This is a genomic window from Candidatus Tisiphia endosymbiont of Neophilaenus lineatus, assembly GCF_964264975.1.
GTDB lineage: Bacteria > Pseudomonadota > Alphaproteobacteria > Rickettsiales > Rickettsiaceae > Tisiphia.
Map to the genome: position 1 here is coordinate 1 of NZ_OZ183649.1, position 458195 is coordinate 458195.

At 33.6% G+C, this 458195-nt stretch carries 520 protein-coding genes, 14 tRNA genes, 2 other RNA genes and 19 pseudogenes (1 of these 555 running past the window's edge); 262 read left to right on the forward strand and 293 right to left on the reverse strand.

Annotated elements, in window-relative coordinates; genetic code table 11:
• Positions 1–154 precede the first annotated feature (154 nt).
• The 5 genes from hisS to ACFE3K_RS00025 form a co-directional block, all read right to left on the reverse strand.
• The gene (hisS, locus tag ACFE3K_RS00005) at positions 155–1420 is read right to left on the reverse strand and encodes a histidine--tRNA ligase (protein ID WP_375358862.1); all 1266 of its coding nucleotides are present in this window, start codon (positions 1418–1420) and stop codon (positions 155–157) included.
• 5 nt (positions 1421–1425) lie between these two features.
• Positions 1426–2820 carry an amino acid permease gene (locus ACFE3K_RS00010; RefSeq protein ID WP_375358863.1) on the reverse strand — a complete coding sequence of 465 codons (1395 nt, stop codon included), beginning with the start codon at positions 2818–2820 and terminating at the stop codon, positions 1426–1428.
• 287 nt (positions 2821–3107) lie between these two features.
• The gene (gene mnmA, locus ACFE3K_RS00015; protein ID WP_375358864.1) at positions 3108–4205 is read right to left on the reverse strand and encodes a tRNA 2-thiouridine(34) synthase MnmA; all 1098 of its coding nucleotides are present in this window, start codon (positions 4203–4205) and stop codon (positions 3108–3110) included.
• Positions 4206–4555: 350 nt separating this feature from the next.
• Complete coding sequence (locus ACFE3K_RS00020) at positions 4556–6286, reverse strand: ABC transporter permease (RefSeq protein WP_375358865.1); 1731 nt, start codon at positions 6284–6286, stop codon at positions 4556–4558.
• A gap of 274 nt (positions 6287–6560) precedes the next feature.
• Positions 6561–7838: a penicillin-binding protein activator gene (locus ACFE3K_RS00025; protein WP_375358866.1), complete on the reverse strand. Its 1278-nt coding sequence runs from the start codon at positions 7836–7838 to the stop codon at positions 6561–6563.
• A gap of 24 nt (positions 7839–7862) precedes the next feature.
• On the opposite strand from ACFE3K_RS00025, the gene rsmI reads away from it, so the two are divergent.
• The 3 genes from rsmI to ACFE3K_RS00040 all read left to right on the forward strand — a co-directional run bounded on the left by rsmI (position 7863) and on the right by ACFE3K_RS00040 (position 9880).
• A complete protein-coding gene (rsmI, locus tag ACFE3K_RS00030) occupies positions 7863–8714 on the forward strand; it encodes a 16S rRNA (cytidine(1402)-2'-O)-methyltransferase (RefSeq protein WP_375358867.1) in 852 nt (283 codons plus the stop codon).
• 145 nt (positions 8715–8859) lie between these two features.
• Entirely contained in the window at positions 8860–9309 is a 450-nt protein-coding gene (locus ACFE3K_RS00035) for a helix-turn-helix domain-containing protein (protein WP_375358564.1), read from the forward strand.
• Positions 9218–9880: an IS630 family transposase gene (locus ACFE3K_RS00040; RefSeq protein ID WP_375358868.1), complete on the forward strand. Its 663-nt coding sequence runs from the start codon at positions 9218–9220 to the stop codon at positions 9878–9880. Before ACFE3K_RS00035 ends, ACFE3K_RS00040 begins: the two co-directional genes overlap by 92 nt.
• A gap of 664 nt (positions 9881–10544) precedes the next feature.
• Here the strand turns inward: ACFE3K_RS00040 and ACFE3K_RS00045 are convergent.
• From ACFE3K_RS00045 to ACFE3K_RS00055, 3 genes are all read right to left on the reverse strand, one after another.
• Positions 10545–11018, reverse strand: coding sequence for an NfeD family protein (locus ACFE3K_RS00045; RefSeq protein ID WP_341751684.1), 474 nt, complete (start codon positions 11016–11018; stop codon positions 10545–10547).
• Between the two features lie 344 nt (positions 11019–11362).
• Complete coding sequence (locus ACFE3K_RS00050; RefSeq protein WP_342260323.1) at positions 11363–11890, reverse strand: c-type cytochrome; 528 nt, start codon at positions 11888–11890, stop codon at positions 11363–11365.
• Between the two features lie 55 nt (positions 11891–11945).
• Positions 11946–12020: transfer RNA gene (locus tag ACFE3K_RS00055), tRNA-Gly, on the reverse strand.
• A 199-nt stretch (positions 12021–12219) separates the two neighbouring features.
• Between ACFE3K_RS00055 and ACFE3K_RS00060 the strand changes: the two are divergent.
• From ACFE3K_RS00060 to ACFE3K_RS00085, 6 genes and pseudogenes are all read left to right on the forward strand, one after another.
• Positions 12220–13863 (forward strand): annotated as a pseudogene (locus ACFE3K_RS00060) (methyltransferase regulatory domain-containing protein).
• 4 nt (positions 13864–13867) lie between these two features.
• Positions 13868–14407, forward strand: a complete 540-nt coding sequence (gene ppa / locus ACFE3K_RS00065) for an inorganic diphosphatase (RefSeq protein WP_375358869.1) — start codon at positions 13868–13870, stop codon at positions 14405–14407.
• 70 nt (positions 14408–14477) lie between these two features.
• Positions 14478–16022 carry a murein biosynthesis integral membrane protein MurJ gene (gene murJ / locus ACFE3K_RS00070; protein WP_375358870.1) on the forward strand — a complete coding sequence of 515 codons (1545 nt, stop codon included), beginning with the start codon at positions 14478–14480 and terminating at the stop codon, positions 16020–16022.
• A gap of 136 nt (positions 16023–16158) precedes the next feature.
• Positions 16159–16428 (forward strand): annotated as a pseudogene (locus tag ACFE3K_RS00075) (TraX family protein); the annotation flags it as partial.
• A gap of 316 nt (positions 16429–16744) precedes the next feature.
• Positions 16745–16954, forward strand: coding sequence for a cold-shock protein (locus tag ACFE3K_RS00080; protein WP_341751689.1), 210 nt, complete (start codon positions 16745–16747; stop codon positions 16952–16954).
• A gap of 611 nt (positions 16955–17565) precedes the next feature.
• Entirely contained in the window at positions 17566–18780 is a 1215-nt protein-coding gene (locus tag ACFE3K_RS00085; protein ID WP_375358871.1) for a DEAD/DEAH box helicase, read from the forward strand.
• A gap of 509 nt (positions 18781–19289) precedes the next feature.
• On the opposite strand, the gene ACFE3K_RS00095 is transcribed toward ACFE3K_RS00085, so the two are convergent.
• The 8 genes from ACFE3K_RS00095 to ACFE3K_RS00130 form a co-directional block, all read right to left on the reverse strand.
• On the reverse strand, positions 19290–19688 hold the full coding sequence (locus ACFE3K_RS00095) for a DUF2660 domain-containing protein (protein WP_375358872.1): 399 nt from the start codon (positions 19686–19688) through the stop codon (positions 19290–19292).
• Between the two features lie 46 nt (positions 19689–19734).
• Positions 19735–21066, reverse strand: a complete 1332-nt coding sequence (gene tig / locus ACFE3K_RS00100; protein ID WP_375358873.1) for a trigger factor — start codon at positions 21064–21066, stop codon at positions 19735–19737.
• A 93-nt stretch (positions 21067–21159) separates the two neighbouring features.
• Positions 21160–21244 (reverse strand) — tRNA-Leu (locus ACFE3K_RS00105).
• A 45-nt stretch (positions 21245–21289) separates the two neighbouring features.
• Positions 21290–22444: a succinyl-diaminopimelate desuccinylase gene (gene dapE, locus ACFE3K_RS00110; protein WP_375359527.1), complete on the reverse strand. Its 1155-nt coding sequence runs from the start codon at positions 22442–22444 to the stop codon at positions 21290–21292.
• A gap of 65 nt (positions 22445–22509) precedes the next feature.
• A complete protein-coding gene (locus ACFE3K_RS00115) occupies positions 22510–22938 on the reverse strand; it encodes a universal stress protein (protein ID WP_375358874.1) in 429 nt (142 codons plus the stop codon).
• 30 nt (positions 22939–22968) lie between these two features.
• Positions 22969–23904 (reverse strand): TAXI family TRAP transporter solute-binding subunit, encoded by a 936-nt coding sequence (locus ACFE3K_RS00120; protein WP_375358875.1) that lies wholly within the window; start codon positions 23902–23904, stop codon positions 22969–22971.
• Positions 23905–24045: 141 nt separating this feature from the next.
• Complete coding sequence (locus tag ACFE3K_RS00125; protein WP_375358876.1) at positions 24046–24702, reverse strand: IS630 family transposase; 657 nt, start codon at positions 24700–24702, stop codon at positions 24046–24048.
• The gene (locus tag ACFE3K_RS00130) at positions 24696–25145 is read right to left on the reverse strand and encodes a helix-turn-helix domain-containing protein (protein ID WP_375358564.1); all 450 of its coding nucleotides are present in this window, start codon (positions 25143–25145) and stop codon (positions 24696–24698) included. The genes ACFE3K_RS00125 and ACFE3K_RS00130 overlap by 7 nt, the downstream gene beginning before the upstream one ends.
• 93 nt (positions 25146–25238) lie before the next feature.
• On the opposite strand from ACFE3K_RS00130, the gene ACFE3K_RS00135 reads away from it, so the two are divergent.
• The 3 genes from ACFE3K_RS00135 to ACFE3K_RS00145 all read left to right on the forward strand — a co-directional run bounded on the left by ACFE3K_RS00135 (position 25239) and on the right by ACFE3K_RS00145 (position 26680).
• On the forward strand, positions 25239–25469 hold the full coding sequence (locus ACFE3K_RS00135; protein WP_375358877.1) for a hypothetical protein: 231 nt from the start codon (positions 25239–25241) through the stop codon (positions 25467–25469).
• Positions 25435–25995, forward strand: coding sequence for an IS630 family transposase (locus ACFE3K_RS00140; RefSeq protein WP_375358342.1), 561 nt, complete (start codon positions 25435–25437; stop codon positions 25993–25995). Before ACFE3K_RS00135 ends, ACFE3K_RS00140 begins: the two co-directional genes overlap by 35 nt.
• A 163-nt stretch (positions 25996–26158) precedes the next feature.
• Complete coding sequence (locus ACFE3K_RS00145) at positions 26159–26680, forward strand: glycosyltransferase family 2 protein (protein WP_375358878.1); 522 nt, start codon at positions 26159–26161, stop codon at positions 26678–26680.
• Between the two features lie 368 nt (positions 26681–27048).
• On the opposite strand, the gene nuoH is transcribed toward ACFE3K_RS00145, so the two are convergent.
• The 24 genes from nuoH to rpoH form a co-directional block, all read right to left on the reverse strand.
• Positions 27049–28080 carry an NADH-quinone oxidoreductase subunit NuoH gene (gene nuoH / locus ACFE3K_RS00150; RefSeq protein ID WP_375358879.1) on the reverse strand — a complete coding sequence of 344 codons (1032 nt, stop codon included), beginning with the start codon at positions 28078–28080 and terminating at the stop codon, positions 27049–27051.
• Positions 28077–30251: an NADH-quinone oxidoreductase subunit NuoG gene (gene nuoG / locus ACFE3K_RS00155; protein ID WP_375358880.1), complete on the reverse strand. Its 2175-nt coding sequence runs from the start codon at positions 30249–30251 to the stop codon at positions 28077–28079. The genes nuoH and nuoG overlap by 4 nt, the downstream gene beginning before the upstream one ends.
• A gap of 296 nt (positions 30252–30547) precedes the next feature.
• Complete coding sequence (locus tag ACFE3K_RS00160; RefSeq protein ID WP_375358881.1) at positions 30548–30901, reverse strand: TrbC/VirB2 family protein; 354 nt, start codon at positions 30899–30901, stop codon at positions 30548–30550.
• Between the two features lie 244 nt (positions 30902–31145).
• On the reverse strand, positions 31146–32471 hold the full coding sequence (locus ACFE3K_RS00165) for an MFS transporter (protein WP_375358882.1): 1326 nt from the start codon (positions 32469–32471) through the stop codon (positions 31146–31148).
• Positions 32472–32698: 227 nt separating this feature from the next.
• On the reverse strand, positions 32699–33190 hold the full coding sequence (locus ACFE3K_RS00170) for an ATP F0F1 synthase subunit B (RefSeq protein WP_375358883.1): 492 nt from the start codon (positions 33188–33190) through the stop codon (positions 32699–32701).
• Entirely contained in the window at positions 33190–33669 is a 480-nt protein-coding gene (locus ACFE3K_RS00175; protein WP_341748044.1) for an ATP F0F1 synthase subunit B', read from the reverse strand. Before ACFE3K_RS00175 ends, ACFE3K_RS00170 begins: the two co-directional genes overlap by 1 nt.
• Positions 33670–33675: 6 nt before the next feature.
• Positions 33676–33900: a F0F1 ATP synthase subunit C gene (locus tag ACFE3K_RS00180; protein WP_341748043.1), complete on the reverse strand. Its 225-nt coding sequence runs from the start codon at positions 33898–33900 to the stop codon at positions 33676–33678.
• Positions 33901–33991: 91 nt separating this feature from the next.
• Positions 33992–34720, reverse strand: a complete 729-nt coding sequence (locus ACFE3K_RS00185; RefSeq protein WP_375358884.1) for a F0F1 ATP synthase subunit A — start codon at positions 34718–34720, stop codon at positions 33992–33994.
• A complete protein-coding gene (locus ACFE3K_RS00190) occupies positions 34720–35001 on the reverse strand; it encodes an AtpZ/AtpI family protein (protein ID WP_375358885.1) in 282 nt (93 codons plus the stop codon). Before ACFE3K_RS00190 ends, ACFE3K_RS00185 begins: the two co-directional genes overlap by 1 nt.
• Before the next feature lie 205 nt (positions 35002–35206).
• Positions 35207–36403: a radical SAM family heme chaperone HemW gene (gene hemW, locus ACFE3K_RS00195; protein WP_375358886.1), complete on the reverse strand. Its 1197-nt coding sequence runs from the start codon at positions 36401–36403 to the stop codon at positions 35207–35209.
• Positions 36404–36954: 551 nt separating this feature from the next.
• A complete protein-coding gene (locus ACFE3K_RS00200; RefSeq protein ID WP_375358887.1) occupies positions 36955–37839 on the reverse strand; it encodes a hypothetical protein in 885 nt (294 codons plus the stop codon).
• Positions 37836–38096: a hypothetical protein gene (locus tag ACFE3K_RS00205; RefSeq protein ID WP_375358888.1), complete on the reverse strand. Its 261-nt coding sequence runs from the start codon at positions 38094–38096 to the stop codon at positions 37836–37838. The genes ACFE3K_RS00200 and ACFE3K_RS00205 overlap by 4 nt, the downstream gene beginning before the upstream one ends.
• A 154-nt stretch (positions 38097–38250) precedes the next feature.
• Positions 38251–38478 carry a hypothetical protein gene (locus ACFE3K_RS00210; protein WP_375358889.1) on the reverse strand — a complete coding sequence of 76 codons (228 nt, stop codon included), beginning with the start codon at positions 38476–38478 and terminating at the stop codon, positions 38251–38253.
• Between the two features lie 272 nt (positions 38479–38750).
• Positions 38751–39470: an LD-carboxypeptidase gene (locus tag ACFE3K_RS00215; protein ID WP_375359528.1), complete on the reverse strand. Its 720-nt coding sequence runs from the start codon at positions 39468–39470 to the stop codon at positions 38751–38753.
• Positions 39424–39585 carry a hypothetical protein gene (locus tag ACFE3K_RS00220; RefSeq protein WP_375359542.1) on the reverse strand — a complete coding sequence of 54 codons (162 nt, stop codon included), beginning with the start codon at positions 39583–39585 and terminating at the stop codon, positions 39424–39426. The genes ACFE3K_RS00215 and ACFE3K_RS00220 overlap by 47 nt, the downstream gene beginning before the upstream one ends.
• A gap of 67 nt (positions 39586–39652) precedes the next feature.
• Positions 39653–39727: transfer RNA gene (locus tag ACFE3K_RS00225), tRNA-Thr, on the reverse strand.
• Positions 39728–39885: 158 nt separating this feature from the next.
• Positions 39886–40221, reverse strand: a complete 336-nt coding sequence (locus ACFE3K_RS00230) for a YraN family protein (RefSeq protein ID WP_341751497.1) — start codon at positions 40219–40221, stop codon at positions 39886–39888.
• Between the two features lie 202 nt (positions 40222–40423).
• Positions 40424–40500: transfer RNA gene (locus ACFE3K_RS00235), tRNA-Met, on the reverse strand.
• 62 nt (positions 40501–40562) lie between these two features.
• The gene (gene rpsI, locus ACFE3K_RS00240) at positions 40563–41036 is read right to left on the reverse strand and encodes a 30S ribosomal protein S9 (protein ID WP_375358890.1); all 474 of its coding nucleotides are present in this window, start codon (positions 41034–41036) and stop codon (positions 40563–40565) included.
• Between the two features lie 6 nt (positions 41037–41042).
• The gene (rplM, locus tag ACFE3K_RS00245; protein WP_341748112.1) at positions 41043–41510 is read right to left on the reverse strand and encodes a 50S ribosomal protein L13; all 468 of its coding nucleotides are present in this window, start codon (positions 41508–41510) and stop codon (positions 41043–41045) included.
• Positions 41511–41633: 123 nt separating this feature from the next.
• A complete protein-coding gene (locus tag ACFE3K_RS00250; protein ID WP_375359529.1) occupies positions 41634–42875 on the reverse strand; it encodes a PQQ-binding-like beta-propeller repeat protein in 1242 nt (413 codons plus the stop codon).
• Between the two features lie 294 nt (positions 42876–43169).
• Entirely contained in the window at positions 43170–43823 is a 654-nt protein-coding gene (locus ACFE3K_RS00255; RefSeq protein ID WP_375358891.1) for a DUF2659 family protein, read from the reverse strand.
• A 28-nt stretch (positions 43824–43851) separates the two neighbouring features.
• The gene (ybgF, locus tag ACFE3K_RS00260; protein WP_375358892.1) at positions 43852–44604 is read right to left on the reverse strand and encodes a tol-pal system protein YbgF; all 753 of its coding nucleotides are present in this window, start codon (positions 44602–44604) and stop codon (positions 43852–43854) included.
• A 67-nt stretch (positions 44605–44671) separates the two neighbouring features.
• Positions 44672–45556: an RNA polymerase sigma factor RpoH gene (gene rpoH / locus ACFE3K_RS00265; RefSeq protein ID WP_375358893.1), complete on the reverse strand. Its 885-nt coding sequence runs from the start codon at positions 45554–45556 to the stop codon at positions 44672–44674.
• Positions 45557–45693: 137 nt separating this feature from the next.
• On the opposite strand from rpoH, the gene ACFE3K_RS00270 reads away from it, so the two are divergent.
• Both ACFE3K_RS00270 and map read left to right on the forward strand, forming a co-directional pair.
• Entirely contained in the window at positions 45694–46254 is a 561-nt protein-coding gene (locus ACFE3K_RS00270; RefSeq protein WP_375358894.1) for a cytochrome c oxidase assembly protein, read from the forward strand.
• Between the two features lie 228 nt (positions 46255–46482).
• On the forward strand, positions 46483–47277 hold the full coding sequence (gene map / locus ACFE3K_RS00275; protein WP_375358895.1) for a type I methionyl aminopeptidase: 795 nt from the start codon (positions 46483–46485) through the stop codon (positions 47275–47277).
• Between the two features lie 91 nt (positions 47278–47368).
• Here map and ACFE3K_RS00280 read toward each other — a convergent pair whose 3' ends face one another.
• Both ACFE3K_RS00280 and ACFE3K_RS00285 read right to left on the reverse strand, forming a co-directional pair.
• Positions 47369–47734, reverse strand: coding sequence for a transposase (locus ACFE3K_RS00280; RefSeq protein ID WP_375359530.1), 366 nt, complete (start codon positions 47732–47734; stop codon positions 47369–47371).
• Between the two features lie 22 nt (positions 47735–47756).
• On the reverse strand, positions 47757–47897 hold the full coding sequence (locus ACFE3K_RS00285; protein ID WP_375358394.1) for a hypothetical protein: 141 nt from the start codon (positions 47895–47897) through the stop codon (positions 47757–47759).
• Between the two features lie 146 nt (positions 47898–48043).
• Here ACFE3K_RS00285 and ACFE3K_RS00290 point away from each other — a divergent pair, with 146 nt between their 5' ends.
• Entirely contained in the window at positions 48044–48493 is a 450-nt protein-coding gene (locus tag ACFE3K_RS00290; RefSeq protein WP_375358896.1) for a helix-turn-helix domain-containing protein, read from the forward strand.
• Complete coding sequence (locus ACFE3K_RS00295; protein ID WP_375358342.1) at positions 48487–49047, forward strand: IS630 family transposase; 561 nt, start codon at positions 48487–48489, stop codon at positions 49045–49047. The genes ACFE3K_RS00290 and ACFE3K_RS00295 overlap by 7 nt, the downstream gene beginning before the upstream one ends.
• 219 nt (positions 49048–49266) lie before the next feature.
• Here the strand turns inward: ACFE3K_RS00295 and ACFE3K_RS00300 are convergent, their stop codons facing one another.
• Positions 49267–49470, reverse strand: a complete 204-nt coding sequence (locus tag ACFE3K_RS00300) for a phosphatase PAP2 family protein (RefSeq protein WP_375358897.1) — start codon at positions 49468–49470, stop codon at positions 49267–49269.
• The gene (locus ACFE3K_RS00305) at positions 49471–50259 is read right to left on the reverse strand and encodes a phosphatase PAP2 family protein (RefSeq protein ID WP_375358898.1); all 789 of its coding nucleotides are present in this window, start codon (positions 50257–50259) and stop codon (positions 49471–49473) included. It lies immediately after the preceding gene.
• A 232-nt stretch (positions 50260–50491) separates the two neighbouring features.
• On the opposite strand from ACFE3K_RS00305, the gene ACFE3K_RS00310 reads away from it, so the two are divergent.
• Positions 50492–50803, forward strand: a complete 312-nt coding sequence (locus tag ACFE3K_RS00310) for a hypothetical protein (protein WP_375358899.1) — start codon at positions 50492–50494, stop codon at positions 50801–50803.
• Here the strand turns inward: ACFE3K_RS00310 and ACFE3K_RS00315 are convergent.
• The 3 genes from ACFE3K_RS00315 to ACFE3K_RS00325 all read right to left on the reverse strand — a co-directional run bounded on the left by ACFE3K_RS00315 (position 50757) and on the right by ACFE3K_RS00325 (position 55387).
• The gene (locus ACFE3K_RS00315; RefSeq protein ID WP_375358900.1) at positions 50757–51467 is read right to left on the reverse strand and encodes an IS6 family transposase; all 711 of its coding nucleotides are present in this window, start codon (positions 51465–51467) and stop codon (positions 50757–50759) included. The genes ACFE3K_RS00310 and ACFE3K_RS00315 overlap by 47 nt on opposite strands.
• A gap of 72 nt (positions 51468–51539) precedes the next feature.
• Complete coding sequence (gene ileS, locus ACFE3K_RS00320; RefSeq protein ID WP_375358901.1) at positions 51540–54740, reverse strand: isoleucine--tRNA ligase; 3201 nt, start codon at positions 54738–54740, stop codon at positions 51540–51542.
• Positions 54741–54757: 17 nt separating this feature from the next.
• On the reverse strand, positions 54758–55387 hold the full coding sequence (locus ACFE3K_RS00325; RefSeq protein WP_375358902.1) for a COQ9 family protein: 630 nt from the start codon (positions 55385–55387) through the stop codon (positions 54758–54760).
• A gap of 128 nt (positions 55388–55515) precedes the next feature.
• Between ACFE3K_RS00325 and ACFE3K_RS00330 the strand changes: the two are divergent.
• The 4 genes and pseudogenes from ACFE3K_RS00330 to ACFE3K_RS00345 form a co-directional block, all read left to right on the forward strand.
• Positions 55516–55830 (forward strand): annotated as a pseudogene (locus ACFE3K_RS00330) (transposase); the annotation flags it as partial.
• 54 nt (positions 55831–55884) lie between these two features.
• Positions 55885–56085, forward strand: coding sequence for a 30S ribosomal protein S21 (rpsU, locus tag ACFE3K_RS00335; protein ID WP_341748434.1), 201 nt, complete (start codon positions 55885–55887; stop codon positions 56083–56085).
• 274 nt (positions 56086–56359) lie between these two features.
• The gene (locus ACFE3K_RS00340; RefSeq protein ID WP_375358903.1) at positions 56360–57454 is read left to right on the forward strand and encodes a hypothetical protein; all 1095 of its coding nucleotides are present in this window, start codon (positions 56360–56362) and stop codon (positions 57452–57454) included.
• A gap of 256 nt (positions 57455–57710) precedes the next feature.
• Positions 57711–61277 (forward strand): Sca4 family protein, encoded by a 3567-nt coding sequence (locus ACFE3K_RS00345; RefSeq protein WP_375358904.1) that lies wholly within the window; start codon positions 57711–57713, stop codon positions 61275–61277.
• A 37-nt stretch (positions 61278–61314) separates the two neighbouring features.
• Here ACFE3K_RS00345 and ACFE3K_RS00350 read toward each other — a convergent pair whose 3' ends face one another.
• From ACFE3K_RS00350 to ACFE3K_RS00370, 5 genes are all read right to left on the reverse strand, one after another.
• The gene (locus ACFE3K_RS00350) at positions 61315–64461 is read right to left on the reverse strand and encodes an autotransporter domain-containing protein (RefSeq protein WP_375358905.1); all 3147 of its coding nucleotides are present in this window, start codon (positions 64459–64461) and stop codon (positions 61315–61317) included.
• A gap of 207 nt (positions 64462–64668) precedes the next feature.
• On the reverse strand, positions 64669–65394 hold the full coding sequence (locus tag ACFE3K_RS00355) for an IS6 family transposase (RefSeq protein ID WP_375358906.1): 726 nt from the start codon (positions 65392–65394) through the stop codon (positions 64669–64671).
• Positions 65388–65948 (reverse strand): IS630 family transposase, encoded by a 561-nt coding sequence (locus ACFE3K_RS00360; protein ID WP_375358907.1) that lies wholly within the window; start codon positions 65946–65948, stop codon positions 65388–65390. The genes ACFE3K_RS00355 and ACFE3K_RS00360 overlap by 7 nt, the downstream gene beginning before the upstream one ends.
• On the reverse strand, positions 65942–66391 hold the full coding sequence (locus ACFE3K_RS00365; protein WP_375358908.1) for a helix-turn-helix domain-containing protein: 450 nt from the start codon (positions 66389–66391) through the stop codon (positions 65942–65944). The genes ACFE3K_RS00360 and ACFE3K_RS00365 overlap by 7 nt, the downstream gene beginning before the upstream one ends.
• A gap of 66 nt (positions 66392–66457) precedes the next feature.
• Entirely contained in the window at positions 66458–66598 is a 141-nt protein-coding gene (locus tag ACFE3K_RS00370; protein ID WP_375358909.1) for a hypothetical protein, read from the reverse strand.
• A 111-nt stretch (positions 66599–66709) separates the two neighbouring features.
• On the opposite strand from ACFE3K_RS00370, the gene ACFE3K_RS00375 reads away from it, so the two are divergent.
• Together ACFE3K_RS00375 and ACFE3K_RS00380 are read left to right on the forward strand one after the other, a co-directional pair.
• The gene (locus tag ACFE3K_RS00375; protein ID WP_375358741.1) at positions 66710–66811 is read left to right on the forward strand and encodes a hypothetical protein; all 102 of its coding nucleotides are present in this window, start codon (positions 66710–66712) and stop codon (positions 66809–66811) included.
• Positions 66805–67365, forward strand: coding sequence for an IS630 family transposase (locus ACFE3K_RS00380; RefSeq protein WP_375358539.1), 561 nt, complete (start codon positions 66805–66807; stop codon positions 67363–67365). Before ACFE3K_RS00375 ends, ACFE3K_RS00380 begins: the two co-directional genes overlap by 7 nt.
• Here the strand turns inward: ACFE3K_RS00380 and bcp are convergent.
• The 3 genes from bcp to ACFE3K_RS00395 form a co-directional block, all read right to left on the reverse strand.
• Positions 67362–67859 carry a thioredoxin-dependent thiol peroxidase gene (gene bcp, locus ACFE3K_RS00385; protein WP_375358910.1) on the reverse strand — a complete coding sequence of 166 codons (498 nt, stop codon included), beginning with the start codon at positions 67857–67859 and terminating at the stop codon, positions 67362–67364. The genes ACFE3K_RS00380 and bcp overlap by 4 nt on opposite strands.
• 16 nt (positions 67860–67875) lie before the next feature.
• Entirely contained in the window at positions 67876–68574 is a 699-nt protein-coding gene (locus ACFE3K_RS00390; protein ID WP_375359531.1) for an SURF1 family protein, read from the reverse strand.
• An 87-nt stretch (positions 68575–68661) separates the two neighbouring features.
• On the reverse strand, positions 68662–69480 hold the full coding sequence (locus tag ACFE3K_RS00395; protein WP_375359532.1) for a glutamine synthetase: 819 nt from the start codon (positions 69478–69480) through the stop codon (positions 68662–68664).
• Here ACFE3K_RS00395 and pgeF point away from each other — a divergent pair, their 5' ends adjacent.
• The 4 genes from pgeF (at position 69481) to ACFE3K_RS00415 (ending at position 74221) form a co-directional block, all read left to right on the forward strand.
• Positions 69481–70215, forward strand: coding sequence for a peptidoglycan editing factor PgeF (gene pgeF / locus ACFE3K_RS00400; RefSeq protein WP_375358911.1), 735 nt, complete (start codon positions 69481–69483; stop codon positions 70213–70215).
• A gap of 127 nt (positions 70216–70342) precedes the next feature.
• Positions 70343–71506, forward strand: a complete 1164-nt coding sequence (gene dnaN / locus ACFE3K_RS00405; protein ID WP_375358912.1) for a DNA polymerase III subunit beta — start codon at positions 70343–70345, stop codon at positions 71504–71506.
• 284 nt (positions 71507–71790) lie between these two features.
• On the forward strand, positions 71791–73581 hold the full coding sequence (gene sdhA / locus ACFE3K_RS00410) for a succinate dehydrogenase flavoprotein subunit (protein WP_375358913.1): 1791 nt from the start codon (positions 71791–71793) through the stop codon (positions 73579–73581).
• Between the two features lie 4 nt (positions 73582–73585).
• Entirely contained in the window at positions 73586–74221 is a 636-nt protein-coding gene (locus ACFE3K_RS00415; protein ID WP_375358914.1) for a histidine phosphotransferase family protein, read from the forward strand.
• Positions 74222–74304: 83 nt separating this feature from the next.
• Here the strand turns inward: ACFE3K_RS00415 and ACFE3K_RS00420 are convergent, their stop codons facing one another.
• The 5 genes from ACFE3K_RS00420 to ACFE3K_RS00440 all read right to left on the reverse strand — a co-directional run bounded on the left by ACFE3K_RS00420 (position 74305) and on the right by ACFE3K_RS00440 (position 77532).
• Positions 74305–74526: a hypothetical protein gene (locus tag ACFE3K_RS00420; RefSeq protein ID WP_375358915.1), complete on the reverse strand. Its 222-nt coding sequence runs from the start codon at positions 74524–74526 to the stop codon at positions 74305–74307.
• Positions 74527–74549: 23 nt separating this feature from the next.
• Positions 74550–74678 carry a hypothetical protein gene (locus ACFE3K_RS00425; protein WP_375358916.1) on the reverse strand — a complete coding sequence of 43 codons (129 nt, stop codon included), beginning with the start codon at positions 74676–74678 and terminating at the stop codon, positions 74550–74552.
• 81 nt (positions 74679–74759) lie between these two features.
• Positions 74760–75470 carry an IS6 family transposase gene (locus ACFE3K_RS00430; RefSeq protein WP_375358917.1) on the reverse strand — a complete coding sequence of 237 codons (711 nt, stop codon included), beginning with the start codon at positions 75468–75470 and terminating at the stop codon, positions 74760–74762.
• A 133-nt stretch (positions 75471–75603) separates the two neighbouring features.
• A complete protein-coding gene (locus tag ACFE3K_RS00435) occupies positions 75604–76143 on the reverse strand; it encodes a biotin/lipoyl-binding protein (RefSeq protein WP_375358918.1) in 540 nt (179 codons plus the stop codon).
• A gap of 582 nt (positions 76144–76725) precedes the next feature.
• A complete protein-coding gene (locus tag ACFE3K_RS00440; protein ID WP_375358919.1) occupies positions 76726–77532 on the reverse strand; it encodes a glycosyltransferase family 2 protein in 807 nt (268 codons plus the stop codon).
• Positions 77533–77646: 114 nt separating this feature from the next.
• On the opposite strand from ACFE3K_RS00440, the gene ACFE3K_RS00445 reads away from it, so the two are divergent.
• Positions 77647–77877 carry a hypothetical protein gene (locus ACFE3K_RS00445; RefSeq protein ID WP_375358920.1) on the forward strand — a complete coding sequence of 77 codons (231 nt, stop codon included), beginning with the start codon at positions 77647–77649 and terminating at the stop codon, positions 77875–77877.
• Here ACFE3K_RS00445 and ACFE3K_RS00450 read toward each other — a convergent pair.
• Positions 77843–77974, reverse strand: coding sequence for a hypothetical protein (locus tag ACFE3K_RS00450; RefSeq protein WP_375358921.1), 132 nt, complete (start codon positions 77972–77974; stop codon positions 77843–77845). The two genes, ACFE3K_RS00445 and ACFE3K_RS00450, sit on opposite strands and share 35 nt — an antisense overlap.
• Before the next feature lie 229 nt (positions 77975–78203).
• On the opposite strand from ACFE3K_RS00450, the gene ACFE3K_RS00455 reads away from it, so the two are divergent.
• On the forward strand, positions 78204–78653 hold the full coding sequence (locus ACFE3K_RS00455; protein ID WP_375358519.1) for a helix-turn-helix domain-containing protein: 450 nt from the start codon (positions 78204–78206) through the stop codon (positions 78651–78653).
• Entirely contained in the window at positions 78647–78847 is a 201-nt protein-coding gene (locus ACFE3K_RS00460; protein ID WP_375358922.1) for a hypothetical protein, read from the forward strand. The genes ACFE3K_RS00455 and ACFE3K_RS00460 overlap by 7 nt, the downstream gene beginning before the upstream one ends.
• Here ACFE3K_RS00460 and ACFE3K_RS00465 read toward each other — a convergent pair.
• Together ACFE3K_RS00465 and ACFE3K_RS00470 are read right to left on the reverse strand one after the other, a co-directional pair.
• Entirely contained in the window at positions 78795–79457 is a 663-nt protein-coding gene (locus ACFE3K_RS00465; RefSeq protein WP_375358923.1) for an IS630 family transposase, read from the reverse strand. The two genes, ACFE3K_RS00460 and ACFE3K_RS00465, sit on opposite strands and share 53 nt — an antisense overlap.
• Positions 79366–79866, reverse strand: a complete 501-nt coding sequence (locus ACFE3K_RS00470) for a helix-turn-helix domain-containing protein (RefSeq protein ID WP_375358543.1) — start codon at positions 79864–79866, stop codon at positions 79366–79368. Before ACFE3K_RS00470 ends, ACFE3K_RS00465 begins: the two co-directional genes overlap by 92 nt.
• Positions 79867–79943: 77 nt before the next feature.
• On the opposite strand from ACFE3K_RS00470, the gene ACFE3K_RS00475 reads away from it, so the two are divergent.
• From ACFE3K_RS00475 to ACFE3K_RS00485, 3 genes are all read left to right on the forward strand, one after another.
• Complete coding sequence (locus ACFE3K_RS00475) at positions 79944–80342, forward strand: transposase (RefSeq protein ID WP_375359533.1); 399 nt, start codon at positions 79944–79946, stop codon at positions 80340–80342.
• Complete coding sequence (locus ACFE3K_RS00480) at positions 80336–80941, forward strand: IS6 family transposase (RefSeq protein WP_375358924.1); 606 nt, start codon at positions 80336–80338, stop codon at positions 80939–80941. Before ACFE3K_RS00475 ends, ACFE3K_RS00480 begins: the two co-directional genes overlap by 7 nt.
• 290 nt (positions 80942–81231) lie before the next feature.
• Positions 81232–82854: a hypothetical protein gene (locus ACFE3K_RS00485; RefSeq protein WP_375358925.1), complete on the forward strand. Its 1623-nt coding sequence runs from the start codon at positions 81232–81234 to the stop codon at positions 82852–82854.
• A 133-nt stretch (positions 82855–82987) separates the two neighbouring features.
• Here the strand turns inward: ACFE3K_RS00485 and ACFE3K_RS00490 are convergent, their stop codons facing one another.
• Positions 82988–83881 carry a hypothetical protein gene (locus tag ACFE3K_RS00490; protein WP_375358926.1) on the reverse strand — a complete coding sequence of 298 codons (894 nt, stop codon included), beginning with the start codon at positions 83879–83881 and terminating at the stop codon, positions 82988–82990.
• Positions 83882–84115: 234 nt separating this feature from the next.
• On the opposite strand from ACFE3K_RS00490, the gene ACFE3K_RS00495 reads away from it, so the two are divergent.
• From ACFE3K_RS00495 to ACFE3K_RS00505, 3 genes are all read left to right on the forward strand, one after another.
• Complete coding sequence (locus ACFE3K_RS00495) at positions 84116–84826, forward strand: IS6 family transposase (protein WP_375358927.1); 711 nt, start codon at positions 84116–84118, stop codon at positions 84824–84826.
• Between the two features lie 96 nt (positions 84827–84922).
• Positions 84923–85546: a lipoyl(octanoyl) transferase LipB gene (gene lipB / locus ACFE3K_RS00500; protein WP_375358928.1), complete on the forward strand. Its 624-nt coding sequence runs from the start codon at positions 84923–84925 to the stop codon at positions 85544–85546.
• A 167-nt stretch (positions 85547–85713) separates the two neighbouring features.
• Positions 85714–87042 (forward strand): DUF2748 family protein, encoded by a 1329-nt coding sequence (locus tag ACFE3K_RS00505; protein WP_375358929.1) that lies wholly within the window; start codon positions 85714–85716, stop codon positions 87040–87042.
• A gap of 228 nt (positions 87043–87270) precedes the next feature.
• Here ACFE3K_RS00505 and ACFE3K_RS00510 read toward each other — a convergent pair whose 3' ends face one another.
• From ACFE3K_RS00510 to ACFE3K_RS00520, 3 genes are read right to left on the reverse strand one after another with little or no spacing between them, the layout of a single operon-like run.
• A complete protein-coding gene (locus ACFE3K_RS00510) occupies positions 87271–87576 on the reverse strand; it encodes a transposase (RefSeq protein WP_375358930.1) in 306 nt (101 codons plus the stop codon).
• Positions 87527–87832: a transposase gene (locus ACFE3K_RS00515; RefSeq protein ID WP_375358931.1), complete on the reverse strand. Its 306-nt coding sequence runs from the start codon at positions 87830–87832 to the stop codon at positions 87527–87529. The genes ACFE3K_RS00510 and ACFE3K_RS00515 overlap by 50 nt, the downstream gene beginning before the upstream one ends.
• A complete protein-coding gene (locus tag ACFE3K_RS00520; RefSeq protein ID WP_375358932.1) occupies positions 87826–88275 on the reverse strand; it encodes a helix-turn-helix domain-containing protein in 450 nt (149 codons plus the stop codon). The genes ACFE3K_RS00515 and ACFE3K_RS00520 overlap by 7 nt, the downstream gene beginning before the upstream one ends.
• Before the next feature lie 93 nt (positions 88276–88368).
• On the opposite strand from ACFE3K_RS00520, the gene ACFE3K_RS00525 reads away from it, so the two are divergent.
• Positions 88369–88974: an IS6 family transposase gene (locus ACFE3K_RS00525; protein WP_375358933.1), complete on the forward strand. Its 606-nt coding sequence runs from the start codon at positions 88369–88371 to the stop codon at positions 88972–88974.
• A 399-nt stretch (positions 88975–89373) separates the two neighbouring features.
• Here ACFE3K_RS00525 and secA read toward each other — a convergent pair whose 3' ends face one another.
• Entirely contained in the window at positions 89374–92106 is a 2733-nt protein-coding gene (gene secA, locus ACFE3K_RS00530) for a preprotein translocase subunit SecA (protein ID WP_375358934.1), read from the reverse strand.
• Between the two features lie 146 nt (positions 92107–92252).
• Between secA and ACFE3K_RS00535 the strand changes: the two genes are divergently transcribed.
• Positions 92253–93098, forward strand: a complete 846-nt coding sequence (locus ACFE3K_RS00535; RefSeq protein ID WP_375358935.1) for a peptidylprolyl isomerase — start codon at positions 92253–92255, stop codon at positions 93096–93098.
• A 250-nt stretch (positions 93099–93348) separates the two neighbouring features.
• Here ACFE3K_RS00535 and ACFE3K_RS00540 read toward each other — a convergent pair whose 3' ends face one another.
• From ACFE3K_RS00540 to rimP, 6 genes are all read right to left on the reverse strand, one after another.
• Positions 93349–94059 (reverse strand): IS6 family transposase, encoded by a 711-nt coding sequence (locus ACFE3K_RS00540; protein WP_375358936.1) that lies wholly within the window; start codon positions 94057–94059, stop codon positions 93349–93351.
• A gap of 72 nt (positions 94060–94131) precedes the next feature.
• Positions 94132–94299 (reverse strand): hypothetical protein, encoded by a 168-nt coding sequence (locus tag ACFE3K_RS00545; protein WP_375358937.1) that lies wholly within the window; start codon positions 94297–94299, stop codon positions 94132–94134.
• 7 nt (positions 94300–94306) lie between these two features.
• Positions 94307–94702 (reverse strand): 30S ribosome-binding factor RbfA, encoded by a 396-nt coding sequence (gene rbfA / locus ACFE3K_RS00550; RefSeq protein WP_375358938.1) that lies wholly within the window; start codon positions 94700–94702, stop codon positions 94307–94309.
• Positions 94703–97192, reverse strand: a complete 2490-nt coding sequence (infB, locus tag ACFE3K_RS00555; protein WP_375358939.1) for a translation initiation factor IF-2 — start codon at positions 97190–97192, stop codon at positions 94703–94705.
• A 681-nt stretch (positions 97193–97873) separates the two neighbouring features.
• Positions 97874–99370: a transcription termination factor NusA gene (gene nusA / locus ACFE3K_RS00565; protein WP_375358941.1), complete on the reverse strand. Its 1497-nt coding sequence runs from the start codon at positions 99368–99370 to the stop codon at positions 97874–97876.
• Positions 99371–99871: 501 nt separating this feature from the next.
• On the reverse strand, positions 99872–100360 hold the full coding sequence (gene rimP / locus ACFE3K_RS00570) for a ribosome maturation factor RimP (protein ID WP_341752283.1): 489 nt from the start codon (positions 100358–100360) through the stop codon (positions 99872–99874).
• Between the two features lie 316 nt (positions 100361–100676).
• On the opposite strand from rimP, the gene ACFE3K_RS00575 reads away from it, so the two are divergent.
• Positions 100677–101993 carry a porin gene (locus ACFE3K_RS00575; protein ID WP_375358942.1) on the forward strand — a complete coding sequence of 439 codons (1317 nt, stop codon included), beginning with the start codon at positions 100677–100679 and terminating at the stop codon, positions 101991–101993.
• Positions 101994–102119: 126 nt separating this feature from the next.
• Here ACFE3K_RS00575 and ACFE3K_RS00580 read toward each other — a convergent pair whose 3' ends face one another.
• From ACFE3K_RS00580 to ACFE3K_RS00630, 11 genes are all read right to left on the reverse strand, one after another.
• Positions 102120–102851: an N-acetylmuramoyl-L-alanine amidase gene (locus tag ACFE3K_RS00580; protein WP_375358943.1), complete on the reverse strand. Its 732-nt coding sequence runs from the start codon at positions 102849–102851 to the stop codon at positions 102120–102122.
• A 10-nt stretch (positions 102852–102861) separates the two neighbouring features.
• Entirely contained in the window at positions 102862–103755 is an 894-nt protein-coding gene (gene thyX / locus ACFE3K_RS00585; RefSeq protein WP_375358944.1) for an FAD-dependent thymidylate synthase, read from the reverse strand.
• Between the two features lie 11 nt (positions 103756–103766).
• Entirely contained in the window at positions 103767–104765 is a 999-nt protein-coding gene (locus ACFE3K_RS00590; RefSeq protein WP_375358945.1) for an FKBP-type peptidyl-prolyl cis-trans isomerase, read from the reverse strand.
• A 300-nt stretch (positions 104766–105065) separates the two neighbouring features.
• The gene (ruvB, locus tag ACFE3K_RS00595) at positions 105066–106049 is read right to left on the reverse strand and encodes a Holliday junction branch migration DNA helicase RuvB (protein ID WP_375358946.1); all 984 of its coding nucleotides are present in this window, start codon (positions 106047–106049) and stop codon (positions 105066–105068) included.
• A complete protein-coding gene (gene ruvA, locus ACFE3K_RS00600) occupies positions 106042–106644 on the reverse strand; it encodes a Holliday junction branch migration protein RuvA (protein WP_375358947.1) in 603 nt (200 codons plus the stop codon). Before ruvA ends, ruvB begins: the two co-directional genes overlap by 8 nt.
• Before the next feature lie 3 nt (positions 106645–106647).
• A complete protein-coding gene (locus ACFE3K_RS00605) occupies positions 106648–106890 on the reverse strand; it encodes a Holliday junction ATP-dependent DNA helicase RuvA (RefSeq protein ID WP_342260196.1) in 243 nt (80 codons plus the stop codon).
• Between the two features lie 101 nt (positions 106891–106991).
• Complete coding sequence (locus tag ACFE3K_RS00610; RefSeq protein WP_375358948.1) at positions 106992–107198, reverse strand: hypothetical protein; 207 nt, start codon at positions 107196–107198, stop codon at positions 106992–106994.
• Complete coding sequence (locus tag ACFE3K_RS00615) at positions 107192–107752, reverse strand: IS630 family transposase (protein ID WP_375358949.1); 561 nt, start codon at positions 107750–107752, stop codon at positions 107192–107194. The genes ACFE3K_RS00610 and ACFE3K_RS00615 overlap by 7 nt, the downstream gene beginning before the upstream one ends.
• Positions 107746–108195, reverse strand: a complete 450-nt coding sequence (locus ACFE3K_RS00620) for a helix-turn-helix domain-containing protein (protein WP_375358950.1) — start codon at positions 108193–108195, stop codon at positions 107746–107748. Before ACFE3K_RS00620 ends, ACFE3K_RS00615 begins: the two co-directional genes overlap by 7 nt.
• 216 nt (positions 108196–108411) lie before the next feature.
• Positions 108412–108972, reverse strand: a complete 561-nt coding sequence (locus ACFE3K_RS00625; protein ID WP_375358561.1) for an IS630 family transposase — start codon at positions 108970–108972, stop codon at positions 108412–108414.
• A complete protein-coding gene (locus ACFE3K_RS00630) occupies positions 108966–109415 on the reverse strand; it encodes a helix-turn-helix domain-containing protein (protein ID WP_375358951.1) in 450 nt (149 codons plus the stop codon). The genes ACFE3K_RS00625 and ACFE3K_RS00630 overlap by 7 nt, the downstream gene beginning before the upstream one ends.
• A gap of 454 nt (positions 109416–109869) precedes the next feature.
• Between ACFE3K_RS00630 and ACFE3K_RS00635 the strand changes: the two genes are divergently transcribed.
• On the forward strand, positions 109870–110280 hold the full coding sequence (locus ACFE3K_RS00635; protein WP_375358952.1) for a helix-turn-helix domain-containing protein: 411 nt from the start codon (positions 109870–109872) through the stop codon (positions 110278–110280).
• Here ACFE3K_RS00635 and ACFE3K_RS00640 read toward each other — a convergent pair.
• The 4 genes from ACFE3K_RS00640 to ACFE3K_RS00655 all read right to left on the reverse strand — a co-directional run bounded on the left by ACFE3K_RS00640 (position 110277) and on the right by ACFE3K_RS00655 (position 113162).
• Complete coding sequence (locus tag ACFE3K_RS00640; RefSeq protein ID WP_375358953.1) at positions 110277–110837, reverse strand: IS630 family transposase; 561 nt, start codon at positions 110835–110837, stop codon at positions 110277–110279. The two genes, ACFE3K_RS00635 and ACFE3K_RS00640, sit on opposite strands and share 4 nt — an antisense overlap.
• On the reverse strand, positions 110831–111331 hold the full coding sequence (locus tag ACFE3K_RS00645; RefSeq protein ID WP_375358954.1) for a helix-turn-helix domain-containing protein: 501 nt from the start codon (positions 111329–111331) through the stop codon (positions 110831–110833). Before ACFE3K_RS00645 ends, ACFE3K_RS00640 begins: the two co-directional genes overlap by 7 nt.
• Before the next feature lie 536 nt (positions 111332–111867).
• Positions 111868–112281 carry a helix-turn-helix domain-containing protein gene (locus tag ACFE3K_RS00650; protein WP_341748206.1) on the reverse strand — a complete coding sequence of 138 codons (414 nt, stop codon included), beginning with the start codon at positions 112279–112281 and terminating at the stop codon, positions 111868–111870.
• Between the two features lie 170 nt (positions 112282–112451).
• The gene (locus ACFE3K_RS00655) at positions 112452–113162 is read right to left on the reverse strand and encodes an IS6 family transposase (protein ID WP_375358955.1); all 711 of its coding nucleotides are present in this window, start codon (positions 113160–113162) and stop codon (positions 112452–112454) included.
• Between the two features lie 722 nt (positions 113163–113884).
• Here ACFE3K_RS00655 and ACFE3K_RS00660 point away from each other — a divergent pair.
• From ACFE3K_RS00660 to ACFE3K_RS00675, 4 genes are all read left to right on the forward strand, one after another.
• Positions 113885–114532 (forward strand): IS6 family transposase, encoded by a 648-nt coding sequence (locus tag ACFE3K_RS00660; protein ID WP_375358956.1) that lies wholly within the window; start codon positions 113885–113887, stop codon positions 114530–114532.
• A 44-nt stretch (positions 114533–114576) separates the two neighbouring features.
• Positions 114577–115077 (forward strand): helix-turn-helix domain-containing protein, encoded by a 501-nt coding sequence (locus tag ACFE3K_RS00665; RefSeq protein WP_375358957.1) that lies wholly within the window; start codon positions 114577–114579, stop codon positions 115075–115077.
• On the forward strand, positions 115071–115631 hold the full coding sequence (locus tag ACFE3K_RS00670) for an IS630 family transposase (RefSeq protein WP_375358958.1): 561 nt from the start codon (positions 115071–115073) through the stop codon (positions 115629–115631). The genes ACFE3K_RS00665 and ACFE3K_RS00670 overlap by 7 nt, the downstream gene beginning before the upstream one ends.
• A gap of 164 nt (positions 115632–115795) precedes the next feature.
• The gene (locus tag ACFE3K_RS00675; RefSeq protein WP_375359534.1) at positions 115796–116137 is read left to right on the forward strand and encodes an efflux RND transporter permease subunit; all 342 of its coding nucleotides are present in this window, start codon (positions 115796–115798) and stop codon (positions 116135–116137) included.
• Between the two features lie 142 nt (positions 116138–116279).
• Here the strand turns inward: ACFE3K_RS00675 and cydB are convergent, their stop codons facing one another.
• The 6 genes from cydB to ACFE3K_RS00705 all read right to left on the reverse strand — a co-directional run bounded on the left by cydB (position 116280) and on the right by ACFE3K_RS00705 (position 122697).
• Positions 116280–117299 (reverse strand): cytochrome d ubiquinol oxidase subunit II, encoded by a 1020-nt coding sequence (gene cydB, locus ACFE3K_RS00680; RefSeq protein WP_375358959.1) that lies wholly within the window; start codon positions 117297–117299, stop codon positions 116280–116282.
• A gap of 377 nt (positions 117300–117676) precedes the next feature.
• Positions 117677–119002, reverse strand: a complete 1326-nt coding sequence (gene ltrA, locus ACFE3K_RS00685; protein WP_375358960.1) for a group II intron reverse transcriptase/maturase — start codon at positions 119000–119002, stop codon at positions 117677–117679.
• Between the two features lie 482 nt (positions 119003–119484).
• A complete protein-coding gene (locus tag ACFE3K_RS00690; RefSeq protein ID WP_375358961.1) occupies positions 119485–119952 on the reverse strand; it encodes an IS5 family transposase in 468 nt (155 codons plus the stop codon).
• 89 nt (positions 119953–120041) lie between these two features.
• The gene (locus tag ACFE3K_RS00695; protein WP_375358962.1) at positions 120042–121358 is read right to left on the reverse strand and encodes a cytochrome ubiquinol oxidase subunit I; all 1317 of its coding nucleotides are present in this window, start codon (positions 121356–121358) and stop codon (positions 120042–120044) included.
• A gap of 266 nt (positions 121359–121624) precedes the next feature.
• Positions 121625–122203 carry an IS630 family transposase gene (locus ACFE3K_RS00700; RefSeq protein WP_375358963.1) on the reverse strand — a complete coding sequence of 193 codons (579 nt, stop codon included), beginning with the start codon at positions 122201–122203 and terminating at the stop codon, positions 121625–121627.
• A complete protein-coding gene (locus tag ACFE3K_RS00705) occupies positions 122197–122697 on the reverse strand; it encodes a helix-turn-helix domain-containing protein (RefSeq protein ID WP_375358964.1) in 501 nt (166 codons plus the stop codon). The genes ACFE3K_RS00700 and ACFE3K_RS00705 overlap by 7 nt, the downstream gene beginning before the upstream one ends.
• Positions 122698–123194: 497 nt before the next feature.
• Here ACFE3K_RS00705 and ACFE3K_RS00710 point away from each other — a divergent pair, with 497 nt between their 5' ends.
• Positions 123195–123905 carry an IS6 family transposase gene (locus ACFE3K_RS00710; protein WP_375358965.1) on the forward strand — a complete coding sequence of 237 codons (711 nt, stop codon included), beginning with the start codon at positions 123195–123197 and terminating at the stop codon, positions 123903–123905.
• Between the two features lie 95 nt (positions 123906–124000).
• On the opposite strand, the gene ACFE3K_RS00715 is transcribed toward ACFE3K_RS00710, so the two are convergent.
• From ACFE3K_RS00715 to ACFE3K_RS00725, 3 genes are all read right to left on the reverse strand, one after another.
• A complete protein-coding gene (locus ACFE3K_RS00715) occupies positions 124001–124744 on the reverse strand; it encodes a methyltransferase domain-containing protein (RefSeq protein WP_375359535.1) in 744 nt (247 codons plus the stop codon).
• A 229-nt stretch (positions 124745–124973) separates the two neighbouring features.
• The gene (locus ACFE3K_RS00720) at positions 124974–125684 is read right to left on the reverse strand and encodes an IS6 family transposase (protein WP_375358967.1); all 711 of its coding nucleotides are present in this window, start codon (positions 125682–125684) and stop codon (positions 124974–124976) included.
• A 72-nt stretch (positions 125685–125756) separates the two neighbouring features.
• Complete coding sequence (locus tag ACFE3K_RS00725) at positions 125757–126992, reverse strand: EAL domain-containing protein (RefSeq protein WP_375358969.1); 1236 nt, start codon at positions 126990–126992, stop codon at positions 125757–125759.
• A gap of 81 nt (positions 126993–127073) precedes the next feature.
• Here ACFE3K_RS00725 and ACFE3K_RS00730 point away from each other — a divergent pair, with 81 nt between their 5' ends.
• The 13 genes from ACFE3K_RS00730 (at position 127074) to ACFE3K_RS00790 (ending at position 137299) form a co-directional block, all read left to right on the forward strand.
• On the forward strand, positions 127074–127328 hold the full coding sequence (locus ACFE3K_RS00730) for a BolA family protein (RefSeq protein ID WP_375358970.1): 255 nt from the start codon (positions 127074–127076) through the stop codon (positions 127326–127328).
• Between the two features lie 135 nt (positions 127329–127463).
• Positions 127464–127964 carry a helix-turn-helix domain-containing protein gene (locus ACFE3K_RS00735; protein ID WP_375358971.1) on the forward strand — a complete coding sequence of 167 codons (501 nt, stop codon included), beginning with the start codon at positions 127464–127466 and terminating at the stop codon, positions 127962–127964.
• Entirely contained in the window at positions 127958–128518 is a 561-nt protein-coding gene (locus ACFE3K_RS00740) for an IS630 family transposase (RefSeq protein ID WP_375358972.1), read from the forward strand. Before ACFE3K_RS00735 ends, ACFE3K_RS00740 begins: the two co-directional genes overlap by 7 nt.
• The gene (locus tag ACFE3K_RS00745) at positions 128512–129237 is read left to right on the forward strand and encodes an IS6 family transposase (protein ID WP_375358973.1); all 726 of its coding nucleotides are present in this window, start codon (positions 128512–128514) and stop codon (positions 129235–129237) included. The genes ACFE3K_RS00740 and ACFE3K_RS00745 overlap by 7 nt, the downstream gene beginning before the upstream one ends.
• 192 nt (positions 129238–129429) lie before the next feature.
• Positions 129430–130935, forward strand: coding sequence for an Npt1/Npt2 family nucleotide transporter (locus tag ACFE3K_RS00750; RefSeq protein WP_375358974.1), 1506 nt, complete (start codon positions 129430–129432; stop codon positions 130933–130935).
• A 97-nt stretch (positions 130936–131032) separates the two neighbouring features.
• A tRNA-Phe gene (locus ACFE3K_RS00755) sits at positions 131033–131108 on the forward strand.
• A 157-nt stretch (positions 131109–131265) separates the two neighbouring features.
• Positions 131266–132294 carry a UDP-3-O-(3-hydroxymyristoyl)glucosamine N-acyltransferase gene (gene lpxD, locus ACFE3K_RS00760; RefSeq protein WP_375358975.1) on the forward strand — a complete coding sequence of 343 codons (1029 nt, stop codon included), beginning with the start codon at positions 131266–131268 and terminating at the stop codon, positions 132292–132294.
• Positions 132284–132718 carry a 3-hydroxyacyl-ACP dehydratase FabZ gene (gene fabZ, locus ACFE3K_RS00765; protein ID WP_341751115.1) on the forward strand — a complete coding sequence of 145 codons (435 nt, stop codon included), beginning with the start codon at positions 132284–132286 and terminating at the stop codon, positions 132716–132718. The genes lpxD and fabZ overlap by 11 nt, the downstream gene beginning before the upstream one ends.
• A gap of 2 nt (positions 132719–132720) precedes the next feature.
• Entirely contained in the window at positions 132721–133539 is an 819-nt protein-coding gene (gene lpxA / locus ACFE3K_RS00770; RefSeq protein WP_375358976.1) for an acyl-ACP--UDP-N-acetylglucosamine O-acyltransferase, read from the forward strand.
• 1 nt (position 133540) lies between these two features.
• Complete coding sequence (locus ACFE3K_RS00775; RefSeq protein ID WP_375358977.1) at positions 133541–134368, forward strand: LpxI family protein; 828 nt, start codon at positions 133541–133543, stop codon at positions 134366–134368.
• A 232-nt stretch (positions 134369–134600) separates the two neighbouring features.
• Positions 134601–135044, forward strand: coding sequence for an IS5 family transposase (locus ACFE3K_RS00780; RefSeq protein ID WP_375358978.1), 444 nt, complete (start codon positions 134601–134603; stop codon positions 135042–135044).
• Between the two features lie 16 nt (positions 135045–135060).
• A complete protein-coding gene (locus ACFE3K_RS00785; protein ID WP_375358979.1) occupies positions 135061–136419 on the forward strand; it encodes a PleD family two-component system response regulator in 1359 nt (452 codons plus the stop codon).
• 376 nt (positions 136420–136795) lie between these two features.
• The gene (locus tag ACFE3K_RS00790) at positions 136796–137299 is read left to right on the forward strand and encodes an RNA pyrophosphohydrolase (RefSeq protein WP_375358980.1); all 504 of its coding nucleotides are present in this window, start codon (positions 136796–136798) and stop codon (positions 137297–137299) included.
• 104 nt (positions 137300–137403) lie between these two features.
• On the opposite strand, the gene ACFE3K_RS00795 is transcribed toward ACFE3K_RS00790, so the two are convergent.
• The 4 genes and pseudogenes from ACFE3K_RS00795 to ACFE3K_RS00810 all read right to left on the reverse strand — a co-directional run bounded on the left by ACFE3K_RS00795 (position 137404) and on the right by ACFE3K_RS00810 (position 139640).
• A complete protein-coding gene (locus tag ACFE3K_RS00795; protein WP_341748319.1) occupies positions 137404–137883 on the reverse strand; it encodes a Na+/H+ antiporter subunit E in 480 nt (159 codons plus the stop codon).
• Positions 137870–138379 (reverse strand): annotated as a pseudogene (locus tag ACFE3K_RS00800) (MFS transporter); the annotation flags it as partial. The pseudogene ACFE3K_RS00800 and the gene ACFE3K_RS00795, both read right to left, overlap by 14 nt.
• A gap of 54 nt (positions 138380–138433) precedes the next feature.
• Positions 138434–139144 (reverse strand): IS6 family transposase, encoded by a 711-nt coding sequence (locus ACFE3K_RS00805; protein WP_375358967.1) that lies wholly within the window; start codon positions 139142–139144, stop codon positions 138434–138436.
• Positions 139145–139484: 340 nt separating this feature from the next.
• A complete protein-coding gene (locus ACFE3K_RS00810; protein WP_342260107.1) occupies positions 139485–139640 on the reverse strand; it encodes a hypothetical protein in 156 nt (51 codons plus the stop codon).
• A gap of 236 nt (positions 139641–139876) precedes the next feature.
• Here ACFE3K_RS00810 and ACFE3K_RS00815 point away from each other — a divergent pair, with 236 nt between their 5' ends.
• From ACFE3K_RS00815 to ACFE3K_RS00825, 3 genes are all read left to right on the forward strand, one after another.
• Positions 139877–140191: a hypothetical protein gene (locus ACFE3K_RS00815; RefSeq protein WP_375358981.1), complete on the forward strand. Its 315-nt coding sequence runs from the start codon at positions 139877–139879 to the stop codon at positions 140189–140191.
• 157 nt (positions 140192–140348) lie between these two features.
• A complete protein-coding gene (locus ACFE3K_RS00820; protein WP_375358982.1) occupies positions 140349–140750 on the forward strand; it encodes a helix-turn-helix domain-containing protein in 402 nt (133 codons plus the stop codon).
• A complete protein-coding gene (locus ACFE3K_RS00825) occupies positions 140744–141304 on the forward strand; it encodes an IS630 family transposase (RefSeq protein ID WP_375358983.1) in 561 nt (186 codons plus the stop codon). The genes ACFE3K_RS00820 and ACFE3K_RS00825 overlap by 7 nt, the downstream gene beginning before the upstream one ends.
• Before the next feature lie 306 nt (positions 141305–141610).
• Here ACFE3K_RS00825 and ACFE3K_RS00830 read toward each other — a convergent pair whose 3' ends face one another.
• Complete coding sequence (locus ACFE3K_RS00830; RefSeq protein WP_375358985.1) at positions 141611–142156, reverse strand: HD domain-containing protein; 546 nt, start codon at positions 142154–142156, stop codon at positions 141611–141613.
• A gap of 283 nt (positions 142157–142439) precedes the next feature.
• Between ACFE3K_RS00830 and ACFE3K_RS00835 the strand changes: the two genes are divergently transcribed.
• Genes ACFE3K_RS00835 through ACFE3K_RS00845 form a run of 3 tightly spaced genes read left to right on the forward strand, consistent with a single transcriptional unit; the run spans position 142440 to position 145877 of the window.
• On the forward strand, positions 142440–143183 hold the full coding sequence (locus tag ACFE3K_RS00835; RefSeq protein ID WP_341752240.1) for a class I SAM-dependent methyltransferase: 744 nt from the start codon (positions 142440–142442) through the stop codon (positions 143181–143183).
• A 60-nt stretch (positions 143184–143243) separates the two neighbouring features.
• On the forward strand, positions 143244–144560 hold the full coding sequence (locus ACFE3K_RS00840) for a hypothetical protein (RefSeq protein WP_375358986.1): 1317 nt from the start codon (positions 143244–143246) through the stop codon (positions 144558–144560).
• Between the two features lie 15 nt (positions 144561–144575).
• On the forward strand, positions 144576–145877 hold the full coding sequence (locus ACFE3K_RS00845; protein ID WP_375358987.1) for an NAD(P)-dependent oxidoreductase: 1302 nt from the start codon (positions 144576–144578) through the stop codon (positions 145875–145877).
• Between the two features lie 286 nt (positions 145878–146163).
• Here the strand turns inward: ACFE3K_RS00845 and ACFE3K_RS00850 are convergent, their stop codons facing one another.
• The 5 genes from ACFE3K_RS00850 to pheS form a co-directional block, all read right to left on the reverse strand.
• Positions 146164–146730 carry an IS630 family transposase gene (locus ACFE3K_RS00850; protein ID WP_375358988.1) on the reverse strand — a complete coding sequence of 189 codons (567 nt, stop codon included), beginning with the start codon at positions 146728–146730 and terminating at the stop codon, positions 146164–146166.
• Entirely contained in the window at positions 146724–147173 is a 450-nt protein-coding gene (locus ACFE3K_RS00855; protein ID WP_375358989.1) for a helix-turn-helix domain-containing protein, read from the reverse strand. The genes ACFE3K_RS00850 and ACFE3K_RS00855 overlap by 7 nt, the downstream gene beginning before the upstream one ends.
• A gap of 66 nt (positions 147174–147239) precedes the next feature.
• Positions 147240–147380 carry a hypothetical protein gene (locus tag ACFE3K_RS00860; RefSeq protein ID WP_375358990.1) on the reverse strand — a complete coding sequence of 47 codons (141 nt, stop codon included), beginning with the start codon at positions 147378–147380 and terminating at the stop codon, positions 147240–147242.
• Positions 147381–147481: 101 nt separating this feature from the next.
• Positions 147482–149863, reverse strand: a complete 2382-nt coding sequence (gene pheT / locus ACFE3K_RS00865) for a phenylalanine--tRNA ligase subunit beta (RefSeq protein WP_375358991.1) — start codon at positions 149861–149863, stop codon at positions 147482–147484.
• Positions 149860–150909, reverse strand: a complete 1050-nt coding sequence (pheS, locus tag ACFE3K_RS00870) for a phenylalanine--tRNA ligase subunit alpha (protein WP_375358992.1) — start codon at positions 150907–150909, stop codon at positions 149860–149862. Before pheS ends, pheT begins: the two co-directional genes overlap by 4 nt.
• 232 nt (positions 150910–151141) lie before the next feature.
• Between pheS and ACFE3K_RS00875 the strand changes: the two genes are divergently transcribed.
• The 4 genes from ACFE3K_RS00875 (at position 151142) to ACFE3K_RS00890 (ending at position 155128) form a co-directional block, all read left to right on the forward strand.
• On the forward strand, positions 151142–152230 hold the full coding sequence (locus ACFE3K_RS00875) for an LptF/LptG family permease (protein ID WP_375358993.1): 1089 nt from the start codon (positions 151142–151144) through the stop codon (positions 152228–152230).
• Between the two features lie 34 nt (positions 152231–152264).
• On the forward strand, positions 152265–153305 hold the full coding sequence (locus ACFE3K_RS00880) for a rod shape-determining protein (protein ID WP_375358994.1): 1041 nt from the start codon (positions 152265–152267) through the stop codon (positions 153303–153305).
• A gap of 3 nt (positions 153306–153308) precedes the next feature.
• Positions 153309–154145, forward strand: a complete 837-nt coding sequence (mreC, locus tag ACFE3K_RS00885; protein ID WP_375358995.1) for a rod shape-determining protein MreC — start codon at positions 153309–153311, stop codon at positions 154143–154145.
• Between the two features lie 176 nt (positions 154146–154321).
• Positions 154322–155128, forward strand: a complete 807-nt coding sequence (locus tag ACFE3K_RS00890) for a palindromic element RPE1 domain-containing protein (RefSeq protein ID WP_375358996.1) — start codon at positions 154322–154324, stop codon at positions 155126–155128.
• 25 nt (positions 155129–155153) lie between these two features.
• On the opposite strand, the pseudogene ACFE3K_RS00895 reads toward ACFE3K_RS00890, so the two are convergent.
• Positions 155154–155597 (reverse strand): annotated as a pseudogene (locus ACFE3K_RS00895) (IS630 family transposase); the annotation flags it as partial.
• A gap of 110 nt (positions 155598–155707) precedes the next feature.
• Positions 155708–156157 (reverse strand): helix-turn-helix domain-containing protein, encoded by a 450-nt coding sequence (locus ACFE3K_RS00900; protein ID WP_375358606.1) that lies wholly within the window; start codon positions 156155–156157, stop codon positions 155708–155710.
• Positions 156158–156487: 330 nt separating this feature from the next.
• Here ACFE3K_RS00900 and nuoF point away from each other — a divergent pair, with 330 nt between their 5' ends.
• Positions 156488–157753 (forward strand): NADH-quinone oxidoreductase subunit NuoF, encoded by a 1266-nt coding sequence (gene nuoF / locus ACFE3K_RS00905; RefSeq protein ID WP_375358998.1) that lies wholly within the window; start codon positions 156488–156490, stop codon positions 157751–157753.
• Between the two features lie 368 nt (positions 157754–158121).
• Positions 158122–158568, forward strand: coding sequence for a helix-turn-helix domain-containing protein (locus ACFE3K_RS00910; RefSeq protein ID WP_375358999.1), 447 nt, complete (start codon positions 158122–158124; stop codon positions 158566–158568).
• Here ACFE3K_RS00910 and ACFE3K_RS00915 read toward each other — a convergent pair.
• A pseudogene (locus ACFE3K_RS00915) lies at positions 158565–158873 on the reverse strand (transposase); the annotation flags it as partial. The gene ACFE3K_RS00910 and the pseudogene ACFE3K_RS00915 sit on opposite strands and share 4 nt — an antisense overlap.
• Positions 158874–159127: 254 nt before the next feature.
• Between ACFE3K_RS00915 and ACFE3K_RS00920 the strand changes: the two are divergent.
• From ACFE3K_RS00920 to ACFE3K_RS00950, 7 genes are all read left to right on the forward strand, one after another.
• Positions 159128–160174 carry a hypothetical protein gene (locus tag ACFE3K_RS00920; RefSeq protein WP_375359000.1) on the forward strand — a complete coding sequence of 349 codons (1047 nt, stop codon included), beginning with the start codon at positions 159128–159130 and terminating at the stop codon, positions 160172–160174.
• A gap of 31 nt (positions 160175–160205) precedes the next feature.
• The gene (locus ACFE3K_RS00925) at positions 160206–160706 is read left to right on the forward strand and encodes a helix-turn-helix domain-containing protein (RefSeq protein WP_375358453.1); all 501 of its coding nucleotides are present in this window, start codon (positions 160206–160208) and stop codon (positions 160704–160706) included.
• The gene (locus tag ACFE3K_RS00930) at positions 160700–161260 is read left to right on the forward strand and encodes an IS630 family transposase (RefSeq protein ID WP_375358342.1); all 561 of its coding nucleotides are present in this window, start codon (positions 160700–160702) and stop codon (positions 161258–161260) included. The genes ACFE3K_RS00925 and ACFE3K_RS00930 overlap by 7 nt, the downstream gene beginning before the upstream one ends.
• A complete protein-coding gene (locus tag ACFE3K_RS00935) occupies positions 161254–162003 on the forward strand; it encodes a hypothetical protein (RefSeq protein ID WP_375359001.1) in 750 nt (249 codons plus the stop codon). Before ACFE3K_RS00930 ends, ACFE3K_RS00935 begins: the two co-directional genes overlap by 7 nt.
• 879 nt (positions 162004–162882) lie before the next feature.
• Complete coding sequence (gene rho / locus ACFE3K_RS00940; protein WP_375359002.1) at positions 162883–164235, forward strand: transcription termination factor Rho; 1353 nt, start codon at positions 162883–162885, stop codon at positions 164233–164235.
• 20 nt (positions 164236–164255) lie between these two features.
• Positions 164256–165203, forward strand: coding sequence for a malate dehydrogenase (gene mdh / locus ACFE3K_RS00945; RefSeq protein WP_375359003.1), 948 nt, complete (start codon positions 164256–164258; stop codon positions 165201–165203).
• A gap of 22 nt (positions 165204–165225) precedes the next feature.
• Complete coding sequence (locus ACFE3K_RS00950; protein WP_375359004.1) at positions 165226–165978, forward strand: YaaA family protein; 753 nt, start codon at positions 165226–165228, stop codon at positions 165976–165978.
• A 421-nt stretch (positions 165979–166399) separates the two neighbouring features.
• Here ACFE3K_RS00950 and ACFE3K_RS00955 read toward each other — a convergent pair whose 3' ends face one another.
• Positions 166400–166642, reverse strand: a complete 243-nt coding sequence (locus ACFE3K_RS00955) for a DDE-type integrase/transposase/recombinase (RefSeq protein WP_375359536.1) — start codon at positions 166640–166642, stop codon at positions 166400–166402.
• Between the two features lie 180 nt (positions 166643–166822).
• On the opposite strand from ACFE3K_RS00955, the gene ACFE3K_RS00960 reads away from it, so the two are divergent.
• Both ACFE3K_RS00960 and ACFE3K_RS00965 read left to right on the forward strand, forming a co-directional pair.
• Positions 166823–167272 (forward strand): helix-turn-helix domain-containing protein, encoded by a 450-nt coding sequence (locus ACFE3K_RS00960; protein ID WP_375358519.1) that lies wholly within the window; start codon positions 166823–166825, stop codon positions 167270–167272.
• Positions 167266–167850: an IS630 family transposase gene (locus tag ACFE3K_RS00965; RefSeq protein ID WP_375359005.1), complete on the forward strand. Its 585-nt coding sequence runs from the start codon at positions 167266–167268 to the stop codon at positions 167848–167850. Before ACFE3K_RS00960 ends, ACFE3K_RS00965 begins: the two co-directional genes overlap by 7 nt.
• Here the strand turns inward: ACFE3K_RS00965 and ACFE3K_RS00970 are convergent.
• The 3 genes from ACFE3K_RS00970 to ACFE3K_RS00980 are packed head-to-tail and all read right to left on the reverse strand — an operon-like array spanning position 167833 to position 171306.
• On the reverse strand, positions 167833–168207 hold the full coding sequence (locus tag ACFE3K_RS00970; protein ID WP_375359006.1) for a DNA cytosine methyltransferase: 375 nt from the start codon (positions 168205–168207) through the stop codon (positions 167833–167835). The genes ACFE3K_RS00965 and ACFE3K_RS00970 overlap by 18 nt on opposite strands.
• Before the next feature lie 16 nt (positions 168208–168223).
• On the reverse strand, positions 168224–170743 hold the full coding sequence (gene leuS / locus ACFE3K_RS00975) for a leucine--tRNA ligase (RefSeq protein ID WP_375359007.1): 2520 nt from the start codon (positions 170741–170743) through the stop codon (positions 168224–168226).
• A gap of 38 nt (positions 170744–170781) precedes the next feature.
• Entirely contained in the window at positions 170782–171306 is a 525-nt protein-coding gene (locus tag ACFE3K_RS00980; RefSeq protein WP_375359008.1) for a DUF3576 domain-containing protein, read from the reverse strand.
• A gap of 518 nt (positions 171307–171824) precedes the next feature.
• On the opposite strand from ACFE3K_RS00980, the gene ACFE3K_RS00985 reads away from it, so the two are divergent.
• From ACFE3K_RS00985 to ACFE3K_RS01005, 5 genes and pseudogenes are all read left to right on the forward strand, one after another.
• Positions 171825–172451, forward strand: coding sequence for a dioxygenase (locus ACFE3K_RS00985; protein ID WP_375359009.1), 627 nt, complete (start codon positions 171825–171827; stop codon positions 172449–172451).
• A gap of 183 nt (positions 172452–172634) precedes the next feature.
• On the forward strand, positions 172635–173327 hold the full coding sequence (locus ACFE3K_RS00990; RefSeq protein WP_375359537.1) for a TlpA family protein disulfide reductase: 693 nt from the start codon (positions 172635–172637) through the stop codon (positions 173325–173327).
• A gap of 7 nt (positions 173328–173334) precedes the next feature.
• Positions 173335–174261: pseudogene (locus ACFE3K_RS00995) on the forward strand (S49 family peptidase).
• A gap of 125 nt (positions 174262–174386) precedes the next feature.
• The gene (locus ACFE3K_RS01000) at positions 174387–174887 is read left to right on the forward strand and encodes a helix-turn-helix domain-containing protein (RefSeq protein ID WP_375359010.1); all 501 of its coding nucleotides are present in this window, start codon (positions 174387–174389) and stop codon (positions 174885–174887) included.
• Entirely contained in the window at positions 174881–175441 is a 561-nt protein-coding gene (locus ACFE3K_RS01005) for an IS630 family transposase (protein WP_375359011.1), read from the forward strand. Before ACFE3K_RS01000 ends, ACFE3K_RS01005 begins: the two co-directional genes overlap by 7 nt.
• Positions 175442–175491: 50 nt before the next feature.
• Here the strand turns inward: ACFE3K_RS01005 and ACFE3K_RS01010 are convergent, their stop codons facing one another.
• The 10 genes and pseudogenes from ACFE3K_RS01010 to ACFE3K_RS01055 all read right to left on the reverse strand — a co-directional run bounded on the left by ACFE3K_RS01010 (position 175492) and on the right by ACFE3K_RS01055 (position 183541).
• Positions 175492–176280: a cytochrome c1 gene (locus ACFE3K_RS01010; RefSeq protein ID WP_375359538.1), complete on the reverse strand. Its 789-nt coding sequence runs from the start codon at positions 176278–176280 to the stop codon at positions 175492–175494.
• Positions 176281–176396: 116 nt separating this feature from the next.
• On the reverse strand, positions 176397–177593 hold the full coding sequence (locus ACFE3K_RS01015) for a cytochrome b (protein WP_375359012.1): 1197 nt from the start codon (positions 177591–177593) through the stop codon (positions 176397–176399).
• A 6-nt stretch (positions 177594–177599) separates the two neighbouring features.
• Positions 177600–178127, reverse strand: coding sequence for a ubiquinol-cytochrome c reductase iron-sulfur subunit (gene petA, locus ACFE3K_RS01020; protein ID WP_341752008.1), 528 nt, complete (start codon positions 178125–178127; stop codon positions 177600–177602).
• 477 nt (positions 178128–178604) lie between these two features.
• Entirely contained in the window at positions 178605–179036 is a 432-nt protein-coding gene (locus ACFE3K_RS01025; protein WP_375359013.1) for a DUF2670 domain-containing protein, read from the reverse strand.
• A 107-nt stretch (positions 179037–179143) separates the two neighbouring features.
• Positions 179144–179791, reverse strand: a complete 648-nt coding sequence (locus ACFE3K_RS01030; RefSeq protein ID WP_342259563.1) for a heme exporter protein CcmB — start codon at positions 179789–179791, stop codon at positions 179144–179146.
• A pseudogene (locus ACFE3K_RS01035) lies at positions 179784–180756 on the reverse strand (DUF4040 domain-containing protein). Before ACFE3K_RS01035 ends, ACFE3K_RS01030 begins: the two are co-directional and overlap by 8 nt.
• A 14-nt stretch (positions 180757–180770) precedes the next feature.
• A complete protein-coding gene (locus ACFE3K_RS01040; protein WP_341747739.1) occupies positions 180771–181058 on the reverse strand; it encodes a Na+/H+ antiporter subunit G in 288 nt (95 codons plus the stop codon).
• 7 nt (positions 181059–181065) lie between these two features.
• Positions 181066–182523: an NADP-dependent isocitrate dehydrogenase gene (locus ACFE3K_RS01045; RefSeq protein ID WP_375359014.1), complete on the reverse strand. Its 1458-nt coding sequence runs from the start codon at positions 182521–182523 to the stop codon at positions 181066–181068.
• A gap of 20 nt (positions 182524–182543) precedes the next feature.
• Complete coding sequence (locus ACFE3K_RS01050) at positions 182544–183113, reverse strand: OmpH family outer membrane protein (RefSeq protein WP_375332345.1); 570 nt, start codon at positions 183111–183113, stop codon at positions 182544–182546.
• Between the two features lie 194 nt (positions 183114–183307).
• Positions 183308–183541 carry a hypothetical protein gene (locus ACFE3K_RS01055; protein ID WP_375359015.1) on the reverse strand — a complete coding sequence of 78 codons (234 nt, stop codon included), beginning with the start codon at positions 183539–183541 and terminating at the stop codon, positions 183308–183310.
• 165 nt (positions 183542–183706) lie between these two features.
• Here ACFE3K_RS01055 and ACFE3K_RS01060 point away from each other — a divergent pair, with 165 nt between their 5' ends.
• Both ACFE3K_RS01060 and ACFE3K_RS01065 read left to right on the forward strand, forming a co-directional pair.
• Positions 183707–184156 (forward strand): helix-turn-helix domain-containing protein, encoded by a 450-nt coding sequence (locus ACFE3K_RS01060; RefSeq protein WP_375359016.1) that lies wholly within the window; start codon positions 183707–183709, stop codon positions 184154–184156.
• Positions 184150–184710, forward strand: a complete 561-nt coding sequence (locus ACFE3K_RS01065; protein ID WP_375359017.1) for an IS630 family transposase — start codon at positions 184150–184152, stop codon at positions 184708–184710. The genes ACFE3K_RS01060 and ACFE3K_RS01065 overlap by 7 nt, the downstream gene beginning before the upstream one ends.
• A gap of 274 nt (positions 184711–184984) precedes the next feature.
• Here ACFE3K_RS01065 and ACFE3K_RS01070 read toward each other — a convergent pair whose 3' ends face one another.
• The 14 genes and pseudogenes from ACFE3K_RS01070 to ACFE3K_RS01135 all read right to left on the reverse strand — a co-directional run bounded on the left by ACFE3K_RS01070 (position 184985) and on the right by ACFE3K_RS01135 (position 196969).
• Complete coding sequence (locus tag ACFE3K_RS01070; RefSeq protein ID WP_375359018.1) at positions 184985–186730, reverse strand: glycosyltransferase family 2 protein; 1746 nt, start codon at positions 186728–186730, stop codon at positions 184985–184987.
• Positions 186730–187701 carry a glycosyltransferase family 2 protein gene (locus ACFE3K_RS01075; protein ID WP_375359019.1) on the reverse strand — a complete coding sequence of 324 codons (972 nt, stop codon included), beginning with the start codon at positions 187699–187701 and terminating at the stop codon, positions 186730–186732. Before ACFE3K_RS01075 ends, ACFE3K_RS01070 begins: the two co-directional genes overlap by 1 nt.
• A gap of 504 nt (positions 187702–188205) precedes the next feature.
• A complete protein-coding gene (locus ACFE3K_RS01080) occupies positions 188206–189276 on the reverse strand; it encodes a hypothetical protein (RefSeq protein ID WP_375359021.1) in 1071 nt (356 codons plus the stop codon).
• Complete coding sequence (wecB, locus tag ACFE3K_RS01085; protein ID WP_375359022.1) at positions 189273–190400, reverse strand: non-hydrolyzing UDP-N-acetylglucosamine 2-epimerase; 1128 nt, start codon at positions 190398–190400, stop codon at positions 189273–189275. The genes ACFE3K_RS01080 and wecB overlap by 4 nt, the downstream gene beginning before the upstream one ends.
• Complete coding sequence (locus tag ACFE3K_RS01090) at positions 190393–191403, reverse strand: polysaccharide biosynthesis protein (RefSeq protein WP_375359023.1); 1011 nt, start codon at positions 191401–191403, stop codon at positions 190393–190395. The genes wecB and ACFE3K_RS01090 overlap by 8 nt, the downstream gene beginning before the upstream one ends.
• Positions 191404–191412: 9 nt before the next feature.
• Complete coding sequence (locus ACFE3K_RS01095; RefSeq protein ID WP_375359024.1) at positions 191413–192267, reverse strand: dTDP-4-dehydrorhamnose reductase family protein; 855 nt, start codon at positions 192265–192267, stop codon at positions 191413–191415.
• Between the two features lie 54 nt (positions 192268–192321).
• A pseudogene (locus ACFE3K_RS01100) lies at positions 192322–192478 on the reverse strand (IS5/IS1182 family transposase); the annotation flags it as partial.
• Positions 192479–192536: 58 nt separating this feature from the next.
• Positions 192537–193592, reverse strand: coding sequence for an IS630 family transposase (locus tag ACFE3K_RS01105; protein WP_375359025.1), 1056 nt, complete (start codon positions 193590–193592; stop codon positions 192537–192539).
• A complete protein-coding gene (locus tag ACFE3K_RS01110) occupies positions 193558–194088 on the reverse strand; it encodes a helix-turn-helix domain-containing protein (RefSeq protein ID WP_375359026.1) in 531 nt (176 codons plus the stop codon). Before ACFE3K_RS01110 ends, ACFE3K_RS01105 begins: the two co-directional genes overlap by 35 nt.
• 48 nt (positions 194089–194136) lie before the next feature.
• Positions 194137–194385, reverse strand: a complete 249-nt coding sequence (locus ACFE3K_RS01115; protein ID WP_375359027.1) for a hypothetical protein — start codon at positions 194383–194385, stop codon at positions 194137–194139.
• A gap of 117 nt (positions 194386–194502) precedes the next feature.
• Complete coding sequence (locus tag ACFE3K_RS01120; RefSeq protein WP_375359028.1) at positions 194503–194763, reverse strand: type II toxin-antitoxin system RelB/DinJ family antitoxin; 261 nt, start codon at positions 194761–194763, stop codon at positions 194503–194505.
• A gap of 95 nt (positions 194764–194858) precedes the next feature.
• On the reverse strand, positions 194859–196241 hold the full coding sequence (gene fumC / locus ACFE3K_RS01125) for a class II fumarate hydratase (RefSeq protein ID WP_375359029.1): 1383 nt from the start codon (positions 196239–196241) through the stop codon (positions 194859–194861).
• Between the two features lie 18 nt (positions 196242–196259).
• Complete coding sequence (locus ACFE3K_RS01130) at positions 196260–196457, reverse strand: DUF2278 family protein (protein WP_375359030.1); 198 nt, start codon at positions 196455–196457, stop codon at positions 196260–196262.
• A gap of 17 nt (positions 196458–196474) precedes the next feature.
• The gene (locus ACFE3K_RS01135) at positions 196475–196969 is read right to left on the reverse strand and encodes a DUF2278 family protein (protein WP_375359031.1); all 495 of its coding nucleotides are present in this window, start codon (positions 196967–196969) and stop codon (positions 196475–196477) included.
• 252 nt (positions 196970–197221) lie between these two features.
• Between ACFE3K_RS01135 and ACFE3K_RS01140 the strand changes: the two genes are divergently transcribed.
• The 4 genes from ACFE3K_RS01140 to ACFE3K_RS01155 all read left to right on the forward strand — a co-directional run bounded on the left by ACFE3K_RS01140 (position 197222) and on the right by ACFE3K_RS01155 (position 198955).
• Entirely contained in the window at positions 197222–197671 is a 450-nt protein-coding gene (locus ACFE3K_RS01140; RefSeq protein ID WP_375359032.1) for a helix-turn-helix domain-containing protein, read from the forward strand.
• Positions 197665–198255, forward strand: coding sequence for a DDE-type integrase/transposase/recombinase (locus ACFE3K_RS01145; RefSeq protein WP_375359033.1), 591 nt, complete (start codon positions 197665–197667; stop codon positions 198253–198255). The genes ACFE3K_RS01140 and ACFE3K_RS01145 overlap by 7 nt, the downstream gene beginning before the upstream one ends.
• Positions 198256–198350: 95 nt before the next feature.
• On the forward strand, positions 198351–198725 hold the full coding sequence (locus ACFE3K_RS01150; protein WP_375359034.1) for a hypothetical protein: 375 nt from the start codon (positions 198351–198353) through the stop codon (positions 198723–198725).
• Between the two features lie 2 nt (positions 198726–198727).
• Positions 198728–198955: a hypothetical protein gene (locus ACFE3K_RS01155; RefSeq protein ID WP_375359035.1), complete on the forward strand. Its 228-nt coding sequence runs from the start codon at positions 198728–198730 to the stop codon at positions 198953–198955.
• Between the two features lie 36 nt (positions 198956–198991).
• On the opposite strand, the pseudogene ACFE3K_RS01160 reads toward ACFE3K_RS01155, so the two are convergent.
• Positions 198992–199702: pseudogene (locus tag ACFE3K_RS01160) on the reverse strand (IS6 family transposase).
• Between the two features lie 333 nt (positions 199703–200035).
• Between ACFE3K_RS01160 and ACFE3K_RS01165 the strand changes: the two are divergent.
• Complete coding sequence (locus tag ACFE3K_RS01165; RefSeq protein ID WP_375358342.1) at positions 200036–200596, forward strand: IS630 family transposase; 561 nt, start codon at positions 200036–200038, stop codon at positions 200594–200596.
• Here the strand turns inward: ACFE3K_RS01165 and ACFE3K_RS01170 are convergent, their stop codons facing one another.
• The 6 genes from ACFE3K_RS01170 to ACFE3K_RS01195 all read right to left on the reverse strand — a co-directional run bounded on the left by ACFE3K_RS01170 (position 200597) and on the right by ACFE3K_RS01195 (position 205265).
• A complete protein-coding gene (locus ACFE3K_RS01170) occupies positions 200597–200860 on the reverse strand; it encodes a transposase (RefSeq protein WP_375359036.1) in 264 nt (87 codons plus the stop codon). It lies immediately after the preceding gene.
• Positions 200854–201303: a helix-turn-helix domain-containing protein gene (locus ACFE3K_RS01175; protein WP_375359037.1), complete on the reverse strand. Its 450-nt coding sequence runs from the start codon at positions 201301–201303 to the stop codon at positions 200854–200856. The genes ACFE3K_RS01170 and ACFE3K_RS01175 overlap by 7 nt, the downstream gene beginning before the upstream one ends.
• A 115-nt stretch (positions 201304–201418) precedes the next feature.
• Entirely contained in the window at positions 201419–202174 is a 756-nt protein-coding gene (truA, locus tag ACFE3K_RS01180) for a tRNA pseudouridine(38-40) synthase TruA (RefSeq protein WP_375359038.1), read from the reverse strand.
• Positions 202175–202189: 15 nt separating this feature from the next.
• A complete protein-coding gene (locus ACFE3K_RS01185) occupies positions 202190–202855 on the reverse strand; it encodes an ABC transporter ATP-binding protein (protein WP_375359039.1) in 666 nt (221 codons plus the stop codon).
• Entirely contained in the window at positions 202848–204095 is a 1248-nt protein-coding gene (locus ACFE3K_RS01190; protein WP_375359040.1) for a lipoprotein-releasing ABC transporter permease subunit, read from the reverse strand. Before ACFE3K_RS01190 ends, ACFE3K_RS01185 begins: the two co-directional genes overlap by 8 nt.
• Positions 204096–205265 carry a multidrug effflux MFS transporter gene (locus tag ACFE3K_RS01195; RefSeq protein ID WP_375359041.1) on the reverse strand — a complete coding sequence of 390 codons (1170 nt, stop codon included), beginning with the start codon at positions 205263–205265 and terminating at the stop codon, positions 204096–204098.
• Positions 205266–205496: 231 nt separating this feature from the next.
• On the opposite strand from ACFE3K_RS01195, the gene ACFE3K_RS01200 reads away from it, so the two are divergent.
• Positions 205497–205625 carry a hypothetical protein gene (locus ACFE3K_RS01200; RefSeq protein ID WP_375359042.1) on the forward strand — a complete coding sequence of 43 codons (129 nt, stop codon included), beginning with the start codon at positions 205497–205499 and terminating at the stop codon, positions 205623–205625.
• Between the two features lie 221 nt (positions 205626–205846).
• Positions 205847–206122 (forward strand): transposase, encoded by a 276-nt coding sequence (locus ACFE3K_RS01205; RefSeq protein WP_375359539.1) that lies wholly within the window; start codon positions 205847–205849, stop codon positions 206120–206122.
• Here the strand turns inward: ACFE3K_RS01205 and prfB are convergent.
• Positions 206119–207247 (reverse strand): peptide chain release factor 2 gene (gene prfB, locus ACFE3K_RS01210; RefSeq protein WP_375359043.1). Its coding sequence is split into 2 segments (ribosomal slippage): positions 206119–207177 and positions 207179–207247, totalling 1128 coding nucleotides; the frame shifts between segments, so codons are not numbered across the junction. The genes ACFE3K_RS01205 and prfB overlap by 4 nt on opposite strands.
• Before the next feature lie 83 nt (positions 207248–207330).
• Between prfB and lepA the strand changes: the two genes are divergently transcribed.
• Both lepA and ACFE3K_RS01220 read left to right on the forward strand, forming a co-directional pair.
• Positions 207331–209133, forward strand: coding sequence for a translation elongation factor 4 (lepA, locus tag ACFE3K_RS01215; RefSeq protein WP_375359044.1), 1803 nt, complete (start codon positions 207331–207333; stop codon positions 209131–209133).
• A gap of 411 nt (positions 209134–209544) precedes the next feature.
• Positions 209545–209676: a hypothetical protein gene (locus ACFE3K_RS01220; RefSeq protein ID WP_375359045.1), complete on the forward strand. Its 132-nt coding sequence runs from the start codon at positions 209545–209547 to the stop codon at positions 209674–209676.
• 71 nt (positions 209677–209747) lie between these two features.
• On the opposite strand, the pseudogene ACFE3K_RS01225 reads toward ACFE3K_RS01220, so the two are convergent.
• A pseudogene (locus ACFE3K_RS01225) lies at positions 209748–209924 on the reverse strand (transposase); the annotation flags it as partial.
• A 38-nt stretch (positions 209925–209962) separates the two neighbouring features.
• Between ACFE3K_RS01225 and ACFE3K_RS01230 the strand changes: the two are divergent.
• Positions 209963–210604, forward strand: coding sequence for an IS6 family transposase (locus ACFE3K_RS01230; protein ID WP_375359046.1), 642 nt, complete (start codon positions 209963–209965; stop codon positions 210602–210604).
• A 98-nt stretch (positions 210605–210702) separates the two neighbouring features.
• Here the strand turns inward: ACFE3K_RS01230 and ACFE3K_RS01235 are convergent, their stop codons facing one another.
• The 3 genes from ACFE3K_RS01235 to ACFE3K_RS01245 all read right to left on the reverse strand — a co-directional run bounded on the left by ACFE3K_RS01235 (position 210703) and on the right by ACFE3K_RS01245 (position 212556).
• Positions 210703–211284 carry a ribonuclease HII gene (locus tag ACFE3K_RS01235; RefSeq protein WP_375359047.1) on the reverse strand — a complete coding sequence of 194 codons (582 nt, stop codon included), beginning with the start codon at positions 211282–211284 and terminating at the stop codon, positions 210703–210705.
• 268 nt (positions 211285–211552) lie between these two features.
• Entirely contained in the window at positions 211553–212062 is a 510-nt protein-coding gene (locus ACFE3K_RS01240) for an IS630 family transposase (protein WP_375359048.1), read from the reverse strand.
• Entirely contained in the window at positions 212056–212556 is a 501-nt protein-coding gene (locus ACFE3K_RS01245) for a helix-turn-helix domain-containing protein (RefSeq protein ID WP_375358543.1), read from the reverse strand. Before ACFE3K_RS01245 ends, ACFE3K_RS01240 begins: the two co-directional genes overlap by 7 nt.
• Positions 212557–212877: 321 nt before the next feature.
• Here ACFE3K_RS01245 and ACFE3K_RS01250 point away from each other — a divergent pair, with 321 nt between their 5' ends.
• Positions 212878–213588, forward strand: coding sequence for an IS6 family transposase (locus tag ACFE3K_RS01250; RefSeq protein WP_375358336.1), 711 nt, complete (start codon positions 212878–212880; stop codon positions 213586–213588).
• 107 nt (positions 213589–213695) lie between these two features.
• An RNA gene (rnpB, locus tag ACFE3K_RS01255) (RNase P RNA component class A) lies at positions 213696–214097 on the forward strand.
• A gap of 46 nt (positions 214098–214143) precedes the next feature.
• Here the strand turns inward: rnpB and ACFE3K_RS01260 are convergent.
• The 3 genes from ACFE3K_RS01260 to ACFE3K_RS01270 form a co-directional block, all read right to left on the reverse strand.
• A complete protein-coding gene (locus tag ACFE3K_RS01260; protein WP_375359049.1) occupies positions 214144–214455 on the reverse strand; it encodes a hypothetical protein in 312 nt (103 codons plus the stop codon).
• Positions 214397–214852 carry an IS6 family transposase gene (locus ACFE3K_RS01265; RefSeq protein ID WP_375359050.1) on the reverse strand — a complete coding sequence of 152 codons (456 nt, stop codon included), beginning with the start codon at positions 214850–214852 and terminating at the stop codon, positions 214397–214399. The genes ACFE3K_RS01260 and ACFE3K_RS01265 overlap by 59 nt, the downstream gene beginning before the upstream one ends.
• A gap of 83 nt (positions 214853–214935) precedes the next feature.
• On the reverse strand, positions 214936–215277 hold the full coding sequence (locus ACFE3K_RS01270) for a transposase (protein WP_375359051.1): 342 nt from the start codon (positions 215275–215277) through the stop codon (positions 214936–214938).
• A gap of 381 nt (positions 215278–215658) precedes the next feature.
• Between ACFE3K_RS01270 and ACFE3K_RS01275 the strand changes: the two genes are divergently transcribed.
• The 13 genes and pseudogenes from ACFE3K_RS01275 (at position 215659) to hemC (ending at position 223462) form a co-directional block, all read left to right on the forward strand.
• Positions 215659–215748: transfer RNA gene (locus tag ACFE3K_RS01275), tRNA-Ser, on the forward strand.
• 384 nt (positions 215749–216132) lie between these two features.
• Positions 216133–216858: pseudogene (locus ACFE3K_RS01280) on the forward strand (IS6 family transposase).
• 407 nt (positions 216859–217265) lie between these two features.
• Positions 217266–217351: transfer RNA gene (locus tag ACFE3K_RS01285), tRNA-Leu, on the forward strand.
• Positions 217352–217394: 43 nt separating this feature from the next.
• Positions 217395–217958, forward strand: coding sequence for a NifU family protein (locus ACFE3K_RS01290; protein ID WP_375359052.1), 564 nt, complete (start codon positions 217395–217397; stop codon positions 217956–217958).
• A gap of 5 nt (positions 217959–217963) precedes the next feature.
• A complete protein-coding gene (locus tag ACFE3K_RS01295) occupies positions 217964–218236 on the forward strand; it encodes an SDR family NAD(P)-dependent oxidoreductase (RefSeq protein WP_375359053.1) in 273 nt (90 codons plus the stop codon).
• 180 nt (positions 218237–218416) lie between these two features.
• Complete coding sequence (locus ACFE3K_RS01300; RefSeq protein WP_375359054.1) at positions 218417–218569, forward strand: transposase; 153 nt, start codon at positions 218417–218419, stop codon at positions 218567–218569.
• Positions 218545–219435, forward strand: coding sequence for a reverse transcriptase domain-containing protein (locus tag ACFE3K_RS01305; RefSeq protein ID WP_375359055.1), 891 nt, complete (start codon positions 218545–218547; stop codon positions 219433–219435). Before ACFE3K_RS01300 ends, ACFE3K_RS01305 begins: the two co-directional genes overlap by 25 nt.
• Positions 219436–219457: 22 nt before the next feature.
• Entirely contained in the window at positions 219458–219655 is a 198-nt protein-coding gene (locus ACFE3K_RS01310; RefSeq protein ID WP_375359443.1) for a transposase, read from the forward strand.
• A 144-nt stretch (positions 219656–219799) separates the two neighbouring features.
• The gene (locus ACFE3K_RS01315) at positions 219800–220066 is read left to right on the forward strand and encodes a phosphotransferase (protein WP_375359056.1); all 267 of its coding nucleotides are present in this window, start codon (positions 219800–219802) and stop codon (positions 220064–220066) included.
• Positions 220067–220583: 517 nt separating this feature from the next.
• On the forward strand, positions 220584–221063 hold the full coding sequence (locus tag ACFE3K_RS01320; RefSeq protein ID WP_375359057.1) for a helix-turn-helix domain-containing protein: 480 nt from the start codon (positions 220584–220586) through the stop codon (positions 221061–221063).
• Positions 221029–221589, forward strand: coding sequence for an IS630 family transposase (locus ACFE3K_RS01325; RefSeq protein WP_375358342.1), 561 nt, complete (start codon positions 221029–221031; stop codon positions 221587–221589). The genes ACFE3K_RS01320 and ACFE3K_RS01325 overlap by 35 nt, the downstream gene beginning before the upstream one ends.
• Before the next feature lie 259 nt (positions 221590–221848).
• On the forward strand, positions 221849–222517 hold the full coding sequence (locus ACFE3K_RS01330; protein WP_375359058.1) for a transposase: 669 nt from the start codon (positions 221849–221851) through the stop codon (positions 222515–222517).
• A 42-nt stretch (positions 222518–222559) separates the two neighbouring features.
• Positions 222560–223462 carry a hydroxymethylbilane synthase gene (hemC, locus tag ACFE3K_RS01335; protein WP_375359059.1) on the forward strand — a complete coding sequence of 301 codons (903 nt, stop codon included), beginning with the start codon at positions 222560–222562 and terminating at the stop codon, positions 223460–223462.
• Positions 223463–223591: 129 nt separating this feature from the next.
• On the opposite strand, the gene ACFE3K_RS01340 is transcribed toward hemC, so the two are convergent.
• Both ACFE3K_RS01340 and ACFE3K_RS01345 read right to left on the reverse strand, forming a co-directional pair.
• Positions 223592–224578 carry an LD-carboxypeptidase gene (locus tag ACFE3K_RS01340; RefSeq protein WP_375359060.1) on the reverse strand — a complete coding sequence of 329 codons (987 nt, stop codon included), beginning with the start codon at positions 224576–224578 and terminating at the stop codon, positions 223592–223594.
• 332 nt (positions 224579–224910) lie between these two features.
• Complete coding sequence (locus ACFE3K_RS01345; RefSeq protein ID WP_375359061.1) at positions 224911–225621, reverse strand: IS6 family transposase; 711 nt, start codon at positions 225619–225621, stop codon at positions 224911–224913.
• A gap of 521 nt (positions 225622–226142) precedes the next feature.
• On the opposite strand from ACFE3K_RS01345, the gene hpf reads away from it, so the two are divergent.
• Positions 226143–226727, forward strand: a complete 585-nt coding sequence (hpf, locus tag ACFE3K_RS01350; protein WP_341747248.1) for a ribosome hibernation-promoting factor, HPF/YfiA family — start codon at positions 226143–226145, stop codon at positions 226725–226727.
• A gap of 200 nt (positions 226728–226927) precedes the next feature.
• A complete protein-coding gene (locus ACFE3K_RS01355; protein ID WP_375358505.1) occupies positions 226928–227638 on the forward strand; it encodes an IS6 family transposase in 711 nt (236 codons plus the stop codon).
• A 98-nt stretch (positions 227639–227736) separates the two neighbouring features.
• On the opposite strand, the gene ACFE3K_RS01360 is transcribed toward ACFE3K_RS01355, so the two are convergent.
• The 4 genes from ACFE3K_RS01360 to rpmG form a co-directional block, all read right to left on the reverse strand.
• The gene (locus ACFE3K_RS01360) at positions 227737–229485 is read right to left on the reverse strand and encodes an ABC transporter ATP-binding protein (protein WP_375359444.1); all 1749 of its coding nucleotides are present in this window, start codon (positions 229483–229485) and stop codon (positions 227737–227739) included.
• 23 nt (positions 229486–229508) lie between these two features.
• A tRNA-Thr gene (locus tag ACFE3K_RS01365) sits at positions 229509–229583 on the reverse strand.
• Between the two features lie 194 nt (positions 229584–229777).
• On the reverse strand, positions 229778–230113 hold the full coding sequence (rpsP, locus tag ACFE3K_RS01370) for a 30S ribosomal protein S16 (protein WP_341747616.1): 336 nt from the start codon (positions 230111–230113) through the stop codon (positions 229778–229780).
• 14 nt (positions 230114–230127) lie between these two features.
• Positions 230128–230298, reverse strand: coding sequence for a 50S ribosomal protein L33 (gene rpmG, locus ACFE3K_RS01375; protein WP_341747615.1), 171 nt, complete (start codon positions 230296–230298; stop codon positions 230128–230130).
• A 259-nt stretch (positions 230299–230557) separates the two neighbouring features.
• Between rpmG and ACFE3K_RS01380 the strand changes: the two genes are divergently transcribed.
• From ACFE3K_RS01380 to ACFE3K_RS01390, 3 genes are all read left to right on the forward strand, one after another.
• Entirely contained in the window at positions 230558–230917 is a 360-nt protein-coding gene (locus tag ACFE3K_RS01380) for a helix-turn-helix domain-containing protein (protein WP_375359062.1), read from the forward strand.
• 83 nt (positions 230918–231000) lie between these two features.
• Positions 231001–231456 (forward strand): IS6 family transposase, encoded by a 456-nt coding sequence (locus tag ACFE3K_RS01385; protein ID WP_375359063.1) that lies wholly within the window; start codon positions 231001–231003, stop codon positions 231454–231456.
• Positions 231398–231709 (forward strand): hypothetical protein, encoded by a 312-nt coding sequence (locus tag ACFE3K_RS01390; protein ID WP_375359049.1) that lies wholly within the window; start codon positions 231398–231400, stop codon positions 231707–231709. Before ACFE3K_RS01385 ends, ACFE3K_RS01390 begins: the two co-directional genes overlap by 59 nt.
• Before the next feature lie 143 nt (positions 231710–231852).
• Here ACFE3K_RS01390 and ACFE3K_RS01395 read toward each other — a convergent pair whose 3' ends face one another.
• The 4 genes from ACFE3K_RS01395 to ACFE3K_RS01410 all read right to left on the reverse strand — a co-directional run bounded on the left by ACFE3K_RS01395 (position 231853) and on the right by ACFE3K_RS01410 (position 234094).
• Positions 231853–232263 (reverse strand): helix-turn-helix domain-containing protein, encoded by a 411-nt coding sequence (locus ACFE3K_RS01395; RefSeq protein WP_375359064.1) that lies wholly within the window; start codon positions 232261–232263, stop codon positions 231853–231855.
• 827 nt (positions 232264–233090) lie between these two features.
• On the reverse strand, positions 233091–233651 hold the full coding sequence (locus ACFE3K_RS01400; RefSeq protein WP_375358342.1) for an IS630 family transposase: 561 nt from the start codon (positions 233649–233651) through the stop codon (positions 233091–233093).
• The gene (locus ACFE3K_RS01405) at positions 233645–233896 is read right to left on the reverse strand and encodes a helix-turn-helix domain-containing protein (RefSeq protein ID WP_375359445.1); all 252 of its coding nucleotides are present in this window, start codon (positions 233894–233896) and stop codon (positions 233645–233647) included. Before ACFE3K_RS01405 ends, ACFE3K_RS01400 begins: the two co-directional genes overlap by 7 nt.
• Before the next feature lie 24 nt (positions 233897–233920).
• Positions 233921–234094 (reverse strand): hypothetical protein, encoded by a 174-nt coding sequence (locus tag ACFE3K_RS01410; protein ID WP_375358833.1) that lies wholly within the window; start codon positions 234092–234094, stop codon positions 233921–233923.
• A 354-nt stretch (positions 234095–234448) separates the two neighbouring features.
• Between ACFE3K_RS01410 and ACFE3K_RS01415 the strand changes: the two genes are divergently transcribed.
• The 6 genes from ACFE3K_RS01415 (at position 234449) to ftsA (ending at position 240777) form a co-directional block, all read left to right on the forward strand.
• Positions 234449–235099 (forward strand): hypothetical protein, encoded by a 651-nt coding sequence (locus tag ACFE3K_RS01415; protein WP_375359065.1) that lies wholly within the window; start codon positions 234449–234451, stop codon positions 235097–235099.
• Positions 235100–235227: 128 nt separating this feature from the next.
• A complete protein-coding gene (murC, locus tag ACFE3K_RS01420; protein WP_375359066.1) occupies positions 235228–236679 on the forward strand; it encodes a UDP-N-acetylmuramate--L-alanine ligase in 1452 nt (483 codons plus the stop codon).
• A gap of 226 nt (positions 236680–236905) precedes the next feature.
• Entirely contained in the window at positions 236906–237784 is an 879-nt protein-coding gene (murB, locus tag ACFE3K_RS01425) for a UDP-N-acetylmuramate dehydrogenase (RefSeq protein ID WP_375359067.1), read from the forward strand.
• Complete coding sequence (locus tag ACFE3K_RS01430) at positions 237777–238742, forward strand: D-alanine--D-alanine ligase (RefSeq protein ID WP_375359068.1); 966 nt, start codon at positions 237777–237779, stop codon at positions 238740–238742. The genes murB and ACFE3K_RS01430 overlap by 8 nt, the downstream gene beginning before the upstream one ends.
• Positions 238739–239533: a cell division protein FtsQ/DivIB gene (locus tag ACFE3K_RS01435; protein ID WP_375359069.1), complete on the forward strand. Its 795-nt coding sequence runs from the start codon at positions 238739–238741 to the stop codon at positions 239531–239533. The genes ACFE3K_RS01430 and ACFE3K_RS01435 overlap by 4 nt, the downstream gene beginning before the upstream one ends.
• Positions 239534–239538: 5 nt before the next feature.
• Positions 239539–240777, forward strand: a complete 1239-nt coding sequence (gene ftsA, locus ACFE3K_RS01440; protein WP_375359070.1) for a cell division protein FtsA — start codon at positions 239539–239541, stop codon at positions 240775–240777.
• Positions 240778–241021: 244 nt separating this feature from the next.
• Here the strand turns inward: ftsA and ACFE3K_RS01445 are convergent, their stop codons facing one another.
• The 6 genes from ACFE3K_RS01445 to ACFE3K_RS01470 all read right to left on the reverse strand — a co-directional run bounded on the left by ACFE3K_RS01445 (position 241022) and on the right by ACFE3K_RS01470 (position 243779).
• Positions 241022–241582, reverse strand: a complete 561-nt coding sequence (locus ACFE3K_RS01445) for an IS630 family transposase (protein ID WP_375358611.1) — start codon at positions 241580–241582, stop codon at positions 241022–241024.
• A complete protein-coding gene (locus tag ACFE3K_RS01450) occupies positions 241576–242076 on the reverse strand; it encodes a helix-turn-helix domain-containing protein (protein WP_375358453.1) in 501 nt (166 codons plus the stop codon). Before ACFE3K_RS01450 ends, ACFE3K_RS01445 begins: the two co-directional genes overlap by 7 nt.
• A 236-nt stretch (positions 242077–242312) precedes the next feature.
• Complete coding sequence (locus tag ACFE3K_RS01455) at positions 242313–242873, reverse strand: IS630 family transposase (RefSeq protein ID WP_375358983.1); 561 nt, start codon at positions 242871–242873, stop codon at positions 242313–242315.
• Between the two features lie 186 nt (positions 242874–243059).
• Positions 243060–243236, reverse strand: a complete 177-nt coding sequence (locus tag ACFE3K_RS01460; RefSeq protein ID WP_375359071.1) for a helix-turn-helix domain-containing protein — start codon at positions 243234–243236, stop codon at positions 243060–243062.
• Positions 243237–243302: 66 nt separating this feature from the next.
• Positions 243303–243581: a helix-turn-helix domain-containing protein gene (locus tag ACFE3K_RS01465; RefSeq protein WP_375359446.1), complete on the reverse strand. Its 279-nt coding sequence runs from the start codon at positions 243579–243581 to the stop codon at positions 243303–243305.
• 24 nt (positions 243582–243605) lie between these two features.
• Positions 243606–243779 carry a hypothetical protein gene (locus tag ACFE3K_RS01470; protein ID WP_375359072.1) on the reverse strand — a complete coding sequence of 58 codons (174 nt, stop codon included), beginning with the start codon at positions 243777–243779 and terminating at the stop codon, positions 243606–243608.
• A gap of 203 nt (positions 243780–243982) precedes the next feature.
• On the opposite strand from ACFE3K_RS01470, the gene ACFE3K_RS01475 reads away from it, so the two are divergent.
• The gene (locus ACFE3K_RS01475) at positions 243983–245254 is read left to right on the forward strand and encodes an HlyC/CorC family transporter (protein ID WP_375359073.1); all 1272 of its coding nucleotides are present in this window, start codon (positions 243983–243985) and stop codon (positions 245252–245254) included.
• On the forward strand, positions 245247–247076 hold the full coding sequence (locus tag ACFE3K_RS01480) for a heme lyase CcmF/NrfE family subunit (protein WP_375359447.1): 1830 nt from the start codon (positions 245247–245249) through the stop codon (positions 247074–247076). Before ACFE3K_RS01475 ends, ACFE3K_RS01480 begins: the two co-directional genes overlap by 8 nt.
• 171 nt (positions 247077–247247) lie before the next feature.
• Here ACFE3K_RS01480 and ACFE3K_RS01485 read toward each other — a convergent pair whose 3' ends face one another.
• On the reverse strand, positions 247248–247439 hold the full coding sequence (locus ACFE3K_RS01485; RefSeq protein ID WP_375359074.1) for a transposase: 192 nt from the start codon (positions 247437–247439) through the stop codon (positions 247248–247250).
• Between the two features lie 103 nt (positions 247440–247542).
• Here ACFE3K_RS01485 and ACFE3K_RS01490 point away from each other — a divergent pair, with 103 nt between their 5' ends.
• From ACFE3K_RS01490 to ACFE3K_RS01505, 4 genes and pseudogenes are all read left to right on the forward strand, one after another.
• Positions 247543–247857, forward strand: a complete 315-nt coding sequence (locus ACFE3K_RS01490; protein WP_375359075.1) for a helix-turn-helix domain-containing protein — start codon at positions 247543–247545, stop codon at positions 247855–247857.
• A 48-nt stretch (positions 247858–247905) separates the two neighbouring features.
• Positions 247906–248466 (forward strand): IS630 family transposase, encoded by a 561-nt coding sequence (locus ACFE3K_RS01495; RefSeq protein ID WP_375358762.1) that lies wholly within the window; start codon positions 247906–247908, stop codon positions 248464–248466.
• A 556-nt stretch (positions 248467–249022) separates the two neighbouring features.
• Entirely contained in the window at positions 249023–249397 is a 375-nt protein-coding gene (locus ACFE3K_RS01500; RefSeq protein WP_375359076.1) for a helix-turn-helix domain-containing protein, read from the forward strand.
• 139 nt (positions 249398–249536) lie between these two features.
• Positions 249537–249971, forward strand: a pseudogene (locus ACFE3K_RS01505) (RNA methyltransferase); the annotation flags it as partial.
• Here the strand turns inward: ACFE3K_RS01505 and ACFE3K_RS01510 are convergent.
• The 16 genes from ACFE3K_RS01510 to ACFE3K_RS01585 form a co-directional block, all read right to left on the reverse strand.
• A complete protein-coding gene (locus ACFE3K_RS01510; protein WP_375358342.1) occupies positions 249955–250515 on the reverse strand; it encodes an IS630 family transposase in 561 nt (186 codons plus the stop codon). The pseudogene ACFE3K_RS01505 and the gene ACFE3K_RS01510 sit on opposite strands and share 17 nt — an antisense overlap.
• Positions 250509–250958 (reverse strand): helix-turn-helix domain-containing protein, encoded by a 450-nt coding sequence (locus ACFE3K_RS01515; protein WP_375359077.1) that lies wholly within the window; start codon positions 250956–250958, stop codon positions 250509–250511. Before ACFE3K_RS01515 ends, ACFE3K_RS01510 begins: the two co-directional genes overlap by 7 nt.
• A 96-nt stretch (positions 250959–251054) precedes the next feature.
• A complete protein-coding gene (locus tag ACFE3K_RS01520) occupies positions 251055–251273 on the reverse strand; it encodes a hypothetical protein (RefSeq protein WP_375359078.1) in 219 nt (72 codons plus the stop codon).
• Positions 251274–251632: 359 nt separating this feature from the next.
• Positions 251633–253186, reverse strand: a complete 1554-nt coding sequence (gene secD / locus ACFE3K_RS01525) for a protein translocase subunit SecD (RefSeq protein ID WP_375359079.1) — start codon at positions 253184–253186, stop codon at positions 251633–251635.
• Positions 253187–253189: 3 nt separating this feature from the next.
• A complete protein-coding gene (yajC, locus tag ACFE3K_RS01530; RefSeq protein ID WP_375359080.1) occupies positions 253190–253594 on the reverse strand; it encodes a preprotein translocase subunit YajC in 405 nt (134 codons plus the stop codon).
• A gap of 137 nt (positions 253595–253731) precedes the next feature.
• Positions 253732–255174, reverse strand: coding sequence for a Ppx/GppA family phosphatase (locus ACFE3K_RS01535; protein ID WP_375359081.1), 1443 nt, complete (start codon positions 255172–255174; stop codon positions 253732–253734).
• 30 nt (positions 255175–255204) lie between these two features.
• Positions 255205–256989 (reverse strand): type IV secretory system conjugative DNA transfer family protein, encoded by a 1785-nt coding sequence (locus ACFE3K_RS01540; RefSeq protein ID WP_375359082.1) that lies wholly within the window; start codon positions 256987–256989, stop codon positions 255205–255207.
• Between the two features lie 5 nt (positions 256990–256994).
• A complete protein-coding gene (gene ltrA / locus ACFE3K_RS01545; RefSeq protein WP_375359083.1) occupies positions 256995–258401 on the reverse strand; it encodes a group II intron reverse transcriptase/maturase in 1407 nt (468 codons plus the stop codon).
• A 507-nt stretch (positions 258402–258908) separates the two neighbouring features.
• Positions 258909–259901, reverse strand: coding sequence for a P-type DNA transfer ATPase VirB11 (virB11, locus tag ACFE3K_RS01550; RefSeq protein WP_375359084.1), 993 nt, complete (start codon positions 259899–259901; stop codon positions 258909–258911).
• A complete protein-coding gene (locus tag ACFE3K_RS01555; RefSeq protein WP_375359085.1) occupies positions 259898–261349 on the reverse strand; it encodes a TrbI/VirB10 family protein in 1452 nt (483 codons plus the stop codon). Before ACFE3K_RS01555 ends, virB11 begins: the two co-directional genes overlap by 4 nt.
• Before the next feature lie 69 nt (positions 261350–261418).
• Entirely contained in the window at positions 261419–261871 is a 453-nt protein-coding gene (locus ACFE3K_RS01560) for a TrbG/VirB9 family P-type conjugative transfer protein (RefSeq protein ID WP_375359086.1), read from the reverse strand.
• Positions 261858–262577 carry a virB8 family protein gene (locus ACFE3K_RS01565; protein ID WP_375359087.1) on the reverse strand — a complete coding sequence of 240 codons (720 nt, stop codon included), beginning with the start codon at positions 262575–262577 and terminating at the stop codon, positions 261858–261860. Before ACFE3K_RS01565 ends, ACFE3K_RS01560 begins: the two co-directional genes overlap by 14 nt.
• Positions 262578–263036: 459 nt before the next feature.
• A complete protein-coding gene (gene mlaD, locus ACFE3K_RS01570; RefSeq protein WP_375359089.1) occupies positions 263037–263492 on the reverse strand; it encodes an outer membrane lipid asymmetry maintenance protein MlaD in 456 nt (151 codons plus the stop codon).
• On the reverse strand, positions 263492–263833 hold the full coding sequence (locus ACFE3K_RS01575) for an NADH-ubiquinone oxidoreductase subunit NDUFA12 family protein (RefSeq protein WP_375359090.1): 342 nt from the start codon (positions 263831–263833) through the stop codon (positions 263492–263494). Before ACFE3K_RS01575 ends, mlaD begins: the two co-directional genes overlap by 1 nt.
• A complete protein-coding gene (locus ACFE3K_RS01580) occupies positions 263821–264429 on the reverse strand; it encodes a ribonuclease HI (protein ID WP_375359091.1) in 609 nt (202 codons plus the stop codon). The genes ACFE3K_RS01575 and ACFE3K_RS01580 overlap by 13 nt, the downstream gene beginning before the upstream one ends.
• A gap of 35 nt (positions 264430–264464) precedes the next feature.
• On the reverse strand, positions 264465–264971 hold the full coding sequence (locus ACFE3K_RS01585; RefSeq protein WP_375359092.1) for a DNA-3-methyladenine glycosylase: 507 nt from the start codon (positions 264969–264971) through the stop codon (positions 264465–264467).
• A gap of 153 nt (positions 264972–265124) precedes the next feature.
• On the opposite strand from ACFE3K_RS01585, the gene ACFE3K_RS01590 reads away from it, so the two are divergent.
• Both ACFE3K_RS01590 and ACFE3K_RS01595 read left to right on the forward strand, forming a co-directional pair.
• Positions 265125–265328: a hypothetical protein gene (locus ACFE3K_RS01590; protein WP_341748342.1), complete on the forward strand. Its 204-nt coding sequence runs from the start codon at positions 265125–265127 to the stop codon at positions 265326–265328.
• 80 nt (positions 265329–265408) lie between these two features.
• A tRNA-Ala gene (locus ACFE3K_RS01595) sits at positions 265409–265483 on the forward strand.
• 23 nt (positions 265484–265506) lie between these two features.
• Here the strand turns inward: ACFE3K_RS01595 and ACFE3K_RS01600 are convergent.
• The 3 genes from ACFE3K_RS01600 to ACFE3K_RS01610 all read right to left on the reverse strand — a co-directional run bounded on the left by ACFE3K_RS01600 (position 265507) and on the right by ACFE3K_RS01610 (position 267245).
• The gene (locus ACFE3K_RS01600) at positions 265507–265962 is read right to left on the reverse strand and encodes a hypothetical protein (RefSeq protein ID WP_375359093.1); all 456 of its coding nucleotides are present in this window, start codon (positions 265960–265962) and stop codon (positions 265507–265509) included.
• Between the two features lie 342 nt (positions 265963–266304).
• Positions 266305–266802: a transposase gene (locus ACFE3K_RS01605; protein ID WP_375359094.1), complete on the reverse strand. Its 498-nt coding sequence runs from the start codon at positions 266800–266802 to the stop codon at positions 266305–266307.
• Positions 266796–267245, reverse strand: a complete 450-nt coding sequence (locus ACFE3K_RS01610) for a helix-turn-helix domain-containing protein (RefSeq protein WP_375359095.1) — start codon at positions 267243–267245, stop codon at positions 266796–266798. The genes ACFE3K_RS01605 and ACFE3K_RS01610 overlap by 7 nt, the downstream gene beginning before the upstream one ends.
• A gap of 576 nt (positions 267246–267821) precedes the next feature.
• On the opposite strand from ACFE3K_RS01610, the gene ACFE3K_RS01615 reads away from it, so the two are divergent.
• Positions 267822–267977: a hypothetical protein gene (locus ACFE3K_RS01615; RefSeq protein ID WP_341755302.1), complete on the forward strand. Its 156-nt coding sequence runs from the start codon at positions 267822–267824 to the stop codon at positions 267975–267977.
• 11 nt (positions 267978–267988) lie between these two features.
• On the opposite strand, the gene rlmB is transcribed toward ACFE3K_RS01615, so the two are convergent.
• On the reverse strand, positions 267989–268711 hold the full coding sequence (gene rlmB / locus ACFE3K_RS01620) for a 23S rRNA (guanosine(2251)-2'-O)-methyltransferase RlmB (RefSeq protein ID WP_375359096.1): 723 nt from the start codon (positions 268709–268711) through the stop codon (positions 267989–267991).
• 592 nt (positions 268712–269303) lie between these two features.
• Here rlmB and ACFE3K_RS01625 point away from each other — a divergent pair.
• The 31 genes from ACFE3K_RS01625 (at position 269304) to rpsT (ending at position 285553) form a co-directional block, all read left to right on the forward strand.
• Positions 269304–269389: transfer RNA gene (locus tag ACFE3K_RS01625), tRNA-Tyr, on the forward strand.
• Positions 269390–269409: 20 nt separating this feature from the next.
• Positions 269410–269483: transfer RNA gene (locus tag ACFE3K_RS01630), tRNA-Gly, on the forward strand.
• Positions 269484–269567: 84 nt separating this feature from the next.
• On the forward strand, positions 269568–270752 hold the full coding sequence (gene tuf / locus ACFE3K_RS01635) for an elongation factor Tu (RefSeq protein ID WP_375359097.1): 1185 nt from the start codon (positions 269568–269570) through the stop codon (positions 270750–270752).
• A 131-nt stretch (positions 270753–270883) separates the two neighbouring features.
• The gene (rpsJ, locus tag ACFE3K_RS01640; RefSeq protein WP_375359098.1) at positions 270884–271207 is read left to right on the forward strand and encodes a 30S ribosomal protein S10; all 324 of its coding nucleotides are present in this window, start codon (positions 270884–270886) and stop codon (positions 271205–271207) included.
• Entirely contained in the window at positions 271207–271857 is a 651-nt protein-coding gene (rplC, locus tag ACFE3K_RS01645) for a 50S ribosomal protein L3 (protein ID WP_375359099.1), read from the forward strand. The genes rpsJ and rplC overlap by 1 nt, the downstream gene beginning before the upstream one ends.
• Positions 271858–271862: 5 nt before the next feature.
• Positions 271863–272486, forward strand: a complete 624-nt coding sequence (gene rplD / locus ACFE3K_RS01650; protein ID WP_341748173.1) for a 50S ribosomal protein L4 — start codon at positions 271863–271865, stop codon at positions 272484–272486.
• Positions 272483–272782, forward strand: coding sequence for a 50S ribosomal protein L23 (rplW, locus tag ACFE3K_RS01655; RefSeq protein WP_341748174.1), 300 nt, complete (start codon positions 272483–272485; stop codon positions 272780–272782). Before rplD ends, rplW begins: the two co-directional genes overlap by 4 nt.
• Positions 272783–273604, forward strand: coding sequence for a 50S ribosomal protein L2 (gene rplB, locus ACFE3K_RS01660; RefSeq protein WP_375359100.1), 822 nt, complete (start codon positions 272783–272785; stop codon positions 273602–273604).
• Between the two features lie 13 nt (positions 273605–273617).
• Positions 273618–273896 (forward strand): 30S ribosomal protein S19, encoded by a 279-nt coding sequence (gene rpsS / locus ACFE3K_RS01665; RefSeq protein ID WP_341748176.1) that lies wholly within the window; start codon positions 273618–273620, stop codon positions 273894–273896.
• Between the two features lie 2 nt (positions 273897–273898).
• On the forward strand, positions 273899–274258 hold the full coding sequence (gene rplV / locus ACFE3K_RS01670; protein ID WP_375359101.1) for a 50S ribosomal protein L22: 360 nt from the start codon (positions 273899–273901) through the stop codon (positions 274256–274258).
• Between the two features lie 3 nt (positions 274259–274261).
• Positions 274262–274921 (forward strand): 30S ribosomal protein S3, encoded by a 660-nt coding sequence (rpsC, locus tag ACFE3K_RS01675; protein WP_342271302.1) that lies wholly within the window; start codon positions 274262–274264, stop codon positions 274919–274921.
• Positions 274922–274936: 15 nt separating this feature from the next.
• A complete protein-coding gene (rplP, locus tag ACFE3K_RS01680) occupies positions 274937–275347 on the forward strand; it encodes a 50S ribosomal protein L16 (protein ID WP_341748179.1) in 411 nt (136 codons plus the stop codon).
• Complete coding sequence (rpmC, locus tag ACFE3K_RS01685; RefSeq protein WP_375359102.1) at positions 275340–275552, forward strand: 50S ribosomal protein L29; 213 nt, start codon at positions 275340–275342, stop codon at positions 275550–275552. Before rplP ends, rpmC begins: the two co-directional genes overlap by 8 nt.
• Positions 275553–275556: 4 nt before the next feature.
• Entirely contained in the window at positions 275557–275802 is a 246-nt protein-coding gene (rpsQ, locus tag ACFE3K_RS01690; protein WP_375359103.1) for a 30S ribosomal protein S17, read from the forward strand.
• 102 nt (positions 275803–275904) lie between these two features.
• Complete coding sequence (rplN, locus tag ACFE3K_RS01695; protein ID WP_375359104.1) at positions 275905–276273, forward strand: 50S ribosomal protein L14; 369 nt, start codon at positions 275905–275907, stop codon at positions 276271–276273.
• A complete protein-coding gene (gene rplX / locus ACFE3K_RS01700; protein ID WP_375359105.1) occupies positions 276273–276605 on the forward strand; it encodes a 50S ribosomal protein L24 in 333 nt (110 codons plus the stop codon). The genes rplN and rplX overlap by 1 nt, the downstream gene beginning before the upstream one ends.
• Before the next feature lie 2 nt (positions 276606–276607).
• Positions 276608–277147 carry a 50S ribosomal protein L5 gene (gene rplE, locus ACFE3K_RS01705; RefSeq protein WP_375359106.1) on the forward strand — a complete coding sequence of 180 codons (540 nt, stop codon included), beginning with the start codon at positions 276608–276610 and terminating at the stop codon, positions 277145–277147.
• Positions 277148–277165: 18 nt separating this feature from the next.
• Positions 277166–277471 carry a 30S ribosomal protein S14 gene (gene rpsN / locus ACFE3K_RS01710; RefSeq protein ID WP_375359108.1) on the forward strand — a complete coding sequence of 102 codons (306 nt, stop codon included), beginning with the start codon at positions 277166–277168 and terminating at the stop codon, positions 277469–277471.
• 267 nt (positions 277472–277738) lie between these two features.
• Entirely contained in the window at positions 277739–278137 is a 399-nt protein-coding gene (gene rpsH / locus ACFE3K_RS01715) for a 30S ribosomal protein S8 (protein ID WP_375359109.1), read from the forward strand.
• 9 nt (positions 278138–278146) lie between these two features.
• A complete protein-coding gene (rplF, locus tag ACFE3K_RS01720) occupies positions 278147–278680 on the forward strand; it encodes a 50S ribosomal protein L6 (protein ID WP_375359110.1) in 534 nt (177 codons plus the stop codon).
• A 16-nt stretch (positions 278681–278696) separates the two neighbouring features.
• Positions 278697–279050 (forward strand): 50S ribosomal protein L18, encoded by a 354-nt coding sequence (gene rplR / locus ACFE3K_RS01725; RefSeq protein WP_375359111.1) that lies wholly within the window; start codon positions 278697–278699, stop codon positions 279048–279050.
• Between the two features lie 15 nt (positions 279051–279065).
• Positions 279066–279620, forward strand: a complete 555-nt coding sequence (gene rpsE / locus ACFE3K_RS01730; protein ID WP_375359112.1) for a 30S ribosomal protein S5 — start codon at positions 279066–279068, stop codon at positions 279618–279620.
• A 354-nt stretch (positions 279621–279974) separates the two neighbouring features.
• On the forward strand, positions 279975–280184 hold the full coding sequence (rpmD, locus tag ACFE3K_RS01735) for a 50S ribosomal protein L30 (RefSeq protein WP_375359113.1): 210 nt from the start codon (positions 279975–279977) through the stop codon (positions 280182–280184).
• A gap of 20 nt (positions 280185–280204) precedes the next feature.
• Positions 280205–280660 (forward strand): 50S ribosomal protein L15, encoded by a 456-nt coding sequence (gene rplO, locus ACFE3K_RS01740; protein ID WP_375359114.1) that lies wholly within the window; start codon positions 280205–280207, stop codon positions 280658–280660.
• Positions 280661–280663: 3 nt separating this feature from the next.
• Positions 280664–281965, forward strand: coding sequence for a preprotein translocase subunit SecY (gene secY, locus ACFE3K_RS01745; protein WP_375359115.1), 1302 nt, complete (start codon positions 280664–280666; stop codon positions 281963–281965).
• Positions 281966–282060: 95 nt separating this feature from the next.
• Complete coding sequence (locus ACFE3K_RS01750; RefSeq protein ID WP_375359448.1) at positions 282061–282699, forward strand: adenylate kinase; 639 nt, start codon at positions 282061–282063, stop codon at positions 282697–282699.
• A 61-nt stretch (positions 282700–282760) separates the two neighbouring features.
• Entirely contained in the window at positions 282761–283138 is a 378-nt protein-coding gene (gene rpsM, locus ACFE3K_RS01755; RefSeq protein ID WP_375359116.1) for a 30S ribosomal protein S13, read from the forward strand.
• A 12-nt stretch (positions 283139–283150) separates the two neighbouring features.
• Positions 283151–283537: a 30S ribosomal protein S11 gene (gene rpsK / locus ACFE3K_RS01760; RefSeq protein WP_375359117.1), complete on the forward strand. Its 387-nt coding sequence runs from the start codon at positions 283151–283153 to the stop codon at positions 283535–283537.
• Positions 283538–283552: 15 nt separating this feature from the next.
• The gene (locus ACFE3K_RS01765; RefSeq protein WP_375359118.1) at positions 283553–284572 is read left to right on the forward strand and encodes a DNA-directed RNA polymerase subunit alpha; all 1020 of its coding nucleotides are present in this window, start codon (positions 283553–283555) and stop codon (positions 284570–284572) included.
• Positions 284573–284845: 273 nt separating this feature from the next.
• Positions 284846–285265, forward strand: a complete 420-nt coding sequence (gene rplQ / locus ACFE3K_RS01770) for a 50S ribosomal protein L17 (RefSeq protein WP_341748196.1) — start codon at positions 284846–284848, stop codon at positions 285263–285265.
• Positions 285266–285289: 24 nt separating this feature from the next.
• Positions 285290–285553 (forward strand): 30S ribosomal protein S20, encoded by a 264-nt coding sequence (rpsT, locus tag ACFE3K_RS01775; RefSeq protein WP_341748197.1) that lies wholly within the window; start codon positions 285290–285292, stop codon positions 285551–285553.
• 558 nt (positions 285554–286111) lie between these two features.
• Here rpsT and ACFE3K_RS01780 read toward each other — a convergent pair.
• Entirely contained in the window at positions 286112–286282 is a 171-nt protein-coding gene (locus tag ACFE3K_RS01780; protein WP_375359119.1) for a hypothetical protein, read from the reverse strand.
• A gap of 22 nt (positions 286283–286304) precedes the next feature.
• Between ACFE3K_RS01780 and ACFE3K_RS01785 the strand changes: the two genes are divergently transcribed.
• Positions 286305–287015, forward strand: a complete 711-nt coding sequence (locus tag ACFE3K_RS01785; protein WP_375359120.1) for an IS6 family transposase — start codon at positions 286305–286307, stop codon at positions 287013–287015.
• A gap of 212 nt (positions 287016–287227) precedes the next feature.
• On the opposite strand, the gene ACFE3K_RS01790 is transcribed toward ACFE3K_RS01785, so the two are convergent.
• The 3 genes from ACFE3K_RS01790 to ACFE3K_RS01800 form a co-directional block, all read right to left on the reverse strand.
• The gene (locus tag ACFE3K_RS01790; protein ID WP_375359449.1) at positions 287228–288505 is read right to left on the reverse strand and encodes an APC family permease; all 1278 of its coding nucleotides are present in this window, start codon (positions 288503–288505) and stop codon (positions 287228–287230) included.
• A gap of 329 nt (positions 288506–288834) precedes the next feature.
• A tRNA-Glu gene (locus ACFE3K_RS01795) sits at positions 288835–288909 on the reverse strand.
• Positions 288910–289169: 260 nt separating this feature from the next.
• Complete coding sequence (locus ACFE3K_RS01800; RefSeq protein ID WP_375359121.1) at positions 289170–289631, reverse strand: outer membrane protein assembly factor BamE; 462 nt, start codon at positions 289629–289631, stop codon at positions 289170–289172.
• A gap of 108 nt (positions 289632–289739) precedes the next feature.
• Between ACFE3K_RS01800 and rpmF the strand changes: the two genes are divergently transcribed.
• From rpmF to ACFE3K_RS01820, 4 genes are all read left to right on the forward strand, one after another.
• Positions 289740–289940, forward strand: coding sequence for a 50S ribosomal protein L32 (gene rpmF / locus ACFE3K_RS01805; RefSeq protein ID WP_341751317.1), 201 nt, complete (start codon positions 289740–289742; stop codon positions 289938–289940).
• 6 nt (positions 289941–289946) lie between these two features.
• Positions 289947–290900, forward strand: a complete 954-nt coding sequence (locus tag ACFE3K_RS01810) for a beta-ketoacyl-ACP synthase III (RefSeq protein WP_375359122.1) — start codon at positions 289947–289949, stop codon at positions 290898–290900.
• Positions 290894–291175, forward strand: coding sequence for an HU family DNA-binding protein (locus ACFE3K_RS01815; RefSeq protein ID WP_375359123.1), 282 nt, complete (start codon positions 290894–290896; stop codon positions 291173–291175). The genes ACFE3K_RS01810 and ACFE3K_RS01815 overlap by 7 nt, the downstream gene beginning before the upstream one ends.
• A 238-nt stretch (positions 291176–291413) precedes the next feature.
• Positions 291414–292124: an IS6 family transposase gene (locus ACFE3K_RS01820; protein WP_375359124.1), complete on the forward strand. Its 711-nt coding sequence runs from the start codon at positions 291414–291416 to the stop codon at positions 292122–292124.
• On the opposite strand, the gene ACFE3K_RS01825 is transcribed toward ACFE3K_RS01820, so the two are convergent.
• The 3 genes from ACFE3K_RS01825 to ACFE3K_RS01835 all read right to left on the reverse strand — a co-directional run bounded on the left by ACFE3K_RS01825 (position 292078) and on the right by ACFE3K_RS01835 (position 294148).
• The gene (locus ACFE3K_RS01825; RefSeq protein WP_375359125.1) at positions 292078–292239 is read right to left on the reverse strand and encodes a hypothetical protein; all 162 of its coding nucleotides are present in this window, start codon (positions 292237–292239) and stop codon (positions 292078–292080) included. The genes ACFE3K_RS01820 and ACFE3K_RS01825 overlap by 47 nt on opposite strands.
• 165 nt (positions 292240–292404) lie before the next feature.
• A complete protein-coding gene (gene mgtE, locus ACFE3K_RS01830) occupies positions 292405–293775 on the reverse strand; it encodes a magnesium transporter (protein ID WP_375359126.1) in 1371 nt (456 codons plus the stop codon).
• Between the two features lie 288 nt (positions 293776–294063).
• Positions 294064–294148: transfer RNA gene (locus tag ACFE3K_RS01835), tRNA-Leu, on the reverse strand.
• A gap of 279 nt (positions 294149–294427) precedes the next feature.
• Between ACFE3K_RS01835 and ACFE3K_RS01840 the strand changes: the two genes are divergently transcribed.
• Positions 294428–295138, forward strand: a complete 711-nt coding sequence (locus tag ACFE3K_RS01840; RefSeq protein ID WP_375358967.1) for an IS6 family transposase — start codon at positions 294428–294430, stop codon at positions 295136–295138.
• Between the two features lie 90 nt (positions 295139–295228).
• On the opposite strand, the gene ACFE3K_RS01845 is transcribed toward ACFE3K_RS01840, so the two are convergent.
• The 5 genes from ACFE3K_RS01845 to ACFE3K_RS01865 form a co-directional block, all read right to left on the reverse strand.
• Positions 295229–297625: an AsmA family protein gene (locus ACFE3K_RS01845; RefSeq protein ID WP_375359127.1), complete on the reverse strand. Its 2397-nt coding sequence runs from the start codon at positions 297623–297625 to the stop codon at positions 295229–295231.
• 98 nt (positions 297626–297723) lie between these two features.
• The gene (locus tag ACFE3K_RS01850) at positions 297724–297894 is read right to left on the reverse strand and encodes a hypothetical protein (RefSeq protein WP_375359128.1); all 171 of its coding nucleotides are present in this window, start codon (positions 297892–297894) and stop codon (positions 297724–297726) included.
• Complete coding sequence (locus ACFE3K_RS01855; RefSeq protein WP_375359129.1) at positions 297888–298061, reverse strand: hypothetical protein; 174 nt, start codon at positions 298059–298061, stop codon at positions 297888–297890. The genes ACFE3K_RS01850 and ACFE3K_RS01855 overlap by 7 nt, the downstream gene beginning before the upstream one ends.
• Positions 298030–298449: an IS630 family transposase gene (locus ACFE3K_RS01860; protein WP_375359130.1), complete on the reverse strand. Its 420-nt coding sequence runs from the start codon at positions 298447–298449 to the stop codon at positions 298030–298032. The genes ACFE3K_RS01855 and ACFE3K_RS01860 overlap by 32 nt, the downstream gene beginning before the upstream one ends.
• Positions 298443–298943 (reverse strand): helix-turn-helix domain-containing protein, encoded by a 501-nt coding sequence (locus ACFE3K_RS01865; protein WP_375359131.1) that lies wholly within the window; start codon positions 298941–298943, stop codon positions 298443–298445. The genes ACFE3K_RS01860 and ACFE3K_RS01865 overlap by 7 nt, the downstream gene beginning before the upstream one ends.
• Positions 298944–298984: 41 nt before the next feature.
• On the opposite strand from ACFE3K_RS01865, the pseudogene ACFE3K_RS01870 reads away from it, so the two are divergent.
• Positions 298985–299710 (forward strand): annotated as a pseudogene (locus ACFE3K_RS01870) (IS6 family transposase).
• 711 nt (positions 299711–300421) lie between these two features.
• Here ACFE3K_RS01870 and ACFE3K_RS01875 read toward each other — a convergent pair.
• The gene (locus ACFE3K_RS01875; RefSeq protein WP_375359132.1) at positions 300422–302629 is read right to left on the reverse strand and encodes a hypothetical protein; all 2208 of its coding nucleotides are present in this window, start codon (positions 302627–302629) and stop codon (positions 300422–300424) included.
• Positions 302630–302848: 219 nt separating this feature from the next.
• On the opposite strand from ACFE3K_RS01875, the gene ACFE3K_RS01880 reads away from it, so the two are divergent.
• From ACFE3K_RS01880 to ACFE3K_RS01905, 6 genes are all read left to right on the forward strand, one after another.
• Positions 302849–303463 (forward strand): 50S ribosomal protein L25/general stress protein Ctc, encoded by a 615-nt coding sequence (locus ACFE3K_RS01880; RefSeq protein WP_375359133.1) that lies wholly within the window; start codon positions 302849–302851, stop codon positions 303461–303463.
• A 330-nt stretch (positions 303464–303793) separates the two neighbouring features.
• Positions 303794–304375 carry an aminoacyl-tRNA hydrolase gene (gene pth / locus ACFE3K_RS01885; protein ID WP_375359134.1) on the forward strand — a complete coding sequence of 194 codons (582 nt, stop codon included), beginning with the start codon at positions 303794–303796 and terminating at the stop codon, positions 304373–304375.
• Between the two features lie 2 nt (positions 304376–304377).
• Entirely contained in the window at positions 304378–304803 is a 426-nt protein-coding gene (locus tag ACFE3K_RS01890) for a GNAT family N-acetyltransferase (protein WP_375359135.1), read from the forward strand.
• Positions 304800–305897, forward strand: coding sequence for a redox-regulated ATPase YchF (gene ychF / locus ACFE3K_RS01895; protein WP_375359136.1), 1098 nt, complete (start codon positions 304800–304802; stop codon positions 305895–305897). The genes ACFE3K_RS01890 and ychF overlap by 4 nt, the downstream gene beginning before the upstream one ends.
• A gap of 9 nt (positions 305898–305906) precedes the next feature.
• On the forward strand, positions 305907–306575 hold the full coding sequence (locus ACFE3K_RS01900; protein WP_375359138.1) for a glutathione S-transferase family protein: 669 nt from the start codon (positions 305907–305909) through the stop codon (positions 306573–306575).
• A 36-nt stretch (positions 306576–306611) separates the two neighbouring features.
• Complete coding sequence (locus tag ACFE3K_RS01905) at positions 306612–307289, forward strand: hypothetical protein (protein ID WP_375359139.1); 678 nt, start codon at positions 306612–306614, stop codon at positions 307287–307289.
• Positions 307290–307499: 210 nt separating this feature from the next.
• Here ACFE3K_RS01905 and ACFE3K_RS01910 read toward each other — a convergent pair whose 3' ends face one another.
• Positions 307500–308477: a uracil-DNA glycosylase family protein gene (locus ACFE3K_RS01910; RefSeq protein ID WP_375359140.1), complete on the reverse strand. Its 978-nt coding sequence runs from the start codon at positions 308475–308477 to the stop codon at positions 307500–307502.
• A 30-nt stretch (positions 308478–308507) separates the two neighbouring features.
• On the opposite strand from ACFE3K_RS01910, the gene ACFE3K_RS01915 reads away from it, so the two are divergent.
• From ACFE3K_RS01915 to ACFE3K_RS01950, 8 genes are all read left to right on the forward strand, one after another.
• Positions 308508–309446, forward strand: a complete 939-nt coding sequence (locus tag ACFE3K_RS01915; protein ID WP_375359141.1) for an RluA family pseudouridine synthase — start codon at positions 308508–308510, stop codon at positions 309444–309446.
• Positions 309443–310285 carry a peptide chain release factor N(5)-glutamine methyltransferase gene (gene prmC, locus ACFE3K_RS01920; protein ID WP_375359142.1) on the forward strand — a complete coding sequence of 281 codons (843 nt, stop codon included), beginning with the start codon at positions 309443–309445 and terminating at the stop codon, positions 310283–310285. Before ACFE3K_RS01915 ends, prmC begins: the two co-directional genes overlap by 4 nt.
• Positions 310286–310334: 49 nt before the next feature.
• On the forward strand, positions 310335–310796 hold the full coding sequence (locus ACFE3K_RS01925) for a DNA polymerase III subunit chi (RefSeq protein WP_375359143.1): 462 nt from the start codon (positions 310335–310337) through the stop codon (positions 310794–310796).
• A gap of 219 nt (positions 310797–311015) precedes the next feature.
• Complete coding sequence (locus ACFE3K_RS01930; RefSeq protein ID WP_375359144.1) at positions 311016–311897, forward strand: glycine--tRNA ligase subunit alpha; 882 nt, start codon at positions 311016–311018, stop codon at positions 311895–311897.
• A 260-nt stretch (positions 311898–312157) separates the two neighbouring features.
• Entirely contained in the window at positions 312158–314197 is a 2040-nt protein-coding gene (glyS, locus tag ACFE3K_RS01935) for a glycine--tRNA ligase subunit beta (protein ID WP_375359145.1), read from the forward strand.
• Positions 314194–315144, forward strand: a complete 951-nt coding sequence (locus ACFE3K_RS01940) for an L-threonylcarbamoyladenylate synthase (RefSeq protein WP_375359146.1) — start codon at positions 314194–314196, stop codon at positions 315142–315144. The genes glyS and ACFE3K_RS01940 overlap by 4 nt, the downstream gene beginning before the upstream one ends.
• Positions 315141–316052 (forward strand): signal recognition particle-docking protein FtsY, encoded by a 912-nt coding sequence (ftsY, locus tag ACFE3K_RS01945; protein ID WP_375359147.1) that lies wholly within the window; start codon positions 315141–315143, stop codon positions 316050–316052. The genes ACFE3K_RS01940 and ftsY overlap by 4 nt, the downstream gene beginning before the upstream one ends.
• Before the next feature lie 64 nt (positions 316053–316116).
• Positions 316117–316767, forward strand: coding sequence for a Fic family protein (locus tag ACFE3K_RS01950; protein ID WP_375359148.1), 651 nt, complete (start codon positions 316117–316119; stop codon positions 316765–316767).
• A 15-nt stretch (positions 316768–316782) separates the two neighbouring features.
• Here ACFE3K_RS01950 and ACFE3K_RS01955 read toward each other — a convergent pair.
• Positions 316783–317043, reverse strand: a pseudogene (locus ACFE3K_RS01955) (transposase); the annotation flags it as partial.
• Positions 317044–317079: 36 nt separating this feature from the next.
• Between ACFE3K_RS01955 and ACFE3K_RS01960 the strand changes: the two are divergent.
• From ACFE3K_RS01960 to fdxA, 8 genes are all read left to right on the forward strand, one after another.
• The gene (locus tag ACFE3K_RS01960; protein WP_375359149.1) at positions 317080–317499 is read left to right on the forward strand and encodes a MerR family transcriptional regulator; all 420 of its coding nucleotides are present in this window, start codon (positions 317080–317082) and stop codon (positions 317497–317499) included.
• Between the two features lie 162 nt (positions 317500–317661).
• The gene (locus tag ACFE3K_RS01965; RefSeq protein ID WP_375359150.1) at positions 317662–318873 is read left to right on the forward strand and encodes a CCA tRNA nucleotidyltransferase; all 1212 of its coding nucleotides are present in this window, start codon (positions 317662–317664) and stop codon (positions 318871–318873) included.
• Positions 318874–319010: 137 nt separating this feature from the next.
• A complete protein-coding gene (locus ACFE3K_RS01970) occupies positions 319011–319460 on the forward strand; it encodes a helix-turn-helix domain-containing protein (RefSeq protein WP_375359151.1) in 450 nt (149 codons plus the stop codon).
• On the forward strand, positions 319369–320031 hold the full coding sequence (locus tag ACFE3K_RS01975; RefSeq protein ID WP_375359152.1) for an IS630 family transposase: 663 nt from the start codon (positions 319369–319371) through the stop codon (positions 320029–320031). Before ACFE3K_RS01970 ends, ACFE3K_RS01975 begins: the two co-directional genes overlap by 92 nt.
• A 129-nt stretch (positions 320032–320160) precedes the next feature.
• Positions 320161–320316: a hypothetical protein gene (locus ACFE3K_RS01980; RefSeq protein ID WP_375359153.1), complete on the forward strand. Its 156-nt coding sequence runs from the start codon at positions 320161–320163 to the stop codon at positions 320314–320316.
• Between the two features lie 287 nt (positions 320317–320603).
• Positions 320604–321473, forward strand: a complete 870-nt coding sequence (locus ACFE3K_RS01985; RefSeq protein ID WP_375359154.1) for a metal ABC transporter substrate-binding protein — start codon at positions 320604–320606, stop codon at positions 321471–321473.
• Complete coding sequence (locus ACFE3K_RS01990; RefSeq protein WP_375359155.1) at positions 321466–322167, forward strand: heme ABC transporter permease; 702 nt, start codon at positions 321466–321468, stop codon at positions 322165–322167. Before ACFE3K_RS01985 ends, ACFE3K_RS01990 begins: the two co-directional genes overlap by 8 nt.
• Entirely contained in the window at positions 322164–322484 is a 321-nt protein-coding gene (gene fdxA, locus ACFE3K_RS01995) for a ferredoxin FdxA (RefSeq protein ID WP_375359156.1), read from the forward strand. The genes ACFE3K_RS01990 and fdxA overlap by 4 nt, the downstream gene beginning before the upstream one ends.
• A gap of 1 nt (position 322485) precedes the next feature.
• Here fdxA and obgE read toward each other — a convergent pair whose 3' ends face one another.
• Positions 322486–323493, reverse strand: coding sequence for a GTPase ObgE (gene obgE, locus ACFE3K_RS02000; RefSeq protein WP_375359157.1), 1008 nt, complete (start codon positions 323491–323493; stop codon positions 322486–322488).
• 358 nt (positions 323494–323851) lie between these two features.
• Between obgE and ACFE3K_RS02005 the strand changes: the two genes are divergently transcribed.
• Positions 323852–324301, forward strand: a complete 450-nt coding sequence (locus tag ACFE3K_RS02005) for a helix-turn-helix domain-containing protein (protein ID WP_375359151.1) — start codon at positions 323852–323854, stop codon at positions 324299–324301.
• Positions 324295–324855 (forward strand): IS630 family transposase, encoded by a 561-nt coding sequence (locus ACFE3K_RS02010; protein WP_375359158.1) that lies wholly within the window; start codon positions 324295–324297, stop codon positions 324853–324855. The genes ACFE3K_RS02005 and ACFE3K_RS02010 overlap by 7 nt, the downstream gene beginning before the upstream one ends.
• A 23-nt stretch (positions 324856–324878) precedes the next feature.
• Here ACFE3K_RS02010 and ACFE3K_RS02015 read toward each other — a convergent pair whose 3' ends face one another.
• On the reverse strand, positions 324879–325379 hold the full coding sequence (locus ACFE3K_RS02015; RefSeq protein WP_375358543.1) for a helix-turn-helix domain-containing protein: 501 nt from the start codon (positions 325377–325379) through the stop codon (positions 324879–324881).
• Positions 325380–325678: 299 nt separating this feature from the next.
• The gene (locus ACFE3K_RS02020; RefSeq protein ID WP_375359159.1) at positions 325679–327178 is read right to left on the reverse strand and encodes an Npt1/Npt2 family nucleotide transporter; all 1500 of its coding nucleotides are present in this window, start codon (positions 327176–327178) and stop codon (positions 325679–325681) included.
• 170 nt (positions 327179–327348) lie between these two features.
• Here ACFE3K_RS02020 and ACFE3K_RS02025 point away from each other — a divergent pair, with 170 nt between their 5' ends.
• Positions 327349–327642 (forward strand): hypothetical protein, encoded by a 294-nt coding sequence (locus tag ACFE3K_RS02025; RefSeq protein WP_375359160.1) that lies wholly within the window; start codon positions 327349–327351, stop codon positions 327640–327642.
• A gap of 32 nt (positions 327643–327674) precedes the next feature.
• Here ACFE3K_RS02025 and ACFE3K_RS02030 read toward each other — a convergent pair whose 3' ends face one another.
• The 7 genes from ACFE3K_RS02030 to ACFE3K_RS02060 all read right to left on the reverse strand — a co-directional run bounded on the left by ACFE3K_RS02030 (position 327675) and on the right by ACFE3K_RS02060 (position 336723).
• Positions 327675–328385 carry an IS6 family transposase gene (locus ACFE3K_RS02030; RefSeq protein WP_375359161.1) on the reverse strand — a complete coding sequence of 237 codons (711 nt, stop codon included), beginning with the start codon at positions 328383–328385 and terminating at the stop codon, positions 327675–327677.
• A gap of 186 nt (positions 328386–328571) precedes the next feature.
• Entirely contained in the window at positions 328572–330797 is a 2226-nt protein-coding gene (locus ACFE3K_RS02035; RefSeq protein ID WP_375359162.1) for a DNA translocase FtsK, read from the reverse strand.
• A 15-nt stretch (positions 330798–330812) separates the two neighbouring features.
• A non-coding RNA gene (gene ssrS, locus ACFE3K_RS02040) (6S RNA) lies at positions 330813–330971 on the reverse strand.
• Between the two features lie 42 nt (positions 330972–331013).
• Positions 331014–331331, reverse strand: coding sequence for a cell division protein ZapA (locus tag ACFE3K_RS02045; protein WP_375359163.1), 318 nt, complete (start codon positions 331329–331331; stop codon positions 331014–331016).
• 2 nt (positions 331332–331333) lie between these two features.
• Positions 331334–331543 (reverse strand): hypothetical protein, encoded by a 210-nt coding sequence (locus ACFE3K_RS02050; protein WP_375359164.1) that lies wholly within the window; start codon positions 331541–331543, stop codon positions 331334–331336.
• A 5-nt stretch (positions 331544–331548) separates the two neighbouring features.
• Entirely contained in the window at positions 331549–331893 is a 345-nt protein-coding gene (locus ACFE3K_RS02055) for a helix-turn-helix domain-containing protein (protein WP_375359165.1), read from the reverse strand.
• Between the two features lie 6 nt (positions 331894–331899).
• Positions 331900–336723 carry an NAD-glutamate dehydrogenase gene (locus ACFE3K_RS02060; protein WP_375359166.1) on the reverse strand — a complete coding sequence of 1608 codons (4824 nt, stop codon included), beginning with the start codon at positions 336721–336723 and terminating at the stop codon, positions 331900–331902.
• 323 nt (positions 336724–337046) lie between these two features.
• On the opposite strand from ACFE3K_RS02060, the gene mnmE reads away from it, so the two are divergent.
• From mnmE to dksA, 3 genes are all read left to right on the forward strand, one after another.
• Positions 337047–338468 (forward strand): tRNA uridine-5-carboxymethylaminomethyl(34) synthesis GTPase MnmE, encoded by a 1422-nt coding sequence (gene mnmE, locus ACFE3K_RS02065; RefSeq protein WP_375359167.1) that lies wholly within the window; start codon positions 337047–337049, stop codon positions 338466–338468.
• A gap of 3 nt (positions 338469–338471) precedes the next feature.
• Positions 338472–339416, forward strand: a complete 945-nt coding sequence (locus ACFE3K_RS02070; protein ID WP_375359168.1) for a tyrosine recombinase XerC — start codon at positions 338472–338474, stop codon at positions 339414–339416.
• Positions 339417–339479: 63 nt separating this feature from the next.
• The gene (gene dksA / locus ACFE3K_RS02075; protein WP_375359169.1) at positions 339480–339899 is read left to right on the forward strand and encodes an RNA polymerase-binding protein DksA; all 420 of its coding nucleotides are present in this window, start codon (positions 339480–339482) and stop codon (positions 339897–339899) included.
• Positions 339900–340236: 337 nt separating this feature from the next.
• Here the strand turns inward: dksA and ACFE3K_RS02080 are convergent, their stop codons facing one another.
• From ACFE3K_RS02080 to ACFE3K_RS02090, 3 genes are read right to left on the reverse strand one after another with little or no spacing between them, the layout of a single operon-like run.
• Positions 340237–340368, reverse strand: a complete 132-nt coding sequence (locus ACFE3K_RS02080) for a hypothetical protein (RefSeq protein ID WP_375359170.1) — start codon at positions 340366–340368, stop codon at positions 340237–340239.
• A 28-nt stretch (positions 340369–340396) separates the two neighbouring features.
• Entirely contained in the window at positions 340397–340750 is a 354-nt protein-coding gene (locus ACFE3K_RS02085; protein ID WP_375359450.1) for a transposase, read from the reverse strand.
• Between the two features lie 15 nt (positions 340751–340765).
• Positions 340766–340957 carry a hypothetical protein gene (locus ACFE3K_RS02090; protein ID WP_375359171.1) on the reverse strand — a complete coding sequence of 64 codons (192 nt, stop codon included), beginning with the start codon at positions 340955–340957 and terminating at the stop codon, positions 340766–340768.
• 133 nt (positions 340958–341090) lie between these two features.
• On the opposite strand from ACFE3K_RS02090, the gene ACFE3K_RS02095 reads away from it, so the two are divergent.
• Positions 341091–341588 (forward strand): helix-turn-helix domain-containing protein, encoded by a 498-nt coding sequence (locus ACFE3K_RS02095; protein ID WP_375359172.1) that lies wholly within the window; start codon positions 341091–341093, stop codon positions 341586–341588.
• The gene (locus tag ACFE3K_RS02100) at positions 341582–342142 is read left to right on the forward strand and encodes an IS630 family transposase (RefSeq protein WP_375359173.1); all 561 of its coding nucleotides are present in this window, start codon (positions 341582–341584) and stop codon (positions 342140–342142) included. The genes ACFE3K_RS02095 and ACFE3K_RS02100 overlap by 7 nt, the downstream gene beginning before the upstream one ends.
• A gap of 152 nt (positions 342143–342294) precedes the next feature.
• Here the strand turns inward: ACFE3K_RS02100 and ACFE3K_RS02105 are convergent, their stop codons facing one another.
• Positions 342295–342759, reverse strand: coding sequence for an IS5 family transposase (locus ACFE3K_RS02105; protein WP_375359174.1), 465 nt, complete (start codon positions 342757–342759; stop codon positions 342295–342297).
• Positions 342760–343250: 491 nt separating this feature from the next.
• Between ACFE3K_RS02105 and ACFE3K_RS02110 the strand changes: the two genes are divergently transcribed.
• The 14 genes and pseudogenes from ACFE3K_RS02110 to ACFE3K_RS02175 all read left to right on the forward strand — a co-directional run bounded on the left by ACFE3K_RS02110 (position 343251) and on the right by ACFE3K_RS02175 (position 355219).
• Complete coding sequence (locus ACFE3K_RS02110; RefSeq protein WP_375359175.1) at positions 343251–343700, forward strand: helix-turn-helix domain-containing protein; 450 nt, start codon at positions 343251–343253, stop codon at positions 343698–343700.
• Positions 343694–344140 (forward strand): IS630 family transposase, encoded by a 447-nt coding sequence (locus tag ACFE3K_RS02115; RefSeq protein ID WP_375359176.1) that lies wholly within the window; start codon positions 343694–343696, stop codon positions 344138–344140. The genes ACFE3K_RS02110 and ACFE3K_RS02115 overlap by 7 nt, the downstream gene beginning before the upstream one ends.
• 110 nt (positions 344141–344250) lie before the next feature.
• A complete protein-coding gene (locus ACFE3K_RS02120) occupies positions 344251–345492 on the forward strand; it encodes an MFS transporter (RefSeq protein ID WP_375359451.1) in 1242 nt (413 codons plus the stop codon).
• 45 nt (positions 345493–345537) lie between these two features.
• Positions 345538–346080, forward strand: a complete 543-nt coding sequence (gene hscB / locus ACFE3K_RS02125) for a Fe-S protein assembly co-chaperone HscB (RefSeq protein ID WP_375359177.1) — start codon at positions 345538–345540, stop codon at positions 346078–346080.
• Positions 346071–348002, forward strand: coding sequence for a Fe-S protein assembly chaperone HscA (hscA, locus tag ACFE3K_RS02130; protein ID WP_375359178.1), 1932 nt, complete (start codon positions 346071–346073; stop codon positions 348000–348002). Before hscB ends, hscA begins: the two co-directional genes overlap by 10 nt.
• A 17-nt stretch (positions 348003–348019) precedes the next feature.
• Positions 348020–348352: a ferredoxin family 2Fe-2S iron-sulfur cluster binding protein gene (locus ACFE3K_RS02135; protein WP_375359179.1), complete on the forward strand. Its 333-nt coding sequence runs from the start codon at positions 348020–348022 to the stop codon at positions 348350–348352.
• 205 nt (positions 348353–348557) lie between these two features.
• Positions 348558–349436 carry a hypothetical protein gene (locus ACFE3K_RS02140; protein ID WP_375359180.1) on the forward strand — a complete coding sequence of 293 codons (879 nt, stop codon included), beginning with the start codon at positions 348558–348560 and terminating at the stop codon, positions 349434–349436.
• 132 nt (positions 349437–349568) lie between these two features.
• A complete protein-coding gene (locus ACFE3K_RS02145; RefSeq protein WP_375359181.1) occupies positions 349569–350018 on the forward strand; it encodes a helix-turn-helix domain-containing protein in 450 nt (149 codons plus the stop codon).
• Positions 350012–350572 carry an IS630 family transposase gene (locus ACFE3K_RS02150; RefSeq protein WP_375359182.1) on the forward strand — a complete coding sequence of 187 codons (561 nt, stop codon included), beginning with the start codon at positions 350012–350014 and terminating at the stop codon, positions 350570–350572. The genes ACFE3K_RS02145 and ACFE3K_RS02150 overlap by 7 nt, the downstream gene beginning before the upstream one ends.
• 189 nt (positions 350573–350761) lie before the next feature.
• Positions 350762–350869: pseudogene (locus ACFE3K_RS02155) on the forward strand (IS5/IS1182 family transposase); the annotation flags it as partial.
• Positions 350870–351012: 143 nt separating this feature from the next.
• Positions 351013–352365 carry a signal recognition particle protein gene (gene ffh, locus ACFE3K_RS02160; protein WP_375359183.1) on the forward strand — a complete coding sequence of 451 codons (1353 nt, stop codon included), beginning with the start codon at positions 351013–351015 and terminating at the stop codon, positions 352363–352365.
• Positions 352366–352416: 51 nt separating this feature from the next.
• Entirely contained in the window at positions 352417–353628 is a 1212-nt protein-coding gene (locus tag ACFE3K_RS02165; protein WP_375359184.1) for a palindromic element RPE1 domain-containing protein, read from the forward strand.
• 536 nt (positions 353629–354164) lie between these two features.
• On the forward strand, positions 354165–354665 hold the full coding sequence (locus ACFE3K_RS02170) for a helix-turn-helix domain-containing protein (RefSeq protein ID WP_375358453.1): 501 nt from the start codon (positions 354165–354167) through the stop codon (positions 354663–354665).
• Positions 354659–355219 carry an IS630 family transposase gene (locus ACFE3K_RS02175; RefSeq protein WP_375358949.1) on the forward strand — a complete coding sequence of 187 codons (561 nt, stop codon included), beginning with the start codon at positions 354659–354661 and terminating at the stop codon, positions 355217–355219. Before ACFE3K_RS02170 ends, ACFE3K_RS02175 begins: the two co-directional genes overlap by 7 nt.
• Here ACFE3K_RS02175 and ACFE3K_RS02180 read toward each other — a convergent pair.
• Positions 355216–355437 (reverse strand): helix-turn-helix domain-containing protein, encoded by a 222-nt coding sequence (locus ACFE3K_RS02180; protein WP_375359185.1) that lies wholly within the window; start codon positions 355435–355437, stop codon positions 355216–355218. The two genes, ACFE3K_RS02175 and ACFE3K_RS02180, sit on opposite strands and share 4 nt — an antisense overlap.
• Positions 355438–355712: 275 nt before the next feature.
• On the opposite strand from ACFE3K_RS02180, the gene ACFE3K_RS02185 reads away from it, so the two are divergent.
• Complete coding sequence (locus ACFE3K_RS02185; RefSeq protein WP_375359186.1) at positions 355713–356522, forward strand: class I SAM-dependent methyltransferase; 810 nt, start codon at positions 355713–355715, stop codon at positions 356520–356522.
• Between the two features lie 308 nt (positions 356523–356830).
• Here the strand turns inward: ACFE3K_RS02185 and kdsA are convergent, their stop codons facing one another.
• Genes kdsA through ACFE3K_RS02200 form a run of 3 tightly spaced genes read right to left on the reverse strand, consistent with a single transcriptional unit; the run spans position 356831 to position 358235 of the window.
• Positions 356831–357664: a 3-deoxy-8-phosphooctulonate synthase gene (kdsA, locus tag ACFE3K_RS02190; RefSeq protein ID WP_375359187.1), complete on the reverse strand. Its 834-nt coding sequence runs from the start codon at positions 357662–357664 to the stop codon at positions 356831–356833.
• Between the two features lie 17 nt (positions 357665–357681).
• Complete coding sequence (secG, locus tag ACFE3K_RS02195) at positions 357682–357987, reverse strand: preprotein translocase subunit SecG (RefSeq protein ID WP_341755495.1); 306 nt, start codon at positions 357985–357987, stop codon at positions 357682–357684.
• Positions 357984–358235: a triose-phosphate isomerase gene (locus tag ACFE3K_RS02200; RefSeq protein ID WP_375359188.1), complete on the reverse strand. Its 252-nt coding sequence runs from the start codon at positions 358233–358235 to the stop codon at positions 357984–357986. The genes secG and ACFE3K_RS02200 overlap by 4 nt, the downstream gene beginning before the upstream one ends.
• Positions 358236–358328: 93 nt before the next feature.
• On the opposite strand from ACFE3K_RS02200, the gene ACFE3K_RS02205 reads away from it, so the two are divergent.
• Complete coding sequence (locus ACFE3K_RS02205; RefSeq protein ID WP_375359189.1) at positions 358329–358472, forward strand: hypothetical protein; 144 nt, start codon at positions 358329–358331, stop codon at positions 358470–358472.
• Between the two features lie 171 nt (positions 358473–358643).
• Here the strand turns inward: ACFE3K_RS02205 and ACFE3K_RS02210 are convergent, their stop codons facing one another.
• Together ACFE3K_RS02210 and ACFE3K_RS02215 are read right to left on the reverse strand one after the other, a co-directional pair.
• Complete coding sequence (locus ACFE3K_RS02210; protein WP_375358485.1) at positions 358644–359177, reverse strand: IS630 family transposase; 534 nt, start codon at positions 359175–359177, stop codon at positions 358644–358646.
• The gene (locus ACFE3K_RS02215) at positions 359171–359620 is read right to left on the reverse strand and encodes a helix-turn-helix domain-containing protein (protein WP_375359190.1); all 450 of its coding nucleotides are present in this window, start codon (positions 359618–359620) and stop codon (positions 359171–359173) included. Before ACFE3K_RS02215 ends, ACFE3K_RS02210 begins: the two co-directional genes overlap by 7 nt.
• Positions 359621–359739: 119 nt before the next feature.
• On the opposite strand from ACFE3K_RS02215, the gene ACFE3K_RS02220 reads away from it, so the two are divergent.
• Positions 359740–360276, forward strand: coding sequence for an IS630 family transposase (locus ACFE3K_RS02220; RefSeq protein WP_375359452.1), 537 nt, complete (start codon positions 359740–359742; stop codon positions 360274–360276).
• Here ACFE3K_RS02220 and ACFE3K_RS02225 read toward each other — a convergent pair.
• From ACFE3K_RS02225 to clpB, 4 genes are read right to left on the reverse strand one after another with little or no spacing between them, the layout of a single operon-like run.
• Positions 360218–360661 carry a hypothetical protein gene (locus tag ACFE3K_RS02225; RefSeq protein WP_375359191.1) on the reverse strand — a complete coding sequence of 148 codons (444 nt, stop codon included), beginning with the start codon at positions 360659–360661 and terminating at the stop codon, positions 360218–360220. The two genes, ACFE3K_RS02220 and ACFE3K_RS02225, sit on opposite strands and share 59 nt — an antisense overlap.
• Before the next feature lie 50 nt (positions 360662–360711).
• Positions 360712–361494, reverse strand: coding sequence for a TatD family hydrolase (locus ACFE3K_RS02230; RefSeq protein ID WP_375359453.1), 783 nt, complete (start codon positions 361492–361494; stop codon positions 360712–360714).
• Positions 361494–362522 carry a mitochondrial fission ELM1 family protein gene (locus ACFE3K_RS02235; RefSeq protein WP_375359192.1) on the reverse strand — a complete coding sequence of 343 codons (1029 nt, stop codon included), beginning with the start codon at positions 362520–362522 and terminating at the stop codon, positions 361494–361496. Before ACFE3K_RS02235 ends, ACFE3K_RS02230 begins: the two co-directional genes overlap by 1 nt.
• A 12-nt stretch (positions 362523–362534) precedes the next feature.
• Positions 362535–365111, reverse strand: coding sequence for an ATP-dependent chaperone ClpB (clpB, locus tag ACFE3K_RS02240; protein ID WP_375359193.1), 2577 nt, complete (start codon positions 365109–365111; stop codon positions 362535–362537).
• Positions 365112–365509: 398 nt separating this feature from the next.
• Here clpB and ACFE3K_RS02245 point away from each other — a divergent pair, with 398 nt between their 5' ends.
• The 3 genes from ACFE3K_RS02245 (at position 365510) to ACFE3K_RS02255 (ending at position 367964) form a co-directional block, all read left to right on the forward strand.
• Entirely contained in the window at positions 365510–366049 is a 540-nt protein-coding gene (locus ACFE3K_RS02245; protein WP_375359194.1) for an invasion associated locus B family protein, read from the forward strand.
• Positions 366050–366296: 247 nt separating this feature from the next.
• Positions 366297–367559 (forward strand): serine hydroxymethyltransferase, encoded by a 1263-nt coding sequence (glyA, locus tag ACFE3K_RS02250; protein ID WP_375359195.1) that lies wholly within the window; start codon positions 366297–366299, stop codon positions 367557–367559.
• Positions 367560–367670: 111 nt separating this feature from the next.
• On the forward strand, positions 367671–367964 hold the full coding sequence (locus tag ACFE3K_RS02255; protein WP_375359196.1) for a hypothetical protein: 294 nt from the start codon (positions 367671–367673) through the stop codon (positions 367962–367964).
• A 154-nt stretch (positions 367965–368118) separates the two neighbouring features.
• Here ACFE3K_RS02255 and ACFE3K_RS02260 read toward each other — a convergent pair whose 3' ends face one another.
• Positions 368119–368703 (reverse strand): IS630 family transposase, encoded by a 585-nt coding sequence (locus ACFE3K_RS02260; protein ID WP_375359005.1) that lies wholly within the window; start codon positions 368701–368703, stop codon positions 368119–368121.
• The gene (locus tag ACFE3K_RS02265; protein ID WP_375359197.1) at positions 368697–369146 is read right to left on the reverse strand and encodes a helix-turn-helix domain-containing protein; all 450 of its coding nucleotides are present in this window, start codon (positions 369144–369146) and stop codon (positions 368697–368699) included. Before ACFE3K_RS02265 ends, ACFE3K_RS02260 begins: the two co-directional genes overlap by 7 nt.
• Before the next feature lie 265 nt (positions 369147–369411).
• Between ACFE3K_RS02265 and ACFE3K_RS02270 the strand changes: the two genes are divergently transcribed.
• The 7 genes and pseudogenes from ACFE3K_RS02270 (at position 369412) to ACFE3K_RS02300 (ending at position 375214) form a co-directional block, all read left to right on the forward strand.
• A complete protein-coding gene (locus ACFE3K_RS02270) occupies positions 369412–370602 on the forward strand; it encodes a fatty acid desaturase (RefSeq protein ID WP_375359198.1) in 1191 nt (396 codons plus the stop codon).
• Positions 370603–371267: 665 nt separating this feature from the next.
• Positions 371268–371507 (forward strand): exodeoxyribonuclease VII small subunit, encoded by a 240-nt coding sequence (locus ACFE3K_RS02275; RefSeq protein ID WP_342260280.1) that lies wholly within the window; start codon positions 371268–371270, stop codon positions 371505–371507.
• A gap of 206 nt (positions 371508–371713) precedes the next feature.
• Positions 371714–371941, forward strand: a complete 228-nt coding sequence (locus ACFE3K_RS02280) for a hypothetical protein (RefSeq protein WP_375359199.1) — start codon at positions 371714–371716, stop codon at positions 371939–371941.
• Between the two features lie 365 nt (positions 371942–372306).
• Complete coding sequence (locus tag ACFE3K_RS02285; RefSeq protein WP_375359005.1) at positions 372307–372891, forward strand: IS630 family transposase; 585 nt, start codon at positions 372307–372309, stop codon at positions 372889–372891.
• Positions 372888–373136, forward strand: a pseudogene (locus ACFE3K_RS02290) (acetyl-CoA C-acetyltransferase); the annotation flags it as partial. The gene ACFE3K_RS02285 and the pseudogene ACFE3K_RS02290, both read left to right, overlap by 4 nt.
• A gap of 2 nt (positions 373137–373138) precedes the next feature.
• Complete coding sequence (gene tgt / locus ACFE3K_RS02295) at positions 373139–374224, forward strand: tRNA guanosine(34) transglycosylase Tgt (protein ID WP_375359200.1); 1086 nt, start codon at positions 373139–373141, stop codon at positions 374222–374224.
• 279 nt (positions 374225–374503) lie between these two features.
• A complete protein-coding gene (locus tag ACFE3K_RS02300; protein WP_375359201.1) occupies positions 374504–375214 on the forward strand; it encodes an IS6 family transposase in 711 nt (236 codons plus the stop codon).
• A gap of 218 nt (positions 375215–375432) precedes the next feature.
• On the opposite strand, the gene ACFE3K_RS02305 is transcribed toward ACFE3K_RS02300, so the two are convergent.
• The 6 genes from ACFE3K_RS02305 to ACFE3K_RS02330 all read right to left on the reverse strand — a co-directional run bounded on the left by ACFE3K_RS02305 (position 375433) and on the right by ACFE3K_RS02330 (position 380412).
• Positions 375433–377106: a peptidoglycan D,D-transpeptidase FtsI family protein gene (locus ACFE3K_RS02305; RefSeq protein WP_375359454.1), complete on the reverse strand. Its 1674-nt coding sequence runs from the start codon at positions 377104–377106 to the stop codon at positions 375433–375435.
• 183 nt (positions 377107–377289) lie between these two features.
• Positions 377290–377700: a hypothetical protein gene (locus ACFE3K_RS02310; RefSeq protein ID WP_375359202.1), complete on the reverse strand. Its 411-nt coding sequence runs from the start codon at positions 377698–377700 to the stop codon at positions 377290–377292.
• Positions 377690–378643 carry a 16S rRNA (cytosine(1402)-N(4))-methyltransferase RsmH gene (gene rsmH, locus ACFE3K_RS02315; RefSeq protein WP_375359203.1) on the reverse strand — a complete coding sequence of 318 codons (954 nt, stop codon included), beginning with the start codon at positions 378641–378643 and terminating at the stop codon, positions 377690–377692. The genes ACFE3K_RS02310 and rsmH overlap by 11 nt, the downstream gene beginning before the upstream one ends.
• On the reverse strand, positions 378640–379098 hold the full coding sequence (locus ACFE3K_RS02320) for a division/cell wall cluster transcriptional repressor MraZ (protein ID WP_375359204.1): 459 nt from the start codon (positions 379096–379098) through the stop codon (positions 378640–378642). Before ACFE3K_RS02320 ends, rsmH begins: the two co-directional genes overlap by 4 nt.
• A gap of 349 nt (positions 379099–379447) precedes the next feature.
• Positions 379448–379918: a transposase gene (locus ACFE3K_RS02325; RefSeq protein WP_375359205.1), complete on the reverse strand. Its 471-nt coding sequence runs from the start codon at positions 379916–379918 to the stop codon at positions 379448–379450.
• A complete protein-coding gene (locus tag ACFE3K_RS02330; RefSeq protein ID WP_375359206.1) occupies positions 379912–380412 on the reverse strand; it encodes a helix-turn-helix domain-containing protein in 501 nt (166 codons plus the stop codon). The genes ACFE3K_RS02325 and ACFE3K_RS02330 overlap by 7 nt, the downstream gene beginning before the upstream one ends.
• 225 nt (positions 380413–380637) lie before the next feature.
• Here ACFE3K_RS02330 and gyrA point away from each other — a divergent pair, with 225 nt between their 5' ends.
• Positions 380638–383328 (forward strand): DNA topoisomerase (ATP-hydrolyzing) subunit A, encoded by a 2691-nt coding sequence (gene gyrA / locus ACFE3K_RS02335; RefSeq protein ID WP_375359207.1) that lies wholly within the window; start codon positions 380638–380640, stop codon positions 383326–383328.
• A 70-nt stretch (positions 383329–383398) separates the two neighbouring features.
• On the opposite strand, the gene ACFE3K_RS02340 is transcribed toward gyrA, so the two are convergent.
• Positions 383399–384118 (reverse strand): IS6 family transposase, encoded by a 720-nt coding sequence (locus ACFE3K_RS02340; RefSeq protein WP_375359455.1) that lies wholly within the window; start codon positions 384116–384118, stop codon positions 383399–383401.
• A gap of 47 nt (positions 384119–384165) precedes the next feature.
• Between ACFE3K_RS02340 and ACFE3K_RS02345 the strand changes: the two genes are divergently transcribed.
• Both ACFE3K_RS02345 and ACFE3K_RS02350 read left to right on the forward strand, forming a co-directional pair.
• Positions 384166–384666, forward strand: coding sequence for a helix-turn-helix domain-containing protein (locus ACFE3K_RS02345; RefSeq protein ID WP_375358453.1), 501 nt, complete (start codon positions 384166–384168; stop codon positions 384664–384666).
• Entirely contained in the window at positions 384660–385220 is a 561-nt protein-coding gene (locus ACFE3K_RS02350; RefSeq protein ID WP_375358342.1) for an IS630 family transposase, read from the forward strand. The genes ACFE3K_RS02345 and ACFE3K_RS02350 overlap by 7 nt, the downstream gene beginning before the upstream one ends.
• Here ACFE3K_RS02350 and ACFE3K_RS02355 read toward each other — a convergent pair.
• Positions 385217–385438 (reverse strand): helix-turn-helix domain-containing protein, encoded by a 222-nt coding sequence (locus tag ACFE3K_RS02355; protein WP_375359208.1) that lies wholly within the window; start codon positions 385436–385438, stop codon positions 385217–385219. The two genes, ACFE3K_RS02350 and ACFE3K_RS02355, sit on opposite strands and share 4 nt — an antisense overlap.
• 289 nt (positions 385439–385727) lie before the next feature.
• On the opposite strand from ACFE3K_RS02355, the gene truB reads away from it, so the two are divergent.
• From truB to ACFE3K_RS02375, 4 genes are all read left to right on the forward strand, one after another.
• Entirely contained in the window at positions 385728–386669 is a 942-nt protein-coding gene (gene truB, locus ACFE3K_RS02360; protein WP_341747983.1) for a tRNA pseudouridine(55) synthase TruB, read from the forward strand.
• Complete coding sequence (gene rpsO, locus ACFE3K_RS02365) at positions 386647–386916, forward strand: 30S ribosomal protein S15 (protein WP_341747982.1); 270 nt, start codon at positions 386647–386649, stop codon at positions 386914–386916. The genes truB and rpsO overlap by 23 nt, the downstream gene beginning before the upstream one ends.
• 65 nt (positions 386917–386981) lie before the next feature.
• The gene (gene pnp / locus ACFE3K_RS02370; RefSeq protein WP_375359209.1) at positions 386982–389231 is read left to right on the forward strand and encodes a polyribonucleotide nucleotidyltransferase; all 2250 of its coding nucleotides are present in this window, start codon (positions 386982–386984) and stop codon (positions 389229–389231) included.
• Between the two features lie 293 nt (positions 389232–389524).
• Positions 389525–389890: an N-acetylmuramoyl-L-alanine amidase gene (locus ACFE3K_RS02375; RefSeq protein WP_375359210.1), complete on the forward strand. Its 366-nt coding sequence runs from the start codon at positions 389525–389527 to the stop codon at positions 389888–389890.
• Positions 389891–390501: 611 nt separating this feature from the next.
• Here the strand turns inward: ACFE3K_RS02375 and ACFE3K_RS02380 are convergent.
• The gene (locus ACFE3K_RS02380) at positions 390502–391245 is read right to left on the reverse strand and encodes a lysophospholipid acyltransferase family protein (protein WP_375359211.1); all 744 of its coding nucleotides are present in this window, start codon (positions 391243–391245) and stop codon (positions 390502–390504) included.
• Between the two features lie 95 nt (positions 391246–391340).
• On the opposite strand from ACFE3K_RS02380, the gene trpS reads away from it, so the two are divergent.
• Positions 391341–392330: a tryptophan--tRNA ligase gene (trpS, locus tag ACFE3K_RS02385; protein ID WP_375359212.1), complete on the forward strand. Its 990-nt coding sequence runs from the start codon at positions 391341–391343 to the stop codon at positions 392328–392330.
• 26 nt (positions 392331–392356) lie between these two features.
• Here trpS and lpdA read toward each other — a convergent pair whose 3' ends face one another.
• From lpdA to ACFE3K_RS02405, 4 genes are all read right to left on the reverse strand, one after another.
• Positions 392357–393754 carry a dihydrolipoyl dehydrogenase gene (gene lpdA, locus ACFE3K_RS02390; RefSeq protein WP_375359213.1) on the reverse strand — a complete coding sequence of 466 codons (1398 nt, stop codon included), beginning with the start codon at positions 393752–393754 and terminating at the stop codon, positions 392357–392359.
• Positions 393755–394215: 461 nt separating this feature from the next.
• Positions 394216–394776, reverse strand: a complete 561-nt coding sequence (locus tag ACFE3K_RS02395; protein WP_375359214.1) for an IS630 family transposase — start codon at positions 394774–394776, stop codon at positions 394216–394218.
• Positions 394770–394970, reverse strand: coding sequence for a helix-turn-helix domain-containing protein (locus ACFE3K_RS02400; protein WP_375359215.1), 201 nt, complete (start codon positions 394968–394970; stop codon positions 394770–394772). Before ACFE3K_RS02400 ends, ACFE3K_RS02395 begins: the two co-directional genes overlap by 7 nt.
• Positions 394971–395008: 38 nt before the next feature.
• Positions 395009–395185, reverse strand: coding sequence for a helix-turn-helix domain-containing protein (locus tag ACFE3K_RS02405; RefSeq protein WP_375359216.1), 177 nt, complete (start codon positions 395183–395185; stop codon positions 395009–395011).
• 93 nt (positions 395186–395278) lie between these two features.
• On the opposite strand from ACFE3K_RS02405, the gene ACFE3K_RS02410 reads away from it, so the two are divergent.
• Both ACFE3K_RS02410 and ACFE3K_RS02415 read left to right on the forward strand, forming a co-directional pair.
• On the forward strand, positions 395279–395821 hold the full coding sequence (locus ACFE3K_RS02410; RefSeq protein ID WP_375359217.1) for a transposase: 543 nt from the start codon (positions 395279–395281) through the stop codon (positions 395819–395821).
• Between the two features lie 332 nt (positions 395822–396153).
• Entirely contained in the window at positions 396154–396459 is a 306-nt protein-coding gene (locus ACFE3K_RS02415; RefSeq protein ID WP_341755193.1) for a hypothetical protein, read from the forward strand.
• Positions 396460–396505: 46 nt separating this feature from the next.
• Here ACFE3K_RS02415 and ACFE3K_RS02420 read toward each other — a convergent pair whose 3' ends face one another.
• From ACFE3K_RS02420 to ACFE3K_RS02440, 5 genes are all read right to left on the reverse strand, one after another.
• Positions 396506–396733 (reverse strand): HU family DNA-binding protein, encoded by a 228-nt coding sequence (locus ACFE3K_RS02420; protein ID WP_375359218.1) that lies wholly within the window; start codon positions 396731–396733, stop codon positions 396506–396508.
• A gap of 3 nt (positions 396734–396736) precedes the next feature.
• Complete coding sequence (gene sppA, locus ACFE3K_RS02425; RefSeq protein WP_375359219.1) at positions 396737–397651, reverse strand: signal peptide peptidase SppA; 915 nt, start codon at positions 397649–397651, stop codon at positions 396737–396739.
• A gap of 96 nt (positions 397652–397747) precedes the next feature.
• Complete coding sequence (gene smpB, locus ACFE3K_RS02430) at positions 397748–398206, reverse strand: SsrA-binding protein SmpB (protein WP_375359220.1); 459 nt, start codon at positions 398204–398206, stop codon at positions 397748–397750.
• Positions 398193–399089: a 4-hydroxy-tetrahydrodipicolinate synthase gene (dapA, locus tag ACFE3K_RS02435; protein WP_375359221.1), complete on the reverse strand. Its 897-nt coding sequence runs from the start codon at positions 399087–399089 to the stop codon at positions 398193–398195. Before dapA ends, smpB begins: the two co-directional genes overlap by 14 nt.
• A gap of 25 nt (positions 399090–399114) precedes the next feature.
• A complete protein-coding gene (locus ACFE3K_RS02440; RefSeq protein ID WP_375359222.1) occupies positions 399115–400017 on the reverse strand; it encodes a branched-chain amino acid transaminase in 903 nt (300 codons plus the stop codon).
• Between the two features lie 53 nt (positions 400018–400070).
• Here ACFE3K_RS02440 and ACFE3K_RS02445 point away from each other — a divergent pair.
• Positions 400071–400437: pseudogene (locus ACFE3K_RS02445) on the forward strand (response regulator transcription factor); the annotation flags it as partial.
• Between the two features lie 52 nt (positions 400438–400489).
• Here the strand turns inward: ACFE3K_RS02445 and ACFE3K_RS02450 are convergent.
• The 5 genes from ACFE3K_RS02450 to ACFE3K_RS02470 all read right to left on the reverse strand — a co-directional run bounded on the left by ACFE3K_RS02450 (position 400490) and on the right by ACFE3K_RS02470 (position 402558).
• Positions 400490–400759 carry a transposase gene (locus ACFE3K_RS02450; RefSeq protein ID WP_375359223.1) on the reverse strand — a complete coding sequence of 90 codons (270 nt, stop codon included), beginning with the start codon at positions 400757–400759 and terminating at the stop codon, positions 400490–400492.
• 37 nt (positions 400760–400796) lie between these two features.
• Positions 400797–401357, reverse strand: a complete 561-nt coding sequence (locus tag ACFE3K_RS02455) for an IS630 family transposase (protein WP_375359225.1) — start codon at positions 401355–401357, stop codon at positions 400797–400799.
• Positions 401351–401800, reverse strand: coding sequence for a helix-turn-helix domain-containing protein (locus ACFE3K_RS02460; protein ID WP_375358861.1), 450 nt, complete (start codon positions 401798–401800; stop codon positions 401351–401353). The genes ACFE3K_RS02455 and ACFE3K_RS02460 overlap by 7 nt, the downstream gene beginning before the upstream one ends.
• A 96-nt stretch (positions 401801–401896) precedes the next feature.
• Positions 401897–402337: an IS6 family transposase gene (locus ACFE3K_RS02465; RefSeq protein WP_375359226.1), complete on the reverse strand. Its 441-nt coding sequence runs from the start codon at positions 402335–402337 to the stop codon at positions 401897–401899.
• An 83-nt stretch (positions 402338–402420) separates the two neighbouring features.
• Positions 402421–402558 (reverse strand): sugar phosphate nucleotidyltransferase, encoded by a 138-nt coding sequence (locus ACFE3K_RS02470; protein ID WP_375359227.1) that lies wholly within the window; start codon positions 402556–402558, stop codon positions 402421–402423.
• 87 nt (positions 402559–402645) lie between these two features.
• Between ACFE3K_RS02470 and ACFE3K_RS02475 the strand changes: the two genes are divergently transcribed.
• The 3 genes from ACFE3K_RS02475 (at position 402646) to rpsD (ending at position 405586) form a co-directional block, all read left to right on the forward strand.
• Positions 402646–403419: a LicD family protein gene (locus ACFE3K_RS02475; RefSeq protein WP_375359228.1), complete on the forward strand. Its 774-nt coding sequence runs from the start codon at positions 402646–402648 to the stop codon at positions 403417–403419.
• 8 nt (positions 403420–403427) lie between these two features.
• The gene (locus tag ACFE3K_RS02480; protein WP_342259962.1) at positions 403428–404717 is read left to right on the forward strand and encodes a DNA recombination protein RmuC; all 1290 of its coding nucleotides are present in this window, start codon (positions 403428–403430) and stop codon (positions 404715–404717) included.
• Between the two features lie 251 nt (positions 404718–404968).
• Complete coding sequence (rpsD, locus tag ACFE3K_RS02485; protein WP_341755185.1) at positions 404969–405586, forward strand: 30S ribosomal protein S4; 618 nt, start codon at positions 404969–404971, stop codon at positions 405584–405586.
• Positions 405587–405907: 321 nt separating this feature from the next.
• Here rpsD and ACFE3K_RS02490 read toward each other — a convergent pair whose 3' ends face one another.
• From ACFE3K_RS02490 to hflK, 4 genes are all read right to left on the reverse strand, one after another.
• A complete protein-coding gene (locus ACFE3K_RS02490; protein WP_375359456.1) occupies positions 405908–406663 on the reverse strand; it encodes a rhodanese-like domain-containing protein in 756 nt (251 codons plus the stop codon).
• 16 nt (positions 406664–406679) lie between these two features.
• The gene (locus ACFE3K_RS02495; protein ID WP_375359229.1) at positions 406680–408170 is read right to left on the reverse strand and encodes a Do family serine endopeptidase; all 1491 of its coding nucleotides are present in this window, start codon (positions 408168–408170) and stop codon (positions 406680–406682) included.
• Between the two features lie 110 nt (positions 408171–408280).
• Positions 408281–409138, reverse strand: coding sequence for a protease modulator HflC (hflC, locus tag ACFE3K_RS02500; protein ID WP_375359230.1), 858 nt, complete (start codon positions 409136–409138; stop codon positions 408281–408283).
• A gap of 6 nt (positions 409139–409144) precedes the next feature.
• Entirely contained in the window at positions 409145–410212 is a 1068-nt protein-coding gene (gene hflK / locus ACFE3K_RS02505; RefSeq protein ID WP_375359231.1) for an FtsH protease activity modulator HflK, read from the reverse strand.
• A gap of 394 nt (positions 410213–410606) precedes the next feature.
• On the opposite strand from hflK, the gene ACFE3K_RS02510 reads away from it, so the two are divergent.
• Together ACFE3K_RS02510 and ACFE3K_RS02515 are read left to right on the forward strand one after the other, a co-directional pair.
• Positions 410607–411008 (forward strand): helix-turn-helix domain-containing protein, encoded by a 402-nt coding sequence (locus tag ACFE3K_RS02510; RefSeq protein ID WP_375359232.1) that lies wholly within the window; start codon positions 410607–410609, stop codon positions 411006–411008.
• Positions 411002–411517, forward strand: a complete 516-nt coding sequence (locus tag ACFE3K_RS02515) for an IS630 family transposase (RefSeq protein ID WP_375359233.1) — start codon at positions 411002–411004, stop codon at positions 411515–411517. Before ACFE3K_RS02510 ends, ACFE3K_RS02515 begins: the two co-directional genes overlap by 7 nt.
• Before the next feature lie 48 nt (positions 411518–411565).
• On the opposite strand, the gene ACFE3K_RS02520 is transcribed toward ACFE3K_RS02515, so the two are convergent.
• On the reverse strand, positions 411566–411808 hold the full coding sequence (locus ACFE3K_RS02520) for a transposase (protein WP_375359234.1): 243 nt from the start codon (positions 411806–411808) through the stop codon (positions 411566–411568).
• Between the two features lie 489 nt (positions 411809–412297).
• Between ACFE3K_RS02520 and ACFE3K_RS02525 the strand changes: the two genes are divergently transcribed.
• From ACFE3K_RS02525 to ACFE3K_RS02560, 8 genes and pseudogenes are all read left to right on the forward strand, one after another.
• A complete protein-coding gene (locus tag ACFE3K_RS02525; RefSeq protein ID WP_375359235.1) occupies positions 412298–412714 on the forward strand; it encodes a DedA family protein in 417 nt (138 codons plus the stop codon).
• Positions 412715–412762: 48 nt separating this feature from the next.
• Positions 412763–415489: pseudogene (locus tag ACFE3K_RS02530) on the forward strand (PD-(D/E)XK nuclease family protein); the annotation flags it as partial.
• A 470-nt stretch (positions 415490–415959) separates the two neighbouring features.
• A complete protein-coding gene (locus ACFE3K_RS02535) occupies positions 415960–416331 on the forward strand; it encodes a helix-turn-helix domain-containing protein (RefSeq protein WP_375359237.1) in 372 nt (123 codons plus the stop codon).
• Positions 416332–416402: 71 nt separating this feature from the next.
• On the forward strand, positions 416403–416612 hold the full coding sequence (locus ACFE3K_RS02540) for a hypothetical protein (protein ID WP_375359238.1): 210 nt from the start codon (positions 416403–416405) through the stop codon (positions 416610–416612).
• Positions 416555–416965, forward strand: coding sequence for a transposase (locus tag ACFE3K_RS02545; protein WP_375359457.1), 411 nt, complete (start codon positions 416555–416557; stop codon positions 416963–416965). The genes ACFE3K_RS02540 and ACFE3K_RS02545 overlap by 58 nt, the downstream gene beginning before the upstream one ends.
• A gap of 111 nt (positions 416966–417076) precedes the next feature.
• Positions 417077–418426 (forward strand): exodeoxyribonuclease VII large subunit, encoded by a 1350-nt coding sequence (gene xseA, locus ACFE3K_RS02550; RefSeq protein WP_375359239.1) that lies wholly within the window; start codon positions 417077–417079, stop codon positions 418424–418426.
• Between the two features lie 27 nt (positions 418427–418453).
• Positions 418454–420052, forward strand: a complete 1599-nt coding sequence (locus ACFE3K_RS02555) for a substrate-binding periplasmic protein (RefSeq protein ID WP_375359240.1) — start codon at positions 418454–418456, stop codon at positions 420050–420052.
• Positions 420053–420269: 217 nt separating this feature from the next.
• Positions 420270–420980, forward strand: coding sequence for an IS6 family transposase (locus tag ACFE3K_RS02560; RefSeq protein WP_375359241.1), 711 nt, complete (start codon positions 420270–420272; stop codon positions 420978–420980).
• A gap of 408 nt (positions 420981–421388) precedes the next feature.
• Here ACFE3K_RS02560 and prfA read toward each other — a convergent pair whose 3' ends face one another.
• The 8 genes from prfA to ACFE3K_RS02600 all read right to left on the reverse strand — a co-directional run bounded on the left by prfA (position 421389) and on the right by ACFE3K_RS02600 (position 428334).
• The gene (gene prfA / locus ACFE3K_RS02565) at positions 421389–422456 is read right to left on the reverse strand and encodes a peptide chain release factor 1 (RefSeq protein WP_375359242.1); all 1068 of its coding nucleotides are present in this window, start codon (positions 422454–422456) and stop codon (positions 421389–421391) included.
• Between the two features lie 57 nt (positions 422457–422513).
• Positions 422514–423761: a pyruvate dehydrogenase complex dihydrolipoamide acetyltransferase gene (locus ACFE3K_RS02570; RefSeq protein WP_375359243.1), complete on the reverse strand. Its 1248-nt coding sequence runs from the start codon at positions 423759–423761 to the stop codon at positions 422514–422516.
• 8 nt (positions 423762–423769) lie between these two features.
• Positions 423770–424345, reverse strand: a complete 576-nt coding sequence (infC, locus tag ACFE3K_RS02575) for a translation initiation factor IF-3 (RefSeq protein ID WP_375359458.1) — start codon at positions 424343–424345, stop codon at positions 423770–423772.
• A 97-nt stretch (positions 424346–424442) separates the two neighbouring features.
• Positions 424443–426356, reverse strand: a complete 1914-nt coding sequence (thrS, locus tag ACFE3K_RS02580; RefSeq protein ID WP_375359244.1) for a threonine--tRNA ligase — start codon at positions 426354–426356, stop codon at positions 424443–424445.
• 279 nt (positions 426357–426635) lie between these two features.
• Positions 426636–427286 carry an IS6 family transposase gene (locus ACFE3K_RS02585; RefSeq protein ID WP_375359245.1) on the reverse strand — a complete coding sequence of 217 codons (651 nt, stop codon included), beginning with the start codon at positions 427284–427286 and terminating at the stop codon, positions 426636–426638.
• On the reverse strand, positions 427280–427633 hold the full coding sequence (locus tag ACFE3K_RS02590; RefSeq protein ID WP_375359450.1) for a transposase: 354 nt from the start codon (positions 427631–427633) through the stop codon (positions 427280–427282). Before ACFE3K_RS02590 ends, ACFE3K_RS02585 begins: the two co-directional genes overlap by 7 nt.
• A 15-nt stretch (positions 427634–427648) precedes the next feature.
• Complete coding sequence (locus tag ACFE3K_RS02595) at positions 427649–427840, reverse strand: hypothetical protein (RefSeq protein WP_375359246.1); 192 nt, start codon at positions 427838–427840, stop codon at positions 427649–427651.
• Positions 427834–428334 (reverse strand): helix-turn-helix domain-containing protein, encoded by a 501-nt coding sequence (locus tag ACFE3K_RS02600; RefSeq protein WP_375358475.1) that lies wholly within the window; start codon positions 428332–428334, stop codon positions 427834–427836. Before ACFE3K_RS02600 ends, ACFE3K_RS02595 begins: the two co-directional genes overlap by 7 nt.
• Positions 428335–428752: 418 nt before the next feature.
• On the opposite strand from ACFE3K_RS02600, the gene ACFE3K_RS02605 reads away from it, so the two are divergent.
• A tRNA-Ile gene (locus ACFE3K_RS02605) sits at positions 428753–428829 on the forward strand.
• A 148-nt stretch (positions 428830–428977) separates the two neighbouring features.
• On the opposite strand, the gene uvrA is transcribed toward ACFE3K_RS02605, so the two are convergent.
• Entirely contained in the window at positions 428978–431842 is a 2865-nt protein-coding gene (gene uvrA / locus ACFE3K_RS02610) for an excinuclease ABC subunit UvrA (RefSeq protein WP_375359247.1), read from the reverse strand.
• A 110-nt stretch (positions 431843–431952) separates the two neighbouring features.
• Here uvrA and ssb point away from each other — a divergent pair, with 110 nt between their 5' ends.
• The 5 genes from ssb (at position 431953) to ACFE3K_RS02635 (ending at position 435760) form a co-directional block, all read left to right on the forward strand.
• Entirely contained in the window at positions 431953–432396 is a 444-nt protein-coding gene (ssb, locus tag ACFE3K_RS02615) for a single-stranded DNA-binding protein (RefSeq protein ID WP_375359248.1), read from the forward strand.
• Positions 432397–432598: 202 nt separating this feature from the next.
• The gene (locus tag ACFE3K_RS02620; RefSeq protein WP_375359249.1) at positions 432599–433093 is read left to right on the forward strand and encodes a hypothetical protein; all 495 of its coding nucleotides are present in this window, start codon (positions 432599–432601) and stop codon (positions 433091–433093) included.
• A gap of 502 nt (positions 433094–433595) precedes the next feature.
• On the forward strand, positions 433596–434465 hold the full coding sequence (locus ACFE3K_RS02625; RefSeq protein ID WP_375359250.1) for an alpha/beta hydrolase: 870 nt from the start codon (positions 433596–433598) through the stop codon (positions 434463–434465).
• A 52-nt stretch (positions 434466–434517) separates the two neighbouring features.
• Positions 434518–435219, forward strand: coding sequence for a 7-cyano-7-deazaguanine synthase QueC (gene queC, locus ACFE3K_RS02630; protein WP_375359251.1), 702 nt, complete (start codon positions 434518–434520; stop codon positions 435217–435219).
• Positions 435212–435760 carry a GNAT family N-acetyltransferase gene (locus ACFE3K_RS02635; protein WP_375359252.1) on the forward strand — a complete coding sequence of 183 codons (549 nt, stop codon included), beginning with the start codon at positions 435212–435214 and terminating at the stop codon, positions 435758–435760. Before queC ends, ACFE3K_RS02635 begins: the two co-directional genes overlap by 8 nt.
• A gap of 160 nt (positions 435761–435920) precedes the next feature.
• Here the strand turns inward: ACFE3K_RS02635 and ACFE3K_RS02640 are convergent, their stop codons facing one another.
• The 7 genes from ACFE3K_RS02640 to ACFE3K_RS02670 all read right to left on the reverse strand — a co-directional run bounded on the left by ACFE3K_RS02640 (position 435921) and on the right by ACFE3K_RS02670 (position 440940).
• On the reverse strand, positions 435921–436499 hold the full coding sequence (locus tag ACFE3K_RS02640; protein ID WP_375359253.1) for an IS630 family transposase: 579 nt from the start codon (positions 436497–436499) through the stop codon (positions 435921–435923).
• Positions 436493–436942, reverse strand: coding sequence for a helix-turn-helix domain-containing protein (locus ACFE3K_RS02645; RefSeq protein ID WP_375359254.1), 450 nt, complete (start codon positions 436940–436942; stop codon positions 436493–436495). Before ACFE3K_RS02645 ends, ACFE3K_RS02640 begins: the two co-directional genes overlap by 7 nt.
• Before the next feature lie 217 nt (positions 436943–437159).
• Positions 437160–437921, reverse strand: coding sequence for a 3'(2'),5'-bisphosphate nucleotidase CysQ (locus tag ACFE3K_RS02650; RefSeq protein WP_375359256.1), 762 nt, complete (start codon positions 437919–437921; stop codon positions 437160–437162).
• A 10-nt stretch (positions 437922–437931) separates the two neighbouring features.
• Complete coding sequence (locus ACFE3K_RS02655; RefSeq protein ID WP_375359257.1) at positions 437932–438765, reverse strand: DUF2608 domain-containing protein; 834 nt, start codon at positions 438763–438765, stop codon at positions 437932–437934.
• Entirely contained in the window at positions 438749–439591 is an 843-nt protein-coding gene (locus tag ACFE3K_RS02660) for a DUF2608 domain-containing protein (RefSeq protein WP_375359258.1), read from the reverse strand. The genes ACFE3K_RS02655 and ACFE3K_RS02660 overlap by 17 nt, the downstream gene beginning before the upstream one ends.
• A gap of 425 nt (positions 439592–440016) precedes the next feature.
• Complete coding sequence (locus ACFE3K_RS02665) at positions 440017–440577, reverse strand: IS630 family transposase (RefSeq protein ID WP_375358539.1); 561 nt, start codon at positions 440575–440577, stop codon at positions 440017–440019.
• 48 nt (positions 440578–440625) lie between these two features.
• Positions 440626–440940 carry a helix-turn-helix domain-containing protein gene (locus tag ACFE3K_RS02670; protein ID WP_375359075.1) on the reverse strand — a complete coding sequence of 105 codons (315 nt, stop codon included), beginning with the start codon at positions 440938–440940 and terminating at the stop codon, positions 440626–440628.
• Between the two features lie 388 nt (positions 440941–441328).
• Here ACFE3K_RS02670 and ACFE3K_RS07640 point away from each other — a divergent pair, with 388 nt between their 5' ends.
• Positions 441329–441451 (forward strand): DNA cytosine methyltransferase, encoded by a 123-nt coding sequence (locus ACFE3K_RS07640; RefSeq protein ID WP_410521673.1) that lies wholly within the window; start codon positions 441329–441331, stop codon positions 441449–441451.
• Here the strand turns inward: ACFE3K_RS07640 and ACFE3K_RS02680 are convergent.
• Positions 441448–442008, reverse strand: coding sequence for an IS630 family transposase (locus ACFE3K_RS02680; protein WP_375358342.1), 561 nt, complete (start codon positions 442006–442008; stop codon positions 441448–441450). The two genes, ACFE3K_RS07640 and ACFE3K_RS02680, sit on opposite strands and share 4 nt — an antisense overlap.
• Positions 442002–442502 (reverse strand): helix-turn-helix domain-containing protein, encoded by a 501-nt coding sequence (locus ACFE3K_RS02685; RefSeq protein ID WP_375359259.1) that lies wholly within the window; start codon positions 442500–442502, stop codon positions 442002–442004. Before ACFE3K_RS02685 ends, ACFE3K_RS02680 begins: the two co-directional genes overlap by 7 nt.
• A gap of 28 nt (positions 442503–442530) precedes the next feature.
• Here ACFE3K_RS02685 and ACFE3K_RS02690 point away from each other — a divergent pair, with 28 nt between their 5' ends.
• Positions 442531–442740, forward strand: a complete 210-nt coding sequence (locus ACFE3K_RS02690; RefSeq protein WP_375359460.1) for a DNA cytosine methyltransferase — start codon at positions 442531–442533, stop codon at positions 442738–442740.
• 73 nt (positions 442741–442813) lie between these two features.
• On the opposite strand, the gene ACFE3K_RS02695 is transcribed toward ACFE3K_RS02690, so the two are convergent.
• From ACFE3K_RS02695 to ACFE3K_RS02720, 6 genes are all read right to left on the reverse strand, one after another.
• Positions 442814–444907, reverse strand: coding sequence for a palindromic element RPE1 domain-containing protein (locus ACFE3K_RS02695; protein ID WP_375359260.1), 2094 nt, complete (start codon positions 444905–444907; stop codon positions 442814–442816).
• A gap of 331 nt (positions 444908–445238) precedes the next feature.
• A complete protein-coding gene (locus tag ACFE3K_RS02700) occupies positions 445239–446039 on the reverse strand; it encodes a DNA polymerase III subunit delta' (protein WP_375359261.1) in 801 nt (266 codons plus the stop codon).
• A gap of 468 nt (positions 446040–446507) precedes the next feature.
• Positions 446508–446783: an HU family DNA-binding protein gene (locus ACFE3K_RS02705; RefSeq protein WP_375359262.1), complete on the reverse strand. Its 276-nt coding sequence runs from the start codon at positions 446781–446783 to the stop codon at positions 446508–446510.
• A 527-nt stretch (positions 446784–447310) separates the two neighbouring features.
• Entirely contained in the window at positions 447311–447871 is a 561-nt protein-coding gene (locus ACFE3K_RS02710) for an IS630 family transposase (protein WP_375358447.1), read from the reverse strand.
• Positions 447865–448314, reverse strand: coding sequence for a helix-turn-helix domain-containing protein (locus ACFE3K_RS02715; protein ID WP_375359263.1), 450 nt, complete (start codon positions 448312–448314; stop codon positions 447865–447867). The genes ACFE3K_RS02710 and ACFE3K_RS02715 overlap by 7 nt, the downstream gene beginning before the upstream one ends.
• 490 nt (positions 448315–448804) lie before the next feature.
• Positions 448805–449260, reverse strand: a complete 456-nt coding sequence (locus ACFE3K_RS02720) for an IS5 family transposase (protein ID WP_375359461.1) — start codon at positions 449258–449260, stop codon at positions 448805–448807.
• A gap of 67 nt (positions 449261–449327) precedes the next feature.
• Between ACFE3K_RS02720 and ACFE3K_RS02725 the strand changes: the two genes are divergently transcribed.
• Together ACFE3K_RS02725 and ACFE3K_RS02730 are read left to right on the forward strand one after the other, a co-directional pair.
• A complete protein-coding gene (locus tag ACFE3K_RS02725; RefSeq protein ID WP_375359264.1) occupies positions 449328–449828 on the forward strand; it encodes a helix-turn-helix domain-containing protein in 501 nt (166 codons plus the stop codon).
• Positions 449822–450400 carry an IS630 family transposase gene (locus ACFE3K_RS02730; protein WP_375358393.1) on the forward strand — a complete coding sequence of 193 codons (579 nt, stop codon included), beginning with the start codon at positions 449822–449824 and terminating at the stop codon, positions 450398–450400. Before ACFE3K_RS02725 ends, ACFE3K_RS02730 begins: the two co-directional genes overlap by 7 nt.
• Here ACFE3K_RS02730 and ACFE3K_RS02735 read toward each other — a convergent pair.
• Together ACFE3K_RS02735 and ACFE3K_RS02740 are read right to left on the reverse strand one after the other, a co-directional pair.
• A complete protein-coding gene (locus tag ACFE3K_RS02735) occupies positions 450348–450548 on the reverse strand; it encodes a hypothetical protein (RefSeq protein WP_375359265.1) in 201 nt (66 codons plus the stop codon). The genes ACFE3K_RS02730 and ACFE3K_RS02735 overlap by 53 nt on opposite strands.
• Positions 450542–450991, reverse strand: a complete 450-nt coding sequence (locus ACFE3K_RS02740; protein WP_375359266.1) for a helix-turn-helix domain-containing protein — start codon at positions 450989–450991, stop codon at positions 450542–450544. The genes ACFE3K_RS02735 and ACFE3K_RS02740 overlap by 7 nt, the downstream gene beginning before the upstream one ends.
• A 194-nt stretch (positions 450992–451185) precedes the next feature.
• On the opposite strand from ACFE3K_RS02740, the gene ACFE3K_RS02745 reads away from it, so the two are divergent.
• Both ACFE3K_RS02745 and ACFE3K_RS02750 read left to right on the forward strand, forming a co-directional pair.
• Complete coding sequence (locus tag ACFE3K_RS02745; RefSeq protein ID WP_375358394.1) at positions 451186–451326, forward strand: hypothetical protein; 141 nt, start codon at positions 451186–451188, stop codon at positions 451324–451326.
• A gap of 22 nt (positions 451327–451348) precedes the next feature.
• Complete coding sequence (locus ACFE3K_RS02750) at positions 451349–451546, forward strand: transposase (RefSeq protein ID WP_375359462.1); 198 nt, start codon at positions 451349–451351, stop codon at positions 451544–451546.
• Between the two features lie 183 nt (positions 451547–451729).
• Here ACFE3K_RS02750 and ACFE3K_RS02755 read toward each other — a convergent pair whose 3' ends face one another.
• The 7 genes from ACFE3K_RS02755 to ACFE3K_RS02785 all read right to left on the reverse strand — a co-directional run.
• Entirely contained in the window at positions 451730–452674 is a 945-nt protein-coding gene (locus tag ACFE3K_RS02755; RefSeq protein ID WP_375359267.1) for an IS110 family transposase, read from the reverse strand.
• 355 nt (positions 452675–453029) lie between these two features.
• Entirely contained in the window at positions 453030–453623 is a 594-nt protein-coding gene (locus ACFE3K_RS02760; RefSeq protein ID WP_375359268.1) for an Rpn family recombination-promoting nuclease/putative transposase, read from the reverse strand.
• A gap of 455 nt (positions 453624–454078) precedes the next feature.
• Positions 454079–454837 carry an ABC transporter ATP-binding protein gene (locus ACFE3K_RS02765; RefSeq protein ID WP_375359269.1) on the reverse strand — a complete coding sequence of 253 codons (759 nt, stop codon included), beginning with the start codon at positions 454835–454837 and terminating at the stop codon, positions 454079–454081.
• Between the two features lie 16 nt (positions 454838–454853).
• Complete coding sequence (locus tag ACFE3K_RS02770; RefSeq protein ID WP_375359270.1) at positions 454854–455633, reverse strand: MlaE family ABC transporter permease; 780 nt, start codon at positions 455631–455633, stop codon at positions 454854–454856.
• Positions 455623–456723: an alanine racemase gene (locus ACFE3K_RS02775; RefSeq protein ID WP_375359271.1), complete on the reverse strand. Its 1101-nt coding sequence runs from the start codon at positions 456721–456723 to the stop codon at positions 455623–455625. Before ACFE3K_RS02775 ends, ACFE3K_RS02770 begins: the two co-directional genes overlap by 11 nt.
• A gap of 14 nt (positions 456724–456737) precedes the next feature.
• A complete protein-coding gene (locus ACFE3K_RS02780) occupies positions 456738–457724 on the reverse strand; it encodes a ribose-phosphate diphosphokinase (protein WP_375359272.1) in 987 nt (328 codons plus the stop codon).
• Between the two features lie 57 nt (positions 457725–457781).
• Positions 457782–458195, reverse strand: partial view of a phospholipid-binding protein MlaC gene (locus ACFE3K_RS02785; RefSeq protein WP_375359273.1) — the 3' portion only. Its footprint extends 168 nt past the window's final position; the window shows 414 of its 582 coding nt (coding positions 169–582); the start codon falls outside the window, past its right edge — the gene reads right to left on this strand; it ends in the stop codon at positions 457782–457784.

Here is a 458195-nt window from a genome sequence, read left to right on the forward strand (position 1 = left end):
CTTGCGGTAATATTAACCTAGGTATTTGAGTACCTATTTATCAGTTAAAAACCCATTTTTTAACACCGTGTTAATTATTGCAATTAGTATTAGTTAGGGTGGTCTGAGTATATATAACCCTACCATCTGCTCGTACAAATTTGCTCATATATAATTATAATTTGTTTACATTAACTAATAATTCCATAATTTGTTCAAATTGCAATATATATTCTTGTTGTTTATCAAGATCTTTTAATTTTAAATTATTGTTCATTTGTTCATTATCGCCAACAAAAATAGCATATTTAGCCTTTTGTAGATTAGCTCGTACCATTCTTTTAGCTATTTTGCCGTTAGTATCTAAGGTAACAGGAATATTTTTTTGACGCAATTGATTTGTTAAAATTAAGCAATATTCTAAATTATTGTCGCTAATGGGAAAGACAAATACTGGTCTTGGTTTAGATATGTGGTACTCTCTCATTAGGCTAAGGCGTTCAATTCCAGCAGCAAAGCCAATGGCTTTTACTTCAGGACCTCCCATAAGTTTGCTCAGCCCATCATAACGACCACCAGCAAGAACTGTCGACTGACTACCAAACTGACTACCAAGGTTGCTAGTAGTAAACTCAAAAGCTGTATGACAATAATAGTCAAGTCCCCTTACTAATCTTGGATTAATGATATATTTTACATTGAGTAAATCTAAGTATTTTAGCAAATCGTCAAAATATTTTGCAGCATCACTACTATAATAGCATGACATTAGCGGACTATTTGCAACTATTTTTTTATCATGCTCATCTTTCGAATCTAATATACGCATTGGATTCTTGATAAGCCGCTTTTGGCTATCTTCTGATAATTCTGACTTATAATCATTGAAATATTCTACCAACTTTTGTTGGTAAACAGCACGAGTTGTAGTACAACCCAGTGAGTTTATTTCTAAAGTTGTATTTTGATCTATTTCTAAAGCTTGAAGGATATCTAATGCAAGCTTAATCGTTTCGGCATCGGTGCTAGGTCCTTCTCCAACAATATACTCAAAATTTATTTGATGGAACTGTCTTTGTCTTCCAGCTTGTGGTCGGTCGTAACGAAACACTGGACCGTTTGAAAAAAATTTAATAGGTAATGTTTGTTGCAGATTATTAGATATAAAAGCCCTGATAATGCCAGCCGTAAACTCCGGTCTAAGAGAGATATGATTACCACTTTTATCAAGAAAACTATATATTTCCTTACTTATTACATCAGAAGTCTCTCCAAGTGTACGATCAAAGACTTTAGTATATTCAATTATAGGTGTACTTATGGCTTGATAACCATAAAGCCCGCCTATATGTTTGGCTGTGTTTATTATGTAATCGTGAATTAGGTAATCCTCAGGTAGTAGGTCTTTCATACCACGTAAAGATTGTAATTTATCACTCATACAAATTAGACCTCTCGTTTTATGAAAAATGACCTAAAAATATATAGGACAAACATTGCCACAAACCAGTATATTAGCACTTTCCCAGCAGTCATTAAATTAAACTCACCATCAACTATTTGTATAACTAGTAAATATAGACAAGCTACTAAAACAAATGGTATAATGATAAATGCAGCAGGACATTTAAACGGTCTTGTTGCACCCGGCATTTTTATTCTAAATAACATCACTATTATAGCAACTGCCGTATAATCTATTAAAGCTCCCATAGATGATAGCTGAACAAGAATTGCAGTTGGACAAAATCCTCCTAATATAGCAGCAAGGGCAGAAAATAGTAAGATAGTAATATATGGACTATCATATTTAGGATGTAGTTTGGCAAAACTTTTAGGTAGTAACCCATCTCGGGCAATTACATAAAAGATACGAGACGTACCATAAATATTCATCATTAATACTGTGGTCATACCAGCGACAGCACCAGTAGCAACAATGGCAGAACCAATATTACTGTTATTTAGGCTCAGTGCATAAGCAAGTGGTTGATCATTATTAAGTTGTTCAAAAGATGCTATGCCAGTAGCCAACCCAGCTATTATAACATATACTATTGTTGAAATTACCAGTGACCCAATAATTCCGATCATTAAATCACGGTTGGGGTTTTTACATTCTTCAGCTGTAGCGGCTATCGTACCAAAACCTGTCATAGCAATAAATAGGATAGACGCACCAACTAGCATATTATTAAAGCCGAAAGGTAAAAAATTCTGCCAATTTGTAGCATTAAAATGTGGTGTAGCATATATGATAAAAGCAAAGATAGCTGACATTTTTATAAATACTAATATAGCATTGAGTCTTTTACTATCTTTTGTTCCTAAATATAAAATAAAAGAAATAAATACTACAATAAGAAAAGCTGGTAAATTTATCATGCCACCATTGGCGGGTACAGCAGTTAAAGCCTTAGGTAAATATATTCCGCCTGCTGACAATATTGCCTGAACATATCCAGACCAACCGGCTGCAACAGCACCAGCAGCAAAACCAAGTTCTAGTACAATGACGCTACCAATTAACCAAGCAAATATTTCCCCAAAAGCTACGTAAGCATAGGTATATACACTACCCGAAGTAGGTAACATTGTAGCAAGCTCTGTATATGCAAGGGCAACGAATATACATGTTATCCCGGCAATAGCATATGATAGCATGACGGCAGGACCAGAATATGTGGCAGCAACTATACCAGTCATTACAAATACACCTGTGCCTATTATAGCACCAAGCCCTAGTAGCACTAAGTCAAATGCTCCTAGGGTTTTGCTAAGACCACTAGTCTTACCTAGTTCTTTTATTGATTCAAAACTTTTCCTCGTTAAAAAACTCATTAATTCCTCCGATTTTAAATAGTAGAAAACCCTAGAAGGGTGTATTACTACAGTTGTAGTATCGTATGACTAGACTATCAGTAGTAAAAACGATGTCACCTCTGCGTAGGTAGGGGGTCTAAAATAACCTGCAAAGGCTATTAGATATTATAGATTCCCGCCTACGCGGGGAATGGCATACTAGTGATCCACGTGGGCAAAGCCTCGCAGGGACAACATTGTGAGTAACTACAACTGTAGTGCTAAGATTACTTATTTTATAAAAATAGACTTTTTTGAAATTGGATCTATACAATCTCTCTAGTAATCCATCCTCCTCCAAGGACTCGATCATTATCATATATGACACAAGCTTGACCAGGAGTTACAGCTTTCTCTGCAGAGATTAATTTTACTTTAATTTCTGTATTACTCATTTTACTAATCTTGGCAAAGGTAGCAGGACGAGTAGAGCGAATCTTAACTTGCACATCAATTTCCTCTTGTGCAACCATTTCTCTGGCTAGCCAATTAACATCCTTAATAGTAAATTCGGTAGAATCTAATACCGAATCTGGACCAACATATACAATTTTTGTATTAGGGTCAATTCTTACTACATAAAGTGGCTCATGAAAAGCTATTCCAAGCCCACGACGTTGACCTACAGTATAGTTTATTATACCATTATGTGTCCCAAGTTCAAAGCCGTCTACATGAATTATTTTACCTTTCTCATTAGCGTTGGTTCGTATCTTACTAATTACCTTCCTATAATCACCATCTGGCACAAAACAAATATCTTGGCTATCAGGCTTATCTGCGACGCCTAAATTAAATCTAGTAGCAATATTTCTTGTTTGCTCTTTACTTAATTCTCCCAAGGGAAAAGATAGATAATTTAGTTGTTCTAAGGTAGTTGCAAACAAAAAATAGCTTTGATCCTTGGTTATATCAATACCAGTATGTAATTCTGCTCCATTTATACCTTCGATTTTCCGCACGTAATGACCGGTAGCAAGACAGTCTGCCCCTAAATCTTTTGCTACTTTTAATAAGTCTTTAAATTTAACTGACTGATTACATTTTACGCAGGGCAGGGGGGTTTCGCCTCTAATATAACTATCAGCAAAGTCATCAATTACTGATTCTTTAAATTTAGACTCATAGTCTAAGATATAATACGGAATGTTTAACTTATCTGCTACCATTCTTGCATCGTAAATGTCCTGCCCAGCACAACAGGCATTTCTTTTCTTGGTAGCTATACCGTGATCATATAATTGTAAAGTTATACCAATGACTTTATGGCCTTGTTCATGGAGCATAGCAGCTACTACTGAGCTATCAACCCCACCAGACATTGCAACTACTATCGTAGATGGATTGTTTATTCTATTATTCATTGTATTGCTAGCCTAGCTAACCTGAATTCAATGTAACAAGTTACATCGAATTCAGGAATACATATAGAAACAATCAGGTTTGAAGCGGTTCTTCACCTGATTGTTAAATATTAATTTGCTAAAAACATGATTTTGAAAGATTAAAATTATTAGCTTTAGAAAGGCTTAAAATGCATTCGTAAAACCGCTTTAAGAATGCATTTTTCCTTATAACAAGCCAATTCGGGATAAGAATTAGTTAATTCTTATCCCGAATTTAGGTTAGCTAAACGAAACATTACATTATAATAACTTTACAGTTAAATGCAATAGGCTTTTTTGAAATTTTTGTATATTCTAGATTCATAGAATTATAGCTGAAATCTTTTAATAGAATACTCATTTAACGGTTGCCAAAATAAACGATTAAACAATACCACAAATAGAGCCATAATGCCCATACCTAAAACTATTTTATTAAAATCAGCCTTTATTGTCATTTCAGCTATATAACTTCCAATACCGCTTGCTGCTATTTTCTGATCGCCAAAATTAATAATTTCTGCTACGATACTAGCATTCCATGCCCCACCTGATGCAGTTATTGCTCCTGTTATAAAATATGGGGTAATTGCTGGTAACATTACTTTGAACCACCAATTCCAACCACTAACTCTGAAAATTTTTGTGGCATCTTTAAGATCATTGGGAATGGTTGATGCTCCTACTATAACATTAAATAATATATACCATTGAGCTCCCATAATCATCAAAGGACTAAGCCAAATATTAGGGTTTAAATCGTAACGAGTAATAATTATAAAGACAATTGGAAATAATAAGTTTGCTGGAAAAGCTGCAAAAAATTGTGCTGGTGGTTGTACAATAGCTGTTACTCTAGGATTTAGTCCAACATATATACCAATCGGTACCCATATAATTGCCGCAAGAATTATAAGTACTACCACACGTAACATAGTAATTGATGCTAAAACAAATACATTCAATAGCTCAGACCCACCAATATCGTAATGCAAGAAATGATATATGTAATAGGCTGAAAAACATGCTATGCCGCCCAGCATAGTATACCATAAATAATCGCTCCACGAAGGATTATTGGAAAAATTATTTGACGAACTTGAATTTATTTCGCTATAACGATTAAGTATGGGGAGATAAAGTATAAATTTTACAATATAAGCAATAGGGGAGAATAATTTATGAATAATCAAACTTCTTTGAAATAAATTGAACGCCCAAGAGTGCGGTGCATTATTACCTGCATTCATTTCATAACGAAATCTATCAGACCATGCCACTAGAGGTCTAAGTAGCAATTGATCATATGATATAATCACCAGTGACATTGACATAATTGCTGAGCTAATTGCATAAAGATTTTTCTGCGTAATTGCTAAAGCAATATATGATCCTATTCCAGGCAAGGTTATATGGGTATTGCCAACTGTGATAACCTCTGAAGCTACTACGAAAAACCACCCACTAGATATTGATACTACAATATTCCAAACTAATCCTGGCACTGCATATGGAACGCTGACCTGCCAAAATTGTCTCCATTTTGACATTCTAAAAATATATGCTGCATCATGCAATTCTTGTGGGATATTCTTAAGCGAATAATAAAAACTAAATGTCATGTTCCAAACTTGCGATGTAAAAATGGCAAATATCGCTGCACATTCAGCTCCCATAATACTTGACGGAAAAATATCTAAAAAAATTGTAACTGTAAAAGAAATATATCCAAGAATAGGAAGAGATTGAAGAATATCTAGTAACGGAATTAATATTTGTTCACATTTTCTGCTTTTAACAGCTAGGCTGGCATAAATAAAAGTAAAAATTAATGAGATAATTACCGCAATTAGCATCCTCAACAGTGTTCTAAGAGAATACTGCAAAAGATTACTATACTCTAGAGTTACTGGTTGTTGCTCTAATACAGCTATTGGTGCTGCCATCTGCTTTAAACCCCAAGCAATAAAGATAAGGATGCTAGCGATTATCAAAAATGTTAACAAATTAAAGATAAAATTGGACTGAGTTTTTTTTGAATATTTTATAAAATATCTCATTGAATTTAACCTTAACTTAAGTAGCTTCTACATAATTCCTACCTGCTATACACTGCCATGAATTGTATACTCGGTGAACTTCAAGAATTGGCGTTGTCGTGTCTAAAGATCTCCGCTGCTCACGTACTAATGTACGCTCCGCTGCTCGACTTTGACACTCCTAGCTCTTCTTGAAGTTGACCTTCGTCTACCAACTCTTCATTTACGAGCAGTATAGCCTTCAGAAAAAAACTTGATTATCGAATTAAACATTTTTGAGTTAACTATATCTAAATCAAAATTTGTTATCACTTTTTGCCATGGTACTATACAAGCCATCTTCTTTCTTAATTATATCATACTCTCTTTGAGCTATTGAATCGATGAAGTAGACATTACCTGATATACCAGTATACGGAGTTTTGCCATTAATAGCTGCTAAAAATCGTTCTTCGCTAAAGTTGCTACCTATATATTTTGATGTTATCCTTCCTAGATCATAAGCTACAGTATGCATGAAAGACAAATGATTAATACCTATATTCTTAGCCCTTTCTATTATATTACTATTAACAATATTCAATGAACCAGTGTAGATAATATCTACCGGTTCAGAACGATCAATATCAATTCTGTTATCACCTATTATAATTGCTTTTTTATCTAAATTATGCTTATGAATACTATCAAAAAGCAAATCTAAATTTTTACCATCATCTGACAGATAAATTACAGGTTTAGTTGCCATATCCTCCATTTCATTTAAATTATCAACGCTATTTGAGACAGTTAAAACCGCCTTTTCTATTGATTCCGGTATATTAGCATAAAATTCACTCCGCACTAAGGTAGAATTTTTTTGAATTAGTATATTTTGGATAAGTTGGTTTATAGCTTGTGCATGACTGCCTGAAGGTAAAAGTGCAATGAAATTTTTATAATCATTATCGGCAAAGTAATTAATTATTTTTGTGAGCTGCTTTGACGGAGCATGACCAAATACAAAAAGTTTTTTGTCTGCCAATACAGGATTATTAGACATGGTAATGATAATAATATCATGTGCTTTAGCTTTATTGGCAATTATAGAAGTAAGATTTGAATATAATGGTCCGAGAATAATTTTTGTTTTACGTAGTAGTATTTTATCCATTGCAGCAAGTACCTGCTTTTCATTAGAACCATCATAAGAAGTAACATGAACATAAGTTTTTAAGCCATCTTCTAGACCCATTGTAATTAATTGGTTGTATTGCTTACCTAATGTAGAATGTTCTCCTGTTAGGGGCATTAAAATAGCCACTTCTAGAGTTTCCTGAGCAACTTCTTTTGACCTAGGAACAACAGTCTCCTTATTAGATTGGCAAGAAAATAAAGAGACAAGACATATGAATGATAAGGTAGCCTTTAAAAATTTTTGTGCATAAGTCAATCTAGTTGGTGATTTTGTCGTTGGAACTTGCCCTAGTACCTTACGTACATTTGAGGAGTACGCAGCTCGACTTGACTTCATTTCTCCTAAAAATCTTTCAACTATCTTTGACTTATGCAGGAAGTCTTTTATACTGCTCATAATGCTTACTTATAGGATTAAATTATGATCTTTAAACCAGGGCTATACATTGTCTCAACACCTATTGGTAACCTAGATGATATAACACTCCGGGCTTTAGAAACGTTAAAAAATTCTACAATTATACTGTGTGAGGATACTAGAATATCAAGAAAATTACTAGCAAAACATAATATAAAGACTAAGTTACAAGTATATAATGATCATAGTGATTATCAAGAAAGAGAATTTATCCGCACATTAATTGATAATGGAGCAATAGTTAGCCTAATATCCGATGCTGGAACACCGTTAATTGCTGATCCTGGTTATAAACTAGTCAGGGATTTAAGGAAACTGAATTATCACATAGATGTAGTGCCGGGCGTTTCGGCATTAACTACCTCTATAACCATTTCTGGATTACCATCAGATCGCTTTTTATTTGCTGGATTCTTACCAAAAACTACAGAAGGTAAAAAGAAGATTTTTACAGAATTATCTAATATAAAAGCAACTTTGATTTTTTTTGAAACTGCTAGCAGAATAGAACAATCGCTACATACAGCTTTTACTGTTTTTGGTAATAGGGAGGTATGTGTAGCACGAGAACTTACTAAATTTTATCAAGAAGTAAAGTCTGGGTTAATAGAAGATGTGCTAAATTTCTATAACTGGAATATTATCAAGGGCGAAATAGTACTGCTAATTTCTAGTGCTTCTGAACCTCATAAAGCTCTTCTTGCAGATGACTTAAAAAAATTTATAGATTTATACTTATCTAAAGGATGGAGTGCAAAAAGTGTCACAGATATAGCTAATGAAAATTTTGGAAGAAGCTACAGCAAAAAAGAAATATATTCTATAGTTAATAAAATCAAGAATTCAAGTGATTAATAACACTTAGATAGAACCACTTGGGAATTATACCAATTATAATAATGAACACGGTGTTATAAAATGGGTTTTTAACTGATAAATAGGTACTCAAATAGCTAGGTTAATATTACCGCAAGGTTTTGAAGGTCATGATTTTATAAAAATGATGAAACATGAGCCGCATGGTCGAAATCGTATACGTTTATTGGCGATGTATCACCTTCAATTAGGCAAATCTTTTAAAGCCATATCTGAAATAGTGAAGTCACACTGGAAAACTGTGCAATCATGGCTCAGAAGATTTAGGAATCATGGTTTTGAAGGATTATTTGAATCACAAAGAAGCGGTGCCCCTAGGAAGATTAACACTATACAAGAATCTGCTCTTTTTGATAAAATCAATACGCTCAGTAAAAGTAAAACTGGTGGGTATATAACTGGAAAAGAGCTACATATCATGTTACTTGAGGAATATGGTGCTAAATGTGCTTTAAAAACAGTCTACAATACTATGCACCGCCTTGGTTTTAGCTGGATTACTTCTCGTTCAATGCATCCAAAATCAAATCAAGAGACTCAAAATAGATATAAAAAAACTTTCCAGACATGTTAACAAAATTATTAGCAAAAATATCGATAGATGTAAAGTTGATATATGGTCTCAGGATGAAACTAGAGTTGGGCAACAAGGTAGCTTAACTCGTATATGGGCTAAGCGTGGCACTAGACCCCGTAAAGTTCGGCAACAGCAATTTATTTCAACATATATTTACGGAGCTGCTTGCCATGAGACAGGAGAAGCTTGTGCATTAATTTTACCATATGCAAACACACAGGCAATGAATAAATTCTTAGAAGAGCTTTCTCGCAGTATTCAAGGCAACCGACATATAGCTTTACTAACGGATAATGCAGGTTGGCACACAGCCAAAAAACTAACTGTGCCAAGCAATATCACTTTGATACCGCTTCCGCCCTATGCACCGGAACTTAATGCAATGGAACAAGTTTGGGAATGGATTAAAAATCATTTCTTGTCTAACCAATGTTATGGTGTATATGAAGATATCGTTACTATGGTTTGTTACGCTTGGAATCAACTTGCTCATAATGTAGATTTAGTAAAATCAATTATGTATAGAGATTGGATAAATACACCGTGTTCATTATTGCAATTGGTATAAAATAATTCCTTATAAAGGAGGCATGTACGGCAGATGATCAAATTGCAGTAATATCGAAATTTATAGAGGAATTTGGTAAGGAAAAGATAGAGGGAATATTAGGAGATAGGGAATTTTATAAAATGTTTATTTACAGTATATGCAATGGCAATAAAAATAGGAGCAATTGGAGAGCAAGAGCAACCGATAAAAATGAAGAAAACGCTAGGATGTAGGAGTTATTCTGTACTACAGTTAGGTATAAGATCAATTAAACAAGCTTATAGTCGTTCTAAGCAATTTTTTGATTCCTTAATCATAAAATTGTTTAAGTTACACTTTGTGCAACTAACCTAACCTTTTTGTCCAGTAGTGTGACTACATATACGCTCCGCTTGCTCACCATTCATTTTCAAATCCAATTCTTCAAATCATTTGAGTATAGTACGTGCACACCGCAGATATTAGATAATGACGACGCAATTCTTGATTTTCATCGAGTATATCGTCTACCAACTCTTCATTTACGAGCAGTATACACCTTCTCTACACGTCATATATGGGCTTCATCCATATATGACGCTGTGGTATAGGTATTTGTAAACTTTCAACAGTTGTGCTTCGCATACACAGACGATTGTTATAGAGCAAAAGCAAATTTTGATAACAAAATTACCAAAAAAAATCAGTTCGTAACACTCCCATTTCTTGCAGTACATATAAGCACATTACCATCAACTTGCACTATGCGGAGTATATCTCCTTTATGTACTGATTTTATAGTATCTTTGCTGAGTTTAGCATTCATAATAGTTCCTGACCACAATACCTGTCCTGTTTCCCCTACTAGAAGTTCATTACTGTATACCACTACTTCCTTACCAACCATATCAGAATATTCGTACTTATCATATTTCTTGTAAACATAAAATTTTAGCGGATACCATAAGGTAATCAGCCACATAAAAGAAGCAAAGCCAAAAATTATATACTGGTATTTTAAAAGACCCGGGTAATTGTTTAATATTATTGCAGTAGATACTCCACCTAGACCCAAAAATAAAAAACCAACATTTGGAATGTTAGCAAATTCTATAATTATACAAATAACGCCAGCGATCAGCCACCACTCTACTATTGAAATTTCAGATAGGATCATAGGATACCTTCTATAGATAAATGATTTCACCGAATTTGGGATAAGAAGTGACAAATTTTTATCCCAAATTCGCGTACATCAAACCTCAATTTTGGATTAAAATTTTTAATTTTAATCCAAAACTGGCTATAATATCAGAAGAATGCATTCTTGCAGTGCTTCTACGAATGCATTTTAATCTATTATCGCTAATAATCTTATTTTTATTGGTATAAAAATAAGATTATTAGCAAATGAAATATTTAACAATCAGGCGTCAAACCGCTTTAAGCCTGATTGTTTACTTTCTCATTCCAATTTCGGATTAATGAAATTAATCCGAAATTGAGGTATCAAGGGAGAATTTAGTCATGAACAAATGTCTTTAAAAACATTATAACATTAGCTATATCTTGAGGTTTATTTAAACCAGCAAAAGTCATCTTTGTACCAGGTATATATTGACTAGGTTTATGCAAAAAATGAAATAAACTTTCTTCATTCCAAATTCCCCCTTTGCTGGATAAAGCACTTGAATATTTATAATTCTCTGCTTTAGCTTTTTCTGCCCCAACGATATTCCATAGATGTGGTCCAACCTTATTAGCTTTATTCTTATCAAGAGAATGGCACATTAGGCATTTTTTTGCTATCTCCCTTCCTGCTTCAGCATTAGCAGTTTTCATCAATTCTTCTATATTCACTGGTGCTTCTACAGTAGCTTTAGAGTCAAGGTCACTATGAGAATCTTCTGTTACTTCTACACTATAACCTCGAGATTCAGGATGTAAAACAGGCTTATACAAAATATTTGTTATAAACCCTACCATCATTGCAATTAAACTGGCTAACAAAATAGAAGCGGCAATTTTATTTAACTCTATTCCAGACATATTTAGGTCGTCTCCGTAGAGAGAATATGTATTATCTTAGAACCAATTTTTATATTGGAGCGGGTGAAGGGATTCGAACCCTCGACTTCGACCTTGGCAAGGTAGCACTCTACCCCTGAGCTACACCCGCTTTTAAAAGGCTCACTTATATAAAAACAACTCATGAATATAAGGAAATACTGTAAAAAGATCAAGAAGAAATAACATCAAAAGAAATTTAATTTTAATCGTAGATACTTTTAATTAGGTATCCTATAGAAATGTAGAAAATCCTTGCTTAAAATAACTAAATCCACTAGAAATTATTACTTTTACCATGGAGCCAATATATGGGGCAAAAAAATAATCCTAATAACACTTTACTAGAAAAGCAAATAAATAATATTAATTTTGATGATTTCCCTTATGAAAGTTTTCCTTTTATTTATACAAGACCGGAACATTTAAGAACTATTGGCCTATTATTTAACATGAAACCTCCTGCTATAGATACTGCTAGGATACTTGATATTGGTTGTGCTGAAGGTGGCAATATGATTGATTTTGCTGAAAGTTACCCAAAATCTTATTCTTTAGGAATTGATTTGTCAAAGGTCCAAATTGTTAATGGCATGGAAATAATTAAGAGTTTAGGTCTTAAAAAGATTGAACTAAAACACTTATCTATACTAAATCTTGATGAGTCAGTTGGTAAGTTTGATTATATAATTTGCCATGGAGTAATCTCGTGGGTGTCTACTATAGTTAAGGACAAGATTTTTGAAATTTGCAATAAATTATTAAACCCTAACGGTATTGTCTTTATTAGTTATAATACTCTACCTCTACCAGGCTGGAATATGCAAAAAACTATCAGAGATATGATGATGTTTCACAGTAGCACCTTTACTGACAACCATAGTAAAATACAACAAGCTAAATTATTATTAGATTTTGTTACTGATTCTTTAGAAGGTTCAGAGAATTCTTATTCTAAATTCTTACAACACGAAACTAAACTTCTTAAAACTACAAATGATTCATATTTACTACATGAATATCTTGGAGAAGAAAATACAGCTTTTTATTTCAATGAATTTATAAGTACAGCTAGAAAACATAATTTAAATTACCTTGGGGATTCTACACTCTCTGCGATGTTTTTCGGTAATTTACCTGCCAAGGCTGCAGAGCAATTACAAGCGATAAATGATATTGTTAGAACCAAACAATATATGGATTTTATCACTAATCGTAAATTTAGGACTACTTTGTTATGCACAATAATGTCACTATAAATAGGACAATTGAACCAAGTAAGTTAAGTGATTTTTATACTACTTTTAATAACGGATTCGAGAACAATTATACCAGTCATGTCTGAAAACGAAGTGGATATGAATAATACAGTAGCAAGTTTGGGATTTCATTATAATAATTCAGAATCCCCTAATATTTCGACGTCCTCTCCTATCATAAAGGCAGTTTTCTATGTTTATGCTGATAATATTGGTAATCCTTTGACTTTGGATCCAATTTGTAAATTGGCTATGAAAAAATTAGAAAAATTACAGCTTAAAGATATTAGAGAAGAATTAGATTCTGTAATTATAAAACTAGTGTTACAAGGGTACGTACAAATATTTGCAACAAGACCTCAGTCAATATATGACATTTCGTCCAAACCAAAAGTAAGCGATTTAGCAAGATATCAAGCCCAAAAATTAGACTCAACTAATTTGTTTGTGACAAATCGAGTTAATGCTGTTGTTCCATTGCAATTACATGAAGAACATATTATTGAACTATTAGATGGACACAACTCTATACAACAGATTGAAGAAAAAATATTTGAAAAATTTGCTGCTGGAGTATTAGTGGCATCTAATGAAAATGGTAAGATAAGCGACGAAAACCTTTTAAAGCCATTTATTAGTCACTATGTAGATGTTTGCTTGCAAAAATGCAAAATGAATTATTTATTAATTGGGTAAAGTGATGTTAGTTGAAAAAATTAAGACCAAAGTTGGTCATGAAGAGATAAATGTGATTATCGAGATTCCAATGCAAGATAGTCCTATAAAATATGAGATGGATAAGGAATCAGGAGCAATATTTATTGATAGGTTTATGCAAACCGCTATGTTTTACCCATGTAATTATGGGTTTATTCCGCACACCTTATCAGAGGATGGAGACCCGGTAGATGTATTGGTTGTATCACATTATCCTGTCATACCTAGCTCTGTGATTAGGTCACGCCCTATTGGTGTTTTAATGATGGAAGATGAATCTGGATTGGATGAAAAAATTATCGCTGTACCTAGCTCTAAGCTAGATATTACTTTTGATTCAATAAAAGATTTAGATGATCTTTGTCCGATGTTGAAACAACGTATAGTACATTTTTTTGAACATTATAAAAATCTAGAAAAAGGTAAGTGGGTGAAGGTAACTGGCTGGGAAAATGCTCAAAAAGCTAAGGAGTTGATTAATGAAGGTATATTAAGGGTATCTACTAAGATAGAAAATCAATAATTGGCATTTGCTTTATGACCGAAAACGATAAGGTGAAGAACAGTGCTTACATGATATCGAGGCAGCTTAAATGAAAGGCGAAGGATATACATTATTTCGTTCTGGAATTATAGTATCTTTCTTTACTTTAATCTCCCGTATATTTGGTTTAGCTCGCGAATTATTCATTGCTTCATTATTTGGTGCTGGTAATATTGCTGATAGTGTTAATGTTGCTTTTAAATTACCCAACCTATTTAGGCGTATTTTTGGGGAAGGGGCATTTTCAGTCGTTTTTGTACCTATTTTTAATACAAAACTCATAGAATCTCGAGAAGCAGCACGCCATTTCACTGGAATTATCTTTACTATTTTACTTATTACTTTAGTAAGTGTAGTAGTGTTAATGCAGGTTTTCATGCCATCATTAATGTTCATCATTGCTCCTGGTTTTCATGAAGATATAGACAAGTTTAATTTGACAGTTATTTTGTGTCGCATTACCATGCCATATTTAATTTTTATCTCGGTAAGTGCTTTACTAGGGGGAATTTTAAATTCAGTAAAAAGATTTGCAGCTTTTGCTTTTTCTCCGATCATTTTAAGTATTACTGTTATAATTACAACAGTAATATTACAAGAACATATATCTACTCCTATATCGATTAGTTTATCTTTGTTGATTGCTGGGTTATTACAAATTATCTTTATGTTTTTTTGTGTAATTAGGGTTGGTTTATCATTCCCACTAGTTTTTGACCCATGTAATAAAGATGTAAAAAAGTTTTTGTTTGGTATTGGTCCAGCGACTATTAGCTTTGGATTTCAGCAACTTAACTTATTTATCTCGCAATCAATAGCTAGCTTCATCGAAGGGACAATTTCAATATTATCCTATGCAGATAGAATATACCAATTTCCTTTATCTATAATAGGGGTAACTTTTGGTACGATATTATTACCAGAATTATCAAAAACATACCAAATGAATGATTTAGAAAAAGCGGCAAGGATTCAAAATAATGCTATTAAAGTTGGACTTTTATTATCTTTGCCAGCTGCGTTCGGTATTATCGCTTTATCGGAATCAATCATTCATGTAATATATGAGCGTGGAGCTTTTACTTATGCTGATACAATTAAAACTGCTGAAGCTATTTCCGGTTTTACCCTTGGTTTACCAGCTTTTATACTTGCCAAAATTTTGATGCCTATATTTTATGCTAATAGTGATACGAAAACTCCTTTAAAAATAACATTATATTCTCTTACTGTGAATACTATATTAAATATCGTTCTGATGAAACCATTTGGTCATCTTGGTATTGCTCTTGGCTGCTCTATTACCGCTTGGTATAATGTTTGGTTGTTATATATATATACAAAGAAATATGGTCATTCTTTCATTGATTCAAAATTATACTCTTTTTGTGGCAAGATTTTATTCAGCTGCGTAATAATGGTACTAGTAATTTGGGTGATTAAGCACTATTGTTCTGAATATTATTATTCCGAATTATTATTAGTAAAAACTTTTATGCTTGCAGCCACAATTTTAGCTGGAGCGATAACGTTTTTTCTAATGGTTTATTATTTTAAACTTTATCCAAAAAAATTTAACCTTAGTTCTATGTAAGACATAGGTTAAATCGCTTCGGTGTCATTCCTACGAAAGTGGGGGGCTTTGCAAACATGGATCAAAAACACCAACTATACAAGAATTATGCTCAATCTACTAACTCGTTACATCGATATTTGAGGTTAATTTATTAATGATGAAAACTGAATCTAATTATCAAGATTTTTTGAAAACTATAGCCATAATAACCATGGTGATAGATCATTTAGGGTTATACTTTTTCCCTGAATATGAAATAATGCGGGTTATCAGTCGTATTAGTATGCCGATTTTCTGCTTTTTTGTTGGCTATAATTTTCATAAAAAACCAAAAATTAAAATCCTTGTAGTCGGGGTTCTACTACATATTTTTACTACCATATTATTTAAGCAGTTCACCACAACTAACATACTTATTCCTCTTGCCTAACTATAATTTTTGTCAACAGAACCTAGCAATTTTACAATTTTTATTTTTCAAATTCTACTTATAGAATTGATAAATCAGTGAATAAATTGTGCTAAAATATCTATGTTTCAAAGAAAAATATAGAATCTACACATAATTGTCTTATCCCTTGTTGACAATTATTAAGAAAAAGAGTAACATGCTTGCTTGAGTTTAATAATTAACTCTTTAATAGCATGAAAACCTTGTATCTGTCAATTTATTTGGTTTAATTTCTACTGAAGAGTTGTGAATTAAGTTCGAATAAGTAACTCTATACTAAAAGGTTTTTATGGCTACTAAAGTAGGTAAGGTTAAATGGTTTAATACAACCAAAGGTTTCGGTTTCATCCAGCCAGACGATGGGGGTAGTGACGTTTTTGTTCACATCTCGGCTGTAGAGCGTGCCGGTATCCGTAATCTTAATGAAGGTCAAAGTGTTGGCTTTGATCTAGAAGATAATAAGGGGAAAATTTCTGCTGTTAATCTACAAATAAAATAATATTTATTTAAAACTACAAGCAACTACTCAAAATTTATGAGTGGTTATTAAACTAGTGAATTTTGGGTAGTATCATCTTTTTATACACTTAATGGATTATTTTTTGTAATTCAGTGTTTCACTGTAAGTTAAAGTTATAATTTTGTTGGGTCATGTGAGTATATTTTGTTACATCATAATATAATAGTTTTTTACTACACAATTAATTGACAACACACATTATAACGTAAGAACTTAATCATACACTTATTCTTTTAAAGTATAGAATATATGTTTACTCAAATGCTTTGACTAACCTGAATTCGATTTAAGACATTGGTTTAATAGCCTAGGGTGTCTCAATTTTGGATAAGAATTAACTAATTCTTATTAAAAAATCGTCTATTAGCGAAGTGCCGTCAGGCACTGTGGCAATCTTCATGAAGTATAAGGTCTCCTTTACAAGATTGCCACATCGCACCCCAATTCGGGATAAGAATTTGTCAATTCTTATCCCGAATTTGCGTGTCGCTGCTTGCAGAGGTTTCTCGCTAATAGACGGTTACAATCCCGAATTGGGGTAAAGCATTTGAGCATTTTTAATTTAAGATAAATAATATTGGACTTATATAATGAAAAGTTTTAATTTACCAAATGAAGTGATTATATCACTTGAACGCATGAACATAACCTCTCCAACGGAAATTCAAAGAAAGGCCATACCGGTTGCTATGCAAGGTAATGATGTTCTAGCTTCTAGTCAAACTGGTTCGGGTAAGACCCTTGCCTATTTGCTACCAATAATCAATTCTTTTATACAGACTAAATCAATGTCTTTGGTACTTGTTCCAACTCGGGAATTAGCTACTCAAGTGCGTGATACTTTAACTAAGGTAACTACTCAAATAAAACTTCCTAGTGCGGTTTTGATAGGCGGTGAACCAATGCATAAACAATTTACACAACTAAAAGTAAATCCTAAAGTTATAATTGGCACACCAGGTCGTATCATAGATCATTTACTTCATGGTACTTTAAAATTCAATACTATCCAACTGGTAGTACTTGATGAAATGGACAGAATGCTTGATATGGGTATGAAAGAACAATTAGAAGAGATAAATAAATATATACCTGCAAAACGCCAGGTTTTAATGTTTTCAGCTACTATGCCAAAACATATTATTGCATTATCGCAAAAATACGTGGTTAATCCTCATCGTATTACTGTTGGATCAACTACTAAGGCTGCATCTCAAATAAAACAAGAAACTTTGCGTGTTTCTGATAAAGAGAAATTTCCTGAGCTTATAAAGCAATTAAATGAACGTGATGGTTCTATAATTATTTTTGTAAAAACTAAGCGTGGTGCTGATCAGCTTGCAAAAATGTTGAAATTTGAAGATCACAAAGCTGAAGCTATACATGGTGATTTAACACAAGGTAGACGTGATCGTGTAATTTCATCATTTCGCTCTTCTCGTCATAGGATCATGGTGGCAACAGATGTTGCAGCTCGTGGTTTAGATATACCTCATACACAGCATGTTATCAATTATGACTTACCAATGGCTCCAGAAGATTATTTGCATAGAATAGGTAGAACTGGTAGAGCTGGTCTCTCAGGTTGTGCATTATCATTCATTTCGCCAGAAGATAATATCAGATGGAAAGCTATTGACCGCCTAATAAATCAAGGTGAAACTACTTCAAGAGCAGATATGAGGGAAAGTAAGAATCGCAGAAAACCATTTAATGGTCATAATGGCAAAAAAAGTTATTTTCCTCGTAATAATAATGATAGGAAACCTTATGCTGGTCCTGCTAGAAATAATAAAGCATTCTAATATACTCAGGTAGCACTTCAAGAATTAAGGTCGTTGTGTCTAAAGCACAACTATTGAAAGTTAAAAAACCGTCTATTAGCGAAGTACTGTTGTAAGGCTTAAACAATAGTACCCTACATTTTTCTATAATCGTCATAGCAAGGCTCTTTAGATGTCGTGGCGATCTAGGTAAACAGCGGCGAAGCTGTTTTTTTAGAGTAACGCTTCGCGTATCCTGGATTGCCGTGTCACCGCTTCCAGCGACTCCTCACTAATAGACGATCAGCAGCTATTTTAATAGTAGACCTCCTTCGAAACTCTACTTCTGCTGGTGATTTGTACGTCGATGCGGTACTCGAATCCGTAACGGAATTAGAGTACGCTGCGGTTCGAGGTGAAGCGTCTCCTTCAAATCCCTCAGCATAAGCGAGTTTCGAAGGAGGTCTAGTGGTTATATAAAAAATGTAGGGTACTATGGTTAATAGCTCTCAACTATCGAAACCAATTTTTTAAATCATTTGAGTATATACTTATTTACCCAAAGTTTTCTGAGATTGGGAATATACTTGTTGTTCAATGCTTGCAACCCTTGATATAGCCTGTTGTTTGATACCAAGATCTACTACATGCTCATATCTCATTCCATTATCTAGCAGGATATGACCAAGTTTATTTACTAACTCTACATCCTTTTTAGAGAATTTACTAATAATTAATTCTGTAATTGCATATAAAAACTTCCAAGATAGCTCGACTCTATCATTGAGTGAGAGGTTCTTTTTATTATTTTCTTTATTAAATGGTTCTGCATTATTAGGATCATCAACAAGCGTTCTAACCGATGTTTTCTTGCTCTTTTTATAAATAAAGAATGTGACAAACACTAGAAATAAACCTACTACAGCGATTATCAAATTAGTGTTTTGCATAAAACCCTCCAAATATATCTTACTGATAATGCCCTGCTACTTGACTCTATACCACACGATCTTCTTCTTGTGCTAAAAATTCTTCAAGCTTTTCTTTCGTATAATTTTTTTCCTCTAAGATCACTTCATTGTCAAAAATATGTTGTACTGTTTTTTCTTCTAATAACGGACCTTTTAAGCGTTCAAGAGCATTAGGATTTTTTTTATAAAAATCAAATATTGCTGTTTCTTGACCTGGAAACTTCCTTGCTTGAGCCATAATAGCACTTACAAGATCTTTCTGTTCGATATGCAAATTCTTAATTTTCATATATTCAGATAACATTAAACCTATTCTAACACGACGTAAGACTATCTTATTATAATACTCACTAATTTCTGCTTCTGATTTATCCTTAAATATCGAATTTGAGTCACTATTGCCCTCCATTTGAGATTTCAGAATACTTATCTCTTGGTCTATTAAAGATTTAGGAACATTAAACATTAATAGCTTTTCTAATTGATCAAACAAGCTCATTTTCATTAAAGTGCGTATAGGCTCACTATATTCACTCTCTATGCTTTTAGAAATATTATCACGTAACTTTTCTAGTGTTTCACAATTAAATTTCTTAGCAAACTCATCATCAATAACTACCTCATCAGCAGAATGTACTGCCTTTACTTGTACAATAAACTTAGCCGGTTGACCTGCGACTTGCTCCATATTATAATCTTCAGGAAATTTAACGTTGACTTCTACCTCGTCCCCAGTCTTAGTTCCAATAAGCTGATCTTCAAACCCCTCAATAAAAGTTCCACTACCAATTACTAGTTTATAATCTGTAACCTTACCACCTTCAAAAGCCTCATTATTGACATAACCAATCGCATCAATAGTAACTTCCTGCCCCTTTTTTACTTTCCCTTTACTTTCTTTATTATAAATTTTTGATATAGATGCAAGCTTATCTATTTGCTTATTAACATCATCTTCTTTAATTACTAACTTTGGATGAGTAATTTTCATTTTTTTAAAATCTGGCAATTCAATATCAGGTAATAATTCAAATTTTAGAGTAAATTCTATATCCTCATTCTCTTCATTACGTAAATTTTCTAACTGCGGATCACCTATTGTTTTTAGTTTATGATCTTTAATAACATGCTGTACTGCATGATTAATTTCATGGTTTACCACATCAGACCTAACAGATTGCTTATATTTTTTATTAACAATGCTGATTGGCACTTTACCAACACGAAATCCATCAAGCTTAACTTTTTTTGCTAAACTAGCTAATTCTTTTTGTACTTCATTGGCAATTTTAGAAGAAGGAAGGACTACTTTAACTTCAAAATCTAGACCTTCATTTTTAAGTTCTGTGACTTGCATACTAAAAAACTCATTAGCAATATTAAAACCTTACGAAAACTTGAAGAGCTACTAAATTAAATCAAGCTCTTCAGTTTTTGTATTATTATTTTGTGGTGCGGATGGAGGGACTTGAACCCCCAAGCCTTGCGGCGCTAGAACCTAAATCTAGTACGTCTCCCAATTTCGTCACACCCGCATAGCTGTACCCCTAACCTTAACATAGATTGTTTTAACAACTTAATTAAATAGGTTCAGCTAGGAATTTTATCAGAGAATTATAATACACATGATACAGACTTTGTAAATCTTTAATTTCTGTGTATTCATTAATTTTATGAGCTGTATTAGATTGTAAACCAAATTCCACAACAGGACAATAATTTTGGATAAACCTCGCATCAGAAGTACCACCACTAGTAGATAATTTTGTATATACTCCTGTTGTATTAGATATTACCCGAACAAAATCGGCAATTAACCCTACTGGTTCTTGGATAAAACAATTAGCTGAAGTTACACTACTTAATTCGTATTTAAAGTTATATTTCGCACAATATTTATTAATTATCTGATCTATCAAATCTGTTATGCTCGATGATGAATGAAGATCATTAAAACGAATATTAAACTTTGTTGTAATTTTTGAAGGAATTACATTAGTAACATCATTACCTACATCAATAGACGTAACTGCTAGATTCGACTGTTGAAAAAATTCACTTCCTTCATCCAGTCGATAATTAACCAACTCATTGAGTATCTGAGCTAAAGGAGTAATCGGATTACTGGCTTGTAATGGATATGCCACATGCCCCATTGTACCATATAGAACTAAGTTAAAGTTAATACTTCCTCGCCGACCAATTTTTATGGTATCGCCTATTTGATGCTCATTTGTTGGTTCACCTACAATAGCAAGATCGATCAAATTATTACCACCCTTATGCAAATATTTTAACATTTCCACAGTGCCATATTTAGCTTTTCCTTCCTCATCGCTAGTAATTAGAAAACTAATTGAACCATGCGAAGTTGGAATTAACTTAATAAAATCTAAGCTAGCAGCTAGGAAACATGCTATTGCTCCCTTCATGTCAACAACTCCCCTACCATAAATTTTATCACCTACGGTAGTTGCTATAAAAGGGTCGTTAAGCCATAATGCCTTATCACCTGTTGGCACGACATCAACATGTCCAGCAAAACAAATATTAGGTCTTGCATTACCATAAACAGCATAAAGATTGGTTACTTTATAATTATCCTCTCCAAATATTTTGATTTCAGTCTTAAAACCATTTTTTTCTAATAAATCATTAATATATTCAATACAACCACTACTCTCAGGAGTTACTGATTGAAAACTAATTAAGTCTTCAAGAAATTTTATCAAGATAACCTCCAGTAGTCATCAATTTATAGTTTTTCCTAAAAATTCTTCTTTCATATCTAGCCAATGTTTTATTCTCTGACAACCAAAACAGACACACCCGAGTGCCGCACAATCTTGGAAGCATTAGGACCTAACATATAGTCTCTAAGCTGTGGTCTGACTGCTGAAATAATGATTAAGTCAGCTTTCACTTCATTAGTATATTGTATTATTTCATCATATACTGCCCCTCGACCAATATGCAATTCAACTTCGATCTCCTCTGGCACATATTGTCTAATTAATTCTGTTACTTGTCCCCGATATTTTTCTTTTTGATCTTTTGCCCAACTTTTAGGCAAATAATCCTCAACCATTTTCATACCGAAATCTGAAATGATATAAAGAAAATGTAATTTGGCACTAAAGATAGTAGCAAAACTTAAAGCCTTTGGTAATATCACCTTAACTGATTGTTTATCCGACAAATCTATCGGTATTATTATATTTTTAAACACAATTAACACTACTCCGGTGCATTTATATTATTATCTATTTCTTACTACTGAATGTTTTGGCAAAACAAAATTATTAGTATCAGCAAAATGCTCAATATCTATATTATATAACATATAATTAGAATGTTTAAAATGTTTTACGTTGTTGTGAAACATTCCGATAAATTTATCCAATAGTTTAGAATCCATATTACTATTAGTAACTAAAATTGCTGTTACTGCTACTGTATTCTGATCGAGAGTGATCCCAGGATATAATCTTTTATCCAGTAATGCCTTATGAAAAGCTTTATTAGTGGCAATTAATTGTGCAATTTTATTATCTTCAATAGGCACAAAATCAACTTTACAGCTATTAGCAGTAAATCCCATCAAGGCATTAGGATGACCTACCGTCATCATTATCACATCAATTTTACCGCTGCAAAATTCTTTTATTGACTCTTCATAATTAATTTTATCACCATCTATTGGTTCTTTAGTAAAATTATATAACTTCCTTATAGCATTATAGGTAATAGTATTACTAGAGAATGGCAAGCCATTTGATATTCTCTTACCCTCAATATCTGAAAAAGTCTTTATCTCATCCTGATTTTTTACAACAACAGTAAAAAACTCATCATATAGATTAAGTACCTGACGCATTTCTTGCATTTTTTCTGTATTAGAGTAATATCCAGTACCTTCAAAAGCCTCAAGTGCTACATTAGATTGCACTAAAGCTAAATCTATCTTACTTTCTTTTAACAAAGCTAAATTTTCAACACCTCCACTGGTAGGTATTACTTCACAATTCACACTTTTATCAGCTAAAGTAAAGGTTTTACACAAATCCAACCCAATAGAGTAATACCCCTTTAAAATAGAACCAGACCCAATTTTCACAGTTCTTTGCGAAGCAAAAACACAATTACTAGTAAAAAATAGGCAAAAAACTACCAATATAACTCTGAAATTACTCATAAATAACACTATACACTAAAAATAATTGACCACTAATACTTAAAGACTTAAAATTTAATAAATCATTTTCCCTATCCAAAGTACCTTTACTATTATTGATAATCAAGATAATTATTACAATTCATGTGTAAAAAAAAATCCTTATTCCTTATAATATTCTTCTCCAATTTCAATTTCACTGCGGTTATTTAACTTACGCCAATTATTGGTGTCCCTAAGTGATACCAATTGCAATAATGAACACGGTGTATTTATCCAATCTCTATACATAATTGATTTTACTAAATCTACATTATGAGCAAGTTGATTCCAAGCGTAACAAACCATAGTAACGATATCTTCATATACACCATAACATTGGTTAGACAAGAAATGATTTTTAATCCATTCCCAAACTTGTTCCATTGCATTAAGTTCCGGTGCATAGGGCGGAAGCGGTATCAAAGTGATATTGCTTGGCACAGTTAGTTTTTTGGCTGTGTGCCAACCTGCATTATCCGTTAGTAAAGCTATATGTCGGTTGCCTTGAATACTGCGAGAAAGCTCTTCTAAGAATTTATTCATTGCCTGTGTGTTTGCATATGGTAAAATTAATGCACAAGCTTCTCCTGTCTCATGGCAAGCAGCTCCGTAAATATATGTTGAAATAAATTGCTGTTGCCGAACTTTACGGGGTCTAGTGCCACGCTTAGCCCATATACGAGTTAAGCTACCTTGTTGCCCAACTCTAGTTTCATCCTGAGACCATATATCAACTTTACATCTATCGATATTTTTTGGTAATAATTTTGTTAACATGTCTGGAAAGTTTTTTTATATCTATTTTGAGTCTCTTGATTTGATTTTGGATGCATTGAACGAGAAGTAATCCAGCTAAAACCAAGGCGGTGCATAGTATTGTAGACTGTTTTTAAAGCACATTTAGCACCATATTCCTCAAGTAACATGATATGTAGCTCTTTTCCAGTTATATACCCACCAGTTTTACTTTTACTGAGCGTATTGATTTTATCAAAAAGAGCAGATTCTTGTATAGTGTTAATCTTCCTAGGGGCACCGCTTCTTTGTGATTCAAATAATCCTTCAAAACCATGATTCCTAAATCTTCTGAGCCATGATTGCACAGTTTTCCAGTGTGACTTCACTATTTCAGATATGGCTTTAAAAGATTTGCCTAATTGAAGGTGATACATCGCCAATAAACGTATACGATTTCGACCATGCGGCTCATGTTTCATCATTTTTATAAAATCATGACCTTCAAAACCTTGCGGTAATATTAACCTAGCTATTTGAGTACCTATTTATCAGTTAAAAACCCATTTTATAACACCGTGTTAATTATTGCAATTAGTATTACTGGAAAGGAGCTACATATCATGTTACTTGAGGAATATGGTGCTAAATGTGCTTTAAAAACAGTCTACAATACTATGCACCGCCTTGGTTTTAGAGCTGGATTACTTCTCGTTCAATGCATCCAAAATCAAATCAAGAGACTCAAAATAGATATAAAAAAACTTTCCAGACATGTTAACAAAATTATTAGCAAAAAATATCGATAGATGTAAAGTTGATATATGGTCTCAGGATGAAACTAGAGTTGGGCAACAAGGTAGCTTAACTCGTATATGGGCTAAGCGTGGCACTAGACCCCGTAAAGTTCGGCAACAGCAATTTATTTCAACATATATTTACGGAGCTGCTTGCCATGAGACAGGAGAAGCTTGTGCATTAATTTTACCATATGCAAACACACAGGCAATGAATAAATTCTTAGAAGAGCTTTCTCGCAGTATTCAAGGCAACCGACATATAGCTTTACTAACGGATAATGCAGGTTGGCACACAGCCAAAAAACTAACTGTGCCAAGCAATATCACTTTGATACCGCTTCCGCCCTATGCACCGGAACTTAATGCAATGGAACAAGTTTGGGAATGGATTAAAAATCATTTCTTGTCTAACCAATGTTATGGTGTATATGAAGATATCGTTACTATGGCTTGTTACGCTTGGAATCAACTTGCTCATAATGTAGATTTAGTAAAATCAATTATGTATAGAGATTGGATAAATACACCGTGTTAATTATTGCAATTGGTATAATATAGCCTTTGATGAATTACCAAAAGAATATGTTTGTTTGCAGGCTAAACTTAACTTCTATAATGAGAATGAAAATTTACTCACTAAACTTTTTAGCATAGAATATTGTTTATGGTTTAAATAGCTTCTGAAAGGTTTAAGCTTGATGGACTTATCAGTAACTCTTGGAGGAACTAGCAATCATTTTAAGGTTGACGCCTTACAAAAAATAGGTTTTTGGGATGCTTATAATGTTACTGAGGATGCTGATTTAGGAATTAGATTATATTCTTTTGGTTATAAAGTTCATATGATAGATTCTTATACTTTAGAGAAATCACCTATAAATCTTATAAGTTGGATAAATCAAAGATCTCGCTGGATAAAAGGATTTATCCAAACATTTTTGGTATTTCTTGCCCAAAAAGACAAATATAAAAGGTTTAAATTTTATCAAATAACTACTATTTTCATTTTTATTGGTTTTTCTTCTTATGGTTTTTGTTGTTTACCATTTCTAATACTAACTATTAAAATTAATACATTCACCATAATTAATTATTTATGGATAATTAACAGTTTTTTTGCTTTTTCATACCTTTACGGAAGTGCTTTGTTTATTTTACTGACTAAAAAAGGTAAAATAACTAATTTTCGAGTATTAGATATTGCTGCCTTGTTTGTGTGACCTCTGTATTTTCTACTACATACGATAGCAAGTTATAAGGCGATTTGGGAGATTATTTTCATACCCTTCAAATTGGATAAAACTCAGCATGGGATTAGTACTCTAGACCTTGAATAAATCAGGGTATACTCGGTCAACTTCAAGAATTAAGGTCGTCGTGTCTAAATATCCATAGTATCTTACATTTTTCTATAATCGTCATAGCAAGGCTCTTTAGATGCCGTGGCGATCCAGGTAAACAGCGAAGCTATTTTTTTAGAGTAACGCTTCGCGTATTCTAGATTGCCGCGTCGCCGCTTTTTCGCAACTCCTCGCTAATAAACGATCAACAGCCATTCTAATAGTGGTTATATAAAAAATGTAGGGTACTATGGCAGAATAGTATGGTTTGGTAAATTACCGGTAAACATTAAAACACTTGATATTAACACCACCCAAAATAAAGTAAAAGGTAAAAATACTTTCCAACCTAACCGCATTAATTGGTCGTAACGATATCTAGGCAATGTTGCTCTTATCCATAAAAAACAAAATAATAAAACCCCGGTTTTTAGTACAAACCACATAAAACCTGGCACAAAATTTAAGACTTTAATGCCAAAAGGTGGCAAATAGCCACCTAAGAAAAATGTGGTGGTCATACCGCTAGCTAAAATCATATTAGCGTACTCACCAAGAAAAAATAATGCAAATCCCATGGAAGAATATTCAACATTATAACCAGCAACTAGCTCAGACTCAGCTTCTGATAAATCAAAAGGCAATCTGTTCGTTTCTACAAGTACTGATATGAAGAATATTACTGCCATAGGTAACAACATCAAATCAACCCACCAAGGCAATAATTGTTGCCTTTCTATGATTTCTGAAAGATTAAGCGTCCCCGTTGTTAAAAGTACAGTAACAATCACCAACCCTATAGATACTTCGTATGAAATCATCTGAGCCGACGATCGAACAGCCCCAAGGAAAGCATATTTCGAATTACTTGCCCAACCCGCTATGATTACACCATAAACAGCTAACGATGAGATTGCCATAATATACAAAACACCAACACTTATGTTAGCTAGTACAAGTTTCTTATCAAAAGGTATTACCGCCCAACCAATTAAACTAAGTACAAGGGTAATAATAGGTGCTAGGGTGAATAATATTTTGTCAGCTTGGTTTGGTATAATTGTTTCTTTAAATAATAGTTTTACTGCATCGGCAATTGGTTGCAATAACCCAAAAGGTCCTACTACATTTGGACCTTTTCGGAGTTGCATTAGCCCTATTACTCTTCGCTCAGCATAGGTAAGGTAAGCTACGCACAGCAAAAGAGGAATAGTGATAGATAAAACTTTCAAAGCTACAATAATTAATGGCAATAGATATTGTTGAAAGAACGATATCATGCAACTTTTTCCCTTTCTTGCTTTGACTCCACACATTTTGCCATAGTAACAGATGCTCTACTAATCGAGTCTGTCATATAGTAATTTATAGGTTTAGTCACTATATCGGATTTAAGTAAATTATCGAGGGAGGTAAATTGTATAAACTCACCACCTATTATCTCAGAAATATTAGCAAATATACTCAAATGATTTGAAGAATTGGCTTCGCAAAACTGCGTGGTATTCGCGTGCTCACGTACTTCATGTACGCTCTGCTCGCTCCCCCCTTGTTTTTCGTTCCAATTCTTCAAATCATTTGAGTATACCGGAAACTCGGCTGCCAACTTATTTCTTATTTCTATTAAATTGCTCATGCCAAGATCTAGTCCTAAATTATTGGCAAGATTATTTATAATAACCCAATCTTCTTTCGCTTGTCCTACCGGACTAGTTGCTGCCCTAGCATATTGTGGTCTTCCTTCAAAATTTACGTAAATAGCATCTTTTTCTGTATAGCTACTAGCAGGAAAAATGACATCTGCTGCATTTGCTCCATTATCACCGTGATGCCCTTGATACACTACAAAAGACGATCTGATTTTGCTCATATCAATTTCATCGCTACCTAGTAAATATACAAACTTAATTTCACCCTTTTCTGCCTTCTGTAAAATTTTAGAAACACCATTACCGCCATTTTTAGGACTAAAGCCTATGTCTAAACTACCGACCATTGACGCATGATTATGCAGTATATTAAAACCATTCCAATCATCTCTAACTATCTTATATTTATCTACCATCTGATGAATGAGTGCTAAAATAGCATAACCATCATCTCGAGAATATACCCCATCACCAATAATTATAACCGGATTTTTTGCAGCTGCCAACTCCTTAGAAAATTGATGTTCCCCTGATATTATTGCCTTAATTACCCCTGGACTCGCCCCTAATTCATTGATAGCATAAGTTTGGTCACTAATATTACCAATTCGGGCTACTGTTAGCTTCCCTTCTCTTTGCAACACGCCAATACGTGCATTAAGGACTGGTGCTATCTGTCTAATATTTGTACCAATTAACAAAGCTAGATCAGCTTTTTTAAGTCCAGAGATCGTTGTGTTAAATAGATAGTTTCCCCTACTAGATAGGTCTATTTTATAATTAAACTGGTTGCTATCAAAATTATTACATCCTAGCTTCTGTAACAATGTTTTTAACAAAAACATTGATTCGGTACAGGCAAGTGTTCCAGCTATTGCCGCCATTTGATTACCGGCAAGAGACTTTAATTTTTGTGCTACTAGTGCAATAGCATCACTCCAAGAAGCTTCAACTAATTTACCATTTTGTCTTATATAGGGAGAATCTAACCTTTGATATTTCAAGCCATCATAAGCAAATCTTGCTTTATCTGATATCCATTCATCATTAATATCATCATTAACCCTTGGTAATATCCTCATTACTTCATCCCCCCTACTATCAACCCGTATATTACAACCTTGGGCATCCAATACATCTATTGACTCAGTTTTTCTTAGTTCCCAACTACGAGCTTTAAAAGAGTAAGGCTTTGAATTTAATGCACCAACTGGACAAACATCTATAATATTACCTGATAACTCTGATGCAAGACTACGCTCAAGATACGAGGTAACTTCCATATGTTCTCCTCTGTAGAGAGCTCCTATTTCTTCAATTCCAGCAATATCAGTGGCAAATCTTATACATCTTGTACATTGTATACATCTAGTCATCTGAGTCTTAATCAGAGGTCCCATGTATTTATCTTTGACTGTCCTTTTATTTTCCGAAAATCTAGAACGTGCTCCACCATATTTAAAGGCTTGATCTTGTAGATCGCATTCGCCTCCTTGATCACAAATAGGACAATCTAGGGGGTGATTAATCAATAGAAATTCCATCACTCCTTCACAAGCCTTTTTAACACCTATGGTATTAGTGTGGATAACCATACCTGAAGTGGCAGGCATAGCACAAGAAGCAATGGGCTTGGGAGATTTTTCCATCTCCACCAAGCACATACGGCAGTTACCGGCAATCTTCAAACGTTCATGAAAACAAAAATGTGGGATTTCTATACCAAGCTTGCTGCAGGCACGAAATACGGTTGTGCCTTCCTCTACTTCAACTTCAGTACCATCTATAGTAAGTTTTATCATGATATATTGTATTTTATATTATACCATTTCCCAAAACTAAATTGCTACTCGGAGTACGAGTGTCGAGCACCGGAGCGTACATACTAGTACGTGAGGAGCGGAGATCATGAAGTACGACAACGTGATAATTAGTTTTCGGAAATGGTATTACGTCGAAATTATACCACATTATATGTTACTCACTAATCTAAATTTTCCAATTTTGCAAAATTAACTAACAAAAAGAAAGCAGAGATCTGTATATCATAACTTTTTAGGCTATTTTTTAGATCTCCGCATTAAGATGAAAAGACTACTTAAGTTCCTTGACATGCATCAGTATCGGCAGCACTACCAGCTACCATGTTTATAATTTCGGGAGCCTTAAACAATATTATAACACCAGTCACAATAACCAATGCAACTTCCCATTTTAATTGTCCTCTGAGAGTTTGAATCCCTAGAACAACTATACCAATAATTGCTATACCACGAGCTGTATTACCACGAAATGTTTTGATCATCTTACACAATACATCACCTACTGGATCAGCAGTACTAGCAAAAGCATCCGATGCTGTAGTAATTAGAGCAATGCTACAAAGAATAAACAGCAAACTCCACACAAAACTACTATCAAACTGTTTAGAATAGGACCTACAAATATTCATATTTTACCTCATTAACGAATTGTTTTAGACATGTGAATGATTCTATACTGTACATTTTTACAGTTCAAGGATTAATATAGGGTGATCGTAATCTAATTAGATAATTGCTGGAGAAGCAAGGTTTACATGGTGTTTTAGTCACAATTTTTGCAAGTTTAATTAATACTCCCGATGTTATCCCTGCACTTTCGGATGTCATCAACTATGATTTTAAACCGATGTCTTACATTAAATTGAGGTTACACTATGTACTTCTCTTTTGTGGGTAACTTCTAGAGTCTTTTGCTAACTTCTCAAAATGCAATAGCCCGTAGGCAAAAGCTATAATTGTAGGAATCATAATAATCAATATCCCCCAATTGCCAAAATAGTCAATAATATAAATGAAACCACAAGAAGTAATAACGTACATCAAAGCACGAGATACAGAAAATATCACGCTAACACAGGTAAAACGTTTAAATACAGGAAAGCTTTTATAAAAAATTGGAGCAGCAGAGGTATGACAGTACCTAAATAAAATAATGACTATCTGAATGAAAAATAGCTCAAACGGAAAATTAAGATTATTTAGCCAATATGGACAAAATAAAATAACAATAGAATATATAATAAGTATAATTTTTGCGGTTAATAATGGATATACTCTGTAACTTACATAAGATAATATTGATAAGATTAAGAACTCTAATACAGAGACAATAAAATTATGATGAATAACCTCAGTTGAGGTATAACCAAAATAAGTCTTAAGAAGAGTACCACAATGCAGATAGATAAAATAAAAACATACCGGTGTAGAACACTCTAATAAAAGGAACGCTATTATTGTTTTTTTATTAATTTTTTCATTAACGACTGGATCATTATGTAATGCTTTTATATCAATATGAGCTTTCTCATATTTCTTTTTTAGTATAAGTTTTGCATTAGCAAATTCAGGTGTTTCTCGCAATGTTGTTTTAGCAGCAAAACCAATCAATGCCACTATTGCACCTATCCAAAATGCTAGACGCCAGTTAAAACCATAGGAAGTAACAAGTGAGGCAATTCCTAAAGCACCCATACTTCCTAAGGTAGCAGATAGCCCTACCAATGTCACACTTACATACTGGATTGGTGGGTTAATTGTTTCGGTTAAATAAAGTCCTGCCCCTACTATCTCCCCCATAGATGTCATGCCTTGAATAATACGGCAAATTGTTATTATCCAAGTAGCAGCTACTCCTATTTGAGCATAGGTAGGAAGATTAGCCATGACAAAACATGATACAGCCATCATAAAAGTTGTAATTATAACAGTAGATTTGCGTCCTATATTATCACCCAACCAACCAAATATTAAGGCACCAACCGGCCGAAAAACAAAGTTAGTACAAAAGGCAAAAGACATCATTAAAGAAATGAAGTGAGAGTCAGCAGGTTCAAAAAACAACTCATTAAGAAACGCTGCCATATGAACATATAACATCAAGTCAAAATATTCTAAAAATGTACCAATTGAAAGTAAGCCCACTGCTTCTTTCTGTTCTCTAGTTAAACTTCTCTGTTCATGCGGATACTTTATCATTTATTTTTCTCCTTTAATGTTAAAATGAGCTTATATATTCTGCTACTTTAAAGAATTGGAGTCTACTTAACCTCAAGTATCAATGTAATAAATTAATAGTAGGCTCAAGTAATCATCGCCATTAGGGGTCACCCTTGTTATTATGTCACTCCTACTCGCCATTATGTCATCCAAACGAAAGCTGGGATGGACTATTAAACCGATGTCTTACATCGAATTTAGGTACATTATATAAATTTTTTAGATACTGGATTTTCCATGAGTCTCTTAGCTATCTCACTATCTGATATGGAATCGTTTTTTGTAGATCGAATATAGATAGTTACTAATTCTACCATTTTATCACAAAACTCAGATTGTAGCATTTGAGAAGCTTCTAGCTTTTGTCTATTCATTAAATCTATAGTCTCAAGTTTTTTGCTTTCTAGAAACTTATCAATTTCTTCGTTTTGCTGCTTAATTATATTATTGGCAGTTTCTTTGCCATCTTTGATCATTTTTTCTCTTAAAACTTCAATCTGTTGTATTTGGGCTGTAGCATCTTCAAATAACAACGTCATATCTTCGTTAAGTTTTTGGGCTTCTAAAACTTGGTCTTTGATGGCCATAATTTTGTCATCTAACGATTTTAAAATTATATTTTTTATTGGTCTATAGACTAAATACACAAAAATTAGGAAACAGACGGCTAGCCAAAATTTTTCATCAAACAATTGCATTATTTTATCTTTTTGTAAGATTCTTTTAATAACTCTAAATCAACTTCTTGATTAGTAATTTTTTGAATTAACAATTTTGCTAAATCGATGCATGAGTCATTTTCATTAATCCAAAATAATTTATTAGTTGTTTCTATATCATGACGATTATTGGCAATTTGTGCTTTCAACTCATTATGGAGTTGAATTTTTTTTGATAGAAGAGATGCTTCCATTGCATCCCTAGCTTCTTTTTTAATATTTTCCACTATATTTGATATCTCTGCTAGTGTATTTGCATATTGCTTATGCAAGTCATCAGCTTTTTCCCCAAGACTTTCTGCACTAGCAATATTGCTATCTATATAAGCTTGCCTATTCTCAAGAATCTTTTCAGTTAGCGGTGCAATGAACTTATGAACTAGAAGGTATAAGATACTAAAAACAACTACCAGCCAAAAGATTTGCGAACAATAAAAGGTAACATCAAATTGAGGCATAGTTACTTAGGAAAATATCAACAAAATTGCAATTACGAACGAGAATAAGCCCATAGCTTCCGTAAGTCCAGCTCCAATGAATGCCATTCTTTGTAATTGATCAGTAGCTGAAGGATTACGGGCAATTGAAGATAGCAATGCACTGAATATACTACCTACACCAATGGCCGCACCTGACATACCAATAGCCATTAATCCTACACCAATAAATTTTAGAGACGTTCCGTCCATATGTAAACTCCTAAATATAAAAAATTCTAGATTCTTGCATATTACTGCGTGTTTATCTATAAGACCATAAAAATGAAGTCATACGCAGAACCTAATGTGAATTTACAGCATCATTCAAGTATACACAAGAAAGAATTGTAAATATATAAGCTTGAAGTATTGCTATAAAAATCTCAAATCCAATAAGGATCACAATGAGTGGAATTGGCAAAAATTTAAAGAAAATCATTAATGAAACTATAAATCCTGCCATCACCTTTAGTAATATATGTCCTGCTACCATATTAGCAGCTAACCTTAAAGATAAACTTATAGGTCTTGCTAGATAGGCAAATAATTCTATCAAAATCATAAGCGGAGCTAACCAATATGGTGTACCTTTAGGCAAAAATATTAATAAAAAATGTATACCGTGATTAATAAAACCGATAATGGTAACCATAAAAAATATCATAATTGCTAAGGCAAATGTTACTATAATATGGCTAGTAACAGTGAACCCGTAAGGAAGCATGCCGAGCAAGTTACATAACAAAATAAACATAAACAAAGTAAAAATGAACGGTATAAACTTACGTCCCTTTTCTCCAACATTTTGATTGAGCATCACTGTAATTATATCATAAATTATTTCAGCACTAAGCTGTAATCTAGATGGTATAATTTTTTCACCTTTTAAGGCTAAATAAAAATAGGAAAGACCTACAATTCCAGCAAGCAACATAAACAAACTAGAGTTAGTAAAACTAATATCGAAACCCAATAAATTAATTTCTACTAGTTTCTTTATTGCAAATTGATCTAAGGGACTATGGGACATTATTTCTTATTTAGTTTTTGCCAAATTATTTTAAAACCTGCAAGCATACCTATCAACAAAAATATTATAATACAAAATGGTTTAGAATTAAACAATTTATCTAATGTAAAACCGACAATAAACCCCAGCATCACACTAGAAAACAAATCTAACGCTATAGCCAACGCATCAATTTCTTTTTTTGGATTAAGTTTAGGGTGAAAATGATTATTTGTTCGATTATTTGTTTTAAGTTTCTTAATCCTTTTTTGTATCTTATCTAACTCTTTTTGTTCCAACATATACATTAATACAAAGAAGTCTATTTAAACCTCAATTTCGGATTAATGAAATTAACCCAAAATTGGAATGATTTTCATTTACTAATAATCTTATTTTTATATCAATAAAAATAAGATTATTAGCGATAATAGATTAAAATACATTCGTAGAATCGCTTCAAGAATGCATTTTTTTGATATTCTAGCCAGTTTTGGATTAAAATTTTTAATCCAAAACTGAGGTTTTAAATAACCTTGGCACTATATAGCTATGTAACATTAGACCTTTGTTTGTAAGATTAATATGACCTTTATCACCTAATCCCTCATCCCACCTAAGTAAACCTAGCTTTTTATAGTATGTTGCCTTTTCCATATCTAAAATCTCAAATAATTGTTTACCAATTCTTTTCTGTATACTATCAATAGTTAAACCCTTTTCAAGACGTAGTCCCATCATCAACATTTCTGCAATTATTTCTTGCATAGAAAGTTTATTAATCTGCTGAATACCACATCCTAAACTGTCAACATCTTGTAACCATTTTTCTGGTTTATGCCACATCATAATACTATATAGATTAGATGTAAAATTACTATCACACATGTTAACCCTGCTGTGGCTACCCGGACCTACACCTAAATAGTTGTCATATTGCCAATATGTTAAGTTATGTTTACATTCATGACCTAATATAGCATAATTTGATATTTCATATCTAAGATATCCTTGGGACTTTAAATAGCAGTTAGTCCACTCATAATGGTCAGCTGCTTGATCTGAGTTTGGTATAGTTAGATTTCCCTCGTTAAACAATTTATAAAATAACGTACCCTTTTCGATTACTAGTTGATACAGTGAGATATGACCTGAGGCAAGTTTCATGGCATTGGTAAGTTCATCTTGCCAACTTTCTAGAGTTTGGTTACTTCTTGCATAAATTAAGTCAAAAGATATTCTAGGGAAAAGATGGCGAGATGTCTCAATAGCTTTGATTGCTTGCCCTACATCATGTTGTCGTCCTAAACTCTTTAAGTCATCTTCCACTAGAGACTGGACGCCAATTGACACACGGTTTATTCCAGCTGATCTAAAGTCCCTAAATTTTTCAGTCTCAAATGAAGTGGGATTTGCTTCTAAAGTAATTTCTGTCTGCTCATCTATTGTTGCTAGATTTGCTATTTTTTTAATTATTCCTTCAACAACAAATGGCTTCATTAAAGATGGAGTTCCACCTCCAAAGAAAATAGATTTTATATATTTATGACCTATAATATCCTTGAAATGATCAAGCTCTAGTTCATAACATTTCAACCATGTATCATGATCTACTTTATCTACAACATGAGAATTAAAATCACAATACGGACATTTTGACAAACAAAATGGCCAGTGTATATATATTGATAAAGGATTTTTCATGTTTATGCTTAGTTGAAAATTACTTCAGCTCATCTTTTACTATCACTACTTCCAAACCCTTTATTTAGGTATATTACCATACGTAAACAATAGTAGCATGTTAGCATCGGTATGTTCTTTGAGAGGTGGATAGGTGATCAGATCATAAGATTATACATCTATTTTAACCGGTAAGTTACTGTCATTACTTCACCATTCTTAATCAAATTAGCGGCAATAGCTACCTTAAGTACGGTATCTAGGGTAATGGTTGATAGTATCACCCCCTTATATTCTAGGTAGTCTTTAAATAACCTGAATTCGATGTAACAAGTTACATCGAATTCAGGTTATCTATAGAAACAATCAGGTTTGAAGCAGCTGCCCACCTGATTGTTAAAATATAACACTCCATTCAATATGTGATTTTAATTATTATCATCATTGGATTCAAAACAAAATAGCAGAAATTGGTAAATTATCTGAGGTCATTTCCATGTTCTTTGTCACCTAATTCAATTTGATGTACCATATTTCATAACTATTTTATTAAACGATCGACATATTCGATATTATGGTAGATATTCATCAAATAGATCTTGTAACCAGTTTCCTGATAGACTAACTTCAGAAATATCAGGCTGAGGTGGAACAAAGCTAGAATTATCACGAGTTTGAAATTGTAAATTTTCAATAGGCCGTTTTGGTGATATGCCTTCTTCTCTTTGGTATTCAACCGTGTCTTTCCATTTTTCTGCTACTAATGCCGCAAACTCTGAATGTATTGTTGCAACATCTTGTTTACATTCAAAGCCTACACCTTCGACTTTTATGCTGTATCCCTTATCGCTCAATTTATAGTCTTTTAATACTTTATTGACCTCTCGTTGTGTTGCAATAGTTTGTCGCTCAATATATGGATTATTAGTTTCAAATAGAATGACAAACTCTTTTTTATCTCCATATTGACCATCAATAATACGCTCAACTAACTTTCTTGCAGCGTCACGGGCTGTACTAGTAGTGTTAGGTCTTTGGTATTGCTCTGCTAATGTATCGACTATAGTAATGGTTTTACTATCATTTAATAGATAAGTAGTAAGTAAATCTTGGGAAATTAAAGTTTCTGTTAATTTTCGACTTTCTCCTTCTGCATAATTAGGATACACTCTACCAGGAAAATATCCTGGGGGACATTCCTCTTTTGTCTTATATTGGATAAATGGAGATGATTCGTTCAATCTGATACCATGTCGTGCAGCTAAACCTTTTATATATTCTTTACCTTCTGTCACACGAGCTAGATCCTCTCCTATAGGCAGAGAAATATCCAATGTATCTAAGTCAGTTTTTGTTTTATAAGCTTCAAGCAATTTATCACGTACTATAGGCGTAATTCCATCAATATTAGCCCATAATTCTCGTGCTCCTGTTAATATTGCTGTTTCTCCGTTCACTTTAATTTACATTTTGATAATATATTAAGGTAATCTATTACCCGAGCCATTACGCCTATACGAGATGCCCCGGCAATCCAAGCAGTATCATAGTCCTGATCTTCTGGAGTTTCGCGATCAATTAGACATAGTACTTTAACACCAGCTAAATATTCTTTCTCATACTTTTTTATCCAGTCTTGGAAAGATAGCTCATTACGTTCCTGACCAGGTTTACGACCGAAAGCATTCTGAGAAATATAGAAAAGGAAATCCATGATATCTTGTTCATCTAATCCTGTTCCTTTTCCAAGGTTTTTACGTAATATTTTAGCATTAAATTTGCTAGGATCACTTTGATCAGCTTTAGATTTTTTTATTGCAGGATATATCTGTTTAAAAGTTATTACAGAATCCTTTACTCCTAGACGATTAATATCCTGCGATTTGAAGTTGCTTTAATAAGGCTTCTTGATGTTCTGATGCACTTCTTATACCTTGACCTGCTTTTTTATAACCTATAAAACCCAATTTAGTTGCAGCTAATTCGAAATGAGATGGTTTTGTAGACTTTGTATATCCATCATAAGTAAAATAAGTAGTAGGAAACAAAACCCCGACAACAGCAGGTATTAGCCTGTAAAAAGTATGTTTTGCCATATTTACCCTTTTGGTTAGAATTTATATTAATTTCTTAAGTTAAAGTATCTCACTTGTCAAACGTATTTTTAGGGCAGTTTAAAAAACCCAACTTTAACCTATGTCTATAATTGTTAAAATTTTCTCTAGTTTCAGTATTAAAATCATGTTTTTAGCAAAATATTAATTTAACAATCAGATGCAGAGCCATCTCAAATCTGATTGTTTCGATAATTTCACCGAATTTGGGATAAGAATTGACAAATTCTTATCCTGAATTCGCGTAAGTTCTATTAAATAAACGGATTAGTGATTAATAATTTATTTTGACTAATAACAGCTGATGTACCTAATGGCAGTGGTACATTTCGTGCTATATGTCCTATATCTTTTATAAAGAAGGCGGGTACTTGTGAATTTTCTACTGCAATTTGAATTGCCGTTTGTGTAAGATCTCTACCATCTTGTTCCTCTCCGTTTGTAAATTCACCGAAAAGAATTGCTTGGCTTTTTTCTAGAATTCCCACTTGTTTTAATTGTTCTAATCTTGCAAATATTCTATAACCTCTTTCTCCTACATCTTCAAAAATTAATATTTTATTGGTAGAATTAAGTTGCCAGTTTGTATCAAGAGAATATTGCACCATAGATAAATTACCACCAAGGATTTGTCCTAAAATTGAATCTCTATTCGTTAAATTTTTTGCTATTGCATTTATAGGATAAAGATCATAAGTAAAATTTTTAGTATTACCTAAAAGAGCATTGATTATATCAATGTGGTCTTGAGCATTTACGTCTCGCACTATTCTGTCTAAAACTGCAGCGTGTAAAGATGACCACCCTATTATTTGGTTAAAATATAAGTGTAACGCAGTAATATAGCTAAAGCCTACTAATATTTTATATTTATTGAACATATGAGGTTTCAAAAAAGGAATTAATTCCATAGAACCATATCCTCCTCTATAAGCCCATATAACATTTGAATCTAGATTTTGTAGAGCTGAAATAAAGCTTTGTAGTCTTACTTCTAATGTTAAATAATGCTTGGATCTGATCAAAATATTGGTACATACCAAGCGTTTTTGAAGAAGGAGCTACAACATCTATGATTAATTTTTTCATTGACATCTCTTAAAGAATTTAAAATTATATCCTTTCTTAATTTAAAATAAAAATGTTGATACTAATATGGTGCCGCTAGTAGGAATTGAACCTACGGCCTCATCATTACCAATGATGTGCTCTACCTCTGAGCTATAGCGGCCTAGTTTTAAGAGAAGTCTCAGACTATATGAGTATGATCTTTTTGACATATATTGCTTTATTGGTCAAGCAATAATTTTAAAATAATTACTTAGTCAGTTAGCATTTGAGTGTATAGTGTATAATTAGATTCTTTTTCATCTAGTAGAAAAAACTCCATTACCATGCGTTTTCAATAATAATTGGTATACTGTAAGGTTTAATAATTATTAGATCAAATCTGACTTGATAATTTTGGTATTTTGGGTTAGAGCTTAAAAATATACTGGCAGATCTTTTTATTCTTGCTTGTTGATGAGTTGATAATATCCGATCATCAACGTCAGAACGTCTTGCTTTTACTTCTATAAAAACAAGTTGTTTTCCACGTAGGGCAATAATATCAATCTCACCAACATAATATCTTTTACGATGGTGAAGAATTTGATAAAATTTAATTTTATAAATAACAATAGCCACATACTCAGCTATTAAACCGAATGTAATCCTTTTCATAATAATGTTTGCAAGAACTTGAAGAATTTTGAGTACATTCACCGCATAATAGCATATACATCAAGTAGCACTAATGACTTTTACATATAAAATATAAAAAAATTACAGTATTCTTAATGCTTTAAAGAATTAGTTATTGACTCTTATTATGCCCCCCATTACACAAAGTCGATAATAAACTACCTCATGAATTAGCATTTTGTGGTAGCGAGGGAGGGATTTGAACCCCCGACACGCGGATTATGATTCCGCTGCTCTAACCAACTGAGCTACCCCGCCATGATGGAAAGAGCTTCAGAAAAATCACATGCTAGACAACTCCAAACAGATTATGTAAAATTTTAACGTTTAGAGAATTGAGTACTTTTTCTAGCTTTATGCTTACCATATTTTTTCCGTTCTACAACCCTTGAGTCTCTTGTTAAGAAACCGGATTTGCGTAAAATACTATGAAATTCTGGTGCAATTTTGTCAAGTGCTCTAGAAACACCGTGTAGTACAGCACCCAGTTGCCCTGATATTCCACCACCTCTAACAGTACATATTATATCATATTGCCCAGCAGTATTAGTTACAACAAATGGTCGCAAGAGAGATTTGGTGTGAGCTTCACGAGTGAAATATTGCTCCATATTTTTTTTGTTGACAATTACCTTACCACTACCACTTTTTAACCAAACTCTAGCAATTGCACTTTTTCTTCTCCCTGTACCATAGACTTTATTATCACTACTTTCTACAGGCGTTTTAGGCTTAACTAACTTACTCTGAACATCGCTTTTGGTTTTTTTGCTTTGAACCTTTAATATTGTCATAATTCACTATTTTTTATTCTTTGTATTTTTGCTTGCAAAATCATAAAACTCAGGTTGTTGGGCTTTATGTGGGTGTTCATTCTCTGCATAGACATATAGATTACCCATCTGCTTTGATCCCAAAACATTTCGCGTAATCATTCTTTTTACAGCAAGCTTAACGACACGTTCAGGATATTTACTAGACAGAATTTTTCCAGCTGTTGTATCCTTTATCCCACCTGGGAAACCAGTATGGCGATAATAAAACTTACCATCTTTAAGGTCTGATTTTTTACCTGTCAAGCAAATATGCTTGGAATTAATTATTATTACATAATCTCCACAATCTAAATGAGGAGTGAAGGAAGGCTTATGTTTGCCGCGTAAGATTTTAGCTACTTCACTAGCAAGTCTACCTAATACAAGGTCTTTAGCATCTATGACCCACCACTTTTTCTGAATTTGTGATGGTTTTGCAGAATAAGTTTTCACGTTATATATCTTTATTAATTAGAATTAATGTTATCATTGTCCTCGCCTAAGCTATACTAAATAGCATTATAACCACTATTTTGTCAAGAGAAATGTAAATATATATTTTACATAGTTTCTTGACTAATCGACAAACATAATTTTTTTATCAGTAGCAAAATACATACTACCACAGCAGGTTTTTCCATGATATTCAATATTTTTAGTAATTTTAGCAATCTGTGGAGTAGTGCTTAAATTACCATTAACATCTGATTGGAAACTATATAATTCACCTTTAGTGGAAATAATATTTAAATTCCACTCTTCTGCCTCAGCTACCTTACCAATTATAGGAGTTAGGAATGATGAGGCTTTAACTTTTTTAATATCTTTCCCATCATTTAGATCTGCTACAAACTTGACTTTACCAAAATCAGTACTTATAGCAGCTATTTGTCCAGCATTATTTGTTACAAATAAACTATTACCCGCTAACAACATAGATTGCACATCATAAGCTTTGGTTTGCCAAAGAATATTACCCGTCATGATATCTAGCTTTACTATCTTACCAGCACTATTAGCTATATATATGTGAGAGTTATTGACAATAGGTTTGCATAATATAGATGCTGCCTCAAAATTTGGCAAGCCTATTTCTTGATGACTAGATAAATCGTTAGTCCATAGAACTTGACCGCTAGCTGCTTCTAGAGTAAGAATTTGTCCTGAATTATAGTTTACTATTACATGATTATTTTGTACTATTGGGCTAACATGGTAACTTGATGACAAAGTTTCTACTATACCTTCATGTTGCCAAACAAAATTTAAGTTATCAATATTAATCGCTAATATTTGATTAGTTACTGTTTGAACTACAATAGTATAATTATTAATTAATACCGGTTTTACTCTAGTAATATCAGGCAACTCTTTTCTGATTATTTCATGACCTGACCTACTATCTAATACTACCAAGAATCTTGAACCATAGGTAACATATAGTTTATCATTATGGCATAAGATCCCTCCACCAACATAATAATCACTCTTATTAGTGCTGATATTATATGACCACATAATAGATTTATCTTTCATAGAAAAAGCGGAAATATTACCTTTAGTATCAATGGTATAGGCAACAGCTTTATTAAAAACTGGCTCTGATATTATTTTATATTTTGCAACAGTATATTCCTTATTTTGCAGCTGTTCAGGGCTAAATATATTTATTTTTACAGCAGAATCTATTTGAATTATTTCATTACTTTCTACAGATAATCTAGGAGTTAATTCTACAATATTTTTAATCTTTTTAGCTCCAAGACCACAAGAAGTCAGAAGAAAAGGTAGTAAGAAAATAATTAATCGTTGTTTTATCATAATTTAAGCCTGTGTTATTACGCGAATTCGGTGAAATTATAGATTGCTTCGTCGACCTACGACCTCCTCGCTAATAGACGTTTTATAGACGTATATGTCTATGAGCGAGCGAACGTATGTGAGCGTGGCAATCCATTTTGCTAAAAACATGATTTTAATCTTTTAAAATCATGTTTTTAGCTTTAGAAAGGTTTAAAATGCATTCGCGTTAGCCGCTTTAAGAATGCATTTTTCCTTATATTAAAGCCAATTCGGAATAAGAATTAACTAATTCTTATCCCGAATTGAGGTTTATTGTAAGTTTGAAAGTAAAGCTTTAGCCTGCTCTTTAACTACTTGAGTTGTACTTTCTAGTGATATTACCTTTTTCAAAGTATTTTCTGCTAAATCTTTTGAGTTGTTGTTAATATACCAAATTGCTTTGATAATATTTGCAGTACCAAAGAATGGTTTATTCTCATCATCAAAATAATTTAAATATTCCTCGATTTCATTAATGTTTGCATTAGATAAATTTGTTTCGTCTATCATTAAACTTAACCAAACTAGACGTGCATATGCACTTGTTAATTCGGCATAATTCTTGTTATCAATAATTTTCTTTAATAAAGTTCTAGCCTCTATAAAATCTCCTTGTTGTATTTTTATACTGACTTGTGCGATAGCAGCAAGCTCTCCTACTTTATTATTACTTGTTTCAATTAAATTATCCAACGACTTTATGGTTAGGTCTTTGTTGTCATTGATAAGCGACATAGACTTAACTAAAATATCACCTGTCTTTTGATTATTCTTTATTTTCTTACCGTCAAGCCAATTGTTTATTAGCATAAATAATACGACTATTAGTGCGAGGATTATAGTTATAGGAAGAAGTTTTTTAAAGTAATAAAGTTTCTTTTCTTCATTTTTATCATTTAAGACTTCTTCTAAAATGTCAGTCATTATTATTTACCTTTTTGTTCATAAGAACCTAACGCTTACAAGCAAATTTGGTTCTTGCATCCTTAGCTCTTTTTATTGATGTAGCTGATCTACTCGGAAATTCTGTTTCAAGTTTATCAAGAATAGAGCATGCCTCTTGTATTTTATTCAATTCCCCAAGAGATAATGCTAATTTTAACAATGAGTCAGAAGCTTTAGAACCTTTTGGTGATTGTTTGTAACCTTTTAGATAATTTATAGCCGCTTTATCAAACATATTACGTCTAAAAAAAGATTCTCCGTACCAAAAATACGCATTACTTACCAAAGGACTATTAGAGTAATTTTTTAAAAAATTTACAAATTTTTCTTCTGTATCGGTTAATTTATTATCTTTTAAAGAGGCAAGTGCTAAGTCATAAAGTTGCTTATCTTTTGCTATCCCCGAAATGGGTTTTGCAATATCATGCGACGCAACTTCCTTTTGTACTTCTTTAGTAGCTGGTATTTCAAAGACATCGCCAACTATAGAATCATCTGCTAAATTTTTTGCTGTACTGGTATCCTCAGAACTTATTACCTCTTGTTTTGTAGAGCCTAAAATTCTCTCTAATTTGGCAATAGTATGTTCAATTATTTCGACTCTGCCAAGTAAGTGCTGATTCTCTTTCTCCAAAATATCTAATCTTTCTGTGCAATCATTAGATGAATTAAATTTTAAATCTTTTCTAGTAATTTGATTTCCAGCAAATACTTGCGTAGAAATCAAAATAATCAATAAATGTATAGCAATTGCTTTCATGAATTAATATTTAATTTAATATATTGTAAAACCATCTGAGTATACTAGAAAAATTATAGTAATCCACTTAAACAACTTTTGGCATCTGTTGCAATATAAAGTTTTTCACTTTCTCAAATGCTGTGTTCTCAATCTGCCTAATTCTTTCCTTAGAGATTTTATATTCAATACTAAGAGTATCAAGAGTTTTCGGAGAATCTTTTAATTTACGCTCAGTGAGAATATGTAATTCACGATCATTTAATATCTTCATCGCTTGTGTTAGCAAATTATGTTTGTTAACAGAATCCTCTTGGCTAATTAATCTTAGCTCTTGATTTGGACGGGTTTCCGGTAAAAATTCAATTAGCTCGCTATCACTGTTATCATTTCCACTATTTACCAAATTATTCAATGATAAATCTGGACCAGATAACCTAGAATTCATTTCACTAACTTCATTCTTAGTCACTCCAAGTTCTTGAGCAATTTGAACAAAATCTTGATCTGTAACAGCTCTTGAATATAGGTTAGTGATTTTATGCTTAATTTTACCAAGGCTAAAAAATAACTTTTTTTGTGCTGCCGTAGTACCCATTTTAACCAAAGACCAAGATCTTAGGACATATTCATGGATTGAAGCTTTAATCCACCACAAAGCATAAGTAGACAAGCGAAAACCTAAATCAGGATTATATTTCTTTACTGCTTGCATAAGACCTAAATTCCCTTCTGACACAAGCTCATTTAGAGGTAGTCCATAATTTCTATATCTAACGGCAATTTTTGCTACCAATTTCAAGTGACTAGTTACTAGCTTATGAGCAGCTTCTAGATCATTCTGCTCAAGATAGGCTTTGGCAAGTAGAAACTCTTCTTCTTGTGAAAGTGATGGAACTTTATTGATCTTTTGCAAATATTGATAAAACCCTGATTCTGCAGAAATTACTGGCACACTGATTTTGTTAGTCATATAATACCTTTAAAATAGATTCCTTTACTTAGGGGATATACTAGAATGGGTACATAATATCATAAGTTTAAAATATTTTAAATAGACTTCTTGTAAAAAATTGAAATTTGACTTTTTTACAAAAGGAGAGTAACATTGTGTTACAAAAATCTAATAGAAATTTTGCCTTAGCCTTAGTTAGTTTAGTACTTAGCATGGTTTTTTTAAGCTTTGCATCAATACCAATTTACAATTTATTTTGTAAAGTCACTGGATATGGTGGTACTACCACAAGACAAGAACTCAATATATATTCTCCTAAAAAAGGAACTAGAGTGATAACTATAGAATTTGATTCTAATGTTGACAGTAAATTACCTTGGCGATTTATTCCTAAACAAAGAAGGGCTACAATTATCCCAGGACAAAATACACTAATTTTTTATGAGTCTGAAAATCTAAGTAACGATGATATAATAGGAACTTCCATTTATAATGTTACACCTAATAAAGCTGGTAAATACTTTGTTAAAATACATTGTTTTTGTTTTGAAGAACAGTTATTAAAAGCAGGAGAAAAAATGTTGATGCCAGTGACATTTTTTATAGCCTCTGATTTTGAGGAAGATAAAGAAATGAATGATGTGGATACAATAACCTTATCTTATAGTTTTTATAAGGTAAGAACCATTGAAAAAGATTCAATGAAATTCAAATAATAATTTAAGAAGTAGAAATTTAGTAGCTATTTATATAGCTAACCCGATTAGCATTACTTCGTCATTGCGAGGAGTAGCATTGCTACGACGAAGCAATCTAGATCCAATCGTCTTCTTGGATTGCTTCGTCGCCACCAAAGTGGCTTCTCGCAATGACAACAATTTACTATGGCTAAATACTAATCGGGTTAGCTATAGATGATTTTAATAAAAAAAGTTAATTATTTTATGACCATAACAATTCATTCCCAAGAAAACTTTAAGAAAATGCATATTGCAGGTAAACTTGCTGCAGAAACCTTAGATTTCATTACTAATTATGTAAAACCAGGAGTGAGTACGATCTATTTAAATGATCTTTGCCACGATTTTATTGTGTCCAATAATGCAATCCCTGCACCTTTGAACTATAACGGCTTCCCAAAGTCAATTTGTACTTCTGTTAATCATGTAGTATGCCATGGTATTCCAAATGATAAACTCCTTAAAAATGGCGATATAATAAATATTGACGTTACTGTAATTGTCGATGGATGGTATGGTGATACTAGTAGAATGTATTATGTTGGTGATGTAGGAATTAAAGCAAAACGCTTAGTACAGGTTACTTATGATGCTATGATGATAGGAATTGAACTAGTAAAACCAGGAGTACATTTAGGAGATATCGGAAATGCTATACAAACTTATGTTGAAAAACATAATTATTCAGTTGTTAGAAATTATACTGGTCACGGGATAGGGCGTATATTTCATACAGAACCAACTATTCTACATTATGGCAAAGCTGGCACTGGCTTGGTCTTGGAGGAAGGTATGTTTTTTACTATTGAACCAATGGTAAATGCTGGACATCACTCCACTCATCTAAGTAAATTAGACGGTTGGACAATTACAACAAGTGATAAATCATTATCAGCACAATTTGAACATAGTTTAGGCATAACCAAAGATGGTTTTGACATTTTTACTTTATCACCAAAACATTTGACATATCCACCTTATAAAACAGACTTATTGTAAAACTAAATATGAAATATGATATACCCCATTATATTGGGCATAGACAACGCTTAAGACAACGTATTATTGTTTCTGCAGAAAATCTTGCAGATTATGAATTACTTGAAATGATATTATTTTCTGTAATACCTAGGTTCTGTTGACAAAAATTATAACGTAACCATATTAAAGTTCCAACAAAATTTAGAAAAGCTAAGAAAGTGGCTGGAGCCTTATCAAATCTAGAAAATATACGCCTAAAATGTTTGATTTTACCAAATAAGCACTCAATTAAATATCGTTCCTTATAAGTATGTTTATCATATTCACGTTGTACTTTACGGTTAGATTTTGGTGGTATAACAATCTCACACCCCTTATTTTCTAAACTTTCTACAAATGCACTACTATCGTATCCTTTATCGGCTATCACAGTCGTATTCTGAACATCTTGAGTAAGATTTCCCGCTTGAGTTATAGCCGAGTAGAAATCATAGCTCTTACCATCCTTTAATTAATAAAGTTTCATTGCTATGATAGCCCTCACAGAACCGTGCTTGTGGTTTTCCCACACACGGCTCTTCAATATAGCTATTCTGCTTTGAAGTAGTACCATATAAAGAAAACTTTATTTTTGGCATTGGTAGCGGATTCCACTGCAAATAGTTTTTATACCAATTGCAATAATGAACACGGTGTTATAAAATGGGTTTTTAACTGATAAATAGGTACTCAAATACCTAGGTTAATATTACCGCAAGGTTTTGAAGGTCATGATTTTATAAAAATGATGAAACATGAGCCGCATGGTCGAAATCGTATACGTTTATTGGCGATGTATCACCTTCAATTAGGCAAATCTTTTAAAGCCATATCTGAAATAGTGAAGTCACACTGGAAAACTGTGCAATCATCGCTCAGAAGATTTAGGAATCATGGTTTTGAAGGATTATTTGAATCACAAAGAAGCGGTGCCCCTAGGAAGATTAACAGTATACAAGAGTCTGCTATTTTTGATAAAATCAATACGCTCAGTGAAAGTAAAACTGGTGGGTATATAACTGGAAAAGAGCTACATATCATGTTACTTGAGGAATATGGTGCTACATGTGCTTTAAAAACAGTCTACAATACTATGCACCGCCTTGGTTTTAGCTGGATTACTTCTCGTTCAATGCATCCAAAGTCACATCAAGAGACTCAAAATAGATATAAAAAAACTTTCCAGACATGTTAACAAAATTATTAGCAAAAAATATCGATAGATGTAAAGTTGATATATGGTCTCAGGATGAAACTAGAGTTGGGCAACAAGGTAGCTTAACTCGTATATGGGCTAAGCGTGGCACTAGACCCCGTAAAGTTCGGCAACAGCAATTTATTTCAACATATATTTACGGAGCTGCTTGCCATGAGACAGGAGAAGCTTGTGCATTAATTTTACCATATGCAAACACACAGGCAATGAATAAATTTTTAGAAGAGCTTTCTCGCAGTATTCAAGGCAACCGACATATAGCTTTACTAACGGATAATGCAGGTTGGCACACAGCCAAAAAACTAACTGTGCCAAGCAATATCACTTTGATACCGCTTCCGCCCTATGCACCGGAACTTAATGCAATGGAACAAGTTTGGGAATGGATTAAAAATCATTTCTTGTCTAACCAATGTTATGGTGTATATGAAGATATCGTTACTATGGCTTGTTACGCTTGGAATCAACTTGCTCATAATGTAGATTTAGTAAAATCAATTATGTATAGAGATTGGATAAATACACCGTGTTGATTATTACAATTGGTATTAGAGCAGTTGGAATACTAATTTTGTGCTGTAGACCAACTGCCTGATTTTCTATCCATCGTAAGGATAACCCAAAGCCAATGAGAGCTCCTATTGCCGTCGGTATCATAGGTGGCCATGGTAAAGATTAAGACACTATGATGTATAGTGAAATTATTATAGCAAGTAAAAACCAAAATTTTTTGCAACTATGTTGAAACACTTCTAAATTACATCATATATACTATGAACACCAAGATATACTCTTGAAAGACCAATACCAATTATTGGCAGTAAGCATAAATACTTGAAAGGACTATTTTTAAGACTTAAAAAGATTGCTAGCCAAAAAGTGGTTGCCACTTGAATATCACCACTAGGAAAGCCAATATGGTTGTTAGAAAATCTGTTCTTATTTCTACAATCCAACTAGAATCTATCATGGAAAGAACGCTTATAATGATTAATATAGTTTGCAATAAAAACTGATGCTGGGATACAAAATCCGATTATAGCCCATTGTATTTGCCTGATAGCTAATGGTAAAGAGGAGATATAACCAATTGTAAAAAGCATTTTGACTATAAAGAGCATGAAAAAACACAGTATTGTTGCTGATATTTTGCTTCGTAGATTTATAATTGTTATTTTTTTTGTAAAAATGTTTTCAGAAAATATTACTCCAATAAGAGCGTAATATGCCATATATAGATGTTCTTCTACCTTATGTATAGATGCAATGTACAACATCAAAAATGTAGTAAAAGTCAATAAAATTGCTGGCAATATTTGCTTTTTTGTGCTTGCAAGAAATGTATAAAAGGCTATTAATAAAGAACCAAAAAATATGGCTCCTAGAATATCAAAATAATTATGATAGCCAAAATAGACTAAACTCACTCCTATTCCAAATAGCAAACCAGTTATCAGAATTTTACATATACGGCTTTGTGTTTTTGTCATCAGCCAACCATACAAAACAACTGAAGACTGCATATGACCACTTGGAAAAGCAAAACCTTGTTTACCAATATGAGCGGATAGTGGTACTTGAAATGTAATTTTTAGAGCAAAATTAAATAACATACTTACTAATATTAAACATATTGCATTAAAAAACACTTTTTGCTCTAACCAAATATAGCCTAGTATCAGTAATGGGATAATGACTATATCATGACTAAAACTTAAAAAAATCTTAGCAATATTGTCTAACATAAAAAATTGTAGAAGATTTGAACTTATAGACACTATTATTTACTTGGTGGTCAATTAATCTTTACCCATTGTACAGATACTATGTATACAAGATTTTATCATTTTATCAATAGCTAATACCAATTGCAATAATTAACACGGTGTTATACAATGGGTTTTTAACTGATAAATAGGTACTCAAATAGCTAGGTTAATATTACCGCAAGGTTTTGAAGGTCATGATTTTATAAAAATGATGAAACATGAGACGCATGGTCGAAATCGTATATGTTTATTGGCGATGTATCACCTTCAATTAGGCAAATCTTTTAAAGCCATATCTGAAATAGTGAAGTCACACTGGAAAACTGTGCAATCATCGCTCAGAAGATTTAGGAATCATGGTTTTGAAGGATTATTTGAATCACAAAGAAGCGGTGCCCCTAGGAAGATTAACACTATACAAGGCACCGTCAAGTTAAGTAAAATAGTATCAAAAAGAGCTATATTTTTAGATTTCAGGCAGCAAGAAGTCTTTGAGTGCCTTCGTCCCAAATGGATTTAGCTGATGCAAATGCAATTCTTTGCTCAATTGCTGTTTTACTATATCTTCCAACATTTACGGCAAATATATTTCTGACTTTTCCCATCAGTGATAATTTACAGTGGGCTGAATTAGGATGCTTAAATTTAATTAATATCTTCTCGTTGCGTCTAGTTGGTTGATGAGCATTCTCAACACGATTATTTAGTCTTTTATGAGTGCGATGCTCAGTTTTAGGGCACATAAGCTTAATCGGCTTAATGTAACTTCTGAGCTTATCAGTAACAATTACTCTTGGAGCTGGATAATGACCCAATAATTTTGATAAAAAACGAATAGCTGATTTTTTGTTACGACGCTTCTGCAGTAATACTTCTAATTCATGCCCCTCAGAGTCAACAGCTCTCCATAATATAAATACCTCGCCTTTAATCTTAATATTCATCTCATCTAAATGCCATTTATCCGTTGGTTTCCTCTCTCGCTTTCTGATAACATCTTGAAAATAAACCGCAAATTTATTGCACCAAAATCTTACTGTCTCATGACTTAAAATAATACCTCGATAGGCCATCTGTTCTTGTACATCTCTGTAACTATTATTGAATCGATGATATAACCATACTGCATGGCTAATAATGATTACTGGAAAACGATGTCTCTTTGGGGATTGAATAATACACATAGCACTGAAATTTAGGTAACAATTGTCACTGATAATCCATAAATTATTCCCTACATTTGCTCAATACTTAATTTACATTTCTCTTAACTTGACGGTGCCCTTAGAAACTCTTGCTAGCCTGATAGTTATTATGTCTGAATTTAATTCAATATTAGTCATATATTCTGGCGTGAAATCGCTAGCAAATTCACTTAAGGTTTGCTCAAGAATGAATGTACTATGTTGCTCAACTATTTGCATAAAATCCGGTTTGCCTATGATTTCCAGGAAGATTCTATCATTCATGGCAAAATTGGCATCTTTTCTCGCTTGTTGAATAAAGCGTACTAAATCTCTTGCAATACCTTCTTCGTATAGTTCTTTTGTTATTTCTAAATCCAGTAATATTAGTCCATGATTATTGGCTAAAGATTTTGTACCTTTAACATTTTTAGGTTGTAAGACTAGAGAGAACTCGTCTTTATTCAGCTTCTCTCCTGCTATTATTAGATGCTCAGAGGTAAGCTGCCATTGATGACTTTTAGAAGCTATTATGATATCTTTGACTTTATGAGGTAGACGCTTGCCTAAATTAGGGAAGTTAATCGATAATTTGTAATCAGCATGATTTTCTACATCATCTTTATAAATTACCTTTTTAACATTAATCTCATCTTTAACTAATTCTTCAAATTTTACTAGTAATTCATTATTTTTACTAATGATCGTTAAACTGCTCAGTGGTTGCCGAACCCGTATATTTTTGTTACTTCTAATGAATAAAGCATTACTACAAATATCTAATACTTGATCCATGATGCTGACTAAATCATAATCGACTTCTATCGTATCAAGTTTAGGAAAATCTGCTAAATGAACACTGCCTCCTTGCTTTTCTAGCCTTGTAAGTCCTAAATAAATTTCCTCAGACATTAATGGCAATAAACTGGATTGAGCAATAGACATTATTTCAAGACAAGTATACAAGGTATTATAAGCGTTTTTCTTATCTTGATCTTTTTCACTTTTCCAGAAACGATTCCTACTTCTTCTAATATACCAATTATTTAATACTTCAAAAAAATCGGCAATGCTACTATAAGCTATTTGACTGTCAAAATTATCTAACCCATGCTGAATTTTTTGTACTGATATTTTTAGTTTTGATAAAATATAACGATCTAGCATATTTTGAGAATTAAAGTCTAGCTCAGCTTTGATCTGATCACTATTAGCATACAAAGTAAAGAAGTGGTAGGCATTCCAAATGGGCTTGATAAATAAACGTAAGCTCTCATAAACCATTTTACCGCCTTTGTCAATTAGCAGTTCCTGACCTTTGACTACATTGGAAGAGAGCATGGTAACTCTTAGAGCATCAGAACCATATTTATCAAATAATTCTAGCGGATCAGCATAATTATTAAGACGCTTTGATAATTTTTGCCCGGTGTTGTCTAATATAACCCCATGGCAAATACAATTTAAAAAAGGTGGTTGGTCAAAAAGGGCTTTTGACAGTACCATTAAAGTATAGAACCAACCGCGTGTTTGTGCTGAATATTCCACTATAAAATCGGCAGGAAAATGTTTTTCAAACCAATCTTTATTTTCAAATGGATAATGTACTTGTCCATAAGGCATAGAGCCGCTTTCAAACCAACAATCAAAAACATCTTCTACTCTAACCATCATTGATTTGCTGGTTGGATCGTCTGGATTTTTTCTAGTTAGCTGATCAATAAAAGGTCTATGTAAATCAACGATTGTCATCCCAAAATCTTTCTCTAGCTCCTCTATTGACCCATATACATCAATTCTTGGATAAGCTGGATCATCCGACTTCCACACTGGTAGAGGCGTCCCCCAAAATCTATTGCGACTAATTGACCAATCTCTAGCATTTTCTAACCATTTGCCAAATAGATTATCCCTGATATGCAAGGGTATCCAGTTAATTTGTTGGTTTAATTCAACCATCCTGTCTTTAAATTCGGTAACTTTTACATACCAAGAAGGAACGGCTTTGTATATAAGAGGGGTATCAGTACGCCAACAATGCGGATAATTATGAATATATTGCTCGGTTTTAAGCCAATTACTCTGATTTTTTAGCTTAATAATAATGTGATCATTAGCATCAAATACTTGTAAACCAACAAAATCATAAATTTCTTTGGTAAATTTTCCAGCATTATCTACAGGACAAACGAGTTCTATTCCTTGAGATTGACAAAGAATCTGATCGTCTTCACCAAAGCCGGGAGCCATATGGACGATACCGGTGCCGTCTCCTTCGACTACAAAATCTCCAGAAAGAACTTTGAAACTACCAGGATGGTTGGAAAAATAATCGAATAATGGTCGGTAAGTAATATTCAGGTTTAATAGGCACTTACCTTCAATTATATCATAATTTGTGTCAGCACTAAGCCCTAATTCTTTGGAATATTTTTCCAAAGCAAATTTAGCCAAAATATAACAAACCTGACCATTTGGCACTAAAGCATATTCAATATTTTCTCCAATGGCTAATGCTAAATTAGCCGGCAAAGTCCATGGAGTCGTAGTCCATGCCAGCATTCTATACTCATTATAGGGTACAGAACTTGGCAATTTCTCATTAAGTACAAAACTTACCGTAACCGCCTTATCAGTTCTTTCTCTATATGAATTATCTAGCTTAGTCTCAAAATTAGATAAAGGTGTCTCACATGCCCAAGAATAAGGCATTACCCTCATCGATTCATAGAGAAGCCCTTTTTTGTATAACTCTTTAAAAGCCCACAAAACAGATTCCATAAAGGCTTTATCCATGGTTTTATAGGAATTATTGAAATCTACCCATCTTGCTTGCCTATTGACATATTCCTGCCACTGATCAGCATATTTCATGACCGATGATCTACAATGCTCGTTAAATTTATCAATACCAAAATTGATGATGGCAGTTCTACCAGAAATACCCAACTCCTTTTCTGCTTGCATCTCGGCAGGTAGTCCATGACAATCCCAACCAAAGCGTCGCTCAACTCTTTTGCCTTTACTGGTTTGATAACGTGCATACACATCTTTGATAAAACCAGTTAGCAAATGTCCATAATGTGGTAATCCGTTAGCAAAGGGTGGCCCATCATAAAAGATGAATTCATTATTTTGTCCATTATTTATTGATGGTCTAGCATCTATCGTTTTTTGGAAAATATTGTGCTTCTGCCAATAAGCTAGAATCTTTTTTTCAATTGCTGGAAAATCAACATTAGATTGAATATCTGGATAGTATTTTTTAGTCATGTTTGTAATATTGATTATTATGAAAATAGTCGAATAATTGGTATATCGACAGGATTTGGTAACTTTAACATATTCTTACATTTAGAGGTCATAGTTATAATATTGGATAAGGATTTAGTAATATATTGATCAGTCTCTACATTATTTTCCGACCCATCTTGAATATAATAAAGTATTGAAGTTATATAAACACTGAGTAACAGACCTCTTTTAGTATAATAATTATAATCTATAGACTTATCACCTGCATAACGCCAAATTAAGTCACATGTACGAAAAGCTATTTTTGTTGCGAATATGCTGTTTGATGGTGTGGTAAAATAACTGCGATTCTTCAAATGTATAAGTTTAGGTGTACAATCTTTTATTCTAATTCTTAAAGCTAAATCAATTTTATCCCTTATTTTAATCGGAGTTTCTTGTTGAGATAACAAATCAAGCATGTTCTGGTCTTGCCAATTTTCAAAGAAATCAACTATTTCCCTTATGCCACCTGAAAAAATTATATGACAATATCCTTTAACAAACCCACATTCTTCTTCGGTATCTGCCAATAATTTATTATTCCACTGATTAAAAGCTAGTAGCTTTGGTAAAGTTTGTACAAATTGTACTTTCAAACTATAATATTTTTCGTAAGTAGTCATTAAATGCATCTTTTAATCTTGACATATAAGCTTAGTATATAGATAATGTTACTATAATTCAATAGTCTAATACCAATTGCAATAATTAACACGGTGTTAATTATTGCAATTAGTATAAATTCTTAGAAGAGCTTTCTCGCAGTATTCAAGGCAACCGACATATAGCTTTACTAACGGATAATTCAGGTTGGCACACAGGCAAAAAACTAACTGTGCCAAGCAATATCACTTTGATACTGCTTCTGCCCTATGCACCGGAACTTAATGCAATGGAACAAGTTTGGGAATGGATTAAAAATCATTTCTTGTCTAACCAATGTTATGGTGTATATGAAGATATCGTTACTATGGCTTGTTACGCTTGGAATCAACTTGCTCATAATGTAGATTTAGTAAAATCAATTATGTATAGAGATTATCTATGGATAAATACACCGTGTTAATTATTGCAATTGGTATAATATGCTAAAATTCATGCTAAAAAGGGGGAATTAAAAGTGATACTAGTAAATGTTCATGCTGGAAATGGTGAGCAAGCAATTAAAAATTTGAAAAGAAAAATGCAGAGAGAGCTTGTGTTTCGTTCAATGAAAATGTCGCGTTTCTATGAACCCCCTTCAGTAAAACGTGTTCGTAAAGATCAAGAAACAGAAAGAAGAAAAAGAAAAGTTGCTCGTAAACAACTAATGGAAGGCTGATGGTTCTTATTTTTTAGCCCCCTGCCTACGCAGGGGCTGTACTAGTAATTTACGTGGGAATGACATCGTGTTGCCGTGGTGACATCGTTTCTTTCCTGCAAGCAAGTCCAATGTTAATATTTGAGATATTATGATTATGAGAACATATTTTTGCTATATTTTTTTTATAGTTTTAATAATATCATCTTTTATGATGCATACTCACGCAGCTGAAACAAAGAGTGCTAATTTGTATATTATAAGCGATAAAGCTTTTGTTGGAGATCGTAGTTAATTGCTAGGAGTAGCAAGAGAAAGCGAGAAATACTTTAAAAGTAAGTCTGTTAAGCTGAATGTTGAGGAATACGATAAATCTCAATTAGAAACCGTTAAGGATCAAATTAGCAGTAACAAAAATCTTGCCATTATAGTTTCAGTTGGTTATTACGGCATAGAATCAATAACTAAATTAAAATCAGATCCTGAACTGGCAAAAAAGATTATCGCAGTACATCTTTCTCACCAATTATTAGATAATGGCACTTTATCACACAAGCAACTTGTCCAAGAAAAACGTGATAATTTTTTTGGTGCAGACATAATAGCATTGCCTAACCATGCATTAGATAAGCATAATGTTAAGCTTACTGGCGTGAATACTATACTTCTTACTACTAATGGGGTAGCCCATAATATGCAACTATCTGATATTGAATCAGAATACGCTGCATTTAAATCAATGTTCTCTTCCTTTGATAAATATTTAGCGGTGATTTTAGCAGGGGATGTACCGGAAAATGGTACATATTATTGCTACACAAATAAAGAAGCCGAGAAGTTAGCCGAATATGTTAGTAATCTTGCATTAAAAAATAATAATTTCGTATTAGTATCCAATGGACCGCGTACAGGAAAATATGATTGCCAAAACAATAAAGAGCTTAGTGTACATGAAAAAGATAGTATAATGGACACGGTGACATCAAGTTTCCAAAGGGTTTTACAAGAAAATCGAGTACCCTTTAAATTATTTGACTTTAAGAAAGGACAACCAAGTATGTATAAGGCTATTCTTGGAGCCGTTTTATATAACAAGCATAGTTTGATTATAGTACCAGGTGAGTCTACTTCTATGGTCTCGGAAACCATAGATATGTTACCTGCTAAAACTGTTACGGTGTATTATAACTCCACAATGAACGAAACCCATAAAAGACATATAAAAAATGAGTTTAATGAAGGAAGAGTGTCAATTATTGATGAGAATATGCATCTTCATTTACCTAATAATATGCGAGCTAAGTATTATTCTGCTAGTGAGAATATAGCTAAGGGGATATATACTTTGTGGCATACTCGTACAGTTACTATCCCAAAGGTTATTAAATAGACCTGTCTGTCCCATTTACAACCCCTGCGAAAGTAGGGGGTCTAAAAAACTATTAAACATTTTTAGATTCTACTACCTACGCAGGAATGACATCAAAGCTGTTTCAGAACCTAGGTTCATTATATAAAGTGCGAAACTCCTGATAGAGAATTTTCAATAATCTAAATATTTTACTTCTAAAAGTTGTTTTTAACAACTTTTGAAGTTTGAGTTATACTCAAATAATTTTATAATATTAATTTAGATAATTAAAACTATGGGTAAAAAAATGTCATTACCAGAATCAGAAGAAATTTTATCCGCAATAAAACAACTTAAAGAAAAGGTGAAAACTGAACAGGGTATGTTTGAAGAAGCTGATAAAGACCTTAAAGGTTTACAAAAAGATATTCAAGACAAGCAAAAAGCATTAGATATTCTAAGAGAGAATTTGCAGCAAGAAGATAATGATGCATCAGAATTGTTGGGAAAACTTTGGAAACAGCAGGAAAAAATAAAAGGACACCTAGCTGCTCAATCAGCAGACGCAATAATACAAGCAGTTCAAGAACAAAATGAATTTATAGACTCAGAGTTAGAACTGATCAAGCAGCAATATGAAAACATTGTATCAAATCTTGAGCTATGCCGAGAGTTTGAGCAGTTTTTACATGAAGATAGACAAGATACTTCTCATAGGAGCATTGAAAATAAAAAGGCATTTGCTAAATTCCTTGAAGGAAGTGAATTACTTAAAGAAGATGACAAAAAAGAGTTACTTGAGAAAAATTTGCAGCTTATGACCGAGCTTAATGCCAGTATGCAGAATTTAGAAAAAAGAGATAAAAATTTAATCGAGCAAAAAAAGGAGTTACAAAAGAAAGGTTTAGCTGATAATTTGACAGTTGATGCTCAGCCAATACTACAAGAATTGTTTAAGGAACGGCAAGTAGAGATAGAAAAAGATATAAAAGCTATTTCAGAACAAGAGCCTATACTAGCAGAACAATATGAAAATATAATACTCCAGGAAAAAGAAATAAAGACAATCCAAGACGAAATAGATGCAAAGACTAAAATCATTGAACAAAGCAAGCAAAAAGAAGAGCAGTTGTTTGAAGAATTAAAGCAATTGGAACAAAAATCTTACCCCCCTCTATCCAGTGCAAAACAACAAGAAGCTTCAGTTAGCCAGTATTCTATATTACAAGAAAGAGCTAATGATGCTGAGGCGTCAGTGAAACGTCAAATTGAGATTAATGAACTGATAAAACAGCAAAAAGAACTGACTAGTGTTGAAAAAGCAAGAGCAGATAATTTAGACCAGCAATTAACACAGCTACAATTGTCTACAAAGCAAGAAATACAAGCACATCAAAAATTAATAGATGACCTCCAAAACGAGATTATAGGTCTGAAAGAAGAAAAAGAGCAGAAACAATTTAGTATGCCTACTAATGAGAAAAATTGGGCAGATGAACTACAGGAGCTAAGTGAATCAGATGGATCTTTGTCAGATCAGATAGATAAGTTAACCAGTGCAAATGATAATTTAAGAGCTAAGTTAGAAGAGACAGAGAAAAATGAAAAAGAACAGCTATTAGAACTTAGTGGAGCAAAAGATTTAGAGTATAGTAAAGCAAAAGAAGATTATGCAGCAGAATTGCAAGAGATAAATAAGGAATTATTAAAACTAAAATTAGAGCGGCAAGAAAGACAGGCAGAGCTACAAAAGACGAAAGAAGAATTAACCAGTACTAGTGAGAAATTGCTTGAAGCTGAAAGATTGCATGGAAAAGAAAGTGAGCAGGCTAAAGAATTACAAGAACAGGTAGAGGAATTAACCGAGGCTCAGCATCAATTAACGACTGAGTTTAAAAAAACAAGAGAGGAGAAGGAAAGTCAGATAAAGGCTCTTACTGAAGCAAAAGAAGCCGCCAACTCGGAATTACAGGTAGCAAAAGAAAATTATGCAGCAATGCTTAAAGAACAATCAGAGGCAGCTGCAGCAGAATTGCAAACAATAAACGAGGAATTATCACAACTAAAATCAGAGCAGCAAGAAAGTCGGAGTGAGCTAGAAAAGAAGCAACAAGAATTAATAACCGTTCAAGAAAGCCTAAAGGCAGTTGAGCAAGAATATGGTGTAGAAAGTGAGCAGGCTAAAGAATTACAAGATCAGCTAGGTGGGTTAACCAATGAGAATAATAGTTTAAAATCTCAGTTAGAAAAAATAGGAAATGAAAGAAAACAGTTAGAAACACTTAGTGGAACAAAAGATTTAGAGGCAGAATACAAAAAACAACAGGCAGAGCTAAAGAAAATTCAAGAAGACCTAACGTTGGAGAAACTTATTTCTGCTGAACAATATGACCAGAATAAAAACTTTAAAACTCAGCTAAATAAAGTAAATGACGAGAATGAGGGGTTAAAATCTCAGTTAGAAAAAATAAAAAAAGATACAAAAAATCAGCTAGAAACACTTAGTGCAGCAGAAGAATTAAAGTATAATGCTTTAGTAACAAAACAAAAAGGGGATATAGATGAATTTTGGGGGAGGTTGGAGGTCGCTCAGGAACATGCCCAAAGAATCCAAAAAGATGAACAGGCTAGGGTAACAGAGCTTAGAGATAAGGATGTTAGGATAGCTGCTCTTGAAAGCCAAAATGCCGTACTTCTAAGTCAATTGGAAAAGTTACAAATTAAGCCAGAAGCATACGAAGTTGGGATTCAAACGGATAAGATAGCTGGTAAGTCAATAGGTACGGAAACAGAGACTATTACTAAAGAGTTTAGAGCAGTTGATAGCCAAACAGATAATAGGCAAAAGTTGTATCAATCAGTAGGTACAGAGTATAGGCCAGTGATGGATAGTGGCGTGTCTGTAGATAAAGTATTAGTTCAGGATAAGACTAAGGGTAATGTTTATGACGATGATAAAATATTGCAAGCTTTTAAGGAATTGTCAAGAGAGCAAGTTCAGCCAATTGTTAATAAATTTTCTTTGCAATCTACAAGCAGTTTTGCTCAATTTGCCCAAGAAAATGTTGGTAAATTATCCGAAGCATTTCGGGACTCAAATGTACTACGAGAGATAGAAAATATTGAACAAAGAGGCTATACAGATATTCATAAAAAATTTGCAGCTGAGTATAAAGATATTGCATGGCAAGAAAATATTATATCCCCAGAATCAGGTAAAAGCTTTAACTTGAAGCAAAACGGTAAGGATGTTGTGACAATAAATGAAACAACATTGAGTTATGATGTAAGTCATGATGACAAAAATGCTAAATATAAAACTAGAGAGGGAGAAGAAATTAAAAATACTCGTATGGTAAATATACCGTTATCTATAGATATGCAGGGGGCATGCCATATGTCTTTTGCAGTACAAGATACAAATGGACGTAATATTAGTAAAGAAGATGCTGTATATTTGACTGCTCACTATAAGAATGGCAAGTTGGTGCATCTGACCAAACCTACAGAAATATTTTCTTGTTCTGATGACAATAAGTCACCTTTATATTTGAAACGTAAGGGTAAAACTTATACTTTACCAGTAGATCAAAGCACTCTTGAGCAACTTGAGCAAGAAGTCCTTAAAAACAAAGGAGAATATGTAGGAATCGTTAAAAATGTCCAGGGTAATATTAAGGTAAATTCAGCTGCTGTTCACGGGTTGCAACCTGATCGTGTAACAGCTGACCCTCTTTTTAAGGAGGCGTCTCAGCTATTACATGATGCTAATGCCACCCCTGCTCTAGATGGTTCTCTAGATATGAAAGGACTTGCTCATAAAAAACCTAACCGAAATGTAGGTGGTAGTAGAAATCCTTAACGAAAGTTGCTAATTATGTAATAATTAGCAACTTGTATTAAAATTTCACTGATCCATTAACATAGAAAGAGTGGGTAGTAAAACTTTTCTTTAAACTATAATCGTAACCAGCACCTAATTCAAGTTCTGATACAGATTGCATGTTTATACAACCTCCTAAAGTGTACATAACATTCTTTGGAGATGGTCTTAGAGATTTTGTGATAGCTGCTGTTTGAGTATGGTGTTCTATGCTAGTAAAATTAATGATGTCAGTTGAATTATTTAGTAGAACAGTCTGTTCTAGTTTAAAGTATACCTTAGGAATAATTGAAATATTTCTTACTAAAATGCGTTTACTGAAATCAATTCCAGTTTCAAATGATACTCTTTTTCCTTTCCTAGTTGGTACATTAATATTAAAATCTTTCCTATATTCTGTAAAATTTTTGATTAGAAAACGATCAAATATTATTCCTACCATTGGCTTGAACAAAAATTTATCTAAATCAACTTTATAGTGAGTTTCAAGCTTCGCACGTCCTACATAACCGTTAGTCTTGCTCTTAATTGATATAGTATCTCTTTTCCCTAGATTTTTAATAAAGGCTTTACCATATTTAAGATAAGAACTCAGATACATATTTTGTGATAATGTATATTTGCTGTAAACTGCAGCTACATGTAAAATAATATTTTGCTTGTCATTAAAGATGCCTTGAAATTTAGTATATGAATTTGCATTAGCATATGCGATTCCTATAATAAGTTCATCAAGAGGCTGTGCATCAAAACCTAGAACGAAGCCTTGCTGATTATTTTTAAAGGGTAAAGTATTTCCTTTTTGTTTGCTAGTAGAGTTCATAACTTGAATCCACCCTCCTTTTTTAATATAATAATCATTATCCCCTGCCGCTACCATATTTACCGTATTATGTTTTAATAGATTATTTCGAGTACTTAAAGCGTTTGAAGTTAAATCCAAGAAATCAAATTCTATATATGTAGTATATTTTGCTATATTTTGTTCGATATCAAAATTAATAGGTGAGATATAAGATTCTTTTTCAGCTAATATTGTAGTTTCTGCAGAAATTTGGGGTTCAGCTGCAGTTGCAATAGGTTGAACATCAGATATAAGCTGTTCATCTGCAGGATGTTCAGGCTCAGGAAGTTGCTCATTAGCTATAAGATGTTCATCCTTCTGAGGTTGATCATTAGCTACAAGACGTTTATCTGCAGGATGTTCAGGCTCAGGAAGTTGCTCATTAGCTATAAGATGTTCATCCTTCTGAGGTTGATCATTAGCTACAAGAGGTTTATCTGCATCATGTTCAGCCTCTTGGGCTTGATCATTAGTTACTATTGGTACATCCTCTTCTTTAAACAATTTTTCTAACCCAAGATTATCTTCATCAAATATCTCATGTTCATCCTTCTGAGGTTGATCATTAGGTATAAGATGCTGCTCATTAGCTACAGGAGGTTGAACTGCAGTAGGATGATTTTCTACATGGACTACATTTGCAGAAGGTTGAGGTACAGCCTCAAGAGGTTGAACATTAACTACAAGATGTTTATCTGCATGATGTTCTTCCTCAGGAAGTTGCTCATTAGCTACTATTGGCACAGCTTCTTCTTTAAACAATTCTTCTAACCCAAGATTGTCTTTATCAAATATTTCATTTTGAATAACATCTGCATTATCATGTACAGCTATACTCCTTTTCTGCCTTTTAGTTTTGTAAGGTTTCGGTGGATTCTCATCTTCATGTAGTTCTAAGTTGTTTTTGCTTACCCCTTGTTTGTTGTCCCCATTCTCCAAATCATTTAAGTATATAGTTTCTACAGAATGCTGAAGGTTATAGTCAATTGATGAGAATTTGGTAACATCGTCTTCGATCACTCGCCTATTATCTATAGGCTTCGCTCCATCATTCCTGCTATCAAATTCTTCTGAATTGACTATAGTTACTGGAGGTGTGGTTTTTGCAAGAGACTGAGATTCAGCTACTATTGACATAGGTATATAAGGTGATTTTACTGACATCAAACTATTAGAAGCTTGAGGTTGTGCTTTTATAATAGAAATAATGCATGCTGCCACATTCTTAAATTTTTTCTTTGGTAAAGTAGGTAATGAATTATTAGCCTCTTTACAATCTAACTTAGATTCAAAGTATTGTTTTGTTTCTTCTAACTTGCGGATTTTATCTTCTTTTATATTGATAGCACTTGATAGTTTGTCGTAATGATCTTTTTCTTGGTTGAGTATTGACTCTTGCTGTTCTATGTTACTAATATCCTGTGCCAAATCTTCTAACTTTTGATTTACTTCCTTAAGATTAATATAGAGAGTTTCTTTTGTGTTATCATCGTACCTTAGGTCTTGTGGAGATATGTCTATTTTTTTTAAAATTTTAACTATACTTGAATGATCTGAAACATTGTCTTCGTAAATACTTTCGGGGTTTGTGTTTACTACGTTATATTCGCTCCCTCCTTGTTTGTTATTCTCATTCTTCAAATATACAGCATCTTGATATGAGGTTTCTTCTAATTCTTTTTTTATTTTTAATAAAGATTCTTCCTTTTCTACCAAAGCCTTTTGTTCAGAGTCTGATTGAGCTTTATCATATTCTTTAGAATTTCTCTTTATTAGTTGCTTTATTGCGGTGAAACCTTTCTCCTTTATACCTTTCCGTCTTTCGTTATTTGATATTTTTTCTTCGATCATTTCTTTCTTGACACTATAGTTTCTATGTAAATCAAGTAATGTTAAATAATTTGTTTCTAGTAACTTAAGTGTTCCTAGATAATAATTGTTTTGTGAACCAAATTCTTTTTTCAACTCATTGTCATAATCCCCAAATCTGTCTATTATTTGTGAATTACGTGTTTGCTCTAGTCTTTTCAACTCATCACGAGCTTCATCAATAAGTTGCCAAGTTGTTCCTATTTCATTTTCAAAGTATTCTCTATTAATAGTTGGGTTTGGATGATGTAAATCTATTTGCTCATTTCTTAGTCCTTCTGCCAAAACATTAGATGTACCAAACCCTTGTAATAAAAAAAACAGAATAAACAAAAAAAGAAAAATTATGCGCTTTGTTACTAAATATCTAATAGATATATATCTAATAGATATATATCTATTAAATCTATTAATAAGAAAATTATTTTGTAACTTGTTAAATAAAACCATTTTATTACCTATTAGTTAATTTATTTACTAAAGATTAATTAATGTTAATGCAATTGTCATAGAGAGGGAAAGTAAAAACTGTATTTATAATTTTATTTTTAAAGAAAGATTTACTAATATGTGATAAAAATCACGATTACAGATTAAGTATATTGGGCACCGTCAAGTTAAGTAAAATAGTATCAAAAAGAGCTATATTTTTAGATTTCAGGCAGCAAGAAGTCTTTGAGTGGCTTCGTCCCAAATGGATTTAGCTGATGCAAATGCAATTCTTTGCTCAATTGCTGTTTTACTATATCTTCCAACATTTACGGCAAATATATTTCTGACTTTTCCCATCAGTGATAATTTACAGTGGGCTGAATTAGGATGCTTAAATTTAATTAATATCTTCTCGTTGCGCCTAGTTGGTTGATGAGCATTCTCAACACGATTATTTAGTCTTTTATGAGTGCGATGCTCAGTTTTAGGGCACATAAGCTTAATCGGCTTAATGTAACTTCTGAGCTTATCAGTAACAATTACTCTTGGAGCTGGATAATGACCCAATAATTTTGATAAAAAACGAATAGCTGATTTTTTGTTACGACGCTTCTGCAGTAATACTTCTAATTCATGCCCCTCAGAGTCAACAGCTCTCCATAATATCAATACCTCGCCTTTAATCTTAATATTCATCTCATCTAAATGCCATTTATCAGTTGGTTTCCTCTCTCGCTTTCTGATAACATCTTGAAAATAAACCGCAAATTTATTGCACCAAAATCTTACTGTCTCATGACTTAAAATAATACCTCGATAGGCCATCTGTTCTTGTACATCTCTGTAACTATTATTGAATCGATGATATAACCATACTGCATGGCTAATAATGATTACTGGAAAACGATGTCTCTTTGGGGATTGAATAATACCAATTGCAATAATTAACACGGTGTATTTATCCAATCTCTATACATAATTGATTTTACTAAATCTACATTATGAGCAAGTTGATTCCAAGCGTAACAAGCCATAGTAACGATATCTTCATATACACCATAACATTGGTTAGACAAGAAATGATTTTTAATCCATTCCCAAACTTGTTCCATTGCATTAAGTTCCGGTGCATAGGGCGGAAGCGGTATCAAAGTGATATTGCTTGGCACAGTTAGTTTTTTGGCTGTGTGCCAACCTGCATTATCCGTTAGTAAAGCTATATGTCGGTTGCCTTGAATACTGCGAGAAAGCTCTTCTAAGAATTTATTCATTGCCTGTGTGTTTGCATATGGTAAAATTAATGCAAAAGCTTCTCCTGTCTCATGGCAAGCAGCTCCGTAAATATATGTTGAAATAAATTGCTGTTGCCGAACTTTACGGGGTCTAGTGCCACGCTTAGCCCATATACGAGTTAAGCTACCTTGTTGCCCAACTCTAGTTTCATCCTGAGACCATATATCAACTTTACATCTATCGATATTTTTTGCTAATAATTTTGTTAACATGTCTGGAAAGTTTTTTTATATCTATTTTGAGTCTCTTGATTTGATTTTGGATGCATTGAACGAGAAGTAATCCAGCTAAAACCAAGGCGGTGCATAGTATTGTAGACTGTTTTTAAAGCACATGTAGCACCATATTCCTCAAGTAACATGATATGTAGCTCTTTTCCAGTTATATACCCACCAGTTTTACTTTCACTGAGCGTATTGATTTTATCAAAAATAGCAGACTCTTGTATACTGTTAATCTTCCTAGGGGCACCGCTTCTTTGTGATTCAAATAATCCTTCAAAACCATGATTCCTAAATCTTCTGAGCGATGATTGCACAGTTTTCCAGTGTGACTTCACTATTTCAGATATGGCTTTAAAAGATTTGCCTAATTGAAGGTGATACATCGCCAATAAACGTATACGATTTCGACCATGCGGCTCATGTTTCATCATTTTTATAAAATCATGACCTTCAAAACCTTGCGGTAATATTAACCTAGGTATTTGAGTACCTATTTATCAGTTAAAAACCCATTTTATAACACCGTGTTCATTATTGCAATTAGTATAACTATTATTGAATCGATGATATAACCATACTGCACGGCTAATAATGCTTACTGGAAAACGATGTCTCTTTAGGGATTGAATAATACACATAGCACTGAAATTTAGGTAACAATTGTCACTGATAATCTATAAATTATTCCCTACATTTGCTCAATACTTAATTTACATTTCTCTTAACTTGACGGTGCCGTCTACAATACTATGCACCGCCTTGGTTTTAGCTGGATTACTTCTCGTTCAATGCATCCAAAATCAAATCAAGAGACTCAAAATAGATATAAAAAAACTTTCCAGACATGTTAACAAAATTATTACCAAAAAATATCGATAGATGTAAAGTTGATATATGGTCTCAGGATGAAACTAGAGTTGGGCAACAAGGTATCTTAACTCGTATATGGGCTAAGCGTGGCACTAGACCCCGTAAAGTTCGGCAACAGCAATTTATTTCAACATATATTTACGGAGCTGCTTGCCATGAGACAGGAGAAGCTTGTGCATTAATTTTACCATATGCAAACACACAGGCAATGAATAAATTCTTAGAAGAGCTTTCTCGCAGTATTCAAGGCAACCGACATATAGCTTTACTAACGGATAATGCAGGTTGGCACACAGCCAAAAAACTAACTGTGCCAAGCAATATCACTTTGATACCGCTTCCGCCCTATGCACCGGAACTTAATGCAATGGAACAAGTTTGGGAATGGATTAAAAATCATTTCTTGTCTAACCAATGTTATGGTGTATATGAAGATATCGTTACTATGGCTTGTTACGCTTGGAATCAACTTGCTCATAATGTAGATTTAGTAAAATCAATTATGTATAGAGATTGGATAAATACACCGTGTTAATTATTGTAATTGGTATTATGCAGTAAGTCTATTATTTTCCGTACCTGATTTAATACGTCTTCAGCATGTCCAGCCACTTGTACTTTTGACCAAATGTAAGCTATCTTGCCTTTTTTATCTATTAAGAAAGTAGCTCTATTAACTCCCATATATTTTTTACCAAACATTGATTTTTCTACCCAAACTCCATATTTTTCACAAGTATCGGAATTAGAATCTGATGCAAGATCAAAATCCAAACAATATTTTTTCTTGAATTTATCATGAGAATTTAAATCGTCCTTTGATACACCAATAATGACAGCATTCATTTTTTCAAATTCTAGTTTTAATTTATTAAAGTCACCGGCTTCGATAGTACAACCTGGTGTATCATCTTTAGGATAAAAATATAATACAACAACCTTTCCTGCTAAATCTAACAAATTAACTGTACTATTATTATCTATTGGCATAGTAAAATTTGGTGCAATATCACCTATTTTTAATGTCATAACTACTCCTTTATATTTATTTTATTTCTTTTTTAGACAAATTATAAATTACAAAAATTACTGCTAACGAGATCGCTAATGCAAACCAAGTTATGGCATATTCTAAATGATCATTTCTGACATTCAGCAAATTTTCAATCGACAAACTTTTAAGAATATCAGATCGATTGTTATTACCCTCCATAACTAAATAAAAATCTTCTAATTTTAAGCCAAGAACATCAGAGGCTTGAGTTAAATCCAAGGTAAACCAAACATTATTTTTAACATCATTATCCAGTACAAACAGCTTTGTTCTTTCACCGGGAAGAATTACACCTGTGATTTCCATAGAGTTATCTATTATATTATCAATGTTTTTTTTATGCCTCCCAGCAAACCACCCTAGTACAACCAAGATTATCTTGTTATCATCAGTTTGAAATGGGGTAACTAAATAATAACCATCTTTTTCAGTGGACATTGATCTGCGCCCATAAAGATGTAAATTCTTACCCACTAGAAAATAGCCGTTTGCCCTTATTTTAGCATATAATTTATTTCCACTAAGTGCTTTTATATTAATTGGCGGATTATTAAGATTATTTTTCATTGAACTTAAAAACAGTTCTTTTTCCTGTAATCTAGCAATTTGCCAAAACCCAAGTGATAAGAGAATTACAAATGCTAATATAGTAAGTAATAAAGGTAATAATTGAACTTGGCACTTACTAATTTTTAAAGTATTTTTTTTTAAAGTTTGTAACACTATAATTGCTTCATTATTTCTAGTAGTGATTCTAGAGTAGCTAGTTCTCTTTGTCTATTGAGTATATATAAAAAACTCCAAATTAAATAGCTCTAATGCTTCTGTTAATGATTTGGGGAATGACACTAAATTATATTGTTGATCAAAAGCATTGCCATATATTTTGTTGATATTATTTATTTTATCAGGAAATTTTAGACCTAGAAATATAGAGTTTAAAATAGTAAAAATTGCCAAATAAGGATCAGTGAGTGGATTTGCTATTCTATGTTCTAGTCTTTTAGCAGAGAGGTCAGGGATGCGCAGTGCAACAGTTCTATTATTATTACCAAAAGATACATTAGTTGGTGCCATAAAATTCTTATCCAAACGAAGATAATCATCTTCATTTGGCATGAATATCAAGAAAGTGTCAAGCATATAATGACAGATACTTTGAGCCATTAGATCAATATTAAGTATACAATTCTCCAAATCATTTGGGAATATAAAATTTACATGAAAATGCATACTACTACCATAATCGCTTGCAAATGGTTTGGCAGAAAAATTTACATTACCCCGTAATTTTTCTGCAATAATTTGTATTTTAGACTTAGTGCTACTAATTTTTTCTATATACTCAATTATGTTAGTGGAAGGCGGCAAATCTACCTCAAATTGATTAGCTCCTTTTTCTTTCTTAACTGCTATTCCAAGTAGAGTCTGAAATTCGAGTGGATCAATATTTTTGCTTAAATAAAATTCTATTTCCACTCCGATGCAAGCTATTAGCGAGTAGTCTGTTCGAAATTTTTTAATGATTTTTTGTAAAGCATTGTTCTTTTGCAAATGATCTGATAGTGTATGGATAAATTGCTGTAGGGTGGTCATGTGGATGAGTTTATAAAGAATAAAGTTTATTATAAAATTTTTGATGGAAGCTTCAAGCAATCTAGTCATATTTATAGTAAAAAAAATAAGTTGGGTGATTCTAGGATATTAGAAAGTGTCGAGAATAATCGGCGAACAGTAGTTAAACATTATGATGCCGAGAATATTGTTATCCTACAGCAAGTTCATGGTAACGAAGTTATTGATGCTGATAGTGATATTGAGACTGATCCCGAAGCTGATGGGACAGTTACTACCAAAAAAAATCTAGTACTAATAGTACAAACTGCTGATTGCGTTCCTATTCTACTTAGTAGCGAAGATGGTAAGGTTATAGGGGCAGCTCATTGTGGTTGGCGTGGAGCTAAAGCTGGTATCACTAATAATTTGGTAAAACTAATGCATGAGAAAGGAGCAAAAAATATTAAAACTATTATTTGCCCTAGTATTCAACAATACTCTTATGAGGTAGACCAAGAATTTTACGATAATTTTATAAAGCAACGGGCTAAGAACTCAAAGTTTTTTAGTAGCTCTTTGAGAACAAAGCATTATATGTTCGATTTACCAGCTTATGTAGAACTTCAACTGCAAGAAGCTGGTATTAAAGATATAACAAGGATGCTAGAAGATACATATACTAACCCTGAGAAATATCAAAGTTATCGACGTTCCTGTCATACGGGAGAATTATATAACCGTACCATATTATCCACCATTGTAATTAAAGGATAAATAACACTAGATGAGAATCAACTGCATGGGAAACATATTTGTATTTATTTGTTAGATAGTATATAATATGTATACTTCTCATACTTCAAGAGTAAGTTTGCACTGAGGTTAATTATGGATAAATAATATGAATAATAATAACTTAAAAACAATAGTTGAAACAAAAACATTAACTCATGCTTTGGCTTTTGCCAATTCTGTGGTAGAAAAACGTAACGTAATTGCTGAGCTTAGTCATGTTAAATTATCATCTAAGGATGGTAAGCTAGAGCTAATAACTACTAACATGGAAATATATTTAAGCCAAAAAGTAGCAGCTCAAGTAATAAGTGAAGGCGAAATAATGGTATCTACTAAAACATTAAATGACATAATAAGAAAGATATCTGATAATGATGTAACACTTAGTGTCTCAAATGAAACAGATCAACTTGAAATTCTAGGAAAGCATTGTGCTTTTAACCTACTAACCCTACATGCTAACCAGTTCCCTGCGTTAGATGATATTAATGTTGAAGCTACTTTAAAAATATCTTGTAGTGATTTTGTTAAAATGATCGACGGTACTTTGTTTTCGGTATCCGTTGATGAAACTCGTTATAATCTTAATGGTGTTTATTTCTACGTAAAAGATGAAGAATGTTGTATGGCTAGCACCGATGGGCATAGATTATCAGTGTCAGTAGTAAAAATAGCCAATAATGCTAGCGAATTTGGAGTTATTTTACCTAAAAAGACTCTCGAGGAAATTGTCAAGATATTGAAAGACCCTAAGAATATTCAGCTGGAGACTGAAATTTTTCTAAGTGTTAATAGGATTAAATTTGTTTGTAATGATATTATAATGGTATCAAAACTAATTGATGGAACTTTTCCGGACTATCAAGCTTTTATCCCAGTAGAGAACAACTATAAACTTACTATTAATACCAAGTTGCTAGCTGATGCTATAGATAGAGTAGCGACAATAACTATAGACAAATTTCAAGCAATAAAATTGATTTTATCAAAAGACTTGCTTGAAATTACCGCTTCTGGAGAAACAAGAGGTGTGGCTAAAGAATGTATACCATGTTCTCTAGATGAAAGTAATTTATGCATTTTTGATCATGAAGATACTCTGTCTATAGGTTTTAATCCTAAATATCTTACTGATGCACTAAGTGCTGTGTTAAGTGCTACTAAAGCAAACCAAGTTGAGCTATACTTTTTAAATGCATCATCACCAATGTTATTGAAAACCCTTCAGAATCCTAAAGATGTTTTTGTGATTATGCCAGTTAAGGTTTAATATTTACCTGAATTCGATGTATAACTAACACGAAAAGGTTTTAGCAAAAACCGTCATTGCGAGGAGGCAATGAAATCGCCGACGTGGCAATCTTGTGAAGAAGAGCTTAAATTACCTCGAGGTCGCCTAATAAAGGTAGATATTATTTCATGAGATTGGCCGTGTCGCCGCTTTCAGCGACCCCTTGCTAATAGACGATCAGCAGCCATTTTAATAGTAGTTATATAAAAAATGTGGGGTACTATGAACAAAAGGATTATTACAAACAAAAGGAATTTATATAAATGTCTAAATCTTATAATATTATCCACCATGAATTTGATGTAGTGGTAGTTGGAGCAGGTGGGGCTGGTCTTAGGGCTACTTTTGGTATGGCGAAAGAGGGCTTAAATACTGCTTGCATTAGTAAGGTTTTCCCAACTAGGAGTCATACTGTGGCTGCCCAAGGGGGCATTAGTGCTTCTCTTGGTAATATGGGGCAAGATGATTGGCGTTGGCATATGTACGATACAGTAAAAGGCTCGGATTGGTTGGGTGATCAAGACGCAATTGAGTATATGTGTAAACATGCAACTGCAGCAGTGCTAGAGCTTGAGCATTATGGAGTACCTTTTTCTCGAACAGAAGAAGGCAAAATTTATCAACGCCCCTTTGGTGGCATGACAACAAATTATGGTAAGGGACAAGCAGCTCAAAGGACTTGTGCTGCAGCAGATCGTACTGGTCATGCAATATTACATACTTTATATCAACAGGCTTTAAAAAATAAAGCCCAGTTTTTTATCGAATATTTTGCCCTTGATTTATTAATGAATAATGGAGAATGTGTAGGGGTAGTTGCTTGGAATCTTGATGACGGAACAATTCACTGTTTCCATGCTCACTTAGTGGTATTAGCTACTGGCGGGTATGGTAGAGCTTATTTTTCTGCAACAAGTGCTCATACTTGTACTGGTGATGGAGGTGGCATGGCGGCAAGAAGTTCTATTGCCTTGCAAGATATGGAATTTGTCCAATTCCACCCAACTGGTATATATGGAGCTGGTTGCTTAATTACCGAAGGTGCTAGAGGAGAAGGGGGGTATTTAGTAAATTCTAATGGAGAGCGATTTATGGAACGATATTCTCCCGCTGCTAAGGATCTTGCTTCAAGAGATGTAGTATCAAGAGCTATTACCATGGAAATCAGAGATGGTAGGGGGGTAGGGGAGCATAAAGATCATGTATTCTTACATTTAGATCATTTACCGCCGGAAATTCTTCACGAACGTTTACCCGGTATTTCAGAGACGGCTAAAATTTTTGCTGGTATTGATGTAACTCTTCAGCCAATACCTGTATTACCAACAGTGCATTATAATATGGGGGGAATACCAACAAATTACCATGGTCAAGTGATTGATAAAGGTCAGGATAATCATAATAAGATTATTCCTGGGTTAATGTCAATCGGTGAAGCTGCTTGCGTTTCAGTACATGGGGCCAATCGGTTAGGATCAAACTCTCTGCTTGATTTAGTAGTATTTGGTAGAGCCGCAGCACAAAAAGCTGCTGAAATTGTTAAAGTAGGGCAAAAGCATAAAAGTTTGCCGGAGTCTATATTGGATAAAATAATTAGCAGATTTGATGGTATACGTCATGCTAAAGGGGGCCTACCAGTAGCTGACTTAAGACTTAAAATGCAAAAAAGCATGCAAAATCATGCAGCGGTATTTAGAATTCAAGAGGTTCTAGATGAAGGAATAGAAATGATTGACCAGGCACGAAAGGAATATGCTGATATTCAGGTTAATGATAGATCATTAGTATGGAATAGCGATTTGGTTGAAGCATTAGAACTGTCTAATTTATTAGACCAAGCGGTGATTACTATGCACTCTGCCGCCAATAGAAAAGAAAGTAGGGGGGCTCATTCTAGGGAAGATTATTTAGAGCGTAACGACGAGGAGTGGATGAAACATACACTAGCTTGGATTGATGAGCAAGGTAAGGTGAAGTTAGATTACAAACCTGTAACTCTTACAACTTTGACAGATGAAGTAGATAGCATTCCGCCAGCTAAACGAGTTTATTAAGAATATGCTAAATTCACTAAAATTATGCCAAGCTTTAAATGAAAAAATATGTCATGATTTTGCAGGATCAATAGGTGTTATAGATAATGCTATTGGGTTAATAAAAACTATAGAGTATCAAGAGAAAGCTACTAAACTGGTTCAGGATAGTATAAATAGATTCATGAGCTATTTACAGTTTCATCGTTATGTATACTCTCTACCTTCTGAGGGGAACAAAATTGCTATTGCAGAAATTAATAGATTAAGTACTGATTTTTTAAAATCAAAAAATCATAATATTGAACTAGTATTCACAAGGTTAATCAGCACAAATATCGATGACAATATAGCTCAGATTATTATGTGTTTAATTGTTGCGGCATCTAGCAATATATACAGAGATGCTGTTATTAAGATTGAACTAGAGATACAAAATGACAATTTTATTGGTATAAAAATTGTAGTAACATCTCCAAACCTCAGGCTTGATCAGGATAGAGCAGGTATTTTGCTTGGAAACAGAACTATTGATGATGTAAGTATCGAAAACGTTCATGAATATTACACTTACTACTTAATTACGGAATATGGTTATAAATTAGCTATTACTCCATCAACCGATTCAGTGGAGTATATACTCGTTGGAAATCTCTATTAGCAATTGCATAGATAGAACCAATGTTAAGATAGTTGCGATGAGCTGCCACTTAATATAAAGTTCCAACGATTGAACCTTAATATTTAATTGTTCTTGACCCACAAATCCATGTTATATTGTTTGCAATATTCAAACATATCAACTGTGTTAGGATGGTGTATGCCAAATTCCTTAATTTGTGGCTTGCCAAAAAATTTATAATTATATAAATCTTTGCTTTTACAGGCAGCTTTTGCTCCATGATTATACAAATAACTCATTTGGGCAACATTTTGACTTCTATCTCCATATAAATAATGATACATAACAAAAGCTTTGTTATAAGATTCTATGGCACCGTCAAGTTAAGTAATACCAATTGCAATAATGAACACGGTGTATTTATCCAATCTCTATACATAATTGATTTTACTAAATCTACATTATGAGCAAGTTGATTCCAAGCGTAACAAGCCATAGTAACGATATCTTCATATACACCATAAGGCCACCGTCAAGTTAAGTAAAATAGTATCAAAAAGAGCTATATTTTGAGATTTCAGGCAGCAAGAAGTCTTTGAGTGGCTTCGTCCAAAATGGATTTAGCTGATGCAAATGCAATTCTTTGCTCAATTGCTGTTTTACTATATCTTCCAACATTTACGGCAAATATATTTCTGACTTTTCCCATCAGTGATAATTTACAGTGGGCTGAATTAGGATGCTTAAATTTAATTAATATCTTCTCGTTGCGCCTAGTTGGTTGATGAGCATTCTCAACACGATTATTTAGTCTTTTATGAGTGCGATGCTCAGTTTTAGGGCACATAAGCTTAATCGGCTTAATGTAACTTCTGAGCTTATCAGTAACAATTACTCTTGGAGCTGGATAATGACCCAATAATTTTGATAAAAAACGAATAGCTGATTTTTTATTACGACGCTTCTGCAGTAATACTTCTAATTCATGCCCCTCAGAGTCAACAGCTCTCCATAATATCAATACCTCGCCTTTAATCTTAATATTCATCTTATCTAAATGCCATTTATCAGTTGGTTTCCTCTCTCGCTTTCTGATAACATCTTGAAAATAAACCGTAAATTTATTGCACCAAAATCTTACTGTCTCATGACTTAAAATAATACCTCGATAGGCCATCTGTTCTTGTACATCTCTGTAACTATTATTGAATCGATGATATAACCATACTGCATGGCTAATAATGCTTACTGGAAAACGATGTCTCTTTGGGGATTGAATAATACACATAGCACTGAAATTTAGGTAACAATTGTCACTGATAATCTATAAATTATTCCCTACATTTGCTCAATACTTAATTTACATTTCTCTTAACTTGACGGTGCCATTTGAGTACCTATTTATCAGTTAAAAACCCATTTTATAACACCGTGTTCATTATTGCAATTAGTATAACAAGCTCTCCAACATTAACAAGTTTTCGTTCAACAATTCCACTTAATGGGGCAACAACATAATGATTGGTTTTTTCATCAAGTAATGTATAATATTTTTGTTTAGCATCAAGGTATTCTATGTTATAGTTCACATACTCTGTATATCTAATGAGGTTCTTATCCAATAACTGCTTCATCGCATTAGCTTTTTTCTCTTTAAGACGATACTCTTCATTTGCTAGTTCAATCAGATAGTCAATTTGCGTGGTATCTAATACCGCTAAAATATCACCTTTTTTAACATAGCTACCTATAGGTAAGTCAAGTTCTTTAATTCTTCCTGTTGTATTGACTTTAACTGCATGTGTTTCATAGGCTAAGGTTTTGCCTGTTGTAACCAATATATCATTTGTCTCCTCTGAATATTGAGCCTTAACCACTTCAACAGGAATTACGACAGCTTGATTGTCTACTTGCTGTGTTGGGGCTTGTCTACTGACTACTTGTTTGATAGAAACTATCACTACAACAATTGCTACTGCAACAAATAATAGTCCATATATAGTATCTTCGACTTATTAATATCTTCCCTAGGGTCATTTGAATTTTACCATATTTCTGATTAGATTGCTAACCTCTTCTTTAATCTATTCATTTTCAACTTCGATTATACTAAAATCATTTAACAAAAGAACCGTGACAAACGGTTTTATTGTTTTCTAGTCACACGTACAGTAAAATTTTATTTTGTGCAAGTAATTATTTTAAAATTTTTTAATTTTATTTACAGAAAGTGGTAGTGTAGCTAACATGTAAATGTTTTAACTATAACTAGTGTATAGCCTTATATACATTATAGCCAATATAGAAATGTTTGAGTCATAGTAATAGAATTGATGTGTCCCCCTGCAAAACAAGGGTCTACAATCTATAAATATCCCCTCAGAACATTGCTTTTCTGCACCGAGGCTGGTATGACATCGATAGAAGCTAAATCTATATTTATACCACCCACTGGTAACGACTTTTAAACTGCCCTGTACTTATGTCTATATGCTGAGCTTACTACTAAACTCCTTACAAAAATTGTAGGCTATTGATGTAATCTACGCTTCTATGTTGCTATCGTCTTTTTTATTATTTAACAGCTCTCTTGCTTTAGCAAATCTTATAAACCGTGCAAAAGCAAAAATCATAGAATCAACAAAACCATCAAAACCAAATACCCAATATCGTCTTATAAAAAATGATTTTAAAAAATAAAAAATACTTTCTGTAGCAATTCTTGTTTTTGATGGATTCCTACCTAATTTAACTAAATCTTTTGCTTGCTCAGAGGAATAAAAATTTGCTTTAGCTACTAGTTGCTCAATTGACGTGCCAGACCTATGATAAATTATACCATTTAAATCGTAGATTTTGTTTTGTGAATTAATATTTGGATTAAACAACACCGAATCATGAGTAGTAGTGTTATTATTAGAAAAACTACTATATTTACGATTATATAATCTGATACATTTATTATAAGGAGCAAAACGACGAACCTTCTGATCATTACGGTGCAATATAACAATTTTAGTACGGTAAGCTAAATAATTAGCTTGATTATTTGAAGCAAATATCAACTCTATTTCATCTTGTAATGCTTTTGATAGTTCTTCATCAGCATCAATATTTAATATCCAGTCATTCTGACATAAATTTTCGCCAAAAGTCTTTTGTTTAACATAACCATTCCATTCGTTAAAAATCACTTTGATTCCTAAATTTCTAGCAATTTGTACTGTATCATCAGTACTACCACTATCAACAACAATAAGCTCCTCGACAATGTCCTTAACACTGTTGATAGCTCTTGCAATCCTAGTAGCTTCATTTTTTGTGATAATAAAGGCTGAAATCTTTAGCATATCCTTCTCAACTAGGTTCTGTTAACAAAAATTATAGTTAGGCAAGAGGAATAAAAAGTTGCCATAGTAAGAAGAAATGGTAGTTTCTAGTTATCAAAAAAAGGAACTACCAATATGAAGTATTACATAGAAGAACAAGCATGGGAAGTAATTTTATCATTTTTTAATGAAAGAAATGGTATACACAACAAGCATGAAGAAAAAATGAGACATTTTATTGAAGCAATAGGTGGTTTCAGTACTAAAATTCATGCCCTTGTTGATGCCCTTGGTAATCCATTAAAGTTTATACTAATACCAATTGCAATAATTAACACGGTGTATTTATCCAATCTCTATACATAATTGATTTTACTAAATCTACAGGCACCGTCAAGTTAAGAGAAATGTAAATTAAGTATTGAGCAAATGTAGGGAATAATTTATAGATTATCAGTAACAATTGTTACCTAAATTTCAGTGCTATGTGTATTATTCAATCCCCAAAGAGACATCGTTTTCCAGTAATCATTATTAGCCATGCAGTATGGTTATATCATCGATTCAATAATAGTTATACCAATTGCAATAATTAACGCAGTGGTCTAAGATGGGTTTTTAACTGATAAATAGGTACTCAAATAGCTAGGTTAATATTACCGCAAGGTTTTGAAGGTCATGATTTTATAAAAATGATGAAACATGAGCCGCATGGTCGAAATCGTATACGTTTATTGGCGATGTATCACCTTCAATTAGGCAAATCTTTTAAAGCCATATCTGAAATAGTGAAGTCGCACTGGAAAACTGTGCAATCATGGCTCAGAAGATTTAGGAATCATGGTTTTGAAGGATTATTTGAATCACAAAGAAGCGGTGCCCCTAGGAAGATTAACAGTATACAAGAGTCTGCTATTTTTGATAAAATTAATACGCTCAGTGAAAGTAAAACTGGTGGGTATATAACTGGAAAGGAGCTACATATCATGTTAGTTGAGGAATATGGTGCTAAATGTGCTTTAAAAACAGTCTACAATACTATGCACCGCCTTGGTTTTAGCTGGATTACTTCTCGTTCAATGCATCCAAAATCAAATCAAGAGACTCAAAATAGATATAAAAAAACTTTCCAGACATGTTAACAAAATTATTAGCAAAAAATATTGATAGATGTAAAGTTGATATATGGTCTCAGGATGAAACTAGAGTTGGGCAACAAGGTAGCTTAACTCGTATATGGGCTAAGCGTGGCACTAGACCCCGTAAAGTTCGGCAACAGCAATTTATACCAATTGTAATAATGAACACGGTGTATTTATCCAATCTCTATACATAATTGATTTTACTAAATCTACATTATGAGCAAGTTGATTCCAAGCGTAACAAGCCATAGTAACGATATCTTCATATACACCATAACATTGGTTAGACAAGAAATGATTTTTAATCCATTCCCAAACTTGTTCCATTGCATTAAGTTCCGGTGCATAGGGCGGAAGCGGTATCAAAGTGATATTGCTTGGCACAGTTAGTTTTTTGGCTGTGTGCCAACCTGCATTATCCGTTAGTAAAGCTATATGTCGGTTGCCTTGAATACTGCGAGAAAGCTCTTCTAAGAATTTATTCATTGCCTGTGTGTTTGCATATGGTAAAATTAATGCACAAGCTTCTCCTGTCTCATGGCAAGCAGCTCCGTAAATATATGTTGAAATAAATTGCTGTTGCCGAACTTTACGGGGTCTAGTGCCACGCTTAGCCCATATACGAGTTAAGCTACCTTGTTGCCCAACTCTAGTTTCATCCTGAGACCATATATCAACTTTACATCTATCGATATTTTTGCTAATAATTTTGTTAACATGTCTGGAAAGTTTTTTTATATCTATTTTGAGTCTCTTGATTTGATTTTGGATGCATTGAACGAGAAGTAATCCAGCTAAAACCAAGGCGGTGCATAGTATTGTAGACTGTTTTTAAAGCACATTTAGCACCATATTCCTCAACTAACATGATATGTAGCTCCTTTCCAGTTATATACCCACCAGTTTTACTTTCACTGAGCGTATTGATTTTATCAAAAATAGCAGACTCTTGTATACTGTTAATCTTCCTAGGGGCACCGCTTCTTTGTGATTCAAATAATCCTTCAAAACCATGATTCCTAAATCTTCTGAGCGATGATTGCACGGTTTTCCAGTGTGACTTCACTATTTCAGATATGGCTTTAAAAGATTTGCCTAATTGAAGGTGATACATCGCCAATAAACGTATACGATTTCGACCATGCGGCTCATGTTTCATCATTTTTATAAAATCATGACCATGAAAACCTTGTGGTAATATTAACCTAGCCATTTGAGTACCTTTTATCAGTTAAAAACCCATCTTAGACCACTGCGTTAATTATTGCAATTGGTATTATTTCAACATATATTTACGGAGCTGCTTGCCATGAGACAGGAGAAGCTTGTGCATTAATTTTACCATATGCAAATACACAGGCAATGAATAAATTCTTAGAAGAGCTTTCTCGCAGTATTCAAGGCAACCGACATATGGCTTTACTAATGGATAATGCAGGTTGGCACACAGCCAAAAAACTAACTGTGCCAAGCAATATCACTTTGATACCGCTTCCGCCCTATGCACCGGAACTTAATGCAATGGAACAAGTTTGGGAATGGATTAAAAATCATTTCTTGTCTAACCAATGTTATGGTGTATATGAAGATATCGTTACTATGGCTTGTTACGCTTGGAATCAACTTGCTCATAATGTAGATTTAGTAAAATCAATTATGTATAGAGATTGGATAAATACACCGTGTTAATTATTGCAATTGGCATTATTTTAAGTCATGAGACAGTAAGATTTTGGTGCAATAAATTTGCGGTTTATTTTCAAGATGTTATCAGAAAGCGAGAGAGGAAACCAACTGATAAATGGCATTTAGATGAGATGAATATTAAGATTAAAGGCGAGGTATTGATATTATGGAGAGCTGTTGACTCTGAGGGGCATGAATTAGAAGTATTACTGCAGAAGCGTCGTAATAAAAAATCAGCTATTCGTTTTTTATCAAAATTATTGGGTCATTATCCAGCTCCAAGAGTAATTGTTACTGATAAGCTCAGAAGTTACATTAAGCCGATTAAGCTTATGTGCCCTAAAACTGAGCATCGCACTCATAAAAGACTAAATAATCGTGTTGAGAATGCTCATCAACCAACTAGGCGCAACGAGAAGATATTAATTAAATTTAAGCATCCTAATTCAGCCCACTGTAAATTATCACTGATGGGAAAAGTCAGAAATATATTTGCCGTAAATGTTGGAAGATATAGTAAAACAGCAATTGAGCAAAGAATTGCATTTGCATCAGCTAAATCCATTTTGGACGAAGCCACTCAAAGACTTCTTGCTGCCTGAAATCTCAAAATATAGCTCTTTTTGATACTATTTTACTTAACTTGACGGTGCCCTTTAATATGGTTACGTTAAAATTTTTGTCAACAGAACCTAGGTTTGTGGTAGAATTGCTACTAGAATATATAGCAATCATTATAGCAATCATTGCTGACTAATTTTATTTTTTATTAAATTAGTCTTTAACCTTGTATAATTTGCTGTTAGACTCTCTTTTAAGATTAAATATGATAGGAGTCTATACCAATAGGTTATATTAATAAATATAATTGTTATTCCTAACCAGCTACATTATGACAGATGACAAAAAAGAACCTACGCCGTTTGAAAACCTTGAAAGTTCTGAGATAGGTAGTACTACAATTGTGCCTAAAGAGATAGAAATAGCTAATACGTTAGACAATCAAACAGTGCAACCCAAGCAAAGAAAAGCAGAGCTTTCCAAAAGCTTTGATGATATGGAGCTTGAACGTGAAAATAAGTTAAAACGTACTCTCTCTCAAAAATCTGTAAAAAGTAAAGATGATTTACATATAATTGAGCAAGAGAAAAGTGAAAGATTAAAATCGGTTAAAACAAATGAAGTTAAAATTTCAGATGAATTTGCAAAATCTTTAGAACAGGAAAATACAGAACCAAAGACAGAATCAAAATTTAAGAGACTTTTAAATAAAATTAAAGCTGCTTGGGATTGGACAAAGAGTACGAGGCTTTTCAAAGGTATAGAGTGGCTGTTAGATACAAAATTGGCGAAGGTGCTATTTGGTAGTGCTATAGGTCGTACTGTTACAATTGCACTTGCAGTAGTAACACTAGCCGGGGTTTTCCCTCCAGTAGCCTTGACCGCGGCTGCAATAGCATTAGCTGGAGTAACTAGCGAAATAGTAGCTGATGTTATCAAAACAAGAAGACTCCGTAAACTTGCACAAGAAAATGACCTATTGATGCAAAATCGAGGGGACATAGACAAGCAACAATACTTACTACTACTCGATCCCAAATTAGCCAAGACATTGGAAAAGAAATTACATGTCCCAAATAACCATGTTCCAAATGGCAAAGATAAACATTACCACTATGTAGATCCCAAAGTAGAAATGGTATTTAGTGCAAGCAAATTCATAGTTGATAATCTTCAAAATGCCACTAATTTAGCGTCTAACATAACTGCTGCTACTAGTGGGAATCCTGTTAAGATTCTTACAGCACTAAAAAGTGGTACACTTTCAGCTATTTCTATGATTGGCTCAGGTGTAACTGAAAAGGACTCAGCTAACCTTACTACAGCATTTAAAATCAATATTAATGATGAACTCCGTAAGGATGATGTTGCCTATTATAGGAATTTACGAGAACTACGTGAGATCGCCCAAAAACAACATATCCAAACTGCAGCTTTAGCTGAATTAATGCAAGATAAGGATTATTTTAAGTTAACCGATGAGCAAAAACAAAATATATTTGATATATATCAACAAGCTTTAACTGAACTGATGTTTGACAAAAATTATAACAAGTTAACCGATGAGCAAAAACGAGCTACACTTCATACAACAGTCAATAAGTTTGAAGAAAAACCTAATGAAAAAGCAACTGAACCTGAAACTAAAGAAAAGAACAAAAGTAATAATATACTGACAGCAGCTGCAAAAGGTACACTAAGCCTTTTAAAAGATCTAGGTAGGACACATAATCCTTTTTATAAACAACCTAAGGTAATAAGGGATTATAGCCCATTAACAAAAGCTATGGAGGCTGCTAAAAAATCTGCTAAAGAGATCGTAACACCTGAGGTTATAGCACAGTTACGAAAAAGTAAATCTGCACCAAATTTATTACAAGAAGAAAGCTTTCTTCATCGGAAAAAACTGCAGAGAAGTAATTCTATAGAGAACCATAATCAACATTCTATGTGACTTACCTATACTCTTCTGATTTGAGTATACCATTACTATTACCCACATCTTTGAACTCATGGGACGTCATCCTGAATTTATTTCAGGATGACGTCAATAGCTTCAAAGTTTATGGCTTTTAAAAAGATGTAAGTTACCTACCACCCCTATCGTTCTTATTTACTGGTGGTTTTACTGCAGGAGTAGGAGGTGAAGTAATAGATGAAGTACTAGAACGCAAAGGTTTATGAGTATCATGCCCTGCTAAATTACGCCTTAGTCTTTTTGCCCTAGATACTTCTCTACTTGTTTTTTGTTCTTCTTTTAATAATTTTGCTTTCTTTTGTGCCTGTATTACTGGTGCTAATATTTCTTGTTTTCTCTGCCTGAACTCCTGTAGTTCTTGTTTAGGAGATGGAGTATCTTGATTTTGTGAATTATTCAAGAGTTCTTTAACAATATCAACAACCTTATCTATAATCTTTGCAAACCAGCTTTTTTCCGGCTTTATATCATCCAAAATAGCGTTTTCCTTTGGAACATCGTATCGTCTATTATTATTGTTAATTTCCGGTGGCTTAGATGGTTTCTGCTCCTGTACCCTACGAGAATTAGCTGCTAAATTATTATTCCTTGGGCGTGGGGCTACTTTACCTATTGGTTTTGTTGACTGAAGTATTTTTTTCTCATCTTCTTTTAATTTTTTCAGTGTTTCTCGCAAATCGTCTACAGTTGGAATTGGACCTTCCACAGTTGGAGTCGGATCTTTTTTTAATTTATTAAGTCTAGCTTCTATTTCTCGATCTTTTCGTTTACCTAATTCAGCAGATTTATTATCTAAATTAACTTCAGACTGCATTTCTTCCATCAACTTATCTACTTCCGAAGACGGAACAGAACCACCCGTTCTATCTAATGAGTCATTAATCATATCTGTCACCATCTCGGATTCCAACAATTTCTTATCTAACTCGCCAAGTGTTTTCTCAAATTTTTCATTAATATTTTGTATTTTCTTACTCAAATTATTAGATTTTTTCTTGGACATAGTAACTAACCCGCTATTTAAATACATGAATTATTATAGTTTATTCTATTAGATACTACTAAATGATTTTATCAAATGTATATTTTTTAAGATATTTGCTTGTAAGATTGTTACTTTTGTTATATAAGTTATATGGGCACCGTCAAGTTAAGAGAAATGTAAATTAAGTATTGAGCAAATGTAGGGAATAATTTATAGATTATCAGTGACAATTGTTCCCTAAATTTCAGTGCTATGTGTATTATTCAATCCCCAAAGAGACATCGTTTTCCAGTAATCATTATTAGCCATGCAGTATGGTTATATCATCGATTCAATAATAGTTACAGAGATGTACAAGAACAGATGGCCTATCGAGGTATTATTTTAAGTCATGAGACAGTAAGATTTTGGTGCAATAAATTTGCGGTTTATTTTCAAGATGTTATCAGAAAGCGAGAGAGGAAACCAACGGATAAATGGCATTTAGATGAGATGAATATTAAGATTAAAGGCGAGGTATTTATATTATGGAGAGCTGTTGACTCTGAGGGGCATGAATTAGAAGTATTACTGCAGAAGCGTCGTAATGAAAAATCAGCTATTCGTTTTTTATCAAAATTATTGGGTCATTATCCAGCTCCAAGAGTAATTGTTACTGATAAGCTCAGAAGTTACATTAAGCCGATTAAGCTTATGTGCCCTAAAACTGAGCATCGCACTCATAAAAGACTAAATAATCGTGTTGAGAATGCTCATCAACCAACTAGGCGCAACGAGAAGATATTAATTAAATTTAAGCATCCTAATTCAGCCCACTGTAAATTATCACTGATGGGAAAAGTCAGAAATATATTTGCCGTAAATGTTGGAAGATATAGTAAAACAGCAATTGAGCAAAGAATTGCATTTGCATCAGCTAAATCCATTTTGGACGAAGCCACTCAAAGACTTCTTGCTGCCTGAAATCTAAAAATATAGCTCTTTTTGATACTATTTTACTTAACTTTTGACGGTGCCACTTCATGTACTGCTTGCGTTCGCTCACCCTTGGTTAATATTATGGTTCAATTTGTTACCTTATCAGGCTTTTCAGAATATGAAGACACAGTAAAGTTGATGGAAGATAAGGTTACAAGTTTAATCAATAAATCTTCACAAGAGATTGTTTATTTAGTTGAATATAAGGATATTTATACCGCAGGTACTAGTTTTAAGGCAAATGAATTATTAAATCCTAGAGATATACCGGTAATTTATACTGGTAGGGGGGGGAAGTTTACCTACCACGGTAGCGGACAAAGAGTAATATACCCCATTCTTGATTTAGCCTCAGAACTAAGGCAAAAGGATTTAAAACTATATATTAAACTATTAGAAGAATGGATTATAAATAGCCTTTTATATTTTGGGATTAAAGCTTTTACTATAAGTGGTATAGTGGGAATATGGGTAAAAGAAAACGGTGTACCCGCCAAGATTGCATCAATAGGTATTAGAGTTAGAAAATGGGTTACATATCATGGTATTGCTGTAAATATTTCAACAAATCTTGATATGTTCTCCGGAATTATTGCTTGTGGTTTGAGAGATATGCCTGTAACCTCGTTAAAGAAACTTGGTGTTGATATAACGTTAGATCAGTTTGATGAAGTTATTAAGGATAAAGTCTTTGAGGTCTTTTAAAATATTCAGTATATACTCGGTGAACTTCAAGAATTGGCGTTGTCGTGTCTAAAGATCTCCGCTGCTCACGTACTAATGTACGCTCCGCTGCTCGACTTTGCCACTCCTAGCTCTTCTTGAAGTTGCCCTTCGTCTAGCAACTCTTCATTTACGAGCAGTATACTACTATGAGTTCAATTTATCATATACTTGATAAGATTCCTGCTATTTATCCTGAGGACATGCAAATAGAATATGAACAATTAGCTCAGCAATTAATCAAATCAGGAAAACTTAGAATAGATACCGATAATAGTTGTAATTTTGCAAGATTTTCTGATCCAAAGTTCAATATTAGTTTGATGGTAAGTAAAGAAGAAATAACTGAGCCAAATTTAATTGAACAAACTAATCAGTTATTAAGATATCTATACAAATCTTCTATATCAGATAAAAAATTGGCATCGATTTATACAGATCTGAAAAAACAAATTCAAAAATTACAACCAGTTGACCAATCTATTATTGAAAAATTAACAAGGCTTTTTGTTCAGTCAGCCCATCCTATAGTTATTAGGTGGTTATTACATGATAAGGTCCAAGTATTTATTACTTATTCCCATAATATTGGTGATATGATGGATATAGTTGATTGGCAACGTTCTGGTTCTAATAGCGGTATGCAAAGTACTGACGGTAAGAATGTAGCAGTCTTTGTTTCCTGTGGTGGAAATCCATTTGCTGAAAATGATAAAAATCACCCAACTTATGGTGATGGATGGGCAGCAGTTGCTAGGTTGCAAATTATAGCTGGGCAGGAACTTGGGCATTTTGCTGATATTAAAAGAGATGCAAATGGTCGTCAAATTAGTCGTCATTCAGCAAATTTCTCTGGAACGAAAGCCACGCCTCATGTAAAACAGGCGAGGAAAGATGATATTATTAATTGCAATAAATTATTAGCTAATCTTCTCTCTATGGGGATGAGGCAAATGATTATTTATGAAGAAAAGGTAGAATTTTATAATAAAAACAAGGTACATGGCATAAGGGTTTATTGGGCAAAATTACTTGGATTAATCCATAAACAGAAATTTTTATTTTCTGTTAATAGGAAGGGCTTGCTCTTTATTAAGAGATTTGCAAGGGAACAATATATGGGTTTGATGATTAGAGCTATGATTGAAGATATGCAGTTTAATTTAGCACCAGTCGCAGATGTTTATAAAAATAGTGACCCTGAGATCGAAGAGACAATTGCCTGTATAGAAGCTCTAGCAAGAGTACCCCAACAAGTGATGAAATGGGGATATTTAACGACTATGGCAACAATGCAAGGATTATATAAAGTATATTATTCTGAAGTTATACCTTCCTTAATTTCTAACTATGTATTAATGACTAAGCAAAGCTATAAACGTGATATGTCAAAGCCAAGATCTCTAACTAATTTTTTTCGTAAAATAAACATATTTAGTAAAAAAAAATTAGTATTTAAACAAATCAGAGAAGTATAATTAGCGGCACCGTCAAGTTAAGAGAAATGTAAATTAAGTATTGAGCAAATGTAGGGAATAATTTATAGATTATCAGGGCACCGTCAAGTTAAGTAAAATAGTATCAAAAAGAGCTATATTTTTAGATTTCAGGCAGCAAGAAGTCTTTGAGTGGCTTCGTCCCAAATGGATTTAGCTGATGCAAATGCAATTCTTTGCTCAATTGCTGTTTTATACCAATTGCAATAATTAACACGGTGTATTTATCCAATCTCTATACATAATTGATTTTACTAAATCTACATTATGAGCAAGTTGATTCCAAGCGTAACAAGCCATAGTAACGATATCTTCATATACACCATAACATTGGTTAGACAAGAAATGATTTTTAATCCATTCCCAAACTTGTTCCATTGCATTAAGTTCCGGTGCATAGGGCGGAAGCGGTATCAAAGTGATATTGCTTGGCACAGTTAGTTTTTTGGCTGTGTGCCAACCTGCATTATCCGTTAGTAAAGCTATATGTCGGTTGCCTTGAATACTGGCGAGCAAGCTCTTCTAAGAATTTATTCATTGCCTGTGTGTTTGCATATGGTAAAATTAATGCACAAGCTTCTCCTGTCTCATGGCAAGCAGCTCCGTAAATATATGTTGAAATAAATTGCTGTTGCCGAACTGTACGGGGTCTAGTGCCACGCTTAGCCCATATATGAGTTAAGCTACCTTGTTGCCCAACTCTAGTTTCATCCTGAGACCATATATCAACTTTACATCTATCGATATTTTTTGGTAATAATTTTGTTAACATGTCTGGAAAGTTTTTTTATATGTATTTTGAGTCTCTTGATTTGATTTTGGATGCATTGAACGAGAAGTAATCCAGCTAAAACCAAGGCGGTGCATAGTATTGTAGACTGTTTTTAAAGCACATTTAGCACCATATTCCTCAACTAACATGATATGTAGCTCCTTTCCAGTTATATACCCACCAGTTTTACTTTCACTGAGCGTATTGATTTTATCAAAAATAGCAGACTCTTGTATACTGTTAATCTTCCTAGGGGCACCGCTTCTTTGTGATTCAAATAATCCTTCAAAACCATGATTCCTAAATCTTCTGAGCGATGATTGCACAGTTTTCCAGTGTGACTTCACTATTTCAGATATGGCTTTAAAAGATTTGCCTAATTGAAGGTGATACATCGCCAATAAACGTATACGATTTCGACCATGCGGCTCATGTTTCATCATTTTTATAAAATCATGACCTTCAAAACCTTGCGGTAATATTAACCTAGCTATTTGAGTACCTATTTATCAGTTAAAAACCCATTTTTTAACACCGTGTTAATTATTGCAATTAGTATTATTTTAAGTCATGAGACAGTAAGATTTTGGTGCAATAAATTTGCGGTTTATTTTCAAGATGTTATCAGAAAGCGAGAGAGGAAACCAACTGATAAATGGCATTTAGATGAGATGAATATTAAGATTAAAGGCGAGGTATTGATATTATGGAGAGCTGTTGACTCTGAGGGGCATGAATTAGAAGTATTACTGCAGAAGCGTCGTAATAAAAAATCAGCTATTCGTTTTTTATCAAAATTATTGGGTCATTATCCAGCTCCAAGAGTAATTGTTACTGATAAGCTCAGAAGTTACATTAAGCCGATTAAGCTTATGTGCCCTAAAACTGAGCATCGCACTCATAAAAGACTAAATAATCGTGTTGAGAATGCTCATCAACCAACTAGGCGCAACGAGAAGATATTAATTAAATTTAAGCATCCTAATTCAGCCCACTGTAAATTATCACTGATGGGAAAAGTCAGAAATATATTTGCCGTAAATGTTGGAAGATATAGTAAAACAGCAATTGAGCAAAGAATTGCATTTGCATCAGCTAAATCCATTTGGGACGAAGCCACTCAAAGACTTCTTGCTGCCTGAAATCTAAAAATATAGCTCTTTTTGATACTATTTTACTTAACTTGACGGTGCCTTCTCAAACCATAGATCTAAGACATAATGTAAGTAAATATTTGCAAGTATTGGACTTGCTACTGAGCCTTGCAGTATACCTTGATCACTGCTACTAACAACACCATCCTTAGTTGCTCCAGCTTTTCAAAGTCTTCTTATTAGCCACATAAAATTCTTGTCTAATATTCTTTCTTCTAAACACCTTTGCAATCAATAATGATTTATGTTATCGAAAAATTTCCTAATATCTACTTCTACAACATAATTAATTGGCTTTTTCATTACCACTTCATTTAAGGCTTTTATTGCTGAATGACAGCTTAAGTTAGGTCGAAATGTTGACTGTCTATCATTAAATTGCACTGCTTATTCATTACTTCCGTGACAATATTTATATTTCTTGCTAGAACCACAGGGACATAACTCATTTCTAGCCACTTTTCCCCAACTTGATGGGTCTGATTGTACTCTATCCTGTGGATTGACTTGAGTTTTGATGGTTTTAAGTCGAGTTTCAATACTAACACCAGCATTATATTTATGAAAAGCTGGGTCTTCCCTAGTTTCTCGCATTGTCTTTTGAAGTTTTTTATTTTCCAAAGACAATGACTCTTTTTTAATATGGCTAGTATCCATATGGAGATGACAAACTCTTTGAATAAATAATTCCTTCAAATTATCGAGCATTTGTTCAAATAAATTGAAAGCTTCTCTTTTATACTCGTTAAGAGGATCTTTTTGGGCATAAGCCCTTAGTGATATACCTTGTCGTAAATGATCTAAATTATGTAAGTGATCTTTCCATACTTGATCTAAAGTTGTCAGTAAAATATACTTAATTGCGTCATTCATCAAGTTAACGCTATATGCTTCCTCTTTTGCTTGGTACAAGTCATTTACCATTTGTACAACGTTAGATATCACCTGTACTTCGGTAACATCAGCTTTTGTTATAGATTCATGCTGTAGTTTTATAGCAAAAATACGCTGCAACTCTCCTGTTAGAGCATTTATATCCCAGTCTTCTCTATAAGAACTAGGTGGAATAAAAGTTAATACTACTTTTTCTACTAGTTCTTGTGTCATGTTAGTTAAAAAATCATGTGCATCTTTTGACTTAATGATGTCACTGCGCTGTTCATAAACTATCTTACGTTGATCATTCATAACATCATCAAAATGTAATAAATTTTTACGTATTTCGTAATTATGTCCTTCAACTTTCTGTTGAGCTTTTTCAAGTGAACGACTAATCATAGGGTGATGGATTGCTTCACCATCTTTTAAACCTAACGTTCTTAAAACTCCGGAGATACGGTCTGAGGCAAAAATACGCATCAGATCATCTTCTAAAGACAAGAAAAATTGTGTATTGCCTGGATCACCTTGTCTACCAGCTCTTCCTCGTAACTGGTTATCTATCCTACGACTCTCATGCCTTTCAGTACCTATAACAAATAATCCTCCAGCCTCTATTACACGCTGCTTCTCCTCAGCTATCTGCTCTTTTATTTTTACTATTTCTAATGCATATTGCTCTTTTGCTAGGTTCTTTAGAGATAGTTGTTCTATTAGCATTTCTGGGTTACCGCCAAGCATAATATCTGTACCACGACCTGCCATATTTGTGGCAATAGTCAGAGCCTTAAATCGTCCAGCTTGAGCTATAATAAATGCTTCCTGCTGATGAAATTTTGCGTTTAAAACATTATGAGTTATTTTATTTTTGGTAAGTAAGTTAGAAATTTCTTCAGACTTCTCTATACTAACCGTTCCAACCAAAACAGGTTGACCACGATCATGACATTCTTTTATTAATTTTAGGATAGCTTCATATTTATCTTGTTTACTGCCATAGATCTCGTCATCATAATCAACTCTAGTAATTGGATTATGGCTAGGAACAGCAAGAACATCAAGATTGTATATGTCTTTTAGCTCTGCAGCTTCGGTCATTGCTGTACCAGTCATACCTGATAATTTGGGATAATTCCTAAAATAATTTTGGAAAGTAATAGAAGCTAAGGTTTGATTCTCATTTTGAATTTGTACATGCTCTTTTGCCTCTAGTGACTGGTGTAACCCTTCAGAATACCGTCTACCTTCCATAACGCGTCCAGTAAATTCATCAATAATCATAACTTTTCCATCGCGTACTAAATAATCAACATCACGATTGAAGAGGATATGAGCCCTTAATGATTGATTGATATAATGAACTAAACTTAAATTTTCAAAATCGTAAAGGCTTGAATCTTTTTCAATAAGACTATTAGCTACAAGCATTGATTCTACATGAGTTATACCATTCTCAGTAAGATTAACTGTCCGTAATTTCTCATCTTTTTCGTAATCTTCATCTTTAAACTGACGAACTAATTTATCAATTGTGCTGTATAAATCCGAGCGATCGTCTACTGGACCTGATATAATTAGTGGAGTTCTTGCTTCATCAATTAAAATTGAGTCAACTTCATCAATAATAGCGAATTTAAAAGGGCGAAGTACCTTAGAATCTTCACTATATTTCATGTTATCTCTGAGGAAGTCAAATCCAAGCTCGTTATTAGTTGCATAAGTAATATCTGCTCTATAAGCATTACGTCTATCATCATCACTGATATTAGAAACTATACAACCAACAGATAACCCTAGGAAATTATGAATTCTTCCCATCCACTCAGAATCACGTTTTACTAAATAATCATTTACCGTAACAACATGCACCCCTTCACCAGTAAGAGCATTCAAATATGCAGGTAATGTGGCAACTAAAGTTTTTCCTTCTCCTGTACGCATTTCAGTAATCATACCACGGTGCAATATCAATCCACCAATTAGCTGAACATCAAAATGTCTCATCCCATAGACTCTTTTTGCAGCTTCCCGTACAACAGCAAAAGCTTCATAAGTTAAGTCATCTAATGACTCACCATCTTTTAATCTTTGCCTAAATTGCTCTGTTTTATTTCTCAAATCATCATCAGAAAGTTTTTGTATTGAAGGCTCGAGCAAATTAATTTTTTCAATTTCTAAAGATAGTTTTTTTATACTTCTATCATTTGCTGTGCCGAATAATTTTTTAAGTAAAGAAAGCATTTATATCCTAGATTCAAATAGTAAATATCCTGTAAAATATGATATTTTATGATATTTATCAAACAAATTGTAAATAGCTGTTGACGTAGAAGGGTTATCCTTATAAAATCCAGCTATCATAAACAATATATAATAATGGATAACAAATGAAAAGAACAACTATAATTTTTTTAGCTGCTAGTTTACTTGCGAGTAGTGCTTTTGCTGATGAAGATAAAATTGTTGCTACCTACAAAGGTGGTGAAGTGAAAGAATCACAGGTTATGCAACAATTCCAATCTTCTTTAGATACCCAACCAAGTGCTAAAGGAAAAAAGTTTACTGATTTTGACGCGAATATACAGAAAATGTTAGTACAGGGCTATATCGATGCAAAATTGCTTGAGCAAGAAGCCAAGAATTCTAATATTGAATCTTCAAAAGAATTCCAATCTAAGTTGAATGTCGTAAAAAACCAATTGGTTCAGCAAGAATTGATGGAGCGTTATGTAAAATCTCATGTTGATGAGAAAATGATTAATGCTGAATATGATAAATTAGTTGCTAGCCTAAAAGGAAAAGAGGAAGTAAAAGTAAGTCATATTTTGGTTGCAACTGAAAAAGACGCAATAAATGTACAAAATAGACTTAAAAAAGGGGAGAAATTTGCTAAGCTTGCTAAGGATTTCTCAAAAGATGAAGGGTCTAAAGCCAATGGTGGAGAAATAGGCTATATTACTTCTGGACAGCTAGTGCCTGAATTTGAAGATAAAGCATTATCAATGAAAGTAAATGAAATCTCTTCTCCAGTTAAAACTCAATTTGGTTGGCATATAATTACTGTACTTGATAAAAGACCTGCACAAATACCTTCTAAGGAGGAAGCTACTGCTAGTATAACCAATCAACTTAGTAGAGATGCTATATTAAAGTATGTTGCTGATCTTGAAAGTAAAGCTGATATCAAAATAATGTTACCGAAGTCACAAATAACGAATGAGACTAAAAAATAATCTAGTATGACCTAATAACCTGAATTTGATGTAACTTGTTACGTTGAATTCAGGCTACTACAGTTGTAGTTACTACACAGAGCTGTCATTCCCGCGAAGGCGGGAATCTAAAAAAATAAACCAAGATGGTTTGTTAGTCTTTTTTAGACCCCGCACTGAAGCAGGGGTGACAGCACTTCTCTTATTATAGCAAAAATCGGCACCGTCAAGTTAAGTAAAATAGTATCAAAAAGAGCTATATTTTTAGATTTCAGGCAGCAAGAAGTCTTTGAGTGGCTTCGTCCAAAATGGATTTAGCTGATGCAAATGCAATTCTTTGCTCAATTGCTGTTTTACTATATCTTCCAACATTTACGGCAAATATATTTCTGACTTTTCCCATCAGTGATAATTTACAGTGGGCTGAATTAGGATGCTTAAATTTAATTAATATCTTCTCGTTGCGCCTAGTTGGTTGATGAGCATTCTCAACACGATTATTTAGTCTTTTATGAGTGCGATGCTCAGTTTTAGGGCACATAAGCTTAATCGGCTTAATGTAACTTCTGAGCTTATCAGTAACAATTACTCTTGGAGCTGGATAATGACCCAATAATTTTGATAAAAAACGAATAGCTGATTTTTTATTACGACGCTTCTGCAGTAATACTTCTAATTCATGCCCCTCAGAGTCAACAGCTCTCCATAATATCAATACCTCGCCTTTAATCTTAATATTCATCTCATCTAAATGCCATTTATCAGTTGGTTTCCTCTCTCGCTTTCTGATAACATCTTGAAAATAAACCGCAAATTTATTGCACCAAAATCTTACTGTCTCATGACTTAAAATAATACCTCGATAGGCCATCTGTTCTTGTACATCTCTGTAACTATTATTGAATCGATGATATAACCATACTGCATAGCTAATAATGCTTACTGGAAAACGATGTCTCTTTGGGGATTGAATAATACACATAGCACTGAAATTTAGGTAACAATTGTCACTGATAATCTATAAATTATTCCCTACATTTGCTCAATACTTAATTTACATTTCTCTTAACTTGACGGTGCCTGTAGAACGCATCAATATAAGCTGATCCAATTCTGCTGAAAACTGTTCTCTTGTTTGTCTAAGTTCATCCTCTAAAAGAAGGTTAACAATTGTTCTTAAGTCAACAATTGTGGCTTTGCGATGGGTAAGGTTTTGATTCATTGTAATCCTAGTTCACTCGATTAGTTTCAACTTGCTTCAATAATTCCTCAACTTTGTAAGCATTATCAAATCCGTGATCATAATGAAAACGAATTTCCAGTGAGTATTTTAAATTAATTTTAGCAGTTATAAAGTTTCTTATAGCATATTTTGAATTATTTAAAGACTCAGTAAGTTGTATCTCATTAAAAGTAGTATTAAATGGTAAAAAGTAACAATCTGCTATTTTTAAATCAGAGGTAACTAAGACTTTAGTAATAGTTACTGGACAATTAATCAGACGTTCATCTAACATCTTACCACGCCTTAGTACTTCCACTAATGCTTCATTTATTAATATTGCCACTTTTTTTTGCCTTTGTGACCTATTTTGTGACTTGTCTTTATCAGAAAGTTTTTGCATTTACAATAACTGTTTTTTTTCTTCAATAATTTCAAAGACTTCTACTATATCACCTTCTTTTATATCATCATAATTTTCAAAAGCGATACCACATTCAAAATTCTCGTGAACTTCTTTGACATCATCTTTAAAACGTTTTAGAGTCTTAAGTTTTCCTTCGTGAATAACAATATTATCTCGTAACAAGCGGACTCCAGCACCTCTTTTAATAGTACCCTTGGTAACATGACTACCTGCAACTTTACCAACTTTTGAGACAATGAATACCTTTCTAATCTCTACTGTACCGATATATTGCTCACGAATAATTGGTGAAAGCATACCACTCATTATTGATTTAATATCATCTAACAAATTATAGATAATGGAATAATATCTAATATCCACTTTCTCTCTTTCTGCCATAGCCAAAGCATTATTATTAGTTCTAACGTTAAAACCAACAATAATAGCGTTGGATGCTTTAGCTAAAGTAACATCTGACTCCAATATTCCACCTACTGCATGATGTAAAATCTTTAAACGAACTTCATCATTTGGCAACTTTAATAGACTAGTGATAATTGCTTCAACTGAACCTTGTACATCGCCTTTAACAATTATCGGTAATTCTTTTACCATACCACTATTACCGGAGGCTTTTAGGAATAATTCTTCTAGAGTTGATCTTTGGGTAACAGAAATTTTCTTTTCTTTTGCAAGGCGTTCACGATACTCTACAATATCTCTAGCCTGCTTTTCATTCTGCACTACATTAAACTGATCTCCTGCTCGCGGAACTTCATTTAAACCATAAATCTCTACTGGTAAAGTTGGTTCTGCCTCGGTAATATCTAATCCTTTATCATTATTCATCCTCTTAATTCTACCATATTTCGTTCCAGCAACTACTATATCTCCATTTCTTAGAATACCGTGTTGTACCAATATAGTAGCAACCGCTCCTTTACCTTTATCAACTCTTGCCTCTATAACTACCCCAGCAGTGAGTCCGCTAAAGTTAGCCTTAAGATCCTGCATTTCTGCAACCAATAATATAGCCTCTTCTAACTTATCTAAATTAGTTTTCTTTAAAGCTGAAATTGGTACAACTATAGTATCACCTCCCAACTCTTCACTAACTAAATCATAAATTAATAGGTCATTTTTAATTCGGTCAAGATTAATATCCGGTTTATCTATCTTATTTATTGCAACGATTATAGGAACATTTGCCGCTTTAGCGTGATTAATTGCTTCAATCGTTTGCGGCTTTATTCCATCATCTGCAGCAACTATTATAACCACTATATCTGTTACCTTTGCCCCTCTAGTTCTCATATCTGAAAACGCTTCATGTCCTGGAGTATCAATGAAAGTAATAGCCCTACCATCAGCCAAGGTTACTCGATAAGCACCAATATGCTGGGTGATCCCACCTGTTTCCTGACTTGCCAAATCAGTTGACTTTAAAGCATCAAGTAACGAAGTTTTACCGTGGTCGACATGTCCCATAATCGTTACAATAGGAGCCCTATGCTTTAAATCTTCTTCTTTATCAGCTTCACTAATCAATATATTTTCAACATCGGACTCTTGAACCCTTTTTACTGTATGCCCTAAGGTCGTAGCAACAAGCTCTGCTGTATCTGCATCAATTGTTTGGACGGTCGTAGCCATGATACCGAGCTTCATCAATTCTTTTATAACATCTGTGGCTCGCTCAGACATTTTATTGGCTAGATCTCCTACAGAAATAGCTTCCGGAATAATAACTTCCCTATATACTTTATCTGGTGTGTGTTGCTCGGCTTTACGTTTTTCTTTTTCTCTAGCTCTTTTTATTGATGCAAGGCTTCTAGTTCTACCAGTATTATCGCTTCCATCTGCATCAAGCATATTGAAGATATCTGCCTTTTTTAATTTTTTAGGTTCTTCAATTTTAACCTTTGGCACTACTGCTTTATTATCACCAGCCTTGTCTATTGAAGAAATATCTTCAAGTGCAACACCAAAATGGCTCTGAGAACCAATCAGTGTTGATCTAACAAAAGACTTGGATGGGTTGTTATCCTGTGAAGATGTAGGTGCTAATGTAGTAGGTGGTATTTCAGAATCATTTTTGATATCTTGTAACTCATCCTGAACATTTTCTTCAATATCGTCTTTTTTCACAGGTTGATTGATAGTTGCAAGTTTACTCAGAGTGCTAATCTTACTATCAGTACTCTGAGATTTTGCATCTTCTGCTGCTTTTTTTAAAATAGTTAAGCGTCTGTTAAATTCTTCTCCAGAAGTAGATTCGCCGCCTTGAGAAGTAGAACCACTAGACCAAAGTTTATTAAAAGACAAAGTATTAGCTGGAGTGCTACTCTTCCTAACTTCTACAATTGTTTTTGCAGAACTAACAAAACCTCTAGTAACATTGGTGGGTTGGACTGGCTTACTAAGCAATAGTTTAGGACCACCAAGTGTTAGTTTTTTTGGTTTAGGTTCTTGGTTATTCGTCATAAATATTAAACCTTTAAATAGCAATTATATTTGTGATAAAGTTTTTTAAATAATTTTGCTATGTGATTAATGATTAACAGATATACTCTTCTGCTTTAAAGAATTGGTTTCTGCAAATATTTGTGGGGAATAGTAAGGTACACTCACCCCTTGTTTATTGTCTCCATTCTTCAAATCATTTGAGTATATCGAATAATTTACAAATTTCTAATTTTACCGTTAGACCTTTTGTAGAATTCACCCCTGCTAGGGAATTTGTAGGAGACACGAAACCTCGACCCGCAACGTACTCTAGAGTACGTGAGGAGCAGAGTACCGGTATCACACACAAATTACCAGTAGAAGTAGAATTATGCAAGAGGTCTATTAGATTTTCTCTTGCACTTGACTTGCATCTCATGCTTACACTATAATACCATTTTTTTTAAGGGAATTGTTAATTTTTTCTTTACCCAAAATTAAATTACCAAGTTTCTGTTATTAGAAATGGCTAATTTTGCTAGTAGTTCTTCAGTATATCAATAAAATTCTTAGAACTAATACTGAATGCTAAATTTTTTAAAATTTTCTTGCTTTGACTGACAACTAATTAAACATTTTAGAACTCCGTCTACGCACATGGGTATCAACTTAAGTTTAGGTAGCATTCCCTGTCAGGATTGATACTGAGGTTGCTTAAATTTATTCATCTTCACGAGTACGAGCTGTACGAATCAGTAATTCTATATCATCATCTACCATGTTAGAATTAGGAGCTAATGATTTAAATTCATTAACTTTCAACTCTCCCAAATCTTCTATAGTCTTTACACCATACTCAGCTAATTTTAATATGAATTCTGGCTGTAAATCCAATACATCAATTAATTCTTGTTCAACACCTAAAGCTTCGAGTTTAATAATAATTTTTTCATTTTTAGCATTTACATAATTTATTGCTCGTTCTCTTATCTCAATTGCTAATTCTTCTTCAAAGCCTTCAATATTCATTAAAGTTTCAATTTTACTGGAAGCTAACTGTTCTAGAGAGGTAAAACTTTGTGCAGATAACAGTTGTGCTATCACTTCTTCAACATCTAAGGTCTCCATAAATAACTCAGTAGCAGAGCAAAACTCATCATTTCTCCGTTTGGATTCTTGTTCTTCCGTCATTACATTAATATTCCAGCCAGTAAGTTTAGAGGCTAAACGAACATTTTGACCTCTTCTACCAATTGCAAGACTCAAATTATCTTGAGACACAACTACATCAACTATATTCTTATCTTCATCAATAACAATTTTTGCAATTTCTGCAGGAGCAAGTGCATTCATAATAAATTGGGCAATATTCTTGCTCCATAATATTACATCTATTTTTTCGCCATTAAGCTCATTAGTAATAGCCTTAATCCTATTACCTCTAATTCCTACACATGAACCTATAGGATCAACACTAGAGTCAGAAGCAAAGACTGCAACTTTTGCCTTTGATCCAGGATCACGAGCTATAGCTCGCAATTCAATTATATTATCATAAATCTCTGGAATCTCTAATTCAAATAATTTTATTAGCATTTGGTCATCAGTTCTAGATAGAAAAATTTGTGGTCCTTTAGACGATAATCTTACGTCTTGGACATAAGCTTTAATACGATCATTAACCTTAAAGCTTTCTCCTCTAATGAGCTGCTCCTTTTTAATCATTGCTTCAGCACGACCACCAAGGTCAACTATGATATTATTAAACTCTACTCTCTTAACAGTGCCGGTTAAAATCTCACCTTTCTTATCTTTAAAATCTTCATATTGTTTTTCTCTTTCCACTTCACCAACGCGTTGTATTATTATTTGCTTAGCTGCCTGAGCTGCAACACGTCCAAGATCAATAGGCGGTAAGAATTCATAAATCTCATCACCAATTTTAGCATCAACTTTCTTTTCAACAGCATCCTTTAAAGAAATTTGAGTAAAATAATTCTCCACATCATCCACTACATCAAGGATTCTAAAAAGATTAATATTACCATTTTTCCTATCAATCTCAGCTTTTATATTATGTTCATTTCCATATTTTCTGCGTCCTGCAATCTGTACAGCCTGTTCCATTGCCGAAAGTAGTGCTTCCTTAGGAAGATTCTTTTCTCTAGCTACAGAATCTATGATCTGCAGAATTTCTATGTTACCAATATTAATCATAAATTCACTGCCTTTTAATATTAAACTTCTTGCATCTACTTGCTACTGATAATTTATGCGTCGGTATACTCCTTCGCTCCTACGAATTATTTTCTAAAAATATCATGGATTCGCATGCTCATGTACTATATGTACACCTAGCATCATAGTACCCTACATTTTCTATATAACCACTATTAAAATGGCTGCTGATCGTCTATTAGCGAGGAGTCGCGAAAAAGCAGCGACGCGGCAATCTAGGATACACGAAGCGTTACTCTAAAAAAAACAGCTTCGCTGTTTACCTGGATCGCCACAGCATCTAAAGATGCCTTGCTATGACGATTATAGAAAAATGTATGGTACTATGACCTAGCATGCTCACCATTCATTTTCAAATCTAATTCGTAGGATCATTTGAGTATACTAGACTTGAATCTGTAACGGAATTTGAGTACGCTGTGGGTTCGAGGTTTTGATCCTCCTACAAATTCCCTAGCAGAAGCAAATTATCCAAGAAGTCTATTTTTTATTCATTAAATTCCTAAACATTTCATCTGTTAATACCAAAGAGGCTTTTTTTATCATATCAAATGAAAACACTATGTCTTCACCATGGTTATTCAGATGAATTTTATTATCTTCAGCTTTAACTATCTTTCCCTGATATCGAGTTTGACCATTTAATAATTCTTTTAATTTTATGGTAGCCTCTCTACCAAGGAATCTAGTATAATCTTCAAATTTTATTAATGGGCGTTCAATACCTGCTGAAGAAACTTCTAAAAAATATTTATCACTAATTATATCTTCAACATCTAAAAGGGCTGAGATAATTCTACTGCTATTTCGACAATCTATTATAGTAACCTTTTTACCATCCAACCTATCTATTAGTATTTCAAGTACTTTATGGGTTGAACCCTTTAAAGTTACTTTTACTAAGTCGAAACCAATATCTTTCAGGTTATCTTGCACCGTATCAATAATTTGTTGCTCTATAGTTTGCATTACAACATAAATATTTTAAGATTTTAATAAAAAAGGTGGGGTTAACCCCACCTTTGTTTTTTCAACTTTATTTACAAAAACTTCAACCCGCAAAGCTAGAATACAATATTTTTATGATATTAGCAACAATTAAAAAATTGTTATATTTAGTTGTAATTTTACCATTAAAATAATAAAATTTGTCTGATTAATCATAGTTATTTATAAAAATTTGTTACATTATTGTTTATCTTCTGCTACAAATTCTTAAATAGAAATGTATTAATGTTTAATGAACTCGACTACATAATAATGAATAAAGAGTTTTGGTATTACTATGAAAAAATTAATAATGTTGCTTTGTGTCTCTTGTTTGTCTAGCACAGCCTTTAGCAGTTCTACTCCTTCAGCTGAAGCTGTTTCAGATACTGAAATAAAATTAGAAGTATTTTTTGGTTTCCAAGCTGGTTATAGTACTCAAGGCAAATTGTTGTCAGAACAAAGTAAATATATTACTGATAATAAGAAAAAGCTTGGATTTTATAGTGAAGCAGCTTTCTCTGCCACTGCTAAGCAAGAATTTAATGATGTAATAGCTGGAGTTAAAATGGTTTTACTAGCAACAACTAAACCAAAGGGTTCTGCAAGTGTCAATGGCTCTTTCATATTCTTAGAGACAGATTATGGTAAAGTAGAGCTAGGCTCTCCTTATGATGCTGCAAATAAGATGGGTGTTAGTGGTGCTAAAATTGCAGCAGCTAGTTGTGGTTTTGGTTGGAGTAAGTATGTCTCACTAGACGATAGCGGTATGCAATATAAAGGTATGAAGCCACAATTTGAGGTAGTCCCACCCTCTGTCATAGACTCATTTACCAATGGCTTCGATGACATAAATAAAGGAACAGAGCCAGCTAGAAAAATATCTTATTATACACCAGAGATGCAAGGTTTTCAGTTTGGTATTTCTTATGTTCCTGATTCAGCAAATACTGGTGGTCATCGTAATATAAAAAATTTAGATAGTAAAACAGGTCGCAGTACATTAAAGACTGGTATAACTGAAGTAGAACTACCAGGTATAGATGGTGGTAAAGGTGATACAGTAATTTATAATTACAATGTCAAAGATGCGATTTCTGCAGGGATATCCTATAAGTATGAGATTTTAGATGATATGGCAGTAGAAGTTGGTGTTACAGGAGAACATGCTAAGCCAGCTCGTAAACTTATAGTATTAGATCCTGATGGAAAGATGCTATCTAGCAACAAGCTATCAGATCTAAATGCTTACAATTTAGGTGCAGTCTTAACTTATGGTAATATTTCTTGTGCTGGTTCTTATGGTAGTTTAGGTAAAAGTTTGACTGCAAAAACTTACCATAAAGTTGGTCGTGATACGAAATATTATAATGGCACAATTGCTTATGGGCAAGGTCCTATAAAAACAAGTCTTTCTTATTTTAAATCACTAAAGTATAAAAATACGGTGGATACAGTAAGCTTAGGTACTGAATATAAGATAACACCAGGCTTGTTGCCTTATGCTGAAATCTCTTATTTCCAAGCTAAGGGTAAGCCAGTTTACCTTATTGAAGCACCTAAGAAAAAAACCAAAGGTACAGTTGCTCTTATTGGTGCAAAGCTTAAATTTTAACCTTTAATAAGCCCTCGTTGTCATTCCAGCTTTTAGCTGAATGACAACGTTTTTGGTTATGTAAGTACCATTACTTACGTTGGTTTTTTGCTCCACACGGGCAAAGGTTTCGCAGGAACAGCTTTTTTACATAAGATATTTTTGTAATAATGCTTCTAAAATTGCCACGGTCTCGACATCTAATTTTCCAGAAAAATTCTTTGGGCGGAAATGCATTTGGAACGATACTATAACATCTGTTGTCTGTTGATCAATTATTCCTGTTGGCTGCAACACATAACCATATCTGCTAAATTGTTCTTGGATTAACTTTATATTAGACAGGTCTACCTTGGGTATTAGAGCATTAACAGTATCTTGATCATACCAAGCTCCGATATTATTATCATATAATTGTTTCCATGGAAATAGAGGACCTGGGTCTTGTTTCCTTCCCGGAGCAGCATCAGAATGACCGATCACACAAGTGGGGTCAATATCATAGCGAGCTATAATATTCTGACAAAGTTCCATTACCGCTGTAATTTGGTCTTCGGGATAAGGATACCAATGAATCTTTCCTTGAGAATCTTTAGTATCGCTAAGATTTACTATTTCAATACCTATAGAAGTATCATTGAGATTCTGACGCCCCTGCCAACCACTAACACCAACATCCCAAGCTCGTCTAGACTCTTCCACTAATTGGAATATATGATTCGGATTAGAGTCAGAAACTAGATAGTGTACACTAACTTTTGGACCTAGTAGGTCTCTTAGGGATCCTTCTAAGTTTTCGTTAGTGTAATGCAGCACCAAAAATCTAACTCTCTCATTAAAAGATGGGGCTCGGTAGGTTGTTCTATCAATTGTAATCATTTTATAATACCTATTTTATAAGTTGCATTAATTCATCCCATTCTCTTTTATTTATGCCACTAGATTCTTGAGTAATTTCTTCATTATTGAGTAGTTTTTTTATAACAGCCAGTCCTTTTTTAGAAATATTACTACCTTCTATCCTATATTCCTTAAAAGCATCATAAGTAAAAGGTACCCAAGCTTTTACTATTTCTAGCATCTTCTCTGCATATACTCTGATTTCATACTGGGCATGAGAATCCCCACGTAACAGTAGAAAATGTAATAGATTATACAAATTAATTTTCCAGTACCATTCTGTATAATAGTTTAAGGTTAAATTCATTCTCGCAAGTTCCCTAGTAATACCTATGGTATTTTCATCGATAATATTGCCATGTTCATCCTGGTTCATCATTTCAGTATAATGCTGATAACATAGTTTAGCATCTTTTTCTAGTAGCACTAAGACTTTATCTGCAATTTCTTTTGGAATTTCTTCATCACTTCTTCCTTGTTTATTTATTGTGGATTGAGCAGCAAGATTCTGTTTTTCTGGTAAATAAAATTCATTTCCTAATATAGAATATCTAGCTGAATATTCATTAACACTAGCAGTTCTGTGACGTATCCATTGTCTTGCAACGAAAATAGGCAGTTTAATATGAAATTTGATATCACACATTTCAAATGGTGTTGTATGGTGGTGACGCATTAGGTAATTGATTAAACCTTTATCTTGGCTTAGTTGTTTTGTACCTTTACCATATGATACTCGTGCTGCTTGGACGATACTACTATCATCACCCATATAATCAATAATTCTGATAAAACCATGATCTAGTATTTTTATAGGTTCAAATAATAATTCTTCTAGAGCTGGTACTGTAGCTCTTTTTGTCTTGTAATTATTGTCGTGCATTCTTTTCTCTATTATTCTGTTTGAAAATTTGTTAATTCCAGCATCAAATATTCATCCATAGGAATCTTATCTTGATTAAGCATTTTGTTGATATTAGAACCAAGTGCCTTAAATGACTTACCTTTGGCAATTACTGTTCTAGTGCCAACTGGCACTTTACCATGTAGAACATATGAAACGATTAATGGATAATTAATATCACCAATTTTTATATCTAATTTCTTACCTTGCTGTACTGAATCATAAATTACCTGACCATTTGATAATTTAGTAATCTTTACGTCAACCCCTACTTTATCTCCGCATAATAATGGTATTCTATAAGCTATTTCATCATCAAATATCTTTACTTCATTACTATCAACAAAATTATTAGGTAATATTGAATTTAAGACAATATTAACTCTATAAGGTGCATCATGATCTCTATCTTCTTCTTTATATTGCTGGTTATAATATGCATATTTTGCAGGAAGCACCGCTTGTCTTGTTTGTCCAACCATCATACCTACTACCACAGCATCAAGACCTAGCATGATCGCTCTAGAACCAAGTGTAAAGGTTTTGGTATTTTCGCTAAGTAAATTATTGTTAATATCCAATAATTGATAACGTAATGTGACTACGTGACCACAAGTAGCTGGTCCAACAGTCCCGTTACCAAAGCTATTAATCTTAAACATTGGTTGTATTAAGTCTCTATTAACCTCTATAGTATATTTACCATCAGTAATAGGTTTGTTTGTTGGTTGTAGTAAATGCTCAAAAAATAGTCGACCTTCTTCTGTCTTAAGAGCATTTATCAAAACCTTTGAAACAGTTTTTTCAAGAAAATTACCAGTTAATGGTATATTTGCTTGTTCAGGAGCAGCGGTAGTATTTTTATTATTTTCAGCATCATTAGTTGTCTGAACTTTAGGGTCTTTGTCCTCGGGAGGAGAGAGCATCTTCATTTGGACAATAGAGTAAATAATTGCTGCAGCAATTATAAGACTTAAAGCTTTTTGCATATAATATTTCTTTCTTAAGTATTTCTTAGTTTGTTTTTAAAATATATAGCTAACTCCGATTAGCATTACTCCGGCTATTAGCGAGGAGTACATAAATCCTAGTGTCATTGCGAGGAGGCATGAGCCGACGAAGCAATCCATTTCTAATCACTTTTTTGGATTGCTTCGTCGCCATTAAAGTAGCTCCTCGCAATGACGGAGTAATGTTACTTATATATTCTCTAATTTTTAATGTTTTTTTCTAGGAAGCTGTTGGAGATAATTAATTATTTTCATAAACTACCTCTTTGTAACTGTAAATTACGATATTCCAAGATGATCAAAAGCATTTTGAGTAATAACCCTGCCTCTTGGGGTACGTTGTAATAACCCTATTTGTATTAGATAGGGTTCGATAGTCTCTTCAACAGCATCACGTTGTTCTGATAGAGCTGCTGCAATTGTCTCTATACCAACCGGACCACCAGCATAATTATCAGCTATAAATTTTAAGTATCTATAATCATTACTATCTAAACCTATTTTGTCAACTTCTAATCGATTTAGGGAGATATTGGCAATATTTTTATCAATTTCTAGCTTATCATCGACAGAAGCAAAATCTCTCACTCGTCTAACTAGCCTAAGGGCAATTCTTGGAGTTCCTCTACTACGTCTTGCTATCTCTTCTAATGCCTCATCGGTTAAATTAATTGCTAGCAATTTACTAGCTCTACTCAAAACAAGTTTTAGTTCAGCCACGTTATAAAAATGCAAACGCAATGGTATACCAAATCTATCTCTCAAAGGGTTGCTGAGTAAACCGAGCCTAGTAGTTGCTCCAACTAAAGTGAAATTGGGTAGATTGATTTTTACTGACCTTGCTGAAGGTCCTTCGCCAATAACTATGTCTAAAGCAAAATCTTCCATTGCTTGGTACAATACTTCTTCAATATTTGTACTAAGACGGTGAATTTCATCAATAAATAACACATCATTATCTTGCAAATTAGTAAGTATAGCAGCTAGGTCAGCTGCTTTTGATATAGCAGGTCCTGAGGTGGATTTAAAATTTACTCCCATTTCCTTAGAAATAATTTGTGCAAGAGTGGTTTTACCAAGTCCAGGAGGACCGTAAAATAATGTATGATCTAAATGTTCAGACCTATTTTTAGCTGCTTGGATAAAAATGGATAGATTCTCCTTAATTTGTTGTTGTCCGATAAATTCTCTTAAATAGCTAGGTCGTAGAGAAAATTCTTGATCGCTCGGAAGTATATCAGCTGACAAAATATTTTTAGACATTGAATCCACGTGCTTTTAATGCAAGTTTAATTAGTTCATTAATAGAGAGATTAGAATTTTCTGCAATAATTCCCTGTACTAAATTTTGTGCTTCAGTTTTACCAATACCAAGCGAGGTTAACACTAATGTGGCATCAGATGATATCTTAGCTAAGTCAGTATCATTGTTATCCATGGTAAGGTTGTTAGTAAAATTAGTTAAGGCTTTATCCTTTAACTCTATGATAATTCGTTCAGCTAGTTTTAGCCCAACACCAGAAATGGCTTTAAAAGCTTCTTTATCCCTTCTTGCTATCGCTGATTGGATTTGCTCGGGTGATAAATTTGATAAAATAGCTAAAGCCATTCTTGTACCAATACCGTTTACCGATTGTAATAAATTAAAAAAAGCCTTCTCTTCGAGAGATAAAAATCCGTAAAGATTAATATGATCTTCTCTTACATGTGTTTCAATAAATAATTGACAAAACTCATTAACCACTAACTTATTTAAAGTTTTACTAGAACAATACACTAAATATCCAACACCACTAACATCAATAATGACACAATCATTAAAACATGCATCTATTTTACCTTTTAATTTACCAATCATAATTTATTTAGTATCAGATTTTACTTTTGGTTTACGATTTTTTGTACATATATGTGCTATTACTGGTAATATAGTTACTATCGAAGCTAAAATATAATGCAGTAACGTTGGAGTTTCAGTGCAATGGCATTGACCATCATCAGGAAATGTTGATATCAGTATAATTTTCGCAGTAATCCAAGTAATCACTATATATATAAGCAAATATACTACATATTTAACCTTTGCCCAAATACTCTTAATCATAATTTCCTCTTCTGCTATAGCTAACCATTATATAACAATAATGGAATATGTTAGTAAATCATAAATTTGAGGATCGTAAGTCATTATTTTAGATTCTCTATTTAAGATTTACTTAACTTAGTGTATTTAATAATTTTTTGTATCGGCTCATTGTTTAATAGCATTTCTTTTGCCATAGATATTCTTTCTTCATATCTACCTTTCGCTATACCTTCCTCTCTACCTTTTGCTCTACCTTTTTCCAGTTGTTTCTTTAGAGTATTAGCTTCGATACGCAACCATTTAATACCAATTACAATAATTAACACGGTGTATTTATCCAATCTCTATACATAATTGATTTTACTAAATCTACATTATGAGCAAGTTGATTCCAAGCGTAACAAGCCATAGTAACGATATCTTCATATACACCATAACATTGGTTAGACAAGAAATGATTTTTAATCCATTCCCAAACTTGTTCCATTGCATTAAGTTCCGGTGCATAGGGCGGAAGCGGTATCAAAGTGATATTGCTTGGCACAGTTAGTTTTTTGGCTGTGTGCCAACCTGCATTATCCGTTAGTAAAGCTATATGTCGGTTGCCTTGAATACTGTGAGAAAGCTCTTCTAAGAATTTATTCATTGCCTGTGTGTTTGCATATGGTAAAATTAATGCACAAGCTTCTCCTGTCTCATGGCAAGCAGCTCCGTAAATATATGTTGAAATAAATTGCTGTTGCCGAACTTTACGGGGTCTAGTGCCACGCTTAGCCCATATACGAGTTAAGCTACCTTGTTGCCCAACTCTAGTTTCATCCTGAGACCATATATCAACTTTACATCTATCGATATTTTTTGCTAATAATTTTGTTAACATGTCTGGAAAGTTTTTTTATATCTATTTTGAGTCTCTTGATTTGATTTTGGATGCATTGAACGAGCAGTAATCCAGCTAAAACCAAGGCGGTGCATAGTATTGTAGACTGTTTTTAAAGCACATTTAGCACCATATTCCTCAACTAACATGATATGTAGCTCCTTTCCAGTTATATACCCACCAGTTTTACTTTCACTGAGCGTATTGATTTTATCAAAAATAGCAGACTCTTGTATACTGTTAATCTTCCTAGGGGCACCGCTTCTTTGTGATTCAAATAATCCTTCAAAACCATGATGCCTAAATCTTCTGAGCGATGATTGCACAGTTTTCCAGTGTGACTTCACTATTTCAGATATGGCTTTAAAAGATTTGCCTAATTGAAGGTGATACATCGCCAATAAACGTATACGATTTCGACCATGCGGCTCATGTTTCATCATTTTTATAAAATCATGACCTTCAAAACCTTGCGGTAATATTAACCTAGCTATTTGAGTACCTATTTATCAGTTAAAAACCCATTTTATAACACCGTGTTAATTATTGCAATTAGTATTACCAGGATTGTGAAAATAAATGAGGTTGAAATAAGTTGATTTGGGGTTGATTTGGCTAAGAAATTTGTATATGATCACAGTAATACCAAATTGCAATAATTAACACGGTGTATTTATCCAATCTCTATACATAATTGATTTTACTAAATCTACATTATGAGCAAGTTGATTCCAAGCGTAACAAGCCATAGTAACGATATCTTCATATACACCATAACATTGGTTAGACAAGAAATGATTTTTAATCCATTCCCAAACTTGTTCCATTGCATTAAGTTCCGGTGCATAGGGCGGAAGCGGTATCAAAGTGATATTGCTTGGCACAGTTAGTTTTTTGGCTGTGTGCCAACCTGCATTATCCGTTAGTAAAGCTATATGTCGGTTGCCTTGAATACTGCGAGAAAGCTCTTCTAAGAATTTATTCATTGCCTGTGTGTTTGCATATGGTAAAATTAATGCACAAGCTTCTCCTGTCTCATGGCAAGCAGCTCCGTAAATATATGTTGAAATAAATTGCTGTTGCCGAACTTTACGGGGTCTAGTGCCACGCTTAGCCCATATACGAGTTAAGCTACCTTGTTGCCCAACTCTAGTTTCATCCTGAGACCATATATCAACTTTACATCTATCGATATTTTTTGGTAATAATTTTGTTAACATGTCTGGCAAGTTTTTTTATATCTATTTTGAGTCTCTTGATTTGACTTTGGATGCATTGAACGAGAAGTAATCCAGCTAAAACCAAGGCGGTGCATAGTATTGTAGACTGTTTTTAAAGCACATTTAGCACCATATTCCTCAACTAACATGATATGTAGCTCTTTTCCAGTTATATACCCACCAGTTTTACTTTTACTGAGCGTATTGATTTTATCAAAAAGAGCAGATTCTTGTATAGTGTTAATCTTCCTAGGGGCACCGCTTCTTTGTGATTCAAATAATCCTTCAAAACCATGATTCCTAAATCTTCTGAGCGATGATTGCACAGTTTTCCAGTGTGACTTCACTATTTCAGATATGGCTTTAAAAGATTTACCTAATTGAAGGTGATACATCGCCAATAAACGTATACGATTTCGACCATGCGGCTCATGTTTCATCATTTTTATAAAATCATGACCTTCAAAACCTTGCGGTAATATTAACCTAGCTATTTGAGTACCTATTTATCAGTTAAAAACCCATTTTATAACACCGTGTTAATTATTGCAATTAGTATAATACTTCAGGTTATTATTTAAATAGCAGTTGATGCTATTTGATTAATGCTACTAGTAAGTACTTAGAAATTTTGCGAACTTGAAAGTACTTACCAGTTAACTATAATATTCAATATAATACTTGAGCTTTATTTAAAAGTAGAGCTTAAGTATTATATTGGTTTTTTAGTTTGAGATTTAGCAAAGTATATTCTTTGCTTTAAAAAATTAATCAATAATCACTGATCTCTTTTTTAATAATCTCATTCTATTTTGCTAGTTTATTGTAGTTATTTTGAGGTGTCAAGAAAAAATATTTCTATGGTGGGAGTATTCAAATTTTAATTGTTCTGAGTATATGGCCCTTGTTCACCAAATACAAGAATTCCTCAAAAAAAAGTTTGATGAATTAAAATTAACAAGAAAAGATTTTGCTGAACAAAGTGGCATTCCTTATTCTACTGTAACTAATATTATGCAAGGTCTGAAAGCCAACCCAACTATTAGCAATATATTAAAAATTGCTGACTACTTTAAGTGTTCTATGGATGAAGTTGTAGGAAGAAATGAATATATTTCTTTACCTAATATAGAAAGTCTAGAATTTTATAAAATTACATCAAGTGACATCACTTCTAATATAAAGAAGTTTTTGATTGATAAGGTAAAGAAACAAAATTTAAACTTATATAAATTAGGCATGACTATAGGTTTTAGTAATAACTCTTTACATAGTTTTGTTAATAGTAATACCAATTGCAATAATTAACACGGTGTATTTATCCAATCTCTATACATAATTGATTTTACTAAATCTACATTATGAGCAAGTTGATTCCAAGCGTAACAAGCCATAGTAACGATATCTTCATATACACCATAACATTGGTTAGACAAGAAATGATTTTTAATCCATTCCCAAACTTGTTCCATTGCATTAAGTTCCGGTGCATAGGGCGGAAGCGGTATCAAAGTGATATTGCTTGGCACAGTTAGTTTTTTGGCTGTGTGCCAACCTGCATTATCCGTTAGTAAAGCTATATGTCGGTTGCCTTGAATACTGCGAGAAAGCTCTTCTAAGAATTTATTCATTGCCTGTGTGTTTGCATATGGTAAAATTAATGCACAAGCTTCTCCTGTCTCATGGCAAGCAGCTCCGTAAATATATGTTGAAATAAATTGCTGTTGCCGAACTTTACGGGGTCTAGTGCCACGCTTAGCCCATATATGAGTTAAGCTACCTTGTTGCCCAACTCTAGTTTCATCCTGAGACCATATATCAACTTTACATCTATCGATATTTTTTGCTAATAATTTTGTTAACATGTCTGGAAAGTTTTTTTATATCTATTTTGAGTCTCTTGATTTGATTTTGGATGCATTGAACGAGAAGTAATCCAGCTAAAACCAAGGCGGTGCATAGTATTGTAGACTGTTTTTAAAGCACATTTAGCACCATATTCCTCAACTAACATGATATGTAGCTCCTTTCCAGTTATATACCCACCAGTTTTACTTTCACTGAGCGTATTGATTTTATCAAAAATAGCAGACTCTTGTATACTGTTAATCTTCCTAGGGGCACCGCTTCTTTGTGATTCAAATAATCCTTCAAAACCATGATGCCTAAATCTTCTGAGCGATGATTGCACAGTTTTCCAGTGTGACTTCACTATTTCAGATATGGCTTTAAAAGATTTGCCTAATTGAAGGTGATACATCGCCAATAAACGTATACGATTTCGACCATGCGGCTCATGTTTCATCATTTTTATAAAATCATGACCTTCAAAACCTTGTGGTAATATTAACCTAGCCATTTGAGTACCTTTTATCAGTTAAAAACCCATTTTATAACACCGTGTTAATTATTGCAATTAGTATAATAGGGAACAAAAAACTTTAAATAGTCAAATTGTAGTAGCCCTAGCAGATTATTTTGAAATATTACTAGATGAAATGATTGGCAGAATTGCCCCTACTAAAGATACTGACAATAGTAAATCTTCTGATTGAATTTTTAGTGGCTACTGACAGGCATATACTGCTCGTAAATGAAGAGTTGGTAGACGAAGGTCAACTTCAAGAAGAGCTAGGAGTGTCAAAATCGAGCAGCGGAGCATACATTAGTACGTGAGCAGCTTCGATCTTTAGACACGACGACGCCAATTCTTGAAGTTCACCGAGTATACTCAAATGATTTGAAACTGAATGGTAAGAAGGCATAGCGTATATATAGTATAGTTACGCATGCGAATCAATGATATTCTCAAAAAACAATGAGTAGGATCAGAAGAGTACACTATAAATTTATTCATCTGACAATTATCTTGTAACCGTGTTTATAATCACACAATTAAGGTTTATGATATTTATCAATTATCCAATCTATAAATGTATTATCAACAGACTGCTTCTTCAAAGCATACTCATATACTTCTTTTATTAGAGTTGTAAGGTTTCTCAATGAGAAACTTAAGTTTCTTTCAATTAATATATTAATTGTTGCACTAGTAGCTTTGCTAAAAATTTTTATCTGATCAACAGTTAGTATCTCGAGGTTTATTTCATTATCAATAACAAGAGCTTCCAAGTTAATGTCTAAGGCTTTTGCAATTAATTGTAAATTATTAGCACTAGGATTTTTTGAACTACCATACAAAATGCTATAGACAGTATTTCTACTTAGTCCAGTTTTCCTCTCTATATCTATAGCATTTATGTTTTTTTGAGCCATTAACGAATTAAGTCTAGCCTGTAAATTTGCCATAAGTAATACTTTGTATATAAAATTAATATTTTTAAAATATAAGGTATAATAATCAAAAAGTAAATACCAATTACATTATTTTTTCCGTGTTAATTCTAATTGTTCCAGCTGCTCTAGCGGCACCGTCAAGTTAAGTAAAATAGTATCAAAAAGAGCTATATTTTTAGATTTCAGGCAGCAAGAAGTCTTTGAGTGGCTTCGTCCAAAATGGATTTAGCTGATGCAAATGCAATTCTTTGCTCAATTGCTGTTTTACTATATCTTCCAACATTTACGGCAAATATATTTCTGACTTTTCCCATCAGTGATAATTTACAGTGGGCTGAATTAGGATGCTTAAATTTAATTAATATCTTCTCGTTGCGCCTAGTTGGTTGATGAGCATTCTCAACACGATTATTTAGTCTTTTATGAGTGCGATGCTCAGTTTTAGGGCACATAAGCTTAATCGGCTTAATGTAACTTCTGAGCTTATCAGTAACAATTACTCTTGGAGCTGGATAATGACCCAATAATTTTGATAAAAAACGAATAGCTGATTTTTTGTTACGACGCTTCTGCAGTAATACTTCTAATTCATGCCCCTCAGAGTCAACAGCTCTCCATAATATCAATACCTCGACTTGAATCTTAATATTCATCTCATCTAAATGCCATTTATCAGTTGGTTTCCTCTCTCGCTTTCTGATAACATCTTGAAAATAAACCGCAAATTTATTGCACCAAAATCTTACTGTCTCATGACTTAAAATAATACCTCGATAGGCCATCTGTTCTTGTACATCTCTGTAACTATTATTGAATCGATGATATAACCATACTGCATGGCTAATAATGATTACTGGAAAACGATGTCTCTTTGGGGATTGAATAATACACATAGCACTGAAATTTAGGTAACAATTGTTACTGATAATCTATAAATTATTCCCTACATTTGCTCAATACTTAATTTACATTTCTCTTAACTTGACGGTGCCCTTTTTGATACTATTTTACTTAACTTGACGGTGCCCTTTTTGATACTATTTTACTTAACTTGACGGTGCCGCGGAGATCTTTAGACACGACAACGCCAATTCTTGAAGTTCACCGAGTATATAATAGAAAAGAGCTAGCATATACCCAACTACCTATCTATACAACTAATGCATAATCATGTGAATTTCAAGCCATTATTTTGAAATTTTCATAATGGCTTGATAATTGTGGCTTGATAATTGCGTTAAATAGAATGTAAGCTTATATATACTTACTTTAAATTGCTTTTTTAAAATCTTGTTCAGTTAAAAAGCGATTATTTGACCGTAATTTTACCTAAATTGTAACATTTTATAGCTAACTTAAATAAGGGGCACCGTCAAGTTAAGTAAAATAGTATCAAAAAGAGCTATATTTTGAGATTTCAGGCAGCAAGGAGTCTTTGAGTGGCTTCGTCCCAAATGGATTTAGCTGATGCAAATGCAATTCTTTGCTCAATTGCTGTTTTACTATATCTTCCAACGGCACCGTCAAGTTAAGAGAAATGTAAATTAAGTATTGAGCAAATGTAGGGAATAATTTATAGATTATCAGTAACAATTGTTACCTAAATTTCAGTGCTATGTGTATTATTCAATCCCCAAAGAGACATCGTTTTCCAGTAATCATTATTAGCCATGCAGTATGGTTATATCATCGATTCAATAATAGTTACAGAGATGTACAAGAACAGATGGCCTATCGAGGTATTATTTTAAGTCATGAGACAGTAAGATTTTGGTGCAATAAATTTGCGGTTTATTTTCAAGATGTTATCAGAAAGCGAGAGAGGAAACCAACTGATAAATGGCATTTAGATGAGATGAATATTAAGATTAAAGGCGAGGTATTGATATTATGGAGAGCTGTTGACTCTGAGGGGCATGAATTAGAAGTATTACTGCAGAAGCGTCGTAACAAAAAATCAGCTATTCGTTTTTTATCAAAATTATTGGGTCATTATCCAGCTCCAAGAGTAATTGTTACTGATAAGCTCAGAAGTTACATTAAGCCGATTAAGCTTATGTGCCCTAAAACTGAGCATCGCACTCATAAAAGACTAAATAATCGTGTTGAGAATGCTCATCAACCAACTAGGCGCAACGAGAAGATATTAATTAAATTTAAGCATCCTAATTCAGCCCACTGTAAATTATCACTGATGGGAAAAGTCAGAAATATATTTGCCGTAAATGTTGGAAGATATAGTAATACCAATTGCAATAATTAACGCAGTGGTCTAAGATGGGTTTTTAACTGATCAAAGGTACTCAAATGGCTAGGTTAATATTACCACAAGGTTTTGAAGGTCATGATTTTATAAAAATGATGAAACATGAGCCGCATGGTCGAAATCGTATACGTTTATTGGCGATGTATCACCTTCAATTAGGCAAATCTTTTAAAGCCATATCTGAAATAGTGAAGTCACACTGGAAAACCGTGCAATCATCGCTCAGAAGATTTAGGAATCATGGTTTTGAAGGATTATTTGCATCACAAAGAAGCGGTGCCCCTAGGAAGATTAACACTATACAAGAATCTGCTCTTTTTGATAAAATCAATACGCTCAGTAAAAGTAAAACTGGTGGGTATATAACTGGAAAAGAGCTACATATCATGTTACTTGAGGAATATGGTGCTAAATGTGCTTTAAAAACAGTCTACAATACTATGCACCGCCTTGGTTTTAGCTGGATTACTTCTCGTTCAATGCATCCAAAGTCAAATCAAGAGACTCAAAATAGATATAAAAAAACTTTCCAGACATGTTAACAAAATTATTAGCAAAAAATATCGATAGATGTAAAGTTGATATATGGTCTCAGGATGAAACTAGAGTTGGGCAACAAGGTAGCTTAACTCGTATATGGGCTAAGCGTGGCACTAGACCCCGTAAAGTTCGGCAACAGCAATTTATTTCAACATATATTTACGGAGCTGCTTGCCATGAGACAGGAGAAGCTTGTGCATTAATTTTACCATATGCAAACACACAGGCAATGAATAAATTCTTAGAAGAGCTTTCTCGCAGTATTCAAGGCAACCGACATATAGCTTTACTAACGGATAATGCAGGTTGGCACACAGCCAAAAAACTAACTGTGCCAAGCAATATCACTTTGATACCGCTTCCGCCCTATGCACCGGAACTTAATGCAATGGAACAAGTTTGGGAATGGATTAAAAATCATTTCGTGTCTAACCAATGTTATGGTGTATATGAAGATATCGTTACTATGGCTTGTTACGCTTGGAATCAACTTGCTCATAATGTAGATTTAGTAAAATCAATTATGTATAGAGATTGGATAAATATACCGTGTTAATTATTGCAATTGGTATAATTTTACTATCTATACTTGGACTCTACTGATTAATGTTTGCACGCTTTAACTACTCAATTCTATCATTGTTTATTTTAGTTGGGGGAATTCCAGCTGCTTTAAGTGTAGCATTATTAAGCTTATATTTTTCTCAAGGGGGGTGAAATATATATACGCAAATATCACTTATCACGTTAGCAGGATTAATGACTAAGCATAGTGTATTGTTATGTAGTGCAATGCATCAGAAGGGACAAAGAACTCTAAAAACAATAGTAACAGCTGCAACATCAAGAATCAGGGCAATTTTAATTACTTCTTTAGCTATGAGTATTGGTTTGTTGTCACTTTTCTTTGATAATGGCAACTATGCTAATAGTCGTTTTCACATGGCTATAGTTTTGGTAATAGGGATTGTTATCGGATCGATATTAACACTTTATGTAACACCTTTGCTTTATGTTGGTTTTCATCAACTGTCGAAAGTTAGAAGAGCTAGGGGGCAGTAGTAAAAGCTATTAGTTTAATATATAAAAGATAGCTTTAATTATACAGGATAATAATAGCACAAATATTAGCCCCACTAAGTATAAAATTACAAACCAAAGCCATTGTTTGCATTTCTGAGAAATAAAAATTTTTCTCAACTTACTAATACATAGGGTGATGAGTCGATTTTCCACGGAATATATAATAACAATAAGTTGTATAACCCAATATTATTGGTAAAAGTGTTGCCGCTCCTCCCAACATTAGAGATTGTGATTCTGCTGCCGCTGCTGCTTGCCATAAAGATATTTGATATGGTACTGTAAAAGGCCAAATACTTAGGATTAGCCCTAAATAGCCTAAAGCAAACAGCAGAATTGAGTAACAAAAAGGCTGGAATTCTTTATTTTTATAAAGAGAGGTGAATAACATAAATAATGTACAAATAGTTAAAATAGGAATGAGTGAAAGATATGCAAAATTAGGCATAGTAAACCAAAATATACGAATTCTCTCGTTTAAAAATGGTACCCATAAACTTACCAATCCCATAAATAACATAACATAAATTAATACATATGCCGCAGATTTACGAGCCCATATTTGCGTATCTTGGTCAGTTTTCATGATCAGCCAAGTGCAACCAAGTAGAGCATAACCAAATACTAGGGCAATACCCGTCATCAGAGAAAAAGGAGTCAGCCAATCAAAAGCATCACCAGCAAATACCCTGCCATCAACCTTAACGCCTTGGATGAAAGCTCCTAACATAATTCCCTGAAATAAGGTAGCGATGATAGAACCAAAATGGAAAGAATAATCCCATATATAACGATCCTTTAGAGAGGCTTTAAATCTAAATTCAAAAGCTACTCCGCGGAAGATTAATCCCAAAAGCATTATGGTAATTGGTATATAGAAGGCTGACATCAAAACTGAATAAGCTAGTGGGAATGCAGCAAATAACCCCCCGCCACCTAAAACTAACCAAGTTTCATTACCGTCCCAAAATGGTACTACAGAGTTCATCATTTTATTGCGGCAATCTTGAGTAGGAGCAAATGGGAATAATATACCAATTCCTAGATCAAAACCATCTAGTAATACATAAAGAAAGATTGCAATGACAATTAGCCCACCCCAAACTAAAGGTAAATCTATATAGGGAGCAAAATTAAGCATGGTGATATATCCTTTTACCGGTTAGATTCTCTAGTATACTCAGGTAGAACTTCAAGAATTGGCGTTGTCGTGTCTACAGATCTCCGCTGCTCGACTTTGCTACTGCCTAGCTCTTCTTGAAGTTATACTATCGTCTACCAACTCTTCATTTACGAGCAGTATATTATAGTTGTAACCTCAACTATTGATATAAGACATCGGTTTAATAGCCTAGGGGATATTCTTGCCCCTTCGGATGTCACCCCTGCTTACCATTATGTTATCTCAGCGAAAGCTGGGATATAAAACTACGTAATATACACTATCTATGCTATTTTTAGACCCCTGCTTACGCAGGGTGACATCACACCTAATGGCGATGATACCTAAGCTTACTATTAATTATAGCTATTCTGCTTTGAAGTAGTACCATATAAAGAAAACTTTATTTTTGGCATTGGTAGCGGATTCCACTGCAAATAGTTTTTAAACCATTTATAGCTTACTTTTCTACTACCTCTTCGGTTTATCCACTTATGTACCATTTGTACAGTTCTATAGTAAAACTTAGAGATCGATTGAAAATTACCGCTAATACCAACATAATTATAATGTCCTGTTAGTTTTGATTTTAGTGTTGGCCACCATTCTTTCAAAGCTATTTGCGATCTTATTGACTTTAACCATTCTTGAGTTTCTTTTAGTTTTCTTGCAAAGCTACTCTTCATTGTCTTATGACCCATTACAAAGTATCCTTGCCTACTTTTTCCACAATAGTGAGTAAAACCAAGAAAGTTAAATGTCTCCACTTTCTCTTTCCTTTTACTTGCTAGTTGCCAAGGTCGTCTACCAAACTTAACCTTCCTTGTTTTCTCTTCTGATATGCTTAATCCAAAACCTTTTAGCCTATCTTGTAGTAAGTTTAAAAATTCTTCTGCATCTTTAGCACTTTCACAACACACCACATAATCATCACAGTATCTTATTAACTCAACATAGCCTTTAGCTTTTGACTTAAAGACTTTCTCAAACCATAGATCTAAGACATAATGTAAGTAAATATTTGCAAGTATTGGACTTGCTACTGAGCCTTGCAGTATACCTTGATCACTGCTACTAACAACACCATCCTTAGTTGCTCCAGCTTTTAAAAGTCTTCTTATTAGCCACATAAAATTCTTGTCTAATATTCTTTCTTCTAAACACCTTTGCAACCAATAATGATTTATGTTATCGAAAAATTTCCTAATATCTACTTCTACAACATAATTAATTGGCTTTTTCATTACCACTTCATTTAAGGCTTTTATTGCTGAATGACAGCTTAAGTTAGGTCGAAATCCGTAAGAGCATTTTAGAAAATCTTGCTCATATATTGCTTCTAACAATTTCTTTACTGCTAATTGCACTATTTTATCTTCAACTGTTGAAATACCAAGCCCTCGCTTTTCTTTGCTGTTAGTTTTAGGTATATATACCATTCTAACTGCACTAGCCCTGTAGCTTCTATCTTTTAATCTCTGCACAAGCTTTTCTACATGCTCCTCTAGATTCTTGCCATATTCTTCAACCGTTACTTCATCTATGCCATAAGCTCTGTTCCTTTTCAGCTCTTTGTAACATTTAATAAGATTCTCCTTATTTATATGATGCACAAGTGCTGTAAATTTTAGCTTCTTATCTTCCTTAGCTTTAGCAGATATAAGTTTAAGTTTACTTTCCATTCTACTCTCTAACCTCCGTGTATTAGTGAATTAAGCGTACTTACACTAACGCTATATTGCTGACCCCTTCCCCATGTACATGGCTTTCCCATGCTCAGAGTACTATAAGTCAGTCCGACTTCCATTGTATCATACTTTAATTCTTGCTCTTAACAGCTTGTTTTAAAGTACTCACTTGCGTAAGAATACAATGGATCTCCTAGAGGTTCAGGTAAATTCCGTCTTGTAGCGTGTCATGGTCTGTGACTCCGGTAGAGCAATAGTTGCTCGCCTTATCGCAACTACACATCCTGTTTTCCATGAAATGAAGCATGTCAACCTCTACGATATCGCATATTTCGGAGCTTATATCCTTCACTTACGTTACAACCCACTACATCCCTCCTCTCAGCTTCACATAATTCGTTACCTCCATATATGTGAAATTTGGTTCTACGCTGTTGGCTAAACTTTACGTAGGTTGGATTTTCACCAACTGTAATTTACCCGCTTTGCCTAGCGCCATCATTTCTTTGCCCAGCAGTTAGTATAAACTTTAATGGATTACCAAGGACATCAACAAGGGTATGAATTTTAGTACTAACACCACCTCTGCTTCTACCTAAAGCCGCTTCTTCTTGATTACCTTTGATATATCCAGATGAGCAAGCATGTGCTCTCACAATAGTTGCATCAATCATAATTGATTCCATATCTGCATCTACTTTAACATAATCCATTAAATCCTCCCATATACCTTTGTCAACCCATCTCTTAAATCTGTGATAAATACTGTACCAACAACCATAATCATCAGCTAGAAGACGCCATTGGCAACCTGTTCTAACAATAAACCATATTGCTTCAATAAAATATCTCATTTTTTCTTCATTCTTGTTGTGTATACCATTTCTTTCCTTAAAAAATGATAAAATTACTTCCCATGCTTGTTCTTCTATGTAATACATCATATTGGTAGTTCCTTTTTTTGATAACTAGAAACTACCATTTCTTCTTACTATGGCAATTTTTTATTCCTCTTGCCTAACTATAATTTTTGTCAACAGAACCTAGGTCCTTTCCTTATTAAAGTTATAATATAATAAATGCCTCCGCCAAATATAAAAGCATACACTATAACAAAAGCAATTAGTGAGGCAAAGATATATTGACCTAATACTGGTGAAGATACTTCAGATGTTCTGAGTATATTATATACTACATAAGGTTGCCTACCAACTTCTGTAACAAACCAACCTGCTAATATTGCTATAAAACCAGATGGAGTCATCAACATGCACCAATATTGAAACCATTTGGTATCAAATAATCTTTTATGTAAGTATAAAACTAATGCAATAACCCCAGTAATTATCATTAATATACCGATTCCTACCATTACTCGGAAACATAAAAATACTATTAATACAGGGGGGCGATTTTCTTTTGACCATTCTTTTAAGCCTTTTACTTCTCCATCTAAGCTATGGGTCAGTATTAAACTAGCAATTTTGGGTATTTCTATAGTATATTTTGTTATTTCTTCTTGTGCTGAAGGCCAACCAAAGAATCTAAGTGCAGCCCCTCTTTCCGTATCCCAGATACCTTCCATAGCAGCAACTTTTGCAGGTTGATGTTCTAAAGTATTTAACCCGTGTTGGTCGCCAATAAAAAGCTGTATTGGGGCAACAGCTACTGCCATCAACATTGCCATGCCAAACATGATTCTAGCATGGTTAACAAATTTTTTATGTAAAAGATAGCAGGCAGCAACACCACCAATTGCAAAAGCTGTAGTTAAATATGCTGCTACAATCATATGACAAAAACGATATGGAAATGAAGGATTAAAAATAATTTCTAACCAACTTACCGGGTATAAAATATTATCTGCTCGTACTTCATAACCAGTAGGAGTTTGCATCCAGCTATTAGCTGCAAGAATCCAAAAAGCAGAGATAATTGTACCAACTGCCACGATTAAAGTGGCAGCGAAATGCATATTTTTACTGACTCTATTCCAGCCAAATAGCATAACTCCAAGGAAAGATGATTCCAAAAAGAATGCCGTAAGTACTTCAAAACCTAATAGTGGTCCAAGTACATTACCTACCTTATCAGAGAAACCTGACCAATTCGTACCAAATTGATAAGACATAACAACGCCTGATACCACTCCCATACCAAAAGTAATCGCAAAAATCTTAATCCAAAATTTATATATTTCTTGATAAATATTATTGCCAGTTTTAATCCATAACCCTTCTACGACAGCAAGCCAGCTAGCAAGACCAATGGTAAAGGACGGAAAAATTATATGAAAACTTATGGTAAAGGCAAATTGTATACGAGATAGTAGATTAGGATCGAATTCCATATTGTTACTTTGTGTCAAACCACTTTAAGTCTGATTGTTTACATTCTCATTCCAATGTAGGATTAATGAAATTAATCCTACATTGAGGTGATAAGAGACTTATTTGATAAAAAATGCTATAGTCAATTTTATTTTCAAATGCTACCATACACTATTCGCGCTAGATTGTCACGTTAAGTTAACTTCATTTTTAAATCTAATTCGGAGTCACATTCGAGTATATAAACCTTTGATTCTATTCATTCAACTTAAAAATTTTTTAAATATTATACCAATTGTAATAATGAACACGGTGTATTTATCCAATCTCTATACATAATTGATTTTACTAAATCTACATTATGAGCAAGTTGATTCCAAGCGTAACAAACCATAGTAACGATATCTTCATATACACCATAACATTGGTTAGACAAGAAATGATTTTTAATCCATTCCCAAACTTGTTCCATTGCATTAAGTTCCGGTGCATAGGGCGGAAGCGGTATCAAAGTGATATTGCTTGGCACAGTTAGTTTTTTGGCTGTGTGCCAACCTGCATTATCCGTTAGTAAAGCTATATGTCGGTTGCCTTGAATACTGCGAGAAAGCTCTTCTAAGAATTTATTCATTGCCTGTGTGTTTGCATATGGTAAAATTAATGCACAAGCTTCTCCTGTCTCATGGCAAGCAGCTCCGTAAATATATGTTGAAATAAATTGCTGTTGCCGAACTTTACGGGGTCTAGTGCCACGCTTAGCCCATATACGAGTTAAGCTACCTTGTTGCCCAACTCTAGTTTCATCCTGAGACCATATATCAACTTTACATCTATCAATATTTTTTGCTAATAATTTTGTTAACATGTCTGGAAAGTTTTTTTATATCTATTTTGAGTCTCTTGATTTGATTTTGGATGCATTGAACGAGAAGTAATCCAGCTAAAACCAAGGCGGTGCATAGTATTGTAGACTGTTTTTAAAGCACATTTAGCACCATATTCCTCAAGTAACATGATATGTAGCTCTTTTCCAGTTATATACCCACCAGTTTTACTTTTACTGAGCGTATTGATTTTATCAAAAAGAGCAGATTCTTGTATAGTGTTAATCTTCCTAGGGGCACCGCTTCTTTGTGATGCAAATAATCCTTCAAAACCATGATTCCTAAATCTTCTGAGCGATGATTGCACGGTTTTCCAGTGTGACTTCACTATTTCAGATATGGCTTTAAAAGATTTGCCTAATTGAAGGTGATACATCGCCAATAAACGTATACGATTTCGACCATGCGGCTCATGTTTCATCATTTTTATAAAATCATGACCATGAAAACCTTGTGGTAATATTAATCTAGCCATTTGAGTACCTTTTATCAGTTAAAAACCCATCTTAGACCACTGCGTTAATTATTGCAATTGGTATTACTTGCATGTAATGGGATTTTACTGTAGTACGATCACAAATATCCGTTTAAAACGGATATTTGTGATATAAAAACTAATTGGAGGAATAAATATGACGTTTGGAACAGTGTGTAAGCAAGTTGTTGCTAAAATACTCTATGGTGATTTAATTACTTTATTCGATAAAAATCCTTTATTTATAGCAATTGCAATAATTAACGCAGTGGTCTAAGATGGGTTTTTAACTGATAAAAGGTACTCAAATGGCTAGGTTAATATTACCACAAGGTTTTGAAGGTCATGATTTTATAAAAATGATGAAACATGAGCCGCATGGTCGAAATCGTATACGTGGCATCGTCAAGTTAAGAGAAATGTAAATTAAGTATTGAGCAAATGTAGGGAATAATTTATAGATTATCAGTGACAATTGTTACCTAAATTTCAGTGCTATGTGTATTATTCAATCCCCAAAGAGACATCGTTTTCCAGTAATCATTATTAGCCATGCAGTATGGTTATATCATCGATTCAATAATAGTTACAGAGATGTACAAGAACAGATGGCCTATCGAGGTATTATTTTAAGTCATGAGACAGTAAGATTTTGGTGCAATAAATTTGCGGTTTATTTTCAAGATGTTATCAGAAAGCGAGAGAGGAAACCAACTGATAAATGGCATTTAGATGAGATGAATATTAAGATTCAAGTCGAGGTATTTATATTATGGAGAGCTGTTGACTCTGAGGGGCATGAATTAGAAGTATTACTGCAGAAGCGTCGTAACAAAAAATCAGCTATTCGTTTTTTATCAAAATTATTGGGTCATTATCCAGCTCCAAGAGTAATTGTTACTGATAAGCTCAGAAGTTACATTAAGCCGATTAAGCTTATGTGCCCTAAAACTGAGCATCGCACTCATAAAAGACTAAATAATCGTGTTGAGAATGCTCATCAACCAACTAGGCGCAACGAGAAGATATTAATTAAATTTAAGCATCCTAATTCAGCCCACTGTAAATTATCACTGATGGGAAAAGTCAGAAATATATTTGCCGTAAATGTTGGAAGATATAGTAAAACAGCAATTGAGCAAAGAATTGCATTTGCATCAGCTAAATCCATTTTGGACGAAGCCACTCAAAGACTTCTTGCTGCCTGAAATCTAAAAATATAGCTCTTTTTGATACTATTTTACTTAACTTGACGGTGCCCTTGACGGTGCCAGAGCAAGCTATAAATGCTTATTTTTTCCTACTATTTTAAATTATGAGTTATTTTTATACTATTCTTACTCGGAGAGGCAATGAAGCTAATTATATTAATTTGTTCGGTAAAAGTGTTAGTATCATTGCTGAGAATAGAAAGCATTTGCTTCGATATTATATTATGAGAGTTTTTTAATAATGCTCCAGATTCTCCAATATTCTTTAATTCTCTAATGAAATCTAAAGGGCTTTTATAGCTCAGCTGAATATTTTCATAATCAACGATAATTTCTGTGAATCCTGCCTGTCCTAGTAAAGGTGTTATGTGATCAAAATGGATAAAAGGGGAAACATGTTGAAAGTGAGGGCGACTTAATGCTATTTCAGCTTCAATGAATTTCATTCGTAGTTCTTTTAGGCTGTTACCGCCGATAAAATTACCAATAAATAGACCATTTGGTTTTAAAATACGTTGTATCTGTAACAGAAAATTTTGTACATCATTGATCCAGTGTAGACCCAAGGAAAAAGTTATTAGGTCAAAACTAGCTGCTTTAAATGGTAAGTTTTCTTCATCAACTAGTAATTTGGGAGTATGGTCAAACGATTGTAACATAACATTTGATGCACTAGCCGCTACAATTATAGCATAGTTATAGTTCTGCACTAATAGTTTAGTTAGTATACCAGTACGACATTCTAAATCTAAAATATCAGGAAATTCTTTATCAATAATATTTAGACGTTCAATAATATCGAATGCTGCATATTTAAAGAACAAACACTCAGCGATATTATCCACCACTTTGTCACGATTAGATTTTAACTTCTCACGATCAAATATAATTGTTACCTCTAGGTTCTGTTGACAAAAATTATAGTTAGGCAAGAGGGCACCGTCAAGTTAAGAGAAATGTAAATTAAGTATTGAGCAAATGTAGGGAATAATTTATAGATTATCAGTAACAATGGCACCGTCAAGTTAAGTAAAATAGTATCAAAAAGAGCTGTATTTTTAGATTTCAGGCAGCAAGAAGTCTTTGAGTGGCTTCGTCCAAAATGGATTTAGCTGATGCAAATGCAATTCTTTGCTCAATTGCTGTTTTACTATATCTTCCAACATTTACGGCAAATATATTTCTGACTTTTCCCATCAGTGATAATTTACAGTGGGCTGAATTAGGATGCTTAAATTTAATTAATATCTTCTCGTTGCGCCTAGTTGGTTGATGAGCATTCTCAACACGATTATTTAGTCTTTTATGAGTGCGATGCTCAGTTTTAGGGCACATAAGCTTAATCGGCTTAATGTAACTTCTGAGCTTATCAGTAACAATTACTCTTGGAGCTGGATAATGACCCAATAATTTTGATAAAAAACGAATAGCTGATTTTTTATTACGACGCTTCTGCAGTAATACTTCTAATTCATGCCCCTCAGAGTCAACAGCTCTCCATAATATCAATACCTCGCCTTTAATCTTAATATTCATCTCATCTAAATGCCATTTATCAGTTGGTTTCCTCTCTCGCTTTCTGATAACATCTTGAAAATAAACCGCAAATTTATTGCACCAAAATCTTACTGTCTCATGACTTAAAATAATACCTCGATAGGCCATCTGTTCTTGTACATCTCTGTAACTATTATTGAATCGATGATATAACCATACTGCATGGCTAATAATGATTACTGGAAAACGATGTCTCTTTGGGGATTGAATAATACACATAGCACTGAAATTTAGGTAACAATTGTTACTGATAATCTATAAATTATTCCCTACATTTGCTCAATACTTAATTTACATTTCTCTTAACTTGACGGTGCCTTTTATTCTGTTAACCGATGCCGGTGAGAAAAAATCGCCTTGCATATTATCAACTTTTAAGTTGATTAAAAAATTGGCTATCTCCCCATTTTCAACAAATTCTGCTACAGTTTGAACGCCTAAATTCTCAGAAATTTTAATTAATCGTTTAATGAAATCTTGACTTTGTATATCGCTAGTGATGTTACGTACGTAACTACCATCAATTTTAATAATATCTATCGGTAGATTTTGTAATTGTTTAAATGAAGTAAACCCAGCTCCAAAATCATCCAAAGCAAATTTACAACCGTATTTTCTTAGTCTGTGCATAAAGGATTTTATTTGTTGGTAATGCTGATTAAGGGTAGTCTCAGTAATCTCAATAATTAACCTGCCTGAAACATCATATGTTTGTAATAGTTTTTCTGCTATTTCCAGGAGAGAAGCATCTAATATACCAATATTTGAAATGTTAACTGCAAGCACTAAGCTAGGGTTAGCATCTAGTTCTTTGATTGCCATTTCTAGCACTATTTGATCTATTATAAAAATTAAACCTTTCTTTTCAGCTTCTAGAATTATTGCTCCTACAGAAAATAGATTGTTATTTGTGTCAGGAATCCTTAGTAAACATTCATAGTAATGAATTTTCATTGTTTTACGGTCAATAACTGGCTGATAAGCAAAAACCATTGTTTTGTTTAATAAAGCTTTTCTTAAGAGATTCAGCTGCTTATTAGACTCTTTAACACACTCTATATTATAATATTTATCATACTCACGATAATAACTTTGGTCACCTTGATAAGAACCTAGCCAATTTAATAGATTATATACTTCTTCAGCTTTATTGGTAAATTTGGGAAACTCTATGCTAGCACTACTGCAATTCATATAAACTGCAGGTAATAGATCATCGACATAAAGTTGAGATAATAAATATATTTTTAGGACAACTTCCTTAACTAGATTTTGGTCTAGTGTGGGTAAAAGCAACAATATTCTATCATGCTCAATTTGTTTATAAACTGATATAGAAGGAGCAGTAATCAATTTATTACAAACTTCAGAAATAATTTTATTAAATTTGTCAATTATATAAATATCTCCTCCTATCATAGCATTCAATTCGTCGTAATTTAATAACTTAAAAGAGATACAATACCCATGCCCGGCTTTATCAAGCTCAGATTGCAAATTTCTAATTTTTGTATCTAATTTTGCCATAACCAACTAAATAATAATATTTGCTAAATACTAAAATCCCAGTAGACTTGATACAAGTAAAAGTTTTATATATATATAACTATGACCAAAATAAATAGAATAAAAAGAAAACTAGATGTGTTAAAACCATATTATTGCGAAATAGTTGACGAAAGTTACAAACATGCCAGCCATAATGGTGGCATTACTGAAAGTCACCTTAAGATCACAATTTTTACAGCAGTTTTTATAGGAAAAAGTTTGCTAGAACAGCATAAAATAATTCACAATCTTTTAGCAGATGAACTAGCGAGTGGACTACACGCATTATCAATTGATACGGCACCGTCAAGTTAAGAGAAATGTAAATTAAGTATTGAGCAAATGTAGGGAATAATTTATAGATTATCAGTGACAATTGTTACCTAATACCAATTGCAATAATTAACGCAGTGGTCTAAGATGGGTTTTTAACTGATAAAAGGTACTCAAATGGCTAGGTTAATATTACCACAAGGTTTTCATGGTCATGATTTTATAAAAATGATGAAACATGAGCCGCATGGTCGAAATCGTATACGTTTATTGGCGATGTATCACCTTCAATTAGGCAAATCTTTTAAAGCCATATCTGAAATAGTGAACTCACACTGGAAAACCGTGCAATCATGGCTCAGAAGATTTAGGAATCATGGTTTTGAAGGATTATTTGAATCACAAAGAAGCGGTGCCCCTAGGAAGATTAACACTATACAAGAATCTGCTCTTTTTGATAAAATCAATACGCTCAGTGAAAGTAAAACTGGTGGGTATATAACTGGAAAGGAGCTACATATCATGTTACTTGAGGAATATGGTGCTAAATGTGCTTTAAAAACAGTCTACAATACTATGCACCGCCTTGGTTTTAGCTGGATTACTTCTCGTTCAATGCATCCAAAGTCAAATCAAGAGACTCAAAATAGATATAAAAAAACTTTCCAGACATGTTAACAAAATTATTAGCAAAAAATATCGATAGATGTAAAGTTGATATATGGTCTCAGGATGAAACTAGAGTTGGGCAACAAGGTAGCTTAACTCGTATATGGGCTAAGCGTGGCACTAGACCCCGTAAAGTTCGGCAACAGCAATTTATTTCAACATATATTTACGGAGCTGCTTGCCATGAGACAGGAGAAGCTTGTGCATTAATTTTACCATATGCAAACACACAGGCAATGAATAAATTCTTAGAAGAGCTTTCTCGCAGTATTCAAGGCAACCGACATATAGCTTTACTAACGGATAATGCAGGTTGGCACACAGCCAAAAAACTAACTGTGCCAAGCAATATCACTTTGATACCGCTTCCGCCCTATACACCGGAACTTAATGCAATGGAACAAGTTTGGGAATGGATTAAAAATCATTTCTTGTCTAACCAATGTTATGGTGTATATGAAGATATCGTTACTATGGCTTGTTACGCTTGGAATCAACTTGCTCATAATGTAGATTTAGTAAAATCAATTATGTATAGAGATTGGATAAATACACCGTGTTAATTATTGCAATTGGTATTATTCAATCCCCAAAGAGACATCGTTTTCCAGTAATCATTATTAGCCATGCAGTATGGTTATATCATCGATTCAATAATAGTTACAGAGATGTACAAGAACAGATGGCCTATCGAGGTATTATTTTAAGTCATGAGACAGTAAGATTTTGGTGCAATAAATTTGCGGTTTATTTTCAAGATGTTATCAGAAAGCGAGAGAGGAAACCAACTGATAAATGGCATTTAGATGAGATGAATATTAAGATTCAAGTCGAGGTATTTATATTATGGAGAGCTGTTGACTCTGAGGGGCATGAATTAGAAGTATTACTGCAGAAGCGTCGTAACAAAAAATCAGCTATTCGTTTTTTATCAAAATTATTGGGTCATTATCCAGCTCCAAGAGTAATTGTTACTGATAAGCTCAGAAGTTACATTAAGCCGATTAAGCTTATGTGCCCTAAAACTGAGCATCGCACTCATAAAAGACTAAATAATCGTGTTGAGAATGCTCATCAACCAACTAGGCGCAACGAGAAGATATTAATTAAATTTAAGCATCCTAATTCAGCCCACTGTAAATTATCACTGATGGGAAAAGTCAGAAATATATTTGCCGTAAATGTTGGAAGATATAGTAAAACAGCAATTGAGCAAAGAATTGCATTTGCATCAGCTAAATCCATTTTGGACGAAGCCACTCAAAGACTTCTTGCTGCCTGAAATCTAAAAATACAGCTCTTTTTGATACTATTTTACTTAACTTGACGGTGCCTTTTCTAAATTTCGTTGGAACTTTAATATGGTTACGTTAAAATTTTTGTCAACAGAACCTAGCAAAAAATAATCATTTCGTTTGACTTTTCTTGTATATATCTGTATAAGTCCACTGACTTATAATGATAATAAAACAGTATGGATAAAGTGAAAGATAATAGTTATTTCTCAGAAATAAGAAGAGTAGTTTGGCCAATTGAAGGGCATGAAAATAAGAAATTCTTGCCTATGGCGGCTATGATGTTTTGTATTTTGCTTAACTATTCTACTCTTAGATCAATAAAAGACGGGTTTGTAGTAACAGCTATTGGTCCTGAATCGATAAGTTTTGTAAAAACTTATGTAGTTTTACCAATGGCAATACTGCTTATGGTTGCTTATGTAAAGCTTTGTGATCTTTTAAAAGCAGAAAATGTTTTTTACACTGTGACCAGTTTTTTTCTAGCATATTTTGTGCTGTTTACTTTTGTATTATATCCATATCCAGAGTTGGTACATCCTAATCCTGAAACAATTGATGCATTAAGTATTGCATATCCAAATTTTAAGTGGTTTATTAGGGTAGTTGGTAAGTGGAGTTTTGCAATTTTTTATGCTATATCCGAACTTTGGGGAAGTATGATGCTTAGCTTATTATTTTGGCAATTTGCTAACCAAATTACTAAAACTGAAGAGGCGAAACGCTTTTATTCTATGTTTGGTATGTTAGCAAATTTATCTTTACCAGTTACTGCATTAATACTTGGTTATTTTTTAAGCAAAGAAACTCAAATAGTTTCAGAACATTTAAAATTTACCCCACTGCTTCTTATTATGATGGGTAGTGCTATAGTTATCATGTTATTGTATAGATGGATGAATAAGCATGTTTTAACCGATCCTACTTTATATGATCCAACAAGTAAAGCTAGCAATAAGAAAAGCAAGGTTAAGCTATCTCTTATGGAAAGCTTTAAAATGATTTTTAGCTCAAAATATTTAGGGCTTATTGCCTTATTAATTATATGTTATGGGGTGTCAGTAAATCTTGTAGAAGGTGTATGGAAGTCAAAAATTCAGCAACTATATCCAACTAAAGAAGAATATACTATGTATATGGGGCAGTTCCAGGCTTGGCAAGGTGTGGCAGCTATATTGTTTATGATTGTTGGTTCTAACATTTTAAGAAGGGTTTCTTGGTTTATCGCCGCTATGATTACTCCTTTGATGATGTTAATTACTGGGGTTGCTTTTTTTGCTTTTATTTTCTTTGATAGCACTATTGCGATGTATGTTACTGGTCTATTCGCTTCTGGACCTTTGGCAGTAGCAGTGATGATTGGGATGATTCAAAATATTTTAAGTAAGGCAACAAAATACTCACTATTTGATGCTACCAAGAATATGGCATATATCCCTCTTGATAAGGATCTTAGAACAAAAGGTCAAGCGGCAGTAGAAGTTATAGGTGGTAGATTCGGTAAATCTGGAGGGGGTATCATCCAGTCAACGTTCTTTATTTTGCTTCCTACTTTTACTTTTGTTGAGGCTACGCCTTATTTTGCTAGTATATTTTTTGTTATCGTAATATTGTGGCTATATGCAATTAAAGGACTTAATAAGGAATATCAAGCTCAGATATCTGATGTCAAATCCAAAAGTTAGTTGTAACGAAATTAGATTTATGGGACTACAACGCAAATTTGGGATAAGAATTGACAAATTCTTATCCCAAATGGGGGTACAATAGGTCTGTTCATGCGGCTAGATAGCTCAGTTGGTAGAGCAAAGGACTGAAAATCCTTGTGTCGCCGGTTCGATCCCGGCTCTAGCCACCATCTCTATGATAAATCTCTTATACTATACTTCTAGATTGTATAATAACTATTATACAATAATGAACAATATTTTGAAATACAAATTATTGTAAGAAAACTTGAGTATTTTCTAACTGGCGTTTATACTGTTGCCATTATTTTATAAAATTAAATAACCATGATAAACTCACGTTTTTATAAAAAATCTGCTCCTTATAAATTATCAGAAATTGTAAAATTAATAGGTGCTGAGATAGTATACTCAAATGATTTGTTAATCCATAATGTTAAGTCATTAGAAGAGGCTGATGTTGGTGATATAAGTTTTTTAAGTAATATCAAATATATTACTCAATTCCAAAACACTAAAGCTTCATGCTGCATAGTTCCAGAGAATTTTTTACAAGAATCTAATAATGGAACAATATTATTAAGAGTAAAGAATTCATATTTCTTTTATGCAAAATTAGTGGATCTATTTTATAGTAAAGCAAAAACTTATCCTAACAAAATTATGCCATCTGCCTATATTTCGGATTCTGCCACTATAGGAAGTAATTGTTATATAGGACATAATGTTGTTATTGAAGCTCATGCTGTAATAGGTGATAATTGTGTTATAGAATCTGGGACTTTTATAGACTATGGAGTAGTAATAGGTAACAGAGCGTTAATATACTCAAATGTTTCAATAAGTTACAGTATAATAGGTGATGATGTGGTAATATTACAGGGAGCAAGGATTGGACAAGATGGCTTTGGTTTTGCAACAGATAAAGGGATTCATAAAAAGATTTTCCACATTGGTATGGTAAAAATAGGTAATAATGTTGAAATAGGTAGTAATACTACTATTGATAGAGGATCAATGAATGATACGGTAATAGGAGATTTATGTAGAATAGATAACTTAGTGCAGATAGGACATAATGCTATAATAGGAAGGGGGTCGATTATTGTCGCCCAAGTCGGTATATCAGGTAGCACTACAATAGGAGCATATTGTGCTTTAGGGGGGCAGTCAGGCATATCCGGACATATAGTATTAGGCGATAAAGTGCAAGTAGCAGCAAAAGCCGGTGTTATAAAAGATGTTGAATCAGGAGTAACAGTTGGTGGATTCCCTGCCGTACCTATTAGAGATTGGCATAAACAATCAGTAATTATGAAACAGCTCACAAAAAAACGGGATATAGATGAAAATTAATATTATAGAAATAATGGAAATGCTACCTCATCGTTATCCATTTTTATTAATAGATAAGGTACTAGAATTTAAGCTTCATGAGTCTATTGTTGGTATCAAGAATGTCACTTTTAACGAGCCGCAATTTACTGGTCATTTTCCCACAAAACCAGTAATGCCTGGTGTGCTAATTATTGAGGCTATGGCTCAATTATCTGCTATTTTAGTAGCCAAATCAATGGATTTCAAAGATAAAGATGTTTTCTTTATGACTATTGAAGAGGCAAAATTTCGTAAAGTTGTTGAGCCAGGTGATACATTACATATTTATGCTAAAATAGAACAAAATAGAGGCTCTGTTTGGAAATTTTCAAGTAACAGCAAAGTTAATGATCAGATAGTTGCAGAGAGCAAATTTACTGCAATGGTTAAAAATAGGAATTAACAATGACCTTATCAGCTATACACGTAACTGCCATAGTAGATCCAAAGGCTTCGATTGGTGCAAATGTCAGAATCGGTCCTTTTTGTACTGTTGGGTCGGATGTGGTTTTGGCAGATAATATTGAGTTAAAATCACACGTAGTTATAGAGGGAAAAACAAAAATTGGTGCTAATACAGTTATATATCCATTTGCTTCTATTGGTCAGCCCCCTCAAATACTTAAGTATGAGGGAGAAGAGTCAGAGGTTATCATAGGTAATAATAATACTATTAGAGAATATGTCACTATTCAAGCTGGTAGTAAAGGTGGTGGTATGGTTACCTCTGTAGGTAATAATTGTTTATTGATGGTTGGAGTGCATATAGCACATGATTGTATTGTGGGTAATAATGTAATTCTTGCTAACTATGTTAGCCTAGCTGGTCACGTTAAAGTTGATGATTATGCCATTATAGGAGGACTTTCTGCTGTTCTGCAATTCGTACGTATAGGACAACATTCGATGGTGGGTGGTATGTCTGCAGTGAGCAAAGATGTGATTCCATTTGGGCTAGCTACAAATGAAAGGGCATTTCTTGAAGGAATAAACTTAGTTGGGATGAAAAGACGTGGCTTTGATAATCAGGAAACGCTTGATACTATAAAAGCCATAGATGAGATTTTTATTGGCGAAGGTATTTTTACTGATAGAATAGAGATAGTTTTAAAGCAATATAAAGGTAATCCTATTGTAGAACAAATTATCACTTTTATAAAACAGGATATTAGTAGAGCATTTTGCCAGCCAAGACAAGTTGAACATGATAAGGTAAGTAAGTAAAATGTTGCAAATATACCCTTTAAAGCAAAAGAGTATAGTTGGAATTATAGCAGGAAATGGCTTATTGCCAATTTCACTCGCCAATAGTTTCATTAAGCAAGGCGGGCAATGTTATATCGCAGCTTTGGAGGGAGAAGCAAATCCGGTATTGTATCAGGATTTTACCCACCAATTTTTTAAAATCGGTATGGTTAAGCCAATAATTGAATATTTTCGTAAGTATGATGTAAAAAATGTAATTCTTGCTGGTAGTGTAAATCGTCCTAATTTGCGATCAATTAAAGTAGATTTAATGGGATCAAGGTTACTTGCACGCATATTGAAACAAAAGTTTTTAGGAGATGATACACTTCTTGGTATAGTAACAGATTTCCTAGAAGAAAAAGGGTTTAAAGTAGTTTCTAGTTATGAAATATTAAGAACAAATAATGATGTTATGACCATAGCTGTTCCATCTAGAATAGATAATACAGATATCGAACTGGGGATAAAGCTATTAGATAGTATCGGATATCTTGATGTAGGACAGGCAGTAATTGTTGATAATGGGTATATTATAGGTATTGAAGCGGCTGAGGGTACAGATAATTTAATAGAAAGATGTTCATATTTACGTAAAAATTCTATAGGTGGTGTACTTATTAAAATGATGAAGAAAGGTCAAGATACTAGAATTGATATACCTACAATAGGAGCAAAGACAATAAGTAACTTAGCTAATTATGGTTATAAAGGGTTAGCCATACAAAAAGATAAAGTGATTATTCTAGAGATAGAAAGAACTATTGAACTCGCTAATGAATGCGGACTTTTTATTAAACTTATTTAGTGTATCTAAAGAATTAGGGTAATAAATTTTATCTTACAACCCCTACTATAAAATTGTAGTAACTGATTTTCTTGACAAAACAGTACAAAAAATTCAGAATAAAATTCTTTCGCGTATAAATGATAATTTCTAGGTTCTGTTGACAAAAATTATAGTTAGGCAAGAGGAATAAAAAGTTGCCATAGTAAGAAGAAATGGTAGTTTCTAGTTATCAAAAAAAGGAACTACCAATATGAAGTATTACATAGAAGAACAAGCATGGGAAGTAATTTTATCATTTTTTAATGAAAGAAATGGTATACACAACAAGAATGAAGAAAAAATGAGATATTTTATTGAAGCAATATGGTTTATTGTTAGAACAGGTTGCCAATGGCGTCTTCTAGCTGATGATTATGGTTGTTGGTACAGTATTTATCACAGATTTAAGAGATGGGTTGACAAAGGTATATGGGAGGATTTAATGGATTATGTTAAAGTAGATGCAGATATGGAATCAATTATGATTGATGCAACTATTGTGAGAGCACATGCTTGCTCATCTGGATATATCAAAGGTAATCAAGAAGAAGCGGCTTTAGGTAGAAGCAGAGGTGGTTTTAGTACTAAAATTCATGTCCTTGTTGATGCCCTTTTACAAAATTCACTTATGTGTAAGGATTTGAAGAGTCTGTAGAAAAATATATTACTTTATGACAGCCAATGTACTAGTAGTTGATGATATAGAATCAAATGTTAAATTACTGGAAGCTAAACTTTTAGGAGAATATTACACAGTCTTTACTGCCAATAACGGCAAAGATGCATTGGATGTTCTTGCCCTTAATAGAATTGATATTGTATTACTTGACGCCATGATGCCTAATATAGATGGATTTGAAATCTGTAAACGAATTAAGTCTAATCCTTACACTATTCATATACCAGTGATTATGGTTACGGCTCTTTCTGATACTGAGGATCGCATACAAGGTCTTGAAGCTGGAGCTGATGAATTCTTAACAAAACCTATTGATGACACTGCTCTTTTTGCAAGGGTACGATCTCTTGCTAGAATGAAGGCAGTTATTGATGAACTCAAGCTTAGAAACACTACTAATGCTGAATTAGGTGGTGACGTTATAGAGGTAAAAGATAATTTTTCAGATAGTAAAATACTTTTAGTTAACGATGATATAGTGCAGGCAAGAAACATAAATAAAATGCTTCTAAGCCTTACCCCTAATATCAAAATAATATCTGATATTAATGAATTGGAGAAAGATAGCGAATATACCCCGGATTTAGTAATTATCAGCTGCCAATTAGAGCAAGGAGATCCTTTAAGAATAAGCGTGATGCTAAGGTCTGATGCTAAATTCCATGATACGGTACTCATATTACAAGCTGAAGAAGAAAATACATCGATAGTTATCAAAGGTTTAGAGCTGGGTATTAATGATTATTTTACATACCCAGTAGACAAAAACGAGCTATTAGCTAGAATCAGAACTCAATTGAAAAGAAAACATTACCAAGATACTTTACGCAATGATTTAGAGTTAAGCGTAAATTTGTCGATCAAAGATGGTTTGACAGGCATATTTAATCGTCATTATTTTGATACACACATAAAGCAAATGGTAAAAAAATCTACTGATAGTAAAAGACCTTTATGCTTACTTATGTGTGATATTGATCATTTTAAGCAAGTTAATGACACTTATGGTCATCAAGCAGGAGACATAGTGCTAAAAACCATTGCTAATGTTCTGAAGAGTATTTTTAGGGTTACAGACTTGTTTGCTAGATATGGTGGAGAGGAATTTGCTATCCTTTTAAATGATATAACGATTGACGAAGCTATGTATATAGCGCAGCGGGCAAGAACAAGAGTGGAGTCTATCGATTTTAAAGTTAAAACGCAAAAAGACCCTATTAAGAAAACTATCTCCATAGGAGTAACTGAATACAAAATTGGGGAATCTATTAGTGATTTTATAGAACGTACCGATAAAGCTCTGTATCAAGCAAAGGAGGACGGAAGAAATAAAGTGATAAGAATAATTTAGATACACAAATGAAGACTAATCAGGTATACTAGACTTATTAGACCTCTTTCGAAACTCGCTTATGCGCAAGGGTGTGAAGGAGATGCTTCACCTCGAACCGCAGCGTATACTCAAATGATTTGAAGAATTGGATTTGAAAATGAATGGTGAGCAAGCGGAGTGTACATATAGTACATGAGCATGCGAATCCATGATATTTTTAAAAAACAATTCTTCAAAGCAGAAGAGTATACTCTAATTCCGTTACGGATTCGAGTGCCGCATCGACGTGCAAATCACCAGCAGAAGTAGAGTTTTGAAAAAGGTCTATTGTAAAATTAGCTTATGAGAGGGTAGTTCTTAAAGAAGTCTACCTTTCATATAAAAACCTAAAATCATGAAAAATGAAACTATTTGTAAATGTTATCGTGAATTGCCATATAGGCCAAGTGTAGGCATGATGATAATAGATAGTGCTAATAGAGTATTTGTTGGTAAAAGAATAGATACCAAAATAGCAGCTTGGCAAATGCCTCAAGGTGGTATAGATCTAGGCGAAACACCTAGTGTTGCTGCCCTTAGAGAAATGTTCGAAGAGATAGGTTGTAATAAAGGTTATATTATTGCAGAAAGCAAATATTGGTATAGTTATGATGTACCTAAAATTTTAATACCTAAATTATGGGGTGGTAATTTCCGAGGTCAAAAACAAAAATGGTTTCTAATTAGGTTTACCGGTACTAACGAAGATATTAATATTAATACTCATAACCCAGAGTTTGAGGAATGGCGTTGGGCTAAGTTTGATGAGTTATTATCAATTATCATTCCCTTTAAACTCAAGCTTTATAAAGCTGTAGTTAAGGAATTCGCCCCTATCGTTCATGATATAGTCAATTGATGAGAATTTGGTGATGTCGTCTTCGATCGCTCGCCTATTATCTATAGGCTTCGCTCCATCGTTCCTGCTATCCAATTCTCCTGAATTGACTATAGTCGTTCTTTTTAGTTGTTCTTTGAAATGTGCTGAACTCTTTTACTCATAGTAAAATTACCAAATTTTAGATTGTCGATGGATGATTGTTCTAGAGCATGAACTAATAACATACCATTTGATATGTTAAGTGTTACAGTTCCTGGTGTAAGAGTAATAGAATTACCATATATTACAAGACTTGTATCGTTTTTTTGTTCTGAATTAATCCACTCAAAGACTGGCTGTAGATTAAGATTTCTACGCCATATAATCTTCATTACTCCTAAGCTAGATACAACTATTTCTTTAATTAACCAAATAAAATATAATATAGAACGATAATTTAAATAGATCCTATCAGGGATCAAATTGAGTTTTATTGCCACAAGATAAGATATACTGGGGATAATCAAGAAAACCAACAATGCAAAAATATCATTAGGTACTCCTGTTAGACCAAACAACACCAATAACAAAGTAATTAAAGTAAAGATTTTAGTGTGCATCATACTTTCCTCCACCTTTAACAGTTGATATAAACGGTAGAAAGATCATTACCACAAAAAATAATGCACTTAATAATACCAAAAATGCTATTTATCGCAATTACAAATGCTTCCTTATTTATATTACTGGCTAACCAAAAATACGAAGCCTTTTCTGGATCAACCACTTTACCATCCAATAATTGTCCTAGAAATTGGAATTGCATTAGAATAGAGGGTGAAGTGGAAGAAATATTCTCATTTAAATATTGGCTAAAAATCTTAGTTTTATCTGTAAGAAGGGTGCTAATAACTGCAAGACCAACAGCTCCTCCAAGATTACGAGTAAGATTATACAACCCACTAGCATTCCCCACCTTGTCTTGACTCATACTGCCTAAAGCAATATTATTAGTAGGTAAAAAGCAAAACATCATCGCCAGTCCCCTAATAAATTGTGGTAAAAAAATTCGGCAAATTTAGCATCTGCTGTTAAAAAACTATTTAGGTAGCAACCTAAACGGCACCGTCAAGTTAAGTAAAATAGTATCAAAAAGAGCTATATTTTTAGATTTCAGGCAGCAAGAAGTCTTTGAGTGGCTTCGTCCAAAATGGATTTAGCTGATGCAAATGCAATTCTTTGCTCAATTGCTGTTTTACTATATCTTCCAACATTTACGGCAAATATATTTCTGACTTTTCCCATCAGTGATAATTTACAGTGGGCTGAATTAGGATGCTTAAATTTAATTAATATCTTCTCGTTGCGCCTAGTTGGTTGATGAGCATTCTCAACACGATTATTTAGTCTTTTATGAGTGCGATGCTCAGTTTTAGGGCACATAAGCTTAATCGGCTTAATGTAACTTCTGAGCTTATCAGTAACAATTACTCTTGGAGCTGGATAATGACCCAATAATTTTGATAAAAAACGAATAGCTGATTTTTTGTTACGACGCTTCTGCAGTAATACTTCTAATTCATGCCCCTCAGAGTCAACAGCTCTCCATAATATCAATACCTCGCCTTTAATCTTAATATTCATCTCATCTAAATGCCATTTATCAGTTGGTTTCCTCTCTCGCTTTCTGATAACATCTTGAAAATAAACCGCAAATTTATTGCACCAAAATCTTACTGTCTCATGACTTAAAATAATACCTCGATAGGCCATCTGTTCTTGTACATCTCTGTAACTATTATTGAATCGATGATATAACCATACTGCATGGCTAATAATGATTACTGGAAAACGATGTCTCTTTGGGGATTGAATAATACACATAGCACTGAAATTTAGGTAACAATTGTCACTGATAATCTATAAATTATTCCCTACATTTGCTCAATACTTAATTTACATTTCTCTTAACTTGACGGTGCCATCCCATAATCAAATAAATAAAATTGATTGCCTGATCAAAAATTTTTATGACTTATCGTTGACTATCCAGCGAATTATTTCTAGATAAAAATTAATAATTCTTACATAGAATTGCACTTAAATAGGAACACTCTGTATGAATTGCCAAAGAAAAACCTTGAAAAGACTGAATACGATTAATAATCATATTACAAAAAAGCTGGCATAGAAAAACTCCAAACCAGCTTTAGAAAACAGGGATTTATTTTTTCACTTCTTCTTTCTTCGGGTCTTTCTTGTTCATGTTGTTTTCATCCACGTTCACTTCGTCTTGCTGCGGATTTTTCTCAGGAGTCGCTGCAGCAAAAGCAGAAATAGAGAAAGCTAAAGTTAGAAGAATAGTTAATAAATTTTTCATAATAAACCTCATTTTTTTGTATTGGTGATTTTAGCTTAAACTGTATAATATTCAAGTCAAAATAGGTAGAATTACCCTTTATTATAAAAATATATTATTAATGTAATAACTCTGTGTCATTTTGGTTAACATATTTAGGCACCGTCAAGTTAAGAGAAATGTAAATTAAGTATTGAGCAAATGTAGGGAATAATTTATAGATTATCAGTGACAATTGTTACCTAAATTTCAGTGCTATGTGTATTATTCAATCCCCAAAGAGACATCGTTTTCCAGTAATCATTATTAGCCATGCAGTATGGTTATATCATCGAGTCAATAATAGTTACAGAGATGTACAAGAACAGATGGCCTATCGAGGTATTATTTTAAGTCATGAGACAGTAAGATTTTGGTGCAATAAATTTGCGGTTTATTTTCAAGATGTTATCAGAAAGCGAGAGAGGAAACCAACTGATAAATGGCATTTAGATGAGATGAATATTAAGATTCAAGTCGAGGTATTTATATTATGGAGAGCTGTTGACTCTGAGGGGCATGAATTATACTAATTGCAATAATTAACACGGTGTTATAAAATGGGTTTTTAACTGATAAATAGGTACTCAAATAGCTAGGTTAATATTACCGCAAGGTTTTGAAGGTCATGATTTTATAAAAATGATGAAACATGAGCCGCATGGTTGAAATCGTATACGTTTATTGGCGATGTATCACCTTCAATTAGGCAAATCTTTTAAAGCCATATCTGAAATAGTGAAGTCACACTGGAAAACTGTGCAATCATCGCTCAGAAGATTTAGGAATCATGGTTTTGAAGGATTATTTGAATCACAAAGAAGCGGTGCCCCTAGGAAGATTAACAGTATACAAGAGTCTACTATTTTTGATAAAATCAATACGCTCAGTGAAAGTAAAACTGGTGGGTATATAACTGGAAAGGAGCTACATATCATGTTAGTTGAGGAATATGGTGCTAAATGTGCTTTAAAAACAGTCTACAATACTATGCACCGCCTTGGTTTTAGCTGGATTACTTCTCATTCAATGCGTCCAAAATCAAATCAAGAGACTCAAAATAGATATAAAAAAACTTTCCAGACATGTTAACAAAATTATTAGCAAAAAATATCGATAGATGTAAAGTTGATATATGGTCTCAGGATGAAACTAGAGTTGGGCAACAAGGTAGCGTAACTCGTATATGGGCTAAGCGTGGCACTAGACCCCGTAAAGTTCGGCAACAGCAATTTATTTCAACATATATTTACGGAGCTGCTTGCCATGAGACAGGAGAAGCTTGTGCATTAATTTTACCATATGCAAACACACAGGCAATGAATAAATTCTTAGAAGAGCTTTCTCGCAGTATTCAAGGCAACCGACATATAGCTTTACTAACGGATAATGCAGGTTGGCACACAGCCAAAAAACTAACTGTGCCAAGCAATATCACTTTGATACCGCTTCCGCCCTATGCACCGGAACTTAATGCAATGGAACAAGTTTGGGAATGGATTAAAAATCATTTCTTGTCTAACCAATGTTATGGTGTATATGAAGATATCGTTACTATGGCTTGTTACGCTTGGAATCAACTTGCTCATAATGTAGATTTAGTAAAATCAATTATGTATAGAGATTGGATAAATACACCGTGTTAATTATTGCAATTGGTATTACATCGAGTTCAGGTTAGTATAGGTATTTGTAAACTTTTAACAGTTGTGCACCGGAGCGTACAACTAGTCATATCTTTACCCACATCTTTTTAAATAGATTATACATATCAGGTTTTAATATCAAAGATGTATTTTTAAAGCCTAATAAGTATGCCGCTTTTAAAAGATGTGGGTAAAGATATGACAACTAGTACGTGAGGAGCGGAGATCATGAAATACGATGATGTGATGATTAGTTTTCGGAAATGGTATTAGATGGTTAATTTTTATTAGAGTATCAAACACTGTTTACAATTTATAGTTACGACCTAATAGGTATTTTAAAGATATATTAATTAATTCGTTTGCTATATCATTCATATTAAGATGCATAGCAAGTGGTACAAAATAACATAAAGTGTCATTAACTGTTTTATCAATTTTTTCAGAGGATTTTGCGTAAAGAGTTCTCATATTATGCAAACGATCAAAAATTTTAATAATCAATATATCTGACTTTCCTTGAATAAATAAAGAATTAATCATTTCCACGACACTAATCTTTTTTTCTAGTTTTATTCTAGTTAAGTCTTGAACTTGATTAGCAACTTTACTACCAAAGATAATATTAATCGTTTCTTCAGTTATATTTGTATCTTCAAGGCAGTCATGAAGTAATGAGGTAACTATCATGTCTGTTCTAAAAAATCGTGGACGTGTTTGAGCCGTGTAAGTAGCAACCATGTAAGCTACCTCTATTGGATGTGAGTAATATGGCTCTCCGGATTGTCTTTTCTGGTCAGCATGATATTTCCTAGCATAATATATTGCTTTCTTAATTTCAATAATATCCACCTTGTCTTTAATATGTTTATTTAATATTAAAAGCTGGTTTAACAATCTTTTTGAGTATTGACACATTTTGAATTTTATTTGCCAATAATTCTGATCTCTCATAAAGTCTCGTATTTTTATAATAAATATAAAGAAACCATATATAAACACACTTGGTAAGACTGAAAATAGGGGGCGAGAATAGCATGCTAAAATTATGCTATTGTAATTTAGTGCTTTTTAATTAAAATTCTTATTTTAAAATAATAAAAAGCAGTTCCTCTAATTGTTCAATGGTAAAATTATGAATAACTGGAAATTAAGAGCTATTACTGATTCTTATAGAGAAACTAAGGAATTTAGATTTAATAATTATATTATTAACCCACACGTAAAAAATATTATAGGAAATGTAAGAGACAAGACTTTATTGGAGATAGGTTGTGGATTTGGTAGATATTTAGAAATTTTCTATGCTGATAATCCACTGAAATTAGTAGGGTGCGACATTTCTCCTTATCAAGTAGAGCTATGTAAAGAAAATATCAAAAATAGTAATATTGAGTTACATGTGTTAGATTTTTCTGATGTTGAAAGTTCTGCAATTTTGGGACAACATGAATACGATATTGTATATAGTATCTTTGTGATTTTATATATAGATGCTTTAAGTAAATTAGAAATATTTATCAAAAATTGTTATGAATGCTTAAAACAAGGAGGAAAAGTTGTAATATGCACTTTAGATATTATAAGTGCATATTCTTATCCAGAGGTTTTTGATATATTAAAATTTCCCACGAAGTTTTTGAAAGATGAGTACACGGATGGTTGCCCCATAGAAATTAGTATTACAAATGATTGTGTTGTAACGTGCTATCATATGGATTTTGATACTATAAAGAGATTAATGGAAAAATTGGGATTCAAGAATGTAAGGAAACATAACTTGTTTTTAAAAGAAAATGCTTTACAGAGCTTTACAGAACAAGAATTTAACCTTATAAAAGAATCTAATATACTCTTATTAATAGAGGCAGAGAAATAAATATAATAGACTCACCAATTTTAATCACTTTAAGTTTATTTAATTATACGAGAATTTGGTATGGAAGAAGATTTGAATTTTAGTATTGAAGAAGTCAAATGGTCTGAAGTTAAGGATGAAGTGTATAAGGTTAATCCTGAATTGACAGAAAAATGTGATAATGTTAATCAATCTGGAGGATATTCTTTATTCAAAATAAAATATCCTTATGGAGCATATATTGTTAATAGGGGGGAGTTTCATCTACCAACTAAAGACGGCAAACTAATTTCTATAAATGACTCAAGAATTCCAGAATTTCTAAAAAAGAAGTTGGGATATGCTCATATTCCCTTATCCTTAATTCTTAATAGTTTCAGCGAAGTATTTGTTCAGATACAAAATAGAATTGTTTCCCTTAATGTTCTTTTGACTGGTGAACTTTTTGGTCTATTTGAATTAATGCATATGTTAAACCAAACATCTTCATTAGATATGCCTATTTGGAATGTGTCAGCTGGAGCTCGCTCTACTGTCATGATTCCAAGTATTTCTGATACAGTGGGTCATAATAGGATTAAAAAGAAATTAGGGGCTGATATCTATGCTCCCTATGGTTTGTCAGATCATTGGCAGACATTTGTAGATATTAATAAGTATTTTCATAATTCAAATTGGAATAATAGCATTTTAGTATTTTCTCATGAGTGGTTTCTGCAACCAAATGATCTGAGATATAGTGGTTTTTATAATTATCTAGTTACTCAATGTTGGAAACAATTTCAATTTTTAGAAGATTTTACAGATTTTAGTTTATTATGGTCATTTTTTACTCATGCAATTAATCTACGTAATTTAAAACCACGATCATATATAATAGACACTGTTAGACATTTAATTTTGATTTCTAAAGGTTCTGCTGTAGCATTTAAGCCATCTACGGATGATACAGGTTTGCCAATGAGTTTAATACAGCAAATATATGTAAATGATTATAATCTAAAAGATTATATACCAAATATTATGCAACCAGCAAAATTTACTAAAAATAATAAAGTCTATTATTCTCTTAGCTTTCCTACTCTATTTAATAGCTCTCCTTATTGTCGAAATCCTCCGAGTATAATTGAAGATCAAAGAGAGATTAAAAGATTATTAGATATTTTAATAAATACTATTCACCAAATTGAGAATCATAGTGCCAACTCCCTTAAAAACATAAAATTTGAGTTATTTCATTCTGGAAACGATCCATTTGGTCAGATATTATCTAGTAAAATTATATCTGAAGATGATGCTAGGTTTTTAGAGTATAATAGTAATGGTAAGGAAGCAAGAGTATTTTGCTCCTCATCTAGTTTTTTTAATGGTTGTATTGCTATCTGTAATAATGAGTAATTTTTTGAGTTTATTATGAGTAATTTAAATACACCCATATTAGAAACTCTACAAAGTATAATAGATAAATTAAAAGGATGTAAGTATCTTAATTTAAAAAATGTTACCTTTGTTTGTGTACAACATTTGTTATTTACAACAATAGATTTAATAAAATCTCTTATCAGATTAGGTGCTAAGCCGAATAATATTCATATAATGGGTAAAATATACTCAAATTGCCCTATAGTAATTGCCCAACTTATAGAAATGGGAGTAAATTACTATCCTAGTTCCCAACCTCAACAATTTGGCTATTTTAACTATTATTTTAATACAGATATAGCTAATATGTGGGCTAATGTTGCTACTACCATAATAAATGTAAAATCTGACACTATTATCATACTAGATGATGGTAGTAAATGTACAACAGCTATTCCAAAGTTACTAAGTGATAATTACAAGGTCTTTGCTGTAGAGCAGACATCATCAGGGGTTGTTCAGATTATTAAAAACAATTATACCACGTTACCTTTTATTAACGTTGCTTATTCTGCTACAAAGCAAATATTAGAATCTCCAATGATTGCTCAGACCGTCATACGAAAACTTGATAAAATTTTGCCTTTACAATCTCGTACTCTTGTATGTGGAGTAGTAGGTTTTGGAGCTATAGGGAGAGCTATTGCACAAAAATTATTATCTTTAAATCATAAAGTAATAATATATGATAGATCTGACAGTAAGTATAATCTTATGAAGCAGATTAAAACTACAAATAATATTCTATCTTTATTTCAAAAATCTGAGTATATTTTTGGTTGTACAGGAGAAGATATTACTTTATCTTTTGACGTCAATAAAATACGAGGAACAAAGAATCTAATTAGTTGCTCATCACAAGATATAGAATTTCAGTCATTACTGCATATTATTCAAGATAATTCTTCTATTAATACCTCTAACGTATTGGATAATATCGAATATTCTACAGATAGTGCAACGTTCAATATTTTTAGAGGAGGATACCCTGTAAATTTGGATAATTCTGGAGAATCTGTGCCAGCCAATGATATACAACTTACTCGAGGATTATTACTTGGTGGAATCGTGCAAGCAGTATTTCATTTAGTTCAAGAGGTTAATCACAAGCCACAACAATATATGTTACATCCTAAAATACAAAAATCAATAGTGAAAGAATTAGTATATAATCAAAAGTACAAATTTTCTAATGATTTAGTAGTTATGAATTTTTTAGATGAAGAATGGATTAAAAATAACTCTAGCGGAGAATATGTAAGTAATGATATTATCTCACGATATTTTCTATAAACCTAAATTTCCGATTAAGAGTAGATAAAAAGTTGATGGAAATGAGGTTTAGTTTTCCACCCGCCGCATGATAATCCACTTCTATAGCATAATTTTTGCTCATATTTATCTCGAAGATGAGGAGCGAAGCCTATGGCACCGTCAAGTTAAGTAAAATAGTATCAAAAAGAGCTATATTTTTAGATTTCAGGCAGCAAGAAGTCTTTGAGTGGCTTCGTCCAAAATGGATTTAGCTGATGCAAATGCAATTCTTTGCTCAATTGCTGTTTTATACCAATTGCAATAATTAACACGGTGTATTTATCCATAGATAATCTCTATACATAATTGATTTTACTAAATCTACATTATGAGCAAGTTGATTCCAAGCGTAACAAGCCATAGTAACGATATCTTCATATACACCATAACATTGGTTAGACAAGAAATGATTTTTAATCCATTCCCAAACTTGTTCCATTGCATTAAGTTCCGGTGCATAGGGCGGAAGCGGTATCAAAGTGATATTGCTTGGCACAGTTAGTTTTTTGGCTGTGTGCCAACCTGCATTATCCGTTAGTAAAGCTATATGTCGGTTGCCTTGAATACTGCGAGAAAGCTCTTCTAAGAATTTATTCATTGCCTGTGTGTTTGCATATGGTAAAATTAATGCACAAGCTTCTCCTGTCTCATGGCAAGCAGCTCCGTAAATATATGTTGAAATAAATTGCTGTTGCCGAACTTTACGGGGTCTAGTGCCACGCTTAGCCCATATACGAGTTAAGCTACCTTGTTGCCCAACTCTAGTTTCATCCTGAGACCATATATCAACTTTACATCTATCGATATTTTTTGCTAATAATTTTGTTAACATGTCTGGAAAGTTTTTTTATATCTATTTTGAGTCTCTTGATTTGATTTTGGATGCATTGAACGAGAAGTAATCCAGCTAAAACCAAGGCGGTGCATAGTATTGTAGACTGTTTTTAAAGCACATTTAGCACCATATTCCTCAACTAACATGATATGTAGCTCTTTTCCAGTTATATACCCACCAGTTTTACTTTTACTGAGCGTATTGATTTTATCAAGAAGAGCAGATTCTTGTATAGTGTTAATCTTCCTAGGGGCACCGCTTCTTTGTGATTCAAATAATCCTTCAAAACCATGATTCCTAAATCTTCTGAGCGATGATTGCACGGTTTTCCAGTGTGACTTCACTATTTCAGATATGGCTTTAAAAGATTTGCCTAATTGAAGGTGATACATCGCCAATAAACGTATACGATTTCGACCATGCGGCTCATGTTTCATCATTTTTATAAAATCATGACCTTCAAAACCTTGCGGTAATATTAACCTAGCTATTTGAGTACCTATTTATCAGTTAAAAACCCATTTTGTAACACCGTGTTCATTATTGCAATTAGTATAACTATTATTGAATCGATGATATAACCATACTGCATGGCTAATAATGCTTACTGGAAAACGATGTCTCTTTGGGGATGGAATAATACACATAGCACTGAAATTTAGGTAACAATTGTCACTGATAATCTATAAATTATTCCCTACATTTGCTCAATACTTAATTTACATTTCTCTTAACTTGACGGTGCCTTTTATTCTCTTAACTTACCTTGAAATTTCTCATAAGCAATTGTAACAACTTCTTGATTTAATAAATTTAGGTCTGCTTCATTTAACGTCCGATCATCTGCTTGAAATTGCACCTTAATTGCCACTGATTTTTTACCGGAAGGTAGTTTATCTCCCGAATAAATATCAAATAGATCAACAGACTTTATCATTTTTTTATTAGAATTCTTGATATAAGCAATTATCTTGCTCACCGGCTGCTCTAGATCAACTACAAAAGCATAGTCTCTAAAGGTTGGCTGGAAGTCAGAAACAATAAACTCGTCTCTTTTAGCAAATTTTGCTTTAGCAAATGGTATATTGGCAATATCTATTTCAAAGGCAAATATCTGACAGTCAATATCAAAATGTTTTAATATAGAGGGATGAATTTGCCCAAAATAGGCTATAACATTTTTACCAAGTTTTATAAGGGCTGATTTTGTCGGATGGTAATAAGGTAACTCAGTTGGACAAAATTGGCACTTATCAATCGGTAGACCTACATAATTTAAAACATTTTCTAAGTCAGATTTAATATCAAAAACATCTACTAAGCGAGCTGCAGAATGACAATCTTTTTCATTATATAGCCCACATCTTACTGCAGAAGCAAAAATTAATTCTCCATCTGATGTACAAGAGTTAAAGATTGACCCTATTTCCATCAAGGCAATTTCTCTAATTGATCTTGCTAAGTTTTTTTGAACTAATTTAAGTAAATTTGCAATGAGGCTAGGTCGCATATAATTATTATCAACATTAATAGGATTTAGCAAAAATAACTCTTCTTGTATTGAAGCAAATAATTTTGCTATTTCACTATCCATGAATGAATTTGTTACTACCTCATCATACCCATAACTGGCTAAAATTCTTTTAATATCAGAAATTCTTCGTTGCTCTTTAGGAATAATTCTTGTTAGTTGTATTTCTGGTAATTTAATCGTCTCTAATTTGTCATAGCCGTAAATACGAACAATTTCTTCAACAATATCTTCTTTAATTGTGAGGTCATGTCGCCAAGATGGTATGGTAAGTTTGAGAGTATCGCCTATATCTACTATAATAAAGCCAAGATTTTTTAAAATGTTACAAATCTCTGTTTTGCTTAAGTTTAGACCGGTTATTTTACCTAGGCAATTTATAGGGAAGTCTAAGGATTTTTGTACAAAAGCAAACCCTTCATTATACACTATATCAGAAATTTCACCTCCACAAATAGCTAAAATCATTTTACTTGCAATATTTAAGGCTTTTAAGGTAAATGCCTGATCAATATTGCGTTCAAAACGATAACGCGAATCAGTATCAATCTGTAGAGCTCTCCCCGTTTTAGTAATATATTTAGCAGAAAAACACGCCGCTTCTAGCAAAATATTTTGCGTCCCAAGCTCACTTTTACTACTATCACCTCCTATAATACCAGCAAGAGTAAGTACTTGCCTATCATCTTGAATTACCAAATCTCCTGCATCTAAATCATATTCTTTGCCATTTAAAGCTAGAAATTTAGTTTTTTCTTTAAGTAGTATAATTTGCAGCTTATCTGATAATTTACTTCTATCGTAAGCATGCATTGGTTGCCCGAAACTATACGATATATAGTTAGTGACGTCCACTAGGGCTGAAACCGGTTTTAGCCCAATATTTTGCAATAATTGCTTTAACCAATCAGGGCTTGTCTTGTTTTGTAAATTTCTTATTTCCCGAAAGCAGAATAATGGGCATGCTTCTTTATTCTCTACCTGCAAGGTTAATGTAGATTCAAATTCTCCAGCAATTGATGGCACTTCTAATTCTTTAAGCGTACCAATACCCTTGCTAGCTAGGTCTCTAGCTATACCATAGACGCCAAGAGCATCACCACGATTTGGGGTAACGTTAATGTCAAAAACTGGGTCATCATACCCATAATATTGTATAAATGGTTCTCCTATTTTAGCATTGGGCATCAGTTCTATTATACCATCAGAATTAGTACCCACTAATAGTTCTGCTTCAGAACATAACATTCCGCAACTTTTTTCTCCTCGTATTACCGACTCTTTAATTTTAAATTTACCATTAGGGATTTCACAACCTATTTTTGCCAGTACTACTTTAATATTTTCCCTAGCATTACTTGCTCCACAAACTATCTGTAAAATTTCCTCATTAGTTTGGACTTGACATATCTTAAGTTTATCCGCCGATGGATGGGGTTTAGTAGATAATATGTGAGCTACTTCAAAATCTTTTAGCTCCGTCCTTCTGTCTATTATTTCTTCTACTTCAAGGCCAAGCATAGTTAAACATTCAGCAATTTCCTCAACAGAACTCTCGGTATCTAGGAATTTTTTTAACCAAGATAAAGTAAATTTCATCTTGTTAATCCTCCAGCTAGAGTTGGCAAGTCAAAAGCAGAGAAGTTATAGTGTTTTAACCATCTTATATCTCCTTCAAAAAATTGCCTGAGATCCTTGATACCATATTTTAACATAGCAAAACGCTCAACGCCTAGACCAAAGGCAAACCCTTGATAGAGATCACTATCTATATTAACATTTTTAAGAACATTTGGATGAACCATACCACAACCAAGCACCTCAAGCCATTTATTGCTACCCTGCATCTTAATATCCACTTCTGCCGATGGCTCGGTAAACGGAAAAAAACTTGGTCTAAAACGTATGTCAATATTTGTTTGTTCAAAAAAATCCTTGATAAATTCCGTGATAACATATTTTAAATGCCCCATATTGATATTTTCATCGATCACTAAACCCTCAATCTGATGGAACATTGGTGTATGTGTCATATCGGAATCAGACCTATAAGTTCTACCAGGAGCAATAAATCTAAAAGACGGTTTACCATTTTGCATCGTCCTGATTTGTATGGGTGAAGTATGAGTACGTAACAATAGGGGGTGTTCTGGCTCTTTTGCCTTTAGATAGAAAGTATCGTGCATCTGCCTTGCTGGGTGATCTTCATAAAAATTTAGGGCAGTGAAATTATACCAATCGTTCTCAATAGTTGGACCATCCTTAATGGTTAGCCCAAATTTTGTAAATACTTGAATTAATTCTTCAATAGCTTGGGTAATGGGATGTATGCTCCCCTTCTTATACTGCCGAGCTGGAATTGTTAAATCTGTCTTTTCTTCAGCAAATCGTTTATTTAATTCAATTTCCTCCAAGGCTGCTTGTTTTGCTTCTAGCAAATTACTCATCTGTTCTTTAAGCAGATTAACTGCCTCGCCTAACTTTTTACGATCATTTTGCTCAAGACTACCAAGCTTTCTCATTTCTTGGTTAAGTAAGCTTTGTTTCCCAAGAAACTCCACCCTAATTTGTTGCAACTCTGATAGAGCTTGAGTTGATTCTATTCTGCTTTGTGCAGATTTTAATATTTGGGTTAGATGATTCATAACAAGTTAATAATAATATCAAGCCATAAATATTAGACTATATTTTATTATATCTCTAGATTAATTAGAAGCAAATGTCAATAACATGTTATTGACAATGACTTAGAAAAAACTTGATTATCGAGTATTATTACTGATATAGTTATTATATTATTAGTAATGTTTTATAATAGTTTTTATTTCACTTTTGGTTATAAAATCATCCACTACGGTCACCAATTTTTATTTTAAAATGATTAATTTTAAAACTCTTTCAATTTACCTACTCAGGCTATATTGTAGCTATTTCATCGGTATATTGCTTCTGCTTATCGGGATTTTAATTCTTTCAAATATCTTTGACCTTTTGCAAAAATTTAAAGCTGTATATATCCCAACACATTTTTTTTGGAAACTTGTATTATATAAAATACCTTATTTAGTTAATGAAGTAGCTTCTCTTCTTAGCTTCATTGCGATGTTATTTTTTCTAAAAAGACTAACTAAACATAACGAACTAATAACTATTTTATGCAATGGTATCCATATTTGGAGGGTTATTGCTGTTCCAGTTTTTGCAACGGTGATTTTTGGTATAATACTAATCACTATATGCAACCCTATTGGTACATTTGGTTTACAAAAATATGAATCTTTAGAAGCAAAATTGAGTAAAAAGACATCTAATAATTTGATAATATCAAAATCTGGTTTACTATTTTTTGAGAATTATCAAGGCAATAAAAGAATTATTCAGGCTGAGTCTATTGATGTAGTGAAAAATAAGTTAAATAAGATTATTATATTATTTTTAGATGACAAAAATAATTTCTTAAAAAGAATTGATGGGGAATATGCTATTTTAGTTGATAATAATTTAAAACTAACTTCTGTAAAAATTTTGGATAACTATAATGTCAAACATTATGAGCATTTTACCGTTCCAACAAATTTATCAATAAGTAACTTACTAAATAGTTTTATAAATCCTGAGATGATTGCTATTTGGGATTTACCAGATACAATTAAACGTTTAGTAGAATTTGGTTTGCCAATAACTAACTATCAAATTTATTTCTATAAACAATTATTTAAGCCTATAATTATGGCTACCACAGTGATTTTAGCAGCCTGCTTTTTTAGTCTCAAGCAACGTGATAATTCTCAAGAAAAAATCTTAGTAATTGGCTTATTTCTAGGTTTTATTATTTATTTCCTATTAGAGATTTTGTTTAAAATACTCGCATATAATGCAACCCTCCCTTTCTTAGCTATTTTATTGCCAAATATATGTATATTATTTTTCAGTAATTTTGTTATTATGCATTCTCAAGAAACCTGATGCGTTAAAATGATTTGATTTTGGAGAAATAAAAATGCTAACAAACTTTTTCAGGAAATTTGTATGTGATATGGCCATAGATCTTGGTACGGCTAATACTTTAGTGTATGTCAAATGCAAAGGAATCGTACTTAACGAACCTTCTGTAGTTGCATTGATTAAAGTGGACGGAGCATTTAAGCCATACGCATTTGGTCAGGAAGCAAAAAATATGTTAGGACGTACCCCAACAGACATTGAAGCAAAAAGACCACTAAAAGATGGTGTTATAGCCGACTTTAAGGGAGCTGAAGAAATGATAAAATATTTCATCAGAACAGTACATAATCGTAGATCATTTACTGGTCCAATGATTATAATTTGTGTACCCTCAGGTTCTACACCAGTTGAGCGTAGGGCTATTCAAGAAGCAGCAGAGAGTGCAGGAGGTAGAGATGTATACCTTATAGAAGAACCTATGGCAGCAGCAATTGGTGCCGGCTTACCAGTAACAGAAGCAACTGGTTCAATGATTGTTGATGTAGGTGGAGGGACAACAGAAGTAGCCGTCCTATCATTAGGTGGTATTGTGTATGCTAGATCAGTACGGGTAGGTGGCGATAAAATGGATGAGTCTATTATTTCTTATATTAGAAGGCATTATAATTTACTAATCGGCGAAGCTACAGCAGAAAAAATCAAAAAGCAGATTGGAGCTGCTTACGTAGATGATAGTTTAGAACCAAGAGTAATGGAAATTAGAGGACGAGATTTAATCCATGGTATCCCTAAAGAAATGCTACTAAACGAAAGACAAATTGCTGACAGTCTAATTGAACCAATTAGTCAAATTGTAGAAGCAGTAAAAGTGGCGTTGGAATGCACTCCTCCAGAGCTTTCATCCGATATTGTAGATACAGGAATTGTTATGACTGGTGGTGGGGCATTACTTCGAAACTTAGATCATGTCCTAAAAGAAGCAACTAAACTGCCGGTAATTATTGCTGATCAAGCACTATCATGCGTAGCTCTTGGTACGGGAAAAGTACTAGAAGATTTTCAAAAATTTAAGCATGTATTATTTAAACAAGATTAACCAATGGCATTACTTGCAAACAGAATAAAACGTTCTAGTAAAATGGTAGAGTTTGCTAGATTTATACTTGTTACTTTGAGACGTGTTTTCGTTTTATTTTTTGTTATCGCCTCACTTTACTTATTTCTTGCTGCTCCAAAAAGATTTTCTTCCATTTCTCTTGAAGTCGTTGGACATGTTATTTTTGGTGGATTGCTAATTCATGAAAACATATTTAAGCAAATTAATTTAATAACCCAAAATTTTATTTATTTACGAGACTTAGCAAGAGAAAATATCGAACTACAATTAGAAGTGGCAAGACTAAGAAAGTTACAGAGTAATATATATTTGATCCAATCTGAGAATAAAGAACTAAAAAAACTACTATTAGTTGTAGAAGAAGAACAATATCACTATGTCAGTGCTAAATTACTAAGTGTTTCATTAAACCCCTTCAGTAAAACTGCTTTAGTGTCAGCTGGAGTAAGACATGGTGTGGAAGTTGATCAGATAGTTACCAACAGTGAAGGATTAGTTGGGCGAGTAATACAAGTAAGCAACAATTACTCTAAAATAATTTTAGTTAATGACGTAAACTCTCGAATTCCGATCACTACCGTATCTTCAAAAGAGAAAGGTATCATGAGTGGTTATGGTAATGGTAGCAAAATACTCTATTTACCAAAAACTCATCTTGTCCAAAAAGGCGAAAAAGTTATAACATCTGGTTATGGTAATATTTACCCTTACGGCATAACGGTAGGTTACGTAAAAAAAGCACATGCAGAAAAGGTTCTTGTAAAGCCTGTAGTTGACTTATCAAAAACTGAGTTTGTCAGTATATTGCTTCCTCAATGAATCTAATAATTGGCTTTTATACTGCTATGATTTCAAGAGTTGATAGACCGAAGAGGTCAATTTCAAGAAGAGCTATGCAGTAGCAAAGTCGAGCAGCTAGGCGTACATGAGTAACGGAGCAGCTGAAATCTTTAGACACAACGACCTTAATTCTTGAAGTTCTACCTGAGTATATTATGTTTGGACAAAATCCTAAAAGACCAGCAATATTTAATGATGGAACTAATCTAGAAATCAAAAGTATTTTTAAGACTATTCAGGGAGAAGGGCCTTTTATAGGTATGCCTGCTATTTTTATTAGGCTTGGCGGATGCAATCTTGCTTGTAATTTCTGCGATACCGACTTTGAAGATTTTAATATATTAACTATTAACAATATTATCGAAGAAGTTGAAAAACTGGCAATTAATAGACCTCTTGTAGAATTCGCTTCTGCTAGGGAATTTGCAGGAGTCATGGAATCTCAATCCCCAGCGTATTTAGATCTACGTGAGGGTCAGAGTACCGGTAGCACGCACAAATTACCAGCAAAAGTAGAATTATGCAAGATATCTAATATCAAATTAGTGGTTATAACTGGTGGTGAGCCTTTTCGTCAACCTATAGAATTATTGTGCTACAAATTATTAGATTTGGATTATATAGTGCAAATTGAAACTAATGGCACATTATATCGTGATCTTCCAGATAAAGTTCATATAGTTTGCTCACCAAAAGCTAGGAAAAATGGTTATGCACTATTGAGAGATGACTTGTTATCTCATATTAATGCCCTAAAATTTTTGGTGGCTAAAAATATACCCAAATACTCTAACATACCAGAAGTAGGACAAAGCAAGTATAATATACCAGTATTTATTCAACCTATGGATCAAAATAATCTGTTGCTAAATAAAGAAAATGAACGGTTAGCTATTGATTTGACCATTAAGTATGGTCATCGCCTTTCCTTACAAACTCATAAGATTTTGGGTATTGAGTGATTATATATTATACCAATTGCAATAATTAACACGGTGTATTTATCCAATCTCTATACATAATTGATTTTACTAAATCTACATTATGAGCAAGTTGATTCCAAGCGTAACAAGCCATAGTAACGATATCTTCATATACACCATAACATTGGTTAGACAAGAAATGATTTTTAATCCATTCCCAAACTTGTTCCATTGCATTAAGTTCCGGTGCATAGGGCGGAAGCGGTATCAAAGTGATATTGCTTGGCACAGTTAGTTTTTTGGCTGTGTGCCAACCTGCATTATCCGTTAGTAAAGCTATATGTCGGTTGCCTTGAATACTGCGAGAAAGCTCTTCTAAGAATTTATTCATTGCCTGTGTGTTTGCATATGGTAAAATTAATGCACAAGCTTCTCCTGTCTCATGGCAAGCAGCTCCGTAAATATATGTTGAAATAAATTGCTGTTGCCGAACTTTACGGGGTCTAGTGCCACGCTTAGCTCATATACGAGTTAAGCTACCTTGTTGCCCAACTCTAGTTTCATCCTGAGACCATATATCAACTTTACATCTATCGATATTTTTTGGTAATAATTTTGTTAACATGTCTGGAAAGTTTTTTTATATCTATTTTGAGTCTCTTGATTTGATTTTGGATGCATTGAACGAGAAGTAATCCAGCTAAAACCAAGGCGGTGCATAGTATTGTAGACTGTTTTTAAAGCACATTTAGCACCATATTCCTCAACTAACATGATATGTAGCTCTTTTCCAGTTATATACCCACCAGTTTTACTTTCACTGAGCGTATTGATTTTATCAAAAATAGCAGACTCTTGTATACTGTTAATCTTCCTAGGGGCACCGCTTCTTTGTGATTCAAATAATCCTTCAAAACCATGATGCCTAAATCTTCTGAGCGATGATTGCACAGTTTTCCAGTGTGACTTCACTATTTCAGATATGGCTTTAAAAGATTTGCCTAATTGAAGGTGATACATCGCCAATAAACGTATACGATTTCGACCATGCGGCTCATGTTTCATCATTTTTATAAAATCATGACCTTCAAAACCTTGCGGTAATATTAACCTAGCTATTTGAGTACCTATTTATCAGTTAAAAACCCATTTTATAACACCGTGTTCATTATTGCAATTAGTATTAATCATAAAATGAGAAGACATATAATCCCTATTACATAAAGAATCTCTATTGAATTGATGATTCTGGCAAGCATTTTAATATAGAACAAATGTACTTAACGCATTTCAGAGTTGGTGTTGTTGTATTTTTGTGCAAAACCCTGCTAATATTTATTCTTCACAATTGTTTGCCTTCAGCTATAATAGCATATGTAGATATTCTAAGAGTTAATTATGTTACAAATTAGCGATAAAATTTTTTCTAATCTTAGTGGGCAGGAAAAATATGATATAATAAGTAGTAAGCAACGTGGAGATTGGGATAATACAAAAGATTTTATTATTAAAGGTAGAGAATGGATAATTGAGGAAGTAAAAAAATCAGGTTTGCGGGGACGGGGTGGTGCTGGATTTTCGACTGGCACCAAATGGTCGTTCATGCCTAAAGATCACCCGAAACCTAGCTATCTAGTGGTTAATGCTGATGAATCAGAACCTGGTACGTGCAAGGATCGTGAGATTTTAAGGTATGAGCCACATAAATTAATTGAAGGCTGTTTGCTTGCCAGTTTTGCTATTAACGCACATACTTGCTATGTATATATTCGTGGTGAATTTTATAATGAATCATCCAATGTGCAGCGTGCTATAGATGAGGCTTATGATGCCGGTTTTATAGGCAGTAATGCTTGTGGTACAGGGTATCATCTTGACATTCATTTGCATAGAGGGGCTGGGGCGTATATTTGCGGTGAGGAAACAGCTCTGCTCGAAAGCTTAGAGGGCAACAAGGGCTTCCCTAGATTAAAGCCACCATTCCCAGCTAATTTCGGCTTATATGGTTGTCCAACAACTATTAATAATGTTGAATCAATTGCCGTTGTGCCTACTATACTCCGGCGTGGAGCTGATTGGTTTGCTGGAATCGGTAAGCCTAATAATACCGGAACAAAGATTTTCTGTATTTCTGGCCATGTAAATAAGCCATGTAATGTTGAAGAAGCCATGGGCGTACCTTTAAAGGAGTTGATTGAGAGATATGCCGGGGGTGTACGGGGTGGATGGAGTAATCTGAAAGCTATTATCCCAGGTGGTTCATCAGTACCGTTGCTACCAAAGTCATTATGTCATGATGTTGCAATGGATTTTGATAGTTTAAGGTCAGCTGGTTCAGCACTCGGGACTGGTGGAGTCATTGTTATGGATAATTCTACGGATATTATTTACGCTATTGCTAGGCTTAGTAAATTCTACATGCATGAGTCTTGCGGTCAGTGTAGCCCCTGTCGAGAAGGTACAGGTTGGATGTGGCGAGTTATGATGCGACTGGTACGCGGTCAGGCAAAAATAGATGAAATAGATCAGTTACTGGACGTTACAAAAATGATCGAAGGTCGTACTATTTGTGCCCTTGGAGATGCTGCTGCTTGGCCTATTCAAGGGTTAATTCGTCATTTCCGTCATGAGATTGAAGAAAGGTTAGCCAAGCAAGGGGTTTAGTTTAGATTGCTCTGTTACTGTTAGCAAATTAGTATCATATAAATGAAGAAAATAATAAGTCTGAATATAAGTAGAAAATCTCAATTTATTATTGCATTTGCTATAATGGGGTTATTATTGCTTATACCATACTGTAGTCGTTCATCTTGTATTACTTACATGTTACCATCAGAATATTTAAATAATGGAAATTTAGCATATTTCCAATTTAATAATCATAATAAACTACAAGAATTACTTCCTAAAAATATTATACCAATTGCAATAATGAACACGGTGTTAAAAAATGGGTTTTTAACTGATAAATAGGTACTCAAATAGCTAGGTTAATATTACCGCAAGGTTTTGAAGGTCATGATTTTATAAAAATGATGACACATGAGCCGCATGGTCGAAATCGTATACGTTTATTGGCGATGTATCACCTTCAATTAGGCAAATCTTTTAAAGCCATATCTGAAATAGTGAAGTCACACTGGAAAACTGTGCAATCATGGCTCAGAAGATTTAGGCATCATGGTTTTGAAGGATTATTTGAATCACAAAGAAGCGGTGCCCCTAGGAAGATTAACAGTATACAAGAGTCTGCTATTTTTGATAAAATCAATACGCTCAGTGAAAGTAAAACTGGTGGGTATATAACTGGAAAGGAGCTACATATCATGTTAGTTGAGGAATATGGTGCTAAATGTGCTTTAAAAACAGTCTACAATACTATGCACCGCCTTGGTTTTAGCTGGATTACTTCTCGTTCAATGCATCCAAAATCAAATCAAGAGACTCAAAATAGATATAATACCAATTGCAATAATTAACACGGTGTATTTATCCAATCTCTATACATAATTGATTTTACTAAATCTACATTATGAGCAAGTTGATTCCAAGCGTAACAAGCCATAGTAACGATATCTTCATATACACCATAACATTGGTTAGACAAGAAATGATTTTTAATCCATTCCCAAACTTGTTCCATTGCATTAAGTTCCGGTGCATAGGGCGGAAGCGGTATCAAAGTGATATTGCTTGGCACAGTTAGTTTTTTGGCTGTGTGCCAACCTGCATTATCCGTTAGTAAAGCTATATGTCGGTTGCCTTGAATACTGCGAGAAAGCTCTTCTAAGAATTTATACTAATTGCAATAATTAACACCGTGTTAATTATTGCAATTGGTATGATAGCCATTTAGCAGATAAAAAAGATGATATTATTAGAGTTAACACTAAAAACGAGATTGAAAATATAAATAAATTAATAAGAAGGGCATACACATATAAACTTAAATTTCTAAAACAACCAACTCCACAATTATCAAAAGAATTTATAGCTAATGGAGTACTCATTGGTACTAACGAATCATTTATGAGTGTAATGACTGGATTAGCAACAGAAAGTTTTTACTGTAATTTATCTGATAAAAAGACAGAAGAACTTCTTGATAATTTTAGTTTAAATATAGAACGTTCTAAAAGCCTTATGAACGACAATGACAAGGCAAAAGCAGATAGGCAATTTGCAAACTTAGAAGCTAGTTTAAAGGGATTTGTATTAAATGATATTAAAAGTAACAATGATCAGGATAAGATCGCTCTTGAAGCTGTTAAAAAAGTAATATTAGAGTTAAAAGGTCAAGCAATTCCTAAATCAGATTATGCCAGTACAGTAATTAACAAAACTATGGAAAGTTTACAAGCAGATACAAGACATTTTAGTACCGAGCAACTTAATATTTTTAATAAAACTATTAGCCAAGGAAATAAAACTGTTAAATTTGCTAAAGAATTCACAAAACTTAATAAGACAGAACGTACAGTTCTTTCTAATGCAGTTAATGAATCTGCTAATTCTTTTATAAAAGAGTTAGTAGATAGTAGGAATAATGGGTTAAGTCTAGAGTTTGTTAATTATAGAGAAAATGAAACTAAAAAACTTTTATTGACTCTTAGTATAAAGATACAAGATACTGGTTCTACGGAAGAAAAAAAGAGCAGACAAGAGGCTTTTTGTAAACAGCTTCTACCTTATGTCCATATACCCAGTGAATTAGCAACTGAGTTATTTGAAGAGTGGAAACTAACAGAGCTACATAGCTTAATTGGCAAGGAAGCTCAGAAATTTTTTAGTGTAGATAATGCTCCAAAAAATTCTTCGTTTCTAACCTTAGATGCAACAAAAATTACAGAAGAAAATATCAAACGATTTGCCGATTCTATTAATCCAATTATTAAAGATAAAGATGCAGAATTAGTCTCAAAACCAATCCTTACAGAATCTATTAACAGAATTCAAAATAAAACAGATATAAAGATTACAGAACAACAAAATAATAAAATCTCGGAACAATTATCTCCGACTTTAATAGAACTTGGTTCTGAGCAATTAATAATACCAATTGCAATAATTAACGCAGTGGTCTAAGATGGGTTTTTAACTGATAAAAGGTACTCAAATGGCTAGGTTAATATTACCACAAGGTTTTCATGGTCATGATTTTATAAAAATGATGAAACATGAGCCGCATGGTCGAAATCGTATACGTTTATTGGCGATGTATCACCTTCAATTAGGCAAATCTTTTAAAGCCATATCTGAAATAGTGAAGTCACACTGGAAAACCGTGCAATCATGGCTCAGAAGATTTAGGAATCATGGTTTTGAAGGATTATTTGAATCACAAAGAAGCGGTGCCCCTAGGAAGATTAACACTATACAAGAATCTGCTCTTTTTGATAAAATCAATACGCTCAGTAAAAGTAAAACTGGTGGGTATATAACTGGAAAAGAGCTACATATCATGTTACTTGAGGAATATGGTGCTAAATGTGCTTTAAAAACAGTCTACAATACTATGCACCGCCTTGGTTTTAGCTGGATTACTTCTCGTTCAATGCATCCAAAGTCAAATCAAGAGACTCAAAATAGATATAAAAAAACTTTCCAGACATGTTAACAAAATTATTAGCAAAAAATATCGATAGATGTAAAGTTGATATATGGTCTCAGGATGAAACTAGAGTTGGGCAACAAGGTAGCTTAACTCGTATATGGGCTAAGCGTGGCACTAGACCCCGTAAAGTTCGGCAACAGCAATTTATTTCAACATATATTTACGGAGCTGCTTGCCATGAGACAGGAGAAGCTTGTGCATTAATTTTACCATATGCAAACACACAGGCAATGAATAAATTCTTAGAAGAGCTTTCTCGCAGTATTCAAGGCAACCGACATATAGCTTTACTAACGGATAATGCAGGTTGGCACACAGCCAAAAAACTAACTGTGCCAAGCAATATCACTTTGATACCGCTTCCGCCCTATGCACCGGAACTTAATGCAATGGAACAAGTTTGGGAATGGATTAAAAATCATTTCTTGTCTAACCAATGTTATGGTGTATATGAAGATATCGTTACTATGGCTTGTTACGCTTGGAATCAACTTGCTCATAATGTAGATTTAGTAAAATCAATTATGTATAGAGATTGGATAAATACACCGTGTTAATTATTGCAATTGGTATAAATCATAAAGACGAGATAATATCTGACATAACAAATAAAATTGCATCAGATAAATCTTGCTATTCTTCTGTGATTAAAAAATTACCTATTTCTACAAATAATTTACAGGATATTGCTACACATCTTACAGACAAATATAGCAATCAAACTGCACCAACCATGTCAACTTCAGTGTCCACACCACCACCTCCTCTTACTCAACATTCTAGCATAGAAACAAAACAAATACCCGAACCTAGTAGTTCTGATTTTGTGGTATCAACACCAACAGAAGCTAAGTTAGAAAATATAGAAGCACACAGGTTAAATGAGTTAACTACGGACCAACTAGATAACAGAGTCTTGGTGGATAAGTTACAGAGCAATTCGATAGCACAGATGGACAAACCTAGATATCAAGAGCTAGCTGAAGATGCTACTGACCTGCCCAACCCAAAGGTAGAAGAAGTGCATGCTAGGCAAGATACCATAAATACTTCAATGATAGCAATAAAATCAGAGCAAGAAATACCTACAAAAGCCCCAATAGTTCAGGAAACTCAAACGCCGCAAAATAATCCAAGCATGTCTAGGATTATTAGTAATAATGTTAAAATAGAAATTCAACAAGTAAAAAAAACGTTAAGGCATGTAGAAACAATTAAAAGAGAACTAGCAACACCTACTAAACCTACTAAACCTGCTCTTAAAGCAGTAAATAAAGGAAGGTTATGGCAAATTGACTGACTTTGTTGCATGGGTCACTCATAGTACCCTACATTTTTTATATAACCACTATTAAAATAGTTGTTGATCGTCTATTAGCGAGGAGTCACTGAAAGCGGCGACGCGGCAATCTAAGATACGTGAAGCGTTACTCTAAAAAAACAGCTTCGCTGTTTACCTAGATCGCCACGGCATCTAAAGAGCCTTGCTATGAGGATTATAGAAAAATGTAGGGTACTATGGTGCTTTAGACACGACGACCTTAATTTTTGAAGTTGACCGAGTATATACACATGTGCATCAACTATTGGTTATACTTTTAAATTATCCTACCATGTGTAATTTGTTTGACAACCGCAAAATAATTTGATAAATATAAATAATTAAGTTAGTATTAATACCAATTCCCAAATTAAGTTAGTTACTCGGAAATACGAATGCTCTCTAGGTCCACATAGTCTAACTGAGCTGTCAAAATTTTGTGATGCTAATTTCAATAAATTTCTTGCAGAGTTCACTTATGTGCAAGGATTTAAGGAAGCCACGAAATCTCGACTTGCAGCACACTCAAATTCCGTTACAGATTCGAGCCTAGGCACTATGAATAAATTACCAACAAAAGTAGAATTATGCAAGAAGTCTAATCATTCGAGTAGTAGTCTAACCTTAATCTTTAAGTAACTTGACTTTCGTAGGTTTCGTGATTCTCCCAGTTTTTAAAGCAATAGACCTATTTCAAAACTAGCGATGAAAGGAATTTTTACTAAAAAATTAATCAAAAAATCGTAAATAGTACTGGTGTACATGAGAATTCCTTCGATTAATTCTAACAACAAAATGACTTAGAAAGAATAAAGTTTCTAGAAAAGTTTGATCTTAACTAATCTAAAAAAAATAGGTATGACCCAAAATACAGTTACTAACAATAAGGAATCACCTGATATGTATTATTATAATAATACTAAGTATGATAATCCTAATAAAGATGGTATTGTTATCATCAATCTTAAACAATTAAAACGTAAGTCACCTGAAGAATTACAAATACAAGCAGAAAATCTTAATATTGAAAATTCTAGTGCTTTGCTAAAACAAGAGCTAGTCTTTGCTATACTCAAGAAATCTGTTGAGCAGGGTGATTTGATTTCAGGAGAAGGCGTACTTGAAATTTTACCTGATGGGTTTGGCTTCCTTAGATCTCTAGAAGTAAATTACTTAGCCGGTCCTGATGATATTTATATTTCCCCAAGTCAGATTCGTCGTTTTGGACTACGTACAGGGGACACGGTAGAAGGGCAAATTAGAGCTCCAAAACCAGGAGAACGTTATTTTGCCTTGTTAAAAGTAAACAAAGTTAATTTTGAAGACACTTCTAAGGCATATCATAGAGTACATTTCGATAATTTAACACCACTTTATCCTGAAGAAAAATTATCCCTAGAGCTAGAAGATAATAGTAAGGATTTTAGTACAAGAATAATTGAATTGGTTGCTCCTATGGGTAAAGGACAACGTGCGTTGATTGTTGCTCCACCAAGAACGGGAAAAACTGTTCTATTGCAAAATATAGCTCATGCTATTACCACCAATAACCCCGAAGTATTTTTAATTGTTTTGTTAATTGATGAACGCCCAGAAGAAGTTACTGATATGCAACGTTCAGTGCGTGGTGAAGTAGTTAGCTCAACTTTTGATGAACCCGCTATTAGACACGTTCAGCTTGCTGAAATGGTTATTGAGAAAGCTAAAAGGTTGGTCGAGCATAAAAGAGATGTAGTAATATTGGTTGACGCAATAACAAGACTTGCAAGAGCTTATAACACTGTTGTACCCTCGTCTGGTAAGGTTCTTACTGGGGGAGTTGATGCAAATGCTCTGCAACGTCCAAAAAGATTCTTTGGAGCGGCAAGAAATATTGAGAGTGGTGGTTCATTGACTATAATAGGAACTGCTTTAATTGAAACCGGTTCTCGTATGGACGAGGTAATCTTTGAAGAATTTAAAGGTACTGGTAATTCTGAAATAGTCCTCGATCGTAAAATAGCTGATAAGCGCGTTTACCCTGCGATTGATATTACTAAATCTGGTACACGTAAAGAGGAGCTATTGGTTGATAAAGCCATTTTAACCAAAATGTGGGTTCTTCGTAGAATCATTAACCCAATGGGAACTATCGATGCAGCAGAATTTTTAATTGATAAACTTAAAAACACTAAAACTAATACAGAATTTTTTGATTCAATGAATTCATAAAATGCTTTTCAGGAGGAAGTATGGCTAAAAGAACAAAAATTGCTTTAATTGGTGGGGGAAAGATTGGCGGAACACTTGCACATTTGATCAGTCTGAGAGAACTTGCTGATATAGTTATGTTTGATTTATCTGAAGGTCCTTCGCAGGGTAAGACTTTAGATATATCACAAGCTGGAGCAATTACTGGATCAGATATAATTGCTAAAGGTACTAACAATTATAAAGACATAGAAGGTTCAGATGCTATAATTGTTACAGCTGGAGTACCACGTTCACCTGGAATAAGTCGTGATGATTTAATTAATGTTAATACTACTGTTATAAAAACTGTGGCTAGCAACATTAAGCAATATGCACCGAACGCTTTTGTCATTGTTATAACCAATCCACTTGACGCTATGGTTTACGTAATGTTAAAGGAAAGTGGACTAGCTAGCAATATGGTAGTTGGTATGGCTGGGGTACTTGACTCATCAAGATTTAATTTTTTCTTAGCCAATGAATTTAATGTTTCCGTAGAAAATATTAGTAGTTTTGTACTTGGAGGTCATGGTGACTCAATGGTTCCTTTGGTTAGATATTCGACAATTAACGGCATACCAGTTTTAGATTTAGTAGAAATGGGGTGGTCGACGAAAGAACGTATTAATGCGATAATAGATCGCACAAAAAATGGTGGTGGAGAAATTGTTTCACTACTTAAAAATGGTTCTGCCTATTACGCTCCAGCAACTTCTGCTATTGAAATGTTAGAGAGTTATCTAAAAGATAAACGTAAAATATTAAGTTGTGCTGCTTATCTTCAAGGAGAATATGGAGTAAAAGATATGTATGTCGGAGTGCCAGTTATTATTGGTAAAAATGGTGTAGAAAAAATAGTGGAAATAAAATTAAATGATGAAGAACAAACTCTATTTAATAAATCAGTAGATGGAGTTAGAAAATTAATTGAATCAGTTAAATTGTAAATTTCTTGTCTAGACTACAGATATGCTAAGTATAATTTCACCAGCTAAGACTCAAGATTTTATCTCGGAAATACCGGATTTACCATGTACGCAGCCGCATTTCCTTACTAAAATGCAGTATCTCTTACAGATATGTAAAAGCCTATCACAAAATCAGATCAGGCAATTAATGGGGATTAGTGATAAACTGGCTGAGCTTAATTATCATAGATTTCAAGATTTCGATAACCATCCTCAAAAGCAAGCGATATTTGCCTATGATGGGGATGTTTATGATAATATTGATAGACACAGTTTCTCTAAAGAGCAATGGGATTTCTTGCAAGGACACACGTTAATTATATCAGGTTTATATGGACCACTAAGAGTTTTAGATAAAATAAAACCCTATAGGCTAGCAATGTCAACAAAATTGCCAAATTTAGAAAAATTATCCAGTTTTTGGCAAATTGATATTACCAATTATCTAAATCAAATATTAGCAACTCACCAAAATAAATATCTAATCAACCTAGCCTCTAATGAATATTCCTCCACCATAAATCAAAATGATCTTAAATATCCAATAATTAATATATATTTTAAAGAAAAAAGAAATAATAAATTACAAATAATAGCTATAAACTCCAAAAAAGCTAGGGGCAGCATGCTTAACTTTATTGCAGAAAATCTTATAGACGTACCTGAAAAATTAAAACAGTTCTCTAAACAAAACTATTACTATAGTAAAACTGAGTCTTCCGATAAAGAGTGGGTATTTGTGAAAAATGAATAAGTTGTAATATTACAACTACATTTAAATTTAAAGATAATAACTTGGAATTATATATTAGTTATATTTAAATTCTTTACTATTCTGATTATTATTTATTAGTAGTTTATAAAATAGTAGTATCTATGCAATTTAACCGTAACAGAGCAATTATTGGTTTCCTTAAAGCCAATGAAGGTCGGAAATTTACTTCTAGGTTCTGTTGACAAAAATTATAGTTAGGCAAGAGGAATAAAAAGTTGCCATAGTAAGAAGAAATGGTAGTTTCTAGTTATCAAAAAAAGGAACTACCAATATGAAGTATTACATAGAAGAACAAGCATGGGAAGTAATTTCATCATTTTTATAAAATCATGACCTTCAAAACCTTGCGGTAATATTAACCTAGCTATTTGAGTACCTATTTATCAGTTAAAAACCCATTTTATAACACCGTGTTCATTATTGCAATTAGTATAACAATTACTCTTGGAGCTGGATAATGACCCAATAATTTTGATAAAAAACGAATAGCTGATTTTTTGTTACGACGCTTCTGCAGTAATACTTCTAATTCATGCCCCTCAGAGTCAACAGCTCTCCATAATATAAATACCTCGCCTTTAATCTTAATATTCATCTCATCTAAATGCCATGTATCAGTTGGTTTCCTCTCTCGCTTTCTGATAACATCTTGAAAATAAACCGCAAATTTATTGCACTAAAATCTTACTGTCTCATGACTTAAAATAATACTAATTGCAATAATGAACACGGTGTTATAAAATGGGTTTTTAACTGATAAATAGGTACTCAAATAGCTAGGTTAATATTACCGCAAGGTTTTGAAGGTCATGATTTTATAAAAATGATGAAACATGAGCCGCATGGTCGAAATCGTATACGTTTATTGGCGATGTATCACCTTCAATTAGGCAAATCTTTTAAAGCCATATCTGAAATAGTGAAGTCACACTGGAAAACTGTGCAATCATGGCTCAGAAGATTTAGGAATCATGGTTTTGAAGGATTATTTGAATCACAAAGAAGCGGTGCCCCTAGGAAGATTAACAGTATACAAGAGTCTGCTATTTTTGATAAAATCAATACGCTCAGTGAAAGTAAAACTGGTGGGTATATAACTGGAAAGGAGCTACATATCATGTTAGTTGAGGAATATGGTGCTAAATGTGCTTTAAAAACAGTCTACAATACTATGCACCGCCTTGGTTTTAGCTGGATTACTTCTCGTTCAATGCATCCAAAATCAAATCAAGAGACTCAAAATAGATATAAAAAAACTTTCCAGACATGTTAACAAAATTATTAGCAAAAAATATCGATAGATGTAAAGTTGATATATGGTCTCAGGATGAAACTAGAGTTGGGCAACAAGGTAGCTTAACTCGTATATGGGCTAAGCGTGGCACTAGACCCCGTAAAGTTCGGCAACAGCAATTTATTTCAACATATATTTACGGAGCTGCTTGCCATGAGACAGGAGAAGCTTGTGCATTAATTTTACCATATGCAAACACACAGGCAATGAATAAATTCTTAGAAGAGCTTTCTCGCAGTATTCAAGGCAACCGACATATAGCTTTACTAACGGATAATGCAGGTTGGCACACAGCCAAAAAACTAACTGTGCCAAGCAATATCACTTTGATACCGCTTCCGCCCTATGCACCGGAACTTAATGCAATGGAACAAGTTTGGGAATGGATTAAAAATCATTTCTTGTCTAACCAATGTTATGGTGTATATGAAGATATCGTTACTATGGCTTGTTACGCTTGGAATCAACTTGCTCATAATGTAGATTTAGTAAAATCAATTATGTATAGAGATTATCTATGGATAAATACACCGTGTTCATTATTGCAATTGGTATAATAATCCTTTTATATATTCATGAAATAATTGACCTCTTAAATCGTCAATTCCACGCCTAGCCCCAGCTTCTGACCATGATTGACATGGCGGCCCACCAATGATACCCGTTGCACCAAATGGAATATCTTCATTTGGAATATCCAAAATAGAACGCCCATCAAACTTTGATTCAGGAAAGTAGTTTTGATAAGAAGGAGCGATTGTTTTGTCATATTCGTTTGCCCAAATTGTCTTGAACCCAGCTTTTGCAAAACCAATATCCATACCACCTGCACCGGCAAATAAGGAAACAAGCGTACTGTCTAACGCAGATTCTTTTTGTTTCGGTGTTGTAACAGTAGCATCTTTTATTAACATTTCCTTTCATCCTTATTCATACCACAATATTTACTATTTTCGAGGGTATTATGATAACTCTTTTTGGTTCTTTACCACTTAGGTATTTTTGCACCTCGGGTAATTGCATTACCATATTATGAATCTCAATATTACTCGTTACATTAGCAAATTCGTGCGTAGCCCTCAGTTTACCATTAACTTGGATAGCCATGATATAAGATTCTAGTTCCAACAATGATTCGTCGAAAGAAGACCAAGAAGTTTGGTATAATCTTTCCTTATTGCCTAATTTCTGCCAAATTTCTTCTGTAATATGTGGAATGAATGGGTTAAGTAACTTAATCAAGATACTAAAACCCTCTTTAACGCTAGTAATATTAGCTTCCTTGCCCTTAGATATTTCATCTGACAAAGCATTAAATAGTTCCCGCATCCTTGCTATGGCTTTATTTAGCTTAAACTCCCTTATCTCGCTGGTAACATGCTTAATAGTGTGATGAGTAAGCTTTGTTAGTTTATTCAGCCTATTTTTAGGAGTCTCTGTTATTTCACTATTAGTTACTATCTCAGCCATATTTTCTAACTTATTGATAAAACGGCTGCACCCTTCAAGACCATTTGCCGACCATTCAAAATCTTTCTCTGGCGGACTATCGGAGAGGACAAATAACCTAATAGCATCAGCACTATGGTTGGTCAATATTGACGCTAAATCCACGACATTCTTTTTGGATTTACTCATTTTTTCTATTCGCCCTTGAAATACTTCTTCTCCATTATTCTTATTAACCCACTCATCAGATTGTTTTATTACCTCATCTGGATAAAGCCAATTATTATTCGCATCTCTATAGGTAGCATGTAGAACCATACCTTGAGTTAGTAAATTAGTAAAAGGTTCACGAATGTTGAGATAACCTTGTTCGTTCATTACTTTCGTAAAAAACCTAGAATAAAGAAGATGCATTACTGCATGTTCAATTCCACCAATATACTGATCAACAGGTAACCAATAATCACAGGCTTGTTTGTCAGTCATATCTTTTGCATCTACATTACAATAACGGGTAAAATACCAAGAAGACTCAAAAAATGTATCTAACGTGTCAGTTTCACGAATAGCTTGTTTTTGACATTTTGGGCAATTAGTATGTTTCCAAGTAGGATGCCAATCAAGAGGGTTGCCATGGCCATCAAATGTAACATCGTTTGGCAGGGTTATCGGCAATTGTTCTTTAGGTACTGCTGTGATTCCACAAGTCAAACAATATATTATCGGAATAGGGCAGCCCCAAAATCTTTGCCTAGACACTCCCCAATCTTTTAGTCGGTAGTTAATGGTACGTTTGCCTAAACCACGTTTTTCAAGTTCTTCTATAGATTTTTGTTTAGCATCTTGGATAGCAAGATTATTCAAAAAATCTGAGTTGATCATGATACCATCACCAGTGTAAGATTCCGAGTGTACGTCTATTGGAACATCTTTATTAATTACTACTTGCTTTATTGGTAATCCCATTTTCTTTGCTAATGCATGATCTCTTTCATCATGGGCTGGGAATCCAAAAACTGCTCCAGTCCCATAATCCATTAGTACAAAATTTGTGATTATAACAGGAATAATAATTGTAGGATCAAATGGGTGAATAGCAAAAAGGTCAGTAAATACCCCTTCTTTTTCAGCTTTATCTACTACAACATTAGTGTCTAATTGTGAACATTTTTCAATGAAAGATATTATAGCATCATTTTTATCTACTAATTGCTCAATTATTGGGTGATTATAGGCTATCGCAACAAAGCTTGCTCCAAATATAGTTTCTAGTCTAGTAGAAAATACTTCAATACTAGCTTGATGATCTTTAATTTTAAAACTAAAATTTACTCCTTCCGATTTGCCTATCCATTTTTCCTGCATAGATTTAACAGAATCAGACCAAGAGTCCAGTTTTGCAATTTCATTTAACAGTTCTTCAGCGTAATTAGTGATTCTTAGAAACCATTGTTTTAGCTGTCGTTTTTCAACTAAAGCACCCGAACGCCATCCACGACCATCTACTACTTGTTCGTTAGCTAACACAGTGTTATCTACAGGATCCCAATTGACTAAAGATTCTTTTTGGTATGCTAAACCTCTCTCATAAAGTTCTAAAAAGAATTTTTGTTCATGCTTATAATAATCCGGATCACAAGTTGTTATTTCTCGTGACCAATCATATGAAAAGCCAATGGATTTTAGCTGATCCCGCATAGTTGTGATATTTGAGTAAGTCCAGTCCTTAGGGTTAGAGTTATTATTGATGGCAGCATTCTCTGCTGGCAAGCCGAAAGCATCCCAACCCATAGGGTGTAATACGTTATAGCCTTGTGATTTCATAAAACGAGCTATGCAATCTCCGATAGAATAGTTACGTAAATGCCCGACATGAATCTTTCCAGAAGGGTAAGGTAACATTTCAAGTACGTAATATTTAGGCTTGTCGCTATCGTTTGTTGCAGCAAAAGCTTTTTCCTCAAGCCAAATTCTTTGCCATTTCTTTTCAATATCTCTCATAATTTGTATCGTAAACTATCCTTATTGTAGCAAGTATATCATTCTTTTCTTTCAGCACTAATATATAATTCTCTAGATTTTCTTAAAATTTTATCTTCTATGCTATTAGCTAGGTCCGAAGTAGTATGATTGTCTAGCCAATTACCATTTTTAAGTGTTTGTTCAAATATTTTTACTTGGATGGCATCCAGACTAATAACGTTATCTTTAATAAAAATATTTATTTTAAATCGAAAATTTGTTTGTCCTTTTGGACTATACCATTCAGTAATAATGACTCCACCGACTGAATCGGTTGAAGCAAGAGGCACAAAACGTAAAGTTTCTATAGAAGCTTGCCATAAATATTTATTCACGTTACAGCCTACAGTTTTGGTAGATTCATTTTTGATTCTACTTGGTCTAAACACCAAGCCTTCTCCTCCAACTATTGACCCCATTTCATCCATCTTTCTTTCTTGCACAGTTTTGGGATAGTCTCCATTCCTTGCAATTGTGGCAGATGGAAAAAGAAATAAAGCTAACATTGTGCCAATAATAGTTTGTTTTAAGTGTGTTTTCATAAATAATTTTATTTTTTTACTATTTCAAGTAGTTTAGCTTTAGTGTACCATAAGAACCACGTGATGTAAAGGATAGCCCTGTTCTTTAAATTAATAAAATAAATATAATGTAACCTCAACTTCGGATTAATTTCATTAATCCGAAATTGGAATGAGAATGTAAACAATCAGGCTTAAAGCGCTTTGACGCCTGATTGTTAAATATTTCATTTGCTAATAATCTTATTTTTATACCAATAAAAATAAGATTATTAGCGATAATAGATTAAAATGTATTTATAGTAAGTGCTTCAAGAATGTATTTTTCTGATATTATAGCCAGTTTTGGATTAAATTTTTTAATTTTAATCCAAAACTGAGGTTAATATAGTTGTAAAAGAATAAAGGATACGATAATTTAAATCTCTATAAGAAAATGTAGAATATCCATCTTCTAATAGAAGTTACGTGAATTTAGGATAAGAATTAACTAATTCTTATCCCAAATGGGGTAAGTTATTAAACATAAATGGTAAAAAATGAAAAATTTATTATTTTTAATCTGTTTGTATTCCACTATTGCTATAGCCAGTGAATCTAAGTTTTACCCTAATAAGCTTAATTGTTGTAAGATCAGTAAGAGTGCAATGAATGATTACGAACCGGAAGAATTCCAATTATCCAATAACTTACTTAGAAAGACAGGACAACAAGCAGTCTATCGTGGTACAAAAATTATAGTAAAGGGTAGATTATTAGACCAAGATTGCGTTCCAGTAGCAGATGCAAAAATATATTTATGGCAGGTTGGAAGTGACGGAAAATATCCATACATACCACTTCGTACTTGTATCAATAAAAAGATGCTAAACCTTGTAAGTAAATCAAGTTTTACCGGATCTGGCATTGCTACTACTAATAATAAAGGAGAATTTTATTTTATTACTATATATCCTAGTGGAATTTTGCGTGAAACGCCTAATGTAAACATTAGAGTCAACCACCTAATTCTTGGACAGCTACAAACAAAGCTATATTTATCTAATTCAAGGGTTAATTTAGAAAATTGCGGAGAAGTTAGTCATGCTTTGTCCACTGCACTAGATGGCATTAAAACGTATGAATTTGACGTAGTAATGTCGGGGCGAACTTTCAAAAGATATTAATGTTTTGAGTTTTCACACCCTCCGCAACACTCTTCTGCAACTGGATTTTCTGAAGGGGGGTTTTCTAATGGTTTTTTTAATCCACAAGAAGTTAAGATTAAGCAGCTTAATAATATTAGAGGTAAAAAAATATTGTTTTTCATGATGATCAATAAATTAATTGGAAATATATTTGTTATTTATATGCATATTAGAAAATATAGTAAACGATTTTTTTTGATTGCAACATATTTGTTGATCAGCACTAATAGTTTTGCATTAGATCAAATCAAATTAGGTGTTAAAATGCTTGATTTATCTAGTGTTCCTGATACGGTGGTTTTCTTTGATGATAAAGGAGAAAAATATTCTCTTGATAATTTTGAAGGAAAAACGATATTATTGGTATTTTGGGCAACATGGTGTGCATCTTGTATTAAAGAAATGCCGGATTTAGATGTATTGCAAAAAGATTTTAGAAAGTTGCCATTTGCAATACTCCCTGTATCACAAGACTATCAAGGAATAGAAATTATCCAAAAATATTATAAAGATTATGATATAAGATATCTGCCAATTTACCATGATTTTAAGAATCAACTATTTAAAGCTTTTTCAATAGTTGGTCTACCAACTGCTATTCTAATTAATCCAGATGGAAAAATGTTAGTAAGTTTTGTTGGTACTATTAATTGGTATGATGAAGAAATTCGCAATATTATTTTGTCAAATATTCCTGGAAACCACCCAGAACCTAAAAATAGTTACCGGGAACAAACGCTTAATCAACAGGTTAATAAACAATTAAAGGTTGAAGAGCAGGAAAACAAAGATGAAAAACCAAAAATACAACAGAATAATGAGGAAAATAATGCTTCTAAAAACAATAATAAGTGAGTAACTAATGTACATAGAACATAATAAAAGTTTAATTGCTGAGGCAAAATTTGATCAGGTAATTGCTAAACGTCAAATAGGTAAGTTAGAGCAATTACTGTCATTACTGCCTAGAATAGGTTATAAGGCATCAAAGCCGGTAATTGCTGTTCTTCGCCTTAGTGGGGTTATAGGTAAAGTAAGCTCAGTAAAATCAGGGCTTAGCATAGAATCGCTACATGAGTTAATTGACAAAGCTTTTGAGATCAAAAATCTTAAAGCTTTATGTTTAACTATCAATTCTCCGGGTGGTTCACCTGTACAATCTGAACTGATTAGTAAACGTATAAGGTCATTAGCTGAGGAAAAGAAAATACCAATTTATAGTTTTGTAGAAGATGTAGCAGCATCTGGTGGATATTGGCTTGCTTGTATTGGTGACCAAATATATGCATCTAAGAGTTCAATTATTGGTAGTATAGGGGTGGTTTCGGCTGGTTTTGGTTTTCCTGTGGCTATCAATAAGCTTGGAGTAGAAAGGAGGGTTTATGCAGAAGGTAAAAATAAATCTATTCTCGATCCATTTCAACCAATGCAAGAAGAAGATATTGAAATTATTAAGCATATACAAAAACAGATTCACGAGCATTTTATAGATCATGTTAAGGAGCGTCGTATTGGTAAGTTAACGCAAGAAGATGATATTTTATTTAATGGAGCATTTTGGTCTGGGGAAACTGCTGTTGATTTTGGTTTAATTGATGGTATAGATGATATGTATAGTTTCATAAAACAGAAATATGGTGATGTAACTATTAAATATATATCTGCTAAACAATCGTGGCTTAAGAAGAAGTTGGGTATGGTAAGGCAAGATTTCGTGTAAGAATTCTCTGATACATTGATTGAATCGGTAGAGAATAAGAATACTTATGATAGGTTTAATATGCGGTAATTTACGCGAATTCGGGATAACTAGGTTCTTATATCTTAAAACATGTTATAACTACTTATAATACTAATTGCAATAATTAACACGGTGTTTAAAAATGGGTTTTTAACTGATAAATAGGTACTCAAATGGCTAGGTTAATATTACCGCAAGGTTTTGAAGGTCATGATTTTATAAAAATGATGAAACATGAGCCGCATGGTCGAAATCGTATACGTTTATTGGCGATGTATCACCTTCAATTAGGCAAATCTTTTAAAGCCATATCTGAAATAGTGAAGTCACACTGGAAAACTGTGCAATCATCGCTCAGAAGATTTAGGAATCATGGTTTTGAAGGATTATTTGAATCACAAAGAAGCGGTGCCCCTAGGAAGATTAACAGTATACAAGAGTCTGCTATTTTTGATAAAATCAATACGCTCAGTGAAAGTAAAACTGGTGGGTATATAACTGGAAAGGAGCTACATATCATGTTAGTTGAGGAATATGGTGCTAAATGTGCTGTAAAAACAGTCTACAATACTATGCACCGCCTTGGTTTTAGCTGGATTACTTCTCGTTCAATGCATCCAAAATCAAATCAAGAGACTCAAAATAGATATAAAAAAACTTTCCAGACATGTTAACAAAATTATTAGCACAAAATATCGATAGATGTAAAGTTGATATATGGTCTCAGGATGAAACTAGAGTTGGGCAACAAGGTAGCTTAACTCGTATATGGGCTAAGCGTGGCACTAGACCCCGTAAAGTTCGGCAACAGCAATTTATTTCAACATATATTTATGGAGCTGCTTGCCATGAGACAGGAGAAGCTTGTGCATTAATTTTACCATATGCAAACACACAGGCAATGAATAAATTCTTAGAAGAGCTTTCTCGCAGTATTCAAGGCAACCGACATATAGCTTTACTAACGGATAATGCAGGTTGGCGCACAGCCAAAAAACTAACTGTGCCAAGCAATATCACTTTGATACCGCTTCCGCCCTATGCACCGGAACTTAATGCAATGGAACAAGTTTGGGAATGGATTAAAAATCATTTCTTGTCTAACCAATGTTATGGTGTATATGAAGATATCGTTACTATGGCTTGTTACGCTTGGAATCAACTTGCTCATAATGTAGATTTAGTAAAATCAATTATGTATAGAGATTGGATAAATACACCGTGTTAATTATTGCAATTGGTATAACATGTTTTAAGATATAAGAACCTAAAGATTTGTTATTTATACTCTTCTGTTTCTAAATTCTTCCAAATTTTATTTTTAGAGATATAGAAGAAAATTATAAAAATTACTAAGAACATCGTCACTTTCAAACCCATGGATTTACGGTTTTCCATTTCAGGTTCAGCAGCCCATTGTAAAAATATCGTAACATCCATAGCCATTTGTTCGACTGATGAGTTTGTTCCGTCTATATACTTTACTTGTCCATCTGACAAAGGAGCTGGCATGGCAATCTGACTATGTGGAAAATAAGGATTGTAACTTAATCCTGGCATTAGTTTAAAATTTTCAGGAGGATTACTATAACCAGTAAGTATAGAATATAAATAATTTGCTCCATCAGGTCTTGCTTTGATAATCAACGATAAATCAGGTGGATCTGCTCCATTGTTAGCAGCTCTTGCTGCTTGTTCATTAGGGTAGGGATGAACAAATGGATCGGAGGGTAGGGCAGGTCTTTCAAACATTTCTCCTGCATCATTTGGACCATCTTGTACAGTATAATTTTTGGTTATTTCTTTAATTTCTTCATCTGAAAATCCTAGATCTTTAAGATTACGGTAATATAAATTATAAAGACCATGACAGCTACTGCATACTTCTTTATATACTTGGAAGCCACGCTGTGCAGCTTTCCTATCAACGCTAGCAAAAACTCCATCAAATGGCCAAGCAATCTTTTTTGTAGGTAGTGCTTCATCGTTGGCGGTAATAATATTTGATATTAATAAAATTAATAAACACAGGAAAAATTTGATACTTATGTCGTTGCGAGTAGGCATCAGCCAACGAAGCAATCCATTCCTAATCATTCCTTTGGATTGCTTCATCGCTACTAAAGTAGCTCCTCGCAATGACGGAGTAATGTTAATTGGGTTAGCCATAATTTTCTGATCTTTCATATAGAATCCGGTAATGGCAGAGTTTTTTCATACTTGCTAATTAGTGGCACTGCAATGAGAAAATAAAAGAAATAGTAAGTAGCAGCAAATCGACTTAAGGTAATATAAGGTTCTTCTGCTGGTTGTCCTCCAAGATATCCAAGTACCAAACAATCAAATATGAACAGCCAAAAAGCTATGCGGAACATTGGTCTATAATTGCTACTCCTAACTTTTGAGCTATCAAGCCAAGGTAAGACAAATAATAGCAAAATACTAGAAAACATCAATATTACGCCACCTAGCTTTGACGGTACTGCCCGTAAAATGGCATAAAATGGCAGAAAATACCATTCTGGAACTATATGAGCCGGAGTAACTAAAGGGTTAGCTGGTATGTAATTGTCAGGATGCCCTAGATAATTTGGTTGATAAAAGACAAAAAAGGCAAATATTAAAAAGTAAACACCGAATCCAACGAAGTCCTTTACCGTATAATACGGATGAAAAGGAATAGTATCTTTAGATGACTTAACATCGATCCCTTTAGGATTATTTGATCCATGAATATGTAGTGCTACTAAATGGAGTAGTACTAAAGCCACTATGATAAACGGCAATAAATAATGTAAAGCAAAGAATCTGTTAAGTGTAGGGTTATCAACTGAAAATCCTCCCCAAAGCCAAGTAACTATCGATTTGCCAATAATAGGTATAGCTGAAAATAAATTGGTGATTACAGTTGCTCCCCAGTAGCTCATTTGTCCCCAAGGTAACACATATCCCATGAAAGCAGTAGCCATCATAGTAAGAAAAATTATTATACCTATATGCCACAATAATTCTCTAGGTTTTTTGTATGAGCCATAATACAATCCTCTACAGATGTGTAGATAAACTGCAGCAAAAAACATTGATGCTCCAACTGAATGTATATAACGTATTAACCAGCCATAATTGACATTACGCATAATTTTTTCAACACTCTCAAAGGCGTAATCGACATGAGGAGTGTAATGCATAGCTAAAATAATGCCAGTGATTATCTGAATTACTAAAGCGATACCAGCTATTGACCCTAAGTTCCATAGGTAACTTAAATTTTTGGGTGTTTGGTATTCGCCTAAATGTTTAAGGAACGAGAAAACAGGTAGTCTATAGTCTATCCATTCTATAACGGGATTTGATTTTTTAGGATCATTAGTTTCATTCATAAATAACTATCCGATTTTAATTTTTGTATCGGAAATAAACTCATATGGTGGGACAGCCAAATTTAAAGGAGCTGGTCCTTTACGAACACGACCAGATGAGTCGTATTGAGAGCCGTGGCATGGACAAAACCAACCATCATAATCTCCTTGGTTTGCAAGTGGTACACAACCTAAATGTGTACAAATGCCAATAGTTACTAACCATTTATCATGTCCAGCTTTAACTCGTACTTGATCAAGTTCGGGATCTATTAACTCGGAAAGGTTTACATTTCTTGCTTCAGCAATTTTTTCGGGAGTCCTGTTAGTAATAAAAACCGGTTTACCTTGCCATTTAACAGTAAGAGTTTGACCTGGTTGTATGTGAGATAAATCCACTTCTATTGAAGATAGGGCAAGAACATCCGCTGAAGGGTTGAATGAATCAACAAGAGGGTAGGTAGCACATGCAGCTCCAACCACAACCATACTGCTGGCAGTTAAGGTTATAAAATCCCTACGAGTTGCCTTATCATAATCATTAGTATTTGACATAAACTGACTAGTATACCTCTTCTACTTCAATAGTTGTTTTCACAACTACTTGCAGTAGGGAATTATTTGATAATGAGTGCAACTATAAAAGCTAGGTTTTCTAGTAGTGGCTTTCACTTTTTGCACAAACTTGATATTTATTATTATATTTAATATAATAGACTACTGGAAAAGTAATAAAAAATCAAGGGTAGCTTCAACAATTAACAGTGAAGTATACTCGGTGAACTTCAAGAATTGGCGTTGTCGTGTCTAAAGATCTCCGCTGCTCACGTACTAATGTACGCTCCGCTGCTCGACTTTGACACTCCTAGCTCTTCTTGAAGTTGACCTTCATCTACCAACTCTTCATTTACGAGCAGTATATGACCCTAATTTTGCTTATAAGGAAAAATGCATTCTTAAAGCGGCTAACACGAATGCATTTTAAACCTTTCTAAAGCTAAAAACATGATTTTAGCCAAATATTAATTTGGTTTATTTACCATCACTATCTGTAGAATCGCTAGGAGAATCATAAGGATTACGATAAGGAAGCATTTCCGGTACAGTTCCGTCTTTAGGTAGTAACTTATTTAATCCATCCTCTAAAACTTTTTCACCTGTTTCTTTTTCTCTAATCTCGTATTTTGGCGGGTCTCCTAAACATTTCCAAAAATTGGTTAAGCACTCAAAGTTGGGACCTAATTTTGTAGTACAGTTTTGTGCAATTGATTTAGATGTATCAAGAATTTCAATTGTAGCATTGGTCATATATTTTATAAATCCAATTTGTTCAAGACCCTTGGCTACCCAAAATAATACTATCAAAGAGGCAACTGCTATCATAAAGTACCATTTAGCTATGATACTCCATAAAAACACCCCCATAGGGTTAGCTGCTATTAGTCTTCTTAAAGCTTGCCACATATATAACTACCAAAAAATGGTTAAAAAACTACGACTAAATTACATGAATAATAAAAAAATAACAATTTTTTTATTATTGCAGGGGTCAGTATGGTGTATAATAAAAATTAAATGTTGTAAATATTCTTAATTAGATATGATGAGAGATAAAATATGGTTGGTAAAAGAAGCATATTGATACCAATCATAACAAAAATTAGGCTTATATTCTCAAGATTTTGTAAAACAAGACCGGTAAGTATTATGTTAGGTATTAATAGTGGCATGATTAATATTGCTAGCAGGTTAGTATTTGACCTAAAATAGCTTTGAATAGATCCAATTAAAACTAGTAGGCTACTGGACAATGTTAATAGCAAAGTTAGAGTGATAAAAAGATAGGTTACTGTTATTAGATCAAGATCAAAAATAATATAAATTATCGGGATATTTAATAAAGAGCTAGTAAGCGAACTAAAAAATATAGCAAATAATTTAGATGTAACAATTTCACTCTCACTGAAACTGGATAATAGTAGCTCTAAACTTCCATCCTCCACATCTTGCTTTAATATTAGACTAGAGAAGCCAATTAGGGCTATTGGTAAAAAAATTACTGAAAAAATAACCCCAAATTTCTTAATATCTGCTTGGTCATTGATTAAAGCCGTGCTGAAAATACAAAATAAAAAAAATATAAATAGATATTTGCTAAGATTATTAATACGATTTTGAATTAAATATTCCCATTTTATTAGCTGTACTAGTTTATGCATATTTCATTATGGAATATATTAAACACATAACCGATGCAACGCAAAGTCCAACGCCAATTTCAATGATAAAAATACCAATATGTTGAGCTAATAATTTCTCATTTGCAAGAGAATAGTAGTTTAAGTAATTATCATCAAATAATATTGATATCATACCGGTCATGGCATAGATAAGTACCCCGATAGTAGCCATACCAACTAGTAAATTAGTAGAAAAATATTGTTTTAATTTAAACTGACCATGAACTAAATCAAAACCAATTATCATAGAAGCAAATATAGCCCCAGCTTGGAATCCACCTCCTGGTGATGCATCACCATTAATTTGAATATATAGACAATATAAAAATATATAAGGTAAGATAAAAAGAGTAGAATGTTTTATAATGATAAAATCTTTAAGCATGTTCATTACTTTTTTGTGAAAATAGCAATAATACCGATATTCCAGCAATTAAAATGACAGCCGTTTCTCCAAGAGTATCATAACCTCTGTAACTAGCTAGTAGTGCTGCTACAAAAGAGGGAATACCAATATCACTTTTAGTATTTTCAATATAATATTTGGTTAAGTGACTTTGCATAGGAGAATCTATAGATCCATATTCTAGTAAATCAAGTCCTGCAAAGCTAAATGTTACTATGAACATTAAACATATAATTGATGAACTTATTACTCGTGTTGGTTTAAGATCACATTTCTGTATGTCTTGCAATCTAGTGAGAAAGCTTAGGAAAACACAGCTAGCCAAACAGCTACCTAGAGCTACTTCAGTCATTGCCACGTCTGGAGCGTCCATAAGAAGATATGATAAACCAATAAGTAAGCTAAAACTAGAATTTATTACTACTATTTCTAATAAAGAATTACAAAATATAATCTTAATTGATACGATGGCAAGCATTATAAGTATTACCATAAGCAACCAGCTAGCTAGTTGAAAATTTATTATTTCTGGTATCATAAATAAACAATCAATTATTTTAGGTTAGTTTTTCCTAATAAAGCAGCCTTGCCAATTGCATGAGTAGATACCGGGTTTAATATTAAAATCAATATAGAGGCAAAAACTAATTTAAAAGAGCTAGTAAAATCATTCTGTAAAAAGGCAAGACCAACAAGTGATAAAGGTACGCCGCAACATTCAATTACACTAGCAGCATGAATCTTTGTATAGAAATCAGGAAATCTAAAAAGTCCAATAATTCCAGAAAATATTGCTATAATTCCGAGTAAGATTAATCCATAACCAATAACAAAAAACATAAATATTCTATTCTCCTTGAGCAAGCGAATATCCAGCTTTCCCATCAAATTCAAATAGATTCTCAATTTTAATAAAATCTATTTTTGCCTGGCTTAGCGATTCAAGTAAATGGACTATAGAGGAATGTGTTATTTTTTCTCCATCCTTCCTTGCCATAAAACGGCAACACCAATGATCTGATAATAATTCAAACCTTTCATTCCTAGGCCATAATTTAAGACCCATGGAAGATACAGTTTTTAATTCTAAGTCACCTAAACTGACAGTTTGAATTTTTTCTGCTACCTCATGAGCAGTCAACGCTGCCATCTGGATGAAGATATCACTACCTACCAACTCTTTAACTTCTTTACTATTAATCGAATATATCTGTTCAGTAGTTTGTTGTTGGGTAACTGGTGATGAATATGCCGCTACTCTGAGGGTAGAAGGTTTGATCCCTAGTCTTTTTACTACTTCATCAGCAAATTCCTTAGTACCAACTTTTTTGCTAGATATTTCTTCATTATAAATGTCTCCAGTATGGATTCCGTCCTCAATGGTTTTTTTCCAGGCATTTTCTATTAGTGTAGCAATATCCTGTTGCCCGATATGAATTAGCATGATAATTGCTGCGTTAAGTAAACCAGAAGGATTAGCTAGGTTGCGACCGGCAATATCCGGGGCAGAGCCATGTACAGCTTCAAATAAAGCATAATTTTGACCTATATTAGCAGAGCTAGCTAGTCCTACCGAACCAGAAATTTCTGCAGATACGTCCGATATAATATCACCATACAGATTTGAAGTTACAACAACGTCAAATAATTTCGGCTGAGTTGCTAGTCTTGCAGTGCCGATATCTATAAGGTAATAATCACTTTGAATTTGCTTATATTCATTAGCAATTTCCTCAAAAACTTTATGAAAAATCCCATCAGACAGTTTCATAATATTATCTTTACTGAAACATGTAACCTTTTTACGATTGTTCTTTATCGCATACTCAAAAGCATATCTAATAATTCTTTCACTACCAACCCTGCTAATTAGTTTAAGAGATTCATAGACATTGTGAGTCTGACGATATTCGATGCCTGCATATAAATCTTCAACATTTTCCCGTACTATAACCACGTTTAGATTTGGATGCAGTGTTTTAACAAAAGGAGCATAAGAAATAGCAGGGCGAATATTGGCATAAAGAGATAGGGCTTTTCTAAGAGTTACATTTAAGCTTTTATACCCACCACCTAGAGGAGTGGTAATAGGAGCTTTTAGAAGCACCTTAGTTCTTGCTAATGATTGCCAAGTATCTTCTGCTATCCCTGAGGTATAGTGCTTTTGGTATAATTTTTCTCCTACTTCCACTACCTCTATACGTATTCTTGCTTCAGCTTCTTTTAAAATATAAAGTACTGCTTGCATTATTTCTGGACCTATACCATCACCATAAGCTACTGTAATAGGAGTAAATTCTGTCATTGATAAACCTCTATAACAAATTATTCGTATTTAATTGTAACATGTTTTAATTTATTATTTAGTTCTGCTATCACTTCTTGCGTAATATTGAGACTATTTTTAGCAAATAAAATTTGAGTACTAGGTATAACTAGATCAAGATTATACTTTTCTGCTAAAGTACTTATAATCTTTGTTATTGCTTCTTGTACTTTCCCTATACCCTCAGCATGGGCTTGCTCAAGTCGTACTTTTCTATCTCGTATTTCTTTTTGTGCTATATTTATTTTCTTTTCAAAAAGACTAAATTCTTGTTCAAAAGCTGATTCACTTAAAGAATTACGTTTTCCCATTAATAGATTTTCTATTTCTTTTAGTTCTCCATCCTTCTTTGATAGATCTTGTCGAATTTTTTCGCTTATTTGGTCTACAGATTTTCTTATAGACTGGATTGCTACAGAATGTTCTAGAATAGAGTGTATATCTACAATAGCAATCCTTGTTGCAAATCTATTTTCAATATTTGTATTGGAAGCATGAATAGTTGAATAGCTGTTAATTATTAAACAAAATATTATTGTTAACCAACTATGACATCGTTTTGACCACATAACTATCATACTAATGTTAGTGTTTTTGATCCACATAGAATTTTCTCTTCTAAATTCTTCAATTTTTTGCAGTATATACCAAAAATTTCTTCCACTAATATGTTTTTACAAAAATAATATCTTTTTTAACTTTCAACAGTTATGAACAACGGTCGTTCTATTTTTCCAATATAGCAATTCAATACCCTTCCTATTTAATTTTCGTCAAGTACAGTAGTTGTGTCCTCAGCCAAATTCTCACGTAGCACTTCTATTTCTTCTATGGATAGTTCTATTATTCTACTTATAGCTTCTATAGAAAAATTTTCTTTTAGCATTTTTTTTGCCATTGCTATTTTTTCTTCAGCTCTACCTGCAACTATATAATCACGTTCTTTTAGCGATTCATTGACATAATTCTGATAGTGCTGACGTTCTTCTGGAGTCATTTTTAGAACACTCAGACGTTCTGCTACTTTCGTTCATATAAGGCGACTTATACTAATTGCAATAATGAACACGGTGTTATAAAATGGGTTTTTAACTGATAAATAGGTACTCAAATAGCTAGGTTAATATTACCGCAAGGTTTTGAAGGTCATGATTTTATAAAAATGATGAAACATGAGCCGCATGGTCGAAATCGTATACGTTTATTGGCGATGTATCACCTTCAATTAGGCAAATCTTTTAAAGCCATATCTGAAATAGTGAAGTCACACTGGAAAACTGTGCAATCATCGCTCAGAAGATTTAGGCATCATGGTTTTGAAGGATTATTTGAATCACAAAGAAGCGGTGTCCCTAGGAAGATTAACAGTATACAAGAGTCTGCTATTTTTGATAAAATCAATACGCTCAGTGAAAGTAAAACTGGTGGGTATATAACTGGAAAGGAGCTACATATCATGTTAGTTGAGGAATATGGTGCTAAATGTGCTTTAAAAACAGTCTACAATACTATGCACCGCCTTGGTTTTAGCTGGATTACTTCTCGTTCAATGCATCCAAAATCAAATCAAGAGACTCAAAATAGATATAAAAAAACTTTCCAGACATGTTAACAAAATTATTAGCAAAAAATATCGATAGATGTAAAGTTGATATATGGTCTCAGGATGAAACTAGAGTTGGGCAACAAGGTAGCTTAACTCGTATATGGGCTAAGCGTGGCACTAGACCCCGTAAAGTTCGGCAACAGCAATTTATTTCAACATATATTTACGGAGCTGCTTGCCATGAGACAGGAGAAGCTTGTGCATTAATTTTACCATATGCAAACACACAGGCAATGAATAAATTCTTAGAAGAGCTTTCTCGCAGTATTCAAGGCAACCGACATATAGCTTTACTAATGGATAATGCAGGTTGGCACACAGCCAAAAAACTAACTGTGCCAAGCAATATCACTTTGATACCGCTTCCGCCCTATGCACCGGAACTTAATGCAATGGAACAAGTTTGGGAATGGATTAAAAATCATTTCTTGTCTAACCAATGTTATGGTGTATATGAAGATATCGTTACTATGGCTTGTTACGCTTGGAATCAACTTGCTCATAATGTAGATTTAGTAAAATCAATTATGTATAGAGATTGGATAAATACACCGTGTTAATTATTGCAATTGGTATAATACCATTAAAAAGCGGTACGGAAATAACAAAATATTCAGGAAATACATTGTGAACATCAAAAAACCTACAACCCATATCAGCAAGATGTAAGTCTACTGGATGGTCCCTGTCCATTTTTCTAAATATAGTCTGACCGTGATATAATGGAGAGCTTATATTGCTCAACACAAAATATATTAAGTTGATATGAAATATTTTTTTGATATCACTATAATCCTAATTTAATGCTTGACTCTTAAAACAGTATCAGAATCATCATTGGAGTATACCTAGTTTCCTACAAATTTTGTTCCACGTTATTCTAAAACCATCTACACGTAGCGATCTAATTAACTTCACTACTATATTAGGGTTACGTTTCTCAGATGGCCAGTCATGAAATTTTATTAATTTATCTAATGGCAAGCTAGATATATTTGCTGCAGAAAATAGTAACAACTGAACTTGCTTATCAAATTGACTTAAATATTCATCGTTCATAACAAATGATGCAATATTGATTAATCCTATTATTGTTTTTTTAGTATTTAAGCATGTAGTAGTACTGTAATTAATTCTAAGCTTCGATAATGCAATGTCAATCGCTCCTATCTCATATTTGCTTGCTATAGAGATCCATAAGCATACATCTTCACCAATTCCTATATTTTCAGGGAATTTGTTTGACATAAAAAGGGAGGTTTTTCCCATCACACTAGACATTGTTATTGGACATTTAGTAATAATGTTTGGAAAGACTTGCTTGCTAAAAGTACCAGAGCTTATATATTTTATCAAATTTCCAGCCCAATCTATCCTATGGTAAGAAGTATACGAGAATAACAAACTATTATCCTCCATAAACTTCAATTGAACCTCAAGTTTATTGTCATAAAACAAATCATCAGAATCAATGAACGCTATGTACTGCCCAGATGCATGTTTAATACCTAGATTACGTGCCGCTGCTGGTCCTGCATTTTCCTTACGAATATATTTAATTCTACTATCTTTATTGCACTCCTCAATCAACCTAGATACATCATCTTCAGAACCATCATCTACTATAATCAATTCAAAACACTGATGAGTTTGTGCAATAACACTCTTTATAGACTCAATTGCTAAATCAATTCTATTATAAATTGGCATAATTACACTAATCTTAATGTCAGCTAAAAGAGCATTAGCCATTGATTCAGCTAGCTTAGATGGTTGTTGGTAATATGCAAGAAAAATACTAGTACGATGCAGAAATAAATAAGGTGATCCTTCCATTATAGTCATTTCTTCTAAAGTTAATCTTCTGAGAAACCTAGACCATAATTCACTACATTCATTCATATGGCTAGTAATTTTATGGGTTCCTTGGTCTAGATGAGTACGACTTTTAATTAAAATATGATCATCAAAATGAATAGGTGCTATCCGTAAAAACTCAAACCAAAGTGCATAATCCTGGGTAGTTAATAATGTTTCATCAAAAGTACCAAGTTCACAAAAATATTTTATAGGTATTAAAAGAGCACATCCATGAATTAATCCTCGCATAAGAGGGAATAATGGGATATTACATTTTTTTGCTGATAATATTTTATCTGGTCTTATAAAAGAAAGTGACTTAGAGTTATGATCTATAACCTCATACCCTCCGTAAATAATCGTATTACGGTTGGGAAGAGTGTTAAGTATATTAATTTGATGTTCAATTTTATTTGGATTGTAAACATCATCATGACTAAGCCACGAAAAATACTCTCCTTTCATTTCCTTAATTGCCAAATTTAAGGCTGAAGCGACTCCACCGTTTGGTTTGGAAAAATAACGAATCTTGTTACCATAAGATAAAGCTATACGTTCCGTTTCACCATTATCATTTGATCCATCATTAACAACTAAAATTTCTAAATTTTTATAAGTTTGAGCAACTGCACTATCTATTGCTTCACGCATATAATTAGCACCGTTGTAAACGGGGATAACAAGTGAAACCTTTGGGTATATATTTATTATTTTATTCACTATTTTCTCTTTATATATTTTCTAAATTGACAATAAGACTTATAGATTAAATGCAGTGATCTATAATATACAAATCTTACAACTAAACGAAACCATGATATTCGTTGGCTATGAAATGTATCCGCAATCTTCAAAAACTTTTTTCCGGTATCCTGAAATTGTTGAATGCTAATCAATGCATAACCGTAATATCTATACATTTTTGCTATGCCGTGCTTGCGTAACTCAAGATCAAATTCATTATCTTCATGAAAAATCTTCTCAGAATAATATTTTAGAGCAGATTCAATTACTTGCGGATCTTGAGTTAACAATTCATTGTCTTTATGAGTTCTTAGATGACAGCTATATATTGGTATAGCATCTATTTCATAGATTTTTGATATACGACGCCACATATCAGTATCTTCAAACCTATGCATTTTTTCATCAAAGTATCCAACATGATCAAATACCTCTTTCCTAACCATGACGGTTGGTAAAGTTATGGTTAATGGTACAAAAAATGCAATCTCTTGGTACAGGTAACCAGAAGAACTAGCATTATATCTGTGTTTTAAGAAATTCCCAACTTCATCAATACAATTAGCCGACGTGTATATCATGCTTACGTTTGGATGTGAATCTAGATAATTAACTTGCAACTCTAATTTACTTGATATGTAAAGATCGTCTGAATCAAGAAACGTTATATACTTACCTCTCGAAAGAAGTATAGCGTAGTTTCTTGCACTAGCTCTCCCCTTGTTTTCTTGGTAATAATAGTATACTCTAGGATCTTTAAATATTTTTATAACTTCTTTTGTATTATCCGAAGAACCATCATCAACTACTATAACTTCAAAGTTTGTAAAACTTTGCCCAAGAACACTACGAATAGCTTCACCTATGAATTGCTCACGATTATACGTAGGTATAATCACACTAACTATAGGGTTATACTCTTGTTTTTGCGGTATATTAACATTCATAATAATTCCTTGTATAAAATATTTGATAAATTATATAACCAAATAAACACCCTCAAAATTGTATCTAGTAATTTACCATAACATAGACAATCACTCCCACTAAAAGTGGGCGTTTGTCATATAATATAAACCGCTCAAAGCGGATTAATAGGCTTGTTTGTGTTAAACGATGAAATACATCTTTTATCAGTCCTAATACTATTAGTTTGTAGTTACTCACATTGGAATATAGTTGCTAGTCGTGCATAATTGTGAAATAATACGCTACTTTGATTTGCAAATTATAACCCATGGATGATATTCATCTCCTTAACCGCCCCTCTAAAAGCATAAGTCAACAACCCCCTAATGCAGGTAAAATAAGCAATTATTGCTGCTAAGAAATATAATTATGTTTCAGGTAAAAATTTCGTGAATATCTAGTACCCTTTTGTTAAAAAAATCTGAAATTATATAAATAAAAAGACCATATCCTAGCAAAATAGTCAGTCCATAGTTATCTTCTTATTTAGCTATATCAAATAAATTTTTAAGCTTCCTATAAATTCTTACATATATATTTTTAGAGATAACAGCTTCACGAGTCGTAAGTAGCTCATCACGAACTCTTAATTCAGCTTCACGAGTCGTAAGTAGCTCATCACGAACCTTTAGTTCAGATTCTCGGAAATTAAAATCTAGAAATTGAGAAGCAAATTCTCGTATTTTTACATTATATTCTCGTGCTTCCTTCAAATAATTATCTGTTTTTTCAAGAGTTATTATATCAAAGATCTCATTTACCGATTTCGTAGCTTTTTGTTCAATAAATAATATCGTTGTTCGTTGACATGACTGAATAGCACATTTCATATTACTCCTTTCAATCTCACGAGAAACTACTTGATCTATAAACTGAGGGAAAATAGTCCGAATAGCATTTAAATTACTTGTGCTATCTAATAGAACTTCTTGAGAATATATTTCGTTGAAATAGTTTGTAGATTTGACTAAAGTCTTTATGGCGTAGAACCCACCGTATGGAGGGTTAATTGGCTGACCTTTAAAATCAGCGATATGTAAATGCTTGCATGCAAGCACATGCCAATCTAAAAAATCTTCTGGATACCACCCGGATTTATGATCCTGCCACGTTCCACCATGTAAATTCCACCCATCTAAACTACTAGCATGAGTTTCCTGAGGCATAAAACCTAACGGAGTGAATAACACTACTTGCTTACGTGCAACACGCTCAGATTCACTAATGACCTCTAGACCAATTTCCTTAGTCATATGTTCAATGACATCAATTAAAAATATCGAATCAACAGCATTATCAGGCAGTGCTGATAGTGCCTGTTTCGCATCAAGCGAAATAATAATTGAATTTGTTCCATCTAGGTTTTTCTTAAGTATCTCAACATATTCAAGATGAGGCTCAACACAAATGAGAAAGTCAGGTATTACAAACTGTTGCGGACGAATACCACAACCAATATCCATCACAATAGAAACAGTTTCAATTAGCTCAGAAGCCCGTTTAAAAAATGTTTGGCTATCACACCACTCCAGAATTTGATTGGTTTTTTTCACTTAAACCACACAACTCTATTAATATAATCCACGTAGCTTAAAACGATACGGAGTATTTTTTGAGATACTAAGCCAGTATTATAATCTGAAACGATTGTTTGTAAATGACTATATTTACTATGTTGTTTGGTTACAATACGTACAGCATCTAGAACCTTTTCTACTTTAAGACCACTCATTATTAAAACACCTTCATCCATACCCTCAGGTCTTTCGTGAGTATTACGAATGGTAATTGCTGGTAACTTAAGAAGAGAAGCTTCCTCAGTAATTGTACCACTATCAGATAAAATGCAAAAAGCTTCCATTTGTAATCTTATGTAATCTAGAAAACCGAATGGTTTTAAAAACCGAATTTGTTTATCCAAATCTTTAATACCTAATTTTTCTAACAGCTGACGTGTACGAGGATGTGTTGATACAACCACGGGCATATCATATTCTTTAACCAACATCTGTAAAGTATTAAGTAAGTCCTGTAAATTGGCTGACACATCTACATTCTCTTCACGATGAATACTGACTAAAAAATATTGATGGGCTTGAAGTTTTAGTTTATCTAGCACATTTGATAGACGCACTTTAGGCATAAAATAACCCAACACTTCTTGCATATGCGAACCAGACTTGATAATTCGCTCTGGCGATACTCCTTCGGCAATAAGATAACGACGAGCATGTTCAGTCAGAACTATATTGATATCACTTAAATGGTCAACTACTTTACGATTTAGCTCTTCTGGTACTCTTTGATCAAAACAACGGTTGCCGGCTTCCATATGAAAAACTGGTATCTTTCGCCTTTTGGCTGCGATAACCGAAAGGCAGGAGTTTGTATCACCATAAAGCAACAATGCATTTGGTTGTTCTTTTCCTAAAACTTCATCAGTTTTCTCAATAATGCGTGCAATGGTTTGTGTTGCATTACCACTAACAGCAGCTTCTAAAAAATAATCTGGCTTACGAATGTTAAGATCATCAAAGAAAATCTGATTCAGTTCATAATCAAAATTTTGCCCTGTATGAACCAAAATATGGTTCGTATACTCATCAAACTCAGAAATTACTCTAGACATTTTAATAAGTTCTGGGCGAGTACCAATAATGGTCATTACTTTAAGCATTAAGTTGCTCTTTAATGAAGTCAAGAGTTAATAAAAGCTTTTTAACTTGTTCTATATTTAATCTTTCTGTATTGGCCGATGTATAGTCACTTAGAGTAGCAACGTTTAGAGCTCCTTCTACAAAAAACTTTGAATAATTGAGATCACGATTATCGGCAGGAATCCTGTAATAATTTCCTAAATCTTCAGCTTTGACCATCTCCTCACAAGAAATCAAAGATTCATAGATCTTTTCTCCATGACGTACACCAATTAAACGAATTTCATTATTAGCATTAAATAATTCTTTTATAGCATGAGCTAATACTTCAATTGTTGAAGCTGGAGATTTCTGCACAAAAATATCACCTTGTTGCCCATGTTCAAAGGCATATAACACTAAGTTTACAGAATCTTCAAGTGACATTAAGAAACGTGTCATATTTGGGTCGGTAATAGTTAGAGGTTTTCCCTCTTTAATTTGATTAACAAAAAGAGGTATTACCGAGCCACGGGAAGCCATTACATTACCATAACGAGTACAACACAGAACGGTATCTCCTTTAGAACTCATTCGAGCTTTAGCTATCAACAATTTTTCCATCATTGCTTTTGATAACCCCATGGCATTGATAGGATATACCGCCTTATCAGTACTGAGTACCACAATCCGCTCAACACCATTGGCAATAGCTGCATTCATCATATTTTCAGCTCCCAGTACATTAGTCCGTACTGCTTCCATCGGATAAAATTCACATGATGGAACTTGCTTCAAGGCTGCAGCGTGGAACACATAATTAACATTTTTCATAGCATAGTAAATACTATCATAATTTCTTACGTCCCCAATATAAAACTTAAGCTTTGGGTTATTGAAAGCAATCCTCATATCTTCTTGTTTTTTTTCATCCCGACTGAATATACGAATTTCTTTAATATCACTTTCTAGTAATCGTTTCATCACTGTGTTACCAAATGACCCCGTACCTCCAGTAATCATTAACATTTTATTAACAAACATTCTTACCTTTTATTGAAATTTATACATACGTTGAATTAACTCTGGCCACTCAGGCGGTACATATCCCGTTGCCTTATTAAAAAGCTCGGCATTAAGTGAGCGATCAATGACCAGTTCATTAGATGGAATTATTTCGATTGTTTTTTTATAAGTACTAGCCACAAGTTTTAACAAATCATATTTATTGATCGGTTTTGCTGCGACATGATAAAGCCCACACATATCGGGTCGCGGTATAACGATGTCACGAACTATTCTTGCTAATTCAATAGTTGGAAGTCCAGAGAACACGGCTTGAACAAATCCTCTAACTTGTTTTTTTTGTGCAAGAAACCAGCCAATGAGACTCTTACCTCCTGATAACTCATGCCCGATAATTGAAGTACGAAGTGTTATAGTGTTAGGATAACTTACTTCCCCTAAAAACTTTGAGCGACCATAGAGATCATTAGCATCTGCAAAATCACTCTCTGTATAATTACCCTTAGACCCGGAAAATACACAATCTGTACTAACATGTATAAAACGAGAGCCTATAGCTTGACATATTATACTAAGTCTATGAGGAAGCAAAGCATTAATTGATAGTGCTTGTAGGTAATCATTTGCATCCTCTAGTTGTTTAATTAGCCCAATACAATTTACTACCACATCAGGTCGAATTGTTGCAAATAATTTAATAAGAGAATCATGATTTTCTATATTTACTGGGGCAATGAGTTGTTTAGATGACTCTTCAGAAAAATAACGGCAAGCACCATTATTCCTAGCTGTCCCGTAAACGTTAAGGTTATGATCTTCAGCCATAAACCTAAACATGGCATTGCCAAGCATACCTGTTATACCAAGGATTAATATTTTCATAGATTATTCTTCAAGCTTTTATTCAGTTTTTGCTAGGTTCTGTTGACAAGAATTTTAACGTAACCATATTAAAGTTCCAACGAAATTTAGAAAAGCTAAGAAAGTTGCTGGAGCCAGCCTTATCAAATCTAGAAAATATACGCCTAAAATGTTTGATTTTACCAAATAAGCACTCAAGTAAATATCGTTCCTTATAAGTATGTTTATCATATTCACGGGCACCGTCAAGTTAAGTAAAATAGTATCAAAAAGAGCTATATTTTTAGATTTCAGGCAGCAAGAAGTCTTTGAGTGGCTTCGTCCAAAATGGATTTAGCTGATGCAAATGCAATTCTTTGCTCAATTGCTGTTTTACTATATCTTCCAACATTTACGGCAAATATATTTCTGACTTTTCCCATCAGTGATAATTTACAGTGGGCTGAATTAGGATGCTTAAATTTAATTAATATCTTCTCGTTGCGCCTAGTTGGTTGATGAGCATTCTCAACACGATTATTTAGTCTTTTATGAGTGCGATGCTCAGTTTTAGGGCACATAAGCTTAATCGGCTTAATGTAACTTCTGAGCTTATCAGTAACAATTACTCTTGGAGCTGGATAATGACCCAATAATTTTGATAAAAAACGAATAGCTGATTTTTTATTACGACGCTTCTGCAGTAATACTTCTAATGCATGCCCCTCAGAGTCAACAGCTCTCCATAATATCAATACCTCGCCTTTAATCTTAATATTCATCTCATCTAATACCAATTGCAATAATGAACACGGTGTATTTATCCAATCTCTATACATAATTGATTTTACTAAATCTACATTATGAGCAAGTTGATTCCAAGCGTAACAAGCCATAGTAACGATATCTTCATATACACCATAACATTGGTTAGACAAGAAATGATTTTTAATCCATTCCCAAACTTGTTCCATTGCATTAAGTTCCGGTGCATAGGGCGGAAGCGGTATCAAAGTGATATTGCTTGGCACAGTTAGTTTTTTGGCTGTGTGCCAACCTGCATTATCCGTTAGTAAAGCTATATGTCGGTTGCCTTGAATACTGCGAGAAAGCTCTTCTAAGAATTTATTCATTGCCTGTGTGTTTGCATATGGTAAAATTAATGCACAAGCTTCTCCTGTCTCATGGCAAGCAGCTCCGTAAATATATGTTGAAATAAATTGCTGTTGCCGAACTTTACGGGGTCTAGTGCCACGCTTAGCCCATATACGAGTTAAGCTACCTTGTTGCCCAACTCTAGTTTCATCCTGAGACCATATATCAACTTTACATCTATCGATATTTTTTGCTAATAATTTTGTTAACATGTCTGGAAAGTTTTTTTATATCTATTTTGAGTCTCTTGATTTGATTTTGGATGCATTGAACGAGAAGTAATCCAGCTCTAAAACCAAGGCGGTGCATAGTATTGTAGACTGTTTTTAAAGCACATTTAGCACCATATTCCTCAAGTAACATGATATGTAGCTCTTTTCCAGTTATATACCCACCAGTTTTACTTTTACTGAGCGTATTGATTTTATCAAAAAGAGCAGATTCTTGTATAGTGTTAATCTTCCTAGGGGCACCGCTTCTTTGTGATTCAAATAATCCTTCAAAACCATGATTCCTAAATCTTCTGAGCGATGATTGCACGGTTTTCCAGTGTGACTTCACTATTTCAGATATGGCTTTAAAAGATTTGCCTAATTGAAGGTGATACATCGCCAATAAACGTATACGATTTCGACCATGCGGCTCATGTTTCATCATTTTTATAAAATCATGACCATGAAAACCTTGTGGTAATATTAACCTAGCCATTTGAGTACCTTTTATCAGTTAAAAACCCATCTTAGACCACTGCGTTAATTATTGCAATTGGTATAAATGCCATTTATCAGTTGGTTTCCTCTCGCGCTTTCTGATAACATCTTGAAAATAAACCGCAAATTTATTGCACCAAAATCTTACTGTCTCATGACTTAAAATAATACCTCGATAGGCCATCTGTTCTTGTACATCTCTGTAACTATTATTGAATCGATGATATAACCATACTGCATGGCTAATAATGCTTACTGGAAAACGATGTCTCTTTGGGGATTGAATAATACACATAGCACTGAAATTTAGGTAACAATTGTCACTGATAATCTATAAATTATTCCCTACATTTGCTCAATACTTAATTTACATTTCTCTTAACTTGACGGTGCCGTATAATCTGTTTCAACTTTAGTCAATATTTAAAGATTGTTTAAATTCAGCCAAGGAAGACTTAGTGTAATCACCTTCTTCACTTTCTTTAAATGCTTGTAAAGTTTCAAGGTTTGGCTTTTTTACATGTGCTCTAAAGGGTAGTCCTCTAGAATTGATGGATTGCTTTATAAATATCCTGATAGCTTCAGACAATGTCATACCCATCTCATGAAATACTAATTCTGCTTCATCCTTAATTTCTGAAGAAATACGTAGCCTAATGTCAACATTATCCATAAATTCCCTTTATTATACATATAATGTACGTAACATTGACATATATCGTGATATATGTCAATAGACTTCTTGCAAGACTTCATCTGCCCATTATATCATACCATATTTTCTGCTAGCACTAAGCTATCAAACTCTTCACCTGAGAAAAAATTTAATTTTATAGCCGCTTCTCTTAAAGTTATGCCTTCTTGATAGGCTTTTTTTGCAACTTTTGCCGCATTATCATAACCTATATGTGGATTTAATACTGTTACTAACATCAACGATTGCTCTCTCAGCTTATCAATATGTTCTATATTTGGCTTCAGACCTGCAATACAATGCGTAACAAAACTATTGATGCTAGAAGAAATTAACTCTATTGACTGCAAAATATTATATATTATAACAGGCTTAAAGGTATTTAGCTCGAGACAACCGTTTGATCCGGCTACAGTTACTGCAAGATTATTTCCCATGACCTGAACACAAACCATAGTTAATGCTTCAATTTGTGTTGGGTTGACCTTACCTGGCATAATTGACGAACCAGGTTCATTTTCTGGTAGATGTAATTCACCAAAACCACATCTTGGCCCTGATCCTAACAGTCTAATGTCATTGGCAATTTTCATTAAACTTACCGCTATAGTATTTAGGGTACTAGAGAATTCTACTAATGCGTCATGAGTAGCTAGTGCTTCAAATTTATTAGCAGCACTTTTGAACGGATAGTTAGTATATGAGGCAACTTTATCAGAAAATTTTATCGCAAATTCTTTACGGCAATTAATACCAGTACCTACTGCAGTGCCACCTTGTGCCAAGAAATATACTCTTTTTAGTGACTCTTCAACCCGTTCTATAGCATATGCCACTTGTGCTACATATCCAGAAAATTCTTGTCCAAGAGTTATAGGTGTAGCATCCTGTAGATGAGTACGCCCTATCTTAACTATTTTATTCCAAGCTTGAGATTTGGTATTTAACGCCGAATAAAGATTTGTTAAGGCTGGAATCAATTGTTGCTTACTAGCAAGTACGGTTGCTATATGCATAGCAGTTGGGAAGGAGTCATTGGATGATTGTGCCATATTCACATGATCATTAGGGTGAATTGGTGATTTACCACCCTTTTTACCTACTAGCTGTTCATTACCAATAGAGGCGATTACTTCATTCATATTCATATTAGTCTGTGTACCAGACCCGGTCTGCCATACTACTAAAGGAAATTGATCATCAAATTCCCCATCTAATATTCTAGTGGTAGCTTGAGCTATTGATTCTGCTATTTCAGGCTTAAGATCACCTAATTCCCTATTGACCTTTGCTGCACATTTTTTTAAAATTGTCAATGCCTTAATCAATTGGATAGGCATTTTTTGATTACCTATCTTAAAATTTTCAAGAGACCTTTGAGTTCCCGCACCCCAGTAAAATTGATCATCTACTTTAATTTCTCCAAATGAATCAGTTTCAATTCTATAATTTTTCATAACAATCTTTTCCTTTTCCTACCTATCTGTATTAAGAGCCTCTTCATCTGCCCAAGCTGTTGACTTACCTTGTTCATCAAGAGGGTTACCGTCATCATCAGTAACCAAAGATTGCTCCATGAATTTAAAGAAGAAAGGTTTATTTGCATTATTAGGCGTTTCTACAAATATAGCTCCATCTTGATAAATACCATTACTTGCACTTTGCGGCATCATTAAAGAAGCACCTGGGTTCATATGTATATCATGTATACCTCTGGAGGTAGATGATTATATGTTTGTCTTAGATGTAAGCCATAAGGCATCTTTTGCATTGTTTCACTATCATAATACGATGCACCTAAAATACACACTTTTGTACCACATATAAGATATTGGTCTAACAAAGCTGATATTTCTTGCCATGATTTTGGTAGCATATTCTTTAAATCAGCTACTTTTAAAATTTCACTACGAAGATAATCAAGCCTAAAAGTGTAAGGTAACTTATCCAAACTAAATAATCCTTCATTTCCTAGTTTATCTAAATTAGTTAATAGCTCATTACTGAACTGATCGGTATAGTACACCTTAACATTAGGTATCGAATCGGACTGAGTGTTTATATTTACTTGATAGTCTAATCCATTAGCTTGTACTATAAGATTATGATGAGTCATTGTGTGTTTTATATGATCTTCTAAATCCTGTAATACGATTCCCTTTAAACACGAATAATTTTTTAACATACTAATAACCTTTTTATACAGAGTAAATTTGCTCATTCTACTATAGAAGCCTGTGAAATGCTACCGTATTTTAAATTCTTTATATTTAAATTACTTGACTCTTTTTCCTACTATATTATACTAAATATGTCATATTATACTAATTGCAATAATGAACACGGTGTTATAAAATGGGTTTTTAACTGATAAATAGGTACTCAAATAGCTAGGTTAATATTACCGCAAGGTTTTGAAGGTCATGATTTTATAAAAATGATGAAACATGAGCCGCATGGTCGAAATCGTATACGTTTATTGGCGATGTATCACCTTCAATTAGGCAAATCTTTTAAAGCCATATCTGAAATAGTGAAGTCACACTGGAAAACTGTGCAATCATGGCTCAGAAGATTTAGGCATCATGGTTTTGAAGGATTATTTGAATCACAAAGAAGCGGTGCCCCTAGGAAGATTAACAGTATACAAGAGTCTGCTATTTTTGATAAAATCAATACGCTCAGTGAAAGTAAAACTGGTGGGTATATAACTGGAAAAGAGCTACATATCATGTTACTTGAGGCATATGGTGCTAAATGTGCTTTAAAAACAGTCTACAATACTATGCACCGCCTTGGTTTTAGCTGGATTACTTCTCGTTCAATGCATCCAAAGTCAAATCAAGAGACTCAAAATAGATATAAGAAAACTTTCCAGACATGTTAACAAAATTATTAGCACAAAATATCGATAGATGTAAAGTTGATATATGGTCTCAGGATGAAACTAGAGTTGGGCAACAAGGTAGCGTAACTCGTATATGGGCTAAGCGTGGCACTAGACCCCGTAAAGTTCGGCAACAGCAATTTATTTCAACATATATTTACGGAGCTGCTTGCCATGAATTAGAAGTATTACTGCAGAAGCGTCGTAACAAAAAATCAGCTATTCGTTTTTTATCAAAATTATTGGGTCATTATCCAGCTCCAAGAGTAATTGTTACTGATAAGCTCAGAAGTTACATTAAGCCGATTAAGCTTATGTGCCCTAAAACTGAGCATCGCACTCATAAAAGACTAAATAATCGTGTTGAGAATGCTCATCAACCAACTAGGCGCAACGAGAAGATATTAATTAAATTTAAGCATCCTAATTCAGCCCACTGTAAATTATCACTGATGGGAAAAGTCAGAAATATATTTGCCGTAAATGTTGGAAGATATAGTAAAACAGCAATTGAGCAAAGAATTGCATTTGCATCAGCTAAATCCATTTTGGACGAAGCCACTCAAAGACTTCTTGCTGCCTGAAATCTAAAAATATAGCTCTTTTTGATACTATTTTACTTAACTTGACGGTGCCAGGAATTCTTCTTTTTATTTTTTGATAGGCTTACGGAGATGTTATGATTAAAAATTTGATACAATTATACAGTATAGCTATTTGTTGTGTCAGTGCAATTATACTATTAGTTACTTTGGCTCTTACTATACAAGACATCACTGATTTAACACTAACTGAATATAAATATAGGCCAAATTTAATAAAATTTTCCTCTGTTGAAAAATTTATATCTTCTAACCATGAACAAGAAAGAGTAGGATTAAAATTACTCAGCAAGAATGACATAAATAACAGAATGGAATTTGAGAAAAATCTTTATATAACAGAAAGACAAGATCATGCTATAGCTAATTTAATAAATAAAGCCAGCTGGATTGTTATAAGCATAATATTTTGGAGTACACACCTAATAATGTACAAACGAGATAATAGGTAGCTATGCAAATCACCTCTGTTAATAATAAAGATAAATTAGAAAAACATTATGGAATAGGTCAAGTTCCAAGTGAAGATATTAACCTGCTAAATATTTTTGAATTGTTAACTATTTTGAAAGATGTTAGCGACAAAATAAAAACTAACTCAACTTCTAGAAATCAGCAAATAACTTTTAGTGAATTTTATGTAGTTTGCTTTTTATTGCAGCAAATGGCACCGTCAAGTTAAGTAAAATAGTATCAAAAAGAGCTATATTTTTAGATTTCAGGCAGCAAGAAGTCTTTGAGTGGCTTCGTCCCAAATGGATTTAGCTGATGCAAATGCAATTCTTTGCTCAATTGCTGTTTTACTATATCTTCCAACATTTACGGCAAATATATTTCTGACTTTTCCCATCAGTGATAATTTACAGTGGGCTGAATTAGGATGCTTAAATTTAATTAATATCTTCTCGTTGCGCCTAGTTGGTTGATGAGCATTCTCAACACGATTATTTAGTCTTTTATGAGTGCGATGCTCAGTTTTAGGGCACATAAGCTTAATCGGCTTAATGTAACTTCTGAGCTTATCAGTAACAATTACTCTTGGAGCTGGATAATGACCCAATCATTTTGATAAAAAACGAATAGCTGATTTTTTATTACGACGCTTCTGCAGTAATACTTCTAATTCATGCCCCTCAGAGTCAACAGCTCTCCATAATATAAATACCTCGCCTTTAATCTTAATATTCATCTCATCTAAATGCCATTTATCAGTTGGTTTCCTCTCTCGCTTTCTGATAACATCTTGAAAATAAACCGCAAATTTATTGCACCAAAATCTTACTGTCTCATGACTTAAAATAATACCTCGATAGGCCATCTGTTCTTGTACATCTCTGTAACTATTATTGAATCGATGATATAACCATACTGCATGGCTAATAATGATTACTGGAAAACGATGTCTCTTTGGGGATTGAATAATACACATAGCACTGAAATTTAGGTAACAATTGTCACTGATAATCTATAAATTATTCCCTACATTTGCTCAATACTTAATTTACATTTCTCTTAACTTGACGGTGCCCTCAGAAGATTTAGGAATCATGGTTTTGAAGGATTATTTGAATCACAAAGAAGCGGTGCCCCTAGGAAGATTAACAGTATACAAGAGTCTGCTATTTTTGATAAAATCAATACGCTCAGTGAAAGTAAAACTGGTGGGTATATAACTGGAAAGGAGCTACATATCATGTTATACCAATTGCAATAATTAACACCGTGTTAATTATTGCAATTAGTATAAAAAAACTTTCCAGACATGTTAACAAAATTATTAGCAAAAAATATCGATAGATGTAAAGTTGATATATGGTCTCAGGATGAAACTAGAGTTGGGCAACAAGGTAGCTTAACTCGTATATGGGCTAAGCGTGGCACTAGACCCCGTAAAGTTCGGCAACAGCAATTTATTTCAACATATATTTACGGAGCTGCTTGCCATGAGACAGGAGAAGCTTGTGCATTAATTTTACCATATGCAAACACACAGGCAATGAATAAATTCTTAGAAGAGCTTTCTCGCAGTATTCAAGGCAACCGACATATAGCTTTACTAACGGATAATGCAGGTTGGCACACAGCCAAAAAACTAACTGTGCCAAGCAATATCACTTTGATACCGCTTCCGCCCTATGCACCGGAACTTAATGCAATGGAACAAGTTTGGGAATGGATTAAAAATCATTTCTTGTCTAACCAATGTTATGGTGTATATGAAGATATCGTTACTATGGCTTGTTACGCTTGGAATCAACTTGCTCATAATGTAGATTTAGTAAAATCAATTATGTATAGAGATTGGATAAATACACCGTGTTAATTATTGCAATTGGTATAAGAATTTATTCATTGCCTGTGTGTTTGCATATGGTAAAATTAATGCACAAGCTTCTCCTGTCTCATGGCAAGCAGCTCCGTAAATATATGTTGAAATAAATTGCTGTTGCCGAACTTTACGGGGTCTAGTGCCACGCTTAGCCCATATACGAGTTAAGCTACCTTGTTGCCCAACTCTAGTTTCATCCTGAGACCATATATCAACTTTACATCTATCGATATTTTTTGCTAATAATGTTGTTAACATGTCTGGAAAGTTTTCTTATATCTATTTTGAGTCTCTTGATTTGATTTTGGATGCATTGAATGAGAAGTAATCCAGCTAAAACCAAGGCGGTGCATAGTATTGTAGACTGTTTTTAAAGCACATTTAGCACCATATTCCTCAACTAACATGATATGTAGCTCTTTTCCAGTTATATACCCACCAGTTTTACTTTTACTGAGCGTATTGATTTTATCAAAAAGAGCAGATTCTTGTATAGTGTTAATCTTCCTAGGGGCACCGCTTCTTTGTGATTCAAATAATCCTTCAAAACCATGATTCCTAAATCTTCTGAGCCATGATTGCACAGTTTTCCAGTGTGACTTCACTATTTCAGATATGGCTTTAAAAGATTTGCCTAATTGAAGGTGATACATCGCCAATAAACGTATACGATTTCGACCATGCGGCTCATGTTTCATCATTTTTATAAAATCATGACCATGAAAATCCTTGTGGTAATATTAACCTAGCCATTTGAGTACCTTTTATCAGTTAAAAACCCATCTTAGACCACTGCGTTAATTATTGCAATTGGTATTAATAGTCAACTCTAAGAAAATACAACCCACATGCTGGAGCTTTTATACCTGCTGCCTCTCTTTTTTTAGCATCCAAAGCTTTTTGTATATCACCTGCCTGCCATATATTGCGTCCAACTAATACTAAACTACCAACAATATTTCGAACCATATGATGTAAAAAAGATCGAGCAGAAACATATATTTTTATATCGTTGTTTTCTTGTATAATAACTAACTTAGATAAGGTTTTTATAGGTGACTTTGCTTGGCAATATTTACCTCTAAATGAGCTAAAATCATGATTTCCTATGAGATAGAAAGCTCCATATTTCATTGCTTCAATATCAAGAGGTTGTTTTATCCACCAAGCACGATTTAAATCTATTATCACTTGACTGGGTCTATTAATAATTCTATATACATAATGACGTTCTACAGCAGAAAATCTTGCATGAAAATCTCCGTCAACTAGAATACAATCAACTACCCCTATATGATAAGATCTTACAAAATAGTTAATAGCCTGTATAACTTTATAGGGCTGCATATATTTCACTAAATCGAAATGTGCTACTTGCCCTAAAGCATGAACCCCTGAATCAGTCCTGCCAGCTCCATGAACCATTACTTTTTCACCAGTAAATTTGTATATACCATCTTCCAGTATTTGTTGAATAGATATAGCATTACACTGCCTTTGCCAACCAACAAAAGCAGTTCCTAAATATTCAATGGTAATTTTATACCTATAAAAATCTACTAGTTGATTCATGAATTTATTTACCGCCTATTTCAGTTCTCCATACTGCAATTCATACACTCTATGCATCTTATGTGCCATTTCATGATTATGAGTTACCACAATAATAGAGGTATGTTGTTGTTTGGCGATTTTAAGTAATAAGTTAAAAACCTCATTAGCAGTATTAGGATCTAGATTACCAGTAGGTTCATCAGCTAAAATAATTTTAGGATTATTAATTAAGCTACGAGCGATAGCTACTCTTTGTTGCTCTCCACCAGATAGTTCACCCGGCATATTATGTATTTTATTGGCTAATCCTAACTCTGCTAATAGCTCTTCTGCCTTCTTAAGAGTTAATTTATAACTATCGCCAGCAATTAATTTTGGCATTGCTACATTCTCTAAGGAAGTAAAATCTTTGAGTAAATGATGTTGTTGATAGACAAAACCTATATTACACAGTCTTATTATATGAGCATGATTTTGGCAATAGTTTGTTGACTCTATCTGCACCTCTCCATTATTTGGGGTATCAAGTAGACCAGCTATATGCAATAAAGTTGATTTACCGCTACCAGAAGAGCCTATTATGGCAACTAGTTCTCCTTGCATTACAGTTAAGTTAACATTACTTAATACTTCAATAATAGATTTTCCCTGCTTATATTTTTTAGAAATATTTTTTAACATTAATACAGCTTTATTCATAACGCAAGGCATCCACAGGATTTAACTTAGCAGCTTTATATGAAGGATAAATTGTTGCACAAAAACATAAAACTATAGAGATAGTTGATACTAATATAACATCTTCTAATCTTACCTCTGACGGTAGAGTGTATAAAAAATAAATCGCTGCTGCAAAAATTTTAGTACCGGTTACTTTCTCCAAGATATTTCTAATAGACTGGATATTATAAGCAAAGCTTGTACCCAATATGATACCTAAAATCGTACCGAGCAAACCTATAAACATACCATTACAAATAAAAATAAGCATAATCTGCCTAGTACTTGCACCAATAGTACGAAGCACTGCAATATCTGAAGTCTTATCTTTAACTAACATAAACAAGCTAGACACGATGTTAAAGGCTGCTACCATAATAATCAAAGAGAGAATAGTAAACATTGCTATCCTTTCAACAGCTAAAGCATTTAGAAACTGTAAATGTGATTTCTGCCAACTTGTCACTCGTAATTTTGATCCTAAAAGATTTTGTATCTCCCAAGCATAAATTCCCGCGTTACTCGGTTCTATCGTTATTACTTCGATTAGATTAATAACTTCCTTGAAAGACAGAAAATTTTGGGCAGCAATAAGTGGCATTAAAATAGTTGCTGAATCATAATCATACATACCACTAGTGAAAGTAGCCACAACCCTGAATTCTTTAGATCTAGGCATACTACCAAAAGCAGTAGAAATTGAATTGGGAGAAATTAATTTTATTTTTGTACCCGCTTGAACTCCTAGGTTACTAGCAAGTGCATTACCAACTGCTACCACATCTGTACCAAAAAAATCGGTAAAATCTCCAGTATTAACATTCTGTAAAATTTGATTTTTATATTTGAGTTCAGTTAAATCTATACCTTTAATTATAGCACCACTATTCATTCTTTTACCTAGTGCAAGAGCTTGACCGACAATGCTTGGAGAAATATGTTTTATATAATTCTGACTAATTAATTTTTTGTTAATTTCATCATAATTTGCGATAGAACGTGATACTGGTGTTATGCTAATGTCACCATTAAGACCAATAATGTTTTTAGTCAGTTCATAATGAAAACCGTTCATAACGGACATAACCACTATCAATGCAGCAACACCGATAGTTACACCCATCAAAGAAACACCAGCAATAATAGAAACAAATCGCTCATTCTTCTTAGCTCTAAAATATCGAACTGCTACTTTTAGAATAAAATTATCTTTTATCATTTATTTAGGTTCATCAAATATTCTATCTACTTGCAATAATTTATAACAACCAATCAATGCTATAACTGTAGTGATACACATAACAATTGCTAATGGCTTAAAAGTACCATGATAAAAATAACTAACCAACTGCAAACATAATGCGGTAACAATCAATCTTCCTGATACCAATACAGCAGTAATCCTGCCTTTAGCATTTGGTATAATCTCTATCGCCAAAGGCCATAAAATATTACAAGGGAATATCATGCCAATAGCCACTAGTTGTGTTACTATTGTTATGGTTAATGGGTCATTAGTCTTGCATATCACCAAAACTATAGCGGCAATTATAAAAGCTACAAGTGCTAAAATACTAAAGAAAAAACATTTTTTTTGTCCAAAATTCTTTAATAAATAACCACTGCTAAAGCTTACAGCCGAAAATACTGCAGCCATTGCTCCCTGATAAAAACCAAATTCTTGAATAGACACTCCTATATCTCGCATATACAAGATAGGAGAGATACCAATAAAAATCCAATAACCTTGAAAAAGCATTAATAAGGTTATTATATAATAAATAGCTTTTCTCGATTTAAAGACCAAGCCATACTCTTTTAGAGATATTTCAACATTATAATGTACCTGCCCTTTGGGAATAAATAATAGACCGATTATCAAACAAAATATCCCAAATATTAACAGTATAGCAAAATTACCTCGCCAACTAAGCAAAAAATTTACATAACTTCCTATTACCGGTGCAAAAGCCATGGCTAAACTAACTGCACCATTTAAAGTCCCCATCATTTTTTGTTGTTGCTTAACCGAATATAAATCAGCAAGTACTACATAACCCAACACGGCCACCCCAGATATACCAATTCCTTGCAGAAATCTACCAAATAGTACCATGTAATAATTAGAGCCAAATACACAAAAGATACTACCAACAACAAATATTATAAGACCTATAATAATAATTAACTTCCTGCCAAACCTATCTCCTAAATTTCCTACTATCAAGGAAGTAACACAGTGGGCTATGAGATTTATTCCTAATAGAAATTCTACCTTAAAAGTAGAAAGATTAAAGGTATCTTGTAAGTTTGGAAAACTAGGGACAAATAAATCCACTTCAGCCCCAACTAAAACTTCCATAATTAAAATAGTAATAAACAAATTCATAAAAATATATATACTCCTTGCAAATGAAGAGTTGATAAACAACAAGGCAATCTAAACGTCATAATCAACAGTTAATATAAACATAAGCAAAGCTACCTGCTAACCACATGCTTTTTTGTCTAAATTTACTAGGTTCTGTTGACAAAAATTATAGTTAGGCAAGAGGAATAAAAAGTTGCCATAGTAAGAAGAAATGGTAGTTTCTAGTTATCAAAAAAAGGAACTACCAATATGAAGTATTACATAGAAGAACAAGCATGGGAAGTAATTTCATCATTTTTTAAGGAAAGAAATGGTATACACAACAAGAATGAAGAAAAAATGAGACATTTTATTGAAGGGCACCGTCAAGTTAAGTAAAATAGTATCAAAAAGAGCTATATTTTTAGATTTCAGGCAGCAAGAAGTCTTTGAGTGGCACCGTCAAGTTAAGTAAAATAGTATCAAAAAGAGCTATATTTTGAGATTTCAGGCAGCAAGAAGTCTTTGATACCAATTGTAATAATTAACACGGTGTTAATTATTGCAATTAGTATAAATTCTTAGAAGAGCTTTCTCGCAGTATTCAAGGCAACTGACATATAGCTTTACTAACGGATAATGCAGGTTGGCACACAGCCAAAAAACTAACTGTGCCAAGCAATATCACTTTGATACTGCTTCCGCCCTATGCACCGGAACTTAATGTAATGGAACAAGTTTGGGAATGGATTAAAAATCATTTCTTGTCTAACCAATGTTATGGTGTATATGAAGATATCGTTACTATGGCTTGTTACGCTTGGAATCAACTTGCTCATAATGTAGATTTAGTAAAATCAATTATGTATAGAGATTGGATAAATACACCGTGTTAATTATTGCAATTGGTATAATGACTAATATTACCAACACTCATTGATAGGCTGGCTGAAACGAATTTCTCTAAATCTCCGTCAAGTATCCCCTTAGTATCAGAAGTTTCATGGTTGGTACGTAAATCCTTAACCATCTGATAAGGTTGTAATACATAAGATCTTATCTGATGTCCCCAACCATTTTCAGTCTTGGATGCATTTTGTTCATTAATATCATTGGTACGTTTTTTTAACTCCGACTCATAAAGCCTTGCTTTAAGCATTTTCATAGCTTGTGCTTTATTTTTATGCTGCGATCTATCATTTTGGCACTGGGTTACGATATTAGTCGGTAAGTGGGTAATCCTTACTGCAGAATCGGTAGTGTTTATATGTTGCCCCCCAGCCCCGGAAGACCTATAAGTATCAATTCTAAGATCTTTTTCATCTATTGTAATGGAAATATCATCGTCAATTTCTGGATATACCCAACTGCTAGCAAAACTAGTCATCCTTTTACCTGCGGCATTAAAAGGTGATATCCTAACTAGCCTATGCACACCAGATTCTGTTCTAAACCAACCATATGCTTGGTAGCCATTAATTTTGATAGTACATGATTTTATTCCAGCTTCTTCGCCATTAATAAGATGAATAATTTCGCTTTTAAAACCCAGCCTTTCTGCGAAGCGTAAATACATACGCATCATAATTGATGCCCAGTCGTGGCTTTCTGTTCCTCCAGCTCCGGCGTTGATTTCTAGAAAGCAATTATGACTGTCAAATTCTCCAGAAAATAAACATTCAATCTCAAATTTTCCGGCAATAATAGATAGTTTCCCTAAATCTTCTTGAACTTGCTGCAAAACTTGTTGATCATTTTCAGTAAATGCCAAATCCTCAAGTTCTAAACATTCCGTAAAATTAGACTGAAGTTGTTTAAACGAGTTAAGCTTGATATCTAGAAGTCTTTTTTCTTTTAGAATACTCGAGGCCTTCTCTTGATTATTCCACAGATCCGGATCTTCTGATATATTTTCTAGCTCTAGAAGCCTTTTACTTGCGTTATCGAAATCAAAGCGACCTCCTGAGAAGCTCTAAAGACTGTTCGATTTTTTTTACATAATGTTCAATTTCAGCACGCATTATTAATTTTCCTACTATAAAATGGAATTTTATTATATAAAGATAAAACTTCTTTCTAATTTTAACATTATACCAAATATACCATGAATAATCAAAACTTTATCAGAAATTTTTCAATCATTGCTCATATTGATCATGGTAAGTCTACTCTAGCAGATAGATTAATTGAATATTGTGGGGGGTTGGCAGCTCGGGAAATGAGTCATCAGGTACTTGACTCAATGGACATAGAAAAAGAACGTGGTATCACTATCAAAGCACAGACTGTTAGATTAACTTACAAAGCAAGAAATGGTAATACCTACTATCTAAACCTAATGGATACTCCTGGTCATGTGGATTTCTCTTATGAGGTGAGTAGATCGTTAGCTGCTTGTGAAGGTTCTTTGTTAGTAGTGGATAGTAGCCAAGGTGTTGAGGCACAAACTCTAGCAAATGTTTATCAAGCGATCGATAATAATCATGAAATTATTCCAGTCCTAAATAAAATTGATCTACCAGCTGCTGATCCTGATAAAGTTAAGCAACAGATAGAGGACGTAATTGGCATAGATGCAAGCGATGCATTATTGATTTCTGCAAAAAGTGGTATAGGAATAGAGGAGGTACTGGAAGCAATTGTTCATAGGCTGCCATGTCCAAAAACTAATCAAACAGATATTCTAAAGGCATTATTGGTTGATAGCTGGTACGATTCTTACCTAGGGGTAGTAATTTTAGTTAGAGTTATCGATGGAGTTTTACGCAAGAATATGCGTATTAAAATGATGGCTACCAATTCTACTTATAATGTTGACAATGTTGGATATTTTACTCCTAGAAAACATATATCAGATATTTTATACCCAGGAGAAATAGGCTTCTTTACTGCTTCAATAAAACAAGTTGCTGATTGTAAAGTTGGGGACACAATAACTGACGAGAAAAGACCTTGTCAGGAATCTTTGCCTGGTTTTAAGCCGCATTTACCGGTAGTGTTTTGTGGTTTATATCCTTCAGATGCTTCGCAATTTGAGCATTTAAAAGATTCTTTAGCTAAATTAAAACTTAACGATGCTAGCTTTGAATTTGAAGCAGAGAGTTCAACAGCCTTAGGTTTTGGCTTTCGCTGTGGGTTTTTAGGGTTACTACATCTTGAAATAGTACAAGAAAGATTGGAACGCGAATTTGACCTTGATATGATCACCACCGCTCCTAGTGTGATTTATAAGATTAATATGCGTGATGGAAATCAATTAGAAATACATAATCCAGCTGATTTGCCACCTGTGCAAAATATCGACTCAATGTTAGAGCCTTGGGTTAAGGCAACAATATTAGTACCAGATGAGTTTTTAGGTAATGTGTTATCTTTATGTACCGATAAAAGAGGGGTGCAGATTGAATTAACTTATGTAGCCGGTAGAGCTATGGTAATTTACCGATTACCGTTAAATGAGATAGTATTTGATTTTTATGATAAGTTAAAAAGTTATACAAAAGGCTATGCTAGCTTTGATTGGGAAATAGATGTTTATCAGGAAAGTGATTTAGTAAAATTATCTATTTTGGTTAATAGTGAGCCAGTTGATGCTTTATCTACTATAGTCCATCGTTCAAGATCAGAATATCGGGGGCGGGAGTTGTGTAAACGTCTTAGCGATTTAATTCCAAGGCAATTATTTCAAATTGCTATTCAAGCTGCTATTGGTAGTAGAATAATTGCTAGAGAAACTGTCAAAGCAATGCGTAAAGATGTCTTATCTAAATGCTACGGCGGTGATATAACTCGTAAGCGTAAATTACTGGAAAAACAAAAAGCTGGCAAAAAACGTATGCGTAATATTGGTAATGTTGAGATACCTCAATCTGCTTTTATAGCGGCTCTTAAAATAGGAGATGAGTGATATCACGCGACTTATATCTTCGAGATGGATAGGATCAAAATTGTGCCATAAAACGAGGTTAGTATGCGGTGTATGGGATAGAAAATTAAATTTTCTTTACTGACTACATTTTATCATTTTGCAGATTTTGTCATTTGGGGCATTGTTAGATCAAATAAATTGAATAAATGTTGCTGAATAGACGTTAATTTTGATAATCTTGCTACTTTACAACCTTTGATAGTGTAATATAAAAAACATATTTTCCCAACTCTCTTAATGCTTCCTCAATGGTCACATTATATTTACCATCCTTATACTAATTGCAATAATTAACACGGTGTTATAAAATGGGTTTTTAACTGATAAATAGGTACTCAAATAGCTAGGTTAATATTACCGCAAGGTTTTGAAGGTCATGATTTTATAAAAATGATGAAACATGAGCCGCATGGTCGAAATCGTATACGTTTATTGGCGATGTATTATACCAATTGCAATAATGAACACGGTGTATTTATCCAATCTCTATACATAATTGATTTTACTAAATCTACATTATGAGCAAGTTGATTCCAAGCGTAACAAGCCATAGTAACGATATCTTCATATACACCATAACATTGGTTAGACAAGAAATGATTTTTAATCCATTCCCAAACTTGTTCCATTGCATTAAGTTCCGGTGCATAGGGCGGAAGCGGTATCAAAGTGATATTGCTTGGCACAGTTAGTTTTTTGGCTGTGTGCCAACCTGCATTATCCGTTAGTAAAGCTATATGTCGGTTGCCTTGAATACTGCGAGAAAGCTCTTCTAAGAATTTATACTAATTGCAATAATTAACACCGTGTGAATTATTGTAATTGGTATTACAGAGATGTACAAGAACAGATGGCCTATCGAGGTATTATTTTAAGTCATGAGACAGTAAGATTTTGGTGCAATAAATTTGCGGTTTATTTTCAAGATGTTATCAGAAAGCGAGAGAGGAAACCAACTGATAAATGGCATTTAGATGAGATGAATATTAAGATTCAAGTCGAGGTATTGATATTATGGAGAGCTGTTGACTCTGAGGGGCATGAATTAGAAGTATTACTGCAGAAGCGTCGTAACAAAAAATCAGCTATTCGTTTTTTATCAAAATTATTGGGTCATTATCCAGCTCCAAGAGTAATTGTTACTGATAAGCTCAGAAGTTACATTAAGCCGATTAAGCTTATGTGCCCTAAAACTGAGCATCGCACTCATAAAAGACTAAATAATCGTGTTGAGAATGCTCATCAACCAACTAGGCGCAACGAGAAGATATTAATTAAATTTAAGCATCCTAATTCAGCCCACTGTAAATTATCACTGATGGGAAAAGTCAGAAATATATTTGCCGTAAATGTTGGAAGATATAGTAAAACAGCAATTGAGCAAAGAATTGCATTTGCATCAGCTAAATCCATTTTGGACGAAGCCACTCAAAGACTTCTTGCTGCCTGAAATCTAAAAATATAGCTCTTTTTGATACTATTTTACTTAACTTGACGGTGCCGAGCAGAAGAGTATAATCAAGTTTTTTTAAATAACCCTGTTATAGCCTATAATGTAGAACTTATTATCTTAAAACTTTTTCTATGATAAGGCGAAAGACCGTGAAGGCTTATAGCATTTAAATGTTCTTTAGTACCATAACCGGAGTTTTTGTGCCACATATATTCCGGAAATTCTTTGGCATATTCAAGCATTAAGCGATCTCTAGTAACTTTCGCAATAATAGACGCTGCTCCAATAGAAATTGATAAATTATCGCCATTTATTATACTAATAAATCTTGGATCGTGAAATTTCATGTTACCATCTATTAATACCGTATCCGGTTTAACAGCAAGATTTGCTACTGATATAATACAAGCTTTTTTAGTTGCTTCAAGGATATTAATTATATCTATCTCATCGTGATGCACTATACCAACAGACCAAACATAATTTTGGGTTATTTGTTTATATAACAACTCCCTCATTGTTTTAGTAAGTTTTTTAGAATCTTTGATACCATGTATGATTTTTGTTTGATCAATGATAACAGATGCAGCTACTACAGGACCAACTAGCGGCCCTCTGCCAGCTTCATCTACTCCAGCGACTAATCCTGAATATGTTTGTTCTAATTTAAACATCATGCCTCCCATAAAATGACAGTCTATGTATTTCCACCTTATATATAGTTCCTTATCACCGCTATCACCGGCACCGTCAAGTTAAGTAAAATAGTATCAAAAAGAGCTATATTTTTAGATTTCAGGCAGCAAGAAGTCTTTGAGTGGCTTCGTCCCAAATGGATTTAGCTGATGCAAATGCAATTCTTTGCTCAATTGCTGTTTTATACCAATTATAATAATTAACACGGTGTATTTATCCAATCTCTATACATAATTGATTTTACTAAATCTACATTATGAGCAAGTTGATTCCAAGCGTAACAAGCCATAGTAACGATATCTTCATATACACCATAACATTGGTTAGACAAGAAATGATTTTAATCCATTCCCAAACTTGTTCCATTGCATTAAGTTCCGGTGCATAGGGCGGAAGCGGTATCAAAGTGATATTGCTTGGCACAGTTAGTTTTTTGGCTGTGTGCCAACCTGCATTATCCGTTAGTAAAGCTATATGTCGGTTGCCTTGAATACTGCGAGAAAGCTCTTCTAAGAATTTATTCATTGCCTGTGTGTTTGCATATGGTAAAATTAATGCACAAGCTTCTCCTGTCTCATGGCAAGCAGCTCCGTAAATATATGTTGAAATAAATTGCTGTTGCCGAACTTTACGGGGTCTAGTGCCACGCTTAGCCCATATACGAGTTAAGCTACCTTGTTGCCCAACTCTAGTTTCATCCTGAGACCATATATCAACTTTACATCTATCGATATTTTTTGCTAATAATTTTGTTAACATGTCTGGAAAGTTTTTTTATATCTATTTTGAGTCTCTTGATTTGATTTTGGATGCATTGAACGAGAAGTAATCCAGCTAAAACCAAGGCGGTGCATAGTATTGTAGACTGTTTTTAAAGCACATTTAGCACCATATTCCTCAACTAACATGATATGTAGCTCCTTTCCAGTTATATACCCACCAGTTTTACTTTCACTGAGCGTATTGATTTTATCAAAAATAGCAGACTCTTGTATACTGTTAATCTTCCTAGGGGCACCGCTTCTTTGTGATTCAAATAATCCTTCAAAACCATGATTCCTAAATCTTCTGAGCGATGATTGCACAGTTTTCCAGTGTGACTTCACTATTTCAGATATGGCTTTAAAAGATTTGCCTAATTGAAGGTGATACATCGCCAATAAACGTATACGATTTCGACCATGCGGCTCATGTTTCATCATTTTTATAAAATCATGACCATGAAAACCTTGTGGTAATATTAACCTAGCCATTTGAGTACCTTTTATCAGTTAAAAACCCATCTTAGACCACTGCGTTAATTATTGCAATTGGTATAACCAATGTTATGGTGTATATGAAGATATTGTTACTATGGCTTGTTACGCTTGGAATCAACTTGCTCATAATGTAGATTTAGTAAAATCAATTATGTATAGAGATTGGATAAATACACCGTGTTAATTATTGCAATTAGCATTACTATATCTTCCAACGGCACCGTCAAGTTAAGAGAAATGTAAATTAAGTATTGAGCAAATGTAGGGAATAATTTATAGATTATCAGTGACAATTGTTACCTAAATTTCAGTGCTATGTGTATTATTCAATCCCCAAAGAGACATCGTTTTCCAGTAATCATTATTAGCCATGCAGTATGGTTATATCATCGATTCAATAATAGTTACAGAGATGTACAAGAACAGATGGCCTATCGAGGTATTATTTTAAGTCATGAGACAGTAAGATTTTGGTGCAATAAATTTGCGGTTTATTTTCAAGATGTTATCAGAAAGCGAGAGAGGAAACCAACTGATAAATGGCATTTAGATGAGATGAATATTAAGATTCAAGTCGAGGTATTGATATTATGGAGAGCTGTTGACTCTGAGGGGCATGAATTAGAAGTATTACTGCAGAAGCGTCGTAACAAAAAATCAGCTATTCGTTTTTTATCAAAATTATTGGGTCATTATCCAGCTCCAAGAGTAATTGTTACTGATAAGCTCAGAAGTTACATTAAGCCGATTAAGCTTATGTGCCCTAAAACTGAGCATCGCACTCATAAAAGACTAAATAATCGTGTTGAGAATGCTCATCAACCAACTAGGCGCAACGAGAAGATATTAATTAAATTTAAGCATCCTAATTCAGCCCACTGTAAATTATCACTGATGGGAAAAGTCAGAAATATATTTGCCGTAAATGTTGGAAGATATAGTAAAACAGCAATTGAGCAAAGAATTGCATTTGCATCAGCTAAATCCATTTGGGACGAAGCCACTCAAAGACTTCTTGCTGCCTGAAATCTAAAAATATAGCTCTTTTTGATACTATTTTACTTAACTTGACGGTGCCACAGAACCTAGTAAAAAAAATCATTGACGAGAAAATGATATTAAAACATAATCATCTCGATGGTCGTGCAGTTGCGTAAAAATCTATACTAGAATTTACGAGGAAAGTCCGGACTCTACAGAGATATGGTGCTGGTTAACGTCCAGCGGAAGAGTAATCTTTTAGGGAAAGTGCCGCAGAAAATATACCGCCAAAATTTGTTATCAAATTTTGGTAAGGGTGAAATGGTATGGTAAGAGCATACCGGTAGGTTGGTAACAAGCTACGCATGGTAAACCCCACCAAGAGCAAGATCAAATAGGCATTACAGAACTTACCTGTTCCTAGGCATCTCTGACTAGAAGTAATGTGGGTGGATCGCTTGAGATAAATGGTAATATTTATCCTAGATAAATAACTGCAGTAGATAATAGAAATATTATTTATACAAAATCCGGCTTATAGACCATCAGGCACCGTCAAGTTAAGTAAAATAGTATCAAAAAGAGCTATATTTTTAGATTTCAGGCAGCAAGAAGTCTTTGAGTGGCTTCGTCCCAAATGGATTTAGCTGATGCAAATGCAATTCTTTGCTCAATTGCTGTTTTACTATATCTTCCAACATTTACGGCAAATATATTTCTGACTTTTCCCATCAGTGATAATTTACAGTGGGCTGAATTAGGATGCTTAAATTTAATTAATATCTTCTCGTTGCGCCTAGTTGGTTGATGAGCATTCTCAACACGATTATTTAGTCTTTTATGAGTGCGATGCTCATTTAGGGCACATAAGCTTAATCGGCTTAATGTAACTTCTGAGCTTATCAGTAACAATTACTCTTGGAGCTGGATAATGACCCAATAATTTTGATAAAAAACGAATAGCTGATTTTTTATTACGACGCTTCTGCAGTAATACTTCTAATTCATGCCCCTCAGAGTCAACAGCTCTCCATAATATCAATACCTCGCCTTTAATCTTAATATTCATCTCATCTAAATGCCATTTATCAGTTGGTTTCCTCTCTCGCTTTCTGATAACATCTTGAAAATAAACCGCAAATTTATTGCACCAAAATCTTACTGTCTCATGACTTAAAATAATACCTCGATAGGCCATCTGTTCTTGTACATCTCTGTAACTATTATTGAATCGATGATATAACCATACTGCATAGCTAATAATGCTTACTGGAAAACGATGTCTCTTTGGGGATTGAATAATACACATAGCACTGAAATTTAGGTAACAATTGTCACTGATAATCTATAAATTATTCCCTACATTTGCTCAATACTTAATTTACATTTCTCTTAACTTGACGGTGCCTTCTGCAGTAATACTTCTAATTCATGCCCCTCAGAGTCAACAGCTCTCCATAATATAAATACCTCGCCTTTAATCTTAATATTCATCTCATCTAAATGCCATTTATCAGTTGGTTTTCTCTCTCGCTTTCTGATAACATCTTGAAAATAAACCGCAAATTTATTGCACCAAAATCTTACTGTCTCATGACTTAAAATAATACCTCGATAGGCCATCTGTTCTTGTACATCTCTGTAACTATTATTGAATCGATGATATAACCATACTGCATGGCTAATAATGATTACTGGAAAACGATGTCTCTTTGGGGATTGAATAATACACATAGCACTGAAATTTAGGTAACAATTGTTACTGATAATCTATAAATTATTCCCTACATTTGCTCAATACTTAATTTACATTTCTCTTAACTTGACGGTGCCTTGTAGACTGTTTTTAAAGCACATTTAGCACCATATTCCTCAAGTAACATGATATGTAGCTCTTTTCCAGTTATATACCCACCAGTTTTACTTTTACTGAGCGTATTGATTTTATCAAAAAGAGCAGATTCTTGTATAGTGTTAATCTTCCTAGGGGTACCGCTTCTTTGTGATTCAAATAATCCTTCAAAACCTGGATAAATACACCATGTTAATTATTATAATTGGTATTATAAACATTTATACTTGAATTTTTTTAATCTATCTGATATGTATTACTTTGGATAGGTGTCCGAGTGGTTTAAGGATCTAGTCTTGAAAACTAGCGTGTGGGCAACCGTACCGTGGGTTCGAATCCCACCCTATCCGCCACTGTGGTACAAGTCATCGTTTTTTTAAAAATATCGAAAGGGAAACGTAGAGAGGTCTCAAGTTTTTTGCTCCTGACGTTTAAGGTTCTGAAATACGAAATTTATCATTTTGCGTTTTTGAGGGCTTTCAGAACCTTTAAAAGTTTCATAGGCTTCAGATGCTAGAGTTATCAGCGTTGTAGCGGTATCAGTAAATTGATCGTCTGCTTCCTCATACACTTTAATTAAACGAGCAATTTCATATTGGCGATGGCACCGTCAAGTTAAGTAAAATAGTATCAAAAAGGGCACCGTCAAGTTAAGAGAAATGTAAATTAAGTATTGAGCAAATGTAGGGAATAATTTATAGATTATCAGTAACAATTGTTACCTAAATTTCAGTGCTATGTGTATTATTCAATCCCCAAAGAGACATCGTTTTCCAGTAAGCATTATTAGCCATGCAGTATGGTTATATCATCGATTCAATAATAGTTACAGAGATGTACAAGAACAGATGGCCTATCGAGGTATTATTTTAAGTCATGAGACAGTAAGATTTTGGTGCAATAAATTTGCGGTTTATTTTCAAGATGTTATCAGAAAGCGAGAGAGGAAACCAACTGATAAATGGCATTTAGATGAGATGAATATTAAGATTCAAGTCGAGGTATTGATATTATGGAGAGCTGTTGACTCTGAGGGGCATGAATTAGAAGTATTACTGCAGAAGCGTCGTAACAAAAAATCAGCTATTCGTTTTTTATCAAAATGATTGTGTCATTATCCAGCTCCAAGAGTAATTGTTACTGATAAGCTCAGAAGTTACATTAAGCCGATTCAGCTTATGTGCCCTAAAACTGAGCATCGCACTCATAAAAGACTAAATAATCGTGTTGAGAATGCTCATCAACCAACTAGGCGCAACGAGAAGATATTAATTAAATTTAAGCATCCTAATTCAGCCCACTGTAAATTATCACTGATGGGAAAAGTCAGAAATATATTTGCCGTAAATGTTGGAAGATATAGTAAAACAGCAATTGAGCAAAGAATTGCATTTGCATCAGCTAAATCCATTTTGGACGAAGCCACTCAAAGACTTCTTGCTGCCTGCAATCTCAAAATATAGCTCTTTTTGATACTATTTTACTTAACTTGACGGTGCTCAAAAAATTACTGAAAAAATTTGTTTGGAAAAGCTTAGTCAAGAATAAATATATGATATATTCTGTAACAAAAGGCATAGTACCCTACATTTTTCTATAATCGTCAAGCAAGGCTCTTTAGATGCCGTGGCGATCTAGGTAAACAGCAAAGCTGTTTTTTTAGAGTAACGTTTCGCGTATTCTAGATTGCCACGTCGGCGATTTCATCGCCTCCTAGCAATGACGGTTTTTTGGCTGAAACCTTTCCGGTTTAGCTATATACTCGATGAAAATCAAGAAGAAATGAGGTTTTATAGTAAAAATACTTGCTTTTTAACGTTTTTTTTATTAGTCTGTGCAATCTTCATAGAGTCTAAAATAACCTGACCTTGCCCGCGTGATGGAATGGTAGACATAACGGACTTAAAATCCGTGGGGTGCAAACCCTTGCCAGTTCAAGTCTGGCCGCGGGTACCATTCATTTTTATCAAGATAATTCTTTTTATTGAGGAAAAAGTATATGTTTATTCAAACTGAAATTACTCCTAATCCTAATGCGATAAAATTTTTCCCTAACATACCTGTTAGCCCTAATGGACCGGTTCATTTTAGTAATCTTGATGAGGCAAAAGGTAAAAGCAGGTTAGTAGTTCAATTATTTAGTATAAATAACGTAAAATCTGTATTTTTTGGTAGTGATTTTATTACCGTTACTAAAGAAGAAGAAAGTGATTGGCTAGTTTTAAAACCTGAAATTTTGATGATTATTATGGATCATTTTACTGCTGGTTTTACTGCTTTTGATGGAGAAAATGGTCAATCTGCCATAAATAATTCTGACGAGATGTCTGAAATCGAACAACAGATTGTAGAAATTATTGAAACACGTGTACGTCCTTCGGTTGCCATGGATGGAGGTGATATAATATATCTAGGATTTGAAAATGGAGTGGTAAAATTAGAACTTCGTGGAGCTTGCCAAGGTTGTCCTAGTTCGGCTATTACTTTAAAGAATGGTATTGAATCAATGCTTAAACATTTTATCCCCGAGGTAGAATCTGTTGAAGCTGTAGACGAGTTATAGATATTATGTCAAAGTTAGCAGTAGTTACAGGGGGAACAAGGGGGATAGGCAAGGCTATTACTATAGCATTAAGGGATATAAGCTTTACCGTTGTAGCAAATTTTTATAGTGATTACCAAGCTGCTAAAGATTTTAATGAAAATTATTCTATTAAAACTAAGCAATGGAATACAGCAAATTATGCTGAATGTTTTAGGTCAATAAAGGAACTTGAAAATGAATTTGGTCATCCAGTAAGTGTCCTAGTGAATAATGCTGGTATTACTAGGTTCTGTTGACAAAAATTATAGTTAGGCAAGAGGAATAAAAAGTTGCCATAGTAAGAAGAAATGGTAGTTGCTAGTTATCAAAAAAAGGAACTACCAATATGAAGTATTACATAGAAGAACAAGCATGGGAAGTAATGTTATCATTTTTTTAAGGAAAGAAATGGTATACACAACAAGAATGAAGAAAAAATGAGACATTTTATTGAAGCAATATGGTTTATTGTTAGGACAGGTTGCCAATGGCGTCTTCTAGCTGATGATTATGGTTGTTGGTACAGTATTTATCGCAGATTTAAGAGATGGGTTGACAAAGGTATATGGGAGGATTTAAAAGAATATTAGACAAGAATTTTATGTGGCTAATAAGAAGACTTTTAAAAGCTGGAGCAACTAAGGATGGTGTTGTTAGTAGCAGTGATCAAGGTATACTGCAAGGCTCAGTAGCAAGTCCAATACTTGCAAATATTTACTTACATTATGTCTTAGATCTATGGTTTGAGAAAGTCTTTAAGTCAAAAGCTAAAGGCTATGTTGAGTTAATAAGATACTGTGATGATTATGTGGTGTGTTGTGAAAGTGCTAAAGATGCAGAAGAATTTTTAAACTTACTACAAGAGAGGCTAAAAGGTTTGGGATTAAGCATATCAGAAGAGAAAACAAGGAAGGTTAAGTTTGGTAGACGACCTTGGCAACTAGCAAGTAAAAGGAAAGAGAAAGTGGAGACATTTAACTTTCTTGGTTTTACTCACTATTGTGGAAAAAGTAGGCAAGGATACTTTGTAATGGGTCATAAGACAATGAAGAGTAGCTTTGCAAGAAAACTAAAAGAAACTCAAGAATGGTTAAAGTCAATAAGATCGCAAATAGCTTTGAAAGAATGGTGGCCAACACTAAAATCAAAACTAACAGGACATTATAATTATGTTGGTATTAGCGGTAATTTTCAATCGATCTCTAAGTTTTACTATAGAACTGTACAAATGGTACATAAGTGGATAAACCGAAGAGGTAGTAGAAAAGTAAGCTATAAATGGTTTAAAAACTATTTGCAGTGGAATCCGCTACCAATGCCAAAAATAAAGTTTTCTTTATATGGTACTACTTCAAAGCAGAATAGCTATATTGAAGAGCCGTGTGTGGGAAAACCACAAGCACGGTTCTGTGAGGGCTATCATAGCAATGAAACTTTATTAATTAAAGGATGGTAAGAGCTATGATTTCTACTCGGCTATAACTCAAGCGGGAAATCTTACTCAAGATGTTCAGAATACGACTGTGATAGCCGATAAAGGATACGATAGTAGTGCATTTGTAGAAAGTTTAGAAAATAAGGGGTGTGAGATTGTTATACCACCAAAATCTAACCGTAAAGTACAACGTGAATATGATAAACATACTTATAAGGAACGATATTTAATTGAGTGCTGATTTGGTAAAATCAAACATTTTAGGCGTATATTTTCTAGATTTGATAAGGCTCCAGCCACTTTCTTAGCTTTTCTAAATTTCGTTGGAACTTTAATATGGTTACGTTATAATTTTTGTCAACAGAACCTAGTACAAGGAGGAAAGTTGAGTGCTGTCATTGATTTTGGAGGGCTAGGGATCGGCGACCCAGCCTGTGATTTGGCGATTACTTGGACGTTATTTCAAGGAAGAAGTCGGGAAATCTTTCGGACAATGCTTCCATTAGACGCCGGCACTTGGACTCGCGGTCGTGCATGGACATTATGGAAGGCCTTAATTATCGCAGCAGACCTCCCGGGTACAAATACTGCAGAATTCACAAAATCATGGCGTGTTATTGATGAAGTACTTACAGATTACAGGCATAACTAAACAATGTTATGAATAGCAAAAATAGGACATAGAAGTAATTTCTATATTAGCCCTCTTATGTAACCTAAAATAAATGATCATGATGATAAAAATAATCTTTATCAATAGAATATATGTAATTACAAGATTTTGGAGATAATGAGTTTTGTAGATTAACAGTAATAAAAAGATCTGCATTTGAGAAAATAGCTAGGTTCTTATATCTTACAAATGTGTTATAAGTAATTAAAGAGGGTGACTTGAATAGACCTTGACTAAAATAGTCGCTAAGAGAATAAGTACCCTCTTTTTGGTAGTTTACCTTGAACAAATTGCAGAAGGTGGTCTTAAAAAGAGCAGCCTTGCACAATAAGAAGAAGGAGATTATATCATGAATAAAATAATAGGTCTAGACGTAAGTAATACTAATTGTAATAATTAACACGGTGTTATAAAATGGGTTTTTAACTGATAAATAGGTACTCAAATAGCTAGGTTAATATTACCGCAAGGTTTTGAAGGTCATGATTTTATAAAAATGATGAAACATGAGCCGCATGGTCGAAATCGTATACGTTTATTGTCGATGTATCACCTTCAATTAGGCAAATCTTTTAAAGCCATATCTAAAATAGTGAAGTCACACTGGAAAACTGTGCAATCATGGCTCAGAAGATTTAGGAATCATGGTTTTGAAGGATTATTTGAATCACAAAGAAGCGCTGCCCCTAGGAAGATTAACAGTATACAAGAGTCTGCTATTTTTGATAAAATCAATACGCTCAGTGAAAGTAAAACTGGTGGGTATATAACTGGAAAAGAGCTACATATCATGTTACTTGAGGAATATGGTGCTAAATGTGCTTTAAAAACAGTCTACAATACTATGCACCGCCTTGGTTTTAGAGCTGGATTACTTCTCGTTCAATGCATCCAAAATCAAATCAAGAGACTCAAAATAGATATAAAAAAACTTTCCAGACATGTTAACAAAATTATTAGCAAAAAATATCGATAGATGTAAAGTTGATATATGGTCTCAGGATGAAACTAGAGTTGGGCAACAAGGTAGCTTAACTCGTATATGGGCTAAGCGTGGCACTAGACCCCGTAAAGTTCGGCAACAGCAATTTATTTCAACATATATTTACGGAGCTGCTTGCCATGAGACAGGAGAAGCTTGTGCATTAATTTTACCATATGCAAACACACAGGCAATGAATAAATTCTTAGAAGAGCTTTCTCGCAGTATTCAAGGCAACCGACATATAGCTTTACTAACGGATAATGCAGGTTGGCACACAGCCAAAAAACTAACTGTGCCAAGCAATATCACTTTGATACCGCTTCCGCCCTATGCACCGGAACTTAATGCAATGGAACAAGTTTGGGAATGGATTAAAAATCATTTCTTGTCTAACCAATGTTATGGTGTATATGAAGATATCGTTACTATGGCTTGTTACGCTTGGAATCAACTTGCTCATAATGTAGATTTAGTAAAATCAATTATGTATAGAGATTGGATAAATACACCGTGTTAATTATTGCAATTGGTATAAAAACTGGCTTGATATATGTGTATATAATACAAGAGATAAACCTAAATATCATCGTTTTGCCAATGATGCAGCTGGTCATGAAGAGATGATTAAATTAGCAAAAGAGCAAGAGATTAAGCTAATAATATGTGAACCTACTGGAGGATACGAAGCTGAGATTTGTCAAAAGCTGGATAATAATAACCAATAAATACATAAGGTCAATACATATAGTTTTAATTCTTTTAGTAAATCGGTGAATTTGTGTAAAACTGATAGGAAGGATGCATTTAAATTAGCATATTATGCGGATAAGATGCAGCTTTCAGAGAATTATATATATCAAGTTGAATCAGAGACTTTGAAGAGATGTCAACAAAGACGAGAAGATTTAGTATTAATGCTTAGCAATGAAAAGAAAAGACTACATCATAGCATTGATGGTATTGATAAAGAGAGTATAGAAAAACACATTAAATTTTTACAAAATGAAATAGCTGAGCTTGATAAAAAGTTAAACAAAACAATAGATGAATCAGAAGAGTTAAAAGAGAAGGTAAAAATATTAGAGACTGTACCTGGTATTGGTAAATGTTTAGGTACAAAACTAATTAGTTTTGTACCTGAATTAGGAGATAGAAATTATAGTAGCAATGAATTGTCATCAATTGTTGGTATAGCTCCATATGCTTGTGATAGTGGTAATAAGCAAGGACAAAGATTTATTCGAGGAGGCAGGAAAATACCTAGAGATACTTTATACATGGCAGTATTAGCTGGTAAGAATGGTTTCCAATATTTAAAAATTTTATATGATAGGCTTGTTAATAATTTTAAACCTAAGAAAGTTGCGATAGTTGCTTGTATGCGTAAGTTACTTGAAGTGTGCCATAAACTTATTCAACAAAAACGTGTTTTTGTTATTAAATAATATTTATCTATTTTTATAAAATTTAGATAAAAGATAATTGCTATGAAGAAAGTAATAAAAATAGGTACAAGAAGAAGTCCTTTGGCTTTAATACAGACAAATTTAGTAGTAGACCAAATTAAAATTCATTATCCAAACATAATTTATGAAATAGTTCCAATAATTACCTCTGGTGATTTGATTAAGGATAAAAATCTGTATGATATAGGTGGCAAAGCTTTATTTTTAAAAGAAATAGAAAATGCTCTTATAAATGGCGAAATTGACTTAGCTGTACATTCCTTAAAAGACATACCTTGCAAACTACCGTCAGAATTGATGATATGTGCTGTACTTGAGAGAGAAGATGCACGAGATGTATTTGTCTGCTTAGATTATAAATCAATAGAAGAACTGCCTTTTGCTAGTAAGGTAGGTACATCTTCAGTTCGTAGAAAAATCCTAATACAAAGAAAAAGACTTGATTTAAAAATTGTTACTTTTAGAGGAAATGTTGATTCAAGAATAAAAAAATTAATGCAAGGTGATGTTGATGCAACCATTTTAGCTTATAGTGGTTTAAAAAGATTAGGACTATTTAATACACAATATTGCCACTTAATAGAGACAAAAGAGATGTTACCATCTGTAGGTCAGGGAGTTATAGCGGTAGAGATAAGAAAAAATGATAATAAAATGCAAGAAATATGTAATAAAATTAACCATCTTGAAACATGGGAGCTAATGCAAGCTGGAAGGGCATTTGTGGAATATTTAGATGCAAATTGTAAAACTCCTATAGCTGCTTATTCAACATATATAGGTAATGATATTCATACAGAGTTTATGCTTTCTGATTTTGACGGGAGTAAAATAGTTTTTCATAGCGACATTTCTAAACCAAAAGATTGTAAAAATTCTGGCATACAGGCTGCAAAAACTTTGATGTTAGCTATAGTGAATTGAGGAAAATTTGGTAACGTCGTCTTCGATCCTTCGCCTATTACATATAGGTGTCGCTCCATCGCTCCTGCTACTCAATTCTCTTCAATTGACTATAGGCTAAAACCTTCTTGGGTTAACTTAGAATTATTCTTAATAGCATTTCATTATTAATTCGAACTGGTTATCATTAGAAGGAATAATTTTTGTACTAGTATTGTAAATAATTGGATCATTAATTTGCTCGTGACCAAACCTATTAGTCTTAAATACTGGAATTTTTAAGGTTGCTGCAAAATCAGTAAGAACAGTAATGATACTCTTACCATCACCTCCACAAGTCCCAAATATTATAGCATTTACATGATCTAGCAGCCTTGCTTGTTTTAAATGATATAAAATGCGATCTAGCTGATATGGTTTTATGTCAACATCTTCCAAAAAAAGAATCTTATCTCCTGTTTTTATTTGCCATGATGTACCTATAGATGTTTGTACAATGGTTAGATTACCGCCAGTAAGATTACCTGTAACAATTTTGCTAGATTTTGCAGCATGGTTGATTGCTGATAACCCTTTAATTTTAGCTAGAGTTTCTTTACCAGAAATTATTTTTGCTATTTTTATAAAATTCTGATGATCTCTTGTTGGATTAAATATTTCAATGATTCCGTTACCATGAATTGTCTTCCATCCCCATTCTTGAGAAAAGAAAATATGTAAAGCAGTCATATCACTAAACCCTATAAAAAACTTTTCCTTTATAGGTTTTTTCATGCGTTGTAAATCAGGAATCAATTTTGCTGAACCATATCCCCCACGAAGTGTCCATATTACATCATTTGATTGATCCAGTAACGCGTTTTCTAAACACGATAACCTTGTTCTATTGTCGGTAGAATGAAATAAGCTTTTTCCTCCAAAGCAACTATTTGGAATATCTAGTTTCAATGAAGTAATATTTTTTAAATTAGATAATAATTCACTGCTTACCCCTGAGGCAGGAGCAACAACAGTAATTTTTGTATCTTTCAATAAACTAATAAATTCCTTATTATTTTTGTTAAAGTCTAGATTCAAAAATGCTGATAATAACATAAAAACAACTGGTAGGAGGATTATACAAATATTACTTCTCATCAAGCATAGCCTATTTATGATATGGATGGTTTTCTATTATAGTCTGAATTTTATCATTGATTAATTAATTTGATTATACACGATAAAAGTTATGCACTAAGTAAAAATGAGTCAATGGCATTAATATTTTTTCTATTTACAATTAATACCAATTGCAATAATTAACACGGTGTATTTATCCAATCTCTATACATAATTGATTTTACTAAATCTACATTATGAGCAAGTTGATTCCAAGCGTAACAAGCCATAGTAACGATATCTTCATATACACCATAAGGCCACCGTCAAGTTAAGTAAAATAGTATCAAAAAGAGCTATATTTTTAGATTTCAGGCAGCAAGAAGTCTTTGAGTGGCTTCGTCCAAAATGGATTTAGCTGATGCAAATGCAATTCTTTGCTCAATTGCTGTTTTACTATATCTTCCAACATTTACGGCAAATATATTTCTGACTTTTCCCATCAGTGATAATTTACAGTGGGCTGAATTAGGATGCTTAAATTTAATTAATATCTTCTCGTTGCGCCTAGTTGGTTGATGAGCATTCTCAACACGATTATTTAGTCTTTTATGAGTGCGATGCTCAGTTTTAGGGCACATAAGCTTAATCGGCTTAATGTAACTTCTGAGCTTATCAGTAACAATTACTCTTGGAGCTGGATAATGACCCAATAATTTTGATAAAAAACGAATAGCTGATTTTTTATTACGACGCTTCTGCAGTAATACTTCTAATTCATGCCCCTCAGAGTCAACAGCTCTCCATAATATAAATACCTCGCCTTTAATCTTAATATTCATCTCATCTAAATGCCATTTATCAGTTGGTTTCCTCTCTCGCTTTCTGATAACATCTTGAAAATAAACCGCAAATTTATTGCACCAAAATCTTACTGTCTCATGACTTAAAATAATACCTCGATAGGCCATCTGTTCTTGTACATCTCTGTAACTATTATTGAATCGATGATATAACCATACTGCATGGCTAATAATGCTTACTGGAAAACGATGTCTCTTTGGGGATTGAATAATACACATAGCACTGAAATTTAGGTAACAATTATCACTGATAATCTATAAATTATTCCCTACATTTGCTCAATACTTAATTTACATTTCTCTTAACTTGACGGTGCCATAAAATGTTACAATTTAGGTAAAATTACGGTCAAATAATCGCTTTTTAACTGAACAAGATTTTAAAAAAGCAATTTAAAGTAAGTATATATAAGCTTACATTCTATTTAACGCAATTATCAAGCCACAATTATCAAGCCATTATGAAAATTTCAAAATAATGGCTTGAAATTCACATGATTATGCATTAGTTGTATAGATAGGTAGTTGGGTATATGCTAGCTCTTTTCTATTATATACTCGGTGAACTTCAAGAATTGGCGTTGTCGTGTCTAAAGATCTCCGCTGCTCACGTACTAATGTACGCTCCGCTGCTCGACTTTGACACTCCTAGCTCTTCTTGAAGTTGACCTTCGTCTACCAACTCTTCATTTACGAGCAGTATATATAATATTTGACTTAACTAAATTAAAGAGGATTTAATGCAAATATCAGTATCAGGTCAACATATTTCTATTGGGAATTCTTTGCAAGATTATGTAAGAAACCGTACTATGCAGGTGTCAGAAAAGTATTTTTGTGATGTAATAATTAGTGCAAACGTGCATTTTTCTAAACAAGGATTTCAACTAGTTTGTGATATTGTCGTGAATGATGGTACAGGCAGACATATGATATTGAAAGGTAACGCTGCTTCAGATGACATATATTCAGCGTTTGATATTGCTCTTGCTAGGCTTGAAAAGCAGCTTAGAAAGTATAAATCTAAGCTCAAGGATCGTCATGATAGAGTTAAAATATCCGAAGTAACATCTAAAGCAGTTAAATATACTATAACACCCAATCAATATGAACATGAAGACGAAGATAATGTGGCAGCATATGATAATCCTGTAATTATAGCAGAAAAATCTGTAGAAATATTAACTCTATCAGTAAGTGGAGCAGTGATGAAAATGGATCTTGAGAACCTTCCTGCTTTAATGTTTCAAAATAGTCATACTAATCGCATGAATGTAGTTTATTACCGTCGGGATGGGAATATATCTTGGATAGATTCCAAATAAATTCTTGCTGCTTATATACTCAGGTAGAACTTCAAGAATTGGCGTTGTCGTGTCTAAAGATATCCGCGGCACCGTCAGTTAAGTAAAATAGTATCAAAAAGGGCACCGTCAAGTTAAGAGAAATATAAATTAAGTATTGAGCAAATGTAGGGAATAATTTATAGATTATCAGTAACAATTGTTACCTAAATTTCAGTGCTATGTGTATTATTCAATCCCCAAAGAGACATCGTTTTCCAGTAATCATTATTAGCCATGCAGTATGGTTATATCATCGATTCAATAATAGTTACAGAGATGTACAAGAACAGATGGCCTATCGAGGTATTATTTTAAGTCATGAGACAGTAAGATTTTGGTGCAATAAATTTGCGGTTTATTTTCAAGATGTTATCAGAAAGCGAGAGAGGAAACCAACTGATAAATGGCATTTAGATGAGATGAATATTAAGATTAAAGGCGAGGTATTGATATTATGGAGAGCTGTTGACTCTGAGGGGCATGAATTAGAAGTATTACTGCAGAAGCGTCGTAACAAAAAATCAGCTATTCGTTTTTTATCAAAATTATTGGGTCATTATCCAGCTCCAAGAGTAATTGTTACTGATAAGCTCAGAAGTTACATTAAGCCGATTAAGCTTATGTGCCCTAAAACTGAGCATCGCACTCATAAAAGACTAAATAATCGTGTTGAGAATGCTCATCAACCAACTAGGCGCAACGAGAAGATATTAATTAAATTTAAGCATCCTAATTCAGCCCACTGTAAATTATCACTGATGGGAAAAGTCAGAAATATATTTGCCGTAAATGTTGGAAGATATAGTAAAACAGCAATTGAGCAAAGAATTGCATTTGCATCAGCTAAATCCATTTGGGACGAAGCCACTCAAAGACTTCTTGCTGCCTGAAATCTAAAAATATAGCTCTTTTTGATACTATTTTACTTAACTTGACGGTGCCACTTAAATTATTCTAGCCAGTTTTAACGAACTCTCTATTCATATTTTTACAAGTTTATTGACTGTTCTGTGCAAATTATTTTATAAATTTCACATTTCTCAAGCAGTTTAGCGTGAGTATCCCTTGCAATTAACCGTCCATGATCAATTACCAAAATTTCGTCAGCCTGCTCTATACTTGAAATACGATGAGCGATAGATAATATAGTTTTGTCTTTCATTATTTTTTGTAATCTATCTAGTAATTTTTGTTCACTCTCGCTATCTAAAGCACTCATTGCTTCATCTAGAAGTAAAATTTCTGGGTTATATAGAATTGCCCTACTAATAGCTATTCGTTGTTTCTGTCCTCCAGATAATTTAATGCCCTTCTCACCAATTTCGGTATCTAGTCCTTCTTGAAGATTTTGAACAAAATCCATTATTCCGGTATAATTAGCTGCTTTTATTATTTCTTCTTCACTAGCATCTGGTTTAGCAAAAACGATATTTGACCTAATCGTACCAGAGAAAATACTTGAATCCTGTGGGACATAGGCAATCATACGCCTTATCTGCTGGTCATTAGTCTCTGATATATCTTGCTTGGCAATTCTAATAATTCCTTTTTTAGGAAAATAAAATTTTAACATTAACTGCATCATGGTACTTTTACCAGCACCTGATCTGCCAACTATACCAATAAATTTACCTCTATCTATTTTAAATGACAGATCATCTATAACTAAACTATCTAATCTTGATGGATATATAAAGCTTACATTTTCAAACTCTATAATCCTAGAAGTCTTATTATCTTGATAATCACATATTTGGATATTGGTGTGTTGATTATTTTTGGAAGAATAATCTATAAGAGCAAAAACCCTTTCTGAAGCTACAAGAGATGAATGCACCTCACTTAGAAGCTCAAAAATACCCCCGCTGCTCATACCGGCGATTATAGCGTAATAAATAAATGATATCATCTGACCTGATGATAAATCGCCATGTATTATATCTCTGCTACCTACCCATATCACTATAGTGATAGAGAATAGTATAACTGAAATAGCTATCGCGAAAAATATAGAACGGATTTTCAAGCGATCTGCTGTATGCTTTAAATAATCAGAAATTTGCCTATTGAAATCAGATATTTTATTTGCCTGCTGATTAAAAGCTTGTATCGTGCAAATATTTGATACAGTTTCTTCTAAATTAGCTGCAATATTGGCTTGCGACTTGAGAGCATTTTTTGATAAATTTCTTACATATTTACCAAATTTCATTAGTGGTAACAATAATAATGGTATAATGGTAATGACAATCACAGCGAGTTTAGGGCTCTGAAAGAACATCAATATAATTCCACCAATTAGCATTATTGAGTTACGAACAAAGAAAGAGAGAAAATTGATAATCAACTTGGAGATAAGTTCTATATCTATAGTCAGGCGGGAGATGATATCACCAATTTTTACCTCTTCAAAACAAGCAATATCAAAATTAATTATATTACTGTAAGCTTCTTGCCTAATTGTACTCACAATTTTTTCAGCAATATTATTAATGAAATAAGAACGGAAAAAACTACCTATACTAAAAATTACTATTAAAATAGTAATATATAATATCGATTGATCAATTGACTGCAGATAATGTGTATTTAAACCATTATCAATTAACTGTCTAAAACTACTACCTATTGCTAGCAACGAAATTGACACACATAATAAGGCCAACATAACAATTGCTAGATCTAATTTATAGAGCTTTAAGTAACTAATAAATCTATAAGGAATTGTCTTATGTATTGTAAACATAATTATTAAATAGCTGGTGCCGGATGTCGGATTTGAACTGACGACCTACCGCTTACAAGGCGGTTGCTCTACCACTGAGCTAATCCGGCAAATAAGAAAAAGTTCTAAAGTCAAGCACCTATTAAGGTTGTTGTCATCTTCGCAAAAGCTGAAATCCAAAAAATAGCCTACAAAGGTTATTAGACATTATGGATTCCCGCCTACACGAAAATGACATCGATTTGGGTGTTTTAGATTCCTGCCGCAGCTCGAATGACATCCCCCTCAGAGGGGGGAATCCACCTTAAGCTTTTTTTGACTCTTTCTTAGGAGGTTTTATTTTACGATTCTTAATTTTAACTTCCATTTTCTTTTTGATTGATGCCGGAAGTAATATACCGGCTTCCTCAATAAACCTAGCAACACGATCTGTAGGCTGAGCCCCCGTACTTAACCAATATTCTATACGATCAGATTTTAGAACCACACGATTTGCATCACCTCTGACAAGCATTGGGTCATAAGTACCTACTTTCTCCAAAAAATCACCATCCCTAGGAGCTGTTGCATTAGCTACAACTACTCTATAATGAGGACGCTTCTTTGCCCCACCTCTTGCCAAACGAATTTTTGTTGCCATATACCTCTATTTCACTATTTAATCTTTTCTTCTTTAAAAGGAACATGCTTCCTGACTACAGGATCATACTTCTTAAATGATAACTTCTCAGTTTGAGTTTTAGGGTTGCGTTTCTTTACCAAAAAATACCCTGTACCAGCTGTACTAACAAGTCTTACCAAAACATTCTTATTTTTTTTAGCCACAACTATCAGACCTTTTTGTATTATTTATAAAATAAACTGTTGGTCATAATAAAGTAAGCTGGAAAATAGTCAAGAGTAAAATAACGGTTGTTCAACTGTTTATCGTCCTTAATGGCACCGTCAAGTTAAGAGAAATGTAAATTATACTAATTGCAATAATGAACACGGTGTTATAAAATGGGTTTTTAACTGATAAATAGGTACTCAAATAGCTAGGTTAATATTACCGCAAGGTTTTGAAGGTCATGATTTTATAAAAATGATGAAACATGAGCCGCATGGTCGAAATCGTATACGTGTATTGGCGATGTATCACCTTCAATTAGGCAAATCTTTTAAAGCCATATCTGAAATAGTGAAGTCACACTGGAAAACTGTGCAATCATCGCTCAGAAGATTTAGGAATCATGGTTTTGAAGGATTATTTGAATCACAAAGAAGCGGTGCCCCTAGGAAGATTAACAGTATACAAGAGTCTGCTATTTTTGATAAAATCAATACGCTCAGTGAAAGTAAAACTGGTGGGTATATAACTGGAAAGGAGCTACATATCATGTTAGTTGAGGAATATGGTGCTAAATGTGCTTTAAAAACAGTCTACAAGGCACCGTCAAGTTAAGAGAAATGTAAATTAAGTATTGAGCAAATGTAGGGAATAATTTATAGATTATCAGTGACAATTGTTACCTAAATTTCAGTGCTATGTGTATTATTCAATCCCCAAAGAGACATCGTTTTCCAGTAAGCATTATTAGCCATGCAGTATGGTTATATCATCGATTCAATAATAGTTACAGAGATGTACAAGAACAGATGGCCTATCGAGGTATTATTTTAAGTCATGAGACAGTAAGATTTTGGTGCAATAAATTTGCGGTTTATTTTCAAGATGTTATCAGAAAGCGAGAGAGGAAACCAACTGATAAATGGCATTTAGATGAGATGAATATTAAGATTCAAGTCGAGGTATTGATATTATGGAGAGCTGTTGACTCTGAGGGGCATGAATTAGAAGTATTACTGCAGAAGCGTCGTAATAAAAAATCAGCTATTCGTTTTTTATCAAAATTATTGGGTCATTATCCAGCTCCAAGAGTAATTGTTACTGATAAGCTCAGAAGTTACATTAAGCCGATTAAGCTTATGTGCCCTAAATGAGCATCGCACTCATAAAAGACTAAATAATCGTGTTGAGAATGCTCATCAACCAACTAGGCGCAACGAGAAGATATTAATTAAATTTAAGCATCCTAATTCAGCCCACTGTAAATTATCACTGATGGGAAAAGTCAGAAATATATTTGCCGTAAATGTTGGAAGATATAGTAAAACAGCAATTGAGCAAAGAATTGCATTTGCATCAGCTAAATCCATTTGGGACGAAGCCACTCAAAGACTTCTTGCTGCCTGAAATCTAAAAATATAGCTCTTTTTGATACTATTTTACTTAACTTGACGGTGCCATACACATAGCACTGAAATTTAGGTAACAATTGTTACTGATAATCTATAAATTATTCCCTACATTTGCTCAATACTTAATTTACATTTCTCTTAACTTGACGGTGCCTTGTAGACTGTTTTTAAAGCACATTTAGCACCATATTCCTCAAGTAACATGATATGTAGCTCTTTTCCAGTTATATACCCACCAGTTTTACTTTTACTGAGCGTATTGATTTTATCAAAAAGAGCAGATTCTTGTATAGTGTTAATCTTCCTAGGGGCACCGCTTCTTTGTGATTCAAATAATCCTTCAAAACCATGATTCCTAAATCTTCTGAGCGATGATTGCACAGTTTTCCAGTGTGACTTCACTATTTCAGATATGGCTTTAAAAGATTTGCCTAATTGAAGGTGATACATCGCCAATAAACGTATACGATTTCGACCATGCGGCTCATGTTTCATCATTTTTATAAAATCATGACCATGAAAACCTTGTGGTAATATTAACTTAGCCATTTGAGTACCTTTTATCAGTTAAAAACCCATCTTAGACCACTGCGTTAATTATTGCAATTGGTATCAGATATGGCTTTAAAAAATTTGCCTAATTGAAGGTGATACATCGCCAATAAACGTATACGATTTCGACCATGCGGCTCATGTTTCATCATTTTTATAAAATCATGACCTTCAAAACCTTGCGGTAATATTAACCTAGCTATTTGAGTACCTATTTATCAGTTAAAAACCCATTTTATAACACCGTGTTAATTATTGCAATTGGTATAATGGGTTTCTATAATTTTATATTCCCTAATTGTGGTCGTTATTATGGTTGTTCGTGTCTCCCTGTAAATCGACAAGGGAAGTATAAAACGTTGAGTTAGCAACAGGGTAGGGCAAGGAGAAGGGTGGGGGAGAAACGGAATCATCAGAAACTGTATCAAGATTAACAGTAGGATTAACAACAAGAGTATCATCCTCTACTTTTGCTGATTTACTAAAGTAGCTATTAGATGGAAGACTATCAGTCATAAATTTATGCTCATTAGTATTAATTAAAGATATAATCTAATAAATGTTAATGAATATAAGATAAATATTACAAAATTATTAAATTATAGCAATTAACTTTTACTAGAAGAACATATATACGCATACTTGACCTTTTTGTAAAGCACCGGGTAATTGAATCATCATGTAGAGTTGTCAACTTTTTTTATTCTTATCGTGGAATTCTTATATTAATTGTAAAAATTTATCTAAGGTAATTAGTGTTTAGTTATAATATGTTATTATAATAAAATATATATATAAAGGAGGTATAATACCAATTGCAATAATTAACACGGTGTATTTATCCAATCTCTATACATAATTGATTTTACTAAATCTACATTATGAGCAAGTTGATTCCAAGCGTAACAAGCCATAGTAACGATATCTTCATATACACCATAACATTGGTTAGACAAGAAATGATTTTTAATCCATTCCCAAACTTGTTCCATTGCATTAAGTTCCGGTGCATAGGGCGGAAGCGGTATCAAAGTGATATTGCTTGGCACAGTTAGTTTTTTGGCTGTGTGCCAACCTGCATTATCCGTTAGTAAAGCTATATGTCGGTTGCCTTGAATACTGCGAGAAAGCTCTTCTAAGAATTTATTCATTGCCTGTGTGTTTGCATATGGTAAAATTAATGCACAAGCTTCTCCTGTCTCATGGCAAGCAGCTCCGTAAATATATGTTGAAATAAATTGCTGTTGCCGAACTTTACGGGGTCTAGTGCCACGCTTAGCCCATATACGAGTTAAGCTACCTTGTTGCCCCACTCTAGTTTCATCCTGAGACCATATATCAACTTTACATCTATCGATATTTTTTGCTAATAATTTTGTTAACATGTCTGGAAAGTTTTTTTATATCTATTTTGAGTCTCTTGATTTGATTTTGGATGCATTGAACGAGAAGTAATCCAGCTAAAACCAAGGCGGTGCATAGTATTGTAGACTGTTTTGAAAGCACATTTAGCACCATATTCCTCAAGTAACATGATATGTAGCTCTTTTCCAGTTATATACCCACCAGTTTTACTTTTACTGAGCGTATTGATTTTATCAAAAAGAGCAGATTCTTGTATAGTGTTAATCTTCCTAGGGGCACCGCTTCTTTGTTATTCAAATAATCCTTCAAAACCATGATGCCTAAATCTTCTGAGCGATGATTGCATGGTTTTCCAGTGTGACTTCACTATTTCAGATATGGCTTTAAAAGATTTGCCTAATTGAAGGTGATACATCGCCAATAAACGTATACGATTTCGACCATGCGGCTCATGTTTCATCATTTTTATAAAATCATGACCTTCAAAACCTTGCGGTAATATTAACCTAGCTATTTGAGTACCTATTTATCAGTTAAAAACCCATCTTAGACCACTGCGTTAATTATTGCAATTGGTATAACTATTATTGAATCGATGATATAACCATACTGCATGGCTAATAATGATTACTGGAAAACGATGTCTCTTTGGGGATTGAATAATACACATAGCACTGAAATTTAGGTAACAATTGTTACTGATAATCTATAAATGATTCCCTACATTTGCTCAATACTTAATTTACATTTCTCTTAACTTGACGGTGCCTGTAGATTTAGTAAAATCAATTATGTATAGAGATTGGATAAATACACCGTGTTAATTATTGCAATTAGTATGATACAAGAAAGAAAGGTTGCACCAGAACTTATCTCGATTGTAGATGATCCCAAAAGTACTGAGTTTGGAGAGAAAATTGTTCAATTTGATAGAGTAGAAGATAAAATTAACAATACAGTAAGTGGATCATTATATATAAGTGCAAGCTGTAATATCTATGATAACCTAATTAGTACTGCTTTAAAAAATAATCAGTACATATTTTGTAAAGGAGGGTTTCTAGAAGTAGTGGGATACCAAGGGGCTGTTTGTCAAGATCAAGGATTTAGTTGGGAGATGGTAAAAAAACATTATACAGATCAGGTACAAACTACTCATAAGACCGTACAATTTCCTGATATAATATTTATTTGTGTTAATTCTTTTAGTAGATCACAAATAATGGCTAAATGTAGTAATAGTAAAAGTTGGGAGTCAAAAATGACTGTAGATGAGTACAATCATTATTCTAATAAAATGAGAGCGACTTATGAAATTATTGTAGCAGATCACGAATTGATAGCAAGAACAACAGTATTGCTTATTGATCCTATGGATTGTACATTTGCTAAAACTTGGGAATCGCAAATAAAACCTGAAATAGATCAGTTAATGGGTTTGATCACAGAGACCTGTGATTATTGTTAGTGAGTATACTCAATGAATTGCAAGATTTTGGAATATATACTCAAATCAATCGAAATTTTTTCTTAAAAGCTTGACCTTTGGTTAAAAACTGATTATGCAAGAGATAAACAACTATAACTATTATTAAAATGTTTTTATTAGAACTAAAAAAAATAAACGGAACTCTTGATACGATACATTTTATAGGTATCGGAGGAATCGGTATGAGTGGCATTGCCGAAATACTACATAATCTCGGATATAAAGTGCAAGGGTCTGATATAGCAGAAAATTATAATACCAAAAGACTAGAAAATAATGGTATTAAGGTTTTCCTAGGTCATCAAGGACAAAATGTCACTAATGTTTCATATGTAGTGGTATCATCAGCTATAAATAAAGATAATCCTGAAATTCAGGAAGCCTTACATAGAAAGATACCAATAATTAGGCGTGCTGAGATGCTGGCTAAATTAATGAGGCTAAAATATTCTGTAGCAATCTCTGGTTCGCATGGAAAGACTACTACAACATCACTAGTTGCTTGTTTATTTGAAGCTGCCGGGCTTTGTCCAACTTTAATTAATGGTGGTATTGTTAATAGTAAATCTACTAATGCCTATCTTGGGTCTGGGAATTATCTGATAGCCGAAGCCGATGAGTCTGACGCAACTTTCATTCACATACCAGCAACCGTTGCTGTAATAACTAATATCGATTCTGAACATCTAGATTTTTACCATGATTTTGATAGTTTAATTCAAGCTTTTAGAAGTTTTATAACTAATTTACCATTTTATGGTTTTGCAGTTGTTTGTATTGATCATCAAGCTGTTAGAAAACTAGTAAATGACATAGTTGAGCGTAGAATCATAACTTATGGAATAGACTCGGATGATGCTAACATACAAGCCTTTAATTTAGATTCTGATATTGAATCGTCAACTTTTGATGTGCGAATTAGTTTACCTAATGTAAATGGCGTAACAACTATCGAGAGAATCACTTTACCTACCCCAGGAAGACATAATATCCTTAATGCTCTTGCTGCTATCGCGATAGCTGTGGAGCTTGATTTTGGTATCAAAATTATTAAAAATGGATTTAATAGCTTTAAAGGGATAAAACGCCGATTTACTAAAGTGGCAGAATATAACAATGCTACGATAATTGATGACTATGCTCACCATCCGGAGGAAGTAAAAGCTACACTTGCTACGGCAAGAAATATTGCTAATAAGCGAAAGAGTAAGGTTATAGCAATCTTTCAACCACATAGATATTCAAGAGTTAAATATTTATTTGATGATTTTGTAACTTGTTTTTCTGACGCTGACCAGTTGTATATTACAGATATATATGCTGCCGGTGAACAGCCAATAGATGGTATAACGGGAAGAAACTTAGTAAACAAAATCAAAAATACTAAATCCCATGCAATGGTATCATTTATTGAGAATCACGAGGATATAGCTGGCATTATTGCCAAGGAGGCTATGCCAAATGATATAATAATTATGATGGGTGCTGGAAGTATTTCTACTTGGGTAAATAATGTGCATCAGCAATTTACGCGAGAACGTCATTGCGAGAAGGCATAAGCCAGTGAAGCAATCCATTTTGGTTATTTTTTGGATTGCTTTGTCGCTACTAAAGTAGCTCCTCGCAATGATGGCATGGACTCCGTCCAAACCCATCAATGGACTCCGTCCATATATTAGTACGTGAGCAGCGGAGATCTTTAGACACGACAACGCCAATTCTTGAAGTTCTACCTGAGTAGATGACGTTATTTTAACAAATTTATTAAGTAGATATTTTATAATTATGGAATTACTTGGTGAATATAGGAATAATTACAATCTAAGTCATCTAACTTGGTTTAAAGTTGGTGGACCTGCGGAGATATTTTTTAAACCATTAGACTCAATGACTTTAGCAGATTTTGTAGCACAAAACCAACAACAGAGACCAATAACTGTTTTAGGGGCTGGATCAAATATTATTATTAGAGATGGTGGTATAGAGGGAGTTGTAATAAAACTTGGTCAAAATTTTACTAATATAGAATTAATGCCGAATAATCAAATATCGGTAGGGAGTAGTTGCCTTAATTTTAACCTTGCTAAATTTTGTCAGGTACATTCAATTACTGGCTTTGAGTTTCTCAGCGGTATACCGGGTACTATAGGTGGTGGAGTGGTTATGAACGCTGGGGCGTATGGTTCAGAGTTTAAAGATATCATAATAGCAATTGAAGCAATAGATTCTAGAGGGAATTTTATCCTAATCCCTAACGAGGAGATAGGTTTTAAATATCGTGGTAATAATTTACCACAAGAGTTGATTATAACCAAGGCGATCTTTAAGACAGCTATAGGAGATAGTCATATGATCTTAGAAAAAATGAATGAAATAAATAAAAATAGACTAGCAACCCAGCCGATTAAAGAACGGACGAGCGGCAGTACATTTGCTAATCCAGAGAATCATAAAGCATGGCAATTAATTGACAAAGCTGGTATGAGGGGATACAGAATTGGCGGGGCTTCTATGTCACAACTACATTGTAATTTTATGATAAACCATGGTAATAGCTCTGCTCGTGATTTAGAAGATCTAGGTGTTCTTGTTAAAAAAAATGTATTTGAAGATAGTGGAATTAGTTTAGAATGGGAGATTAAACGAATAGGGAAATATGCATAAATATCAAACAAGCTTTATTGCCAATTCTAAGGTTACAATATTAAGCGATAAAGGAAAAAAACATGTGGCAGTAGTAGGTGGCGGTATGTCGGCTGAGCGAGAAGTTTCTTTAGTATCGTCTTCGGGGGTTAACCAAGCGTTGGTAGATAGTGGGTATAAAGTTACTTGCATAGATATGGGAGTAGATATTGCTTCAGTATTGTTGCAGATAAAGCCTGATATAGTTTATAATTGTTTACATGGCACTTATGGTGAAGATGGTTGTTTGCCTGGATTACTCAATATCCTACGAATTCCTTATACTCATAGTGGTGTTCTTGCTTCTTCTTTAGCATTTAGTAAAACACATGCAAAAGCATGGTTTGTTGTTAATGATATTAAGATAGCCAAGAGTATTGTCATTAATAAATCTGACAATATTAGCAACGACCCTATGCCAAGACCATATGTGATAAAACCTCTCACCCAAGGATCAAGCATAGGCGTTGAAATAATATTTGTTGAAGATGATTTTAACTTTGCTGATTATGATTTTCCTTATGGTGATCAGGTAATGATTGAAGAATATATTAAGGGGAGAGAAATGCAGGTAGCCGTTTTAAACGGCAAAGCTTTAGGGGTATTGGAAATAAAACTTCTGAAACAGCGTTTTTATGATTATAAGACTAAATACACAGATGGATTTGCTGAGCATTTATGTCCAGCTCCACTACCACAGAATATGTATAATAAATTATTAGAAGAGTCGGAAAAAATATATCAAACCATGAATTGTAGAGGTGTAGTTAGAGAGGAGTTTATTTTTGATGAAAGCAAGAATGAATTTTTTACTCTAGAAGTTAACACCCATCCTGGTATGACTTCCTTATCGATTATACCAGAAATAGCTGCCTTACAGGGGATGGATTTCCGTACACTAGTTGAAAGAATTTTAGAAACAGCATGTATTGACACATGAAGAGGAATAAAGCGTCTAGTAAGAAGAAAAAAGCCAATATACCGCTGCGACGAAAGTTGGCAGTGTTGTATATTAGAGTGGTATGTTTTATTAAAATTGCCCTAGTGGTTTTGCTGTCTGCATTTTTCTTTACTAGCTATTTTGCTCCTATAAGACAAGAAATTATCCAAAATACTTACGAATTTACTTCTGATATTGGATTTAAACTTGAAAATGTTTTAATAGAAGGACAATATAATACTAAGGCAGAAGATATATTGGCTACTTTAAATGCTGATAAGGGTACACCTATTCTTTCTCTAGATATGGAGGCAATAAAGAATAATTTGCAACGCAATCCTTGGATTAAAAATGTTGCAATTATCGAGAGAAGATTACCTAACACTATTTACATAAGATTAATTGAGAGAGTGCCTATTGCTATTTGGCAGATTAACGGGCAAGTTTTTCTTATTGATCAAGAAGGATATAAAATTACCAATAATATAGGTAGTTTCTCTAATCTTTTGCATGTTGTGGGATCAGATGCTAATATTTATACTAGCAAATTAATTCAGGATTTAGCTAAACACCCTGAATTAGCTAAAAAAATTATCTCTTCTGTACGTTATGGAGGAAGACGTTGGGATTTAAATCTAGAACAAGGTATTACTGTTAAAATGCCGGACTTAAGGTTTGAATATGCTTTAGATTATCTTGCAGGATTGGATATGAAAAATATATTATTTAATCAGAACTATAAAATTGTAGATTTACGAGATTCGAGTAAAGTTTACATGGAAAAATATTAAAAGTTATGAAAGCCAAATTGTCTAACTTTGTTACTCTTGACCTTGGTAGTAGTAAAATAGCTTGCATTGCGGCATATATTGACAAAAGAGAGGAAGCAAAAATAATAAGCCAAAATCTGTATTACTCAAAAGGCATTAAATCAGGAGTCATATTAGATTTAAAAGAGGCAGAAAATAGCATAGTCGGGGCGATTTATGCATTAGAAAAAGATTGCGGTAAAAACATAAAAAAAATAACTATATCACTAACAGGCTATGGCACTAAGTCTTATTACATAAATAATAAAATAAAACTTTCTAATCAGCCAATTTCACAGCAAGATATCAAAAAACTTATCAAAAAAGCCTTATTGGAGTTCAAGCTTAAAGACCGAGAAATTATTCATTATTTTCCTATAGAATTTATTCTTGACGATAATAATGCTATTGAAGACCCAGTTGGGATGTTTGGCAAAGAATTAGGGTGTGAATTACATATTATTACAGCAAATTCTAATATGCTGATGAATATTACCAATTGTTTTGCAAAATGTCATGTTGAAATAAATAATATTATATTAGCAATTTACGCTTCGGGAATTGCTTGTCTTTCAGAAGATGAAAAAGCTCTTGGTTCTATTATAATTGATATGGGTGCTAGAACTACCTCATTTGGTGTATTCGTCTCAGGTAAATTACTATATACAAGCTACATAGATATAGGTAGCTTTCATATTACATCTGACATAGCAAAAGTCTTTTCAGTAAGCCTTGATGTTGCAGAAAAACTTAAAATTCTTCATGGTAATGCTATGCCATCTTCTTTTGATAAAGATAGTGTTATTATTTTAGAAGATTCTGAAATGGAGATTCCTGATAGCGGTAGACCAACAATTACTTCAAAATATCTTGCATCTGTCATTAATCCAAGAGTAGAAGAAATATTATTGATGGTTCAAGCAGAATATGACAAAGTTGTTGCAGGCAATATGATCGCTTATCGCATTGTTATTACCGGCGGTGGGGCAATGCTTCGAGGAGTAAAAGAACTGGCAAGCAAAATTTTTGAAAAACAAGTACGAATTGGTAAACCAGAGGTCTTAATAGGTTTTGCTGAAGATTATAATCCCCATATATACTCCACTTCTATAGGTATGGTAAAAAATCAATCTTTAAAAATACAAAAAAATAATTTTGATATGAATGATAATAATGATACTAGTTGGTTTAAAAAGTTTCTAATTTGGCTAAAAGAGAATATTTGAAAAGAAAATGCCTAATACTCGATAATCAAGTTTTTTAGAATTATTAAAAAATACGTCATTGCGAGGAGCCGCTGAAAGCGGCGACGTGGCAATATTTTGAAGTAGCAACTCTTACTTCACAAGATCGCCACGACACCTAAAGGTGTCTCGCGATGACGATTATACAAAAAATGTACTACGCTATTAGCCTTACAGGCTGACTTTAAAATTACCCTAGCTTGAAGTGTTATACCAATTGTAATAATTAACACGGTGTATTTATCCAATCTCTATACATAATTGATTTTACTAAATCTACATTATGAGCAAGTTGATTCCAAGCGTAACAAGCCATAGTAACGATATCTTCATATACACCATAACATTGGTTAGACAAGAAATGATTTTTAATCCATTCCCAAACTTGTTCCATTGCATTAAGTTCCGGTGCATAGGGCGGAAGCGGTATCAAAGTGATATTGCTTGGCACAGTTAGTTTTTTGGCTGTGTGCCAACCTGCATTATCCATTAGTAAAGCTATATGTCGGTTGCCTTGAATACTGCGAGAAAGCTCTTCTAAGAATTTATTCATTGCCTGTGTGTTTGCATATGGTAAAATTAATGCACAAGCTTCTCCTGTCTCATGGCAAGCAGCTCCGTAAATATATGTTGAAATAAATTGCTGTTGCCGAACTTTACGGGGTCTAGTGCCACGCTTAGCCCATATACGAGTTAAGCTACCTTGTTGCCCAACTCTAGTTTCATCCTGAGACCATATATCAACTTTACATCTATCGATATTTTTTGGTAATAATTTTGTTAACATGTCTGGAAAGTTTTTTTATATCTATTTTGAGTCTCTTGATTTGATTTTGGATGCATTGAACGAGAAGTAATCCAGCTAAAACCAAGGCGGTGCATAGTATTGTAGACTGTTTTTAAAGCACATTTAGCACCATATTCCTCAAGTAACATGATATGTAGCTCTTTTCCAGTTATATACCCACCAGTTTTACTTTTACTGAGCGTATTGATTTTATCAAAAAGAGCAGATTCTTGTATAGTGTTAATCTTCCTAGGGGCACCGCTTCTTTGTGATTCAAATAATCCTTCAAAACCATGATTCCTAAATCTTCTGAGCCATGATTGCACGGTTTTCCAGTGTGACTTCACTATTTCAGATATGGCTTTAAAAGATTTGCCTAATTGAAGGTGATACATCGCCAATAAACGTATACGATTTCGACCATGCGGCTCATGTTTCATCATTTTTATAAAATCATGACCATGAAAACCTTGTGGTAATATTAACCTAGCCATTTGAGTACCTTTTATCAGTTAAAAACCCATCTTAGACCACTGCGTTAATTATTGCAATTGGTATTAGGTTTGTGGTTTATTCTTTAGAGCCTTCGCTGTCGTCTCCTAATATTGGTCGATCATCTTGCTCGTCAGTGAACAACCGTAAGGTAGAATTTAAATTAGACGTTAAGGAAGGCTGTAAGGCATTATCAGTAGCATTAGGAAACTGTACGGCATTATACCAATTGCAATAATTAACACGGTGTATTTATCCAATCTCTATACATAATTGATTTTACTAAATCTACATTATGAGCAAGTTGATTCCAAGCGTAACAAGCCATAGTAACGATATCTTCATATACACCATAACATTGGTTAGACAAGAAATGATTTTTAATCCATTCCCAAACTTGTTCCATTGCATTAAGTTCCGGTGCATAGGGCGGAAGCGGTATCAAAGTGATATTGCTTGGCACAGTTAGTTTTTTGGCTGTGTGCCAACCTGCATTATCCGTTAGTAAAGCTATATGTCGGTTGCCTTGAATACTGCGAGAAAGCTCTTCTAAGAATTTATTCATTGCCTGTGTGTTTGCATATGGTAAAATTAATGCACAAGCTTCTCCTGTCTCATGGCAAGCAGCTCCGTAAATATATGTTGAAATAAATTGCTGTTGCCGAACTTTACGGGGTCTAGTGCCACGCTTAGCCCATATACGAGTTACGCTACCTTGTTGCCCAACTCTAGTTTCATCCTGAGACCATATATCAACTTTACATCTATCGATATTTTTTGCTAATAATTTTGTTAACATGTCTGGAAAGTTTTTTTATACTAATTGCAATAATTAACACGGTGTTAATTATTGCAATTGGTATAACATGATATGTAGCTCCTTTCCAGTTATATACCCACCAGTTTTACTTTCACTGAGCGTATTGATTTTATCAAAAATAGCAGACTCTTGTATACTGTTAATCTTCCTAGGGGCACCGCTTCTTTATGATTCAAATAATCCTTCAAAACCATGATGCCTAAATCTTCTGAGCCATGATTGCACAGTTTTCCAGTGTGACTTCACTATTTCAGATATGGCTTTAAAAGATTTGCCTAATTGAAGGTGATACATCGCCAATAAACGTATACGATTTCGACCATGCGGCTCATGTTTCATCATTTTTATAAAATCATGACCTTCAAAACCTTGCGGTAATATTAACCTAGCTATTTGAGTACCTATTTATCAGTTAAAAACCCATTTTATAACACCGTGTTCATTATTGCAATTAGTATTATATCTATTTTGAGTCTCTTGATTTGATTTTGGATGCATTGAACGAGAAGTAATCCAGCTAAAACCAAGGCGGTGCATAGTATTGTAGACTGTTTTTAAAGCACATTTAGCACCATATTCCTCAAGTAACATGATATGTAGCTCTTTTCCAGTTATATACCCACCAGTTTTACTTTTACTGAGCGTATTGATTTTATCAAAAAGAGCAGATTCTTGTATAGTGTTAATCTTCCTAGGGGCACCGCTTCTTTGTTATTCAAATAATCCTTCAAAACCATGATGCCTAAATCTTCTGAGCGATGATTGCATGGTTTTCCAGTGTGACTTCACTATTTCAGATATGGCTTTAAAAGATTTGCCTAATTGAAGGTGATACATCGCCAATAAACGTATACGATTTCGACCATGCGGCTCATGTGTCATCATTTTTATAAAATCATGACCTTCAAAACCTTGCGGTAATATTAACCTAGCTATTTGAGTACCTATTTATCAGTGAAAAACCCATTTTATAACACCGTGTTAATTATTGCAATTGGTATAAGGCAAGAGCATACTAAAAAAGTATTAGGGGAATTGCACAATTGCCAATATAATTAGATTTACGCTAATAATTTATACAAGGATCAATGACTATTTTTTTGACAATCATTATTGTTCTAATGATAGGATGTGCCGCACTGCTTTCAGCTACTGAAACGGGCATCACCGCGTCTTCTCCGGGGAAAATACAAACGTTTAAGGCAAAAGCTATTAAACGTAACACTGTATTACAAGTTCTCAAGAATAAAGAAAAAGTAATTGGCACATTATTGATTGGTAATACTCTGCTTAATACTGTTTGCACTACCATTGCTACCAGTATATTTATCGATTGGCTAGGTGATAGTGGCACTGTCGTAGCTTCAGCAGTGATGGCTTTCGTGATAATTGTTTTCGGCGAGATAATACCTAAAGCTATTGCTGTAGCAAAAGCAGAACAGTTAGCATTATTCACTTCTCCAGCAATTATATTTTTCCTAAAGCTTTTGAAACCAATTAATTCTCTTTTTGAAGTTATAGTTAAGCTGTTCTGTTTTATTTTCCGTATTAATCTACAACAAAATATCTCGGGAGCAGAAGAAGTCAGAGGAGTTATTGAACATTATCATCAAGAAGGTAATGTTTATAAATCTGACCGTGACATGTTAGGGGGTATATTAGATATTAGGAAAATGACAGTATCTGAAATTATGATACATAGAAGTAACATAGTAGCCATTAATGTAGATTTGCCTAAAGAGGAGATAGTGAGGCGAGCATTATTATCTAGCCCCCATACAAGAATACCATTATGGAAGGACACTCAGGACAACATAATTGGCGTACTTCACATGAGAGATCTACTCCGGGCTCTTTATGAAAAGAATAACGATGCAAAAAAAATTAATATCAAAGAATTAGTAAATCAGCCTTGGTTTATACCTGATAATGCTTTGGTAACTCATCAACTTCATGCTTTTAGAGAAAGAAAGAGCCATTTTGCCTGTGTTGTTGACGAATATGGTGATCTACAAGGTATTATTACTCTAGAAGATATTCTAGAAGAGATTGTTGGTCCTATTATCGATGAGCATGATTATCCTATTAACACAATTGTAAAAAAATCTGATGAGGAGTTTATTATTGATGGATCTGTAACCATAAGAGATGTAAATAGAGAATTAAATTGGAGTCTACCTGATGATGACGCAAATACCATAGCTGGCTTAATTATCCATACACTTGAGCGTATTCCCAATCAAGGAGAATCTATCAAGATATTTAATTTAAGTATCACTATTAACAAAAAAATAGGTAACAGACTTGATAGCATAAAAGTCATTATTCTACCAAATAAAGAATCTGAAAGTGATAAGTAGTCTTGGCAATTATTTACAAATATCTGCAATTTTATTCAGCATACTAACAGTTGTTAGTTCTTTATATTTATATCGTTCTGCTACTTTTTTTTTCTACCTTAGTTTCCTGTCAACATTATTATCTTTCTTGCTATTAGTATATGGATTTATCATATCAGATTTTTCTGTGCAGAATGTCTTTCTGAATTCTAGTACATTAAAGCCTCTAGGATTTAAGATTGCTGCTAGTTGGGCGAGTCATGAGGGGTCTATCCTATTATGGCTATGTTTATTACAAACTATAGGTGTTATTTATATTGCACTATTCAATAGCCGTCTAATTCAAGTCTATCACATAATTATACTAGCACTAATACAAATCTTATTCGGTAGTTTCATTTATTTTACCTCTAACCCATTTGATAGCCTATCCTTCCGTCCCACCCAGGGACTCGGCTTAAACCCCATGCTGCAAGATATTGCCCTAATAATACATCCCCCTATATTATATTTAGGCTATGTCTGTTACGTCGTACCTTTCACATCTGCTTGCGTAATCTTGCTTACGTCTAGTTTAGACTTTGTTAATCTCAGAGCAATTAAAATATTTACCAATTTAGGAATGCTATTTTCAACCTTAGGAATAGCACTAGGATCATGGTGGGCGTATAGAGAGCTTGGCTGGGGTGGTTTTTGGTTTTTTGATCCAGTAGAAAATATTTCCCTACTACCATGGCTGTCGGCTATCGTTCTACATCACTCAATCTTGGTAACGATAAAATCTGGACGAATGACAAACTGGAGCATAACCCTATCAATTATCACTTTTTTACTAGTAGTATTTAGTACGTTTTTAGTACGCTCAGGGCTAATCACCTCAATCCATTCTTTTGCCTCATCACCTGAGCGAGCAATCTACATGTTGGTAATATTTGCTATTATTGCTATATCAAGCTTAGTGTTACTGTTAGTAAAAGGACAAAATATCACTCAACCTGATTCTACAGGATTAGACAAGCATAACTTTAAGTACAAACTTATTATTTGGGGTAGTATATTTTTCTTAACAGCCCTAGTAATATTACTATGTGCCACCATTTACCCCATAGTTTATTCTTTATTATACCAAGAATCTATTACCATTAGTGAAATATTCTTTATCAATAATTTTATAATCTTCATTATTCCAACAGTTCTACTAGTTGGCATTGCTTATAATACCAGAAAAAAACAGCTACTAATTTTAGCTAGTTCTTTTGCAATAACTGTTATTAGCTCATACCAAATTCAGTATGGTTTTATTTCAGCATGTGCCGTAACATTCTCTCTTTTTCTAATAATACAAAATTGTTATTATATATTAGCAAAAAGCAATTTTTTTAGAACCAAACTAAAAGCTAATATTGCTATGATCTTAGGGCATTTAGGCTTTGGCTTACTTGTTTTAACTATTACTCTTAATTCATTATTACAAAGTGAAGTAGATTTTATAGGAAAAGTTGGAGACAAGGTAACAGCCGGTGGGTTTGAAGTTACCTTAAAAGATATGAGAGTATCCTCAGCCCAAAATTATTATCGGCAAATTGCTGAATTTTGGATTGAGGATCAACAAAATAATATCACCATCTTAAAGCCTGAGAATAGATTATATATAATAGAAAAACAACTATCCCAAGAAAGTAATATATATTCTTATTTAACTTATGATCTTTACGCGGTTCTAAGTAAAATTGATGATGATGTAATTCACGCAAAAATATATTACAAACCAATGATGAGTTTTATTTGGATATCTATTATGCTTATGGCTGGAGGATTCTTAATCGGATTATTAAAAACATGACAGTTTTTTCTTAATAGACTTCTTGCAGAATTCGCTTTTGCTAAGAAATTTTTAGGAGAAACGAAGCCGAACACCGCAACGTACATGGACGTAAGAGAGGAGTACAGGCAAGTTTCGACGGCACCGTCAAGTTAAGTAAAATAGTATCAAAAAGAGCTATATTTTTAGATTTCAGGCAGCAAGAAGTCTTTGAGTGGCTTCGTCCAAAATGGATTTAGCTGATGCAAATGCAATTCTTTGCTCAATTGCTGTTTTACTATATCTTCCAACATTTACGGCAAATATATTTCTGACTTTTCCCATCAGTGATAATTTACAGTGGGCTGAATTAGGATGCTTAAATTTAATTAATACTAATTGCAATAATTAACGCAGTGGTCTAAGATGGGTTTTTAACTGATAAATAGGTACTCAAATAGCTAGGTTAATATTACCGCAAGGTTTTGAAGGTCATGATTTTATAAAAATGATGAAACATGAGCCGCATGGTCGAAATCGTATACGTTTATTGGCGATGTATCACCTTCAATTAGGCAAATCTTTTAAAGCCATATCTGAAATAGTGAAGTCACACTGGAAAACTGTGCAATCATGGCTCAGAAGATTTAGGCATCATGGTTTTGAAGGATTATTTGAATCACAAAGAAGCGGTGCCCCTAGGAAGATTAACAGTATACAAGAGTCTGCTATTTTTGATAAAATCAATACGCTCAGTGAAAGTAAAACTGGTGGGTATATAACTGGAAAGGAGCTACATATCATGTTATACCAATTGCAATAATTAACACCGTGTTAATTATTGCAATTAGTATAAAAAAACTTTCCAGACATGTTAACAAAATTATTAGCAAAAAATATCGATAGATGTAAAGTTGATATATGGTCTCAGGATGAAACTAGAGTTGGGCAACAAGGTAGCTTAACTCGTATATGTGCTAAGCGTGGCACTAGACCCCGTAAAGTTCGGCAACAGCAATTTATTTCAACATATATTTACGGAGCTGCTTGCCATGAGACAGGAGAAGCTTGTGCATTAATTTTACCATATGCAAACACACAGGCAATGAATAAATTCTTAGAAGAGCTTTCTCGCAGTATTCAAGGCAACCGACATATAGCTTTACTAACGGATAATGCAGGTTGGCACACAGCCAAAAAACTAACTGTGCCAAGCAATATCACTTTGATACCGCTTCCGCCCTATGCACCGGAACTTAATGCAATGGAACAAGTTTGGGAATGGATTAAAAATCATTTCTTGTCTAACCAATGTTATGGTGTATATGAAGATATCGTTACTATGGCTTGTTACGCTTGGAATCAACTTGCTCATAATGTAGATTTAGTAAAATCAATTATGTATAGAGATTGGATAAATACACCGTGTTAATTATTGCAATTGGTATCAGATATGGCTTTAAAAGATTTGCCTAATTGAAGGTGATACATCGCCAATAAACGTATACGATTTCGACCATGCGGCTCATGTTTCATCATTTTTATAAAATCATGACCTTCAAAACCTTGCGGTAATATTAACCTAGCTATTTGAGTACCTATTTATCAGTTAAAAACCCATTTTATAACACCGTGTTAATTATTGCAATTAGTATTAATTCTATGATTTTAATTTTTTTAGTCTTATTTTATCTAGAATAGTAAAAAAAGGTTAAAAAAATACGATAAAAATGAAATTATAATTTACAAGGTTGTTAAGTATCTATAAGATTAGTATAATTATATAATAGTTAAAAAATATTAAGTACTACTTGTACATAAACAAAAAATATAATCAATATTTACTGATAGTAGACAGTTTACATGTGGGTATTTCTATGTGAATTGTTGGCTTTCTAGGTTATAGAATATATGACAGTAATCTTTTTATTTGTTAATAATCTATTATATTCTTAAAATTTAATAGTTCATGCATAAAGGAGTTAATTATGGTACGAAGAAATGACTACATACAAAAAGTTGATCAATTTATAGGTGGGAAAATCTATTCTTTAAGGCTTGCCAAAGGGTTGTCACGTCAACAACTTGCAGAGGTAATAGAGGTAACACATCAGCAGTTACAAAAATATGAGAAGGGTATTAATAGAATATCAATAGGTAGGTTGGTTCTTATTGCTAAAGCATTAGATAAAAATATCGATTATTTCTATCAAGGTTTAGAAGATGTTGACAATGTCGAGCCTGTGCTTACTCAACATCAGCGTATGTGTATAGAAGTATCAAGGAATTTTATGAAAATTCGTAACTCAGAACATCAGCAAGCAGTTAATGCATTGATACGTTCTTTGATTAAAGAAGATTAGGGAAAATGAAAAAATCATTGGTTCGTTATGAAACTAATAGTTGACAGAGATAAAAGAGTATAGTAATTGGATACGAGTAGTTAATAGGAATTAAGTAGCTATTTAAAAGAAAATAATTACATATTAATCAAAGATGTTTATGCCAATTATTATTTTAGTAGCACCTCAAATGGGTGAGAATATTGGTGCTACTGCTAGAGCAATGAAAAATTTTGATGTTTCAGAGTTGAGAATCGTTTTACCTAGAGATGGTTGGCCGAATGAACAGGCACGTAGTATGGCGGTATCAGCGGTAAATATCATAGATAATGCTAAGATTTATGATAGTTTGGAAGCAAGTATAGAGGATATTGATTATTTATATGCAACAAGTTCAGCAACACGTAATATCAATAAAAACTATGTTCTATCAGAGAATTTATGTCCGGATTATCCTACAGGTCTTAAAGTCGCTATCATGTTTGGTCGTGAAAATTGTGGTTTGCGAAATAGAGAAATTACTTATGCCCATAAAATTATTAACATTAATACAGGGGGTTTTATACCAATTGCAATAATTAACACGGTGTATTTATCCAATCTCTATACATAATTGATTTTACTAAATCTACATTATGAGCAAGTTGATTCCAAGCGTAACAAGCCATAGTAACGATATCTTCATATACACCATAACATTGGTTAGACAAGAAATGATTTTTAATCCATTCCCAAACTTGTTCCATTGCATTAAGTTCCGGTGCATAGGGCGGAAGCGGTATCAAAGTGATATTGCTTGGCACAGTTAGTTTTTTGGCTGTGTGCCAACCTGCATTATCCGTTAGTAAAGCTATATGTCGGTTGCCTTGAATACTGCGAGAAAGCTCTTCTAAGAATTTATTCATTGCCTGTGTGTTTGCATATGGTAAAATTAATGCACAAGCTTCTCCTGTCTCATGGCAAGCAGCTCCGTAAATATATGTTGAAATAAATTGCTGTTGCCGAACTTTACGGGGTCTAGTGCCACGCTTAGCCCATATACGAGTTAAGCTACCTTGTTGCCCAACTCTAGTTTCATCCTGAGACCATATATCAACTTTACATCTATCGATATTTTTTGCTAATAATTTTGTTAACATGTCTGGAAAGTTTTTTTATATGTATTTTGAGTCTCTTGATTTGATTTTGGATGCATTGAACGAGAAGTAACCCAGCTAAAACCAAGGCGGTGCATAGTATTGTAGACTGTTTTTAAAGCACATTTAGCACCATATTCCTCAACTAACATGATATGTAGCTCCTTTCCAGTTATATACCCACCAGTTTTACTTTCACTGAGCGTATTGATTTTATCAAAAATAGCAGACTCTTGTATACTGTTAATCTTCCTAGGGGCAGCGCTTCTTTGTGATTCAAATAATCCTTCAAAACCATGATTCCTAAATCTTCTGAGCCATGATTGCACAGTTTTCCAGTGTGACTTCACTATTTTAGATATGGCTTTAAAAGATTTGCCTAATTGAAGGTGATACATCGCCAATAAACGTATACGATTTCGACCATGCGGCTCATGTTTCATCATTTTTATAAAATCATGACCTTCAAAACCTTGCGGTAATATGAACCTAGCTATTTGAGTACCTATTTATCAGTTAAAAACCCATTTTATAACACCGTGTTAATTATTGCAATTAGTATTACTGACAAATAAAATAACAAAGTCTTTTTGTCTACCAAATTTTCTACTTAAAATTCTTTCAGCAAAATTAACTGCTGCATCATGAGCAGTAGTGGCTGTATCAGGCCTTTCTTTATTCTTGCCTACTTTAGTATTGATTATTTCAGTACGTTTAACTTGATCCTTATTAAGGAACTTGTTTACTAGGTCACTACTCATCAGGTCTTCTGTGAGTTTTCTCTCATTGCTGCTTGCATAATTAAGATAGAATCTTCTAGGAAAAAGACCTAATGGACATTCTTCTTGTGTTTTATACTGAATACATTAGTCTTGTCAAAACATACTAGATCGTGCCATAATTTTTGTGGTTCAAAATATCCAGCTAGATAAAAAATCTTTAACAAAGCTTCTTGCTGGGTTGGTGAGGTAAAACCTAATTTGCTAGCAGCTAATTCGAATCATGAAAGTTCTGATGAATGTTTATAATCCCCGTATGTTACGCTGGTAGTTAGGGCAACTGTTACAGATAGTAGCATTCTTTTTAAGGCTTGAAGCATAATATAATTTTCTTCGTTTAATTATAACCCTAGATTTTTGGGCTTTTGATACTTCATCCAAGTATCAATCAACAACTTAGTAATAATAATCGCAGAGAACATAGATGATATTATACCAATAGTGAGTGTTACTGCGAAACCTTTTATACCTCCAGCTCCAAATATAAAAAGTAAAAATGCTGCAATCAAAGTTGTAACATTTGAATCAAGGATTGTAGCAAAAGCTGATTCAAATCCTATCCTTATGGCATATAGATTAGATGCACCTTTTTTAAGTTCTTCCCTTATCCTTTCATAAATGAGTACATTGGCATCAACTGCCATACCAATCGTTAGGATTATACCAGCAATTCCTGGCAGAGTTAATGTAGCTTGAAAAAGTGACAATAACGCTAAAATATAAAGTAAAGCTAGGCTTAATGCTATATTGGCAAAAATGCCAAGAATTCCGTAAGACCAAATCATGAATATTACCACACTAACAAAACCAATCATACCTGCTTTCTTGCCTGCCTCTATTGAATCTGCTCCAAGATTTGGTCCTACGGTTCTTTCCTCTATTATTTTTAAAGGGGCTGGCAACGAACCAGCCCTAAGTAATAACGCTAATTCATTTGCTGATTCAACAGTAAAATTACCTGAAATTATACCGCTTCCTCCAAGAATTGGTTCATTAATTACTGGTGCACTTAATAATTTGTTATCAAGCACGATAGCAAGCCTCTTGCTAGAATTATTCTTGGTTATTTCTGCAAATAATTTACTACCAAGATTATTAAAAGAAAAAGCAACAGCAGGTTGGGAATTTTGATTGAAAGAAGCTTGGGCAGTTGTTAGCTGGTCACCACTAACAATAGCTTTTTTCTTAACAACTACGTAATATTCTTGCTTATTTTCATTTTCCCCTTTCACTAAAATTGAACCAAAGGGTAAATGTCCATTTAATGCTTGTTGTATGTTGGCAGTTTCATCTACTAAATGAAAGGTTAGTTTTGCAGTTTTGCCAAGAATATTTTTAAGTTGTTGTGGATTTTCCTCACCTGGTACTTGCAGTAATATATGTTTATCACCTTGCCTTTGTATGTTAGGTTCTGTTGTGCCGGTGCTATCCACTCTCATTCTAATTATTTCAATTGATTGGGCAATAACTTGATACCTTAATTCAGCAAGCTTCGAATCACTATAGCTAAGCTTAATATTAGTATTATCGTTTTCTACAGTAATTTCTTGGTCAACTTTACCTAAGATCTTTTTGACCTGTTTATAATCTTCTAGGTTTCTCAATTCAAACTGCACCGCCTTGTTCTTAACAACAAGATTTTTATAACCTATTTTATCTTCCCGTAAATATTTTCGTAAATGGTCAGCTAGACTGTCCATTACATCATTTAAGTAACTATCAAAATCTACATCTAGCAATAGATGAGCACCACCTCTTAAATCAAGACCAAGATTCACCTTATGGTTTGGCAGTATTTTAGAATCTATAGTTGTAAAATTAGGTAAAGCACAAATAAAGGCTGCTATTGTACATAAAATAGAAAGGAATATTTTCCATTTAGGAATATTATACACAGCTCATTTCCCTTTATCTTTTTTACTTTTGGCACTAACTTCTGTTTTATGACGACTTGTAATATCAAGTATTGAAGATTTCAGAATTTTGATTCGTATATTTTCAGCTACTTCAAGATCTACCGTGTTGTCAGCATCGTTAATCTTGTTTACTACTCCAAAAATTCCACTATTAGTTACCACCTCTTCTCCTTTCTTAACGCTACCAACTATAGCCTCTTTCTCACGACGGCGTTTATCTTGTGGTCTAATTAGAAAAAAATAGAATACAACGAAGATTAATACCATCGGTACAAGGCTTGTTAATATTGATTGAGTAGATGATGATTCAGCTACTGGAGTTACTTCTTCAGTTTCTGTTATTGATATTGTATCATTGTTATCTGCATAGGCATTTTCTATAAACATATATATCTCCTGACGTATTATGTAACAGTAGTTGTATTAATTTATTGTATACTCTTCTGCTTTGAAGAATTGTTTTTTGACAATGAGGAACTCGCGTACTCTAAAAAAGCTTGTACACTTGCAATATAAGACTGTTATCATTTTATTTCAATAAATATTTTTCGGGCGAAACCTATAGCTTTCAGACGTTCGCACACTTTTTCAAACACCGCTTTTGGTAAAATATTTAGTGTAGAAATTTCAATATATCTATTATCTTTTAACTCAAGAGAAAAAGATGGTGACTGAAATCTTGGTCCATCAATTTCCCTAGCAATTTTTATAAAATTACCTATTATATGACTGTTACAATAATCATATGAATTAATCATTCTTTTTGCTAATCTATTAATATATGTATCACTTCTTGCTGTATAGGTAAGTGCAAGAGCAATACTAAGCATCAACCTCTGACGATGACTAAAAGGAATATCTGAAGCTAAAATAAATTCAACAATAAAATTAGAGCGAAGAGTTTTATCGATATTTTTATTATATTGTGCAAGCATTATGACCAAAGTAATTATACTAATTGTTGTTGTATCTGGTTGAATTAAGATAGGCTTAATGACTTCTGTATAATTTTTGATATTACAAGTAGTTTCATCAAAATTTACTAATGTCTTGATTCTTTCATAAATAATATCTTTCTCCTGTTCTTCTTTAGGGAGACAAACAAATCTAACACCTTCTTTTAAACCATAATTTGAAATTATTACCTTTTCAGGTAAAAAGACATTTAGCATAGATTTTGCCACCAAAATTGCGTTAGAATGAATTCTTGATTTATATTGTGTTCTCATACTATGAGCATGAGCTAATTTTTCGAGATATAGTTCAAATTCTCTACGATTTATTGCAAGGTTATGTAAGTTCTTAAGAGGATAATGAACAAACTCCATGTAAGAGCGTCCAATTAGCCTTAAAGCTCCTCCTATTAAGTATAAGTTTGGACAATGATACCCTTGTTGACATTGTTGTATACCCGAATGATTTGGGTATACCTCTCCAAACTCTTTGTTGATCATTTGGCTAATTATATTAATATCGTCAAAATGATTATTAGTGATTAAGCTAGTGCCTAAAGGTAGAGATTTTAAGATTCCCACTTTTTTGTCTTTGATTTGGGCAAGCTCAAGGCTACCTCCACCTAGGTCTGCTGCTATGCCACAAGCATCATTGATACCAGAAATTAATCCGGCAGCTGTAAGATAGGCCTCGCGATTACCAGAAATAATTTCAATATTAATATTAAATTTTCTTTTAACTATTTCTCTCAATTCTTCAGCTCTTGGATGCCCTCTAAGTACAGCAGTAGCAACGCATTTAACATCTGTTACTGATAACCTATCAAAAATATGTACAAAATATTGTAGTGATAAATATACTTGATGCTTTACTTCTAGGTCATCTAGATTAAGTAAATTGATAATATCACTTTTAAATTTATCATTGAAAATTTCTGGAGCTCCAAGTCTATCACATTCATAAACTACAGCTCTTATGGCATTATAGCCAATATCAATAATGGCTGAACGCATAGAGTTTTATCTTATTGCTTACCTAAAAAATTAATCTTTTTTAGTAGTAGAATCCGTATTTTCTTGTTCCTCATCTACATTATTTTTATTTGGATCATAAGGTTTTTGAGTTGGAACAAATGTAGGCGGTAATAACCTATTTGTAAAGAACTTATCCTCATAATACTTAATTTTTAAAGATTTAATAGGTGGGAAAGACTCAATTAAAACGATTTGTTCATCTTTTGGTAATTGAATTACTTCTTGAGGCAAAAGCAGAGCTCTTGAAACTTGTGATACATTCTGCGTTCTTGTTGAAATATTAAGATCAAAAAATAGTGGTTTACTATAAGATCGTTGTTCAACTGTTTTATTACCCACTAGCTGTGATATCAGGTTGGCTGTTTCATAGTTATTAGCTGCAAAAGTAATACGATATGTAGCATTTGACAAGAATGAGTTCATTCCAGTATCCTCATAAGTTCCTTTGAGCTGCTGAGTATCTTGTATAATCAAGAATAAGCGAACTCTATATCCCCTGAAAAATGCGATACCAGCCTTAAATGTATCCATTTTGCCTAAAGTAGGGAATTCATCAAGTAGAAACATAACCCCATAAGGTTCTTCTTTTAAATCAGGCATTTTGCGACTTAAAAACTCTGTAGCTTGCTGGTAAAAAACCTGCATCAATTTTTGTAAACGCTGTATATTATCCGGAGTTAAACCAACATAAACGCTTGTTTTAATCTTCTTAAACTCAAGTATATTAAAGTCAGATGATGCAGTAGCTGAGTCAATTAGCGGGTTTGCCCATAATTCTAAAGAAGAGTTCATTGTAGAGATAACACCTGAACGCTCTTTATCTGCTTTTTGTAGAAATGCAGCAATATTCATATAGGCCACAGGATGTATTACCTTACCTAAAGTATCTAGAACTACTGCCAAGTTGTACACTACGTCATCACTACGCATTGTCCTGACCACTTCGCCAAAGGATTTAGTTTTTGTCGGGTCAGCAATTAAGTATAGTACTACACCAAGAAATAAACTTCGTGCTTCATTATTCCAAAAATCTTTTTCAGGCATAATCAGATTTGAGATTTTTTGTACGTCATCCACCATTTGACCTGGCTTGGTACTTACCCAGTCTATAGGATTGTAACAATGAGTTATCCCATCAGGATTGGAAGGTTCCCAAACAAATACTCGTTGTCCTTGCTTCTGCCTCCAACCACTTGTAAAACCATGATTTTCTAGCTTAATGTCATGTACTATAATAGAGTGTTCCCAAAATAATAAATTAGGAATTACAAATCCTACCCCCTTACCTGAACCGGTTGGGGCAAAAAGCAAAGCGTGCTGAAATCCATCAGCAACAAAATATCCTCCGCTATTGGTGCCAAGCAACATACCATGCTTTGAACGTAGACCGGCTTTATCTACATCAGCTTCAGTAGCCCAACTAGCATCACCATAAACTTTTTCCGGTTGAATAAAAAATTCAAAATTCTTTATTCTTTTAAGATTTTTCCAGTAAAATATGATAACTATAATTGTCGGCATAGTAAGGGATAATATTAACTTAATTTTTAAGTAGTTATATGCTTGAAAAGTTAATTGCGACCATACACTAACTAGCCAATAAGTCCACTTATAAGCTATATCTATGGCTGTTAAGTCAACATTTATAGCTCTAATCTCATTAGTAGTAAATGCAACTAGCACTCCACTAATCCATATCGTACAAAATACTACCAAAGGGTGTATTATAAAATGACCTAAGAGGTTACGGATAATGTTTACTATTCTCTCCAATCCCAGCCAAGTAGAAATCATAGCTCTTACCATCCTTTAATTAATAAAGTTTCATTGCTATGATAGCCCTCACAGAACCGTGCTTGTGGTTTTCCCACACACGGCTCTTCAATATAGCTATTCTGCTTTGAAGTAGTACCATATAAAGAAAACTTTATTTTTGGCATTGGTAGCGGATTCCACTGCAAATAGTTTTTAAACCATTTATAGCTTACTTTTCTACTACCTCTTCGGTTTATCCACTTATGTACCATTTGTACAGTTCTATAGTAAAACTTAGAGATCGATTGAAAATTACCGCTAATACCAACATAATTATAATGTCCTGTTAGTTTTGATTTTAGTGTTGGCCACCATTCTTTCAAAGCTATTTGCGATCTTATTGACTTTAACCATTCTTGAGTTTCTTTTAGTTTTCTTGCAAAGCTACTCTTCATTGTCTTATGACCCATTACAAAGTATCCTTGCCTACTTTTTCCACAATAGTGAGTAAAACCAAGAAAGTTAAATGTCTCCACTTTCTCTTTCCTTTTACTTGCTAGTTGCCAAGGTCGTCTACCAAACTTAACCTTCCTTGTTTTCTCTTCTGATATGCTTAATCCCAAACCTTTTAGCCTCTCTTGTAGTAAGTTTAAAAATTCTTCTGCATCTTTAGCACTTTCACAACACACCACATAATCATCACAGTATCTTATTAACTCAACATAGCCTTTAGCTTTTGACTTAAAGACTTTCTCAAACCATAGATCTAAGACATAATGTAAGTAAATATTTGCAAGTATTGGACTTGCTACTGAGCCTTGCAGTATACCTTGATCACTGCTACTAACAACACCATCCTTAGTTGCTCCAGCTTTTAAAAGTCTTCTTATTAGCCACATAAAATTCTTGTCTAATATTCTTTCTTCTAAACACCTTTGCAACCAATAATGATTTATGTTATCGAAAAATTTCCTAATATCTACTTCTACAACATAATTAATTGGCTTTTTCATTACCACTTCATTTAAGGCTTTTATTGCTGAATGACAGCTTAAGTTAGGTCGAAATCCGTAAGAGCATTTTAGAAAATCTTGCTCATATATTGCTTCTAACAATTTCTTTACTGCTAATTGCACTATTTTATCTTCAACTGTTGAAATACCAAGCCCTCGCTTTTCTTTGCTGTTAGTTTTAGGTATATATACCATTCTAACTGCACTAGCCCTGTAGCTTCTATCTTTTAATCTCTGCACAAGCTTTTCTACATGCTCCTCTAGATTCTTGCCATATTCTTCAACCGTTACTTCATCTATGCCATAAGCTCTGTTCCTTTTCAGCTCTTTGTAACATTTAATAAGATTCTCCTTATTTATATGATGCACAAGTGCTGTAAATTTTAGCTTCTTATCTTCCTTAGCTTTAGCAGATATAAGTTTAAGTTTACTTTCCATTCTACTCTCTAACCTCCGTGTATTAGTGAATTAAGCGTACTTACACTAACGCTATATTGCTGACCCCTTCCCCATGTACATGGCTTTCCCATGCTCAGAGTACTATAAGTCAGTCCGACTTCCATTGTATCATACTTTAATTCTTGCTCTTAACAGCTTGTTTTAAAGTACTCACTTGCGTAAGAATACAATGGATCTCCTAGAGGTTCAGGTAAATTCCGTCTTGTAGCGTGTCATGGTCTGTGACTCCGGTAGAGCAATAGTTGCTCGCCTTATCGCAACTACACATCCTGTTTTCCATGAAATGAAGCATGTCAACCTCTATGATATCGCATATTTCGGAGCTTATATCCTTCACTTACGTTACAACCCACTACATCCCTCCTCTCAGCTTCACATAATTCGTTACCTCCATATATGTGAAATTTGGTTCTACGCTGTTGGCTAAACTTTACGTAGGTTGGATTTTCACCAACTGTAATTTACCCGCTTTGCCTAGCGCCATCATTAGTCTTGCCTATTCTTACTATAGTATATTTCTGAGACATATCTCTTCCCACCACTACCACGTTTTAATTGTATCACAATATCGACGACCGCTAATATATATTTTTTCACTTCCTCTGGTGGCATACCTAAACTAGCTTGCATAACCATTAGCTTAAGTTGTTCTATGACCATTGCTGGTGCATCAGCATGTAAAGTAGATATAGAGCCAGGATGGCCTGTATTAATTGCTCGTAAGAAACTAAATGCTTCAGCTCCTCTAAGTTCACCTACAATAATTCTGTCAGGTCTTAGACGTAAACACGCTTCAATCAAATCCTGAGTAGTAACTTTTGCACGACCTTGCCCCCCTTTTGAAGCGAGGAGATGTAATTTATTAGGGTGATTTGCTAAGATTACCTCCCTAGCATCTTCAACAGTAATTAATCGCTCGCTATTTGGAATTTCTGCTAAAGCAGCGTTAGTAAAGGTTGTTTTACCAGTTGATGTACCACCACTAATAATAATATTTTTTTTAGAAATTACAGCATGTCGAATAAATTCTTTTATTTTATTTTCTTTTAAATAATTATTTAAGATTTTTGCATTCTCGTCAATTAATTCTCCAGTAGATGTTGAATCAAAAGCTCCCAACTGGGCATATTGATCTAGTGTAAGGTTCATTGTACTACCTTTCCTGATAGCATATCCGACATGGCCTGGTTCACAAGCAGGAGGAAATACTATTTGGATACGATAGCCATTTGGTAGGGACGCAGAGAGTAAAGGTTTTTCCTCAGAAATTGTCTGATCAGTTGACTGAGCTACAAGCCTACCAAGAGATATAAGATGTTCAAAATCAAGTTCAGGTACTGATTTACAAAACAAATCTCCTTTCTTCTCAACCCATACTTCTCCTGGTTTATTTACCATGATCTCATTAACACCATCTTCTGCGAACAGTTCTTTAAATGGTAATAGAAAAGTCTCTAATGCAGCAAAATTATCACTCATTTTATCAATCTTGATTTTCTTAGTACAGATTGAGGAAATTTATAATCTTTATTGACATAAATTTTAATTACCGTACCTTGATCTATAGTAATAGTTGGTTTAAATTCATGTTGCTGAATCATACCTTTCATAGTATCACTGATATCAGTAAAAGCTTTTTTTGAAGCTGCTTGTGCTTGGGTTGGAGTGCTAGCAGTTGCAGTGCTAGTTAGCAAACTAGCTGCTGCATTAGTTACTGCAGTCATTAAGGCAACAAGCCTTTGACCAAGCTGTGATCCAGTTGGATTTTGTGCAGTATTACAAGCCTGCATCATGGAAATATAGGCTGATGAGGTCTTATCGGGAATGGCGTTCATGACACTAGAACATATCTGTGAAATTTTAACATCCTCAGTACCAGGACCATTATTAATACTTTGTGCTAAACTTTGTATATTAGCAGCAACAGCAGCATTAGCACCAGCAGCTTGTGAATTAACTGGGGGAGCTACCACTTTGTCAAGGGCATTGGCAAGTCCAATATTAAATGCCGATAATAATACAGCATTGGTTAATCGTTCTTTATATTTATTATCTACTCTTCCTTGCTCACCTTTCCTTCCAAGATTATCAACAGCTATAGCATCTAAGGTAATGGTATAACCGTTTGACAGATCAATACGATTCCATATTATTGCAATTCGACCATACGCTCCATCAATACCAGTTGTATAAGCACCAAAAATCTTTGATCCTTTAGGAACTAAAATAATATTTTCCCTTTCAGAAAATACATTTCTGCTAATTATTGCCCTTACTTCTCCACCTAAATCACTATTAATAGCAGTCTCTAGTACCGCTTCAATTATCTTACCACGACCAAGAACAAATGCCATATCTCCACGATCTTGAAAATTTGCTTCTTCGGCAATTTGACTTGGTGTTTTTTTCTCTGGAACTCCTGCAATTAATACTATAGAAGATTTTCTCTTTGCTTCACGGCGTTTCTTTTCCTCGTCACTTTCAGCTATTCCTCCAGGAAGGGGTGATGATACAACGGAAGGAAGAGAAGCGTTATCAGCACTATTATTATCTACTGAAGTAGTAGGTAAAGGAAGCTTTGGCACATCAGCAACTTTAGGGGGAGGAGGTGGTGGAAGCTCCACAGGTGTTTCGAGTTTAGGTGCTTCTGGTAATTTCGGAATCTCTGGTAGATTTTTAGAATTATCTTGTGTCGGTTTAGTAATATCAGTAGGTGCTGATGGAGCTACCACCTCAGGTGGTTTATTATCAGCAATAAAAAGTTTAAAAAAAATAAATATAAAGACAGCAGAAATGACAAGTAGAATCAGAATGCTTTGCTTAGGATTAGTGGCAACTTTTGATAGCTCATTTTGAACTTCTGGTATGTCTTGTTCCTCTGCACTCTGTGTACTGATTTGAGAAGAGGTGTTATTTTGCTTTGCCATAGTAAATTAATATCATTATTATGCGAATTTGGGATAAGAATCAATTAATTCTTATCCCAAATTGAGGTATTATTGTGAAGTACTAAACCTTTTTTTAGGATAATAAAACCTAACTACATATACCAAGTCTTTTTCACGACCTTCTTCCAATTCTTTGGATACAACATCGAATTGGTAAGTCCTTTTATTAGTTATGATAGTCATATTTGTTCTAATGTTTTTTTCCAATGGCTTAATGAATAATCTATTTGCCAACGGAGTCATTTTCCAAGCATAGGATTCCCCTAGAACAATATTTTGGATCTCCTCATTTTTGGCAAATTCTATACTTGACTGAAAACCAAAATGCAGAACTAATAAATAAACTTCATTAGGATTATGTATATAAGTTTTAATTCTGTTATCAGTAGTTATGGCTAGATCATCTACATCATTATCTATATGCATATTACCTGCACAAGCGTTGGCAATAAACGAATGTAATAATATTACCGCTACGAAAAGAAGTCTAGCTATTATCATCATCTACCCTATAATCATTAACTTGAAAACCTACTGGATTAATATCTCGATCTGCATCTGTTAATTCCATTGGAATATATGCGTAACTTACCACAGCTATTTTATTGAAAACCGTTTTATTGCCTGTTGTTTCATTAATAGAGAACCTAACCATATATTTATTTTTTTCTACTCCTGACCAAGATTTAATTACTAAAAAAGTTGTGTTGTTTTGACCATATATTAAAACTGGATTTATATCTTTATTTTGTATATATCCTAGATAGTTATAATATACTGGACTTGAAGATAATAATCTAACGCTTTTCCTTGCTTCAGTATCAAAATCAACAGGATTATATGTTTCTCTAGCTATGAGGTATTTTTTAATAAAATACCTTGAAAGTGCCTCGTCACCGTTTAGTATCTCCGAAGATATTGGATTTACAATCGTTGCCATTCCCGTACTATCATCAATTTGGATAACAAAAGGACTAAACTCTCTTGAATTTACCACTATAGTTACCGCTGCTATGGATGCCATTATAAGTATTATTAGTAATATAGATAATACCAACAAGATATTACGTTGTACAATTAACCTATCAGATCTTTCCTCGTACCAATTCCTAGTAGCTTTAACAAAGTTATTAGACTGAACGCTTTGGTTCTCTACCACATCAGAAGGTGATTTTAGTATATTTAATATATTAGCTAACTTAAACATTGTACATCCCCACTACTTGTAAAGCCTAAGACAAGTTAGTGAATAAATTAATTCAAACAATATAATCATAAATTATGATCATAACTTATTTCATAACAAAAACATTGACAATATAATTCATCAATTCTCAATATTTTTGCAGTATACACTAATTTCGAGCTACACTAATAGGTTATTTGTCATAATTTAAAAATATTACTTAACCTTAATTCGATATAAGAATTACTAATTCTTATATCGAATTGGCTGTGTTATAAGGAAAAATGCATTCTTGGAGTGCTCCTACGAATGCATTTTAATCTATTATCGCTAATAATCTTATTTTTATACTTATAAAAATAAGATTATTAGCAAATTAATATTTAACAATCAGGTGGGCAGCCGCTTCAAACCTGATTGTTTCTATATATATCAATATATCCCGGAAGTTCGATGTAACTTGTTACATCGAACTTCCTGTTACTTACGACCACTACCAAAGGAATAGATTAATTTACCTATTAAGGATTCAATATTAACTGCTGACTGGGTGTATTTTATCTGATCACCTCCAGCCAAATTTTCTTCAGATGAACCGGGGGTTACGGATATATATCTACTACCAAGTATTCCACTTGTGACTATTGCTATACTAGTGTCTTTAGGTAACTTTATATCATTATTGATGTTAATGGTTAATAAGGCAAAAAAGCTAGTTTTATCTAGAGTTATGTTAGTTACTGATCCGATTTTTATACCCGCTAACATCACGCTACTGCCTTGAACTATCCCTTCCGCATTCTGAAAATTTGCCTTAACTATATACCCAGATGCAACTTTTGATGAGTTACCAATTCTATAAGCAAAAACAAAAAAGGCTAAAGCAACTAGTATTACTATAAAGCCAACTAAAGTTTCTATAACATTATTTTTCATTATTTTGATTTATCTAAAGGTTTCCAGCTACTATATTTAGCTTCAGTTGTACTATTTTTTATTAGGTTATTAGATAAGCTAGTGCCAGTAATATTAGGGAGATAATTTTGTTGCCAGTCAAATTTATTATTGTTAGTTGGTACTTCATTAGTCATATAATGCAACCAAGCATGCCACATGGGAGGAACTTTCGATGCTTCCACTTTACCTTTATAAACCACCTGTCTTCTAGCTTGACCTAAATAATTCTGCTTTTTACTTTGATAATATTTGTTACCAAATTGATCTTTTCCAATCTCCTTAGAGAAAATAGGTATAAAAAAATTATCTATGAATGACATTTAAGTATTTTTATAGCAGTTTCTTTTCCTTGCACAGCTAGTCTATCAGCCACTTCATTACCTTCATTATTATTGTGACCTTTAACCCAATGCCAAATAATATAGTGTTTACTTAACTCTTCGTACAATTTTTTCCATAAATCAACATTCTTGACGGGATCATTGTTGTTTTTATGCCAGTTATTTTTTATCCATGTGTTAATCCACTGTGTTATTCCAAGCTGTAAATACTTACTATCTGTGTAAACTTCTACATAGCATGATTTTTTAAGAACTTTTAATGCTTCAATTACTGCTGTCATTTCCATTTGATTATTAGTGGTATATAGTTCATGACCGAATATACTCTTCTGCTTTAAAGGCACGCTATCACGAAACTTCGTAGAGTTCTCACATATATCTAACATGTTTAACTTTTTTTTGTTATACCAATTTTTCAAAGCATTTGGCTCTAGCTCTACACTAGCTCCATGAAACTGTAATAACGCTCCCCAGCCACCTGGTCCAGGATTACCTGAGCAAGCTCCATCAGTGTATATGGTAACCTTAGGCAAAGTAGCTTGACTCTTTGAAATACTTGGGTCTTGTATATTCATTATAATTTAACCTGAGTTATGCAAATTCGCGTAAATTATACCTCTAAATAACGCCAAAGTCTGTCTGTACCTTTGCTAATACCAATCCTAGGAGTATTAATACATTTAGGGGTATTACCTACATCAATAATACAAAAAGACTTATTAGTAGTTACATCTTGACCATTTTGGGTTTTATTAATTCCAAGAGTACGACATAATTTACCAGGTCCATCAAGTAAAACTTGTAAAGGGCTATATTGATACACTCCCCTAATTAATACAGCAGCTGGAAATCCCTGTTGTTCTGTTACTATATTTAAACAATAATACATACCATAAATCAAATATACATATGCATGACCTGCAGAACCATACATAATCTTTGCACGGGGCGTTATACCTTTTGCTGCATGACAAGCAGGATCATCTTCTCCAACATAAGCTTCTGTTTCAATAATTCGTGCTTCTATATTACCAAAGCACAAAACCTTTCCAAGTAACTCTTGTGAGACAATAAGCGTATTTCTTTCATAAAATGTTTTTGGAAGTATTTTAAACATCTTAGTGGTTTAATAAAATATGATATAATTGTATTGATCCAATATAATTCACTATTACATCATTTCACAGCTTTTTCTTGACAAATATTAAAGGTGAGATATTTTGTACTTAGATTTGTATATTATAGAAAGATATTTGAGATTATTACATATATGTCAAAAGCTAAAACAGCATCTAAAAATAACCCAACCTCTAGAGAACAGGCAAAGGAGTATTTTCATAATGGACAAAAAATTAGGCCTGTAAAACTTATATCCGGTAAATCTTCTTTTTTGGCAGCAGAATATGATGTATCAGGAGATTTGGTACTTGGTTCTGATGGCAAGGCATTACCTTGGGACAGAACAAAAATTTAGCCTAAATATTAAGTTTTCAAACAAGTTTGTTGACCTTACATGTAAAAAGGTATATAAGCTACCTATCATTAATATGGTTTGGGGATGTAGCTCAGGGGTAGAGCATCTGCTTTGCACGCAGAGGGTCGGGGGTTCGATTCCCTTCGTCTCCACCACTCTCCTATTTTAATTAATAAGTTTATTCATCTATATTTAAATTTGGTTTTTTACTACCAAATGTATGGTATCTCTTACAATAAGTAGCAGCAACGTATAAAAAATAATCATCCTCTATATTCACTTTTTTCAAGAGTACTTTTTTATAGAATCTTTCGTAAGTAGTAACGGTAATTAAGCCGGCAGATGACAAAGTCCCAAGTACAGACCAAAATAACGTATTAATTGGTGTATATAGCAAGTCCTCGTCAATTAGAATGATGACAGATTTATCACTACAAGTCATTACTCGGCGAATTAATTTGCCAAGAGTACAATAATCATAAGGTCCTTTAGATTCGATAATTTCTACTACTGTTAATCCTTCTTGTTGGCTAGTAGTAATGACATCGTTTCTGAGCTTAAGATCATTACTTTTGTTATAAGGTGGGGTAAGAAAAATTATTGCATTTGAAGTTAAGGTTGTTGTATGTCTCATAATGGCATTCCCTCGTTGATTAAACTTAAAGTTATTAAGTTTTAACCTGGCGATCGGGGAGTTAGTAAAACTGCCGCTAGACAGCTACGTTAGCCTTTAGGCCTAAGGTTTACACCTTAAGCCTTGAACATAGTTAACATCTCCCCGACCATTACAGTCGAGGACACATCATTTAATGGTTGATGCTTACCACTAACGGACTTACAGGTTACTACACCCCAAAGTAACTTTGCAGTTACTTCACTTTTAATTTTAAACTATACTCCCCTAAAGTCAATAACAGTTTTTTTACTGTGAATTGTTATTTTCGTTGTCTTCCTTGGTACGTTCATTACATTTCTTTTATAGGTATAATACCAATTGCAATAATGAACACGGTGTATTTATCCAATCTCTATACATAATTGATTTTACTAAATCTACATTATGAGCAAGTTGATTCCAAGCGTAACAAGCCATAGTAACGATATCTTCATATACACCATAACATTGGTTAGACAAGAAATGATTTTTAATCCATTCCCAAACTTGTTCCATTGCATTAAGTTCCGGTGCATAGGGCGGAAGCGGTATCAAAGTGATATTGCTTGGCACAGTTAGTTTTTTGGCTGTGTGCCAACCTGATGGTAAAATTAATGCACAAGCTTCTCCTGTCTCATGGCAAGCAGCTCCGTAAATATATGTTGAAATAAATTGCTGTTGCCGAACTTTACGGGGTCTAGTGCCACGCTTAGCACATATACGAGTTAAGCTACCTTGTTGCCCAACTCTAGTTTCATCCTGAGACCATATATCAACTTTACATCTATCGATATTTTGTGCTAATAATTTTGTTAACATGTCTGGAAAGTTTTCTTATATCTATTTTGAGTCTCTTGATTTGACTTTGGATGCATTGAACGAGAAGTAATCCAGCTAAAACCAAGGCGGTGCATAGTATTGTAGACTGTTTTTAAAGCACATTTAGCACCATATGCCTCAAGTAACATGATATGTAGCTCTTTTCCAGTTATATACCCACCAGTTTTACTTTTACTGAGCGTATTGATTTTATCAAAAAGAGCAGATTCTTGTATAGTGTTAATCTTCCTAGGGGCACCGCTTCTTTGTGATTCAAATAATCCTTCAAAACCATGATTCCTAAATCTTCTGAGCGATGATTGCACGGTTTTCCAGTGTGACTTCACTATTTCAGATATGGCTTTAAAAGATTTGCCTAATTGAAGGTGATACATCGCCAATAAACGTATACGATTTCGACCATGCGGCTCATGTTTCATCATTTTTATAAAATCATGACCTTCAAAACCTTGCGGTAATATTAACCTAGCTATTTGAGTACCTATTTATCAGTTAAAAACCCATTTTTTAACACCGTGTTAATTATTGCAATTGGTATAATATAACCTGAATTCGATGTAACAAGTTACATCGAATTCAGTGTTATATATAGAAACAATCAGGTTTGAAGCGGCTGCCCATCTGATTGTTAAAATATAATACTCCATTCAATATGTGATTTTAATTATTAAAATCACATATTGAATGATGAAAAAAGTTAAAATGTACTTGCAGAATCGCTTCAAGAGTGCATTTTTCCTTATAACAAAGCAAGTATCGATATAAGAATTATTAATTCTTATATCGCACTCATACAATAAAAAAACCATGATCAATATAACATGATCAGTTATATATAGTGGTAGGATGGGTAAACTGTATGTCGAATTGAAGCTTTGAATTTTAAAGACTTCATACCTCAGCAAAGACCCATCCTGTTTTGGATAAAGACTACGAACGGATGTCATAAGGTTTAAACCTTGCATATCCTATTATTAATATAAATCATGAGGCTCTATATGACAACAACTTATATTGGTGTGGACGTTAGTAAAAAAACTTTAAATAGTCAAATTATAATAGCCCTAGCGGATCATTTTCAAATATCACTAGATGAAATGATTGGTAGAATTCCTCCTACTAAAAATATGGATTCCTTACCGAAGAGGGAATGACATCAAGAGTCTCATGAAATTAAATAAAACGCTATTGCAGCAGCATTTGAGACATTTAAGCTTTCTACTTTACTTGAAATGGGTATTTTAACTAAGTGATCACATGCTTCTTTAACTAGACGTCTGATTCCTTTATCTTCAGAACCAAGTACTATTGCCATTTTATCTGAAAATATTTTTGTACTTAAAGATTGTTTTGCATTGCCATCAAGACCAATAATCCAAAACCCATGTTTTTTTAGATATTCTATTGACCACCTTAAATTAGTGACTTTAACCATTTGTACTACTTCTAAAGCTCCAGAAGCTGTTTTTGCTATGGTAGCATTTTCATCAGGTGCATTATCTAGAGGTAATATTATGGTCGTGATGTCAAAAGAAGCTGCGCTACGAATAATAGCACCAATATTTTGTGGATCGGTTATTTGATCCAAAATAGCAACTTTACAATTAGGAATAGTTATGTCAATATCTTCAATACGATTAGAGAAGATACTTTTAACGTTAGCGGCTATTCCCTGATGATTATGATTTGAACCAAAAAGACTGGTTAAGTAATCTATGTTGGTAATCTCATATGGGTGGTTAGAGATTAAATTTTTGTGCAAATTGAAAATATCTTCTGTACATAAAACATTTTGAATATAACGTTTTGGGTTGCTTAATGCTGCAAATACTGGATGTTTGCCGTATATATAGTGCAAATCTTTAGAAATTTTAGCTTTATTTCTCATCTTATTAGAACCTAGAGTAATTTATTCTTGACACAAACTACTATTTATTATAGAAAGTTACAACTGATAAACGTTCTGAAGTAATGTAAGTTTAATATTAGCTTATTTAGGTTCTGTGAACGTTTCTATCTAATGGTCGATTTCGTCGTTATTTTCGTTCTCGAATCCTCACGTACATTTAGTACGCTACGGTTCTACGAGCGAAAATGCCTATAAATCTACTCATTACATAGAAACGTTCACAGAACCTAGGATAGTTCAAGAGAAAAGAGCCGGGGTCATTTGAGTTTCAGCTTTATAACAAAAAATATGTTCTTCCCATGTAGGCAAGTCCATGATACCTAACAGCCATTTAGGTTGTTTTTTGAATTGCTGCCGCGGGAAGGATATCGAGACTTCTTAAGTTGATACCCATGCGATGTGCATGGAATAATACTGATGTATTAAAGGGTTGTATCCTTATTTATAAAGGATTGTAGCCCGAAGTTCAAATGTCCTTGGAAAAGAGCAAAAAAGATTTGTTGGTACTTATACTAAGTTATATATATGCTTTACGTTTAATTAGACCATTTAATACTTGCGTAAATTCTTTGGAGGAATGGCCGAGTGGTCAATGGCAGCAGACTGTAAATCTGCCCGCGTGAGCGTACGAAGGTTCGAATCCTTCTTCCTCCACCACAAGTTGGTTAGGTAGATACGCGGGTGTAGCTCAATGGTAGAGCTCCAGCCTTCCAAGCTGGTCACGTGGGTTCGATTCCCATCACCCGCTCCAAGAGTATTGGTGATAATTGGAAATTGGATAAATTTGTATTTTTATGTTAAATTGTATTAAATCTTAAATTGTGGAGAATGAATTATGGCAAAGGTAAAATTTGAAAGGGATCTACCCCATTGTAATATAGGTACTATAGGACACGTAGATCATGGTAAGACTTCTTTAACAGCTGCAATAACTTTAGTGTTATCAAAAGAAGGTGGAGCACAGGCTACTAATTATGATGACATTGATAAAGCTCCTGAAGAGAGGGAAAGGGGTATAACTATTGCTACTGCTCACGTTGAATATAGAACTAAAAAAAGGCATTATGCTCACATTGATTGTCCTGGTCACGCAGATTATATAAAGAATATGATAAGTGGTGCAGCTCAAATGGATGCTGCTATATTGGTAGTATCTGCTGCTGATGGTCCAATGCCCCAAACAAGGGAACATATATTGCTTGCTAAGCAAGTTGGCGTACCTGCAATAGTTGTATTTTTGAATAAAGTTGATATGGTTGATGATCCAGAATTGCTTGACTTAGTAGAAATGGAAGTCAGAGAACTTTTATCAATGTATGATTTTCCTGGAGATGATATACCAGTTATCAGAGGTTCAGCTTTACAGGCTCTAGAAGGAAAACCTGAAGGTGAAGCTGCGATTAAAGAGTTGATGAATGCTATTGATGAATATATACCTCAACCTAAGAGAGATACAGATAAACCTTTCTTAATGTCGATAGAAGATGTATTTTCTATTTCTGGAAGAGGTACGGTTGTTACTGGTAGAATCGAAAAAGGTATAGTAAAAGTTGGTGAAGAGGTAGAGATTGTCGGTATAAGAGATACTCAAAAAACTACTTGTACTGGTGTGGAAATGTTTAAGAAGCTATTAGATCAAGGTGAAGCCGGTGATAATGTTGGTATATTACTGCGTGGAACTAAAAGGGAAGATGTATGCAGAGGTCAGGTGTTAGCTAAGCCTGGAAGTATAACTCCGCATACTGAGTTTGCAGCTGAAGTTTATGTACTTACCACGAAAGAAGGTGGTCGTCATACAGCATTTACAGATAAATATCGACCACAGTTTTATTTTAGAACGACTGACGTAACTGGAGAAATCACTTTGAAAGATGGTAAAACAATGGTGATGCCTGGTGATAATGCGAATCTGAAAATTGTATTGATCGCTCCGATAGCTATGGAAGAGGGCGTACGTTTTGCTATACGTGAAGGTGGTAGGACAGTAGGAGCTGGTGTAGTATCAAAGATTATAAAATAATAAGAAATAGTCATCCTGAAAAAGTTCAGGATGACTATTTTTTTAGGGTTAGGCAAAATATGTTTAATTAGAGTAAGTCTATTAAAGAATGTGCTTTGACTGGTCTAGCTGTTTATAAAAAGGTTTAGTTAATGAAAAATAATCAAAAAATCAAAATTTATTTAAAGTCGTTTGATCACCGCTCGCTTGAGCAAGGTACTAGAGAAATAGTAGGGGCTGTTAAAAGAACCGGTGCTGATATAATTGGTCCAATTCCGTTGCCAAGGACAATTGAGAGATTTACTGTTAATAGGTCTCCGCATGTCAATAAAAAATCAAGGGAGCAATTTGAGATTAGAATTCAGAAAAGACTTTTGATAATAAGTTATCCAACTCCTCAGACTGTTGATGCTTTAAAAACAGTTGATTTGCCTACTGGTGTTGATGTTGAGATTAAGTTAGAGAGTGTTGAGTGATGAGAACCGGTTTAATTGCTAAAAAAATTGGTATGAGTTCAATTTTTAATGAAAAAGGTGAGAGATCTACCGTTACTTTTCTACAAGTTGAAGATTGCCAAGTAGTAGGACAAAAGACCCTAGAAAGGGATGGCTATAATGCTTTGGTTATTGGGGTAAAAGATAAAAAATTATCTAAAGTAACAAAACCAATGAAGCAGGTATTTGCTAATGCTCAAGTTACGCCAAAGGAAAAATTGAAGGAATTTAGAATTTCTGAAGCTTGTTTCCTTGATATAGGTTTTGTATTGCATGTGGATCATTTTGTTATTGGTCAGTTTATAGATGTTGTAGGTACTACTATTGGTAAAGGTTTTGCTGGTAGTATGAAAAGGCATAATTTTAGAGGACTTGAAGCTTCACATGGTGTATCTGTGTCTCACCGTTCGCATGGTTCTACTGGTGGTAGACAAGATCCTGGTAAAGTATTTAAGAATAAGAAAATGGCTGGTCACATGGGAAATACAAGAGTTACTATTCAAAATTTGAAAGTAGTCGATACTGATATGGAAAAAAGCATAATCATAGTTAGTGGAAATATTCCCGGTTCAAAACGATCTTATGTCTACATTAAGGATGCTATTAAGAAAACTATTACAGCTATAGGATAAACTATATGAAAGCCAAATTATTAAATCTTGAAAATGAAGCTGTTGGTGAGATTGATTTAGATAACGAAGTTTTTGCTGTAGATTTTGTTAGGGAAGATATTATCAAGCTTGTTGTTGATTGGCAGAGAGCTAAAGCTATGGCTGGTACACATCAAACAAAGACAGTGTCGCAAGTATCTGGTACTACAAAGAAACCTTTTAAGCAAAAAGGTACGGGTAATGCAAGGCAAGGATCTTTAAGATCTGTCCAAATGAGAGGTGGTGGAGTTTCTCACGGTCCAGTAACAAGGAGTCATGCTACAAAATTACCAAAAAAAGTTAGAAAACTTGGTTTAAAACATGCTTTATCAGAAAAATTGGCTGAGGGAAAGCTGCTAATAGTAGATTCTTTAAAATTACATGAATCCAAAACTTCTAATCTTATAAAATTATTAAATAATTTTCATGGTAAAAGTTATTTTATTGTTAGTGGTGATGAAGTTGATATCAATTTTTCTTTGGCAGTACAAAATATTCCAAATACTATTTCAGTACCGCAAATTGGTGCAAATGTTTATGATATAATACGCCATGATTATGTTTTGTTATCACAAGAAGCTGTAGATGCTTTAGAAAAGAGGTTAAAGTGAAGTCTTATAAACATTATGATATTATTAGGAATCCTGTGATCACTGAGAAGACCAATATTTTATCTGAGCAACAAAATAAGTTTACTTTTCATGTTGCTGGTAGTGCTGAGAAAGCTTCTATCAAGATGGCTGTTGAAAAGATTTTTCAGGTTAAGGTTAAAAAAGTTAACATAATGAATGTAAAAGGTAAGAGAAAAAGATTCAAGGGTGTTAATGGCAGACAATCAGATAAAAAGAAAGCAATTGTGACGTTAGAAAAAGATTATACTATTGATTTTACTGGGGGTATTAAATAAATGGCTTTAAAAAAGTTTAATCCAGTTACTCCATCCCTTAGAGAATTAGTACAGGTTGATAAATCTGATCTTTGGAAGGGTAAGCCTCATAAACCTTTAACTAAAGGTTTATCTAAGACTGGTGGTAGAAATAATTTGGGTAGAACCACTTCTTGGCATAGAGGAGGAGGGCATAAAAGACTTTATCGTATAATCGATTTTAAAAGAAATAAACAGGATATATTTGCCACTGTTGAAAGAATAGAATATGATCCTAATAGAACTTCCTTCATTGCTTTAATTAAATTCGATGATGGTGAGTATTCTTATATTTTAGCACCACAAAAGCTTATTGTAGGAGATAGAATAGTATCAAGTGATAACACTGACATAAAAGTAGGAAATTGTTTATCTTTGAAATCTATTCCTGTTGGTACTACTTTACATAATGTAGAAATGAAAGTTGGTAAAGGTGGTCAAATTGCAAGATCTGCTGGTACTTCTGTTAATTTAGTAGGTAAGGATTCGGGTTATGCACAGATCAAGCTTCGATCTGGAGAATTTAGATTGATACCGTTAGATTGTAAGGCTACCATAGGTGTTGTTTCAAACCCTGATCAAAAAAATACCAAATTAGGTAAGGCCGGAAGAAATAGATGGCTAGGTTGGAGACCACATGTTCGTGGTGTTGCAATGAATCCAGTCGATCACCCACATGGGGGAGGAGAAGGAAAAACTTCTGGTGGTCGCCATCCAGTGACTCCATGGGGTTTCCCAACTAAGGGTAAGAAAACACGTAAGAATAAGCTTACATCAAAATTTATTATTAAGAGAAGAAAGTAATTAGGTAGTAATTATGGCTCGTTCAGTTTGGAAAGGACCTTTTGTAGATGGTTATCTGATAAAAAAAGTACAAAAATTGATTGAATCTGGTAAATCAGAAATGATTCAGACTTGGTCTAGAAGGTCAACAATTTTACCATTTTTTGTTGGAATAACATTTGCTGTACATAATGGAAATAAATTTATACCTGTTACTGTAAGTGAAGAAATGGTTGGTAAAAAATTAGGTGAATTTTCTCCAACTAGGACTTTTCATGGTCATGGCACAGATAAAAAAGTTAAGAGAAAATAGATATGGTGAAGGTGAATAAAGGCTCTACTACAGCAATTGCTAAGTCTCTTAGAGTGAGTCCGAGGAAATTGAATTTGGTTGCAACTTCTATTAGGAATATGAAAGTGTCTGAGGCTCTAATTCAGCTTACCTTTTCCCCTAGAAGAATTGCTCAAGATGTAAAAAAATGTTTACAGTCTGCTGTTGCTAATGCTGAAAATAATTTTGGTTTAGATATTGATACTTTGTTTATTACTTCTGCAACTGTAGGTAAGGCGTTGGTGATGAAAAGAATTATGCCAAGAGCTAAAGGAAGAGTAACAAGGATTAATAAATTTTTTAGTAATTTATATATTACAGTTACTGAAGTTGAGGGGAAATAAGATATGGGGCAAAAAGTTAATCCGCATGGCTTTAGAGTTGGTCCGACATTAATTAAAGGTTGGGACTCGGTGTTATATGCTGATAAGAAGCAGTATAAAGTCCTTCTTATCCAAGATTTAGAGGTTAGAAATCTAGTTAATAAGAACTATGTGCAAGCACAAGTTAGTAGAGTATTAATAGAGAGGTCTTCTAATAAGAATGTTATAATTAATATTTTTGCTAAAAAGCCTGGAGTTATTATAGGTAAAAGTGGTAACGACATTGATAAATTAAAAAAATCTGTCCAAAAAATTACGGGTTTAGAAGAAATATATATTAACATACATGAAGTAAAGAAGCCTAATATAGACTCTAACATTATTGCTCAAACGATTGCTATGCAGCTTGAAAAAAGAGTGTCTTTTAGAAAAGCTATGAAAACCGCTATCCAAGCATGCTTTAAGCAAGGAGGGTTAGGTATAAAGGTTGCTTGTTCTGGACGTTTAGCTGGAGCTGAAATAGCGAGAACAGAGTGGTATAGAGAAGGTAGAGTACCTTTACATACTTTGAGAGCTGATATTGACTATGCGACTGCTGAAGCTATGACAACTTATGGAGTTATAGGTATAAAGGTTTGGGTCTATAGGGGTGATCATGTGGAAAATAGAAAGAAACATAATTAATTTTGAAGTAAAATAATGTTAGCTCCGAAAAAACAAAAATTTAGAAAAGCACATAAGGGGAGAGTTTCCTCAAAAGCAAAGGCTGGTACTATGCTAGCTTTCGGTTCTTTTGGCTTGAAATCGTTAGATGGTTTAAGGGTTACCGCAAGACAAATAGAGGCAGCAAGAAAGGCTGCAGTTCGTTGTATGAAAAGGCAGGGGAGATTATGGATTAAAATTTTTCCTGATTTGCCTGTGTCAAAGAAGCCTGCGGAAGTTAGAATGGGTAAAGGAAAAGGTTCTACTGAATTTTTTGCAGTGAGAGTATCACCTGGAAGAATTATGTTTGAAGTGGAAGGGGTTACAGATGATATAGCGACGAAAGCACTTGAGCTTGCTAGTGCAAAATTGCCTGTAAGAACAAAGATAGTGAGGCGTTATGAATAATTTAGGGGTATTAGCAAAGGAATTGGTTGGGCAGACTACGGAAGAGCTTCACAAAAAGAGAATTTTGTTTAAAAAAGAGTTTTTTAATCTACGGTTTCAAAGAACATTAGGTGAATTACAAAATACTAGCAGGTTTTCTTTTGTAAAAAAAACAATAGCTCGTATTAATACAGAGTTAACTATAAGATCAAAAACTGGAGAATAGGGAAATGCCGAAAAGAGTGCTACAGGGCGTTGTTGTAAGTTCAAAAACTGATAAGACTATTACAGTTAAAGTAGAGCGTAGGTTTAAGCATCCTATATACAAAAAAATTGTAAAAGTCTCTAAAAAATATGCTGCTCATGATCCAGAGAATACTTATAAGGATGGTGATAAGGTTAGTATAGTTGAAAGTCGTCCTATATCTAAAACTAAGTCTTGGATGGTGTTAGGGGATGTAAAGGTGTCTCTCTAATGATAGGTTTGGTTGTCACAGCATGGTGAGTTTTATTCTTTGACTTTGTTATTTAGATTGTTTATTTTGTTGCGTTATTAAATTCTCAAGTGGAAGTAAGTTATGATTCAGATTCAGAGCATCTTAGATGTTGCGGATAACTCTGGTGCTAAAAAAATTATGTGTATTAAAGTGCTTGGTGGTTCACATCACATGATAGCAAATCTTGGGGATGTCATTGTGGTATCTATAAAAGAAGCTTTACCAAGCGGAAAAGTAAAAAAAGGTGATGTACATAGGGCTCTAATTGTTAGAACAAAAAAGGGTGTTAGAAGGGCAGATGGTAGTACAATTAAGTTTGATTCTAATGCAGCAGTACTTTTAAATAAGCAAGGAGAACCAATAAGTACAAGAGTTTTTGGTCCTGTAACTAGAGAATTAAGGGCAAAAAAATTCGTTAAGATTATGTCACTTGCAGAAGAGGTGTTGTAATGATTAAGCTAAAAATTAAGAAAGGTGATGAAGTTATTGTTATCACTGGAAAAGATAAGGGAAAAAAGGGTAAGGTCTTACAGGTTTTGCCTGAGCAAAATAGAGCTATTGTTTCGGGTATAAATATTGTTCGCAAGCATGTTAAGGCGAGTAAAACAAGTGAAGGTGGCATAGTGTCAAAGGAATTATCCATACATATATCCAATGTTGCTCACATAGATCCTAAAACAGGTAACCATACAAAAGTTGCTTTTAAATTTCTAGAAGATGGCTCTAAAGTAAGAGTAGCTAAGAAGTCTGGTGAAATTATTAGTAATAAGGAAGGTAAGTAATGTTGCTCAGGTTTAAAGATTTATACACTAAGGAGATTGTACCAAACTTACAGAAAGAGTTTGCGTACAAGAATAAACATCAAATGCCTAAGGTTGTAAAAATTGTTGTTAATATGGGTGTTGGTGAGACGGTTGCAGATTCTAAGATAATTAATAATGCTGTCAATGATCTAACTCTAATTTCAGGACAAAAGCCTTTAGTAACTGAGGCCAAAAAGTCTATTGCTACTTTTAAGCTTCGTGAAGGTATGAAAGTTGGTTGTAAAGTTACTCTGCGCAAAGATAGAATGTATGATTTTTTAGAGAGATTAGTAATCGTTGCTCTACCGCGTATTAAAGAATTTAGAGGTTTCTCAAGCAAAAGCTTTGATGGTAGAGGTAATTTTACTTTTGGTATAAAAGAACAGATTGTTTTTCCAGAGATTAATTACGACAAGATAGATGTAATTCGTGGTATGGATATCACGATTGTTACAAGTGCTATGAATAATGAAGAAGGTAAATTATTACTTTCTGGCTTTAATTTACCTTTTTATAATTAATTTTTAGAAGAAAAATAGATGGCTAAAGTAAGTTCTATAAAAAAGAATAATAGAAGAAAAAAGATGGCACAAAGTTTATATAACAAGCGTGCTAAATTAAAGGACAAGATTTACGATAAAACTTTATCTTTGGAAGAAAGATTTTCGTTAGTGATGGTTTTAGCTAAGTTACCTAGAAACTCAGCTATGAATAGAGTTCGAAATCGGTGTGAGCTTACTGGACGTCCAAGAGGAGTGTATAGTAAATTTGGTCTATCGCGAAATAAGCTGAGAGATCTTGGTAGTAAGGGATTAGTTCCTGGTTTGATTAAAGCAAGTTGGTAAAATAGCTTGAATTCAATATAACTTATTATATCGAATTCAAGGGTTAAGTAGAAACAATCAGGTTTGAAGCGGTTCAGTACCTGATTGTTAAAATGTAATATTCTATTCAATAGGTGGTTTTAATAATTAAAATCACCCATTGAATGATGAAAAAAGTTGAAATGTACTCGTAAAAGTCGCTTCAAGGGTACACTTTTTCTTATAACAAAGCCAATTCGATATAAGAATTTTTATATCGAATTGAGGTTAAAATAGTAGGTTTATCGTATGTCAATGACAGATAATATAGCGGATATGTTGACTAGAATTAGAAATGGTCAAAAAAGTAAATTGATGAATATATCTCTACCTTGTTCAAAAATAAAATGTGCTATTTTGGATGTTTTAAAAAAAGAAGGTTATATAAAAGAGTATGTAGTTGTCAAGGATGGTAATATAAGTCATATTGAAGTGGATCTAAAATATTCTGTTAATGGAAAACCTGCTATATGTGAAATAAGTAGAGTTTCAAAACCAGGTAAGAGGATTTATTCTTCTATTGATAAATTAAAAGGATATTATAACAATATGGGTATTTATATTCTTTCTACTTCTAGAGGAGTTTTATCAGATAGAGAAGTACATAGCCAAAAAATTGGCGGTGAAGTAATTTGTAAAGTGTTTTAAGGTATAAAGATGTCACGTATTGGAAAATTACCAGTCCCTGTGCCTGAAGGGGTGAAAGTTGAACTTGATGGGTTGAAAGTTAATGTTGTTGGTCCCAAGGGAGAATTAACAAAAACTTTCGCAGGAAATATAGCAATTTTATTGCAAGATAATCAGCTTTTTGTAAAACCATTAGCAGAGACTAAAAGTGCTAGATCTATGTGGGGTACGGCACGAAGTATAATAAATAGTATGATAAAAGGTGTTAAAGAAGGTTTTACAGAAGAGCTTGAAGTCAATGGCGTTGGTTATAAGGCTTTGGTGAAGGATAAATATTTAAACTTAATGCTTGCTAAAAGTCATAATACTAAAGTAGAAATACCTCAAAATATTAAAGTTACCACTCCTAAACAAAATCAGATTATATTGGAAAGTGTTGATAAAGAAAAATTAGGTCAGTTTATATCAATTATTATAAAGCAGAGACCACCTGAACCATATAAAGGTAAAGGTATTAAACGCAAAGGTCAATATGTTCAGAGAAAAGAAGGTAAGAAAAATTAAAATTTAAGAGTTCAATATGCGTAGTTCAAAGTTAAAGTTTGATATAAGAAAGGCTAGAGTAAGGTCTAAGATATCAAAATCAAACAGACTCAGGCTGTCTATTTTTAAGTCTGGAAAGCACATATATGCACAAGTCATAGATGACAAACAATCAATAACTATTGCATCTGCTTCGACTTTAGATAAAGAAATTAGACAGTTAAAAAAATCCAACTGTAATATTGGTACAGCCACGAAAGTAGGTGATTTAATAGGCGAAAGATCATCGCTTAAAGGGGTGCAAGAAGTTGTATTCGATAAGGGTGGTTATAAATATCATGGTGTTGTTAAGGCTTTAGCTGATGCAGCAAGAAAAAAAATGAAATTTTAATTTTAGGTTTAAGAAATGGCTAAAGCTAAAAAAAATACGGGTGAAGCACTAACAGAAACTTTGGTGGATGTAAACAGAGTTACTAAAGTAGTAAAGGGGGGTAGAAAATTCTCTTTTTCTGCTTGTATTGTTGCTGGTGATAAAGCCGGTAAGGTTGGTTATGGTCATGGCAAAGCGAAAGAGGTAACAGAAGCTAGAGCTAAGGCTACTCAAGAAGCAAGGCAAGATATGATTAAAATTCCTCTTTATCAAAATAGGACTATTCATCATGATGTCATTGGTAAAAGCGGAGCAGCTAAAGTCATTTTAAGGAGAGCCAAAGCCGGTACTGGTGTTATCGCTGGCGGTGCTATGAGGGCAATTTTTGATTCTTTAGGAGTTCATGATATTGTTGCCAAATCTTTGGGTTCTAGTAATGTATATGCGATGATTGCTGCAACTTTTGATGCGTTATCTCAACTCTCTTCTCCAAAGAATATTGCTGAAAGGAGAGGAAAAAGAATAAATGAGATATCAACTAAATCTACAAAAGGGCAACAAATAATATCAGAACCAAGTGTGCAAGTTTAAGTAGTGTAATAGTCCTTCCAGCGTAGGCTCATGAGTGTCAACTTAAGAAGTTTTGATTTGGTAGGTAGCAGAATCTAAAAAATAAAGAAAAATGCATTCTTAAAATGATTTTGTGAATATATTTTAAACCTTAAGCTAATTTTAAAAGATTAAAATCATGTTTTTAGCAAAATATTAATTTAACAATCAGATGCAGAGCCGTCTCAAATCTGATTGTTTCGATAATTTCACCGAATTTGGGATAAGAATTGACAAATTTTTATCCCAAATTTGCGTGTGAATGGGGCTTTGAAGCAACGGGCTATAGTGAGTCTTTATATTTAAAGTAAAGTAATAATTGGGTTGTAGGAATTTATGAGTAGTAATCAAGAAAAAGTGAATGAGGTAAAGGTTAAAGTTACCCAAATTGGTAGTAGTATAGGTCGTAAATATGATCAGGAAGAAACCTTGGTAGGTTTAGGTCTAAATAAAATGCATAAATCTGTTATTTTGAAAGATACACACTCTGTTAGAGGGATGATCAAGAAGGTACAACATTTGTTAAAAGTAGAAAATATAAATTAGAATAAATTAGAGTTTAGAAAATGAAATTAAATGAGTTATATAACAATTTTGGTGCCAAGAAAGATAAAAAAAGAGTAGGTCGCGGTATTGGTAGTGGTAAAGGTAAAACATGTGGCAGAGGTGTTAAGGGACAGAAATCTAGATCTGGTGTAGCTATCAAAGGTTTTGAAGGGGGGCAGATGCCTATGATTAAAAGATTGCCAAAGAGAGGCTTTAACTGTCCTAGTTCTAAGAAATATAGTGTAGTAAATATTGCTGATATAGAATTTTTAATAGCAGAAAATCGTTTGAACTCAACAGAAGTTGTAACAAAGGATAGATTAGTTGAAGTCGGGTTAATTAAGAATACTAACTTATTGGTTAAGTTATTATCTGTTAGCAGTGGTGATTTTAATAGTCCCTTATCATTTCAATTAGATGCTTATTCTAGCTCTGCTAAGAAGTTAATAGAACAAGTTGGTGGTCAAATATTGTAATTTATGAGTTTAAATTCCACACAAAAATCTAATAAAGACTTAGCTAATAGGATTATTTTTACTATTTTGGCTCTTATAGTATGTAGATTTGGGTCATTTATTCCTATAGCGGGTATTGATTCGGTTGCATTAAGCAGCGTGGCTGAACAAAATCAATCGGGTATACTTGGTATGTTTAATATGCTATCTGGGGGATCCCTAGGTAGAATGTCTATTTTTGCTTTAGCAATTATGCCATATATAACTGCTTCAATTATCATTCAATTAATGTCAATAGCCTACAAGCCTTTAGAGAATTTAAAAAAAGAAGGTGAGGTTGGTAAAAGGAAAATCAATCAATTATCTAGGTATTTAACTGTTTTATTAGCTTCTTTTCAGGCATATGGTGTTGCAGTAAGTTTGGAACATGTTGTGACTAATGTAGGTTCAGTAGTTATTATACCGGGGCTTTTTTTTAAGGTTACTACCGTTATTACTTTAGTTGTAGGTACTATGTTCTTAATGTGGCTTGGTGAACAGATTACTGGTAGAGGTATTGGTAATGGATCGTCCTTAATTATATTTATAGGTATAGTGTCGGGTGTACCAAGTGGTATTATAAGCATGTTTGAGTTGTCAAGAAGTGGTGGTTTGTCTCCGATAGTAGTTATGGCTATTTGTTTAGGAGTTATTGTAATTATAGCTATAATAATTTTCTTTGAGAAGGCACAGAGAAAAGTTTTGGTACAATATCCAAAAAGACAAGTTGGTAATAAAATTTATGGTGGTGATTCGACTCATATGCCTCTTAAACTTAATACTTCTGGGGTAATTCCGCCAATATTTGCTAGTTCGATTTTATTGTTTCCTGTGACAATAGCTAATTTTTCTAGCAATAATTCAGAAATTATGAGTTTATTAACTTTCCATCTAGGGCATGGGAAGCCTTTATATATTTTGTTGTATGTTGCGTTGATAATGTTTTTTAGTTTTTTTTATACAGCAGTAGTTTTTAATTCAGAAGAAACAGCAAATAACTTAAGAAAATACGGGGCATATATTCCTGGCAAAAGACCTGGTAAGAATACTGCGGAATATTTTGATTATTTGTTAACTAGGTTAACTGTAATAGGTGGTATATATCTTAGTTTTATATGTATAGTTCCTGAAATGTTAATGAATAAATATGCCGTATCTTTTGCCTTAGGGGGTACAAGTTTTTTAATTGTTGTTAATGTTGTTCTAGATACATTTGTACAAATTCAAACTCATTTATTTAGCAGTAAGTATAAGGGATTAATTAAAAAAATGAAGTTAAAAAACTAACTTATATTATAAAAAAACAATTCTTTAAAGCAAAAATTATACATTTTAACTTAGTGGAGGGTATATATTATGTTATGTTTAAAGAAGAGTGTCAAATGATTATAGTGCTTATAGGGTCTCCTGGTTCAGGGAAGGGAACTCAAGGGCAGTTATTGGCAAGAAAGTTAAATTTACCTCATGTGTCTACTGGTGATATATTCAGGCAAATGGTAAAGATTAATAACAAGGATGGTTTGTTAATTAAAGAGTATATGGCACAAGGAAAACTTGTCCCTCCTAAATTGGTGAATAATGTAGTTAAGGAGTTTTTAACTCAGGATATATATAACAACGGTTATGTTCTAGATGGTTATCCTCGTAATTTAGAGCAAGCGAATTTTCTAAGAATGTTTGCTAATCAAAAGATTAAAGTTGTGTTTTTTGACATAGACGATCAAGTGATTATCAAGAGGATTCTAGGTAGGTTTAATTGTGAAAATTGTGGACAAATTTATAATAGTTATTTCATTAAACCTAAGGTTGATAATGTCTGTGATGTTTGTGGATCAGATAAATTTATGCACAGACAAGATGATGATGAACAGACTATTACGCAAAGAATAGAAGAATATAAAATAGAAACTTATCCGTTACTTAACTATTATAGAGATAATAGTGAATTCTATGTTGTTGATGCAAATAAGGATAAAGAAGAAGTAGAGCTTGTTTTATATAAAGTATTAAAAATGATTTGACTTTAAGGGATATTTTTATATTATTCCCTTTTGGTTATTATCGAAATTTTGGAGATTATTTGTGGCAAGAATAGCGGGTGTTAATATTCCAGCAAACAAAAGATTAGTAGTGAGCTTAACGTATATTTATGGGCTTGGTTTTTCTGCTGCAGAAGAGATTTGTCGAAAAACTGGAATATCTGAAAGTAAAAGGGTCAAAGACTTAACAGATCAAGAGCTTATTATTTTACGTAATATTATTGAAAAAGAATATAAAGTAGAAGGTGATTTAAGAAGAGAGGTGAACCTTAATATCAAGAAGAAAAAGGATATTAGAAGTTACCAAGGTCTTAGACATATAAGAAAGTTGCCTGTTCGAGGTCAGAATACTCATTCTAATGCTCGAACAAGAAAAGGTAAAGCTGTTGCGATTGCCGGTAAGAAAAAAGTTACAAAGTAATATGGTATAATGATGAGTCAGGCTAATACTAAGGTCAAGAAAAAAAGAAAAAATATCACTCTTGGTGTTGTTCATATAAAGACAACTTTTAATAATACTATTGTTACTTTTACGGACATGCAAGGTAATGCTATAGCTTTTTCAACAGCAGGTACACATGGTTTTAAGGGGGCTAGAAAAGCTACGCCTTATGCTGCTCAAATAACTGTTGATAAAGCCTCAGAAGTTGCAAAAGAACACGGTCTGAAAACTGTTTCAATTAGAGTGCAAGGTGCAGGGGCTCAAAGGGAATCGGCTATGCGTGCGGTATTTAGTCAAAATTTTATAGTTACGTCAGTTTTAGATGTTTCATCTGTTGCACATAACGGTGTTAGAGCACCAAAAAGAAGAAGAGTATAGGGGCATAGGTAAATAATGTTATCATTAAATAAAAACTGGAGTGCATTAATAAAACCTTCTAAGATAGTTTATGACAGTCCTGATAAGAGTAGTAATATAGTAAAAATTGTGGTTGAACCTTTAGAGAGAGGCTTTGGTTTAACAATAGGTAATGCTATGAGGCGAATTCTACTCTCATCTCTTCAGGGTGCTGCAATAACATCAATAAAGATACTAGGGGTGGTGCATGAATTTTCTGCTATACCTGGGGTTAAGGAAGATTTAGTTGATGTAGTTTTGAATCTTAAGTCTGTGGTCGTTAAGATGCATTCTTCGGAAAGAAAGATTGTCAGATTAAGTGCTACTGGTCCTTGCGTTGTAACTGCTGGGATGATTGGAACAGGGCATGATGTGGAGGTACTAACCCCTAACCATGTGATTTGTACTTTGGCAAAAGGGGCTCAGCTTGAAATGGAATTAGTGTGTGAGACAGGAAAAGGGTATGTTCCCGCTGCAATCAGCGTTGGTTCGGAATTAGCGATTGGTGTTATCCCAATAGATGCGTTATTCAGTCCTGTAAGAAAGGTTACCTATAAAGTTGATAATACACGTGTTGGTCAAGTTACAGATTATGACAAATTGATTATGACCGTTGAAACTAATGGTAGTATTTCTCCGGAGATGTCTATAGCACTTGCTGCTAGAATTCTGCAAGATCAGTTACAATTATTTATTACATTTGAAGAACAAACAGAAGATAAACAGGATAAGTTAGAAGAATTAGTATTTAATCCAGTGTTGTTGAAGAAAGTCGAGGAATTAGAATTATCTGTTAGATCTCAGAATTGTTTAAAAAATGAAAATATAATTTATATAGGTGATCTTGTTATCAAAACAGAAGCAGAAATGCTTAGAACTCAAAACTTTGGTAGAAAGTCTCTTAATGAGATTAAGGATATATTATCAGGCTTTGGTTTAAAATTTGGTATGGACATACCAGGATGGCCTCCAGAAAATATTCAGGAACTATCTAAGCGTTATGAAGATCCATATTAATAAAACCTGAATTAGATGTAACAGGTTATATCTAATTCAGGGATACATATAGAAACAATCAGGTTTGAAGCAGTTCATCACCTGATTGTTAAATATTAATTTGCTAATAATCTTAATTTTTATATGATATAAGAATAAGATTATTTAGTGGTAATAGATTAAAATGCATTCGTAAAATCCGCTTCAAGAATGCATTTTTCCTTATAACAAGCCAATTCGATATAAGAATTAACAATTCTTATATTGAATTGAGGTTAATAAAAAGGTAATAACATGCGACATAAAATTAAGGGTAGAAAGCTTAATAGAACAAGTAGTCATAGACAGGCGATGTTTGCTAATATGGCTGCTGCACTTGTGATGAATGAGCAAATAAAAACAACTTTACCTAAGGCTAAAGAGCTTAGACCATATATTGAAGTACTAATAACTAAGGCCAAGAAATCTGATTTAGCGACTAGAAGAATGTTGCTTGCTAAAATCAAAGATAAAGTTGCTACTGAAAAACTTATTAGTGTTTTAGGTAAAAGATATAGTGAACGTCCAGGTGGTTATACTAGGATAATAAAGGCTGGTTTTCGTTATGGAGATATGGCATCAGTAGCTTATATTGAGTTCGTTGATAGAGATGTAAATAGTAAAGGCTGTATGACCCCAAAAGTAGAAAGTCATAACCATGAAGAACAAAACTAATAAATCTGTAGGAAAATAATAAATATGGCTAATCATTCATCAGCAAAAAAGGCAATAAGACAAACAATAAAAAAAACTTTAATAAATAAGAATAGGTCAAGTAGAATTAAAACATATATAAAAAAAGTTTTGCAAGAAGTTATTAGTGGCTCAAAAGAATCAGCTAAATTAGCTTTGACTGTTGCACAATCTGAAATAATGAAAGGTGTAACAAAAAACATTATCAAATTAAATACAGCCTCACGTAAAATCAGTAGATTATCTCAAAAAATTAAAAATATGAATTAGCTTCTAGCTTCTTGTGTATGCCTTTTATGTAATACCAATCTCGATGAAAGATAGTTTAATAGCCTAGGATGTATTATCCCTGCCTTATTACTATTACCCACATTCTAGATTTGTGGGGCGTCGTATATGACGTCAGTAGGTTCAAATATACGACTTTTAAAAGATGTAGGTAATAGTAGGTATGCAAGTGAGGATTCGAGAACAAAAAGGAGTGTTCACGAATAGATTCCTTTTGGTAATTTTGTTGTCAAAATTTGCTTTCGTTCCTCATGGACATATTATGTACTGTTTGTGGTTACTTGGCTACTCTTTTACTCAGAAATTCCTCAAAAATTATTCAATTTGTGGGTACTTCCTAAAAATAATGAACATATAGACTATAGAAATGAAACCTTTACAGAAGCTAGATAGAAAATGTATGCAAGGACCTAGGTTCTGTTGACAAGAATTATAACGTAACCATATTAAAGTTCCAACGAAATTTAGAAAAGCTAAGAAAGTGGCTGGAGCCTTATCAAATCTAGAAAATATACGCCTAAAATGTTTGATTTTACCAAATCAGCACTCAATTAAATATCGTTCCTTATAAGTATGTTTATCATATTCACGTTGTACTTTACGGTTAGATTTTGGTGGTATAACAATCTCACACGGCACCGTCAAGTTAAGAGAAATGTAAATTAAGTATTGAGCAAATGTAGGGAATAATTTATAGATTATCAGTGACAATTGTTACCTAAATTTCAGTGCTATGTGTATTATTCAATCCCCAAAGAGACATCGTTTTCCAGTAATCATTATTAGCCATGCAGTATGGTTATATCATCGATTCAATAATAGTTACAGAGATGTACAAGAACAGATGGCCTATCGAGGTATTATTTTAAGTCATGAGACAGTAAGATTTTGGTGCAATAAATTTGCGGTTTATTTTCAAGATGTTATCAGAAAGCGAGAGAGGAAACCAACTGATAAATGGCATTTAGATGAGATGAATATTAAGATTAAAGTCGAGGTATTTATATTATGGAGAGCTGTTGACTCTGAGGGGCATGAATTAGAAGTATTACTGCAGAAGCGTCGTAATAAAAAATCAGCTATTCGTTTTTTATCAAAATTATTGGGTCATTATCCAGCTCCAAGAGTAATTGTTACTGATAAGCTCAGAAGTTACATTAAGCCGATTAAGCTTATGTGCCCTAAAACTGAGCATCGCACTCATAAAAGACTAAATAATCGTGTTGAGAATGCTCATCAACCAACTAGGCGCAACGAGAAGATATTAATTAAATTTAAGCATCCTAATTCAGCCCACTGTAAATTATCACTGATGGGAAAAGTCAGAAATATATTTGCCGTAAATGTTGGAAGATATAGTAAAACAGCAATTGAGCAAAGAATTGCATTTGCATCAGCTAAATCCATTTTGGACGAAGCCACTCAAAGACTTCTTGCTGCCTGAAATCTAAAAATATAGCTCTTTTTGATACTATTTTACTTAACTTGACGGTGCCCTTAGTGCTGCTAAATTATATTGTATAATTAAAGTGCCGTGATTTAGTTTATGATCTTTTTGTAATTGCTGAGTAGTAATAGTTAAAAGCGTCTTGTTGGTAGGGAGCTACATCCTTGTAATAATAGTGTAGTTAACAACAATATACAAAATTTAAGCATTTATTGCCTTTTATACCAAAGAAAATAAACCGGTACTCCGCTTAATATAAATGAGATAGCTGGTATTATGACCTTTAATGGTGTCTCACAAATAATCCATAGGCAAAAAGCAATTGATCCGAAAGCAATTAACCATTTATATAGTGAAGATTCTTCTAACTTTGCTAGCAGTAATTTTAAAAAAGCTACACTACAGGCTAGATATACAAATAAAAAAGAGATAACTGAAAAACTAATTATTGCGGTAACTTGTTCTGACAAATCTTCATTTGTTGTACTAATCAATAATAATAATATTCCAATGCAACTTACAAACAAACTCCAAATTGGAGCTCCATTTTTATTTTTCTTAGCAAAAAAAGATGGCATTAAACCGTCTTGTGCTAATCCTAAAGCAATTTGTCCGCTGATTAATACCCAAGCATTTAACGTTCCAATGCAAATAATTGAAGCAAGCAAAGAAATAAGTAGATGCCACTGACCGCTAAAAATTATTTGAGTAGCATCTACATAAGGGGCGTTAGAATGTATCAAATCTTCTCGTGGAATTAAACCAATTATTCCAATACTATTAATAAGGTATAAAATAGCCACACAGAGTGTACCCATTACTATTGCTCTTGGTATTGTTTTTGATGGGTTAATTACTGAACCAGCTTGAGCAGTTGCTGACTCTACACCAATAAATCCCCAAAATGTCAGTAACGTTACTTCACCAAGAATTTGAGAAAAAGTTAAATTAGTCATTCTCTTATCCATAACAAAATTATTACTATCAAACTGATATAATGCTACAACTGGTATTATTATTAATGGAATAAATTTTAACATTGCTAGTATAAATTCAGCACGCCCCGCTACTCCTATACCTTTAAAATTTAGTAACATAACAGCAAATAACAATAATATTTGCAGAATTAAGCATATAAAACTATTATGCACACCAATTAAAGGTGTTAAATATGTAACAGCTGAAATAACTACTACAGCTGTACTAACCCATGAAATAATCCAATAAATCCAGCCAGTGAAGAATGCTACATCATTGCCAAATGCCTGCTTTAAATAAACATGAGGTCCACCTGTTTGTGGAAATCGTGCACAAAGTATACCAAATAAAAGTGCTATTATTATGGCACCACAGGAAGATACTATCCATCCAACTAAACTAAAAATACCAAATGGGGCTAAACCTGCTGGTAATATCAAAATAGCAGTGCCAAGTTGGCTACCAATAACTAAACCCAAAACTGACCAAAAACCAAGCTTTTGTGACATGTAATCTTGTGACATATAATCCTTAAGGTGTAGTAATCATAAACTTTACATAAAAAAATAAAAACTTGAAAAGTGATCTATCACTTTTCAAGTTTTTGCAAGCAATATATTACATTCGACAATTATATTGTTGTTTCTTACGACCGCATATAGCTTTGCCTGCGTAGATCATGAGTAGGTTATTCCTAGCTAAAAGCGGGAATCCAAAAAATAGCCTGCAAAGGCTATTAGATATTATAGATTTCCGCCATTGCTAAGAATGACATACTAGTGATCGACGTTGACAAAGTCTACGCAAGGATGACATCATTTTTACCACATAAAGATACTGGTGACCCCTACGGGACTCGAACCCGTGTTTTCACCGTGAAAGGGTAACGTCCTAACCACTAGACGAAGGGGCCATAAACTCTTTGGTATAGCTAACCAAAGAAAGTTTTAGCCATAGCAATGGTGATAGCCTTAATGTCATTCCCACGTAGGTAGCGGAATCTAAAAAAATAGCCTAAAAGACTATTAGATATTATAGATCCCGCTACCTTCGCAGGGATAACATTTAACTAAGATATCAACATGCAACTAAAACATTCTCAGATTATCTAATATTCTCAGAATCAGAGCGTTCTAGTTTATACAGTATCTATGAAATATTGCAAGTATGATTTTATCGTTTCTTCTTATTTTTTCCGTCGGTAGTTTTATTAAACCTACCAATATTTTTTACAAACTTTTGTAGTCCATTTAATTCTGTACCATAAGTTTTAGTATATTCTTTAATTAACATTATATCTTCTTTATGTGAGTCATTAAGTACTAAAACTTCTTCAATTATATCATTTTTATTAAAAGTAATTCTTACTATTCTTTGTTCAATCACTTTTGGTTTAAACCATGTTCTCCTAGCTAAAGAACGTTGAATATAATACCAAGTATTCGGTGTATAGTCAGGTATAATTGTTGGTGTGCCAATTAAATCTTTTACCTCGGACTTACTAAGCCTCCTCTTCTCAAGCGTAGGTAATAAATTATTATCTACATACTGCCCTCTTGATTCTATAGTTTGACAACTACATAATGTAAAGAATATTGATGAAACAAGAAAAGTCCGAATTATAAAAAATTTCATAAAATTTATGTTTGAAATACCTAGATTTTGCAATGGAAGTATAATATACTGCTTAATCGATTTGACAAACACTTTTTCACAAATTAAGTATAATTTTTAAGAGGCTATATGGCAGTTCCAAAGAAGAAAACATCAAAATCAAGACGTAATATGAGACGCTCTCATCTTGCACTTGGTAAGATTAATGTAGTAGTAGATTCTCAAACAGGAGAATATAAACTTCCTCATCATATATCTTTAGCTGATGGCACATATAATGGTCGTCAAGTTATTGTGAAGAAAGAAGAAAAAGATGAAGAAGTAGCATAAACCAGTATGGCTTGTAAAATTCTTGGGTGTGGTGCATATTTGCCGGAACGCATTGTTAACAATGCAGAATTATCGTTATCGGTTGATACCAACGATGAATGGATTCGCTCAAGGACGGGTATATTACAAAGGCACATTGCCGGGAACGATGAATATACGTCACATTTAGCTCTTAAAGCCAGTCAGAATGCTCTAGATGATGCTGGATTAAAGGCATCATCTATAGATTTAATAATTACCTGCAGCACCACTCCAGATAATAGTTTTCCTTCTATAGCTTCTAAGTTACAAGGTTATCTTGGGCTTAATAATGTACCTTCATTTGATCTCCAAGCGGTATGTTCGGGTTTTGTATATGGTTTACATGTTGCTGACTCTTTGATTGAATCTAGAAAATATAGAACAATATTACTGGTTGGTGCTGAAAAAATGTCGTCTCTACTAGATTGGAGCGATAGAACTACTTGCATCTTATTCGGTGATGGTGCTGGTACTGTAATTCTGCAATATAGTGAGGATAGTTCTGGTATAATAGATAGTAATATTTACTCGGATGGTCGTTATTTTGATATTCTTTACACTGATGGTGGTGTAAGTACAGATGGCAAAAGCGGTAAAATAAAAATGAAAGGACGGGAAGTTTTTAGGCATGCAGTAGGAAAAATGAGCAAATCAGCTGAAGACATATTACATAATAATAATTTTACCATAGATGATGTTAATTATTTTATTCCACATCAGGCAAATATAAGGATTATAGATGCAGTTATAGAGCGACTAAAAATTAATCCAAGTAAAGTAGTAAAAACGGTTGCGCAGCATGCCAATTGTTCTGCTGCTTCAATCCCTTTGGCTCTTGCTTCTCTTAAATCTTATGCTAATATCACAAAAGGTGATATACTCCTTTTTACAGCTATCGGTGCTGGAATAACTTGGGGATCGGTTTTAATCAGATGGTAACAACTAAGACTATTACTAGAGAGAAAATTGCTCACATATTAAAATCTAAGCTAGGGCTATCAAGTATTATATGCGAGGAAATAGTCGAACAAATATTTAAGAATATTCAGCAAATGGCAAGCAATCAAAGATTGACGTTAGCAGGTTTTGGAAGCTTTTGTACTAGCACAAAAAAAGGCAGCGTCAAGTTAAGTAAAATAGTATCAAAAAGAGCTATATTTTTAGATTTCAGGCAGCAAGAAGTCTTTGAGTGGCTTCGTCCAAAATGGATTTAGCTGATGCAAATGCAATTCTTTGCTCAATTGCTGTTTTATACCAATTATAATAATTAACACGGTGTATTTATCCAATCTCTATACATAATTGATTTTACTAAATCTACATTATGAGCAAGTTGATTCCAAGCGTAACAAGGGCACCGTCAAGTTAAGAGAAATGTAAATTAAGTATTGAGCAAATGTAGGGAATAATTTATAGATTATCAGTGACAATTGTTACCTAAATTTCAGTGCTATGTGTATTATTCAATCCCCAAAGAGACATCGTTTTCCAGTAATCATTATTAGCCATGCAGTATGGTTATATCATCGATTCAATAATAGTTACAGAGATGTACAAGAACAGATGGCCTATCGAGGTATTATTTTAAGTCATGAGACAGTAAGATTTTGGTGCAATAAATTTGCGGTTTATTTTCAAGATGTTATCAGAAAGCGAGAGAGGAAACCAACTGATAAATGGCATTTAGATGAGATGAATATTAAGATTAAAGTCGAGGTATTGATATTATGGAGAGCTGTTGACTCTGAGGGGCATGAATTAGAAGTATTACTGCAGAAGCGTCGTAATAAAAAATCAGCTATTCGTTTTTTATCAAAATTATTGGGTCATTATCCAGCTCCAAGAGTAATTGTTACTGATAAGCTCAGAAGTTACATTAAGCCGATTCAGCTTATGTGCCCTAAAACTGAGCATCGCACTCATAAAAGACTAAATAATCGTGTTGAGAATGCTCATCAACCAACTAGGCGCAACGAGAAGATATTAATTAAATTTAAGCATCCTAATTCAGCCCACTGTAAATTATCACTGATGGGAAAAGTCAGAAATATATTTGCCGTAAATGTTGGAAGATATAGTAAAACAGCAATTGAGCAAAGAATTGCATTTGCATCAGCTAAATCCATTTTGGACGAAGCCACTCAAAGACTTCTTGCTGCCTGAAATCTAAAAATATAGCTCTTTTTGATACTATTTTACTTAACTTGACGGTGCCTACTGCATGGCTAATAATGCTTACTGGAAAACGATGTCTCTTTGGGGATTGAATAATACACATAGCACTGAAATTTAGGTAACAATTGTCACTGATAATCTATAAATTATTCCCTACATTTGCTCAATACTTAATTTACATTTCTCTTAACTTGACGGTGCCATTTGAGTACCTATTTATCAGGTAAAAACCCATTTTATAACACCGTGTTAATTATTACAATTGGTATTACACCAAAAAAGTATAAGCTAAAGTAAGAAAGGTAAAAAATGCAAATGAATCAGTTATGGTGGTTAAGAATACACCTGAGCCAGTGGCGGGATCAATATTTAAATAATGTAGAGTAATTGGTATTACTGAGCCAAAAAGACCAGCTATGAGAAACGTTAGGATAACGGCTATGGAGAAAATCAAGCTAAGATTTGGATCAGAAAGCATTGCTAAGCTTAATAGTGCCCCAACTAAGGCCAATATAGAGCCGTTAAATCCGCATACAGCTATTTCTTTAAGAATCACTCTCAGCACATTATTATGGTGAATATCTTTGTTGGCAAGTGCTCTAACTGTCACTGTCATGGCTTGTGTGCCGGCATTCCCTCCCATAGAAGCAACAATAGGCATAATAGCTGCTAGTGTTATAAGTTTTGAGATTGTAATACTAAACTGGTTAATAATTATCGATGTCATACAAGCAGTAATTAAATTGACAAATAACCAAGGGAATCTGTGTCTCACAGTATAAAATAGATTGTAAAATGTATCTTGAGTATGAACGCCACCGAGTGACATTATATCTTTTTCGGTTTGTTGTTCAATGATGTAAAGCATACTATCTATTGAAACGGTACCTATTAACTTACCGCTTTTATTCACCACTGGTACAATTGTTAGAGCATATTGTTTAAAAATAAAACTTAACTCACTTAAATTAGTGAATACATCGGTAATTTTAAATTCAGGATTCATAAGATCTTTTACTAACTTATCCCCTTTATGCTTCAGTAAAGTGCTTAGAAGTATACTACCTATAGGTCGGTATTTACTGTCGAGTACAATAGCAGCATGAAAATCTTGTGTTATATGTTTGTGTCTAATAAAATCTATAGCCGTGGCTACTGTCCAATCTTCTTGAAATGACACAAAATTTCTTTCGATTACCCTACCAACAGTATCTTCTGGGTAAGTACAGCCTTCTATAATTTGCTGTCTTTTTTCTGCTTTGAGATTATTTAAGATCATTTCTTTTGTTAGATCATCAAGATCCTCGATAACTTCAACAGCATCTTCTATAGCAAGTTGATTAATTAGCTGTACACTTTTCTGTACACCTAAAATTTGCATTATAAGTGGTTTACTGTTCACGCTAAGCTGTACTAAAGTTTCAGGCTTTAGTGTATCCTGTAACAAAGGAAGAATTGTTTTATAAGTTTTCTGATTTATATTATCTAAAAAATCTGCAAGATCTGCATAGTGAAGATTACTCATAATCTCTATTGCTTTGCCAAATTCATCATTATTCAGAAGATTATTAATGTGCTCAAATGTTTCGTCAAATTGGTTTTGATGAACCGACAACATATTTTTTGATTGATTTTGCATAACTCCTCGTTTGAGTATACTGCTATGATTTCAAGAGTTAGTACGAAGGTCAACTTCAAGAAGAGCTAGGCAGTAGCAAAGTCGAGCAGCAGAGCATACATGAGTAACGGAGCAGCTTCGATTTTTAGATACGACGACCTTAATTCTTGAAGTTCACCGAGTATACTCAAATGATTTGAGTATATATACTGAATTTTCTAAAAGTACCCTCAATAGCCAAGAAGGATGAGTCACTTGTATTCTAACATGTTAGGTTTTATAAGACAACTAAGTTGAAACATATGGAATTGGTGCGGTCGAGAAGACTTGAACTTCCACTCTGTTAAGAACAACCCCCTCAAGGCTGTGCGTCTACCAATTTCGCCACGACCGCAATTAATAATCAGTTTTTAATAAAATTATTCTTGTAGCCTAAATAATTTTGGTTAATCCAAATAGTGTATATAACAAATTATTCTACTAATATCAATATATATACTCGAATGATCCTACGAATTGGATTTGAAAATACACGAGCATCCGTAATGGAAGTCAATAAGAAAATAATAACTTAGGCACCGTCAAGTTAAGAGAAATGTAAATTAAGTATTGAGCAAATGTAGGGAATAATTTATAGATTATCAGTGACAATTGTTACCTAAATTTCAGTGCTATGTGTATTATTCAATCCCCAAAGAGACATCGTTTTCCAGTAATCATTATTAGCCATGCAGTATGGTTATATCATCGATTCAATAATAGTTATAGAGATGTACAAGAACAGATGGCCTATCGAGGTATTATTTTAAGTCATGAGACAGTAAGATTTTGGTGCAATAAATTTGCGGTTTATTTTCAAGATGTTATCAGAAAGCGAGAGAGGAAACCAACTGATAAATGGCATTTAGATGAGATGAATATTAAGATTAAAGGCGAGGTATTGATATTATGGAGAGCTGTTGACTCTGAGGGGCATGAATTAGAAGTATTACTGCAGAAGCGTCGTAATAAAAAATCAGCTATTCGTTTTTTATCAAAATTATTGGGTCATTATCCAGCTCCAAGAGTAATTGTTACTGATAAGCTCAGAAGTTACATTAAGCCGATTAAGCTTATGTGCCCTAAAACTGAGCATCGCACTCATAAAAGACTAAATAATCGTGTTGAGAATGCTCATCAACCAACTAGGCGCAACGAGAAGATATTAATTAAATTTAAGCATCCTAATTCAGCCCACTGTAAATTATCACTGATGGGAAAAGTCAGAAATATATTTGCCGTAAATGTTGGAAGATATAGTAAAACAGCAATTGAGCAAAGAATTGCATTTGCATCAGCTAAATCCATTTTGGACGAAGCCACTCAAAGACTTCTTGCTGCCTGAAATCTAAAAATATAGCTCTTTTTGATACTACTTTACTTAACTTGACGGTGCTGTCGCAGCCCCTCGCAATGACGGTTCAGGATGACTATTTTATTTAAATAACCCTTTCAATCCTTTCTCAATGGTAGATTTTACTTTGTTGACAGGAACATTATTAGAAGGTTCTACATGTTGATCGTTTTGTGTTCCTTCTCCTTCAGATTGTTTATTTTTTCTTCCTCCAATAATATTTTTTAATATATCTTCAGGCTTTGTACCTTTCTTAACGCCATCAACCAAACTATTTACTAAATTTTTCGTGAGATATTCCTTTAATGCGTTAGTATCAAGTTTATGTTGTGGAACATTCAGATTGCCATAAAGGCGAACTTTCAATGGTGGTATCGAATTTATATTTACATTAATAACACTATCTATATCAAGTGTATATTTAGGCAGGTTAACATTTCCAGTAACTGTTATCTCTGACGAGGCAGCATCTAACTTACCGTTTGTTATGTTAATTATACCTTCTGTTATTTCACTATCTACTACTAGTTTTTGGAACTTTGTTTCACCACTTGCAAAGAAACCATCGAGCATTGTTAAAATAGTTTGAAGGTCTCTAATATTTCTAAGGCTATCTAATAGTTTTTGCAGATCAAATCCACTAACTATACCGTCAGATGCTGTTAATGTTGCTTTACCGAATAAGTTACCTACATATTGAAATTGGCTCTGACCTTTTGTTTTGAGATCTGTTATTAGATTAACCGTCCCTTGCGTAACTTTAATTTTATTGCCCTGTGAGACTATATTTTTTAACTTAGCATCTTTAAGACTAGCTTTAAAACTAACAGGTTGATTAACTTGTGAAGAAATTTGTCCAGTAGCGGTTAAACTTCCCCCAAATAAATTACCATTTAAAGATTTAATATCCAGCACACCACCCGCAAGTAACATAGTAGTTTTGACATTATCAAAGATCAGGCTTCCTTTAATGATCTTTTGTATAGTTAAAGTTAAGTCTCCATCAAGCTTATTTAAAAATGATAAATCTATAATGTCTTTAGACCAAGGCACAGAATTATTTACACTTTGCCCAGAACTAGTAGATAAGCTATTAGATGGCACATCAGTGAAATCATCTAAATTTAGGGAAGCTATCATTATATCTGATAAAATTTTTGGTTTAGCAGACACTAAATTGATAGTTACTGCTCCACTGAAATTTATAGGCTTCTTTTTAAACTCAAGAGTAAATTTATTTATATTAGTTTTAAGAAATTTTTGTTGTTTAATAGTCTCACCCTTTAGCCACATATCTCCAAGACTAATCGGTAGAGTCTTACCAAATAAACTAGCAATGGTGGGTATCTCACTAATTTTTACATTATAAGAAACCACTAGCTCTTGATCCCAATCCTTAACCCCAACATTGCCTGTTAAATTAGCTTTATCTGCAGTAAAATTAATGTCATTTAGAGATAAATTTTGATCTAAATAGGCAAAGCTTGTTGCTAGAAAAAATGTCTTATCTAATAATTTAACTCTTAAATCTACCTTATTATCTGCAAAATGGAAGTTAGCGTTACCCTTAGCTAATATCTTACCTGCGGTAAAATCAATGTCACTAATTTTTAATAATTTCTTATCACTATTAATATTAAAAGTTAGTTTATGATCTAAATCATGTAGGATAGGTATATCAGGAAAAATATTTTGCAGATTTTTAGCAGCTCCTTCCAGTTTGAGCTGTCCAGCAAAAGTCATATTGTCGTAAGCAAAGTTACCTGAGAAATTAACCTTTTCTTGTAGGGCATTTAAATCTATGGTTAAAGTTATGACACCTTGCTTGTCTTGTATATTACCTTTGACATCATAATTCTTACCGGAAGAATAAAACTGACAAGCTAAATCAGATGGGCCGTGCAGCTCTTTGATTTCTAATCTATCAATATCTATTGTTGTTGGGATAGCATTATTACCCTTAGTCTTATCAGCAAAATCAACATAATTTAACTTAGCATCAACGATTTTAATTAAGTTGATATATAAAGAAAACGGTGCCTTGTTATCATTCATTTCACCCATTGAAGTTTTACTAACATTGCTTGGTATTTTGGCAAATTCCCAAGAAGCCACACCATTAAGCATCCGTTCTAAATTAATTACTGGTTTGTTAATTTCAATCGTTGAAATGTCTATCTTTCCTTTAAGTAAGGATAATATAGAAAGAGAAGCAGATACTTCCTTAACTTCCAATAAAGAAGGATAATGGGCATTAGGTAGAGAAGTAAGAGTTACATCCTTAATGGTAATAGTCGGAGTGGGCAGCAAAGAGATGGTGATATCTCCATTAATTTGCAGCTCTCTACCAGTTGTTTCTTTGACTTTATCAGAAGCTAGTCTTGTATATGATTCTAAGGAAATAAATAGAGGTGTTATTAGCAGTATAGCAATTATTAAAATGAGTAACGCTACTGAATATTTTAGAAATTTTTGCACTACAATTTCCTTTGAATTATGTAAAGAATTCATTATAGCAGATTATAACTTTTCCACTAATTAAAAAAAATATTAAAGATAGTACTGGCACCGTCAAGTTAAGTAAAAGGCACCGTCAAGTTAAGTAAAATAGTATCAAAAAGAGCTATATTTTTAGATTTCAGGCAGCAAGAAGTCTTTGAGTGGCTTCGTCCAACATGGCTAATAATGCTTACTGGAAAACGATGTCTCTTTGGGGATTGAATAATACCAATTGCAATAATTAACACGGTGTATTTATCCAATCTCTATACATAATTGATTTTACTAAATCTACATTATGAGCAAGTTGATTCCAAGCGTAACAAGCCATAGTAACGATATCTTCATATACACCATAACATTGGTTAGACAAGAAATGATTTTTAATCCATTCCCCAAACTTGTTCCATTGCATTAAGTTCCGGTGCATAGGGCGGAAGCGGTATCAAAGTGATATTGCTTGGCACAGTTAGTTTTTTGGCTGTGTGCCAACCTGCATTATCCGTTAGTAAAGCTATATGTCGGTTGCCTTGAATACTGCGAGAAAGCTCTTCTAAGAATTTATTCATTGCCTGTGTGTTTGCATATGGTAAAATTAATGCACAAGCTTCTCCTGTCTCATGGCAAGCAGCTCCGTAAATATATGTTGAAATAAATTGCTGTTGCCGAACTTTACGGGGTCTAGTGCCACGCTTAGCCCATATACGAGTTAAGCTACCTTGTTGCCCAACTCTAGTTTCATCCTGAGACCATATATCAACTTTACATCTATCGATATTTTTTGGTAATAATTTTGTTAACATGTCTGGAAAGTTTTTTTATATCTATTTTGAGTCTCTTGATTTGACTTTGGATGCATTGAACGAGAAGTAATCCAGCTAAAACCAAGGTGGTGCATAGTATTGTAGACTGTTTTTAAAGCACATTTAGCACCATATTCCTCAAGTAACATGATATGTAGCTCTTTTCCAGTTATATACCCACCAGTTTTACTTTTACTGAGCGTATTGATTTTATCAAAAAGAGCAGATTCTTGTATAGTGTTAATCTTCCTAGGGGCACCGCTTCTTTGTGATTCAAATAATCCTTCAAAACCATGATTCCCAAATCTTCTGAGCCATGATTGCACGGTTTTCCAGTGTGACTTCACTATTTCAGATATGGCTTTAAAAGATTTGCCTAATTGAAGGTGATACATCGCCAATAAACGTATACGATTTCGACCATGCGGCTCATGTTTCATCATTTTTATAAAATCATGACCATGAAAACCTTGTGGTAATATTAACCTAGCCATTTGAGTACCTTTTATCAGTTAAAAACCCATCTTAGACCACTGTGTTAATTATTGCAATTGGTATTATTCAATCCCCAAAGAGACATCGTTTTCCAGTAATCATTATTAGCCATGCAGTATGGTTATATCATCGATTCAATAATAGTTACAGAGATGTACAAGAACAGATGGCCTATCGAGGTATTATTTTAAGTCATGAGACAGTAAGATTTTGGTGCAATAAATTTGCGGTTTATTTTCAAGATGTTATCAGAAAGCGAGAGAGGAAACCAACTGATAAATGGCATTTAGATGAGATGAATATTAAGATTAAAGGCGAGGTATTGATATTATGGAGAGCTGTTGACTCTGAGGGGCATGAATTAGAAGTATTACTGCAGAAGCGTCGTAACAAAAAATCAGCTATTCGTTTTTTATCAAAATGATTGTGTCATTATCCAGCTCCAAGAGTAATTGTTACTGATAAGCTCAGAAGTTACATTAAGCCGATTCAGCTTATGTGCCCTAAAACTGAGCATCGCACTCATAAAAGACTAAATAATCGTGTTGAGAATGCTCATCAACCAACTAGGCGCAACGAGAAGATATTAATTAAATTTAAGCATCCTAATTCAGCCCACTGTAAATTATCACTGATGGGAAAAGTCAGAAATATATTTGCCGTAAATGTTGGAAGATATAGTAAAACAGCAATTGAGCAAAGAATTGCATTTGCATCAGCTAAATCCATTTGGGACGAAGCCACTCAAAGACTTCTTGCTGCCTGAAATCTAAAAATATAGCTCTTTTTGATACTATTTTACTTAACTTGACGGTGCCCCTTACGGTAATATTAACCTAGCTATTTGAGTACCTATTTATCAGTTAAAAACCCATTTTTTAACACCGTGTTAATTATTGCAATTAGTATAAGATAATCATTGCTATTTTTGATTTGCCTACATATAGGATTTCTTTACTAATATTATCTAGTTTTTCTTTAATCACTAGTGAGCGATCAGGTAAGGTAGTTTGCATAAAGCTATTTTTTTATCCTAGATCAACTATATACCAAATATTTAAATAATCAACAACAATTTAATCATAAATTAAAAAATAATTTAAAATTACAATCAATAGTTGTTATATGTGTCATAATCAGTAACAATAACATAAGAATTCAGGATAAGAATTAACTAATTCTTATCCTGAATTGGCTTTAATATAAGGAAAGATGCATTCTTAAAGCAGCTAACGCGAATGCATTTTAAACCTTTCTAAAGTTAAAATCATGTTTTTAGCAAAATGGATTGCCACGCTCACGTACGTTCGCTCGCTAATAGACATATACGTCATTGCGAGGAGACCGTAGGTCGACGAAGCAATCTATAATTTCACCGAATTCGGGATAAGAATTAACTAATTCTTATCCCGAATTCGCGGGAGTAGTATACAAGACATGAGGTAGCCTAGATGTTATCCCAAATTCGCATAAATTACTATACTTCCCTAGAACTAGGCTCTTTTTTGATAGCAACTAGTTTGGGGGATGGAGTAGGAGGAAGGGTTTTGTATCCATCTTTTGGAGTCATGGGGAGATTTTCTCCAATAGCTTTTGCTGCTGACTGTAACTTTGGTGGGAATTGTCCTTTTGTCGTATCAACGTTAGCAACAGGGGTAGACGGTAACTTTTCTCTTCTATCAAGATTTTCCTTAATCTTCTCTAGCTGCTGGATGACGTTTTTTTGTATTGCTTCTTTCTTTTCATCATAATAATCATCAAACTCATTAAACTCTTCCTGAATAAATTTAACTAACTCACCAACATTTTCAACACCAGCCTGTTTCTCAAGCTTCTTACGAGTAGCTACATCGATCTTATTCTCTGTAATAAGTTTCACAAGATCAGCATGTTCAGGTTCATCATCTTCATCATCATGAAATGCCTTAAATCTCTCTACCAAAGCTTCCTTAAAGAGATTTTCCACTGGGCTAGAAGATCGAGTAGGTGGTGTTTTTTGTTTTTCCTCTAGTTCTTCTAGTGCTTTATTTCTCCCTGATTCAGATAGCTTTTCTTCCCTAAGCTTTGCCTTCAGTACCATTTCAGTTAAGAAGTTTGTCTTTCCTTCCCCTTGCTCTCTTACTGTTGCTTTGTCATGATCAGAACCTGATGGCGAAGGCGGTGGAGGTGCTGGATAGGTTGTTGTGGGTGCTACCGTTTTAAGTTGTTTCCCCTTCCTAATTTCATCCCATAATGCTCCCCTATCTTCTCCTTGTCCTTTCGGTGTTACTACTGCTGCTGCCTTCTGAGCTTGACCTGCCATAGCATTTCCCACTGCTTGCTGAACATCTTGGTTCTGCAACGGCACAGAATGTGTAGGAGGCGGTGGGGCTTGACGCAGTATTGTATTTTGACTCGGCAACGGAGGAGCTGGAGGTATAGCAGACTCTGCTGCTTGCTGCACCTCTTGATTCTGCAACGGTGGAGGAGATGGTGCTTTACCTTTACCAGCTATATGTGTTTTCGGTTTAGTTTCCTCTCTATGCTGAATATTTTGTGAATCCTGCAATGATGTATGGGGAAGGGGTGAAGATGAAAGAGATCTTGTTATAGTGTTTTCCGCTGCTTGATGAATAGTTGGGTTCGGCATCGACGTAGTACGCATAAGTGGGGGAGGTGGTGCTGGGCGTTTAGCTATTATCCGTTCAGGCATTGATGATGACATGGTTTGAGATTGAGCCAAATCTTGGCTTATAGACAATGGATGTGAAGCAGTAACTGCAGATATAAAAGTGGTTTCAAGCTCATTTCTTAAAGCTTCTACTTTGCCTGACCTGAGCTTTAGTATATCTCTACCTTCAAGTTCTTTTAGTTTTTCCAGTAACTTATTTGTTCTAGCTACTGTTGAATCTTTTATGTTTTTACCAGTGATCTCTAATCCCTCATCAACCCTTTTTAATATTTTATTATTATGAGGTATGTTTTTTTCTAAAATTTGTTCTGGAGTATTTACGAAAACATGCTTAATCTTTGCAGTAATTTTTTTAAGACCATCTAGCCATGTTGATGGTAATTCTTCCCACAATTCTGCTAATTCTTTCTTTATTGTAAGAAGTTCTTTAATATTATCATTAGCCTTTAGCAACTTAACTAGGTCTTGTTGTACGTGTAACAGTCTTATTCTTTCTTGGTGTAGTGCCTTTGCTTCATCAGCATTATAAACTTGTGGTACAATTTGGCTAAATTTTTCATGAGATATACCTAAATTTGCTAAGGATTCTCTTAATCCTTTTACCCGTTCTAGTTGTTTCTCTGATAGTTCTTTGGTTAGGATCTTATTACATCCTGCTTGTAACTCTATATCTATAATTTCCTGTAAAGATAAGTTTTGTTTACCTACATCTCTTAATATCTTGTCAACACCTTTGAGTACATCTCTGTTGATTCTTCTCTTTTCTTCAGCAATTTCCTCATCATTTTTTATAAACAGATATTTTACTTGTGTAACAGTATGTACAAACCTTCTAAACCAAGGTAAAGAAGGGTATTCTTTCTTTAAATCTTTCACTTTCTGTTGTAGATGTCTACTATTTTCTAATTGTTCATTAGCCTTTAAAAGATTCCCTATAGAATTTATTGTATCCAGTAATTTACCTTTTTCCTGTGATAACACACTTTCTATTTGTTGATCTTTATCTTTCGACATGTAAATACCTCCTTATTAACTCTTAATAGTAGGGTCAGCAAAAAAGATATCATACCCGCTTTTAGTTGGGCAATGATATTTTTTTAGAATTGATTACAATTTTGAAATTACCCTGTGGCATTAATGTAAGCAGCTTTAAAGCTGCTTGTCAAATTAATACTTGAATTTTTTAACATTTAGTACTATCATCTATGCTTTAAAAGCTCTTAGGAGAAAAAGATGAGTGAACTATTAGAACTTGCAGCAGAAATGCGGGAGAAATTTGGTACGGGAGTCGCAAGAGAACTACGTAGGAAAGGTATGGTGCCAGCCATAGTTTATGGAGCAGGTAAAGAAGCCTTAGCCGTTTCTATCGAAGAAAAAGAGATAACTAAGCATTATAGAAAACCCGGTTTTATCTCTACAGTTATTCAAATTAAAGTGGGTAGTAAAACGCATAAAGTGTTACCAAAGGCTGTAGAATTGCATCCTATCACTGACATAGTTAGGCATGTTGACTTTGTCCATTTAGAGGAAAAAACCCAAAGAATGGAAGTGCCGGTAGTCTATGAGGGTAAAGAAAGAGCTTTGGGAGTTAAAAGAGGTGGATTCTTCAATATAATAAAAAGAACTATAACTCTTTTATGTAATGTCAATAATATACCTAAAAATATTAATATTGATGTTACCAACATGCATATCGGTCAGTCTTTAAAAGCAAAAAGCATTAAACTCCCTGAAGGAGTCCAGCTAGCTAGTAAAAATGATTTTATTATGGCTACTATAATTGGTCGTAAGGGTAGTAAGTCAGAAGATGAAGAAGCTGCAACTGAGGAAGTGAAGCCGGCAAAGTAGTTGTTTTTGAAGCTATAAGGGTAATATGTCTTGGATATCACCCACAACTGTTGAAAGTTAAAATCGTCTATTAGCGAGGAGACCGTAGGTCGACGAAGCATCCATATGACAAGTTTCATGGATTGCCACGCTCACGTACGTTCGCTCGCTAATAGACGGTTTAAGCCTTACAACACTGCTTCGCTAATAGACGATTTTTTAACTTTCAACAGTTGTGGGTTGAGGTGCTAGGCGTACATATAGTATGTGAACACCGCAGATATTGGATAATGACAACACAATTCTTGATTTTCATCGAGTATACAAATCGCTCTCTAATGATATTATAATATGCTTAAATCTGAAGACAAAGGATATATACTTGTTGTAGGTTTGGGCAATATAGGCAAAGGGTATCAAAATACTCGCCATAATGTTGGCTTCATAGCTATTGATTATTTATCAGAATATTATAAAATTTCTTGGAATACAAAATCCAAATTTCAGGCTGAACTGACTCAAGGGGTAATAGACGGACATAAGTTACTATTAGCAAAGCCTCTAACTTATATGAACCTTTCTGGAAAGGCAGTACAAGCAATATGTTCTTACTATAATATCAAACCACCAAATATTTTTGTTTTACATGATGATATAGATTTAGAAACTGGTAGAATAAAATATAAATTGGCTGGTGGTAGTGGTGGACATAATGGGCTAAAATCATTGGATCAGTGTATAGGAAATGATTATCACCGTATCAGAATCGGGGTAGGAAGACCGGTTGCTAAAGATGATATATCGGATTACGTCTTATCTGCTTTTTCTAAAGAAGAGTATAAAATTATTGTTAATTCCATTGAGGTAATAATTAATAATTTCCGTTTATTGCTTTTAGGTGAAATGGAAGAGTTTAAAAGGAGCATCGTTTAAATATGAAACAACAATTAACTTGTGTCTATGCAGATGATATGGATGCACAATATTCAAAGATAATGCAGGATGGGTTAGATGAACTTGCTAAAAACAAGAAGGGTCTTGATGCCGTCCAATCTTTTTCCTTCTCGTGTTTTGATAATAATAAAAACTTTGTTGCTGGTGTAAAAGGTGTACTTATGTATGGTTGTTTACACGTTGATACGTTATGGGTTTCTAAAGATTTTCGAGGTCAGAATTATGGTACTTTTCTAATGTCCAAGGCAGAAAATCTAGCACGAGAGCGTAATTGTAAATTTATGACTTTAAATACTGCTGATTGGCAGGCCAAACCATTTTATGAAAAATTAGGTTTTAAATTAGAGTTTGTAAGAAGTGGTTATGATAAATATTCGGAAGCATATTATTTAAGGAAAGATTTATGACACTAAGATGTGGTATTGTTGGTTTACCAAATGTAGGAAAATCAACTTTATTTAATGCGTTAACTTCTAGTATTGCAGCAGAAGCGGCTAATTATCCTTTCTGCACTATAGAACCAAATTCTGCTATAGTATCAGTACCGGATGATAGGCTAAATGAGTTGGCAGCTATTGCTAATTCTATTAAAATTATTCCTACTTATATAGAAGTTGTAGATATTGCAGGTTTGGTAAAAGGTGCTAGTAAAGGGGAGGGGCTGGGTAATAAATTCTTATCTCACATACGAGAAGTCGATGCTATTTTGCACGTACTACGTTGTTTTGAAGATATAGATATTACTCATGTGCATAATAAGATCGATCCAATATATGATGCTGAGATAATAGAAACAGAATTAATTTTAGCAGATCTTGAATCGGTAGAAAAACGCTTAACAAATTCTGAGAAACGTTTGAAAACAGGCGATAAAGCTTTAAAAGAGCAAGTAGAATTATTAAAAGAGATTCAAGCAACTCTCGCAATAGGTAAACCAGTCCGTAGCATGATTGGGACTTATAGTAAAGAGGCTTTGGAACAATTACAATTATTAACTTCTAAGACGGTTTTTTATGCTTGCAATGTACTGGAAGAAGATGCGGTTACTGGTAATAAATTTACGGAACTTGTAGCCAAAAAAGCTAAGGCAGAAGGTGCAAAACATGTTATTATTTCATCAAAAATTGAAGCGGATATTGCAATTTTAGAAAGTGACGAAGAGAAATCTGAATTCTTAAATAGTATGGGTCTTGTGGAAACGGGTCTAAGTAAAATTATCAAAGAAATGTATAACTTATTAGACCTAAGAAGCTTTTTTACTGTTGATCCCAAAGAAACACATGGTTGGACCATTCGTAATGGTACGCTAGCTCCTCAAGCAGCCGGTATTATTCATACTGATTTTGAGAAAGGTTTTATCCGGGCTGAGGTTATTAGTTATGAGGATTATATAAATTTTAATGGTGAAGTGAAAGCCAAAGAAATGGGTAAAATGCGTTTAGAGGGCAAGGAGTATAAAATGCAGGATGGAGATGTGGTGCATTTTAGATTTAATGTTTAAATAAGGGATATGAGAACATTATACCATTATCCTATTTGTCCATTATCACGTCAAGTTCGGGTGTATTTAAAAGAGCTAGATGTGCAGTTTACTATGGTTAAGGAGGATTATTGGCTTCGAGATAAGGAATTTTTATCTTTAAATCAGGCGGGGACGACACCTGTCTTACAAGAGGCGTCCACTCTAATTATAGCAGGAATTTATCCCATCACTGAGTATTTACATGAAAAATATCCAAATTTTAATTTTATCGATGAAGATATTGATATTAAATGTGAAATTCGTAGGTTGCTCAGTTGGTTTAACGAAAAATTTTACCGTGAAGTAACAAAAATTATTATCGATGAAAAAATAGTAAGGTCCTTCTGCCAATTAGGTGGCCCTAGGACCGATTTTCTTAGAGCAGCAAAGACTAATTTATCACACCATTTAAACTATATGTCCAGTTTATTGGAGCTACGTAGCTTTATTGCCTCAAATTCCTTAAGTTGTGCAGATATAGCTGCTGCCTGTCATATATCGGTTCTAGATTATTTTGGCGAAATTAGTTGGGACAAATGGCTGTCTATTCGTCATTGGTATGCAATCATAAAATCTAGACCTAGCTTCCGCTCCTTATTATATGACCAAATACCATGTTTCACTCCACCACCTTGTTATGCTGATTTAGATTTTTAGTGGTTGCGGTGCAGTTACTTTTATGATAGCTTCTAGGTGAATAGTATAATTAAAATAGAGGATATTATGAGTAAAAGTGACGATAATAATCCAAAAGTGGATTCTCTACCGTCTTATAAGGAAGCTGTAACTCAAAAACCAAAAGAAGCCCAAGAAGGTTTGTCTGCAGAAGAGCTAAAGAGTCATATAGGAGAAATGCCTAACACTTTTCTAGCTTTGAAACAACTAGAGGATGTACAAAAGAATCTTGAACAAGCCCGTGGGCTTTTTGCTGGTACTACTAGTAAGGCTCTTTCTGGGGTAGAGAAATTAGAATTTGAAAAAGCTGGAGAGGTTTTTGAGAAATTTATGAGTTCATTTGAAAAACTGAGGACATTTGCTGATAGTGTAGATCATAAAAAACCCCTAGACAGCTTGAATGATTCATTAACTCTTACCGGTCGCTTAAAAGATTTCGCCAAAGAGCAATTCAAGAAAGTTGAAAAAATATTTGAAGGGTCAACTAATGCAGTTAAAAATAATCCAATTTTAAATGCAGTAGGGAATGTGATAAAATCTGCATGTCATGAGGTTGGTACTATAGCTAAAGGTACTTTAAACAATGCGATAGCTACTGGAGAACTTGCTAAAAGTGTTGTCAATCTAGGTGTAGCAATAAAAGATATCATTGTAGAAAAAGGAGTGAAACAAGCAACTAGGGGTAGGGGGGCATAGTACCCTATATTTTTCTATAATCGTCATAGCAAGGCATCTTTAGATGCCGTGGCGATCTAGGTAAACAGCGAAGTTGTTTTTTTAGAGTAACGCTTCGCGTATCTTGGATTGCCGCGTCGCCGCTTTCAGCGGCTTCTCGCAATGACGCTCGGAAGACCCCTTAACAGTAGTGAAATAAAAATGTAGGGTATATGGTAGTTTGACAACACCCTATATCCCACTTGTATTGATATATTCATGGATTTTTAGTAAATCATACCAAGTGGTTTTTTTCTGCATTGGTTGTCTAAGCAAATAGGCAGGATGAAAGATAGAAGTGGTTTGAATTGGCTTGGTAAGATACTGATTGGTATATAAATAATATTCTTGTCTGATTTTACTTATACCAGCATTTTTGCCAAGTAAGCTGGTTGCCGCGACATTTCCCACTAAAACAATTAGTTTTGGGTTTATTAAAGCAATATGTTTCTCAACAAAAGGTCGGCAAATATCTATTTCTTCTTGCGTTGGTTGGCGGTTGGCTGGTGGTCGCCAAAATACAGTGTTAGTAATATAAGCGTTATGTTCTCTTGAAATATTGATAGAGGCTAATACATTATCAAGTAACTTACCACTTTCCCCGCAAAATGGTATCCCTTGTGCATCTTCGCTACTACCCGGTGCTTCCCCAATAAACATTATAGAACTTTGTGGATTGCCATCAGCAAATACGGTTTTATTAGCTAATTTCTTTAAACCACAACCATCAAAATCCATTAGTAGTTTTTTTAATTCTTCTAAATTGCGAGCTGAGTCAGCTAAAGTTCTAGACAACGAAATGATGTCATCCTGTTTTTGTACAAGTTCTGGCTTCTTACCTACGTGGGAATGACCAGGACTGTTGGAGCTAGGTAGAGCTAATGGAATACTAATCGGCTTAGCTTTAATATTAGACCTCTTTCGCAACTCTACTTCTGCTGGTGATTTGGACAATGATGCGGTACTCGAATCCGTAACGGAACTATAGTACGCTGCGGTTCGAGGTGAAGCGTCTCCTTCAAATCCCTCAGCATAAGCGAGTTTCGAAAGAGGTCTATTAGAATTAATCTGTATTTTTTGCTGATTAATAGTTGATTCTGACAAATAATAATCTATACCAATTGCTTGCAACCATTTTAGTTGGTTGATTTTTTTTGTTAAATAAGTCATTTTATTATTTTAAAAAATATTTCGTAGTAGATGGAAGAATATAACGTACCTAACAATCTAGATGGGTTTAGACTTGATAAGGCTTTGGTAAGCCTTATCAGTAAAACATCTAGAAGCCAAGTCCAGAAAAGTATAAATGACTTCCAAGTACAAGTTAATGGTTTGATTATTTCTGATTCTAACTTTAAGGTCAAGGAGAATGACCTTATTTCAGTATTTTTTAAAGCTCCTGATCCATTAACAATGCAGGAAGCTGATATTAAACTTGATATTTTTTATGAAGATGAAGATTTAATGGTGATCAATAAAGCAGCTGGTATGACAGTCCATCCTGGTAGTGGTAACCACCAGGACACTTTGGTAAATGCCTTATTACATCATGCAAAATCTTTATCTAACATAGGAGGGTTAGAAAGACCTGGCATAGTTCATCGTTTGGATAAAGATACATCAGGACTGATGGTGGTAGCAAAGAATAATTTTGCCCATGTACATCTTGCAAAACAAATAGAAAATCGTAATCTTGTACGCAAATACAAAGCACTCGTTTGGGGTATTATCAATCCGCAAGAGGGCGTTATAAGAAATAATATTGGCAGAGACCGTATTATACGGCAAAAAATGACTATTCTAAAATTTGGTGGCAAAGAGGCGGTTACTCATTATAAAACAGAGGAAATATTTTTTGATGGTATTATAAGTATGGTAGAATGTCGACTTACTACTGGGCGAACTCATCAAATCAGAGTACAGTTGAGTCATTTAAAACATTCGGTAGTAGGAGACCAAACTTATGGCAAGAATAGCAAGAAAGTTAGCTCTAATTTTAGCAGAGTACCACAAAAATTAATGGATTTCAAGAGGCAAGCATTACATTCTTGGTATATAAGTTTTTCCCACCCGGTAAGTGATAAATTATTAGAATTGGAATCACCTTTGCCACAGGATATTGTAGAAATAATTGCATGAATATAAAAGAATCCTTAATTTATGCTGCTAGCAAGTTGCAAGCAGTGGGTATTAAATCAGCAAACCTAGAATCACGCATATTGATGCAGCATGTAACTGGTAAATCTATTGAATATTTATTAGCAAGGTCAGAAGAAGAATTGACACAACAAGAGCAAATTATTTTTGAGGATTTGGTTAATAGGCGTACATTACTAGAGCCAATAGCTTATATTGTAGGATATAAAGAATTTTATAGTTACCAGTTTATTGTAAATGATAAAGTGCTTATTCCTAGGCAAGATACTGAGATTATTGTAGATGCGATTTTAAGCGATATAAAAACAAATGTAGAGCTAGCAATATTGGAACTTGGCACAGGTAGTGGTTGTATAGCTTTGAGCTTGTTACTGGAAATGCCAAATAGCAATGTAACTGCAACTGATATAAGTAATGAAGCGATTGCTATAGCTAGTCAAAATGCTATAAAACATAAAGTTTCTGATAGGTTTAAAATAATTAATAATAGTAACTGGTTTGATAATCTAGAAAAGCAAGAATTTGATATCATCGTAAGTAATCCACCATATATTTCTTTTGATGATACTGTTTATATGTCTTCTGAGACCCTGAAATATGAACCCCACTTAGCCTTATTTGCTGAAGATAATGGATTAGCTTCATATTACATAATCGCTAAAGAAGCCAAGGGATTTTTAAAACAAAATGGTAAATTATTCTTAGAGATTGGTTTTAATCAATTGGCAGCTGTTACAGAAATTTTTGTTAGTTATGGTTATACGGTTAAGCAAGTTTATCAGGATTTGGAAGGTAGAGATAGAGGGCTTCTAATAACCTGAATTTGATGTAACACTCGATAATCAAGTTTTAAATATTAAGAGAATTATCATGCAACAATTTAGTCTTTACCATACTACCGAAGGATCGCTATACAAAACAACCTGTCTTTTAGTAGAAAAATCTTATCATAGCAATTTAAGAATTATCGTTTTAGCTCCAGATATTGAAGTCCAAGAGTCACTGAATAAGATGATATGGACTTATTCTAGAAAACAGTTTATTCCACATGGTAGTAAGCTTGATCCATTACCAGAAAAACAACCAGTCTATATTACTCATCAGTTAGAGAATCCTAATCAAGCTACGATTCTAATAATCATTGCCCCATTTGATATACAAGCAATTCTTAATAACAAACACTATATTGCTCACTTTCAGAGAATAGTTATAATATACGATGCCTTAGACAATTTAAGTTTAGTAATTAAAACAATAAATGAACTAACTATTGCAACCCCAATGATTGACTGTTATAAACAGAGTCCAATGGGAACATGGAGTAAGATTTAACCATTTCTATCAAGTGTGCAAGATATGTCATTGCGAGCGAACGTATGTGAGCGTGGCAATCCATGAAACTTGTCATATGGATTGCTTCGTCGACCTACGGTCTCCTCGCAATGACGATTTTTTAACTTTCAACAGTTGTGGGGTGACATCGAAGGTGCAGGAAGTTCCCTAATTACAAAATAGGGAGTGTTCCTCTAAAAAATAAACAAATTTACCAATATGCAAAAATTATCATTTCAACAAATTATCTTGACCTTGCAAAATTACTGGCAAGATTATGGCTGTGTAATTTTGCAGCCATATGACGCTCATGTTGGAGCTGGTACTTTTCACCCTGCTACTGTACTACGAACTCTTGGTAAAAAACCTTGGTTTGTAGCTTACGTTCAACCTTCTCGGCGTCCTCATGATAGTAGATACGCTTTGCATCCTAATAGAATGCAGCATTATTATCAATTTCAGGTTATACTAAAACCCTCTCCTGATGATATACAAGAGCTATATTTAAAGAGTCTTGAATGTCTTGGTATAGATTTGCAAAAACATGATATTAGGTTTGTTGAAGATGATTGGGAGTCTCCTAGTCTTGGTGCTGCTGGGCTTGGTTGGGAAATATGGTGTGATGGTATGGAAGTATCACAATTTACTTATATGCAACAAATTGGTGGTATTGATTGTCGTCCAGTGGCTGGTGAGATTACCTATGGTTTAGAACGTCTAGCACTTTATATACAAGGAATCAATGAGGTAAGAAATCTTGACTGGAATGGTCAAGTTGGAGAAAAGGCTTTAACCTATGGTGAAGTAGATTTTGCCGCTGAAAAACAATTTTCGAAATTTAATTTAGAATTAGCTGACGTAGCCATATTATCTCAGCATTTTATTGATAGTGAGAAACAATGTAATGAATTAATCGCTGCAGATTTACCTTTGCCAGCTTATGATTATTGTATTCAAGCTAGTCATCTTTTTAATCTGTTAAATGCCCGGGGGGTAATTAGTGTAACAGAGAGAGCATCTTACATACTCAGGATACGTAATTTGGCAAAAAGGTGCTGTAATAAATGGTTAGAATTAACCTCAATTCGGGATAAGAATTAGTTAATTCTTATCCCGAATTGGCTTTAATATAAGGAAAAATGCATTCTTAAAGCGGTTTTGCAAATGCATTTTAAACCTTTCTAAAGCTAAAAACATGATTTTAATTTTTTAAAATCATGTTTTTAGCAAAATATTAATTTAACAATCAGATGCAGAGCCGTCTCAAATCTGATTGTTTCGATAATTTTACCGAATTTGGGATGAGAATTGACAAATTCTTATCCCAAATTCGTGTAACTAGAAGATAAAAAAGAGTTAATATGAGTGAGTTATTATTAGAACTTTTGAGCGAGGAGATACCGGCTTTGATTCAGAAAAATGCAGCGGAAAGCTATAAAACCATATTTACGACAATCTTGCAGGAAAGCGAGCTAGTTGCTGATGTTCAGCTATATGTTGGCTCTAGGAGAATTGCTGTACATATTACAAATTTACCAAAATCTATACTACCAAAAGAAATTACCATAAGAGGACCAAAAGTTTCGGCAACGCAGCAGGCTGTAGAAGGGTTTTGTCGATCAAATAATATTGAGCAAAATAAATTATCTACGCTATTAGTGCAAGGGCAATTATATTATATAATAGTAAAGAGTACCATAGAAACCGATATACGAGTATTATTGCAAGAGATAATTCCTAAAGCAATTAGTAAGTATATTTGGTCAAAATCTATGTATTGGGGGAATTATGATATAAGTTGGATTAGACCGCTTAGGAATATTTTATGTATATTTGATGGAGAAATACTAGCCATTAAATATGGACATTTGACGGCAAATAATATTACCTTTGGGCACAGATTTCTTAGTCCTGAACTGATTACTATAGACAGTTTTTCTGAATACCAGAATAAGCTGCGGGAGAGTAATGTCATTATTGACCAAGAAGAACGTAAGGAGATAATAAAAAGTCAGCTATCAAAAATAGCCAATTCACTTAATTTAGTGATAAAAGAGGATAAGAAATTATTAGAAGAAGTAACAGGACTAATAGAATTGCCAGTTGTTATGGTGGGTAAAATACCTGAGATATTTTTGCAGTTACCTAGTGAAGTACTAGTTAGCTCAATGCGTAGCCACCAGAAATATTTTAGCACTTTTGACCAAGCTGGTAATTTTGCCCCTTATTTTCTTTTTGTTAGTAATATGCGACATGATCAAAATGTTATAATAAGTGGTAACGAAAAAGTACTAGCTGCTAGACTATCTGATGCGTTATATTTTTATCAGCAGGATTTATCTAATAGTTTAGAATCAAAATTGCCAAAGCTTGAGCAGATAACTTTTCATGCAAAGCTTGGCAGTATCAAACAAAAAACAGAGAGAATTGATGATATTTGTAATTATCTAATGCCAGGAAATCAGGATTTGCACGTAGCAGCTAAACTTTGTAAAAGTGAGTTAACAACTGAAATGGTGGGAGAATTCCCTGAACTGCAAGGTATTATGGGATATTATTACGCCAAAGCCGAAGGGTTAAATGATCAGATTGCTTTGGCAATAAGAGATCATTATAAACCACAAGGACCATCAGATAATTTGCCAATGGGAAATAGTGCAATATTGGCGATTGCTGATAAACTGGATAGTTTAGTAGGTTTGATATTAATAGGAGAAGAGCCAAATGGTTCAAGAGACCCTTATTCGCTCAGACGGCAAGCATTAGGTATTATTAGGATAATTTTAGCTAATAAATTAAATATTGATGTTAAGGAATTAGTTGCGTATGCAGTTCACTTATATCAAACTATGTTTGAAGACGTAAAGGGAGGAGGGGATGATAGTGGGCTAAATAAAATTAGTCAGATAATTTTAGAGTTCTTAGAAGAACGAGCCAAATATTATTTTAAAAATCACTATGATATATCGTTAATTAATGCGGTGCTTGATTTTGATATTGAAAGAGATTTAGTGATTAGCGAAATAAAGCTTGGTGCTTTACAAAAGTTTCTCGCTGGAGTGGATGGTGAGAATTTATTAACTATTTACAAAAGAGCAAATAATATACTAGAAGGTAGTAATATAGAAGGAGAAGTTGATCAAAAGGCTTTTATTTCACAATATGAACAACAATTATTTTTATCATTAGGAGTTATTTCTAAGCAAATTGATAGTTCTATTACAGAAAAAGATTTTACTAAAACTCTTAGCCTACTACTAGAAATATTAAAACCTGTCATTGAATTTTTTGATAATATCATGGTCAAAGATCAAGATCGTAACATTGCCAATAATCGTTTATTGTTGCTCAGAATGGTTACCCAATTATTTGATAAATTAGCAAAATTTAGTGCTTTATGACTGATACATTAAAGCAGGCTGCCAAATTTATAAAATCTGGCAATGTAGTAGCATTCCCCACAGAAACAGTATATGGACTTGGGGCAGATGCTAGTAATGAGCAAGCTTGTCAGAAGATTTTTAAGATAAAAAAGCGTCCAAGCATAAATCCTCTAATTGTTCATGTGGCAACCATGAGCCAAGCTAAAACTATCGGAGAATTTAATGCAGATGCCATTAAGTTAAGTGAGGTGTTTTGGCCAGGACCTTTATCTATTGTTGTACCATTAAAAAGTGGGGCAAATATAGCAGCATCAGTATTATCTGGGATGACAACGGTTGCCCTTCGTATACCATCACATAATATTGCTTTGGAGCTAATAAGAAAGTCAGCTACTCCTATAGCAGCCCCTAGTGCTAACCCATCAGGTTATATTAGTAGCACGACTTTACAGCATGTACAGGAACATTTTGCAAATGACCAAGATATTTTTATTTTAGAGGATAATTTAAATGATTGTAAGTGTCAATATGGTATAGAATCAACCATAGTAGATAGTACTACTAATAACTTAACTATTTTGCGAGATGGTTTTATTACGCTGGAAGCGTTAGAGAAGGTAATTGGTAAGAAACTAGATAAAACATCCAGCTTGATGCAAATTAAAGCTCCGGGTATGATGAATAAACATTACTCGCCAAGAGTTAAAGTAAGATTGAATGCAGAGAGTTTAGAAGCTAATGAGGTAGGTCTTAATTTTTCTGATAGTAAGCTAGAGGGTAATTTTTCGCTTAATTTAAGTTTAACCGGAGACTTAACTATCGCTGCTAGCAACTTATTTGCCAGTCTTAGAATATTGGATAATTACGCAGAATTAAATGGATTAGCAATTGCCGTTGCCTCTATCCCAGAGGTTGGTATTGGCGTTGCAATCAATGATCGACTTAAAAGAGCGGCGGTAAAATGACATCTATATTTACTAAATTAAAGCAGGTATTAGTTAATAGTTCAAATAAAATATCTTCGGGCATTGACCAAATATTTTATAAAAAAAAACTAGATGAGCAAACTTTACATGAATTAGAGGAGTTGTTAATATCTGCAGATATCACAGCCTCTGTGGCAATAGAGCTGGTTGATAAACTAAGAGCTATCAAATTTGATAAAGAAGTAAGTGGTTTGGTAATCAAAGAACAGCTAGCTAACATTATCGGGCAATTATTGGTAAAAACTAGTAAAAATTTTGAATTACATAATAAGAAGCTTAATGTTATCCTAGTTTGCGGTGTTAATGGGTCAGGGAAAACTACGACAATAGGCAAGCTAGTCAGCATTTATCGTAGACAGGGGAAAAAAGTAGCAATTGCTGCTTGTGATACATTTAGGGCTGCTGCTGTTAGTCAATTATCTAGTTGGGCTGATAAAAGTGGTTCAATGCTTATTGCTGGTGAAGAATCAGCTGAGCCTGCTAGTGTTGCTTATCTTGCTATGCAGTCTTCAATAAAAAATGATGTTGATGTATTATTTATTGATACAGCTGGAAGGTTGCATAACAAGAAGAATTTGATGGAAGAACTTGCCAAAATTGTTAGGGTTATTAAGAAGATTGATGATACAGCTCCTCACCATAGTATATTAGTAATTGATGCGACCACTGGACAGAATGTATATAACCAAGTTGCACAATTTACCGCTATTGCTAACATAACAAGTCTGATAGTCACTAAATTAGATGGTACGGCAAAAGCTGGTGTAGTGGTAGGAGTCGTACAAAAATTCGCCTTACCAGTATGTTTTTTAGGGGTAGGGGAGAAGGTAGACGATCTAAAACCGTTTGATCCGACTGCATTTGCTAATAGTTTAGTAGGGAATTAATTATTAAATATAGATGATAAAATAATTGTTGAAAAGCATTAAGTGATACTTTATATTTTACTATATGAAATATTACCTACTAGACAACAAAAAAAAGCAACTGGATAGAATCAGACCATTAACTCCAGAGTTGGTTGAAAACTTGGAGCAGTGGTTTAAGGTAGAGTTGACTTATACCAGTAATGCTATTGAGGGTAATACTCTCTCGCGTTTGGAAACTGCTGTGGTGATTGAAAAAGGCTTAACAGTTGGTGGAAAATCGTTAGTAGAACATCTTGAGGCAAAAAATCATGCACAAGCTTTGGACTTAATCCATGAAATACAGCAAAAGAAAATTTGTGAAATTACTGAAAACGATATTTTATCAATTCATGCTCTCATCCTAAAGGGTATCGATGATTATAATGCTGGATATTATAGGCAAGCAGCAGTACGTATTTCAGGTTCAAGGGTAATAATGCCAAATCCAGTAAAAGTACCAAACTTGATGGCAGATTTCATTGCATGGCTAAACTCATCTAAAGATATGCATCCTGTAGCACTTGCAGGAGAAGCACATTATCGACTAGTAACTATCCATCCTTTCTCAGACGCGAATGGTCGAACAGCACGATTATTGATGAATTTAATTCTAATAATGGCAGGCTATCCACCGGCTATTATTATACCAATTGCAATAATTAACACGGTGTATTTATCCAATCTCTATACATAATTGATTTTACTAAATCTACACATTATGAGCAAGTTGATTCCAAGCGTAACAAGCCATAGTAACGATATCTTCATATACACCATAACATTGGTTAGACAAGAAATGATTTTTAATCCATTCCCAAACTTGTTCCATTGCATTAAGTTCCGGTGCATAGGGCGGAAGCGGTATCAAAGTGATATTGCTTGGCACAGTTAGTTTTTTGGCTGTGTGCCAACCTGCATTATCCGTTAGTAAAGCTATATGTCGGTTGCCTTGAATACTGCGAGAAAGCTCTTCTAAGAATTTATACTAATTGCAATAATTAACACCGTGTTAATTATTGCAATTGGTATTAGACTACAAGAGAGGTTACCTTATGTAACATCTCTAGAAACTGCACAACTTGGTGGTTCAAAAGAAGCCTATGAAAAGATTATATTTAATGCAGTCAATCGTTCTCTTGATATTTATCTTAAAGCAGCAAACTTTGTAAACTCTTCAGATGTAGTATTATCAGAGAAATTATTAAGAATTGGTAAGCTTGCAAAAGCTGTCAGTGAAACTGTGTCAACAATTCGTTTTTGGACTAAGGAAGGCTTGCTTGAAATTGCTGATGTTACTAAATCACGCTATCAGCTTTACTCGCCTGAAATGATTGAACAATGTATAGAAATTCAACGATTAAAGAAACAAAAGCTAACACTGAATGAAATCAAGAATATGCTTGTAAATAATAGACTTACTGCATAAGTCAATCTAGTTGGTGATTTTGTCGTCGAAACTCGCCTTCGCTCCTCACGTACGTCTGTGTACGCTGCGGTGCTCGGCTTCGTTTCTCCTAAAAATCCCTCAACTATCTTTGATTTATGCAGCAAGTCTAATGACATAAAATAAAAATAAGGTGTTTTTATAATGTACATTGTAAAAAAGGAATTATCTATCCAATCACGCTATTACAAAGAAATTTTGTCAATAATTAAACTAGGTGGCGGAGTAGCAAGGATTGTCGGAGGGGCCGTTCGTGATGCTATTCTTGGTGTTGTTAACTACGACATTGATATAGCAACCAATTTATTACCAGAGCAAGTAACAGATATTTTATCAACAGCCAATATTAATGTTATCCCAACTGGTATAAAATATGGCACAGTTACGGTTTTATTAAATAATGAGAAATTTGAGATTACTACACTTAGAAAAGATATAAAATGTGATGGTCGGCACACAGAAGTTATTTTTACTGATGATTTTATGGAGGATGCTGCTAGAAGAGATTTTACTATTAATGCACTAAGCTATTGTCCATTTGAGCATAAAATTTATGATTATTTTGGTGGAATAGATGATTTACAAGAATCTAAGGTAATATTTATCGGACAGCCATTTGAACGAATTGAAGAAGATTTTTTACGTATTTTACGATTCTTCCGTTTTTCCTGTTATTATGCAAGACAGTTAGATCGTAATGGGCTAGCTGCCTGTATTAAATTGCGAGAAAATCTTAAATTATTATCAAAAGAACGGATAAAATGGGAGATGGACAAGTTGATTATCTCAGATAATAGTCCTAATATTTTGCAGCAAATGTTTGATAATGGCATATTGCAAATAATATTACCAGTTAGTCAGTTTGATAAGAAACCTTTGATGGGAGCAATTAATTTTGGTTCTTTAGAGCCTTACACTAGATATTCACTTTTATTTTACTACACAAAGAACTTACCACTAAGTGATTTACTAAATTTAAAATTTTCTCGGCAAATCGCCCTCAAAATCATTACTATACTTAGGTTTGTTAATAAAGAAATCAACGAATTTACATTACGAGAAATTTGGTGGGAAAATGATGATTATTTGCAGTATATAAGTGTTCTAGTATCACTAGGCAAAGTAGATAGAACGGTGGCCAAGAAATTTTTAAATAGATACCAATCTAAATCCCGACCAATATTTCCAATAAATGGGCATGACTTACAGAAAATAAATATTCATGGTAAAGCTATTGGCACAGTGATAGATAAATTAAAGAAATCTTGGATAGCCAGTGATTTTACACTTAATAAACATCAATTACTTGAATTAGTTATTTCCGACAGTCTAGGCTCTATTGATAAAATAATATAATTATCGTATAATAAATTCCTAATACTAATTGCAATAATTAACACGGTGTTATAAAATGGGTTTTTAACTGATAAGTAGGTACTCAAATAGCTAGGTTAATATTACCGCAAGGTTTTGCAGGTCATGATTTTATAAAAATGATGAAACATGAGCCGCATGGTCGAAATCGTATACGTTTATTGGCGATGTATCACCTTCAATTAGGCAAATCTTTTAAAGCCATATCTGAAATAGTGAAGTCACACTGGAAAACTGTGCAATCATGGCTCAGAAGATTTAGGCATCATGGTTTTGAAGGATTATTTGAATCACAAAGAAGCGGTGCCCCTAGGAAGATTAACAGTATACAAGAGTCTGCTATTTTTGATAAAATCAATACGCTCAGTGAAAGTAAAACTGGTGGGTATATAACTGGAAAGGAGCTACATATCATGTTAGTTGAGGAATATGGTGCTAAATGTGCTTTAAAAACAGTCTACAATACTATGCACCGCCTTGGTTTTAGCTGGATTACTTCTCGTTCAATGCATCCAAAGTCAAATCAAGAGACTCAAAATAGATATAAAAAAACTTTCCAGACATGTTAACAAAATTATTAGCAAAAATATCGATAGATGTAAAGTTGATATATGGTCTCAGGATGAAACTAGAGTTGGGCAACAAGGTAGCTTAACTCGTATATGGGCTAAGCGTGGCACTAGACCCCGTAAAGTTCGGCAACAGCAATTTATTTCAACATATATTTACGGAGCTGCTTGCCATGAGACAGGAGAAGCTTGTGCATTAATTTTACCATATGCAAACACACAGGCAATGAATAAATTCTTAGAAGAGCTTTCTCGCAGTATTCAAGGCAACCGACATATAGCTTTACTAACGGATAATGCAGGTTGGCACACAGCCAAAAAACTAACTGTGCCAAGCAATATCACTTTGATACCGCTTCCGCCCTATGCACCGGAACTTAATGCAATGGAACAAGTTTGGGAATGGATTAAAAATCATTTCTTGTCTAACCAATGTTATGGTGTATATGAAGATATCGTTACTATGGCTTGTTACGCTTGGAATCAACTTGCTCATAATGTAGATTTAGTAAAATCAATTATGTATAGAGATTGGATAAATACACCGTGTTCATTATTGCAATTGGTATAAGGTAATAAATTAGGAAAATATTATGAATCAAAATCAACAAGTGAAAGTAATAGGTAGTAACGGTCAACTATCGCTTGGCAAAGTATTTGCAGGACAAATGGTATTAATCGAACAATTAGATAATGGCACATGATCATTAAGACAGGAAAATTTGTTCCAACCTTAGAAAAATGGTTATCTCAAGGAGATACTTTAACTAAACTAGATAAAGCATTATCGTGGGCAGAAAGAAATAAACCAAAAGATAACTTACAAGAAATTGTTGAGAAAATTGAACATGTCTAAAATAAAATGTTCAAAACCTTATGGATTTTCAGAACTTTATAGTTTAACCAAAGAACAATGTTTGTCATTCCTGCGTAAGCAGGAATCTAAAATTGTTCCTAAAAAAACCCGAGCTATTATAGATTCCTGCCTACGCAGGAATGACATCTTTTTCGTTTAAATACAGTAGGTGTTGTGTTTTTAGACTTTTGACGGAGCGACTAAATAATTCCCAAAGTAGAATAGTATATACTCAAATCATTTGAGTATACTTGGAAAAAATAAAACATCCAAGGCATTGCAAAATAATGGTGAAAATTAAGAAAAAAATGAAAATTAATATTAGTGCTAGTATTTTTATTGCTATAATTATGATATTACTTAGTCAGGTATCTTTTGCTAACGTAGGTAGGATAAAAATTGTTACTAGCATAACCCCACTAGCAAGCATTATAGCGATGTTAGTGAAAGAGCAAGCAGAAATTGTTGCCATTGCCAATAACAATGATTGCCCACATCACTATAATTTGAGACCTAGTGATCTTACAAAAGTCAAAGATGCAGATATTGTATTTTATATAGATGAGCAATTTGATGGCTTTGCTGGCAAATTAATGAATGGTCATAGTAAAAATGTCATTAAAATTAGTAATTTTAATAGGCTAAAAATTATTAGTAATGACTCATATAGTAATTGGCATATTTGGCTTGATTTAGATAATGTAAAAATACTATTGGAACAATTATCTCAGATATTATCTCAACGATTTCCTGAGATGAGTTCAGCTGTTTACCAAAATTTTGAAGAGGCAAAAAAACAAATAGATGATCTTGCGAAAATCAAACATCAAAGATTAGCGTCTTTAACAGATGTGATCTTGCTTAGTGATAGTTTAGAATATTTTTTTGATAATAGCCAAAAAAGAGTTGCAAAATTATATAGCTCTGATCAAAAGAGTCTCAAATATATTAGTAATCTTGAGCATTTATTAAGCATGTCCAATAGTAAATGTTTATTGCTAAGTCTTGATCAAGATGTTGCTCTTTATAAAAATTTTAAAGTAGAAGTAGTGGCAATTGAAAGTGAGAATTGGCAAGTGACTAACATCAATAGTGATTTATTTTATAATCAATATTTAAAAATAATTAATCAAATGTCTAAATGTCTAAATGTTTAAATTACTAAACCCTTATTTTTTTAGTAAGTTAGTACGAACCATGCTACCATTATTGCTAGTTGCAATGTTGGTAACAATGGGGTTGGGGTTATATCAAGCTTTGATAGTCTCACCACCAGATTACCAACAAGGTGATATGGTCAGGATTATGTATGTTCATGTACCAGCTTCTTGGATGGCACTAGGGATTTACACATTTATAGCTATTTGTAGTTTGTCTAACCTAGTGTGGCAGACGAAAATGTCGTTCTTAATGGCAGTGGCCAGTAGCCCTATTGGTGCAGTTTTTTGCCTGATTAGCATGGTGACGGGGGCATTATGGGGAAAGCCTATTTGGGGAACATGGTGGGTTTGGGATGCTAGACTTACCTCAATGTTCGTACTATTCTTGCTTTATTTAAGTTATATCGTGGTGGTAAATAGTGGTGATAGGATAAGCCGTACTGAAAAACCAGCTTCGGTGATTGCTCTGATTGGTTTTATCAATGTTCCTATAGTAAAATTTTCGGTAAATATTTGGTATAGTTTACACCAGCCAGCAAGTGTTTTAAGGCTGGGTAGTCCGACAATTGATAATTCTATGTTATTGCCCTTAGTGCTAATGTTGATAAGTGCTATACTGTATTTTTTATTAGTATTGGGTTTGAGAGCTTGCGTTTTAATCACCAAGTTCAAGGAGTATGACAATTTATGACTTATGTTGTTACCGACGAATGCGTAAAATGTAAATATACTGATTGTGTAGAAGTATGTCCTGTCGATTGCTTCTATGAAGGGGAGTTAATGTTGGTAATTAATCCTGATGAATGTATTGATTGTGGAGTGTGTGAGATTGAGTGTCCGGTTAAAGCTATTAAGCCAGAGTCAGACCAGCTGATTGATTGGATAGAGAGAGCTAAATTTTTCTCAAGCATTTGGCCGAATATCACTGTTAGAAAACCAGCCCTACCGGATGCAGATAAATATCGGGATGAGAAAAATAAGTTTGCAAAATATATGGAAGGGAGCTAATTTACCCCAATTTAGGGTGATTTGTGTTTTTTACGTTTTCAAGAGCTTTTTTAATTAGCCTATTTAATCCAGTTCTTGTATAGCTAGACACTAAAAAAATTTCCTCACTAGTAATTTTTTGCAATTCTATAATTTTGTCTTTAATTTCTTCTTCTAACAAAACATCGCACTTATTCAAACAAATTATTTCAAGCTTATTTTTTAATAAGCTCGAATATGATACAAGCTCGTTCCTAATAGTTCTATAATCAGCAATCAAATTATCACTTGTTGCTGATATCAAATGAATCAATAAATTACATCTCTCAATATGTTTTAGGAACTTATCACCGAGTCCATGTCCTAAGTGAGCCCCTTCTATTAAACCTGGGATATCAGCCATCACAAATTCTTCATCATCTACATAAACCACACCAAGATTAGGGCTTAGTGTGGTAAATGGATAATCAGCAATTTTAGGCTTTGCTGACGTCGTTGCTGCAAGAAAAGTGGACTTGCCTGCATTAGGTAGACCTATAAGACCAACATCTGAAAGTAGTTTGAGTTGTAAATTTACCCACATCTCTTCTCCAACAACACCTGCAGTCCTACGTCGCGGAGCTTGATTGGTAGATGACTTAAAATGGCTATTACCAAGCCCGCCTTTGCCTCCCTTAAGAATTTCAAAAGTTTGTTCATCGGAAGTGAAATCATATAGTAGAACATCGCCATTTTCTAAGAATATTTGTGTTCCTACTGGTACTTCTAAGAGTAAAGCAGGTTTAGACTTCCCACTACGGTTTGAGCCTTGACCATTCTCACCATTTTCTGCTTTAAAATGCAGTTTATGCCTAAAATTTACTAAAGTATTAAGATGAGAATTGCACTTAAAAATAATGCTACCACCACGACCACCATCACCGCCATCAGGTCCACCCATATCAATATATTTTTCTCGATGAAAACTAATCACCCCATCACCACCATCACCGGCTTTTAAGTATATTTTAGCTTCATCGATAAAATTCATAATATATTATTGTAAGTTATAAACTTGATATTTATAGTCAAGTGATGAGAATTTGGTGACTGAGTACACTTTGGCATCAGTATACCATAATATTGCTGTCATGTAAAACACTCCTTTGTCTATATCCAATCAGGGCAGTTTAAAAATTCCAACTTTAAGTTGAAAGTAATTTAAATAACCTAGGTCTATAATTGTTAAAATTTTCTCTAGTTTCAGTAATTTTGTTTGAAAATAGAGCTATTATACTAATTGCAATAATTAACACGGTGTTATAAAATGGGTTTTTACCTGATAAATAGGTACTCAAATAGCTAGGTTAATATTACCGCAAGGTTTTGAAGGTCATGATTTTATAAAAATGATGAAACATGAGCCGCATGGTCGAAATCGTATACGTTTATTGGCGATGTATCACCTTCAATTAGGCAAATCTTTTAAAGCCATATCTGAAATAGTGAAGTCACACTGGAAAACCGTGCAATCATGGCTCAGAAGATTTAGGCATCATGGTTTTGAAGGATTATTTGAATCACAAAGAAGCGGTGCCCCTAGGAAGATTAACAGTATACAAGAGTCTGCTATTTTTGATAAAATCAATACGCTCAGTGAAAGTAAAACTGGTGGGTATATAACTGGAAAGGAGCTACATATCATGTTAGTTGAGGAATATGGTGCTAAATGTGCTTTAAAAACAGTCTACAATACTATGCACCGCCTTGGTTTTAGCTGGATTACTTCTCGTTCAATGCATCCAAAATCAAATCAAGAGACTCAAAATAGATATAAGAAAACTTTCCAGACATGTTAACAAAATTATTAGCAAAAAATATCGATAGATGTAAAGTTGATATATGGTCTCAGGATGAAACTAGAGTTGGGCAACAAGGTAGCTTAACTCGTATATGGGCTAAGCGTGGCACTAGACCCCGTAAAGTTCGGCAACAGCAATTTATTTCAACATATATTTACGGAGCTGCTTGCCATGAGACAGGAGAAGCTTGTGCATTAATTTTACCATATGCAAACACACAGGCAATGAATAAATTCTTAGAAGAGCTTTCTCGCAGTATTCAAGGCAACCGACATATAGCTTTACTAACGGATAATGCAGGTTGGCACACAGCCAAAAAACTAACTGTGCCAAGCAATATCACTTTGATACTGCTTCCGCCCTATGCACCGGAACTTAATGCAATGGAACAAGTTTGGGAATGGATTAACAATCATTTCTTGTCTAACCAATGTTATGGTGTATATGAAGATATCGTTACTATGGCTTGTTACGCTTGGAATCAACTTGCTCATAATGTAGATTTAGTAAAATCAATTATGTATAGAGATTGGATAAATACACCGTGTTAATTATTGCAATTGGTATAATTTTGTTAACATGTCTGGAAAGTTTTTTTATATCTATTTTGAGTCTCTTGATTTGACTTTGGATGCATTGAACGAGAAGTAATCCAGCTAAAACCAAGGCGGTGCATAGTATTGTAGACTGTTTTTAAAGCACATTTAGCACCATATTCCTCAACTAACATGATATGTAGCTCCTTTCCAGTTATATACCCACCAGTTTTACTTTCACTGAGCGTATTGATTTTATCAAAAATAGCAGACTCTTGTATACTGTTAATCTTCCTAGGGGCACCGCTTCTTTGTGATTCAAATAATCCTTCAAAACCATGATTCCTAAATCTTCTGAGCGATGATTGCACAGTTTTCCAGTGTGACTTCACTATTTCAGATATGGCTTTAAAAGATTTGCCTAATTGAAGGTGATACATCGCCAATAAACGTATACGATTTCGACCATGCGGCTCATGTTTCATCATTTTTATAAAATCATGACCATGAAAACCTTGTGGTAATATTAACCTAGCCATTTGAGTACCTTTTATCAGTTAAAAACCCATCTTAGACCACTGCGTTAATTATTGCAATTGGTATCAAAGACTTCTTGCTGCCTGAAATCTAAAAATATAGCTCTTTTTGATACTATTTTACTTAACTTGACGGTGCCCTCGTAAATGAAGAGTTGGTAGACGATAGTATAACTTCAAGAAGAGCTAGGCAGTAGCAAAGTCGAGCGGCGTAGCGTACATGAGTAACTAGGCAGCTTCGGTCTTTGGTCGCGGGAACACCAATTCTTGAAGTCCTACCTAAGTATGCATAGTGAAGTAGGCTAGGCAATTTTTTTATACTCAAAGTATATTTTTCTTACCGAGTGAATCCATACAATACAAACAATGGTAAATACCACCATTAAAAATGGTGATATAGAGCTAAAAGTGGCTGTTGGTATTAATGTGAAAATAATTGACTGTATTAACCCGCTCGAAGATTTACCAACCTTCGAGCTAATGACGTCTACAGCTGCCTTACCTTTTGTCTTTAGCTCTTGGTCAAGAGGAATATATAACATTTCTCTTGAGGTATCCCAAATTGAATATTTACTACCTTTCACTAGAATGTTTTGTAAAGCACCAATTGACACCGCAAGAGCTAAAGGTGTCATGAGAATGCTACTATCAAATATCGATAATACTTGGTGGTCAAATACGATTAAGATAAAAAACAATATACCAGTAATCATCATGACAATTGGCGGAATTACTGCAGCAACAAACCAGCCATGGCTACGCATTATATTATTGCCTATTATAGTCATTACCATAATAGCAACTCCAGTCCAAAGAATGTAAAGACTATTGAATTCTGCATAACTATTAACAGTGGGGTATAATTCCTTAATTTTTGCTTTCCATACTGCTTCTACCAAATTCATTGATAAACCAAAGGCAGCAGAGCAAATTAGCATTAACCATAAATATTTTGATCTTGTTATATATTTAAAACTTTCAATTAAACCCATTCCTTCTTTAGTAGATCTACCACTTTTAACATTTGCATAAAATGTTGGATTTGTAAAAACATTTTTGGTAATAAATTTTACAAGTAAACATGATATAACAGCAGAAACTACCACGAGACTTGTTGATATTTTTATAAGTGTAGTTTTGTTGTCCAATACGGTTAAAAAATATTTAGCAATACTGTTCTCAGATGATAAGTTCATCATCAAAAAGCCCACAAATATTAAAGAAGAATTGCCAAATAATGAAAAAAGCGTGTAAAACCTTTTTGCTTCTTCTGTTGTAGTAAGTTCATTAGCAAACTGCCAAAAAAGTAAAACATAAAAGATATTTGGCCAAAGTTCAGATAATGTATAGAAAACCATATAACTCCAATTACCAATTAAAGCTATATACCATTTAAGATGAGGATAAGTTCCCATAATTTGTTCTAGTGAATTTGGACTAATATGGAAAATATCGACATTTGGATAAATAATGAAAGCAAAAAGAATGAAGAATCCAACAAAAAAAGTGATGAAATAGCAAAAAATCTTTTCAAAACTAAAATGATTAAGCATCTTAGCATAGATTATAACGAATAAAGCTGCTGCAGGTGTTACACAATAAACTTTAGTAAAACTTACTACTTCAGCACTAATCTCTGAAATTAAAATACTATCTTTTAAAATTCTTAATATGTTTTGATTGAATAGGACACAGAACATCAGACCGCACATAGGTATGAATTTTCCAAGCTCATGATTATGGATAGGCCAAAATATAGTTCTGAATTTGCTTTTAAATAAGTTTGACTGTATACTAGTCATAATAAGGATTCCCTAAGACAAAAAAAAAACTTGAGGACATGTTCAAGAGTTTCTCTATAATGGCTTAAGGCTATTATGAAAACCAAAGAAAATTAGGAACTTATATATTATTAGCCTCCCTATGTCAAGATATTTAAATTGATCCCTAGTAATTAGTAGTGTATAAAAATATGTTGGACAATGACAAATATCAAGAATATTTTGATCAATATAGTGATTATGCATCCAAATATTTATTGGGTAATAAGTATTGTTCCTTGGGTAAAAAAATAACTAAAACAAAATATTATCAAATTTTATATTATAAAACACTGGTATCGCAAGATTGCATTATTAGTAAAAAAAGAATATTCTTAGTTATTCCTTTGATCTTGAACTCCCTGGAAATTCTCTTCTTAGCTAAATCAAAAAGCTTTGTTGATAACTTAAGACATTGTGGTGAGGGGCACCGTCAAGTTAAGTAAAATAGTATCAAAAAGAGCTATATTTTTAGATTTCAGGCAGCAAGAAGTCTTTGAGTGGCTTCGTCCAAAATGGATTTAGCTGATGCAAATGCAATTCTTTGCTCAATTGCTGTTTTACTATATCTTCCAACATTTACGGCAAATATATTTCTGACTTTTCCCATCAGTGATAATTTACAGTGGGCTGAATTAGGATGCTTAAATTTAATTAATATCTTCTCGTTGCGCCTAGTTGGTTGATGAGCATTCTCAACACGATTATTTAGTCTTTTATGAGTGCGATGCTCAGTTTTAGGGCACATAAGCTGAATCGGCTTAATGTAACTTCTGAGCTTATCAGTAACAATTACTCTTGGAGCTGGATAATGACCCAATAATTTTGATAAAAAACGAATAGCTGATTTTTTGTTACGACGCTTCTGCAGTAATACTTCTAATTCATGCCCCTCAGAGTCAACAGCTCTCCATAATATCAATACCTCGCCTTTAATCTTAATATTCATCTCATCTAAATGCCATTTATCAGTTGGTTTCCTCTCTCGCTTTCTGATAACATCTTGAAAATAAACCGCAAATTTATTGCACCAAAATCTTACTGTCTCATGACTTAAAATAATACCTCGATAGGCCATCTGTTCTTGTACATCTCTGTAACTATTATTGAATCGATGATATAACCATACTGCATGGCTAATAATGCTTACTGGAAAACGATGTCTCTTTGGGGATTGAATAATACACATAGCACTGAAATTTAGGTAACAATTGTCACTGATAATCTATAAATTATTCCCTACATTTGCTCAATACTTAATTTACATTTCTCTTAACTTGACGGTGCCCGTAGCGTACATGAGTAACTAGGCAGCTTCGATCTTTGGTCGCGGGAACGCCAATTCTTGAAGTTCTACCTGAGTATATATAAGAACTTAATTTTCTGGCAATAATATTTCTCTCTTACCAGTATGGTTAGGAGGAGATATTACCCCATTTTGTTCCATTTTTTCAACAAGAGTAGCCGCTCTATTATAGCCAATTCGTAAACATCTTTGTATATAGCTAATTGATACTTTTCGTTCTAATTGTACGATTTGTACTGCTCTTTTATATAAAGTTTCATCACTGCTTGAATCATCTCCTAGACTTTCGGCATTTACTTCATCATCATCTAATTGCTGAGTCACTGCTGAAAGATATTCAGGTACTCCTGTTGATCTTAAATATTGGGTTACTTTTTCTACCTCTTTATCATCAACAAATGGACCATGAACCCTGGTAATCTTGGACGAATTACCCATATAAAGCATATCTCCCATACCAAGTAATTGCTCAGAGCCTTGTTCACCAAGAATAGTCCTACTATCAATCTTAGAAGTTACTTTAAAACTGATACGGCTCGGGAAATTAGCTTTGATTACCCCAGTAATAACATCAACAGAAGGTCTTTGGGTTGCCATGATAATATGAATACCTGCTGCTCTTGCCATTTGAGCTAGACGCTGTATTGACAATTCAATGTCTTTGCCAGCTACCAACATTAAATCAGCCATTTCATCAACAATTACTACAATGAATGGTAATTTTTCCATATTCATTTCAATTGTCTCATAAATAGGTTTACCGGTTTCTGGATCAAATCCTGTTTGGACAGAGCGTTCTAATATTTTACCGCTTGACGCAGCCTCCAAAATTTTAGCATTATAACCTGCTATATTTCTGACCCCAATATTTGACATTGCTCTATAACGATTTTCCATCTCTTTTACTGCCCATTTCAGGGCTACCATGGCTTTACTTGGTTCGGTAACCACTGGGGTCAGAAGATGTGGTATGCCATCATAGGTTGATAGTTCAAGCATTTTGGGATCGATCATTATTAAACGGCATTCCTCCGGGGTATAGCGGTAAAGTAGGGAAATTATCATAGCATTAATTGCCACTGATTTACCGGAGCCTGTCGTACCAGCAACTAACAAATGGGGCATTTTTGCTAAATCGGCAACAAAAGGTTTGCCAGCGAGATCCTTTCCTAGAATCAATGGTAGCATAATACTGCTATCTTGATATTCCGGTGTTTCAATTAATTCTCTTAGACAAAAGAAAGCTCGTTGTTTATTGGGTAATTCAATACCTAAAACGTTTCTACCTGGTATTACAGCTATTCTAGTTGATATCGCAGATAAAGACCTAGCAATGTCATCTGATAAACCGATAATCCTAGAAGATTTAGTACCTGCAGCTGGCTCAAATTCATATAACGTTACCACTGGACCTTGGTTAATATTAATGACCTGACCTTTAACACCAAAATCATTCAGAACAGTTAACAGCGTTTGGGCATTATGTTGTAATTCTGATGCAGTTTCTACTTTTATATTTTGACTGTCAGCTTGTTTTAATAATTTGATAGGGGGCAAGTATGGTAATTCGCCATTTTCTTTTTTGAATGGAGATTGTTGTTTTGAAAAATGGGAGTGTATGTCATTATTTTTTTCTTGTAATGCATCTATTTTATGAGCATACGTTGCTTTTTCTTGATTAATAAAAGGAGTCTTTTTTGTCAGAACTGGTTTAGTTGAGTTGCTATTTGTTGATATTGCAGGTAAAAGTATAAATTTTTTATAAGGTATTAGTTTGAATAATTTAATTATAGCGATCCCAAAAACTGAAAATTTTATTTCAGTCAATAAAAATAATAAAATAAATGTAGTAATAATTAAAACGTAATCGGCTCTAGCGTCCAATTGCTTGATTATTGGATAAATAATAGTACCTGTTGTCCCACCTGCACCTGCCGGTAAATAATTAATTTTTATATTAGTGCAGACTATCGATAATGATATAATTGACAGCAGCATCACAATTATCCTGACGGTAGCCCATTTCTTCTTTAAATGCCATACACTCAGAGACCAAAAAATACAACAAATTGGTAAAATAAAGGACGCTATACCAAAAAACTGGTAAAAAATATCTGACAAATAAGCACCGAAATGACCTAATAAATTGCTAGGATATTTGTCTGTGACAGAATTAAAGGAAGGATCATTTGGATTATAAGTCACTAGTAATAGAGTAGTAGAACAGCCCACCAGCATTAATAAAGCAGACTGCACTCTATTATTAGTAAAAATCCTGTTTATGTAATATAGCACAAAAGTTGCCTAAAAAAATGAACCACTTCGGTCGTTGCCTAAGAACCTCAAAGAACCTGTATGTAAGGTGGAATCCATATATCTGTATAATAGATTCAGACAGGGACGGTTTCCTAATAGTAAAAATTATAGTCCCGGGGCAATACGTTAAGCTCACGAACCAAGCAGCCCATTACATTTCAAACATTGATGTTTCATACACGGGATTATATAATATCACTTTCCAATCTTTCTTGCAAGGTCTTCTAAATATCCTGCTATAGTACTTAACGTTTCTGCAAATTTTTCTTCTTCGGGAGGTATATTAGCACCATCAATTTTAGCAATTTTGTTAGTCAAGTTTTGTACTTGCTCCTGTAAACTCAATGCAGACATAACTAATAATAGTTCACATGATGCTGATGGGTTCACTTTTTTTATCTGAGCAATATTTTCATTTAATTTGGCTGCAAGATTGCATAATTCTTCTCTTGATCCTTCACTACATGCGAGTTGGAAAGTTTTGCTACCAAGTGTTATTGTTACTATAGACATCTTTATGTATTTTTATGTTTTATTGCTTCAAGTTCAGCAATATATATGGCTATTTGCTCAAGTATTTTTGCATAATTATCCCTGAGCTGTTTATTTTCATCCTGCAGTTTATTGATTTCTTCATGCTGTCTAGCGATATTTGATAAGAGACCTTCAAGACCTTGAACCACTTCTTGCATTAACTTAAGTAATAAATCATTAGTTATTTTCATTCAGATTATAATATTAAGTGATAAATTATTGGAATTATTATTAATATTAAAACAGAAATAATAATTAGTTGTTTTTTCCATTTATAGTCCAATATCATTGGATATGACCTATTTCTGAGGTCAATATCTTTTGAAGATTCCTGCTTGTCTTTTTCACTGAGATTTACATCTATCCCTAAATAGTTTGAGTATAATTTAAGATAACCTTTTATATAAACTTCCGCTGGCATCGAACTAAAATCCTCCTCTTCAAGAGCTACCAAATATTGCTTCCTAATCTTCAAATAGCTAGATATTTCTTCAAGAGTTTTACCAGATTCTATTCTCGCTTGTTTTAGGGATGACGACATAACGCATTACTCAAGCTTACGCAAAAAAGTTTCAAATTTTTTGTTTGCTAAAATTAAAATATTTAAGTCAATAGTTTCTTGCAATCTAATTCCTTTTACAAAATCTAAAAAAATACATACGGCATCTATATTATTATCAATCCATAACTCTAAATCAATATTTAATTTAGAGTTGTTAATTATTTTAGCCAATAATTGTCTTTGTTTATCATATAAGTCATCTTTTAATGATTGAATTGATAATCTATTCCAGTAGGAATCATTTAGTTGTTTATCACAAGATTTACGAAGCCAATCAATACTAAATTTATTACCAGTAGTGAAATATAAATTAGCAACATCATTATTTTTAGCTTTTGTCTTTTTTGCAATATATATTATATCAAAGACAGACACTAGGCTGTCAAGAGTTGCAATCCTGCGAGCTATTTCATCTGTCACTCCTGATAAAGTATATTGCTTAACTTGATTATCGAATTTGTTTTTTGCTTCTCCTAAAAGAAGATTACCAACCACTTTACTAAGCATTCTAGCTGGTTTATAAAATTCATCAATGGTATTGCTAATATTGATAGGATGTTTTATATGCTTTAGAAACCAAGAGATACCTCTACGCATAATTTTAGCAAGCTCAGTGAACATGTCAATTTTAACTTTATGATCTATATTACTTGCTAGAGATTCTACTATAGCCCATAGATTATCTAAATCAAAAATTTCACAGATAATAGTATACGAACGAACTATATCACAAAGAGCAGCCTGAGTTTCACGTTTTATAAGATTAAGTGATGGTCCGCCTAATTGATTAACAATTTTATTTGTTACAACGGTTCGAATAATTTCATGTTTAAGCGGATGAGCTAAAATTTCCTCACGGAATTTTTCTTGCATTAGTTTTGGAAAATAATTAATCAGATAAGATTCAAAATACTTATCTTTTGAAAATGTTGCTGTTATTAAATCATGATAGACTGAGCGTTTACTATAAGAAAGTAATACACAAAGCTCGGGACGGGTCATATTTTCCTTATTAACTGCCCTTTTACTGAGTTCTTCCTGAGTTGGTAAGAACTCAACAGTTCTATTAATTAATTTTTCTTCTTCTAAAGTATCAATAAATTGGCTAAATACTCCAATAGTTGAAGTACTAGATAATTGCATTATATCAAGTGCCTGAGTTTGTTTATAGTTATCAACTAGAACCAGTTCCTCGACGTGTTTTGTCATAGTAAATAAGAACTTATTACGTTCTTCTAAACTAATCTTATTAGAGGACATAGCCTGATTAAGAGCAATTTTGATATTTACCTCATGATCCGAACAGTCAACACCAGCTGAATTATCAATGAAATCAGTATTTATTCTCCCGCCTAGATTGCTATATTCTATTCTACCTTGTTGTGATACGCCAAGATTTCCTCCTTCTCCTATTACTTTAGCTCTGATATCTTTACCATTGACTCTAAGATTATCATTTGCCTTATCGCCTATCTCTAAGTGACTTTCTGTTGAAGCTTTTATATAGGTTCCTATACCGCCATTCCAAAGCAAATCAACTTCTGCTTGTAAAATAGCTCTAATCAGATGTTCAGGAGATGATTCGTTAATGTTTATCTTTAGCAATAACTTGGCTTCTAGGGATAATGATATAGACTTACTGCTTCTCTCAAAAACTCCGCCACCTTTTGAAATTAATTGTTGATTATAGTCAGACCAATTTGATGTAGGTAACTTGAATAGTCGCATACGTTCATTGAAACTAATAATTGGATCAGGTTGTGGGTCAATAAATATATGTTTATGATTAAATGCCGCAACAAGTTTTATGGTATTAGACCTAAGCATGCCATTACCAAAAACATCCCCAGACATATCGCCAATACCAACAACAGTAATAGGGTCTTTTTGTACATCAATACCCATAGCATGGAAATGGCTTGCTACAGAAATCCAAGCTCCTTTTGAGGTAATAGCCATTTTCTTATGATCATAACCTACTGATCCACCGGAAGCAAAAGCGTCGCCTAACCAAAAATTATATTCAGCCGACACACTATTTGCATAATCCGAGAACGTTGCCGTACCTTTATCGGCTGCAACCACAAGATATGGATCTTCTTGGTCGTAGATAATAGTATTTTTTGCCTGAATAACTTTACCATCAATTATATTGTCAGTAATATCAAGTAATCCACGGAGAAAATTTTTATAACACTGCACCACTCTTGCCATATATTCTTGGCGAGTCATATTATCATCAGTGAAATTAACGAAAAATCCACCTTTTGAGCCAACAGGTACAATAACTGAATTTTTGGTCATTTGGGCTTTCATTAGTCCTAATACTTCTACTCTATAATCCTCACCTCTATCAGACCATCTAATACCTCCGCGAGCGACGACGCCCCCTCGTAAATGGATAGCTTCAAAATCATTATCGTAAACAAATATTTCGGCAAATGGTACTGGCAAAGGCAAGTGAGGAACTTTTTGCGAGTCAAATTTAAAAGAAAAATAATTTTTACTGACTGTACTATGCTTGTTAGCTGAACTTTTTAAGTCATTAGAGCTAGGCTGATAACAGTTAGTTCTTACAATAGCTTCAATAATATCAAACATCTGTCTTAAAACCTTGTCCTCACTACTGCTAGTAATTGTATTAAGATAGTTAAAGATACTATCTTTTATAGTTTTTAAACGTTCATCTGAGAAATTTGCGGGATTAAATTTAGTATCAAACAAATCAACCAACATTTTAGTATATAAAAAATGCTTTATTAAGGTCAACTGAACGTAGCCCTTACCATAGACAAAGCCGGTTTGATGTAAATATCTAGTTAATGCTTTAACCAACTTAACTTGCCACCAATTAAAGCCCGATAACACTATTAATTTGCTTAAAGAATCATTAGCCAAAAGTCCAAGATATATCTTATCTAGAGCCTCTTCTACGTTTGCTTTAAGTAAATCAATATTGCTTTCAATAGTTATCAATGTTTCGAGAGTGAACTCATATATCCAACTTTCTTCAATATCTCCTGCTCCTTTTATGGTAAAGCTTTGTTCATCTATAGCTTTGAATCCCAAATTTTCTATAGATGGTAATAAGTCTGAAAGAGCTAATTTAGGTGTTGGGCTGTAAATTTTTAGCTGGAACTCTTTATTATTTATAGCAATTAAATTAAATATCGGTTTGCGATAAATACTAGCTTCCTTTAAATAGTCAATATCTATTAAAGCTGTTTGTCCATTAAATTTTTCTCTATAGTCGATAGGAAAAATTGGGTCAAAAAGCTTAAAATTTACTCCCCCTTGGTATTCACCAAATTCTTTACATAACTTTTGGTAAAAATCTTCACTCCAACGAGTGGAGAGCTTATCTAATTCTTGCTCTATTAGTTCAACATCAAAATCAATATTCTTTTTACCCTGTAGCTCCAACGTAATAAATAAATATGAAAAATTTTCTACCACTTCTGCAGTATAATCTAAAAGTATTAGACCACTAAGTATATTTGATAAATAATAATTTATGCTACTATGTACTTCTAGTGTCAAACGATCTCTTGGTAAAAATATTATGACATTAATAAATGAACCAGACCAATCTTGCTGAATAAATAATTTGAGTTTTTTACTCGTTATCCCTGAGAATACATGTAAGCACATACAGTATAGATCACCTTCATCAATTTGTATCAAAGCTTCTTTAGGCAGAGATTGAATTATATTTTTAAGTTTCTTGGTATTATATCCACCAACCGGGAAAGCGGCTTTATCTAGAACAAATTTTAGTTTTTGTCTCAGTATGGGAATATCAGTAACTAATTGATAATACATTGCAGAGCTATATAAGCCAAAAATTATACTACCTGAATGATATTTTTTTTCCTGATCAATTTTCTTAATTAAAATATAATCTACTAAGTTACTTCTATGTACTTTTGATAAGATATTAATTTTACCTAAAATAATTAGTTTATTTTTATGTAATGAATTTGCTGAACGTTCTATAATATCAAGCACTTCACCACTATTTTGCCATATCTTTTTAATACCATCTTCCAATGAAAAATTTTTAGAAGTTAGATCAAAGTTAATCATACCTAGAAAAGTAAAATTATCATCTTTTAACCAATCTAAGAAATTTATAGATTCATGATAATCTAAATGATTCTCATTATATAATTGCTGATTATTTTGGATATCGTTTGAAATTAACGTCACTCTGTTTAAGATTTTAGACCATACATTATAAGTAGTATCTACCTGATCTAGAACTTCATTTAAAGTCATTTCCAAAGAGCTAATATCTTTTTGATCAAAACTTCCTAGAATAGTGATATGGACTAAAGATTCCTCTCTATCTTTCTTTATATCCAATATTTCTTGTAAGTTACCATCATTGTTCCTTACACAAGCTATAATAGGATGAAGTAAAAATTTAGCTTTTAAATTTAGACTTGTTAATAAACAAATGATCGAATCAACTATAAATGATTTGTTATCATTCAGTAGCCAAATATTAATTGCAGGATCATTTTCAATTACTGTACTGACAATCTGCAACTTTCTTTTATCAGGCTGTTTTTCTTGAAAGAACTGAAAGGCCTTATTTGTAAACTCATCAAATAATTCTAGTCTATCTCTAAATCTATAGTCTACAGGGATATAAGCTAGAAATTTCTGTACAAACTTACTATAAAGAGGGGTGCTATAAAATGGATTCCCATTTTTTACTGTACTCAGTGATAAAATTTCTGATTTATAATTAGGAACTTGACAGGTAAGCTTACTCAAAGCTAAAGATGTCTTTTCTGTTGTCATAGCTGTTACCAAACTTTATAATTGTTTCAATAGATTACCAAGTAGGCAACAAGTGTTTAAATAGCTTAAATTAGGAATAATATCACAGTATACTCGATGTCATATATGGACAAAGTTCATGCAATCATTCCTACTTCCCTTAATGTCATCCCTGCGTAGGCAGGGATATAGATTCCCGCTGCAGCTCGAATGACATTAAGTAATATAGTCCCCTGTCAAAGCGGAAATGACATCTTTGTGTAGAATTTAAGTTGTTTAATTCTTGTCTACTTGCTATTAATTATAATTAAATAAATTACTTAAGCAAGAGGATCACTACTATTGTGGAAACTATTTTCGCTCAAAGCTCTAAACTAGGAAAAGCTGGTGTTGCAGTCTTTCGTATCTCTGGACCTAAAAGCCTATTTGCCTTAAAACATTTGCTTAAGAATAATAATATAGAGTTTGTTCCAAGAATTATGTACTGTAAAAAACTCATAAATCCTAAGAATCAAGAATTAATTGATGATGCGGTGGTAGTATACTTCCAAGCTCCAGCTAGCTTTACTGGAGAAGATGTAGTAGAAATATATACACATGGCAGTATAGCAATTGCTGCCATGCTAACTGAAACATTGTTAATCATCGATGGTTTAAGAATGGCAGAGCCTGGAGAGTTTACCCGTAGGGCGTTTTTAAATGGCAAATTTGATTTAACTGCAGCAGAAGGTATTGCTGATTTAATTGAAGCAGAAACTGTGTGGCAACATAGGCAGGCGGTTAAGCAAGTTGGTGGAGGACTTGAAGAACTTTACAATGGGTGGAGACAAACTTTACTGACCATCATCGGTTTCCTAGAAGCTTATATTGATTTCCCCGATGAAGATATTCCACAAGAAATATTAAATAGAGTTATGACTCTTAGTGGTGAACTTAAATATGCTATAATAAAACACCTTAACGATAATAGACGGGGGGAGCTGCTTCGAACCGGTATTAAATTGACTATTTTAGGAACTCCTAATGTTGGTAAATCTAGCTTACTTAATTTTTTGATGAGAAGAGACGTTGCTATTGTATCAAACATTGAAGGTACAACTCGTGATATAATTGAGGGGCATCTAGATATAGGAGGATACCCAATTATATTACAAGACACAGCTGGTATAAGGGCGAGTAATGATTTAATAGAGCTAGAAGGTATCAAACGTGCAATTGAGTCAGCAAAAATGGCTGATATCAAAATAATTATGCTTGATGCTATAAAGTTAAGCAACTCACCCTCATATTTTGAGGAGATGGCTGATATTATAGATTTAATAGATGATAATAGCATAATGCTGGTCAATAAAATTGATCTTTTGGATAAAAGTTTGGGGCATTGTCATCCTGCTGCAGTGCGGGATATAGATCCTCGCCTACGCGGGAATGACATCATGGAAGATAGGTTGCTGCCATTAAACAAAAATTATTTAAAAATCTCTATAAAAGAAAAAATAGGACTGGATATTTTATTAAAGGAAATCGAAAATATTGCTCATAATATAGCAGGTTTAACCGAATCGCCGCATATTACTAGACAACGTCAACGAACCTGTATAGAAAAAGCGTTGGAATATTTAGAAAATTTTAATATTGAAAATGACTTAGTGCTAGCCACAGAAGATGTTAGAATGGCTATCAGAAGTTTAAGTAATGTTACTGGTAAGATTAGTGTTGAAGAAGTTTTAGGAGAGATATTTAGTAATTTTTGTATAGGTAAATGATCAATGATTCAGAAAAAAACACGAGAAGTATTAGAGCTAATAGATAAATGGCAAAAATATCTGAAATTACAAAAAAATTGTTCAGAACATACCATAATTTCTTATAAGAATGATTTAGAACATTTTCTGAATTTTATGACTCACTATAATTCTGAAATCATAACCATTAGTTCTATAAGGCAAGTTGACATAAGATTAGTACGGAGCTGGCTTTCTAAAAGGCAACAAGATAATTACCTAACAGCTTCTAACTCTAGAAGTTTGTCTGCTATAAAGAATTTTTTTAAATATCTAGAGAAGACTGTTAATATCACTTGCCATGCAATTTTCTCCGTCAAAAATCCTAGGAAAGCTAAAATATTACCGAAATCTTTGTCGCAGTCAGATGCTCAATTATCCATTGAACATATTGATGATTTCGCTGATTTAGAATGGGTGGAGTTAAGAAATAAAGCCCTTTTAGTGCTTATTTATGCTGCTGGGCTTAGAATATCCGAAGCATTATCTATGACTACATCTCATTTACAAAACTTAGATTTTATAAAAATAACAGGGAAGGGTAAAAAAGAACGGATAATACCATGGACACCAGTTGCTAGAAATTTAATAGAACAATATTTAAGTAAATTACCTTATAGTATAGATGAAAAAGATCAGATATTTCGAGGTAAAATGGGTAAAAAATTACAAGCTCCAGTATTTAATCGTGAACTGATAAAATTACGTCGCTTCTATGGATTATCAGAACATTTATCAGCTCATTCCTTTAGACATAGTTTTGCCACGCACTTGCTTGAGAATGGAGCAGAGTTAAGGTCTATTCAGGAATTACTTGGGCATAAAAGTTTGTCAACTACCCAGCGTTATACTAAAATTAGTCTAAAACATTTGGAAAATATTTATAATAATGCTCACCCAATATCAACATCTAAAGGGGAAGTATTATAATCTTCTTGCCATGCTTTTGAATTATAGGTTATATTATCCCATGTTTGAATATGAGAAGCCTGTATGTCTAAAATTATTTTACTAAAAGGGTATAAACCTTCCAGTGATGAAGAATATATGAATCCTCAACAGTTAGAATATTTTAGACAAAAACTCCTTGAGTGGAAAAGTTCTTTACTAGAGGAATCACGAGAAACCTTAACCCATCTCAAGGAAGAAAATTGGAATGAGCCAGATTTAAATGATCGTGCGTCAATTGAAACGGATACAGCAATTGAACTTAGGACAAGAGATAGGTATCGTAAGCTTCTTGATAAAATTGAAGAAGCTTTGGTAAGGATAGAAAAAAATGAATATGGTTATTGTGAAGAAACTGGAGAGCCAATTGGCTTAAAACGTCTAGAGGCAAGACCAGTTGCAACTTTGTGTATTGAAGCACAAGAGCGACATGAGAGTTATGAGAAACAGCATATAGATATTTAACCTCAATTTCGGATTAATTTCATTAATCCGAAATTGGAATGAGAATGTAAACAATCAGGCTTAAAGCGGTTTGACGCCTGATTGTTAAATATTTCATTTGCTAATAATCTTATTTTTATACCAATAAAAATAAGATTATTAGCGATAATAGATTAAAATGTATTTATAGTAAGTGCTTCAAGAATGCATTTTTCTGATATTTTAGCTAGGTTCTGTTGACAAAAATTTTAACGTAACCATATTAAAGTTCCAACGAAATTTAGAAAAGCTAAGAAAGTGGCTGGAGGCACCGTCAAGTTAAGTAAAATAGTATCAAAAAGAGCTATATTTTTAGATTTCAGGCAGCAAGAAGTCTTTGAGTGGCTTCGTCCCAAATGGATTTAGCTGATGCCAATGCAATTCTTTGCTCAATTGCTGTTTTACTATATCTTCCAACATTTACGGCAAATATATTTCTGACTTTTCCCATCAGTGATAATTTATACCAATTATAATAATTAACACGGTGTATTTATCCAATCTCTATACATAATTGATTTTACTAAATCTACATTATGAGCAAGTTGATTCCAAGCGTAACAAGCCATAGTAACGATATCTTCATATACACCATAACATTGGTTAGACAAGAAATGATTTTTAATCCATTCCCAAACTTGTTCCATTGCATTAAGTTCCGGTGCATAGGGCGGAAGCGGTATCAAAGTGATATTGCTTGGCACAGTTAGTTTTTTGGCTGTGTGCCAACCTGCATTATCCGTTAGTAAAGCTATATGTCGGTTGCCTTGAATACTGCGAGAAAGCTCTTCTAAGAATTTATTCATTGCCTGTGTGTTTGCATATGGTAAAATTAATACACAAGCTTCTCATGTCTCATGGCAAGCAGCTCCGTAAATATATGTTGAAATAAATTGCTGTTGCCGAACTTTACGGGGTCTAGTGCCACGCTTAGCCCATATACGAGTTAAGCTACCTTGTTGCCCAACTCTAGTTTCATCCTGAGACCATATATCAACTTTACATCTATCGATATTTTTTGGTAATAATTTTGTTAACATGTTTGGAAAGTTTTTTTATATCTATTTTGAGTCTCTTGATTTGATTTTGGATGCATTGAACGAGAAGTAATACCAATTGCAATAATTAACGCAGTGGTCTAAGATGGGTTTTTAACTGATAAAAGGTACTCAAATGGCTAGGTTAATATTACCACAAGGTTTTCATGGTCATGATTTTATAAAAATGATGAAACATGAGCCGCATGGTCGAAATCGTATACGTTTATTGGCGATGTATCACCTTCAATTAGGCAAATCTTTTAAAGCCATATCTGAAATAGTGAAGTCACACTGGAAAACCGTGCAATCATCGCTCAGAAGATTTAGGAATCATGGTTTTGAAGGATTATTTGAATCACAAAGAAGCGGTGCCCCTAGGAAGATTAACACTATACAAGAATCTGCTCTTCTTGATAAAATCAATACGCTCAGTAAAAGTAAAACTGGTGGGTATATAACTGGAAAAGAGCTACATATCATGTTACTTGAGGAATATGGTGCTAAATGTGCTTTAAAAACAGTCTACAATACTATGCGCCTTGGTTTTAGCTGGATTACTTCTCGTTCAATGCATCCAAAATCAAATCAAGAGACTCAAAATAGATATAAAAAAACTTTCCAGACATGTTAACAACATTATTACCAAAAAATATCGATAGATGTAAAGTTGATATATGGTCTCAGGATGAAACTAGAGTTGGGCAACAAGGTAGCTTAACTCGTATATGGGCTAAGCGTGGCACTAGACCCCGTAAAGTTCGGCAACAGCAATTTATTTCAACATATATTTACGGAGCTGCTTGCCATGAGACAGGAGAAGCTTGTGCATTAATTTTACCATATGCAAACACACAGGCAATGAATAAATTCTTAGAAGAGCTTTCTCGCAGTATTCAAGGCAACCGACATATGGCTTTACTAATGGATAATGCAGGTTGGCACACAGCCAAAAAACTAACTGTGCCAAGCAATATCACTTTGATACCGCTTCCGCCCTATGCACCGGAACTTAATGCAATGGAACAAGTTTGGGAATGGATTAAAAATCATTTCTTGTCTAACCAATGTTATGGTGTATATGAAGATATCGTTACTATGGCTTGTTACGCTTGGAATCAACTTGCTCATAATGTAGATTTAGTAAAATCAATTATGTATAGAGATTGGATAAATACACCGTGTTAATTATTGCAATTGGTATTATATCCTTCACTTACGTTACAACCCACTACATCCCTCCTCTCAGCTTCACATAATTCGTTACCTCCATATATGTGAAATTTGGTTCTACGCTGTTGGCTAAACTTTACGTAGGTTGGATTTTCACCAACTGTAATTTACCCGCTTTGCCTAGCGCCATCATTTCTTTGCCCAGCAGTTAGTATAAACTTTAATGGATTACCAAGGACATCAACAAGGGTATGAATTTTAGTACTAACACCACCTCTGCTTCTACCTAAAGCCGCTTCTTCTTGATTACCTTTGATATATCCAGATGAGCAAGCATGTGCTCTCACAATAGTTGCATCAATCATAATTGATTCCATATCTGCATCTACTTTAACATAATCCATTAAATCCTCCCATATACCTTTGTCAACCCATCTCTTAAATCTGTGATAAATACTGTACCAACAACCATAATCATCAGCTAGAAGACGCCATTGGCAACCTGTTCTAACAATAAACCATATTGCTTCAATAAAATATCTCATTTTTTCTTCATTCTTGTTGTGTATACCATTTCTTTCCTTAAAAAATGATAAAATTACTTCCCATGCTTGTTCTTCTATGTAATACAATCATATTGGTAGTTCCTTTTTTTGATAACTAGAAACTACCATTTCTTCTTACTATGGCAACTTTTTATTCCTCTTGCCTAACTATAATTTTTGTCAACAGAACCTAGGATCGTTTATATATGTTATTTTTTTCTTGCATTTTACAGGAGGTTCATACATAAGGTTAGCATATTAACTATATGAAATTATTAAAAAAGCTGTATTACTCAATAAATATTTTGCTAAAAACATGATTTTAAAAGATTAAAATCATGTTTTTAGCTTTAGAAAGGTTTAAAATGCATTCGCGTTAGCCAATTTAAGAATGCATTTTCCCTTATATTAAAGCCAATTCGGGATAATAATTAGTTAATTCTTATCCTGAATTGAGGTGTAATACTAATTGCAATAATTAACACGGTGTTATAAAATGGGTTTTTAACTGATAAATAGGTACTCAAATAGCTAGGTTAATATTACCGCAAGGTTTTGAAGGTCATGATTTTATAAAAATGATGAAACATGAGCCGCATGGTCGAAATCGTATACGTTTATTGGCGATGTATCACCTTCAATTAGGCAGATCTTTTAAAGCCATATCTGAAATAGTGAAGTCACACTGGAAAACTGTGCAATCATCGCTCAGAAGATTTAGGAATCATGGTTTTGAAGGATTATTTGAATCACAAAGAAGCGGTGCCCCTAGGAAGATTAACACTATACAAGAATCTGCTCTTTTTGATAAAATCAATACGCTCAGTAAAAGTAAAACTGGTGGGTATATAACTGGAAAAGAGCTACATATCATGTTACTTGAGGAATATGGTGCTAAATGTGCTTTAAAAACAGTCTACAATACTATGCACCGCCTTGGTTTTAGCTGGATTACTTCTCGTTCAATGCATCCAAAGTCAAATCAAGAGACTCAAAATAGATATAAAAAAACTTTCCAGACATGTTAACAAAATTATTAGCAAAAAATATCGATAGATGTAAAGTTGATATATGGTCTCAGGATGAAACTAGAGTTGGGCAACAAGGTAGCTTAACTCGTATATGGGCTAAGCGTGGCACTAGACCCCGTAAAGTTCGGCAACAGCAATTTATTTCAACATATATTTACGGAGCTGCTTGCCATGAGACAGGAGAAGCTTGTGCATTAATTTTACCATATGCAAACACACAGGCAATGAATAAATTCTTAGAAGAGCTTTCTCGCAGTATTCAAGGCAACCGACATATGGCTTTACTAATGGATAATGCAGGTTGGCACACAGCCAAAAAACTAACTGTGCCAAGCAATATCACTTTGATACCGCTTCCACCCTATGCACCGGAACTTAATGCAATGGAACAAGTTTGGGAATGGATTAAAAATCATTTCTTGTCTAACCAAATGTAGATTTAGTAAAATCAATTATGTATAGAGATTGGATAAATACACCGTGTTAATTATTGCAATTGGTATAATGTCTAAATAATTGTTTGAAAAGATGGATATCACTCCTGAATATGCTAACTAATCATACACGCTCTTATTTTATTTGTTTCTTCTTGCTTGGAATAGTTGCAGGGGTAAATTTTTCTTTAGTATCATTTACTATTCATTACCAATTATCACAGGCGGGATATTCAACTGATATTATTGGTGCAATGTTTCTAACATCTATTCCATATTGCTTAAAACCAATATGGGCACCATTTATTGATAAATATTCTATACCTGTTATATGTCAAAAATTTGGTCAACGACGTGGATGGACATTAGTTACCCAAGCATGTTTATTAGTCACTACTAGCGGGTTTTTAATTATAGACCCCCCTGTTAACATAATTATTACCGCAATTTTAATTTTTATTATTTCCTGTTGTGCAGCAACTCAAGATGTTGTTTTAGATGCATACCGTATAGAACGGACTATAAAAAAAGAAGATCTCTCAATTGCTACAACTTTTAGCTCAACTGGTTTTCGCATAGGAATACTTATTAATAGTACAGGGGCATTATATTTATCTTGCCTCTTTAATTGGTACTTTGTATATCTATATATCTTTCTTATAACAATGGCTGCACCTATAATAACCTTATATATGCAAGAACCTGTTACAAAAAAAACTCAACACATCTCTACTGATTTAATTTCACCTGCACAATATTTTCAAGTTATTGGTGATAGCTTACTATTGTTAAAACGAAATCATCCAAACTGGATGTTCATTATACTGTTTGTCTTTCTATATAAAGCAAGCGACTCAATTCCTATGGCAATGAGTTCGCCAGTATTTATTGACTTGTCTTTTACCTCTCAAGAAATTGCTTCTATTTCAAAAGCATATGGATTCATGCTAATGATCTCTGGAGGAGTCATTAGCGGTATTTTAACTGCAAAAATAGGAATATCCCGAAGCATCATAATATGTGGTAGTCTACAATTACTGTCACCCTTAATGTTTGTGTTTTTATCTATGGTAGGCCATGATATGTTTATATTTACTATAACAATTACTGTACAGAATTTTTGTTGCGGGCTTGGTAATACAGCGATTCTTATTTATTTTTCTAGTTTATGTAGTAGCGAATTGATAGCCACACAATACTCAATTATATCTTCTTTTGGCTCCTTCGTACGTATTATTTTATCCTTTTTATCTGGCATTTGTGCAAATTATATGGACTGGTCTCAACTTTTTTTATTGACTACGTTATTTAGCATGTTATTTGTACCAGCCTTTTTAAGGATACGTAAGATTTAATAGATTTGATACTTTACTATGCTATATTGTCTATGATTTCAAGAGTTGACAAATTCTTATCCCAAATTCGCGTTACTAGAAGTAGTTATGAGCAGTTATTTTGAGTTATTAGGCATAGAGAAAAAATATGATATTGACTTGCTTATCTTGGATAGTCAATATTTTGCTATGCAGTTAAAATATCATCCAGATAGAATTAATTCTAACAGAGAAAAGCAAAAAAATTTATCTATCTCCATTGATATCAATAAGGCTTATGCAACGCTTAAAGACGATTTATCCCGAGCTGAGTATCTTCTCTTGTTAAACAATATAGTCTTAGATGATATAACAGTTAGGCAGGGTATTTCAAAGGAAGAATTAAATGTTATATGGAATGAATTAGAGCTTGTTGAAACTACTCAACAATTAACTAAGTTACAATCTATGCTAAATAACAAAATTCTTGAAAAACAACAACTTACTAAATCGCTAACTACTGCATTTCAAAATCACAATATGCAAGATGCTATTGATATTACTATAAGATTTAAATATCTTGAAAACTTAATTAATAATATTCAGCTAAAAATCAAGTCATGCAAATAATAGAAATTAGTGAGGCTGGTTCTTCCAAGCATAAAGAAAATGATAATGATATAGCAGTTGGCATAGATTTTGGTACAACAAACTCATTAATTGCTTGGTCAAATCAACAAATGGTACAAATCATTACAGATGATCAGAATCTAGAACTTATCCCCTCAGTTATAGCCTTTCAGGATAAAAACTTTATTGTCGGTGATAATTATATAGTCAATAATTTGCGTTCTATTAAAAGACTTTTCGGTAAAAAATTATCTGATATACAAAATAATCCGACACTTTTTGCCTTAGTGAAAGATTATATTGACTTAAACAGTCAAATATTACGAATAAAATTTGCTGAAAGACTGATGACTGTTCCAGAAGTTGCCGCACAAATATTCCTATATTTAAAGCAACAAGCTACTGAGAAATTAAATTTAGAAATCAAAAAAGCAGTAATAACTGTGCCAGCACATTTTAACGATGCCGCTAGAGGAGAAGTAATGCTGGCAGCAAAAATTGCTGGCTTTGAAGTACTAAGGTTAATTGCAGAGCCAACAGCAGCAGCTTATGCATATGGTCTGAATAAAAATATACCCGATATATTTCAAGAGTTGGCTAGGAGAGCAAGTGGCGAGCAAGCGGAGTGTATTCAAACCTACATGAGCATGCGTAGTCCCGAAGCTCGACAACGCCAACACTTGAAAGATGAAGGGTATAGAGGGTACTATTTAGTGTATGACCTAGGAGGCGGGACTTTTGATGTATCAATTCTCAATATGCAAACCGGCGTACTTCAGGTTATTGCCACTGGCGGAGATAATATTTTAGGTGGTGATGATATTGATCACTTAGTGATGAAGTATTTTTGTAATAAATATAAGTTAGTAAAATCTAATGAATTAATAAAATTAGCAAAAAAAACTAAAGAAACACTTAGTGTACAAAATAAATGTAGTATTATATATGAAAAGAAGATATTAGAATTAAATATAGAGGATTTTGAACGATTAATATCACCATTAGTAGAACGTACAATAGCTATTACTAAAGATACGCTAGAACAGGCAAATAACCCTGATATTTTAGGTATTATCCTGGTTGGGGGTTCAACTCGCATACCGTTAATTAGTAAGAGTTTAAGACAAATGTTTAATACTACTATTTTTTCAGATATTAACCCAGATAAGGCGGTAGTATGGGGGGCAGCTCTGCAAGCAGAGAACCTAACTTCGGCAAATATTAATTCCTTATTAATTGATGTAGTACCCTTGTCACTTGGTATCGAACTAAATGGTGGAATTACTGAAAAAATTATTCTGCGTAATAGTCCTATACCAATATCGGTTACTAAGGAGTTTACCAATTATGTAGATAACCAAACTTCTATGAAGTTGCATGTGGTACAGGGAGAAAGAGAAATGGGAGAAGATTGTCGGTCACTCGCAAGATTTGAACTAAAATTGCCACTAATGAAAGCAGGTGGAGTGAGGATAGAAGTAACATTTTCTATTGATGCAGATGGTATTTTGTCAGTATCAGCTCTAGAGAAAAATAGTAATATATCACATAATATTGAAATAAAACCAAGTTATGGTTTAAATGAAAGTGAAATTACTGAAATTCTAGAAAATGCTTATCAAAATGCTGCCAGTGATCATAATAAGAAATTATTGCAAGAAACAATTATTGATACAAAATCTTTGATTTATAATATAAAAAATGCTATTAGGGAGATGCCAAATCTTCTTGCAAAGAATGAAATGGGAAAAATTGATATGGCAATTAAAACTTTAGAAGAAGCAATAAACTCAAATGATCGTGATTACATTATAGAATGTAGCAAGAATTTTGAGAATATAACAGAGAATTTTCTTTCTGAAAGATTAAATAGTGCTACTTTGGACTTACTTAAAGGTAAGCATATTGATGAAATAAACTAAAAAGGAATGAATAATTAATGCCTAAAGTAATTTTTGTGGTAGATAAAGATGGTACAGAAAAAATAGTAGATGCCCCTATAGGACTGTCTATTTTGGAAATTGCTCATCAAAATGACATTGATCTTGAAGGTGCATGCGAAGGATCACTAGCATGTGCCACTTGCCATGTTATTGTAGATGAGGAATTGTACCACAAATTAAAAAATCCTTCTGAAGCAGAAGAAGATATGCTTGACTTAGCGTTTGGTCTTACCCATACTTCAAGACTTGGTTGTCAGATTATTGTTAGTGAAGAACTTGACGGTATAAGGGTTCGCTTGCCATCTACTACCCGTAATATTAACTTATAATTGAGTATATAGAGTGATACGTAAAATTTTGTTTTTTATTTGTTTAATTTACACCATAATATGGTTTAGCATTGCTTATACTATCAAAAGCAATATAGTAAATACTATAAAAAATTCAGAGACAGATAATACTAAAATATCTTATAGCCAAATCAAAGTTTCTGGCTTTCCTATTCGCTTTCAAATTCATTTAGTCGAGCCAAAAATGAAATTTATCGATCATGTTAATTCCAAAAAAATATCTACTGAGGAAATGACATTTTTGTTTGATTTTAGTTTTAAAAAAGCTAGATTGATTTTAGGACAACAAGGAATAAAACAACAAGAGAATTTTGATTGTAAATTAGTAGAGTATAGTGTTCAGTCCAAGGAATATATTACAGCACTAGTTAAATTTAATAAACCTATATATAAATTATCCCATGGAGATAATTTAAAATCTATCGTAAAGTTTCTGCAAGTTAACAATAAATTATTATCCTTCATTCAGGAAGAGAAGGAAATTTTTAATATTGCTGATTTAGTTTTCCTAATCAATAAGGCAAAATCTCAGGACGGTGAAAATATAGCTCTACAATTACGTTTGTTGTACTCTGCGGGGGAAGATTTTCTTAATTTCAAAACAGCACAGCTTGATTTAGCCACACTGTTCAATATTGCTACTAACCAGGGTAAAGATACAAATTCTATCAGAAATCTAAATATTGATCGTTTAGTTTTTTCTTGTGATGATAATGCCCAAGTAGATTTGGTAGGGTTTTTACAATTTTTTGATAGTAAGTTACCAAAAGGTAAATTATCTTTTGAATTGACTAATTACCATGATATCATCGATAAATTGATTCCTAACAATTTGTTATTACCTAAAAAAATGGTCAAAACTATCATTGAGAAAGCTGTTGATTCTTCTTTATCTGGAGTAGTTAAGACAGATGATAATGAATTAGCAACTTATGAAAAGGTGAAATTTGATATTGAGTTTTCTGATAATGGTATACATATAGGTTCAATTAATTTGCTTGAGTTTAAACTAGAGGATAGTAAAGTAGATGAGGCTATAGAAGAGAACAACACTGAAAGTTAACATGAGTTCAATATAATACCAATTGCAATAATAAACACGGTGTTATAAAAATGGGTTTTTAACTGATAAATAGGTACTCAAATAGCTAGGTTAATATTACCGCAAGGTTTTGAAGGTCATGATTTTATAAAAATGATGAAACATGAGCCGCATGGTCGAAATCGTATACGTTTATTGGCGATGTATCACCTTCAATTAGGCAAATCTTTTAAAGCCATATCTGAAATAGTGAAGTCACACTGGAAAACCGTGCAATCATGGCTCAGAAGATTTAGGAATCATGGTTTTGAAGGATTATTTGAATCACAAAGAAGCGGTGCCCCTAGGAAGATTAACACTATACAAGAATCTGCTCTTTTTGATAAAATCAATACGCTCAGTAAAAGTAAAACTGGTGGGTATATAACTGGAAAAGAGCTACATATCATGTTACTTGAGGAATATGGTGCTAAATGTGCTTTAAAAACAGTCTACAATACTATGCACCACCTTGGTTTTAGCTGGATTACTTCTCGTTCAATGCATCCAAAGTCAAATCAAGAGACTCAAAATAGATATAAAAAAACTTTCCAGACATGTTAACAAAATTATTACCAAAAAATATCGATAGATGTAAAGTTGATATATGGTCTCAGGATGAAACTAGAGTTGGGCAACAAGGTAGCTTAACTCGTATATGGGCTAAGCGTGGCACTAGACCCCGTAAAGTTCGGCAACAGCAATTTATTTCAACATATATTTACGGAGCTGCTTGCCATGAGACAGGAGAAGCTTGTGCATTAATTTTACCATATGCAAACACACAGGCAATGAATAAATTCTTAGAAGAGCTTTCTCGCAGTATTCAAGGCAACCGACATATAGCTTTACTAACGGATAATGCAGGTTGGCACACAGCCAAAAAACTAACTGTGCCAAGCAATATCACTTTGATACTGCTTCCGCCCTATGCACCGGAACTTAATGCAATGGAACAAGTTTGGGAATGGATTAACAATCATTTCTTGTCTAACCAATGTTATGGTGTATATGAAGATATCGTTACTATGGCTTGTTACGCTTGGAATCAACTTGCTCATAATGTAGATTTAGTAAAATCAATTATGTATAGAGATTGGATAAATACACCGTGTTAATTATTGCAATTGGTATGATACATCACCAATAAACGTATACGATTTCGACCATGCGGCTCATGTTTCATCATTTTTATAAAATCATGACCTTCAAAACCTTGCGGTAATATTAACCTAGCTATTTGAGTACCTATTTATCAGTTAAAAACCCATTTTATAACACCGTGTTAATTACTGCAATTAGTATTATTTGGTAAAATCAAACATTTTAGGCGTATATTTTCTAGATTTGATAAGGCTCCAGCCACTTTCTTAGCTTTTCTAAATTTCGTTGGAACTTTAATATGGTTACGTTAAAATTTTTGTCAACAGAACCTAGTTCTCAATAGAATCCGAAAATTTTATTTCACAAATTAATTACTATTTTTTTTGCTAATATGCTTAGTGATTATTAGTAAATATGCTACAATATGGTGCATTCAAGTAATTTATTACATTTTATGTTTCAAACATTAACTCAAAATCTAACGAAAATTTTTGATCGTATCAAAAGAAGTGGTACTTTATCGGAGTTCCAAATAAACGATACTATGCGTGATATTAGGATTGCCCTTCTTGAAGCAGATGTTGCACTACCGGTAGTTAAGGATTTTATTTCTGAAGTAACATTAAAAGCTACGGGGCAGGAAGTCCTAAAATCAGTAGCTCCAGGGCAGATGATAGTAAAGATTGTCCATAATGAGTTAATTAATATATTATCCTCGTCTCTAGATGAAAGTAGTTTACAGCTTAAATCTGAACCGCCGGTAAATATTTTAATGGTTGGTCTGCAAGGTAGTGGAAAAACTATAGCAAGTGCCAAATTAGCACTTAGGCTAAAAAATCAAAATAAAAAGGTACTTTTAGTCTCTCTTGATATTTATCGACCAGCTGCACAGGAACAATTAACTATCCTTGGTAAATCTATAGGGGTAGATTGTTTAACTATTGTCCCCAACCATACTCCTATAGATATTGCGAAAAGAGCTTTACACGAGTCGAAATTATCTGCCTATGACGTCGTTATTTATGATACAGCAGGTAGGTTGCAAATCGATGATGAGATGATGAAAGAAGCATCAAATATAAAAAATTTAATAGACCCAAAAGAGATAATTTTGGTAGTTGACGCAATGACGGGGCAAGATTCGGTACTTATAGCTAGCAATTTTGATCAAAAATTAGGGATTACCGGCGTGATTTTATCCCGTATTGATGGCGATGCCAAAGGTGGGGCGGCTCTAAGCATTAAACATGTTACCAAGAAACCTATTAAGTTCTTAAGCACTGGCGAGAAATTGACAAATCTAGAATTGTTTGACTCAGAACGCATAGCTTCAAGAATATTAGATATGGGAGATATAATCTCCTTCGTTGAAAAAGCAGCAAGCATAATAGACCATCAAGAGGCAGAAAGAGCGGCTGCTAGACTTCAAAAAGGTAAATTTGATTTGGAAGATTATCTAACGCAAATGAGGAGTATAAAGAAACTAGGTGGATTCAGTAGTATGATGAGTATGTTGCCTGGTATTAATAAAATTATCGATAAAGTCGATCAATCGAAATTAAGTGGCAAATTAATAGACCACCAAGAAGCAATAATTTTATCTATGACTAAAAAAGAACGAAAAAACCCAGATTTGCTAAATGCCTCACGTCGAAAACGTATCGCTGAAGGCTCTGGAACATCAGTCCAAAAAGTGAATAGTCTATTGAAACAGTTTAAACAAATAAGTGGTTTCATGAAAAAGGCAAGCAATATGAATCCCAAAAGCCTCATGCGTAGTGGTATAGGCAACTTATTGAAATTATGATAACCTGAATTACCTTAATTCTTATCCCAAATTCGCGTAACTGGAGATTAAATGCTTAGCAAGGTATATAACGATCTTATTTTACAGATTAAAGCCAATAAATATGATTTTTTAAGGTTTGATCTGATTAAGCAAGATGCAATAAAGGATATCGCAGCTCAGCTTGCTTTAAAATATGATATTGTGGTAGTTATAGGTTTTGGTGCGTCTTCTCTAAATGTTAGAGCATTATTAAGTATAAAGGCAGTAGCTACTAAAAGGCTAATATATCTTGATAGTGTAGATCAGTTGGAAATTGATGAAAAACTGGCATTAGTTGATTTAAGTAAAGCAGTCTTTTTCTCATTGAGTAAGTCTGGGAACACAAATGAAACCTATTTATTAACTAAGTATGTTTTAGAAGTTTTACATATTCCCCCTCAAAATGTTTATGTAATAGTACCGTTTAATAATAATTTATTACGTAATTTAGCAGAGTCTTTTGGTACAAATTGTCTAGAACATGATAACATTCGTAGTGGAAGATTTGGCATAATTTCTAATGCATCTTTGCTCCCAACCGCAGTTGCAGGAGTTGATGTACATAAAGTTGTACTAGCTGCTTCAAAAAAAATATCAGATATTATTCTTGATGGATTTAATATTTGTGAGATAGCGGAGTATTACCTTAATCAATATTCTTTAAATAGACATATGTTAGTTATGTTTAATTATTGTTATCAATTAGATGGTCTATGTAGATGGCAACAACAGATTATAGCTGAATCACTTGGTAAGAATGGTTTTGGTATAACTCCTATAATAGCAAAAGGAACATTTGATCAACACAGTCAATTGCAGCTTTATTTAGAAGGTCCGGATGATAAATTTTATCAAGTTATTACTAACAAAGCAAGCTCAGATATTAAACCTCTTTCAAAACTCGCTTGTGCTGAGGGATTTGAAGGAGAAGCTTCACCTCGAACCGCAGCGTACTCTAATTCCGTTACGGATTCGAGTACCGCATCATTGTCCAAATCACCAGCAGAAGTAGAGTTTCGAAAGAGGTCTATTGAAATAGCTCTAACTGCTCATGCTAATAATATATATAATGCATTAGATCAAGTTAAACGACCAGTGAAGCTAGAGAATTTTGTATATATCGATGAACAGGTAATTGTAGATCAAATTATTCACGTAATGTTGAGTACTATACTAATTGCAAATCACCTAAAAATCAACCCATTCAACCAGCCATCTGTGGATGAATATAAGAAGGTATAATAGACCTATTTCGCGTCAGGGAGATCTGCAAGTGCTGAATTATAAACAACTTAGAAAGATTTTTCTTATCTACTTTGTCACTATCAGAAAAACTAGCAATAGTGGTGTCAATCATATCACTAGACAGTCCTACCGAGTGTGTCTATAGTACCCTACCAGTTGGTACATCAAGAATAGCTAATCTAACTCGCGAAAATTCTGATGGGTCTAAATTGACTCTACCAGTTATACATCCCTTCAAAATCTCTGTACAAAAATCCTTAGTTACTGCACTAGATGTTTTACTCTCCGCATAGAAATTCATTACAACTAGTAAATCAGCTCCGGCTTTTCCACCAAGATCAACTACAGAAAGAATCTTGTCATCAATAGAATATGCCGCATCCTCTTTCCAAGCTCCATTAGCATAGAGTATATTTAGAGTCTCATCAAAATTATCCTTAATGTCAACGACGTATTTTGACAGTTTATTATACCAATTGCAATAATTAACGCAGTGGTCTAAGATGGGTTTTTAACTGATAAAAGGTACTCAAATGGCTAGGTTAATATTACCACAAGGTTTTCATGGTCATGATTTTATAAAAATGATGAAACATGAGCCGCATGGTCGAAATCGTATACGTTTATTGGCGATGTATCACCTTCAATTAGGCAAATCTTTTAAAGCCATATCTGAAATAGTGAAGTCACACTGGAAAACCGTGCAATCATGGCTCAGAAGATTTAGGAATCATGGTTTTGAAGGATTATTTGAATCACAAAGAAGCGGTGCCCCTAGGAAGATTAACACTATACAAGAATCTGCTCTTTTTGATAAAATCAATACGCTCAGTAAAAGTAAAACTGGTGGGTATATAACTGGAAAAGAGCTACATATCATGTTACTTGAGGAATATGGTGCTAAATGTGCTTTAAAAACAGTCTACAATACTATGCACCGCCTTGGTTTTAGCTGGATTACTTCTCGTTCAATGCATCCAAAATCAAATCAAGAGACTCAAAATAGATATAAAAAAACTTTCCAGACATGTTAACAAAATTATTAGCAAAAAATATCGATAGATGTAAAGTTGATATATGGTCTCAGGATGAAACTAGAGTTGGGCAACAAGGTAGCTTAACTCGTATATGGGCTAAGCGTGGCACTAGACCCCGTAAAGTTCGGCAACAGCAATTTATTTCAACATATATTTACGGAGCTGCTTGCCATGAGACAGGAGAAGCTTGTGCATTAATTTTACCATATGCAAACACACAGGCAATGAATAAATTCTTAGAAGAGCTTTCTCACAGTATTCAAGGCAACCGACATATAGCTTTACTAACGGATAATGCAGGTTGGCACACAGCCAAAAAACTAACTGTGCCAAGCAATATCACTTTGATACCGCTTCCGCCCTATGCACCGGAACTTAATGCAATGGAACAAGTTTGGGAATGGATTAAAAATCATTTCTTGTCTAACCAATGTTATGGTGTATATGAAGATATCGTTACTATGGCTTGTTACGCTTGGAATCAACTTGCTCATAATGTAGATTTAGTAAAATCAATTATGTATAGAGATTGGATAAATACACCGTGTTAATTATTACAATTGGTATTAATCTTCCTAGGGGCACCGCTTCTTTGTGATTCAAATAATCCTTCAAAACCATGATTCCTAAATCTTCTGAGCGATGATTGCACAGTTTTCCAGTGTGACTTCACTATTTCAGATATGGCTTTAAAAGATTTGCCTAATTGAAGGTGATACATCGCCAATAAACGTATACGATTTCGACCATGCGGCTCATGTGTCATCATTTTTATAAAATCATGACCTTCAAAACCTTGCGGTAATATTAACCTAGCTATTTGAGTACCTATTTATCAGTTAAAAACCCATTTTATAACACCGTGTTCATTATCGCAATTAGTATTATTCCTCTTACCTAACTATAATTTTTGTCAACAGAACCTAGTGATATTGTTACAATCAAGAATTTATTATTTCAATTTTCTATATTATTTTCTCTTGCTATCAATAAACCAAATCAGCAATATATTGACTAAAAAAGAGATATATAAAATCTAATCAAATGGTAAAAAAGAATAGCTATATTTTGGCAACTGGCGATGAAACGGATTATAGGCTCAGTATTTTGAATAAAATATATGGCAAATATACTAATATTCTATTGGATAGGCTAGCACTTCGTCCAAATATGAAAGTGGCAATTATTGGTTGTGGATCGGGGGAGTCTATTGATGTAATATATCAGAAAATTGGACAAGATGGCAAACTATTATGCCTAGATATAAGCCAAAAACAGATAGAGCTTACTAAAAGTAAGTTAAGTAGTAAAAACCTCGATATTGTTGAATACCAAGTTGCAGATATACAAGATTATCAGGGTCATGAGCAATATGACCTCGTATATTGTAGGTTTGTACTCATACATCTAACACATCCTCAAAAAGCCTTAAATAATATGTTAAGTTTATTAAAGCCGGGTGGAACTATTGCATGTGAAGAGCATGATTATACAGCTATATTTAATTATCCATATGCTCGTTCAATAGCACAATATAAAGAATTATTACATAAAATTGAAAAAAGACTTAGTGTAGATTATTCTTATGGTATAAAGCTATTTAATACTTTGTGTAGTCTTCAATTAATAGATGTAAAATTTGATTTTCATCAACCAGTTTTTAATGGGGCTGAAGAAAAATTATTATTAAAATTATCTCTTTTAGAAGAAAAAGAACATTTTATTCAGCATAAGTTGATCGATAATTTAGAAATAGAAAAGATGTTAAAAGAAATGGATCAGATTATTCAGGATAAGACGGTTATACAAAGTGCAGGTGGGGTGTTTCAATCTTGGGGGAGGAAGCTCCAATGAGTAGTATAATTTACTCCCTCATAAATATATATACTCAGGTAGAACTTCAAGAATTGGCGTTGTCATGTCTAAAGATCGAAGCTGCTCCGTTACTCATGTACGCTACGCCGCTCGACTTTGCTACTGCCTAGCTCTTCTTGAAGTTATACTATCGTCTACCAACTCTTCATTTACGAGCAGTATACTAAAATGATTTGGAGAATTGGAACGTAAAACAAGGGATGAGCGTACGTGAGTACCCCGCAGTTTCGCGAAACCAATTCTTCAAAGCAGAAGAGTATATCTAATCTTATTTGTTGTTATCTAGGTTATATCTTAAATATTGCTTTAGTTAGCTCATCATAGCTCTTTAACCTAACCAATATAGGTTCTAAATCATCCAGCTTGATCATACAAGGTCCGTCACTTGGGGCATTATCTGGGTCTTGGTGAACTTCCATAAAAACACCTGCTACTCCGACGCTAACAGCTGCCCTTGCTAATATTTCAACATATTTTCTTTCGCCACCACTACTGTTGCCTATACCACTTGGTTGCTGAACTGAATGGGTTGCGTCAAAAATTACAGGGGTCTTAGTTTCTGCCATAATTGGCAAACTACGCATATCTGATACTAGTGTGTTGTAACCAAAACATGCACCCCGTTCGGTAAGCATGATATTCTTTGCACCAAACGCTTCAAGTTTAGCATACACATTCTTCATATCCCAAGGGGCAAGAAACTGACCTTTTTTAACATTAACAACCTTATTAGTCATAGCTGCAGCATGCAGCAAATCTGTTTGTCTACATAAGAAGGCAGGGATTTGGATTATATCAACAATTTCAGCAACTTTAGCACACTGATTCTCTGTATGAACGTCAGTAAGAATAAGGCAGTTAAAGGCTGTTTTTACTTTAGACAAAATTTCCAGCCCTTTCTCAAGACCGCTACCCCGGATACCATTTATTGAAGTTCTATTAGCTTTATCGAATGACGATTTATAGATAAAGGGTATGTTAAGTTTAGCAGTAAGGGTCACAAGCTTGTCAGCCATAAATAATGCATGATCTAGACTTTCTATTTGGCAAGGTCCAGCAATAAACACAAATGGTAAGGTATTACCAATTTTGATATTATGTAAATCAATTATCTTTTGCATAACTTGGTCCTTAAATTTTACTTGGCAATTGGCAAGCTAGACTCTTCTTGTTTATCGTCAACTTGCTCAATTTTCTTAATTATCCCAAGGTTTTTCTTAGAAGACAGATTGGCAAGAATAATAGCATTAATTATAAACAAGGTGGCAAGCACTACCGTGGTTTTAGTCAAGAAATTAGCTACAGTTCTGCCTGTTACAACACCCATATTACCACTACCACCGCTCATACCACTTAACCCATCATTGCCAGTCTTTTGCATCAGAATTACGATAATTAGCAGTATTGCTATTACAATATGAACAAAAAGTAATATATTCATCATTTTTCAAAAAACCTATAATTTAATATTTGAACTAAAATTTGATAATCAAGTGAAGATTTGCCAATCATAACCCCATCAATATTCTGTATACTTAATATTTTTTCTATATTACCTAAATTTACAGATCCACCATACACTAAGCTAACATTATTTGCAACTTGGCTTTGCTTGAGAAAATAATTGAGGGCATCAAATATCTCTATTAATTCTTCTTGGTTAGGAATAATACTAATTGCAATAATGAACACGGTGTTAAAAAATGGGTTTTTAACTGATAAATAGGTACTCAAATAGCTAGGTTAATATTACCGCAAGGTTTTGAAGGTCATGATTTTATAAAAATGATGACACATGAGCCGCATGGTCGAAATCGTATACGTTTATTGGCGATGTATCACCTTCAATTAGGCAAATCTTTTAAAGCCATATCTAGAAATAGTGAAGTCACACTGGAAAACCGTGCAATCATCGCTCAGAAGATTTAGGAATCATGGTTTTGAAGGATGATTTGAATCACAAAGAAGCGGTGCCCCTAGGAAGATTAACAGTATACAAGAGTCTGCTATTTTTGATAAAATCAATACGCTCAGTGAAAGTAAAACTGGTGGGTATATAATACCAATTGCAATAATTAACACGGTGTATTTATCCAATCTCTATACATAATTGATTGTACTAAATCTACAATGAGCAAGTTGATTCCAAGCGTAACAAGCCATAGTAACGATATCTTCATATACACCATAACATTGGTTAGACAAGAAATGATTTTTAATCCATTCCCAAACTTGTTCCATTGCATTAAGTTCCGGTGCATAGGGCGGAAGCGGTATCAAAGTGATATTGCTTGGCACAGTTAGTTTTTTGGCTGTGTGCCAACCTGCATTATCCGTTAGTAAAGCTATATGTCGGTTGCCTTGAATACTGCGAGAAAGCTCTTCTAAGAATTTATTCATTGCCTGTGTGTTTGCATATGGTAAAATTAATGCACAAGCTTCTCCTGTCTCATGGCAAGCAGCTCCGTAAATATATGTTGAAATAAATTGCTGTTGCCGAACTTTACGGGGTCTAGTGCCACGCTTAGCCCATATACGAGTTAAGCTACCTTGTTGCCCAACTCTAGTTTCATCCTGAGACCATATATCAACTTTACATCTATCGATATTTTTTGGTAATAATGTTGTTAACATGTCTGGAAAGTTTTCTTATATCTATTTTGAGTCTCTTGATTTGATTTTGGATGCATTGAACGAGAAGTAATCCAGCTAAAACCAAGGCGGTGCATAGTATTGTAGACTGTTTTTAAAGCACATTTAGCACCATATTCCTCAAGTAACATGATATGTAGCTCTTTTCCAGTTATATACCCACCAGTTTTACTTTTACTGAGCGTATTGATTTTATCAAAAAGAGCAGATTCTTGTATAGTGTTAATCTTCCTAGGGGCACCGCTTCTTTGTGATTCAAATAATCCTTCAAAACCATGATTCCTAAATCTTCTGAGCCATGATTGCACGGTTTTCCAGTGTGAGTTCACTATTTCAGATATGGCTTTAAAAGATTTGCCTAATTGAAGGTGATACATCGCCAATAAACGTATACGATTTCGACCATGCGGCTCATGTTTCATCATTTTTATAAAATCATGACCTTCAAAACCTTGCGGTAATATTAACCTAGCTATTTGAGTACCTATTTATCAGTTAAAAACCCATTTTATAACACCGTGTTCATTATTGCAATTGGTATGATATATGGTCTCAGGATGAAACTAGAGTTGGGCAACAAGGTAGCTTAACTCGTATATGGGCTAAGCGTGGCACTAGACCCCGTAAAGTTCGGCAACAGCAATTTATTTCAACATATATTTACGGAGCTGCTTGCCATGAGACAGGAGAAGCTTGTGCATTAATTTTACCATATGCAAACACACAGGCAATGAATAAATTCTTAGAAGAGCTTTCTCGCAGTATTCAAGGCAACCGACATATAGCTTTACTAACGGATAATGCAGGTTGGCACACAGCCAAAAAACTAACTGTGCCAAGCAATATCACTTTGATACCGCTTCCGCCCTATGCACCGGAACTTAATGCAATGGAACAAGTTTGGGAATGGATTAAAAATCATTTCTTGTCTAACCAATGTTATGGTGTATATGAAGATATCGTTACTATGGCTTGTTACGCTTGGAATCAACTTGCTCATAATGTAGATTTAGTAAAATCAATTATGTATAGAGATTATCTATGGATAAATACACCGTGTTCATTATTGCAATTGGTATAACACCAGCTCCGATAATAGTAATGGGAGTATCGGGTTTTAAATCAGTAGCATATTCTGATTTTTGCAATAATTCATTGACATAAGCAATAGCTCCTGTTGCTAATGTCCAACCACTACCACTATGAGCATAATTATGGGCAATAACTTTATCACCTAGCTTAGTAACAGTCATATTTGGTATACCATGCCTTGTAGGGCGATAACATATAATTTTTTGACCAAGATTATCAGGAGCTAGTTTTAGTGGGACAATTTTCCGTATTTCAGGTTGAGCTTGTTGTTGAGCGTACACCGTTGGTAACATAAATACTAGAACCATAGCAAAAGATTTAACAGAATTAACCAATAGAGTAGGAGGTAGTAACTTTAATAAGGTGACAAACATATTTAACTCATTAATTAAAATTTTTATTAGCAATATATGACCATTTCCTTTCAAACATTAGTTGAATATATAAGATGTGTTTTAGTAAATAAAGACATAAAATTTTTGGAAGTGGCACTTGCTACTGTTTCTAGGTTTGCTTCCTTTATTTCAGTTATTTTTTCTGCTACATATTTAACAAAAGCTGGCTCATTTTGCTTTCCACGCATTGGAAGAGGGGCTAAGTAAGGAGAATCTGTTTCAATTAATAATCTATCTAGTGGAATATAACGTACTATATCCTGTAAACTAGCTGCATTTTTAAAAGTTACAATTCCAGCAACCGATATATACATACCAAGATCAAGCATTTTCTTTGCCAAATGCTTTGAAGTGGTAAAGCAATGAATAAGACCGGTAAATGGTGCATTTTGCATTTCACTGCTTAAAATATCAATGGTGTCTTCTTCTGCTTCTCTTGTATGTACTATAATTGGTAATCCAATACTTTGAGATGCTTGTATATGCTGCTCAAAAGAGCCAATCTGTTTATTTTTGTCAGATGTTTGGTAATAATAATCAAGACCAGTTTCACCAATACCAATAATTTTGGGGTGATTAGAATAATCCACAATAGTTTCACACATAGTGATTTCTTTAACTTCATTAGGATGTACGCCGCATGAAGCAAATATATTGCCGTATTTTTCGGTTATTTCTAAAATAGCTGGTAATTCCTCAAGGGTAGTGCATATAGTCTGCATGTATTTAACATTATTGTTTTCAGCTCTGCTTATTATTGCTGATAAATCCTCTTTCAATATGTTTAAATGGCAATGAGAATCAATTAATATCATGAGCGTGTCCAATTTTTTGAGACTATTATATTAGCAATTTTTTCTACTTCATTAAGCGGGACATAATTATACTGTTCAAGCTGAGTTACAGATTCGTCTAATATTTTTGCTATTCCTAATTCTACCAAATTTTGTGTAAATGATAGATGTTTAGGTAATTTAAAATTATTAGGGCAAAATATGTAAAGAGGCTTGCCAGTGGAGGCTGCCTCACTACACATTGAAATCGAATCAGCAGTGGAAATTATGTAATCTGCCTGTGATAACATACCAAAATAGGGGTTAGGTTTAGCTTTTTCCTCTGTTGGATCATAAATAATGGCAGAGGAAGATACATTGTTTTTAATAATTTCTTTTGCTGAATTAGGAGTACGTCTACTAAAACTAATAAACAAGCTATATTCTTTGCTTTTTTGTATAAGATTAAATAATATTGTTGCAATTTGGCGAGCATTATCATTGGTAAAAGTATAATTTTTACTATTACCACCAATAATTACTGAAATAAATTTCCCAAGTTTTGGATGATTTTTACGTAATTCAATGCCGCCATCCTGTATTTTTGCTTGGACATTGTTTAAAGCCCCAGTAATTCTCAATATACTCAAATCACTTGAGTACATATTTAGTTCTTCTTTACTAACTTTATCATGGTGTGGTAAAATAATTAGATCAAATTGTTTGAACGGCAGGTTAGGGTGCATAATTTGAACAATTTTTATTCTACCATTAGACTTATGTTTTAAATAACTTGCTAAAGAAGCAGTTCTTCTTCCGGCAGAAATTATTAAGTCTGGGAATCCTTGCCTGTCTGTAATAATTTCCCATGATTGTAATAGTTCCTTTTTTACATGGATAGGGCTGAATCGGAGTAAGAAATTTGGTAAATTACCCCAAAAATTATATTCAATAGGTTTTAATTCATAACCAAGCTTGATATTTTCTGCTAGAGCTATGGCTTGATTAGCGTTACCTACGCAGCTGTCAGCCAGTACCCAAATTTTAGGTTTAGTAGTATCTATCATATTCTTTTCTATTTAGGCTACTTTATTAATAACTAGTTCACTACCAGTTGATTTGATGTTTACCGTATCACCGCTCATGATACTACTCGAAAGAATCATTTTGGCAAAATGATTCTGTAGTTCTCGTTGAATAACTCTTTTTAATGGTCTAGCACCAAACATTGAGTCATAGCCCTTATCAGCAAGGTAATTTATAGCTGATTCATCAAATTGCAATATAATATTTTGTTGCAAAAGAATTTTTTTCAGATTATCCAATTGTATTTTAACAATATCATGGATGTTGGCATGAGTTAGTTTATGGAATAGAATAATCTCATCTAGCCTATTTAAGAATTCAGGTTTAAATACGGCTCGTACATATTCCATTACTTGTTCTTTGATTTTATGTTGGTCATCTTCTTCTCGTTGATTAATAAGTATTTCAGCTCCAAGATTAGAAGTAAGAACAATAATGGTATTTTTAAAATCAACGACTATCCCTTGACTATCGGTTAGTCGTCCTTCATCTAAAATCTGCAGCATGATGTTAAAAATATCTGAATGAGCCTTCTCCACTTCATCAAATAAAATGACTTGATAAGGTCTCCTACGTACTGCTTCGATTAAGATGCCTCCCTGCTCATAACCAACATACCCTGGAGGAGCTCCAATCAAACGTGATATAGAGTGTTTTTCCATATATTCAGACATGTCAATTCTGAGTATAGCATTACGATCATCAAATAAAAAAAGTGCCAAAGCCTTAGTTAGCTCGGTTTTACCAACACCAGTGGGACCTAAGAATAAAAATGACCCCAGTGGTCTGTTAATATCTTGCAAACCAGCACGAGAACGACGTACAGCATCACTGACTCCTTTTATAGCTTCATCTTGACCAATCACCGATTGACGCAGTTTATCTTCTATAGCGAGTAGCTTTTCACGCTCGCTTGATAACATTGTATCAATCGGTATACCAGTAATTCTGGAGATGATTATAGCTATATCGTTTTCTGATACGACTTCTTTTGATAGTTGGTTATTTCCCCCTTCTATTGCTTGTTGTAGTTTCTTAGTTAAATCAGGAATAATACCATATTTCAGCTCACTAGCTCGGGCAAGATCACTACTTCTTTCTGCTCTTTCGAGTTCTGCTTTAGCTTTTTCTAGCTCCTCTTTTAATTTTTGCTCAATATGTATCCTGGATTTTTCAGCTTGCCAGCTAGCACTCATATCATAAGAAAGAGATTCAAGTTTGGCTAATTCATCTGTTAATTGGATAATTTTCTTTTTTGAATATTCATCGTCTTCTTTTTTTAGAGCTGCTAGTTCAATTTTTATTTGAATGATGCGACGATCAAGCTCATCCAATTCTTCTGGTTTACTAGATAATTCTATTTTTAGCCTACTACATGCTTCGTCGATTAAATCAATAGCTTTATCTGGTAAATAACGATCAGTAATATATCTGTTAGATAAAGTGCTAGCAGCAACTATAGCACTATCAGCAATTCTTACACCATGATGTAATTCATATTTGTCCTTAATGCCACGTAGAATTGAAATAGTATCCTCTACTGTTGGCTGGCTAACATAAACTGGTTGAAATCTTCTAGCAAGAGCTGCATCTTTTTCAATATATTTACGGTATTCGTCTAAAGTGGTAGCACCAATACAATGGAGTTCCCCTCTAGCAAGCATGGGTTTTAGTAAGTTTGATGCATCCATAGCTCCGTCTGTCTTACCAGTTCCTACTAAAAGATGTAGTTCATCAATAAATAAAATAATTTCTCCACTAGAGTTTTTAATCTCATTTAATACAGCTTTTAGTCGTTCTTCAAATTCTCCACGATATTTAGCTCCAGCAATTAAGGCTCCCATATCAAGTTCAATGATACGACAATTTGCTAAAGTTTCAGGAATATCTTGGCTAAATATTCTTTGGGTTAACCCTTCTATTATGGCTGTTTTACCAACTCCTGGCTCTCCTATCAGTACAGGGTTATTTTTCATTCTTCTCGACAAAACTTGTACTGTTCTTCTAATTTCCTCATCTCTGCCAATTATTGGATCAAGTTTACCAAGTTCTGCTAGCTCGGTTACATCTCTACCGTATTTTTTTAGGGCATCGTAACTACTTTCAGAAGATTCGCTATCTGCTTTTTTACCTTTTCTTAACTGTAAAATTGCTGCATTTATTTTCTTATTAGTTATTGAATTATCCGATAAAATTTTACCAGCAGAGGTTTTGTCATATGATAAGCCTTCAAAAATTCGCTCAATAGTCACAAAACTATCAGCATTATTCTTGGCAAGCTCTGATGCTTTATCAAGTAATTTTAGTGCTGCTGATGATAGGTAAAGCTGTCCTCCTCCCTCAATTTGTACTTTTGGGATTTTGTTTAATTCTATAGTTAAAGCTCTATTTAAATCGTCTAAGCTACTACCCAAAATATTAATGAGATTAGTAATAACACCACTATCATCGTTTAATAAGCTTGCCAATATATGTAATGGCAATATTTGCTGATGATCATTCTTTCCTGCTAAGCTTTGAGCATTAGAGATAACAGATTTTGCATGTGTAGTAAATTTATTCATGTCCATTTCAATAACCTTATAAATTGTAAATTAAGTCAAACCTGATTGTTAAAATGCACTCGTGTCAGCCGCTCCAAAAGTGCATTTATCGTATTAAGGTGAGAATATATCATAATATTTAACCCCACTAAGTATTTTATATAATTAAAAGTTAATAATAATACAAGGGGCTATAGCTAACCTAAAAATATTTGCGTTATGAAAACGATTTTAACAGATTGACAAATATATTAAATTTAGATATCCTCTAGTCCTTAAATTCTAGTAGGCGAAGAAATATTAAGGACTAGGTGTTAAGGACTGAAAAAGAGAAATTAGGTGTCAAAATTACGACATCCTTGCTCACGAAAGGGTGGCAGTTTGAATCTGTCATTGTCCACTAATAATATTAAATAAGTAGAATTATGACAAATTGTATTAAAAAATCATTGTTTGTTACAGCTGGTCTTGCTGTAATGGGTTTGGGACTATTTTTGGGTAATCCTAGTAGAGTTGATGCTGCGGTTAAAGAGGGGCAAAAATTCTCAGATTGGGTAGTTAACTGCACCACAGATGCTGAAAAAAAACAGGTCTGTTTTTTAAGTCAAGCAATTAACTCTACTAATAAAGATGGTAAACAACAAGTGTTAGCTGTGTATCAAATAGGTTATTTGGGTAGTGGTAAGGCAAGAAGTTTAAAAATGATACAAGTAGTTCCTGCTGATGTTTCTGTTGCTCCAGGTACGTCAATTATTAGTTCCCAAAAATTAGTTGCTCCAGGTAAGTACGTTACTTGTACAAAAGATTCTTGTCAGGCTGTTGCTGAAATATCAGATAAAGATCTTAAAGATATTTTATCAAAAGATGCTAATCCTATCGTGGGGATAATGAATTCAGCTGGTCAACAAGTAAATCTTCCACTCTCTACGAAAGGTCTTGAAGAAGGCTTGAAAGCGTTGAAGTAAATTAAGTTATAGCTAAACCGAAAAAGTTTTAGCCTAAAAACCGTCTATTAGCGAGAAGACCGTAGGTCGACGAAGCAATCTATATGACAAGCTTCATGGATTGCCACGCTCACATACGTTCGCTCGCTAATAGACATATACGTCTATAAGTTTAAAATGCATTTGCAAAGCCGCTTTAAGAATGCATTTTTTCTTATATTAAAGCCAATTCGGGATAAAAATTAGTTACTTCTTATAGGTTAGCTCAATGACTATTTGTCCTAATAAATTATCTGAAACAGATAATGAAATATACCAAATTATTAATGCTGAAAAAAAGCGTCAGCATGATTTTATCGAATTGATTGCTTCTGAAAATTTTGTAAGCCCGGCAGTATTAGAAGCACAAGGGTCAGTTCTTACCAATAAATATGCTGAAGGATATTTTGGAAAACGCTATTATAATGGTTGTGAAGAGGTTGATAAAGCTGAGCTGTTAGCGATAGAACGAGTAAAAAAACTATTTAATTGTAACTATGCTAACGTTCAGCCTCATTCCGGCTCTCAGGCTAATCAGGCAGTATTTTTAGCCCTATTAAAACCACATGACACCATACTTGGTATGTCGCTAGATACAGGGGGGCATTTGACTCATGGTGCTCCGCCTAACTTGTCTGGCAAATGGTTTAACTCTGTGTTCTATTCGGTAAATAAAGAAACTTATTTAATTGATTATCAGCAAATAGAGCAATTAGCAATGCAGCATAAACCTAAATTGATTATAGCTGGCTATTCTGCTTATTCACGTCAATTAGATTTTAGCAAATTTAGGGAGATTGCTGATAGAGTAGGGGCATATTTACTAGCGGACATTGCCCATATTGCAGGACTTGTTGCTACAAACGAACATCCAAGTCCCTTACCTTATGCTCATGCTGTTACCTCTACTACTCATAAAACTCTGCGTGGTCCACGTGGTGGTATTATTCTTTCAAACGATGAGGAATTGGGTAAAAAGATAAATTCTGCTTTATTTCCTGGGCTGCAAGGTGGACCGTTAATGCATATTGTTGCAGCAAAAGCAGTAGGCTTTTTGGAAGCCTTAAAACCAAATTATCATCTTTATATAAAACAGGTTATGAGTAATGCAAAAGCTCTTGCTAACAGTTTGATGGCAAGAGGCTATGATATTTTAACTAATGGTACTGATAATCATATAGTATTAGTGGACCTACGAAAATATGGTATAACTGGTAAGATGGCCGCAGATTCACTTGAAAGAGTAGGGATAACCTGTAATAAAAATTCTATACCTTTTGATACAACTTCACCGTTCATCACTTCTGGTATTAGGCTTGGTACTCCTGCATGCACCACTAGAGGATTTAAAGAAAAGGAGTTTATAGAAGTTGGCGAGATGATTTGCAACGTATTAGATGGGTTGAAAGCTACGCAAGATAACAGTGATTGTGAGCAAGAAACTCGCAAGCAAGTTAAAAAGTTAGTAGATAATTTCCTGATTTATGTTTAAACTAGAAGTTAACAAGCTAATGGTTTTTCATATAAATACGAAAGATTTGTTGAATTTCTAAGTAATTTATCTAATACTAAACTAACTGATAAAACTTTAATTTTCTAGAATATGGTACAAGAAGCAATTAGAATATCTGAAATACAGGAAAAGAATCATAGCTTTAGTGAAATTGTGAATAAGTTGTCTTATCAAAAACAAAAACATAATATCTTGAAAAATAGTTTTGATTTAAATAATCAAGCAACTCTATTTGAAGGTGATTTCATGAAGTTATTAGAACAAATTCCAAATAACAGTATCAACTTAATAATAACATCACCACCATATAATATAGGTAAGGAATACGAAAAAAATCAGATATTAATAAATATTATAATTGGCAAAAAAAAGTCATCAATTTAGATATTTTATTATATCCTATATTTTCAGAGTTAAAAATGAAAATGAGAAATAGGGTTATTTGGCATTTTGACATGGATTACATGCTTCAAAAAGATTCTCTGGAAGACATGAAACTATTATGTGGTTTAGTAAAACCAACAATTATTACTTTGACTTATACCAATTGCAATAATGAACACGGTGTATTTATCCATAGATAATCTCTATACATAATTGATTTTACTAAATCTACATTATGAGCAAGTTGATTCCAAGCGTAACAAGCCATAGTAACGATATCTTCATATACACCATAACATTGGTTAGACAAGAAATGATTTTTAATCCATTCCCAAACTTGTTCCATTGCATTAAGTTCCGGTGCATAGGGCGGAAGCGGTATCAAAGTGATATTGCTTGGCACAGTTAGTTTTTTGGCTGTGTGCCAACCTGCATTATCCGTTAGTAAAGCTATATGTCGGTTGCCTTGAATACTGCGAGAAAGCTCTTCTAAGAATTTATTCATTGCCTGTGTGTTTGCATATGGTAAAATTAATGCACAAGCTTCTCCTGTCTCATGGCAAGCAGCTCCGTAAATATATGTTGAAATAAATTGCTGTTGCCGAACTTTACGGGGTCTAGTGCCACGCTTAGCCCATATACGAGTTAAGCTACCTTGTTGCCCAACTCTAGTTTCATCCTGAGACCATATATCAACTTTACATCTATCGATATTTTTTGCTAATAATTTTGTTAACATGTCTGGAAAGTTTTTTTATATCTATTTTGAGTCTCTTGATTTGATTTTGGATGCATTGAACGAGAAGTAATCCAGCTAAAACCAAGGCGGTGCATAGTATTGTAGACTGTTTTTAAAGCACACTTAGCACCATATTCCTCAACTAACATGATATGTAGCTCCTTTCCAGTTATATACCCACCAGTTTTACTTTCACTGAGCGTATTGATTTTATCAAAAATAGCAGACTCTTGTATACTGTTAATCTTCCTAGGGGCACCGCTTCTTTGTGATTCAAATAATCCTTCAAAACCATGATTCCTAAATCTTCTGAGCGATGATTGCACAGTTTTCCAGTGTGACTTCACTATTTCAGATATGGCTTTAAAAGATTTGCCGAATTGAAGGTGATACATCGCCAATAAACGTATACGATTTCGACCATGCGGCTCATGTTTCATCATTTTTATAAAATCATGACCTTCAAAACCTTGCGGTAATATTAACCTAGCTATTTGAGTACCTATTTATCAGTTAAAAACCCATTTTATAACACCGTGTTCATTATTGCAATTGGTATTATTAGTTTCTATTTCGGACAACGGATGTTTAACAAATTATGGAAACGTAAAATGTAATATTGCATATGTTCCATATTGCAATATGTTGCAATATGTTATATTGTAACTATGGAGTTAAGGACATTTAATTTATTTAAAGATTAGATATATGCTAAAAAGAATCATTTGGTCCATTTTCTTTGTGCTAATTATATACCCAATTATACTTTCATATTTGGGTATAAAATACTATGCTAGCCATAAAATAGGTGTATTTGAGATAAGTTTGTTTATAGCTGGCTATTATGGTTCTAATATTGCTGTTGGTGTTGGGTTGCATAGGCTGTGGTCACATCATGCCTTTAAAACAAATAAGGTGGTGGAATTTATTCTTGTTATGATGTCAGCTGGTACGTTACAAGGACCAGTGTTGTCCTGGGCATCTAATCATTTCAAACACCATGCTTATACTGATAAAGATCAAGATCCGCATAGCCCATTGAAGTTTGAGAATAGAATTTTAGGATTTTTATGGTCACATATTGGGTGGATGATCATTGATGGAAGCTATAAGTCCATTGACCGAATTACTATGGTTAAACTTGGTAGAAACAAATTGCTAAGATGGCAATTAAAATGTTATTGGCAAATTGCTGCGTTTATGAATATTGTATTTCCAGCATTAATAGGTTACTTAATAGGTGGTACTATCATCTCTGCCTATGCTGGTTTCTTGTTTATTGGTATTGGTAGAGCACTGCAACAACATGCAACTTTTTGCGTTAATTCTCTATGTCATTTTGTTGGTAGTAAACAATATTATAAAGGTACTGCAGGAGATATTTGGTGGATGGCTTTGTTCTTATTAGGTGAAAACTGGCATAATTTCCACCATGCCTTCCCATCAGATTATCGCAATGGTGCTAAGTGGTATCATTTTGATGTCCATAAATGGATAATATACGTAATGAGCAAACTTGGACTAGCTTGGAATTTAGAAGTTACTTCCAAAATCAGAATACAAGCCAAGATAAATGAGACTAGTAAATACCTAATAGAGGGACGCAAACAACAATTAAATTTACTGCAAGATAAAATTAATCAACTGGTAGAACATGTGTATGTAAAGCTTAATGAGCTTGAGAATTCTTCTGTATCTATTAAAGCTCAATTACAAAAATCTTTTATGGAAATTCAGGAATCACTGAAGAAGCTTGCTGAACAGCTACATTCATCAATCCAATTAACTGAAAAGTCATCAGAAAGATTACTAAAAATTGCTAGTAAAAAGATTACAGATCGAGAAATTGCAATTTATAGACTATATAACGAGCTAGATAGAAAGTATATTAGGAACTAATATATATACTCAAATGATTTGGAGAATGGGGACAACAAACAAGAGGTGAGCAGAGTATATGAAGTACGTGAGTACCGCTAAAATCTTGGATAATGACAACACAATTCTTGATTTTCTATTCTAGAGTATATAAAAAATTATAGCAATTTTGGGTATCCAACCCACAACTGTTGAAAGTTAAAAATCGTCTATTAGCGAAGTGCTGTTGTAAGACTTAAACCTTCATTACGAGGAATCGTTGCAAGCGGCGACGTGGCAATCTTGTAAAGGAGTCTTGACTACCCCCATGAAGATTGCCACAGTGCCTAACGGTGCTTCTCTAATAGACGATTTTTTAACTTTCAACAGTTGTGGTATCTAACCTTTAACACATGGGTTAAAAATTTAATAGTAGACGAAGCAGCCATTCATTTTGGAAATACGATAAAAATACTTAAGGGTACTTATGCTGCACAATTAGGCAAGGCTGAGGACATATACTGCTCGTAAATGAAGAGTTGGTAGACGATAGTATAACTTCAAGAAGAGCTAGGAGTGTCAAAGTCGAGCAGCGTAGCGTACATGAGTAACGGAGCAGCGGATATCTTTAGACACGACAACGCCAATTCTTGAAGTTCACCGAGTATACTTCACAGCATAAGTAAATTTGAAGGAGGTAAATTATTATGCTAGACTTAAAATCTATTGAAAATATGAGCTTTGAAGCTGCCTTAGCTGAACTAAAAGAAATTGTAAAAAAAATTGATACGGGAGAGGAAAGTTTAGATTCATCAATTAATAGTTTTGAAAGAGGGGTCTTACTAAAAGATCACTGTGAAAAGAAACTACAAGCCGCTCGCTTAAAGATTGAAAAAATCACTAAGCTGCCAGATTCAACCATTACTATAGAAAAGGTAGAGTCCTAATTTATAGTCAATTCAGGAGAATTGGATAGCAGGAACGATGGAGCGAAGCCTATATATACTGCTTGTAAATGAAGAGTTGATAGAATCAAAATCATGATAGTAGCGGGAATTACCAAGTCGAGGAGCAAGCGGAGCGTACATATAGTCACACTACTGGACAAAAGAGATGGAATGATTGAAAGAGCTAGTAAATAGAGTATTTTAGATTGAATACAAAAAAATCTGTGATACTCTATTATGCAATGGCAATAAAAATAGGAGCAATTGGAGAGCAAGAGCAACCGATAAAAATGAAGAAAATGCTAGGATGTAGGAGTGATTCTGTACTACAGTTAGGTATAAGATTAATTAAACAAGCTTATAGTCGTTCTAAGCAATTTTTTGATTTCTTAATCATAAAATTGTTTAAATTACACTTTGTGCAACCAACCTAACCTTTTTGTTCAGTCAGTGTGACATATAGTATGTGCACAACGCAGATATTGGATAATGACGACACAATTCTTGATTTTCATCGAGTATAATAGGCAAGCGAACTAGGTGTACATTTAGTACATGAGTACGCGAGTTCCTGATATTTTCAAAAAACAATTTTTAGGAGCAGAAAAGTATACTACGTTCAATCACCCCGTGTCTGTTGTTGTTCCCGTTCTTCAAATCATTCGAGTATACTAGTTACATGCGAATTCAGGATAAGAATTAACTAATTCTTATCCTGAATTGGGGTAGTTATCAATAAAGGTACAGTCTCTAAATCAAATCAAGAGACTCAAAATAGATATAAAAAAACTTTCCAGACATGTTAACAAAATTATTAGCAAAAAATATCGATAGATGTAAAGTTGATATATGGTCTCAGGATGAAACTAGAGTTGGGCAACAAGGTAGCTTAACTCGTATATGGGCTAAGCGTGGCACTAGACCCCGTAAAGTTCGGCAACAGCAATTTATTTCAACATATATTTACGGAGCTGCTTGCCATGAGACAGGAGAAGCTTGTGCATTAATTTTACCATATGCAAACACACAGGCAATGAATAAATTCTTAGAAGAGCTTTCTCGCAGTATTCAAGGCAACCGACATATAGCTTTACTAACGGATAATGCAGGTTGGCACACAGCCAAAAAACTAACTGTGCCAAGCAATATCACTTTGATACCGCTTCCGCCCTATGCACCGGAACTTAATGCAATGGAACAAGTTTGGGAATGGATTAAAAATCATTTCTTGTCTAACCAATGTTATGGTGTATATGAAGATATCGTTACTATGGCTTGTTACGCTTGGAATCAACTTGCTCATAATGTAGATTTAGTAAAATCAATTATGTATAGAGATTATCTATGGATAAATACACCGTGTTCATTATTGCAATTGGTATAATAGAAGCTAATGAAGCTTTTGCCGCTCAAGCTATTTATGTAAATCAACAGATGAATTGGGATATTAATAAAGTCAATATGAACGGAGGGGCTATTGCTCTTGGTCATCCAATAGGAGCAAGTGGGGCAAGAATCTTGGTAACATTAATTCATCAAATGCAAAAAATTAACGTGAAAAAAGGGCTAGCAACACTTTGTATAGGTGGGAGGATGGGGATAGCTATGTGTATTGAAAAGGTAAATTAATAATGCAAAAATTTTCATTTGACTTAAAGTTTCAACATAAAAAAGCAAGAGCTGGTGTTATTACTACTAGGCACGGTCAGATACGTACCCCAGCTTTTATGCCAGTCGGTACTAAAGGTACGGTAAAAGCCATGTTACCCGAAGCCGTAGAGTCTACCGGCGCTGATATAGTACTTGGTAATACTTATCACTTAATGCTGCAGCCAACTGCTGAAAGAATTGCTAAGCTTGGGGGCTTGCGTAAATTCATGAACTGGTCAAAGCCTGTACTTACTGACTCAGGTGGTTTTCAGGTCATGTCCCTATCGAAATTACGTAACATTACCGAAGAAGGTGTAATTTTTAACTCTCATATTGATGGTAGTAAGCATATGTTAACTCCCGAACGTGCAACTGAGATACAATATCTTCTTGATAGCACTATTACTATGGCGTTTGATGAATGTACCCCATATCCTGCAACATTTGAGCAAGCAAAATCATCTATGGAATTGACATCTAGATGGGGAGAGAGGTCAAGAAAAACCTTCGTTCAAAGAGAAGGTTATGGTCAATTTGGTATTGTACAGGGGAGTATATATCAGGAGTTACGTGTTCAGTCAGCACAAAATTTGGTAGAATTAGATTTTGAAGGGTATGCTATCGGAGGTCTAGCAGTAGGTGAGGGGCAAGAACTAATGTTCAATGTGTTAGATTATGCTCCGGATTTGTTACCTAAATATAAGCCAAGATATCTTATGGGGGTTGGTAAACCAGATGATATTATTGGTGCGGTTGCAAGGGGAGTAGATATGTTTGATTGCGTTATTCCAACCCGCTCGGGTCGGAATGGTCAAGCTTTTACCAAATATGGTATAGTAAATATTCGCAATAGTAAATATAGTAGCGATCATGAACCGCTAGAATATGATTGTCCATGCTCAGCATGTAAAAATTATAATAAAGCTTACTTACATCATTTGGTAAAGGTAAAAGAGATTCTAGGGGCGGTACTTATGACGTGGCATAATTTGGTGTATTTCCAAGAATTAATGTCAAGAATAAGACAATATATTCAACAAGGGAAAGACTTTGATTTTATCAATTAGTTCTGAGTTGGTAGACGAAGATCAAAATCAACAAGTGCTAGAAGTGTCCAAGCCGAGGAGCACAGCGTACATTAGTACGTGAGTACCGCAGGTCTTGGATAACGACAACGCAATTGTTGATTTTCATCGAGTATATTGTTATAAGCTCCTAAATGTCTATTAGCGAATAGCTATCTAGAAGGCACCGTCAAGTTAAGAGAAATGTAAATTAAGTATTGAGCAAATGTAGGGAATAATTTATAGATTATCAGTGACAATTGTTACCTAAATTTCAGTGCTATGTGTATTATTCAATCCCCAAAGAGACATCGTTTTCCAGTAATCATTATTAGCCATGCAGTATGGTTATATCATCGATTCAATAATAGTTACAGAGATGTACAAGAACAGATGGCCTATCGAGGTATTATTTTAAGTCATGAGACAGTAAGATTTTGGTGCAATAAATTTGCGGTTTATTTTCAAGATGTTATCAGAAAGCGAGAGAGGAAACCAACTGATAAATGGCATTTAGATGAGATGAATATTAAGATTAAAGGCGAGGTATTTATATTATGGAGAGCTGTTGACTCTGAGGGGCATGAATTAGAAGTATTACTGCAGAAGCGTCGTAACAAAAAATCAGCTATTCGTTTTTTATCAAAATTATTGGGTCATTATCCAGCTCCAAGAGTAATTGTTACTGATAAGCTCAGAAGTTACATTAAGCCGATTAAGCTTATGTGCCCTAAAACTGAGCATCGCACTCATAAAAGACTAAATAATCGTGTTGAGAATGCTCATCAACCAACTAGGCGCAACGAGAAGATATTAATTAAATTTAAGCATCCTAATTCAGCCCACTGTAAATTATCACTGATGGGAAAAGTCAGAAATATATTTGCCGTAAATGTTGGAAGATATAGTAAAACAGCAATTGAGCAAAGGATTGCATTTGCATTAGCTAAATCCATTTTGGACGAAGCCACTCCAAGACTTCTTGCTGCCTGAAATCTAAAAATATAGCTCTTTTTGATACTATTTTACTTAACTTGACGGTTCCCCACAAGATGATAGAATTATTGTTAAAATTAAAAAGATAATATTTTTCATAATTCCTCAATATAATTTAATATATAAAGTATATATTAACAAAAGATATTTAGCAAAGAAAAAATATCATCAGTTGGAATATGGTTTAGATAATTGACACTATTGCAGAAAAAATATTATAACCCCTCCTCTTTTTCAACTGGCTCTATTCCATATAGTGCTACCATTCGCTCAAGAACTCTTCCAACAGCAGGAGCTGCAGTCCAGCCAGCAGTAGCAAAGCCAAATGATTCTTTTGTTCCTTTTGGTTCATCAAACATTATAAAAATAATATATTGGGGATCAATGGCTGGTAATAAACCTAAAAATGATGAAATTCTGCTATTTTTAAGATATTTTTTCTTGCTATGCCCATCTGAAGTTAATTTTTCAGCAGTACCAGTTTTACCACCGACAAGATATCCTTTAACATCGGCTCTACGTCCTGTCCCTTCTTTTACCACCAAACGAAATAACTCTCTCATTTGTTTAGAGGTTTTCTCACTAAAAACACGCGTGCCAACAAAACGCTCATCGCACCTTTTGATTAAAGTCAGATCATATAATATCCCTCCATTTACTATTGGCAATACTGCTTGCATAAAGTGTAAAGGGCTAATTGAAATGCCATAACCATAGGCCATGACAGCAGTAGTAAGATCACTCCACCTCTTGTCAGATGGAAACAAAGGAGTACCTCTCTCTGGTAACTCAATTTTAAGCTGATCTAGTAAACCTAATTTCTTTAAATAATTTTTAAAATCATTCTTTCCAACTTCAAGCATAATTTGACTAACACCAATATTCGACGAATGCAAGAAAATTTCTGGAACACTGTGCCACCCTTGCCTTGGATGATAATCTTTGATATTAAACCCCCCTACCTTCATATAGCTAATATCATAAGCATCATTCATTGCTATAGCATCAGTATCAAAAGCTACGGCCATAGTCAAAGTTTTAAATACAGACCCCATCTCATAGATACCAAGACTTGCCATATTAAATAGCTCTTCTGGCTTTGCTCTACTCGGATAATATGGGTTAAAATCCGGCTTACTAACAATAGCTAAAATCTCACCATTATTAGGGTTGACAATTATTCCTACTGCTCCTATTGCACTAAACTCCTTTAACGTCCTATCTATTTCTTCACTTAGAATATTTTGTAATCTTACGTCTATAGATAGTTCAAGAGGTTTTTTAAGTTGATCCGGCTGTATAAAGTCAGAATTAGTTAGAAACTTATCATAGGTTTTTTCTAACCCAGCAAGACCAACCAAATCCCTACCCACATATCCTATAATATGTGACAATAAATTGGAAAAAGTATAGATTCTTTTTTGTTCTTGTTCAAAACTAAAACCTGGCATTCCCAAATTTGATATCGCTTCTTGCTCTTTTGGCAATAAATCCCTTTTGATCCATACAAAACTTTTGTTACTTTGTAACTCTGCAAGTAACTTCATTTTATCAATCTCAGGCAAGATATTGGATAATCTTTCTAAACATTGCGAAGGATTAATTACTTTCTGTGGATTAGCAAACAATGAGGAGGAAGGTAAATTGACTGCTAATAAGTTACCATTACGATCTACTATCTCTTTCCTAAAGTCACTATTTTTTACTTGATATTCTAGCTTAACATAGCCATTGGTCGCAACAATTATTAAGCGATATAATAAACCACAAAAAAATATAGCAAAACAACAGCTAACTATTAATAATCTGATTTTGGTATTGTTAGCACCTACATCCCATAAAATAATACTACTAAAATTTCTTTTCATTTTAGTTAGAATATTTTTTATAAATGCTAATAAAAATATATTATTATCCATCTACATACTGCTGCTAATTGCTTACTAGTATATCATTCTGCAAAAGTAGCAGATATATAATACTGAATAGTCTTACAAGGTATTTTTTCAGATTCCGCACCGAAACAAGATAACATCTTTTTTGCCATGTAAGTACTATACTAATGTTGATTTTCATCGAATATACTCTGATTTTCTAGTTGAAACGGTTTTTATGTATTTATTATTAGCAATTGTTTTATAACGCCACTTAACATTGGTTTTACTAAAATATGAACCACCTACTTCGTTAGACTTTGCATATTTCTTACTCTCAGGTAGCAAAGGATCACTAATTATTTGCTTAACTTTAACAGTATCTAATTGTAAATAAAGTGATGCTAATTTTCTTAGTCTAGCAGGAGAAGTAAGGTATGATTGTTCGACTTTTAACACGTGAATTCTATCACTCTCACCAGTCAACTGTTTTGAAACCTCTCCAAGCTGATAATGCAAGGCAATAACCTGATCTTTAACTCTAAATAATCCATAAATAGAAAAAATTATAGTACATACAGTTATACAACTAAATATTCTAACTACCATATGTAGTACCATCTATTTTTTGTCCAGCCCTTAATTTTGCAGATCTTGCTCTTGGATTAAGTGCAACTTCCCTAGACGATGGACATAATGGTTTTTTTGTAAGAATTTTAAGCCATTCCTTAGAATTTTCTTCGGCTAGAATTTTTGCCGCATATTTAGACCTAGCAACTAATTTAGCAGAATTTGCTTTTAAAAAATTTTTAACAATTCGATCTTCTAATGAATGAAATGAGACAATTACTAGGCGACCATTTGGTGCTAAAATATTCTTGCTATTACTTAGAAACCTTTCTAATTGCCCCAATTCATCATTGATGTAAATACGAATTGCTTGAAAAGTCTTAGTAGCGGTATCAATTTTACCTTTGCGAAAACCTATACTACTACGAACAATATGGGCAAATTTTGCTGTATTGGTAATAGGCTCTAATAACCTGTGTTCTATAATATTTTTAGCGATTCTTCGAGAATAAGATTCATCACCATATTTATAAATCACATCAGCTATTTCTTGTTCATCAGCCTTATTTATAAAATCTGCAGCACTATATCCCGTACTGCTCATCCTCATATCAAGTGGACCATCATGAGTAAAGGAAAACCCTCTATCTCCAGAATCAAGTTGCATAGAAGAAACCCCTAAATCCATAACTATGCCATCAAATTTCAACGAACCTAATTCTGAAAAGCTTTCAGCAAAACCTGTCTGAATAAATCTCACTTTACCAGGATAATAATTTATCAATTGATTGGCGTAGGTTATAACATTTGGATCACGATCAATTGCCACTAATTGACAATTACAACAATCAAGTATCATCCGACTATAACCACCAAAACCAAAAGTACAGTCCAGATAATTCCCCCCATCTTTAGGACACAAGACTTTCTTAACTTCATTTAACATAACAGCTGTATGAGATGAGGCGGATTCTTGTATCATATATCCTTATTGATATTCTTAAGAGTTAAACGGTTATCTTGAGCAATTTGCCGAGCTGAAGAAAGATACGTTTCAAAATTTTGTGGCTGCCAAATTTCAAAGACCAATCCCTTCCCTACAAAGCAAGCTTGATCTGATATACCAGCGTGATCCATTAAAGATTTAGGTAGAATCACCCTTCCCTCACTATCAAAACTAAGCTGGATAGCTTCACCAAGAATGATCGTTTCGAAAGCATCTCGCTCCTCAGAATAGGGATCTAAGGTTTGGATTATTTGACTTAGCTCCTCAAGCCTCTTCAAACTACAGCCTTCAATGCACTTATTTCTAAAAGACGGATAGGCAATAATCCCATTAAATGACTGACTAGACAAAGCTAATCTATAGCTGGCAGGTATCGAAACCCGACCTTTCTTATCAAGATTGTTTATATATTTTGATAAAAAAATATTCATTTACCCTTTACCTTTCAATAATTACCACATGGGGTATCAGATCCCAGCCTACACTGAGATGACAGCAAAATTGCTTAAATATTATCCCATAATTAAGTTATAACTAATTTTTGGTTATAATTGGGATAACTTGGGATTATATGGAATTTTTAGGATATTGTACTATAATTATAGAGTCAAGAAGGTTTTAAACAGTTGATAAACAAATTACAAATTTTTATCTATTGTGACTTATTTGACGTATATATGTGATTCAAAGAATTAATAAAAAAATATTTAAAAAAAGTGGATGACGAGTATTAGTGCAGAGAAAAACTTTACTATAATTATATTATACCAATTGCAATAATTAACACGGTGTATTTATCCAATCTCTATACATAATTGATTTTACTAAATCTACATTATGAGCAAGTTGATTCCAAGCGTAACAAGCCATAGTAACGATATCTTCATATACACCATAACATTGGTTAGACAAGAAATGATTTTTAATCCATTCCCAAACTTGTTCCATTGCATTAAGTTCCGGTGCATAGGGCGGAAGCGGTATCAAAGTGATATTGCTTGGCACAGTTAGTTTTTTGGCTGTGTGCCAACCTGATGGTAAAATTAATGCACAAGCTTCTCCTGTCTCATGGCAAGCAGCTCCGTAAATATATGTTGAAATAAATTGCTGTTGCCGAACTTTACGGGGTCTAGTGCCACGCTTAGCACATATACGAGTTAAGCTACCTTGTTGCCCAACTCTAGTTTCATCCTGAGACCATATATCAACTTTACATCTATCGATATTTTTTGCTAATAATTTTGTTAACATGTCTGGAAAGTTTTTTTATATCTATTTTGAGTCTCTTGATTTGATTTTGGATGCATTGAACGAGAAGTAATCCAGCTAAAACCAAGGCGGTTCATAGTATTGTAGACTGTTTTTAAAGCACATTTAGCACCATATTCCTCAACTAACATGATATGTAGCTCCTTTCCAGTTATATACCCACCAGTTTTACTTTCACTGAGCGTATTGATTTTATCAAAAATAGCAGACTCTTGTATAGTGTTAATCTTCCTAGGGGCACCGCTTCTTTGTGATTCAAATAATCCTTCAAAACCATGATTCCTAAATCTTCTGAGCCATGATTGCACGGTTTTCCAGTGTGACTTCACTATTTCAGATATGGCTTTAAAAGATTTGCCTAATTGAAGGTGATACATCGCCAATAAACGTATACGATTTCGACCATGCGGCTCATGTTTCATCATTTTTATAAAATCATGACCATGAAAACCTTGGGGTAATATTAACCTAGCCATTTGAGTACCTTTTATCAGTTAAAAACCCATCTTAGACCACTGCGTTAATTATTGCAATTGGTATAACTTGACGGTGCCGGGGAATCTGTTCTTCGGGTTATAGCTATACTTGGAAAAAAATAGCTTTTCCAGCTAGTCTACGCTCATTCAGCAATAGATTTTTTTCTGAATATGTAATATACTTAAACTATTCTAATATTACTTTAATAAATGTAGGTTCTAACTGTGACTAATTTAGATCGTCAAAACTTAATATCTATTAGCATTGAAGATGAGATGAAAGGCTCTTACTTAGATTATGCTATGAGTGTAATCGTCAGTAGAGCCATTCCAGATGTACGTGATGGTCTGAAGCCAGTGCATCGCAGAATCCTTTATGCAATGTATGAAGCATCTAATTACTTTAACAAACCTTATCGTAAGTCAGCAAGAACTGTCGGTGATGTGATGGGTAAATACCATCCGCATGGCGACGCTGCAATTTATGACTCATTAGTGAGAATGGCACAGGATTTCTCTTTAAGATTACCGCTCGTTGATGGGCAGGGTAATTTTGGTTCAAGAGATGGTGATGCTGCCGCTGCTATGAGGTATACAGAGTCAAGACTTGCTAAAGTTGCTCATACATTGCTTGAAGATATTGATAAAGAAACCATTGATTTTACGCCAAATTATGATGGTTCTGAAAAAGAACCATTGGTATTACCATCAATGTTTCCCAATCTCTTGGTGAACGGAACTAATGGTATTGCTGTTGGCATGGCTACCAATATTCCCCCTCATAATCTTGGAGAAATAATAGATGCTTGTTGCCTATATGTTGATAATAATGATGTAGAAATATTAGAACTTATGTCAGTAGTTAAAGGTCCTGACTTTCCTACTGTTGGTATCGTACTTGGTACAAGCGGTATGAGGTCAGCTTATTTAACAGGTAGGGGTAGTATTCTAACTAGAGGACGTAGCGAAATTGAAGAGATTGCTAATAATAGACAGGCTATTATTATTACAGAAATACCATATATGGTTAATAAAGCTAAATTGGTTGAGAAAATTGCCGAACTGGTCAAGGAAAAACGTATTGAAGGTATCAGTGATCTTAGAGATGAATCAAATAAAGATGGTATTCGAGTAGTAATTGAAATAAAGAAAGATGTTGTAGCAGAATTGGTGCTAAATCAAATATATTCCTATACTCAGCTGCAAACTAGTTTTGGTGTGATTATGTTAGCTCTAAGAGATGGGCTACCAGAAGTTATGAACTTAAAAGAAGTGATAGCTGCTTTTGTCAATTTTAGAGAAATAGTAATAACTCGCAGGACGATATATTTGTTAAATAAGGCTCGTGATAAGGCACATATTTTATTGGGACTAATGATTGCTGTTAGTAGTATTGATGAGGTTATTAGAATAATTAAATCTTCAAATGATCCGGCAAGTGCTAAAGAGCAACTAATGCAAAGAACTTGGGATGCGTCATCTATACTAGATCTAGTAAAACTTGTTGATGATAGAGCAATGATAGCAGATGATGGTAAATGTTATTTTACTGAAACACAAACAAAAGCAATTCTTGAAATGCGATTGCAACGTTTAACTGCTATGGAGAAAAATAAATTAGAAAATGATCTTGCAGAACTAGCTACGGAGATTAGGGGGTATACTGACATTCTAGCATCACGTGAGAAACTTCTAGATATCCTAAAAAATGAGTTAATTAGAATCAAAGATGAATTCGCTACTCCCCGCCTTACTAGCATTGAATTAGGTGACTTTGATCAAGATATTGAGGATCTTATCCAAAGAGAAGAAATGGTTGTGACCGTGACATTGGGCGGTTATATTAAACGCGTACCTCTTGCTACCTATAGAGCACAGAAACGAGGAGGAAAGGGAAGGGCAGGGCTGTCAATGAGAGACGAAGATATTACCACTCAAATATTTGTTGGCAGTACTCACACACCGATGTTGTTTTTCTCAAATACCGGGCAGGTATACAGCTTAAAATTATATAAACTGCCACTTGGTAATCCTCAGAGTAAAGGAAGACCAATAGTCAACATTTTACCTTTAAAAGAAGGAGAACGTATAAATAATATTATGCCATTGCCTGCAAATCAGGATGAGTGGGATAATTTGAATATTATTTTTGCTACAAGCCAAGGTAACATTAGAAGGAATGATTTATCAGACTTTAAACGTATTCAATCAAATGGTAAAATTGCTATTAGGCTTGATGATAATGACCATTTAATAGATGTTAAAGTTTGTAAGGATGAAGACCATGTTTTACTGGCAACCAAAGCTGGTAAAGCTATAAGATTCCCAGCTAGTTCAGTTAGGGTATTTAAAAGCCGTACTTCTGATGGTGTAAGAGGTATGAGGATTGCTGCTAGTGACTACGTTATCTCTATGACAATATTAAAAGGCATAGCATGTACAATGGATGAAAGGGAAGCTTATTTATCAATTCCTATAGAAAATAGGTTGTTAATCGCTGATGGCAAGGAATTCACTCCGGAAGAATTTGGTGTACAGTTAAATAAAGAACAGATTTTAGAAATGGCTATTTCAGAAGAATTTATTCTTACTGTTAGTGAAAATGGTTTTGGAAAAAGAAGTTCTGCATACGAATATAGGATTACTAACCGTGGTGGTAGCGGTATTGTTAATATGGATGTGTCTGATAAAACTGGATTAGTTGTTGGAGTAATGCCGGTTGATATGTCTGATGAGTTGATGTTAATTACTAATAATGGCAAACTAATTAGGTGTAAACTTGAATCTGTACGTATAACTGGTCGTAATACTAGTGGTGTAATATTATTCAAAACCGAACAAGGAGAAAAAGTAGTTTCTACCGCATTGATTGCTGATAGCCCTGAGGAAGAGGTGGATGTGGATATACTCGAATGATAATATATAATCTGAGTTGGCACCGTCAAGTTAAGTAAAATAGTATCAAAAAGAGCTATATTTTTAGATTTCAGGCAGCAAGAAGTCTTTGAGTGGCTTCGTCCAAAATGGATTTAGCTGATGCAAATGCAATTCTTTGCTCAATTGCTGTTTTACTATATCTTCCAACATTTACGGCAAATATATTTCTGACTTTTCCCATCAGTGATAATTTACAGTGGGCTGAATTAGGATGCTTAAATTTAATTAATATCTTCTCGTTGCGCCTAGTTGGTTGATGAGCATTCTCAACACGATTATTTAGTCTTTTATGAGTGCGATGCTCAGTTTTAGGGCACATAAGCTTAATCGGCTTAATGTAACTTCTGAGCTTATCAGTAACAATTACTCTTGGAGCTGGATAATGACCCAATAATTTTGATAAAAAACGAATAGCTGATTTTTTGTTACGACGCTTCTGCAGTAATACTTCTAATTCATGCCCCTCAGAGTCAACAGCTCTCCATAATATAAATACCTCGACTTTAATCTTAATATTCATCTCATCTAAATGCCATTTATCAGTTGGTTTCCTCTCTCGCTTGCTGATAACATCTTGAAAATAAACCGCAAATTTATTGCACCAAAATCTTACTGTCTCATGACTTAAAATAATACCTCGATAGGCCATCTGTTCTTGTACATCTCTGTAACTATTATTGAATCGATGATATAACCATACTGCATGGCTAATAATGCTTACTGGAAAACGATGTCTCTTTGGGGATTGAATAATACCAATTGCAATAATTAACGCAGTGGTCTAAGATGGGTTTTTAACTGATAAAAGGTACTCAAATGGCTAGGTTAATATTACCACAAGGTTTTCATGGTCATGATTTTATAAAAATGATGAAACATGAGCCGCATGGTCGAAATCGTATACGTTTATTGGCGATGTATCACCTTCAATTAGGCAAATCTTTTAAAGCCATATCTGAAATAGTGAAGTCACACTGGAAAACCGTGCAATCATGGCTCAGAAGATTTAGGAATCATGGTTTTGAAGGATTATTTGAATCACAAAGAAGCGGTGCCCCTAGGAAGATTAACACTATACAAGAATCTGCTCTTTTTGATAAAATCAATACGCTCAGTAAAAGTAAAACTGGTGGGTATATAACTGGAAAAGAGCTACATATCATGTTACTTGAGGAATATGGTGCTAAATGTGCTTTAAAAACAGTCTACAATACTATGCACCGCCTTGGTTTTAGCTGGATTACTTCTCGTTCAATGCATCCAAAATCAAATCAAGAGACTCAAAATAGATATAAGAAAACTTTCCAGACATGTTAACAAAATTATTAGCAAAAAATATCGATAGATGTAAAGTTGATATATGGTCTCAGGATGAAACTAGAGTTGGGCAACAAGGTAGCTTAACTCGTATATGGGCTAAGCGTGGCACTAGACCCCGTAAAGTTCGGCAACAGCAATTTATTTCAACATATATTTACGGAGCTGCTTGCCATGAGACAGGAGAAGCTTGTGCATTAATTTTACCATATGCAAACACACAGGCAATGAATAAATTCTTAGAAGAGCTTTCTCGCAGTATTCAAGGCAACCGACATATAGCTTTACTAACGGATAATGCAGGTTGGCACACAGCCAAAAAACTAACTGTGCCAAGCAATATCACTTTGATACCGCTTCCGCCCTATGCACCGGAACTTAATGCAATGGAACAAGTTTGGGAATGGATTAAAAATCATTTCTTGTCTAACCAATGTTATGGTGTATATGAAGATATCGTTACTATGGCTTGTTACGCTTGGAATCAACTTGCTCATAATGTAGATTTAGTAAAATCAATTATGTATAGAGATTGGATAAATACACCGTGTTAATTATTACAATTGGTATTAATCTTCCTAGGGGCACCGCTTCTTTGTGATTCAAATAATCCTTCAAAACCATGATTCCTAAATCTTCTGAGCGATGATTGCACAGTTTTCCAGTGTGACTTCACTATTTCAGATATGGCTTTAAAAGATTTGCCTAATTGAAGGTGATACATCGCCAATAAACGTATACGATTTCGACCATGCGGCTCATGTTTCATCATTTTTATAAAATCATGACCTTCAAAACCTTGCGGTAATATTAACCTAGCTATTTGAGTACCTATTTATCAGTTAAAAACCCATTTTATAACACCGTGTTAATTATTGCAATTAGTATAATATATAGTTAGCCTATCATTTCTATTTTATCATAACATTCTATATATAAAATATATATTTTGATATACAAAGTGCTTTTTTGTAAGAAAAACAGTGTTTTTTTCATAGGATAGGATTATGCTAAGATTTAAACTACTCTTATGCTAACAATATTCGTAAATAACCGAACAAATGACGTTTTACCTTAATAATTGCTGGCTTAATATTTATAAACCTAAAGGCATAAGCTCAGCAAAGCTTGTTTCTATCATTAAGAAAAACCTTTTAGGGGCTAAAGTTGGTCATTGTGGGACTTTGGATGTTGAAGCTGAAGGTGTATTACCTTTGGCAATTGGTGAAGCAACAAAACTAGTACGAGTTCTAGTAGATGCAAAGAAAACTTACATTTTTACGGTACAGTTTGGTAGGCAAACTGATACAGCAGATGCTTCAGGAAAAATAATAAAGGTTACTGATAATATTCCTACTTCAATTGATTGCCATAATATATGTAAAAAATTTATAGGTACAATAAAACAACGTCCTCCTGCCTTTTCTGCTATAAAAGTTAACGGTATTAGATCTTATAAGTTAGCACGAGAAGATTTGGTAGTAGAATTAACTCCTCGAAATATTGAAATATATAATTTAGAATGTCTTAATTTCAATCACCAAAATAATCAAGCTACCTATAAGGTTGAATGCTCTAAAGGGACTTATGTAAGGACTCTAGCAGAAGATATTACTTTATCCTTGCAAAGTTTAGGATTTGTGGTAGAATTACAGCGTACTAAAGTTGGAATATTTGCAGCATGCAATGCTATTAAATTAACAGAACTTGATATACAAAAGCAAGAAATGAAACAGTTTCTTGCAGAAAAAGCTATAAAGATTGAAGCAGTACTGGACGACATCCTGGTGCTTGATGCTACTACTGACCAAGCTAAGAAAATCATTCATGGTCAGAAATGCTATTTTGATTATCCTGAAAATATTGAATTAATTTGGATTCGGTATCATGACTCTCTCTTAGCAATTGGTAGCTTGAGTGAAAATTGCTTTAATTCTTTCCGAGTATTTAACCTAATAAAAATAAACGTGGAGATTAATGATGTCGATTACAGCACAGCGTAAGCAGCAATTAATTACAGAATATGCTACTAAAGAAAACGATACTGGTTCTAGTGAAGTGCAATGTGCAATTCTAACTGAAAGAATCAATAACTTAACAGGGCATTTTAAAACTAATCACAAAGATTATTCTTCGAGAAGAGGATTATTGATGTTAGTTGGTCGTAGGCGTCGATTGTTGGATTATATCAAGAAGCAAAGTCTAAGCAGATATTTGTCGTTGATTAATAAACTAGGAATAAGAAAGTAAAATAAAGCCCGGTTAAAAAATCAAAATTTTAGCCGGGTTTTTTGTTCATTAAATAAGGAATAAGAATGTTTGAAGAAATAACAAAAACGATAGAATTAGGTGGGAAACGACTAGAATTAACTACTGGTAAAATTGCTCGTCAAGCTGATGGAGCAGTTATGGTAAAAATGGGAGGAAGTGTTTTATTATGTACTGCCGTGAGTAGCAAAGAAGTAAAAGAAGGGATAGGATTCTTTCCTCTTACTGTACACTACAAAGAAATGGCATTTGCTGCTGGTAAAATACCTGGAGGATTTTTTAAAAGAGAAGGTAAAGGGTCAGCAAACGAAATATTAGTCTCACGCTTGATCGATAGACCGATTAGACCATTATTCCACCCAGCCTTTCTTAATGAAACACAAGTAATTTGTACTGTTCTTTCATACGATCCTGAATGTAATACGGGTATATTAGCAATTATTGGAGCATCGGCTGCATTGGCTTTGTCTAATGCACCCTATCAAGATATAGTAGCAGCTAGCAGAGTTGGTTTGATAAATGATCAATTCATATTAAACCCTTCATTTAGTCAATTAAAGGATAGTAAATTAGACTTAGTAGTGGCAGGCACTAAGACGTCAGTTATGATGGTTGAGTCTGAAGCTGATCTATTGTCCGAAGAAAAAATGTTGGAAGCTATTGAGTTTGGTCACAAGGCATTACAGCCTGTAATTGAATTGATTAATGACTTAGTAAATATTGCTGGGAAACCTAAATTACAGCTTACTGATTTATTCCCTACTAGCTTAAAGGAACAAATTAGAAGCATCGCATCAGAAGATATTCAGCATGCTTTTTCTATCAAATCAAAACAAGAAAGGGTCTTAGCGGTAAAGCATGTTTCTGATATAATTAAGCGACATTTTGCCGAAGATATTGCTAATAATAATCTTACTAATGCTCAGATTGAGTTCGCTCTTAAAGAAGTAGAATCAGAAATATTACGGCAAAACGTATTAAAGAGTAATATTCGTATCGATGGTAGAAAACCGGAAGATATAAGAAACATAGCTTGTGAAGTGGCTTTGTTGCCAAAAACACATGGTTCAAGCTTGTTTACTAGAGGAGAAACACAAAGTTTAGTAGTTACAACACTAGGTACTGGTCAAGATGAACAAATTGTTGATAGTTTAGACGGGGAATATAAAGAGCGTTTTATGCTTAACTATATTTTCCCTCCTTATTCAGTAGGCGAAGCAACCCCAGTAAGAGCTCCTGGTCGCAGAGAGATAGGTCATGGCAAACTAGCATGGAGAGCCATTAACCGTATGTTGCCAACTAAAGAACAGTTCCCTTATTCTATTAGAGTAGTGTCAGAAATTACCTCCTGTAATGGATCATCATCCATGGCTACTGTTTGTGGTAGTTCCATGGCTCTTATGGATGCTGGAGTACCGATCAAAACTCCTATAGCAGGTATTGCTATGGGTTTGATAAAAGAAGGTGATAAGTTTGTAGTATTATCCGATATTATGGGGGATGAAGATCATCTTGGAGATATGGATTTTAAAGTAGCTGGTGGTACACACGGCATAACCGCATTACAAATGGATATAAAAATATCTGGAGTAACGTTTGAAATAATGAAGCATGTTTTAGTTCAAGCAAAGCTTGGTCTTGTTCATATTTTACAAGAAATGGATAAGACTATTAATAAAACCAATAACCATATTAGCCAGTATGCACCTTGTATTCAAAGTTTTAAAATTGATAAAGATAAAATTAGAGACGTCATAGGACCGGGTGGCAAAGTAATACGCGAAATTTGTGATATGACATCGGCTAAAATTGACATAAGCGACGATGGCAATGTAACTGTTTCGGCTGTAGGCAAAGAGAAGCTAGATATGGCTGTCGAAAAAATTAAGTCAATTGCTTTTGATCCTGAAATAGGCGGCATATTCAATGGAACTGTTGTTAAAATATTAGACTCTGGAGCATTTATCAATTATTTAGGTAATCGTGATGGATTCATCCATATTAGTGAAATCTCAAAGGAACGTATTGAGTCTGTATCTAGTGTTTTAAAACATGGGGATATAGTAAAAGTTAAACTTATTGGTTTCGACAATAAAGGCAAAGCTAAATTAACCATAAAAAATATCGATGCTGAAATTACTCGGGACGTTACAACTAATCAAAAATCTGAGTCTTATAAAGATAACAGCGATAATAATGGTAATAAACGCGAATATGCAAAGAAATGGCAAAATAACAAAACAGCCTCCTCTAATGAAGATGAAGTTGTAACTAAGGAGCGTAAGTATTTTAACTGATTAAGGTATTGACTCAATAAAAATACAATGTTACAAATATTAAGTACTAGATTGTTATATCTAGATATAACAATCTAGTGATTCTACACTCAACAATTTGGCTGTATATTATTGTTCAGCGTAAATATAATTAGGTTAAAATTATTTAATGGAGGTTGTAATGAGTAAAAATAATGGTGTTAGCACTACTAATGATAGTAAATTTTCTGCACCTAGAGAATCGGGAGTAGAACGCAAGTTGTGTGGTACTAACCTATTCTGTTTGTGAAACATTAAATTCTGCAATAGAAACTATGCAATATAATGGAACAAGTGTACATTACAAGATAGATATAGAACCAAACAAAAAAGCAGAGCAGCAATACCAAGACCATAATCACTTAGAATCAAAAACCTTTTATGCCGGTAAGAGTAGTTGGAAAGGGCAAGAAAAGGTTAATGACTTTGGTATAGGCATTATGCTTATTAATAATGCAAAAAGTGCTTTTACAGACTCTCAAATAAATAAATTAATAGAATTACTTAAAGATATCACAGTTAGATACCCAAACTTGAATCTTGAGGAGAATCTTGTAGGGCTTGGTGAAGTTGCTGAAAGGCATGTAGCACCCGGGAAAATTCTTCCCTTGGAAACAACTTGCAGATGCTGGCTTTGGTAAATTTATACCTACTACGAAAGAACAAGCAGAAAAGATATTAATACGAAAAGATGATGAAGGTCAAAAAGTCTCTCATGTTCAAACACAGTTAAAATACCATGGTTATGGTATTGAAGTTGATGGAAAATGTGGTGATAAAACCGCCACTTGGTTTGAGAAATTTAATACACGTTATGTTCCTGAACAATCCCCTCCAAATGAGTGGAGTGAGGCAAGTCAATTGGTTTTAGATGGACTTCACCCTGGTCATATAACTTTAACAGGTGTTGTTGATCTTGAACATGTTGCTTAATCAGAATTGCTGTAATAAAAAATGTTCTTAGGGGTGATGTCACCGCCATTATGTCATCCCAGCGAAAGCTGGGATTTCAAAAACCTTTAAGTCTAAGGTGTTTTTGTGTTTTTAGATTCCCACCTATGAGTCATTGCGAGCGAACGTACGTGAGCGTGGCAATCTATGAAGCTTGTCATATGGATTGCTTTTCGTCGACCTACGGTCTCCTCGCAATGACGGTTTTTTAACTTTCAACAGTTGTGGGTGTCATCCCTGTTCCTTCGGAAGTATATTCTTCTGCTTGCTCGCCCCTCATTTTCAAATCTAATTCTTTAAATCATTTGAGTGTACCAGCTTGTTCAAATAATACTTGCTTTTCAGTATTGATTACCTGTTCTATCTTACTTGTCAATTCTCGAACATCAGATTGCTCTATTTCCTCTATCGGGATAACATCAATAATCTTTACTTGGATTACCCCTGGTTTCTTAATCCAAAAACCCTTTGGCCAGTATACCCCTGCATTGTGAGCCATCATCACGATCGGTACTTTTGCTAGTGATGCTAATTTTGCTGCACTGGGTTTAAATTTAGCATTTTGTTCTGGTTTGAATCTAGTAGATTCAGGGAAAATAACCAACCATAAACCACTTTTTATCTTTTCTTGTCCTTCTCTTAAAATTTGACCAACTGAAATATTGGCATTACGATCTACGGCAATTGGCTTAACCATTTCCAATCCCCAACCGAATAATGGGATATTAAATAACTCTTTTTTTAATACCCAAGAATGTTCAGGTATAATTAATTGTACAAATATTTGTTCCCAGCATGATTGGTGATTAGACAATACTATAGAAGGAAATGAAGGCAATTTATCTAGACCAGAAACTTGGTATTTTAAACCACAAAAGATTCTAGCCAGCCAAATAAATACATAGGAGAAAATAACTCCAATCCTGTAACGTATATAATAGTTGACATTAAAAAATGTCACGGGTATGTAACATATAAGGAAGAATGTAATGGTAAATATAGCAAGTAATGCATAAAATGTTAATACTCTTAAACGCCAAAACATAGTTGGTTAATCTTAGTTGTTAATAATTAATGGGTACAATAGCATAAAATTGCGTCTACATATAGATATAATTAGTAATTATTCGGGGAAATTAAATGAAAAAAACAGCTCTATCCGGATGTCAAGTGACCGGGACTCTGCATTTAGGAAACTATCTTGGTTCAATATCTAATTGGCTTACGATTCAAGATGAGTACAGTTGCTTATTCTTTTTAGCTGATTTGCATTCTATTACTATAGATCGTTCACCTATAGAGCTAAATTCTTCTATATTGCAAACTGTTGCTATGTATATAGCAACAGGACTTTTGCAGGAGAAAACCACTATATTTGCCCAAAGTATGGTGAAGGAGCATACTGAACTTGCTTGGATATTAAATTGCGTTACTCCGCTTGGTTGGCTTAAACGGATGACTCAGTTTAAAGACAAAGCAGGAAAAGACCAGGAGAGTGCTGGTTTAGGATTATTGTCTTACCCAGTATTGATGGCGGCTGATATATTATTATATAATGCTGATATAGTACCCGTTGGCGATGATCAAAAACAACATTTAGAACTTACTAGAGATATTGCGGCTATCATCAACAGGAAATTCAATCAAGATATCCTAAAATTACCTGAGCCATTAATTCAAGGTTCATCAAGAATAATGAGTTTAAAAGATGGTCGTAAAAAAATGAGTAAATCTGATCCATCTGATTTATCTCGTATTAATTTAAATGATAGCCGGGATCAAATTTACCAAAAAATTAAAAAAGCTAAAACCGATCATTTAGCTGAGATTAGTTATGATCCTCAGAATAGACCGGAAATCAGCAATTTAATTAACATTTATTGCAGTTTATCTGGTAGTAATGTTGACACAATAGTTAATCAATACCAAAATACCGGTTTTGCTAAATTTAAGGATGATCTAGCTGATATTATCATCACAACTCTAACTCCCATTAATACCAAATATGCAGAGTTAATGAAAAACCAAGATTATCTGATAACTACACTACATGAAGGAGCGGATAAAGCTAGAATTACTGCTGCTAAAACTCTTACTGAAATCAAAAAATTATTTGGTTTTGTTGTGTAAAAACCAATTACTATTTAAACAGCTTACTAAAAATTAATACTCCTCCTATCCACAGCCAAAGCCGCTTCCTTTATGCCTTCACTCAAGGTAGGATGGGCGTGGCAAGTTCTTGCTATATCTTCTGAAGAAGCACCAAATTCCATAAATGCTACAAGCTCTGCAATCATAGTACCAGCTGAAGAACCTATAATATGTGTTCCAAGTACTTTATCCGTTACGCTATCAGCTAATATTTTTACCATCCCATCAGTAGAGCCTGTGCTTCTCGCTCGACTATTTGCCAAAAACGGAAATTTACCAACTTTGTAATCAATCTTAGCTTCTTTCAATTGTTCTTCTGTTAAACCAACACTTGCCACTTCTGGATAAGTGTAGATAACACTTGGAATAAGATTATAATTAACATGACCTGCTAAGCCTGCCATAATTTCAGCGGCAGCAACAGCTTCCTCTTCTGCTTTATGAGCAAGCATAGGACCAGCAATTACATCACCGACAGCATAAATATTCGGAATTATTGTTTGGAATTGGCTATTCACCGTAATTCTATTTTGTTTGTCCGTTTCAATAGCTAATTTATCTAAACCTAAATCTGTTGTATGGGCTTTTCTACCAACAGCCAATAACACTATATCAGTAGTTATTTGTTGCACTGAGTTATCGGCTGTTTGTTGTATATTCAAAATAACTTTTCCTGCTTTTTTTTCAGCAGACAGCACCTTGGTATTTAAGCACAATTCAATAGATTGCTTTTGCAGGATTTTGGTAAATTGACCGATAATCTCTTTATCTAAAGCTGGCACAATACTTCCAGCATATTCAATAACCGTTACTTTAGAACCAAGCCTATTCCATACCGAACCAAGCTCTAAACCGATATAACCACCACCAATCACTACCATAGTTTCTGGCACTTTAGCAAGACTCAAAGCTCCCGTTGATGAAACTATATATTCCTCATCAACAACAATATTGGGCATTTCAATAATATCAGAGCCAGTAGCAATTAAAATATTCTTAGTCGATATCTGTTCAATTGATGTACCATTAGTAATCTCCACAAGATTGGCTGAAATAAATTTGGCACTTCCTGTAAATTTAGTGATTTTATTTTTTGCAAACAAGCTTTCTATGCCTTTGCATAAGTCTGATACTATCTGACTTTTTTTAGTCATCATTTTTTGTAAATCAAGTTTGGCTGAGGTCATAATACCAATATCGGCACAATGGTTCAATACTTCATGATATTTCTCAGAGAAATTTAGCAATACCTTGGAAGGAATACAGCCAACATTTAGGCAAGTACCACCAAGCGTCACCCTTTTCTCTATACAGGCAACCTTCATACCCAACTGGGCTGCTCTTATTGCTCCTGTATAACCAGCAGGACCACCACCAATCACTATTAAATCAAATTCTTGCATATATTTTCCCTTACTTATAATAATTAATGGCATTATAAACCATAAATATACGAACACTAATAGCTAATTTGAATTTAATTCAATTATTTTTTGATTATTTTATTGTAGTAAATATACTGCTCGTAAATGAAGAGTTGGTAGATGAAGGTCAACTTCAAGAAGAGCTAGGAGTGTCAAAGTCGAGCAGCGGAGCGTACATTAGTACGTGAGCAGCGGAGATCTTTAGACACGACAACGCCAATTCTTGAAGTTCACCGAGTATATTGGCAGAGTTGATGCTTTATGGTCAAAAGTGAAACTAGTACTACAACCATTTAGTTCATTTAGTTTACCTATTAAAATATCAGCAAAATCTGTATTACAGTTCTCATAGGCACCGTCAAGTTAAGTAAAATAGTATCAAAAAGAGCTATATTTTTAGATTTCAGGCAGCAAGAAGTCTTTGATACCAATTACAATAATTAACACGGTGTATTTATCCAATCTCTATACATAATTGATTTTACTAAATCTATATTATGAGCAAGTTGATTCCAAGCGTAACAAGCCATAGTAACGATATCTTCATATACACCATAACATTGGTTAGACAAGAAATGATTTTTAATCCATTCCCAAACTTGTTCCATTGCATTAAGTTCCGGTGCATAGGGCGGAAGCGGTATCAAAGTGATATTGCTTGGCACAGTTAGTTTTTTGGCTGTGTGCCAACCTGCATTATCCGTTAGTAAAGCTATATGTCGGTTGCCTTGAATACTGCGAGAAAGCTCTTCTAAGAATTTATTCATTGCCTGTGTGTTTGCATATGGTAAAATTAATGCACAAGCTTCTCCTGTCTCATGGCAAGCAGCTCCGTAAATATATGTTGAAATAAATTGCTGTTGCCGAACTTTACGGGGTCTAGTGCCACGCTTAGCCCATATACGAGTTAAGCTACCTTGTTGCCCAACTCTAGTTTCATCCTGAGACCATATATCAACTTTACATCTATCGATATTTTTTGGTAATAATTTTGTTAACATGTCTGGAAAGTTTTTTTATATCTATTTTGAGTCTCTTGATTTGACTTTGGATGCATTGAACGAGAAGTAATCCAGCTAAAACCAAGGCGGTGCATAGTATTGTAGACTGTTTTTAAAGCACATTTAGCACCATATTCCTCAACTAACATGATATGTAGCTCCTTTCCAGTAATACTAATTGCAATAATTAACACGGTGTTATAAAATGGGTTTTTAACTGATAAATAGGTACTCAAATAGCTAGTAATCCTTCAAAACCATGATTCCTAAATCTTCTGAGCGATGATTGCACAGTTTTCCAGTGTGACTTCACTATTTTAGATATGGCTTTAAAAGATTTGCCTAATTGAAGGTGATACATCGCCAATAAACGTATACGATTTCGACCATGCGGCTCATGTTTCATCATTTTTATAAAATCATGACCTTCAAAACCTTGCGGTAATATTAACCTAGCTATTTGAGTACCTATTTATCAGTTAAAAACCCATTTTATAACACCGTGTTAATTATTGCAATTGGTATTATCAGAAAGCGAGAGAGGAAACCAACTGATAAATGGCATTTAGATGAGATGAATATTAAGATTAAAGGCGAGGTATTGATATTATGGAGAGCTGTTGACTCTGAGGGGCATGAATTAGAAGTATTACTGCAGAAGCGTCGTAACAAAAAATCAGCTATTCGTTTTTTATCAAAATTATTGGGTCATTATCCAGCTCCAAGAGTAATTGTTACTGATAAGCTCAGAAGTTACATTAAGCCGATTCAGCTTATGTGCCCTAAAACTGAGCATCGCACTCATAAAAGACTAAATAATCGTGTTGAGAATGCTCATCAACCAACTAGGCGCAACGAGAAGATATTAATTAAATTTAAGCATCCTAATTCAGCCCACTGTAAATTATCACTGATGGGAAAAGTCAGAAATATATTTGCCGTAAATGTTGGAAGATATAGTAAAACAGCAATTGAGCAAAGAATTGCATTTGCATCAGCTAAATCCATTTGGGACGAAGCCACTCAAAGACTTCTTGCTGCCTGAAATCTAAAAATATAGCTCTTGTTGATACTATTTTACTTAACTTGACGGTGCCGCTAATAATTATGAAACTAACCCTACTTCTATATCAAGGCATTTTCTACTTACATCTAGACCTATTATTTTATTCATGATATAATCTCCTTCTTCTTATTGTGCAAGGCTACTGTATTTCAAGCACCTTCTGCAATTTGTTCAAAGCAAACCTTGTAAGAGGGTACTTATTCTGTGAACAACTATTTCTGTCTAGAACCTATCAAGTCACCCTCTTATAACTACTTATAACATGTTTTTAAGATATAAGAGCCTAATTTGAGTAAGTAAAAAGTCAAAATATGCCAAATCCAATAACTTACACAATAGAAAACTTAAGCGATGCACGAGAGTTCTTATCCAAATTCCATGAGCCGGTTATTTTAACTAACAAAAGTGGTAGCACGAGATATTACGGTATGCTAGTGTGGGATTATATTTTTAAAAAACTAATTGAAGAATTTCCCCAAATCGTAAAAATTATTGTTAATGTAGGAAACGATCACGCAGCTTTATTTACTGCTATCAAACTTAATTACCAAAATATAGTTTATACTGGTAAATCAGCAGAGGCTAGGAAGTTGGCTTTGGCTAATAGTATAACATGAGAACGCGAATTCGGGATAAAAATTATTCCCTCCCTTTTCCAAAAGCCTAGCGATGTCCACGATAATAGATAGTTTTATATGACCGCTCACTATTGGGAAATTTCCACTCCCTAATTGAGAAGCTACCGAAGCCTCTAATTTCAATACGATTTTGCTCAGCGAGGCTAAACTGTAAATAATCAAATACCAAATCTATAGAATCTTTTATATCTTCCTCAGAAAGATAATTAAGTTCCTTAGATATTTTATCCACTAAATCAGACTTTCTTGCCATAAATTAAAAAATTGCTTTTATTCCTTGAAATTTATTTTTAAAAAAACTTGGTAAAACACTATCAAAATCCTCCATAATAATTTCAAGAAATTTTGATTTCGGTTTTATTTTAAATTCTTTTACCTTCAAATCTTTATCAATTTTTTTGACTTCCTGTAACCATTTAATCGCATCATCCTCAGAACCCACAGCATCAACAAGTTTTAGTTTCAAAGCTTGGCGACCAGAATATATCCGACCATCAGCTATTTTTTTAACTTCTTCAATTGCTAATCCCCTTCTTAAAGCAACGAGTTCAATAAAATAATCATAAGTATCCTGTACATTAGACATTATAGCTTGACGAACAGCTTCTGTAACTTTCTCAGTAGGATTAGGAGCAGCTTTTAATTCCCCAGATTTAAAATTATTGAAGGTAATACCTAGTGTCTTTGCTAAATCTGTTACTTCTAGAGTTTGGAAAATCACACCAATGGAACCAGTAATCGTTCCATTATGACTAATTATGTAATCCCCTCCTAATGATATCAAATATCCTCCACTCGCTGCCAATGTACCCATAACAATCACTACCGGTTTTTTTGCTGATATTTTTCTGAGTATATTGTAAATTTTCTCTGATCCAACCACAGTTCCACCAGGAGAATTAACATTAACAATTAGAGCATTAATCTTATCATCATCAATGATTTTCTCCAATCTTTTATCACGTTTTGTATCCTCAAAAATTATATCTTCTATTGAAACTGCAGCTATATAGTTACTATTAGTAGTTACATATTCAGAACTTGGCAAATTAAATTTCTTAATCATAACAACAATTAAAACTATAAACATTAAAATTGTTGCTAACTTCCACAGCCTTAATTTTAATTTATTTTGTTTTCTTTCAATTATGTAGTCAGGAGTTATTGTCATTAACTTTACCTATTTGTTTATATGGCAGTATAATGGGTGCTTTAGGCTCTAAGAAGTTAAGGTGCTGTAGAGTGTCGCATAAAAATTATTTTTATCCTACTTCGCACGCATAATCCGTCCCTGATCCCTATTCCAATCTTGTTCTTTAATAGACTGTCTTTTATCATGTAATTTCTTACCTTTTGCTATGCCTAACTCAACTTTTACTTTATTTTTTTTATTGAAATATAAAGAAAGAGCAACAAGAGTGTAGCCTTTTAGGCGAATTTTACCAATTATTTTCTTTATTTCACTAGAATTAAGAAGCAACTTACGTGTCCTTCTAGTAGAATGATTAAATCTGTTAGCTTTGTCATATTCCGCAATATGACAATTATACAAAAACACTTCGTTTGCCGAATTTTCGGCATGACTATCTTCTATACTAGTTTTGCCTTGACGTAGCGATTTAACTTCACTCCCAGTTAATATTATGCCAGCTTCAATTTTTTCTTCAATAAAGTAATTGAAATATGCCTTCTTATTTTGAGCTATTACTTTTTTATATTCCGACATAGTCCATAGCTTTATTTATTTTCTCCTCAGTGACTTTGCCAGCTGAAGTTAAAGGAAGCCGTAACTCATTAGAACATAACCCTAATCTTGCCACAGCATATTTTACCGGTATTGGATTGGATTCTGCAAATAATGCCTTATATATAGGCAATAATTGCTGTTGAATTTGCAGAGCTTCTTGGTAAATACCATCACGACAATTATCCTGTAACTTCTTGCACAAGCTAGGCGTAACATTAGATGCAACAGAAACGCACCCTACTCCCGAATGAACATTATAAGATAAAGCTAATTCATCATTACCACACAATAAATTAAAACCTTTGCTTACAGCAGCCTTAATTCTCAAAGGACGTTCTAAATCATTACCTGCATCTTTAAAAGCTACAATACGTGGTAGTTTACTGAGCCTAACTATCGTGTCATCTGAAAAGTCAACCACAGTTCTACTAGGTACTGAATACAGCATTATGGGCAAATTACTTGCCCTATCTATAGAAGCATTATGTATAGCTTCAAAATGTAAATAAATTCCTTCTTGCATGGGTTTTACGTAAGAAGGAATACTACACATAAACCCATCAACTGAAATTTTTGTGCATATTTGTATCATATCTACAGCAGTGCTGGTAGTCATAGCTGAACAACCTGCTATTATTTGGGTACGGTTTTTAGTAATTTCTACAGCTATTTCTAACAAAGATTGATATTCCTGTAAACTTAAGCTAGGACCTTCACCAGTAGAACCAGCAATCACTACTCCATCAACTTTATTATCAATTTGATAGTTAAGTATTTTCTCCAAAGAAACAAAATCTAATTTATTATCCTTAAACGGGGTTATAATGGCTGTAATAAGCCCTTTAAATATATTATTGTTCATCGCATCAGTTCCATTATATCACTATTTATTTACGTACTAAGCTATTATATTCTTTTTTTAACAAATTAGTAATTTTACTATCTTCAAAGATAATATTTTGATCACCACGGTTAATCGATTTAATCCCCTTAACTTCTGCAGCTGTACCAGTCATAAAACATTCATTAAACTCCCCTAACCTATCTAGAGTTATGTACTCTTCCTTAACCTCAAGATTTAACTCTTTAGCAAGTTTTATAACTGTTTGACGCGTTATGCCATTTAAAAAACTATCAGCTATCGGTGTAAATAACTGCTCTCCTTTTACAACAAAGATATTTGTAGTAGTACATTCAGCAATAAATCCTCGCCAATCTAATAGAACTGCATCACTATAACCCAAAGACTTAGCTTCTTTTTGGCATACTATCATCATATTGTAATGCCCTGACGATTTACACTGCGGCGGCAACGAGTTTGGATGGCATTTCCGCCAACGTGCAATATGCAAACTTAAATCATCAGAAGGTCTAGGAGTTGATGGAACAGCAGCAATTAATAAATTAACCGATAAATTTACATTAGTTAGATTAAGAGATTCACTACCATACCAAATTAAAGGACGAACATACGCATCTTTAATATTATTCTTTGTTATAAGTAACTGGTGAGCTGTTATAATATCTTCAAAACTATACGGTACCTCTATACTTAAACTTTTTGCCGACTTTATCAAACGTTGGGTATGTTCTTCTAATTTAAAGATTTTGCCATTATAGGCTTTTTCTCCTTCAAAAACTCCACCAGAATAATGTAAACTATGAGTAAGAGCGTGTATCTTAGCCTCCTGCCAATCAATAAATCTACCATTAATCCAGATATAACCTGATAGTTGATTAAGATTTTTAAACGGCTTTTCAGTTAATGTATTTTCTTGTATTATTGTCATTGTCAATGTTCCACTATTAAACTATAGTAATTCTTATCACCGAAAATTTATTTATGCAAAGCTCAAAACCCCACATTCTTGTAGTCGATGATGATACTCGAATACAAAAACTTTTAAAACAGTTTTTGTATAAAAACAACTTTTTAGTATCAACAGCAGCTTCTGTCCAAGAAGCTGAGGAACTATTAAAATCCTCTATTTATGACTTAATTATTCTAGACGTTATGTTGCCGAATGTTACAGGGCTTGATTTTGCCCATACTATAAGATCAAGTAAAAACCTTATACCAATATGTTATGCTAACTGCACTATCACAACCAAGTGATCGTATCAAGGGATTAGAATCTGGTGCATCTGATTATCTGACCAAACCTTTCGAACCGAAAGAATTATTACTCAGGATTAATAACCTATTAAATGGCACCGTCAAGTTAAGTAAAATAGTATCAAAAAGAGCTATATTTTTAGATTTCAGGCAGCAAGAAGTCTTTGAGTGGCTTCGTCCAAAATGGATTTAGCTGATGCAAATGCAATTCTTTGCTCAATTGCTGTTTTACTATATCTTCCAACATTTACGGCAAATATATTTCTGACTTTTCCCATCAGTGATAATTTACAGTGGGCTGAATTAGGATGCTTAAATTTAATTAATATCTTCTCGTTGCGCCTAGTTGGTTGATGAGCATTCTCAACACGATTATTTAGTCTTTTATGAGTGCGATGCTCAGTTTTAGGGCACATAAGCTTAATCGGCTTAATGTAATACCAATTGCAATAATTAACACGGTGTATTTATCCAATCTCTATACATAATTGATTTTACTAAATCTACATTATGAGCAAGTTGATTCCAAGCGTAACAAGCCATAGTAACGATATCTTCATATACACCATAACATTGGTTAGACAAGAAATGATTTTTAATCCATTCCCAAACTTGTTCCATTGCATTAAGTTCCGGTGCATAGGGCGGAAGCGGTATCAAAGTGATATTGCTTGGCACAGTTAGTTTTTTGGCTGTGTGCCAACCTGCATTATCCGTTAGTAAAGCTATATGTCGGTTGCCTTGAATACTGTGAGAAAGCTCTTCTAAGAATTTATTCATTGCCTGTGTGTTTGCATATGGTAAAATTAATGCAAAAGCTTCTCCTGTCTCATGGCAAGCAGCTCCGTAAATATATGTTGAAATAAATTGCTGTTGCCGAACTTTACGGGGTCTAGTGCCACGCTTAGCCCATATATGAGTTAAGCTACCTTGTTGCCCAACTCTAGTTTCATCCTGAGACCATATATCAACTTTACATCTATCGATATTTTTTGGTAATAATTTTGTTAACATGTCTGGAAAGTTTTTTTATATGTATTTTGAGTCTCTTGATTTGACTTTGGATGCATTGAACGAGAAGTAATCCAGCTAAAACCAAGGCGGTGCATAGTATTGTAGACTGTTTTTAAAGCACATTTAGCACCATATTCCTCAAGTAACATGATATGTAGCTCTTTTCCAGTTATATACCCACCAGTTTTACTTTTACTGAGCGTATTGATTTTATCAAAAAGAGCAGATTCTTGTATAGTGTTAATCTTCCTAGGGGCACCGCTTCTTTGTGATTCAAATAATCCTTCAAAACCATGATTCCTAAATCTTCTGAGCCATGATTGCACAGTTTTCCAGTGTGACTTCACTATTTCAGATATGGCTTTAAAAGATTTGCCTAATTGAAGGTGATACATCGCCAATAAACGTATACGATTTCGACCATGCGGCTCATGTTTCATCATTTTTATAAAATCATGACCTTCAAAACCTTGCGGTAATATTAACCTAGCTATTTGAGTACCTATTTTTCAGTTAAAAACTCATGTTAGAACACCGTGTTAATTATTGTAATTGGTATAACTTCTGAGCTTATCAGTAACAATTACTCTTGGAGCTGGATAATGACCCAATAATTTTGATAAAAAACGAATAGCTGATTTTTTGTTACGACGCTTCTGCAGTAATACTTCTAATTCATGCCCCTCAGAGTCAACAGCTCTCCATAATATCAATACCTCGACTTTAATCTTAATATTCATCTCATCTAAATGCCATTTATCAGTTGGTTTCCTCTCTCGCTTTCTGATAACATCTTGAAAATAAACCGCAAATTTATTGCACCAAAATCTTACTGTCTCATGACTTAAAATAATACCTCGATAGGCCATTTGTTCTTGTACATCTCTGTAACTATTATTGAATCGATGATATAACCATACTGCATGGCTAATAATGCTTACTGGAAAACGATGTCTCTTTGGGGATTGAATAATACACATAGCACTGAAATTTAGGTAACAATTGTCACTGATAATCTATAAATTATTCCCTACATTTGCTCAATACTTAATTTACATTTCTCTTAACTTGACGGTACCGTTTTGTGTATTAAACTCAAATTCTTAAATATTTTTATAAATTGTTTTGGTTGCATCTGTCGTGATAATGGCCATAATCTAGTTCCTAGACCACCATCCATAATTACTGGTTTTACTTTCATATATCATTAATTATATAATTATCTAACTAAAGCAACTTATAGTTTATAACTTTAAAAAAGTCTACTAAAATAAACATGGGAATATATATGCACAAAAATCGTAAAAAAACTAATAACTTTTTCTTTAAAATAGCTGGAATAATTATAATTGTTTATGGTTTGTATCTAGGCTATGTAGAGTTTTATGATCACCAATGGAGATATGTAACTCCTACCGACCAACAAGTACAGAAATATACAATTAGTGAAAATAAAGCCCTAAGCTTATACCAATTAATGAAAGATACTCATGAAATATTGACTAAACATAACGTACAATATTGGATTGAGGGCGGTACACTTCTTGGGGCAGCAAGGCATAAAGGTCTTATACCTTATGATGATGACTTAGATATTGCTATAATGCACGCTGATGAAATAAGGTTACAAGATATACTAACAGATTTTGTCAAGTTAGGTTATAAAACTTACCATCAAGATTTTTACACTATATGCAACAAGGTATGTATAGATATTTTTATTTTCCGTCCAAAAGACAACATGTTTATATCTGCTAATTTTAGAACGTTACGTAGCTTTCCTAATGATTTCTTTTATATTAACGAAGTATTTCCACTGAAGAAATATAAATTTGGTGAGATTGAAGTTTATGGTCCTCATGAATTTAAAGGTAACCTAGATAGGCTATACCCAGAATGGGATAAATACGGGATAATTCAGCAACCGCATAGTTATTTTGTTACTCTTTCGCCTATTGAACAAAAGACTAAATTCATTTTAACTCCGAAATTATTAAAGCCAGCTATGCCAACTGGTCCTTTAGAAGACCGGGTAATTCCGAAATTACTAACTAAAGAGTAAATTTATCAATGAGTTATATTTCATTATTGCTTACTACCGGACTTGTTGTTTTATTTAGCTTGTTTGTTTGGTTTTATCATAAGACAACCAAGCTCAATGCAGAATTAGGCTTTCTATCAAATAACTATTTAGAAGCAAATAAGCAGAATCAAATTTTGCAGCAAGAAAAAATTTCTTATATCCAAAAAATTGAGCAATTATCTAGTAAAGTAGACTATCAGAATCAATTGATAGCTGAAGCAGATAAAGCAAGGCAGGAGTCATATGTATCGGCAAAAAATGCTTTATTTGATCTTGGTAATGAATTGTCTAAACAATTAATTGAAATTCATAGACGGGAGAATCAAGAAGCAAGGGAATTATCAGAAAAAAATATTTCGGGGGCAACAAGCAAATTTAATAACGAGTTTGAACGTTTAATAAACATGGTTGGGTCATTAAGTAGGGATATCGAACAATCTAAAGGAACAGTAGACATTATTAAACAATCCCTTCTTTCTCCATCTGGAGCTGGATTACTTGCTGAAATTACTCTTGAGAACATTCTAAAATCATCAGGTCTACGTTCTAATTTAGACTTTATCATACAATATTCTGTGACAACTACCGATAATTTAAAACTTAGACCAGATGCCCTAGTTTTCTTACCTTCTGGTAACTTAATGGTTATAGATGCAAAAGCTTCAAAGTTTTTAGTAGATTTAGGGCAAGATAGTTCTAATCTTAGTAAAACCATGAATAATCATTTAAAGTCCTTAAATAGTAAAGATTACGCGGAAAATGTTTTAGCTAGTTTCCAAGATAAAAAGGAACATTTTGGTAATATAGTTACTTTGATGTTTGTCCCTACTGAACAGGCAATTGAAAAAATTCTGATTGCAGATAATAATTTTTTATACAAGGCCTGGGAAAGCAATATTTTCCCAGTTGGTCCAGCAGGACTTATGAATATGCTATCATTTGCTAAATTCCAAATTTCAGATTATAGACGGTCAGAAAATCACAAATTAATTATAGAAGAGGTAAGAAAATTATTGACCTCTATTGCTTCGTTAGCGGAGCATTCGCAGAAACTTGGCAATAATATTCAGCATATAGTCAATAATTATGATAAATTTGCCGCTTCTTTTAATCGACATTTTTTATCTAAGGCTAGGAATATTCAAAAATTAGGCATAGATATTGGTAACAAAACAATCCAGCATCCTATAGAGCGTTATCAGCTTGTTTCATCAAAATCTGAAATTATTGATGCCCAGTTGCTCGAATCATCCGATAAAATCAAGGAATTAGAATAGACCTCTTGCATAATTTGCGTATCATAATTTCAAAAAATGAGGAATTGACTTTAATTGTTAAAATATATATACTTAAAATATATATACTCAAATAATTTGAAGAATTGGATTTGAAAATGAATGGTAAGTAAGCGGAACGTACAATAGTATAGTTATGCATGCGAATCCATGATATTTTCAAAGCAGAAGAGTATACTTAAATTAACGTCATAATGACGTCAGTATGATATCAAAATTATGAGACATAGAGCGTGACAAAAATTATTAATTCTAAATATAAGGCTAGCAGAAGACTTGGTGTAAGCCTGTGGGGCGATAGTAAAGATGCCTTCAATACAAGAAATTATCGTCCTGGTCAACATGGTCAGAATAGTATGGTTAAAACTTCTGATTATGGTCTACATTTGAAGGCTAAACAAAAACTTAAATGCCATTATGGTAGAATTAACGAGAAGCAATTTAGAAATACTTTTACTCTCGCACAAAAAATGAAAGGCAATACGGGTGAAAATTTTATCGCCCTATTGGAAAGAAGGCTTGACGCTGTTATATACAGAATGAATATTGCACCAACGATTTTTGCTGCAAGACAATTTGTTACCCATGGTCACATTAAAGTGAATGGTAAAAAGGTTAATATCCCAAGTATAAGACTAAAAGAAGGAGATGTCATCGAGCTAAAGGAATCAGCAAAACAAATCCCTGTAATACTCGAGACAGCTAGCAAACAAGGAAACATTGTACCAAGCTATTTAACTTTTGATTCCAATTCATTGTCTGGTCAGTTTGTCAGAATCCCAGTAATTTCTGATGTTCCGTACCCATTTGAACCAGAAGTACATTTAGTAGTTGAACTCTATTCAAGATAATTAAGAGACTAAATATCATCCCTGCTTCGGTGCAGCTTACTCGCCATGTTATCTCACCCCTGTGTAAACAGGGGGCTATGATATTTAACACATTCTTCTAGGCTATTTTCTTAGATATCAGCCTATGTTGTGATGACAATTCATATTAAAATTTGCTCCTGCCTATAATAGCTTATTAGATATCTTGTGAAACTCGCTTATGCTGAAGAATTGAAAGAAGCCACGAAACCCTCGACCTGCAGCATACTCAACTGTGTGTGAGGAGCAGAGTACCGGGAGCATGAATAAATTACCAACAGAAGTAGAGTTTGCCAAAGATATCTATTGATCACCACGTTCCAACCAATGTCCTTCAGCTGGTGACAAGTCACTTGCCACAGCTCTTCTGTCATCAAATACAAAACATTCTCCTTGCCATAACCTATTACGATTATGGGTCACTTCTAAATATTGTAAAATACCGCCTTTAAGATGGTACACATCATTAAAACCCAGTTTCTTCAAATAGGCTGTTGATTTCTCGCATCTAATCCCACCAGTACAAAACACTGCTACTTTTTTTCCAGCAAGTAATTCTTTATTCTGCTCTACCCATTTGGGAAATTGCTTAAACGTTTCTGTCTTCGGATCTATAGCCCCTTTAAAAGTACCTACACAAACTTCATAGTCATTTCTAGTGTCTATTAATACCACATTATTTTGGCTAATAAACTTGTCCCAGTCCTGTGGTTCAATATATTCTCCTTTAAGATTTGCAATATCAAGATCCCCAACTGTCATAGCAATAATTTCTTTTTTCAGCTTTACTTTTAATTTTTGAAAGGGATGGATATCACAATAATTTATTTTAATATTTACATCTTCCGCAGATGTAAGTTTTATAATTTCATCTACTAAAAAATTTACATCTTCTTTTGTCCCAGAAATTGAACCATTAAATCCTTCTAGAGCTAAAAGAATAGTACCCCTAATTCTTCTGTTTTTACCAATAAGTAAAATCTTTGGCAGCAAAATCTCAAGGTTTTCTAGGTTAGTAAAACTATAAAAACTTAATACTGCTATTTTAGCATTATCCATACTGACTTCATTACTACTAATTTTCAAATTTGGTAACTGGCAAGGCTGTAAACATAGAAACACCTCGTCTCTGTACCAACAAGATTATATTTTGCTTTTTAATAGATTGGGCATTGTCATACAATATATTTAATTGATCTATAGAAGCTATAGGTTGTTGATTGCTCGCTATTACTAAATCACCAATTTTAAAACCATAATTTTTTCCATCTTTTGCGATATCAGTTACAATAATGCCCTCAACTTTACTTTTAATAGCAAATTTTCGTTTAAGGTTATCTGTTAAATTACTAAAAGTAACATTATTTTTTACAACAGAAAATTTATTATCAGAAGTTTTATCGCTTACCTTGTCGTTTACTTTTTTTGGCTCTATATCCTCTTCACTACTAATCTTGCCACTTAATTCTTGATTTTTGCCATTTCGTACAACGATAATTTTTACCTCTTGATCGACGGTAGTTTCAGCAACCATTATCTGGAGCCTCCTAGAATTTTTTACCGGTTGTCCAGCAAATTCTATTATTACATCCCCAGGTTTTATACCAAATTTATCAGCTGGACCATCTTTTTGTACTTCCACTACTAACGCTCCCGAAGCTTCTTTTAACTCAAACCCTTCAGCTATTTCATTAGTTAATTCTTGAATTACTACCCCAAGCCTACCGCGATTAATTTTTCCATTTTGCCTTAGCTGGTCAATAATTGATTTAGCAGTATTAGATGGAATAGCAAATCCAATACCAATACTAGTCCCAGAAGGTGAAAATATTGCTGTATTGACTCCTATAACTTCACCATTAATATTGAACATTGGACCACCGGAATTACCATTATTAATAGCCGCATCAGTCTGTATAAAATCATCTACTATACCGTTAGTGTTATCAATATCACGTCCCTTTGAAGATATAATACCAGCAGTTACTGTTCCTCCAAGTCTACCAAAAGGATTACCAATAGCAATAACCTGATCTCCTACCCTAGCTTTACTGGAATCACCGAATTTTACAAAAGGCAAAGGAGTTTCGATCTCAATTTTTAAAAGAGCAAGATCAGTTTTTTTGTCACTACCTACCAATTTGGCTGATAGCTCCCTATTATTCGTTAATTTTATGTGAATCTCATCTGCATTTGCAACTACATGATGGTTGGTAACAATAAAACCTGTAGGATCTATAATAAAACCAGAGCCAAGGGGAACAGATTTAGGATTTGAATACATCTCATCAAAATCAAAAGGTAGATTAAAACGCTCCAAAAGTTCATTAAAATGATCGAATGGAAAACGCTCAAAAGATTTTTTATGAGAATCCTCTAATTTTTGGTTATATTGTACTGTATACACATTTACCACAGCTGGAATAAGTGGCTCAACAATGTCTGCAAAACTATAATTATGGGATTCAGGTATCTTTATTGGCACTGACTGTAAATTATTAGATTCCTCAGGAGTAATTTTGCTTGGCTGGATATTTTCAGCAAAAACAGAAGATGCCAACCACATAGTCATCAGAAAAGTGACAATTAAATACCTTAGTAAATTGTTAAACTTACGAATATTTTGGACCATATCATCACCCAATTACTAATCATTTTTACTCTCTCAATGTCATTCTATTTACCCAACTTTAGATATTTAAATAGCTCTGCTTCCGGAGACAACACAAAAGAAGTATCATCTTTCTTTAAAGAATTTTTATATACTTCTAAGGATCTATAAAATTTATAGAATTCTGGATCAACAGAATAAGCAAGATTATATATCTTAGCTGCCTCCATATCACCATCACCTTTTATGATTTGAGATTGCATATAAGCTTCAGCAAGTAATATTTTACTTTCTTTGTCAGCTCTTGATCTTATACGAGCCCCTTCTTCTTGTCCTTCAGCTCTTATTTGGGTAGCTTCTTTTTCACGAGCAGTTTGCATGCGGCGATAAATTGCTGCACTATTCTCTTTCGGTAAATCAGCTCTTAAGATTCTAACGTCAATTACATCAAGTCCAAAATTCTTTGCTTCCTCATTAACCTGGTTTAAGATATTTGACATTATGTCAGACCTTGCACTTGTAAGAAGACTAGTCAAAGGTAATCTACCTATAACCTTTCTCATTGAAGATTCTAGGTTTTTATTAAGTCTAATTTTAACACCTTGGTAGTTATGTACAGTTTTGTAAAACATCACAGGATCAACAATACGAAATTTGGCAAAAGCATCTACGATTACCCTTTTTCCATCAGAAGCAGTTAGCTCTTTTGCTTCCGCCTCTACATTTAAGATACGTTTATCAAAAAATTCAACATTTTGAATAAATGGAATCTTTATATTTAATCCTGGACTTTCAATGGTTCTCATTGCTTCACCAAATTGAAATACCACAGCGGAATGGCGTTGATCAACAGTAAATAAAGCACTGGTAACTGATAATAATAATCCGAACACTACGAAACTTATATAATAAATTGTCTTCATCCAGCACTACTCCTTAATTTTATTTTGCTGAATTGCCATATGCGGCAAAACGCCATTAGTACCCATAATAACTTTGCTGGTATCCATTAGAATATTTTCTATAGCTTCTAAGTAAAGGCGATCCTTAGTTATTGACTTATTAGCAACATATTGTGTATATACAGCAGCAAACCTTTTGCTGTCTCCTTCAGCTCTTGAGATAACCTCTTGTCTGTAACCTTCTGCTTCTTGGACAATTTTAGCTGCCTGCCCTCTAGCTTTAGGTAAAATATCATTATTATAGGATTGTGCTTGATTTATCTCACGTTCTTTATCGGCTTTAGAAGTTTGTACATCCCTATAAGCATCAATTACTTCAGCTGGCGGCTCAGCTTTTAGTAACTGCACTTTCTCAATACCAACACCAGCATTATAATGATCAAGGATTTTCTGTGTTAAAGCTTCAATCTTATTAGTGATTTCTTGTTTTTGGTCTGATAATATCGAAGAGATAGGAGTATTGCCTATAACTTCTCTTATAGCACTTTCAGCAGCTGTTTTTACAGAATCTTCTGGATTAACAATATTAAAAATATATTTTTCTAAATCAGTAATATGCCACATTATATCACAATTTAGTGCAACAATATTCTCATCGCCAGTAAGCATAGTACTTTCAGCAGCCACAGCTTTGGTGTTGTCCACATTAGACCTAAGGCTACTTGTTGATCTATAGCCGATCTCAATTCTACGAGACTGGTTTACCTTCTCAACTACTACCTGTTCAAACGGTAATGGAAGGTGATAATTCAAACCAGGGAATCCTTTACGGACAAACTTACCAAACCTCATTACTGCAGCTTCTTCTCCTTCCTTAACTTCATAAACTCCGGAGGCAAACCAAACAGCAACTAACGACAACAAAACTAACACCATTATGTTATTGTTGAAGCCAAACTTATTATAGAAATCATGAAGGTTAAACTTATTTTTTTTCCTTGGCCTAGTAAATATATTATATTCACTTTTTTCTTCCTCTTCAGAATCTCCCCAAGGGGATTTTCTTAGAACCTGAGTATATATTCGATTAAACATTTTCTACTATTGCTTTTTGTTAATTTGTATATTATATCACTAAATATAGTTAGCACTAATATCTTATAAAAGAAATTTAGTATATAATTATATCTTATATATCTAATCGCGTCAAGGCTCGTTACTAAAAAATCAACACCTGTATTATAACATTTCTAGCATCTGAGGCTTATGAAAATATAGAAGTACTAGAACTACATGGACCTACTACTAAGATTAATGCTAAAATTATACTAATTGCAATAATGAACACGGTGTTATAAAATGGGTTTTTAACTGATAAATAGGTACTCAAATAGCTAGGTTAATATTACCGCAAGGTTTTGAAGGTCATGATTTTATAAAAATGATGAAACATGAGCCGCATGGTTGAAATCGTATACGTTTATTGGCGATGTATCACCTTCAATTAGGCAAATCTTTTAAAGCCATATCTGAAATAGTGAAGTCACACTGGAAAACTGTGCAATCATCGCTCAGAAGATTTAGGAATCATGGTTTTGAAGGATTATTTGAATCACAAAGAAGCGGTGCCCCTAGGAAGATTAACAGTATACAAGAGTCTGCTATTTTTGATAAAATCAATACGCTCAGTGAAAGTAAAACTGGTGGGTATATAACTGGAAAGGAGCTACATATCATGTTAGTTGAGGAATATGGTGCTAAATGTGCTTTAAAAACAGTCTACAATACTATGCACCGCCTTGGTTTTAGCTGGATTACTGCTCGTTCAATGCATCCAAAATCAAATCAAGAGACTCAAAATAGATATAAAAAAACTTTCCAGACATGTTAACAAAATTATTAGCAAAAAATATCGATAGATGTAAAGTTGATATATGGTCTCAGGATGAAACTAGAGTTGGGCAACAAGGTAGCTTAACTCGTATATGGGCTAAGCGTGGCACTAGACCCCGTAAAGTTCGGCAACAGCAATTTATTTCAACATATATTTACGGAGCTGCTTGCCATGAGACAGGAGAAGCTTGTGCATTAATTTTACCATATGCAAACACACAGGCAATGAATAAATTCTTAGAAGAGCTTTCTCACAGTATTCAAGGCAACCGACATATAGCTTTACTAACGGATAATGCAGGTTGGCACACAGCCAAAAAACTAACTGTGCCAAGCAATATCACTTTGATACCGCTTCCGCCCTATGCACCGGAACTTAATGCAATGGAACAAGTTTGGGAATGGATTAAAAATCATTTCTTGTCTAACCAATGTTATGGTGTATATGAAGATATCGTTACTATGGCTTGTTACGCTTGGAATCAACTTGCTCATAATGTAGATTGAGTAAAATCAATTATGTATAGAGATTGGATAAATATACCGTGTTAATTATTACAATTGGTATAAATCCTCCCATATACCTTTGTCAACCCATCTCTTAAATCTGCGATAAATACTGTACCAACAACCATAATTATCAGCTAGAAGACGCCATTGGCAACCTGTTCTAACAATAAACCATATTGCTTCAATAAAATGTCTCATTTTTTCTTCATTCTTGTTGTGTATACCATTTCTTTCATTAAAAAATGATGCAATTACTTCCCATGCTTGTTCTTCTATGTAATACTTCATATTGGTAGTTCCTTTTTTTGATAACTAGAAACTACCATTTCTTCTTACTATGGCAACTTTTTATTCCTCTTGCCTAACTATAATTTTTGTCAATAGAACCTAGCAACAAAAGTTAGAGTACCAAGAGAGGTAACTAAGAGAGATAAGAATGTGATAATCCTAAAATTAAATTTATCTAGCATTATACCAATTGGTAATTGCATTCCTGCATAACCTAGATAATAATATCCAGCAAACGTGCCAAATGCTATGGTATCAATGGCAAATTTTTGTATAATTTCTTCTCTAAGAATTCCAGTTGAGAGTCTTAATATAAATTGAAAAGCAAAAAACAGGGTGGCAATAGACTATAGCAAAAGTGGTTTTTTTAAGGATAAAGCTTTATTCACAGGAAAATTTACATTATAATTATGTTGTATTTTAAGGTAGCAAACTATAGTATCGATAATATTTTGTCAAACCTATTATTTTTATAAACCAGTTTGAATTATGGGGCAGTTTGAGGCATATTCGTTATTATTTATTGATAGTTTAGTAGGTAATTTAGTTATAAGTTTAGATAGTGAATTAATCGTTTACTCTATGAGGATATTTGGTGTTTATAATAATTTAATAATAGTTACTGTCGCTACCATTGCTTCATTATTTGCTACTGCTATAAATTATTTCTTTGGTTTGATATTATTGAAAATTTTTTATTATTCTAAAAATGAACAGGTTCATACTAACCACCAATCATTTTCTCAATTTTTTTTAAAATATAACATATTTATACTTTGGTTTACGATAATACCTTTATGGGGCAAATTTATTCCTTTAATTGCCGGTTTTACTAAAACAAGATTTTTAAGAGTTTTAGTTATTAGTGGTGCTGTCAAGTTATGTTATTATATTTGTATGATATAATTAGGGAATTTAATGAACCTTTATAGAGTCAATCCGTCTTCATCGTTTTTGGATATAGTAGCTGATTTTATTCTAGATAATTTTGCTAAAGAATCTATTAGCAATCTTAAAATTATATTGCCGAGTGGCTTTGCTTGTTTAAATTTACAAAATATTTTGATTAAGAAGCAAAATATTGCGATTTTACCGAATATTATCCCTTTTTCCAATATTATGGCTGAAGGTGAGGAAATATTTGGTATTACATCAGAAAATCTAGAGCCTATAACGTTTTTGCAAGAGAGAATTATATTAGCAGAAATCATCCATAATTACCCTAAGCTACAATTCAGTATAACACAATCTTTACAGTTTTGTTCAACAATAGCAGAGTTATTTTATCAGCTAGCTTGTAATGATTTATCAATAGATTCTGTAAATGAAATAGAAAAAATGAATCCATCAAAACATTGGAATGTTATTTATGAATTTCTTAAATATACTCATCAGCAATGGAAAAAACAGATAGGATTGCTAGATCGTGTAAATTATCAAATAACTATGATGGAAGCAGAGATAGCACGGTTGAAAAGAGCTGATACCAATTTAATAGTAGCGGGTATCATGGGTCACAATCTTATATCATGGAATTTCTTAAAGAATGTTGCTAATTTACCATGTGGTTTTATAATTTTACCGCCTATTAGTAATAGACCTCTATTAGAATATGATAATCCAGAAGAAGATTATTTATATAGCCTAAAAAAATTACTGACAATTCTAAATAAAGATTTATCAGATTTTCAGCCTTTAGGTAATGAGCAGCAACATCATTCTATTTTAGATCAGATAATTTTTGAAGATAAAGATTTAACACTTGCTAAGCAGGAACATTTAAACATTGAAGGAGATAGGGATGACATTGGTCTAGTAAAATATTTTGAGCTTGAGGATATTTTTCAAGAAGCAGAACAAATAAGCCTGATCTGTAAACAGTATAGTGATAAGAAGATAGCTATTATTGTTAATAATCAAACAACCAAAGATTTTTACTGTAATTCTTTGACCAAATATTCCTTAGAATTTCAAGATTTACTAGGTGATAATTTAACAAAAACGTTAGTTAGTTCTCTAATAATTTCTGTTAGTGAAATATTATGTAATGATTTTGAGATAAAAAAGTTATTCTTACTATTAAAGAATCCTTTTATTAATTGTAAATTAGTAGCAAAATTAGAACTCTTAATGAGTGGTCAAAACCGTTTTACACGGCAATCCGGCCAAATGCTGTCTTTAGTAGAAAAAACTAATGATGATGCGTTAATAAATTGGTGTAAGAAACTAATAAACTTACTATATACAAATAGTATTAGTAGTTTGGATGCTAGTAGTTTTGTTAAAATATTAAAATCCTCGATTAAGATTGCTGAAAAACTTTATCCAAATATTTGGTATGAACAGCCGGCTGCTGAGCTATCAACTTTTCTATCTAGCTTAATAAAAAATAATTGTAGTCTAACATTAAATAATAAAAAATGCTTTCCAGAGTTACTTAAATCTTTAATGTCTAGTTGTAACTATTTTGTACATAATAATTATTCTAAAAATATAATTATTGGTAAAGCTGAAGATTTAATGTTACTTAAATTTGACCTAGTAATTTTAGCCGACTTTAATCAAAGAAGCTTAGCTTCGTCATCAGCTGTGAATCAGTGGATTAATGAGCAGACGCTTAAAAAATTACATATTGCTACTGAATATGCCATACATCAATATTATTTCTATTTATTTTTGCATAATGCTCAAGTGATAATTACTAGAGCAAAAAGACAAGATAGTAAAGCTGGTGTGTTACCATCAAATTTATTATTAAAATTGCAATTTATTTTACAGAAAAGTTTGATTTCAGAAAATTATTTAACATATTTATCAGAAAATAACTTAGTGGATGTACCAAATAATGTTAATATGGTTGAGTCAATTATAACTAATCCTATTAATATTAGTTCCAATTTACAGGATGATTTAAAAATCGTAGGGGAAATAAACTCTAATCCTCATTGCGAGGAGGTCGTAGAATCGACAAAGCAATCCAAGGAAACTTATACTAATCTAGATTGCTTCTTTGCTGCTAAAACAGTTCCTCGCAATGATGGTATGGACGTTAATTTACTTAGTTACGTTAGTAGTCCAATTTTTCCTGAGATAATCTCAGTTACTGATATAGAAATGTTGGTACGGAATCCTTATAGTTTCTATGCTAAGAAGATTTTGAATTTGAGAAGCAAGGATATGATAGGGCAGGAGCCTAAAATATCTGAATTTGGTAGTTTTGTTCATAAGATCTTAGAACAATATTCTAAAAATTATGATAAGTTAGAAAATAACAAAGTTGGATTAATATTGGAAATTAGTAATAATATTTTACAGAATACTATTCTGCCAGCCTATACACAAAAAATTTGGCAAATAAAATTTATTCCTATTGCTGAGTCTTTTATTGAGTTTGATGAAAAACGTAGAAGTGATTTCCAATATATTTATTCAGAATGTAGAGGAGAAATTTTGTTAAATATTGGAGGGCAAGAATTAACAATAATTGGAGTTGCTGATAGAATTGAGGTAGATAAGCTTGGGGCAGCTGTCATTATCGATTATAAGACTGGTAGCTTACCGAGTAAAAAAGATGTAGAAGCTGGATTATCTCCGCAGTTAATCATTGAAGGCTTAATGTTACAGGAAGGTGGTTTTGCTATGAAAGTTCATAGCGTTAAACAGGTTACTTATGTAAAAATTTCTAGCTCGAAGCCAATAATCCAAACTTTGGAAATAGACTTAATGAAAGAAGACTTAGATCGTCATAAACAGGGGATGATGCGAGTACTAGAATATTATGTAACGAATAAAAACTTTCCATATGCTATTGATTTACTAAAGTATGACGACTATGCACATTTGGCAAGGAGAGATTTATGAAGAAAATAGCTCGGCGTCATTGCAAGAAGCTACTTTTAGTAGCGACTAAGCAATCTAATTAATGTGGATTGCCACTACGCTCACGTGGCCTTGCAATGACGGGTTTTAACTTTCGCAGTTATGGCATAACCTAGGCTATTAAACCGATGTCTTACATCAATATTTGAGGTTATAATACTAATTGCAATAATGAACACGGTGTTAAAAAATGGGTTTTTAACTGATAAATAGGTACTCAAATAGCTAGGTTAATATTACCGCAAGGTTTTGAAGGTCATGATTTTATAAAAATGATGAAACATGAGCCGCATGGTCGAAATCGTATACGTTTATTGGCGATGTATCACCTTCAATTAGGCAAATCTTTTAAAGCCATATCTGAAATAGTGAAGTCACACTGGAAAACCGTGCAATCATCGCTCAGAAGATTTAGGAATCATGGTTTTGAAGGATTATTTGAATCACAAAGAAGCGGTGCCCCTAGGAAGATTAACACTATACAAGAATCTGCTCTTTTTGATAAAATCAATACGCTCAGTAAAAGTAAAACTGGTGGGTATATAACTGGAAAAGAGCTACATATCATGTTACTTGAGGAATATGGTGCTAAATGTGCTTTAAAAACAGTCTACAATACTATGCACCGCCTTGGTTTTAGCTGAATTACTTCTCGTTCAATGCATCCAAAGTCAAATCAAGAGACTCAAAATAGATATAAAAAAACTTTCCAGACATGTTAACAAAATTATTAGCAAAAAATATCGATAGATGTAAAGTTGATATATGGTCTCAGGATGAAACTAGAGTTGGGCAACAAGGTAGCTTAACTCGTATATATGGGCTAAGCGTGGCACTAGACCCCGTAAAGTTCGGCAACAGCAATTTATTTCAACATATATTTACGGAGCTGCTTGCCATGAGACAGGAGAAGCTTGTGCATTAATTTTACCATATGCAAACACACAGGCAATGAATAAATTCTTAGAAGAGCTTTCTCGCAGTATTCAAGGCAACCGACATATAGCTTTACTAACGGATAATGCAGGTTGGCACACAGCCAAAAAACTAACTGTGCCAAGCAATATCACTTTGATACTGCTTCCGCCCTATGCACCGGAACTTAATGCAATGGAACAAGTTTGGGAATGGATTAAAAATCATTTCTTGTCTAACCAATGTTATGGTGTATATGAAGATATCGTTACTATGGCTTGTTACGCTTGGAATCAACTTGCTCATAATGTAGATTTAGTAAAATCAATTATGTATAGAGATTGGATAAATACACCGTGTTAATTATTGCAATTGGTATAATACACTAATTGTCTATTTATTCTTGAATTTATTAGTTTAAAATGCTTATATAAAATCATTTTCAAAACCCACTATCCAAATCAGTGTATCATTATGTTAGAAGAAGATAGTTTTATTACTAATCTAGTAGATCAGGAATTTTCAGTTACTGAAATTTCTAGTAAGATCAAGGAGTTGCTAGAGAATAATTTTGGTTATATTAGAGTAAAGGGAGAAATTTCTGGTCTTAAGATAGCAACTTCTGGTCATGGTTACTTTAATCTTAAAGAAAATACAGCTATTCTAGCCTGTACTTGTTGGCGTCCTGTACTAGCAAAAATTAAGTTTGTACCAATTGATGGTATGGAAGTAGTAGCTAGAGGTAAGCTTTCTGGGTATGCAGGAAATTCACGATATCAGCTATCGGTAGAAGTCCTTGAACCTGCAGGTCTTGGTGCTATCATGCAAATTCTCAAGGAGCGGCAAGAGAGATTAGAAAAAGAAGGTATATTCAATAAACAAAAAAAGCCACTACCTTTTCTGCCTAATAAGATTGGGGTGGTTACATCAATGACTGGGGCGGTAATTAAGGACATTATACACCGTATTAATGACCGCTGTCCATCTCATATATTAGTATGGCCAGTTGCTGTTCAAGGCGAAAATGCTGCAAGTGAAATTGCTAGTGCTATTTCAGGATTTAATGAATTAGATAAAGATATAAAACCCGATATTATAATTGTTGCAAGGGGAGGGGGGTCTATAGAAGATCTGTGGGCTTGCAATGAAGAGGTAGTAGTACGGAGCGTATTTAATTCAGTTATTCCTATTATTTCTGCAGTTGGACATGAAGTGGATAATACTTTAATCGATTTGGTAGCTGACAGGCGAGCCCCCACACCAACTGCTGCAGCTGAATTTGCTGTACCTGTGCTTTCTAATTTACATTATACAATCAGTTCGTATTATGATGCATTATGCAGTCGTATTAATCAGCTAGTTAAATATGAACAGCAAGCAGTTAACTCTAATACTGACATTTTTAGGAGTATAACTACTTATATAGACTATAATCAACAACTTCTTGATGAACTCAGTTTTAGATTAACAGATTCTTTGCCTAACCTACTCAGATTTAAAGTGGCAAAACTTGACTCACTTAATATAGAAATATTAAATCCTCTAACAATAGTTAATTATCAGTCGTTGGAATTAGTGTATCAATCTAATTATATGCTAAAATCTATTAGCATTAAGTTAAAAAATTATGAGCATCAATTAAATTTAAATAATTTGCTACTTACAAGTCTAGATTATAAAACTGTACTAAAACGTGGCTTTGCGGTAATTAAATCAGAAAATGGAGAATTTATAACATCAAAAGTTGTTGCAAGCAAAAAACAAGAATTTAATATTAAGTTCTTTGACGGTGATATTAATGTATGCTGCAAAAACTTGGAATAGACCTTAATTTAGGAGAGCTAATGCAAAATGCAAGTACTTAAAAGTATCATCCCGATTATTATTATTGTGCAAAACTTTTTTACCTTTGCTAATCCTGAGGATAGTAGTAATCAACTATCTAATATTCAGGACAAATATTTTACTCAATGTACTGAAGAAATGTCTGATAAAGATAATTTGCTTGTTGATTGGTATCCACTAGAACCCTACCAATTTAGTCATATAGCTAAAAATGGTCACTATTGTGTTACTGGCTTAGATATTGAATTAATTAATAGTATTAGTAGCAAAATTAGCATTGGAGTACAATATGCTGATTCTATGTGGGAGCGAGCAATATCAAATATAGGGCATGGTGACAGTGATATGGTGGCGGGAGCTACTTATACTGCTGAGAGAGCAGACTTTGCCAATTTTTCTCTTCCATATCGATTTGAAGAAATTTCCTTATTTACTTTACGTTCAGCAAAAAAACATTTGAGTTTTAGTAATATAAATGAATTTTTAGCTCAGATACGTTTACTAAATTTCCGTCTTGGTATAATTACAAAAGCTGTTTATGGTGATGCAAGAACGACTGACTACCTAAATCAGGTGAGTAATAACGATATTATCATTAAATATGGAAGTAATCTAGAGTTATTTCATGGGTTGCTACGTAATGAAATTGATGGGTTTCTTGCTGACAGAATTTCAGGGGTAGCTCTTTCATTAAACTATATTAAAAAAGATCAAATAGAAGAAATCCCTACTGGTATTAAAACCCCTGTACATTTAATGTTCAGTAAGAAAACTGTAACTCCTAACATAGTTGCACGGTTTAACGATTCAATAAAAGAATTTGTCGATAGCGATGAATATAAAAAAATCGTTAAAAGCTATATATATCATATTTTATTGCCAAAATCTATTGATTCAGAATGGTGTTATATTATTGGAGTTATCGGGAGTATAGCATTCGCGATTTCTGCTATCACTATATCCTCTAAAACAAATGCCACGTTGTTTAGTACTTTTGTATTAGCAATGTTACCGTCTCTATTAGGATGTATTTTACTCGATATTATAATAGTACACCATGGTTATAATATAAATCTTGTTTTGACTCCATATTATACTTTTCGTGTTTTTATAACGGTACTTATTGGCTTCTTTACCGTTAAACTCCTAGCTTATTATAATAAGCAGTTATATGAGGATAGTTTTATCCAAAAAATATGGAGTAATCCTCTTGTTATTTGTGATTCTTTAGGGCAGGCATCCTTTATGATAATTGGCGTTGTAACCGTAATTGTACAAAGAATTGAACCGTTAGAGTTTTGGGGACCATGTTTTGCATGTTTGACTTCTAGTGCTGGTATAATATTGCGGAATTTAATTTGTAAGCATGACAAGAATATGGAGTATATACCTAGAGAAGTTAATTTTGAAATATTCATATTATGGGGTGGAATTTTTAGTATATTATTAGATGTTTATGCTTATAATCCTAATTATAATACAATAAAATATTCTATGATTACAGTAATTGCAGGTGCTTTTGTCAGTAGGTTTTTAGTTCACTACTATAATATTCCAAACTTAACTTTTCGTTCGGATAATGGGAGTACAAGTGTTGAAAGTTAAAAACCATCATTGCAAGGAGGCATGAGCCGACGAAGCAATCCACAAAAATATAATAAGTAATTTGGATTGCTGCGTCACCACTAAAGCGGCTTCTCGCAATGGCGTTTAACTAAAAGGGCACCGTCAAGTTAAGAGAAATGTAAATTAAGTATTGAGCAAATGTAGGGAATAATTTATAGATTATCAGTGACAATTGTTACCTAAATTTCAGTGCTATGTGTATTATATTCAATCCCCAAAGAGACATCGTTTTCCAGTAAGCATTATTAGCCATGCAGTATGGTTATATCATCGATTCAATAATAGTTACAGAGATGTACAAGAACAGATGGCCTATCGAGGTATTATTTTAAGTCATGAGACAGTAAGATTTTGGTGCAATAAATTTGCGGTTTATTTTCAAGATGTTATCAGAAAGCGAGAGAGGAAACCAACTGATACATGGCATTTAGATGAGATGAATATTAAGATTAAAGGCGAGGTATTTATATTATGGAGAGCTGTTGACTCTGAGGGGCATGAATTAGAAGTATTACTGCAGAAGCATCGTAACAAAAAATCAGCTATTCGTTTTTTATCAAAATTATTGGGTCATTATCCAGCTCCAAGAGTAATTGTTAGTGATAAGCTCAGAAGTTACATTAAGCCGATTCAGCTTATGTGCCCTAAAACTGAGCATCGCACTCATAAAACACTAAATAATCGTGTTGAGAATGCTCATCAACCAACTAGGCGCAACGAGAAGATATTAATTAAATTTAAGCATCCTAATTCAGCCCACTGTAAATTATCACTGATGGGAAAAGTCAGAAATATATTTGCCGTAAATGTTGGAAGATATAGTAAAACAGCAATTGAGCAAAGAATTGCATTTGCATCAGCTAAATCCATTTGGGACGAAGCCACTCAAAGACTTCTTGCTGCCTGAAATCTAAAAATATAGCTCTTTTTGATACTATTTTACTTAACTTGACGGTGCCCTCATATATCCAAAAAAATATTTTATTGAAAAAATGATAAGTATCAATAAGGTTGCCATGAACCTGGAATAATTATTTAATTATTATTAACCTGTATAAGAGGTTTGTCACAAAATCGCCAATTAATAATTATTGAGATAATTAGCAATATACAAAATAATATTAAGTCTTGTACATTATTAGAAAATCCTTTTATATAAAGTAACAAGAAAATAATAGGAGCAATAAATAATCTTGATGGCAATATAATTGTTTGCTTAGTTGCTCTAATCCCTCTAAAAATTAAGTAACCAAATAATAAGTATACCCAAAATGGTGTAGCCTTTAAAAAATATAAGATTTGCATTGTATATAACCTAAACTTCTGAAAGTTTTCTTGCTTCATCAGCCGATATCAAAGCTTCAATAAAGTCATCTAATTGCCCGTTTTTTACAATATCTTCTATTTTATAAAGAGTTAAGTTAATTCTATGGTCAGAAACTCGACCTTGTGGAAAGTTATAGGTGCGAATTCTTTCTGACCTATCACCAGAACCAACTTGACCTTTACGCACTTCGGCTCTTTCCATATCTTTTTTATATCGCTCTGCTTCATAAACTCTAGAACGAAGAATTTTCATAGCCTTAGCTTTATTTTTATGCTGTGATTTTTCATCTTGTAATGCAACGACAATACCAGTTGGTAAATGGGTAATCCTTACGGCTGATTCGGTGGTATTGACATGTTGTCCGCCAGCACCCGATGCCCTATATGTATCAATTCGTAAATCTTTGTCATCGATCTTAATGTCTACATCTTCTGCTTCAGGTAAGACAGCAACGGTAGCCGCAGAAGTATGTATCCTCCCACTTGACTCAGTCTCAGGAACTCTTTGCACTCGGTGTACACCTGACTCGAATTTAAGTTTGGAAAACACATCTCGTCCTTGAATTAGTGCTGACGCTTCTTTATATCCACCAATACCAGTATCTGAGATTGATAATATTTCAAAACGCCAGCTTTTTAATTCGGCGTATCTGTGATACATATTAAATAAAGTTGCAGCAAATAACGCTGCTTCTTCTCCACCACTACCAGCTCTTACCTCAATAATAGCATTTTTTGTATCAGCTTCATCTTTTGGCAACAAAGAGAGTTTTACTGCCTTTTCTAATTTAGGCATCAGTATCTCTAAACGATGCCCCTCATCATATATCATCGTCTGTGTATCATTGTCCAAATTTGCTTCTTGAGCCATCTCTTTGATGTCATGCAATTCAGATACAGATTTATTATATTCATTAATTGTTTGAACAATAGGCTCTAGCTCGGCATATTCCTTCGATGCTTTTATAAACTCATCTCCGACTATACCAGTGGCCAACTTTTTCGATAATTCTGTATGTTTATTCAAGATTTTTGCTAGATTATCGGAAAAACTCATAATTTATTCTATGATTTAAGTTTTAAGTTATGGTGAGGGTAGGGTGTCAATCAAACGTTATATGAGCATTAACGCAGGACTCTCCATAAATTTTTTAAATGAAGCTAAAAATTTAGCTCCAACAGCACCGTCAACGACTCTATGATCAGAAGAAAGAGTAACATCCATGATAGTAGCGACTTTTATCTGATTATTTTCAACTATTGCACGTTTTGAGCTTGCTCCTATTGCTAAGATACAGCTTTGTGGCGGATTTATTATAGCACTGAAGTTCTTAATACCGTACATACCTAAGTTAGAGACAGAAAAACTTCCACCCTGAAATTCTTCAGGAGTTAGTTTATTATCTCGAGCCTTTTTTATAAGAGTTTGTAATTCTTGCGATAATGTAATTATATCTTTTTGATCGGCATTTCTGACTATAGGCGTTATAAGACCATTATCAATTGCCACAGCAACCGATACATCAACATTATTATAATACCGAATAGCAGACTCATCCCAGCTAACATTTGCTTCCGGTACAGCTTTTAAAGCTTTTGCCACTGCTAAAATAACAAAATCATTAACTGTAATTTTAATTTTCCTCTCTTCTACAAGTGATTTATTTATATCTTCTCTAATATCCAATAACTTATCCATGTTACATTCTATTGAGAGATAGAAATGCGGTATGGTTTGTTTAGATTCAAGCAAACGTTTAGCAATAATTTTACGAATATTATTATTGGGGACGCACTTGTACTCTTCTTTATTGCTGTTCACCGCCCTAATCTTACCACTATTCGTGGGTAGCACTACGTATGATAACACATCTTTTTTTATTATTCTTCCATGAGGTCCACTACCTTGAATATTTGACAGATCGATATTATCAATAGCAGCTAGTCTTTTAGCCAAAGGCGAAGCATATATCCTGCCTAAAGCTTTCACATTCATTGTTTGCGGTTGCTGATCGTACTTAACCGGCTTAGTTTCTTCTATAGATGTTACTGGTTCTGTAGATGGTTTAGCAGAATTATCACTACTTGCTATAAAACTATCCAATAAGTTTGCATCTTCACCATCTTCAAGTAATACAGCGATAAGCGAACCCACCGGCACATTGTCTGTACCTTGTGGCACAATTATTTTAGCAAAAATTCCCTCTGCTACAGCTTCCACTTCCATGGTAGCTTTATCTGTTTCTATTTCTGCTACAACATCTCCTGGAACAACTTTATCTCCTTCTTTTTTAAGCCATTTTGCAATATTTCCTTCAGTCATAGTTGGAGATAAAGCAGGCATTAGAATTTTAATTGGCATAAATAGTTCTAATTAGTTGGTATTTTACTTGGATCAGGGCTGACTAACATAATTATCTGTTTACCTTCCATTTTAGGAGCAGAATCAATCTTAGCTAAGCCCTCTAGTTCTAACGATATGCGGTCAAATAACTTCATACCAATATCGTTATGGATAATCTCTCTGCCTTTAAACCATAAAGAAATTTTTACTTTGTCACCTTCCTTCAAAAAATCTTTGATCTTGCGAAGTTTCACATTAAAATCACCTTGACTAATGTTTAGCTTAAACTTCATTTCTTTAAGGACAATAACCCTTTGTTTTTTCCTACTGTCTTGGACACGCTTTTTACTCTCATATTTAAATTTACCAAAATCCAAAATCTTACAAACAGGTGGTTCGGCATTTGGTGAAATTTCTACCAAATCTAAACCAGCTTTTTCAGCTTGTTCTAGAGCATTCTTGATGCTAACGATGCCAAGCATCTCACCATTCTCGTCGACTAAACGAACTTGAATAGCCCTAATTTCCCTATTAGCCTTCGGAAAATTACTATTCTTAATTCCAGAAATGATATTTTCTCCATAAAAATTGTTATTAGTTATTGTTGTGTTTTTGTGTACTTTTTACACGTACGACACAGTTGCTTCCATTATACCCCTGGGATAAGAATTGATAAATTCTTATCCCAAATTCGCGTATTTATGTTAAATAGCGAATATTCTGATCTTTTACAAGCTTTACTAGATTTTGTAGAGAAATAATTTCCTGCTGATCTGATCCTAGTTGTCTTATAGTCACAGTATTATTTAGCATTTCTTGTTTACCAACAACGGCTATTATAGGTACTTTATTATTAGAAAAATAGCGTATTTTATAATTAATCTTTTCAGGCGAAATATCGACATCTGACCGTATTCCTTCACTAATCAACAATTTGTGTACTTCCAATGCATAGTCATTTAAGTCACTTGTAATGGTGGCAATAGCTACTTGTACAGGGGCTAACCATAAAGGAAAGCGTCCAGCATATTCTTCAATTAATATGCCTATAAACCGTTCAAAAGAACCAATTACAACTCTATGCAACATTACTGGTCTCTTTTTCTCACCGCTTACAGTAATATAATGAGCGTCAAGACGTTCCGGTAAAACAAAATCAACTTGCAGAGTGCCGCACTGCCATTCTCTACCTATTGAATCTTTAAGACAAAAGTCTAGTTTTGGTCCATAAAACGCACCATCACCGGGATTTAATATATAAGAATAACCGGCTTCTTTTACGGCATTTTTTAGAGCATTTTCTGCTTTATCCCAAACTTCATCGCTGCCAGCTCGTATTTTAGGACGATCTGAGAATTTAATTTTAATATCAGAAAAACCAAAATCCTTATAAACCTCGGTTAAGAGGCTAAAAAACTTTACTGTCTCACTGTTAATTTGTTCCTCAGTACAAAAAATATGTGCATCATCTTGTCGAAAAGCCTTTACTCTCATCAGACCATGCAATGCACCAGATGCTTCATTTCTATGACATAAACCAAATTCAGACATACGTAGTGGTAAGTCTCGATAACTTTTGATACCCTGCTTAAAAATCTGCACATGACATGGGCAATTCATTGGTTTCATGGCTAATGTTTTATCATCAGCAAGATTTAGAGCAAACATGTCCTCCCTAAATTTTTCCCAGTGACCAGACGCTTCCCACAGGCTTTTATCAACAAGCACAGGAGTTTTCACCTCGATATATCCAGTTTTTCTGATTTTATTTCTGATATATTGCTCGATAATGCGATATATACTCCAACCTTTATCATGCCAAAATACCATACCTTGAGCTTCTTCCTGAAAGTGAAACAATCCAAGCTCTCGACCTAATTTTCTATGATTACGCTTTTCTGCCTCTTCAATCATATAAAGGTATTTGTCTAACTGTTCTTTTGTTGCCCAAGCTGTCCCATAGATTCTTTGTAACATAGGATTTTTACTATCACCACGCCAATACGCTCCAGCCACTTTCACTAGTTTAAAATGTTTGATGAAGCCAGTTGACGGGCTATGCGGACCACGGCAAAGATCAACAAAGTTACCTTGGCGGTATAATGTAATCTCCTCACTTGCTGGAATCTCTGAAATTATCTCGGCTTTATAATGCTCGCCTATTGACTTAAAGAATTCTATGGCTTGATCGCGATTCCATACTTCTCTAGTGATATTTTCGTTTCTTTTGACGATTTCATGCATTTTTGCTTCTATCATCACCAAATCTTCCGGGGCAAACGGTTTATCTTTAGCAAAATCATAAAAAAAGCCATTTTCGATAGCTGGACCTATGGTCACTTGGACATTTGGAAATAATTCTTTAACTGCTTCTGCCGTTATATGAGCAGCATCATGGCGTAATATTTCCAAACACTCTGAATCTTTGCTGGTAAGAATTCTCAAATTACAATCAGATTCTATAGGTAAACTTAAGTCCTTTAGCTCGTTATTTACTTCAACAACCAAAGCATTCTTTGCTAGAGAAGTAGAAATTTGACTAGCTATTTCCAATCCCGTAATATTTTTTTCAAATTGTTTTTGCGTTCTATCTGGAAAAGTAATAGTAATCATTTTATTTTATCTAATATTGTATCTAATTTTTAGTACCTTGCATATTAGCTTGTTAATAGTTTATATTCAACTTAATTTTTAGGTTGTGAAGGTTTCTATATTAATGATCGATTTTGTCTTGCCTATTTTTTTGTTTAAAGAATTGATAGTTTTTTTGTGGTCGTATTTCGGCAACTTTGGTGTAAGAGCAATAGAAAAACAATAGAAAAGTAACAGAAAAGTTTTTGTGCAGAGTCACAGAATGTTCTAAATTCCTGATAAGTATCTGATAAGGCACCGTCAAGTTAAGTAAAATAGTATCAAATTTACGGCAAATATATTTCTGACTTTTCCCATCAGTGATAATTTACAGTGGGCTGAATTAGGATGCTTAAATTTAATTAATATCTTCTCGTTGCGCCTAGTTGGTTGATGAGCATTCTCAACACGATTATTTAGTCTTTTATGAGTGCGATGCTCAGTTTTAGGGCACATAAGCTTAATCGGCTTAATGTAACTTCTGAGCTTATCAGTAACAATTACTCTTGGAGCTGGATAATGACCCAATAATTTTGATAAAAAACGAATAGCTGATTTTTTGTTACGACGCTTCTGCAGTAATACTTCTAATTCATGCCCCTCAGAGTCAACAGCTCTCCATAATATAAATACCTCGACTTTAATCTTAATATTCATCTCATCTAAATGCCATTTATCAGTTGGTTTCCTCTCTCGCTTGCTGATAACATCTTGAAAATAAACCGCAAATTTATTGCACCAAAATCTTACTGTCTCATGACATAAAATAATACCTCGATAGGCCATTTGTTCTTGTACATCTCTGTAACTATTATTGAATCGATGATATAACCATACTGCATGGCTAATAATGCTTACTGGAAAACGATGTCTCTTTGGGGATTGAATAATACCAATTGCAATAATTAACACGGTGTATTTATCCAATCTCTATACATAATTGATTTTACTAAATCTACATTATGAGCAAGTTGATTCCAAGCGTAACAAGCCATAGTAACGATATCTTCATATACACCATAACATTGGTTAGACAAGAAATGATTTTTAATCCATTCCCAAACTTGTTCCATTGCATTAAGTTCCGGTGCATAGGGCGGAAGCGGTATCAAAGTGATATTGCTTGGCACAGTTAGTTTTTTGGCTGTGTGCCAACCTGCATTATCCGTTAGTAAAGCTATATGTCGGTTGCCTTGAATACTGCGAGAAAGCTCTTCTAAGAATTTATTCATTGCCTGTGTGTTTGCATATGGTAAAATTAATGCACAAGCTTCTCATGTCTCATGGCAAGCAGCTCCGTAAATATATGTTGAAATAAATTGCTGTTGCCGAACTTTACGGGGTCTAGTGCCACGCTTAGCCCATATACGAGTTAAGCTACCTTGTTGCCCAACTCTAGTTGCATCCTGAGACCATATATCAACTTTACATCTATCGATATTTTTTGCTAATAATTTTGTTAACATGTCTGGAAAGTTTTTTTATATCTATTTTGAGTCTCTTGATTTGACTTTGGATGCATTGAACGAGAAGTAATCCAGCTAAAACCAAGGCGGTGCATAGTATTGTAGACTGTTTTTAAAGCACATTTAGCACCATATTCCTCAAGTAACATGATATGTAGCTCTTTTCCAGTTATATACCCACCAGTTTTACTTTTACTGAGCGTATTGATTTTATCAAAAAGAGCAGATTCTTGTATAGTGTTAATCTTCCTAGGGGCACCGCTTCTTTGTGATTCAAATAATCCTTCAAAACCATGATTCCTAAATCTTCTGAGCGATGATTGCACGGTTTTCCAGTGTGACTTCACTATTTCAGATATGGCTTTAAAAGATTTGCCTAATTGAAGGTGATACATCGCCAATAAACGTATACGATTTCGACCATGCGGCTCATGTTTCATCATTTTTATAAAATCATGACCATGAAAACCTTGTGGTAATATTAACCTAGCCATTTGAGTACCTTTTATCAGTTAAAAACCCATCTTAGACCACTGCGTTAATTATTGCAATTGGTATAATACACATAGCACTGAAATTTAGGTAACAATTGTCACTGATAATCTATAAATTATTCCCTACATTTGCTCAATACTTAATTTACATTTCTCTTAACTTGACGGTGCCTATATGAGAGCTGTAAATCTAGAACTAGCCCTAAAATATAAAATAATGGAATTAATAATATCAAGTTGGGTGCTGGGGATCATGTTTTTTAAAGCAATATATTGTTATAGCTATGCAAACAAAATAAATAATCAGAAAAATTGGACCAAAAAGTCCTAAATTAATTAAAACTTTTTCAAGTGTTATAAAATTTTTACTAGACTTAGAAAGCTAATAATTATATAAACCTTAACGACCCTTATAACAGGGCCTGTAGTTCAGTTGGTTAGAACCCACCGCTCATAACGGTGTTGTCGCAGGTTCAAGTCCTGCCGGGCCCACCATTCTTCGATTTTAGTGCATTTTACGAATGCGTTAAAACTGACTAGAATATCAAAAAAATGTATTCTTGAAGCGGCTGGCACGAATGCATTTTAATCTATTATCGCTAATAATCTTAGCTAATGAAAGTGGCGGCTCATCGTAGCTACCTTAACACTGGTCTAGATAATGCTTTAAATATTGTCCAGTATAGCTCTCACTACAAGCAGCGATATCCTTCGGAGTCCCAGTAGCTACTATACTACCACCTTTATCTCCGCCCTCAGGACCAACATCTATAATATAATCTGCTGTTTTGACAACATCTAGGTTATGCTCAATAACTATAACCGTATTACCCATATCAACTAACTTATGCAGCACTTTAAGCAATTTATTAATATCATCTATGTGCAACCCTGTTGTTGGTTCATCAAGTATATATAAAGTTTTACCGGTTGAGCGTTTTGATAACTCTTTAGCTAACTTTATTCTTTGTGCTTCGCCTCCAGACAAAGTGGTAGCAGATTGTCCAATTTTTATATAACCAAGTCCTACCTCATTTAAAGTAACAAGTTTTTCGTAAATTAGGGGTACTTTAGCAAAGAAACTCATTGCATCCTCAACTGTCATCCTAAGAACATCAGCTATAGATTTATCCTTATATTTAACTTCAAGGATTTCTCTATTATACCTGTCTCCATTACAAACATCACATTTTACATAAATGTCAGGTAAAAAATGCATTTCTATTTTAATCAGACCATCACCTTGGCATAATTCACATCTTCCACCTTTAACATTGAATGAAAACCTACCAACTTTATAACCCCGTGCTTTTGCAGTTGGTAGTTCAGCAAACCAGTCTCTAATATAGGTAAACGCACCAGTATAAGTTGCTGGATTTGATCTTGGTGTGCGACCTATTGGTGATTGGTTTATATCAATAACCTTATCAATATATTCAAGACCTTTAATTGACTTATATTCTCCTGGAGAGTTTTTTGAAGAGGGTTCTAAAAATTTTAAAGCTGCTTTATATAAAGTGTGAATTATTAAACTTGATTTACCGCTACCTGATACCCCTGTTATTGCTGTAAAACTGCTCAGAGGAATTGTAATGTTAACATCCTGTAAATTATTAGAAATAGCCCCAGTTAATGCTATTACCTTACCCGCAGGTGATACTCTGGTATTTGTTGGTACTTCAATAGATTGTTTACCGCTTAAATAGCTACCCGTTATACTATTGGGACATTGTTTAATTTCCTCAATTATTCCTTGTGCTATTATATATCCACCGTGAATACCAGCACCTGGTCCGACATCTATGATGTGATCCGATTCGTACATTGTTTCTTCATCATGCTCAACAACAAGCACTGTATTACCAAGGTCTCGAAGATGCTTTAGAGTCTCTATTAATCTAGCATTATCACGTTGATGCAAACCAATTGAGGGTTCATCAAGTACATACAACACACCACTAAGACCTGAACCAATTTGTGATGCCAAGCGAATACGCTGACTTTCTCCACCAGACAGAGTTCCTGATGCTCTAGACAAGGCAAGATAATCAAGACCAACATTCATAAGAAATTGTAATCTTTCTTTGATTTCCTTTAATATACGTTCAGCAATAGTCATTTGTCTTTTATTGAGCTGTTTGTCTAATTGATTAAACCATTTCTGTAGTTGTAAAATACTCATGGTAGATACTTGTCCAATATGCATATCAGCGATTTTAATACAAAGAGATTCCATTTTTAGTCTATAACCTTCACAAGATGTGCATTTGTACTCTGATTTATATTTTAATAATTCTTCTTTTACTAAGGAAGAATCAGCCTTACGCTCCTTTTCTTGTAAGCTAGGTATTATTCCAGCAAAAGGTTGCTGTACCACCTGAGATTTAGAACCATCATGATATTGAAATTTTATAACATCGTCACCTGATCCATGGAATAATACTTGCTGTACAATATTTGGTAGTTCTACAAAAGGAGTGTCTAATGAAAATTCGTAATGACTCGCTAAAGCTTTTAATGTTTCTAAAAAAAACTTTGAGGATATTTTCCCCCAAGGTGCTATCGCTCCATCTTTAATACTAATTCTTTTATCTGGAACAATTAATTCTTTATCAAGACACAATTCTGTGCCGATACCTTCACATTTAGGACAAGCACCAAATGGGCTATTAAAGGAAAAAATTCTTGGTTCTATTTCAGTAATTTGAAAACCAGAAACTGGACAAGAATATTTTTCTGAGAAAATGATTTTTGAACCTTTAGTAAGGTTGGTTTCTAATCCATTTGGCAAGTCAACAATTTCAATATATACTATACCATCTGCTAGTTTAAGAGCTATTTCTAAACTATCTGCAAGCCTGATACCTAAATCATCTTCTAGAGAAATCCTATCAACAATTACTTCAATATTATGTTTTTTATTCTTATCAAATTTTGGCAGATTATCAATCTCATAAATTTCATTGTTAATAAATAATCGCCCAAAACCCTGTTTTTTAAGATCAAGCATTTCATGTCTGAATTCACCTTTCTGCCCTCTTATAATGGGTGCTAAAATGTATAATTTACTTCCCTTAGGAAGGTCACGAATAGCATCTATCATCTCCGATATAGTTTGATTCTTTATTGGTAAACCCGTTGCTGGAGAATATGGTACTCCTACCCGTGCATATAGTAATCTCAAATAATCATAAATCTCAGTTATAGTACCAACTGTAGAGCGTGGATTTTTAGATGTAGTTTTTTGATCAATAGCTATTGCCGGCGACAACCCAGAGACTGACTCAACATCAGGCTTATCCTGAAGATGCAAGAACTGCCTAGCATAGGAAGATAGACTTTCAACATATCTGCGTTGTCCTTCAGCATAAATAGTATCAAAAGCTAGTGAAGATTTACCAGAACCACTAAGGCCTGTAATGACAACAAACTTATTTTTAGGAATATCAACATTTACATTTTTTAAATTATGCTCCTTAGCACCACGAACTTTAATATATTCTTGCATAATGATTTTGTTATAAATTTTTAAGGAACTGTCAAAAAACTTGTAGCATTATAAGTTGTTTTGAATTACTATTGCAATAATAAAGTTTTAAATAAGTTAGGTAATGATTTGTGGCTGGTAGTTTAAATAAAGCAATATTAATAGGTAATTTAGGACGTGATCCAGAAATCAGGCACACGGCTGATGGTAAAGAGATAGCAAGCTTTAGTGTTGCTACTTCTGAGACATGGAAAGATCGTGCTACTGGAGAAAAGAAGGAAAAAACTGAATGGCATAGAGTAGTAATATTTAATGAGGGGTTGGTATCTGTTGTAAAAAATTATGCCAAAAAAGGAACTAAAGTTTACTTGGAAGGTAATTTACAAACTAGAAAATGGGTGGATAACCTTGGGCATGAAAAATATACAACAGAAATAGTGCTACAGAATTTTAACTCACAATTTATATTGTTGGATTCTAAAGGGGGTGGTACTCAATCACCAGATTCTGTTGCACCCAAAAATATGGTTACTAATTTTGACCATAGTGATCTAGATGATGAAATACCTTTTTAACTGACCACCTTACGCATGGTGTTTAAAAGTTATGGGAGAAACAACACAACGTCATTGCGAAACCACGTAGTGGTTGTGGCAATCCAAATCCATTAGGATTGCTTCTTCGCCACTAAAGTAGCTCCTCGCAACGACTCCAAGCTGCTTTCTCTATGGGTTTTAAATGCCATGCGTAAGATGAGTGATATAATTGAATAGTATCATGTTTAGTGCAGTAACAATTTTAATAGGGGTAATGATTATGCCATTAACAGAAAAGATAACAAATTTTTCTCCATATTTAAAAGATGGAGTGCTAGATTTCAATAAAGAGGGTAACAAATTCTCTAGTGGGAAAGGGGGGAACAGATGTTTTGAAAAGATATTTGATATAGGATGGTTAGCTGAATTTATAGAAACTACCCCAGGTATTATGGAACTTAATGCAGTTATGTGGGGTATTGGTGAGATGGGCATAGATAATTTCCGGTTACTAATAAACGCAATAAAGAAGAGTAAAATTACTGCTATTAATTTTGAAAATAATAGCTTCAGTACCGAAATGGCAAAGGGAATATCTGAGCTTAAGCTTACTAAGCTCAATCTAGGTGGCTGTAACATTGGTGATGAAGGAATAATAGAAATAGTTAACAGCCTCCATGGTCTTGAATATTTTGATGCGAGAGCAAATTATATAACTAATAAAGTATATAACTAATAAAGGAGCATATGCAATGGTTAAAGCTCTTCCTAAGATCAAAGCTTTTGGGATTAGTTATGGCAATGACATAAGTTGTGACATGTTACAACAAGTAGCTGCAGCACATACTACCTTTACTGTATTTGATGCATACTCTTGTAATTATAGTTTGCAAGCACTATCGGAAATAGTCGGACTATTACTGCCTAATTGTGCACTTAACCAGTAGGGGAAAATAATGACGCCCCTCCTCTTGTTGGAGTAGTAGCAAATTTAGAGGGATAGTAAGCAGGGTAATTTAAAAGTAGGGCTGCAGGTCTAATAGAGAAAGGAAGAAGTGCTTAAATGCACTCGATGTCATTCCCGCCGTTGCTAAGAATGACATCGTTGGTAGTTGAGCTTATATCTATAACAACTACTAATTGTGACTTTTAAATTACCCTGAGTAAAGGATATAAGGAAAATGTTGACATTTTTTGATGTTACATCAATCTGCACAAATGCTTTTTATGAACTAGGTTTGTCTGTGGCTAATCTTGTTAACATAGTCACTAAGCCTAGAATTGCTCTACTTTTTATCCCTCTTCTGCTTTCTTCTTGTGCTTCGTCTATAGAGACAAGGGTTAAGGAAGCAGAAAAGGTGGCTTCAATAAACAAGTTTGAGAAGAAACTTGTTAAGGCAGGGGATTTTGTCATTACAACTTACCAACGTGTTTCAGATAAAGATAGTCCTTATGTGTTTTATATTGAAGGTGATGGGAGTATTAGTATAGGACGCTATGCCATTGCAGACAATCCAACCCCTTCCAAGGTTATGTTATTTAAGCTTGCTACCCTTGATACTAGACCTAATATAGTTTATATAGCTCGTCCATGCCAATATACACCAGTGGAGCTTAATCCAAACTGTAATCAAGCCTATTGGACAGACAAAAGAATGGCTGAAGAGGTGATAGAATCAACAAATATAGTAATAAATAGTATAAATAATGGTAATCCAGCTAGTTTGGTTGGTTTTTCTGGTGGTGGTGGAGTTGCTATCTTGGTGGCAGCAAGAAATAAGCATATTAAAGATATAATAACTATAGCTGGTAATCTTGATATTGAGAATTTCAGTAAACATCATGGGATATATGCGTTAAAGGAGTCACTAAATCCCATAGATTATGCAATAAAAATTAGCAATATTCCGCAATTACATCTTTCAGGAAGCAAGGATGCAATAGTACCGAGCAAAATTATGCAGGGCTATATAAAAACTAGTCCTTTAGATTGTACACAGCAAAAGATTTTCCCCAATATTACTCATACCAAAGGCTGGGATAAGGTGTGGCAGGAGGTGTTAAAAATTAATCTTACCTGTGGGTATAACAAGAAAATTGGGACGTAAAATAACAAAGCCAATTCGATATAAGAATTAAGCTTACTTATAGGAGATTTTTATGCAGAAGGCAGTAGTTTTAGTTAGTGGCGGTGCAGATTCAGCTACAGTACTAGCAATGATAGAAAAAATGAATTACGAAATTCATGCCATAAGTTTTAACTATTCTCAACATAATAATATTGAACTTGAGAAAGTTAAAGAGTTAGTTAAGAACTATAATATCAAACAACATAAAATTGTAAATATTGATTTACGTAGCTTTGGCGGATCAGCTCTTACTGATGATGCCATAGAAGTACCAAAATATAAAGATCATAGTGATTTAGGGGATAATATACCAATCACTTATGTACCAGCACGTAATACTATATTTTTAAGTTATGCTTTGGGATTTAGTGAAATAATAGGAGCCTTTGATATTTTTATGGGGGTACACGCAACTGATTATGCTAATTACCCAGATTGCCGTCCAGAGTACCTAGACGCTTTTGAGAAGCTTGCTAATCTTGCAACTGCGGTAGGAGTATTGGGTACACGAATTACCATTCATGCTCCCTTAATAAATATGACAAAAGGGCAAATTATCAAAACTGGTCTAGAATTAGGAGTAGATTACTCCAAAACAATTTCTTGTTATGACCCATTAGATAATGGGTCATCTTGTGGAACGTGTCATGCCTGCTTACTTAGACTTAAGGCCTTTGAAGAAAATAATACAATTGACCCAATTAATTATAAAATCGCTTCTACACATGCTTAATAGTTTTATATATCATCAATTTCCTATGTTAGACCTAGACAACATAGTACTGAGAGAATTAACTAGTGATGATTCAGAAGACTATTTTGGTTATATGAATAAATTAGAGATGAGTCCTTTCTTGACAGATAACAACATTCCATCAACTATTCCACAAGCTGCTGATGAACTAAAATATTGGTCTAGCTTATTTCATCACCAAAGAGGGTTTTACTGGGGTGTTTCCCTTAAAGATAATAATAAACTTATAGGCACGGCTGGGTTTAATACTGTTTCTACAATGCACCTCAAAGCAGAAATAAGCTACGATCTTGATCCTGCATTTTGGGGTAAAGGAATTATGCTAAAATCAATCAAAGCTATTTTAAGATTTATAGAATATGCTGGCATTGTGCGAACCCAAGCTACTGTAATAAATGACAATTTACGTTCAATTAATGTTTTAGAACGATGTAATTTTGTCAAAGAGGGTTTGCTTAAGAAATATGAAATTGTTCAAGGAGTACATAGGGATTATTATATTTACGCTAGAGTGCTTTAGGTTTCTGTAAAAATTTTTAACCTAAAACAAATCAGTTTGATGTAAGACATCGGTTTAATAGCCTACGGTGTCGTCCTTGCAAGCGTTATGTCATTCCCCTGCGTAAAAGGGCGGCAGAGGAATCTAGAAAAATGACCAAGATAGCTTGTGTTGAGTTATTTTATACCAATTGCAATAATGAACACGGTGTATTTATCCAATCTCTATACATAATTGATTTTACTAAATCTACATTATGAGCAAGTTGATTCCAAGCGTAACAAGCCATAGTAACGATATCTTCATATACACCATAACATTGGTTAGACAAGAAATGATTTTTAATCCATTCCCAAACTTGTTCCATTGCATTAAGTTCCGGTGCATAGGGCGGAAGCGGTATCAAAGTGATATTGCTTGGCACAGTTAGTTTTTTGGCTGTGTGCCAACCTGCATTATCCATTAGTAAAGCCATATGTCGGTTGCCTTGAATACTGCGAGAAAGCTCTTCTAAGAATTTATTCATTGCCTGTGTGTTTGCATATGGTAAAATTAATGCACAAGCTTCTCCTGTCTCATGGCAAGCAGCTCCGTAAATATATGTTGAAATAAATTGCTGTTGCCGAACTTTACGGGGTCTAGTGCCACGCTTAGCCCATATACGAGTTAAGCTACCTTGTTGCCCAACTCTAGTTTCATCCTGAGACCATATATCAACTTTACATCTATCGATATTTTTTGCTAATAATTTTGTTAACATGTCTGGAAAGTTTTTTTATATCTATTTTGAGTCTCTTGATTTGATTTTGGATGCATTGAACGAGAAGTAATCCAGCTAAAACCAAGGCGGTGCATAGTATTGTAGACTGTTTTTAAAGCACATTTAGCACCATATTCCTCAACTAACATGATATGTAGCTCCTTTCCAGTTATATACCCACCAGTTTTACTTTCACTGAGCGTATTGATTTTATCAAAAATAGCAGACTCTTGTATACTGTTAATCTTCCTAGGGGCACCGCTTCTTTGTGATTCAAATAATCCTTCAAAACCATGATTCCTAAATCTTCTGAGCGATGATTGCACAGTTTTCCAGTGTGACTTCACTATTTCAGATATGGCTTTAAAAGATTTGCCTAATTGAAGGTGATACATCGCCAATAAACGTATACGATTTCGACCATGCGGCTCATGTGTCATCATTTTTATAAAATCATGACCTTCAAAACCTTGCGGTAATATTAACCTAGCTATTTGAGTACCTATTTATCAGTTAAAAACCCATTTTATAACACCGTGTTAATTATTGCAATTAGTATTAGCCCCCTGCCTACGTAGGGGTGACATACCCCCTAATGGCGATGATTACTTGAGCCTACTATTAATTTATTACATCAATACTTGAGGTTATAAATCAATATCAAAATGAAGTAAAGATAGGGAAATATCGACTATAAGCATAGAAATGAGGATTTTGGAAGTTCTTCTTTTGATACACTAATTCATTTCCATCTATATCCACAATATTTCCACCACTAGCTTTAATTAACGCATGTCCCGCTGCAATATCCCATTCCATAGTTGGACCAAACTTGGGATAAATATCCGCTTTCCCTTCTGCTACTAAACATAATTTAATTGAACTTGGTATGGTAACTATTTCAGTAATTAGATGTTTCTTTAGGAATTCCTTGATATCTGAATTTGACGAACGTGAGCTAACAACAGCCCTATAATGAGTTTTAGGTAAGGCATCGAAGTTTGTTTCTACGCCATTTTGTTCAATTCTTAAAGCATTATTAGCATCTGTATAATATAATTTCTGCACAGATGGTTGATAGATAAAACCAATAATAGGCATACCATTTTTTATCAATGCAATATTTACTGTATACGTATCCTCACCTTTTATATAACTTTTGGTACCATCAATCGGATCAATCAACCAACATTGATTGTCATTCAGAGCAATTATATCTCTTTCTTCACAAACTACAGGAATATTAGGTGCTAGGTTCTTTAAACCATGATATATAAAGCTACTAATTTCCTTATCAGCATTTGTCACGGGAGAATTATCATCTTTATAAGAAACTATTAACCCTAAATCTCTTCTAATTAAAGCAATCCCACCAGCTTCAGTAATTAAACTTTTTAAAGACTTAATTAAATTAAGCATCATTTATTATTCATCATTTGCTATTTGTTATAAATTGTTTAGCCTCATCATCTTCTAACCACTTTCCTGTTTTTAATAATATTTCCTGTTGAAATTTTACTATATCCTCCTGTGGAGTGCCTTGTAATTCTGTAACGGCTAAATATTCTACCCCATAACAATCTAGATCAATTGTTCTTAGAAAATTATCTATGTTATCTAATTCACTTTTTCTATTCTCAAAGATTATAATGTTATTAGGTAAAATATTTGTGATACTCATAAACTCATGTAGTGCCTGAGCTTTATTTAGATAGTCGGTAAATATTATACCTTTATGAAAAATTGGTGACCTTTTATCAGTTTCATCAAATTTTAATATTTCTTTATTATTAATTTTATCAGTAAATTTAATACCGAGTCTACTTAGCTGCTCATATTGCCATTCCTCATAATTTTTAATCAGTCTACATGCTGGGTTAATTTTAGTAAACCCAAAAACCAAAGCCCCTGAACTTTTCAATTTATCAATAAATTTTGGCCAACTAGCTTCTACTAACATAACTTGTCTTTGCAATAGCAACTTAGCAATTATCTCATCCACATTAGGATGATATTTTGCCAAACTTGCCAGCTCTTCAACAAACCCTCTATAAGGATTAGCATAACGAAACATCTTAGACTTAGGCGTAACTATTGTATCATCAATATTGATTAGCACTAAGCTAAATGCATCAATTTTTTCAAGTAAATTTTTTACCGTAACAGAATCTATAGAATAAGTGGGAATAATTATTGCATAAGCTGTACATGGTAACATAATAAAAATTAACAATAATTTTAATAAAAAGTTATTTTTTATTATCATACGGATTTACACTCTCTTGATTCTTAACTGTGATTTTGCCATTGCTTCTCTTTACTGCATTTACCTTATTAACCAATTCATTAAGTGATTTTTTTAAATCACGAGAATTGAATATTGATTCTTTTTGGTCAGATAATTTATAATTATAGCCAATAAACATCACATTATCGTCATAATTTCTTAGTTGACTTTCCATTGCAGTCAACTCACTGGAATTTCCATCAACCATTATTAAAACTTTTGCCATAAACTTCACTTCTATTAAAAAATTTAATATCAACTGAAATAAAGCATTATTATTACTACTTAATATACCCTGATAAAATGTCGGATAAGTATTATCAAAAGGCTTCATATTATTAAAAATAAGATAATTATGTTGTGGGAAACTGTTGGACAAATCAATATTAAATTTCTTTAAATACTCAGCCTCCCATATTTCTAGCTTCTTTATATTGTTAAAGTTACCAGTTAAACCATGATCACTCACAATTACGGGGCTACCTTTATCCATTATATTCTTTATAAAATTAGGCAAATTGACATCTAATAACTCATTTTTATACTCTGTCAGCAGTATTGTATCAAAATAAGCATCCTTTGAGGGTCTAACTGCTTTGAATATTTCATGTAGCTTAGATAATTCATTTTTATTTAATTGGATAATTGGAGGGAGAAATGATTTGAATATAACTTTTTCTCTACCCAAAACCACTAAGATATCTTTAGGGGAATAATTATTGCATAATTCTTCGTAGTCCTTATTTATTTGGGCTAAACTATTAACATCAATAATCTTACCATTTGCTATTAAAGGTAGTAACAATATTATGTAAGAGAGGAGTTTATATGTTTTAAATTTAATTTTTCTAATTAGCATAGAAATTACTCTTATTTTTTGTTTATAACAAAAGTAGTTGGTCTACATCGTTTTATGTCATACGCAGGTAATCTAACTCAATGTCATTCCCGCTTAGGTAGAGGAATCCATATTATCTAACGACCTTTGCAGGTTATTTTTTGGATTGTATCTTGAATATTAGCTCTTTATGGAGTTAATATGGTCAGGAAAGAGTGACACAGTTTAAATTAGATAGGTCCTTAAAGACCGAAGGTATCTTGATGACCTCCTCCCTTGAATTACAAAGTATGATACAAACGGTAGCAGAATCCTTTAGAGATCGAATTTATAATCATGTATCAAAACTTTGCAAAACAACCACTAATTATAGGTAATACCAATTGTAATAATTAACACGGTGTATTTATCCAATCTCTATACATAATTGATTTTACTAAATCTACATTATGAGCAAGTTGATTCCAAGCGTAACAAGCCATAGTAACGATATCTTCATATACACCATAACATTGGTTAGACAAGAAATGATTTTTAATCCATTCCCAAACTTGTTCCATTGCATTAAGTTCCGGTGCATAGGGCGGAAGCGGTATCAAAGTGATATTGCTTGGCACAGTTAGTTTTTTGGCTGTGTGCCAACCTGCATTATCCGTTAGTAAAGCTATATGTCGGTTGCCTTGAATACTGCGAGAAAGCTCTTCTAAGAATTTATTCATTGCCTGTGTGTTTGCATATGGTAAAATTAATGCACAAGCTTCTCCTGTCTCATGGCAAGCAGCTCCGTAAATATATGTTGAAATAAATTGCTGTTGCCGAACTTTACGGGGTCTAGTGCCACGCTTAGCCCATATACGAGTTAAGATACCTTGTTGCCCAACTCTAGTTTCATCCTGAGACCATATATCAACTTTACATCTATCGATATTTTTTGGTAATAATTTTGTTAACATGTCTGGAAAGTTTTTTTATACTAATTGCAATAATTAACACGGTGTTAATTATTGCAATTGGTATAACATGATATGTAGCTCCTTTCCAGTTATATACCCACCAGTTTTACTTTCACTGAGCGTATTGATTTTATCAAAAATAGCAGACTCTTGTATACTGTTAATCTTCCTAGGGGCACCGCTTCTTTGTGATTCAAATAATCCTTCAAAACCATGATGCCTAAATCTTCTGAGCCATGATTGCACGGTTTTCCAGTGTGACTTCACTATTTCAGATATGGCTTTAAAAGATTTGCCTAATTGAAGGTGATACATCGCCAATAAACGTATACGATTTCGACCATGCGGCTCATGTTTCATCATTTTTATAAAATCATGACCTTCAAAACCTTGCGGTAATATTAACCTAGCTATTTGAGTACCTATTTATCAGTTAAAAACCCATTTTTTAACACCGTGTTCATTATTGCAGTTAGTGTAAAGCAAATGACTAAAAAAAGCAAGATATTTATGGGAATAGATGTTGCAAAAAATACGCTTGATATATCTATGAATAATAGATATCTTTAGCAAACTTGCTTATGCTGAGGAATTTAAAGAAACCACGAAACCTCAGCCCGCAGCGGACTATGATGCACGTGAAAAGCAGAGTACCGGTAGCACAAATAAATTACCAGCAGAAGTAGAATTTCGAAAGATATCTATTGAATATATTTGTAATATTGTGGTTAATTGCATTATAATGAGGTTTATGTATAATAACTTTACTTTTATTGATTTATTTGCTGGGATTGGTGGTGTAAGAAGATCATTTGAGTCTGTTGGTGGTAACTGCGTTTACACTAGCGAGATTGATACCAATTGCAATAATTAACACGGTGTATTTATCCAATCTCTATACATAATTGATTTTACTAAATCTACATTATGAGCAAGTTGATTCCAAGCGTAACAAGCCATAGTAACGATATCTTCATATACACCATAACATTGGTTAGACAAGAAATGATTTTTAATCCATTCCCAAACTTGTTCCATTGCATTAAGTTCCGGTGCATAGGGCGGAAGCGGTATCAAAGTGATATTGCTTGGCACAGTTAGTTTTTTGGCTGTGTGCCAACCTGCATTATCCGTTAGTAAAGCTATATGTCGGTTGCCTTGAATACTGCGAGAAAGCTCTTCTAAGAATTTATTCATTGCCTGTGTGTTTGCATATGGTAAAATTAATGCACAAGCTTCTCCTGTCTCATGGCAAGCAGCTCCGTAAATATATGTTGAAATAAATTGCTGTTGCCGAACTTTACGGGGTCTAGTGCCACGCTTAGCCCATATACGAGTTAAGCTACCTTGTTGCCCAACTCTAGTTTCATCCTGAGACCATATATCAACTTTACATCTATCGATATTTTTTGCTAATAATTTTGTTAATATGTCTGGAAAGTTTTTTTATATCTATTTTGAGTCTCTTGATTTGATTTTGGATGCATTGAACGAGAAGTAATCCAGCTAAAACCAAGGCGGTGCATAGTATTGTAGACTGTTTTTAAAGCACATTTAGCACCATATTCCTCAACTAACATGATATGTAGCTCTTTTCCAGTTATATACCCACCAGTTTTACTTTTACTGAGCGTATTGATTTTATCAAAAAGAGCAGATTCTTGTATAGTGTTAATCTTCCTAGGGGCACCGCTTCTTTGTGATTCAAATAATCCTTCAAAACCATGATTCCTAAATCTTCTGAGCGATGATTGCACAGTTTTCCAGTGTGACTTCACTATTTCAGATATGGCTTTAAAAGATTTGCCTAATTGAAGGTGATACATCGCCAATAAACGTATACGATTTCGACCATGCGGCTCATGTTTCATCATTTTTATAAAATCATGACCATGAAAACCTTGTGGTAATATTAACCTAGCCATTTGAGTACCTTTTATCAGTTAAAAACCCATCTTAGACCACTGCGTTAATTATTGCAATTGGTATGATACATCCGCATTAAAAACATATAGAGCTAATTTTAGCTGTGATCATAAAATTGATGGTGATATAACACAAGTACACGAACAAAATGTACCCCCTCACGATATTTTATGTGCAGGATTCCCGTGTCAAACATTTAGTATAGCTAGGGTTTCAAAATGTTTAATAGTCTTTTAGGCTATTTTTTTAGATTCCCGCCATTGCTTAGAATGACAGCTCTGTGTAGTAACTACAGTTAGCTATATAGTCTTTAAATTACAAGATTGCTGAAATATTTAACACTTTCTAATAAGGCTGGATTCTCCCCTATTAGGCTTGCCTCTTCTCCTAGACCATGACTTTTATAAGGATGACCTAAGTCATAACTTCCATAGTGATGATGATCCCACTGCTTTATAGAAGTTAGTACGGTATCACTAATTTCATGTAATGTACTACTAATATATGATTTAACTGCAGTCCACATAGCCCATATATTCCAACTAGAAATGTGACTTATAACCATGGGGCTTTCTACTAATTCTATAATAGACCTCTTTCGAAACTCTACTTCTGCTGGTGATTTGTACGTTGATGCGGTACTCGAATCCTCACGTACATTCGAGTACGCTGCGGTTCGAGGTGAAGCGTCTCCTTCAAATCCCTCAGCATAAGCGAGTTTCGAAAGAGGTCTATTATTAGCTTCTAAAGACTCAATCTCAGATTTAGTGCTATCAATCACTGTAGTAGCTTCAGTACTATTTATATAAGATGCTTCTGTAGCTACATCACAACCTCTATCATTTGGTGATATATCAGATTGATTACTATCAACAGTATGTTGTTCATTTAAAACTGTTACCTCTGTATTATCAAGATTATCGCTTGCTATATTAATAGAGCTAGTTTTTTCTTGTTGATCATTACAATCTTGAAACTCAGTTAGGGATTCTTGCATAGGGCTAGATTGCTGTTCTACATCATGTTGTCCTACCGCTTCTAAATCACAACTTAATTGATCAGTAGCTATGTCCATTTGAAACTCTCTTGTTGCAGGATAAGTTATTGTTATATTTTTTAGCTCCTCAACATCAGTAATAGACTCTATCTTTTCTTCTTCTATCGTTTCTTCATAATTTTCTACTACATGAAATATCTCAGTAGGCACAGGTTGCTGTTCTATATCATAATCTAGTTGATTTATTGGCTCATCAATATCTGTAATATGGTCTTCATCTTGAGACTCCATTGCTTCAAGGAAAGTTATTGATATATCACTTGACTCATCATGAATATCTATAGAATCCGTATTTTCTTCTTTAATATAAATCCCTTTTTCCTTATTATATGATTCAGTTATTCTTTTAGATATCTTTTCTAACTTTTTAGTAGAAGTATCGACCCATTTACTATACTTCCTAGTAAGATTTGCAGTAAGTTGTACTACAATTTTATCTTTATTGTTCTCTAAATATGTATCATTAAAATCAGCTAATACTGGCAATAATTTAGCTATCAGTTTTTTACTTTGTGTTGTTTTGGTTATTTTTAACTTCTGAATTGATAATAATATTATTTCCATAGAGGTAACAATACTATTCACAGAATCAGCAAATTTATGAATATTCTTTGAAGTGAACTTCTCCTGTTCAAAATAACCCCACTCTCCCCCCTTTTTGCCTTGGTTTATTTCTACTGCAAAATGCTTAAGTCCGGTTCTATTAATGACTGTCTTAAAAGATGGAGACACACCATAACCATTTTTTAACATATAAGTTTGCACTTTATCAGGGATTGTTATATATTTCGTAACTTCCGAAGCAATATCTTTTGTACTAAATCTAGCCTCTTCATTCGAGTCTCTTAAAACTATCATACTAACAAGATCATCTTGTAAACGTCCAGTAATAATATCTGCGATTCCTTCATTAGTTGATAATTTTTTAATTACATCTGCTCTATATTGCTCAATTTCCTCTTTAAACTTATTAATTTTTTTTGCACCCTCTGATGTTGTCTCTATTTCATCAAGTCTTTTCTTTATATCTTTTATCGTCATAAATAGACTTAGTGCACCTTTCTGCTCATTATATAATAATGAGTGACACATTATCTGAAAAATATCCTTTGTTATATCAACTTCACCTTGATTGCCAGCTACTGTGCTAAAAAACTCTTTACGTAAATATTTCTCAAAAACATGCAAACTATTTTCCCTCAGCTTACTAATAATATCATCCACTTGTTGTGGCGTTTTAGATACACCTAATTCGCTTGAAGATTCTGTGTTATCTACTTCCTTTGTTAAAGGAAAAGCTTCCTGAACAAGTGTAACTGTATTTACTGTTAAAATATCTTGGGACATGTTCTTATATTTTTCTATAAAATTAAAAAAACTTACCTCCGTATCAAACGGATATTACGATTGCGACGGATTATAACATACTTATTCAAACAATGCAAGATAAAAATATATCTTCTGCTTCTCAGAGCAGTTTCAAAGTCACAATCAAGAGTTGGAATATATAGTAGTATTAACTATTAAGGATGTCATCACCCCCTGCGAAAGTAGTTTACTATAGGCTATTTTTTTAGATTCCTCACCGAAGCAGGAATGACATACTAGTGATCCACGCGGGCAAAACCTTCACGGGAATGACATTGAATAAGAACGGAAACAAATTCCGACGACAAAATTACCATAACTCTTCTATTAATGCTATGGTATTAGCCCTTAGATCTAGGTCATAATCTATGGTGTTATTTATTATTCGTTTGATATTTGCAAATTTTGTTATCAAATAATCAGGGGAATTAGAACGCAATTGATTAAATATTTTATTCTCTAATTCATTGAATTCAATATTGATATTGAGAGATTTTTTAGTAATTCTATTAACTAGATATAGCATGCTACAAGCAAAATCTCCCCATAATTCCTTGTTTTTACTGGTAAATTCTTCGATAAGATCTAACTTCACTTTAGGATTTGCATAGTTAGCAATGTACGTCGTAAATTTAACATATATATCGCTTCCCACTAAGCGATTTTGTGATTTTATGTTAATTTTAGCACATCTAGATCTTATAGTACTTATTATTCCGGCAACCCTTGAGGTAATCAAGAAAATAAAACTATCCTTTGGCGTATCTTCTAAAAGTTTAAGACAGGAACTTGCTGCATTGAGATTCATTAGATCTGCTTGATAAATAACAGCTACTCTATATTTAGATATTGATGATGTTCTATAAAAAAATTGCTGTAAATCTCTAATTTGGTCAATAGATATGTCTTTGACACTGCTCGTCACAGAATTATCCCTAGCTACTAAACGATAATCTGGATGATTTGTTAATTGAATTTTATCTACAATCAAACTGCTTTCTATAAATATAAGCAAATCTTCTAAAGCTTTTGCGGTATCATCAACATCAATCAACCAACTATTATAAAGCCTAGCCTGTTTGAATCTACATTCAAGATATTCTTGGATCATTCTGCTAATGGTATAATAAAAAATAGGTTTCTAGGCTTTGCCCACATGGGTCAGAAACCACAGCTGTCGAAAGTTAGAAGAGGAAGCGGTTTTAGAAGTCATAATGGCAGTTTAAAAGTTACAGAAAAATAACCAAGGTCATTGCGAGGAGGTATAAGCCGACGAAGCAATCCATTTTTGGTTACTTTTATGGATCGCTTCGTCGACTTACGGTCTTCTCGCAATGACCTTGACCATATACAACTTTTAAACTGCCCTGCCTAAAACCCGCTCTACTTTCAAACTTTTGACAGTTGTGACCCAGAAATGCCAACGTAAGTAATGATACTTGTATGGCAAAAGCGATGGCAATCCCTACCTAGGCAGGGATGACACTAGCTTTGTTGTATTAAACTCAGGTTACTTAAACTTGCACCCTTGGTAAAACTATAACATTTTACAGAAGCAGGTTCTAAGTAAAATACGAACTTACGAATTATTACAAGCTTCCTTCATTTTCTTACCGGCTCTAAAGACTGGTTGTTTATAGGCAGCAATATGCATTTTCTCACCAGTTTTTGGATTACGACCTTCACGTGCAGCTCTACTTTGTATATGGAAAGAACCAAACCCCACTAGGTTAACGTCCTCACCACGACTAAGTGCTTTAAGTACACTGTCTACAACCCAAGTAAGGGCCTTTTCTGCATCACTTTTTGAATGACCTACTTCAGCCATTAATGCTACTAATTCTCCTTTATTCATATGCTCAACTCTCCAAATAAATTGTTAACATTTCAGACATTAATGTATTTAGTATACTCAAATGATTTAGAGAATTGGATTTGAAAATGAAGAACAAGCGGGGCGTACATAAGATACGTTGTTACGTTCGTCCTTGCTATTAAAAAAACAATTCTTCAAAGCAGAAGAATATATACTAACATACCAGCAAGATTTGTTATATCTCGTTGGCTAGATTATAGCAAACACTAAATTGACTACAACTGAGACTTCTTTAGAACTTTTGAATATATTATTTTATAATCTAATTTCAATAAAATTGTATCTATTTTACATCAAGTTAGTTTCTTATACCAATTGCAATAATTAACACATATTTAAGTAATAAGTATCAAATTGATATTGCAACAGTTTGTGAGAATTATCAATCAGATAAAGAGGTGACAGCAAAGGCTGAATATGTACAATTTAAACAACTATTTGATGATAGTATAAAAGATACAGTTTGGGATTTGTATTTACATTTGGTGTTATACTAATTGTAATAATTAACACGGTGTATTTATCCAATCTCTATACATAATTGATTTTACTAAATCTACATTATGAGCAAGTTGATTCCAAGCGTAACAAGCCATAGTAACGATATCTTCATATACACCATAACATTGGTTAGACAAGAAATGATTTTTAATCCATTCCCAAACTTGTTCCATTGCATTAAGTTCCGGTGCATAGGGCGGAAGCGGTATCAAAGTGATATTGCTTGGCACAGTTAGTTTTTTGGCTGTGTGCCAACCTGCATTATCCGTTAGTAAAGCTATATGTCGGTTGCCTTGAATACTGCGAGAAAGCTCTTCTAAGAATTTATTCATTGCCTGTGTGTTTGCATATGGTAAAATTAATGCACAAGCTTCTCCTGTCTCATGGCAAGCAGCTCCGTAAATATATGTTGAAATAAATTGCTGTTGCCGAACTTTACGGGGTCTAGTGCCACGCTTAGCCCATATACGAGTTAAGATACCTTGTTGCCCAACTCTAGTTTCATCCTGAGACCATATATCAACTTTACATCTATCGATATTTTTTGCTAATAATTTTGTTAACATGTCTGGAAAGTTTTTTTATATCTATTTTGAGTCTCTTGATTTGATTTTGGATGCATTGAACGAGAAGTAATCCAGCTAAAACCAAGGCGGTGCATAGTATTGTATACTGTTTTTAAAGCACATTTAGCACCATATTCCTCAAGTAACATGATATGTAGCTCCTTTCCAGTTATATACCCACCAGTTTTACTTTCACTGAGCGTATTGATTTTATCAAAAATAGCAGACTCTTGTATACTGTTAATCTTACTAGGGGCACCGCTTCTTTGTGATTCAAATAATCCTTCAAAACCATGATTCCTAAATCTTCTGAGCGATGATTGCACAGTTTTCCAGTGTGACTTCACTATTTCAGATATGGCTTTAAAAGATTTGCCTAATTGAAGGTGATACATCGCCAATAAACGTATACGATTTCGACCATGCGGCTCATGTTTCATCATTTTTATAAAATCATGACCTTCAAAACCTTGCGGTAATATTAACCTAGCTATTTGAGTACCTATTTATCAGTTAAAAACCCATTTTATAACACCGTGTTAATTATTGTAATTAGTATGAGTCAGTCCGACTTCCATTGTATCATCCTTTAATTCTTGCTCTTAACAGCTTGTTTTAAAGTACTCACTTGCGTAAGAATACAATGGATCTCCTAGGTTCAGGTAAATTCCATCTTGTAGCGTGTCATGGTCTGTGACTCCGGTAGAGCAATAGTTGCTCGCCTTATCGCAACTACACATCCTGTTTTCCATGAAATGAAGCATGTCAACCTCTACGATATCGCATATTTCGGAGCTTATATCCTTCACTTACGTTACAACCCACTACATCCCTCCTCTCAGCTTCACATAATTCGTTACCTCCATATATGTGAAATTTGGTTCTACGCTGTTGGCTAAACTTTACGTAGGTTGGATTTTCACCAACTGTAATTTACCCGCTTTGCCTAGCGCCATCATTTCTTTGCCCAGCAGTTAGTATAAACTTTAATGGATTACCAAGGACATCAACAAGGGTATGAATTTTAGTACTAACACCACCTCTGCTTCTACCTAAAGCCGCTTCTTCTTGATTACCTTTGATATATCCAGATGAGCAAGCATGTGCTCTCACAATAGTTGCATCAATCATAATTGATTCCATATCTGCATCTACTTTAACATAATCCATTAAATCCTCCCATATACCTTTGTCAACCCATCTCTTAAATCTGCGATAAATACTGTACCAACAACCATAATCATCAGCTAGAAGACGCCATTGGCAACCTGTTCTAACAATAAACCATATTGCTTCAATAAAATGTCTCATTTTTTCTTCATTCTTGTTGTGTATACCATTTCTTTCCTTAAAAAATGATGAAATTACTTCCCATGCTTGTTCTTCTATATAATACTAATTGCAATAATTAACACGGTGTTATAAAATGGGTTTTTAACTGATAAAAGGTACTCCAATGGCTAGGTTAATATTACCACAAGGTTTTCATGGTCATGATTTTATAAAAATGATGAAACATGAGCCGCATGGTCGAAATCGTATACGTTTATTGGCGATGTATCACCTTCAATTAGGCAAATCTTTTAAAGCCATATCTGAAATAGTGAAGTCACACTGGAAAACTGTGCAATCATCGCTCAGAAGATTTAGGAATCATGGTTTTGAAGGATTATTTGAATCACAAAGAAGCGGTGCCCCTAGTAAGATTAACAGTATACAAGAGTCTGCTATTTTTGATAAAATCAATACGCTCAGTGAAAGTAAAACTGGTGGGTATATAACTGGAAAGGAGCTACATATCATGTTACTTGAGGAATATGGTGCTAAATGTGCTTTAAAAACAGTATACAATACTATGCACCGCCTTGGTTTTAGCTGGATTACTTCTCGTTCAATGCATCCAAAATCAAATCAAGAGACTCAAAATAGATATAAAAAAACTTTCCAGACATGTTAACAAAATTATTAGCAAAAAATATCGATAGATGTAAAGTTGATATATGGTCTCAGGATGAAACTAGAGTTGGGCAACAAGGTAGCTTAACTCGTATATGGGCTAAGCGTGGCACTAGACCCCGTAAAGTTCGGCAACAGCAATTTATTTCAACATATATTTACGGAGCTGCTTGCCATGAGACAGGAGAAGCTTGTGCATTAATTTTACCATATGCAAACACACAGGCAATGAATAAATTCTTAGAAGAGCTTTCTCGCAGTATTCAAGGCAACCGACATATAGCTTTACTAACGGATAATGCAGGTTGGCACACAGCCAAAAAACTAACTGTGCCAAGCAATATCACTTTGATACCGCTTCCGCCCTATGCACCGGAACTTAATGCAATGGAACAAGTTTGGGAATGGATTAAAAATCATTTCTTGTCTAACCAATGTTATGGTGTATATGAAGATATCGTTACTATGGCTTGTTACGCTTGGAATCAACTTGCTCATAATGTAGATTTAGTAAAATCAATTATGTATAGAGATTGGATAAATACACCGTGTTCATTATTGCAATTGGTATAAATTGCTGTTGCCGAACTTTACGGGGTCTAGTGCCACGCTTAGCCCATATACGAGTTAAGCTACCTTGTTGCCCAACTCTAGTTTCATCCTGAGACCATATAGCAACTTTACATCTATCGATATTTTTTGCTAATAATTTTGTTAACATGTCTGGAAAGTTTTTTTATATCTATTGTGAGTCTCTTGATTTGATTTTGGATGCATTGAACGAGAAGTAATCCAGCTAAAACCAAGGCGGTGCATAGTATTGTAGACTGTTTTTAAAGCACATTTAGCACCATATTCCTCAAGTAACATGATATGTAGCTCCTTTCCAGTTATATACCCACCAGTTTTACTTTCACTGAGCGTATTGATTTTATCAAAAAGAGCAGATTCTTGTATAGTGTTAATCTTCCTAGGGGCACCGCTTCTTTGTGATTCAAATAATCCTTCAAAACCATGATTCCTAAATCTTCTGAGCGATGATTGCACAGTTTTCCAGTGTGACTTCACTATTTCAGATATGGCTTTAAAAGATTTGCCTAATTGAAGGTGATACATCGCCAATAAACGTATACGATTTCGACCATGCGGCTCATGTTTCATCATTTTTATAAAATCATGACCTTCAAAACCTTGCGGTAATATTAACCTAGCTATTTGAGTACCTATTTATCAGTTAAAAACCCATTTTATAACACCGTGTTAATTATTGTAATTAGTATAAGTGGATAAACCGAAGAGGTAGTAGAAAAGTAAGCTATAAATGGTTTAAAAACTATTTGCAGTGGAATCCGCTACCAATGCCAAAAATAAAGTTTTCTTTATATGGTACTACTTCAAAGCAGAATAGCTATATTGAAGAGCCGTGTGTGGGAAAACCACAAGCACGGTTCTGTGAGGGCTATCATAGCAATGAAACTTTATTAATTAAAGGATGGTAAGAGCTATGATTTCTACTCGGCTATAACTCAAGCGGGAAATCTTACTCAAGATGTTCAGAATACGACTGTGATAGCCGATAAAGGATACGATAGTAGTGCATTTGTAGAAAGTTTAGAAAATAAGGGGTATGAGATTGTTATACCACCAAAATCTAACCGTAAAGTACAACGTGAATATGATAAACATACTTATAAGGAACGATATTTAATTGAGTGCTGATTTGGTAAAATCAAACATTTTAGGCGTATATTTTCTAGATTTGATAAGGCTCCAGCCACTTTCTTAGCTTTTCTAAATTTCGTTGGAACTTTAATATGGTTACGTTATAATTTTTGTCAACAGCAATTATCTTTTTAAAGAAAATTAAATATTTTTTATCTGTATTTATATAAATAAAAAATATTATTGATTAACAACAAATACACGTTTTTGTTGAATAAGCTTATGGCATACTTCCAGTAATTTACGCATACAAGCTACTGTCGCAACTTTCTTAGGTTTAAAATTATTAATAAGTCTGTCATATAAAGCTTTTAAATATTGAAAGCCATTTTTACCTGTTAGTACTGCCATATATAGTGCATCTCGTGGTATTTTCCTGCCACCTCTAATAAATCTACGACCTTGTTTACTACCACTATCCCGAGCATATGGAGCTATCCCAACCATCTCTGATAATTCGTTACTACTATAATGTTTCTTCCCCAACTCAGGTAAAAAGCTAATTAATTTACTAGCTAGACATTTGCCAATACTAGACACCGTTTCTAATATTTTTGTTTTCTCTTTTAGTTCTTCTGAGCCATCTATCAGCTCATTTAATTTTTCATCAAGCTCCGCTATTTCCTTTTGCAAAAATTTCATCAGTTTTTCTCTGCTCTCTTTGTCAATACCATCAATGCTATTATGCAACCTCTTTTTTTCATTACTAAGCATCAATACTAAATCTTCCCGTCTTTGCTGATATCTCTTTAAAGTTTCTGATTCAACTTGATATAGGTAATTTGCGGTAAGTTGCATTTTATCACCGTAATACGCTAGTTTAAAAGCATCTTGTTTGTCAGTTTTACAAAAATTTACTGACTTACTAAATGAATTAAAATTATAAGTATTTACCTTATGAATTCGTTGCCCATTACTATATAATTTTTGGCAAATTTCAGCCTCGTATCCTCCAGTGGCTTCACACACTATTAGCTCAATTCCTTGATTTTTCGTTAGTTTGATAAATTCCTCATGACCTAAATTATCATTTGCAAAACGCTGATATATTGGCTTATTGTTTGATACATATATACATGCATCAAGCCATTTTTTACTTACATCTAGACCTATTATTCTTCTCATAGTAGAATCTCCTTCATCTTATTGTGCAAGGCTACTGATTTCCAGTACCTTCTGCAATTTGTTCAAAGCAAACTACATAAGAGGGTACTTATTCTGTGCACGACTATTTCAGTCTAGAACCTATCAAGTCACCCTCTTATAACTACTTATAGCATATTTTAAAGATATAAGAACCTAGTTTCAGCAGCTTTTTCAGCTTGTTCGATTTTAAACTGCTCTACCGCTAGATTATCTAGTTAAGTTTTGGTTATATGATCATAGGTATTTAACTCTTCTTCCGTCCAAGAGGCTTGATCTATTGCTTGGAAAGCTCTTTTAATGATAATATCGTGACCAATTAAATGCTCCATTTCTACTAAAGTACTATATGATGGGTATGTTTAAAGAAATACATCCATTTTTCTTCAATATTCTCTAACTGATCAATGGTTTTATGGAATTTTTTTAGTTCAGCAAAGATGAAGTAAAAATCCTTAAGATCATGCTCATAACTTTTGGAATCTAATAATCTATGGGTTGATTTCCAATCTTTCTTGTCAGGAAACATGATAAAATCAGCAATAGCCAAAAATATCACCCCTTTAAGCTTAGCATATACTGCTAATTTTTTATGATTTTCATCTTCTTTAAGTATTTGCTGTGAATAGGCTTTAGCCGCATAAAATTGAGCTCTTTTCTCAAATCCCTTATGTTCGCCAACCTGCATTTCCACAATTACTTGCGTGCCATTTTGGTCTTTACACAAAACATCTACTATAGATTGCCGATATGCTGCAATAGCAGGGTCTTGTATGGTTTTAAGAAAACTAACCTCAATAATTTGATCTTGTCCCTGATATCCCAAAATATCATTAAGGAAGTGAATTAATATATCTTTATTTTTCTCTGTACCAAAGATTGGCTTAAAGCAAAAATCATTTTTTGGATCAAGAAAACGGGAAATAGCCATAATAAATAACTTAAATATATATGATACTCATTGGTAGTATAGCAAAAAAATTCTCAAGCACTAAGTAATATACGATAATTTTTTTAAGCTATCGATAAATAATGCTTGTATACTCGGTGAACTTCAAGAATTGGCGTCGTCATGTCTAAAGATATCCGCTGCTCCGTTACTCATGTACGCTACGCTGCTCGACTTTGCTACTGTCTAGCTCTTCTTGAAGTTATACTATCGTCTACCAACTCTTCATTTACGAGCAGTATACCAAGAAGCTACTTAAAAGACATATTTTACAACTTATACATTAGCTAGTCAATTAAAAATTATACCTAAAATTGAAATAATTATAACATTTTTTCAATTTTCAAAAAACTTGGTTAAGAAACTCATTAGGTTCTATGGAGGTTGTTATTTAATTTTGTAGATTTAGTTGACTTTTTATTATTGAATATACCATACTAAATCTCAATTGGTCCAGTAGTTAAACCATTAACAAACTGTTGCAAGTAAGGATTATCACTATTTTTTATTTCATCTTTTTTACCAAACCATAAAATCTTCCCTTTATAAATCATAGCAACCTCTTTAGCTATCATATAAGCACTATTCATATCATGAGTTATGGTGATGGTAATAGCCTTTAGCTCTTCTTGAACTTTAATTATTAATTCATTGATGACATTAGCCATTATAGGGTCAAGACCGGTAGTTGGTTCATCAAGGAAAAGAATCAACGGATCGCCACAAATAGCCCTAGCTAAAGATACTCGCTTTTGCATACCTCCGGAAAGCTCAGATGGATAAAGACCCAGTATTTTTTTAGACAAACCTACAGAATTAAGTTTAGATGCAGCTAACTCTTCTTTATTTTTTGGAGATAATTTATACAGTTTTTCAGTAAAGAATGTAATATTATCTTGAATAGTTAAAGAATCAAAAAGAGCTCCCCCCTGAAATAGAAACCCCATGGTTTCCATCATTTTAAATCTATCTTTACTTGAAATATTTACAGTTTCCACTTCATCAATAACTATACTACCCTCATCAGGCTGAATTAAACCAACTATAGTCTTTATTAACACTGATTTACCAGTTCCTGATCCCCCAAGAATTACTATTGAACTATTCCGTTTTATATCTAAGTCTATACCATCAAGTACCTTATAATCGCCGAAAGATTTATATAATGAACGTATTTTTATTTTTGATTCATCCATAATCTATTCTCGAGTCTTATACTTTAAAAAACAACTCTGTTATCAAGTAATTACTGATTAGAATAAGAACTGAAGAATTTACTACCGCGGAAGTTGTACTCATCCCAACTCCTTTTGCTCCTGTACCTGAATAATAACCACTATAACAACTTACTATTGAGATAATAAAACCAAACACTGCTGCTTTTACCAAACCAGAAATGACATCTATTGGTTCTAAAAACTTAAAGCTATTCGTTATATAATTAAAACTATTAAAATCAAGCTTATAAACACTTACCAAATAACCACCCATTACTCCTAATATATCACCTATTAATACTAAACATGGTAATGTAATAACTGTGGCTAGTACTCTTGGAAAAACTAAATATTTTATGGGATCAGTCGACAAAGTATAAAGTGCATCTATTTGTTCAGTCACCCTCATAGTAGCTATTTCAGCAGCAATTGATGCACCAACCCTACCAGCAACCATAAGACCAGCAAGAACTGGTCCAAGCTCTCTAGTTATTGAAAGGACTACCACCGTAGCTATTGAACTTTCAGCCGAGAAACGAGAAAAACCTGTATAACTTTGTAATGCCAGCACAGCACCGGAAAAAAAGGTAGTCATAGCTACAACTGGTAGGGAATAAAAACCTATAGACAATAACTGCTTTAACACTAAGTTGTAGTATAAAGGTTTTTTAAAAATACTAGTGACTCCCGCAATAGTAAATAGAGAAAAAGCCCCTATAGTCCTTGCAAAACCAATAGTATGTTTACCTAATAAATTAACGGTATCAAGAATCATTTTTATATACTCTCTTATATCTGCTGCCTAGTAGAGTGAGAATTTCATAACCAATGGTATTTATTATATTCGCTATTTTATCTAAAGTACAATAATTCCCTATAATTTCAGCTTGTTGTCCTAGAAAAATTTTGTTTGGTGGTAGTTCAGTAACATCAACAATCATTGAATCCATTGATACCCTGCCAACTACAGGAGCTGAATGGGAATCAATAACTACTACCCCACAATTACTAAAAGCCCGGGGATAGCCATCAGCATAACCAAGAGGCAAGGTAGCAATTAGCCTATTACTATTTGTTTTAAAGGTCATATTGTAACCAATGTAACTTTCCGGTGGTAATTCTTGCAATTGTATTATTGGAGCAGTCAGTCTTATCGGATTATGCATTGGATTTTTAAATGTATTACCCAAAGGATTAATACCATACAATGCAGCACCAGGGCGTATTAAGTCAAAATGATATTCTTTCCCTAGAAATATACTACTAGAGTTAGCTAGACTAGCTTTGACTTTTGGGAAATATTTTAAATAATGCTTAAACTTTTTTAATTGTTGTAAATTATAAGGATCATCAACTATTTCAGATGCAGATAAATGACTTATAATATACTGCAATTCAAGACCAACTAATAGATCAGGTTTGTCTATTATATGTTGCATTTCTGTGTCAATCATTCCTAAGCGATTCATACCAGTATCAACATGGATTGTACAAGGTAATACTTCTTTTTTAAGAGAGGCAAACTCTTGCCAAATTTCAACTTGTTTTAAACTATTAAGCACAGGAATTAAATTACTATTTCTAAATTCCTCAACGTCATTGCTAAATACACCATTAAACACAAAAATATTAGATTTTTGCCCCAATACTTTACGTAATGATATTCCTTCATCAACTGAGGTTACAAAAAAACTCTGACAATTCTCCATCTGTAAGGCTGGTGCGATAGCATCAGCACCAAGTCCATAGCTGTTAGCCTTTACCACGGAGGCAATCTCTGAAGTTTTACAAATTTTAGAAATAATACGATAATTAGCACGAATTTTTGCTAAATCTATTTCAAGTGTACATCTATCAGTATGCATAAAGTCTTAAATTCTCATGATTTTGTAGATTTTTGTAATGCTGCTATAATAATTGGAGCAACTGATATTACATGGAACTTAGATGGTAAATCAGTAGTTTCTATTGTATCAGTTATATATACGTTCATTATATCAGAATTCTGAATATTTTCTTTGGACATGCTAGAAAGCACTGGGTGAGTTATAAAAGCATTGACAGATAAAGCTCCTACTTCCATTAATAGCTTAGCTCCCTTGCACAGGGTTTCGCCACTATCAACAATATCATCAATTAATACACAATGCTTGCCGGAAACGTTACCTATTATTTCTGACATTTGGCATTTATCAGTAGACCTCTTGACCTCTCTACTTTTATTAATAACAGCTATATTCATGTTAAAAAGCCTATTAACATCACGTACACGTACAAAACCACCAACATCTGGAGATACAATAATAGAATTATTATAAGTTTCAATAATCGGAGCAAATAAACTTATTGGATCAAGATTTTGTATTGGAATTTTAAAAAAACCCTCTAATTGCTGTGAATGCAAATCGACAGTTATTACATGATTAACACCAGCAACTTCCAACATACTCGCTACAAGGCGGCTCGATACTGGAGTAAAACTACAATATCTACGATCTTGGCGACTGTAACCAAAATACGGTATAACCGCAGTTACTTGTGAAGCTCCTGCTCTTTTTACCGTATCAACTAATAATAAAAGTTCCATCAAGTGGTTATTGGCTGGTCTAGAAGTAGATTGTACTATAACAACATCACACTTATGAATATCTTCAAGGATTTGTACCCTTGTTTCAGTATCATCGAAAGCTGTAATATAAGTTTCCACATATTGACAATTTAGTTCCTCAGCTAAATATCTAGCTAATTTTTTATGACTAAGACCTGCAAGAATTTTCATGCTAATTATAATAATTGGTTTAAGTTTTTGTAGTATATAATAATTATAATTTTCACTAAGTGTTTTATGAAAAATATTTTTATTCAATAGCAGAAAAAATTATTAACTCTTCATTTACGAGTAGTATATCAATCTTCGTAGGTTTTATGACCCCTTTCCCAATTCATCTATTAACTTATCAAAACCACTATTACTGAGAATATTCATGAACTCTGACTGTTGAGAATTGATAAGACTAACACCTTCTGTAATAACATCTGAGACTTTTAAATTAGTTTTATCGCTTGTACCCTTTACTTGACGTACTAAGTAATTTACTTTAGCAGTTCCTATTAACATTTCTACCATAAACTCTCCTTCATCAAGAACACGTACTTGTTGGACTTTAGGTTCTTGACCTTGGTAATTCTTTACTAAATCAGCATAGGCCTTGCTTACATAATTACTGTAAATTTCTGTGAATTGTTTAATTTGTTCAGGAGTTAGAGTTCTTCTATAAACACCAAGGGTGAATTTAGCCATCCAATTCAGATCTAAGTTACCTAAAATTAGCTTTTT

Bases quoted from the DNA above. Each gene is read 5' to 3' on its own strand.
- ACFE3K_RS01615 (WP_341755302.1), top strand. From the start codon at position 267,822: ATGACAACAACTTATATTGGTGTGGACGTTAGTAAAAAAACTTTAAAT.
- ACFE3K_RS02185 (WP_375359186.1), top strand. From the start codon at position 355,713: ATGGTAAAAAAGAATAGCTATATTTTGGCAACTGGCGATGAAACGGAT.
- ACFE3K_RS00990 (WP_375359537.1), top strand. From the start codon at position 172,635: ATGCATATTAGAAAATATAGTAAACGATTTTTTTTGATTGCAACATAT.
- ACFE3K_RS00930 (WP_375358342.1), top strand. From the start codon at position 160,700: ATGTTAACAAAATTATTAGCAAAAAATATCGATAGATGTAAAGTTGAT.
- ACFE3K_RS02775 (WP_375359271.1), bottom strand. From the start codon at position 456,723: ATGCATACTGATAGATGTACACTTGAAATAGATTTAGCAAAAATTCGT.
- ACFE3K_RS02755 (WP_375359267.1), bottom strand. From the start codon at position 452,674: ATGAGAAGAATAATAGGTCTAGATGTAAGTAAAAAATGGCTTGATGCA.
- ACFE3K_RS01030 (WP_342259563.1), bottom strand. From the start codon at position 179,791: ATGCATAAACTAGTACAGCTAATAAAATGGGAATATTTAATTCAAAAT.
- ACFE3K_RS02600 (WP_375358475.1), bottom strand. From the start codon at position 428,334: ATGGCTAGGTTAATATTACCACAAGGTTTTCATGGTCATGATTTTATA.
- ACFE3K_RS00860 (WP_375358990.1), bottom strand. From the start codon at position 147,380: ATGTGTATTATTCCATCCCCAAAGAGACATCGTTTTCCAGTAAGCATT.
- infB (WP_375358939.1), bottom strand. From the start codon at position 97,192: ATGACGAATAACCAAGAACCTAAACCAAAAAAACTAACACTTGGTGGT.
- ACFE3K_RS01235 (WP_375359047.1), bottom strand. From the start codon at position 211,284: ATGATGTTTAAATTAGAACAAACATATTCAGGATTAGTCGCTGGAGTA.
- ACFE3K_RS02320 (WP_375359204.1), bottom strand. From the start codon at position 379,098: ATGAATATTTTTTTATCAAAATATATAAACAATCTTGATAAGAAAGGT.
- ACFE3K_RS02310 (WP_375359202.1), bottom strand. From the start codon at position 377,700: ATGGTAGTTAGAATATTTAGTTGTATAACTGTATGTACTATAATTTTT.
- yajC (WP_375359080.1), bottom strand. From the start codon at position 253,594: ATGTTTATAGAAAATGCCTATGCAGATAACAATGATACAATATCAATA.
- ACFE3K_RS01455 (WP_375358983.1), bottom strand. From the start codon at position 242,873: ATGTTAACAAAATTATTAGCAAAAAATATCGATAGATGTAAAGTTGAT.
- rpmD (WP_375359113.1), top strand. From the start codon at position 279,975: ATGAGTAGTAATCAAGAAAAAGTGAATGAGGTAAAGGTTAAAGTTACC.
- ACFE3K_RS00590 (WP_375358945.1), bottom strand. From the start codon at position 104,765: ATGCAAAAAGCTTTAAGTCTTATAATTGCTGCAGCAATTATTTACTCT.
- ACFE3K_RS01855 (WP_375359129.1), bottom strand. From the start codon at position 298,061: ATGCAATGGAACAAGTTTGGGGAATGGATTAAAAATCATTTCTTGTCT.
- ACFE3K_RS01025 (WP_375359013.1), bottom strand. From the start codon at position 179,036: ATGTGGCAAGCTTTAAGAAGACTAATAGCAGCTAACCCTATGGGGGTG.
- ACFE3K_RS02730 (WP_375358393.1), top strand. From the start codon at position 449,822: ATGTTAACAAAATTATTAGCAAAAAATATCGATAGATGTAAAGTTGAT.
- ACFE3K_RS02665 (WP_375358539.1), bottom strand. From the start codon at position 440,577: ATGTTAACAAAATTATTACCAAAAAATATCGATAGATGTAAAGTTGAT.
- ACFE3K_RS01820 (WP_375359124.1), top strand. From the start codon at position 291,414: ATGTGTATTATTCAATCCCCAAAGAGACATCGTTTTCCAGTAATCATT.
- ACFE3K_RS00180 (WP_341748043.1), bottom strand. From the start codon at position 33,900: ATGGACGGAACGTCTCTAAAATTTATTGGTGTAGGATTAATGGCTATT.
- ltrA (WP_375358960.1), bottom strand. From the start codon at position 119,002: ATGGAAAGTAAACTTAAACTTATATCTGCTAAAGCTAAGGAAGATAAG.
- ACFE3K_RS01510 (WP_375358342.1), bottom strand. From the start codon at position 250,515: ATGTTAACAAAATTATTAGCAAAAAATATCGATAGATGTAAAGTTGAT.
- ACFE3K_RS01495 (WP_375358762.1), top strand. From the start codon at position 247,906: ATGTTAACAAAATTATTAGCAAAAAATATCGATAGATGTAAAGTTGAT.
- ACFE3K_RS00345 (WP_375358904.1), top strand. From the start codon at position 57,711: ATGGGTAAAAAAATGTCATTACCAGAATCAGAAGAAATTTTATCCGCA.
- ACFE3K_RS01095 (WP_375359024.1), bottom strand. From the start codon at position 192,267: ATGAAAATATTAATCCTTGGTATAACAGGTATGCTTGGCAATGCCATG.
- ACFE3K_RS02255 (WP_375359196.1), top strand. From the start codon at position 367,671: ATGGTACAAGAAGCAATTAGAATATCTGAAATACAGGAAAAGAATCAT.
- ACFE3K_RS00890 (WP_375358996.1), top strand. From the start codon at position 154,322: ATGTTTGGACAAAATCCTAAAAGACCAGCAATATTTAATGATGGAACT.
- ACFE3K_RS00605 (WP_342260196.1), bottom strand. From the start codon at position 106,890: ATGATTAAGAGTATTTGGGCAAAGGTTAAATATGTAGTATATTTGCTT.
- ACFE3K_RS00380 (WP_375358539.1), top strand. From the start codon at position 66,805: ATGTTAACAAAATTATTACCAAAAAATATCGATAGATGTAAAGTTGAT.
- ACFE3K_RS01580 (WP_375359091.1), bottom strand. From the start codon at position 264,429: ATGAATATACAAGACCCAAGTATTTCAAAGAGTCAAGCTACTTTGCCT.
- ACFE3K_RS02650 (WP_375359256.1), bottom strand. From the start codon at position 437,921: ATGATGCTTAATTTAATTAAGTCTTTAAAAAGTTTAATTACTGAAGCT.
- ACFE3K_RS01900 (WP_375359138.1), top strand. From the start codon at position 305,907: ATGAGAACATTATACCATTATCCTATTTGTCCATTATCACGTCAAGTT.
- hpf (WP_341747248.1), top strand. From the start codon at position 226,143: ATGCAAATATCAGTATCAGGTCAACATATTTCTATTGGGAATTCTTTG.
- ACFE3K_RS01340 (WP_375359060.1), bottom strand. From the start codon at position 224,578: ATGAGAAGTAATATTTGTATAATCCTCCTACCAGTTGTTTTTATGTTA.
- ACFE3K_RS02350 (WP_375358342.1), top strand. From the start codon at position 384,660: ATGTTAACAAAATTATTAGCAAAAAATATCGATAGATGTAAAGTTGAT.
- ACFE3K_RS01790 (WP_375359449.1), bottom strand. From the start codon at position 288,505: ATGTCACAAAAGCTTGGTTTTTGGTCAGTTTTGGGTTTAGTTATTGGT.
- ACFE3K_RS00970 (WP_375359006.1), bottom strand. From the start codon at position 168,207: ATGTTAATAAAAGATGCTACTGTTACAACACCGAAACAAAAAGAATCT.
- ACFE3K_RS02745 (WP_375358394.1), top strand. From the start codon at position 451,186: ATGCCAAAAATAAAGTTTTCTTTATATGGTACTACTTCAAAGCAGAAT.
- ACFE3K_RS00670 (WP_375358958.1), top strand. From the start codon at position 115,071: ATGTTAACAAAATTATTAGCAAAAAATATCGATAGATGTAAAGTTGAT.
- ACFE3K_RS02595 (WP_375359246.1), bottom strand. From the start codon at position 427,840: ATGTTAACAAAATTATTAGCAAAAAATATCGATAGATGTAAAGTTGAT.
- ACFE3K_RS01785 (WP_375359120.1), top strand. From the start codon at position 286,305: ATGTGTATTATTCAATCCCCAAAGAGACATCGTTTTCCAGTAATCATT.
- pth (WP_375359134.1), top strand. From the start codon at position 303,794: ATGCTTAAATCTGAAGACAAAGGATATATACTTGTTGTAGGTTTGGGC.
- ACFE3K_RS01910 (WP_375359140.1), bottom strand. From the start codon at position 308,477: ATGACTTATTTAACAAAAAAAATCAACCAACTAAAATGGTTGCAAGCA.
- ACFE3K_RS01585 (WP_375359092.1), bottom strand. From the start codon at position 264,971: ATGTTTAAAATACTTCCAAAAACATTTTATGAAAGAAATACGCTTATT.
- fdxA (WP_375359156.1), top strand. From the start codon at position 322,164: ATGACTTATGTTGTTACCGACGAATGCGTAAAATGTAAATATACTGAT.
- dapA (WP_375359221.1), bottom strand. From the start codon at position 399,089: ATGAACAATAATATATTTAAAGGGCTTATTACAGCCATTATAACCCCG.
- wecB (WP_375359022.1), bottom strand. From the start codon at position 190,400: ATGCTTAAAGTAATGACCATTATTGGTACTCGCCCAGAACTTATTAAA.
- ACFE3K_RS00810 (WP_342260107.1), bottom strand. From the start codon at position 139,640: ATGAAAAATTTATTAACTATTCTTCTAACTTTAGCTTTCTCTATTTCT.
- ACFE3K_RS02260 (WP_375359005.1), bottom strand. From the start codon at position 368,703: ATGTTAACAAAATTATTAGCAAAAAATATCGATAGATGTAAAGTTGAT.
- ACFE3K_RS02300 (WP_375359201.1), top strand. From the start codon at position 374,504: ATGTGTATTATTCAATCCCCAAAGAGACATCGTTTTCCAGTAATCATT.
- ACFE3K_RS01840 (WP_375358967.1), top strand. From the start codon at position 294,428: ATGTGTATTATTCAATCCCCAAAGAGACATCGTTTTCCAGTAATCATT.
- ACFE3K_RS00730 (WP_375358970.1), top strand. From the start codon at position 127,074: ATGACCAAAATAAATAGAATAAAAAGAAAACTAGATGTGTTAAAACCA.
- rpsI (WP_375358890.1), bottom strand. From the start codon at position 41,036: ATGACAATATTAAAGGTTCAAAGCAAAAAAACCAAAAGCGATGTTCAG.
- ACFE3K_RS02670 (WP_375359075.1), bottom strand. From the start codon at position 440,940: ATGATGAAACATGAGCCGCATGGTCGAAATCGTATACGTTTATTGGCG.
- thrS (WP_375359244.1), bottom strand. From the start codon at position 426,356: ATGATTACTATTACTTTTCCAGATAGAACGCAAAAACAATTTGAAAAA.
- ACFE3K_RS00785 (WP_375358979.1), top strand. From the start codon at position 135,061: ATGACAGCCAATGTACTAGTAGTTGATGATATAGAATCAAATGTTAAA.
- ACFE3K_RS00375 (WP_375358741.1), top strand. From the start codon at position 66,710: ATGCACCGCCTTGGTTTTAGCTGGATTACTTCTCGTTCAATGCATCCA.
- ACFE3K_RS01565 (WP_375359087.1), bottom strand. From the start codon at position 262,577: ATGTTTAAGTTAGCTAATATATTAAATATACTAAAATCACCTTCTGAT.
- lipB (WP_375358928.1), top strand. From the start codon at position 84,923: ATGGTTCAATTTGTTACCTTATCAGGCTTTTCAGAATATGAAGACACA.
- murB (WP_375359067.1), top strand. From the start codon at position 236,906: ATGGAATTACTTGGTGAATATAGGAATAATTACAATCTAAGTCATCTA.
- ACFE3K_RS00960 (WP_375358519.1), top strand. From the start codon at position 166,823: ATGATGAAACATGAGCCGCATGGTCGAAATCGTATACGTTTATTGGCG.
- ACFE3K_RS01500 (WP_375359076.1), top strand. From the start codon at position 249,023: ATGGTACGAAGAAATGACTACATACAAAAAGTTGATCAATTTATAGGT.
- ACFE3K_RS00485 (WP_375358925.1), top strand. From the start codon at position 81,232: ATGACAGATGACAAAAAAGAACCTACGCCGTTTGAAAACCTTGAAAGT.
- ACFE3K_RS00295 (WP_375358342.1), top strand. From the start codon at position 48,487: ATGTTAACAAAATTATTAGCAAAAAATATCGATAGATGTAAAGTTGAT.
- ACFE3K_RS02405 (WP_375359216.1), bottom strand. From the start codon at position 395,185: ATGATGAAACATGAGCCGCATGGTCGAAATCGTATACGTTTATTGGCG.
- ACFE3K_RS01150 (WP_375359034.1), top strand. From the start codon at position 198,351: ATGATTAAAAATTTGATACAATTATACAGTATAGCTATTTGTTGTGTC.
- ACFE3K_RS00695 (WP_375358962.1), bottom strand. From the start codon at position 121,358: ATGGAATTCGATCCTAATCTACTATCTCGTATACAATTTGCCTTTACC.
- ACFE3K_RS00645 (WP_375358954.1), bottom strand. From the start codon at position 111,331: ATGGCTAGGTTAATATTACCACAAGGTTTTGAAGGTCATGATTTTATA.
- ACFE3K_RS01535 (WP_375359081.1), bottom strand. From the start codon at position 255,174: ATGCGTTCAGCCATTATTGATATTGGCTATAATGCCATAAGAGCTGTA.
- ACFE3K_RS01385 (WP_375359063.1), top strand. From the start codon at position 231,001: ATGTGTATTATTCAATCCCCAAAGAGACATCGTTTTCCAGTAAGCATT.
- ACFE3K_RS00925 (WP_375358453.1), top strand. From the start codon at position 160,206: ATGGCTAGGTTAATATTACCACAAGGTTTTCATGGTCATGATTTTATA.
- smpB (WP_375359220.1), bottom strand. From the start codon at position 398,206: ATGTCGGAATATAAAAAAGTAATAGCTCAAAATAAGAAGGCATATTTC.
- ACFE3K_RS00120 (WP_375358875.1), bottom strand. From the start codon at position 23,904: ATGAGTAATTTCAGAGTTATATTGGTAGTTTTTTGCCTATTTTTTACT.
- rpmC (WP_375359102.1), top strand. From the start codon at position 275,340: ATGAATAATTTAGGGGTATTAGCAAAGGAATTGGTTGGGCAGACTACG.
- ACFE3K_RS01970 (WP_375359151.1), top strand. From the start codon at position 319,011: ATGATGAAACATGAGCCGCATGGTCGAAATCGTATACGTTTATTGGCG.
- ACFE3K_RS00900 (WP_375358606.1), bottom strand. From the start codon at position 156,157: ATGATGAAACATGAGCCGCATGGTCGAAATCGTATACGTTTATTGGCG.
- kdsA (WP_375359187.1), bottom strand. From the start codon at position 357,664: ATGCAAAAGATAATTGATTTACATAATATCAAAATTGGTAATACCTTA.
- mnmA (WP_375358864.1), bottom strand. From the start codon at position 4,205: ATGAATAATAGAATAAACAATCCATCTACGATAGTAGTTGCAATGTCT.
- ACFE3K_RS00950 (WP_375359004.1), top strand. From the start codon at position 165,226: ATGCTAAGTATAATTTCACCAGCTAAGACTCAAGATTTTATCTCGGAA.
- ACFE3K_RS02145 (WP_375359181.1), top strand. From the start codon at position 349,569: ATGATGAAACATGAGCCGCATGGTCGAAATCGTATACGTTTATTGGCG.
- glyS (WP_375359145.1), top strand. From the start codon at position 312,158: ATGAGTGAGTTATTATTAGAACTTTTGAGCGAGGAGATACCGGCTTTG.
- mreC (WP_375358995.1), top strand. From the start codon at position 153,309: ATGGCATTACTTGCAAACAGAATAAAACGTTCTAGTAAAATGGTAGAG.
- ACFE3K_RS00725 (WP_375358969.1), bottom strand. From the start codon at position 126,992: ATGGCAAAATTAGATACAAAAATTAGAAATTTGCAATCTGAGCTTGAT.
- ruvA (WP_375358947.1), bottom strand. From the start codon at position 106,644: ATGATTGGTAAATTAAAAGGTAAAATAGATGCATGTTTTAATGATTGT.
- lpxD (WP_375358975.1), top strand. From the start codon at position 131,266: ATGATAAACTCACGTTTTTATAAAAAATCTGCTCCTTATAAATTATCA.
- ACFE3K_RS02475 (WP_375359228.1), top strand. From the start codon at position 402,646: ATGCACAAAAATCGTAAAAAAACTAATAACTTTTTCTTTAAAATAGCT.
- ACFE3K_RS01270 (WP_375359051.1), bottom strand. From the start codon at position 215,277: ATGTGTATTATTCAATCCCCAAAGAGACATCGTTTTCCAGTAATCATT.
- pheS (WP_375358992.1), bottom strand. From the start codon at position 150,909: ATGAATCATCTAACCCAAATATTAAAATCTGCACAAAGCAGAATAGAA.
- bcp (WP_375358910.1), bottom strand. From the start codon at position 67,859: ATGACATTAAAAATAGGTGATATTGCACCAAATTTTACTATGCCAATA.
- clpB (WP_375359193.1), bottom strand. From the start codon at position 365,111: ATGGACATGAATAAATTTACTACACATGCAAAATCTGTTATCTCTAAT.
- ltrA (WP_375359083.1), bottom strand. From the start codon at position 258,401: ATGGAAAGTAAACTTAAACTTATATCTGCTAAAGCTAAGGAAGATAAG.
- ACFE3K_RS00140 (WP_375358342.1), top strand. From the start codon at position 25,435: ATGTTAACAAAATTATTAGCAAAAAATATCGATAGATGTAAAGTTGAT.
- ACFE3K_RS01265 (WP_375359050.1), bottom strand. From the start codon at position 214,852: ATGTGTATTATTCAATCCCCAAAGAGACATCGTTTTCCAGTAAGCATT.
- ACFE3K_RS02655 (WP_375359257.1), bottom strand. From the start codon at position 438,765: ATGATAATAAAAAATAACTTTTTATTAAAATTATTGTTAATTTTTATT.
- ACFE3K_RS02735 (WP_375359265.1), bottom strand. From the start codon at position 450,548: ATGTTAACAAAATTATTAGCAAAAAATATCGATAGATGTAAAGTTGCT.
- ACFE3K_RS00520 (WP_375358932.1), bottom strand. From the start codon at position 88,275: ATGATGAAACATGAGCCGCATGGTCGAAATCGTATACGTTTATTGGCG.
- ACFE3K_RS00505 (WP_375358929.1), top strand. From the start codon at position 85,714: ATGAGTTCAATTTATCATATACTTGATAAGATTCCTGCTATTTATCCT.
- ACFE3K_RS01380 (WP_375359062.1), top strand. From the start codon at position 230,558: ATGATGAAACATGAGCCGCATGGTCGAAATCGTATACGTGTATTGGCG.
- ACFE3K_RS02725 (WP_375359264.1), top strand. From the start codon at position 449,328: ATGGCTAGGTTAATATTACCACAAGGTTTTCATGGTCATGATTTTATA.
- ACFE3K_RS02760 (WP_375359268.1), bottom strand. From the start codon at position 453,623: ATGGCTATTTCCCGTTTTCTTGATCCAAAAAATGATTTTTGCTTTAAG.
- ACFE3K_RS02620 (WP_375359249.1), top strand. From the start codon at position 432,599: ATGTTTAGTGCAGTAACAATTTTAATAGGGGTAATGATTATGCCATTA.
- ACFE3K_RS00365 (WP_375358908.1), bottom strand. From the start codon at position 66,391: ATGATGAAACATGAGCCGCATGGTCGAAATCGTATACGTTTATTGGCG.
- ACFE3K_RS01430 (WP_375359068.1), top strand. From the start codon at position 237,777: ATGCATAAATATCAAACAAGCTTTATTGCCAATTCTAAGGTTACAATA.
- mgtE (WP_375359126.1), bottom strand. From the start codon at position 293,775: ATGCAAAATCAATCAAAAAATATGTTGTCGGTTCATCAAAACCAATTT.
- ACFE3K_RS01515 (WP_375359077.1), bottom strand. From the start codon at position 250,958: ATGATGAAACATGAGCCGCATGGTCGAAATCGTATACGTTTATTGGCG.
- rpsQ (WP_375359103.1), top strand. From the start codon at position 275,557: ATGCCGAAAAGAGTGCTACAGGGCGTTGTTGTAAGTTCAAAAACTGAT.
- ACFE3K_RS00325 (WP_375358902.1), bottom strand. From the start codon at position 55,387: ATGACTACTTACGAAAAATATTATAGTTTGAAAGTACAATTTGTACAA.
- ACFE3K_RS02345 (WP_375358453.1), top strand. From the start codon at position 384,166: ATGGCTAGGTTAATATTACCACAAGGTTTTCATGGTCATGATTTTATA.
- rplD (WP_341748173.1), top strand. From the start codon at position 271,863: ATGAAAGCCAAATTATTAAATCTTGAAAATGAAGCTGTTGGTGAGATT.
- ACFE3K_RS00045 (WP_341751684.1), bottom strand. From the start codon at position 11,018: ATGATCCTATCTGAAATTTCAATAGTAGAGTGGTGGCTGATCGCTGGC.
- ACFE3K_RS01410 (WP_375358833.1), bottom strand. From the start codon at position 234,094: ATGATGAAACATGAGCCGCATGGTCGAAATCGTATACGTTTATTGGCG.
- ACFE3K_RS01295 (WP_375359053.1), top strand. From the start codon at position 217,964: ATGTCAAAGTTAGCAGTAGTTACAGGGGGAACAAGGGGGATAGGCAAG.
- ACFE3K_RS01450 (WP_375358453.1), bottom strand. From the start codon at position 242,076: ATGGCTAGGTTAATATTACCACAAGGTTTTCATGGTCATGATTTTATA.
- ACFE3K_RS07640 (WP_410521673.1), top strand. From the start codon at position 441,329: ATGTATAATAACTTTACTTTTATTGATTTATTTGCTGGGATTGGTGGT.
- ACFE3K_RS02515 (WP_375359233.1), top strand. From the start codon at position 411,002: ATGTTAACAAAATTATTAGCAAAAAATATCGATAGATGTAAAGTTGAT.
- ACFE3K_RS00875 (WP_375358993.1), top strand. From the start codon at position 151,142: ATGATTAATTTTAAAACTCTTTCAATTTACCTACTCAGGCTATATTGT.
- ACFE3K_RS01605 (WP_375359094.1), bottom strand. From the start codon at position 266,802: ATGTTAACAAAATTATTAGCACAAAATATCGATAGATGTAAAGTTGAT.
- petA (WP_341752008.1), bottom strand. From the start codon at position 178,127: ATGTCAAATACTAATGATTATGATAAGGCAACTCGTAGGGATTTTATA.
- ACFE3K_RS01200 (WP_375359042.1), top strand. From the start codon at position 205,497: ATGAAGTATTACATAGAAGAACAAGCATGGGAAGTAATTTCATCATTT.
- rsmI (WP_375358867.1), top strand. From the start codon at position 7,863: ATGATCTTTAAACCAGGGCTATACATTGTCTCAACACCTATTGGTAAC.
- ACFE3K_RS01220 (WP_375359045.1), top strand. From the start codon at position 209,545: ATGATGAAACATGAGCCGCATGGTCGAAATCGTATACGTTTATTGGCG.
- ACFE3K_RS02050 (WP_375359164.1), bottom strand. From the start codon at position 331,543: ATGAAAATAACTAATGATTTATTACTTAAGTTAATGCAAGAAGTGGTT.
- rho (WP_375359002.1), top strand. From the start codon at position 162,883: ATGACCCAAAATACAGTTACTAACAATAAGGAATCACCTGATATGTAT.
- ACFE3K_RS01490 (WP_375359075.1), top strand. From the start codon at position 247,543: ATGATGAAACATGAGCCGCATGGTCGAAATCGTATACGTTTATTGGCG.
- hflC (WP_375359230.1), bottom strand. From the start codon at position 409,138: ATGAAGACAATTTATTATATAAGTTTCGTAGTGTTCGGATTATTATTA.
- ACFE3K_RS00515 (WP_375358931.1), bottom strand. From the start codon at position 87,832: ATGTTAACAAAATTATTACCAAAAAATATCGATAGATGTAAAGTTGAT.
- leuS (WP_375359007.1), bottom strand. From the start codon at position 170,743: ATGAGAGATATTGAAAAGAAATGGCAAAGAATTTGGCTTGAGGAAAAA.
- ACFE3K_RS01305 (WP_375359055.1), top strand. From the start codon at position 218,545: ATGGGAGGATTTAAAAGAATATTAGACAAGAATTTTATGTGGCTAATA.
- ACFE3K_RS02235 (WP_375359192.1), bottom strand. From the start codon at position 362,522: ATGATAGATACTACTAAACCTAAAATTTGGGTACTGGCTGACAGCTGC.
- rlmB (WP_375359096.1), bottom strand. From the start codon at position 268,711: ATGAGAAATAAAGCTAAAATTTCTAAAGATTTGCACTATATATACGGC.
- ACFE3K_RS01010 (WP_375359538.1), bottom strand. From the start codon at position 176,280: ATGCCTACTCGCAACGACATAAGTATCAAATTTTTCCTGTGTTTATTA.
- ACFE3K_RS01140 (WP_375359032.1), top strand. From the start codon at position 197,222: ATGATGAAACATGAGCCGCATGGTCGAAATCGTATACGTTTATTGGCG.
- ACFE3K_RS00665 (WP_375358957.1), top strand. From the start codon at position 114,577: ATGGCTAGGTTAATATTACCACAAGGTTTTGAAGGTCATGATTTTATA.
- ACFE3K_RS00415 (WP_375358914.1), top strand. From the start codon at position 73,586: ATGCTAAATTCACTAAAATTATGCCAAGCTTTAAATGAAAAAATATGT.
- rimP (WP_341752283.1), bottom strand. From the start codon at position 100,360: ATGCAAACTATAGAGCAACAAATTATTGATACGGTGCAAGATAACCTG.
- ACFE3K_RS00460 (WP_375358922.1), top strand. From the start codon at position 78,647: ATGTTAACAAAATTATTAGCAAAAAATATTGATAGATGTAAAGTTGAT.
- virB11 (WP_375359084.1), bottom strand. From the start codon at position 259,901: ATGAGTGATAATTTTGCTGCATTAGAGACTTTTCTATTACCATTTAAA.
- ACFE3K_RS02465 (WP_375359226.1), bottom strand. From the start codon at position 402,337: ATGTGTATTATTCAATCCCCAAAGAGACATCGTTTTCCAGTAAGCATT.
- rpsJ (WP_375359098.1), top strand. From the start codon at position 270,884: ATGAAAAATAATCAAAAAATCAAAATTTATTTAAAGTCGTTTGATCAC.
- ACFE3K_RS02095 (WP_375359172.1), top strand. From the start codon at position 341,091: ATGGCTAGGTTAATATTACCACAAGGTTTTCATGGTCATGATTTTATA.
- ACFE3K_RS00825 (WP_375358983.1), top strand. From the start codon at position 140,744: ATGTTAACAAAATTATTAGCAAAAAATATCGATAGATGTAAAGTTGAT.
- ACFE3K_RS00095 (WP_375358872.1), bottom strand. From the start codon at position 19,688: ATGCAAAACACTAATTTGATAATCGCTGTAGTAGGTTTATTTCTAGTG.
- ACFE3K_RS01800 (WP_375359121.1), bottom strand. From the start codon at position 289,631: ATGAAATTTTTTATAATTCGGACTTTTCTTGTTTCATCAATATTCTTT.
- ACFE3K_RS00540 (WP_375358936.1), bottom strand. From the start codon at position 94,059: ATGTGTATTATTCAATCCCCAAAGAGACATCGTTTTCCAGTAAGCATT.
- ACFE3K_RS01105 (WP_375359025.1), bottom strand. From the start codon at position 193,592: ATGTTAACAAAATTATTAGCAAAAAATATCGATAGATGTAAAGTTGAT.
- ACFE3K_RS02640 (WP_375359253.1), bottom strand. From the start codon at position 436,499: ATGTTAACAAAATTATTAGCAAAAAATATCGATAGATGTAAAGTTGAT.
- ACFE3K_RS02265 (WP_375359197.1), bottom strand. From the start codon at position 369,146: ATGATGAAACATGAGCCGCATGGTCGAAATCGTATACGTTTATTGGCG.
- ACFE3K_RS02285 (WP_375359005.1), top strand. From the start codon at position 372,307: ATGTTAACAAAATTATTAGCAAAAAATATCGATAGATGTAAAGTTGAT.
- ACFE3K_RS00490 (WP_375358926.1), bottom strand. From the start codon at position 83,881: ATGTCCAAGAAAAAATCTAATAATTTGAGTAAGAAAATACAAAATATT.
- ACFE3K_RS01115 (WP_375359027.1), bottom strand. From the start codon at position 194,385: ATGTGTATTATTCAATCCCCAAAGAGACATCGTTTTCCAGTAAGCATT.
- ACFE3K_RS01445 (WP_375358611.1), bottom strand. From the start codon at position 241,582: ATGTTAACAAAATTATTACCAAAAAATATCGATAGATGTAAAGTTGAT.
- ACFE3K_RS00985 (WP_375359009.1), top strand. From the start codon at position 171,825: ATGAAAAATTTATTATTTTTAATCTGTTTGTATTCCACTATTGCTATA.
- ACFE3K_RS01400 (WP_375358342.1), bottom strand. From the start codon at position 233,651: ATGTTAACAAAATTATTAGCAAAAAATATCGATAGATGTAAAGTTGAT.
- ACFE3K_RS01890 (WP_375359135.1), top strand. From the start codon at position 304,378: ATGAAACAACAATTAACTTGTGTCTATGCAGATGATATGGATGCACAA.
- hemW (WP_375358886.1), bottom strand. From the start codon at position 36,403: ATGAAAAATCCTTTATCAATATATATACACTGGCCATTTTGTTTGTCA.
- uvrA (WP_375359247.1), bottom strand. From the start codon at position 431,842: ATGCAAGAATATATTAAAGTTCGTGGTGCTAAGGAGCATAATTTAAAA.
- ACFE3K_RS01355 (WP_375358505.1), top strand. From the start codon at position 226,928: ATGTGTATTATTCAATCCCCAAAGAGACATCGTTTTCCAGTAATCATT.
- ACFE3K_RS02165 (WP_375359184.1), top strand. From the start codon at position 352,417: ATGCTTAGCAAGGTATATAACGATCTTATTTTACAGATTAAAGCCAAT.
- ACFE3K_RS01250 (WP_375358336.1), top strand. From the start codon at position 212,878: ATGTGTATTATTCAATCCCCAAAGAGACATCGTTTTCCAGTAATCATT.
- ACFE3K_RS00615 (WP_375358949.1), bottom strand. From the start codon at position 107,752: ATGTTAACAAAATTATTAGCAAAAAATATCGATAGATGTAAAGTTGAT.
- ACFE3K_RS00535 (WP_375358935.1), top strand. From the start codon at position 92,253: ATGAAAAGAACAACTATAATTTTTTTAGCTGCTAGTTTACTTGCGAGT.
- ychF (WP_375359136.1), top strand. From the start codon at position 304,800: ATGACACTAAGATGTGGTATTGTTGGTTTACCAAATGTAGGAAAATCA.
- ACFE3K_RS00840 (WP_375358986.1), top strand. From the start codon at position 143,244: ATGGAAGAAGATTTGAATTTTAGTATTGAAGAAGTCAAATGGTCTGAA.
- ACFE3K_RS00660 (WP_375358956.1), top strand. From the start codon at position 113,885: ATGTGTATTATTCAATCCCCAAAGAGACATCGTTTTCCAGTAATCATT.
- ACFE3K_RS00170 (WP_375358883.1), bottom strand. From the start codon at position 33,190: ATGCAATTGTTTGATGAAAAATTTTGGCTAGCCGTCTGTTTCCTAATT.
- ACFE3K_RS00185 (WP_375358884.1), bottom strand. From the start codon at position 34,720: ATGTCCCATAGTCCCTTAGATCAATTTGCAATAAAGAAACTAGTAGAA.
- ACFE3K_RS00080 (WP_341751689.1), top strand. From the start codon at position 16,745: ATGGCTACTAAAGTAGGTAAGGTTAAATGGTTTAATACAACCAAAGGT.
- ACFE3K_RS00190 (WP_375358885.1), bottom strand. From the start codon at position 35,001: ATGTTGGAACAAAAAGAGTTAGATAAGATACAAAAAAGGATTAAGAAA.
- ACFE3K_RS00855 (WP_375358989.1), bottom strand. From the start codon at position 147,173: ATGATGAAACATGAGCCGCATGGTCGAAATCGTATACGTTTATTGGCG.
- tgt (WP_375359200.1), top strand. From the start codon at position 373,139: ATGCAAAAATTTTCATTTGACTTAAAGTTTCAACATAAAAAAGCAAGA.
- ACFE3K_RS02415 (WP_341755193.1), top strand. From the start codon at position 396,154: ATGCCAAATCCAATAACTTACACAATAGAAAACTTAAGCGATGCACGA.
- ACFE3K_RS00845 (WP_375358987.1), top strand. From the start codon at position 144,576: ATGAGTAATTTAAATACACCCATATTAGAAACTCTACAAAGTATAATA.
- ACFE3K_RS00370 (WP_375358909.1), bottom strand. From the start codon at position 66,598: ATGTGTATTATTCAATCCCTAAAGAGACATCGTTTTCCAGTAAGCATT.
- rplN (WP_375359104.1), top strand. From the start codon at position 275,905: ATGATTCAGATTCAGAGCATCTTAGATGTTGCGGATAACTCTGGTGCT.
- ACFE3K_RS01940 (WP_375359146.1), top strand. From the start codon at position 314,194: ATGACTGATACATTAAAGCAGGCTGCCAAATTTATAAAATCTGGCAAT.
- ACFE3K_RS01345 (WP_375359061.1), bottom strand. From the start codon at position 225,621: ATGTGTATTATTCAATCCCCAAAGAGACATCGTTTTCCAGTAAGCATT.
- ACFE3K_RS00305 (WP_375358898.1), bottom strand. From the start codon at position 50,259: ATGTTAGACAATATTGCTAAGATTTTTTTAAGTTTTAGTCATGATATA.
- ACFE3K_RS02375 (WP_375359210.1), top strand. From the start codon at position 389,525: ATGCAATATAATGGAACAAGTGTACATTACAAGATAGATATAGAACCA.
- ACFE3K_RS00625 (WP_375358561.1), bottom strand. From the start codon at position 108,972: ATGTTAACAAAATTATTACCAAAAAATATCGATAGATGTAAAGTTGAT.
- ACFE3K_RS01065 (WP_375359017.1), top strand. From the start codon at position 184,150: ATGTTAACAAAATTATTAGCAAAAAATATCGATAGATGTAAAGTTGAT.
- sdhA (WP_375358913.1), top strand. From the start codon at position 71,791: ATGTCTAAATCTTATAATATTATCCACCATGAATTTGATGTAGTGGTA.
- tuf (WP_375359097.1), top strand. From the start codon at position 269,568: ATGGCAAAGGTAAAATTTGAAAGGGATCTACCCCATTGTAATATAGGT.
- lepA (WP_375359044.1), top strand. From the start codon at position 207,331: ATGAATAATCAAAACTTTATCAGAAATTTTTCAATCATTGCTCATATT.
- ACFE3K_RS02555 (WP_375359240.1), top strand. From the start codon at position 418,454: ATGCAAGTACTTAAAAGTATCATCCCGATTATTATTATTGTGCAAAAC.
- fabZ (WP_341751115.1), top strand. From the start codon at position 132,284: ATGAAAATTAATATTATAGAAATAATGGAAATGCTACCTCATCGTTAT.
- ACFE3K_RS00690 (WP_375358961.1), bottom strand. From the start codon at position 119,952: ATGATGTATTACATAGAAGAACAAGCATGGGAAGTAATTTTATCATTT.
- ACFE3K_RS00630 (WP_375358951.1), bottom strand. From the start codon at position 109,415: ATGATGAAACATGAGCCGCATGGTCGAAATCGTATACGTTTATTGGCG.
- ACFE3K_RS00850 (WP_375358988.1), bottom strand. From the start codon at position 146,730: ATGTTAACAAAATTATTAGCAAAAAATATCGATAGATGTAAAGTTGAT.
- ACFE3K_RS01610 (WP_375359095.1), bottom strand. From the start codon at position 267,245: ATGATGAAACATGAGCCGCATGGTCGAAATCGTATACGTTTATTGGCG.
- rplR (WP_375359111.1), top strand. From the start codon at position 278,697: ATGCGTAGTTCAAAGTTAAAGTTTGATATAAGAAAGGCTAGAGTAAGG.
- ftsA (WP_375359070.1), top strand. From the start codon at position 239,539: ATGAAAGCCAAATTGTCTAACTTTGTTACTCTTGACCTTGGTAGTAGT.
- ACFE3K_RS00470 (WP_375358543.1), bottom strand. From the start codon at position 79,866: ATGGCTAGGTTAATATTACCACAAGGTTTTCATGGTCATGATTTTATA.
- ACFE3K_RS01965 (WP_375359150.1), top strand. From the start codon at position 317,662: ATGTACATTGTAAAAAAGGAATTATCTATCCAATCACGCTATTACAAA.
- ACFE3K_RS00430 (WP_375358917.1), bottom strand. From the start codon at position 75,470: ATGTGTATTATTCAATCCCCAAAGAGACATCGTTTTCCAGTAAGCATT.
- ACFE3K_RS02520 (WP_375359234.1), bottom strand. From the start codon at position 411,808: ATGAAGTATTACATAGAAGAACAAGCATGGGAAGTAATTGCATCATTT.
- ACFE3K_RS01560 (WP_375359086.1), bottom strand. From the start codon at position 261,871: ATGATAATAGCTAGACTTCTTTTCGTAGCGGTAATATTATTACATTCG.
- trpS (WP_375359212.1), top strand. From the start codon at position 391,341: ATGAAAAAAACAGCTCTATCCGGATGTCAAGTGACCGGGACTCTGCAT.
- rpsH (WP_375359109.1), top strand. From the start codon at position 277,739: ATGTCAATGACAGATAATATAGCGGATATGTTGACTAGAATTAGAAAT.
- ACFE3K_RS02100 (WP_375359173.1), top strand. From the start codon at position 341,582: ATGTTAACAACATTATTACCAAAAAATATCGATAGATGTAAAGTTGAT.
- ACFE3K_RS02070 (WP_375359168.1), top strand. From the start codon at position 338,472: ATGATTCAGAAAAAAACACGAGAAGTATTAGAGCTAATAGATAAATGG.
- rbfA (WP_375358938.1), bottom strand. From the start codon at position 94,702: ATGCAAAAACTTTCTGATAAAGACAAGTCACAAAATAGGTCACAAAGG.
- rpsC (WP_342271302.1), top strand. From the start codon at position 274,262: ATGGGGCAAAAAGTTAATCCGCATGGCTTTAGAGTTGGTCCGACATTA.
- ACFE3K_RS02695 (WP_375359260.1), bottom strand. From the start codon at position 444,907: ATGTCCCAAGATATTTTAACAGTAAATACAGTTACACTTGTTCAGGAA.
- ACFE3K_RS01130 (WP_375359030.1), bottom strand. From the start codon at position 196,457: ATGATGCCGCAAAGTGCAAGTAATGGTATTTATCAAGATGGAGCTATA.
- ACFE3K_RS00315 (WP_375358900.1), bottom strand. From the start codon at position 51,467: ATGTGTATTATTCAATCCCCAAAGAGACATCGTTTTCCAGTAATCATT.
- ACFE3K_RS01000 (WP_375359010.1), top strand. From the start codon at position 174,387: ATGGCTAGGTTAATATTACCGCAAGGTTTTGAAGGTCATGATTTTATA.
- ACFE3K_RS02150 (WP_375359182.1), top strand. From the start codon at position 350,012: ATGTTAACAAAATTATTACCAAAAAATATCGATAGATGTAAAGTTGAT.
- ACFE3K_RS02700 (WP_375359261.1), bottom strand. From the start codon at position 446,039: ATGATCCAAGAATATCTTGAATGTAGATTCAAACAGGCTAGGCTTTAT.
- ACFE3K_RS00175 (WP_341748044.1), bottom strand. From the start codon at position 33,669: ATGCCTCAATTTGATGTTACCTTTTATTGTTCGCAAATCTTTTGGCTG.
- ACFE3K_RS02330 (WP_375359206.1), bottom strand. From the start codon at position 380,412: ATGGCTAGGTTAATATTACCCCAAGGTTTTCATGGTCATGATTTTATA.
- ACFE3K_RS02470 (WP_375359227.1), bottom strand. From the start codon at position 402,558: ATGAAAGTAAAACCAGTAATTATGGATGGTGGTCTAGGAACTAGATTA.
- ACFE3K_RS01135 (WP_375359031.1), bottom strand. From the start codon at position 196,969: ATGTTAAAAAATTATTCGTGTTTAAAGGGAATCGTATTACAGGATTTA.
- ACFE3K_RS02225 (WP_375359191.1), bottom strand. From the start codon at position 360,661: ATGTTTGTCACCTTATTAAAGTTACTACCTCCTACTCTATTGGTTAAT.
- ACFE3K_RS00835 (WP_341752240.1), top strand. From the start codon at position 142,440: ATGAATAACTGGAAATTAAGAGCTATTACTGATTCTTATAGAGAAACT.
- ACFE3K_RS00125 (WP_375358876.1), bottom strand. From the start codon at position 24,702: ATGTTAACAAAATTATTACCAAAAAATATCGATAGATGTAAAGTTGAT.
- ACFE3K_RS02765 (WP_375359269.1), bottom strand. From the start codon at position 454,837: ATGGATGAATCAAAAATAAAAATACGTTCATTATATAAATCTTTCGGC.
- ACFE3K_RS00640 (WP_375358953.1), bottom strand. From the start codon at position 110,837: ATGTTAACAAAATTATTAGCAAAAAATATCGATAGATGTAAAGTTGAT.
- ACFE3K_RS00160 (WP_375358881.1), bottom strand. From the start codon at position 30,901: ATGAATATTTGTAGGTCCTATTCTAAACAGTTTGATAGTAGTTTTGTG.
- ACFE3K_RS02080 (WP_375359170.1), bottom strand. From the start codon at position 340,368: ATGGGAAAAGTCAGAAATATATTTGCCGTAAATGTTGGAAGATATAGT.
- hisS (WP_375358862.1), bottom strand. From the start codon at position 1,420: ATGAGTGATAAATTACAATCTTTACGTGGTATGAAAGACCTACTACCT.
- ACFE3K_RS02090 (WP_375359171.1), bottom strand. From the start codon at position 340,957: ATGTTAACAAAATTATTACCAAAAAATATCGATAGATGTAAAGTTGAT.
- rpsP (WP_341747616.1), bottom strand. From the start codon at position 230,113: ATGGCAACAAAAATTCGTTTGGCAAGAGGTGGGGCAAAGAAGCGTCCT.
- ACFE3K_RS02395 (WP_375359214.1), bottom strand. From the start codon at position 394,776: ATGTTAACAAAATTATTACCAAAAAATATCGATAGATGTAAAGTTGAT.
- queC (WP_375359251.1), top strand. From the start codon at position 434,518: ATGCAGAAGGCAGTAGTTTTAGTTAGTGGCGGTGCAGATTCAGCTACA.
- ACFE3K_RS01460 (WP_375359071.1), bottom strand. From the start codon at position 243,236: ATGATGAAACATGAGCCGCATGGTCGAAATCGTATACGTTTATTGGCG.
- ACFE3K_RS02020 (WP_375359159.1), bottom strand. From the start codon at position 327,178: ATGACTAGTATACAGTCAAACTTATTTAAAAGCAAATTCAGAACTATA.
- ACFE3K_RS00620 (WP_375358950.1), bottom strand. From the start codon at position 108,195: ATGATGAAACATGAGCCGCATGGTCGAAATCGTATACGTTTATTGGCG.
- ACFE3K_RS02140 (WP_375359180.1), top strand. From the start codon at position 348,558: ATGAAATTTATCGATCATGTTAATTCCAAAAAAATATCTACTGAGGAA.
- ACFE3K_RS01060 (WP_375359016.1), top strand. From the start codon at position 183,707: ATGATGAAACATGAGCCGCATGGTCGAAATCGTATACGTTTATTGGCG.
- ACFE3K_RS00880 (WP_375358994.1), top strand. From the start codon at position 152,265: ATGCTAACAAACTTTTTCAGGAAATTTGTATGTGATATGGCCATAGAT.
- ACFE3K_RS01325 (WP_375358342.1), top strand. From the start codon at position 221,029: ATGTTAACAAAATTATTAGCAAAAAATATCGATAGATGTAAAGTTGAT.
- murC (WP_375359066.1), top strand. From the start codon at position 235,228: ATGTTTTTATTAGAACTAAAAAAAATAAACGGAACTCTTGATACGATA.
- ACFE3K_RS02710 (WP_375358447.1), bottom strand. From the start codon at position 447,871: ATGTTAACAAAATTATTAGCAAAAAATATCGATAGATGTAAAGTTGAT.
- ACFE3K_RS01860 (WP_375359130.1), bottom strand. From the start codon at position 298,449: ATGTTAACAAAATTATTACCAAAAAATATCGATAGATGTAAAGTTGAT.
- ACFE3K_RS00025 (WP_375358866.1), bottom strand. From the start codon at position 7,838: ATGAGCAGTATAAAAGACTTCCTGCATAAGTCAAAGATAGTTGAAAGA.
- ACFE3K_RS01825 (WP_375359125.1), bottom strand. From the start codon at position 292,239: ATGTGTATTATTCAATCCCCAAAGAGACATCGTTTTCCAGTAAGCATT.
- ACFE3K_RS01540 (WP_375359082.1), bottom strand. From the start codon at position 256,989: ATGATTTCTACTTGGCTGGGATTGGAGAGAATAGTAAACATTATCCGT.
- ACFE3K_RS00750 (WP_375358974.1), top strand. From the start codon at position 129,430: ATGGATAAAGTGAAAGATAATAGTTATTTCTCAGAAATAAGAAGAGTA.
- ACFE3K_RS02045 (WP_375359163.1), bottom strand. From the start codon at position 331,331: ATGTCTATAGTAACAATAACACTTGGTAGCAAAACTTTCCAACTCGCA.
- ACFE3K_RS00655 (WP_375358955.1), bottom strand. From the start codon at position 113,162: ATGTGTATTATTCAATCCCCAAAGAGACATCGTTTTCCAGTAATCATT.
- rplP (WP_341748179.1), top strand. From the start codon at position 274,937: ATGTTAGCTCCGAAAAAACAAAAATTTAGAAAAGCACATAAGGGGAGA.
- glyA (WP_375359195.1), top strand. From the start codon at position 366,297: ATGACTATTTGTCCTAATAAATTATCTGAAACAGATAATGAAATATAC.
- ACFE3K_RS02180 (WP_375359185.1), bottom strand. From the start codon at position 355,437: ATGATGACACATGAGCCGCATGGTCGAAATCGTATACGTTTATTGGCG.
- ACFE3K_RS00650 (WP_341748206.1), bottom strand. From the start codon at position 112,281: ATGGCAAATTTACAGGCTAGACTTAATTCGTTAATGGCTCAAAAAAAC.
- ACFE3K_RS01395 (WP_375359064.1), bottom strand. From the start codon at position 232,263: ATGGCTAAGTTAATATTACCACAAGGTTTTCATGGTCATGATTTTATA.
- ACFE3K_RS00455 (WP_375358519.1), top strand. From the start codon at position 78,204: ATGATGAAACATGAGCCGCATGGTCGAAATCGTATACGTTTATTGGCG.
- ACFE3K_RS01195 (WP_375359041.1), bottom strand. From the start codon at position 205,265: ATGAATTTGTTTATTACTATTTTAATTATGGAAGTTTTAGTTGGGGCT.
- ACFE3K_RS00395 (WP_375359532.1), bottom strand. From the start codon at position 69,480: ATGACCACCCTACAGCAATTTATCCATACACTATCAGATCATTTGCAA.
- ACFE3K_RS02440 (WP_375359222.1), bottom strand. From the start codon at position 400,017: ATGACAATAATACAAGAAAATACATTAACTGAAAAGCCGTTTAAAAAT.
- rplX (WP_375359105.1), top strand. From the start codon at position 276,273: ATGATTAAGCTAAAAATTAAGAAAGGTGATGAAGTTATTGTTATCACT.
- ACFE3K_RS02205 (WP_375359189.1), top strand. From the start codon at position 358,329: ATGATGACACATGAGCCGCATGGTCGAAATCGTATACGTTTATTGGCG.
- ACFE3K_RS02245 (WP_375359194.1), top strand. From the start codon at position 365,510: ATGACAAATTGTATTAAAAAATCATTGTTTGTTACAGCTGGTCTTGCT.
- ACFE3K_RS01155 (WP_375359035.1), top strand. From the start codon at position 198,728: ATGCAAATCACCTCTGTTAATAATAAAGATAAATTAGAAAAACATTAT.
- ACFE3K_RS01110 (WP_375359026.1), bottom strand. From the start codon at position 194,088: ATGGCTAGGTTAATATTACCACAAGGTTTTCATGGTCATGATTTTATA.
- ACFE3K_RS01815 (WP_375359123.1), top strand. From the start codon at position 290,894: ATGGTAACAACTAAGACTATTACTAGAGAGAAAATTGCTCACATATTA.
- rsmH (WP_375359203.1), bottom strand. From the start codon at position 378,643: ATGATACAAGAATCCGCCTCATCTCATACAGCTGTTATGTTAAATGAA.
- ACFE3K_RS02525 (WP_375359235.1), top strand. From the start codon at position 412,298: ATGGGGCAGTTTGAGGCATATTCGTTATTATTTATTGATAGTTTAGTA.
- rpsS (WP_341748176.1), top strand. From the start codon at position 273,618: ATGGCTCGTTCAGTTTGGAAAGGACCTTTTGTAGATGGTTATCTGATA.
- ACFE3K_RS01590 (WP_341748342.1), top strand. From the start codon at position 265,125: ATGTCAAAAGCTAAAACAGCATCTAAAAATAACCCAACCTCTAGAGAA.
- ACFE3K_RS01520 (WP_375359078.1), bottom strand. From the start codon at position 251,273: ATGAGTAGTGACCTAGTAAACAAGTTCCTTAATAAGGATCAAGTTAAA.
- ACFE3K_RS02325 (WP_375359205.1), bottom strand. From the start codon at position 379,918: ATGTTAACAAAATTATTAGCAAAAAATATCGATAGATGTAAAGTTGAT.
- ACFE3K_RS02005 (WP_375359151.1), top strand. From the start codon at position 323,852: ATGATGAAACATGAGCCGCATGGTCGAAATCGTATACGTTTATTGGCG.
- ACFE3K_RS01915 (WP_375359141.1), top strand. From the start codon at position 308,508: ATGGAAGAATATAACGTACCTAACAATCTAGATGGGTTTAGACTTGAT.
- nuoG (WP_375358880.1), bottom strand. From the start codon at position 30,251: ATGATAAAACTTACTATAGATGGTACTGAAGTTGAAGTAGAGGAAGGC.
- ACFE3K_RS02210 (WP_375358485.1), bottom strand. From the start codon at position 359,177: ATGTTAACAACATTATTACCAAAAAATATCGATAGATGTAAAGTTGAT.
- ACFE3K_RS02480 (WP_342259962.1), top strand. From the start codon at position 403,428: ATGAGTTATATTTCATTATTGCTTACTACCGGACTTGTTGTTTTATTT.
- ACFE3K_RS00910 (WP_375358999.1), top strand. From the start codon at position 158,122: ATGATGACACATGAGCCGCATGGTCGAAATCGTATACGTTTATTGGCG.
- ACFE3K_RS00980 (WP_375359008.1), bottom strand. From the start codon at position 171,306: ATGAAAACACACTTAAAACAAACTATTATTGGCACAATGTTAGCTTTA.
- ACFE3K_RS00740 (WP_375358972.1), top strand. From the start codon at position 127,958: ATGTTAACAAAATTATTAGCAAAAAATATCGATAGATGTAAAGTTGAT.
- ACFE3K_RS02510 (WP_375359232.1), top strand. From the start codon at position 410,607: ATGTATCACCTTCAATTAGGCAAATCTTTTAAAGCCATATCTGAAATA.
- ACFE3K_RS02110 (WP_375359175.1), top strand. From the start codon at position 343,251: ATGATGAAACATGAGCCGCATGGTCGAAATCGTATACGTTTATTGGCG.
- ACFE3K_RS00775 (WP_375358977.1), top strand. From the start codon at position 133,541: ATGTTGCAAATATACCCTTTAAAGCAAAAGAGTATAGTTGGAATTATA.
- rplO (WP_375359114.1), top strand. From the start codon at position 280,205: ATGAAATTAAATGAGTTATATAACAATTTTGGTGCCAAGAAAGATAAA.
- ACFE3K_RS01075 (WP_375359019.1), bottom strand. From the start codon at position 187,701: ATGAATGTTAATATACCGCAAAAACAAGAGTATAACCCTATAGTTAGT.
- ACFE3K_RS00815 (WP_375358981.1), top strand. From the start codon at position 139,877: ATGTGTATTATTCAATCCCCAAAGAGACATCGTTTTCCAGTAATCATT.
- ACFE3K_RS02705 (WP_375359262.1), bottom strand. From the start codon at position 446,783: ATGAATAAAGGAGAATTAGTAGCATTAATGGCTGAAGTAGGTCATTCA.
- ffh (WP_375359183.1), top strand. From the start codon at position 351,013: ATGTTTCAAACATTAACTCAAAATCTAACGAAAATTTTTGATCGTATC.
- xseA (WP_375359239.1), top strand. From the start codon at position 417,077: ATGTTAGAAGAAGATAGTTTTATTACTAATCTAGTAGATCAGGAATTT.
- ACFE3K_RS02215 (WP_375359190.1), bottom strand. From the start codon at position 359,620: ATGATGAAACATGAGCCGCATGGTCGAAATCGTATACGTTTATTGGCG.
- ACFE3K_RS00445 (WP_375358920.1), top strand. From the start codon at position 77,647: ATGAAGTATTACATAGAAGAACAAGCATGGGAAGTAATTTTATCATTT.
- ACFE3K_RS00050 (WP_342260323.1), bottom strand. From the start codon at position 11,890: ATGTCTGGAATAGAGTTAAATAAAATTGCCGCTTCTATTTTGTTAGCC.
- cydB (WP_375358959.1), bottom strand. From the start codon at position 117,299: ATGCTTAATTTTGCTCCCTATATAGATTTACCTTTAGTTTGGGGTGGG.
- ACFE3K_RS01950 (WP_375359148.1), top strand. From the start codon at position 316,117: ATGAAATATTACCTACTAGACAACAAAAAAAAGCAACTGGATAGAATC.
- murJ (WP_375358870.1), top strand. From the start codon at position 14,478: ATGAAAGGCGAAGGATATACATTATTTCGTTCTGGAATTATAGTATCT.
- ACFE3K_RS00420 (WP_375358915.1), bottom strand. From the start codon at position 74,526: ATGTATCATTATTTATATGGAGATAGAAGTCAAAATGTTGCCCAAATG.
- ACFE3K_RS00010 (WP_375358863.1), bottom strand. From the start codon at position 2,820: ATGAGTTTTTTAACGAGGAAAAGTTTTGAATCAATAAAAGAACTAGGT.
- nusA (WP_375358941.1), bottom strand. From the start codon at position 99,370: ATGATTAATATTGGTAACATAGAAATTCTGCAGATCATAGATTCTGTA.
- ACFE3K_RS01575 (WP_375359090.1), bottom strand. From the start codon at position 263,833: ATGTCATTCATAGATAATTTTTTTATACCTATTTTCTCTAAGGAGATT.
- ACFE3K_RS02455 (WP_375359225.1), bottom strand. From the start codon at position 401,357: ATGTTAACAAAATTATTACCAAAAAATATCGATAGATGTAAAGTTGAT.
- ACFE3K_RS01990 (WP_375359155.1), top strand. From the start codon at position 321,466: ATGTTTAAATTACTAAACCCTTATTTTTTTAGTAAGTTAGTACGAACC.
- ACFE3K_RS02055 (WP_375359165.1), bottom strand. From the start codon at position 331,893: ATGTCGTCATCCCTAAAACAAGCGAGAATAGAATCTGGTAAAACTCTT.
- ACFE3K_RS00130 (WP_375358564.1), bottom strand. From the start codon at position 25,145: ATGATGAAACATGAGCCGCATGGTCGAAATCGTATACGTTTATTGGCG.
- ACFE3K_RS01435 (WP_375359069.1), top strand. From the start codon at position 238,739: ATGAAGAGGAATAAAGCGTCTAGTAAGAAGAAAAAAGCCAATATACCG.
- mlaD (WP_375359089.1), bottom strand. From the start codon at position 263,492: ATGAAAAATAATGTTATAGAAACTTTAGTTGGCTTTATAGTAATACTA.
- rplC (WP_375359099.1), top strand. From the start codon at position 271,207: ATGAGAACCGGTTTAATTGCTAAAAAAATTGGTATGAGTTCAATTTTT.
- secA (WP_375358934.1), bottom strand. From the start codon at position 92,106: ATGCTTTCTTTACTTAAAAAATTATTCGGCACAGCAAATGATAGAAGT.
- ACFE3K_RS02010 (WP_375359158.1), top strand. From the start codon at position 324,295: ATGTTAACAAAATTATTAGCAAAAAATATCGATAGATGTAAAGTTGAT.
- ACFE3K_RS01055 (WP_375359015.1), bottom strand. From the start codon at position 183,541: ATGACTCCAGAAGAACGTCAGCACTATCAGAATTATGTCAATGAATCG.
- ACFE3K_RS01040 (WP_341747739.1), bottom strand. From the start codon at position 181,058: ATGTTTTTTGTTATTGGTTATGGATTAATCTTACTCGGAATTATAGCA.
- ACFE3K_RS02685 (WP_375359259.1), bottom strand. From the start codon at position 442,502: ATGGCTAGGTTAATATTACCACAAGGTTTTCATGGTCATGATTTTATA.
- ACFE3K_RS02460 (WP_375358861.1), bottom strand. From the start codon at position 401,800: ATGATGAAACATGAGCCGCATGGTCGAAATCGTATACGTTTATTGGCG.
- ACFE3K_RS00720 (WP_375358967.1), bottom strand. From the start codon at position 125,684: ATGTGTATTATTCAATCCCCAAAGAGACATCGTTTTCCAGTAATCATT.
- ACFE3K_RS01555 (WP_375359085.1), bottom strand. From the start codon at position 261,349: ATGGCAAAGCAAAATAACACCTCTTCTCAAATCAGTACACAGAGTGCA.
- ACFE3K_RS00700 (WP_375358963.1), bottom strand. From the start codon at position 122,203: ATGTTAACAAAATTATTAGCAAAAAATATTGATAGATGTAAAGTTGAT.
- ACFE3K_RS00575 (WP_375358942.1), top strand. From the start codon at position 100,677: ATGAAAAAATTAATAATGTTGCTTTGTGTCTCTTGTTTGTCTAGCACA.
- ACFE3K_RS00035 (WP_375358564.1), top strand. From the start codon at position 8,860: ATGATGAAACATGAGCCGCATGGTCGAAATCGTATACGTTTATTGGCG.
- sppA (WP_375359219.1), bottom strand. From the start codon at position 397,651: ATGACAATAACTCCTGACTACATAATTGAAAGAAAACAAAATAAATTA.
- ACFE3K_RS00290 (WP_375358896.1), top strand. From the start codon at position 48,044: ATGATGAAACATGAGCCGCATGGTCGAAATCGTATACGTTTATTGGCG.
- nuoH (WP_375358879.1), bottom strand. From the start codon at position 28,080: ATGATATCGTTCTTTCAACAATATCTATTGCCATTAATTATTGTAGCT.
- ACFE3K_RS00790 (WP_375358980.1), top strand. From the start codon at position 136,796: ATGAAAAATGAAACTATTTGTAAATGTTATCGTGAATTGCCATATAGG.
- ACFE3K_RS02115 (WP_375359176.1), top strand. From the start codon at position 343,694: ATGTTAACAAAATTATTAGCAAAAAATATCGATAGATGTAAAGTTGAT.
- rplB (WP_375359100.1), top strand. From the start codon at position 272,783: ATGGCTTTAAAAAAGTTTAATCCAGTTACTCCATCCCTTAGAGAATTA.
- truB (WP_341747983.1), top strand. From the start codon at position 385,728: ATGACGTTTTACCTTAATAATTGCTGGCTTAATATTTATAAACCTAAA.
- ACFE3K_RS01185 (WP_375359039.1), bottom strand. From the start codon at position 202,855: ATGAATAAAGCTGTATTAATGTTAAAAAATATTTCTAAAAAATATAAG.
- ACFE3K_RS00360 (WP_375358907.1), bottom strand. From the start codon at position 65,948: ATGTTAACAAAATTATTAGCAAAAAATATCGATAGATGTAAAGTTGAT.
- ACFE3K_RS00710 (WP_375358965.1), top strand. From the start codon at position 123,195: ATGTGTATTATTCAATCCCCAAAGAGACATCGTTTTCCAGTAATCATT.
- ACFE3K_RS00425 (WP_375358916.1), bottom strand. From the start codon at position 74,678: ATGGCTTGTTACGCTTGGAATCAACTTGCTCATAATGTAGATTTAGTA.
- ACFE3K_RS00920 (WP_375359000.1), top strand. From the start codon at position 159,128: ATGACTGGATTAGCAACAGAAAGTTTTTACTGTAATTTATCTGATAAA.
- prmC (WP_375359142.1), top strand. From the start codon at position 309,443: ATGAATATAAAAGAATCCTTAATTTATGCTGCTAGCAAGTTGCAAGCA.
- ACFE3K_RS00285 (WP_375358394.1), bottom strand. From the start codon at position 47,897: ATGCCAAAAATAAAGTTTTCTTTATATGGTACTACTTCAAAGCAGAAT.
- ACFE3K_RS02270 (WP_375359198.1), top strand. From the start codon at position 369,412: ATGCTAAAAAGAATCATTTGGTCCATTTTCTTTGTGCTAATTATATAC.
- rpmF (WP_341751317.1), top strand. From the start codon at position 289,740: ATGGCAGTTCCAAAGAAGAAAACATCAAAATCAAGACGTAATATGAGA.
- hemC (WP_375359059.1), top strand. From the start codon at position 222,560: ATGAAGAAAGTAATAAAAATAGGTACAAGAAGAAGTCCTTTGGCTTTA.
- mdh (WP_375359003.1), top strand. From the start codon at position 164,256: ATGGCTAAAAGAACAAAAATTGCTTTAATTGGTGGGGGAAAGATTGGC.
- ileS (WP_375358901.1), bottom strand. From the start codon at position 54,740: ATGACTAAAAAATACTATCCAGATATTCAATCTAATGTTGATTTTCCA.
- ACFE3K_RS02715 (WP_375359263.1), bottom strand. From the start codon at position 448,314: ATGATGAAACATGAGCCGCATGGTCGAAATCGTATACGTTTATTGGCG.
- fumC (WP_375359029.1), bottom strand. From the start codon at position 196,241: ATGAAAAATTATAGAATTGAAACTGATTCATTTGGAGAAATTAAAGTA.
- ACFE3K_RS00635 (WP_375358952.1), top strand. From the start codon at position 109,870: ATGGCCCTTGTTCACCAAATACAAGAATTCCTCAAAAAAAAGTTTGAT.
- ACFE3K_RS01120 (WP_375359028.1), bottom strand. From the start codon at position 194,763: ATGGATAATGTTGACATTAGGCTACGTATTTCTTCAGAAATTAAGGAT.
- ACFE3K_RS02740 (WP_375359266.1), bottom strand. From the start codon at position 450,991: ATGATGAAACATGAGCCGCATGGTCGAAATCGTATACGTTTATTGGCG.
- ACFE3K_RS01045 (WP_375359014.1), bottom strand. From the start codon at position 182,523: ATGACAGAATTTACTCCTATTACAGTAGCTTATGGTGATGGTATAGGT.
- ACFE3K_RS00210 (WP_375358889.1), bottom strand. From the start codon at position 38,478: ATGGCAAAACATACTTTTTACAGGCTAATACCTGCTGTTGTCGGGGTT.
- nuoF (WP_375358998.1), top strand. From the start codon at position 156,488: ATGTTACAAATTAGCGATAAAATTTTTTCTAATCTTAGTGGGCAGGAA.
- ybgF (WP_375358892.1), bottom strand. From the start codon at position 44,604: ATGAAAGCAATTGCTATACATTTATTGATTATTTTGATTTCTACGCAA.
- ACFE3K_RS00310 (WP_375358899.1), top strand. From the start codon at position 50,492: ATGATGAAACATGAGACGCATGGTCGAAATCGTATATGTTTATTGGCG.
- ACFE3K_RS02535 (WP_375359237.1), top strand. From the start codon at position 415,960: ATGATGAAACATGAGCCGCATGGTCGAAATCGTATACGTTTATTGGCG.
- ACFE3K_RS01245 (WP_375358543.1), bottom strand. From the start codon at position 212,556: ATGGCTAGGTTAATATTACCACAAGGTTTTCATGGTCATGATTTTATA.
- ACFE3K_RS02645 (WP_375359254.1), bottom strand. From the start codon at position 436,942: ATGATGACACATGAGCCGCATGGTCGAAATCGTATACGTTTATTGGCG.
- ACFE3K_RS01810 (WP_375359122.1), top strand. From the start codon at position 289,947: ATGGCTTGTAAAATTCTTGGGTGTGGTGCATATTTGCCGGAACGCATT.
- ACFE3K_RS00440 (WP_375358919.1), bottom strand. From the start codon at position 77,532: ATGCTAAAGATTTCAGCCTTTATTATCACAAAAAATGAAGCTACTAGG.
- ACFE3K_RS01175 (WP_375359037.1), bottom strand. From the start codon at position 201,303: ATGATGAAACATGAGCCGCATGGTCGAAATCGTATACGTTTATTGGCG.
- secY (WP_375359115.1), top strand. From the start codon at position 280,664: ATGAGTTTAAATTCCACACAAAAATCTAATAAAGACTTAGCTAATAGG.
- ACFE3K_RS01475 (WP_375359073.1), top strand. From the start codon at position 243,983: ATGACTATTTTTTTGACAATCATTATTGTTCTAATGATAGGATGTGCC.
- ACFE3K_RS00230 (WP_341751497.1), bottom strand. From the start codon at position 40,221: ATGAAAAGGATTACATTCGGTTTAATAGCTGAGTATGTGGCTATTGTT.
- map (WP_375358895.1), top strand. From the start codon at position 46,483: ATGACCATAACAATTCATTCCCAAGAAAACTTTAAGAAAATGCATATT.
- ACFE3K_RS01300 (WP_375359054.1), top strand. From the start codon at position 218,417: ATGAGACATTTTATTGAAGCAATATGGTTTATTGTTAGGACAGGTTGC.
- ACFE3K_RS00495 (WP_375358927.1), top strand. From the start codon at position 84,116: ATGTGTATTATTCAATCCCCAAAGAGACATCGTTTTCCAGTAATCATT.
- ACFE3K_RS00350 (WP_375358905.1), bottom strand. From the start codon at position 64,461: ATGGTTTTATTTAACAAGTTACAAAATAATTTTCTTATTAATAGATTT.
- ACFE3K_RS00795 (WP_341748319.1), bottom strand. From the start codon at position 137,883: ATGATGCACACTAAAATCTTTACTTTAATTACTTTGTTATTGGTGTTG.
- tig (WP_375358873.1), bottom strand. From the start codon at position 21,066: ATGCAAGTCACAGAACTTAAAAATGAAGGTCTAGATTTTGAAGTTAAA.
- ACFE3K_RS01880 (WP_375359133.1), top strand. From the start codon at position 302,849: ATGAGTGAACTATTAGAACTTGCAGCAGAAATGCGGGAGAAATTTGGT.
- ACFE3K_RS01290 (WP_375359052.1), top strand. From the start codon at position 217,395: ATGTTTATTCAAACTGAAATTACTCCTAATCCTAATGCGATAAAATTT.
- obgE (WP_375359157.1), bottom strand. From the start codon at position 323,493: ATGAATTTTATCGATGAAGCTAAAATATACTTAAAAGCCGGTGATGGT.
- ACFE3K_RS02355 (WP_375359208.1), bottom strand. From the start codon at position 385,438: ATGATGAAACATGAGCCGCATGGTCGAAATCGTATACGTTTATTGGCG.
- rplF (WP_375359110.1), top strand. From the start codon at position 278,147: ATGTCACGTATTGGAAAATTACCAGTCCCTGTGCCTGAAGGGGTGAAA.
- ACFE3K_RS02380 (WP_375359211.1), bottom strand. From the start codon at position 391,245: ATGTTTTGGCGTTTAAGAGTATTAACATTTTATGCATTACTTGCTATA.
- ACFE3K_RS01750 (WP_375359448.1), top strand. From the start codon at position 282,061: ATGATTATAGTGCTTATAGGGTCTCCTGGTTCAGGGAAGGGAACTCAA.
- rpsO (WP_341747982.1), top strand. From the start codon at position 386,647: ATGTCGATTACAGCACAGCGTAAGCAGCAATTAATTACAGAATATGCT.
- ACFE3K_RS02450 (WP_375359223.1), bottom strand. From the start codon at position 400,759: ATGTGCCCTAAAACTGAGCATCGCACTCATAAAAGACTAAATAATCGT.
- ACFE3K_RS02420 (WP_375359218.1), bottom strand. From the start codon at position 396,733: ATGGCAAGAAAGTCTGATTTAGTGGATAAAATATCTAAGGAACTTAAT.
- ACFE3K_RS01015 (WP_375359012.1), bottom strand. From the start codon at position 177,593: ATGAATGAAACTAATGATCCTAAAAAATCAAATCCCGTTATAGAATGG.
- ACFE3K_RS00220 (WP_375359542.1), bottom strand. From the start codon at position 39,585: ATGAAAAAATTAATCATAGATGTTGTAGCTCCTTCTTCAAAAACGCTT.
- ACFE3K_RS01980 (WP_375359153.1), top strand. From the start codon at position 320,161: ATGATCATTAAGACAGGAAAATTTGTTCCAACCTTAGAAAAATGGTTA.
- ACFE3K_RS02570 (WP_375359243.1), bottom strand. From the start codon at position 423,761: ATGCCAATTAAAATTCTAATGCCTGCTTTATCTCCAACTATGACTGAA.
- rplQ (WP_341748196.1), top strand. From the start codon at position 284,846: ATGCGACATAAAATTAAGGGTAGAAAGCTTAATAGAACAAGTAGTCAT.
- ftsY (WP_375359147.1), top strand. From the start codon at position 315,141: ATGACATCTATATTTACTAAATTAAAGCAGGTATTAGTTAATAGTTCA.
- ACFE3K_RS01930 (WP_375359144.1), top strand. From the start codon at position 311,016: ATGCAAAAATTATCATTTCAACAAATTATCTTGACCTTGCAAAATTAC.
- ACFE3K_RS00205 (WP_375358888.1), bottom strand. From the start codon at position 38,096: ATGGATTTCCTTTTCTATATTTCTCAGAATGCTTTCGGTCGTAAACCT.
- ACFE3K_RS01005 (WP_375359011.1), top strand. From the start codon at position 174,881: ATGTTAACAAAATTATTAGCACAAAATATCGATAGATGTAAAGTTGAT.
- ACFE3K_RS01865 (WP_375359131.1), bottom strand. From the start codon at position 298,943: ATGGCTAGGTTAATATTACCACAAGGTTTTCATGGTCATGATTTTATA.
- ACFE3K_RS02495 (WP_375359229.1), bottom strand. From the start codon at position 408,170: ATGTGGTTGGCATCTTCTGTTTTTGCTGAAAATATCCAGCCAAGCAAA.
- dksA (WP_375359169.1), top strand. From the start codon at position 339,480: ATGTCTAAAATTATTTTACTAAAAGGGTATAAACCTTCCAGTGATGAA.
- ACFE3K_RS01470 (WP_375359072.1), bottom strand. From the start codon at position 243,779: ATGATGACACATGAGCCGCATGGTCGAAATCGTATACGTTTATTGGCG.
- ACFE3K_RS00165 (WP_375358882.1), bottom strand. From the start codon at position 32,471: ATGATAAAGTATCCGCATGAACAGAGAAGTTTAACTAGAGAACAGAAA.
- ACFE3K_RS00580 (WP_375358943.1), bottom strand. From the start codon at position 102,851: ATGATTACAATTGATAGAACAACCTACCGAGCCCCATCTTTTAATGAG.
- ACFE3K_RS02770 (WP_375359270.1), bottom strand. From the start codon at position 455,633: ATGATTCTTGATACCGTTAATTTATTAGGTAAACATACTATTGGTTTT.
- ACFE3K_RS00820 (WP_375358982.1), top strand. From the start codon at position 140,349: ATGTATCACCTTCAATTAGGCAAATCTTTTAAAGCCATATCTGAAATA.
- ACFE3K_RS01145 (WP_375359033.1), top strand. From the start codon at position 197,665: ATGTTAACAAAATTATTAGCACAAAATATCGATAGATGTAAAGTTGAT.
- ACFE3K_RS01170 (WP_375359036.1), bottom strand. From the start codon at position 200,860: ATGTTAACAACATTATTAGCAAAAAATATCGATAGATGTAAAGTTGAT.
- ACFE3K_RS02135 (WP_375359179.1), top strand. From the start codon at position 348,020: ATGCCTAAAGTAATTTTTGTGGTAGATAAAGATGGTACAGAAAAAATA.
- rpsT (WP_341748197.1), top strand. From the start codon at position 285,290: ATGGCTAATCATTCATCAGCAAAAAAGGCAATAAGACAAACAATAAAA.
- rpsN (WP_375359108.1), top strand. From the start codon at position 277,166: ATGGCTAAAGTAAGTTCTATAAAAAAGAATAATAGAAGAAAAAAGATG.
- ACFE3K_RS00735 (WP_375358971.1), top strand. From the start codon at position 127,464: ATGGCTAGGTTAATATTACCACAAGGTTTTCATGGTCATGATTTTATA.
- thyX (WP_375358944.1), bottom strand. From the start codon at position 103,755: ATGCACGACAATAATTACAAGACAAAAAGAGCTACAGTACCAGCTCTA.
- dnaN (WP_375358912.1), top strand. From the start codon at position 70,343: ATGAATAATAATAACTTAAAAACAATAGTTGAAACAAAAACATTAACT.
- truA (WP_375359038.1), bottom strand. From the start codon at position 202,174: ATGAATCAACTAGTAGATTTTTATAGGTATAAAATTACCATTGAATAT.
- ACFE3K_RS01190 (WP_375359040.1), bottom strand. From the start codon at position 204,095: ATGATAAAAGATAATTTTATTCTAAAAGTAGCAGTTCGATATTTTAGA.
- ACFE3K_RS00085 (WP_375358871.1), top strand. From the start codon at position 17,566: ATGAAAAGTTTTAATTTACCAAATGAAGTGATTATATCACTTGAACGC.
- ACFE3K_RS01600 (WP_375359093.1), bottom strand. From the start codon at position 265,962: ATGAGACATACAACAACCTTAACTTCAAATGCAATAATTTTTCTTACC.
- rpsE (WP_375359112.1), top strand. From the start codon at position 279,066: ATGGCTAAAGCTAAAAAAAATACGGGTGAAGCACTAACAGAAACTTTG.
- ACFE3K_RS01985 (WP_375359154.1), top strand. From the start codon at position 320,604: ATGGTGAAAATTAAGAAAAAAATGAAAATTAATATTAGTGCTAGTATT.
- rplV (WP_375359101.1), top strand. From the start codon at position 273,899: ATGGTGAAGGTGAATAAAGGCTCTACTACAGCAATTGCTAAGTCTCTT.
- rpoH (WP_375358893.1), bottom strand. From the start codon at position 45,556: ATGACTAACAAAATCAGTGTGCCAGTAATTTCTGCAGAATCAGGGTTT.
- ACFE3K_RS01925 (WP_375359143.1), top strand. From the start codon at position 310,335: ATGCAACAATTTAGTCTTTACCATACTACCGAAGGATCGCTATACAAA.
- ACFE3K_RS00020 (WP_375358865.1), bottom strand. From the start codon at position 6,286: ATGAGATATTTTATAAAATATTCAAAAAAAACTCAGTCCAATTTTATC.
- ACFE3K_RS00255 (WP_375358891.1), bottom strand. From the start codon at position 43,823: ATGACTGACATTTTAGAAGAAGTCTTAAATGATAAAAATGAAGAAAAG.
- pnp (WP_375359209.1), top strand. From the start codon at position 386,982: ATGTTTGAAGAAATAACAAAAACGATAGAATTAGGTGGGAAACGACTA.
- ACFE3K_RS02015 (WP_375358543.1), bottom strand. From the start codon at position 325,379: ATGGCTAGGTTAATATTACCACAAGGTTTTCATGGTCATGATTTTATA.
- lpxA (WP_375358976.1), top strand. From the start codon at position 132,721: ATGACCTTATCAGCTATACACGTAACTGCCATAGTAGATCCAAAGGCT.
- ACFE3K_RS01090 (WP_375359023.1), bottom strand. From the start codon at position 191,403: ATGTTTGTTAATAAAATGTTAATGATTACTGGAGGTACGGGGTCATTT.
- ACFE3K_RS00705 (WP_375358964.1), bottom strand. From the start codon at position 122,697: ATGGCTAGATTAATATTACCACAAGGTTTTCATGGTCATGATTTTATA.
- ACFE3K_RS02030 (WP_375359161.1), bottom strand. From the start codon at position 328,385: ATGTGTATTATTCAATCCCCAAAGAGACATCGTTTTCCAGTAAGCATT.
- ACFE3K_RS01050 (WP_375332345.1), bottom strand. From the start codon at position 183,113: ATGTGGTCAAAACGATGTCATAGTTGGTTAACAATAATATTTTGTTTA.
- prfA (WP_375359242.1), bottom strand. From the start codon at position 422,456: ATGAGTTTTTCCGATAATCTAGCAAAAATCTTGAATAAACATACAGAA.
- ACFE3K_RS01875 (WP_375359132.1), bottom strand. From the start codon at position 302,629: ATGTCGAAAGATAAAGATCAACAAATAGAAAGTGTGTTATCACAGGAA.
- lpdA (WP_375359213.1), bottom strand. From the start codon at position 393,754: ATGCAAGAATTTGATTTAATAGTGATTGGTGGTGGTCCTGCTGGTTAT.
- hscA (WP_375359178.1), top strand. From the start codon at position 346,071: ATGCAAATAATAGAAATTAGTGAGGCTGGTTCTTCCAAGCATAAAGAA.
- hflK (WP_375359231.1), bottom strand. From the start codon at position 410,212: ATGTTTAATCGAATATATACTCAGGTTCTAAGAAAATCCCCTTGGGGA.
- ACFE3K_RS02120 (WP_375359451.1), top strand. From the start codon at position 344,251: ATGCTAACTAATCATACACGCTCTTATTTTATTTGTTTCTTCTTGCTT.
- ACFE3K_RS01165 (WP_375358342.1), top strand. From the start codon at position 200,036: ATGTTAACAAAATTATTAGCAAAAAATATCGATAGATGTAAAGTTGAT.
- ACFE3K_RS00145 (WP_375358878.1), top strand. From the start codon at position 26,159: ATGGACTTATCAGTAACTCTTGGAGGAACTAGCAATCATTTTAAGGTT.
- ACFE3K_RS01765 (WP_375359118.1), top strand. From the start codon at position 283,553: ATGTTATCATTAAATAAAAACTGGAGTGCATTAATAAAACCTTCTAAG.
- ACFE3K_RS02175 (WP_375358949.1), top strand. From the start codon at position 354,659: ATGTTAACAAAATTATTAGCAAAAAATATCGATAGATGTAAAGTTGAT.
- ACFE3K_RS02060 (WP_375359166.1), bottom strand. From the start codon at position 336,723: ATGACAACAGAAAAGACATCTTTAGCTTTGAGTAAGCTTACCTGTCAA.
- ACFE3K_RS01320 (WP_375359057.1), top strand. From the start codon at position 220,584: ATGATGAAACATGAGCCGCATGGTCGAAATCGTATACGTTTATTGTCG.
- ACFE3K_RS02275 (WP_342260280.1), top strand. From the start codon at position 371,268: ATGCTAGACTTAAAATCTATTGAAAATATGAGCTTTGAAGCTGCCTTA.
- ACFE3K_RS00780 (WP_375358978.1), top strand. From the start codon at position 134,601: ATGAAGTATTACATAGAAGAACAAGCATGGGAAGTAATTTTATCATTT.
- ACFE3K_RS02170 (WP_375358453.1), top strand. From the start codon at position 354,165: ATGGCTAGGTTAATATTACCACAAGGTTTTCATGGTCATGATTTTATA.
- ACFE3K_RS02025 (WP_375359160.1), top strand. From the start codon at position 327,349: ATGTTGGACAATGACAAATATCAAGAATATTTTGATCAATATAGTGAT.
- ACFE3K_RS00545 (WP_375358937.1), bottom strand. From the start codon at position 94,299: ATGAATCAAAACCTTACCCATCGCAAAGCCACAATTGTTGACTTAAGA.
- secG (WP_341755495.1), bottom strand. From the start codon at position 357,987: ATGATGAATATATTACTTTTTGTTCATATTGTAATAGCAATACTGCTA.
- ppa (WP_375358869.1), top strand. From the start codon at position 13,868: ATGTTAGTTGAAAAAATTAAGACCAAAGTTGGTCATGAAGAGATAAAT.
- rpsK (WP_375359117.1), top strand. From the start codon at position 283,151: ATGAGTCAGGCTAATACTAAGGTCAAGAAAAAAAGAAAAAATATCACT.
- ACFE3K_RS01240 (WP_375359048.1), bottom strand. From the start codon at position 212,062: ATGTTAACAAAATTATTAGCAAAAAATATCGATAGATGTAAAGTTGAT.
- ACFE3K_RS02635 (WP_375359252.1), top strand. From the start codon at position 435,212: ATGCTTAATAGTTTTATATATCATCAATTTCCTATGTTAGACCTAGAC.
- ACFE3K_RS00805 (WP_375358967.1), bottom strand. From the start codon at position 139,144: ATGTGTATTATTCAATCCCCAAAGAGACATCGTTTTCCAGTAATCATT.
- ACFE3K_RS02490 (WP_375359456.1), bottom strand. From the start codon at position 406,663: ATGGATAATGCTAAAATAGCAGTATTAAGTTTTTATAGTTTTACTAAC.
- ACFE3K_RS00965 (WP_375359005.1), top strand. From the start codon at position 167,266: ATGTTAACAAAATTATTAGCAAAAAATATCGATAGATGTAAAGTTGAT.
- ACFE3K_RS02540 (WP_375359238.1), top strand. From the start codon at position 416,403: ATGTTAACAAAATTATTAGCAAAAAATATCGATAGATGTAAAGTTGAT.
- pheT (WP_375358991.1), bottom strand. From the start codon at position 149,863: ATGAAATTTACTTTATCTTGGTTAAAAAAATTCCTAGATACCGAGAGT.
- ruvB (WP_375358946.1), bottom strand. From the start codon at position 106,049: ATGTCTAAAAATATTTTGTCAGCTGATATACTTCCGAGCGATCAAGAA.